374 protein-coding genes, 3 tRNA genes, 3 pseudogenes and 2 riboswitches (2 of these 382 running past the window's edge) are annotated in these 461,373 nt (G+C 59.1%); of the genes and pseudogenes, 183 read left to right on the top strand and 197 right to left on the bottom strand.

The window, feature by feature from the left end:
- The 15 genes from tssA to CFBP1590_RS15115 form a co-directional block, all read left to right on the top strand.
- Positions 1 to 32, top strand: the end of a protein-coding gene (gene tssA / locus CFBP1590_RS15185; protein ID WP_088235423.1) for a type VI secretion system protein TssA. The gene continues 1,516 nt to the left of window position 1, outside the view; 32 of the gene's 1,548 nt are visible here — the last part of the coding sequence; the start codon falls outside the window, past its left edge; the stop codon is at positions 30 to 32.
- A 29-nt stretch (positions 33 to 61) separates the two neighbouring features.
- Positions 62 to 559 (top strand): type VI secretion system contractile sheath small subunit, encoded by a 498-nt coding sequence (tssB, locus tag CFBP1590_RS15180; protein WP_088235422.1) that lies wholly within the window; start codon positions 62 to 64, stop codon positions 557 to 559.
- Between the two features lie 28 nt (positions 560 to 587).
- On the top strand, positions 588 to 2,063 hold the full coding sequence (gene tssC / locus CFBP1590_RS15175; RefSeq protein WP_088235421.1) for a type VI secretion system contractile sheath large subunit: 1,476 nt from the start codon (positions 588 to 590) through the stop codon (positions 2,061 to 2,063).
- Complete coding sequence (tssE, locus tag CFBP1590_RS15170; RefSeq protein ID WP_088235420.1) at positions 2,060 to 2,470, top strand: type VI secretion system baseplate subunit TssE; 411 nt, start codon at positions 2,060 to 2,062, stop codon at positions 2,468 to 2,470. Before tssC ends, tssE begins: the two co-directional genes overlap by 4 nt.
- Before the next feature lie 106 nt (positions 2,471 to 2,576).
- Positions 2,577 to 4,364 carry a type VI secretion system baseplate subunit TssF gene (gene tssF, locus CFBP1590_RS15165; RefSeq protein ID WP_088235419.1) on the top strand — a complete coding sequence of 596 codons (1,788 nt, stop codon included), beginning with the start codon at positions 2,577 to 2,579 and terminating at the stop codon, positions 4,362 to 4,364.
- Positions 4,328 to 5,332: a type VI secretion system baseplate subunit TssG gene (gene tssG / locus CFBP1590_RS15160; RefSeq protein WP_088235418.1), complete on the top strand. Its 1,005-nt coding sequence runs from the start codon at positions 4,328 to 4,330 to the stop codon at positions 5,330 to 5,332. The genes tssF and tssG overlap by 37 nt, the downstream gene beginning before the upstream one ends.
- Positions 5,333 to 5,344: 12 nt before the next feature.
- Positions 5,345 to 7,957, top strand: a complete 2,613-nt coding sequence (gene tssH, locus CFBP1590_RS15155) for a type VI secretion system ATPase TssH (RefSeq protein ID WP_088235417.1) — start codon at positions 5,345 to 5,347, stop codon at positions 7,955 to 7,957.
- A gap of 10 nt (positions 7,958 to 7,967) precedes the next feature.
- A complete protein-coding gene (locus tag CFBP1590_RS15150) occupies positions 7,968 to 9,488 on the top strand; it encodes a sigma-54 interaction domain-containing protein (RefSeq protein WP_088236424.1) in 1,521 nt (506 codons plus the stop codon).
- Between the two features lie 302 nt (positions 9,489 to 9,790).
- Complete coding sequence (gene tagH, locus CFBP1590_RS15145; protein WP_088235416.1) at positions 9,791 to 10,831, top strand: type VI secretion system-associated FHA domain protein TagH; 1,041 nt, start codon at positions 9,791 to 9,793, stop codon at positions 10,829 to 10,831.
- Between the two features lie 15 nt (positions 10,832 to 10,846).
- Positions 10,847 to 11,335, top strand: a complete 489-nt coding sequence (gene tssJ / locus CFBP1590_RS15140; protein WP_029241527.1) for a type VI secretion system lipoprotein TssJ — start codon at positions 10,847 to 10,849, stop codon at positions 11,333 to 11,335.
- A gap of 2 nt (positions 11,336 to 11,337) precedes the next feature.
- A complete protein-coding gene (gene tssK, locus CFBP1590_RS15135; RefSeq protein WP_088235415.1) occupies positions 11,338 to 12,669 on the top strand; it encodes a type VI secretion system baseplate subunit TssK in 1,332 nt (443 codons plus the stop codon).
- Positions 12,669 to 13,556: a type IVB secretion system protein IcmH/DotU gene (icmH, locus tag CFBP1590_RS15130; RefSeq protein ID WP_029241529.1), complete on the top strand. Its 888-nt coding sequence runs from the start codon at positions 12,669 to 12,671 to the stop codon at positions 13,554 to 13,556. Before tssK ends, icmH begins: the two co-directional genes overlap by 1 nt.
- Positions 13,553 to 17,071 carry a type VI secretion system membrane subunit TssM gene (gene tssM / locus CFBP1590_RS15125; RefSeq protein WP_088235414.1) on the top strand — a complete coding sequence of 1,173 codons (3,519 nt, stop codon included), beginning with the start codon at positions 13,553 to 13,555 and terminating at the stop codon, positions 17,069 to 17,071. Before icmH ends, tssM begins: the two co-directional genes overlap by 4 nt.
- An 80-nt stretch (positions 17,072 to 17,151) precedes the next feature.
- On the top strand, positions 17,152 to 18,003 hold the full coding sequence (locus CFBP1590_RS15120; RefSeq protein WP_231991725.1) for a serine/threonine-protein kinase: 852 nt from the start codon (positions 17,152 to 17,154) through the stop codon (positions 18,001 to 18,003).
- Between the two features lie 31 nt (positions 18,004 to 18,034).
- Positions 18,035 to 18,493, top strand: coding sequence for a GNAT family N-acetyltransferase (locus CFBP1590_RS15115; RefSeq protein ID WP_088235412.1), 459 nt, complete (start codon positions 18,035 to 18,037; stop codon positions 18,491 to 18,493).
- A 22-nt stretch (positions 18,494 to 18,515) separates the two neighbouring features.
- On the opposite strand, the gene CFBP1590_RS15110 is transcribed toward CFBP1590_RS15115, so the two are convergent.
- Entirely contained in the window at positions 18,516 to 18,974 is a 459-nt protein-coding gene (locus CFBP1590_RS15110) for a metallophosphoesterase family protein (protein ID WP_058432399.1), read from the bottom strand.
- A gap of 161 nt (positions 18,975 to 19,135) precedes the next feature.
- Here CFBP1590_RS15110 and CFBP1590_RS15105 point away from each other — a divergent pair, with 161 nt between their 5' ends.
- Positions 19,136 to 19,975 carry a TauD/TfdA dioxygenase family protein gene (locus tag CFBP1590_RS15105; RefSeq protein ID WP_088235411.1) on the top strand — a complete coding sequence of 280 codons (840 nt, stop codon included), beginning with the start codon at positions 19,136 to 19,138 and terminating at the stop codon, positions 19,973 to 19,975.
- Positions 19,976 to 20,139: 164 nt separating this feature from the next.
- The gene (locus tag CFBP1590_RS15100) at positions 20,140 to 20,409 is read left to right on the top strand and encodes a hypothetical protein (protein WP_331717160.1); all 270 of its coding nucleotides are present in this window, start codon (positions 20,140 to 20,142) and stop codon (positions 20,407 to 20,409) included.
- On the opposite strand, the gene cobM is transcribed toward CFBP1590_RS15100, so the two are convergent.
- The 4 genes from cobM to CFBP1590_RS15080 are packed head-to-tail and all read right to left on the bottom strand — an operon-like array spanning position 20,399 to position 22,522.
- Positions 20,399 to 21,145 carry a precorrin-4 C(11)-methyltransferase gene (gene cobM / locus CFBP1590_RS15095; protein ID WP_088235409.1) on the bottom strand — a complete coding sequence of 249 codons (747 nt, stop codon included), beginning with the start codon at positions 21,143 to 21,145 and terminating at the stop codon, positions 20,399 to 20,401. The two genes, CFBP1590_RS15100 and cobM, sit on opposite strands and share 11 nt — an antisense overlap.
- Before the next feature lie 31 nt (positions 21,146 to 21,176).
- Complete coding sequence (locus tag CFBP1590_RS15090) at positions 21,177 to 21,626, bottom strand: cobalamin biosynthesis protein (RefSeq protein WP_029241536.1); 450 nt, start codon at positions 21,624 to 21,626, stop codon at positions 21,177 to 21,179.
- Positions 21,604 to 22,326 carry a CbtA family protein gene (locus tag CFBP1590_RS15085; RefSeq protein WP_088235408.1) on the bottom strand — a complete coding sequence of 241 codons (723 nt, stop codon included), beginning with the start codon at positions 22,324 to 22,326 and terminating at the stop codon, positions 21,604 to 21,606. Before CFBP1590_RS15085 ends, CFBP1590_RS15090 begins: the two co-directional genes overlap by 23 nt.
- A 10-nt stretch (positions 22,327 to 22,336) precedes the next feature.
- Entirely contained in the window at positions 22,337 to 22,522 is a 186-nt protein-coding gene (locus CFBP1590_RS15080) for a CbtB domain-containing protein (protein WP_025993657.1), read from the bottom strand.
- 101 nt (positions 22,523 to 22,623) lie between these two features.
- A riboswitch (cobalamin riboswitch) is annotated at positions 22,624 to 22,834 on the bottom strand.
- 58 nt (positions 22,835 to 22,892) lie between these two features.
- A riboswitch (cobalamin riboswitch) is annotated at positions 22,893 to 23,116 on the top strand.
- A 110-nt stretch (positions 23,117 to 23,226) separates the two neighbouring features.
- Between CFBP1590_RS15080 and cobW the strand changes: the two genes are divergently transcribed.
- The 4 genes from cobW (at position 23,227) to CFBP1590_RS15060 (ending at position 29,755) form a co-directional block, all read left to right on the top strand.
- A complete protein-coding gene (gene cobW / locus CFBP1590_RS15075) occupies positions 23,227 to 24,288 on the top strand; it encodes a cobalamin biosynthesis protein CobW (RefSeq protein WP_004886558.1) in 1,062 nt (353 codons plus the stop codon).
- A 3-nt stretch (positions 24,289 to 24,291) separates the two neighbouring features.
- Entirely contained in the window at positions 24,292 to 28,056 is a 3,765-nt protein-coding gene (cobN, locus tag CFBP1590_RS15070; RefSeq protein WP_088235407.1) for a cobaltochelatase subunit CobN, read from the top strand.
- Entirely contained in the window at positions 28,056 to 29,087 is a 1,032-nt protein-coding gene (locus tag CFBP1590_RS15065; protein WP_088235406.1) for a magnesium chelatase ATPase subunit I, read from the top strand. Before cobN ends, CFBP1590_RS15065 begins: the two co-directional genes overlap by 1 nt.
- 122 nt (positions 29,088 to 29,209) lie before the next feature.
- Entirely contained in the window at positions 29,210 to 29,755 is a 546-nt protein-coding gene (locus CFBP1590_RS15060; RefSeq protein WP_088236423.1) for a vWA domain-containing protein, read from the top strand.
- A gap of 607 nt (positions 29,756 to 30,362) precedes the next feature.
- Here the strand turns inward: CFBP1590_RS15060 and CFBP1590_RS15055 are convergent.
- Positions 30,363 to 30,629, bottom strand: a complete 267-nt coding sequence (locus CFBP1590_RS15055; protein ID WP_004879734.1) for a hypothetical protein — start codon at positions 30,627 to 30,629, stop codon at positions 30,363 to 30,365.
- A 309-nt stretch (positions 30,630 to 30,938) separates the two neighbouring features.
- Here CFBP1590_RS15055 and CFBP1590_RS15050 point away from each other — a divergent pair, with 309 nt between their 5' ends.
- Positions 30,939 to 32,264: a sigma-54 dependent transcriptional regulator gene (locus CFBP1590_RS15050; RefSeq protein ID WP_025993662.1), complete on the top strand. Its 1,326-nt coding sequence runs from the start codon at positions 30,939 to 30,941 to the stop codon at positions 32,262 to 32,264.
- On the opposite strand, the gene CFBP1590_RS15045 is transcribed toward CFBP1590_RS15050, so the two are convergent.
- Together CFBP1590_RS15045 and pnuC are read right to left on the bottom strand one after the other, a co-directional pair.
- Positions 32,208 to 32,786: an AAA family ATPase gene (locus CFBP1590_RS15045; RefSeq protein ID WP_088235405.1), complete on the bottom strand. Its 579-nt coding sequence runs from the start codon at positions 32,784 to 32,786 to the stop codon at positions 32,208 to 32,210. The two genes, CFBP1590_RS15050 and CFBP1590_RS15045, sit on opposite strands and share 57 nt — an antisense overlap.
- Complete coding sequence (pnuC, locus tag CFBP1590_RS15040; protein WP_088235404.1) at positions 32,783 to 33,346, bottom strand: nicotinamide riboside transporter PnuC; 564 nt, start codon at positions 33,344 to 33,346, stop codon at positions 32,783 to 32,785. Before pnuC ends, CFBP1590_RS15045 begins: the two co-directional genes overlap by 4 nt.
- A gap of 241 nt (positions 33,347 to 33,587) precedes the next feature.
- Between pnuC and CFBP1590_RS15035 the strand changes: the two genes are divergently transcribed.
- Both CFBP1590_RS15035 and CFBP1590_RS15030 read left to right on the top strand, forming a co-directional pair.
- Positions 33,588 to 34,418, top strand: a complete 831-nt coding sequence (locus tag CFBP1590_RS15035) for an undecaprenyl-diphosphate phosphatase (RefSeq protein WP_088235403.1) — start codon at positions 33,588 to 33,590, stop codon at positions 34,416 to 34,418.
- Positions 34,415 to 34,855: a DUF1294 domain-containing protein gene (locus CFBP1590_RS15030; RefSeq protein WP_029244556.1), complete on the top strand. Its 441-nt coding sequence runs from the start codon at positions 34,415 to 34,417 to the stop codon at positions 34,853 to 34,855. The genes CFBP1590_RS15035 and CFBP1590_RS15030 overlap by 4 nt, the downstream gene beginning before the upstream one ends.
- 9 nt (positions 34,856 to 34,864) lie before the next feature.
- Here CFBP1590_RS15030 and CFBP1590_RS15025 read toward each other — a convergent pair whose 3' ends face one another.
- Positions 34,865 to 35,209 (bottom strand): MmcQ/YjbR family DNA-binding protein, encoded by a 345-nt coding sequence (locus CFBP1590_RS15025; RefSeq protein WP_004879723.1) that lies wholly within the window; start codon positions 35,207 to 35,209, stop codon positions 34,865 to 34,867.
- 126 nt (positions 35,210 to 35,335) lie between these two features.
- On the opposite strand from CFBP1590_RS15025, the gene pcaD reads away from it, so the two are divergent.
- From pcaD to CFBP1590_RS15005, 4 genes are all read left to right on the top strand, one after another.
- Positions 35,336 to 36,130 (top strand): 3-oxoadipate enol-lactonase, encoded by a 795-nt coding sequence (pcaD, locus tag CFBP1590_RS15020; protein WP_088235402.1) that lies wholly within the window; start codon positions 35,336 to 35,338, stop codon positions 36,128 to 36,130.
- Between the two features lie 39 nt (positions 36,131 to 36,169).
- Positions 36,170 to 37,129 (top strand): LysR substrate-binding domain-containing protein, encoded by a 960-nt coding sequence (locus tag CFBP1590_RS15015; protein ID WP_029244558.1) that lies wholly within the window; start codon positions 36,170 to 36,172, stop codon positions 37,127 to 37,129.
- 72 nt (positions 37,130 to 37,201) lie between these two features.
- Entirely contained in the window at positions 37,202 to 37,810 is a 609-nt protein-coding gene (locus CFBP1590_RS15010) for an FMN-dependent NADH-azoreductase (RefSeq protein WP_004879717.1), read from the top strand.
- A 338-nt stretch (positions 37,811 to 38,148) separates the two neighbouring features.
- Complete coding sequence (locus tag CFBP1590_RS15005) at positions 38,149 to 39,219, top strand: alpha/beta hydrolase family protein (RefSeq protein WP_088235401.1); 1,071 nt, start codon at positions 38,149 to 38,151, stop codon at positions 39,217 to 39,219.
- A 33-nt stretch (positions 39,220 to 39,252) separates the two neighbouring features.
- Here the strand turns inward: CFBP1590_RS15005 and CFBP1590_RS15000 are convergent, their stop codons facing one another.
- The 10 genes from CFBP1590_RS15000 to glgA all read right to left on the bottom strand — a co-directional run bounded on the left by CFBP1590_RS15000 (position 39,253) and on the right by glgA (position 53,325).
- Positions 39,253 to 39,906, bottom strand: coding sequence for a glycosyltransferase family 2 protein (locus CFBP1590_RS15000; RefSeq protein WP_029244560.1), 654 nt, complete (start codon positions 39,904 to 39,906; stop codon positions 39,253 to 39,255).
- Entirely contained in the window at positions 39,878 to 40,501 is a 624-nt protein-coding gene (locus CFBP1590_RS14995) for an SAM-dependent methyltransferase (RefSeq protein WP_088235400.1), read from the bottom strand. Before CFBP1590_RS14995 ends, CFBP1590_RS15000 begins: the two co-directional genes overlap by 29 nt.
- On the bottom strand, positions 40,498 to 41,271 hold the full coding sequence (locus tag CFBP1590_RS14990) for a PIG-L deacetylase family protein (RefSeq protein ID WP_088235399.1): 774 nt from the start codon (positions 41,269 to 41,271) through the stop codon (positions 40,498 to 40,500). The genes CFBP1590_RS14995 and CFBP1590_RS14990 overlap by 4 nt, the downstream gene beginning before the upstream one ends.
- Positions 41,264 to 42,301: an acyl-CoA dehydrogenase family protein gene (locus tag CFBP1590_RS14985; protein ID WP_088235398.1), complete on the bottom strand. Its 1,038-nt coding sequence runs from the start codon at positions 42,299 to 42,301 to the stop codon at positions 41,264 to 41,266. The genes CFBP1590_RS14990 and CFBP1590_RS14985 overlap by 8 nt, the downstream gene beginning before the upstream one ends.
- The gene (glgX, locus tag CFBP1590_RS14980; RefSeq protein WP_029244564.1) at positions 42,298 to 44,481 is read right to left on the bottom strand and encodes a glycogen debranching protein GlgX; all 2,184 of its coding nucleotides are present in this window, start codon (positions 44,479 to 44,481) and stop codon (positions 42,298 to 42,300) included. Before glgX ends, CFBP1590_RS14985 begins: the two co-directional genes overlap by 4 nt.
- Before the next feature lie 157 nt (positions 44,482 to 44,638).
- A complete protein-coding gene (locus tag CFBP1590_RS14975) occupies positions 44,639 to 45,031 on the bottom strand; it encodes a DUF2934 domain-containing protein (protein ID WP_004879703.1) in 393 nt (130 codons plus the stop codon).
- A gap of 17 nt (positions 45,032 to 45,048) precedes the next feature.
- On the bottom strand, positions 45,049 to 47,832 hold the full coding sequence (locus tag CFBP1590_RS14970) for a malto-oligosyltrehalose synthase (protein ID WP_088235397.1): 2,784 nt from the start codon (positions 47,830 to 47,832) through the stop codon (positions 45,049 to 45,051).
- Positions 47,829 to 49,907 (bottom strand): 4-alpha-glucanotransferase, encoded by a 2,079-nt coding sequence (gene malQ, locus CFBP1590_RS14965; RefSeq protein ID WP_088235396.1) that lies wholly within the window; start codon positions 49,905 to 49,907, stop codon positions 47,829 to 47,831. Before malQ ends, CFBP1590_RS14970 begins: the two co-directional genes overlap by 4 nt.
- On the bottom strand, positions 49,897 to 51,714 hold the full coding sequence (gene treZ, locus CFBP1590_RS14960; RefSeq protein ID WP_088235395.1) for a malto-oligosyltrehalose trehalohydrolase: 1,818 nt from the start codon (positions 51,712 to 51,714) through the stop codon (positions 49,897 to 49,899). The genes malQ and treZ overlap by 11 nt, the downstream gene beginning before the upstream one ends.
- A gap of 18 nt (positions 51,715 to 51,732) precedes the next feature.
- The gene (gene glgA, locus CFBP1590_RS14955) at positions 51,733 to 53,325 is read right to left on the bottom strand and encodes a glycogen synthase GlgA (protein ID WP_004879695.1); all 1,593 of its coding nucleotides are present in this window, start codon (positions 53,323 to 53,325) and stop codon (positions 51,733 to 51,735) included.
- Positions 53,326 to 53,919: 594 nt separating this feature from the next.
- Here glgA and CFBP1590_RS14950 point away from each other — a divergent pair.
- The gene (locus CFBP1590_RS14950; RefSeq protein ID WP_004879694.1) at positions 53,920 to 54,411 is read left to right on the top strand and encodes a GNAT family N-acetyltransferase; all 492 of its coding nucleotides are present in this window, start codon (positions 53,920 to 53,922) and stop codon (positions 54,409 to 54,411) included.
- 258 nt (positions 54,412 to 54,669) lie between these two features.
- Here CFBP1590_RS14950 and CFBP1590_RS14945 read toward each other — a convergent pair whose 3' ends face one another.
- Positions 54,670 to 54,843 carry a DUF6026 family protein gene (locus tag CFBP1590_RS14945; RefSeq protein WP_004879692.1) on the bottom strand — a complete coding sequence of 58 codons (174 nt, stop codon included), beginning with the start codon at positions 54,841 to 54,843 and terminating at the stop codon, positions 54,670 to 54,672.
- Positions 54,844 to 55,154: 311 nt separating this feature from the next.
- Here CFBP1590_RS14945 and gnd point away from each other — a divergent pair, with 311 nt between their 5' ends.
- The 4 genes from gnd (at position 55,155) to CFBP1590_RS14925 (ending at position 60,452) form a co-directional block, all read left to right on the top strand.
- On the top strand, positions 55,155 to 56,129 hold the full coding sequence (gnd, locus tag CFBP1590_RS14940; protein ID WP_088235394.1) for a phosphogluconate dehydrogenase (NAD(+)-dependent, decarboxylating): 975 nt from the start codon (positions 55,155 to 55,157) through the stop codon (positions 56,127 to 56,129).
- Positions 56,129 to 57,661, top strand: a complete 1,533-nt coding sequence (gene zwf / locus CFBP1590_RS14935; RefSeq protein ID WP_088235393.1) for a glucose-6-phosphate dehydrogenase — start codon at positions 56,129 to 56,131, stop codon at positions 57,659 to 57,661. Before gnd ends, zwf begins: the two co-directional genes overlap by 1 nt.
- On the top strand, positions 57,654 to 58,484 hold the full coding sequence (locus tag CFBP1590_RS14930) for a Cof-type HAD-IIB family hydrolase (protein ID WP_029244570.1): 831 nt from the start codon (positions 57,654 to 57,656) through the stop codon (positions 58,482 to 58,484). The genes zwf and CFBP1590_RS14930 overlap by 8 nt, the downstream gene beginning before the upstream one ends.
- 147 nt (positions 58,485 to 58,631) lie before the next feature.
- Positions 58,632 to 60,452 (top strand): glycoside hydrolase family 15 protein, encoded by a 1,821-nt coding sequence (locus CFBP1590_RS14925; protein WP_088235392.1) that lies wholly within the window; start codon positions 58,632 to 58,634, stop codon positions 60,450 to 60,452.
- Between the two features lie 17 nt (positions 60,453 to 60,469).
- Here the strand turns inward: CFBP1590_RS14925 and alkB are convergent, their stop codons facing one another.
- From alkB to CFBP1590_RS14910, 3 genes are read right to left on the bottom strand one after another with little or no spacing between them, the layout of a single operon-like run.
- Positions 60,470 to 61,147, bottom strand: coding sequence for a DNA oxidative demethylase AlkB (gene alkB / locus CFBP1590_RS14920; RefSeq protein ID WP_088235391.1), 678 nt, complete (start codon positions 61,145 to 61,147; stop codon positions 60,470 to 60,472).
- Positions 61,148 to 61,172: 25 nt separating this feature from the next.
- On the bottom strand, positions 61,173 to 61,352 hold the full coding sequence (locus tag CFBP1590_RS14915) for a hypothetical protein (RefSeq protein ID WP_029244573.1): 180 nt from the start codon (positions 61,350 to 61,352) through the stop codon (positions 61,173 to 61,175).
- Between the two features lie 22 nt (positions 61,353 to 61,374).
- Entirely contained in the window at positions 61,375 to 61,680 is a 306-nt protein-coding gene (locus CFBP1590_RS14910) for a DUF1883 domain-containing protein (protein WP_004879678.1), read from the bottom strand.
- A 167-nt stretch (positions 61,681 to 61,847) separates the two neighbouring features.
- Between CFBP1590_RS14910 and CFBP1590_RS14905 the strand changes: the two genes are divergently transcribed.
- On the top strand, positions 61,848 to 62,198 hold the full coding sequence (locus CFBP1590_RS14905) for a hypothetical protein (protein WP_029244574.1): 351 nt from the start codon (positions 61,848 to 61,850) through the stop codon (positions 62,196 to 62,198).
- Between the two features lie 48 nt (positions 62,199 to 62,246).
- Here the strand turns inward: CFBP1590_RS14905 and CFBP1590_RS14900 are convergent, their stop codons facing one another.
- Positions 62,247 to 62,528, bottom strand: coding sequence for a hypothetical protein (locus CFBP1590_RS14900; RefSeq protein ID WP_004879674.1), 282 nt, complete (start codon positions 62,526 to 62,528; stop codon positions 62,247 to 62,249).
- A gap of 455 nt (positions 62,529 to 62,983) precedes the next feature.
- Between CFBP1590_RS14900 and galU the strand changes: the two genes are divergently transcribed.
- From galU to CFBP1590_RS14885, 3 genes are all read left to right on the top strand, one after another.
- Positions 62,984 to 63,823 (top strand): UTP--glucose-1-phosphate uridylyltransferase GalU, encoded by an 840-nt coding sequence (gene galU / locus CFBP1590_RS14895; protein WP_029244575.1) that lies wholly within the window; start codon positions 62,984 to 62,986, stop codon positions 63,821 to 63,823.
- A gap of 105 nt (positions 63,824 to 63,928) precedes the next feature.
- Positions 63,929 to 65,287: a glutathione-disulfide reductase gene (gorA, locus tag CFBP1590_RS14890; RefSeq protein WP_029244576.1), complete on the top strand. Its 1,359-nt coding sequence runs from the start codon at positions 63,929 to 63,931 to the stop codon at positions 65,285 to 65,287.
- Between the two features lie 66 nt (positions 65,288 to 65,353).
- Positions 65,354 to 66,655 (top strand): hybrid sensor histidine kinase/response regulator, encoded by a 1,302-nt coding sequence (locus CFBP1590_RS14885; RefSeq protein WP_167383096.1) that lies wholly within the window; start codon positions 65,354 to 65,356, stop codon positions 66,653 to 66,655.
- A 15-nt stretch (positions 66,656 to 66,670) separates the two neighbouring features.
- Here the strand turns inward: CFBP1590_RS14885 and CFBP1590_RS14880 are convergent, their stop codons facing one another.
- Entirely contained in the window at positions 66,671 to 67,678 is a 1,008-nt protein-coding gene (locus CFBP1590_RS14880) for a DNA-binding protein (protein WP_088235390.1), read from the bottom strand.
- A gap of 176 nt (positions 67,679 to 67,854) precedes the next feature.
- On the opposite strand from CFBP1590_RS14880, the gene CFBP1590_RS14875 reads away from it, so the two are divergent.
- From CFBP1590_RS14875 to ahpF, 3 genes are all read left to right on the top strand, one after another.
- Entirely contained in the window at positions 67,855 to 68,814 is a 960-nt protein-coding gene (locus tag CFBP1590_RS14875) for a site-specific integrase (protein WP_088235389.1), read from the top strand.
- Positions 68,815 to 68,915: 101 nt separating this feature from the next.
- Positions 68,916 to 69,479, top strand: a complete 564-nt coding sequence (gene ahpC, locus CFBP1590_RS14870; RefSeq protein ID WP_004879663.1) for an alkyl hydroperoxide reductase subunit C — start codon at positions 68,916 to 68,918, stop codon at positions 69,477 to 69,479.
- 132 nt (positions 69,480 to 69,611) lie between these two features.
- Positions 69,612 to 71,174, top strand: a complete 1,563-nt coding sequence (gene ahpF, locus CFBP1590_RS14865; protein WP_029244580.1) for an alkyl hydroperoxide reductase subunit F — start codon at positions 69,612 to 69,614, stop codon at positions 71,172 to 71,174.
- Between the two features lie 64 nt (positions 71,175 to 71,238).
- On the opposite strand, the gene gloA is transcribed toward ahpF, so the two are convergent.
- Positions 71,239 to 71,760 (bottom strand): lactoylglutathione lyase, encoded by a 522-nt coding sequence (gene gloA / locus CFBP1590_RS14860; RefSeq protein ID WP_004879659.1) that lies wholly within the window; start codon positions 71,758 to 71,760, stop codon positions 71,239 to 71,241.
- A 154-nt stretch (positions 71,761 to 71,914) separates the two neighbouring features.
- On the opposite strand from gloA, the gene CFBP1590_RS14855 reads away from it, so the two are divergent.
- The gene (locus tag CFBP1590_RS14855) at positions 71,915 to 72,466 is read left to right on the top strand and encodes a DUF4946 domain-containing protein (protein ID WP_058432776.1); all 552 of its coding nucleotides are present in this window, start codon (positions 71,915 to 71,917) and stop codon (positions 72,464 to 72,466) included.
- A 488-nt stretch (positions 72,467 to 72,954) separates the two neighbouring features.
- Here CFBP1590_RS14855 and CFBP1590_RS14850 read toward each other — a convergent pair whose 3' ends face one another.
- From CFBP1590_RS14850 to CFBP1590_RS27605, 10 genes are all read right to left on the bottom strand, one after another.
- Positions 72,955 to 73,317 (bottom strand): histone-like nucleoid-structuring protein, MvaT/MvaU family, encoded by a 363-nt coding sequence (locus tag CFBP1590_RS14850; RefSeq protein ID WP_029244583.1) that lies wholly within the window; start codon positions 73,315 to 73,317, stop codon positions 72,955 to 72,957.
- A gap of 483 nt (positions 73,318 to 73,800) precedes the next feature.
- Complete coding sequence (locus CFBP1590_RS14845) at positions 73,801 to 74,886, bottom strand: tetratricopeptide repeat protein (RefSeq protein ID WP_058432692.1); 1,086 nt, start codon at positions 74,884 to 74,886, stop codon at positions 73,801 to 73,803.
- Positions 74,887 to 75,020: 134 nt separating this feature from the next.
- The gene (locus CFBP1590_RS14840; protein WP_029244585.1) at positions 75,021 to 76,418 is read right to left on the bottom strand and encodes an efflux transporter outer membrane subunit; all 1,398 of its coding nucleotides are present in this window, start codon (positions 76,416 to 76,418) and stop codon (positions 75,021 to 75,023) included.
- A complete protein-coding gene (locus CFBP1590_RS14835; protein WP_029244586.1) occupies positions 76,418 to 79,609 on the bottom strand; it encodes an efflux RND transporter permease subunit in 3,192 nt (1,063 codons plus the stop codon). Before CFBP1590_RS14835 ends, CFBP1590_RS14840 begins: the two co-directional genes overlap by 1 nt.
- 12 nt (positions 79,610 to 79,621) lie before the next feature.
- Positions 79,622 to 80,863, bottom strand: a complete 1,242-nt coding sequence (mexE, locus tag CFBP1590_RS14830; protein ID WP_058432694.1) for a multidrug efflux RND transporter periplasmic adaptor subunit MexE — start codon at positions 80,861 to 80,863, stop codon at positions 79,622 to 79,624.
- A gap of 144 nt (positions 80,864 to 81,007) precedes the next feature.
- Complete coding sequence (locus tag CFBP1590_RS28285; RefSeq protein WP_088235388.1) at positions 81,008 to 82,000, bottom strand: energy transducer TonB; 993 nt, start codon at positions 81,998 to 82,000, stop codon at positions 81,008 to 81,010.
- A complete protein-coding gene (gene tolR / locus CFBP1590_RS14820; RefSeq protein ID WP_088235387.1) occupies positions 81,997 to 82,443 on the bottom strand; it encodes a protein TolR in 447 nt (148 codons plus the stop codon). Before tolR ends, CFBP1590_RS28285 begins: the two co-directional genes overlap by 4 nt.
- On the bottom strand, positions 82,440 to 83,126 hold the full coding sequence (gene tolQ / locus CFBP1590_RS14815) for a protein TolQ (protein WP_231500960.1): 687 nt from the start codon (positions 83,124 to 83,126) through the stop codon (positions 82,440 to 82,442). Before tolQ ends, tolR begins: the two co-directional genes overlap by 4 nt.
- Positions 83,127 to 83,190: 64 nt before the next feature.
- Positions 83,191 to 85,734, bottom strand: coding sequence for a TonB-dependent receptor (locus CFBP1590_RS14810; RefSeq protein WP_088235386.1), 2,544 nt, complete (start codon positions 85,732 to 85,734; stop codon positions 83,191 to 83,193).
- A complete protein-coding gene (locus tag CFBP1590_RS27605; RefSeq protein ID WP_127051600.1) occupies positions 85,731 to 85,925 on the bottom strand; it encodes a hypothetical protein in 195 nt (64 codons plus the stop codon). The genes CFBP1590_RS14810 and CFBP1590_RS27605 overlap by 4 nt, the downstream gene beginning before the upstream one ends.
- 77 nt (positions 85,926 to 86,002) lie before the next feature.
- Between CFBP1590_RS27605 and CFBP1590_RS14805 the strand changes: the two genes are divergently transcribed.
- Both CFBP1590_RS14805 and CFBP1590_RS14800 read left to right on the top strand, forming a co-directional pair.
- Complete coding sequence (locus tag CFBP1590_RS14805) at positions 86,003 to 87,133, top strand: ROK family transcriptional regulator (RefSeq protein WP_029244593.1); 1,131 nt, start codon at positions 86,003 to 86,005, stop codon at positions 87,131 to 87,133.
- A gap of 35 nt (positions 87,134 to 87,168) precedes the next feature.
- The gene (locus tag CFBP1590_RS14800) at positions 87,169 to 88,050 is read left to right on the top strand and encodes a DUF6528 family protein (protein ID WP_058432697.1); all 882 of its coding nucleotides are present in this window, start codon (positions 87,169 to 87,171) and stop codon (positions 88,048 to 88,050) included.
- Positions 88,051 to 88,077: 27 nt separating this feature from the next.
- Here the strand turns inward: CFBP1590_RS14800 and CFBP1590_RS14795 are convergent, their stop codons facing one another.
- Positions 88,078 to 88,980 (bottom strand): AraC family transcriptional regulator, encoded by a 903-nt coding sequence (locus CFBP1590_RS14795; RefSeq protein WP_088235385.1) that lies wholly within the window; start codon positions 88,978 to 88,980, stop codon positions 88,078 to 88,080.
- Positions 88,981 to 89,130: 150 nt separating this feature from the next.
- Between CFBP1590_RS14795 and CFBP1590_RS14790 the strand changes: the two genes are divergently transcribed.
- The 5 genes from CFBP1590_RS14790 to CFBP1590_RS14770 all read left to right on the top strand — a co-directional run bounded on the left by CFBP1590_RS14790 (position 89,131) and on the right by CFBP1590_RS14770 (position 94,429).
- A complete protein-coding gene (locus tag CFBP1590_RS14790) occupies positions 89,131 to 90,201 on the top strand; it encodes an aldo/keto reductase (protein ID WP_088235384.1) in 1,071 nt (356 codons plus the stop codon).
- Positions 90,202 to 90,276: 75 nt separating this feature from the next.
- Positions 90,277 to 90,807: a nuclear transport factor 2 family protein gene (locus tag CFBP1590_RS14785; protein ID WP_088235383.1), complete on the top strand. Its 531-nt coding sequence runs from the start codon at positions 90,277 to 90,279 to the stop codon at positions 90,805 to 90,807.
- A gap of 122 nt (positions 90,808 to 90,929) precedes the next feature.
- Entirely contained in the window at positions 90,930 to 91,784 is an 855-nt protein-coding gene (locus CFBP1590_RS14780) for an oxidoreductase (protein ID WP_088236419.1), read from the top strand.
- 90 nt (positions 91,785 to 91,874) lie between these two features.
- A complete protein-coding gene (locus CFBP1590_RS14775) occupies positions 91,875 to 92,594 on the top strand; it encodes a haloacid dehalogenase type II (protein ID WP_088235382.1) in 720 nt (239 codons plus the stop codon).
- Between the two features lie 80 nt (positions 92,595 to 92,674).
- On the top strand, positions 92,675 to 94,429 hold the full coding sequence (locus CFBP1590_RS14770; RefSeq protein WP_088235381.1) for an OPT family oligopeptide transporter: 1,755 nt from the start codon (positions 92,675 to 92,677) through the stop codon (positions 94,427 to 94,429).
- 338 nt (positions 94,430 to 94,767) lie between these two features.
- On the opposite strand, the gene CFBP1590_RS14765 is transcribed toward CFBP1590_RS14770, so the two are convergent.
- Together CFBP1590_RS14765 and CFBP1590_RS14760 are read right to left on the bottom strand one after the other, a co-directional pair.
- Positions 94,768 to 95,211: an NUDIX hydrolase gene (locus CFBP1590_RS14765; protein ID WP_088235380.1), complete on the bottom strand. Its 444-nt coding sequence runs from the start codon at positions 95,209 to 95,211 to the stop codon at positions 94,768 to 94,770.
- A gap of 126 nt (positions 95,212 to 95,337) precedes the next feature.
- Positions 95,338 to 95,763 carry a GNAT family N-acetyltransferase gene (locus tag CFBP1590_RS14760; protein WP_088235379.1) on the bottom strand — a complete coding sequence of 142 codons (426 nt, stop codon included), beginning with the start codon at positions 95,761 to 95,763 and terminating at the stop codon, positions 95,338 to 95,340.
- 174 nt (positions 95,764 to 95,937) lie between these two features.
- Between CFBP1590_RS14760 and CFBP1590_RS14755 the strand changes: the two genes are divergently transcribed.
- On the top strand, positions 95,938 to 96,420 hold the full coding sequence (locus CFBP1590_RS14755; protein ID WP_088235378.1) for a GNAT family N-acetyltransferase: 483 nt from the start codon (positions 95,938 to 95,940) through the stop codon (positions 96,418 to 96,420).
- Positions 96,421 to 96,690: 270 nt separating this feature from the next.
- Here the strand turns inward: CFBP1590_RS14755 and CFBP1590_RS14750 are convergent, their stop codons facing one another.
- On the bottom strand, positions 96,691 to 97,815 hold the full coding sequence (locus tag CFBP1590_RS14750; protein ID WP_088235377.1) for an alkene reductase: 1,125 nt from the start codon (positions 97,813 to 97,815) through the stop codon (positions 96,691 to 96,693).
- A gap of 114 nt (positions 97,816 to 97,929) precedes the next feature.
- A complete protein-coding gene (locus CFBP1590_RS14745; protein ID WP_058432705.1) occupies positions 97,930 to 98,607 on the bottom strand; it encodes a type 1 glutamine amidotransferase domain-containing protein in 678 nt (225 codons plus the stop codon).
- A 207-nt stretch (positions 98,608 to 98,814) separates the two neighbouring features.
- Here CFBP1590_RS14745 and curR point away from each other — a divergent pair, with 207 nt between their 5' ends.
- Complete coding sequence (gene curR / locus CFBP1590_RS14740) at positions 98,815 to 99,399, top strand: TetR family transcriptional repressor CurR (protein ID WP_004879628.1); 585 nt, start codon at positions 98,815 to 98,817, stop codon at positions 99,397 to 99,399.
- Between the two features lie 18 nt (positions 99,400 to 99,417).
- Here curR and CFBP1590_RS14735 read toward each other — a convergent pair whose 3' ends face one another.
- A complete protein-coding gene (locus CFBP1590_RS14735; RefSeq protein WP_069144134.1) occupies positions 99,418 to 99,720 on the bottom strand; it encodes an ArsR/SmtB family transcription factor in 303 nt (100 codons plus the stop codon).
- 46 nt (positions 99,721 to 99,766) lie between these two features.
- Entirely contained in the window at positions 99,767 to 100,660 is an 894-nt protein-coding gene (locus CFBP1590_RS14730; protein WP_088235376.1) for an NmrA family NAD(P)-binding protein, read from the bottom strand.
- Positions 100,661 to 100,736: 76 nt separating this feature from the next.
- Between CFBP1590_RS14730 and CFBP1590_RS14725 the strand changes: the two genes are divergently transcribed.
- Both CFBP1590_RS14725 and CFBP1590_RS14720 read left to right on the top strand, forming a co-directional pair.
- Positions 100,737 to 101,324: a TetR/AcrR family transcriptional regulator gene (locus CFBP1590_RS14725; RefSeq protein ID WP_088235375.1), complete on the top strand. Its 588-nt coding sequence runs from the start codon at positions 100,737 to 100,739 to the stop codon at positions 101,322 to 101,324.
- Positions 101,325 to 101,527: 203 nt separating this feature from the next.
- Positions 101,528 to 102,307: a YkgJ family cysteine cluster protein gene (locus CFBP1590_RS14720; RefSeq protein WP_088235374.1), complete on the top strand. Its 780-nt coding sequence runs from the start codon at positions 101,528 to 101,530 to the stop codon at positions 102,305 to 102,307.
- A 51-nt stretch (positions 102,308 to 102,358) separates the two neighbouring features.
- On the opposite strand, the gene hisM is transcribed toward CFBP1590_RS14720, so the two are convergent.
- From hisM to CFBP1590_RS14695, 5 genes are all read right to left on the bottom strand, one after another.
- On the bottom strand, positions 102,359 to 103,066 hold the full coding sequence (gene hisM, locus CFBP1590_RS14715; RefSeq protein WP_088235373.1) for a histidine ABC transporter permease HisM: 708 nt from the start codon (positions 103,064 to 103,066) through the stop codon (positions 102,359 to 102,361).
- Positions 103,063 to 103,752, bottom strand: coding sequence for an ABC transporter permease (locus CFBP1590_RS14710; protein WP_088235372.1), 690 nt, complete (start codon positions 103,750 to 103,752; stop codon positions 103,063 to 103,065). The genes hisM and CFBP1590_RS14710 overlap by 4 nt, the downstream gene beginning before the upstream one ends.
- A 24-nt stretch (positions 103,753 to 103,776) precedes the next feature.
- Positions 103,777 to 104,547, bottom strand: coding sequence for an ABC transporter substrate-binding protein (locus CFBP1590_RS14705; RefSeq protein WP_088235371.1), 771 nt, complete (start codon positions 104,545 to 104,547; stop codon positions 103,777 to 103,779).
- A 61-nt stretch (positions 104,548 to 104,608) separates the two neighbouring features.
- On the bottom strand, positions 104,609 to 105,463 hold the full coding sequence (locus tag CFBP1590_RS14700) for a PfkB family carbohydrate kinase (protein ID WP_088235370.1): 855 nt from the start codon (positions 105,461 to 105,463) through the stop codon (positions 104,609 to 104,611).
- A gap of 2 nt (positions 105,464 to 105,465) precedes the next feature.
- Positions 105,466 to 106,479, bottom strand: coding sequence for an SIS domain-containing protein (locus CFBP1590_RS14695; RefSeq protein ID WP_088235369.1), 1,014 nt, complete (start codon positions 106,477 to 106,479; stop codon positions 105,466 to 105,468).
- A gap of 229 nt (positions 106,480 to 106,708) precedes the next feature.
- Here CFBP1590_RS14695 and CFBP1590_RS14690 point away from each other — a divergent pair, with 229 nt between their 5' ends.
- From CFBP1590_RS14690 to CFBP1590_RS14655, 8 genes are all read left to right on the top strand, one after another.
- Positions 106,709 to 107,500, top strand: coding sequence for a GntR family transcriptional regulator (locus tag CFBP1590_RS14690; RefSeq protein ID WP_004879611.1), 792 nt, complete (start codon positions 106,709 to 106,711; stop codon positions 107,498 to 107,500).
- An 88-nt stretch (positions 107,501 to 107,588) separates the two neighbouring features.
- A complete protein-coding gene (locus CFBP1590_RS14685; RefSeq protein ID WP_029244375.1) occupies positions 107,589 to 108,311 on the top strand; it encodes a GntR family transcriptional regulator in 723 nt (240 codons plus the stop codon).
- Positions 108,308 to 109,096 carry an SDR family oxidoreductase gene (locus CFBP1590_RS14680; protein ID WP_029244374.1) on the top strand — a complete coding sequence of 263 codons (789 nt, stop codon included), beginning with the start codon at positions 108,308 to 108,310 and terminating at the stop codon, positions 109,094 to 109,096. The genes CFBP1590_RS14685 and CFBP1590_RS14680 overlap by 4 nt, the downstream gene beginning before the upstream one ends.
- A 92-nt stretch (positions 109,097 to 109,188) precedes the next feature.
- Positions 109,189 to 110,121 carry a 3,5-dioxohexanoate:acetyl-CoA acetone transferase gene (kce, locus tag CFBP1590_RS14675; RefSeq protein WP_058432715.1) on the top strand — a complete coding sequence of 311 codons (933 nt, stop codon included), beginning with the start codon at positions 109,189 to 109,191 and terminating at the stop codon, positions 110,119 to 110,121.
- Positions 110,122 to 110,178: 57 nt separating this feature from the next.
- A complete protein-coding gene (locus tag CFBP1590_RS14670; protein WP_004879605.1) occupies positions 110,179 to 111,057 on the top strand; it encodes an SMP-30/gluconolactonase/LRE family protein in 879 nt (292 codons plus the stop codon).
- A gap of 83 nt (positions 111,058 to 111,140) precedes the next feature.
- Positions 111,141 to 112,463 (top strand): MFS transporter, encoded by a 1,323-nt coding sequence (locus CFBP1590_RS14665; RefSeq protein ID WP_088235368.1) that lies wholly within the window; start codon positions 111,141 to 111,143, stop codon positions 112,461 to 112,463.
- Positions 112,464 to 112,693: 230 nt separating this feature from the next.
- The gene (locus tag CFBP1590_RS14660; RefSeq protein WP_025993022.1) at positions 112,694 to 113,011 is read left to right on the top strand and encodes a helix-turn-helix domain-containing protein; all 318 of its coding nucleotides are present in this window, start codon (positions 112,694 to 112,696) and stop codon (positions 113,009 to 113,011) included.
- The gene (locus CFBP1590_RS14655; protein ID WP_088235367.1) at positions 113,004 to 114,263 is read left to right on the top strand and encodes a type II toxin-antitoxin system HipA family toxin; all 1,260 of its coding nucleotides are present in this window, start codon (positions 113,004 to 113,006) and stop codon (positions 114,261 to 114,263) included. The genes CFBP1590_RS14660 and CFBP1590_RS14655 overlap by 8 nt, the downstream gene beginning before the upstream one ends.
- Positions 114,264 to 114,867: 604 nt before the next feature.
- Here the strand turns inward: CFBP1590_RS14655 and CFBP1590_RS14650 are convergent.
- The 17 genes and pseudogenes from CFBP1590_RS14650 to CFBP1590_RS28105 all read right to left on the bottom strand — a co-directional run.
- The gene (locus tag CFBP1590_RS14650; RefSeq protein ID WP_088235366.1) at positions 114,868 to 118,236 is read right to left on the bottom strand and encodes a DNA-binding protein; all 3,369 of its coding nucleotides are present in this window, start codon (positions 118,234 to 118,236) and stop codon (positions 114,868 to 114,870) included.
- Positions 118,226 to 120,883: a DUF8727 domain-containing protein gene (locus tag CFBP1590_RS14645; protein WP_088235365.1), complete on the bottom strand. Its 2,658-nt coding sequence runs from the start codon at positions 120,881 to 120,883 to the stop codon at positions 118,226 to 118,228. The genes CFBP1590_RS14650 and CFBP1590_RS14645 overlap by 11 nt, the downstream gene beginning before the upstream one ends.
- A gap of 3 nt (positions 120,884 to 120,886) precedes the next feature.
- The gene (locus tag CFBP1590_RS14640) at positions 120,887 to 122,848 is read right to left on the bottom strand and encodes a hypothetical protein (RefSeq protein WP_179302768.1); all 1,962 of its coding nucleotides are present in this window, start codon (positions 122,846 to 122,848) and stop codon (positions 120,887 to 120,889) included.
- The gene (locus CFBP1590_RS14635; RefSeq protein WP_088235363.1) at positions 122,842 to 126,288 is read right to left on the bottom strand and encodes a DEAD/DEAH box helicase; all 3,447 of its coding nucleotides are present in this window, start codon (positions 126,286 to 126,288) and stop codon (positions 122,842 to 122,844) included. Before CFBP1590_RS14635 ends, CFBP1590_RS14640 begins: the two co-directional genes overlap by 7 nt.
- Positions 126,285 to 127,628 (bottom strand): protein kinase domain-containing protein, encoded by a 1,344-nt coding sequence (locus CFBP1590_RS14630; RefSeq protein WP_088235362.1) that lies wholly within the window; start codon positions 127,626 to 127,628, stop codon positions 126,285 to 126,287. Before CFBP1590_RS14630 ends, CFBP1590_RS14635 begins: the two co-directional genes overlap by 4 nt.
- Positions 127,621 to 128,340, bottom strand: a complete 720-nt coding sequence (locus tag CFBP1590_RS14625; protein ID WP_088235361.1) for a PP2C family serine/threonine-protein phosphatase — start codon at positions 128,338 to 128,340, stop codon at positions 127,621 to 127,623. The genes CFBP1590_RS14630 and CFBP1590_RS14625 overlap by 8 nt, the downstream gene beginning before the upstream one ends.
- A complete protein-coding gene (locus tag CFBP1590_RS14620; RefSeq protein ID WP_088235360.1) occupies positions 128,337 to 128,804 on the bottom strand; it encodes a hypothetical protein in 468 nt (155 codons plus the stop codon). The genes CFBP1590_RS14625 and CFBP1590_RS14620 overlap by 4 nt, the downstream gene beginning before the upstream one ends.
- A complete protein-coding gene (locus CFBP1590_RS14615) occupies positions 128,801 to 130,591 on the bottom strand; it encodes a Card1-like endonuclease domain-containing protein (protein WP_179302769.1) in 1,791 nt (596 codons plus the stop codon). The genes CFBP1590_RS14620 and CFBP1590_RS14615 overlap by 4 nt, the downstream gene beginning before the upstream one ends.
- The gene (locus tag CFBP1590_RS14610; RefSeq protein WP_088235358.1) at positions 130,588 to 133,356 is read right to left on the bottom strand and encodes an FtsK/SpoIIIE domain-containing protein; all 2,769 of its coding nucleotides are present in this window, start codon (positions 133,354 to 133,356) and stop codon (positions 130,588 to 130,590) included. Before CFBP1590_RS14610 ends, CFBP1590_RS14615 begins: the two co-directional genes overlap by 4 nt.
- The gene (locus CFBP1590_RS14605; protein WP_088235357.1) at positions 133,353 to 133,583 is read right to left on the bottom strand and encodes a hypothetical protein; all 231 of its coding nucleotides are present in this window, start codon (positions 133,581 to 133,583) and stop codon (positions 133,353 to 133,355) included. Before CFBP1590_RS14605 ends, CFBP1590_RS14610 begins: the two co-directional genes overlap by 4 nt.
- Positions 133,576 to 133,911 carry a hypothetical protein gene (locus tag CFBP1590_RS14600; RefSeq protein WP_088235356.1) on the bottom strand — a complete coding sequence of 112 codons (336 nt, stop codon included), beginning with the start codon at positions 133,909 to 133,911 and terminating at the stop codon, positions 133,576 to 133,578. The genes CFBP1590_RS14605 and CFBP1590_RS14600 overlap by 8 nt, the downstream gene beginning before the upstream one ends.
- Positions 133,908 to 135,221, bottom strand: coding sequence for an HlyD family secretion protein (locus CFBP1590_RS14595; RefSeq protein WP_088235355.1), 1,314 nt, complete (start codon positions 135,219 to 135,221; stop codon positions 133,908 to 133,910). Before CFBP1590_RS14595 ends, CFBP1590_RS14600 begins: the two co-directional genes overlap by 4 nt.
- Positions 135,222 to 135,236: 15 nt before the next feature.
- Positions 135,237 to 135,506 carry a WXG100 family type VII secretion target gene (locus CFBP1590_RS14590; protein WP_088235354.1) on the bottom strand — a complete coding sequence of 90 codons (270 nt, stop codon included), beginning with the start codon at positions 135,504 to 135,506 and terminating at the stop codon, positions 135,237 to 135,239.
- Positions 135,506 to 136,219 carry a vWA domain-containing protein gene (locus CFBP1590_RS14585; RefSeq protein WP_088235353.1) on the bottom strand — a complete coding sequence of 238 codons (714 nt, stop codon included), beginning with the start codon at positions 136,217 to 136,219 and terminating at the stop codon, positions 135,506 to 135,508. The genes CFBP1590_RS14590 and CFBP1590_RS14585 overlap by 1 nt, the downstream gene beginning before the upstream one ends.
- A gap of 699 nt (positions 136,220 to 136,918) precedes the next feature.
- The gene (locus tag CFBP1590_RS14580) at positions 136,919 to 138,877 is read right to left on the bottom strand and encodes a DUF262 domain-containing protein (RefSeq protein WP_167383095.1); all 1,959 of its coding nucleotides are present in this window, start codon (positions 138,875 to 138,877) and stop codon (positions 136,919 to 136,921) included.
- Positions 138,874 to 140,301 carry a DUF262 domain-containing protein gene (locus tag CFBP1590_RS14575; protein ID WP_167383094.1) on the bottom strand — a complete coding sequence of 476 codons (1,428 nt, stop codon included), beginning with the start codon at positions 140,299 to 140,301 and terminating at the stop codon, positions 138,874 to 138,876. Before CFBP1590_RS14575 ends, CFBP1590_RS14580 begins: the two co-directional genes overlap by 4 nt.
- A 99-nt stretch (positions 140,302 to 140,400) precedes the next feature.
- A pseudogene (locus CFBP1590_RS28105) lies at positions 140,401 to 140,704 on the bottom strand (TolC family outer membrane protein); the annotation flags it as partial.
- 554 nt (positions 140,705 to 141,258) lie between these two features.
- Here CFBP1590_RS28105 and dpdE point away from each other — a divergent pair.
- Genes dpdE through dpdD form a run of 8 tightly spaced genes read left to right on the top strand, consistent with a single transcriptional unit; the run spans position 141,259 to position 159,240 of the window.
- Positions 141,259 to 144,546 (top strand): protein DpdE, encoded by a 3,288-nt coding sequence (gene dpdE, locus CFBP1590_RS14570; RefSeq protein WP_088235350.1) that lies wholly within the window; start codon positions 141,259 to 141,261, stop codon positions 144,544 to 144,546.
- A complete protein-coding gene (gene dpdF, locus CFBP1590_RS14565; RefSeq protein ID WP_088235349.1) occupies positions 144,543 to 147,137 on the top strand; it encodes a protein DpdF in 2,595 nt (864 codons plus the stop codon). Before dpdE ends, dpdF begins: the two co-directional genes overlap by 4 nt.
- Positions 147,134 to 148,084 carry a protein DpdG gene (dpdG, locus tag CFBP1590_RS14560; protein WP_088235348.1) on the top strand — a complete coding sequence of 317 codons (951 nt, stop codon included), beginning with the start codon at positions 147,134 to 147,136 and terminating at the stop codon, positions 148,082 to 148,084. The genes dpdF and dpdG overlap by 4 nt, the downstream gene beginning before the upstream one ends.
- Positions 148,081 to 151,176 (top strand): protein DpdH, encoded by a 3,096-nt coding sequence (gene dpdH, locus CFBP1590_RS14555; RefSeq protein WP_088235347.1) that lies wholly within the window; start codon positions 148,081 to 148,083, stop codon positions 151,174 to 151,176. Before dpdG ends, dpdH begins: the two co-directional genes overlap by 4 nt.
- Positions 151,167 to 151,883: a protein DpdI gene (gene dpdI / locus CFBP1590_RS14550; protein ID WP_088235346.1), complete on the top strand. Its 717-nt coding sequence runs from the start codon at positions 151,167 to 151,169 to the stop codon at positions 151,881 to 151,883. Before dpdH ends, dpdI begins: the two co-directional genes overlap by 10 nt.
- Before the next feature lie 15 nt (positions 151,884 to 151,898).
- Positions 151,899 to 156,467, top strand: coding sequence for a protein DpdJ (dpdJ, locus tag CFBP1590_RS14545; RefSeq protein ID WP_197697507.1), 4,569 nt, complete (start codon positions 151,899 to 151,901; stop codon positions 156,465 to 156,467).
- Positions 156,464 to 156,997, top strand: coding sequence for a phospholipase D-like domain-containing protein DpdK (gene dpdK / locus CFBP1590_RS14540; protein WP_088235345.1), 534 nt, complete (start codon positions 156,464 to 156,466; stop codon positions 156,995 to 156,997). Before dpdJ ends, dpdK begins: the two co-directional genes overlap by 4 nt.
- Positions 156,994 to 159,240: a protein DpdD gene (gene dpdD / locus CFBP1590_RS14535; RefSeq protein WP_088235344.1), complete on the top strand. Its 2,247-nt coding sequence runs from the start codon at positions 156,994 to 156,996 to the stop codon at positions 159,238 to 159,240. Before dpdK ends, dpdD begins: the two co-directional genes overlap by 4 nt.
- A 498-nt stretch (positions 159,241 to 159,738) precedes the next feature.
- Here dpdD and queE read toward each other — a convergent pair whose 3' ends face one another.
- The 6 genes from queE to CFBP1590_RS14505 all read right to left on the bottom strand — a co-directional run bounded on the left by queE (position 159,739) and on the right by CFBP1590_RS14505 (position 165,558).
- Positions 159,739 to 160,374, bottom strand: coding sequence for a 7-carboxy-7-deazaguanine synthase (queE, locus tag CFBP1590_RS14530; RefSeq protein ID WP_088235343.1), 636 nt, complete (start codon positions 160,372 to 160,374; stop codon positions 159,739 to 159,741).
- 63 nt (positions 160,375 to 160,437) lie between these two features.
- On the bottom strand, positions 160,438 to 161,139 hold the full coding sequence (queC, locus tag CFBP1590_RS14525) for a 7-cyano-7-deazaguanine synthase QueC (RefSeq protein WP_088235342.1): 702 nt from the start codon (positions 161,137 to 161,139) through the stop codon (positions 160,438 to 160,440).
- Between the two features lie 27 nt (positions 161,140 to 161,166).
- Positions 161,167 to 162,222 carry a DGQHR domain-containing protein DpdB gene (dbpB, locus tag CFBP1590_RS14520; protein ID WP_088235341.1) on the bottom strand — a complete coding sequence of 352 codons (1,056 nt, stop codon included), beginning with the start codon at positions 162,220 to 162,222 and terminating at the stop codon, positions 161,167 to 161,169.
- Positions 162,219 to 163,517: a tRNA-guanine transglycosylase DpdA gene (dpdA, locus tag CFBP1590_RS14515; RefSeq protein ID WP_088235340.1), complete on the bottom strand. Its 1,299-nt coding sequence runs from the start codon at positions 163,515 to 163,517 to the stop codon at positions 162,219 to 162,221. The genes dbpB (CFBP1590_RS14520) and dpdA overlap by 4 nt, the downstream gene beginning before the upstream one ends.
- Positions 163,514 to 164,635, bottom strand: coding sequence for a DGQHR domain-containing protein DpdB (dbpB, locus tag CFBP1590_RS14510; protein WP_088235339.1), 1,122 nt, complete (start codon positions 164,633 to 164,635; stop codon positions 163,514 to 163,516). The genes dpdA and dbpB (CFBP1590_RS14510) overlap by 4 nt, the downstream gene beginning before the upstream one ends.
- Positions 164,632 to 165,558: a hypothetical protein gene (locus CFBP1590_RS14505; RefSeq protein WP_088235338.1), complete on the bottom strand. Its 927-nt coding sequence runs from the start codon at positions 165,556 to 165,558 to the stop codon at positions 164,632 to 164,634. The genes dbpB (CFBP1590_RS14510) and CFBP1590_RS14505 overlap by 4 nt, the downstream gene beginning before the upstream one ends.
- 188 nt (positions 165,559 to 165,746) lie before the next feature.
- Between CFBP1590_RS14505 and dbpB (CFBP1590_RS14500) the strand changes: the two genes are divergently transcribed.
- From dbpB (CFBP1590_RS14500) to queD, 3 genes are read left to right on the top strand one after another with little or no spacing between them, the layout of a single operon-like run.
- Entirely contained in the window at positions 165,747 to 166,802 is a 1,056-nt protein-coding gene (gene dbpB, locus CFBP1590_RS14500; protein WP_231991721.1) for a DGQHR domain-containing protein DpdB, read from the top strand.
- A 33-nt stretch (positions 166,803 to 166,835) separates the two neighbouring features.
- The gene (locus CFBP1590_RS14495; RefSeq protein ID WP_088235336.1) at positions 166,836 to 167,273 is read left to right on the top strand and encodes a hypothetical protein; all 438 of its coding nucleotides are present in this window, start codon (positions 166,836 to 166,838) and stop codon (positions 167,271 to 167,273) included.
- A 44-nt stretch (positions 167,274 to 167,317) separates the two neighbouring features.
- Positions 167,318 to 167,680, top strand: coding sequence for a 6-carboxytetrahydropterin synthase QueD (queD, locus tag CFBP1590_RS14490; protein WP_088235335.1), 363 nt, complete (start codon positions 167,318 to 167,320; stop codon positions 167,678 to 167,680).
- 249 nt (positions 167,681 to 167,929) lie between these two features.
- On the opposite strand, the gene CFBP1590_RS14485 is transcribed toward queD, so the two are convergent.
- Positions 167,930 to 168,844, bottom strand: a complete 915-nt coding sequence (locus tag CFBP1590_RS14485; protein ID WP_088235334.1) for a LysR family transcriptional regulator — start codon at positions 168,842 to 168,844, stop codon at positions 167,930 to 167,932.
- A gap of 318 nt (positions 168,845 to 169,162) precedes the next feature.
- Between CFBP1590_RS14485 and CFBP1590_RS14480 the strand changes: the two genes are divergently transcribed.
- A complete protein-coding gene (locus tag CFBP1590_RS14480; protein ID WP_025993028.1) occupies positions 169,163 to 170,185 on the top strand; it encodes a zinc-dependent alcohol dehydrogenase family protein in 1,023 nt (340 codons plus the stop codon).
- Positions 170,186 to 170,283: 98 nt separating this feature from the next.
- Here the strand turns inward: CFBP1590_RS14480 and CFBP1590_RS14475 are convergent, their stop codons facing one another.
- Positions 170,284 to 177,681, bottom strand: a complete 7,398-nt coding sequence (locus tag CFBP1590_RS14475; RefSeq protein WP_088235333.1) for a Tc toxin subunit A-related protein — start codon at positions 177,679 to 177,681, stop codon at positions 170,284 to 170,286.
- Positions 177,682 to 178,445: 764 nt separating this feature from the next.
- Here CFBP1590_RS14475 and CFBP1590_RS14470 point away from each other — a divergent pair.
- From CFBP1590_RS14470 to pgm, 4 genes are all read left to right on the top strand, one after another.
- Entirely contained in the window at positions 178,446 to 179,948 is a 1,503-nt protein-coding gene (locus CFBP1590_RS14470) for a hypothetical protein (RefSeq protein WP_088235332.1), read from the top strand.
- 94 nt (positions 179,949 to 180,042) lie between these two features.
- A complete protein-coding gene (locus CFBP1590_RS14465; RefSeq protein ID WP_088235331.1) occupies positions 180,043 to 181,458 on the top strand; it encodes an aminotransferase class I/II-fold pyridoxal phosphate-dependent enzyme in 1,416 nt (471 codons plus the stop codon).
- 150 nt (positions 181,459 to 181,608) lie between these two features.
- Positions 181,609 to 183,879: an ATP-dependent DNA helicase gene (locus tag CFBP1590_RS14460; protein ID WP_088235330.1), complete on the top strand. Its 2,271-nt coding sequence runs from the start codon at positions 181,609 to 181,611 to the stop codon at positions 183,877 to 183,879.
- Positions 183,880 to 183,986: 107 nt separating this feature from the next.
- Positions 183,987 to 185,633 (top strand): phosphoglucomutase (alpha-D-glucose-1,6-bisphosphate-dependent), encoded by a 1,647-nt coding sequence (gene pgm, locus CFBP1590_RS14455; RefSeq protein WP_088235329.1) that lies wholly within the window; start codon positions 183,987 to 183,989, stop codon positions 185,631 to 185,633.
- Between the two features lie 56 nt (positions 185,634 to 185,689).
- Here pgm and CFBP1590_RS14450 read toward each other — a convergent pair whose 3' ends face one another.
- Positions 185,690 to 185,965, bottom strand: coding sequence for a peptidylprolyl isomerase (locus CFBP1590_RS14450; RefSeq protein WP_004879573.1), 276 nt, complete (start codon positions 185,963 to 185,965; stop codon positions 185,690 to 185,692).
- Between the two features lie 111 nt (positions 185,966 to 186,076).
- On the opposite strand from CFBP1590_RS14450, the gene CFBP1590_RS14445 reads away from it, so the two are divergent.
- Positions 186,077 to 187,243 carry a PilT/PilU family type 4a pilus ATPase gene (locus CFBP1590_RS14445; RefSeq protein WP_088235328.1) on the top strand — a complete coding sequence of 389 codons (1,167 nt, stop codon included), beginning with the start codon at positions 186,077 to 186,079 and terminating at the stop codon, positions 187,241 to 187,243.
- Positions 187,244 to 187,255: 12 nt separating this feature from the next.
- Here CFBP1590_RS14445 and CFBP1590_RS14440 read toward each other — a convergent pair whose 3' ends face one another.
- From CFBP1590_RS14440 to CFBP1590_RS14395, 11 genes are all read right to left on the bottom strand, one after another.
- Entirely contained in the window at positions 187,256 to 188,014 is a 759-nt protein-coding gene (locus CFBP1590_RS14440) for a 3-hydroxybutyrate dehydrogenase (RefSeq protein WP_088235327.1), read from the bottom strand.
- Positions 188,015 to 188,024: 10 nt separating this feature from the next.
- A complete protein-coding gene (locus CFBP1590_RS14435; protein WP_058432729.1) occupies positions 188,025 to 189,416 on the bottom strand; it encodes a GntP family permease in 1,392 nt (463 codons plus the stop codon).
- A gap of 251 nt (positions 189,417 to 189,667) precedes the next feature.
- Positions 189,668 to 191,080, bottom strand: coding sequence for a sigma-54 interaction domain-containing protein (locus tag CFBP1590_RS14430; protein ID WP_088235326.1), 1,413 nt, complete (start codon positions 191,078 to 191,080; stop codon positions 189,668 to 189,670).
- 57 nt (positions 191,081 to 191,137) lie between these two features.
- On the bottom strand, positions 191,138 to 192,721 hold the full coding sequence (locus CFBP1590_RS14425; RefSeq protein ID WP_088235325.1) for an ABC transporter ATP-binding protein: 1,584 nt from the start codon (positions 192,719 to 192,721) through the stop codon (positions 191,138 to 191,140).
- A 1-nt stretch (position 192,722) separates the two neighbouring features.
- Positions 192,723 to 193,745, bottom strand: a complete 1,023-nt coding sequence (locus CFBP1590_RS14420) for an ABC transporter permease (protein ID WP_167383093.1) — start codon at positions 193,743 to 193,745, stop codon at positions 192,723 to 192,725.
- Positions 193,745 to 194,809, bottom strand: a complete 1,065-nt coding sequence (locus tag CFBP1590_RS14415) for a microcin C ABC transporter permease YejB (RefSeq protein WP_029242203.1) — start codon at positions 194,807 to 194,809, stop codon at positions 193,745 to 193,747. Before CFBP1590_RS14415 ends, CFBP1590_RS14420 begins: the two co-directional genes overlap by 1 nt.
- A complete protein-coding gene (locus CFBP1590_RS14410; protein ID WP_088235323.1) occupies positions 194,810 to 196,672 on the bottom strand; it encodes an extracellular solute-binding protein in 1,863 nt (620 codons plus the stop codon).
- Positions 196,673 to 196,826: 154 nt separating this feature from the next.
- Positions 196,827 to 197,108, bottom strand: a complete 282-nt coding sequence (locus tag CFBP1590_RS14405) for a peptidylprolyl isomerase (RefSeq protein ID WP_058432735.1) — start codon at positions 197,106 to 197,108, stop codon at positions 196,827 to 196,829.
- A gap of 83 nt (positions 197,109 to 197,191) precedes the next feature.
- Complete coding sequence (locus tag CFBP1590_RS14400; protein WP_088235322.1) at positions 197,192 to 198,274, bottom strand: 3-deoxy-7-phosphoheptulonate synthase; 1,083 nt, start codon at positions 198,272 to 198,274, stop codon at positions 197,192 to 197,194.
- A gap of 328 nt (positions 198,275 to 198,602) precedes the next feature.
- Positions 198,603 to 198,749, bottom strand: coding sequence for a hypothetical protein (locus tag CFBP1590_RS27880; RefSeq protein ID WP_163003905.1), 147 nt, complete (start codon positions 198,747 to 198,749; stop codon positions 198,603 to 198,605).
- 212 nt (positions 198,750 to 198,961) lie between these two features.
- Positions 198,962 to 199,192, bottom strand: a complete 231-nt coding sequence (locus tag CFBP1590_RS14395; RefSeq protein WP_029242200.1) for a BcepMu_gp16 family phage-derived protein — start codon at positions 199,190 to 199,192, stop codon at positions 198,962 to 198,964.
- A gap of 82 nt (positions 199,193 to 199,274) precedes the next feature.
- Between CFBP1590_RS14395 and CFBP1590_RS14390 the strand changes: the two genes are divergently transcribed.
- From CFBP1590_RS14390 to CFBP1590_RS14370, 5 genes and pseudogenes are all read left to right on the top strand, one after another.
- Positions 199,275 to 199,634, top strand: coding sequence for a helix-turn-helix domain-containing protein (locus CFBP1590_RS14390; RefSeq protein ID WP_029242199.1), 360 nt, complete (start codon positions 199,275 to 199,277; stop codon positions 199,632 to 199,634).
- A 242-nt stretch (positions 199,635 to 199,876) separates the two neighbouring features.
- A pseudogene (gene gacA / locus CFBP1590_RS14385) lies at positions 199,877 to 200,513 on the top strand (response regulator transcription factor GacA).
- A gap of 2 nt (positions 200,514 to 200,515) precedes the next feature.
- Positions 200,516 to 202,339 carry an excinuclease ABC subunit UvrC gene (uvrC, locus tag CFBP1590_RS14380; protein ID WP_029242197.1) on the top strand — a complete coding sequence of 608 codons (1,824 nt, stop codon included), beginning with the start codon at positions 200,516 to 200,518 and terminating at the stop codon, positions 202,337 to 202,339.
- Between the two features lie 32 nt (positions 202,340 to 202,371).
- Positions 202,372 to 202,932, top strand: coding sequence for a CDP-diacylglycerol--glycerol-3-phosphate 3-phosphatidyltransferase (gene pgsA, locus CFBP1590_RS14375; protein ID WP_004879535.1), 561 nt, complete (start codon positions 202,372 to 202,374; stop codon positions 202,930 to 202,932).
- 66 nt (positions 202,933 to 202,998) lie between these two features.
- Positions 202,999 to 203,074 (top strand) — tRNA-Gly (locus CFBP1590_RS14370).
- A 282-nt stretch (positions 203,075 to 203,356) separates the two neighbouring features.
- Here the strand turns inward: CFBP1590_RS14370 and CFBP1590_RS14365 are convergent.
- Positions 203,357 to 204,253: a LysR family transcriptional regulator gene (locus CFBP1590_RS14365; RefSeq protein ID WP_029242196.1), complete on the bottom strand. Its 897-nt coding sequence runs from the start codon at positions 204,251 to 204,253 to the stop codon at positions 203,357 to 203,359.
- Between the two features lie 124 nt (positions 204,254 to 204,377).
- Here CFBP1590_RS14365 and CFBP1590_RS14360 point away from each other — a divergent pair, with 124 nt between their 5' ends.
- The gene (locus CFBP1590_RS14360) at positions 204,378 to 205,481 is read left to right on the top strand and encodes an oxidoreductase (protein ID WP_029242195.1); all 1,104 of its coding nucleotides are present in this window, start codon (positions 204,378 to 204,380) and stop codon (positions 205,479 to 205,481) included.
- 46 nt (positions 205,482 to 205,527) lie between these two features.
- On the opposite strand, the gene CFBP1590_RS14355 is transcribed toward CFBP1590_RS14360, so the two are convergent.
- The 4 genes from CFBP1590_RS14355 to CFBP1590_RS14340 form a co-directional block, all read right to left on the bottom strand.
- A complete protein-coding gene (locus tag CFBP1590_RS14355; protein ID WP_029242194.1) occupies positions 205,528 to 206,607 on the bottom strand; it encodes an alpha/beta fold hydrolase in 1,080 nt (359 codons plus the stop codon).
- A gap of 190 nt (positions 206,608 to 206,797) precedes the next feature.
- Entirely contained in the window at positions 206,798 to 207,724 is a 927-nt protein-coding gene (locus CFBP1590_RS14350; RefSeq protein ID WP_029242193.1) for a sugar ABC transporter substrate-binding protein, read from the bottom strand.
- A 67-nt stretch (positions 207,725 to 207,791) separates the two neighbouring features.
- Positions 207,792 to 208,580 carry a TIM barrel protein gene (locus CFBP1590_RS14345; RefSeq protein WP_029242192.1) on the bottom strand — a complete coding sequence of 263 codons (789 nt, stop codon included), beginning with the start codon at positions 208,578 to 208,580 and terminating at the stop codon, positions 207,792 to 207,794.
- Positions 208,577 to 209,599, bottom strand: coding sequence for a Gfo/Idh/MocA family oxidoreductase (locus CFBP1590_RS14340; RefSeq protein ID WP_058432742.1), 1,023 nt, complete (start codon positions 209,597 to 209,599; stop codon positions 208,577 to 208,579). Before CFBP1590_RS14340 ends, CFBP1590_RS14345 begins: the two co-directional genes overlap by 4 nt.
- 191 nt (positions 209,600 to 209,790) lie before the next feature.
- On the opposite strand from CFBP1590_RS14340, the gene CFBP1590_RS14335 reads away from it, so the two are divergent.
- On the top strand, positions 209,791 to 211,782 hold the full coding sequence (locus CFBP1590_RS14335; protein ID WP_088235321.1) for a sigma-54 interaction domain-containing protein: 1,992 nt from the start codon (positions 209,791 to 209,793) through the stop codon (positions 211,780 to 211,782).
- A 27-nt stretch (positions 211,783 to 211,809) separates the two neighbouring features.
- Here the strand turns inward: CFBP1590_RS14335 and CFBP1590_RS14330 are convergent, their stop codons facing one another.
- Together CFBP1590_RS14330 and CFBP1590_RS14325 are read right to left on the bottom strand one after the other, a co-directional pair.
- Positions 211,810 to 214,113 (bottom strand): FdhF/YdeP family oxidoreductase, encoded by a 2,304-nt coding sequence (locus tag CFBP1590_RS14330; protein WP_088235320.1) that lies wholly within the window; start codon positions 214,111 to 214,113, stop codon positions 211,810 to 211,812.
- A 204-nt stretch (positions 214,114 to 214,317) separates the two neighbouring features.
- Complete coding sequence (locus CFBP1590_RS14325; RefSeq protein WP_004879519.1) at positions 214,318 to 214,746, bottom strand: VirK family protein; 429 nt, start codon at positions 214,744 to 214,746, stop codon at positions 214,318 to 214,320.
- A 240-nt stretch (positions 214,747 to 214,986) separates the two neighbouring features.
- Here CFBP1590_RS14325 and CFBP1590_RS28520 point away from each other — a divergent pair.
- Both CFBP1590_RS28520 and CFBP1590_RS14320 read left to right on the top strand, forming a co-directional pair.
- Positions 214,987 to 215,466, top strand: a pseudogene (locus CFBP1590_RS28520) (MCP four helix bundle domain-containing protein); the annotation flags it as partial.
- Positions 215,458 to 216,615 carry a methyl-accepting chemotaxis protein gene (locus tag CFBP1590_RS14320; RefSeq protein WP_371306673.1) on the top strand — a complete coding sequence of 386 codons (1,158 nt, stop codon included), beginning with the start codon at positions 215,458 to 215,460 and terminating at the stop codon, positions 216,613 to 216,615. The pseudogene CFBP1590_RS28520 and the gene CFBP1590_RS14320, both read left to right, overlap by 9 nt.
- Before the next feature lie 68 nt (positions 216,616 to 216,683).
- Here the strand turns inward: CFBP1590_RS14320 and CFBP1590_RS14315 are convergent, their stop codons facing one another.
- From CFBP1590_RS14315 to CFBP1590_RS14285, 7 genes are all read right to left on the bottom strand, one after another.
- Complete coding sequence (locus CFBP1590_RS14315) at positions 216,684 to 217,916, bottom strand: MSMEG_0569 family flavin-dependent oxidoreductase (RefSeq protein WP_050575374.1); 1,233 nt, start codon at positions 217,914 to 217,916, stop codon at positions 216,684 to 216,686.
- Positions 217,917 to 217,944: 28 nt separating this feature from the next.
- Positions 217,945 to 218,271: an MSMEG_0570 family nitrogen starvation response protein gene (locus tag CFBP1590_RS14310; RefSeq protein WP_029242186.1), complete on the bottom strand. Its 327-nt coding sequence runs from the start codon at positions 218,269 to 218,271 to the stop codon at positions 217,945 to 217,947.
- A 1-nt stretch (position 218,272) separates the two neighbouring features.
- Positions 218,273 to 219,301 carry a sll0787 family AIR synthase-like protein gene (locus CFBP1590_RS14305; protein ID WP_029242185.1) on the bottom strand — a complete coding sequence of 343 codons (1,029 nt, stop codon included), beginning with the start codon at positions 219,299 to 219,301 and terminating at the stop codon, positions 218,273 to 218,275.
- Positions 219,294 to 219,854, bottom strand: a complete 561-nt coding sequence (locus CFBP1590_RS14300; protein ID WP_029242184.1) for an MSMEG_0567/Sll0786 family nitrogen starvation N-acetyltransferase — start codon at positions 219,852 to 219,854, stop codon at positions 219,294 to 219,296. The genes CFBP1590_RS14305 and CFBP1590_RS14300 overlap by 8 nt, the downstream gene beginning before the upstream one ends.
- A gap of 19 nt (positions 219,855 to 219,873) precedes the next feature.
- Complete coding sequence (locus CFBP1590_RS14295; protein WP_058432780.1) at positions 219,874 to 220,998, bottom strand: MSMEG_0568 family radical SAM protein; 1,125 nt, start codon at positions 220,996 to 220,998, stop codon at positions 219,874 to 219,876.
- A gap of 25 nt (positions 220,999 to 221,023) precedes the next feature.
- Positions 221,024 to 221,977, bottom strand: coding sequence for a Nit6803 family nitrilase (locus CFBP1590_RS14290; RefSeq protein ID WP_029242182.1), 954 nt, complete (start codon positions 221,975 to 221,977; stop codon positions 221,024 to 221,026).
- A 140-nt stretch (positions 221,978 to 222,117) separates the two neighbouring features.
- A complete protein-coding gene (locus CFBP1590_RS14285; RefSeq protein ID WP_004879505.1) occupies positions 222,118 to 222,600 on the bottom strand; it encodes an MSMEG_0572/Sll0783 family nitrogen starvation response protein in 483 nt (160 codons plus the stop codon).
- A 235-nt stretch (positions 222,601 to 222,835) separates the two neighbouring features.
- Between CFBP1590_RS14285 and CFBP1590_RS14280 the strand changes: the two genes are divergently transcribed.
- The 5 genes from CFBP1590_RS14280 (at position 222,836) to CFBP1590_RS14260 (ending at position 229,548) form a co-directional block, all read left to right on the top strand.
- The gene (locus CFBP1590_RS14280) at positions 222,836 to 224,773 is read left to right on the top strand and encodes a sigma 54-interacting transcriptional regulator (protein ID WP_088235319.1); all 1,938 of its coding nucleotides are present in this window, start codon (positions 222,836 to 222,838) and stop codon (positions 224,771 to 224,773) included.
- A gap of 310 nt (positions 224,774 to 225,083) precedes the next feature.
- The gene (locus CFBP1590_RS14275; RefSeq protein WP_231991872.1) at positions 225,084 to 226,004 is read left to right on the top strand and encodes a sugar ABC transporter substrate-binding protein; all 921 of its coding nucleotides are present in this window, start codon (positions 225,084 to 225,086) and stop codon (positions 226,002 to 226,004) included.
- 13 nt (positions 226,005 to 226,017) lie between these two features.
- Positions 226,018 to 227,574 carry a sugar ABC transporter ATP-binding protein gene (locus CFBP1590_RS14270; RefSeq protein WP_088235317.1) on the top strand — a complete coding sequence of 519 codons (1,557 nt, stop codon included), beginning with the start codon at positions 226,018 to 226,020 and terminating at the stop codon, positions 227,572 to 227,574.
- Positions 227,561 to 228,565: an ABC transporter permease gene (locus CFBP1590_RS14265; RefSeq protein ID WP_088235316.1), complete on the top strand. Its 1,005-nt coding sequence runs from the start codon at positions 227,561 to 227,563 to the stop codon at positions 228,563 to 228,565. The genes CFBP1590_RS14270 and CFBP1590_RS14265 overlap by 14 nt, the downstream gene beginning before the upstream one ends.
- The gene (locus CFBP1590_RS14260) at positions 228,562 to 229,548 is read left to right on the top strand and encodes an ABC transporter permease (protein ID WP_088235315.1); all 987 of its coding nucleotides are present in this window, start codon (positions 228,562 to 228,564) and stop codon (positions 229,546 to 229,548) included. Before CFBP1590_RS14265 ends, CFBP1590_RS14260 begins: the two co-directional genes overlap by 4 nt.
- A 9-nt stretch (positions 229,549 to 229,557) precedes the next feature.
- Here CFBP1590_RS14260 and CFBP1590_RS14255 read toward each other — a convergent pair whose 3' ends face one another.
- Positions 229,558 to 230,796, bottom strand: a complete 1,239-nt coding sequence (locus tag CFBP1590_RS14255) for an acyl-CoA dehydrogenase family protein (protein ID WP_088235314.1) — start codon at positions 230,794 to 230,796, stop codon at positions 229,558 to 229,560.
- A gap of 279 nt (positions 230,797 to 231,075) precedes the next feature.
- Here CFBP1590_RS14255 and CFBP1590_RS14250 point away from each other — a divergent pair, with 279 nt between their 5' ends.
- From CFBP1590_RS14250 to CFBP1590_RS14205, 10 genes are all read left to right on the top strand, one after another.
- The gene (locus CFBP1590_RS14250) at positions 231,076 to 232,173 is read left to right on the top strand and encodes an AMP-binding protein (RefSeq protein ID WP_088236417.1); all 1,098 of its coding nucleotides are present in this window, start codon (positions 231,076 to 231,078) and stop codon (positions 232,171 to 232,173) included.
- The gene (locus CFBP1590_RS14245; protein WP_088235313.1) at positions 232,170 to 232,964 is read left to right on the top strand and encodes an ABC transporter ATP-binding protein; all 795 of its coding nucleotides are present in this window, start codon (positions 232,170 to 232,172) and stop codon (positions 232,962 to 232,964) included. The genes CFBP1590_RS14250 and CFBP1590_RS14245 overlap by 4 nt, the downstream gene beginning before the upstream one ends.
- Positions 232,965 to 233,130: 166 nt before the next feature.
- On the top strand, positions 233,131 to 234,012 hold the full coding sequence (locus tag CFBP1590_RS14240) for a branched-chain amino acid ABC transporter permease (protein ID WP_043303772.1): 882 nt from the start codon (positions 233,131 to 233,133) through the stop codon (positions 234,010 to 234,012).
- Between the two features lie 21 nt (positions 234,013 to 234,033).
- Positions 234,034 to 235,101 carry a branched-chain amino acid ABC transporter permease gene (locus CFBP1590_RS14235; protein WP_088235312.1) on the top strand — a complete coding sequence of 356 codons (1,068 nt, stop codon included), beginning with the start codon at positions 234,034 to 234,036 and terminating at the stop codon, positions 235,099 to 235,101.
- 66 nt (positions 235,102 to 235,167) lie between these two features.
- On the top strand, positions 235,168 to 236,499 hold the full coding sequence (locus CFBP1590_RS14230; protein ID WP_088235311.1) for an ABC transporter substrate-binding protein: 1,332 nt from the start codon (positions 235,168 to 235,170) through the stop codon (positions 236,497 to 236,499).
- A gap of 4 nt (positions 236,500 to 236,503) precedes the next feature.
- Positions 236,504 to 237,280 (top strand): ABC transporter ATP-binding protein, encoded by a 777-nt coding sequence (locus CFBP1590_RS14225; protein WP_088235310.1) that lies wholly within the window; start codon positions 236,504 to 236,506, stop codon positions 237,278 to 237,280.
- Between the two features lie 187 nt (positions 237,281 to 237,467).
- Positions 237,468 to 238,670, top strand: coding sequence for an SfnB family sulfur acquisition oxidoreductase (locus CFBP1590_RS14220; RefSeq protein ID WP_163023010.1), 1,203 nt, complete (start codon positions 237,468 to 237,470; stop codon positions 238,668 to 238,670).
- Between the two features lie 15 nt (positions 238,671 to 238,685).
- Entirely contained in the window at positions 238,686 to 239,126 is a 441-nt protein-coding gene (locus CFBP1590_RS14215; protein WP_088235308.1) for an acyl-CoA dehydrogenase, read from the top strand.
- 4 nt (positions 239,127 to 239,130) lie between these two features.
- The gene (locus CFBP1590_RS14210; protein ID WP_088235307.1) at positions 239,131 to 240,531 is read left to right on the top strand and encodes an LLM class flavin-dependent oxidoreductase; all 1,401 of its coding nucleotides are present in this window, start codon (positions 239,131 to 239,133) and stop codon (positions 240,529 to 240,531) included.
- Positions 240,532 to 241,140: 609 nt separating this feature from the next.
- Entirely contained in the window at positions 241,141 to 242,862 is a 1,722-nt protein-coding gene (locus CFBP1590_RS14205) for a tannase/feruloyl esterase family alpha/beta hydrolase (RefSeq protein ID WP_058432760.1), read from the top strand.
- 137 nt (positions 242,863 to 242,999) lie between these two features.
- Here the strand turns inward: CFBP1590_RS14205 and CFBP1590_RS14200 are convergent.
- Positions 243,000 to 243,073 (bottom strand) — tRNA-Cys (locus CFBP1590_RS14200).
- Positions 243,074 to 243,456: 383 nt separating this feature from the next.
- Here CFBP1590_RS14200 and CFBP1590_RS14195 point away from each other — a divergent pair.
- Entirely contained in the window at positions 243,457 to 244,104 is a 648-nt protein-coding gene (locus tag CFBP1590_RS14195) for a lytic polysaccharide monooxygenase auxiliary activity family 9 protein (RefSeq protein WP_058432782.1), read from the top strand.
- Between the two features lies 1 nt (position 244,105).
- Here the strand turns inward: CFBP1590_RS14195 and CFBP1590_RS14190 are convergent, their stop codons facing one another.
- Positions 244,106 to 244,375 carry a DUF6388 family protein gene (locus CFBP1590_RS14190; protein ID WP_029242164.1) on the bottom strand — a complete coding sequence of 90 codons (270 nt, stop codon included), beginning with the start codon at positions 244,373 to 244,375 and terminating at the stop codon, positions 244,106 to 244,108.
- A 139-nt stretch (positions 244,376 to 244,514) separates the two neighbouring features.
- On the bottom strand, positions 244,515 to 244,721 hold the full coding sequence (locus CFBP1590_RS14185) for a hypothetical protein (RefSeq protein WP_058432761.1): 207 nt from the start codon (positions 244,719 to 244,721) through the stop codon (positions 244,515 to 244,517).
- 263 nt (positions 244,722 to 244,984) lie between these two features.
- Between CFBP1590_RS14185 and CFBP1590_RS14180 the strand changes: the two genes are divergently transcribed.
- A complete protein-coding gene (locus CFBP1590_RS14180) occupies positions 244,985 to 245,188 on the top strand; it encodes a hypothetical protein (RefSeq protein ID WP_058432762.1) in 204 nt (67 codons plus the stop codon).
- Positions 245,189 to 245,242: 54 nt separating this feature from the next.
- On the opposite strand, the gene CFBP1590_RS14175 is transcribed toward CFBP1590_RS14180, so the two are convergent.
- The 5 genes from CFBP1590_RS14175 to CFBP1590_RS14155 form a co-directional block, all read right to left on the bottom strand.
- Entirely contained in the window at positions 245,243 to 245,482 is a 240-nt protein-coding gene (locus CFBP1590_RS14175) for a hypothetical protein (RefSeq protein WP_058432763.1), read from the bottom strand.
- 40 nt (positions 245,483 to 245,522) lie between these two features.
- The gene (locus CFBP1590_RS14170; protein WP_088235306.1) at positions 245,523 to 246,302 is read right to left on the bottom strand and encodes an NADPH-dependent F420 reductase; all 780 of its coding nucleotides are present in this window, start codon (positions 246,300 to 246,302) and stop codon (positions 245,523 to 245,525) included.
- On the bottom strand, positions 246,277 to 246,720 hold the full coding sequence (locus CFBP1590_RS14165; RefSeq protein ID WP_029242160.1) for a MarR family winged helix-turn-helix transcriptional regulator: 444 nt from the start codon (positions 246,718 to 246,720) through the stop codon (positions 246,277 to 246,279). The genes CFBP1590_RS14170 and CFBP1590_RS14165 overlap by 26 nt, the downstream gene beginning before the upstream one ends.
- Positions 246,721 to 246,905: 185 nt before the next feature.
- A complete protein-coding gene (locus tag CFBP1590_RS14160; RefSeq protein WP_050575373.1) occupies positions 246,906 to 247,307 on the bottom strand; it encodes a hypothetical protein in 402 nt (133 codons plus the stop codon).
- Between the two features lie 183 nt (positions 247,308 to 247,490).
- Positions 247,491 to 247,576: transfer RNA gene (locus CFBP1590_RS14155), tRNA-Leu, on the bottom strand.
- Positions 247,577 to 248,011: 435 nt separating this feature from the next.
- Between CFBP1590_RS14155 and CFBP1590_RS14150 the strand changes: the two genes are divergently transcribed.
- Positions 248,012 to 248,407: a helix-turn-helix domain-containing protein gene (locus CFBP1590_RS14150; RefSeq protein ID WP_029242159.1), complete on the top strand. Its 396-nt coding sequence runs from the start codon at positions 248,012 to 248,014 to the stop codon at positions 248,405 to 248,407.
- A gap of 25 nt (positions 248,408 to 248,432) precedes the next feature.
- On the opposite strand, the gene CFBP1590_RS14145 is transcribed toward CFBP1590_RS14150, so the two are convergent.
- The 4 genes from CFBP1590_RS14145 to modA form a co-directional block, all read right to left on the bottom strand.
- Complete coding sequence (locus CFBP1590_RS14145) at positions 248,433 to 249,488, bottom strand: DNA topoisomerase IB (protein ID WP_004881898.1); 1,056 nt, start codon at positions 249,486 to 249,488, stop codon at positions 248,433 to 248,435.
- Positions 249,489 to 249,576: 88 nt separating this feature from the next.
- The gene (gene modC, locus CFBP1590_RS14140) at positions 249,577 to 250,665 is read right to left on the bottom strand and encodes a molybdenum ABC transporter ATP-binding protein (RefSeq protein WP_088235305.1); all 1,089 of its coding nucleotides are present in this window, start codon (positions 250,663 to 250,665) and stop codon (positions 249,577 to 249,579) included.
- Positions 250,666 to 250,668: 3 nt separating this feature from the next.
- Positions 250,669 to 251,349, bottom strand: a complete 681-nt coding sequence (gene modB, locus CFBP1590_RS14135) for a molybdate ABC transporter permease subunit (RefSeq protein WP_088235304.1) — start codon at positions 251,347 to 251,349, stop codon at positions 250,669 to 250,671.
- On the bottom strand, positions 251,350 to 252,117 hold the full coding sequence (modA, locus tag CFBP1590_RS14130; RefSeq protein ID WP_058432767.1) for a molybdate ABC transporter substrate-binding protein: 768 nt from the start codon (positions 252,115 to 252,117) through the stop codon (positions 251,350 to 251,352).
- A 222-nt stretch (positions 252,118 to 252,339) separates the two neighbouring features.
- On the opposite strand from modA, the gene acuR reads away from it, so the two are divergent.
- The 13 genes from acuR to CFBP1590_RS14065 all read left to right on the top strand — a co-directional run bounded on the left by acuR (position 252,340) and on the right by CFBP1590_RS14065 (position 268,600).
- Positions 252,340 to 252,984 carry an acrylate utilization transcriptional regulator AcuR gene (gene acuR / locus CFBP1590_RS14125; protein WP_088235303.1) on the top strand — a complete coding sequence of 215 codons (645 nt, stop codon included), beginning with the start codon at positions 252,340 to 252,342 and terminating at the stop codon, positions 252,982 to 252,984.
- A 46-nt stretch (positions 252,985 to 253,030) separates the two neighbouring features.
- Positions 253,031 to 254,026 (top strand): acrylyl-CoA reductase (NADPH), encoded by a 996-nt coding sequence (acuI, locus tag CFBP1590_RS14120; protein WP_043303663.1) that lies wholly within the window; start codon positions 253,031 to 253,033, stop codon positions 254,024 to 254,026.
- Between the two features lie 908 nt (positions 254,027 to 254,934).
- A complete protein-coding gene (locus CFBP1590_RS14115) occupies positions 254,935 to 255,900 on the top strand; it encodes a site-specific integrase (protein WP_029242552.1) in 966 nt (321 codons plus the stop codon).
- A gap of 511 nt (positions 255,901 to 256,411) precedes the next feature.
- On the top strand, positions 256,412 to 256,804 hold the full coding sequence (locus CFBP1590_RS14110) for a cupin domain-containing protein (RefSeq protein WP_029242553.1): 393 nt from the start codon (positions 256,412 to 256,414) through the stop codon (positions 256,802 to 256,804).
- Entirely contained in the window at positions 256,797 to 258,296 is a 1,500-nt protein-coding gene (locus CFBP1590_RS14105) for a methionine--tRNA ligase (RefSeq protein ID WP_029242554.1), read from the top strand. The genes CFBP1590_RS14110 and CFBP1590_RS14105 overlap by 8 nt, the downstream gene beginning before the upstream one ends.
- Positions 258,297 to 258,310: 14 nt before the next feature.
- A complete protein-coding gene (locus CFBP1590_RS14100; RefSeq protein WP_029242555.1) occupies positions 258,311 to 259,453 on the top strand; it encodes an NAD(P)/FAD-dependent oxidoreductase in 1,143 nt (380 codons plus the stop codon).
- Positions 259,450 to 260,427 (top strand): ABC transporter substrate-binding protein, encoded by a 978-nt coding sequence (locus CFBP1590_RS14095; protein WP_088235302.1) that lies wholly within the window; start codon positions 259,450 to 259,452, stop codon positions 260,425 to 260,427. Before CFBP1590_RS14100 ends, CFBP1590_RS14095 begins: the two co-directional genes overlap by 4 nt.
- A 53-nt stretch (positions 260,428 to 260,480) precedes the next feature.
- The gene (locus tag CFBP1590_RS14090) at positions 260,481 to 261,803 is read left to right on the top strand and encodes a lysine N(6)-hydroxylase/L-ornithine N(5)-oxygenase family protein (protein ID WP_088235301.1); all 1,323 of its coding nucleotides are present in this window, start codon (positions 260,481 to 260,483) and stop codon (positions 261,801 to 261,803) included.
- A 5-nt stretch (positions 261,804 to 261,808) separates the two neighbouring features.
- Complete coding sequence (sbnB, locus tag CFBP1590_RS14085; RefSeq protein ID WP_088235300.1) at positions 261,809 to 263,818, top strand: 2,3-diaminopropionate biosynthesis protein SbnB; 2,010 nt, start codon at positions 261,809 to 261,811, stop codon at positions 263,816 to 263,818.
- Positions 263,819 to 263,823: 5 nt separating this feature from the next.
- Positions 263,824 to 265,626 carry an FAD/NAD(P)-binding protein gene (locus tag CFBP1590_RS14080; RefSeq protein WP_374728997.1) on the top strand — a complete coding sequence of 601 codons (1,803 nt, stop codon included), beginning with the start codon at positions 263,824 to 263,826 and terminating at the stop codon, positions 265,624 to 265,626.
- Positions 265,627 to 265,640: 14 nt separating this feature from the next.
- Positions 265,641 to 266,285: a LysE family transporter gene (locus CFBP1590_RS14075; RefSeq protein WP_004881912.1), complete on the top strand. Its 645-nt coding sequence runs from the start codon at positions 265,641 to 265,643 to the stop codon at positions 266,283 to 266,285.
- A gap of 17 nt (positions 266,286 to 266,302) precedes the next feature.
- Complete coding sequence (locus tag CFBP1590_RS14070) at positions 266,303 to 267,457, top strand: iron-containing alcohol dehydrogenase (protein WP_088235298.1); 1,155 nt, start codon at positions 266,303 to 266,305, stop codon at positions 267,455 to 267,457.
- Positions 267,458 to 267,460: 3 nt separating this feature from the next.
- The gene (locus CFBP1590_RS14065; protein ID WP_088235297.1) at positions 267,461 to 268,600 is read left to right on the top strand and encodes a serine hydrolase domain-containing protein; all 1,140 of its coding nucleotides are present in this window, start codon (positions 267,461 to 267,463) and stop codon (positions 268,598 to 268,600) included.
- Positions 268,601 to 268,664: 64 nt separating this feature from the next.
- Here the strand turns inward: CFBP1590_RS14065 and ftrA are convergent, their stop codons facing one another.
- Positions 268,665 to 269,618, bottom strand: coding sequence for a transcriptional regulator FtrA (gene ftrA / locus CFBP1590_RS14060; protein ID WP_004881915.1), 954 nt, complete (start codon positions 269,616 to 269,618; stop codon positions 268,665 to 268,667).
- A 132-nt stretch (positions 269,619 to 269,750) separates the two neighbouring features.
- Here ftrA and CFBP1590_RS14055 point away from each other — a divergent pair, with 132 nt between their 5' ends.
- The 4 genes from CFBP1590_RS14055 to treS all read left to right on the top strand — a co-directional run bounded on the left by CFBP1590_RS14055 (position 269,751) and on the right by treS (position 273,785).
- Positions 269,751 to 270,356: a DJ-1/PfpI family protein gene (locus tag CFBP1590_RS14055; protein WP_004881916.1), complete on the top strand. Its 606-nt coding sequence runs from the start codon at positions 269,751 to 269,753 to the stop codon at positions 270,354 to 270,356.
- A 301-nt stretch (positions 270,357 to 270,657) separates the two neighbouring features.
- Complete coding sequence (locus CFBP1590_RS14050) at positions 270,658 to 270,906, top strand: LysR family transcriptional regulator (RefSeq protein ID WP_025993605.1); 249 nt, start codon at positions 270,658 to 270,660, stop codon at positions 270,904 to 270,906.
- Positions 270,903 to 271,523, top strand: a complete 621-nt coding sequence (locus tag CFBP1590_RS14045; RefSeq protein WP_088235296.1) for a LysR family transcriptional regulator substrate-binding protein — start codon at positions 270,903 to 270,905, stop codon at positions 271,521 to 271,523. Before CFBP1590_RS14050 ends, CFBP1590_RS14045 begins: the two co-directional genes overlap by 4 nt.
- A 195-nt stretch (positions 271,524 to 271,718) precedes the next feature.
- On the top strand, positions 271,719 to 273,785 hold the full coding sequence (gene treS, locus CFBP1590_RS14040; RefSeq protein WP_004881919.1) for a maltose alpha-D-glucosyltransferase: 2,067 nt from the start codon (positions 271,719 to 271,721) through the stop codon (positions 273,783 to 273,785).
- 327 nt (positions 273,786 to 274,112) lie between these two features.
- Here treS and CFBP1590_RS14035 read toward each other — a convergent pair whose 3' ends face one another.
- Positions 274,113 to 275,870, bottom strand: coding sequence for a sigma-54-dependent Fis family transcriptional regulator (locus CFBP1590_RS14035; protein WP_029242562.1), 1,758 nt, complete (start codon positions 275,868 to 275,870; stop codon positions 274,113 to 274,115).
- Between the two features lie 278 nt (positions 275,871 to 276,148).
- Between CFBP1590_RS14035 and CFBP1590_RS14030 the strand changes: the two genes are divergently transcribed.
- The 3 genes from CFBP1590_RS14030 to CFBP1590_RS14020 all read left to right on the top strand — a co-directional run bounded on the left by CFBP1590_RS14030 (position 276,149) and on the right by CFBP1590_RS14020 (position 279,489).
- On the top strand, positions 276,149 to 277,630 hold the full coding sequence (locus CFBP1590_RS14030) for a benzaldehyde dehydrogenase (protein ID WP_029242563.1): 1,482 nt from the start codon (positions 276,149 to 276,151) through the stop codon (positions 277,628 to 277,630).
- A 58-nt stretch (positions 277,631 to 277,688) separates the two neighbouring features.
- Positions 277,689 to 278,456, top strand: a complete 768-nt coding sequence (locus CFBP1590_RS14025) for a coniferyl-alcohol dehydrogenase (protein WP_029242564.1) — start codon at positions 277,689 to 277,691, stop codon at positions 278,454 to 278,456.
- Between the two features lie 85 nt (positions 278,457 to 278,541).
- On the top strand, positions 278,542 to 279,489 hold the full coding sequence (locus CFBP1590_RS14020; RefSeq protein WP_025996743.1) for a SphA family protein: 948 nt from the start codon (positions 278,542 to 278,544) through the stop codon (positions 279,487 to 279,489).
- A gap of 339 nt (positions 279,490 to 279,828) precedes the next feature.
- Here the strand turns inward: CFBP1590_RS14020 and mhpT are convergent, their stop codons facing one another.
- The gene (gene mhpT / locus CFBP1590_RS14015) at positions 279,829 to 281,037 is read right to left on the bottom strand and encodes a 3-(3-hydroxy-phenyl)propionate transporter MhpT (RefSeq protein ID WP_029242566.1); all 1,209 of its coding nucleotides are present in this window, start codon (positions 281,035 to 281,037) and stop codon (positions 279,829 to 279,831) included.
- Between the two features lie 331 nt (positions 281,038 to 281,368).
- On the opposite strand from mhpT, the gene CFBP1590_RS14010 reads away from it, so the two are divergent.
- Positions 281,369 to 282,691 (top strand): OprD family porin, encoded by a 1,323-nt coding sequence (locus CFBP1590_RS14010; RefSeq protein ID WP_088235295.1) that lies wholly within the window; start codon positions 281,369 to 281,371, stop codon positions 282,689 to 282,691.
- Positions 282,692 to 282,746: 55 nt separating this feature from the next.
- Here CFBP1590_RS14010 and CFBP1590_RS14005 read toward each other — a convergent pair whose 3' ends face one another.
- The gene (locus tag CFBP1590_RS14005) at positions 282,747 to 283,235 is read right to left on the bottom strand and encodes a MarR family winged helix-turn-helix transcriptional regulator (protein WP_029242568.1); all 489 of its coding nucleotides are present in this window, start codon (positions 283,233 to 283,235) and stop codon (positions 282,747 to 282,749) included.
- Between the two features lie 208 nt (positions 283,236 to 283,443).
- On the opposite strand from CFBP1590_RS14005, the gene CFBP1590_RS14000 reads away from it, so the two are divergent.
- From CFBP1590_RS14000 to CFBP1590_RS13980, 5 genes are all read left to right on the top strand, one after another.
- The gene (locus CFBP1590_RS14000; RefSeq protein ID WP_004882372.1) at positions 283,444 to 284,274 is read left to right on the top strand and encodes a p-hydroxycinnamoyl CoA hydratase/lyase; all 831 of its coding nucleotides are present in this window, start codon (positions 283,444 to 283,446) and stop codon (positions 284,272 to 284,274) included.
- A 100-nt stretch (positions 284,275 to 284,374) separates the two neighbouring features.
- Positions 284,375 to 285,823: an aldehyde dehydrogenase gene (locus tag CFBP1590_RS13995; RefSeq protein WP_088235294.1), complete on the top strand. Its 1,449-nt coding sequence runs from the start codon at positions 284,375 to 284,377 to the stop codon at positions 285,821 to 285,823.
- A 150-nt stretch (positions 285,824 to 285,973) separates the two neighbouring features.
- A complete protein-coding gene (locus tag CFBP1590_RS13990; protein WP_163020307.1) occupies positions 285,974 to 287,860 on the top strand; it encodes a feruloyl-CoA synthase in 1,887 nt (628 codons plus the stop codon).
- Positions 287,857 to 289,092 carry a thiolase family protein gene (locus CFBP1590_RS13985; protein WP_088235293.1) on the top strand — a complete coding sequence of 412 codons (1,236 nt, stop codon included), beginning with the start codon at positions 287,857 to 287,859 and terminating at the stop codon, positions 289,090 to 289,092. Before CFBP1590_RS13990 ends, CFBP1590_RS13985 begins: the two co-directional genes overlap by 4 nt.
- 148 nt (positions 289,093 to 289,240) lie before the next feature.
- The gene (locus CFBP1590_RS13980) at positions 289,241 to 289,603 is read left to right on the top strand and encodes a hypothetical protein (RefSeq protein ID WP_029242572.1); all 363 of its coding nucleotides are present in this window, start codon (positions 289,241 to 289,243) and stop codon (positions 289,601 to 289,603) included.
- A 20-nt stretch (positions 289,604 to 289,623) separates the two neighbouring features.
- Here CFBP1590_RS13980 and CFBP1590_RS13975 read toward each other — a convergent pair whose 3' ends face one another.
- The gene (locus tag CFBP1590_RS13975; protein WP_088235292.1) at positions 289,624 to 290,031 is read right to left on the bottom strand and encodes a RidA family protein; all 408 of its coding nucleotides are present in this window, start codon (positions 290,029 to 290,031) and stop codon (positions 289,624 to 289,626) included.
- Positions 290,032 to 290,173: 142 nt separating this feature from the next.
- On the opposite strand from CFBP1590_RS13975, the gene CFBP1590_RS13970 reads away from it, so the two are divergent.
- Positions 290,174 to 291,091, top strand: coding sequence for a LysR family transcriptional regulator (locus CFBP1590_RS13970; RefSeq protein WP_088235291.1), 918 nt, complete (start codon positions 290,174 to 290,176; stop codon positions 291,089 to 291,091).
- Here CFBP1590_RS13970 and CFBP1590_RS13965 read toward each other — a convergent pair.
- Positions 291,088 to 292,005 carry a LysR family transcriptional regulator gene (locus tag CFBP1590_RS13965; protein ID WP_088235290.1) on the bottom strand — a complete coding sequence of 306 codons (918 nt, stop codon included), beginning with the start codon at positions 292,003 to 292,005 and terminating at the stop codon, positions 291,088 to 291,090. The genes CFBP1590_RS13970 and CFBP1590_RS13965 overlap by 4 nt on opposite strands.
- 129 nt (positions 292,006 to 292,134) lie before the next feature.
- Here CFBP1590_RS13965 and CFBP1590_RS13960 point away from each other — a divergent pair, with 129 nt between their 5' ends.
- The 3 genes from CFBP1590_RS13960 (at position 292,135) to CFBP1590_RS13950 (ending at position 294,851) form a co-directional block, all read left to right on the top strand.
- Positions 292,135 to 292,893 carry a 5-oxoprolinase subunit PxpA gene (locus tag CFBP1590_RS13960; protein WP_004882364.1) on the top strand — a complete coding sequence of 253 codons (759 nt, stop codon included), beginning with the start codon at positions 292,135 to 292,137 and terminating at the stop codon, positions 292,891 to 292,893.
- Positions 292,894 to 293,007: 114 nt separating this feature from the next.
- Positions 293,008 to 293,880, top strand: a complete 873-nt coding sequence (locus CFBP1590_RS13955; protein WP_029242577.1) for a 5-oxoprolinase subunit B family protein — start codon at positions 293,008 to 293,010, stop codon at positions 293,878 to 293,880.
- Positions 293,877 to 294,851, top strand: a complete 975-nt coding sequence (locus CFBP1590_RS13950) for a 5-oxoprolinase subunit C family protein (protein WP_088235289.1) — start codon at positions 293,877 to 293,879, stop codon at positions 294,849 to 294,851. Before CFBP1590_RS13955 ends, CFBP1590_RS13950 begins: the two co-directional genes overlap by 4 nt.
- A gap of 65 nt (positions 294,852 to 294,916) precedes the next feature.
- Here the strand turns inward: CFBP1590_RS13950 and CFBP1590_RS13945 are convergent, their stop codons facing one another.
- Complete coding sequence (locus tag CFBP1590_RS13945) at positions 294,917 to 295,489, bottom strand: TetR/AcrR family transcriptional regulator (RefSeq protein ID WP_058432444.1); 573 nt, start codon at positions 295,487 to 295,489, stop codon at positions 294,917 to 294,919.
- Between the two features lie 165 nt (positions 295,490 to 295,654).
- Here CFBP1590_RS13945 and CFBP1590_RS13940 point away from each other — a divergent pair, with 165 nt between their 5' ends.
- The 3 genes from CFBP1590_RS13940 to CFBP1590_RS13930 all read left to right on the top strand — a co-directional run bounded on the left by CFBP1590_RS13940 (position 295,655) and on the right by CFBP1590_RS13930 (position 297,931).
- Positions 295,655 to 296,443, top strand: a complete 789-nt coding sequence (locus tag CFBP1590_RS13940; protein WP_058432445.1) for an SDR family NAD(P)-dependent oxidoreductase — start codon at positions 295,655 to 295,657, stop codon at positions 296,441 to 296,443.
- A 62-nt stretch (positions 296,444 to 296,505) separates the two neighbouring features.
- Complete coding sequence (locus CFBP1590_RS13935; protein ID WP_088235288.1) at positions 296,506 to 296,889, top strand: hypothetical protein; 384 nt, start codon at positions 296,506 to 296,508, stop codon at positions 296,887 to 296,889.
- Positions 296,890 to 296,929: 40 nt separating this feature from the next.
- The gene (locus tag CFBP1590_RS13930; RefSeq protein WP_088235287.1) at positions 296,930 to 297,931 is read left to right on the top strand and encodes an NADP-dependent oxidoreductase; all 1,002 of its coding nucleotides are present in this window, start codon (positions 296,930 to 296,932) and stop codon (positions 297,929 to 297,931) included.
- A gap of 40 nt (positions 297,932 to 297,971) precedes the next feature.
- Here CFBP1590_RS13930 and CFBP1590_RS13925 read toward each other — a convergent pair whose 3' ends face one another.
- The gene (locus CFBP1590_RS13925) at positions 297,972 to 299,246 is read right to left on the bottom strand and encodes a glucarate dehydratase family protein (RefSeq protein ID WP_088235286.1); all 1,275 of its coding nucleotides are present in this window, start codon (positions 299,244 to 299,246) and stop codon (positions 297,972 to 297,974) included.
- 19 nt (positions 299,247 to 299,265) lie between these two features.
- The gene (locus tag CFBP1590_RS13920) at positions 299,266 to 300,609 is read right to left on the bottom strand and encodes an MFS transporter (protein ID WP_191625392.1); all 1,344 of its coding nucleotides are present in this window, start codon (positions 300,607 to 300,609) and stop codon (positions 299,266 to 299,268) included.
- A gap of 139 nt (positions 300,610 to 300,748) precedes the next feature.
- Here CFBP1590_RS13920 and CFBP1590_RS13915 point away from each other — a divergent pair, with 139 nt between their 5' ends.
- Together CFBP1590_RS13915 and CFBP1590_RS13910 are read left to right on the top strand one after the other, a co-directional pair.
- Positions 300,749 to 301,651 carry a LysR family transcriptional regulator gene (locus CFBP1590_RS13915; protein ID WP_004882354.1) on the top strand — a complete coding sequence of 301 codons (903 nt, stop codon included), beginning with the start codon at positions 300,749 to 300,751 and terminating at the stop codon, positions 301,649 to 301,651.
- Positions 301,652 to 301,801: 150 nt separating this feature from the next.
- Entirely contained in the window at positions 301,802 to 302,485 is a 684-nt protein-coding gene (locus CFBP1590_RS13910; RefSeq protein WP_029242585.1) for a hypothetical protein, read from the top strand.
- Between the two features lie 15 nt (positions 302,486 to 302,500).
- Here CFBP1590_RS13910 and CFBP1590_RS13905 read toward each other — a convergent pair whose 3' ends face one another.
- Both CFBP1590_RS13905 and CFBP1590_RS13900 read right to left on the bottom strand, forming a co-directional pair.
- A complete protein-coding gene (locus tag CFBP1590_RS13905; protein ID WP_088235284.1) occupies positions 302,501 to 304,264 on the bottom strand; it encodes a S8/S53 family peptidase in 1,764 nt (587 codons plus the stop codon).
- Positions 304,265 to 304,387: 123 nt separating this feature from the next.
- Positions 304,388 to 305,392 (bottom strand): nucleoside hydrolase, encoded by a 1,005-nt coding sequence (locus CFBP1590_RS13900; RefSeq protein ID WP_088235283.1) that lies wholly within the window; start codon positions 305,390 to 305,392, stop codon positions 304,388 to 304,390.
- Positions 305,393 to 305,738: 346 nt separating this feature from the next.
- Here CFBP1590_RS13900 and CFBP1590_RS13895 point away from each other — a divergent pair, with 346 nt between their 5' ends.
- Both CFBP1590_RS13895 and CFBP1590_RS13890 read left to right on the top strand, forming a co-directional pair.
- The gene (locus tag CFBP1590_RS13895) at positions 305,739 to 307,682 is read left to right on the top strand and encodes a putative bifunctional diguanylate cyclase/phosphodiesterase (RefSeq protein ID WP_088235282.1); all 1,944 of its coding nucleotides are present in this window, start codon (positions 305,739 to 305,741) and stop codon (positions 307,680 to 307,682) included.
- 87 nt (positions 307,683 to 307,769) lie between these two features.
- A complete protein-coding gene (locus tag CFBP1590_RS13890) occupies positions 307,770 to 308,480 on the top strand; it encodes a GntR family transcriptional regulator (RefSeq protein ID WP_029242589.1) in 711 nt (236 codons plus the stop codon).
- Here the strand turns inward: CFBP1590_RS13890 and CFBP1590_RS13885 are convergent, their stop codons facing one another.
- The 3 genes from CFBP1590_RS13885 to CFBP1590_RS13875 all read right to left on the bottom strand — a co-directional run bounded on the left by CFBP1590_RS13885 (position 308,481) and on the right by CFBP1590_RS13875 (position 311,859).
- The gene (locus CFBP1590_RS13885; RefSeq protein WP_058432945.1) at positions 308,481 to 309,431 is read right to left on the bottom strand and encodes a PDR/VanB family oxidoreductase; all 951 of its coding nucleotides are present in this window, start codon (positions 309,429 to 309,431) and stop codon (positions 308,481 to 308,483) included.
- A gap of 14 nt (positions 309,432 to 309,445) precedes the next feature.
- Complete coding sequence (locus tag CFBP1590_RS13880) at positions 309,446 to 310,510, bottom strand: Rieske 2Fe-2S domain-containing protein (protein WP_058432944.1); 1,065 nt, start codon at positions 310,508 to 310,510, stop codon at positions 309,446 to 309,448.
- A 473-nt stretch (positions 310,511 to 310,983) separates the two neighbouring features.
- Entirely contained in the window at positions 310,984 to 311,859 is an 876-nt protein-coding gene (locus tag CFBP1590_RS13875; RefSeq protein ID WP_088235281.1) for a LysR family transcriptional regulator, read from the bottom strand.
- Between the two features lie 134 nt (positions 311,860 to 311,993).
- On the opposite strand from CFBP1590_RS13875, the gene CFBP1590_RS13870 reads away from it, so the two are divergent.
- Positions 311,994 to 312,755: a gamma-glutamyl-gamma-aminobutyrate hydrolase family protein gene (locus CFBP1590_RS13870; RefSeq protein ID WP_088235280.1), complete on the top strand. Its 762-nt coding sequence runs from the start codon at positions 311,994 to 311,996 to the stop codon at positions 312,753 to 312,755.
- A 103-nt stretch (positions 312,756 to 312,858) separates the two neighbouring features.
- On the top strand, positions 312,859 to 313,407 hold the full coding sequence (locus tag CFBP1590_RS13865) for a cupin domain-containing protein (protein ID WP_029242594.1): 549 nt from the start codon (positions 312,859 to 312,861) through the stop codon (positions 313,405 to 313,407).
- 20 nt (positions 313,408 to 313,427) lie between these two features.
- Here CFBP1590_RS13865 and CFBP1590_RS13860 read toward each other — a convergent pair whose 3' ends face one another.
- The gene (locus CFBP1590_RS13860) at positions 313,428 to 315,578 is read right to left on the bottom strand and encodes a TonB-dependent receptor family protein (protein WP_191625388.1); all 2,151 of its coding nucleotides are present in this window, start codon (positions 315,576 to 315,578) and stop codon (positions 313,428 to 313,430) included.
- Between the two features lie 243 nt (positions 315,579 to 315,821).
- On the opposite strand from CFBP1590_RS13860, the gene CFBP1590_RS13855 reads away from it, so the two are divergent.
- From CFBP1590_RS13855 to CFBP1590_RS13845, 3 genes are read left to right on the top strand one after another with little or no spacing between them, the layout of a single operon-like run.
- Positions 315,822 to 316,046, top strand: coding sequence for a metallothionein (locus CFBP1590_RS13855; protein WP_029242596.1), 225 nt, complete (start codon positions 315,822 to 315,824; stop codon positions 316,044 to 316,046).
- Positions 316,047 to 316,085: 39 nt separating this feature from the next.
- Positions 316,086 to 316,928 (top strand): OBAP family protein, encoded by an 843-nt coding sequence (locus CFBP1590_RS13850; RefSeq protein ID WP_088235279.1) that lies wholly within the window; start codon positions 316,086 to 316,088, stop codon positions 316,926 to 316,928.
- A 45-nt stretch (positions 316,929 to 316,973) separates the two neighbouring features.
- Positions 316,974 to 317,540 (top strand): cupin domain-containing protein, encoded by a 567-nt coding sequence (locus CFBP1590_RS13845; protein ID WP_088235278.1) that lies wholly within the window; start codon positions 316,974 to 316,976, stop codon positions 317,538 to 317,540.
- Positions 317,541 to 317,567: 27 nt separating this feature from the next.
- On the opposite strand, the gene CFBP1590_RS13840 is transcribed toward CFBP1590_RS13845, so the two are convergent.
- The 4 genes from CFBP1590_RS13840 to galE form a co-directional block, all read right to left on the bottom strand.
- Positions 317,568 to 318,737, bottom strand: coding sequence for a zinc-dependent alcohol dehydrogenase (locus tag CFBP1590_RS13840; protein ID WP_088235277.1), 1,170 nt, complete (start codon positions 318,735 to 318,737; stop codon positions 317,568 to 317,570).
- Positions 318,737 to 319,591 carry an SRPBCC family protein gene (locus CFBP1590_RS13835; protein WP_088235276.1) on the bottom strand — a complete coding sequence of 285 codons (855 nt, stop codon included), beginning with the start codon at positions 319,589 to 319,591 and terminating at the stop codon, positions 318,737 to 318,739. The genes CFBP1590_RS13840 and CFBP1590_RS13835 overlap by 1 nt, the downstream gene beginning before the upstream one ends.
- A gap of 95 nt (positions 319,592 to 319,686) precedes the next feature.
- Positions 319,687 to 320,202, bottom strand: a complete 516-nt coding sequence (locus CFBP1590_RS13830; RefSeq protein WP_004882337.1) for a ferritin-like domain-containing protein — start codon at positions 320,200 to 320,202, stop codon at positions 319,687 to 319,689.
- 103 nt (positions 320,203 to 320,305) lie between these two features.
- Positions 320,306 to 321,334, bottom strand: coding sequence for a UDP-glucose 4-epimerase GalE (galE, locus tag CFBP1590_RS13825; protein WP_004882336.1), 1,029 nt, complete (start codon positions 321,332 to 321,334; stop codon positions 320,306 to 320,308).
- Between the two features lie 412 nt (positions 321,335 to 321,746).
- On the opposite strand from galE, the gene CFBP1590_RS13820 reads away from it, so the two are divergent.
- From CFBP1590_RS13820 to CFBP1590_RS13800, 5 genes are all read left to right on the top strand, one after another.
- Positions 321,747 to 322,904, top strand: a complete 1,158-nt coding sequence (locus CFBP1590_RS13820) for a glycosyltransferase family 1 protein (protein WP_088235275.1) — start codon at positions 321,747 to 321,749, stop codon at positions 322,902 to 322,904.
- The gene (gene glf, locus CFBP1590_RS13815; protein ID WP_029242603.1) at positions 322,892 to 324,088 is read left to right on the top strand and encodes a UDP-galactopyranose mutase; all 1,197 of its coding nucleotides are present in this window, start codon (positions 322,892 to 322,894) and stop codon (positions 324,086 to 324,088) included. The genes CFBP1590_RS13820 and glf overlap by 13 nt, the downstream gene beginning before the upstream one ends.
- Before the next feature lies 1 nt (position 324,089).
- Positions 324,090 to 325,235 (top strand): family 1 glycosylhydrolase, encoded by a 1,146-nt coding sequence (locus tag CFBP1590_RS13810; protein WP_088235274.1) that lies wholly within the window; start codon positions 324,090 to 324,092, stop codon positions 325,233 to 325,235.
- Between the two features lie 3 nt (positions 325,236 to 325,238).
- On the top strand, positions 325,239 to 326,993 hold the full coding sequence (locus CFBP1590_RS13805; RefSeq protein WP_088235273.1) for an ABC transporter ATP-binding protein: 1,755 nt from the start codon (positions 325,239 to 325,241) through the stop codon (positions 326,991 to 326,993).
- A 133-nt stretch (positions 326,994 to 327,126) separates the two neighbouring features.
- Positions 327,127 to 328,734: a hybrid sensor histidine kinase/response regulator gene (locus tag CFBP1590_RS13800; protein WP_088235272.1), complete on the top strand. Its 1,608-nt coding sequence runs from the start codon at positions 327,127 to 327,129 to the stop codon at positions 328,732 to 328,734.
- Between the two features lie 96 nt (positions 328,735 to 328,830).
- Here the strand turns inward: CFBP1590_RS13800 and CFBP1590_RS13795 are convergent, their stop codons facing one another.
- Positions 328,831 to 329,436, bottom strand: coding sequence for a TetR/AcrR family transcriptional regulator (locus CFBP1590_RS13795; RefSeq protein WP_029242607.1), 606 nt, complete (start codon positions 329,434 to 329,436; stop codon positions 328,831 to 328,833).
- A gap of 119 nt (positions 329,437 to 329,555) precedes the next feature.
- Between CFBP1590_RS13795 and CFBP1590_RS13790 the strand changes: the two genes are divergently transcribed.
- The 3 genes from CFBP1590_RS13790 to CFBP1590_RS13780 all read left to right on the top strand — a co-directional run bounded on the left by CFBP1590_RS13790 (position 329,556) and on the right by CFBP1590_RS13780 (position 335,295).
- The gene (locus tag CFBP1590_RS13790) at positions 329,556 to 330,740 is read left to right on the top strand and encodes an efflux RND transporter periplasmic adaptor subunit (RefSeq protein WP_029242608.1); all 1,185 of its coding nucleotides are present in this window, start codon (positions 329,556 to 329,558) and stop codon (positions 330,738 to 330,740) included.
- 15 nt (positions 330,741 to 330,755) lie between these two features.
- Entirely contained in the window at positions 330,756 to 333,851 is a 3,096-nt protein-coding gene (locus CFBP1590_RS13785; protein ID WP_032663895.1) for an efflux RND transporter permease subunit, read from the top strand.
- A 424-nt stretch (positions 333,852 to 334,275) separates the two neighbouring features.
- On the top strand, positions 334,276 to 335,295 hold the full coding sequence (locus CFBP1590_RS13780) for a hypothetical protein (RefSeq protein WP_058432932.1): 1,020 nt from the start codon (positions 334,276 to 334,278) through the stop codon (positions 335,293 to 335,295).
- Positions 335,296 to 335,417: 122 nt separating this feature from the next.
- Here CFBP1590_RS13780 and CFBP1590_RS13775 read toward each other — a convergent pair whose 3' ends face one another.
- From CFBP1590_RS13775 to CFBP1590_RS13765, 3 genes are read right to left on the bottom strand one after another with little or no spacing between them, the layout of a single operon-like run.
- The gene (locus CFBP1590_RS13775) at positions 335,418 to 336,341 is read right to left on the bottom strand and encodes a sugar phosphate isomerase/epimerase family protein (RefSeq protein WP_057408258.1); all 924 of its coding nucleotides are present in this window, start codon (positions 336,339 to 336,341) and stop codon (positions 335,418 to 335,420) included.
- Positions 336,342 to 336,401: 60 nt separating this feature from the next.
- Positions 336,402 to 337,571, bottom strand: coding sequence for a Gfo/Idh/MocA family protein (locus CFBP1590_RS13770; protein WP_088235271.1), 1,170 nt, complete (start codon positions 337,569 to 337,571; stop codon positions 336,402 to 336,404).
- Positions 337,572 to 337,584: 13 nt separating this feature from the next.
- A complete protein-coding gene (locus CFBP1590_RS13765) occupies positions 337,585 to 338,505 on the bottom strand; it encodes a TIM barrel protein (protein WP_058432930.1) in 921 nt (306 codons plus the stop codon).
- 146 nt (positions 338,506 to 338,651) lie between these two features.
- Between CFBP1590_RS13765 and CFBP1590_RS13760 the strand changes: the two genes are divergently transcribed.
- Complete coding sequence (locus CFBP1590_RS13760) at positions 338,652 to 339,701, top strand: LacI family DNA-binding transcriptional regulator (protein WP_058432929.1); 1,050 nt, start codon at positions 338,652 to 338,654, stop codon at positions 339,699 to 339,701.
- 49 nt (positions 339,702 to 339,750) lie between these two features.
- Here the strand turns inward: CFBP1590_RS13760 and CFBP1590_RS13755 are convergent, their stop codons facing one another.
- A complete protein-coding gene (locus tag CFBP1590_RS13755; RefSeq protein ID WP_029242612.1) occupies positions 339,751 to 340,620 on the bottom strand; it encodes an NmrA/HSCARG family protein in 870 nt (289 codons plus the stop codon).
- Between the two features lie 132 nt (positions 340,621 to 340,752).
- Here CFBP1590_RS13755 and CFBP1590_RS13750 point away from each other — a divergent pair, with 132 nt between their 5' ends.
- Both CFBP1590_RS13750 and CFBP1590_RS13745 read left to right on the top strand, forming a co-directional pair.
- Positions 340,753 to 341,628 (top strand): LysR family transcriptional regulator, encoded by an 876-nt coding sequence (locus tag CFBP1590_RS13750; protein WP_088235270.1) that lies wholly within the window; start codon positions 340,753 to 340,755, stop codon positions 341,626 to 341,628.
- Positions 341,629 to 341,852: 224 nt separating this feature from the next.
- Positions 341,853 to 342,257, top strand: a complete 405-nt coding sequence (locus CFBP1590_RS13745; RefSeq protein WP_088235269.1) for a DUF2251 domain-containing protein — start codon at positions 341,853 to 341,855, stop codon at positions 342,255 to 342,257.
- A 7-nt stretch (positions 342,258 to 342,264) separates the two neighbouring features.
- On the opposite strand, the gene CFBP1590_RS13740 is transcribed toward CFBP1590_RS13745, so the two are convergent.
- The 4 genes from CFBP1590_RS13740 to CFBP1590_RS13725 form a co-directional block, all read right to left on the bottom strand.
- Positions 342,265 to 342,570, bottom strand: coding sequence for a hypothetical protein (locus CFBP1590_RS13740; RefSeq protein WP_088235268.1), 306 nt, complete (start codon positions 342,568 to 342,570; stop codon positions 342,265 to 342,267).
- 287 nt (positions 342,571 to 342,857) lie between these two features.
- Positions 342,858 to 343,442 (bottom strand): GNAT family N-acetyltransferase, encoded by a 585-nt coding sequence (locus tag CFBP1590_RS13735; RefSeq protein ID WP_088235267.1) that lies wholly within the window; start codon positions 343,440 to 343,442, stop codon positions 342,858 to 342,860.
- Between the two features lie 53 nt (positions 343,443 to 343,495).
- Positions 343,496 to 344,197, bottom strand: coding sequence for an HAD family hydrolase (locus tag CFBP1590_RS13730; protein ID WP_088235266.1), 702 nt, complete (start codon positions 344,195 to 344,197; stop codon positions 343,496 to 343,498).
- Positions 344,198 to 344,308: 111 nt separating this feature from the next.
- Complete coding sequence (locus CFBP1590_RS13725) at positions 344,309 to 345,268, bottom strand: aromatic alcohol reductase (protein ID WP_088235265.1); 960 nt, start codon at positions 345,266 to 345,268, stop codon at positions 344,309 to 344,311.
- 46 nt (positions 345,269 to 345,314) lie between these two features.
- On the opposite strand from CFBP1590_RS13725, the gene CFBP1590_RS13720 reads away from it, so the two are divergent.
- Positions 345,315 to 345,758 (top strand): winged helix-turn-helix transcriptional regulator, encoded by a 444-nt coding sequence (locus tag CFBP1590_RS13720; RefSeq protein WP_058432906.1) that lies wholly within the window; start codon positions 345,315 to 345,317, stop codon positions 345,756 to 345,758.
- A gap of 50 nt (positions 345,759 to 345,808) precedes the next feature.
- On the opposite strand, the gene CFBP1590_RS13715 is transcribed toward CFBP1590_RS13720, so the two are convergent.
- On the bottom strand, positions 345,809 to 346,729 hold the full coding sequence (locus tag CFBP1590_RS13715; RefSeq protein ID WP_088235264.1) for a LysR family transcriptional regulator: 921 nt from the start codon (positions 346,727 to 346,729) through the stop codon (positions 345,809 to 345,811).
- Positions 346,730 to 346,813: 84 nt separating this feature from the next.
- Here CFBP1590_RS13715 and CFBP1590_RS13710 point away from each other — a divergent pair, with 84 nt between their 5' ends.
- Both CFBP1590_RS13710 and CFBP1590_RS13705 read left to right on the top strand, forming a co-directional pair.
- Positions 346,814 to 347,611: an NAD(P)H-dependent oxidoreductase gene (locus CFBP1590_RS13710; RefSeq protein WP_029242624.1), complete on the top strand. Its 798-nt coding sequence runs from the start codon at positions 346,814 to 346,816 to the stop codon at positions 347,609 to 347,611.
- A 130-nt stretch (positions 347,612 to 347,741) separates the two neighbouring features.
- Entirely contained in the window at positions 347,742 to 348,986 is a 1,245-nt protein-coding gene (locus CFBP1590_RS13705; protein ID WP_374729065.1) for an OprD family porin, read from the top strand.
- A gap of 71 nt (positions 348,987 to 349,057) precedes the next feature.
- On the opposite strand, the gene CFBP1590_RS13700 is transcribed toward CFBP1590_RS13705, so the two are convergent.
- The gene (locus CFBP1590_RS13700) at positions 349,058 to 350,383 is read right to left on the bottom strand and encodes an NAD(P)/FAD-dependent oxidoreductase (protein ID WP_088235262.1); all 1,326 of its coding nucleotides are present in this window, start codon (positions 350,381 to 350,383) and stop codon (positions 349,058 to 349,060) included.
- A gap of 299 nt (positions 350,384 to 350,682) precedes the next feature.
- Between CFBP1590_RS13700 and CFBP1590_RS13695 the strand changes: the two genes are divergently transcribed.
- Positions 350,683 to 351,426 carry a PA3715 family protein gene (locus tag CFBP1590_RS13695; protein WP_088235261.1) on the top strand — a complete coding sequence of 248 codons (744 nt, stop codon included), beginning with the start codon at positions 350,683 to 350,685 and terminating at the stop codon, positions 351,424 to 351,426.
- Positions 351,427 to 351,504: 78 nt separating this feature from the next.
- Here CFBP1590_RS13695 and CFBP1590_RS13690 read toward each other — a convergent pair whose 3' ends face one another.
- From CFBP1590_RS13690 to CFBP1590_RS13655, 8 genes are all read right to left on the bottom strand, one after another.
- Positions 351,505 to 352,236 (bottom strand): type II secretion system protein GspK, encoded by a 732-nt coding sequence (locus tag CFBP1590_RS13690; protein ID WP_088235260.1) that lies wholly within the window; start codon positions 352,234 to 352,236, stop codon positions 351,505 to 351,507.
- Positions 352,233 to 352,622 (bottom strand): type II secretion system protein, encoded by a 390-nt coding sequence (locus CFBP1590_RS13685; protein ID WP_088235259.1) that lies wholly within the window; start codon positions 352,620 to 352,622, stop codon positions 352,233 to 352,235. Before CFBP1590_RS13685 ends, CFBP1590_RS13690 begins: the two co-directional genes overlap by 4 nt.
- A 25-nt stretch (positions 352,623 to 352,647) precedes the next feature.
- On the bottom strand, positions 352,648 to 354,939 hold the full coding sequence (locus CFBP1590_RS13680) for a TonB-dependent receptor (protein WP_088235258.1): 2,292 nt from the start codon (positions 354,937 to 354,939) through the stop codon (positions 352,648 to 352,650).
- Between the two features lie 70 nt (positions 354,940 to 355,009).
- Complete coding sequence (locus CFBP1590_RS13675; RefSeq protein ID WP_025996189.1) at positions 355,010 to 355,414, bottom strand: ExbD/TolR family protein; 405 nt, start codon at positions 355,412 to 355,414, stop codon at positions 355,010 to 355,012.
- 1 nt (position 355,415) lies between these two features.
- Entirely contained in the window at positions 355,416 to 356,102 is a 687-nt protein-coding gene (locus CFBP1590_RS13670; RefSeq protein ID WP_088235257.1) for a MotA/TolQ/ExbB proton channel family protein, read from the bottom strand.
- A gap of 9 nt (positions 356,103 to 356,111) precedes the next feature.
- Positions 356,112 to 356,927 (bottom strand): energy transducer TonB, encoded by an 816-nt coding sequence (locus CFBP1590_RS13665; protein ID WP_163004023.1) that lies wholly within the window; start codon positions 356,925 to 356,927, stop codon positions 356,112 to 356,114.
- Positions 356,928 to 357,273: 346 nt separating this feature from the next.
- Positions 357,274 to 358,455: a glycerophosphodiester phosphodiesterase gene (locus tag CFBP1590_RS13660; RefSeq protein ID WP_043303593.1), complete on the bottom strand. Its 1,182-nt coding sequence runs from the start codon at positions 358,453 to 358,455 to the stop codon at positions 357,274 to 357,276.
- A gap of 30 nt (positions 358,456 to 358,485) precedes the next feature.
- Positions 358,486 to 359,742 carry a hypothetical protein gene (locus CFBP1590_RS13655; protein WP_231991849.1) on the bottom strand — a complete coding sequence of 419 codons (1,257 nt, stop codon included), beginning with the start codon at positions 359,740 to 359,742 and terminating at the stop codon, positions 358,486 to 358,488.
- A gap of 487 nt (positions 359,743 to 360,229) precedes the next feature.
- Here CFBP1590_RS13655 and CFBP1590_RS13650 point away from each other — a divergent pair, with 487 nt between their 5' ends.
- The gene (locus CFBP1590_RS13650) at positions 360,230 to 360,871 is read left to right on the top strand and encodes a DUF2238 domain-containing protein (RefSeq protein WP_231991848.1); all 642 of its coding nucleotides are present in this window, start codon (positions 360,230 to 360,232) and stop codon (positions 360,869 to 360,871) included.
- Positions 360,872 to 360,884: 13 nt separating this feature from the next.
- On the opposite strand, the gene CFBP1590_RS13645 is transcribed toward CFBP1590_RS13650, so the two are convergent.
- Positions 360,885 to 361,841 carry a LysR family transcriptional regulator gene (locus CFBP1590_RS13645; RefSeq protein WP_231991847.1) on the bottom strand — a complete coding sequence of 319 codons (957 nt, stop codon included), beginning with the start codon at positions 361,839 to 361,841 and terminating at the stop codon, positions 360,885 to 360,887.
- 113 nt (positions 361,842 to 361,954) lie between these two features.
- On the opposite strand from CFBP1590_RS13645, the gene CFBP1590_RS13640 reads away from it, so the two are divergent.
- The gene (locus CFBP1590_RS13640) at positions 361,955 to 362,710 is read left to right on the top strand and encodes a class II aldolase/adducin family protein (protein ID WP_088235253.1); all 756 of its coding nucleotides are present in this window, start codon (positions 361,955 to 361,957) and stop codon (positions 362,708 to 362,710) included.
- Between the two features lie 33 nt (positions 362,711 to 362,743).
- Here the strand turns inward: CFBP1590_RS13640 and CFBP1590_RS13635 are convergent, their stop codons facing one another.
- The 8 genes from CFBP1590_RS13635 to speB form a co-directional block, all read right to left on the bottom strand.
- A complete protein-coding gene (locus CFBP1590_RS13635; RefSeq protein ID WP_088235252.1) occupies positions 362,744 to 364,171 on the bottom strand; it encodes an aldehyde dehydrogenase family protein in 1,428 nt (475 codons plus the stop codon).
- Positions 364,172 to 364,219: 48 nt separating this feature from the next.
- Positions 364,220 to 365,821, bottom strand: coding sequence for a 5-guanidino-2-oxopentanoate decarboxylase (locus tag CFBP1590_RS13630; protein WP_088235251.1), 1,602 nt, complete (start codon positions 365,819 to 365,821; stop codon positions 364,220 to 364,222).
- On the bottom strand, positions 365,818 to 367,335 hold the full coding sequence (locus CFBP1590_RS28280) for an amino acid ABC transporter permease/ATP-binding protein (protein ID WP_088236413.1): 1,518 nt from the start codon (positions 367,333 to 367,335) through the stop codon (positions 365,818 to 365,820). The genes CFBP1590_RS13630 and CFBP1590_RS28280 overlap by 4 nt, the downstream gene beginning before the upstream one ends.
- Positions 367,336 to 367,562: 227 nt before the next feature.
- Positions 367,563 to 368,357 carry a transporter substrate-binding domain-containing protein gene (locus CFBP1590_RS13620; protein WP_029242638.1) on the bottom strand — a complete coding sequence of 265 codons (795 nt, stop codon included), beginning with the start codon at positions 368,355 to 368,357 and terminating at the stop codon, positions 367,563 to 367,565.
- Positions 368,358 to 368,389: 32 nt separating this feature from the next.
- Complete coding sequence (locus CFBP1590_RS13615; RefSeq protein WP_029242639.1) at positions 368,390 to 369,427, bottom strand: isopenicillin N synthase family dioxygenase; 1,038 nt, start codon at positions 369,425 to 369,427, stop codon at positions 368,390 to 368,392.
- The gene (locus CFBP1590_RS13610; protein WP_088235250.1) at positions 369,424 to 370,284 is read right to left on the bottom strand and encodes a sugar phosphate isomerase/epimerase family protein; all 861 of its coding nucleotides are present in this window, start codon (positions 370,282 to 370,284) and stop codon (positions 369,424 to 369,426) included. Before CFBP1590_RS13610 ends, CFBP1590_RS13615 begins: the two co-directional genes overlap by 4 nt.
- Positions 370,285 to 370,327: 43 nt before the next feature.
- Positions 370,328 to 371,854 carry a purine-cytosine permease family protein gene (locus CFBP1590_RS13605; RefSeq protein ID WP_088235249.1) on the bottom strand — a complete coding sequence of 509 codons (1,527 nt, stop codon included), beginning with the start codon at positions 371,852 to 371,854 and terminating at the stop codon, positions 370,328 to 370,330.
- 139 nt (positions 371,855 to 371,993) lie between these two features.
- The gene (gene speB, locus CFBP1590_RS13600; protein WP_004882292.1) at positions 371,994 to 372,953 is read right to left on the bottom strand and encodes an agmatinase; all 960 of its coding nucleotides are present in this window, start codon (positions 372,951 to 372,953) and stop codon (positions 371,994 to 371,996) included.
- 214 nt (positions 372,954 to 373,167) lie between these two features.
- Here speB and CFBP1590_RS13595 point away from each other — a divergent pair, with 214 nt between their 5' ends.
- On the top strand, positions 373,168 to 374,058 hold the full coding sequence (locus tag CFBP1590_RS13595) for a LysR family transcriptional regulator (RefSeq protein WP_004882291.1): 891 nt from the start codon (positions 373,168 to 373,170) through the stop codon (positions 374,056 to 374,058).
- Between the two features lie 6 nt (positions 374,059 to 374,064).
- On the opposite strand, the gene CFBP1590_RS13590 is transcribed toward CFBP1590_RS13595, so the two are convergent.
- Entirely contained in the window at positions 374,065 to 375,360 is a 1,296-nt protein-coding gene (locus CFBP1590_RS13590) for an NTP/NDP exchange transporter (RefSeq protein ID WP_088235248.1), read from the bottom strand.
- A gap of 243 nt (positions 375,361 to 375,603) precedes the next feature.
- On the opposite strand from CFBP1590_RS13590, the gene CFBP1590_RS13585 reads away from it, so the two are divergent.
- The 3 genes from CFBP1590_RS13585 (at position 375,604) to CFBP1590_RS13575 (ending at position 379,387) form a co-directional block, all read left to right on the top strand.
- On the top strand, positions 375,604 to 376,803 hold the full coding sequence (locus CFBP1590_RS13585) for an MFS transporter (RefSeq protein ID WP_088235247.1): 1,200 nt from the start codon (positions 375,604 to 375,606) through the stop codon (positions 376,801 to 376,803).
- 281 nt (positions 376,804 to 377,084) lie between these two features.
- A complete protein-coding gene (locus CFBP1590_RS13580) occupies positions 377,085 to 378,431 on the top strand; it encodes an LLM class flavin-dependent oxidoreductase (protein WP_088235246.1) in 1,347 nt (448 codons plus the stop codon).
- Positions 378,428 to 379,387, top strand: coding sequence for a D-isomer specific 2-hydroxyacid dehydrogenase family protein (locus tag CFBP1590_RS13575; RefSeq protein ID WP_088235245.1), 960 nt, complete (start codon positions 378,428 to 378,430; stop codon positions 379,385 to 379,387). The genes CFBP1590_RS13580 and CFBP1590_RS13575 overlap by 4 nt, the downstream gene beginning before the upstream one ends.
- A 60-nt stretch (positions 379,388 to 379,447) precedes the next feature.
- Here the strand turns inward: CFBP1590_RS13575 and CFBP1590_RS13570 are convergent, their stop codons facing one another.
- The 6 genes from CFBP1590_RS13570 to CFBP1590_RS13545 all read right to left on the bottom strand — a co-directional run bounded on the left by CFBP1590_RS13570 (position 379,448) and on the right by CFBP1590_RS13545 (position 386,791).
- The gene (locus tag CFBP1590_RS13570; RefSeq protein ID WP_025996215.1) at positions 379,448 to 379,882 is read right to left on the bottom strand and encodes a RidA family protein; all 435 of its coding nucleotides are present in this window, start codon (positions 379,880 to 379,882) and stop codon (positions 379,448 to 379,450) included.
- A 45-nt stretch (positions 379,883 to 379,927) separates the two neighbouring features.
- Entirely contained in the window at positions 379,928 to 381,508 is a 1,581-nt protein-coding gene (locus tag CFBP1590_RS13565; RefSeq protein WP_088235244.1) for a flavin monoamine oxidase family protein, read from the bottom strand.
- A gap of 22 nt (positions 381,509 to 381,530) precedes the next feature.
- Positions 381,531 to 382,475, bottom strand: coding sequence for an ABC transporter substrate-binding protein (locus tag CFBP1590_RS13560; protein WP_088235243.1), 945 nt, complete (start codon positions 382,473 to 382,475; stop codon positions 381,531 to 381,533).
- Positions 382,476 to 382,507: 32 nt separating this feature from the next.
- Entirely contained in the window at positions 382,508 to 383,302 is a 795-nt protein-coding gene (locus CFBP1590_RS13555; RefSeq protein WP_004882275.1) for an amino acid ABC transporter ATP-binding protein, read from the bottom strand.
- Entirely contained in the window at positions 383,295 to 384,281 is a 987-nt protein-coding gene (locus CFBP1590_RS13550) for an amino acid ABC transporter permease (RefSeq protein ID WP_029242655.1), read from the bottom strand. Before CFBP1590_RS13550 ends, CFBP1590_RS13555 begins: the two co-directional genes overlap by 8 nt.
- 62 nt (positions 384,282 to 384,343) lie before the next feature.
- Positions 384,344 to 386,791, bottom strand: coding sequence for a TonB-dependent receptor plug domain-containing protein (locus CFBP1590_RS13545; RefSeq protein ID WP_088235242.1), 2,448 nt, complete (start codon positions 386,789 to 386,791; stop codon positions 384,344 to 384,346).
- A gap of 721 nt (positions 386,792 to 387,512) precedes the next feature.
- Here CFBP1590_RS13545 and CFBP1590_RS28515 point away from each other — a divergent pair.
- From CFBP1590_RS28515 to CFBP1590_RS13525, 6 genes are all read left to right on the top strand, one after another.
- On the top strand, positions 387,513 to 388,034 hold the full coding sequence (locus CFBP1590_RS28515; protein WP_374729051.1) for a cache domain-containing protein: 522 nt from the start codon (positions 387,513 to 387,515) through the stop codon (positions 388,032 to 388,034).
- Positions 388,031 to 388,447 carry a cache domain-containing protein gene (locus CFBP1590_RS28510; RefSeq protein ID WP_374729050.1) on the top strand — a complete coding sequence of 139 codons (417 nt, stop codon included), beginning with the start codon at positions 388,031 to 388,033 and terminating at the stop codon, positions 388,445 to 388,447. Before CFBP1590_RS28515 ends, CFBP1590_RS28510 begins: the two co-directional genes overlap by 4 nt.
- Entirely contained in the window at positions 388,392 to 389,399 is a 1,008-nt protein-coding gene (locus CFBP1590_RS28505; RefSeq protein WP_374729064.1) for a methyl-accepting chemotaxis protein, read from the top strand. Before CFBP1590_RS28510 ends, CFBP1590_RS28505 begins: the two co-directional genes overlap by 56 nt.
- 136 nt (positions 389,400 to 389,535) lie before the next feature.
- Positions 389,536 to 390,723, top strand: coding sequence for an MFS transporter (locus CFBP1590_RS13535; protein ID WP_088235241.1), 1,188 nt, complete (start codon positions 389,536 to 389,538; stop codon positions 390,721 to 390,723).
- A gap of 124 nt (positions 390,724 to 390,847) precedes the next feature.
- Complete coding sequence (locus CFBP1590_RS13530; RefSeq protein ID WP_231991869.1) at positions 390,848 to 392,065, top strand: pectate lyase family protein; 1,218 nt, start codon at positions 390,848 to 390,850, stop codon at positions 392,063 to 392,065.
- A 30-nt stretch (positions 392,066 to 392,095) separates the two neighbouring features.
- A complete protein-coding gene (locus CFBP1590_RS13525; RefSeq protein ID WP_088235239.1) occupies positions 392,096 to 393,697 on the top strand; it encodes a rhamnogalacturonan lyase B N-terminal domain-containing protein in 1,602 nt (533 codons plus the stop codon).
- A 32-nt stretch (positions 393,698 to 393,729) separates the two neighbouring features.
- Here CFBP1590_RS13525 and CFBP1590_RS13520 read toward each other — a convergent pair whose 3' ends face one another.
- From CFBP1590_RS13520 to CFBP1590_RS13495, 6 genes are all read right to left on the bottom strand, one after another.
- Positions 393,730 to 394,008 carry a hypothetical protein gene (locus CFBP1590_RS13520; RefSeq protein WP_004882265.1) on the bottom strand — a complete coding sequence of 93 codons (279 nt, stop codon included), beginning with the start codon at positions 394,006 to 394,008 and terminating at the stop codon, positions 393,730 to 393,732.
- Between the two features lie 82 nt (positions 394,009 to 394,090).
- Positions 394,091 to 395,266 (bottom strand): baeRF3 domain-containing protein, encoded by a 1,176-nt coding sequence (locus tag CFBP1590_RS13515; protein WP_088235238.1) that lies wholly within the window; start codon positions 395,264 to 395,266, stop codon positions 394,091 to 394,093.
- A gap of 9 nt (positions 395,267 to 395,275) precedes the next feature.
- Positions 395,276 to 395,701 carry an HPF/RaiA family ribosome-associated protein gene (locus CFBP1590_RS13510; protein WP_088235237.1) on the bottom strand — a complete coding sequence of 142 codons (426 nt, stop codon included), beginning with the start codon at positions 395,699 to 395,701 and terminating at the stop codon, positions 395,276 to 395,278.
- A gap of 102 nt (positions 395,702 to 395,803) precedes the next feature.
- Positions 395,804 to 397,279 (bottom strand): FGGY family carbohydrate kinase, encoded by a 1,476-nt coding sequence (locus CFBP1590_RS13505; protein ID WP_088235236.1) that lies wholly within the window; start codon positions 397,277 to 397,279, stop codon positions 395,804 to 395,806.
- Between the two features lie 58 nt (positions 397,280 to 397,337).
- A complete protein-coding gene (locus tag CFBP1590_RS13500; protein WP_088235235.1) occupies positions 397,338 to 398,294 on the bottom strand; it encodes a transketolase family protein in 957 nt (318 codons plus the stop codon).
- On the bottom strand, positions 398,284 to 399,120 hold the full coding sequence (locus CFBP1590_RS13495) for a transketolase (RefSeq protein ID WP_088236412.1): 837 nt from the start codon (positions 399,118 to 399,120) through the stop codon (positions 398,284 to 398,286). Before CFBP1590_RS13495 ends, CFBP1590_RS13500 begins: the two co-directional genes overlap by 11 nt.
- Positions 399,121 to 399,395: 275 nt before the next feature.
- On the opposite strand from CFBP1590_RS13495, the gene CFBP1590_RS13490 reads away from it, so the two are divergent.
- The 8 genes from CFBP1590_RS13490 (at position 399,396) to CFBP1590_RS13455 (ending at position 407,724) form a co-directional block, all read left to right on the top strand.
- Positions 399,396 to 400,391, top strand: a complete 996-nt coding sequence (locus CFBP1590_RS13490; protein WP_004882249.1) for an ABC transporter permease — start codon at positions 399,396 to 399,398, stop codon at positions 400,389 to 400,391.
- Positions 400,392 to 400,456: 65 nt separating this feature from the next.
- Positions 400,457 to 401,389 (top strand): sugar ABC transporter substrate-binding protein, encoded by a 933-nt coding sequence (locus tag CFBP1590_RS13485; RefSeq protein WP_004882246.1) that lies wholly within the window; start codon positions 400,457 to 400,459, stop codon positions 401,387 to 401,389.
- 54 nt (positions 401,390 to 401,443) lie between these two features.
- Positions 401,444 to 402,955, top strand: coding sequence for a sugar ABC transporter ATP-binding protein (locus tag CFBP1590_RS13480; protein WP_088235234.1), 1,512 nt, complete (start codon positions 401,444 to 401,446; stop codon positions 402,953 to 402,955).
- Between the two features lie 10 nt (positions 402,956 to 402,965).
- Positions 402,966 to 403,730, top strand: a complete 765-nt coding sequence (locus CFBP1590_RS13475; RefSeq protein ID WP_029242666.1) for an SDR family oxidoreductase — start codon at positions 402,966 to 402,968, stop codon at positions 403,728 to 403,730.
- 57 nt (positions 403,731 to 403,787) lie between these two features.
- Positions 403,788 to 404,591: an SDR family oxidoreductase gene (locus tag CFBP1590_RS13470; RefSeq protein ID WP_029242667.1), complete on the top strand. Its 804-nt coding sequence runs from the start codon at positions 403,788 to 403,790 to the stop codon at positions 404,589 to 404,591.
- Positions 404,592 to 404,665: 74 nt separating this feature from the next.
- Positions 404,666 to 405,613: a sugar-binding transcriptional regulator gene (locus CFBP1590_RS13465; RefSeq protein ID WP_025996231.1), complete on the top strand. Its 948-nt coding sequence runs from the start codon at positions 404,666 to 404,668 to the stop codon at positions 405,611 to 405,613.
- Between the two features lie 320 nt (positions 405,614 to 405,933).
- Positions 405,934 to 407,160, top strand: coding sequence for a pectate lyase family protein (locus tag CFBP1590_RS13460; protein WP_231991846.1), 1,227 nt, complete (start codon positions 405,934 to 405,936; stop codon positions 407,158 to 407,160).
- A 126-nt stretch (positions 407,161 to 407,286) separates the two neighbouring features.
- Positions 407,287 to 407,724, top strand: a complete 438-nt coding sequence (locus tag CFBP1590_RS13455; protein ID WP_004882237.1) for a response regulator — start codon at positions 407,287 to 407,289, stop codon at positions 407,722 to 407,724.
- A gap of 74 nt (positions 407,725 to 407,798) precedes the next feature.
- Here CFBP1590_RS13455 and CFBP1590_RS13450 read toward each other — a convergent pair whose 3' ends face one another.
- From CFBP1590_RS13450 to CFBP1590_RS13350, 21 genes are all read right to left on the bottom strand, one after another.
- Complete coding sequence (locus CFBP1590_RS13450; RefSeq protein ID WP_043303547.1) at positions 407,799 to 408,455, bottom strand: RraA family protein; 657 nt, start codon at positions 408,453 to 408,455, stop codon at positions 407,799 to 407,801.
- Positions 408,446 to 409,222, bottom strand: coding sequence for an IucA/IucC family C-terminal-domain containing protein (locus CFBP1590_RS13445; protein ID WP_058432870.1), 777 nt, complete (start codon positions 409,220 to 409,222; stop codon positions 408,446 to 408,448). Before CFBP1590_RS13445 ends, CFBP1590_RS13450 begins: the two co-directional genes overlap by 10 nt.
- Entirely contained in the window at positions 409,219 to 410,010 is a 792-nt protein-coding gene (locus CFBP1590_RS13440) for an ABC transporter ATP-binding protein (protein ID WP_088235233.1), read from the bottom strand. The genes CFBP1590_RS13445 and CFBP1590_RS13440 overlap by 4 nt, the downstream gene beginning before the upstream one ends.
- A gap of 10 nt (positions 410,011 to 410,020) precedes the next feature.
- On the bottom strand, positions 410,021 to 411,052 hold the full coding sequence (locus CFBP1590_RS13435; protein WP_088235232.1) for a FecCD family ABC transporter permease: 1,032 nt from the start codon (positions 411,050 to 411,052) through the stop codon (positions 410,021 to 410,023).
- Complete coding sequence (locus tag CFBP1590_RS13430) at positions 411,045 to 412,034, bottom strand: FecCD family ABC transporter permease (RefSeq protein WP_088235231.1); 990 nt, start codon at positions 412,032 to 412,034, stop codon at positions 411,045 to 411,047. Before CFBP1590_RS13430 ends, CFBP1590_RS13435 begins: the two co-directional genes overlap by 8 nt.
- On the bottom strand, positions 412,031 to 412,951 hold the full coding sequence (locus CFBP1590_RS13425; RefSeq protein WP_088235230.1) for an ABC transporter substrate-binding protein: 921 nt from the start codon (positions 412,949 to 412,951) through the stop codon (positions 412,031 to 412,033). The genes CFBP1590_RS13430 and CFBP1590_RS13425 overlap by 4 nt, the downstream gene beginning before the upstream one ends.
- The gene (locus CFBP1590_RS13420; RefSeq protein WP_088235229.1) at positions 412,941 to 414,809 is read right to left on the bottom strand and encodes an IucA/IucC family protein; all 1,869 of its coding nucleotides are present in this window, start codon (positions 414,807 to 414,809) and stop codon (positions 412,941 to 412,943) included. The genes CFBP1590_RS13425 and CFBP1590_RS13420 overlap by 11 nt, the downstream gene beginning before the upstream one ends.
- A 4-nt stretch (positions 414,810 to 414,813) precedes the next feature.
- Positions 414,814 to 415,587, bottom strand: a complete 774-nt coding sequence (locus tag CFBP1590_RS13415; RefSeq protein WP_167383092.1) for an HpcH/HpaI aldolase family protein — start codon at positions 415,585 to 415,587, stop codon at positions 414,814 to 414,816.
- On the bottom strand, positions 415,587 to 417,464 hold the full coding sequence (locus CFBP1590_RS13410) for an IucA/IucC family protein (protein WP_088235227.1): 1,878 nt from the start codon (positions 417,462 to 417,464) through the stop codon (positions 415,587 to 415,589). The genes CFBP1590_RS13415 and CFBP1590_RS13410 overlap by 1 nt, the downstream gene beginning before the upstream one ends.
- Before the next feature lie 20 nt (positions 417,465 to 417,484).
- Positions 417,485 to 418,927 (bottom strand): DHA2 family efflux MFS transporter permease subunit, encoded by a 1,443-nt coding sequence (locus CFBP1590_RS13405; protein WP_058432862.1) that lies wholly within the window; start codon positions 418,925 to 418,927, stop codon positions 417,485 to 417,487.
- Positions 418,924 to 420,141, bottom strand: a complete 1,218-nt coding sequence (locus CFBP1590_RS13400) for a type III PLP-dependent enzyme (RefSeq protein WP_058432861.1) — start codon at positions 420,139 to 420,141, stop codon at positions 418,924 to 418,926. The genes CFBP1590_RS13405 and CFBP1590_RS13400 overlap by 4 nt, the downstream gene beginning before the upstream one ends.
- Positions 420,134 to 421,942 carry an IucA/IucC family protein gene (locus CFBP1590_RS13395; RefSeq protein WP_088235226.1) on the bottom strand — a complete coding sequence of 603 codons (1,809 nt, stop codon included), beginning with the start codon at positions 421,940 to 421,942 and terminating at the stop codon, positions 420,134 to 420,136. Before CFBP1590_RS13395 ends, CFBP1590_RS13400 begins: the two co-directional genes overlap by 8 nt.
- Positions 421,943 to 422,154: 212 nt before the next feature.
- Positions 422,155 to 423,537, bottom strand: a complete 1,383-nt coding sequence (locus tag CFBP1590_RS13390; RefSeq protein ID WP_088236411.1) for a diaminobutyrate--2-oxoglutarate transaminase — start codon at positions 423,535 to 423,537, stop codon at positions 422,155 to 422,157.
- 347 nt (positions 423,538 to 423,884) lie between these two features.
- Positions 423,885 to 426,287, bottom strand: a complete 2,403-nt coding sequence (locus tag CFBP1590_RS13385) for a TonB-dependent receptor (RefSeq protein ID WP_088235225.1) — start codon at positions 426,285 to 426,287, stop codon at positions 423,885 to 423,887.
- Positions 426,288 to 426,358: 71 nt separating this feature from the next.
- The gene (locus CFBP1590_RS13380; RefSeq protein WP_088235224.1) at positions 426,359 to 427,324 is read right to left on the bottom strand and encodes a FecR domain-containing protein; all 966 of its coding nucleotides are present in this window, start codon (positions 427,322 to 427,324) and stop codon (positions 426,359 to 426,361) included.
- Positions 427,321 to 427,830: a sigma-70 family RNA polymerase sigma factor gene (locus CFBP1590_RS13375; RefSeq protein ID WP_004882203.1), complete on the bottom strand. Its 510-nt coding sequence runs from the start codon at positions 427,828 to 427,830 to the stop codon at positions 427,321 to 427,323. Before CFBP1590_RS13375 ends, CFBP1590_RS13380 begins: the two co-directional genes overlap by 4 nt.
- 180 nt (positions 427,831 to 428,010) lie before the next feature.
- Entirely contained in the window at positions 428,011 to 428,724 is a 714-nt protein-coding gene (locus tag CFBP1590_RS13370; protein ID WP_088235223.1) for an ABC transporter ATP-binding protein, read from the bottom strand.
- Entirely contained in the window at positions 428,721 to 429,569 is an 849-nt protein-coding gene (locus CFBP1590_RS13365; protein WP_088235222.1) for an ABC transporter ATP-binding protein, read from the bottom strand. Before CFBP1590_RS13365 ends, CFBP1590_RS13370 begins: the two co-directional genes overlap by 4 nt.
- Complete coding sequence (locus CFBP1590_RS13360) at positions 429,559 to 430,413, bottom strand: ABC transporter permease (protein ID WP_088235221.1); 855 nt, start codon at positions 430,411 to 430,413, stop codon at positions 429,559 to 429,561. The genes CFBP1590_RS13365 and CFBP1590_RS13360 overlap by 11 nt, the downstream gene beginning before the upstream one ends.
- Complete coding sequence (locus CFBP1590_RS13355) at positions 430,410 to 431,420, bottom strand: ABC transporter permease (RefSeq protein WP_029242687.1); 1,011 nt, start codon at positions 431,418 to 431,420, stop codon at positions 430,410 to 430,412. The genes CFBP1590_RS13360 and CFBP1590_RS13355 overlap by 4 nt, the downstream gene beginning before the upstream one ends.
- A gap of 20 nt (positions 431,421 to 431,440) precedes the next feature.
- A complete protein-coding gene (locus CFBP1590_RS13350) occupies positions 431,441 to 433,018 on the bottom strand; it encodes an ABC transporter substrate-binding protein (RefSeq protein ID WP_088235220.1) in 1,578 nt (525 codons plus the stop codon).
- A gap of 265 nt (positions 433,019 to 433,283) precedes the next feature.
- On the opposite strand from CFBP1590_RS13350, the gene metE reads away from it, so the two are divergent.
- Positions 433,284 to 435,593: a 5-methyltetrahydropteroyltriglutamate--homocysteine S-methyltransferase gene (gene metE / locus CFBP1590_RS13345; protein ID WP_088235219.1), complete on the top strand. Its 2,310-nt coding sequence runs from the start codon at positions 433,284 to 433,286 to the stop codon at positions 435,591 to 435,593.
- Between the two features lie 326 nt (positions 435,594 to 435,919).
- Complete coding sequence (locus CFBP1590_RS13340) at positions 435,920 to 436,630, top strand: helix-turn-helix transcriptional regulator (RefSeq protein WP_029242690.1); 711 nt, start codon at positions 435,920 to 435,922, stop codon at positions 436,628 to 436,630.
- On the opposite strand, the gene CFBP1590_RS13335 is transcribed toward CFBP1590_RS13340, so the two are convergent.
- From CFBP1590_RS13335 to CFBP1590_RS13320, 4 genes are all read right to left on the bottom strand, one after another.
- Complete coding sequence (locus CFBP1590_RS13335) at positions 436,605 to 438,614, bottom strand: MacB family efflux pump subunit (protein ID WP_088235218.1); 2,010 nt, start codon at positions 438,612 to 438,614, stop codon at positions 436,605 to 436,607. The genes CFBP1590_RS13340 and CFBP1590_RS13335 overlap by 26 nt on opposite strands.
- A gap of 1 nt (position 438,615) precedes the next feature.
- Positions 438,616 to 439,767 (bottom strand): macrolide transporter subunit MacA, encoded by a 1,152-nt coding sequence (macA, locus tag CFBP1590_RS13330; RefSeq protein WP_088235217.1) that lies wholly within the window; start codon positions 439,765 to 439,767, stop codon positions 438,616 to 438,618.
- Positions 439,768 to 439,885: 118 nt separating this feature from the next.
- Entirely contained in the window at positions 439,886 to 457,627 is a 17,742-nt protein-coding gene (locus tag CFBP1590_RS13325; protein ID WP_088235216.1) for a non-ribosomal peptide synthetase, read from the bottom strand.
- Positions 457,624 to 461,373 carry the 3' end of a non-ribosomal peptide synthetase gene (locus tag CFBP1590_RS13320; protein WP_088235215.1) on the bottom strand. 5,751 nt of this gene lie beyond the right edge of the window, so only the last 3,750 of its 9,501 coding nucleotides appear in the window; its start codon lies beyond the right edge, outside the window; its stop codon occupies positions 457,624 to 457,626. The genes CFBP1590_RS13325 and CFBP1590_RS13320 overlap by 4 nt, the downstream gene beginning before the upstream one ends.

Here is a 461,373-nt window from a genome sequence, read left to right as displayed (position 1 = left end):
ATGATTTTGAAGCCGTGCTGAACAAAACGTAAGTACTGTGATAAGAAAAGGAGTAACTGCAGTGGCAAAAGAAGGCTCTGTCGCGCCCAAGGAACGTATAAATGTTACTTTCAAACCGGCAATTGGTGATGCACAGGAAGAGATAGAACTCCCCTTAAAACTGTTGGTGTTAGGTGATTTTATTCAGCGAGCTGATGAACGAAAGCTCGAAGACCGCAAGTCGATTAATGTGGATAAAAACAACTTTGATGATGTGCTCGCGAAACAGAATCTGAGGCTTTCATTGAGCATTCCCAATCGTCTGCAGGATGAAGGCGAGGCTGAAGAGTTGGCGATTGATGTCCGCGTCAACGCAATGACTGATTTCAACCCGGCCAGCCTTGTAGAGCAAATTCCAGAGCTCAGGAAACTCATGGAGTTGCGTGACGCCTTGATGGCTCTCAAGGGGCCGTTGGGCAATGCGCCTGCCTTTCGCAAGGCGATTGAAAATGTGCTTGCCGACAAGGCTTCGCGTGATCGAGTGCTTGGCGAGTTGGGACTCGACGCTGTAACGGAATGAAGTGTCTGGAACGTCAGGAAGAAAATCTATGAGCACCACCGCTGCACAACAGGATAACCACGAGAATGTCGAGTACGGAATTCTCGATCAGATTATCGCCGAGACCAGAATGTCTCCCGGCGACGAAGCCTATGCGATAGCCAAGCGTGGCGTTGCCGCTTTCATCGAGGAGTTACTGAAGCCACATAACAGTGCCGAGCCGGTAAAGAAGGCGCTCGTTGATCGAATGATCACCGAGATCGACGTCAAGCTGAGCCGTCAGATGGATGAAATCCTGCACCATTCCGAGTTTCAGTCGTTGGAATCCTCATGGCGCGGCTTGAAATTGCTCATCGACCGAACGGACTTCCGGGAAAACATCAAGGTCGAGATGTTGAGCGTTTCGAAGCAGGACCTGCTCGATGACTTCGAAGACTCTCCCGAAGTGGTCCAGTCGGGTCTGTACAAACACGTTTATACCGCAGAGTACGGTCAGTTCGGGGGGAATCCGGTAGGTGCGATTATCGCAAACTACTACTTTTCGCCCAGTTCTCCGGACGTCAAGACAATGCAGTACGTTTCCAGCGTAGCCTGCATGGCACATGCGCCGTTCATCGCCGCTGCGGGACCTCAGTTTTTTGGGCTCGAGCAATTCACCAGCCTGCCTGATCTCAAGGATCTGAAGGACCATTTTGAAGGTCCGCAGTTTGCCAAATGGCAAAGTTTTCGTCAGCAGGAGGACGCTCGGTACTTCGCATTGACGGTCCCTCGGTTTCTGCTTCGCAGCCCCTATGATCCTCAGGAAAATCCGGTCAGGACATTCGCCTACCGGGAGAACGTTGCGAATGCGCACGAACATTATCTCTGGGGTAACACCGCTTATGCGTTTGCTACCCGGTTCACGGACAGCTTCGCCAAGTTTCGCTGGTGCCCCAATATCATAGGGCCGCAGAGCGGTGGAGCAGTTGAGGACCTTCCTCTGCATCACTTTGACAGCCTGGGTGAGATTGAAACCAAGGTGCCGACTGAAGTGCTGGTGTCCGATCGCCGGGAATACGAACTTGCAGAAGAGGGCTTCATTGCGTTGACGATGCGCAAGGGCAGTGACAACGCCGCTTTCTTCTCCGCCAGTTCCGTACAAAAGGCCAAATTCTTCGGCAACAACCCGGAAGGTAAGGTGGCCGAGCTCAATTATAAGTTGGGTACCCAACTGCCCTACATGATGATCGTCAATCGCCTGGCTCATTACATAAAGGTTCTTCAACGCGAGCAGATCGGATCATGGAAAGAACGTACGGACCTTGAGCTTCAACTCAATAAGTGGATACGCCAGTACGTTTCCGATCAGGAAAATCCTGGTGCCGAGGTTCGCGGTCGACGGCCCCTGCGTGCCGCACAGATCACGGTGAGTGATGTTGAAGGCGACCCCGGCTGGTATAGGGTTGCGCTTAACGTGCGTCCGCATTTCAAGTACATGGGGGCCGCTTTTACATTGTCGCTGGTTGGGAAAATGGACAAGGAATGATTCGCTGCACGAGTCTTTTCGAAAGGCTGGCCGGGGTGTCTGAAAAGCGGCCCGGTTCGAACCAGGAAACGCAGCTTGTAACGTCAGTTGCCAGTCATCTTTCAAGAATGTTGAGCACTCGGGCGGGCAGCGTACAAACGCTGCCCGATTACGGGCTTCCGGATTTGAATGACCTGCGATTCAGCCTCAACGACGTGATGCGCAATTCCCGGACAGTCATTGAAGATTTTATTTGTGCCTATGAGCCGCGACTTATGAATGTCCGTGTCGTTGCCAAGCCACGCGACGACGATGCGCTTGAACTGAGATTCGACATCCAGGCGTTTCTGAATGTCGACGGTGTGAACCGGGACGTGCTTTTTCAAGCGGTGCTCAATGGCCGAGGGCGCGTCGATGTGAAGGTGTGATCAATTTTGCCAGGAGCGGAGTGCCTGTTTGAACTTGCATGTCAGGCACGTCGTCCCTCACGCCTTTAATCGCTGTTCTCGATGAACTTGAAACAGGTAATCAACGTTGTCTTTCAATGACTATTATCAGGATGAACTTGCAGCCTTGCGCCATCTGGGTCGCCGTTTTTCCGAGCGCAATCCTGCACTGGCGCCTTTTTTGGGACAAGCGGGACTTGATCCTGATGTCGAGCGATTGCTTGAGGGGTTTGCGTTTCTGACAGGACGGCTGCGTCAGAAGCTGGACGATGAGTTGCCAGAACTGACTCATTCATTGATGAACCTGCTTTGGCCAAACTATCTGCGACCGCTGCCATCGGTGAGCATGCTGCAGTTCGAGCCGTTGCTTCGGTCAGGACCTGCGGTGCTGATTGAGCGATCGACGCCTGTTGAGAGCGATCCGGTAGGTGAACACGTCTGCCGTTTTCGCACCTGTTTTGCAACCGAAGTCCTGCCACTTGAACTGAAAGATCTGTGTCATTCGCCCACGAGCGACGGGGCCATTCTGAAGTTGTCCTTCGTCATGAGTTGTGAAGGTCATATGGGTGAACTGGAGCTGAAACGGTTACGGCTGCATCTTGCCGGTGATCGTCATGTCAGTCGGTCTCTGTATCTCGGGCTGATGCGCAAACTCGAGGGCATTACCCTGAGCTTGCTTGGCGCTGATGGGGGCGCACTGGAAGACGGACGCGGAAATACGATCGAGTTCAATATCCCGGTCAATGAAGTGCAGGTGGTCGGCTTTGCTGAAGAAGAAGCACTGATACCTTATCCTTTCAATACCTTTCGTGGTTATCGCTACCTGCAGGAGTACTTCTTCTTTCAGGAAAAATTCATGTTTGTCGACGTGATGGGGTTGGGCGTTCTGGGCGCTTTACCCGATTCTGTTCTCAAAAGTGCTCATGGCATACAGCTGGCATTGAAGATCAAGGGTGCAGAAATTCAGCGTCTTCGACCTACCCTCGATAATGTAAAACTCTACTGCACGCCGATTGTTAATTTATTCAACCAAGATGCCTTGCCCATTCTGGTCGACGCCAAGCGGGATGATTATCTACTTATACCTTCCAGAGATGATCTCGACAGCTGTGCAGTGTATTCGGTGGACCGGGTGACCGGTTGGCAGTCCGGTGGACTTGGCTATCAGGACTATGCCTTGTTTGAATCCTTCGAGCATGATTCAGGGCAGGGTTCGAAGAAGGGCAGGCCTTTTTACAGCGCTCGGCAGCGCCCATCGATGCAGTACGATGGCCTGGATACCTATTTAAGCTTTGATCATCGAAGTGCGGAATACCCTGAAACGGTATCCGTCGAGTTGACCTGCACCAATCATGACCTTCCATTACAGATCAAAGCGGGCGGTATCTGCAGATCCTGTGACGGAACGCCGGATTTTCTTCGCTTCAAAAATATTACGCCCGCCACGCCGAGCTATGCGCCTCCTGTCACTCGTGATTTTCTATGGCGTGTGATCAGCAACATGTCGTTGAACTATCTGTCGCTGGCCAATATTGACGCGCTGAAAATCATACTCGAAACCTATGACTTGCCGCGCTATCACGATCAACAAGCCGAAAGAGCCAGCCAGCATCTTCTCAATGGCCTTGAATCGATAAGCCATCGTCCCGCTGATCGACTTTACAAGGGGCGGCCTGTGCGTGGTGTCAAAACAGAGTTGATCATCAATCCTGACGGATATGGGGGGGAAGGCACTCTTTTCCTGTTTGCATCCGTGCTGAACGAGTTTTTCGCACTGTATGCCAGCCTCAACTCTTTCCACGAACTGAATGTGAAAAGTACTCACGGAGAACGCTACGAATGGACACCTCGCATGGGGCACCAGCCGCTTCTTTAGTTGCACTCAGTCATACGATCCGTGAGCACTCCATTTATCAGGCGATCCCTCAGATCCTTAAGCTGCTTCGCGAGGTTCATCCGAACGCTGATGATGAGTCGCTGCATGACTTTCTTTTGCTCAAGGCAAACCCGGGTTTCGGCTTTCCTGGAAGCGATATCGAATGTCTGGAGCTGTTTGAAGCGCGCGGGAAATTGCACGTAAGGCTGTGCCTGAATGTCATCAGCCTTGTTGGATCCGGCTCCCCCTTGCCAGCCTTTTACGCTGAGCAGGTCTTGGATGAGGATAACTCGAGCGCAACGCGTGATTTTCTTGATGTTTTTCATCACCGTTTGCAGAAGCTAATGGTGCCCGTCTGGCGCAAATATCGTTACCACGCGGTGTTCGCTGAGGGCGCGACGGACCGTTTTTCCGAGTATCTGTTTGCGCTGATCGGATTGGGTGGTGCAAGGGTCAGGGAGGCTGCCGAGCTCGACTGGAAGAGGCTCCTGCCTTACCTGGGGTTACTCAGTTTGCGAGCGCACTCTGCGGCTCTGATCGAGTCGGTTCTGCGTTATTACTTCAAGCATGCTGATTTCTTCATCGAGCAGTGTGCCGAACGTGTCGTTCACATCAGTCCTGAACAGCGCAACTTTCTGGGCAAGGCCAATAGTCAGCTAGGCCACGATGCTGTTCTGGGTGAGCGGATTCGAGACCGAAGCGGCAAGTTTCGTATCCACATCAGGCAATTGTGCTGGGACAGCTTTCATCAGTTTCTCCCCCAGGGTGCCTGGAATCAGCCGCTCGGTGCCTTGGTGCGGTTCACGCAACGAGATTTTCTTGAGTACGACATATGTCTTGTACTGCTGCGAGAGGAAATCCGGGCTCTGCGTATCGGGGCTCAGAACACCTGCCGCCTCGGCTGGACCAGCTGGCTGGGGCGTGAGCGTGCCGATGGTGTGGTGACGCTTGGCCAGTCGATTCATTAAGGACAGATATTCATGATCAATGTAGACCTGCAACAACTGGTCAATGCGCTGGACGCGCCCACCCGGATGAGTCTGGAGAGTTGCGCAGCGCGCTGCGTGGCGAGAGGAGGCAGCAGGATTCTTGTGGAGGATCTGCTGCTGGCACTTCTGGAGCACCCCCACAGTCTTCTTTCCCGAGCGCTGTTGGATGCTGATGTCGACGCCGCGCATTTTGCGGCGCTGTTGCAGCCGGCCATGGAACACAGCGCCTCTCGTAATCCGGTGTTTGCTCCCGAACTTGTCCAGTGGCTACAGGACGCGTTGCTGGTGGCCAATCTTGAACTGGGCCAGAGCCACATTGAACAGGCGGCGCTCGTTCTTGCACTGTTGCGCAATCCGATTCGCTACGCTGGCAGCCGGTATCAGCCGCTGCTGGGCAAGATCAATGCGGACCGATTGAAGGATTTCTCTCTCGCCGAGCACCGAGCCTGTGAAGGACAAAAGCCGGAAAACGCAGATGAATCGCTGCTGGAACGCTTCACGCACAATCTGACACAACAGGCTCGGGAAGGCCGAATTGACCCTGTCCTGTGCCGCGATGAAGCGATCCGGCAGATGATTGACATCCTTTCCCGGCGACGCAAGAACAATCCGATCGTGGTGGGCGAAGCCGGGGTTGGTAAGACCGCTATTGTTGAAGGCCTGGCGCTGAGAATAGTTCAGGGTGAAGTGCCTGAGTCTCTCAAGGATGTCGAACTGCTGACACTGGATATGGGCCTGCTGCAGGCCGGGGCGAGCATCAAGGGCGAGTTCGAGCGTCGTCTGAACGGAGTGATCGAAGAGGTCAAGGCATCCGTGCGCAGCGTCATTCTGTTTATCGATGAAGCTCACACATTGATCGGCGCAGGAGGACAGTCGGGCGGGTCCGATGCCGCCAACCTGCTGAAGCCGGCGCTGGCCCGGGGAGAGCTTCGGACAATCGCTGCGACCACCTGGTCGGAATACAAGAAGTACTTCGAAAAGGATCCAGCTCTGGCCCGGCGTTTCCAGCCTGTTCGCCTGCTGGAGCCTACTGTGGGAGAAGCAATAGCCATTCTTCGCGGCCTGGCTTCGGCCTATGAGAAAAGCCACGGTGTCTATTTGCGCGATGACGCTGTAGTGGCTGCGGCCCGCTTATCGGCGCGTTATCTCACTGGGCGGCAGTTACCGGACAAGGCAGTTGATCTGCTTGATACCGCCTGCGCCCGTGTTCGCATCAGCCTGGCGGCCGCACCGCAGCGACTGGAGCGCTTGCGTACCCGCTACGCCGAGGATCAACGGCAACTCGACGCCATGCGGCGCGACGCACAGGCGGGTCTGGGCGTTGATGAACGGGTTCTGCTGACTCTTGAAGAAGGTCTTCAGGAACTGCAGAGGCAAATAAGCGAAGTCGAAGCCGTATGGAACCAGCAGCGCACCGATGTCGAGCAGTTGCTCAGGCTACGCGGGCAATTATCAGCGCTGCGCGCGCAGCACGACCTGGCGGCAAATACCGATACCGAGCGGTATACGGAGCTGTTCGCACTCATCGAGTCGCTGGAAACAGAACTGGCCGACGTTCATCAAACGTTGACTGAAGCAACAGAGCGACTGGTCAGTTTTGAGGTGTGTCCCCGATTGATCGCAGAGGTGGTCAGCGCCTGGACTGGCGTTCCGCTTTCACAGCTTGCACTGGAGCACAGTTCCAAAGTTGCCGGTTTCGCGGAGGACCTGAAAAAACGCATTCGTGGCCAGGATCAGGCTGTTTGTGCGCTTGACCGAGCGATGCGCGCGGCGGCGGCGGGGCTGAACAAGCCGGATGCACCGGCAGGTGTCTATCTTCTGGCAGGCCCCAGCGGCGTGGGCAAGACCGAAACAGCCATTGCGCTGGCTGACTTGTTGTATGGCGGCGAGCGTTTTCTCACGGTCATCAACATGTCCGAATTTCAAGAGAAACATACGGTTTCCCGCCTGATAGGCGCGCCGCCCGGTTATGTCGGATACGGGGAGGGCGGTCTGCTCACCGAGGCTGTCCGGCAAAAGCCCTATTCGGTCATTCTGCTGGATGAAGTAGAGAAGGCCGATCCCGATGTGATGAATCTGTTTTATCAGATATTTGATAAGGGCATTGCCAATGATGGCGAGGGGCGAGAGATCGACTTTCGCAATACGCTTATTCTCATGACATCCAATCTTGGAAGCGAACTTATCACGACGTGCTGCCAGTCAGGTCAACGACCTGATGTCGAGCAACTGGAAGCACGCATTCGCCCGATTCTGACTGCGCATTTCAAGCCTGCACTGCTAGCGAGGATGCACGTCGTGCCGTATTACCCCGTCACTGGAGAAACACTGCGCGAACTGATCGAGCTTAAACTTCTGCGTTTGGCAGGCAGGTTGAAAATCCGGGGACTCAGCTTCGCGCATTCAGAGCCTCTCGTCTCTTTCCTGCTTGAACGGTGCTCGCAAGGTGATACAGGGGCGAGGTTCGTTGATCGCTTGCTGGACACTTGCCTTATTCCGTTGATTGCCAATCGCCTGATCGACGCCATGTCAGACGGTCAGGATGTCCAGCGCGTTTACGCGACACTGGATGCTGCGGGTCTTGTCATTTGCGAGTTCGACTGAGATGACATCGATGTTCAATGCTGTCCACAATCCGCTCGACTACGCGCATGCGCTATGTTCGGTCTATACCAGCCTGTCACGCATAGGTGACAGCGAGGCGCTGTTTAACGGCTTTGCCCAGGCCGCCTCTCAGCTTATCGGCTGCGAATTGATCCAGCTGTTCAGCTTCGACGCACCCACTGGACGCCTTGATCTGAAGGTTCAGGTTCTGGATGACATCGTTCAGCCGGAAACTCTCGCAGGTGGCCACGCCGATTACAGTACAGAGCATCTGCTTGAGTTCGCCCTGTCGCAGGATAGGCCCGTCAGCGCGAACGAAATGGGTCCCGGTCTTTACGACACCAGCTTCCTGCCCTCAAGACCGTCAGGCTGGAACTCATTGCTGTGCGTGCGTCTCACCACTACGGATAACGTCACTGCGGGACTTCTTGTGTGTGCCAGCGATGCGTGCAGATCACTTGATTGTTTCGCTGCGTCACTGGAAGCGCTGGGTTCTTTCGTGCTTGCGCTGCAGGTTCTGCTCGAGCGCCGTCATGCCCTCACGGAGATGCCGAGACTGGAGCCCGAGTCCTCGAGTTACGGACTGATCAGCAAAAGCGAACCCATGCGGCAGACCTGCCAACTGGTCGGCAAGGTGTTGCACAGCGCCTATACCGTTTTGCTGACGGGCGAGACCGGGACAGGCAAAGAGGTTGTGGCTCGAGCCATTCACACCTGTGGACCTCGGCGCAAAAAGGCTTTTGTGGTGCAGAACTGCGCCGCGTTTCCCGAAAACCTTCTGGAAAGCGAATTGTTTGGCTATCGCAAGGGCGCCTTCACCGGCGCTGATCGTGATCGGCGCGGTCTTTTCGATATCGCGGATGGTGGCACCCTCCTGCTGGATGAAATCGGCGATATGCCACTCGGTCTTCAGGCAAAGCTTCTGCGAGTCCTTCAGGAAGGAGAAATACGACCGCTCGGTTCAGACACGGTACGCAACGTCGATGTACGCATCATTGCCGCTACCCACAGAGACTTGCCAGCGCTGATATCGCAAGGACGATTTCGTGAGGATCTTTATTACCGACTTGCCCAGTTTCCCGTTTCGTTACCGCCGTTGCGGCAACGTGTTGAAGACATCGAACCGCTGGCCAGACAGTTTGCATCCGACGCCTGCAGTTCTCTGCGACGTGAACCGGTACGTTGGTCGGAGTCTGCGCTGTCTTTTCTCTGTGATTACTCCTTTCCCGGCAATGTGCGGCAACTGAAAGGTTTCGTCGAACGCGCTGTTCTGCTTAGCGATGATGGGCACCTGTTGCCGGAACACTTCCCTGTAGCAACCGGTGCCGAACGTTCTTCTCACGGGGTGACATTGCGTGAACGGATGGAGCATTTCGAGCGAGATGTGTTGCTTGAAAGTCTGCGCAAAAGCAACGGCAATCGAACGCAGACCGCGCGCAAGTTAGGTGTGTCACGACGTACGCTGCTTTATCGAATGATGCGCCTGGATATAAACAGCGTCAGAAAGAACGCTGCCAAGTGCCATAAATAATCGGATTGTCAGTTTACGGAGATGCCTGATGAACATCAGTCAATGGAAGGCTGCGCTCTTTTTTTGTGCGCTATCGATTCTTCTGGGCGGTTGCAGTGGTCCGTTCAAGTTCAGCGATAGTGAATATCGCGTCTTGGGTAATTCGACTTCAAACCATCGCAATTAACGATCAGAGAGACAGGTTGATGGAACTGGTGTTGGAAGTAATCAACACGCCGGAACTCAAGGAGGGGTGCTCACAATCGTGGCGCTTCAAACAGAGCGGTGGTGTTTTGGGGCGCAGTCCCGAGTGTGAGTAGCGCATTGAAGATCAATCGTTCTATGTGTCCAGGCAACATGCGAGCGTCAGTCATGACGACAACGCGTTCTACCTGACAGATATCAGTCGCAATGGCATTTTGCTGAATGGTGTTGAAACCATCGCTGCCGGAGAAAAGCGACGCGTCGAGCATGGCGATACCTATCGAATGGGAGGTCTGTACCTGCGAGCTTGTCTGGTCGCCCCCCGAAACGTACGAGCCAGCCCGGCAGCCCACTCATCGGGTGCCGGACATCCGGTTTTCGCTGAACTCGATCCACTCGCCGCATGGCAGACACATGACAGAAACCACTATTTGTCCGGTGACCTTTCATCCCTGATGGAGGAGCGGGTCGGGTCTTCAGGCGTTGATCCCTATGTGTCTTCAGATCGCGAGCAGTTGTTGCTGCCGGAGTTGGTACCTGTGCCGCTGCCTGCAGCGCGGTGTTATCCGACGAGCGCCGATGACACGGCCGGCTTTTTCCGTCAGCGGCTTGCCGAAGCGCTCGATGTGGACATGAGCGGCGTCGACTCGACGGCGTGCGAGGCGCTGGCGATAGAGGTGGCTCGGCTGTTCAAACAATGCATTGATGGCCTGGAGCACGGTGCATCGACTCGCAACGAGCTCGAGTCTGAATTGGGTGCCTGCCATCCCGAGGCCGGATCCGGCAGGGAACGCACGGTCGATTCGGTGGATGCTGGCCTGATCATCCAGCAGCTTTTGCAACGTCAGTCCGGGCAGGCGTCCCGGATGATCTCCCGGTCATTTCGGGCTTCCCGGTCCCATCAGGTTGCTCTTCTCGCGGGTTGTCGGGCTATGGCGCGCTCGGCCCTGGAGCATTTCTCTCCGCAAAGGCTGCACTGGCAGTTCGAACATGAAGACAAGCCCTGGCTGCGTACGGCCGGGAACCGATGGCGCGCCTATGTACGTCACCATCGCACCCTTGCTCAGGACGATCAGTGGACCACGGGACTCTGGAGCCGGGATTTTCTGAAGGCCTACGACGAACAGATCCGCCTGATCAACACCCTTTACCCGAACTGACTGAGATAAACCTGAATGCCTATGTATTACGCCAGGCCATTGATGCTGGCCGCGCTTATGTTGCTGGGTGGTTGCTCGGCGCTGTCGCCTTATTCCACACAAACCCGGCTGGAGATCAGTCTGACCGGTAGCGATCGACTCAATCCCGACCTCAATGGCCGACCATCACCAACCGTCCTGCGGCTGATGGAGCTGAAGCATCCTGCGACGTTTCAGAGCGTGGATTTCTTTTCCCTCTACGAACGCGCCAGAGACGTGCTCGCGCAGGATCTGGTTGCGACGGAGGAACTGGAGTTGCGACCTGGCGAGCGCGTTGATCTGAAGCTGAAGTTTCAACCCGGCAGTACTTATGTCGGGGTGCTGGCTGCGTATCGCGATCTGCCAGAGGCTCGATGGCGTTACGTGATCCAGCTGACCCCCGAAGCGCTGACACGCGCCGAATTCACACTGGATGAAGCCGGGTTGCATCGCAGTGACGAAACCGTTTCAAGGGCAGGGAGTTAATCATGAACGCTCATAAGGTTATCTGGCAGGAAGGCATGCTTCTGCGCCCTCAGCACTTTCAGCATAACGATCGATACCACGACCAGCAGATGAGGATGTGCACGCAACTGACCGGCATCCATATGTGGGGTTTCAAAGCGGTTGAAATCAATCAACAGTTTCTGGGCTCGGGTCAGATTGTTCTCAATCAGGCATCGGGTGTCCTGCCGGACGGCACCTTTTTCGATTTGGGTGACCGGGAAAAACCGTTGGCACTGGAGATCCCGCCAAACACGGCCAACACTGCCGTCTATCTGGCTTTGCCGCTGGTAACGGGTAACTGCATCGAGGCACGCAGTGCCGAAGAGCCGGATGTGGTTGCGCGATTTACCGCCTACGCCACAGAGGTCGCCGATTCGAACGCCGGAGACGATGCCCGCACCGAAATACTCTGCGCCCGGCCAGAATTTCAGTTGCTGCTTGGGGATCAGAAAACCGAGCACGCTTACGTGAAGCTCAAGCTGTGTCAGGTGCTGGTCAGCACGCCTGACAAGGCCATCAGACTCGACGCCGGATTTGTCCCTTCTTTCATCAATGCGGGCGGGTCGGCTTATCTGATGTCGTGCTTGAAAGAAGTCGTGAGCCTGCTTGAAAACAGAGGCAACGCCATCGCCGGACGTATTCGCTCCAACGGTCAGACAGGCAGCGCCGAGGTCGGTGATTTCATGATGCTGCAACTGATCAATCGTACGGAGCTGGTGCTTCGGCACTATCTGACCCTGCAGGACGTTCACCCCGAGCCCCTCTATCGCGCGCTTCTGGCGTTGCTGGGCGAGCTGTCGACCTTTGGCGCCGAAAGCAAGCGCCCGTTGCTGGACAGTCAGTATCAGCACAGCGATCAAGGCGCAACGTTCGGCAAGGTGATGATTGCGATTCGACAGGTGTTGTCGATGGTTCTTGAACAGCACGCGATTGAGCTGGAGTTACAAGTCCGCCAGTACGGCGTACTGGTTTCTCCGCGTGTGGATCGCCAACTGTTGGGCTCAGCCTCGTTCGTGCTCGCTGCCCGGGCGCAATGTGATGCTGAAGAGCTGCGTCACAGGTTGCCCGCCCACCTGAAGGTCGGCTCCGTCGAAAGTATCCGCGAACTGGTCAGTCTGCATCTGCCGGGTATGCGTCTCAGGCCTTTGCCAGTGGCGCCGCGTCAGATCCCGTTTCATTCGAACAGAACCTATTTCAGCCTGGAACTCAACGAGAAGGAGCAGGCGCAAGTGGATACGTCCGGTGGTTTCGCCTTCCATGTTTCAGGCGATTTCGCCGGGCTTGAACTGCAATTCTGGGCGGTCAGAAACTGATGGTCAGGGACATGCACGGCCATAACGATAACCCGACCCGCCTGCACGGTCAGCGCTCAAGTGAGCGCACTCACGACCGGCTTACTGACGCCGCTGAACGTCAGCCTTTCGAAAGCCTTCAGGAACGATTGACCTACAGTGCCCGGCTGGCGCCCGAAGAGCGTGTGGACTTTCATATCAACCCGCTGATCGCTGCTGCAAGTGATCTGCTGTCACACCTTTCCAGGCTTGCCGCTGCACCTGAAGAAGGAGACATCCGCCCTTTGAACAGAACGCTGATCGGGCAGGTGAAGCTGTTCGAGGCGCATGCTCGGCATCACGCGATAGAGCACGACCAGATGCTGGCTGCACGTTACGTGCTGTGTACGGTGCTGGACGAGGCTGTCCTGACCACTGCCTGGGGCAGTGCGAGTAACTGGTCGACCATGAGTCTGCTGAGTCATTTCCATCAGGAGACGTTTGGCGGCGAGAAGTTTTTCCAGTTGCTGGAGAGACTGGGCAGTAACCCAGCCAAACACCTGCACCTGCTGGAACTGATGTACCTCTGTCTGGCCCTGGGATTCAAGGGCAAGTACCGCGTCACTCTGCGCGCCAATGACGAACTGGACGATATTCGCGACGGCCTCTACCGACAGATACGTCAACTAAGAGGTGAGGTACCCATGACACTTTCGCCTCATTGGCGTGGCTCGCAGGAAGATTCCCTGGAGCCTCCACGGCTCGTGCCGTCGTGGCTGGTCGTCATGTTTACGCTGATGACGCTGGCGGTGATGTATTCGGGGTTTGCGTGGGTGTTGGGCAAGCAGCGCGAGACAGTCCTCAAGCCTTATCAGTTCGTTGATTCAGTGGCGCTTGAGCGTCAGTCGCAAAACCGGGGAACCCGATGAAGATGTTCTGGAAAAAGCTGTTGTCCGTGCTAGGCAGGGCCTGGGTCTGGTCGTTGTTGCTGGTGGTCGTCATGAGCGCTCTGGTCTGGCTATTCGGGCCTTTGTTCGCGGTGGCTGAACTCAGGATTCTGGAAAGCGCGACGTCGCGTCTGCTGGTGGCCATCACGCTGTTGCTTGGCTGGGGGCTGGCAATGGTCTTCGTCGGATGGCGTGCGGGTAAACGCGATGAAAAACAACAGGCCAGCGACACCGAAAGGGAGCGCGTGCTTGAGGGCATCGCGATCGACAAGGAGTCTCGGGAACTGACCCGCCGGTTCAAGGATGCCGTAAGGTTGATCAGCCGTTCGAGTCTTTACGACGGGCGCGGCGAGTCCGCCCGTCAGGAGTTGCCCTGGTATCTGATGATAGGCCCGGAAGGCAGCGGCAAGACCAGCTTGCTGGATTTTTCCGGGCTCGACTTCCCGTTGAACAAGGTGCAGCGCAAGCTCACACGCGATACCAGAAGCACGAGCTGTTGTGACTGGTATCTGACTGATCAGGCGGTGATCATGGATACCGCCGGCCGTTACCTTAGCCAGAAGGGGTCAGAAGTTGACGGCAGCGCATGGCGCACACTGCTGTCGTTGTTGCGCGAGAGACGACGCGTGCGTCCGCTCAGTGGCGTTCTGGTCACTCTGCCAGTCGAGTTGCTGATCGAGGACAAGTCAAACCAACTGGAATCGGTTGCCGAAACCGTTCGAGCGCGTCTGGACGAGATCCATCGTCAATTGAGCATTGAGGTTCCCGTTTATCTCGTGCTGACCAAGACGGACGCCGTTGAAGGCTTTGATGAGTTCTTCGATCAGTTGTCCCGTGAGGAAAGCCGACAGGTACTGGGCTCGACGTTCGGTAAGGGCGAGCGGGGCACCGACATCGATGTTGTCGGCAAGGCATTCGACTCGTTGTTGCAAAGGTTAAGCAGCCAGGTCATCACGCGGCTTCATCAGGAACGCGACATTCAGCGCCGCGGGCGCATGCTCGAATTTCCCGTCCAGTTGGGACGTATCGCCCATAGTCTGAACATCTTTGTCGAACTGGCCTTTTCGGGAAATCGCTACCAGCGTGCCAGCCATCTGCGCGGTTTTTACCTCACCCGTGCGCCTCACATGATCGATCAGGCCAAGCCTTCGCAAGAGCAGGCGGCGCACGATCATGACAGCATCGGTCTGCCTTTGCGACATGCCGGACGCCCACGGTTTATCCATGATCTGCTGGCACGGGTCATCTTTCCCGAGTCCAGGCTGGCGATGCTCGACAAGGATGTGCGTCGACAGCTCGGCTGGCGACAACGCGCGATTCTTGGTGGGGCTGTTCTAGTGGTTGCTGTAGCAGGCGTGGTCTGGGCAACGGGATTCAACATCAACCACGATCGCCTTGAAACACTTCGTCTTACCGCACAACAGTTGGTCAAGCTGCGCTCGCAGATAGCGCCACAGGATGATGTTCTGACTGTGCTCGATGCGCTGAACACTCATTACCAGGCAACCCGTGTGTTCTCCGATCCCGCGGATCTATCCTTGTACGAGCGCAACGGTTTGTACCAGGGGCGGGCCGCCAACCAGGCGTTGCTGGCTGGTTACCATGCACAACTGCAGCGCTTGTTGTTACCCCGTCTGGCAGGATTGCTTGAAGCACAGATGCAAGCGTCCACTTCCGATCGCGACCAGTTGCTGGGCAGCTTGCGCGCCTATCTGATGCTTGTCCGGCAGGAGCGACGGGACAGTGCCTGGCTGAGGGAGTGGATCGCTGCTGACTGGACGATACGCTATGCCGCTCATGCCCAGGCACAGCGTCAGTTGAATGAGCATGTACAGCGTTTGCTGGAACTGCCGTTTGACTACCCCGGCAACGCCGAGCTGGTAGCACAGACTCGGCAGGTGTTGCGCAATGAGTCTCTGGCCAATGTGATTTACCGCGTGCTGCGCGAGAAGGCGCGCACGCTTCCCGAGTACAGCCTGGCTCAGCGAATCGGTCCGCAGCAGATAGTGCTGACAGGCACTGACTATCGTATTCCCGGCTTTTACACCCGTCATGGTTATCAGCAATATTTTGTGGTTCAGGGCTCGACAGTGGTCAGCGACATCCTGCGCGACAATTGGGTGCTGGGCGAGAGCGCAGCGCTTGGCACGGCGGACTTGCGACGGTTGATGGTCGAACTGGAGCAACTGTATTTCCGCGACTATGCCAATCACTGGTCCGAAGCGGTCGGCAGGACGTCGCTGCAGCCCTTTGAAGGGCCGAAGCCGGGGGCGTTGCAAATGGCCGGTCTGAGCGCAGCCAACTCGCCATTGGTGCAGTTGCTGGTCGAAGTCCGGGACAACACCCGCTTTCCAAGCGTGGCCGAGAGCATCGATAAACTGCCAGTCCCGGACAAGACAGGCCTCGCGCCTGGTGCTATTGGCAAGGCTGTTTCAACCGTGGGAGGTCAAGCACAGCAAGCGCTTGCCGATAGTTTGCCCGACGCTGCGAAGAAGGCGCTGCAACGTCGCTTCGATCCGTTGCATCGGCTACTGGACGAAGAAAATGCTCCCGGTCCTGATCTGATGTCCGTGTTCAGTGCACTGGATGACGTTCAGCAGCAAATGGCAACGTTGGGCCGCTCTGGTCAGCCTGAGCTGGCCGCATTCGAGATGGCACGAGGCCGCATGGGCGGGCAGCGTGACGCGTTGAGCAATCTGCGTAATACGGCGGCATCGCTGCCACAGCCTGTGGCCGGCTGGTTCAACGGTCTGGCGGAAGATGCCTGGAGCTATGTCCTGCATCAGTCGTATCAGTACGTCAACCAGCGCTACAAGGACGAGTTGTATAGCTTTTACGGCCAGGCCCTCGACAAGCGTTATCCGTTTTACGCTCACAGTCACAGCGACGTTGCGATCAGCGATTTCCGCGAGTTCTTCAAATCCCAGGGGCTCGCTGACCGCTTCTTCAACAGTTACCTTAAGCCTTTTGTCAGCGGCGAGCCTGGGCACTACCGCTTGCGCAGCATCGATGGCTACAGCCTGCCGATGAGCCGGGCGTATCTTGATCAGATGTCTGTGGTGCACGCCATTCGCAACAGTTTTTTCGCGGGAAGCGCTCAGGAACCCCAGGTGCAGTTCAAGCTGGAGCCTTACACACTGGACCCGAATGTCAGCCGCGCCGAGTTTCGTCTGGGTAACCAGTCGATGGAGTATCGTCATGGGCCTATCGTCCCCGTTGCGTTCACGTGGCCGACCGAGATCGAGAATGGCCGGGCCAGTCTGGTCATGGATCGCATGGCAGGTCGCCCGATGGGTATCGAAAAGAACACCGGTCCGTGGTCATTGTTCCGCCTGCTGGATCTGATGCAGACCGAACCACTCAAGGGACGTGACGTTTTGGTGCTCAAAGCCGATGTGGGCGGGATGCGAGCCAACTACCTGCTGTTGAGCCAGCGTTCTGCAAACCCCTTCGATATGTCGGCGTTGCGAGGGTTGCGCATGCCTGCACAGCTTTGAAGCCACCAGAGGCGCGGGAAAGGCTTCCCGATGTACTCTCAGGCCGCTACAGAATCGAGCGCTTGCTTGGCGCTGGCGGCATGGGAGTCGTCTATCAGGCCCGCGACCTGCTGCACGAACTGATGGGAGAGCCTGATCCATGCATCGCAATCAAGGTGCTCAATGATGACCTGGCGACGACAAGGGACGCCGATGCGTTGCTTTACAGCGAGTTTGCCCTGACACGGCGCCTTCATCATCCGCACATCGTTCGTTCTTATGCATTTGGCGTGGACGACGAATGCAACCAAGCCTTCATGACGCTTGAATTCATGCGCGGTGTTCGACTTGATCGAGTGCTCAATGAAAATCCCGGAGGATTGCCCTGGGCGCAGGCGAGGGAAATCGCAACACCGCTGCTGGGCGCCCTGACATATGTTCACGAAAACGGCGTGCTGCATGGGGATGTGAAGCCCGAAAACATCATGCTCACCGAGCGGGGCTTGCGACTTTTTGACTTTGGCCTCGGGCAGCCCGTTGAAGGCGTGCTCACCGGACTTCCGCAACTGAACCGACAACGCTTGCAGCCTTGGACACCTCGTTATGTGGCGCCTGAGGTGCGTGACGGCGGCCCACTCACGACACAAGCCGATGTTTACGCAGTTGCTCGAGTGCTTTACGAAATGGCGGCAGGAAGAGAAGCACTCACGGATGTAAGCGACCCCCAGTCCTGCCCGGTTCGCGGCGCTTCATCGTTGCGAAAACCCGAAGGTTTGCCGTCCGCCTGCTGGTCTGAACTCCGTGTGGCGCTGATGGCTGATATTCGTGAAAGAACAATAAGCGCCCGCCAGTTACTCGACGTCTATCAGAGCGCGTCGAATCGGCGGTTTTGGCGATGGGGTCGAGCGATGATTACCCATAAATGCCCCCCGACGACTAGGGTTAGTCCGTAGATCACACTTCATCCAACCTCAAGGAGCATTCATGCACCGCCTGGACTGGCTCATCGACCACATGGAACACAGCGACACGATGGCGCTGTGGCTGCATCGGCAGTTCACCTACGAGTTTGCGCAGCAATCGCTGGCCGACTGGGAGGAAGAGTTTGCCGAGGGGCAGTACAACAATGAGTGGAAATGCCTCATCGCGATTGAGGACGGGCAGTTGTTGGGTGGCGCAGCGTTTGCCGATAACGATCTATCTGACCGACCCGAGCTCGGACCTTGGCTAGCGTGCGTGTTTGTCAGGTCGGAAGCTCGGGGCAGGGGACTTGCAGCCGAGTTGATCGAAAGCATTTGCAGCCATGCCAAACGGAGTGGCGTAAACCGGTTGTACCTGCACACGCACGATCAGCAAACGTATTACGCCAAGCGTGGCTGGCATTTGCAGGAACGCTTTGATGCCTGGGGTATGGCGCAGTGGCTGATGTTTCGCGATTTGTAAAAACCGAGGCATCCGAAGTCGTCTAATCGATTAATCTCACCAGCCGCGGCTCCAGCGAAGACCCCTGCACATCGAGCAACGCCAAGGTCACCGGCAGTTTGAAACGACGCCGTCCCGCACTGCCGGGGTTGATGTACAACCGCTCCCCGCGCCATTCAATAAGCGGTTTGTGCGAATGCCCGGTGACCACCAGCCGTGTGCGCTCATCAAGCAGGGCAGGCACATCGGCGATGTCGTGTACCAGCAATACCTGCCAGCCGCTTAGTTCGAAAATCAGGTGATCGGCAATGTCGTTCGCCCAGGACGAATCCACGTCGTTATTGCCACGCACAATGTGCAACGGCGCGATTGCCTCGAGTTGCTCGACGATCTCTGCGCTGCCAATGTCTCCGGCGTGGATGATCTGCTTGCAACCTTGGAGCGCGTTGATCGCTTCCGGGCGGAGCAAACCGTGGGTGTCGGAAATGATGCCGATTTTCATGAGGGCCTCTTGGCGGGAGCTGAACCATTGGGACAGCTTTAATCGGCAAGCGTGCCTGTGAGTTGGCACTGCCACGACTTCATGCCGTCATCCCAAATGAGCGCTTGCGTGATAATTTTCAAAAGCGTACCGTAAGGTTCACTTATGAAGAGGGTCGCATCATGTTAGCCACTTCGAAAACGCGTCTGCTTCACGAGCCGATCAAGCCTGTCATCGGCACCCGGATTCTCAATACCAAAGAGGAGCTACTGAGCGGCGAGCTTGCGGACGAGATCCGCGGTTTGCTGGAGCAGCGGGGCGTGCTGGTTTTTCCGCGAATCGGTTTCAGCGATGCCGAGCAGATCGCGTTCACCCGCACGTTGGGCGCGTTTTCGGCAGAAGCCAGCGACGGTCAGAATGTCACCAAAATTACGCTGGATGCCAAGGTGAACCCGGCGGGTGCCGAGTTTCTGAAGGGTTCGCTTTATTGGCACATCGACGGCACCAGCAGTGATGTGCCCATCCTGGCCTCGCTTCTGGCCTGCAAGGTGACGGCGACCTGGGGTGGCAATACCGGGTTTTGCAATACGTATGCGGCTTATGAGGCGCTGTCTTCGGCGGACAAGCTGCGCTATGCCGGCATGCGTGTCGTGCACGCGCCCTGGTCGTCGCTGTTTTACTACAATCCTGAGCCGAGTCTGGCGACGTTCAAGGTCATGCAGGCCATTGGCGAGAAAGAACTGCCGCTGGTGTGGACGCATCGCTCAGGTCGCAAATCGCTGATTCTGGGCTGCACGGCGCAGCAGGTGGCAGGCGTCAGCCGGGCCGAGAGCGCACGTATTCTGGTCGAATTGCGGGAGTGGGCGACGGGTGATTCGTTCAGCTACAGCCACGAATGGCAGGTGGGTGATCTGGTGATCTGGGACAACACGGGCACCCTGCATCGTGCCGAGGCGTATGACCCGGAATGCGGGCGTTTGATGCATCGCACCAAGCTGCAAGGCGAGGAACCGTTTGAATGAGCCCCGACTGTGATGTTGTTCGAAAACAGACTCATGTGTACATTTACGCATTGACTCACACCATGCGTTCACATGTTCGCGACATTCGAGCGCTTACGCTCGGTCAGTCATCGGTGTAACGGGCCGTCATCAGTCGGCTGGAGGAGAGATCTATGCCCGGATCCATGCGCGGTACCAAGGAACCCATCGCGGGTGTGTTCGTATTGCTGTTGCTGGCTGCCGGAAGTTGGGCGGCGCAAGAGCCGTTTCCCCACTTTGGCAGCGATATCACGCCTGATTCGCAGGTGAATGAAAAGGTCCGTACACAGCCGGTCCAGTCACGTCAGCCGCCACCGGACGATCTGCGTCGTTTCAGTGACGCCGGATCCACGCCTGACTATTTCCATGCCGTTGCCAGCGCCCGCTGTTCGCCGAGCTCTGCCGCTAAGGTCTGAACAGATGGGCATGACCTGCCCGATATAATGATGAATCGCTGAACGTATCGTTTGCCAGCACGCGTCCTACCAGTATCAACGCGGTGCGCCGGAACCCCTTGGCCTGCACCTTTTCTTCGATGTCCGCCAGCGTGCCCTGTACCCAGTCCTGATCCGGCCAGCTTGCGCGATGCACCACGGCAATCGGGCAGTCCGCGCCGTAATGCGGTATGAGCTCTTCGATGATCCGGTGCAGATTGTTGACCCCCAGATGAATCGCCATCGTGGCCCGATGCTGAGCAAGGCTTGCCAATTCTTCGCCGGGCGGCATTGAGGTCTTGTCGGCGTAGCGGGTCAGAATCACGCTTTGCGAGATGTCCGGCAGGGTCAGCTCTGTGCCGAGCAACGCCGCACAAGCCGCCGTTGCCGTAACGCCTGGGATGATTTCAAAGGGAATGCCCAACTCGCGCAAATGACGGATCTGCTCGCCGATGGCGCCATACAGGCTTGGATCACCCGAATGCACGCGTGCCACGTCCTGGCCTTGCGCATGAGCGGTCTTGATCAGGTCGATGATCTGTTCCAGGTGCAGTTCGGCGCTATTGACCACCTGCACGGCCTGATTGCCCTCCAGCACCGCGACGGGCACCAGCGAGCCTGCGTAGATGATGACCGGGCAGCTGCGAATCAGGCGCTGGCCCTTGACGGTGATCAGCTCCGGGTCGCCGGGGCCTGCACCGATGAAAAAAACGGTCAAGGGAATCTCCTGAAATGAGTCATTGCCGGGATTATCCGCCGGTTGCGGGGCTGGTTGCCAAGGCAAATGTGGCGTGGGTGCTTTTCTGGCGTTCGATCACCAGTCCGGCAGTGCCATCACCCAATTGCGCCGCAAGGGCCAGCGCCGAACCTTCGGCGACGCCGTGACAGCCGGTGTGTTGCAGCACATTCGCCGAGCGATGGGTGAGGTGAAGATCCCAGTACACCAATTGCGCCGCGTTGAAGAACACCAGTGGCACGGCCAGTTGCCGCGCCAGCGCCAGCAGGCCGGGCTCTTCGCTTTTCAGGTCGATGGAGGCCAGCGCGGTGATGTCGCTCATGTCGAGTCCATGCGCATCGAGGTGGCGCTCCAGCAGTTCATGCAACTGCAGGGCAGAGCAACCGCGCCGACACCCCAGGCCCGCGACAATGACTGAAGCGGGCAGGGCGTTCGTCTGCTCAGGCCGGGTACGGTTCGGCATGCTGCAGATCGGCGTTGTTGCGGCGGAACAGCCAGGCGCTGATCAGGCCCAATGCTACCCAGAACACGGCATTGGTCAGCAGCGAAGCGATGATGAACTGCGATTCAAGTGCTTCAGGCGCGAGACTTTCATGAACCAGCGGCTGCGGTGCGCCAATCACATGAGGCGCAACCAGAATGGCAACGCCCAGCACTTTGAGCAGCAGGTTCTGACCGAAGATCAGCAGCGCGAGGCCAGCAGCGGTAGAGGCCGCGGTGCCAATCCACCAGAACTGACGCTGACCGAGTTCGGCCGCTGCGGTGCCCGGCAGTTCCGGTGGCAGGCCCAGGGTCGGAGCCAGCACGAAGACGGCGAAACCGGCCAGTCCCCATCCGGCGCCCTGAAGCGGGCTGCCCGGTGCGCGCAAGGTGTAAAGCCCGGCTAGCATCAGCGCAAAACCAACCGCGACCACCAGATTGCCACCGGTAGTAGACAGCACGCGCTGCCAGCCGTTTTCCGGTTCCCAGGCGGCTTCGTCATGTTCGTGACTGTGCTCGGCCGCAACGCCGCCAGCCTGTTCATGCACATGTTCGGCGGGTGCGTTTTCGTAGGTCTCGGCCTGTTGGATCAACGGGACGACCCATAAGCTTTGCAACAGGGTCAGCAGCAGCGCTGCGAGCAGGCCGGTGAAGCCTGCGGTGGAGGCGATTCGCTTGAACATTGTGTTGTCCTCAATGACAAGGGAAGGCGGCGCTGTGGCGGGTGTCGTGTGCCGCGTTGTGCACGGCGGCGATGTGCGAGAACCCGGCAAAGTACACCAGGCACGCGCCCAGCAGAGCGGCACTGATGGCGGCGGTGAGACGTTGCGTGCGGGTGGAGCTGGCTGCGGCCGAATGGCTGCTGCTGATGGTCGTCATGGCGTTCCCTCTGGAGACGTTGGGCGAAAGCGGGCCATGCGCACAGATACCCGCTGACGAACGTCAGAGGTTTCAATGGCGCCCGCCCACCGCGGGTGTGTCATTTACAAACGTAGCGGGCCGGTCTCCGGGCTCGCGAGGGGACGTGACAGCACTGTCCGTCCTTCAAAGTCACCTTCCCATGCCTGAGCACAGTGGATCTGACTTCCTCTCGCTTACCGTTGCGGGGGCAGCACCGGACTTGCTCAGCGATCTGAGCGCACCGGTTTCCCGTTTCACCCCGTGAGGGGCACCCGTAACAAGGTGCACAGGAGACCACGCGTGGCGGGGGATCGTCAATCTCAGCGATTGACCTGCCAGCGGTCACTGCGTAGCCTTGCCGGTTCGAGGTTCTTCGCTTGCAGCCCAGTGCGCAAGCGCAGCTAAGACGGGAATGCGGTCAATGCCGCAGCTGCCCCCGCAACTGTAAACGGTCATGTTCATCGCACAGCCACTGCCCAGGCGGGAAGGCGCGATGAGCGCGCGTTGGCAAGGCCCGAAAGCCTGCAATGCGCTGCCGTAAGCCAGGAGACCTGCCTCGAACCGGGCCAAGGCCTGCGAATTCTCACTACAACCGGGCGGGGTGATCCGGTGGCGATCTGATCCGCGTGCGTCGCACGTGGCTCTCGTCCTGTTTGCCCGCCGCATTGCCACAAGGGCATCTGATGAAAACACTGGCCAAGCTTCCCGTCACCATCGTCACCGGCTTCCTGGGCTCGGGCAAGACCACCCTGTTGCGGCACATGCTCGATAACGCCGAAGGGCGTCGCATTGCCGTGATCGTCAACGAATTCGGCGAGCTGGGTATCGACGGCGAAATCCTCAAGCAGTGCACCATCGGTTGTACCGAAGAGGAAGCCAACGGTCGTGTCTACGAGCTGGCCAACGGCTGCCTTTGCTGTACCGTTCAGGAAGAATTCTTCCCGGTGATGCGCGAGCTGGTTGCCCGTCGCGGCGATCTGGATCACATCCTGATCGAAACCAGCGGTCTGGCACTGCCAAAGCCCTTGGTTCAAGCCTTCCAGTGGCCGGAAATCCGCAACGCCTGCACGGTCGACGCGGTCATTACTGTCGTCGACAGCCCGGCAGTACTGGCGGGTACTTTTGCGGCCTTCCCGGATCAGGTCGATGCCCAGCGCAAGCTGGACCCGAACCTGGACCACGAGTCGCCGCTGCATGAGCTGTTCGCCGATCAACTGGCCAGTGCCGATCTGGTGATCCTCAACAAGGCCGACATGATCGACGCTGACGGTCTGGCCAGGGTTCGCGCCGAAGTCGCCGAAGAGTTGCCGCCTGCCGTCAAGGTGATCGAGGCCAGCAGTGGCCGTCTGCCGATCAGCGTCTTGCTGGGTGTCGGTGCCGAATCCGAAGTCCACATCGACGGTCGCAAGACGCACCATGACCATCACGACGGTGAAGACGATGATCACGATCACGACGCCTTCGATTCGATCTCCATCAAGCTGCCACAGGCCGATGAAGCAGTATTGCTCAAGGCGCTGACCCAACTGGTCGTGCAGCACGGCATCCTGCGGGTCAAAGGCTTCGCGGCGATTCCCGGCAAGCCGATGCGCCTGCTGATCCAGGGCGTGGGCACACGTTTCGACAAGCATTTCGACCGTGCCTGGCGCACCGACGAAGAGCGCCTGACCAATCTGGTGCTGATCGGCCAGGAACTGGACGCCGCCGCGCTGGAAGCTCAACTCAACGCTGCGATCGCAGGCTGACCCATGCACCTGCTGAGAACCCAGCCCGGCGGTTTTGTACCCGACGACAGCATCGCTGACCTGGGGCAGACCCCGGCCGATCTGGTGATTCTCTGCAGCGGCGATTCGAGCCTCGCGCTGCTCGCCGAAGCGGCCCGGCAGTTGCCGGAGGACTACCCCAGCCTGCGTCTGGCCAACCCGATGCAGGTGCAGAATCACGCGTCGGTCGACCTGTACGTCGACGACGTGCTGCGCTACGCCAAGGTCATCCTGCTGTCGTTGCATGGCGGCATCGGCTACTGGCGCTACGGCGTCGAGCGGTTGATGGAGCTGGCCGCGCAGGGCGTCACGGTGATTATGGTGCCGGGGTGTGACCGGCATGATCCGGAGCTGATCGACCTGAGCACCGTTGCAGCAACCGACTGCAACCGCCTTTGGCAGTTCCTGCGTCAGGGCGGTCTGCAGAATGCGCTGGATCTTTATAGCTGCATCGCCAGCACGTGGCTGGCGCGCGATTATTCATGGGCCGAACCCCAGCCGCTGCCACGCACCGCTATTTATCATCCGAAGCGGGCAACTGCCGGATTGGCTGACTGGCGGGCTGACTGGCGCAACGATCAGCCTGTTGCAGCGCTGCTGTTCTATCGTTCGCACCTGCAGGCCGCCAACACCGGGTTCATCGACGAGTTCTGCGAGCGACTGCAGGCGCAGGGCCTCAACCCTTTGCCGATCGCCGTCGCCAGCCTAAAGGAGGCTGGCTGCTTCACGCAGGTAGAAGACTGGCTGGATGAGGCCGGCGTCGAGCTGATCCTCAACACCACCGGCTTTGCCCAGTCGAGCCCGGAAGCGCCGCATTTGCGACCGTTTCGGCGCGATGTTCCGGTGATCCAGGCCATTTGTGCGCAAGACAACGAGCCTGCCTGGAGTGCCAGCGCACAAGGCCTGGGTGCCCGCGATCTGGCAATGCACATCGCCTTGCCGGAACTGGACGGACGCATCATCAGTCGCCCCATCAGTTTCAAGGACCTGGCATGGCGCAGCGAGCGCAGTCAGTCCGATGTGGTCTGCTATCGGGCGCATCCCGAGCGCATGGACTTCGTTGCCCAACTGGCACGACGCTGGATTCTGCTGGCGCGCCTGCCCAACGCCGACAAGCGTGTGGCGCTGATTCTCGCCAACTACCCGACCCGCGATGGCCGAATCGGCAACGGCGTCGGGCTGGACACGCCCGCCGCCGCGCTGAATATCCTGCGCGCCATGCAGGCCGAGGGCTATCCGCTGGCCGGGCTGCCTGACAGCGGCACCGAACTCATTCATCAATTGCTCGGCGGCGTGACCAACGATCTGGACAGCATCGACCAGCGTCCATGTCAGCAGAGCATGGCGCTGGATGAGTACCTCGAAGCCTTCAATGCTTTGCCGCAGGCCAACCGTGACGCGGTGAACGCCCGCTGGGGCGCGCCGGATGCCGATCCCATGTTTCGCAGTGGCCGGATGATGATCGCAGGCCTGCGCTTTGGTCTGACCTTCGTCGGCATCCAGCCGGCCCGTGGCTATCAGGTCGATCCGAGTGCGGTCTATCACGACCCGGATCTGGTGCCGCCGCATGGCTACCTCGCGTTCTACTTCTGGCTGCGCAAGGCCTACGGCGCACACGCAGTGGTGCACGTCGGCAAGCACGGCAATCTGGAGTGGCTGCCCGGCAAGGGCGTCGGCCTGTCCGAGAATTGCTGGCCGGATGCTGTGCTGGGCCCGATGCCGAACATCTATCCGTTCATCGTCAACGATCCGGGCGAGGGTGCACAGGCCAAGCGTCGTACGCAGGCCGTGATTATCGACCATTTGATGCCGCCGCTGACCCGCGCCGAAACCTATGGCCCGTTGCGCAATCTGGAGCTGCTGGCGGACGAGTATTACGAAGCGCAGCTGCTTGATCCTCGCCGCGCCCGCGAGCTGCAGCGTGACATTCTGAATCTGGTTCGCGAAACGCAGATCGACCGTGAGCTGGCGCTGGACGAGACGACCGACAGCGACGCCGACGCAGCAATCTGGCTGCCGCGTCTGGACACCTATCTCTGTGATTTGAAGGAGTCGCAGATCCGCGATGGCCTGCATATCTTTGGTCAGTCACCTGAAGGACGTTTACGCACCGACACGCTGCTGGCCCTGTTGCGTATTCCCCGTGGCGATGGCCGTGGTGCTCAGTCGAGTCTGTTGCGGGCCTTGAGCAAGGCATTCGATCTGGGCTTCGACCCACTGGACTGCGAACTTGCCGAACCCTGGCAAGGGCCGCGTCCGACCGGGTTGCTGGGCTTGAGCACTGACCCGTGGCGCACGGCTGGCGACGCGCGTGAGCGCCTTGAGCTTTACGCAGCTGCCCTTATCGGGCGCATCTGCGACGGTCAGGACGTGACGGATTTGCCGGAGCATGCCGACCTGGCACTGATCCTCGACAGCCTGCGGGAAGTGGTCGCCCCACGCCTCGATGCCTGTGGCCCCGGAGAAATGCAGGGCATGCTGGATGCACTGAGCGGCCGCTTCGTGCCTGCCGGGCCCAGCGGTGCACCCAGTCGCGGGCGGCTGGATGTATTGCCGACCGGGCGCAATTTCTTCAGCGTCGACGTGCGTAACCTGCCGACCACCACGGCGTGGCGCATCGGTTTTCAGTCGGCCAACCTGCTGTTGGAGCGTCATCTTCAGGATCACGGCGATCACTTGCGGCAGCTGGGTCTTTCGGTCTGGGGTACGGCGACCATGCGCACTGGCGGCGACGACATTGCGCAAGCCATGGCGCTGATGGGCGTGCGTCCGGTCTGGGCAACGGGTAGCCAGCGTGTCGATGATTTCGAGATTCTGCCGATCAGTCTGCTGGATCGTCCGCGCGTGGACGTGACGCTGAGGGTTTCGGGGTTCTTCCGCGATGCCTTCGCCAACCTGATTCGTCTGTTCGACGCTGCCGTGCAGGCTGTTGCGGCGCTGGACGAGCCGGATGATCTGAACCCGATTGCCGCCCGGGTACGTGAAGAACGAGCGAGTTTCATCGCTGAAGGTCTGAGCGAGGACGAAGCGGCACGTCAGGCTGGGTGGCGGATCTTCGGTGCCAAGCCCGGCGCTTATGGCGCGGGCGTTCAGGGCGCCATCGATGGGCGCTTGTGGCAAAGCCGCGAGGATCTGGCCGAGGTTTATCTGAATTGGGGCGGTTATGCCTATGGCGGCTCCGACGAGGGTACGCCCGCCCGGCAGCGCTTCGCTCAGCGCCTGTCTCAGGTGCAGGCGGTGGTACAGAATCAGGACAACCGCGAGCACGATCTGCTCGATTCCAACGATTACTACCAGTTCCAGGGTGGCATGCTGGCCGCCGCCGAAACCCTCAGCGGCGTGAAAACGGCCAGTTATCACGGCGATCACAGCCAACCGGACCTGCCGAAGATCCGTACGTTGAAGGAAGAGCTGAACCGCGTGATCCGTTCGCGGGCGGCCAATCCGAAGTGGATCGACGGCGTCAAACGTCACGGCTATAAAGGCGCGTTCGAAATGGCCGCGACGGTGGACTTCCTGTTCGCTTTCGATGCGACGACCGAGCTGATCGATGATCACCAGTACGCACTGTTGGCCGATGCCTACCTGCTTGATCCGTCGACTCGTGAATTCATTGAACAGCACAACCCCGATGCCCTGCGCGACATGACCGAGCGCATGCTTGAAGCGCAGCAACGTGGCCTCTGGCAGGAACCGGGCGATTATCAGCAAGCCCTGGAAGACCTGCTGCTGGATATAGAAGAGAAGTGATGACCTTGTCTGACTCAAGCCTTGCCAATACGCCACATTTTCCACTGGCCGCCGTCGTGGGCGCCGATGAACTGAAGCTGGCGCTGTGCCTGACCGCGATTGATCCGCGCATCGGTGGCGTCTTGATCGAAGGTCCGCGAGGCATGGCCAAATCGACCCTGGCGCGCGGACTGGCGGACCTGCTCGCCAGCGGGCAGTTCGTGACCCTGCCATTGGGCGCGACCGAAGAACGGCTGGTCGGCACGCTGGACCTGGATGCCGCGCTGTCCGAAAGCCGTGCGCGTTTCTCGCCCGGCGTACTGGCCAAGGCTGACGGCGGCGTGCTGTATGTCGATGAGGTCAACCTGCTGGCCGATCATCTGGTCGATCTGCTGCTGGATGTCGCTGCCAGCGGCGTCAACCTGGTGGAGCGTGATGGCATTTCCCATCGTCATGCCGCCCGTTTCGTGTTGATCGGCACCATGAACCCGGAAGAGGGCGAACTGCGTCCGCAACTGCTGGACCGTTTCGGCCTCAACGTCGCTCTGAGCGGACAGACGCTGCCTGCCGAGCGCAGCCAGATCATCCGCAGACGTCTGGATTTCGATGCCGATCCGCATGCTTTCGGCGCTCAGTGGCAACCCGAGCAGGATGCATTGAAACAGCGTTGCGAGCAGGCCCGTTCGCGGCTGGCCGGTATCGAACTGGATGACGCGTCGTTGGCATTGATCACCGAACGCTGTTTCGCAGCAGGCGTTGACGGCATGCGTGCCGATCTGGTCTGGCTGCGCGCCGCACGGGCACATGCGGCCTGGCGCGGCGTCGCACAGATTGAAGAGCAGGACATTGATGCCGTGGCCGAGTTTGCACTGCGCCACCGCCGTCGCGAACAGTCGCAGCCTCCACCACCGCAATCGCCGGAGACGCCGCCTTCAGGTTCCTCCGAAAATCAGGACACTCAAGGCGGGCAGGGCAGTTGGGGTGAGCTGCCGGCCCAGGCAGTGCCTACCGGCTCACGTCGCGAAGTGCCGAGCTGGCCAAAAAAGCCTTAGGCATCCGCCCCAAGCACTCCAAGGGGGCGGATGCCATTCCCCGGCCGGGTCGACTTGCTTTGGGGAGGACAGGCGCATCAAGAGCAGGTTCGGACGGCCCGGTGCAATGGCTGCCTACCCTGATGAAAGGTCGTCCGAAAAAGACTGGCGATCTGGTTCGCCAGCCGCTTAGCAGTCGCCCCAGTGAGCTGTTGCTGGTGATTGTCGATGCGTCTGCGTCGACGAAGCGGCATCAGGCGCTCAGCCAAGCCAAGGGCGTGCTGTCTCAGGTATTTGACGATGCCTATCGCAGCCGCACCCGTCTGGCCTTGCTCACGGCCAGTGGCCACGCGCCGAGCTGGCAGCATCAGGGTTTGAAAGCATCGTCAGCGCTGACTCCCTGGCTTGATGCGCTGGGGGCGGGGGGCGGAACGCCACTGCCAAAAGCTTTGGAAGAAGCCCGGCTCTGGCTGACGAAACGCAGCAAGCGCTATCCGTCTGAACAGCAACGGGTGCTGGTGCTGACCGATGGCAGGCTCAAGCAACTGCCTGCTCTGTTGGCCTTCGAGTGCGCGAGTCTGTTGATCGATATGGAAAAAGGCCCGATCCGGGTGGGAAGAGCGCGGGAACTGGCGCGCGGCCTGGGGGCGGAGTATCGGCATATTGATGAGCTTGGCTCAGTCGACTGACATCCTGAGGTGATTCAAGTGAAGCGCTCTGCTCACTGAGTCAGTGTCATTTGTGGCGCGGAGCGCCATGGTGTGCCTGCCCATGCGGAGCACTCATCGCTCCCACTCTGCGCTCATCGTTATACACAAGTCATCTGGCTATCCGGTGAGACAGCGGCCCTGCCGTGCTTTTTTACGCGATAGTGCGGACACCGCCGATTGCGACGTGGGTGAAGGCTGAGTTCTGGCGCTGATTCGGGGGGCAATCGGCATGGATGCCGATTGAGCTGCACTGGGCCATGGATGGCCCATTTGCAGCGACCCCCGAATCAGTGTCAGGACGAAGGAACCCCGGCGAAGCCGGGGCCGGAACCGGAGCGAAGGACTTTGGCTACTTTGGTCCCTCAAAGTAGCGCGCCGTAAGGGCGCAAAGGTGATCTGAGCCATGCGCTCGGCTTACTGAGTCCGCAATCTGTGCCATTTGTGACGCGGAGCGTCACGGGAGGCATGCCCACGCGGAGCGATGGGCACGATCAGTGTCGAGGCAGACTTGTGCATAACGATGAGCGCAGAGCGGTGGGCGCGATCGCTGTCGAGCGCAGCTCGACAGGCCCGATCAAGCAGCGACTCAGGCTGGCATGGTCCAGGGCTTGAGGTCGTACCCTTCGTTACTGATTTCAGCGCGGGCCTGCTCCAGGGCGCTGGCCAGCTGCTGCTTGTCCGAATAGGTGCTGCTCGGAATCTGCTTGCGGCCAATGCGGGTGCTGGTGCGGTCGATAACGGTCAGGCTCAGTTCGCCGTTCCCGTCCTGTGGTGCCCAGGCAACACACTGGAAGGGTTCAAAAGCGTGTCCAGCGATCAGAAGTGCATCGTTGAAGCGCAGTGGGGCGTTCATGGTCAATTCCTCAAAGTGCCCATATCAATTCAGTCACGTCGGCGGGCTTACCGTCCGGCTGGTTACTTGTGTTGATGAACGGGAGGGGCATATGAGTCACACACATTTTTGAAATTTTTTTAATTCCGTTACGGATCACAGTCGTTAAAACAGCGTTACAGCACTAATGACATTTGGTTATTGCCATTAGATGCAAACGGTACAAGGCAGTGTCAAATATTTGCTAATGTAAGGATCGGGCTCGCCAACATACTGTTTATAAAACATTTTTCATAACCTTAATTTGACGCCGGGCGCCAAGGAACCTCTATGCATGAATCGGCCCCAACGCGACGTCTGTTAATTGTTGACCCCTGTGATGATTGTCATCAATTGATCCCTGTCCTGCACGCTGCCGGATGGGCGGTGGACAGCAGTACGCTCGAGTCGGCGCTCAATCTCAGCTGCGATGTCGGTTTGATCCGCCTGATGCCTGACCATTTCGAGCATCCCGAGATGGTCAAGGAACTCATTACTCGCACCAATACCCAATGGATCGCGGTGCTGGCGCCGGATGACCTGCGGCGGGAAAAGATCGGGGATTTCGTCTGCGAGTGGTTTTTCGATTTCCATACCCTGCCGTTCGATGTCGCCCGCATGCAGGTCACGCTGGGTCGTGCCTATGGCATGGCTCGGCTGCGGGCGCAGGGTGCGGCCCAGACGTCCAGCAGCGAACACGAGATGCTGGGCGAGAGCAGACCGATTCGCGAGTTGCGGCGGCTGCTTGGCAAGCTGGCACCGACGGAGTCGCCTGTCATGATTCGTGGCGAGCGCGGCACGGGCAAGGAACTGGTCGCACGCACGCTGCACGCGCAGTCTCAACGACGTAATAAGCCGTTCGTGGCTGTTAATTGCGGTGCCATCGCCGAACACCTGATTCACGCCGAGCTGTTCGGCTACGAGAAAGGTGCCTTCAACGGCGCTCAGGAACGCAAGGTCGGGCGCATTGAAGCCGCGGACGGCGGCACCCTGTTTCTGGATGAAATCGGCGATCTGCCCCTCGAGACCCAGGCGCACCTGCTGCGCTTTTTACAGGATCGGCAGATCGAGCGTATCGGCAGCAGTGAGCCGATTCCCGTGGATGTCCGGGTGCTGGCCGCCACCCATGTGGACCTCGAGGCGGCCATTCGCAAGAAGCGCTTTCGGGAGGATCTGTATTACCGGCTCAACGTGCTGCAGGTCGGCACCGCTCCGCTGCGTGAGCGACATGGCGATCTGGCGATGCTGGCCAATCACTTTGCGCATTTTTACAGCCAGGAAACCGGCAGGCGCGCCCGCAACTTCAGTCAGGATGCGCTGATTGCCATGGGCAAGCATGACTGGCCGGGCAACGTGCGCGAGCTGGCCAACCGGGTTCGACGCGGTCTGGTCCTGGCCGAAGGTCGGCAGATCGAGGCTGCGGATCTGGGGTTGCTGGGGGAAGAGGACATTGTCAGCAGCATGGGAACGCTGGATGACTATAAGTCCCGTGCAGAACGGCAGGCCTTGTGCGACGTGCTGACCCGCCACAGCGACAACCTCAGCGTGGCGGCCAAGGTCTTAGGGATTTCGCGCCCGACCTTCTACCGCTTGCTGCACAAGCATCAGATCCGGTGAAGTCGATAACAGTCGGCTGACGGCAGCCATGGCCTGGTCATGGCGTTGTTGCCAGTCGCCTTCGATCAATTCGTAGCGTTGCGCATGCTGATCGAGCCATTGCCGACTGGCGCTGAAAAACGCCTGACGCTCTGCCAGTTCCGGCTGGCAGCGTTGCCCGTCACCGATCCATTCGACGCCTTCGGGAGACAGCAGAAGGTGCAGGTCGTAGTGTCTTTTGAGTAATTGCTGCTCGATCCACTGCGGACAATCGCCGAACAGCGTGCGGCTCCAGAGCATGTTGCTCAACAGGTGCGTGTCGAGAATCAGCAGCGCAGGCTTTGTTGCGCGCGCGGCGTCTTCCCGGTCGAGTTGACCCTGAGCGATGGCGGTAATGTCGTCATAGACCGTGTCGCGACCCTGCTCGTCGATGAAGTCACGCACGTACTCATCTACCAGAACACCGCCAAAGCGCTTGTGTATCGCCGCGCAGAGCCAGCTTTTGCCGCTGGACTCCGGGCCGGTCAGGACCAGAACCCTCATCGGGCCAGTGCCAGATCGTTGCGCCATTCACGCCAGCCCTGAACGGCGAGCAGCGTGAACAGTCCGTAAAGCGCTGCGGTCAGGTACAGATCCTTGTAGACGAACAGGCCGACGAAAATCACGTCAAGCACGATCCACAGGGGCCAGCACTGCACGCGCTTTTGTGCCATCCAGACCTGCGCCACCAGGCTGAACCCGGTCAGCGCCGCATCCAGCCAGGGTTGCGCGGCATCGGTGAAGTGGGCCATGCCGGCGCCCAGTGCCAGACTGATGACGACGCCAACGGCCAGCCCCGTGGCAACCGAACCACCTCGCAGCGCCGTGACCGCACGCACCGGCAAACTGCTGCCATGGCGTGTCCATTGCAGCCAGCCGTAGACCTGCAATCCGGCGTAGATCGCCTGCAAAAGCATGTCCGAGTAAAGTTTTACGTCGTAGAAAATCCAGATGTAGATCACCACCATGACCAGGCCGATCGGCCAGCACCACGGGTTTTGCTTGACCGTCAGCCAGACCGCGATCACGCCGATAGCGGCAGCAAATAGTTCAAGCCCGGACATGGCGGCTCCTTGATAGCGGGATGTGCAGGGCCGGGGATTGTAAGCGGTTCCGGGCGCAAGGGGCAGGGTCTGGTGGCAAGCTCACACCACCAGCAGGCGTTACGCCGAAAGGTCTGCTAGCATTCGGCGTTTTTGCAGCGCTTCTTCAAGCTTCGTTCAGCTTCGCAGCGGCATAGTGGCAGGCTTTTTTCATACGACAATACAAACCAGCGAACCTCGGGTATCGCTGTATGGGGGAATGATGGATCTTTGGACCGCTGCTCAGGCGTTGATATTGGGTGTTGTAGAAGGACTGACGGAGTTTTTGCCGATTTCGAGCACGGGTCACCAGATCATTGTTGCGGACTTGATCGACTTCGGCGGCGACCGCGCGGCGGCGTTCAATATCATCATCCAGTTGGGCGCCATTCTGGCGGTGGTCTGGGAGTTCCGGCGCAAGATCCTGGATGTGGTCGTGGGCTTGCCCAAACAGCAGCAGGCTCAGCGTTTCACCCTCAATCTGCTGATCGCGTTCATGCCAGCGGTGATTCTGGGCGTGATCTTCGCCGACCTGATCCACCATTACCTGTTCAACCCCATCACGGTAGCGACTGCTCTGGTCATCGGCGGCGTGATCATGTTGTGGGCCGAGCGCCGCGAGCATGTGGTGCGCGCCGAGACCGTCGACGACATGAAATGGACCGATGCGTTGAAAGTCGGCCTGGTGCAGTGTCTGGCGATGATTCCGGGTACTTCGCGTTCCGGCTCGACCATCATTGGCGGTCTGCTGTTCGGTCTGTCGCGCAAGGCCGCCACCGAGTTTTCGTTCTTTCTGGCCATGCCGACCATGGTGGGCGCTGCGGTGTACTCGGGCTACAAGTACCGTGACATGTTTCGTCCAGACGACGTTGTGGTTTTCGCCATCGGTTTCATCACTTCATTCATTTTCGCGATGATCGCGGTGCGCGGTCTGCTCAAGTTCATCGCCACTCATAGCTATGCCGTGTTTGCCTGGTATCGCATTGCGTTCGGTCTGTTGATTCTGGCGACCTGGCAGTTTGGCTGGATCGACTGGGCGGCAGCCAAGGCATGACGTCAGCCCGCGAGGCCAGACCGCCTGCCCGGCAGCGCAAGGCACCGGTTCAGGCGCTGCGCCTCAAATTGCTGATTCTGGTGGTGTTGTGCGCACTGCCGTTTTACGGGGCGGTAATGCTGTGGATCAGACAAGGTCTGCTGATCCCGGCGATCGTGATCTCGGTGATGAGCCTGCTGTCTTTCGTGTTGTATCGACACGACAAATTGCAGGCTGGCAGAGGCGGGCAGCGCACCCCGGAAAATGTGCTGCACGCCACCGAACTGTTGGGCGGCTGGCCGGGTGCGCTGCTGGCGCAACAAGCGTTTCGGCACAAGACCCGCAAGGTGTCCTTTCAGGTCGTGTTCTGGCTGATCGTGCTGGTGCATCAGGCCTTTTGGATAGACTGGCTGTTTCTGGGGCGGCGCATCTGGCAGTGGGTGCCGTTGCCTTTATAGCTGCTGCCCTCATAGCTTCAGCGCAATCTGCTGGCGCTTGGGCAGCTTGGCGACCACCAGTTGATGTGAACGGGTCAGCAGGTCGCGGATCTCGTCGTCGCTCAGGGCGTGGGGTTCCGGCACGCTGATCCAGTGTGCACGGGCCAGATACGGGGCAGGGCGAACGCCCGGGCGGTCGACGTAGCCCAGAAACAGATCAGGGTGAACCTTGAAGGACAATCCCTGGCCTACGAGGTCCATGACCGCGAACATTTTGTTGCCCGCGATGGAAAACACTCGTATCCCGCCCCATTTGTAGTCTTCCCGCGCGCCTGGCAAGTCCAGGCAGAAAGTCGCGATGTCTTCGGTTCGCATGGTGCGCTCCTTGCCCTTTGTGGCAACCGGTAAGCTGTTCGATAGCCGCACGGATATTTGATCAGCGGATTGTATGACGTCCCGACACTCATTAGTGTTCAGGTTTCGCTTTCTCTGGAGCTTCGAATGTCTGCCGTGCAACTCGCCGATGGCCCGCTGAATTATCTGCTCGAAGGCCCGCAGGACGTGCCTGTGCTGGTGCTCTCCAACTCGCTGGGCACCGACCTGCACATGTGGGACAACCAGATTGCAGCGCTGACCGAACATTTCCGTGTGTTGCGTTACGACACGCGTGGCCATGGGCAGTCGCTGGTCAGCGAAGGCACCTACAGCATCGAACAGAATGGCCGGGATGTGCTGGCCTTGCTGGACGCGCTGAACCTGGACAAGGTGTTTTTCTGCGGGCTTTCCATGGGCGGTCTGATTGGTCAATGGCTGGCAATCAATGCTCCGGAGCGCTTGCAACGCGTGGTGCTGTGCAACACTGCAGCGAAAATCGGCAACCCCGATGTCTGGAACCCGCGTATCGAAACGGTGCTGCGCGACGGCCAGTCGGCGATGGTTGCGTTGCGTGATGCATCGATTTCCCGCTGGTTCACGCCATCTTTTGCGAACGCCGAGCCTGCGACGGTCGACACCATTGTCGGCATGCTGGCGCACACCTCTCCTCAGGGATATGCGGCCAACTGCGCGGCGGTGCGTGATGCGGATTATCGCGAACAGATCGCGTCGATCAAGCTGCCGGTGCTGGTGGTCTGCGGCACCGAAGATGCCGTCACCACGCCTGTTGACGGGCGCTTCATGCTTGAGCGCATCGCGGGGGCACAGATGATCGAGCTTCCGGCCGCTCACCTGTCCAGTGTTGAGGCTGGTGAAGCGTTTACCGGGCCGGTGCTGGCGTTTTTGACTGCGAATCGGTAAGCACTGATACTCGCGCCCTCTGAGCGTGCGAGGTGGCCGGTGTTCGATCTCAATGATCTGTTTTATTTCGTCCAGGTAGTCGAGTGCCGGGGATTTGCGCCTGCGGGGCGCAAACTGGGCATTCCCAAGTCCAAGCTCAGCCGCCGCATCGCAGGGCTTGAAGAACGGCTGGGCGTCAGGCTGATCCAGCGCTCCACGCGCAAGTTCGCCGTGACCGAAAGCGGGCGAGACTACTACGGGCATTGCGTCGCGATGCTGGTCGAGGCCGAGGCGGCGGAAGAAGCCATTCAGCGTTCCAGATCCGAACCTCAGGGCCGAATCTCTCTCAGCTGTCCGCCCGCCATGGGGGCGATGGGCATCAATGAAACCGTAGCCCGATTCATGGCTGCGCATCCCAAGGTGCAGGTGTATATCGAGAGCACCAATCGCCGGGTCGATCCGCTGTCCGAGAACATCGACATCGCCCTGCGCGTGCGCTTTCCGCCACTGGAAGACGAAGGGCTGGTGGTCAAGACGCTGGGCTACAGCGCCCAGCGACTGGTGGCTCACCCGGATCTGGCAGCGCAGATTGGCGTTGATGCCTCGTTCGAGGACCTGGCAAGCCTGCCCACGCTGGACCTGACCTCGGCCACCCCGAATCACCGCTGGTTGCTGGAAAACGGAGCGGGGCAGTATGTGGAAGTGCGTCACTCGCCACGGCTGGTCTGCTCGGACCTGGATGCCATTCTACAAGGTGCCCTGCAGGGTGTCGGCGTGGCGCAACTGCCCGAAATTCTGGTTCGCAGTGCTCTTCAACAGGGGCGCCTCGTTGAACTGTTCGACGCCCATCGGCCCAAGTGTGGCGTGATCCATGCGGCGTTTGCGTCCCGGCGCGGGCTGCTCCCGGCCATCCGGGCGATGCTGGATGCGTTCGAGACCTCGTTCAAGGAACTGACTCATAACCCCGAGTCCCTCTATAGTTCTATAAGTAGAACGAACAATCACATTCAGGGCGACTAATCACGCATTACGAACAGCGATAGGATGCTCCCCACTTGATCGCCCAATGACGATATGACTCGGGAAGCCCTTATGAACATTCTGCACATCGATTCCAGCATTCTTGGTGACCACTCCGCTTCGCGCCAGCTCAGCCGCAGCGTAGTCGAGGCCTACAAGGCCGCACACACTGACAGCGCCGTCACCTATCGCGACCTGGCCAGCGAAGCGCTGGGCCACTTCTCGCCAGCGACCCTCGCCGCCGCAGGTACTCCGGTCGAAGGCCGTGACGCAGCCCAGCAGCAGGAAGTGGCAACCAACGAAGCGACCCTGCAGCAGTTTCTGGATTCGGACGTGGTTGTCATCGGCGCACCGATGTACAACTTCACCATTCCGACCCAGCTGAAGGCCTGGATCGATCGTATCGCGGTGGCAGGCAGAACCTTCCGTTACACCGAAGCCGGTCCTGAGGGTCTGTGCGGCGACAAGAAGGTCATCATTGTTTCGACTTCCGGCGGAATACACGCCGGGCAGCCGAGCAGCGTGGGTCACGAGGATTACCTCAAACTGATGTTCGCGTTTATCGGCGTGACCGACCTGCAATTCGTTCGCGCTGAAGGCCTTGCGTACGGTGAAGAGCCACGCGCCAATGCGCTGACCGCTGCGCAGCAGCACATCGAGCAGAAGCTGTTCGCGGCCTGACAGCGTCCTGTTCCGATCAAACTCCACAGCCCGCACGTTGCGCAGGGCTCTGGAGTTTTTTAATGCCCGCCGTTCAGTGAACAATTGACAGCTTTCTTACAGGTAACGCGACGTACGCGGCAGTACACTGCACGCCTGAACGCTGCATCGGGCCGATTTTTGCGCAGTGGTTGGCAGTTGCAAAAAACAGCGAAGATAGATGGCCCGGCTTATGCACTATTTCTGTAATAAGCACTCTCATTTTATGTAAGAGCGGGGCGCTGGAGCATGAAGCTCGACACAAGCGCATGAATGGACTGTCCGGCACCTGCCGGGACTTACAAAGGTTGGGCCTTGCCATGGTACGTCTTTGTGCAGTGATGCTGATTTGTCTGCTGGATAGCCTGATTTCGGTGCACGTTCAGGCTGACGACTTCGTCACCGATAATGTGCTGCCAGACAGCGAATGGAGCGCGGGCTTTCACGAGCTGAGTTTTATCGATCCGCTGGATTCACAGCCGATGCAGGCCATTGCTTTCTATCCGTCCACCGATCCAGAGCAAGTCAGTAACGTGCAGGGTTATCGAGTGGAGGCCGGTGAAGACGCAGCCATTGCTCTGGGGCGGTTCCCGCTACTGATGCTTTCTCATGGCAACACCGGCACGCCGCTGGCGTTGCACGATCTGGCGACCTCGCTTGCTCGTCAGGGCTTCGTTGTCGTGGCGGTTGTCCATCCCGGCGATAACTACCGAGACCACAGCCGTCTCGGCAGCCTGAGCAATCTTTACGGCAGACCTCTGCAGATTTCAGAGGCCATCAGCGCCGCGCTGACGGACCCCATGCTTGCGCCTTATCTCAGCGCACGTCAGGTGGGTGTGATCGGTTATTCGGCTGGCGGTGAAACCGCACTCATCCTGGCAGGTGCGCAGCCGGACCTGAAACGCCTGCAACAATACTGCACAGAACGACCTACAGACCGCGACGCCTGCAAGACCCAGGGTCAACTGGTGGCAGACCGTGAAGACCTGCATCCGCAGGCTGATCGAAGGGTAGGTGCATTGATGTTGATGGCACCGCTCAGTCTGATGTTTGGCAGGCAGACGCTGGGTGATGTGCATGTTCCGGTGCTGATGTATGCAGGGGACGATGACCAGTTGCTGGCGCTGGACAAGAACGCTGAAGCGCTGGCGCGCAAGTTGCCGCAGGCGCCGGATTACAAGCTGCTCGCTGGGGCAGGGCACTTCGTGTTCATGGCACCCTGCACCGATGACCAGCGGGCAACCATGCCTATGGTCTGCAACGATCGCGAAGGCGTTGACCGGGCAGACATCCACCGCACCCTGAGCGCCGAAGCGGTCAGGTTCTTCACCAGCACGCTGGGCGCGTCAGATTCAGACAATTCCGGGATGCAGACGGCGAATCACCAATAGGTTTCGTTTTGCTCAACGCAAGACAGAGATGCGTCAGGGATTCAATGACCGCAGGTAATCCCCGAATCCGCCTCGCGCCTTGGAGTCCAGCCGGGTGCTGGTGGTAACTCTCGGGCGGCAACTCCAGGCGATGCGTGCACCACAGAGTTCCAGCTGGCGAACCAGATGCACGTCTTCGTGGCACGCCAGTGCGGGGAATCCACCTGCACGCAGGTAGGCCATCGAACTGACGCCGAGGTTGGCGCCGTGGATGTGGCGATGCCCGTCGCGGTGCTGGTAGTGCGCGTTGTAAGCGGTCTGTGCCGCAACAGAAACTCCCTGATCCCAAGAGCCGGGCGTCACTGTGCCACAGACCGCGTCTGCATCCAGTGCCAGCTGTTCGGCGAGCCAGTCACAGGCCACGCTGCTGTCGCCATCGGTACAAGCCAGCCAGCGGGCACCTCTGTCGAGCAGAAAGGCGGCACCCTGCGCGCGGGCCTGGCCGACGTTGCGCGCCTGGATGTCGAGGGTCATGACGCCATAGAAACGGGCGATCTCTGCCGATTGATCAGTGCAGCTGTCGAGCACTACCAACACCTCGACCTGTTCGCCGTTCAGGCTCGGGTGCGCCGCAGCCATCAGGACCGTTTCCAGGCACTGGTCCAGCAACCGCTCTTCGTTATGTACCGGAATCAGAACGCCGATCATCCGCAAATTCCCTTCTTGCTACAGATGTGTCATCGCGACTCCAGAGATCCAGCAGGAAATCCTGTTCGTGATGACTGAAAAGTCGGTGCATCGAGAGCCGCTCGTTCAACACGTCGTGGACGCGCTGTGCGTTCAATGGACAATCGTCGATGTCAGGCCGCCAGTGGCAGGCGAGGATCTGGCCGTCCGGCGTGAGCGCTTCCAGCGCGCAGTCGATCCAGCGGTGCAAGTCTTCCAGGTCCAGGTAATACCCCAGTTCGCTGAGCACAATCAGGTCGAACCGGCCTTCCGGCCATTGCTGCGGCAGGCGCGCCTGCACCACGCGAGCGTGGGGGACGTCGATCAGTCGCTCGCGAGCCAGCTCGACCGCGCGCTGCGAGGTATCACAGCACAATAGCGCATCGCAGCGTGTGGCCAGCCCGGCGCTGAGTTCGCCATTGGCACAACCGGGTTCAAAGACAGCGGCGTAGTGTTCGTTGGGCAGCGCAGCCAGGCAAAGCGCCCGCTTGCGTCGCTCGTACCAGCGCTGCTTGAACGCCCACGGATCGCTGTCGTTGCGAAAAAGCTCGTCGAAATAGCTATCGGCCACGCTCATGTGAAAACCACTTCAAAAGGTTGCAGCAAACGCTCCAATACGCTGTTCGGCAATACCGGCAACAAACCGATGCCGGGGTCGCCCTGCAACTGGCTGGCAAAGGCATGGGCAGCGTCATGCTTGCGAGCGATGGTTTGCGGGTCCAGCAGCACCTTGCGCGCCCGATCCCACGGCAGACGTTCGTCTTCCGGGTCGGCCCAATGCCAGGCCCAGATCGGGATTTCATGCAGCTGCGCGCCAGTGGTCATACAGGCACGTGCGGCGGCGCGGCCAACCGCCTCATGATCCCCGTGCCCGTCTTTCGACCATGTGGCGAATACCACATCGGTGGGGCAAAGGTGCTGTTCGAGAAGCGCCACCAGACGGTCCTCATCGCTGGCGACGTCGCCGTCCTGAAACCCGCCACGAATCCACTCCAGTCGGTCCTGTGGGATCTCCAGACGCTCGAGCGCCTCGGCGCTTTCCTGTGGCCGGATCGCGCTCAGACGCTGCACAGGCCATAACGGCGAGCCAGGGTGGCTCGCGGTGCCGTCAGTCACCGAAATCAGCAGCAGCGTGCGCTCCAGTTGCGCCAGTTGCCGCATCAGGCCGCCGCAGCCCAGCACTTCATCGTCAGGGTGGGGCGCAATGATGACCGCCCTGCAGTTGGGCGGCACCAGCAGGTCAGCCGTGATTGCCGCCAGCGCACCCAGTTTCTTCGAGGCGTTCCAGGCTTCCAGCGGCGTGCCGCGCCCCGAATCGTCCTCACTGACAACGAAACCTTCACCCATGATCGACAGCCTGTTTGAGCAGCGACCAGGTACTGGCAGCCGGGAGATGAGTACGGACCAGTTCGCCAAGCGCGGCGAGGTCCCGTTCGGCATGGCTCTGGCGCAGGAACACCGGAAGATCGGCGCTCAGGCGAGCAAAGTGCGCATCCTTGCAGTAAGGGCCTGCACCCAATGCACGACCTGCGTGCTGAATGACCTGCTCGGCGCACTGTTCGACGACTGCGCGACAGCGCCTGGCAAGTAACTGAGCGTCGCCAAGCGGCGTGCTATCGATCTCGACAGCCGCTGCCTGCAATACGCTGGATGCACCATGAAGCGCTGTATCCACTGCGCCCAGATGCGCCAGCGCATGGGGATCGTCGCGCTTGCCTGGCTGTTGCAGCAATCGTTGTGCGATGGACCGAGAGGCGCCATACCAGCAGGCCGCGATACCAATGCCGCCTTGCCAGAAGCCTGCTCTGTTCAGGTAGTCGCCGGGAGTGCCGACCAGGTATCCGGTGGCCTGTTCGAACAGCACGTCGACACTGCCGGTCGCGCCCATGCCGACGGCGCGCCAACCGTCGGTGCCGATTGTCACGCCCGGCTGGTCCAGCGGCACTGCCACCAGTTGCTGACGCTGATGGTCGTCCCATACGGTGACCAGGGCATGGCTGAGCGCCGAAGCGCCCGAGCACCAGGCCTTGCGTCCATTGAGTCGCAGCGAATCGTCTTCGCCGCTGAGAAGTACCCGGGCTTGCGGCGGCTCGGCCGCCCACATTCCCCAGGTACTGAATTGTTCAGGGGGCGGGGCACCCAGTTCCGCCATGATTGCCATGGCGTCCGTGTGCCCCTCGTACAACTTGCATAACCCCAGATCATGGCCTGCAACGCAGGCCAGTGCCTGCCAGCGCTCAAGCGTCTGGCCGCTGGCAGGCTGGGGGATCCGGTCGAGCCCTTCGTTGACCATTGCCTGCAAGCACTCGCCCAGCGCACGCGTATCGGCATAGCCGTGCCTGCGCCAGTCGAGAAACTCACTCAAGGCTTGGGTCATTGCTGATCTTCACGCTTGAGTTCGAACAGCAACAGCGAGCGAGGGGTAACGGTGTATTCAGTGCCGAAACTGAATTGCTCCTTGCTGCGTGCGTCGTCCTGATTGGTATCGATGAGGCAGGTGTAGTGCGTGCCTTCCGGTACTTCCGGCAGGGTGAAGTTGACGCCATCATGGTGCGCGTTGACCACCAGCAACAGCGTGGCATCTGCGCCCGGACGGCGAATACCGGTTTCCTGTGCGCGGCCATCCATCAACATGCCCAGGCAACGGCCATTGCTGTCGTGCCATTGATCCACAGTCATCTCGTTCCCGTCCGGCGAAAGCCAGGTCACGTCCTTGACGCCGATTTCCTCGTTGTAATCGCCCACCAGGAAGCGGCTACGACGCAGGATCGGGTAGCTCTGACGCAGTTTGATCACGCGGGTGACGAACTTGAGCAGTGCTTCGCCGTCGCCATCCAGATCCCAGTTCACCCAGCCAATTTCGCTGTCCTGGCAGTAGGCGTTGTTGTTGCCGTGCTGGGTACGGGCAAACTCGTCACCGGCGACAATCATCGGCGTGCCCTGAGCAAGCAGCAGCGTGGCGAAGAAGTTGCGCATCTGACGCAGACGCAGCGCGTTGATTTCCGGGTCTTCGGTCGGACCTTCGACGCCATGGTTCCAGGACAGGTTGTTGTTGCTGCCGTCCTGGTTGTTTTCGTCGTTGGCCTCGTTGTGCTTGTCGTTGTACGACACGAGGTCGTGCAACGTGAAGCCGTCATGCGCGGTGATGAAGTTCACCGACGCCTGAGGGCGACGACCGCGCTGGTTGAACATGTTCCCGGAGGCTGTCATGCGTGCAGCGAAGTCGGCCAATTGGCCTTCATCGCCTTTCCAGAAGGCGCGTACGGTGTCGCGGAACTTGTCGTTCCATTCCATCCAGCCCGGCGGGAAGCCGCCGACCTGATAACCCCCGGGGCCACAGTCCCATGGCTCGGCAATCAGCTTGACCTGACGCAGGACCGGATCCTGACGGCAGGCAACCAGGAAACTGTGACGCTCGTCGAAGCCATCGTGGTAGCGACCCAGAATGGTTGCCAGGTCGAAGCGGAAGCCGTCGACATGCATTTCCGAAGCCCAGTAGCGCAGGGAGTCGGTGACCATCTGCAGGACGCACGGGTGGCTAAGATCCAGCGTGTTGCCGGTGCCGGAATCGTTGATGTAGTAGCGCTTGTCATCCGGCATCAGGCGATAGTACGACGCGTTGTCGATACCGCGCATGGACAGGGTAGGGCCCAGCTCGTTGCCTTCGGCGGTGTGGTTGTAGACCACATCCAGAATCACTTCGAGCCCGGCATGGTGCATGTGCGCAACCATTTCCTTGAACTCGGCGATCTTGCCGTGTGCCAGGTAACGTGGATCAGGGGCGAAAAACGCAATGCTGTTATAGCCCCAGTAGTTGGTCATGCCCTTTTGCAGCAAGTGCTGGTCATTGACGAACGCATGGATCGGCAGCAGCTCGACCGACGTCACGCCCAGTTTGCGGATGTGATCGACCACGTCGGCTGATCCCAGGCCCGCGAACGTACCGCGCAGCTCTTCCGGGACCGATGGATGACGCATGGTGAAACCGCGCACGTGGGTCTCGTAGACGATGGTCTTGTCCCATGGGATTCCGACGCGCTGGTCACGGCCCCAGGTGTACGCCGGGTCGATGACTTTGCTCTTGGGCACGAAAGGCGCGCTGTCACGCTCGTCGAAGCTCAGGTCGCCGTCGGGGTGGCCGATGGTGTAGCCGAACAGGGCCTCCGACCATTTCAGCTCGCCGACCAGTTGCTTGGCGTACGGGTCGATCAGCAGCTTGTTGTGGTTGAAGCGGTGGCCATTCTGCGGGTCGTACGGTCCGTATACACGGTAGCCGTAGATCAGGCCCGGGTGAGCATCCGGCAGGTAGCCGTGGTAGATCTCGTCGGTGTATTCCGGAAGCTCGATGCGTTCCAGTTCCACTTCGCCCGAGGCGTCGAACAGGCACAGCTCAACCTTGGTGGCGTTGGCCGAGAAGATCGCGAAGTTGACGCCCAGGCCATCCCAGCTGGCACCGAGCGGGAAGGGAAGTCCTTCACGGATACGTGACGGGGTACTGGCAGGGTTTTCTGGTGTGGCCGAACTTTCATCTGCCGCTGTTGTGGACTTCGTATTCATGGTGCCTTCCTGACGTCGAATGATTTTCTAAGCGGCCGAAACCGTTATCGAAGCCGAGCGGGCTTCAACACTGAAGTTAAAGTTTGGAGTTACCGCAGGCCTCACCGGGAACCGGATGAAGCCTGCGACAATGGACTTGTGTGAAGACAGAAGAGTTTCAAGTATTCGATGGCTTGCGTGGTTTCTTCGGTGCAGGCTTGGCTGGTGCGTCACCCGAAGCGGCCACAGGAGCCGGTTTAGGCTTGGCCGGGGCTTTTGGCTTGGGAGCCGCTGCCGGCTTGGACGCTGCGGGTTTGGCAGCAGGCTTGGCATCGGGTACTGCCTTGGCTACCGGCTTGGCCGGGCCTTTAGCGGGTGCCTTGGCGCTGTCGACTTCCGGCAGTTTGGGCTTGTTGGATTTGCGCGCAGTGCTCTTGTCCGGAGCCAGGGCCTCTGCTTCCGCCAGCTTGCGCGCCATTTCCCAATGGCGTGCATCGTGGCCGGAAGGCTTACCTTCGGACTCCCAGATCTGATAGGCAAATTCACGGATTCTTTTTTCGTCGGCACTCATCTCGACACTCCCAGGTATTACATAGTTTGAATAAGCAAATTGACGGAAAATTCTTCTAGCGCTGCGCTGAGCGGTATTTCCCCATCACTCATCACGACGACGTCGGAAAAGAGGCCTTTCCACTGCTGATCTGAATCTGCAAACGGCACGCTGATACGTGTGTCGCCCCATTGAGCAGGATTAATGAATGGAGCCTGTGCAGTGCCCAATAGTTCACTGCTTATGCGCGGCACCACCACGATTGCACGCTCGTTCGCCGTTACCCGCGCGAACGCCAGTACCCTTTCGGCATGACTGCCTTTCACTTCCAGAGGAAGGTATTCCCCCTCGCTGAACAGCGTCGGATGCGCGGAACGCACGTTGAGCGCCGCTGCAATCAGCGCCTGTTTGATCCGGCCGTCATGCCAATGAGTCAACAGCTCGGGTGCGTTGACATTCTCTGTCAGAGCCTGTTGCCGAGCAGCGTAGTCCACAGGCCTGCGGTTGTCCGGGTCGACCAGACTGAAATCCCAGAACTCGGTGCCCTGATACAGATCAGGCACACCGGGCACCGTCAAGCGTAGCAAGGTTTGCGCCAGACTATTGAGCGCACCGGCAGTGGCAATGCGATTGGCGGTGGCACTCAGGGACTGGCGCAGCGCGAGGGCTTCAGGGGCCAGCAGGATGCGTTGCAGAAACTCTCGGCACGCCGTTTCATAAGGCTGGTTCGGCGCGCTCCAGCTGCTTTGCAGCTTGGCTTCACGCAGGGCCTTTTCCTGCCATTGCACCATGCGCTTTGCATAGTCTTCGTGAGCGTGCTCGCCTTCCAGATCCAGCGGCCAACTACCCAGCAACGCCTGATAGAGCATTAGCTCATCACCCGCGCTGATCACAGGCTCTTCACCTTTGAGCGGCATTGCCAGCTGGCGCCAGCGCTCTACCTGCTCGGCGTACCAGTCAGCACATTCGCTGAGTACCGCCAGACGTGTACGGGTGTCTTCGCCGCGCTTGTGATCATGGGTCGCAGTGGCCAGCAGATTGTCCGGGAATGTCTCGATGCGCTGGATGCATGCCTTGTGAAACTCTTCAACCGGCGCACTGAAATGTTGCGGATGGAAGCCTACATCGTTGCGCGACAGCAGTACGGCAGAACGATAGAACGAGGTGTCTTCCACCGATTTTGCCGCCACAGGGGAGGTCAACTGCTGGAAGCGCACGCACGCGTTCTTGTACAGCTTGCGCAGGTGGCCACGCGGCAGCTTTCTCCACGGCTCGCCGCCCAGCCAGCGCGCGAGATAATCCAGCACAGGCCAGTCACCTTCATTGAGTGTCGAGCGTGCACCTTCCATGGCCTGCTGGAAGAATCGCTCGTCTTCTGCCGAACGCCCGCAGACGGTGATGTAGGTGCGGTACACCGGGAAGTTCACGATTAGAGCCAGCAGTGCGCGTCGAATCGCCCCCAGCGTCAGGTCACGGCTCATCAGGTCGCTGCGCGCCACCTGCAGCAGCGACTGCGCAACGTTTTCGAAATCGCCCGCCAGCGTGCCATGCAGCACCAGATCACGCGCTACCAGCACTTCCTCATCGAAGTTGGCAGTACGTTCACTCAGGCGGCTCCACAGCGCGCCCAGTGGGGCTTCACCCTTGGGGTCGTGTTGCAGCAGCGACACCTGGTTCATGAATTCGTAGCCGGTCGTGCCGTCCACGCTCCAGTCTTCGCGCAGGGGTTCATCAGGGCCGAGAATCTTTTCAACGAAAATCGGCAGATGATTCAGTCTGGCTTCGGCCGGTCGCTGGCTCAACAGACCCTGGACGCGACGATGTAGCTTGCGTCCGTAACCGCGTGGGTTTGCCAGGCCATCGATGTGGTCGATACGCAGGCCGTCGATGAGGCCGTCGGCGATCAGTTGGAAGATCTTGCCGTGGGTGGCCTCGAAGACATTCGGACGCTCGACGCGCAAGCCGCCCAGCTCGTTGATGTCGAAGAAACGCCGCCAGTTGATGTCGTCACCGGCGGTGCGCCAGCTCGCCAGACGATAGTACTGACGCTCCAGCAACTGATGAAGACGATCAAAACCTTCAGGCTGACTGGAGTCGAATCGGGCAATGACTTGTTCGATGGCTTTGAGCACCTGCGGATCGTTCGCCAGTTCGGCGAGCTCTGCCTTGGCCTGACGTGCTCGTTCGTACGCTTGCGGATACTGATTCAGCGCTGCGAAACGCTCACCCAGTTCTTTCAGTTTCGGGTGGTCAGCGTGCTGTAACAGCGAGTCGTAAGTGGTAGGACAGATCGGAAAGTGGTGCTGATAGTGCTCGATATGAAAGGCACCGCGCTGTGCATCGAAGCGCAGCGGAATTTCGCCTGCCTGCAGCACCGTGCCGTAATCGCTGCTCAGAAACGGCAGAAGCAGCTGACCGGCGAGCAACGGATCCGGTGAATTCCACTGGATGTCGAAGAAGTCGGCGTATGGACTGCGACGTCCCCACTCAAGCAGATCGAGCCACCACGGGTTGTCTGCACCGCCCACTGCCATGTGGTTGGAAACGATGTCCAGGATCATGCCCATCCCATGCTCACGCAGGGCCGCCACCAGACGGAGCAGGGCGGGCTCGCCGCCCAGCTCGGGATTGATGATGGTCGGATCCACCACGTCGTAGCCGTGCATGGAGCCTGCGCGCGCCTTGAGAATCGGCGACGCATAGAGGTGGCTGATGCCCAGACTGGCAAAGTACGGTACCAGTGGCACCGCATCATCCAGGGTAAAGTCTTTGTGAAACTGCAGACGCTGTGTGGCTCTCAACGGTTGTAAAGGACGGTTCATTGGTCACGCTCCGCAGCTTGCAGCCGGGATTGGGACAGCAATTCCAGTCGTCGAGCAGCATCTTCATTATCAAGGAGTGAGGCGGCATCGCCGGGTAGGCGTCTGCGCCAGTTAGGGTGGCTGTCGATGGTGCCGGGCAGGTTGGCCTGCTCCTGAACGCCCAGCGCGTCTTCGATGGGCAGCAGCACCAGCGGCGCACGGGTGTGGCCCAGGTAGCGGATGCTGGCATCGATGATCTGCACCGGGTCTTCAGTGTGTTCATCGAAGCCGTCATTGCTCTGGCTCAAGGCCCGACGCAACGCGTTGTACTCACGCGCACGCTCTTCGCGCCAGTGCTGCTCGCTTTGCGCGTCCACATGACCCAGTCGCGCATTCCATTCGATGTCCAGTTCGCTGAGCCAGCCAGCCAGCGTCGGCAGGTCGTGGGTGCTGGTGGTAGCCAGCGCCTCATCGGACCAGTCCAGAATCGGTTTGAAAGAACCGTTGTTCTGTTCGAACAACAGCACGCGCATGCCCAGCATCTCACGGGCGCTGAGTTTTTCACTGAGGCCCTCGGGCACCGTGCCGAGGTCCTCGCCAAGCACGATCGCCTCATGACGCAGCGACTCCAGGCTCAGCAGGCGCAGCATGTCGTCCAGCGGAAAATTCAGGTAAGCGCCTTCGCTGGGTGGCGAGCCCAACGGTATCACCCAGAGGCGTTGCAGGCCCATCACATGGTCGATGCGCAGACCGCCTGCATGGGCAAAATTGGCGCGCAGCATTTCAATGAAAGCGCGGAAACCATTGCGCTTCAGGCCGTCGGGAGAAAACGCCGAGATGCCCCAGCTTTGGCCGGCGCGATTCAGGATGTCCGGCGGAGCGCCAACGGTCAGGGCCGACAACAGTTCGTCCTGACGGCTCCAGGCCTGGCTGCCGCCGCCATCGGCACCGACGGCCAGATCGGCGATCAGGCCGACGCGCATGCCACTGCTGCGTGCAGCGACCTGGGCACGCTCAAGACCGCGAGCAATGAGCCACTGGGTAAAGGCATGAAAACTGATCTGCGGGCCATGTTCAGCTGCGAATGCCGACACTGCCGGGTTGCGGGGATCTTTCAGCTCATCGGGCCACTCGTGCCAGTTGTCACTGATGCCCATGCCCGGACATTCGGCGCGCAAGGCTTCGAATCGGCAATGGTTTTCCAGCGCTTCACCACCACTGTGGCGGAAGCTGTTGAAGTCTTCGTGCAGAGGGTGCGAACCGGCGCTGAATGCTTCGTACAAGGCGTGCAACGCTTTCCACTTGGCGGCAGCAGCAGAGGGCCAGTCGATCAGCGGCAGGGCCTCAAGGCGTTTCAGCTCATCGGCAACGCCGGCGTCTTCGATTGCCTGACGCCAGGCCCGTTCGCCCAGAATGGCACCCGGCGAGGCGTAAAGGCTGTTGAGAAACAGTCGGCTGGAAGGCGAGTAAGGGCTGTAGCGATGCGGATCGCTGGCGAACATGGCATGAATCGGACTGATCGCCAGCGCATCGGCGCCACGTTCGCCCGCTGAGCGGACCAGCGATTCCAGTGCCTGTGTATCACCGAAACCGCCATCACCTTCGCGCCGCAATCCGTACAGCTGGGCCGTGAGGCCCCATGCACGAGGCTTGCGTGTGTCGGTGGCCATGGACATGCTGAAACAGGTCTTGGGCGCGACGGCGATGGTCAGGTGTTGCCCCTCTATGTCCAGTTGCTGATAACCCGGCGGCGCGAGGGCGGGCAGCTCGGCGTTGGCAGTCAGTCTGGCGTCCAGTGACGAGCCGTCTTCCAGATGCAGAGTAAAGGGCGTCTCGGGCTTGAACCAGGCGGACAGGTCCAGCTTGCAGTCTTGATCGACAGTCAAAAGCGGCGGTGCGCCGGCGCCCTCGCGGGCAGCCTGCAAGCGCTGCAGGCTGGCATCGATGGCTTCGCTGCCATCGGCCGGATAGCCCAGCGCTTCGAGAACCTTGCGCAACACATCGTGGCTGACAGTCTGTGGACGAGCGTTGGCATCGACCCAGTGCACCGACAGGCCTGCTTCGGTGGCAAGCCTTTCCAATTGCTCATTGCTCATCCTGTTCCTCCAGAACATCACGGCCTGTCAGGCTGACAATCGCCGTGTAAGGATTGAGGATGCCTTGATGTGAAAGTTCGGACGATTTTGGCTGCGTGGAGAAAATCACTCTCGCACCTTTCTGTTGCGAAGCGTTGACAGCTTTCTCGCTCAGGTTCAGGTCGATGCGCAGCACACTGCCGTCGCCCATGCGCCAAGACGCGCTGACGGCATGATCCGCCAGAATCCTAGTGCCTGTCGCTCTGGCACCGGGCAGGCGTGGAATGATTTCTTCCTTACGCAAGGCCAGCAATTGTTTATAGAGCGCCAGCCAGTTGCGATGATCCAGTCCTGCGTCCGTTTCCAGGTCCAGCGCTGCAAAAGCTGGGCGCGAGGCTTCGAAGGTTTTCGGATCATTAGGATCGGGAATGTGTTCGCGACGCTCTGGATCGGCGAATGCGGCAAAATCGGCAAATTCATTGCGTCGACCTTCGCGCACCAGATCCGCCAGTTCACCATGATGACTGGTGAAGAACAGAAACGGCTCGCTGGCCGCCCATTCATCACCCATGAACATCAGCGGAATCATCGGCGACAGCAGCAACAGAGCGGTGGCCGCCCTGAGTGCAGGAGCGGGGCAGAGTTGCGGCAGGCGCTCGCCGAGCGCGCGGTTACCGATCTGGTCATGGTTCTGCAGGAACAACACAAATGCGCTGGGCGGCAGATGGCCGCTGGGCTCGCCGCGTGTGTGGCCGTGTCGGGTCTGTTCGCCCTGATACACGAAGCCCTCGCTCAACAGGCGGGCCAGCTTCTGTGTCGGCTCCTGTGCAAAATCCGAGTAGTAGGCGTCGGTTTCGCCGGTCAGCAGCACATGCAGCGTGTTATGCCCATCGTCATCCCATTGGGCGTCAAAACCCTTGTCGGCGAGCAGGCTGGCCTGGCTGAATTCGTTTTCCAGATTCAGCCACACGTGTCGACCTGGTTCGATCTGTTCACGTACACGTTCGGCGAATTCGGGCAGGAACGTTTCGTCGCGGATCGCGTGCACAGCGTCCATGCGCAGACCGTCAAAACGGTATTCGAGCAGCCACATCAGTGCGTTGTCGACGAAGTAGTCACGTACTTGCGGACGTCGGAAGTCGATGGCGTCGCCCCATGGCGTGTGCAGGTCGCTGCGGAAAAATTCCTTGGCGTAACTGCCCAGATAATTGCCATCCGGCCCGAAGTGGTTGTAGACGACGTCCAGAATGACCGCCAGACCGTGCCCGTGCGCCGTGTCGATCAGGTGCTTGAGCTGCTCGGGCGTGCCGTAGGAGGACTGCGGCGCATACGGCAGCACGCCGTCGTAGCCCCAGTTGCGGTCGCCGGGAAATTGCGCCAGAGGCATCAGTTCGATGGCGGTCACACCAAGGTCGGCCAGGTGTTGCAGGTGTTTTTCAACGCCTGCATAGCCTCCCAATGCTCCAACGTGCAGTTCATAAATGACTGCTTCGTGCCAGGGGCGGCCATTCCAGTCGGTGTTTTTCCACTGGTAAGCAAGCGGGTCGACGACAACACTGTGTGAGTGAACGTCGTCAGCCTGAGCGCGGGAAGCGGGGTCGGGGACCTTGAGCTCCCCGTTGATGTTGAACTGGTACCGGGTGCCCGCCTTGCAGCGGGCCTCCAGAGCAAACCAGCCTTCAGGCTCAGAGGTCATGGCCAGTGACTGACCATCCTCCAGTTCAAGCGTGACCTCGTGGGCATCCGGTGCCCAGAGGGCAAACCGGGTGAGTTCGGGATTTACCAAAACGGCGCCGTGGCGCCAGCTGTTTTCTGTGCGCAGAGGCATCCATTGACCCCTTTTTCCTTAGTAGTGAATTGAAGCACCCGCATTTTTCTTCAACAGATCGCGATACAGTTCTGCGTAGGGCTCTACCGCTTGATGCCAGTTGAACGGGGCGGCCATGGCGCGGCAGCGCATGGCATTGAGTAACTCTGGGTGAGCGAATACCTGGAACGCGCGGTTCAGGGCTTCGGTATAGCTTTCCACTGTCGATTCGTTGAACAGGAAACCTGTCACGCCGTCTTCGATGGTGTCTGCCAGACCGCCTGTGTTGCGGGCCACCGGCAGCGAACCGAAGCGCTGGGCGTACATCTGGCTCAGGCCGCAAGGCTCGTAACGGGAAGGCATGAGCAAGAAGTCACTGCCTGCGAACATGCGTCGGGCGTCGGTTTCGTTGAAGCCGATACGCACACCGATGCGACCCGGGAAGCGCGTTGCGAGCGCACGCATGGCGTCTTCTTCTTCAGGCTCACCGCGACCGATGATTGCAATCTGGCCGCCATTGTTGACGATGTGCTCGGCCACGCCGATCGTCAGGTCCAGGCCTTTCTGGTACACGAGGCGCGAGACGACTGCGAACAGCGGGCCGGTCGAAGCGTCGAGGTCGAACAGTTCACGGACGTAGTCGGCGTTGATCTCTTTGCGCAGCCATTCATTGGGTGCGAAGTGGCAGATCAGGTGTTCGTCGGTGGAGGCGTCCCAGCTGGCGTCGATGCCATTGGGAATACCGCTCAGCTGACCCTTCTCGGCCTTGCTCTGCAGGAAACCTTCCAGGCCGCAGCCGAATTCGGGGGTGGTGATTTCCCTGGCGTAGGTCGCGCTGACCGTCGTGATGTGGTTCGCGTACGCCATGCCTGCCTTGATGAACGACAGCTTGCCGTAGAATTCCATGCCTTCGGCCTGAAGGGCTTCGTCAGGGATGCCGAGCTCGCGGCTTGAACCGGTGCTTACAGTGCCCTGGTAGGCCAGATTGTGAATGGTGAAGATGCTGGGCGTGGTCTGACCGCGCCATTTCATATAGGCGGGGGCCAGTCCGGCCGGCCAGTCATGGGCGTGAACCAGTTCAGGGCACCACTGCGTTTTCACTGCACCTGCTGCAAAGTCAGCTGCGGCAAGTCCGAGACGCGCAAAACGGATGTGGTTGTCGGACCAGTCACGGCCGTGGCGATCGGCGTAAGGCGTGCCTTCACGCTCATACAGTTCAGGGCAGATCAGGACATAAATGACCAGACCGTCCTTCATGTCCATCCGCCCGACCTTGCACGCAGGCAGCCCGGCATAGCCGCCCAGCTGGCTGATGATATGAATAGGGTTGCCGCTATTGATCACTTGCGGGTAGCCGGGTATCAGCACACGGACATCGTGCAGGTGACGCATGGCTCGCGGCAAGGCAGCAGACACATCGCCCAAACCCCCGGTTTTCACCAGGTCAGCCAGTTCTGAAGTCACAAACAGGACTTTGCGTTTGTTGACCTGGGAAAGTGTGGGCTGTGAAGTCGAAGTCGGCAGTTGCAGCAGTGGAACGCTCGTCGTAGCGAAAACCGGCAGATGAGTCAGCTCGCTGGCCGGCTGATTAAAACTCTCTCCCTTCTGGGTTTTGACAGCGGCGCTAATCATCGTTTTCTCCCGTTAAAACAGTGTTGGTGCATCACATGATTTTTATTGGCCATTTCCTATGGCCGGGTACGTGCACCTGCACTACGCAAAAACAGTACCGACTTGGACTATACATAGCAGCGATGCAACGTGATGGAGGCATTGCGGGCAATAAGCCAACAGCATAGGCGCTCTATTCACCTGACCCGGCGCTTTTGGAGAAGTTTCGAGTATTTTACCGGCGGTCGTCTGGAGCAAGGCTTGGCGGCCTGTTTGCGGGCATCGCCGGTGCAATGTCTGCGCTTTTTCAGGGCGGCGTTCGACGAACTTATCGGGTGATGACCGGCCGTCGGATTGTTCGACAATCAACGGGATCCCATTCGTTTCGTGAAAAATGCCCAGGCCTTTTCTGCTTTTTCCGGCTGAATGGATGCACGCTGCCTTTTCCAGGTGCAGGCAATGGTCAATTCACGAGCACCAGAAGAAACTTCCTACATCTGTGCTGGAACATTTTGGAGCAGGGCGGGATAGAATCACGGTCCTTTGGCCTGCCATTGATTGCGCAGGCCTCATCGTAAACGCTGTATGAAGACTCATTGGTTGACGGGGATGGAAATGGAAGGCCCAGAGGTGTTGGTACTGCAGGCGAGTTACACCAATCCGGTACACGCAGCTGCGATCGGGTTCGTCTTGAACGAATATGCGCTGGATGCCATGGGTACGGGCAAGCCGTTGTCGAGCGATACGCGCCAGCAATTGGCGATCGAACTGGCCAAGCGGCCTCATGCATTCAGTGTTCTTGCATTCATCGCCGGTGAGCCTGTGGGGCTGGTGAATTGCTTCGAAGGCTTTTCCACCTTTGCCTGTCGTCCCCTGGTCAATATCCACGACGTCGCGGTCATTGCCGAGCACCGCGGTAAAGGCATCAGCCAAAAAATGCTCGCCAAGGTCGAAGAAATTGCGCGCCAGCGCGGGTGCTGCAAGCTGACGCTCGAGGTGCTGGAAGGCAACGATGTCGCGCAGGCAGCGTATCGCAAGGTCGGTTTCGACAGCTATCAGCTGAACCCGGAAATGGGCCGCGCCATGTTTTGGCAAAAAACGCTGTAATCGCGGCGACGCAGCCAGATCAGGGCTTCGCACAGCGCTCTGACGCGGTGGCAGTGTTTCTGGCGTTGCGAAATGTGTCTGGCCCGCGAAACCGAACTGGCGCAAAATGTGCGCACTGTCTGATCCGGAAAAGCTTTGGGACCGTTGATTACGGCTGCTTGCCGGCGTAGCCGGACAGGAAGAGCGGGGAGGGGATCAGGCGGGCAAGCCAGCGGATCGGGCTTGCCTCGGGGCGGTCATTGCGCAGGGGGTGAATCTTTAGAGTTGAAGAGCTGTACCGGAAGAGGTCAGCTGGGTTTGCTGAAGCATCATGCTCAGATGAGCGACTTTCTTCTGCAGTTGCTCACGTTCTTCTTTCAACGCACGCAGTTCGTCGCGGCGGATTGTCACATACAGGGTTTGTGGTGCCAGTGCTGGTAGTACAGTGCCCATTGCTCACCTCGCAAATGGTGGATTCAACCTGGAAAGGTCCGTGGCAATGACTATCAATCCCTGAGTGGCCGCTGCTAACCTCTCTATCGGCACAGATTCTGATTTCTTTTGCGTTAAATTGGAACTTTTTTATTTTTCATGGTCGCGAACGTTTATCGATCGCGACAAAATGCACTCACTGGCAGCACCGCTGTTGTCACGTCCCTCAGGGGAACCGACGTTCTGTCTCGCTTGACTAACCAGCATGCTCACTGACTGTTGAAGCGCTGGACGACAAGTGAGGCCCCTTTTACGAGTTTAGGAGCAACTTCATGCAACTTGGGATTATTGGACTGGGCCGCATGGGCGGCAATATCGCACGGCGTTTGATGCTCGATGGTCACACCACCGTGGTGTATGACCGTGACGAAGCGTCACGCAGCGCCCTGGCCAATGAAGGCTCGACGCCAGCGGCCGATCTGGCCGAACTGGTGGGTGCCCTGCAGGCGCCGCGTGCAATCTGGGTCATGCTGCCAGCGGGCGCACCGACCGAGGACACGATTCAGATCCTGAGCCAGTTGCTTGAGCCCGATGACGTGATCATCGACGGCGGCAACACGTTCTATAAAGACGACATCCGTCGTGCGCAGGAACTCACCGACAAGGGGCTGCACTACGTGGACGTCGGTACGTCCGGTGGTGTCTGGGGGCTGGAGCGCGGTTACTGCATGATGATCGGTGGCGAGAAAGCGATCGTTGATCGTCTCGACCCGCTGTTCGCCACGCTGGCTCCTGGCATGGGCGATATCCCGCGCACCAAGGATCGCAAATCGACTGATCATCGTGCGGAGCATGGCTATATCCACGCCGGCCCCGCTGGCTCAGGCCACTTCGTGAAGATGATCCACAACGGCATCGAGTACGGAATGATGCAGGCCTTCGCGGAAGGCTTCGATCTGCTCAAGCAGAAGAACTCCGAACATCTGCCAGCCGAACAGCGCTTTGACCTGAACACTGCAGACATCGCTGAAGTGTGGCGTCGTGGCAGCGTCGTCTCGTCCTGGTTGCTGGACCTGACCGCCGACGCACTGGCCACCGATCCACAGCTGGATGCGTTCTCCGGCTCGGTTGCCGACAGCGGTGAAGGCCGCTGGACCATCGAGGCCGCCATCGAGCAGGCTGTTCCGGTTCCTGTATTGTCCAGCGCGCTGTTTGCGCGATTCCGGTCTCGCCAGACCAGCTCCTACGCTGACAAGATGCTGTCGGCCATGCGCTTTGGTTTCGGTGGTCACAAGGAACCCAAGTAATGGGCCTGTCACGCGGCACATCCGAGCAAAAAGCCGACGTCGCACCGCCAACAACGCTGTTTCTGTTCGGTGCGCACGGGGACCTTGTCAAACGCCTGCTGATGCCGGCGCTCTACAATCTGGCGCGTGACGGTCTGGTTGACTCAGGCCTGCACATTGTCGGTGTCGATCACAACGCGATCAGCGACGCCGATTTTGCGAAGAAGCTTGAAAACTTCATTCGTGACGAATCTGCCGCGAAGGTCTCCGAGTCGGGCAAGGATCCTCTGGACCCCGAATTGTGGGGCAAGCTTGCCGAGCGAATCAGTTATGTGCAGGGCGACTTCCTGGATGACTCCACTTATCTGGACATCGAAAGCAAGATAAAGAGCACCGGCTCTGCCAACGCGGTGTTCTATCTTGCTACGGCACCGCGCTTCTTCAGTGAAGTGGCGGCGCGTCTGGGGTCGTCCGGTCTGTTGAAGGAAACCGAAGACGGATTTCGTCGCGTGGTGATCGAGAAGCCTTTCGGCTCCGATCTGGCCAGTGCGGTGGAGTTGAACAATTGCCTGCTCAAGGTGATGAGCGAAAAGCAGATTTATCGCATCGATCATTATCTGGGCAAGGAAACGGTGCAGAACATTCTGGTCAGCCGTTTCTCCAACGGGCTGTTCGAGTCGTTCTGGAACAACCATTACATTGACCATGTGCAGATCACTGCTGCGGAAACGGTTGGCGTTGAAACCCGTGGCAGTTTCTACGAAAACACCGGTGCTCTGCGCGACATGGTGCCCAATCATCTGTTTCAGCTGCTGGCGATGGTTGCCATGGAGCCGCCGGCTGCCTTTGGTGCCGATGCCGTGCGCGGGGAAAAGGCCAAGGTGGTAGGGGCGATTCGTCCCTGGAGCGAAGAAGAGGCACTGGCCAATTCGGTACGCGGTCAGTATGCGGAAGGCGAGATGTCCGGCCGCAAGGTGCCCGCTTATCGTCAGGAAGATCGCGTGGCAGCCGACAGCACCACGGAAACCTTCGTGGCGCTCAAGGTCATGGTCGACAACTGGCGCTGGGTAGGCGTGCCGTTCTACTTGCGCACCGGCAAGCGCATGAGTGCGCGCAGTACCGAGATCGCCATCTGCTTCAAGCCCGCGCCCTATGCGCAGTTCCGCGATACCGAGGTGGATCGGCTCAAGCCGAACTATCTGCGCATCCAGATTCAGCCCAACGAAGGCATGTGGTTCGATCTGTTCGCCAAGCGCCCTGGCCCGACGCTGGAGATGGAAGACATCGAGCTTGGTTTTGCCTACAAGGACTTCTTCGAGATGCAGCCGTCGACCGGCTATGAAACGCTGATCTACGACTGCCTGACCGGGGATCAGACGCTGTTCCAGCGTGCTGACAATATCGAAAACGGCTGGCGTGCCGTGCAGCCGTTTCTCGATGCCTGGGCCAAAAAGCCCGAGGTCACACTGTACGACGCCGGCAAGGATGGTCCTGAAGTCGGTGACGAGTTGTTGAGCCGGGATGGTCGTGAATGGCGGGAACTTAATGTCTGAACACACTGATGTGTCTGTGTCCGAACGGTCTGTACGTTTTCTGCTTTCCGATATCGATGGTACGTTGCTGCGCCCCGATCACAGCCTGAGTCAGGCCAACATCGACGCCGTGCGTGATCTGCAACTGGCGGGTGTCCATTTCACCCTGGCCAGCAGTCGACCGCCGCGTGCGATGCGTGAAGTGATCGAGGCGCTGGGCATCGAGCTGCCAACGGTTGCGTTCAACGGCGGGACCATTACCCACGCTGATGGCCGCCTGCTGGCGGCGCACCGCATCGACCCGTCGGCAGTACGCACCTGCCTTGATCTCTTTGCGACCCAGAAAGTCTCGATCTGGGTGTTCGCCGATGACGACTGGCTGCTGCTCGATCCTGAGGGCGACTATGTCGAGCATGAGCGCGATGCGCTGGGCTATGAGCCGGTTCGGGTGAGCAGCTTCGAGCCCTATCTGGATCGTGTCGACAAGATTGTCGCCGCGAGCAAGGACTTCGAACTGCTGAAGACGCTTGAAACACGTCTGAATCCACTCATCGACGGGTTGGCGCTGGCGGCGCGTTCGCAGCGTTATTACCTGGATGTCACGGCGCTGGAAGCGAACAAGGGCTCTGCGCTGGTTGCTCTGGCCGACTACCTGGGTGTTGACCTCGCGCACACGGCAGCCATCGGCGACGGCGGCAACGACGTGGCGATGTTTCACAAGGCCGGTGTTTCGATTGCGATGGGGCAGGGCGAGGCCAGTGTGCTGAGTCAGGCTGACCATGTCACCGGCAGCAATGTCGAGGATGGTGTCGCAACCGCGATCAGGCGTTACATCCTGGGCTGACAACGTCGCTGCCCGCTGGGGCGGCGATGCTGTATCTCACCTGTCTGTATTTCTTGTCTGTATCTCCCTTGTCTGTATTTAACTTGCGTGGGCTTCACAAGAGCGGGTATTCATGACGGCAACTGTTCATAAATCAGAGCATTACGAATGGCCGCATTGATTGAAGACTACGCACTGCTGGGAAATTGTCAGACTGCCGCGCTGGTTTCACGCGATGGGTCGCTGGACTGGCTGTGCTTCCCGCGTTTCGACTCTCCTTCCTGCTTCTCGGCCTTGCTTGGCGACAGCGACCATGGCCGCTGGAAGATCGCGCCACACGCAGAAATCGTATCCGTAGAGCGGCGCTACCGCGACGGCACGCTGATTCTGGAGACGGTATTCGAGACCCGCGAGGGTCGGGCGATGCTGGTCGATTTCATGCCCATGAACACGTCCGGGCATGTCGTGCGCAACGTGATCGGTCTGTCCGGAGAGGTCGCGTTCGACATGGATCTGGCCATACGCTTCGATTACGGCAGTAGCGTGCCCTGGGTCGAGAAGAAGGATCCGCACACGCTGACTGCTGTCGCAGGGCCGGAAATGCTCGTGTTGCGCAGTCCGGTGCCACTGCTCCCTCAAGATCATCACACCGCCAGCCACTTCAAGGTCGTCGAGGGCGAGAGCAAGGTATTCACCCTGGCGTACCAGGCGTCTTATCTGCCGGTTCAGGCGAGCATCGATACGGTGCACGCGCAGGAAGAAACCGAGCGCTACTGGCGCGAGTTTTCGGATCGCTGCCCAGACGTCGGCCCCTGGACCGATCAGGTCAAGCGCTCGCTGATCACGCTCAAGGCGATGACCTTCGCCCCGACTGGCGGAATCGTTGCTGCCGTCACGACCTCGCTGCCCGAGCAACTGGGTGGTGAACGCAACTGGGATTACCGCTATTGCTGGCTGCGGGATGCAACCATGACCCTGCTGGCCTTCATGAACCTGGGCTACTTCGAGGAGGCGACGGCATGGCGCAACTGGCTGCTGCGCTCGGTGGCGGGGAATCCTGAACAGATTCAGATCATGTATGGCGTGGGCGGTGAGCGACGCCTGGCCGAATACGAACTGCCCTGGCTAAGCGGTTATGAGGGCTCGCAACCCGTGCGTATTGGCAATGGCGCTGCCACTCAGGTTCAGCTGGATGTGTATGGCGAAGTGGCTGATGCCATGATTCAGGCACTCAAGGGCGGCATGCCACGTCATCCCCGCAGCGTCGCGATTTCCAAAGTGGTCATGCCGTTTCTGGAAAAGGTCTGGCATCGGCCAGACGCCGGGATCTGGGAGATCCGCTCCGAGCCTCGACACTTCACCCACTCCAAGGTCATGGCTTGGGTCGCGTTCGACCGTAACGCCACGCAGATCGCTCAAGCGGCCGAGAGCGACGAAGACCGCGCGCTGGCCAGGCATTACCGGCACGTGGCTGATGAAATCCACGCCGACGTCTGCAATAACGGCTTCGATGCGCAGCTGAACAGTTTCGTGCAGACCTACGGTGCCAAAGAGGTCGATGCCAGTCTGCTGCAGATTGTGCTGACCGGTTTTCTGCCTGCCGATGATCCACGCGTGATCGGCACAGTGGCCGAGATCGAGCGCACGTTGATGCAGGATGGTCTGTTGCTGCGCTACGACGGCGAGCGGAGTGTGGATGGCGTGTCGGGCAGCGAGGGCACGTTTCTGGTCTGTTCGTTCTGGCTGGCCGATGCCTACGTGCTACTGGGCAGGGCCGACGAAGCGGCGGCCTTGTTTGGCAGGCTTTGCGACCTGTGCAATGACGTCGGCCTGCTGGCCGAGCAATACGACCCGAAGGCTGGGCGTATGCTCGGGAATTTCCCGCAGGCGTTCAGTCACATCGGCATCATCAATACCGCGCTGAACCTTCACAGGACGGTGTGTCCTGCCTGGGCGCGTACTTCCGGCGGGATCGACGGCTGCGTCTGATTATCACTGCTGAAGCGTCAGCCGGCCTTGCGAAAGGTCAGGTTGATGCGCTGCTCGCCTAGCTGGGGATGCACGGCTGGCTTGACGGGCAGTATCCCGTGAAAGCGCAGTCGATCTTCGCCGCCCCAGACCACCACATCGCCATGAAACAGCGATATACGCTCAGGCCTGTCGCTGCGCTGCAGGCCGCCGAACTGGAATATGGCGGGAATACCCAGTGATACGGACACGACCGGCCAGCGGTGGTCGTGTTCGTCCTTGTCCTGATGCAGGGACATCTTCGCACCGGGAACGTAGCGATTGATCAGGCAGGCATCGGGCACAAAGTCGGCGAAGCCGGCCTTCTGCGCGGCGTCTTGAGCCAGTTCCAGAAAGATGTCAGGCATTGAGGGCCAGGGCTGGCCGGTTTGCGGGTTTGTGTGGCTGTAGCGATAGCCGTGAGGATCGGTAACCCAGCCCAGCGGGCCGCAACTGCTCAGCGCCGCTGACATGGTGTGGCCGCCAGGTGTGACCATGTGCCTGAACGGCGCCCCGGACAGCGTTTCATGCAGTGCGGGCAATAACCGTTCGATGAGCGGCAGGGCAAGGCCGCGAAACAGCCATGACTGTGGACCTATCTGCAGGGTGGACGCGGGCTGGGGCTCTTCACCGGCAAACAGATCGAAGGTAGCGGAAAGGTCGGCCTTGCGTTGCATGATCGGATTCAATACCTGCTACGGTCTACAGAGCCTTGCTGACTTTGACGTCGCTGATCTGGTCGTCGCCGTGGCCGTGCATCTTCTCCAGCGCAGCGCGGGCTTCTTCGACGGATGCAGACTGCAACTGGGCGAATTCAAAGCGGCGCTCGCCGTTGAGTTTGTAGCTGACGGCGTATTTGGTGGTGCGAGCGGGACTGTTCATGGCGATTCCTTGTATCGGCGTATCAGCGCAGGCTGGAGGTCGAGCGACGTACGATCTTGATGGAATGGGTGAAGGCCGGTTTGCGACCCGGATTGGCATCCGGCTTGCGTCCGGTGGTGTCGATGGTGATGTTCCAGAAACCGGTGCTTGGCGCTGCGATCTTGGCCGGAAACGTATCGAACGCACCGCCGTGATAAGTGTGACGACCGCCGTTCTTGAAGGCGCGAAAATTGGCGTCGTTCATCAGGCGGATATTACAGAGCTGTGAGCACTGGATGACGACCAGATCGTCCTCGTTCAGGTGCTCACGCTGGTGTACGAATTTCATGTAAAACTCCGGGGAATGTCTTTTTCTGAAAAATCAAAACGATAGCATGCGGCGTAGGCCAATTGACGTCAAAGAGCGGTTAATTGTGCTCTTTATGGACAAAAAAGCGTTTCTCGGGAATTTAATCGGGCCCATGCTGGTCGTACCACCTTTATTTGGAGGATTGTATGAAACTGGCAGTTGTAATCCTGGCACTGGCAATGACTGGCTGCGCGACGGTGAATGACATCGAGCATACGCCTGCCACCATGAGCGTGATCTCGGGCAAGAACCCTCAGGAGTACGCAGACTGTTTCATCGAGAAGATCAGCAGCAGTCGCGCGACGCCTTCTGTAGAGCCTCATCACGAAGGACTGCGCCTGATTGTCGCGCAGAAAATGAGCAAGTCACCGACCGCCGTGATTGACGTTGAAACCCGCTCGGGAGGCAGCTCGATCAAGGTCTATGAGCGTCTGGCCAATGTGCCGATCCGCTTTCGCGACGTTCAGCATGCTGCAGAGGCCTGCATATCGGGTTGATAGAGGCCGCCCGCCGAGCCTGATGCCGAGGCGGGCTGAATCAACGGCTTACTTGCAGACGACCAGAACGCTGCGGCTTTTGTAGTTGCCGACATCCACGCCCAGGGTCTTCTCGCTTTCTGCCGGCTGTGGCGTGCCGTCGGTGCCGACGATCTCGTAGCCGGTGCCTGCGCACGAGGCGTCGGCTTTCTCATAACAGCTCGCCCAGGACATGGCTTCGCCCGAGCAGTCGATGCTCAGCCCCTGCTTGCCGTTTTTCAGATAGGTGTTGGACGCGGTGGCACAGCCGGTGAGGCCCAGTACGGCAATAATGGACAAAAGTCTGATCATGTTTTTCGCTTCAGAAGAATAAGGCCAGCGGACTGGCGGATGCGGTGTTTGGACTGGAGAGCGGTGCCATCGTTCCGCCATGTTTCAAGGATAAATACAGTGCGTCACTTTTCTGCCATCCCGCTGGAAGCCGCTTCGTCAGGAGCTGATGAGTGACCGATGGATTCATTTATCGGACGCACATATCTCGGCTACGCTTGGGCAGATCATGGCCTGCATGCATCGTCGGTAAACCGGCGGTGAGTGGTCTGGGCGCGCAGCTCAATGCAAACGCCATGCCTGTGCAAGGGCTCGGCGGATTGTGTTCGATGGTCGCTATATAAGCGTTTTCGCGGAACTATCTGCGCTCATGTGCCTCTACCATGACATCCTACGGCCTGTGGCGGGCATTGTAAGGTGACCGCCGCCTGATTAGACTGCGCCGTTAACACCAACAGCCCTTATCAAGGACTTTTATGATCAAGAAATGCTTGTTCCCAGCAGCCGGTTACGGCACTCGCTTTTTGCCAGCGACAAAGGCCATGCCCAAGGAAATGCTGCCGGTGGTCAACAAGCCACTGATCCAATACGGTGTAGAAGAGGCTCTCGCTGCGGGCCTCAGCCAGATTTCCATCGTAACCGGTCGCGGCAAGCGCGCGCTGGAAGACCACTTCGATATCAGCTACGAGCTTGAGCATCAGATCAAGGGCACCGACAAGGAAAAATACCTGGTTGGTATCCGTAAACTGATCGACGAGTGCAGCTTCTCCTACACCCGTCAGACCGAAATGAAAGGCCTGGGTCATGCGATCCTGAGTGGTCGTCCACTGATCGGCAACGAAGCATTTGCCGTGGTTCTGGCGGATGACCTGTGTGTCAACCTGGACGGCGACGGTGTTCTGGCTCAGATGGTCAAGCTGCACAACCATTATGGCTGCTCGATCATCGCGATTCAGGAAGTCGATTCTAACGAGACCAACAAGTACGGCGTTATCGCTGGCGACGAGATCAAACCAGGCCTGTTCCGTGTCACCGACATGGTCGAGAAGCCGAAGCCTGAAGATGCGCCTTCCAACATGGCCATCATCGGCCGTTACATCCTGACGCCGGACATTTTCGAGAAGATCGAACAGACCGAGCCAGGCAAGGGTGGCGAGATCCAGATCACTGACGCACTGATGAAGCAGGCTGCAGAAGGCAACGTTCTGGCCTACAAATTCAAGGGCCAGCGTTTTGACTGCGGCGGCGCCGAAGGTTACATCGAAGCAACCAACTTCTGCTTCGAGCACTTCTACAAGACTGGCAAGGCTTACTGATTCATCTGCCTGTCCGTGTTTCAAGTCAAGGCCACCTTCGGGTGGCTTTGTCATTTCTGACTGGCCGCCAAGCGGTTATGCTGTGCCCCTGCTAAGGAGACATTGATGGCTTACGATTTCGATCTGTTTGTAATTGGCGCGGGTTCAGGTGGCGTCAGGGCGGCACGTTTTGCTGCCGGTTTTGGTGCAAAGGTGGCGGTTGCCGAAAGCCGTTATCTGGGCGGGACCTGTGTCAACGTCGGGTGCGTGCCCAAAAAGCTGATGGTCTACAGCTCGCATTTCTCCGAAGATTTCGAGCACGCCAAAGGCTTTGGCTGGTCACTGGGCAAAGCGAGTTTCGACTGGCCGACCCTGATCGCCAACAAGGATCGCGAGATCAACCGCCTCAACGGCATCTATCGCAAGTTGCTGGTCGACAGCGGCGTCACGCTGCATGAAGGTCACGCAAAGATCGTGGGTGCGCAAAAGGTCGAGATCAACGGCCAGATCTACAGCGCCGAGCGTATTCTGATTGCAACTGGCGGCTGGCCTCTGATTCCTGATGTGCCTGGTCGCGAGCATGCCATTTCGTCGAATGAGGCGTTTTTCCTCAAGGAGTTGCCGAGGCGCATCGTAGTGGTGGGCGGCGGTTACATTGCGGTCGAGTTCGCCTCCATCTTCAACGGTCTGGGCGCGGAAACGACGCTGGTGTATCGGGGTGAAATGTTCCTGCGTGGTTTCGACGGCAGTGTGCGCACGCATCTTCACGAAGAACTGCTCAAGCGTCACATGGATATCCGTTTCAACAGCGACATCGAGCGTATCGACAAGCAGGCTGATGGCACGCTGAAGTTGAGCATGAAAGGCGGCGGCATGCTGGAAACCGACTGTGTGTTCTACGCCACGGGCCGTCGTCCGATGCTCGATAACCTCGGGCTGGACAACGTCAATGTCAAACTCGACAAGCACGGCTATATTGAAGTCGACGAAAACTACCAGAGCAGCGAGCCATCCATTCTGGCGATCGGCGATGTCATTGGTGGTGTGCAACTGACTCCGGTCGCGCTGGCCGAAGGCATGGCGCTGGCCCGCCGCCTGTTCAAGCCGGAGCAATACCGTCCGGTGGATTACAACCATATCCCGACGGCGGTGTTCAGCCTGCCCAACATCGGTACGGTGGGTCTTACCGAAGAGGCGGCTATCGAGGAAGGTCATGAGGTGCAGATATTCGAAAGCCGTTTCCGGCCGATGAAGCTCACGCTGACCGACGATCAGGAGCGCACCCTGATGAAGCTGGTGGTCGATGCCAAAACCGACCGCGTGCTGGGCTGCCATATGGTGGGACCGGATGCGGGCGAAATTGTGCAGAGTCTGGCGATTGCGATCAAGGCGGGCGCGACCAAGCAGGTGTTCGACGACACCATTGGTGTGCATCCGACCGCTGCAGAAGAGTTTGTCACCATGCGTACACCGGTTAAACGCTAGATCAGGCAATGTCCGGGACTCAGGATGAGTCCCGGAGTGACATAGACCAAAGGAAGGACCCCTCCAATGAACAGGCAAAAACCGACGTCCGTGATGCCCTTGCATTCGACCGGTCACGAACAGGGCTCCCTGCAGCAGATCGATGTGCTGCGCGAGAGCGAGCGTCAATTCAGATTACTCGCCGACAACATGAGCCAGCTGGCCTGGACGGCTGATCCCCGTGGCCATGTTCAGTGGTACAACGAACGCTGGTATTTGTATACCGGGTCTTCGCTTGAGGCAATGCGAGCGCTGGGCTGGCGTTCCGTTCTTCATCCCGAGCACCGCGAGCGCGTCATGGCCCGTCTGCAATACTGCTTTGCGACAGGCTCCATCTGGGAAGACACCTTTGCATTGCGTTCCAGGGACGGCGCTTTCAGCTGGTTCCTTTCGCGGGCATCGCCAATGCGCGACGAGCAGGGTCACATCACTTACTGGCTGGGTACTCACACCGATATCACGGCTCAGGTGCGGGCCGAAGAAGCGCTTCGCGAGCTGAACGAAAATCTGGAGCAGCGGGTTGCCGAGCGTACTCAGGAACTGGCGCATGCCAATGAGCTGCTGCAGATCGAGATCAGCGAACGGGCGCAGGCCGAAGAGGTGTTGCGCCACGCGCAGAAGATGGACGCCGTCGGCCAATTGACTGGCGGCATTGCTCACGACTTCAACAATATGCTGACGGGCGTGCTGGGTGCGCTGGATTTCATCAGGCGCCGGGTTGCAGCGGGTCGTCTCGATGATGTCGAGCGCTACGTCAATGCTGCGATTGCGTCCGCCAACCGCGCCGGAGCGCTGACCCAGCGGTTGCTGACGTTCGCCAGGCGTCAGGCGCTCAATACCTGTGCGGTTGATGTCAATCGGATGGTTCGCTCCATGCAGGAACTGCTGCAGGGCACGTTATCCGACCGAATCTTCCTGTATTTCGAATTCGATGAGGCTTTGCGGTTGATCCGCACCGATGAGCATCAGCTGGAAAACGCCTTGTTGAATCTGGTCATCAATGCGCGCGATGCAATGCCGGGCGGCGGTCGGTTGGAGGTGCTGACTCGGGCCATAAGCATCAGTAAGCCGCAGGGTGCGCTGCCACCGGGCGAGTACGTTGTCCTCAGCGTTGCGGATGATGGCTGCGGTATCAGTCAGGAGGTGATCGATAAGGTGTTCGATCCGTTCTTCACCACCAAGCCTGTCGGCCAGGGGACAGGGCTGGGATTGTCGATGGTCTACGGCTTCATCAGGCAGACCGGCGGGCATGTGCAGATCGAAAGCGCTGAGGGGCAGGGGACTCGTGTCGATCTGTACCTGCCCTGTGAAACGGACTCACTGAACTGAACGTCCTCTCATGCCTCAGGGTGCTGTCGGTTTCTTCCGGGTGGAACTGACCTTGGGAGATGGCTCGCCAGCAGCTTTCAGAGCTTCCAGCGCCACTTCCTTTTTGATCAGCAGCAGTTCCAGCACCCGGTTCTGTTGCTGGGCATCTTTCAGGCCTTGCTTGAGGTCGACACTGTCTTCCTGAAGGATTCGTATCTTTTCTTCCAGCAGGGCGCATTGTGTCTGACTTTGCTGGTGTTCCCTCATCGATGCTGCGGCTTGAGCGCCGGCCTTGTCCGTCAGGTCCTTCTGAATATTCAGGTCGCGCTGTGTGCTGCGGGCTTCTGCCAGCAATCGCTCGTTGTCGCGGTTCAGACGGGTGATGTCTTCCTGGCGAATGCTCAGGCTCTGCTGTGCCTGTCTCAGCTCCATCTGTAACTGCTGGACCTGACCTTCATGGCGTTGCTGCTCATGCTCGCGCTGCTCCCGGATCGAATTGCGATAGTGCTCCAGCGCATCGCGCGCATGCTGATGCTTTTCTTCAAGGGAGCGGATCTGCTCATTCTTGTCCAGCAGGCGGGAATCCAGGTCCGAGTTGGCTTGAGTCAGTCGGGTGTTTTCGCTTCGCACGGTGAGCAGGGTTTCTTGCAAGTCGAGCAGGGCAGTGGCTTGTCGCTCCAGCGTCTGCTCCTTCTGCTGGATCTGCTCACTCAGATATTCCGTTTTCTTCTGCGCCGCCGAGAGCGCTTCCTGCAAGGTTGCGCACTTGGCGGCGTTGTCCACGCATAGCTGATCAATGCGCTCCTGCGCCTGTCCCTGCAACCGGTCGGCAAGCTTGGCCACCAGCTCCGTCAGTTCTTCATTGATATCGGGGGCGGGTGAGTGAGCGGCTTCAAGCTCCTTCAGGTACCGATGGATGGTGGTTTTCGATCCGGTATTGCCCATTTCGATACGTACTGCATCAATGCTGGGGTTTTCGCCGCGGGCGAGCAGGGCGGACCTTGCCTTGAGCACCAATGCCTTGTTTACGCCGCCCCGTGCCATGTCTGCTCCTACGATTTCGTACTGTGGTATGTACCCTGTATTTACATACTATATTGATTAATAAAAACCGTCATTATGAGAATTCAATAGCATGGGATATTGGCGTATTATCCCGTGTCAGGCGCTCTGGACGCTGATTTGCGCTCCCGGCCGGTACACCTACGCAGGTTTTGCTCATGAATGATGTCGATCGTTATCTGGAAGCGGCCACCCGAGACAACACGCGCCGCAGCTATCGGGCTGCCATCGAGCACTTCGAAGTGACGTGGGGCGGATTTCTGCCGGCGACCAGCGAGAGCGTGGCGCGGTATCTGGCGCAGTACGCGGGTGAGCTGTCGGTCAATACCTTGAAGTCGCGCCTGTCGGCGTTGTCTCAGTGGCATTCCAGTCAGGGGTTCGTCGATCCGACGCGCTCACCTGTCGTGCGCAAGGTGCTCAAAGGTATTCGCGCCCTGCATCCGGCGCAGGAAAAGCAGGCCGAGCCCTTGCAGTTGCATGATCTGGAGCGGGTTGTCACTTGCCTTGAGGTCGAAGCGCTTCAGGCGCAGGCCCGTAACGATCAGCCCGCACTGTTGCGCTGTCGACGGGACACGGCGTTGATCCTGCTGGGGTTCTGGCGGGGATTTCGCAGCGACGAGCTGTGTCGTCTGCAGATTCAGGACGTCAAAGCGATTTCCGGTGCGGGCATCAGCCTTTATCTGCCCCGTAGCAAGGGTGATCGGGAAAACGCAGGCAGGACTTACCAGACGCCGGCCTTGCAGCGACTGTGTCCGGTTCAGGCTTATATAGACTGGATCAACTGTTCGGCACTGGTGCGCGGCCCGGTATTCCGGGCCGTGGATCGCTGGGGCAATCTGGGCGAGGAGGGGCTGCACGCCAACAGCATCATTCCTGTGTTGCGTCAGGCGCTGAGCCGCGCCGGGATTGCCGCGCAACAGTACACCAGCCACTCGCTGCGTCGTGGTTTCGCGAGCTGGGCGCACCGTAGCGGCTGGGACCTCAAGTCACTGATGGCCTATGTGGGCTGGAGGGACATGAAGTCCGCGATGCGTTACATTGAGGCCGCACCATTTTTGAGCTCTCCCGAGAGCCAGAGCGGCCTGAAGGTTTCTTCTATTGATAAGCCGCTTCCATAGCGAAAAGCAATCAGTGACATCAGGTTTGCCAATGAGCCTTTGTCATCGATCATGCGTAAGCTTCACTTCATCGAAATCACAACCCATCAGGAGATATACCGATGCCTATCATCAACAGCCAGGTAAAACCGTTCAAGGCAACTGCTTACAAGAACGGCTCTTTCGTTGACGTTTCGGATGCCGACTTCAAAGGCAAGTGGTCTGTCGTATTCTTCTACCCGGCCGACTTCACCTTCGTTTGCCCGACCGAACTGGAAGACCTCGCTGACAACTACGCTGAGTTCCAGAAGCTGAACGTTGAAATCTACAGCGTTTCGACTGACACCCACTTTGCCCACGCTGCATGGCACAACACCTCGCCTGCAATCGGCAAGATCCAGTACACCATGATCGGCGACCCGACCCTGACCATTTCGCGCAACTTCGACGTGCTGATCGAAGAAGCCGGTCTGGCTGACCGCGGTACTTTCGTGATCAACCCTGAAGGTCAGATCAAGATCGTCGAGCTGAACGATGGCGGCGTAGGCCGTGACGCTTCCGAGCTGCTGCGCAAGATCAAGGCTGCTCAGTACGTTGCTGCTCACCCGGGTGAAGTCTGCCCAGCCAAGTGGAAAGAAGGCGAGGCCACTTTGGCTCCGTCTCTGGACCTGGTCGGCAAGATCTGAGTCGTATGAATCGGCTAGGGGCGTTGAGCTCTTGAGCAAGTAAACCGCATCGCCCCAAAAAACGCCCGGGCGGTCATCGCCTGGGCGTTGTTATTTCTACTCTCTGAAAATTTTGTCAAAGGAAGCCGCAACATGTTGGACGCCAATCTTAAAGCCCAGTTGAAATCTTACCTGGAGCGGGTCACTCGCCCCATAGAGATCGTCGCGTCCCTTGATGACGGCGCGAAGTCTCAGGAAATGCTTGCACTGCTCAACGATGTGATCAGTGTTTCCAAAGACGTCACCTTGAATGACAGCGGCACCGATGCGCGCACGCCATCGTTCTCGCTGAACAGCCCTGGCCATAATATCAGCCTGCGTTTCGCTGGTATTCCAATGGGCCACGAATTCACCTCGCTGGTCCTGGCGCTGCTGCAAGTCGGCGGCTACCCACCCAAGGTCAGTGCGGAAACCATCGAGCAGGTTCGCAATCTTCAAGGCGAATTCAAGTTCGAAACCTATTTCTCGCAGTCCTGCCAGAACTGCCCGGACGTTGTCCAGGCGCTGAACCTGATGGCAGTGCTGAACCCGAACATCAAGCACGTCGCAATCGACGGCGCGCTGTTCCAGGACGAAGTTACCGATCGCAAGATCATGTCGGTGCCAAGCATCTACCTGAACGGCGAGCTGTTTGGTCAGGGCCGCATGGGCTTGGAAGAAATTCTGGCCAAAATCGACACCGGTGCAGGGGCTCGTCAGGCCGAGAAACTCAATGCCAAAGAGGCGTTCGACGTTCTCGTGGTTGGCGGTGGCCCTGCCGGTTCGGCAGCTGCTGTTTATGCTGCACGTAAAGGCATTCGTACCGGTGTTGCCGCAGAGCGTTTCGGTGGCCAGGTGCTCGACACCATGGCCATCGAGAACTTCATCTCGGTCCAGCACACCGAAGGCCCGAAGCTGGCTGTAGCGCTCGAGGAGCACGTCAAGCAGTACGAAGTCGACATCATGAATCTGCAGCGCGCCGACAGGCTGATTCCAGGCGCAGCCGGTGAGTTGCACGAAGTGAAGTTCGCCAGCGGCGCGAGCCTTAAGGCCAAGACCGTGATTCTCGCCACCGGCGCACGCTGGAGGGAGATGAATGTTCCGGGCGAGCAGCAATACCGCAACAAGGGCGTGGCGTACTGCCCGCACTGTGACGGTCCGCTGTTCAAGGGCAAGCGCGTTGCAGTGATCGGCGGCGGTAACTCCGGCGTTGAAGCGGCCATCGACCTGGCGGGCATCGTTTCTCACGTGACCCTGCTGGAGTTCGACGTGCAGTTGCGTGCTGACGCGGTTCTGCAGCGCAAGCTGCACAGTCTGCCGAACGTGACCGTCATCACCAGTGCGCAAACCACTGAAGTGACCGGTGACGAGCAAAAGGTCAACGGTCTGCGTTACAAGAACCGCGTAACCGGTGAAGAGATCACCGTGCCGCTGGAAGGTATCTTCGTGCAGATCGGCCTGCTGCCTAACAGCGAATGGCTCAAGGGCTCCATCGAGCTGTCGCCGCGTGGCGAGATCGTGGTCGATTCGCGCGGTGAGACTTCGATACCTGGCGTTTTCGCTGCCGGTGACGTGACTGTGGCACCGTACAAGCAGATCATCATTGCTCTTGGCGAGGGTGCCAAGGCTTCGCTGAGTGCCTTTGATCACCTGATCCGTACGTCCGCGCCAGCCTGACAGGCTGTTGCTGAACAAAAAACCCCATGAGCAATCATGGGGTTTTTTCGTTTCTGGCGCGGGGTTACAGCGGCGTTGGCTGAATGATCTCGACCCAGTAGCCATCCGGGTCCTTGATGAACGCCAGGCTGTTCATGCGGCCATCGGACAGACGCTTTTGAAACTTCACGTTCAGCTTCTCGAAGCGTTCGCAGGCAGCGACCACGTCCGGAACCGACACGCAGATGTGGCCAAAGCCGCGCGGGTCGCTGTTGCCGTCGTGATAAACGGCAGAGGGGTCATTCTCGGTGCCGTGGTTGTGGGTCAGTTCCAGGATGCCTGGAATCGACTTCATCCACTCGTTACGAGCGGCATCATCGGCCGGAATCGCCTTTTTGTCGGTCAGTGCCAGAAAGTAGAGGCTGAACTCGGCTTCCGGGAAGTCGCGCTTCTCGACCAGGCTGAAGCCCAGCACGCGGGTGTAGAAATCCAGCGACGCAGTGATGTCTTTGACACGCAGCATGGTGTGGTTGAACACGAACTGCTGTGTAGCGGCTTCGGGTTCGGCGGTCACGCCTGGAATGGAATTGAGGTCTTGCAGGCTCATGAGTGTCTCCAACATGGGTATTAATGGTGCCAGATGATACGTAGCGGGGCGGCCTGTGCCAAACGCCTGCCGGGATAAAAGACCCTGGCCCCTTGCGAGTCGCTGGCGACAGGCTCAGACTTTCCGGTCAATCATTCCGATGGCCATGACCACCATGATTTTCCCGCAATGCCGATTTTCGCTCTTGAGCCTGTGCCTGCTGGCATGCAGTGCACCTGTGCAAGCCGCCGACGTGATGATCATCTGGCCCGCAGGCTGGGAGGTGGAGTCTTTGCCGGCAGCGGCGGACGCTCCCTCTCAACCTTCCGTGCAGGTCAGACAGCGTGCCGTCAAAAACGATCAGTCGGGTAATCCGCTGATGGTGATGGAGCTGACCCAGACCCGTCTGGCCCCCGGGCATGAAGTCAATGTGCAGGGCGTTTTGCTGGAAATGCGCAAAGCGGTCCAGGTGAATTTCGCCAAAAGCGGTTTTCAGAGCGTCTGTACTCACGTACGCGACGGCAAGCTCAGCGTCGTCCCTGCGCTGGAAACTACCTGCACGGTCACCCAGAACGGCGTACACGTGCTCACACAGACGCTGGTAGCGGCGGCCAACAAGGAAAAGGCATGGTCGTTGTCGTATGCCGGGTCGGCAGAGGGCTATGCAGCCAACAAGGATGAGGCATTGCAGATTCGGGAAAGCCTGCGTCTGGACGGGGAGCCTTGAGGGGAGGACTTTTCTGCAGGCAAAAAGAAGCCCGCCGAGGCGGGCATGGGGCGCTATTCCTTTAGCGGTCTTCATCATGGAACAGGGCATGTGAAAAATCTGTGAACCTCTTTCACGTTCGTCGCCTGACGCACACGCACCGCTTTTCGAGTGCCGCAAACGTTTGGCGTTAATTAACTACTGTGCCGCTACAAAGCTGACTGTTGGCTGAACAATGACTCAAAACTTTCAAGTTATAACTGTGAGCTGAATCGTATGAGCGCCAGCTGAAATATTGGCGTCATTATTTTGTTTGCGGGGATGCCGGACGTTCATATATGTACGGGTCAGTTCAGTCAGTGTTGTTTGGGGGGATACGCTTCGGTGGGGTGACAAGTCTGCTGCACGCCAGCGCGATACTGATACAGACGACTGACAATAAGCCGTTGCCGTCGTTGCCGCTAATAAAAAGCCCTGCGAGTGCAGGGCTTTCGGGTGCATAGTTGTGATCAGGCGCGAAGCCATGAATCAACAGTATCGACACCGTATTGCTCTTTCCAGGCTTTAAGGCCCCGGTGATTGCCGCCCTTGGTTTCGATCAGTTCACCGGTATGCGGGTTCTGATAAACCTTGACGACGCGTGCGCGGCGGCGCTTGGGGCCGGCGGGTGCAACCAGTGAGGTAGAGCTGCCCGGGTCCAGGATGGCAATGATGTCGCGCAGGCTTTTACCGTAGCTACCCATCAGTTCCTGGAGCTTTTGCTCGAATTCAATCTCCTTCTTCAGGCCGGCGTCATTCTTCAGGGCTTCCAGCTGTGCCAGCTGCTCCTGAAGGGCTTTTTCTGCTGCTCGAAACTCGGCAAGTCTGGACAAATAACACACTCCGACAATGTCATGGCTGTTGCCAGCCCAATAAAGCGATAAGACAAAACTGTTTGGCTGATCCGCTCGTACGGTCACTGCCCCATACCCGCGTTATCCGCAAAAAATAAGCCGTCCTGGCTTGCCGTTACGCAGATAGAGGGTAGTTACAACTGTGTAGCGGGCAAATAATGCACCTTTTTTTTGAGTTAGAAAATAGTCTTGTTGAAAATGACAAGAACCAACTGTGCGCGGCAGTTGTTTGTCGTGGGCGGGCCATGTGTTATCCGGGGAGGCGATGTGTAAGTTATTTCTGATAATAGGCGTCGTCTGAAACTGGCGGACGAATCGCTTGTGTGGCACGACAAGCGAAATGTCTGACGGACAAATACGAGTTATCCATACATGCGTGGGAATTGTCTGGAAGCACCGCTGCAAAAGGGCTGGAGCGACGAACGGCATGGCCATTTGCCGGACGCCGCTCAGCCCTTTGGCCTACAGCCCCTGCTGCAGGGCGGGGTCGTCTGGGTTCAGTTGTTCCAGCTCGGCCAGCAGGATCTGCACGTTCTGCAACTGGCCATTTTCCTTCCAGTACTGGATCAGCAGCACACGTGCCCGACGGTTCGCCGGATCGTTCTGGACGATCTGCACCAGTTGTTTCTGGGCCGCTTCAAGCTGATCCAGGTCATGCAGCGCGACAGCCAGGTCGTAGCGGTAGTCGTTGTTCTGCGGGGCAAGCTCTGACGCCTTCGCCAGGCTTAGCAATGCGAACTCACCCTGGCCATGGTCCACCAGCCACATGCCCAGCGCGTGCTGCAGCAGCGCCGAGTCGGGATGATGCTCCAATAACCCGGCGAACAAGCTGCGCGCCTTCTCGGCCTGGCCTTTCTTGTCCAGCAGTTCGATGTGCGCCAGCGCGGCCTCGATGTTTTGCGGATCCATCGCGGTGGCGCGCTGCAAGGCTTTGAGTGCCGGGTCGAGATCGCCCGTCTGCAGGTAAAGCCTGGCGAGCTGCAACTGGTTATCGACGGTTGCGGGTTCGCTCTCAAGGGCCTCCTGGAACGCCTCGGCGCTCTGCTGCAGCACGGCGAAATACAGACCCAGGTCGTCAGGTGACAGGCCCAGCAGCGCGCTGGTTGCGCTGAATCTGACGGATTGCTCGCTGTCGTCCAGCATCGGGCCCAGCAACAGACTGCGCTGGCTGCTGGACACCAGTTTTACGCTGGTGGCGATGGCCGCCTGACGCACCTCGACCGATTCGTCCTTGAGGCTGGCGTCAATCAGTTTCAGGGCTTGCGGACTAGGGTAATTACTCAGTTCGGCGAGGAGGCTGACCCGGTGCGCATTGGAAAGGTCTGTACGCGCCAGTTGCTGATACAGCACCCGCGCCGCGCCAGGCTTACCCTCATGCGCCTGCTTCAGTGCCTGTGTATAGGTGTGGGCCAGATTGGCAGGCGTGCTTTGCGTGGGCACATTGCGCCATCCCCAGAACAGCGCGGCGACCAGCAATACGGCGAGTACAGCGATCACGCCGCTGATCAAGCGACGGCGTTTGACGGATTGGGGAGATGAGCCGGGCATACCGATATCCATTGCTTGGCGGCTTGCAGCTTCGTGGAGTCGCTGGTCAGTGTCAAACGGCGAGGGTACTCGAACGGGCAAAAAAATGCCCCGCCTCTGAAAGAGGCGGGGCATGGCAGACCCGGATGTGGCGGTCAGGCCTGAGGCTGCCAGCCACCACCCAATGCCTTGTAGATGGCGACGATCCCGCGATACAGCTCGATCTCGGCCTGAGCCTGGGAGTCTTCGGCAGCCAGACGTTCGCGCTCGGCGTCCAGCAGAACGAGGAAATCAGCCGTTCCTTCACGATACTGAACGTTGGCCAGACGGGCTGCGGCACGGCTGGATTCGCTCTGGCGGATCAGAGACAGCAGTCGCTGCTGGCGCTTGTCGTAATCGCTGAACGCATTTTCCGACTCCTCCAGTGCAAGCAGAACCTGTTGCTCGTAGTTGGCCAGCGCCCCTTCGGCATCGGCATTGGCGCTGCGGATCTGCGCCCGAACACTGCCCAGATCAAAGGCTGCCCAGGTGATGCTCGGACCGAGCGTCCAGGCTTTGGCCGCTGACGAGCCGATCTGCGAGCCGCGTCCTGCGGTAAAACCGAGGAATCCGCTCAGGCTGACCCGAGGGAACAGGTCAGCGGTTGCCACGCCGATGCGTGCGGTCGAAGCCGCCAGCTGGCGTTCCGCAGCCAGCACATCCGGACGATTGCGCAGCACCTGGGTCGGATCGCCAATCGGCAGCGCCTTGGCGATGGCTGGCAATTTGGTCGGGCTCAGGTCCACGCTCAGGTTTTCCGGCCGCTCACCCAGCAAGGTGGCGATGCGGTTGCGCTGACGATTCTGTTCGGCCTGCAGTTGCGGCACTGTCGCCTCAACGGCAGCGAGTCGTGCATCGGCGCGCACCACATCCAGTTCATTGCCGACACCGGCGTCGCGCAACTGCGTGGTGACGCCCTGAGAATCCTGCTGGTTTTTCAGGTTGTCCCGAGCAATGGCTTCGCGTAACTGTGCGCCACGCAACTGCCCGTAGGCGTCGACCACCTCGGCGATCAGCGTGACTTGCAGTTGATAGAGGTTGGCCTGTGCGGCCGCTTCATCGGCGTCGCTGGCTTCCAGCTGGCGCTGAATACGTCCGAACAGGTCCAGCTCCCAGGCCATGTCCAGACCCAGGTCATAACGCTCGGTGTTGACGCGTCGGTCAGTCACGCCAGGCTGCTGACCCTTGCCCAGATCGCTGCTGGCCCGGCTGGTCACCACCGGCATGGCGTCGTTGGCCACGTCGTCGCGAATGGCGCGTGCCGCTTTCAGGCGGGCAAACGCGACGCGAAGATCCCGGTTGCCATTGAGTGACTGAGTGACCAGTTTGTCGAGGGTTGGATCGTCGAACTGCTTCCACCACAAGGCATCGGCCTTGGTCCGGTCGTAGTTGCCCTGGGCGGCAGCGGCGAGTTTCGCCGGTGCGGTCTCAGGCGCCTTGTAGTCCGGGCCGACGGCACAGGCCGCCAGCGCCAGAACCAGCAGGCTCGGAACGAAGAGTTTAAGCGCGCTCATCAATGCATCTCCGCAGGCAGTGTTTGCAGTTTCTGCGCCCGTGCGGCCTTGCGGGCCTCCTGACGCTCGACGAAGTTACGGATCAGCACATAGAACACGGGGGTCAGCAGCAGGCCGAAGAAGGTGACGCCGAGCATCCCGGAGAACACCGCTACACCCATGGCATGACGCATTTCGGCACCGGCGCCACTGGACAGCACCAGCGGTACGACACCCATGATGAAGGCGAAAGAGGTCATCAGGATCGGGCGCAGACGCAGGCGGCAGGCTTCCAGCACCGCATCCAGCGGGCTCATGCCTTCTTCCTGTTTGTCCTTGGCGAACTCTACGATCAGGATCGCGTTCTTGCAGGCAAGTCCCACCAGTACGATCAGGCCGATCTGGGTGAAGATGTTGTTGTCGCTACCGGCAATCATTACCCCGGCGATCGCCGACAGCAGCGTCATTGGCACGATCAGGATCACCGCCAGCGGCAGGCTCCAGCTTTCGTATTGGGCGGCCAGTACCAGGAACGCCAGCAGTACGCAGAGCGGGAAGACGAACAGCGCAGTGTTGCCCGACAGAATCTGCTGATAGGTCAGGTCGGTCCATTCGTAGACCATGCCATTGGGCAGTTCTTCCTTCAGCAGCTTCTCGACGGCCGCCTGGGCCTGGCCGGAGCTGTAGCCCGGTCCGGCAGCGCCGTTGATCTCGGCCGTGATGAAGCCGTTGTAGTGCATCACGCGGTCGGGACCTGCGGTGTCGGTGACCTTGACGAAGGTCGCCAGCGGGATCATTTCGCCCAGGTTGTTGCGCACCTTGAGCTGACCGATCTGGTCGGCATCCTGACGGAACTGTTGTTCAGCCTGAACGTTGACCTGATAGGTACGACCGAAGCGGTTGAAGTCGTTGGCATACAGCGAGCCCAGGTAGACCTGCAGGGTGTCGAAGATATCGCTGATCGCCACGCCGTGGGTCTTGGCCTTTTCGCGGTCGATGGACGCATCGACCTGCGGCACGTTCACGGTGTAGCTGGTGAACAGACCGGCCAGCTCAGGCACGCTGCGGCTCTTGGCGATGATGTTCTGGGTTTCCTTGTACAGCTCGTCGTAACCCAGATTGCCCCGGTCTTCGATCTGCAGGCGGAAGCCGCCGATGGTACCCAGACCCTGCACCGGAGGTGGCGGGAAGATCGCCATGTAGGCTTCCTGAATTGAAGCGAACTGGCCGTTCAACGCGCCGGCGATGGCATTGGCCGACTGGCTCGGGTCTGTGCGTTCATCAAAAGGCTTGAGTGCGACGAACACCACGCCGTTGTTCGGGCTGTTGGTGAAGCCGTTGATCGACAGGCCCGGGAAAGCAATCGCGTTTTCCACGCCTGGCTGTTTCAGGGCCAGGTCAGACATGCGCTTGATGACTTCTTCGGTCCGGTCCAGGCTGGCCGCATCCGGCAACTGGGCGAAGGCGACCAGGTACTGCTTGTCCTGGCTGGGCACGAAACCGGTAGGTGTGCTGGAGAATCCCATCCAGGTCAGCACCATCAGGCCTGCGTACACCAGCAGGGCGATGCCGCTGCTGCGAATCACACGTGCAACCGTGCCGACGTAGCCATGGCTGGCTCTCTCGAAGAAGCGGTTGAACGGACGGAACAGCCAGCCACCCAGCATCCTGTCGAGGAAGCGCGAGAAGCGGTCCTTCGGCGCATCGTGAGCCTTGAGCAGCACCGCGGCCAGCGCAGGCGACAGGGTCAGCGAGTTGAACGCCGAGATCACGGTCGAGATGGCGATGGTCAGCGCGAACTGTTTATAGAACTGCCCGGTAAGCCCGGAAATGAACGCGGCAGGTACGAACACCGCACAGAGCACCAGTGCCGTGGCGATGATCGGCCCGGTCACTTCGGCCATGGCTTTATGTGTCGCTGCGACCGGTTCGAGCCCCAGCTCGATGTTACGCTCGACGTTCTCCACCACCACAATGGCGTCGTCCACCACGATACCGATCGCCAGTACCAGCCCGAACAATGACAGCGCGTTGAGCGAGAAGCCGAACAGGTGCATTACTGCGAATGTACCGATCAGCGAGACCGGCACCGCGACCAGCGGAATGATCGACGCGCGCCAGGTTTGCAGGAACAGGATCACCACCAGCACCACCAGAATCAGTGCTTCGAACAGGGTGTGGATCACCGCCTCGATGGAGCCGCGCACGAAGATGGTCGGGTCATAGACGATGCTGTAGTCCATCCCCTCGGGGAAGCCTTTTTTCAGCTCGGCCATCTTGGCCCGCACATCGTTGGAGATGTCGATTGCGTTGGAGCCCGGACGCTGGAAGATCGGCAATGCCACGGCGGGCTGGTTATTCAGCAAGGAGCGCAGGGCGTACTGGTTGGAACCCAGTTCGACACGAGCCACATCTTTAAGGCGCGTGATTTCGCCATCGGCACCGGCGCGGATCACTACGTTTTCGAACTCTTCCTCGGTGACCAGACGGCCCTGCGTGTTGATCGACATCTGGAAGCTGGTGGCATTGGGTGAGGGCGGCGCGCCCAGCTGGCCGGCAGCAACCTGACGGTTCTGTTCGCGGATCGCGTTGACCACGTCGGTTGCGGTCAGGTTGCGTGAAGCGGTCTTGTTCGGATCGAGCCAGACCCGCAGCGAGTAATCGCCCATGCCGAACAGTTGCACGTCGCCCACGCCGCCCAGTCGCGCCAGCTCATCCTTGATGTTCAGGACGGCGTAGTTGGACAGGTACAGCATGTCGTAGCGTTTATCCGGCGAGGTCAAGTGCACGACCATGGTCAGGTCGGGCGAGGCCTTGTCCACTGTGATACCGATCCGCGTCACCTCTTCAGGCAGCTTGGGCTCGGTACGCGTCACGCGGTTCTGCACCTGCACCTGGGCGTTGTCCAGGTCGGTGCCCAGCGCGAAGGTGATAGTCAGGGTCAGCTTGCCGTCGGCAGTGGCCTGCGACGACATGTACAGCATGTTCTCGACGCCGGTGATGGCCTGCTCCAGTGGCGAGGCCACGGTTTCTCCGATCACCTTGGGGTTGGCGCCCGGGAAGTTGGCCCGTACCACGACGGTAGGTGGCACGACTTCCGGGTATTCACTGATCGGCAACTGGAACAGCGAGATGGCACCGGCGATCAGGATCAGCAGTGACAACACGGCGGCGAAGATCGGCCGCGAGATAAAGAATTTTGAGAAGTTCATCGAACGAGTCCCTTAGCCGCGAGGCGCAGTGGCGCTGGCGAGTTTGGCGGTCGCATTGGGCGCCGACTGTTGCGGGTTGCTGGCTTCAAGGGCCTGACGTTGCTTGAGGAGCAGGGCGAGGGTGTCGGCACTGGCCATCGGCGTAACTTCAGGGTCCACAGGCTGGCCGGGACGTACACGCTGCAAGCCTTTGACGACGATGGTGTCGTCCTTGCCCAGACCGTTGCGCACGATGCGCAGGCCTTCGATTTTCGGACCCAGCTCGACCGGGCGATAGGCCGGCTTGTTGTCCTTGTCCATCACCAGCACGAACTTCTTGCCCAGGTCGGTGCCGACGGCTTCATCGTTGATCAGCACGGCGGAGTAGGTGCCGCTGCCGACCAGCTTGAGACGTGCGTAAAGACCGGGGGTGAAGCTGCCATCGGTGTTGTCGAACACGGCGCGGCCGCGGATGGTGCCGGTACGCGGGTTGACCTGGTTGTCGACGAAGTTCATCTGACCCAGGTGCGGGTTGCCGTTCTCGTTGGACAGGCCCAGGTAAACCGGGGTGGTCTGACCGCGCTGACCCTTGCGGGCCAGTTCGGTGTACTTGAGGAATACACGCTCGTCGGCGTCGAAGTAGGCGTAGACCTTGTCAGTGGAGACCACGCTGGTCAGCGCTGTCACATCGGCCGTCACAATGTTGCCGGCAGTGATCTCGGCACGGCTGACGCGGCCGGTAATAGGCGCGGTCACACGGGTGAAGCTGAGGTTCAGGCGGGCCAGATCCAGTTGCGCCTGAATCGCGGCGACGCCGGCCTTGGCTTCCTGCGCGGAGGTGGTGCGCGAGTCTGCCAGTTCGGCGGAAATGGCATTGTTGGTGCGCAGACGCTCGCCGCGCTGGGCTTCGTTGTCGCTGCGTACGGCCACGGCCCGCGCTTGCTGCAGCTGGGCTTCGAGGCGGCGTACTTCAGACTGGAACGGACGCGGGTCGATCTGGAACAGCAGGTCGCCTTTCTTGACCAGCGAGCCATCGGTGAAGGCCACCTGATCGATCTGGCCGGAGACGCGCGGACGAACTTCGACGGTTTCCGGTGCTTCGAGGCGGCCGGTGAACTCGTCCCACTCGTTGACGGGTTGTTCCAGGACCTTGGCGACGCTGACCTTGGCGGCTGCGGGGGCCTGAGTGGCCTCAGGTGCGCGACCACAGGCGCTGATCACGACCAGTGCGAGGGCAGTGAGGGGATAGCGCAGATGAGCGAGTGTCTGGGGCATGGGAAGTTCCGCCGAAAGTAAAGGATGGGCGGATTCTGTTGCGCGCAGGGTGTTATTAACGAATCGAATAAATCGAAGGTTACTATCATCCGTAATGATGAACGTCATCTTCGCCGCCAGCCCTACACACGCTGCTGCGCAACCTCACTGAGCATTCTGCAGCCGGTAACGAAACGTGTTGCGCACGCCGATGACCTTGACCGGGTGGCCGTCGGCAACTTGCGGGCTGTAGCGGAAACCGGCGGCGGCCTTGAGAGAGGCTGCGCCGAAGTGGGACGCATCGCACTGCCCCTTGACCAGTCGTGCTGCCGTCGTTGTGCCATCGGGCATCAGGTCGTACTCCACCGTGCAGTCACCTTCCAGCTCGTTTTCAAGTGCTGACGCCGGGTAGTCGGGAGCAGTCTTGGTCAGCGGCAGGTACTGTTTGCCAGCGGTTGCGGCGACATCGGTCGCGGGTCCGGGTACCGACGGCGCAGGTTTCGCCTCGGTTGCGGCCGGGGCTGTGTTTGAGCTGGCAGGTGCTGGCGTTGAGGCTTTGGCGGGCGCAGCGGGGGCTGGGTGCGGCGCTGGTTTGGACGGTTGTCGTGGCGGTTTCTGTCGCGCCTGAATATCAGCCTGTTCTGCCAGTCGGCTGGCTTCGAGCTGAGCCTGTTGTCTGGCGGCCTGTTCTGCCACCGCCTGTTTCTGTTGTTCGGCCGCCTGCTGACGTTGCGCCTCTGCAGCGCGAGCGCTTGCTGCCGCAGCGGCCGCAATGGCGGGGTCCGCAGCCAGTCCGGTGTGGATCACCACCGTCTGCCTGTCCGGCTCGGCTGTCGAGGGGGCAGATGCCGTGCTGCCGAGCCACGCTGCCAGAAAATGCACGGCCACCACCAAAGGGATGAGCAGCAATGCCGCGCGTGCCGACGCAGGCACAGGATCGCTTGCCGGTGACGTGCGTAGCGGGGCGACCAGCCTGAGGTCGGGCCTGATTGTCAGGTAGCTGACAGGCGCGGCTTTCCATGCGCCATCGTTACCTTGAGGGTTGACGCGACAGCGCGCGCCAGATTCGGCTAATTGATTGCTGGCCGCAGTGAACGAGATGCCCATGTCGGGAAGCGAGGATGCGGTGTGCATCGCGTGTTTCAGAGCGGTCTTCATGGCGCGGTATCCGGCGTTTGTGAGATCAACCCGACATTGGGCACGCCGGCCTGCTGCAAGGCGCCCATCAATTCCATGATCCGGCCATAGCTGACAGCCCGGTCGCCGCGAATCAGCACGGCTGTATTGGCCTGGTCGCCGAGCGCATCGTGCACTTGCTGACCCACGGTGGGCAGCGCCAGCTGGACACGCGGGTCCTCGCCGCGATTGAGGTAATACAGACCCTCGGCGTCGATGCTGATAACCAGCGGCGGGTAATCCGGTGCGTCAATCGCCTGCGCGCCGAGGCGCGGCAGATCAACGTGCACCCCCTGAGTCATCAGCGGCGTGGCGACCATGAAAATCACCAGCAGCACCAGCACCACGTCAATGAACGGCACGACGTTCATTTCGCTGGAAATCCTGCCCCGTGATACCGCGTGGAACGAGCCTTTCTGATTCATGCGCTTTCCCTCGAGGCCATGTGCAGATGACTGCGGGCATGCAGGCTGGTCAGCAGCAGGGTGTGCAGCTCTTCGGCCAGGTCTGCCAGCCGGGTCTGCAAATCGGCGACCTTTTTCGACAGGAAGTTGTAGGCGATCACTGCAGGAATGGCGGTGAACAGACCGATTGCGGTGGCCACAAGCGCTTCGGCAATCCACGGCGCCACGGTGGCGAGCGTCGCCTGCGCCGTGGCCCCGAGTGCCTGAAACGAACCCATGATTCCCCACACCGTACCGAACAGGCCGATATAGGGACTGACCGAGCTGATAGTCGCCAGGATCACCAGGCGACGATTCAGGCGCATGCCTTCGCGCGACAACGCCAGACGCAGCGCGCTGCCCACGGCGTCCATGGTCACGGTCGGATCGGTGTTGGCGTGGGTCAGTTGGCAGAAGTGGCGGAAGCCATCGCGAAACACCTTGCCTGCGCCGCCGGGCTGGTCGGGCAGTTCCTTGTACAACTGGTTGAGGTCGGTGCCTGAATGAAAGCGTCGCTCGAAATCGGCCAGTTCACCGCTGTCGCGCCGCAGATCGTAGCTGCGAAGAAAGATCAGTAACCAACTGACCGCAGAGGCCAGCAACAGGATAAACATGACGGTCTGGGCAACCGGACTGGCGCCTTCGATCAAGCTGACAATGGACATGGACGATTGCATCGACGGGTATCTCCGTGGTGTTCAGGTGTGGAAAGCGAGGCAGCAGGGCGCGTCAGAGTTTGACTTTCATGCCGACCCAGAAGGACTGCCCGAAGCTGTTGCGCTCAAGCAGGTTGTTGTCCGCGTCGCGGATCAGGCGCTTCTGGTCGGTGAGGTTTCGCCCTTCTGTGTAAAGGGTCAGGTTGGCGTTGAGCGCGTAACTGACCTGGGCATCCAGTTGCCCATAGCGCTCTTCGAACTTGTCCTGGCGCGGGTTCTGAACGCTGAGGCTGGTGCGCCGGTCGCCGACCACGGCATAGCTGATCTGCGACTTGAGATCGCCGATGCCGTACATCAGCGTGGCGTTGTATTGCTGCTTGGGCGCGCCGACCAACTGGCTCGCCCGACGCGTCGAGCCGTCGGCCATCGGCACATTCATCGACCCGTCGAGCCAGGTGCTGTTGAGCTTGAAACCCAGTCCGTCGAAAGGCGCGGGCAGAAAGGCCAGGCGGTCCTTGATCAGGTTGATCGACACGCCACGGACCTGCGCCGTCGAGGTGTTGAGGGGTTGCGAGATCGTGGTCTGAATACCCGTGCTGTCTGTGCTGCTGGAGCTGCCGACGAAGATTTCGTTTTTCAGGTCCTTCTGGAACAGCGCCATGGACAGCAGCGCGCCCTGGCCGAAGTAGTAATCGGCGGCCAGATCGTAGTTGTTGGACGTGATGGGTTTGAGGCTCGGGTTGCCACGGTTGATGCTGATAGCGCCGTCCACCTGACTGACGCTGTTCAGCGGCACCACGTATTCCGGATTTGGCCGACCCAGTGACTGGCTGTAACCCGCACGCAGGCGCACCGAGGGCGTCAGGTCGTAGAAGGCGCTGAACGAGGGCAGTACGTTGTCGTAGCTGCCGGAGTTGCTGCTGGGGTTGAGCGTGCCGCTGTTGTTCTGAAAGGCCGAGGAATCAAAACGGGTGTGTTCATAGCGCGCGCCACCGAGCACTTCGAAACGCTCGCCGCGATACCTGAGCAGGCCGAAGCCTGCGGCAATGTCTTCCTGATAACTGAGGTCGTTCTGGGTGCTGAGCAGTGTGCTGCTGGCCTGATCGAGCCGGAACAGTCCGGGGTTGTCGGCGAAGAAACGGTTGGTTGCCTTGTAGTAGTCGCCCGCGTTGCTGAACGAGCTGGCAGGGAGGCTGGCTGCGCTGGTGGGCAGGAAGGTCTGTTGATCGATGTCCTGAGTGACCTCCATGCGTCGCCAGCTTGTGCCCACCTTGGCACCCAGTCCCCGGTCCTGCGGGTCGGTATTGAAACCGTAGGCTCCTTGCCATTCCTTGATGGTCTGCTGGCGCTCCAGCTTTTCCGGCTGAATGTTGAACAACTGATAGTTCGATGGCGTGTTGGCCGCCGAAGGGTTGGCGGGCGTGATGGTGGACATGTCGCGATTGTCGGCGTCCTGGCTCGTCAGGTCGTACTGGTAGCCGAAATTGGAGCCGTAAGCCGAGCGGAATTCAAACTGACCATCATCCTTGCGCTCATAGGTGCTGCGGGCCGCATAGAGTTTGCTGGTCAGGCGCTGCTGTTCGGCAGGCTTGAAGTCGACGTCCCAGATGGCCAGATCCGTTGCCGTGGTTTCCGGGAAGTAGTCAACGCGATAGCGATTGCGGCCCTGGGCATAGCTGCCGCTGACATCGGTGATGTTGCGCGGCGAGCGACCTTCGAGAATGTTCAGGTAGCGGTATTCGTCCGAGTCGTAGCTGTAGTGCGCGCCGAGCAGCGATGAGTAAAGATTTTCGCTGGGCTTGTATTCCAGGCGGCCCAGCAGACTCCAGCGATCCAGCCGGTTGGTGTACTGCGCCTGATCACGGCGGTCCACTGACGGTGTGCCGGCCGCGCTGTAGTTGATGGTACGGATGTCCTTTTCCTGATCGCGACTGCGGTCGGAGAAACTGCCCGCCAGCATGTAGCCGAATTGTTTGTCCTCGCCGAAGCGGTCGTTGACTCTGCCGTCGATGATCGCGGAAGGGCTGGAAGGCCCGCCCGGTACGCTCATGTTGCTGTAGTGGCCGACCTTGGCATCGGCAACGGCCTGAAAGCCGCTGTAATCGAACGCGCTGATCGGCTGTAAATCCACGATCCCGGCAATCGCCGGTTGCAGGTCGGGCGTCAGGCTCTTGTAGACCGCCACCCGTTTGAGGGCGACGCCGGGGATGGCTTCCAGGTCGGTCTGTCGGCCCAGCGCGAACCAGCCATCAGGAATCATCGCGCCATCGAAGGTGGTCGTCGTGAAACGCGAGGGCAGGCCGCGTATGGAGACGAAACGACCTTCGTCTTCATCGAATTCGGTGGTCACGTCCGGGAGGCGGCGCAGGGAGTCGGCCACGTTCAGGTCGGGCTGCTGGCCCAGTTCGTCGGACGAGATGAAGTCGGCGACCTGAGACGTGTTGCGTTTGGCGCGAATTTCCTCGCGGTTCTGTTTGACGTACCCCGTGACCGTGACGCTTTCCGCCGCCGGCGCATCGCTTTTGCCGGATGAATCCTGGGCAACTGCAGGGGTGATGAGGGTAAGCAGCACAGCGCCGGAAACAAACGGGTAACAGGCACGGGTTCTGGTCATCATGGTGAAATCTCGTGGAGGCCGAAGAGGTCTGGCTTTTTATTTACGCTTAAAGTGTTAAATAAAAATGACTGGCTGTAATCGGTTGGAGATTTCATCAGGATTTGATGCGCGCCGTGTTCATAGGCAGGGCTGTAGAAGGCTTTTTGCTCAAGGTCTGCCTGGGCAGGCAGCTGCGTACGTTCGAAATCCAAATATTGTCATCATATTTAAACATTAAGTGTGAAAATATGCGTCGTACTCACACGCACTCTGACAAAGGAGACGTTTCTTGCCCAATCGCACGCTCAATGAAGGGATTCACGTATCGGATAACGAGCGGTTCATTCTGGATGTCATCCGGCGTGAAGGCAGTATCAGCCAGTCCCGTGTCGGTCAATTGAGCCACCTGACCCAGCAGTCGACGCACCGGATCATCAGCGCGCTGCTGGAGCGCGACCTATTGCAGGCCGGGCCGCCTGCCTCCGGTGCAGGGCGCGGCAAGCCTTCGCCCAGCCTGCAATTGGCAGCCAGAACCGTTTTCAGCGTCGGCATCGCGATCAACACCGATTGCGCCATCCTGTCGTTGACCGCGCTGGATTGCGAACTGGTGGAGGAGGTGCGCTTCCGGTTTCCGCCGCTGAGTCGCCAGACCACGCTGGAGCGGTTGAGCACGGCGCTGGACAGGATTTGTGTCCGCAATGGCGTGGACAAGGCGAGCCTGATAGGCGTCGGGTTCTCGATCAACGGCTACTTCGTCGCCAACCGTCGGCAGATCAACGCGCCGGAGCCGTTACGCGACTGGTCATTGATCGATCTGCAGCCACTGCTGGAAGAAACCTTCGGCCTGCCGGTCTGGATCGAAAACAGCGTCAGCGCGGCTGCCGTAGGCGAGAGCCTGTGCGGTGCCGGGCGCTGGGCGCGTTCCTTTGTGTACCTGGGGTTCAACTACGGTTTCGGTGGCGGGCTGGTGATCGAGGGCAAACCGTTTTTCGGTGCCAACGGCAACGCTGGCGAACTCAGTTCGATATTGACGCGCGAAGAGCAGGAGGTGCGTCCGGCCCTGCGTTACCTGCTGGAAATGCTTCAGGAGCAGGGCGTTGACGTCGATTCCATCGAAGACATTTCGTTGCGGTTCGACCCTCGGTGGCCAGGCGTTGACGCCTGGATTGATCGGGTGATGCCTTGCCTGAACCGCATCATCAACTCGCTCAGCGGCATTCTCGATCCTCAGGCCATCGTGTTTGGCGGGCAATTGCCGGTCGCGCTTGGCGAAGCGCTGATGGCGCGAGTCGAATACTGGGGCGGCGACCGTTACGGGATCACGGCCACACGACCCAGTCTGGTGATGGGGCAACAGAGTTGTGACGCCGCCGCCCGCGGCGCGGCGCTGATTCCGCTGCGGGCCTGCTTTTTTCTGTAAGCGGTTTTTCGTCTGTCGGTCCATGAGGTTCAATAATGCGAACGCTGCACTGCCTGCTCATATTTCTGCTGACTGCCACAGCGACGGCCGCCCGGTCGGCCGAAAGACTGTATGCCTGCGGAGACGATCAGGTTCGCGAGTACCGTGTGCAAGCGACGAGTGCCAACGAGATCTGGCGCTGGAGTGCGGCTCAGGCTAAGGACTTGCCGGACGCCTACCGGCAGAAGCTGCTGTCGCATATCGACGAATGCAAGCCGGTCGAAGGTGGCCGCGCCATTCTGGTGACGTCTTCGACGGGCGGTGTGGTCTTGCTCGATCGGGCCTCGGGTCGGGTTCTGTTTAAAGCTTTGGCGCCGATGGCGCATTCGGCCGAGTACCTGCCCAACGGTTTGATCGCCGTCGCGTTGTCGATTGAGCCCAAGGGCGACCGGCTGCAGCTCTACGATCGGTACCGCAATGAAACGCCACTGTTCGAGACGCCGCTGCCCTCGGGGCACGGCGTGGTCTGGGATGAGCAGCGTCAGCGTCTGTTCGCGTTGTCCCATGACCTGTTGCAGGCCTTCACGCTGAGCGGCGACCGTGCATCACCCGTGTTGCAGGAATCTGAGCGCTGGACGTTGCCGGGAAGGCGCGATGGCCATGACCTGTCGGCGCTTGGCGATGGTCGTTATGCGGTCACAACCGATGATGGAGTCTGGCTGTTCAGCCCGGACAGCGGTGTGTTTTCGACGTTCGAGCCTTTACGCTCGGCTTCAAGGGTCAAGGCGTTGAGCGTTATGGATGAGCGCATGGCCTGGGTCGAAGTGGAGCAAAGCTGGTGGGCCTTTGGTTTTCATCTGGCCGAGCGCGACGGTAGCGGCGGGGTGCGTGTGCCGGTCTCGGATCTGCATCTGTACAAGGTGCGCTGGGTGCATTGACCTGCCCTGGCTTTGCGGACTGCCTGCTCATTTTCCTGCGCCCATCTCGACCGCGCTTCGCAACCGGCTGGCATCCCTCGCAGGCGGCAGACCGAACAGGCGCACGTAGTCCCGACTGAACTGCGAGGGGCTTTCGTAGCCGACCTGATAGCCCGCACCGGCCGCATCCACAGCTTCGGCCACCATCAAGCGACGTGCTTCCTGTAATCGCAACTGACTGCGAAACTCCAGCGGACTCATTGACGTCACGGCCTTGAAATGCGCGTGGAATGTGGAGCGGCTCATGCCCGCCAGTTCGGCGATGTCATCAATCCGGCAACCCTGTCGGTAGTGCTCGCGCATCCAGGCAATCGCCTTGGCAATCTGCCGCAGTCGGCTGTCTGCCCGGGCCAGTTGCCGGACGATGCCGTTGCCGCTCTCGCTCAGCAGCCGATACAGCATCTCTCGGATGATGAGCGGTGCCAGTGCATCGATATCCTGGGGTGTGTCCAGCAGACCGGCAAGCCTGGCTGCGGCGTCGAGCAGCTCCGGCGTGGTGGCGTTGAGTTCGATGCCTGCAGTCGGCAGATCGCTCCTTTCGCTGGTGTCCGGGTGCCGAAGCGCCAGCTCGCTCAGGATGGCCATGTCCAGATCCAGCACGAGACACAGGTACGGCAATGCTTCGCTTGCCTCGATGACCGAGCCCATGACCGGCATGTCCACCGACGCCACCAGATAGGTCGATGCATCGTACACATAGGACAAGGCGCCAGCCGCGACCTGCTTACGGCCCTGAACGATCAGGCAGAGGGTCGGTTCGTAGACCACCGGCATCGGCACGGTAGGCGCGCCCGAGTGAACCAGGCTGACACCTGCGACAGGCGTGGTGTGCATGCCGTCGGTCCTTGCATGGCGGCTGATGACGTCGATCAGTTTTTCAAGAGAACCCATGGCGGCTCCGGTCGCTCGATGATGAAACAGCCTTCAATCCCGTTCGGATAATCGTGCAAGAACGCAGGATTATCCGGCTACAGCGCAGCGCCTCCCTGACGGCAGACTGAACCTGACTGTTCAGAACTTCACATCTACAAGGAGGCCATCATGCCTGCTATCACTGCACTCGACCACTACCGCCTGCTCGGACGATCAGGTATGCGCGTCTCGCCCATGGCTCTTGGGACCATGACCTTCGGTGCCAACTGGGGCTGGGGCGCCGAGGCCGATCAGGCACGGCAGATATTCGATGCGTATGTCGACAAGGGCGGCAATTTCATCGACACCGCCGTCAACTACACCAACGGCGAGTCGGAGCGCATCCTGGGGCAGTTTCTCAAGGGCAAGCGCGAGCGCCTCGTCGTCTCGACCAAGTACACCATGGCGCGTGATCCGGGTAATCCGAACTCGGGCGGCAACCATCGGCTGAACCTGATGCGCTCGGTCGAGACCAGCCTCAGGCAGCTCGACACTGACCGCATCGAATTGCTCTACCTGCATGCCTGGGACTTCACCACCTCCGCCGACGAAGTGATGCGCGCGCTCGACGATCTGGTGCGCGCCGGCAAGGTGCTTTACCTCGGTATCTGTAACACCCCGGCGTGGAAGGTCGCTGAGTTGCAAACCCTGGCCCTACTGCGGGGATGGTCGCCGCTGGTTGCGCTGCAGATCGAGTACAGCCTGATCGAACGCAGTGTCGAGCACGAGCTGATTCCGATGGCCGAAGCGATGGGGCTTGGCGTGCTGCCGTGGTCACCGCTGGGTGGCGGCATTCTGAGCGGCAAGTACAGCCGCGACGATCTGCAACAGGTCAGCGAAGCGGGTGTTTCGACCACGCGCAAGGGCGTGATCAGTTCATCGGGGCACATGACCGAGCGATCGCTGGAGATCGCCAGTGTCGTTGGCGATATCGCGAAAGACATCGGCGTCACGGCTTCACAGGTCGCACTGGCCTGGACGCTCATGAACCCGGCCGTGGTTGCGCCGGTACTGGGTGCCAGGACGCTGGCGCAGGCGCTGGACAATCTGGCCGCACTTGATCTGCAACTGGATGAGGAGCAGGTCGCCCGGCTGGATCAGGTCAGTGCGCCCGCGCCGATCTTCCCCGAGCGCTTCGTGTCGCGGCCCATGGTTCAGCAACTGATCTTCGGCGGTGCCCGGCTGCAAAACCGGATGTGACAGCTTCGAAAATGCCCGCTCATCCTGGGCGGGCCTTCTGCTCTTCAATGCCGTGACGGCCAAAGGAGTCTTTAGATGCACATTTCCATTCTGAAAAAAATCCACGCGTTGGCGCTGGCAGTGGCGGCCCTGATTGGCACCGGGCTGATTTCCGGCAATGCTCATGCCGCTTGCGCCCCGGATACCGAGGCATACAACAAGCAGCTCGTGACTCAGGCCTTTGATCGCTGGGCGGCTGGAGGAACGACCTTCTTCACTGACATGCTGTGGCCGGATGTGGTCTGGACCATAAAGGGTTCGGGTCCCAGCGCGGGCGTTTATCGAGGCGTCGATTCATTCGTTCAGCAGGCGGTGCAACCGTTCGTGTCGCGGTTGTCCAGTCCGGTCAGGCCGGTAAGCAAACGCGTCTGGGCAGAGGGTGATCACGTCATCGTTCAGTGGGACGGCGTTGGCGTGGCGCGCGACGGACAGGCTTACAACAACAGCTACGCGTGGATCTTTCACATGCGTGACGGCAAGGCGTTTGAAGCCACTGCGTTTCTCGACCTTGCACCTTACGACGAGGTGTTGCGACGGATTCCGGTGCCTGCCGCGAGCGGCGGATAGAAGATTTTCATTCGTGCGATAGACATTTATTGATGTCGATCAGCATCAAAGTCGTTGACGGCTACGATTACGTTCATCATCATAGCGCCATCTTCAGCCAATCGACCCGCGAAGGAATTCCCATGACGACTCCTAAACCTGTAGCACTGGTGACCGGCGCTTCTTCCGGTATCGGCGAAGCCACTGCCAATGCGCTCGTTGCGGCAGGCTATACCGTGTACGGAACCAGCCGGAAAGGGAATCAGAGCGGACAGCGTAACTTTTCGATGCTGGCCCTTGATGTGACGGACGATGCGTCCGTCGAGGCGGCGATCAAGGAACTGCTGGTGCTGGAAGGGCGCATCGATCTGCTGGTCAACAACGCCGGATTCGGGCTTGCGCCTGCAGCAGCAGAAGAGAGCTCAATCCAGCAGGCCAAGGCGATCTTCGACACCAACTTTCTGGGCATTGTGCGCACCACTCGTGCGGTCATGCCGCACATGCGTCGGCAGGGCAGCGGCCGAATCATCAACATCGGTTCCATTCTGGGCATCGTGCCGGTGCCGTTCGTTGCGCTGTATGCAGCCAGCAAGCACGCAGTGGAAGGGTACTCGGAATCTCTGGATCACGAATTGCGCACCTTTGGCATCCGGGTCACGATCATCGAGCCTGGCTACACCAAGACCTCGTTCGAAACCAACAACCTCGAAGCCGACGCCAAGCTTGAGCTCTATCAGGACGTGCGGGCCAGGGTGTCCAAAGCGGTCAACCACGCCATGGCCAATGCCGACAGCCCGGAGGTAGTCGCCCAAGTGGTGCTCAAGGCTGCGCGTGCCGAGCGTCCCAAGTTGCGTTATACCGCCGGTAAAACCGCTGGCCAGTTTCAATTCATGCGCCGCTTTGCGCCAGCGGGTTTTCTGGATGCGGCCATCCGCAAGAACCTGAAACTGGACGCAAAATCACCTTCGCAGGCACGCCCGTCTCACCAGCCAGGTTGATCCGGCTGGCATCGCCCGAGCAATCCATGTTCGCCAGACGCGCGTTTACTCACTACAGTGGTTCCCGATGGCAACTTCAGGAGGAGCCCGATGACGCTTCCAAAAGCGCTGGCGTTTGATGTCTTCGGTACAGTGGTTGACTGGCATTCGGGTATTGCCCGCGAAACCGCAGCGTTTCTGGCGAACAACCTGCCTTCGGTCAGCCCGGCCGAGTTCGCGTTGCAGTGGCGCAAGCTGTACGCCCCGGCAATGCGCGAGTGCATCAATGAGGCAAGAGGCTTCGTGGTGCTGGACACCTTGCACCACGAGACGCTGCAACAGCTGTTGACGACCCACCGCCTGGACGTTGGTCGGATTCAGCCCGATGAGTTATGGCGGCTCGCCCATGCCTGGCGCCGACTGGATCCCTGGCCCGATGTGCCTGAAGGGCTGGTGCGATTGCGCGAGCATCTGCCTGTCGTGACCCTGTCCAACGCCAACGTCGAGCTGATGATCGCGATGAACCGCTACAACGGCTTGCAGTGGGACGCACTGCTGGGCGCGGAATTTGCCCAGACCTACAAACCGGAGCCTGCCGCCTACCTGACGACAGTCGATGCACTGGGCCTGAAACCCCAGCAGTTATGTCTGGTGGCGTGCCATCACAGCGATCTGGCGGCAGCCAGGGATTGCGGCCTGATGACGGCTTTTGTCCATAGGCCCATGGAGTACGGTGGAGCGCCTGCGCCCGACGCGGATTATGCCCAGGACTGGGACTACGAAGCCGACAGTCTCATCGATCTCGCCCGGCAGCTTTGCACTGCACCCTGAACCTTCCGACGATACAGCGCTCACTTGTTAAGCCGCCGCGTTGAGTGACCGCGCTGTCCCATTGCCGATAAGGAATTCGCATGCACCAAGCCTCGCCATCGCTTTCGTCGACGACTTCGCTGGCCGGACCTGTAGAGCGTGAGCTCAGCCTGCGCGCTGTGGTTACCGGGATCGTGCTCGGTATCCTCCTGACGCCTTCCAATGTGTACGCGGGACTCAAGATCGGCTGGTCGTTCAACATGTCGATCATTGCCTTGCTGATCGGCTATGGCATCTGGCAGGGGCTGGCCCGGCGTTCGAGTACGCAATTGCCCTGGACCCTGCACGAAAGCAACATCAACCAGACGGTCGCTTCTGCCGCCGCATCGATCATTTCCGGCGGGCTGGTTGCGCCGATTCCTGCCTACACGCTGCTCACCGGCCAGCAACTGGATGCGATTCCGATGATCGCCTGGGTGTTCTCGGTGAGTTTTCTGGGCATCTGGATCGCGTGGTACCTGCGCCCGTCGCTGCTCAACGACAAGACGCTGAAGTTTCCCGAGGGCATGGCGACGCTGGAAACCCTGCTGCACATCTACAACCACGGCCATGAAGCCGCGACACGTCTCAAAGTGCTGCTGAGCGCTGCATTGCTGTCGGTATCGGTCAAGTGGGTCGATACCTTCATGTGGGCCTTGCCACGCTGGTCGCCGAACGCACAGCTGGAGCGTCTGACCTTTACCGCCGACCCCTCGCTGCTGCTGGTGGGCTTTGGCGCGATCATCGGCATTCGCGTGGGCCTGACGTTGCTGCTCGGTGCCGTTCTGGCGTGGGGCGGGCTGGCGCCCTGGCTGCTGGAGCAGGGGCTGGTGCAGTTGCCGCCCGACAGCAGCGGACCACAGTTCGCCGCGCTGGTGGAGTGGTTGTTGTGGCCGGGCGTGAGCCTGATGGTCTGCTCGACACTCGCGTCGCTGGCGATACGGCTTTGGTCACTGCACAAAACCACCCGGGCGGAGGGCGGCAAAACCTGGACCCTGCCAAAGCCTGGACCGGCGGCCGGTTTCGCGCTGGCAATCGTGTTGGTGGTCAGCCTGCAGGCCCTGTTGTTCGGCATCAATCTGTGGATGGCGCTGCTGACCATTCCATTGGCCATCTGCCTGGCCGCAGTGGCTGCCCGAGTGGTCGGTGCCACTGGCATTCCACCCATCGGCGCCATCGGCCAGTTGTCACAGTTGAGCTTTGGCATCGTCGCGCCGGGTCAGGTGCCGATCAACCTGATGAGTGCCAATACCGCAGGCGGTTCGGCCGGGCAGTGCACCGACCTGATGAACGATTTCAAGGTCGGCCGCGCCATCGGTGCAACGCCGCGCAAACAATTGATCGCGCAAACCCTGGGGATCTTCGTTGGCAGCATCGTTGGCGTGTTCGCCTATCTGGCCCTGATCCCCGACCCGCAGAACATGCTCCTCACCGAAGAATGGCCTGCGCCCGCCGTCGCTACCTGGAAAGCCGTGGCACAAACCCTGACCCACGGGCTGGACTCGCTTTCCACGAGCATCCGCTGGGCGATCTTCATCGGCGGGCTGGCCGGGCTGCTGCTGGGCATTCTCGACAGTGTGTTGCCCGCACGCCGCGCCAGATTCCTCCCCAGCACCGCCGCGCTGGGTCTGGCCTTTGTGCTGCCCGCATCGGTATCGCTGATGATGGCCCTCGGCGCAATCGTGACCTGGCTGGTGAGCTGCCGCTGGGCGAGCCTGACCGAGCGATTCGCGATTACCGCGGCTGCGGGGCTGATTGCAGGGGAGAGTATTACCGGGGTGGGGGCGTCGTTGTGGCAGATGGTGGGGAATGGTTGAAGTGCAGAGATATGCTTTTGCACGCAGGGCGCGGGATATTTTGGCGGTTTCATCTAATGCGTTGGATGTGCAGGTTTTGCTGCTGGGCCCCGGCAGATCGCAGGTAAGCTGCCTCTTATCAAATAACCTGTAACTTACTGAAGAGAAAAGATTTTTTAGGAGCGCGCTTGGTCTGGGCGGCAATCCGATAGGAGCTTACAGACAGAAAATCAGCGACTGAACTGACGCAATCGCGGGCAAGCGCGCTCCTACGGTCCGTGTTTGCTGAGCGACAGCGCTACGTCGAAGACATGGCGGGGCATCACACAGTTCGCTGCTTTGTATGGTTCCGCTGCACATCAAAGCAGCGAAGCCCTCTCGAGCAGCTCTGACAGGCCTTCAGGTACGAGGGGAGATTCAGCCGAGAAGCTGGACGCTGTACGCCACGCTGCCCTGAAACACGATCCGTCGCTCTCATACCCGTCCAGCAGGAGCTTTTCGTAAACAGTTACGTCATCAAACGTCGCGTCATACACTTGGACTATCTCGTGTCCGGGCTTGCCAGCGTAAGTGAAAATGCTTTCCAGCGTGCCGATCAGTCGCAGGTTGCTTATTGACAGGCCTAGCTCTTCCCGGACTTCCCGGATGATGGCGTCGCTACTCCTTTCGCCAAACTCGATACCTCCGCCGACGGGGCGAAAGAAGGTTTGCTGTTTGGCCTCGTCGTAGAACTCATTCACCAGAATCTTCCCTTGGTGATGGAAGATGCAGATGGCGAGGGGACGAATGCGTTGTAACGACATGGTGGGAACATCCTTGTGAGTAAACAGCGCTGTGAGCTCAGCCTTTTTTTTGCGAATGCGTCATTGTGTGGCTTTTCGATGACATTGAGGCGCTGGTCAAAGCAAGACAGTCTGGGTATGACTGAATTATCCAACAAGCGACTTCAAAAGAATGTGCCGATTCCACGGTCCGCAATAGTTGGGGATGTATGCGATCAGCACATAGCCGGTGCGCTGATACCAACCGGCAACCCCGTCATCCAGCGTTTCAATGATTGAATCCACGCAGCCTCTTTCGAGCGCCAGCGCCTCAAGCCTGCGCAATGCTTCGGCACCGAGCCCGGTTCCGCGCCATTGTTGATCGACCCACAGGAAATTGACAAACAAGCGTTGAAACTCTGTGCGGCCTGTAGCACCACCCATGAGCAACGAGTCTTCAGTGAGTGCACATGCAATGGAGCTGGCATTTCCGCCTAGTGGCTCGGATAAATCGCGTCCGGTGTCGATGACGCCATTTCTGATTGCTTGCAGAAAGCTGCTGTCGAGGTTGTCATCCGTTATCCATTTTCTCATTCCTGTGCCCCCTGCACGTTTGTGTAGAAAGTAAACAGGCAAATGAAATGCCAGGAGGCGGTGATTCAAAAGGTCCAGTTGCCGAAGCTGGGCTTACACTGCGATAAACCCTAGCGAATGGAAAGAGTTGTACGAGACACATTAAGCATGACGTGACGAGGAGGACCGCAAGCAATGGAATCGCAGGTTAGCTATCGAAAAGCGACGATGGACGATGTTCTGGATATCTGCAAATTGGGTCAATTGCTCAATGCCATCCACCACGAGGCACGCCCAGACATCTACAGCGCTGCCACTACGGACTATGCGCGCGACTTGCCTCACTGGATGAGAAGCTTCGAAAGCCCTTCTCATGTTGTCTACATCGCGCATGTCGATAACCGTGCGGCGGGCTTCATCACCGCCAGTCTTGCGTCGAGCAGCGGACCGTTGATGCAGCCTCTGGATTTAGTCCGCATAGGGTCGGTCTGCGTAGCTGAAGCGGAATGGGGGAAAGGTATCGGACGTTGCCTTTTGCAAATGGCCAAAGACTGGGCTATTCAGCAGGGAGCGAAAGATATCAGGCTGACGGTTTGGGCGTTCAATGCACAGGCCATACGGTTGTACACGGAGTTAGGCTATGAGACGCGTGCGCTCGAGATGGGAATGCGCCTGTAACAGGCTGGATTATCTACGAATGCATACTGTGTTTGTGCAGTGGGAGGCGCCACCACGTCTTCGAAGTAGCGCTGTCGCGCAGCAAACACCGGACCGTGGGAGGCGGCTTGCCGGCGATGAACGATGACGCGATTTCCCTGACATACCGGGTCGGCTGCATCGCCGGCAAGCCGCCTCCCACAAAAACGTGTTCATTCAGCAAATTAAGTGTTGTTTGTTAAGAGCGGCGCGCTCTTCTATAAAAAGCGCGCGCCTGATGAACCCTGCGGGTCAGTCACGATAGACAGGGTAATCCGTATACCCCTCGGCATTGCCGCCATACACCGTCGCCGGGTTCAGCGTATTCAAGGGCCAGTCATGTTTGATCCGCGCAGGCAGGTCGGGGTTGGCCATGAACGGGCGGCCGAACGCAACGAAGTCTGCCAGTCCTGAGTCCAGCAGTTTGGCACCCGACTCGGCGTTGTAGCGACCTGCGTAAATGATCGCGCCTTTGAAGGTGTCGCGCACTGCACGGCGGAAGGTTTCCGGCATGGCAGGGGCGTTGTCCCAATCGGCTTCGGCGATGGACAGGTACGCGATGCCCACATCCTGAAGGATCTTGATCGCCTCGATGTACGTGGTGTGCGGGTCTTCCTCGACCATGCCCAGGTAAGTGCGGGCTTCGTCGGTGGTCGTGAACAGTGGCGCAAAACGCACGCCGACCTTTTCCTTGCCGATGCATTCGGCCACACCCGCTACTACTTCGCGCAGAAAACGCAGGCGGTTCTGCAGCGATCCGCCGTACTGGTCGGTGCGAAGGTTGCTGTGCGCGGAAATGAACTGGTTGACCAGATAACCATTGGCGCAGTGCAGTTCGATACCGTCGAAGCCGGCTTCCATGGCGTTGCGCGCAGCCTGAATGTAAAGCTGGATCAGTTCCTGGACTTCATCAGTGCTCAGCGCTCGTGGAGCGGAGGGTGGAACCAGTTCGCCTGCGCCGGGGGCGGTTTCGATGAATACGCTGACGCGATCGGTGGCAACGGCAGAGGCCGACACCGGGGCATCGCCGTTTGGCTGCAAGGCGGTATGCGATACACGGCCCACATGCCAGAGCTGGGCGAAGATCACGCCGTCTTTGGCATGAACGGCTTCGGTCACTTTGCGCCATCCGGCAATCTGCTCTGCGGTATGAATGCCTGGAGTCCAGGCGTAACCCTGACCGCGCGGCTCGATCTGCGTGCCTTCAGTGACCAGCAGGCCAGCACCGACGCGCTGTTGGTAATACTCGGCCATCAATTCGTTGGCGACGTTGCCCGGTTGTGTGCTGCGCTGGCGGGTCAGCGGCGGCAGGACGATGCGGTTTTTCAGGGTGTGGGAACCCAGTTTAGCAGGGGTGAAGAAAGCGCTGTTTTTCATCGGTGTACCTTGTTTGGTCTGATTAGACCAGTCGACTAGTATTTGGGTGAAAATAAAACCGTGTGCCAGGCACACGGTTTCATGAGCTGCTGAAGAAGGATGCTGGCCTGCGGATCAGCCAAGCATCTTCAGAAGCTTGTCGGCCACTGCAGCCGAGCTGGCGGGGTTCTGACCCGTGACCAGTTGGCCGTCAACGACCACGTGGACTTGCCAGTCAGCGACTTTGGAGTAGTGGCCGCCAAGGCGTTGAAACTCATCTTCGATCAGAAAAGGCACGACGTCGGTCAGGCCGACCGCAGCTTCTTCGGCATTGGTGAAACCGGTCACTTCGCGGTGTTGGATCAACGGCTTGCCATCGGCTCCGACTACGTGACGCAACACGCCCGGTGCGTGGCAAACGAAGCCATGAGGCTTGTTGCTGCGATCAAAGGCTTCAATCAGCGCGATGGAATGCTTGTCTTCTGCCAGGTCCCACAGCGGGCCATGACCGCCTGGGTAGAACACCGCATCAAAGTCATCAGCGCTGACATCGGCCAGGCGACCGGTAGTGGCCAATGCCTGCTGAGCGGCAGGGTCATTGCGGAAACGATCAGTTTCGGCGGTCTGTGCATCCGGCTCATCGCTCTTCGGATCCAGTGGAGGCTGGCCGCCCGCTGGCGAAACCAGTGTGATCTCTGCGCCAGCGTCCTTGAAGGCGAAGTAGGGGGCGGCGAATTCTTCCAGCCAGAAGCCGGTTTTCTTGCCGGTGTTGCCGAGCTGATCGTGTGAGGTCAGAACCATCAAGATTTTCATAGCGCACCCTGTAGTTGGTCAGGCATCAGCGACGTGCAATGAATTTGCGTGCCCCGAGTACCTGTGGAATAGGTTGACGGGGCGCAGCATAGTTTCTAATTAGACCAGTCGTCTAGTAGTTTTTTTAACCCGAGGTTTTTCACCACCGGATGTGGCAAACTCTCGGTCATTCGAATACGACTGGTCTATTGCCTGGTAATCCGCCCCATGAAACCGACCTACGACGACACCCGCCAACACCTGCTCGACACCGGCCACCGGATGATGGCCGAGCGAGGCTTCACCAGCGTCGGCCTGAACGAACTGCTGCAGGCGGCAGGCGTGCCCAAGGGCTCGTTCTATCACTACTTCAAGTCCAAGGAGCTCTACGGCCAGGCCTTGCTGGAGGACTACTTTGTCGGCTACCTCGCTGACATGGAGCGACGTCTCACGCTGCCCGGTCTGAGCGCTTACGAGCGTTTGATGGACTACTGGCAGGGCTGGCAGGATCGCTGCGTGCCGGACGGGCAGGGCGACGAATGTCTCGTGGTCAAGCTCAGTGCCGAGGTGTCGGACCTGTCCGAAACCATGCGTCTTACGTTGCGTGACGGTACGGAGCGGGTCGTGTCGCGTATCACTGTTTGCATCGAGCAAGGACAGGCCGACAAGTGCCTGCCTGTCGGCGATGCCCGTGCACTGGCGGAGACGCTCTATCAGCTTTGGCTGGGAGCCAGTCTGCTGAACAAGTTGCAGCGCACCGGGCAGTCACTGGGCAGGGCGATGGAGACGACGAAGCGGTTGCTGAGTGTTTGATCGAACGCAACAGCCCGACTAGGTGGAATGACTGAGAATTGAATCAAGCAAGCCTGGAAAGCGTCTTTCAAGCTCATCCTTGCGAAGAGAGTTCATGTGGGCTGTACCAACCGTGCGGGTGCGCATCAATCCCGCATCACGCAGAACCCTGAAGTGATGAGAGACGCTTGATTTGGGGCGCCCTCCATCCAGCTCACCGCAGGTCGCTTCGGCCATGCTGTCGAGACGGCGAATGATCTCCATGCGTACAGGGTCGCTCAAGGCATAGAGAACACGCTCAAGAACGAACTCGCTGGCTTCCGGATGTTTGAGTGCTCTCATGATCAGCAACCTTTAACGCAGAACGGTTGGAGTGGATGCGATGTTTTCAGCGCACCTGACCTCTGAAAGCATCAAGGTTTTCACGAAGCCAATCGGACAACGAGCGGGGCGCGTTACCGGTGAGGTCTTCTACCGTGAAGGTTCGTTCTGTCAGTACGCAGTCATGGAAAACCCGGTCAAGCCCCACGATAATTTCAGCCACGAACGGAGAGAGTCCGTCGGCAACCAGCGCAGCATGCTGGGCGGCGGGAGTCCTGTGGGTATAGCTGACAGCGTGACCTAGCAAAACGGATAGTTCCTCGGCAATTTGCGGCATGGTCCAGTTTCCAGGTCCTGTCAGGTGATAGGCACGCCGGGAGCCTTTCTCCACATCTTCCAGTAGCGCTATACGCGCACAACTGGCCACGTCTCGAGTGTCGATCAGGTTGACGCGCCCATGCCCTGCGGCACCGGCCCAGGTGCCCATAGCAATGGCATTGCCAGCGCGTTTGAGTACGTCCATGAATGTGGTGGGTCTCAATACGGTAGAAGCCAGGGATTGCTGACCCAGATGCGCTTCTATCGTTGAATGCCAGGCGAATGGATTCATGGGGGTCGATGGCCCCATGACCGAAAGCTTTACGATGTGCTGCACACCTGCTTCTACGGCAGCGTCAATGAGGGCAACTTCATTGGCGACCTGTTGCACAGACGTACCGTGAGCAATGAACAGTTTATCGACACCTGCAAGCGCCTTTCCGAGCGTTGACGGTTGATCAAAATCCACTGTCGCAGACGCCACTCCCGCGATGGAGAACGGGGATGATTGTTGGCGTGTAAGCGCCACCAGGGTGACCGGGTCAGGTGCCAGTTGATTGATCAACTGCATGCCTACGCGGCCCGTAGCGCCTGCAATGGCGATGCGCAGTGGTTTCGTTTGCCTGTTGGATGGGTCAATCATGATGAATTTTCCGTATCATGGAACGATCAGTCCATCTATCCTGTACTGATCGTTCCAGCGTGTCAACGGAGGAATCATGAGCGGTAAACCGCAATATGATGAAAGCGCAGTGTTGAAAGCCGCTACAGGCGTTTTCTGGCGTCATGGGTATGCAAATGCCTCTGTGAGCGATCTGACCGAGGCGACGGGGCTGTCTCGATCAAGCCTGTATCAGCGCTTTCAAGACAAGGACGGGCTCTTCAACGAGTCCCTCCAACTGTATACCGAGCGCGTATTGGCCCGCATGAAATCGACTCGCGTACAGACCTCCAAAGCGAGCGTGGAAGCGCTGCTACGTGAGTTTCTGCCCAAAGAGTCTGATGTAACGCGTCCGTCTGGCTGTCTGATTTCGCGCAGCAACGCTGAGCAGGAAGGTCTTAGTGCCGCAGGAAAGAGCGCTGCGAACGCTGCTGCCTGCAAGCAGCGGCAGATTTTTCTGGAGATTTTGATGGATGGGCAAGTGGCAGGTGAGATCGAGCGCGACGTGGATGTGGATCTGTTGGCCTGGTATTACTTCGGAATATTGCAGTCGATTGTAAATCTGCCTTTGGTGGGTGCTAACAGCCAGACGCTTACCCGTCTCATTGATGTCGCCATGCTTGCATGGCCGCAAGGCAAGGCGTGAATGACGGTCGTGTTGAGGCTGCTTCGCCGACATCCGGAGACCCGTTGGCTGAACAGGTTGGCGTCGCTTCGATCAAGGCTTGCTTACATATAATTGGTAACTAATTGTTGGCTGATTGCCGCCCCGCATTTGATGTATACCCTTTTTCTTTTTTAGCCGTCGCCGCTGCACGAAGAGTGAAGGGTGAGCGTTAAGGACTGACCATGAAGCCCGAAAGCCAACCCGCCATGCAGACGAAAAGCGGCCCGATCACGTTTGCATGCAATGGATGCGGAATCTGCTGCAAAGGACGTCTCATACCCCTCACGCTTCAAGAGGCCGAGGAGTGGCTGGATCGCGGTAACGATGTCGCCGTCATACTTGAAGCGTTCGACCATTCGACCTACCTTGATCCGGCGCACTACGCCCACAGCGTCAAGCGCGCTGCGGAAGTGATCAGTGGCGAGGCACGCATCCAGGTGGTCGCCGTCTTTGCGGGTAACGCGCTGACACAATGCCCGAGTCTGGGTGAGGATAACCGCTGCGGAATCTACGAAGACCGGCCACTGGTCTGTCGAATCTATCCCATGGAAATCAACCCGTTTCTGACCCTGCGTCCTGAAGAAAAGGTGTGTCCGCCGGAAGTCTGGGAGTCGGGCGACGTGTTGTTTTCCGATCGGGTCGTTGACCCTGTCCTGGAAGATCAGATTCAACGCTCTCGCCAGGCTGACCGAGACGACGCCGGGGCCAAGATTGCCGTATGTGAACAGATGGGAATGAACGTCGCGGCCTGGAAAGGCGATGCCCTGGCTGTTTATCTGGCTGACCGCGTGTTACTGCGGCAGGCCATAAGGCTCGTCAGGGCTGGGGATCCTGGGCCTGCAAACGTGTCCTGGAAAGTTCGTGCCGATGATGCCGATCTTCATACCCGTCTGGACCTGGCGGGCGTTGAAATGGATTTTGGAAAACAGACGGACTACATCTTTCATTCCGTTGCCGTATGAGCCTGCCGGGTGATGGTTGTGCTTTTACGGAATGAAAAAAATACCGAGACGTCAGCGCAACCGTTGATACGCCAGCAACCGGTGCTCGGTCGCTCGAAACAGGCCAACCAGAGTAAATGCCACCAGCATGTAGAGCAGCGCAGCTATCCCGTAGGCCTGAAAAGTCTTGAAGGTGGCAGCGTTGACGTCGGCAGCAATTTTCAGAATATCGGGCACTGTTGCCGTAAAGGCGATGGCCGTGGCGTGCAGGACAAAAATGACTTCGTTACTGTAAGCGGGAAGTGCCCGGCGCAACATGCCGGGTATCAGCACGTGAATGAACAGTCCGTTGCGCGTCATGCCCAGCGCCAAAGCAGCCTCGATCTCGCCACGGGGCGTGGTGCGCAATACACCGGAGAGAATTTCGATGGTATAGGCGCAAGTATTCAAGGCCAGCGCCAGAATCACGCAATGCATACCGTCCTTGAAGAACCACCACAAGCCCGGCGACTCCCTTATGACGCTCAGACTGGCCATGCCGCTGTAGATAATCAACAACTGGACGAACAGCGGCGTACCGCGAAACACCAGGGTGTAGAGCCTGACCGGCAGAGCGAACCATGGGCTGCTGTAGGTGCGTATCAGGGCCAGCGGTATTGCTGCGAACAACCCGATGGCGGCGGACGTTACCAGTAGCCATAACGTAACGGCCAGACCGCTCCAGTGGTAACCGTCCGACCACAGGAAGTTCGGCCCGAACTCTTGCAGTATGTCGATCACGATAGCCTCCGCTTAGGCTCGATGCTGTAACGCCGCTCAAGCTGCTTGAGCGCAACACTTGAAAGGATTGCGAAGGCAAGGAATATCGCGGCAATCACCAGGTAGAAAAACATCTGCCTTGAAGTCGCGTTACCGGCCTGCTTGGCTACCTGCACCATGTCGTTGAGACCCAGCAGCGAAATCAGTCCGGCACCTTTCAACAGGACTTGCCAGATATTGCCGAGGCCAGGCAACGCAAAGCGCATCATCAACGGAAACCGGATGCGGTGCAGCACCTGCCAGTGACTCATGCCATAAGCACGAGCGGCTTCCAGTTGCCCAGGTGGAATGGCCTGGAACGCGCCGCGAAAGGTCTCCACGCAGTACGCTCCATAAATGAATCCCAGCGTTGCGATGGCTGTGCCGTAAGGGTTCAAAGGCCATGAATCCTGGCCAAACGCTTGCGCCATCTGGTTCAGTCCGATCTGTGCGCTGTAGTAAATGAGCAGCATCAGGACCAGGTCCGGAACACTGCGCACCAGTGTGGTGTAGAGGGTCGCGATCAGCCTCAGCGGTGCCAGTGGCGCCAGTTTTGCCAAGGCTCCCAGCAGGCCGAGCAGGACCGCGACGCAGGCAGCCCAGATGGCCACCTGAACGGTCAACCATGCCCCCTGAACAATGAGATAGCCGTACCCCTCAAGGAACATGATTTCAGGCTCCGCGGTGGTGGTTTATTGAGGCGAAATGTCGAAGTCGAAGTATTTTCTGGCGATAAGGTCGTAGGTGCCGTTTTCGTGAATCTTCTGGAGCGCCCGGTTGATGTCGTTGGCCAGCGCGGTGTCGCTTTTGCGCAAACCGATTCCTGTTCCCGGTCCGAAGATTTCAGGTGATTTGACGACGTCGCCGGCGTAGCTGAAACCCTTGCCTATCGGCTTCTTGAGCAAGCCTTCATTGATCGCGATGGCGTCGTCAAAAGCAGCATCGAGCCGTCCGTTGATCAAGTCCGAATAGGTCAGGTCGCTGCTTTGATAAGGCACTACCTCTACACCCTTCAAGCCCCACATCCGCTTGGCATAGACTTCGAACACGCTGCCTTGCTGCACACCAATGCGCTTGCCGCGCAAGGATTCTGCCGTCGGCTGCAAGGGGCTGCCTTGCGGTGCCACCAGACGGGCAGGGGTGTCGTACAGCGTGTCGGAAAAAGCGATTTCGTTCTTGCGCGCTTCGGTAATCGATAGCGCAGACAGGATGCCGTCGAACTTCTTGCCTTTAAGCGCCGAGATCATTCCGTCGAAGGCGTTTTCCACCCAGACACACCGACGTTTCAACTCGGTACACAGGCTTTCACCCAGCTCGATATCGAACCCTGTCAGCGAGCCGTCCGGTTGCTTGGACTCAAACGGCGGGTAGGTGGGGTCTACCCCGAAACGCAGCTCGTCACTGGCGCCCCAGCTCAGCAGTGGGAGTGCCGCGAACATTAATCCGATCAGACATTTTTTCATCGACAGGGTATCCACAACGGGTTGGTTGAACGGTCCGGGCACACGCCTGGAACAGCGCGTATCAGCCTTGGTTTTTCAAGGCATTTTTCAGGTGCTCGGAGCGTTCGACGTCCAGTGTCTGCCCATGACCAAAACCACCGTTCCAGCCGCAGACCTGAACGGCATAATCGACGCCGCGCACCAGACACTCCGCAAGGCCGTACCGGGCCTGATTCGCCAGCAGAAACGCGGCGATAAATCCATCTCCGGCCCCCATGCTGTCGACGACGCTGCAGGGCAGGCCAGGGTGTTCGTGGATCCCTTGCCCATCAGTCGCGAGCGCACCCCGCGCACCACGAGTGATGACCACGATCTTCGGACCCATGGCCTGCATCGAGAGCGCCAGTTCGTGCGCGTCTTGTGAAGGCAGGTCGGCGGCCGAGAAAAAGGCGATATCGACCTGCTCGATCAGACCTTTCCACTCGAACTCGACCCAGTTGTCCGAGAAGTCGAAAGACAGACAGCCACTTGCATGACGAATCTGCTCCAGCTGGTTTTCAAGCCCGCTATAGAGGCTGCTGTGCGCCAAGGGGAACTGCGCGATGTAGGCCAGATCCTCGGTGCTGAGTTGCAGCTGACGACAGACACCAGCATCGCTCCCGAGAAACACGCGCTCGCCATCGATGCTATCGACACACGCCCAGCCATTGGCGCCCGGCAGCGTTCGGCAACGGGACGTATCGACGTGTTCTTTCTGAAGGCTGTCGAGCAGACACTTGCCGTAACGGTCATCGCCCACGCAGCCCAGGTAGGCGCTGCGAGCGCCAAGCCGGGACGCAAATACCGCTGCGTTGAGCGCATTCCCGCCCGGATACTCAATGTTCCGGTCCAGGTAGACGTCCATGGTGTTGTCGCCGACCGCGATCAGGCTTGCCATGCTCAGTACTCCGTTTTCCACATATAGCGGCGAGTGGTCAGCGGTTGTTGATGCCAGACAGCCAGATGCGCGGCGATGCGTTCAACTGCGATGCCGACGATATAGGGCGCAACCATGGCGCGGATTTCGGGCTCGATCCCGACCATCGGGAAGTCCTTGGAGTCGTAGATCATGACCCGCTCGGTATAACGCTGGCAGAAGCTCACGACCCGTTCCATCTGCGCCCGGCTGGGATCTTCGCCAACCAGCAGCAACAACGGAGTAGAGGAATCAATGGCTTCGAACGGGCCATGGAAAAATTCCGCAGCTTCCACGGGCAGGCAGTGCAGCCACTGGCTTTCCATCACGACACACACGCCGAATACATAGGCAGTGGTAAACATCGGCCCCGACGCCAGGAAATACATGACGCGATCATCTTTATAGAGGCGCGCCTCTTCAGTGGCGCGTTGGTCGTTGTTGATTGCCGCATCCGCCAGCGCTTGCGGCAATGCCTTGAGTGAGCGGGTGAGCTTGTCGAGCAACGGCCAGCCTTCACGTTTGGCCAGAATGCCGCCGACCAGCGCCTGGAGGATCATGAAGCAACCGAAGTAAGCCTCGTCTGTTGGCCCTAGCAGGAAGCAATGTTGAACGGCTTTTGCCAGCGGCAACCCGGCCGTTTGCGTCACGCCCACGGTGAGACAGGGTTTGCCCTGAAGAAAGTGTGCAGCGGCGATGGTTTCCTGCGTCGTTCCGGACTTGGAGGCAAGCACCACCAGCGTGCGTTCGTCCAGGCGCGGCGGATCGATATCCATGAAATCGGCCGGGAAGTAGCGCCGGACTTCCAAGGAATGGCTATAGCGTTCAATCCAGTATTGCAGACCGAGCATGATGCGATTGGGCGCACCGCAACTGACGAAATAGATCCGGTCGATCCGCGTGGCCAGTTCCTGGCCGAAATGCTGGGCGTCGTCGACGATTTGAATGGATTGTTGCAAGGAAGCGATAAAGCCTTCCCGGTTGAACTGGATCGCCATGCGGACTCCTGAGTACCTTGTGAAGAGGCTGCTATTCGCCAATAATTAGACCAAAACCTATACCATGAAAAAGACCACTACAAGGCTTTTCCTTCATGGTCTAATAGGGCGAGTAAGCGATTTTGTATAAGGCTGATGGGCCGTTCGTTAACTAGGTCGCCTAGTGCGGGGACTTTTTGGCTGTAGCAGTCACACGAACCGCCAAGAAAAATAAATCGGGATGTAGACCATGAAGTTGACCAGTGAAAAACCTTCGGACACGGCGTTTCCTGCCCCTCTGCGCAAGCAGGTGGCCTGGCAGGCTGTGCAGGCATTGCTGGAAATGCTTGAGCGCCCGGAGTTCGGGCCGACTGAGCGTATTCCGGCGGAGCGGGACCTGGCTGAGCACCTGGGCATCAGCCGCATGACCTTGCGCAAGGCATTGCAGATACTGATCGACCGAGGTGTGCTTGAGCGTCGCGGCAACCGTGGAACCTTCGTGACGGCACCAGGCGTTGAGCGGCCACTCAATACGATGGCGCGCAAGGGTATCGCCCAAGTGGTTGAACAGGCCGGGGCTCGCCCAGGCAGCAAGCTGCTCTACTTTGAGCAAACCGCTGCAAGTGCTCGCGTCGCCAGACTGCTGAAGATCCAGGAAGGGGACGTGCTACTCACCATCAGGCGTCTGCGCACAGTGGACCAGAAGCCCTTCTGCATCGAGACCAGCTACATCCCCGCCGCCAAAGTCCCTGAACTGGTTGCTGCCGACCTGATTGAAGGGGCGTCGCTGTATGCGCTGTTGTCGGAGCGCTATCAGATCGAAATAGAAAGTGATGAAGGGACGTTAAGCGTTGCCACGATGAACGACCAGGAGGCCCGGTTGCTGGAGGTTGAACCCGGCACAGCCGCATTGGTTTATCGAGGCGTGATATTCGATACCCAAGGGCAGCCGGTCGAGTATCTGGTCTCGGTCAACCACCCCCAACGCGTCGTGTTCAAACTGGCAGACAGTCGGATCAATGGTTTCCATGCCCGTCCCTAGACCGCCGGATGCAGGCCAAAAACAATTTGACATATGTTATTTGTGATCACATATTGAGCGCATAAGAACGCCAATATGAGCCAGATCCATGACCGACAGTCCGACCCTCCTGCCCAGCATGCGCCAGGTTTCTCGCGATACCCTGCAGGATCAGATCTACCGTCAGATCCGTGAAGCGTTGATGAGCGGTCGTTTCCAGCCGGGCCAGAAGGTAACGATCCGTGGCCTCGCCGAGGCGCTGGGTTCCAGCCCGATGCCGGTCCGTGAAGCACTCAATCGCCTCAGTGCAGAGAATGCCTTCGAAGTCACCGAAACCTCACGTCTGCGTGTCCGCATGATGACGCCCGAGCGACTACGCGAGATTCGCGACGCCCGTGTTGCGCTCGAAGGCCTTCTGGCCGAGAAAGCGGTCCTTCTGCTCAAGGACATCGACCTCAAGGAAATCAGCCACCTCTGTGACCAGATGCAGCAGGCCGCCGACAGCGTCGATGTGCCCCGTTATCTGTGGACCAATTTTGCCTTCCACCGGCGTATCTACGCGGTAGCGAACGCTGAGCTGACCATCGCCGCCGTTGAGAATTTCTGGCTGCACATGGGCCCGTGCTTTGCGCTGGTGGCACCCGACAAGGCGCACCTTCAGCGCTCGATGGAGGCACACAACCGCATCGTTCAGGCGCTTGCCCAGCGCGATGGGGCTGCGGCCCGGGCGGCAGTCACCGACGACATCATGCAGGCCGCCGATTCCCTGGCGCGCCTGATCATCAAGAGCGGCCGTTCAAGGTCGTCTGTCTCTGGAGCAAAAAAAGCATGAGCGTTCTCGATCGACTGATTCCCTATAGCGGCCTGCGAGTACTGATCTCTGGAGGTGCCGCCGGCATTGGCGAAGTACTGGCGGCGGCTTACACCGAAGCCGGTGCACAGGTGCATGTGTGTGATGTCAGCGAAACCGCCCTCGCATCGTTTCGCGACCGGTATCCAGAGAGTGTCGCCACCCAAGCGGATGTGGGTAACCCTGCGCAGATCGAAGCGGTGTTCAAGGTCCAGCGCGAACGCTTCGGCGGTCTCGATGTGCTGATCAACAATGCCGGGATTGCAGGTCCTACGGCGGGCATCGACGCCATCACCGATGAAGATTGGCAGCGCACTGTCGACATCAACCTCACCGGACAATACCGCTTTGCTCATCACGCGGTTCCGCTGCTCAAGGCATCGCCCAACGCGCACATGATCCACATTGCTTCCGTTGCCGGCCGCCTGGGTTACGCGTGGCGCACACCGTATGCGGCGACCAAATGGGCCATTGTGGGTTTGATGAAATCCCTGGCATCCGAGTTGGGCGAAAGCGACATCCGCGTCAACGCGTTACTGCCCGGGATCGTCGAAGGCCCGCGCATGGACGGTGTGATTCGTGCCCGCGCCGAACAGATGAAAGTGCCTGAAGCCGAGATGCGCGAGGAGTACCTGAAAAAAATATCGCTCAGACGCATGGTCACCGCTGAAGACGTCGCGGCCATGGCGTTGTTCCTGTGTTCGCCCGCCGCGCGCAACGTGACCGGCCAGGCCATCAGCGTGGATGGCAACGTCGAGTACCTGTAGACGTCTCGATCTGAACGAAGATAACGGCCGTACGTATTCCGGTCGGGCAACCCCAATCACTTTCTCGCCAAGAACAAGAATGGAGAAGACTCATGCCCAAAAAACGCCCGGTGATCATCACCTGCGCCGTCACTGGCGCCATCCATACGCCTTCAATGTCGCCGCATTTGCCGATCACGCCGCAGGAAATTGCCGACGCGGCCATCGGTGCCGCTGAAGCGGGTGCATCGATTGTTCACCTGCATGCGCGCGACCCCCATGACGGTCGGCCCAGTCAGGACGTGGGTCTGTTCCGACAGTTTCTGCCGCAGATCAAAGCCAGCAGTGATGTGATCATCAACATCACCACTGGCGGCGCGCCGACCATGGGTGTGGAAGAGCGTCTGCAGCCGGTGGCGCAACTCAAGCCCGAGTTGGCGTCGTTGAACATGGGCTCCATGAACTTCGGCCTGTACGAAATGCTCGATCGCTTCACCGAGTTCAAGCATGACTGGGAGCGGCCATACCTGGCCGAAAGCGACGACCGGATTTTCCGTAACACTTTCCGCGACATCGCTCACATTCTCGATACCTGTGCTGAAAACCGCACTCGCTTTGAAATCGAATGCTATGACATTGGTCATTTGTACACCGCTGCGCATTTTCTGGAGCGTGGCCTGCTCAAGGCGCCGATTTTCATTCAGTCGGTGTTCGGCCTGCGAGGTGGCATCGGCGGTCACCCTGAAGACCTTGCGCATATGCGCCGTACGGCAGACCGCCTGTTTGGCGATGCCTATCAATGGTCGATTCTCGGCGCCGGTCGCAATCAGATTCCTCTAGGCACGATGGGCCTGTCGATGGGCAGTCATGTGCGCGTCGGTCTTGAAGACTCGCTGTGGGATGGGCCGGGCAAACTGGCAGCGTCCAACGCTGATCAGGTCAAACGTATCCGCACTGTGATCGAAGCCCTCGGCGGAAGCGTGGCGACGCCAGATGAGGCGAGGGAAATGCTCGACCTGAAGGGCAAGAATCAGGTCGACTTTTAACACCTGTTTTCAGTTACCCAACGTGCCATCTCAATAACAACAAGACAGAGGTGAAACATGCGTATCGAAGTCGTCGTGGACGTCAAGACCACGCTGGGCGAAGGGCCGGTCTGGGATGTCGAACAGCAACGGCTGTACTGGATCGACAGTTTCGACGGTCGGATCCTGCGCTGCACCGGGGACGGGCGCGAACTGCGCGCCTGGGATGTCGGGCAGAAAATAGGCTCCATGGCTCTGCGCAGGAATGGCGATGCAGCTATCGTCGCCCTGCAGCACGGGCTCTACAGTCTGGACTTGCCAACCGGCGATCTTGAACTGATCGTCGACCCTGAGCCTGGGCAGCCGAACAATCGGCTCAATGATGGCAAAGTCGATCGTCAGGGCCGATTCATCGTCGGTTCGATGGATACGCAGGAAGACCAGGCGAGCGCCAGGCTCTATCGTCTCGACCCGGACCTGAGCCTGCATACCCTGGACGAAGGCATCATCGTTTCCAACGGCCCATGTTGGAGCCCGAACGGCGAGACCTTCTATTTCGCTGACACCTGGTCCGGGGAACTCTGGGCTTACGACTACGACAATACGACCGGAACGGTTGCCAACCGCAGAACCTTCGCCAAGGTCGATACCTCCGGTGGCGGCGCTGCGGATGGCTGCACCGTGGATGCTGAAGGCTGCCTGTGGCAGGCGCTGGTGTATGCCGGAAAACTGGTGCGTTACACGCCGGACGGGCAGGTGGATCGCATCATCGACATGCCTGTGAAGAAGGTCACCAGCCTTACCTTCGGCGGACCGAATCTGGACACGCTGTTCGTCACCTCCATGGCCAAGCCGCCGCTGCCGCGCTTTCCCGAAGACGGCCAGCAACGGGGCGCCCTGTTCGCCATCACCGGGCTGGGTGTGCAAGGCATCGCCGAAAAACGCTTCGCCAGCTGATCGACCCGAAAAATCGGACCCGACCGTTAAGGACGACTGAACTCTCTTCACAGAGCGTGCGTGGCACGCCTGGAGATTCTCCCGTGCAAAATAATAAAAAAGCATCGCTGGGCCAGATCCATCGTTTCTCGTGGGTATCGTTACTGGTGTGTTGGTTGATCTGGATCCTCAACGCCTATGATCGCGAGATTGTCCTGCGCCTGGGGCCGACCATTTCCAAGCACTTCGATCTGTCGGCAGATCAGTGGGGCACACTGGCGACTGTCGTCATGCTGGCCCTGGCGGTTCTGGACATTCCCGGCTCCATCTGGAGTGACCGCTACGGCGGCGGCTGGAAACGGGCGCGTTTCCAGGTACCGCTGGTGCTGGGTTACACCGCGCTTTCGTTCCTTTCCGGCTTCAAAGCACTCAGTGCAAGCCTGGCCAGCTTCGTAGCCTTGCGGGTGGGCGTGAACCTGGGGGCCGGTTGGGGCGAGCCGGTCGGCGTCAGCAACACCGCAGAATGGTGGCCTGTGGAACGCCGGGGTTTTGCCCTTGGCGCTCACCACACCGGCTATCCCATCGGCGCGATGCTCAGTGGCATTGTCGCGAGCTTCGTGATCACCACATTCGGTGAAGAAAACTGGCGCTACGTGTTCTTCTTCGCGTTCGTTGTAGCGCTGCCATTGATGATTTTCTGGTCGCGTTATTCAACCGCCGAGCGCATCACCCAACTGTATGTCGACATTGCCGCCAAAGGCATGACCCCGCCGGACAGCACGCCATCAACCAACGTCAAAGGCCAGGCCTGGAAAACGTTCAAGGCCACGCTCGGCAATCGCAACATTGCCCTGACTGCCGGCAACACGATGCTGACGCAAGTGGTGTACATGGGCGTCAACATTGTCCTGCCCGCGTACCTGTACAACATACTTCACCTGTCGCTGGCCGAGTCGGCAGGCATGAGCGTGGTCTTCACGCTGACCGGCATCCTCGGGCAACTGGTCTGGCCGTCACTGTCGGACATCATCGGTCGCCGGGTGACATTGCTCATCTGCGGCGTGTGGATGGCTGCCAGCGTCGGTGCGTTCTACTTCGCCAGCACCACATTCATCATCATCGTCGTGCAACTGCTGTTTGGTCTGGTCGCCAACGCAGTCTGGCCGATTTACTACGCAGTAGCCTCTGACTCCGCACAGCCATCTGCCACCTCGACCGCCAACGGCATCATCACCACCGCGATGTTCATCGGTGGCGGTATCGCACCGATATTGATGGGCACACTGATCAGCATGGGCGGTGGCTGGACCAGCCTTCACGGCTACACGGTGTGTTTCTTTGTCATGGCAGGCTGCGCGCTCGGCGGGGCGTTCCTGCAGCTGTTTTCTCATCGGCGGCAGGTGTTGGTTGCTCAGACGGGGCTTTGATGGGTTTGGTCCCGGTGGCGAGGGCTGCCGGGATTTCAGTGGCCCAGAATGCGATTGCAGATGGCAACAGTGGCTAGGCTTTTTACGTGGGTTAAATCCATTTAATTGTGATTAAGACCTTATATCGTCCAATAAGCCACAATATCTGGGAATTAAGTCGCTTGATACCTAAGGGTATTAACTCTACAATTTTGGAGATTAACGATCAGCGAACGGGCCTGGTGCGCACTATGTTGGATTTGAGCTTCAGCAAGCCGAGCGAGGTTGTCAAACGCCTCTGCGATCGCCTGCGCACAGAGCGGCTGGCGCTGGACATGACACAAGCCGACCTGGCCGGACGTGCCGGCATCGGTACAAACACCGTGTCGAACCTTGAAGCCGGGCGCAATGTAGGATTCGAGAACGTCGTTCGTGTGGCGATGGCGCTTGGCCGAACCAGGGAGCTTGAAGGTTTGTTCCTGCCAAAGCTGGATAGCATCGAAGATATTCGGCGCTACGAAAACAGCGCCAATCGTCTTCGTACGAAGAGGAAGTCCGGCAATGCTTGAGCAGGTAAACGTCTTTTACGAGGGCTGGGGCGAGCGATGGCAATGGGGCACGCTGGTCTCCACGACCGCCCTGACCGGTCGCCCGCTGATCGTGTTCGAGTACAGCAATGAAGCCAGGCAAAGAGGCCTGGAGCTTTCTTCCTACACGCTCCCGTTGCAGGGGGCTCAGTTGCGCAAGGATTTCCCGGACCACCAACTGTACTTGCCCGGGCCCGTCTACGACTCCTTGCCCGATGGGTGGGGAATGTTGCTGATGGACCGTATGTTCAGGCGCCGCGGGCTCACCACGGCGCGCATCGGCTCACTGGAACGGTTGGCCTACATCGGCAGCAATGCCATGGGTGCCATGACGTTTGAACCCGTGGCGCCCGAAGGGCAGGGGGCTGACGTCCATATCCCGCTGGAAAAACTTGCCGCCGAAGTGCAGGAAGTGCTGTATGGAGACGGCGGCGAGTTTCTGCAGACATTGATGCTGGTCGGTGGCTCGCCTCAAGGAGCAAGGCCCAAGGCCCTCGTCTATCGCGATCCCGAAACCGGCGCGTTTACCACGGCGGTCACACCGGGTTTTGAAGCATGGCTGGTCAAGTTTCCGGCCAAAGAAGAGCATGCCGAAGTGTGCGCTATCGAAATGGCCTACGCCGAGTGCCTGCGCATGTGCGGGATTGAAACCCCTGACACGCAATACTTCAGTTTGCCTGATGGGCTGGCTGCGTTTTCCAGCAAGCGATTCGACCGCCAGGAGGGTCTGCGCATCCCCATGCAAAGCCTTGCCGCCTTTACAGGGGCCAATTACCGGTCTCCGGGCGTATTGGATTACGTCAATTTCCTGCGTGCAACACAGATGTGTACCAACGACGTCCGAGAGATGGCGGTGGCCTTCGAACGTGCCGTCTTCAATGTTGCATTCAACAACCGAGACGATCACCCCAAGAACTTTGCTTACATCATGTCGCAAGACGGTCAGTGGAAACTGTCGCCGGCTTACGACGTGACCTTCTGTGAAGGGCCGGGTGGATATCACCAGATGGATGTGATGGGAGAAGCCCTGTCGATTTCCCGCGCACAAATGCTTCGGCTTGCCGAAGAGGCCGAGGTAACTCCGGATGTTGCCGGTAGGATGATTGATGGTATTTGTGATGTGGCGAGCCGGTTTACGAGCGTTGCAGAGAAGCTGTGTCCTGGGGGTATTACTTCAGACACCTTGCGCGTGATTCAGGGCCGTATTGATCAGAACGTGGCTCGGCTAAGCTGAGGTCGAGCGTGCAACGGTCGTCGCTGGAGATCGGGAGTTGTGTGCGAAGCTTATAATCGATGCTGGGGTGTGCTTTGAGCAAGAGGGGTCCTGTGCTTTCGAAGATGAGGGTGTTCTGTATTTCAAACATCATATAAAAAACCCACCCAACAAAACCTAAAGACTATCCGGATCCCCCAAAAACATTTTGACTTGGCTCTAGGACGGTGTTTACAGCCCGAAAAAAACTAATTGTGCCCCCAATTTTGCCCCCATTCGCACCGCGAGCGATCGCGAATGGCGATTTCTGACCAACTCCAATATGGCAGTGACTGGTATTCAGTGCGCCTCCGTATACTGGATGAACAGCCCTTATCTGGCAAATCCTTGCTCGTTCGGAAGAGGGAATTGGTAATGAGTCGATATCTTCAAACGGAGATGTCGGATCTGTTTCTCAGCACCTTGAATTGCCCCGGATTCTCTAGACACCATGCAAGCTCATTCGCGCGGCAAGTGTGATCGCGATCGGCGCCTCACCGAAAATGAACACGGATTACACACGACTTCGTACACGCTGAGTGGTCTAGCCGGACTCTTATGAAATCTGATATCGGGTTTCTGTTGCTCATTCGTCATTTTTATCGGAAACGCTGGTGATATGGATCGCGTTTGCGCCATCGTCGCCAGTCAGATACAGCCGCAGGGCGAAAAGCAATTCAGGGGTTTGGTCGCCCTGGGGCTTCTCGATGTTGATCTGTACACGGGAATAAAGGTAACCATTCGACTGTGCAACAAACTCCGTCACACGCTCGACCTGATTGGCCAACTCCTTGGTGATTTTCTGATGGGGCTGAAGAAGCATCCTGATCTGAGCGTGCGGGGAGTTGCGTGCTCGAAGCAATCCCAGCAAAAGCTCAAGCGGTTCGGTGGTAGATTGGAGCCAGTTGAGGGTTGTCCTTTTGTCATTAATCTTCTTTCTGGGCGGGCACGGCTTGATTTGACCTAGGACAGTGTTCAGCGAATCAAGAATGGCCGTCATCTGTTCCACATCAAATCGTTCAACAAAGTGCCTGTCTCGCCAGATGGCGTAAGCAAACACACGAAGGGCGCTCTCCGTCGGACGTTCCATAAATCCGGACAGGATGGATTGCTGCCATGGCTCGACAACACGACCGAGCGCAAAGCCGATGGCCCGTGGGTTGCCAATTCTATCCTTGCTGACCTGCTCGGTTATCCACTGAACGCATTCATCGGGAGCATCGCTGTGCATGCAGCACATTAAAAAACGGATTTCGTCTTTGATCTGTTTCGGAAGCTGACTTTCGTGCAACAGGGACGTGAGGTAGTGGATGTTGGCTCGGGTTGCGTCAGCAAAGGCCTGGGGGCATTCTGCATCGTCAATCGAACGCCCATCACGCCAGATCTGGATCACAGGGTAGTAAAGGGCTTTGCGCATTTTGATGACCTGCGCACTGATTGACGCGTCATCGAAAACCTTGAGGCGCTCTATTTCCTGATGATGTTCACCCGCAATATTTCGGCCGGAGTACTTTCCAGCGTTCTCGACGACTTCAAATGAAATCCTGCTGCCTTCGATAAAGTCCGCGTGGCTTGTGCCATCAATGAACTTTTTTTGATGAATGAAGACCTTTTTTGCAGATAGATCCATGTTGGCAAATGTGAAATCCCCTTCGTGCTTGTCCGGGCGCCATATCGTACTGATGACACCGGTTGTCCTGTTTCGGGGACGTATATAGATATCCTGATCCAGCCGTGCGACTGCGTTCGTTATCCAATCAAGTAGATCAGAAGTTTCATCGCCGCCATCCTTCGGTACGTGGTGCAGATCCGCCCATGTCATCGGGGCAGGATATTGGGGGGCAGGGGCGTCGGTGATGATCACGTCTGCAGTGCGGCACCATGTAGCGTGTACCTGCTGGAACGATCCGTTTCGCGGTTTGAAAATCAGTTTGTAAGGATCGTCCGCACCATATTCAAAAGTCAGGCGGAGCTCGCATACGGCGTCTTTCTCGAGTGGAAACGCCGGCGATTCCAAACGGGCCGAATATCCGAGGTCTTCGGTACTGTCGCCCAGAAACAAAGGAAATTGATAAAAAGCTTTGTTAGCGGGGAGCGTGAAATCTTCGCGAACCTCAACAGCGACAGGCTTGCCACGCAGCGGTTTGACGGTCGTACCACGGGAAACAAGGTGGCAGCGCCGATGAAGTCCATCCCTGACGGCCTTGATCGAGAGTTCGGGAATCTGGTCGCGCCACAGTGCGATCCCCCCTGCGCGTTGTTGCAGGGAATGAAGGCGTGTGCCTCCGATCACCGGACTGTTCGTCAAGTTGATCGCGAAAGCGAATTGCCCGATGCGCGGGTCGTTTTTCAAGTCCGCAGCGTCGACGACAGGGAGCTTTGCGCGAGGTGCTTCAAGCCATTGCCCTTGATCGTCGAGTGTGGGGATCTCGTACTTTTTTTCTTCGTGCATCTCTGGCGACGTGTTCGAGATGATGACCGAAGGATGGCGCTCCCAATAAAAACCGTTCGTTTCGGGCAAGACTTTCTTGAGTTCCGGGTCGAACCTGGCAATCAACTTGGTGACGCAAGTTTTGCCGCCAACGCTATCGATAACCACGATCGCGGAGTCATTTCTGATTTTCGAGTAATCAGCTCGCTGAAAGGCCGCGGCGATGCTGCGGGGCAGGGGGGTCGCATTCTGGAACCGGGCGTTGATATTGCGCCGGATAACGTCAAGCTCGAAATCGTTGAGGGTGTCGGGAACCAGCCAGATCAGCGTCTCGTGCCTGAACAAGCTGTGTAGTCTTGAGGCAAATGCGCGGGCGGCAGAGTCCAGTTGCTCGGGATCGGTTCTGGAGAAAAACAGATCCGCCCAAGACAGGGTAGTCGCCTGCGCATGAGCATAAATCCCATCGGAGGCGAAAAGGTCGAGCGCCACCGCGGTATTCGCATCGCGCCATTTTTGCCAGAGAAACGCGTCGGGCAGAGAGCTGAGGGTTGTACCTGTGGCATAACGAGGGCGCAGGGTAGCGAAATCGACACAAACCGGAGCACAGATATCTTCAACACTGACGTTGCGGTTGATTGTCTCCGTTACTCGCTGAGCGACGACTTTTGAGAGCCACGGTCGAATTTCGAAACGGTCGTAATCGAAAAATACCGGCATGTCCGCGAAGCGGTGAGTGCCGTCCCGCCACATCTGGGCATAGGTGTTCCACAAACGTTTGGTCCGGATACGTTCCGGCAGCCTCGAATGATCGGCTGAGAGGTCATCCTCCAGCGACTGAAGCAAGCGCCAGGCATCCCATACACGGCGGTAGTCGCGGTGCGACAGGAGCGTGTTGTTCGGCGGCAGGTTCTCCCAGCGACCGATGTCGCGGGCGTCGCCGGAACGTAGCCAGGTCAGGATTTGCAGGAGCAGATCATCTTCGTGTCCGAGAATATCCCGGCGCAGTTCTAGTAGCTGTGCGAGATGCTCGACAAAGGCTTTTAGCAGGCGGTTTTCTGGCAAGTTGATCGATTGAAACCGACGAACGCCCTGCAGGTAAGGGTTACCTGCCAGTTTTTCTCGGATATTGCGTCCTGGCCGGTTGCTGAGCTTCATGAAACTGGTGGCATCGAGTTCGCGTACGGCATGAACCGGCAGCAGCGCCTGTTCGCGACGGGGTGCTTCGTTAAGCCCACGGAAAAGGCGCTCAACCGAGTGGCGGCTGTGTTCAACGATTCGCCAGAGTCGGTCGCGAGCCGGGGTCTCTGCAGACGGCGGCGAATACCCGGAGATTCTTGCCAGCAGCGATGACAGCGATTGAGGCAGCGCTTGTCCGCTTCTCGGGTCGAATTCGACGGCATGGCAGAACCAGTCTGACTGATCGAGCAACGTGCGGATGACGTCGCTGTCCTTTTGCGTGCCTCGGTTATCGGCGTAGAGCCCGGACAGCGAGATGTCCGCCGGTGATGAAAGGTCAGTTACCATTGCTGACGATTCTCCCGGCCTTTGCGCTTGCCTCCAGTTGTCTGCGCAACTCATCGCGTTTTTCAGCAGACCTCCCGTTCCACATCTTGTGGCGCTTGTTCTGATCGACCTCGTCTTTCATGTACAAGGTTGGAGGGGTTTCTTCAGCGTCCATGGTCGATCTCGCGACGTGCTTGCTGTCCTCCGTCGCCGATTGCGGGGCTGGCGTATTCAGATAGTTTGCCGATTGCCAGATGAACTGGCCGTAGCCGAGTTCGCAGGCGAGGTCGAAGTCTTCACGAAGATTGAATGGTTTACCGATAACACCCCCCGTAATGAGCTGGTTGCGGATTTTATCGAGGCAGTCAGTCTGGCTTTTGCCGCGAGTGTCTATCCCGCGAAGCTTGGGCATGACCTTCTGCACAAGTTGATCCTCGAAGGCGATGTGCATCGCGTCGAGCAGCCGGGTTTCGTCTTTAGCCTCTTGAGCCGCGCGGACGTCCGGATAGTTTGCCATGTAATATTCGACGGACTGCCAAACCCGATGACCCAACGCCCGGCCGGAAACAGACAACGCCTCATTCAGTTTCTCGATGAACTGCATGAAGGGATTGATTTGTTCTTCCGAGAAGGTGCTTTCTCTGGTTTGCCAGTCATCCCAAGTCTTTCTGTGTAGCGTGTCGCCACGATTACTCTCATTGAGAGGCTTGAGCTTCAGGCGACGTTTAAGCTCGGTCGGACGCGGGAAGTTGATGATAATTGAGCGGTCAATCACCTTGTCAGAAAGTGATTTGGTGGTTTCATCCTGATTCATTGTTCCCGCCCACAGGACGTTACGGCCTAGCGGAAGTTTGTAAGGCTCCATTCCCGCGCCGATTTTTACCGGTAGAAACGGTACATCCTTGCCTTTCTTGCCACGCCGCAGTTCAAGCTTGCTCAAGAACTCGGCAAAGTAGAGTTCAGGGTGAGCAAGGTTCATTTCATCAAGCAGTACCAGGCAGACGGCGTCAGACAACCCCGGATAATCCTCACTCCATTGCTTTTGGCTCTGCGCGAGCAAATGCAGGACTGGCTGGGCGTCGAACTTGTTATCAATCGAATTGAAGAAGCCAAGCATCGACTCCTGCGAATCCCAGTTTGGCTGGACCGACAGCGGCTCGAAGTAAATGCCGCCAAAGTGCGAGTAGAGGCGCGGCAGTTCGGATTTACCGGTGCCGGAGACGCCTGAGAGTACGGTGACCGGGGACCATTCGGACGTTTTCAGCGCTGTATGGAAGGCTTTCAGGATGCGCGGATTGAAATTCAATCCGTAGGCGGTGCATGCGTTGCCAATGCCCGTGAGCCATGCCATTTCAGTGATTCCGCGCTGCGCAGGCTGTACCACTTTTTCTGCAGCGATGTGCGGAATCTCGATTTCCTTGTGACGTGCCTCGACTTCCGCAGGGCGTTCGTAAGCAGTGCGAAGGCGGTTGAGTTCGGCTTGCGCTTCGTTTGCCGAACCTTCGAAGATGGAAGCCCTATGCGACAAGGACACGTTTTGTGCATGGAACTCGGCATTTTTGCGGCGCAACTCACCAACCTCCGCGACATCGGCGCTGTTGCTCTCGATTTGTCGGGATAGTTCGTCTGCTCTGGCCTTCTGAGTTTTGTACTCCGACTCGAACGCCTGAGTCCTCAGACGCATATCTTCGGTAGGCCTTGTGGCGAGATCTTCCCGCAGACGCTTGAGTTCATCGGTCTGGCTGTTCAACTCGCGAAGGACTTCGGCCGGGTCTTTACCGCCGAGCTGACGTTTCAACTGCTCAAACACGCCGATAAGGTCGGTTTGTGTAGCGAGGCTGTCCCGCAGGCGCTGGTTATCCTCGACATAGGATTCTTTGTGCCTGTTCAGTGATTTGTGCGCCTCTTCCAGATTCGCAGCAAGATCTTCAGCAAGTTGGTCGTTTCGTCTGTTCCATTGTTGCTCCTGCCGCTGCTCTCTGCGCTCCAGATTCCGCTCGGAAATTTCCAGTTCGGTTTTTCGGCCGTGAATGTCGCCTTGCAGGGCGGACAACGCGGCTTTCTGTTTCGCAAGTTCCGAATACTCCCTGTCCAGCAAGGCGCGTGCATCTTCGTGATGCTTCGCCCAGGCTTCGCGTTCTTTGGATATGTCGATACGGATGCGGTCGCGCTCGAGGTTTTCGGCATCGCCAACTTCGGATAGGCGTTTGGCCCTTAGCTTGGCTATCTCTTCTTCTAGGGAAGAAGTTTGCTGTTCACGATTTTCAGCAATCTTTCGTTCGGCGTCGGTACGTAGAGTGCGTAACTCATCGCTCAGGCCGGTACGTTTATTGCGCAGTTCAACTTCCAGTCCGACACGTTTGTTGTGCAGTTCAACTTCCAAGCCGGCACGTTTATCGTACAGTTCAACTTCGAACGCGGCACGCTTATCGAGCAATTCAGTTGCCAGCGCGGCACGCTCGTTGGCAATTTCGGCCTTGAGTTTTTGCTTGAACTGAATGAGTCCGGCCATTTTCTGACTGATTTCGGCATCGGCGCGCCGCTGCTCTTCATCAAAGGATTGTTCACGCTCGGCAAGCGCGAGTTCGCGGGCAGCCATGTCGGTTTCGCGCATCAGCTCAGCGGCATGCTGCTTCGCGGCATCTTCCAATTTGCCAGAGTCGTCCATTCCCTATACCTCTATCAGTGTCTTGATTATTTTGTAAGAAGCTTTGCGAAGTTGCACGACTTGCTCTTTTGGCATTGGCAGCGGTTCATTGCCGTGCCCTCGCTTGGTAATGACCGCTGTCATATCGTCCACAAACGACGGTGCTGTCCCTGCAATTGATTTCAATATGTCTTCGTCAGCCATCAGCAGAAGGGCGATCACGCAGGCCCCCAGCGACTGTCCGACGCCTTGCAAGGTTTGCCGCACCGCCGCAGGCCTCACCGTGCGCAGACCTTCAGGCAATTTGCTACAGAGGCCGGCATTGACAGCTCTGGTTTCGGCGACCGCGATAAGTTGCGCATCGTCGGCCTCAGGGGGTAACCAATAGATCAGCGACACCTCGAAGACGGACTGCAAAGCTGCATACAGATCGCGAACGAATGCGAGTGCATCGTCCACGTCCTTGAAAGACAGAAAGGCGCGCTCGACATGAACGAGCCGGTCTTGCAGGTTGGCCCCGAAGCGGTTGAATGTCTTGTAGCCGAACTCGCTCTGCAGGCTGGCGCGGGCATCCAGCAACGAGTCTGCGCGAAAATCGCTGTCTGTGTCGGAAGGAGAGGTGGACGCGAGAGTCTGTGAAAACTTGATCTGCACAAGCAGTGTCTCGATGATTTCACGCATCAACGTTGCGTCCGACAGTTCCATCTCCGGGGCGTCAGCCTTGCCTTTGCCGTGGCCCTTTTCATCGCGCTGCTTTTTGATGTGAAGAAGCTGGTTTATGAGCTCTGGTTGCTGTTTCGCGAGGCGCCGCAAGGGATTGGACTCATCGTCTTCTGCTTGCAGGACGGCGATGGCGAGGAGGGTCTCCAGTTCCGCCTTGCCATTCTGAAAATCGATGAGTTTGCCTTCTCTTATGGGTCTGAAGCCCGATCGCGGCGCAGTCAGGCCGATCTTGGTCGCGGCCTGCGCGAGCAAGGCGCAATGCTCTTTAGGCTCTGTGAACTTGAGCCCTTCCAACTCACTTTCATAGGGAGATTTGATGCATGCGTAAAACAGGGCCCATTCCAGGGCCGAGTAGATCTGAGCGATAGAGTGAAAGGGGGCATTGGGCCGCAGGCGCAGACTGTGAAGAAGTTTTGGAAAGCGCAGCCAATTGTCTTCGGTCTCGAATGCCTCCTTCGGCTTTTCGTCCTGGTTGTGCGCCTTCGGGTTGCTCAGTGAGGCTTTCCAGTTTTTCAACCAGTTGGCCTGCGCTTCATCTTGTTCAAGCAGATGTTCGAATGCCCGTTCAAGGATCAATGAGAAACCATTGCCGAACGGGTCGGCGATACGGAATTCACCATCGCTTTTCTGGATTGCAATCGGACAGTGGAGGAAATGCCGTTCTGCTTTATCGATGATCATGATCTTCTGAATCGGCGGAATATTTTCCTCCCGTCCCGAAGCCGCCGATCTTCTCTGTATCAAGCGTACTAAGCTGATGATATCGCGCTGAGTGGGAGGGCTATGCGTGTGGGCGTCATTCATTGGGATGCGCCTATAGCGCTTGTTCTCTTCCTGTTTCTGCAATGGATTGTTGTCGTCCAACCAGTGCATGAATGGCAGCATCTGTCCGGTGACGAGCTCGCGAAACACCAGCGCGGTGGCAAAAACCGGCACTTGCTCATCGTCGTTCGCACCGACATCTTCCTTTTCGACAATAACATTGAATGGATCAATCAGTGCCTTGTCCTGCAAGCGCAGAAGGATGCTTTCGATCAGGTCGAGTGGAATGCGGGTTTCCTCCGCCAGTGCCTGAGCGTCCATCGCACCGGATACCGCGAGGAGCTTGAGAATGAGTTGTTCGAAGGCGTTGAGGCGCTCGCCATCTGCAACGGGTTTTGGCAGGGTCACGCGATAAGTGTTCACTGGCCACATCAGATCGCGTTGCCCGCCAATGGCAGCACCGAACGGCTTTGGTGTGCCGTAGTCCAGGAGTTTCAACATTGCAGAATGACTCCCTGTTCCTGGCAGAGACGATGGAAATCCACCAGTCCCGGGATATGCTCGGCGGCCAGTTTTCCGTGCAGCAGACCTGAGTCGCCGACCACCACCAGCAGTTTTTTCTGGCGGCTCATCGAGACATTGAGGCGGTTATAGAGGCAGAGGTGGCCGAACAGGGACCGTGCCTGCTTCTCTTGACTCTCTAGAGAGGTTTTCCAATCTTGTGGCAAGGTCCTCACGGTCGACAGAAACACGACATCGAATTCCATGCCCTGGAACGAGTCCACCGTGCCGATACGGAGCCTCTTCTCGTTTTCCGCAAACGCACCGAGTTGCCCCCTGATGAGTTCGGACTGCGCCTTATAGAACGAGATCACCCCGAACGACAGATCCTTGCCAGCGTCGCAATCCATCCACGCCCTTAACTGGCGTGAGATGACAGTGGCTTCGGCCGGACGTATCCAACTGGTGTCGCGGCGCAGATGCATCCCTTTTTCCGCGGGCACCTCCAGCCAGACCGCGGGTTTGCCGTCGGTGTCTGGAAGGGCATGGACGAAATCGCTGGCAGGCCGCCCGGATTTGAATTTCTCGGATGGATCGAAATGCTCATAGAAGTTACGGCTGATGAAATCGCCGAGGGTCGGGTGCATGCGATATTGTTTGTCGAGCGTGACCCGCCGCGGGATCTTGTCGTTGTCCTCCAGTGTCTTCAGGCGTTCTGAGAACAGGTACTGGAACATCGACTTCTTGAGCCATTCGGATTCTGACGGTCCTGTTTCGCCGGTTTCCATCTGACCGGCCACTTCTTCGTCGATGATGTGGGGCAATTGGCGGTGGTCGCCGACGAGAATGATGCGCTTGCCCTGTGCCATCGGCACCATGAGGTCGCGCGGCGAGACTCGTGCGGCCTCGTCGACGATCACATACTCGTATTCCAGTCTCTGTTGGTTGTCGTTTTCATCATCGCCCCTGATGCCTTTCTGTTTTTGCATGTTCCCACTCACGCTCTGCTGGCAGGTGGCCGCGAACGCGAAACTGTAATCGGACACTGCCTCCAGCATGCTGTAAGGGTTGCTGTCGAGTTCAGCGAGGAATTCGGCCAACGCGGCAGACCGCTTGTCCCTGGCAGTATGTCCCACGGACTTGATACGTTTGATGGCCAACTCTGCCAGCGCAACGACGGCGTCATTGCGTTTTTCTACGCGGAAGACGGGAGGAGTGGTGAAGCGGACGAGCAGTGTTTTCTTCAGGTTTGCCAGCGCCTCGAGAAATGGCGGCGGTCCATCTTCGCTGCGCCACAGGCTGGCGTTGTCCAGTAAATCGTGATCCGCCTGATCAAGCATGTCGCGCAAGTCGTCCAATGCGTCAGCGGCTCGATCCGGTCCATCGTCTGCGAAACTCTCGAAACGGCAGCGAATACGGCGCACGACATCCAGCCATTGACCGGAACTGTCATTCAGCTGTTCTTCCTGGCGCATCCTATTCAGGAGATTCACGGCTTGACGTGCACCGTTTTCGCCGAGAACCCGAATGCCTAGCGAAGCAATTTTTTCGGCAAGGTCTGCACCCAATGCACGCGTAGGCGTCTGGATATAGTGTAGGCACAGAAGCTTGATTTCCGTTTCCTGCTCGATTTCGGCAATTTGCGGATTTCGCTCGCGCAGTTCAGTTGCAAGCTTTGCGCACCATTCGTCCATCCTCTTTTCGAAGATGCTTAATTCTTCCAGCGGTGTATTGGAGCGCGTGCCGAACTTGGGAACGGGAAGACCATTAAGCGACATTCGCTCGATCATGTTTTCGACCGCGTCATGCTGAAAACCGGTCAGCAGCACTTGGCCTTTTACACTCGCGCCGCGTTTGTCGGCCATCTCGTTCAGCCGTTCGAGGATCGCGGCGATGACGGTGGTCTTGCCGGTCCCGGGTGGCCCTTGAATCAGCGCAATGTCGGGTGTTTCCAATGCGCAACTAATTGCCTCCAGTTGTTTCGGGGTGGGGTTTTCCTTGAACACCTTGCGGCGAACAAATGACGTCAGCGGTGCGATTGACGGTGGCTTGCGGGCCGGTGCGATTTTCCCTTTTTCCTCTACCAGCAACCCGAGTTGCGGGTTGGCTGCGCGGCCCTCACTGATCGAGTGCCGGGCGGATAACCTTCGCTTGATCTGGGTGATTTCTCCCGCCAGCGAGAGGATGAAACGGCCCGACGGCGCTGGCAAGGTTTCAGTCTTGAGCGTCAGTATTTTCGATTCCTTGTCGAAAGCGATCACCTTGAAATGGGTGTTTGTTTTTTTCCGCTCTTCTTGCTGAAGAAGCTTTTCTTTTTCTACGGCTCGCTCTATGCCGCTCGCGAAATCCTTGAAGCGCAGTGATGCGTCTTCCAGGTAATCCGGGAGTTGTTCGATCAATTTGACTTCGGGCACAAGGCCCTGCTCCAAGGCTTTCAAAGCAGTCTCGCTGGCTTGGGAAATGCGAACAGAGACCGTTCCGTCGCGTTTCTCGGCCATGTCGGAGAACTGCAAGGCGCCGACTGTCCGTGCTCGCTTGAGCAGCAATTCGCCTTCGAGATCGCCGAATTCGTCCCATTTTTTCAGATAGCTGACATCGTCCTGCGTCAGTTCGGTTAACTGCGCCTTGGCGAAAGCGCTGATCTGACCGGTCTGTGACCAATCAGTAAAGCGCAGCGTGCCTTTGACCAGGCGCAGTGCGCGATCCGTCCTGCCTCGGGACTTGGTCATGCGCGTGGTCAAGAATATCGATTTACCCTCCGGCAGCGAGGTTTGTGTCGCAACAAAGCGAATGCCATCGCCAGTAACACAGAAGGAATTGCTGCGGGTCGGCTGTTTGTCCTGGCTGAGGGCTGCGTGGCCAATCGCGATATCGTCCTCATCTGCGGTTTCCGGGTCTTGCTCCAAGTGAGCGTCACTGTCGCTGCTCGTCTTGTTCACGGCAGGCTCCGGCTTCAACGCTTCATCAATTGCGGGGCCAGCGATCAAGAAAAAGAATGAGCTGCCGTCTTGTCGGAAGCAGCAATGCTCATCAAGCAGTCTGTAAAGACGTTCACCTTTGGTTTGACCCTTGCGCCCGGTGATTTCGTTGATCTTGGTTTCCACATATTCGTCCACCCCGATGTCGACTTCACCCATCTCCAGGCACCCACCTGAGAAGAATGCGATTTGCAACTCCATGCTGCCATCAGCGGCAGGATTGACCAATCGCGCCAGCATTGCGCGTCCGCTGGCGAGTTCCGCATTGAGGCGACGGGTGTCGATGGCCGCGACGGTCCGCACGCAGAGGAGTGAGTCTTTGAGACGCAGATCGAAATCGTCGGGACGCGCCGCACTGGTCTCAATCGAAAGGACTGCGCGACCCTGCAAGCCTTCCACCGCGCTGTCAGGCTGCTTGACGCGGATCGTAAGGATCTCGGCCGGAATGTCGTCGAACTTCATTTCTCTGCTCCTGCGAATTTGAAAACCAGGGTGTCGGGAAAGGTTTTCGTCCCTCGCACGGGGTGTGCAGTCTTGTCGTCGAAGTCGAGAACGGCCTCGTACGCTTGCGCGTTGTTATGCTCGAATGAAAATGGGTGAAACAAACGGTGCGGCAAGGAAAACTCTTTTGCGTCGGCCGGGATCACGATTTCCCCACGTGGCGTTATGGCGCGGGCAAAGGGCGGTCGGGGGGCACGGCAAAAAGGACATTGCGTATGGTTATCGGCAAAGTAACTCATGGTGCAGGCATGGCATTGCAGCGAAAGGTCGAAGGCTTTCTTCAATTCCAGCGCCCAGAACGCAATCGTCGGACGGCGATGCGGCTGATTTCTCCCGGCGCCGAAGGTTTCGTGGAAAAGCCGCCGCAGCCCAGCCGTCGCGACCAGTTCGCGGGGCAAACCGGTATCACCCTCGTTCGAATCGTCGTCCTCGTCATCGATAAAAGGGAAATACCCGGCATAGGCCTGGTCCTGCAGATCGGCAGGGCGCTCGTCTGTCGTCGGCTCGGCGTCCCAACCGCTGTCGTCATCCTCGGGCTCCAGCACTTTCTTGCCGATGAATGGATGGCAGAGTGCGAGTGTCTTGAATGCCATCACGGCAAATGCCCAGCAGTCCGATCGCGGGCGCGAAGCATCGGTTGCCCGAACAACTTCCGGAGCACCATAACCCGGCGTATAGACGGAAGTGCCTTCACCAGGCATTTCCAGACGCATATTGTCGGCATCAATAAGCCAGACATCGCTTGCGTGCTCGGCAATGAACGCATTGTCCGCGGAGATGTCGCCGTACACCAATCCCGCGCTGTGCAAACGGGCGAGGATCGATGCACATTCCGCCAACGCAAACAGGCGGCGCCGGGTTGAGCCTGTGTTGGCGTAATGCCACAGACGCAATGCCAACTCCCGATCAGGAACGGCTGCCAGCCACCGAGGAAGTGCGGGATTCTGAGATTCGAGCGCTTTTTTCGCATCGCCGTCTAGATCGAAAAAATTGAAGGGTTTCATACCGTTCAATAGCTGCATTACATAGCCAGGCTCATCTCGCAGAATGGCCAGAGGCAGAGAAACAGGAATGCGCGACGGAATTGGCAACAGACGGATGTTCTGGAAGCGACGGCGCAGGTCGGCTTTTGTGTCCGGCTCACCCGAGGTGTCGAGTGGTTGCTTGATCGCCAGATCAGCATCTCGCGTACGGTACACGACGCCCTGGCCACCTCTGGCAAGTTCTTCAGTGAGGTAATGCTGATTGCCGTAGTCATCGCAGAGTGGTTTTGTGTGAGCGGTTCGTGCGGGCTTATCCATGGCTGATCTCCTCACAGCAGAGGCAGGCGATAGTCTTGTCGTCGTTGTGCTTTGGTGTTGGCCAGTTTTCGAGCATCTCTTGCAAACGCTGGTTGGCAGTCATCGTGGCGAGAGAACGATGTGCCTCCATTACGCCGGTCACGAAGCCGTCGACATCGTCCAGGTCGTCTGCGACACCGTCGGTGCAGAGCAAGATGCCCAGGCAGTCTTGTTCTGGCAGCGATGTAATCTGCCAGTCCCTCCCGGAGTCGATCGATGACAGTGCGGCCGTGATGTTTGAAAAGCTCTGTGACTTGTCCTCGCTAAGCGCCAACATCGAGCCGTCGAACCTGACGGCGGCGAGCAAGCCATCGCCCAGCATTCCCAAGTGGATGACGCCATTTCCAAGCCGGAATGCGAACAGGCAGGTGGCTGCACAATCGCGGGGTTCAAGCGGCGCAATAAGTGATAACCAGTTGGACTGGATACATTGCGACAGGAATCGAGGGGTTATTTCGCTTTGTCCACGGCAGGCGTGTGCCGCGCGTTCCACTGCAACACAGGCAGCCGCGCTGCCAACATTGGACAACGGCTTGGAGCCGAGCCCGTCGCAAACAACGATGCCATCCCCCCAGTTATGATGGAACGATGCCCAGGCATCCTGGTTGGGAGTCCGCGAGGCTATATGTGCCGGGCCTCGAACGCTTGCACCAAAACTTTTCCAGAGCATCATGCTGAACAGTCTTCCAGCCAGCCGTCGAGCGCGGCGAAGAGCTCGTCAGTCACAAACACATAGGGGCCTTTGAGTCGTGGATTCGCATCTGCGCCTGTTTTGATAATGCGTAGCGTGTCCGGCGGCAGGCTCGCGGACCATTGCTTCAGTAGTTTCGTATCGGCGTGAGACCAGAACCCATCGGAAAGCAGCAGGATTTTCCCTTCAGGTTGCGTTCCGAGCAACTGAATCAGGGCTGCAACGCTAGACGTCCCGCGGCAAGCAAGCAGTTGCGCCGGATACTCCTGATTCTCGGACCAATCGGGGAAGTAAGCTTCGCCGGCCCAGGCACACAATCTGATTGGTGTGCGGCCATAACCCAAGCGTACCCACTGCGCAATCGTCATGACGGTTGTTCGCATGATGAATGGCTTTGCCAGATCAGCCATGCTGCCGGAGATGTCACACACCATAAAGAGCGTCATACAGACGCTCTTATCGATTTGGTACGTTGCGCGATCGCGGTCATCAGCGCGTCGAGTTGCGCTGAAAAGGTGTCTCCGCACCAGGGCGTCAAGCGTGCATCGTCGATCTTTTTGCGCACCGACTCCGACTGGGGAGCAAAACAGCAGGCAATGATTCCACGCCCCTCGACGCCACCGTAGTAGCGAACCAGGTTCTGCAATTTCATCACTTGTTCCTGGCTTACGTAGCCCGCCTTGCATTCCACTATGTAGAGCGAGCGACCGTCTGTGAACGTGACATCGAGTTCATTATGTGGAACGTTACCATTGAATGAATTGGCACTTGCCCGATTCAATTGCAGCGTCAGATTGATGCGCAGGTCCTTGATGATCCCGCGGTCTTCGTAAGGTTTGCAGCGCAGATAGACGTATTCCTCGAACCAACCGCCCGACAGGTATTTCGCAAAGTCGGCCCAGTCGTTGAAACGCAGATCCAGTCCGTTGCCCACGACGGAGGCGACGTTGCCTTTGGCAAAGCTGAAAACGAATCCACTGCTTTCGATAACGAAGGGCGTGAGCGGCGCATTTCTTTGCTGCTCTTTTTCGTGTTGGCTGCTGAAGCTGCACAATTTTTTGTAGTCTTTTGAGAGCTTGCGACGGTGCTTCCAGAGCATTTCGGTCAGGCGGCGGCGGTCTGACGATAGTTCCTGTAACGGCGCCACGGAGGACAGTTTCAGTCCGTCGGCATTGAGCAGCAAAAATGTTTCGACCGAGTCAATCGGTCTGATGGTTTCGCGGCGAAGGCTGTCGACATACGTCACGCGCTGGTTGCGACTGTCAAAGTAGAACGGGATGCCCCCCAGCGCACGGGCTGCGGAGAGCGCCCCGGCGAACATCAGTTTCGTTCCGCCCGTCAGGTTGACGCCGATGCGCGCGCCTGCCGGCAAAGTCCTCGCATGACCGATGATTTTTTCCTGGACGTCGTGGGCATCCCAGGGATCGACGGCCAGTTCGTCAAAGTTTGCGTCGTGAATGAATGCCCGCATGCAGGCCGCTGGAAAGTCCTTCGAGTTGACGAAAACATGCCGGCTCGATGCAAACTGGCGGATGCCGAGCAAAGAGGGCATGCGTTGCTCGCCAAAAAGGTGAAAAGTCACATCGAAACCGTCATGGGCGTTGCGTGCCGCACTCTGGCTGACACCATGCCGTTCAAGCCACTCCGCAGGCAAGCTGATGGCTTCGGGTGGTTTGCCAATGACAGACGAAACGATCAGGCGCTTTTTAAGGGTTGGATGTGCGAGTGCCGTCAATGCCCAGATGAAGGCCATCACCGGTGTGCCCGGGCTCAAATAGAGGGTGACCAGTTTGTCTCCGGCTGTCTTCGCAACAGAATCCAAGGCACGCATGGCGCAAGCGTAGATGCCCTCGCTATCGTTGAGTTCGCGCAGCTTCTCGCTCTTGAGGGAGATGTCTGTACGCTTGCCGAGAGCTTGCAGCTTATCTTTCAGCCAGCGGGCATAGTGTTCATGTGCCGCAGGAGTGTTGGCAAAAGTTGACACAAACTCGCTGGTGACGCTGTATTCATGTTGTTGGTTAGAGTCGTGGATCAACACCAGCTTTTCTGCCAGATCGCCCTGACTCCCGGCGTGCTTGTCGGTTTCGTCATCCGTCCGTGTATAGCAAAGGATAACGACTTCACAGTAGTCCTCCGCCTCGAGGGCTCCGGCGATCGGACCGATGGTGTTCTCGAACCCCAGTGAGGCGCGGAAATCCGTGAGGCCATACCAGGTAAGCAGGAATTTCTTCATAGGGAACTCTTCTGAACGTAGGGCCGGAACCATGAAGTCTCATTGGTCATTCTGTTCATCAGAACGGCGCGATTGGATTTTTCGATACCTTTGAACTTGCCAATGCCTCCACTGGCCAGCAGTGATCCGGCGTCGTCTTCGTTCATGCAATATGCTACGCGCAGCTCAAAAAAGGCGAAGAGATCCTTACAAAGGGCAGCGCAGCGTTGCCATCGCTCCACGAAGGCGAAAACGAACACGCCTTTGCGCGGTCCATCTTCGGCAATGCGCTTGAGGAGATCGCCAGGAGAGGGCGGTTCGCCTGCTTTCGCCGGTTTGTACGAGGCGGATGGATACAGTTGTTTCTCGGAATCAAGGCCATCGATGATCAACGCGACACGGCGAGTGCCGATACCGTCCGCTATTGCTTGCAGCGGTAACTCAGCGACGTTGTCGAACACTCTCAAGCGTGTGCCGAGTGCCCGCGAGGCATCGAGGAAACCGCCGTCGGAAGTGACGCCACGGCCGTTGAAATAAATGACCTCATCGAAACTGTCGAGCGCAGCCAGGCTGGAAAGGGTGGTGGTGAGCAAGCCGTCATGGATAGGGTCGTTGTAGCCACTGAACAGCACATTGAATGCCGAGCGGTGGACAAGTGGGACCGTCAGTTTGTCGGCATCAAATGTCAGCCGCTCCCCCAGAAGCAGCACCTCTTGTTTTGCGCAGGCCGACTGATAGTCGATCGCGACTGGCGGCTCGGGCATGTGGGAGCCACTGAACACTTTCGTTTTGCCCGACATGCCCCGCGCTGTCGCGTAATCCGCCAGCCTTCTGATGTGTGTTCGGCAGAAGCTGCTTTCTGCCAGTGGAATCGAAAACTTCAAATTGCCGGACTTGGCACCGTTGGCATTATTGATGATTCCCTCTGGTGGGCTACGCAACTCGGTTGCCGCCCAGTTGTTCGCACCGAGGATCATTGCGGAGTCTTCCTGGCCACAGGCCAGTGCTATGCGACAGCCCAGTTGGGTAATGATGCTTCCCAGCGACAGGGCATTGATGCCTTTAAGGGTCTGCGTCGCGAGAAGAATATGAATGCCGAATGAGCGACCCTGCTTCAACAATTGCGAGAGCCGGTGCTCTGCTGACTCCGCGACCGGGCGATTACCTGCAAAGAGAACCTGAAATTCGTCTATGACCAGAAGAATTCGCGGCAACGGAGCCTTGGTGGCTTCGCGATATTCGACGAAGTCGCGGACTTTTACAGTCTTGAACATGGATGCCCGCTTTTCCAGTTCGCCCACGAGGTGTTGGAGCACCGTCACTCCGTATTCGGGATCGCTCTCCGTAGCGACCAGCCGGGCATGGGGAAGCGGCGGGTCCGCGTAGATGTTGAACTCTGTTGATTCCTTGTAATCCAGCAGGTAAAGATCAACTTCTGCCGGTGAGTATCTTTCACATAGAGTGTGGATCAGCACATGCAGCAGGTTGGATTTTCCGGACCCGGTTTTACCGGCGAGCAGTGCATGGTGCTCGGAGGTTGTTGCACCGAGGATCAGAGGCGTGGGACCTCCGGCGCTGGTCCAGCCGATGGGGATGTCGAAGCCGCCGCAGGTCGTCGCACCTTTGGCAAAATCCGTCCAGAGATCAGGCATCGATTTGCTTAACCGCGCTTTCGCGGCATACAGATCGGCGAGCGCAGAGAAATAGCTGCCCAGCGAGTCTTGCCGAGGCCATTGCTCGGGCTGGTACGTCAATGAAAGTCCGCAATGCTCGCTGTTCCCGGCGTTGAACAGTGTGTCGAATGCTGTGGTACAAGCGTTTATCGTCGCCCGAAATTTCTCGTAGCGCGGGTCTTGAAGGCGTGCGCCGTGAATCGCGATGATGGGCAAGACCCCGCAACGCGGACCGTTCTCGCAAATCCGCTGGAGGAACCACAGGCTCTTGTCCGAGAGCTGTTCCGGCACGTTGAACAACACCAGCACCATGTAAGGAAGGGGGGTGTCGGCGTTGTTTGCGTTATGTTCCGACCAGTTGGACGACAGGTCATTGAAGCGATGTTGAATCAGTTGCTCGACTTCATCCTGCACTTTGCCAAGCGCGGCCTCGATTTCGTCCGAGCGTGTGAGCACTCGTTGTTCCGGTACCAATTGTTCGACTTTGAGCAGAGACAAAAACGGCTCGAGCGATTGCCCGAGGCGCAGCGGGTCGACGAGTGTTAACTCCAGTTGTCCTGGTGGCAAAGCCGAGAGCAATCGCAAGAGCAACAGATGTGCCCATTTCTTGTGTGCCGAGTTGTCTTCCGATAGGGCGAGGGCATGGACGAGCGGGAAGGGAAGGACGTGCGGGACAAAGCAGGCGAGGTCCTCAAATCCTACTCGATACGCGCCGAGAGAAATGCTTGTGGGTATTTCTGTTGCCACCGACGGAGCAGTCGGCGCCAAGTCTGCTAACGCGGGCTGTTGTCGGCGAAGTCGTACATTCGAATGTACGGCTTCGGCCGCAATAGTTTCCCATTCGCGGATGAACGCTGATCGCCAGCTCGATTTGCGTTGATCCCGGCTGGCGTCCTCTTGCTTTCTTTCGGCCATGAGACGGTGCACCGTCTCTTCAGCCAAGGGGGTAAGGTGTTGTGCCATGTCTTTTTGCAGATCGAGGATAGCCCGATCTTTCTTCAGCGCGGCGGCATCGAATTCGCGATTGATGCGCGCCAGTCCTTCGCGGTAATCTGCGAGGGCTTCGGTGATCCTGGTCATGGTGTGGTCGGGGGTGTTCAGGGAACCGTTCATGTCTCTGGTCCCTCTGATTTCGCCTGGAGAATTTGCGCTTCTTCCAGGATGCCATCGATGATCAGCACCTGCCGTTGGTAGCCCTCGCTGAAACTGCGCAGTGAATCGATATCCTTGAGTATCGGGGTCAGCACCTCGGCGACAATAGAGCTGGCAAATGCATCCGTAGCTCCTTCGGTGAACCTGCCAGTGCAAACCTTCATCAGCCCCATGACATCGTCAAACATTTGCGTCTCCCATCTCATCATCCATGGGCAACTCCAGAACCTGAGCATCCACGGCGATTGTCGGAAACAGCGATACACATACCGCGCCCGGCAATAGATAACTGGATTTGATCCGGGGATTGCCTTTCCAGATCCCATTCAGGAACGCTCGCCAATCCTCTTCGGACAAGTCGATCGATTGGCAATCGGCTGTCAATGCCAGGAGTTGCGCCGTGGCCGCGTCAATGTCATCCATGTGGCCGTTGTTGACCGCATGTTTAAGCAGGTCAACGGCATCCCGGACCGGCGTGAGGATGTCGGGGTCAACAATGGCAAATCGTACTTTCATGGCCGTTCCTCCTCGCTTTGGCGAATGAAATCCAGGCAGGACTGATCTATGTCGTTTTTCCTCGGCAGCATCCCCACCATCGGCGAACCGGCCTGCCGCAAGGCGTCGCGAAGCTCTTTCTGCTTCTGCGGTGAGAGGTCCTGGACGTCTCGCGAGCAAAGCGTGCATTGCGCATCCGCCTGCTTGTGGCCCTCGGCTTGAAAAACCATGTGGTCCTTCTGCGCATACAGGTACTGCGCCTTGCCGCATTTCACTTCGAATGCCATCGAACCGCCCACCGGCGCGCCCATACCCTCGCCACGCCCCAGAATCACCGGCACTCGCAAGTCCGTTATCAGCAGGTCGGTTTTGGTGTATCGCCCGTTGTCGCCAACGAACGTCCGGCCTTGCGTTTCGATCCGTCCTCCCAGTGGAGCAAGTGCGTGTCGAACGATTTGCTCGCCGAACTCGCCACACAGGTGTATCCGTGCCCGACGTGCGACGATGTTGCGCTCTACGTCGCCATTGGCGGTGACCCACTGGCCGCGATACTTGTCAATCAGCCTGCGGTAATCAGGATTACGCTGGTAGAGATATTCCTGCAGCAAGTGTCGGTGCTCTGCCGACAAGTTCATCCGGTCTCGCAGTACATCCGGCGTGATAGGGCCACCGTGTTGCGTCGGGTCCCATTTCAGCCAGGCATGGAAGTCAGCAGCGCTGGTATTCGTCGCGAGGTAGGCATCCAGTGCCTGTTGCGCTGCCGCCAAACGAGCGATGCCGATATCGATGGCCTGCGTCACGGACAGGAGTCGTGCATTGCATTCCAGCAACGCCTGAGCCAACGCCTGGCTCGCCATCGCCAGAGCCTGCTTTGTCAGATCTACCCGTCGCTCCATGGCCTGACGGTTCTCTGTGGCCCGTTCGAAATCAGCCTGTGCCAACTCCAGCATGCTCTGGGCCTGGTCTGTATCCGCTTGCGCTTCGTCAACGCAAGCGTACTCCCACGAGCAGTCCGGGCCTGCCCCGTCGTCGTTGGCATCCGGCTGGGCAAGACAGGCCGCCAGCGAGGACTCGGCAGAACCGATCCACGATTGGCTGCTATCCAGGGCCTGCTGAGCGCTTTCAAGCGCCTGATGGGCCGCTTGCTCCTGCTGGATAGCACTTTCCAGCAGGTTTTCGCTGCACTGCGACTCGTTGCGAGTGTCTTCGCATTGGTGTTCCACCGCCGCAATTTGGGCGTGGCAGGAGAACTCCAGCGCCTCGCGTACTGACTGCAAATCGCGCATGAGGTCTTCCAGATTCTCCACTTTGCCGATTGAAACTTGTGCCATCGCGACCCCAACTCCCTAGCTCTGCAGATAGTCGCGCAGACGCGAAGCAAGTGCGGCCAGATACGGCACCTGTTCCGTTGCATGTGCACTGAACTGATGCAATTGCTGAACGAGCGACTGGTAATCCTCCTCGAACTGCAAGCGCTTCTCGTCTTGCCAACTATCACCAAGCGACGCGAATGCACCGTCCAGTGTGCCTACTGAGTCGTTGAGCGAGTCGATGAATTGTTGCAACGCATACGCGAATCGCTCCAGTTCGTCCGGGTCTCCGATTGCTTGTGCCATTACCAGTAGCCCCCATCGTCGTCTGAAGTGTTCTGTGGTTGTGGTTCCAGCGATGCCTGACGATCCTCGATCTCGCTCGCGGCCGGCAGGGTATTAGGCGTCTGCGACTTCGTACGAATCACCACCGACATGGTGACGAACTTGAATCTGTCCCGTAGCTGTTTGGCGTTCTCCGCATAGAAGAGATCGTTCTGCGTGCCTTCGATAAATTGGCCGAGTACCGCCTTGTCAGCGTCAACACCGATGGCAATCGCCATGCGATCGCATTTCGCGGAACGGCCATCGCTGACGAACCTGTTCAGCGGCTCCTTCCAGCCGCTGTCCGGCTGCCCATCGGAGACAAGCACAACGGTGGGACGGTAGGCACGTGATGGCACGACATCTTTGTCTTCGATCATCGCTTTCGCCATGTCGAGCGCTACGCCGAGCGGCGTGGTGCCACTGGCGGAAAGTGTTTGCCATTGGATATCGCCGGCACTGGCCAGGGATTGATGCAGATTGACTTGCGATCCGAAGGTGATGATCGAGACCCAGATTTCAGTCTCGCTGGATTCAGTGCCACGGAACGTATGCAGCATGTCGCGCACTGCATCATTCAGATTGCGGATCTTATCTCCGCTCATGCTGGCGCTGACATCGAGCAGAAGAATGACCGGGAGCGGCTTGGCCTTCGGCACCGTGAATTTCGACGGGTCGAATGGGGTGTTGCTCATGGCAAGACTCCTTGAGAATTATGAAATGGATGGGCATAGCATCCATGCCGATGCGTCCTACATCGCATGACGCCCGGTGAGATGAAAATGGTGCGCGTCACTGAGGGATGTCCACAGGGAATCCTCAGGCCTGATCCTGGATATCGCTATTGGCGAGTGGGTACGGAACTGGATGCGTTGAGGTGGGGATCAGGCGTGACAACGCGAACAGTCTGGGCAGAGTAATTTTCGCTTGGGACATGAGACTTCCTTGTTCTACATCTCAACTGACAAACATCAAGTTTGCGTCGATGCTACTCATTTTGCGGGCAATATGCCATCTACCTGTGGGGCATAAGACCAAAGTCTTTTGGCGTCTTTCGAAAGCGGCGTGTAAGCCTCAATGCCGGTGCTCGGCGTCTCGACTCAGGGGACCTCTGCGGACCGAGCACGGATGCCAGGTTGTCAGTATTGGCTGGCTGGCGCCCGTCCCAAAGGGGCCAGTGGAGGCTTAGGAGTATTTTTCGATGGCCTCATAGGCTATCCGGATCTGCGAAGAACATTTTGCCTTGGCTCTAACGTGGTGCTTTCAGTTCCTAAAAATTTTTCATTGCTCCCACTCGCATCGCAGGTCAAGAAAAAGCACGGCTGAAAGGCGCCCCGGTCCACTGCGTTCCGGTGGCTCAATCAAACGGTTCTGGTGAACATACCAGCAGTTTGTCATCGGCAAGCGGTTTGACTAGCGAGATAACCGGCCAGCACATCGATCATGTTCTGTTGATGTTGCGCAGCCTGCGCGTCACCCCATTGCTTGTGGGCGTAGATCAGCTTCATTTTCAGCGAGTCGACGCGTTCCCTGTTCCGGTTGTGGAAGTGCTGGCGCTTCTCGTTGAACGGCTTGTTGCCGTATTCGGAGTTGATGCCCCGCGAAACCAGAGCCAGGTTGCCGAAGGTGTCCAGTACCTGGTCCGAGACGGTATCGAGGTCGACGTCCTGTGCCGTCTGCGGCGAAATATGCTCGATCGAACTCTTCGCCGTCATCCTAAATTGGGCGCGCTGCTGGTTATTCAACTGTGCGGCATTGGTGCTCCAGAGGACGAACTCCAGCTTGTAGAACCAGTAATGCGCGAACTTCAGGCCCAAGGCTGCGCCCAAAACCATATCGGGGTCGAGTAACGGCAAGGTTGCCACGTCATCGTTGAGCAAGACATGGCTGCGTTCGATCAATGGCCGGCTGTCGCTAGTGCACAGTAAGTGGTTATCCAGGTGCTTGAGTTGCCGCAGGTAGCTGGCCCGGCCCGTTCGATTTGCACGTATGTACGCCAGCAGAGGAGTGAGCCAGTAGTGAGTAGTGATCTGCTGCGAGTGGTAGAGCATGCTTTGCAGCAGGGCGAATTCGTGATCGCTGCTTTCTTCCCGGAACAACGTCGTGTAGACCTTGCCCGAAGCGGCTGGACTTTGCCGCTTGTGCATGTTGTGGATGAGGTGGTGTTCATCGCCATCGACCTCCACCCATTTGATGACATGTTTGTCGAAGCAGTAGCGCACTTCCCACACCAGGGCGATGAACTTTCGGACCTTGGAGCCCGCGCAGGACGGCTTGAGGAAGTGTGTGTCGAACAGGGACAGCAGGTCCTTGTCGCTGATCCTGGGAATGTCCGCCTCACCCTGCTCGTGCAGCCATATGCGCAACGCGTGCTGTAGCAGCATCGAGAAGCTGATGATGCTGCGCACCTTGCGCGTGCCCTGGAATATTTCGAGGTGCTCGCCACCGAGCTTGGGGGGCGCAGCCGCCTTGCCGGCCAGGATCTCGCTCAGGGCCAGCGGGGGCGCGGCGCGGGTGGCGGAGAACTCATCGCGCATAGCTTGCAGAACGCGGGACGACCAGGCCAGTTGCTCGTCATCGCGCTTTGCATCTGCATTCGAGAACAGGTGGTGCACATCGAGCCGAGTGATCCGGTGGAGATTGCGCTCCACATAGTCGTCCATGTAGGCGCAAGCCTCCCACAGCGCGGCATGCCGCTCTCGCTCGGCGCTATTATCGATGTGCTGGAGCAACCTGGCTTTAAGAATCTCATGGTGCTGCAACTGCGCGCCTCGGTTGTTAACCACCTCGAACACCTTGTTGAGGTCCATCGTCGCCGGGAACTGGGTCATGACCACGGTCAAGCTGTTCAACACATATTCGCTGAACGCAGCCAGCTCGGCATTCTCATGCCTGTTCCTGAACTCCTCGATGATCCCAAGCGCGTTGTCGATCTTGTCATGTTCTACAGATGGTGCCTGGCCGGAGGCGCAGATGGCCCTGAACGCTTTGTCGATGTCCGGCCGGATGGGAAAACCCAGGCGCGGGCGAAGCCCGCCTTCGTGTTCGCCTGCGAGGAACGGCCTGAGGTTCTGGCCCAAGGTCAGCGCCAACAACCACAAGGTGGTGAAGCGTTGCTGGCCATCGATCAGGTCGTATTCGACGGTCGAGCCTTTCTGGTGCCGGGGCATCACGAGGATGCCGCCCAAGTAGACGATAGGGCGTCGCTCTTCATACGCGGCCCACAGGTCCTCCAGCAAGGTGCATACCTGTTCATCGCTCCAGACATATAGGCGCTGGAACACCGGGATCCGGAAGAACATGCCCTGCTCGGCGATCTGCCGCAACGTGATGGCGTGCGATTGTATAGTCATGCGCATTGCTCCTTGATCCAGGCCTCACGCCCGGCCAGCTTGCCTTCCTTGCCATAGAACGCCAACACCGCGGCCTTGTAGCGTCCGCGTACCGTCGAGTCTGTTTGGATTTCTTCGGCCGCATAGATGGCCGCGGCGCGTGGGTCGGACATCAGGAAACCGATGACTTCGTCCGGGGTATAGGCTTGGGCGATGACATCCAGCAGGTTCAGCGACGCGTCGCGCAGGTAGACGGTGACCGCTGCAGCGAAAATGTAGCTCTTTTCGATGCGGATGGCGCCGATGACAAAGTCCAGGCTGAGAGCGAAGCGCAGCAGGTCGCGGGTACCGAAACGATCGACAAACATCACCACCGCCAGGCAGAAGAGCTCGCGCAGATACGGCGACAGGCGTAGGGTCACCGCGCTGTAGAACTGCCGGAATGCCCGCTCCTGCGTCGAGATGCCGAAAAGCTGGTTGACCAGGGCGGCGTACTTTTCGACATACAGGAAGAAACCGAGCCCGCGCTGGATCGGCTGGCGCAGGGAAAAGGGCAGGGCAGCGATGTCGTCCGGCTCGGGCAAGGCGCCGCGGCTCAACCTGAGATTGCCCGCCCGGGAGACCAGCAACTGCGCCGAAGCATAGGCGAGCGGCGCGGGCGAGATGTCCAGCCGGTTCCCTTGGTCAGGGCGCAGGGTATTTGCCTGGAACTCATTGATCACGCCGTCCCGGGATTCTTCCTGAAGTGCCTTCTGACCACGCCAGCGCCGGCCGCGCCAGAGCAATTTGCCGAACAGCAACTCATCGAAGTCACCCGCGATACCTTGGCAGTGGTCATGTTTCTGCCAATGCTCCCAGCGCCCGGCGAACCGTGCCTGCAGTTTCTCCCAGTGCTCGCCCTCGATGGCTCGCAGGTGGAAAGCCTTGAGCAGGTCCGCGGCGCCTAGCGGCACGCCGCGGCTGTTTTGGTTATCGAAGAAGGTGAACGCCAGGTCTTCGTTAGGTACCGTTATCACGCTGAACATGATGCGCCGGAACAGGGCCTTGCAGTCATTCGCCAACCCCTCGGCTTCGATGATCCGCTGGGCCTGTTGGATATTGTTGACCGACTCCGGTGACCGGTAGGCAAAGTCGGCCCCGGTTGGCAGAGTGCCATGCAGCACATGGTAGAGAATGCACAGCGTTGTAAGGCGCTGCTGTCCGTCAATGACGAATTGCCTGTTCTTTGCGCGGTCCTGGTGAATGAGCAACGCACCCATGTAGTAGTCGAGTCCGTTCGCCATCTCCAACTTAAACTCGTGCAGGTCCATGAGCAACTGTTGAACCTTGTCCTTGCCCCAGACGTAGGGACGCTGGTAGGTGTCCAGTGCCAGTGGCATCCGTTGCGAGGCAAGTAGCGCCTCGAAATGGGTAACTCTGACCTTCACAGCTTTGTTCCTGATCATGGTTGGCGAGTCCTTGCGCTGGGCATCCCCTGAAAGGGCGGCCATCCTACCGCGAATGTTGAGTGATGGCCATCAGCCGCTATTTTAAGCATGCCTCACGAAGTCATTGCGATTCGAGAGCAGCGTGCGTCTATCGGAGGCCACGGACTTTCCAAGGCGCAGATTCGCACGCCGCGATACTCCCGGGTGGTGCCGGTGATGACTTCCTGACAGGTGGAGTTGAGTTTGTCCTGGCCTTGGGGTTGTTGGCGCTTGCATGGCGGCTGAGGACGCTGACTCCAGCAACGCGGTACAGCGGGATGTTGGTATCCAGGCCGGTCGAACTGTAGTGGTTGCGCTGGTTCAATTCCGACAGCGACTGGCTTTCGCCGAAGGTATAGCCGGCGACGAAGTCCAGGGTGGGCCTGGTCGGCTGAGACAGTCTTGAGTCGCCCGGGGATGTTGGGGGGCACGGAGTTCGAATCTCGTTTCTCGCTCCAAATATTGCCCTGCTGAGTTCCACTGATTTCTGTTGGCGATTGAAATCAGGACCTTCGGGTCCTTTTTTTGTTTTATGAGGACCGGCTAGAATCTCATCGCAAAGGGAACGACTTGCTGCTAACTTGCGTCAGGCTGTGTTCGTGGACTTTTCCGACATGCCCAACTATCGATACAAAGAGGCAGTGAGCGGTGATGCGGCTTCGTCTTACTCAACACGCAGGCTAGAACCCATCCCACGAGCGATTATCGCGGGATGGCGCTTGTGGTGTCAAAGCACCGACCGATTCCCCCATGGTCGTGTTTGGCTGAAAGTGGCACGGCCCAGTTAGCAGTTACTAATGCGTTGAAAAATCCGTTCACTCTGACTGGTGGCGGTTGTATCCTCTTTGAGGTAATTCAACGCGAACGTTGGAGGCAGCCAAGGAAGTGCTGAAGACATTTCTCTTGCGGTGTCCTATTGCACGGACAAGAGGTGTCATGTTCTGTTTAGTGAAAGATTTTCAAAGTGATGGCTTGGGTAAACTCGTTGACCGTGATGGTTCGATAGGTGTCGTTGAGTATTTCGATTGTCCGACCAGCGCGATGCGACACCGGGTTCACGTGCCTCTATCCTCAATCAAGCAAAAGCGCTTGGGACGAAATACCCGAGTTTTTACGTACGACGAACTAGACGGTCAGTGGCGTATCGGGCGAGTAAGCGAGGACGACGGTGAAGGCGTCGAGATCCGCTTGGCTGACAAAGTCGACGTTTATCTTGGCTACGAGCAGGTCTTTGTTCGATGGAAGCGACCGGTCCAAGACCCGGTCAGTTTCCTTGGTAACTTTGTTACCGAAACGCCTCGCTTTGCTGATGCGCGGTCTGGCTTCCTAAAGAATTACCTTCATCAACGAGGCGCTGCTTTTGGCATTTCTGCGTTGCTGTCCTCTGCTATCGAATTGGAATCTCACCAGATTGATGTAGTGCGACGCGTTTTGACCGATCACTCCCAGCGTTATCTGCTTGCGGACGAGGTTGGCCTCGGTAAGACGATCGAGGCGGGAGTTATCATCCGCCAAGTTGTGCTCGATGATTTGTGTAAGCATCGAGTCCTCGTGCTAGTCCCGCATGCCTTGGTGACCCAATGGCGGGATGAGTTAATCGTTCGCTTTGGATTGCGCGATTTCATCGATGAATCGGTATTCGTGCTGCCCCAGGAAGATAACGAGGGTTTGCGCGACGTTCTGTCCAACCTATCTTTGCTTGTCATCGACGAAGCGCATCATTTGGCCGACCCTCACGCTGACGATGCAAAGCAAGACTTGTACCGTCTAATTAGCGATGTAGCGCAGAGTACTGACCGTTTGCTCCTGCTGTCGGCGACGCCGATTTTGCGTAACGAGGAAGGCTTTCTGCGCATGCTTCATCTGCTGGATCCGGTGGTTTACCAGCTCGATGATCTAGAGAACTTCCATGCCAAGATCATCAATCGACAGGCGCTCGCTGAGACGGTCGCTGCCCTAGATCCGAGCAATTTCTTTTTCATGGATGCTGCGCTCGATGATTTGACTGGGCGTATTCCGAACGACCTGCGTTTGGCGCAGTTGATTCAAGCGCTGAAGGAGAAGTTGTTCGAGTTGCCCGACGAGGATGACGCGGAATTTTGCATTGCTGTGCGGCACCTGCGAGCTCATATCTCCGAGACTTACCGCCTCAATCGCCGCATCCTGCGCAACCGCCGTAGCCAAGTAGAGGGTTTAACGCCCGACCGCAAAGGAGCGCAAGTCTGGACGGTTAAGGATTCAGCGATGAAACGTCTCGAATCAGTTGTAGAGGACTGGCGCGTTAGTGCCTCGCTGTCGATCGGCTCAGCGGATGCCGCTGTTGCGCAGGCGCTCGTGGCGTTCTACTGGACCGTGACTTGCGCTCTTTTGGAGGATCTAGGTGTCCTTCGCCAACTTTGCACGGAGCGCCAACGCAGTATAGAGAGCGACGCGTCTAAGTCTTTTATCGGAGAGGAGGTACTCCTCAGGACCGTTATCCGTGCGATTGAGGACGAGGAGTGGATGGAGACCCGCCTTGGCCGGTTGTATGTGGGGTTGCGAACGTTGCCGGAGTCGACCAAGGCGGTAGTTTTCTGCGCCAGCGAGAGTGTCGCCGACAAAGTCTTTGCTCACTTAAGGAGCAGCAACCTCGGCCTGATACGACACGATGTTGGCGAGGTTAGTGATGGGGTTAATGAGCATTGTTGGCGAGAATTTCTAACCAATCCCGCGATTCGGGTCATTGTCTGCGACCGAAAGGCAGAAGAGGGCATCAACCTGCAGGGGGGGGATAAGGTCGTGGTGCATTTTGACCTCCCCCCACAGCCAAATCGCATCGAACAGCGCATAGGGCGTGTTGACCGCTATGGCGCCGGCAGTTCGGTGCAGTCATACGTACTGCTCGATGAAGACGCGCCGCTCCAAGCGGCATGGTTCGGCATTCTCGACCAGGGATGGGGCGTTTTTAACCAGTCCATCTCGAGCCTGCAGTACCTGGTTGAGGCTGAACTAGATGTTTTGAGAGGGGCACTGATCCATGGCGGCGTAGAAGTACTTGACGCGTTGCGTGATCGTTTGGCGGGTTCCTCCGGCTTAGTGGCCCGCGAACTCAAACTGATTGATCAGCAAGACGCGCTGGACCAACTGTCGCCGCTGCCTGAAGCGGATCTAGACGGCTTGTTCGAAGTAGATGGGGATTGGAGGACCATCCGTGACACGATGATGTATTGGATCGAAGATACGCTTCTGTTCCGCAAGGAAGATGAACCGCGAACTCCTGGTGCCCATTCGGTGGACGATCCGTTCCGCTTTCACTACTACCCGCCGGATGGCAACAATCAGTCACCGACACTCATTCCCTCGTCTGGATTCATTAACGATTTTTTGGGCGCTATTGATTTTGAGGCACCAGGCAGTCGTGCCGCCCTACCGAAATCCTATCCGTATGCTGTACACCGTCCTACTGCCGTAAGGCGCAGAGTGAGCCCATTACGTTACGGGACAGCGTTTATCGAGGCTGTCATGTCATTTTCGGATTTAGACGACCGTGGCCGTAGTTATGTGATGTGGCGGCAAGTTTTCGACCATTTTTCGCCTTCAGAAATCCGACTTTGTTTCCGCTTCGACTTTGTGGTGGAGGCGTGTTTGGATGATGCCATCGCGGTTCTGACTGCCGATCATGGTCATTCGGGTGAAGCAGCACAGGCTGTACTGGCGAGACGCGGAGACTCCTTATTTAGCCCTGAGGTGGTGCAAGTCTGGGTAGACGAGGACGGAGATGAACTGCCGCAACATTTTACTGAGCGTTTTTTGATTGCTAAGTATGCAAAAAAGGGTGGTAAGGGATACATCGACAAGAATCTTGAGACACCTTACTTACGTGCTTTTCGGAGGGTGGCGCCGGATACTTTTGCCAACTGGGAGGAGCGCTGTGAGCGGATGCGTGGCCGCGCGCTGGCTATTGTGATGGAGAAGCCGGAATTAAAGGGGCGGCAGCACCGCGCGCTGGATCGGGCGGTGGCCGAAGACGAAATACGCTACGCCCAGTTGCAGACCCGTATCCAGTCCTTGCAAGGTCGGGAGGCGCAGGCCGAGGAACGCCAGCTTATGTTAGAACAGGAGCTTAACCGCGCTCTCCATCGGGGCATATTGTCCCCTTCGATAAAAGTCGACGTCGCCGGCGTGGTCTTCCTCTCTAGCGAACCTGTATCCCTTATTCAACGCTTCATACAGGAAGGCGCATGAGTTTCGGTTTCGATGAACTACAGACTGTCCTCGGGATTTGGCCAGTAGCCACTGATTGGTCGGAAAAGGCAGATGACAGCTTGCTGGAGCGGACTTTCCAGTTGTTGAGTGCAGCGCAAGCCCAGCCTAGCGACATAACATGGCATGCCGACCTGCAACCCTTGTTGCGACATGTTTTGCTCCGCGCCAGCGACGGCGCGGGCAAGAATATGAGGCTTCGTGTGCCTGCCGATCGGCGGTGGCCCGATCGGGCAAGTTGGGCTGCCCATGGCGTGGAAGCGATGGAGGCGGGACCCACTGCATATCTGCTAACAGCTCGAGAGTGGCATCCGGAGTGGCTTGGTAGCGGAGAACATGGCGTGTTCGCCGATACCTTTTCCGACAAGAAAGTACGTCGGATGGTGCATTGCGAGGTGGATCCCTTCATTCATGATGGAACCGGCTTTACGAACTATTCGTCCCCGGGTCAACGCGAGGCGGTGCGTGCCGCCTTTCTGATCCCAGAAGGCGATACCCTGATGGTCAATTTACCGACGGGCTCTGGAAAAAGCTTGGTCGGGCAGGCCCCCGCTTTAGTAAATAAAGAGGATGGCCATCTGACCATCTTCGTCGTGCCGACGGTCGCCCTTGCTCTCGACCAAGAGCGCGCTATGCAGCAACTGTTTCGAAGTAATGGTCCTTCCCGCCCCGACTGGCCGCTGGCTTGGTACGGCGGCTTATCGAAAGAAAAGCGTGCCGAGATTCGGCAGCGTCTGCGCAATGGCACCCAGCGAATCCTATTCACCTCACCAGAAGCGCTCACCACTTCGCTACTACGTGTTGTGTCGGATGCCACCACCGACGGCATGCTGCGGTACTTCGTGATTGATGAAGCTCACCTGGTCACCCAGTGGGGTGACGAGTTCCGTCCTTCCTTTCAGGCCTTGGCAGGTCTGCGCCACAGCCTGCTTCGGTTGGCGCCGCGTGGTTTTCGAACCTTGCTAATGAGTGCCACCTTCACGGATGAAACGGTAGAAACATTGGCGAGTCTATTTGGTCCCCCTGAACGGGTACAAATGGTATCGGCGGTGCACCTTCGCCCGGAACCGCAATATTGGTTCTACAAGGCTGCATCGACGTACGAAAAGCAAGAACGCGTGCTTGAGGCACTGCGAAATGCGCCGCGACCGTTCATTCTTTATGTCACTAAGCGAGAAGAAATCGCTTCTTGGAACACAGTGTTGCGTTCTCGCGGAGGCCTGCGCCGCCTAGCCACGTTTGACGGCGGGACGCCCGATCGCGAGCGGCAGCGAATCATTTTGGAGTGGGCAGCCAATCGCCTAGACGGCATTGTCGCCACGTCAGCTTTTGGCGTTGGCCTAGATAAAATTGATGTGCGCACGGTGATCCACGCGACGATTCCGGAAACTCTCGATCGCTTCTATCAAGAAGTGGGGCGCGGTGGCCGTGACGGCAAGTCGTCGGTCAGCCTGTTGGTATTCGACGATACCGACTGGGCTTTACCGGAGCGACTCGCAAAGCCCAAGATAATTTCCGATGAGCTTGGCTTCAGCCGCTGGAAGGCCATGTACCAGTCACGCCAGCCAACTACTGAAGAGGACTTGTGGGGCATCAATATCGACGCTGTGCGCGAAGGTTTACCGGGGGGAAGCGAACACAACGTTAACTGGAACATGCGAACCCTTATCCTGATGGCGCGTGCTGGCCTAATAACTCTCGAGCTAGAGGTCAATCGCGACGAGCAGGATACCGAGCCGGGCGAGGATGCTTCGTCAATGCTAGCGGCAATGGCAAACGTGCGCGTACGAATCCGAAACGACGGCCATCTTATTTCCAAAGTCTGGGAAGACGTGATCAGAGCCTCGCGAAACAAGACGCTAGAGGCGGCTGAGCGGAACTTGCAAATGATGCGGCAACTGCTGCCCCGGTCCAGCGGCCTGGACCAGCAGATCGGTCAAGAAGTCGGTGCCACGCTTACACAGTTGTACCGCATTCGGTCGTTGCGCTGGCCGGTTCAGGTAACGCAAGTTTGCGGCGGCTGTCCGGCGGATCGCTTCGACACTGAGGATCGCAGGCACTATGCCGAACCGGTTGTCGTGCCGGTCAGTCGTGTCCTATCGTCGTCCGCCGACGCCTGGCGGGAAAATTTTCCTTGGGTGGACCCCGCTTTTGCCTATGTCTTCTACGACGAGAGTCGACCCAGGGACGGCGTCCGACAAGCCATCCTGCAATTCGCTGGATGGCTGGTGCAGTCATGCTGCGTACGTGAGTTGGCAGCCCACCCTGAATCCCCACTGGTGTGCCTTCCTGAGTGGGCCCAGTTATATCAGTTCGCACGCGACCGGGTACTGCTACATCGGTCGGTTTTAGACTCCGAGCTGGAGCCTTACTCCCCGCTGGCCCGTTTGACGGTGCTGGAACCGGACTCCTCCCCTGAACTCATCATAGATACCCAGATGTTGCAGCGACCCTTCCATGTCGTGCTGTTGCCGCTCTGCATGCCGGATCCTGGTAATAGCTTGCGCCGTCTTGCCGACGTCACCCCGAATGCGCTGCATCTGGAAAAACTAATTCAAGTGATAACCCAATGAGTATTCTTAACCGTGAAAACGATGGTCTCCATCCGATACTCCTGACTCTGGCCAGAGTCGTAGCCCGAGACAAAGCCATTTCTCGCGATGATCTGATTAATGTCTGCGTCCCGCATTCCGGCATCGATAAGGAAAGCGGCAAAGAAACCGATAACGACAAACGCAAGGACCTGGCATCCCGAGCTCGTGCAACGCTGCTCCGTTGGGTCGCTCTCGGATTGTTCGCCGAAGACCGCGACCAAGTTCGTTTGGATATTGAATTGACACGAGGGGAGTCTGTTGACGCATTTACGGAGCGCCTTCCCGCCATTTGCCGCGGCCTTGCCTTGCGCCTGGAGTACGGGATGCCCTTGTGGCCCGCCAATGGCAGTATTTCGGAAGAGGAGGTTGGGCGCACGGCCGACCTGTGCCGCGGTTTGGCCTGGTGCCTGACTCAGGATATCTACGCGCTACCAAGCACGCATGGTGAAATCGAAAGTTTGATTACAACCCAGGTGCAAACAGGAAGATTCATCTTTCTGAACGACACACGTTGGGTTGGGCTCCGGTCTTGGGCGAGATTCCTTGGCTTTGCCACTGGCGACGACTCCAGCTTTTTCTTCGACCCGACGGTAGCGGTGCGCTCGGAATTAAAAGAGGTGATTCGAAAGGGCGAAACAGTGCCTGCCGCCGAGTTCGTGTCGCGCTTGGCCATACGTTTGCCGGTGTTGGATTCTGGCGTCTACCGTCTTGAAGTGGAACAGGTCCTGAGGACTGAGAGTTGGACAGCACCTGCTACCGGACACTTGTCGACTGCGCTGTCATTCGCTTTGCGGCGTTTGCAGAAGCAGGGAGTGATCGGCTTGGTGACTCTGGCTGATGCCAGTTCACGACTAACGCTCGTCGGGCAGGGGGGGCGGACATGGGAAAGCTTTACCCATATAAGCTTGTTGAGGGACGCATCATGAGTTTGCTGAGTTATTGGCCTACTGCTGACGAAATTAATGACTGCATCAAACACGAAGCTGAGGGTGCCCACGATGCCGTCTTGCTAGCTGTCCACAAACCCTCGCCACTAAGTTATAAACAGATTTCTTCGGGCACAAAGTTCGAAGCTAGCGAAGAAGATCTATTCAAGTACCTGATCACAAAGGATGTACCCTCCGGAGTCCATGTTGTTCCCATCACCGGGGCATCCGGTGTCGGCAAATCGCACATGGTGCGTATATTAACGGCTCGTCTGCAGAGCACGAATGAGGATGACCGGTATGTGATCATCCGCATCCCAAAGAGTGCCAGCCTGCGGAGAGTTGTGGAACTGATCCTGGAAAAGCTGCCGGGGGAGGAGTACGCGCCAGTCAAGGCCGAGTTTTCTAAGGCGTTCACAGAAGAACTCAACATTGAAACTGCAGTTATCAGATTCCAAAGAGAGCTAGAGATCGCTTTGGGCGAATTAACGAAAGGGTTAGAGGCTCGCGTTAGGGCTAATCCTCGAGATTCGGCATTGAAAGAGCAATGGGGCCATGCTGCTAATTTACCTAAGTTTATGGGTGATCCAGTACTTGTCGATTATTTTCGCGAAAAAGTATTTCCAAGGTTCGTGCAGCGAGCTATCTCTGGGCAGAATCAGGCTGAGCAGGAAGCCTACGTCAAGGATTTTGATGCAGGCGACTTCCAACTACCAGATGCCATGGATATCAGCAAGGCCGCTTCGCCCACGCACGCTTATTACACTCGGACATTGTTAGTTCGGGAAGGTGAAGGCATGCGTACAGCTACTCGCCTGCTCAACGAGAGCAAGGTTGTCGACCAAGCGATTCGCCAGGTATTCAATCTGCACCAATCCTTGGGTGGTATGACTTTACAAGAAGTCATCCAGGAGATTCGCCGCCTGTTACTTCAGCAACAGCGCGAACTGGTGATCTTTGTGGAAGACTTCAAGGCACTCACCGGTATCCAGGATATATTGCTAAAGGTGCTGATCCAGGAAGGTGTGCGCAACGGGGTTAGGGAGTTGGCGACGATGCGTTCTGTCATCGCAGTGACAGATGGCTATCTAGCTTCCGAGGACACAATCGCAACACGTGCGAAGCGTGAGTGGAAGGTGGAAAGCGAATTATCCAGCGAGCAGGAAGTCTTGCGCCGTACTAAGGCGCTGGTTGCTTCTTACTTGAATGCTGCGCGCTGGGGCTACCGTGAGTTAGTGCATCACTTCGAGATCAACGGTGGTGCGCGTGCCGGACAGGAATCCTGGATCGGGCCATATGCCGACCATGAAGATACCAGCGATGCCCCTGTGTTGGCTGCTTTTGGGAAAGAAGGCGAGATTCCGCTATTCCCATACACGGAGCAAGCCATTGAACAACTCGCGCGGTCTGTGCTCACCCGGAACAATGCCCTGGTCTTTACTCCGCGTTTCATTATTGACAATATTTTGCGTGGCTTGCTTTTGCCAGGCAGGCCAGCATTCGAACGTGGGCAATTTCCTCCACCAGACATCAATGTCCCTGGAACGAATGCGGAGGTCACGCAGTGGTTAGCTTCGCTTCCAGTTTCTGAAGAAGTGCGGGAGCGCTACCGGCGTGTCGTCGCGATCTGGGGCAATGCGCCTCGTACATCGGAGGAGATCGGCTACATTCCGAAGGAGGTATTCGATGCCTTCAAGTTGAATCGGCCGAACATCGAGTTCCGCAGTGCCGTTCAGAGTAAACAGAACGTTGATCTGATCCAACCACTTCCGGATTCGCAACAGCCAGATGACGAGTACTTGGTCCAGGCACTTGAGAAATGGGTGCAAAACAGTGAGAGGCTTTCCCAGGCAGTAGCTAATCAAATCCGTAAATCGATTGAATCTGCCCTCAACGAGAGAATTGATTGGTCGGCGGAGCGTTGTATCAAGACTCCAATTTCTTGGAAACAAATATCCATTCCGAATGCTGGCGGTGATGGCGGCATTGCTACCAACGCGATCGTAGTTGCGGTAGATGATACGGATCCCACTGGTCAGTTACGTGCAGAGCTAGCTGCCGTGACTCGTTTCTACCACCTGAATAACGGCAAGATGCAATACGCTGGTGTCGATGATGATCTATGTTGGATCGGCAACCTCTCTGACCGTCTAATGCCGAGTGCATTGGCTCTGGTACATGCCAGCATGCTTCAGAAGCTAGGCATGGCCGTGCGATTACTATCCACCAATAGCCGAATTCTTGGCCTCATCGACCGTGGGCGTACCCCTGCTAGTCTCGCTGCTTTCTTATTCGGTGCGCCAAACATCCCTCGGCGTCCGCTTGAGGAATCATCTACGGAGTTCAGCAATTGGCGCGCCTTGCAGGAGCAGGCATTACAGATACGTTCCAAGTTACAGGAACTCGTTACCGACTACTGTGGCAGTTTCCAAGGCACTACAGGGAAGATTCTCTATGCTGTCGATATGGTAAGGGTGGCCGATTGCTTGTTGCCTGAGAGCGAAGCTACTAACTTGGGCGTCTTTGAGTTTCTCCCCAGCGAGTTAAAGTCAGCATTGCCGATAATGTCAGAGACACGTGTGAGCCTTCTGGCGGGTAAGGTATCCCAAGGAGCGGGCAACATTCGTATCAAGCTGACGGAAGAGTTCGGCGACAACTTCGATAAGCAAGAAATTGCAGAGGGGCTTAGGGCGCTGGCAGATCAGTTGAAGGAATTCGCTAGCTGGAACGTGGACGACATCGGTATTAGTCATAATGCCTTCAAAACGTTGTGCGAGGAGTTTCGCGGTGGCGCACTGCGTGAGGCTCTGTCAATACTTGCGACCTCGGGAGAGGGGGACGAGGGGCCGAATGACGGAAAGTTAGTCACCCGCATGGGCCGCTTTGACGTGCATCCGCTCATCGTGGCGTCGCGGTTCGTAGACGCGTCGCGCAAGGTTGTGCGTGCATCTGAGAAAATCGCTAAGCGGTTTGAAGACCAATCCCAGGGAGTGGATCCACAAGCGCAGGCGAGTGAAATCCAGACCTTGTTCGAAGACCTCTTAAATGAAATGGATGCACTGGGAGTGGATGGAGAAACCGCATGCTCTTAATCGACGCACAGAGTGTCCGCGCTCGTTTGATACGTGCTGAAGCCGCCACAAGTAGTATTGAAGAAGCTGAGGCGTTGGCGGCAAAGCGAAATGAACTGAAGGAACTGGCAGGCCGGATTGTGACCTTGGCATGTCGTAATACCTTGTTCAGGGAGCAGAGTGTTCCGTTCTCGCCAATTCCAGACATTGAGAAGGCGAAACAATTGATCGGTCAGATCAATGCTCGTTTTTCCGAATCCCCCAAGGCTGCCACTCTGGTAGACAAGAAGGGCTGGAGCAAACTGATATCGACGCTTACCGAGTTTAACTCCTCAGTCGAGATGCTGCAGAAACAGGACTGGAAAGCCTACTTCAGCAGTAAGTTGTTTGGCGGAGTGCCTCCCGAGCAACGCAAGCAGACCATCTTGCAGGCGCTGCCTGAGAACCGAAAAGCCCTGGAGCTCTATACGAAGCTGTACCAGCGTTTCAGTCAATACCGCAATACCATTCCTGGTAACGTGGAAGCTCTGCGCGAGGTGCTTGGGTGTTCGAAGGATTTGGCAGATATTAAGTTTGTCGAGAACGACGACGTGCCACTACCTGTGAGAGCATTTTTTAACGCCACCTCCGTGGGGAGCGGAGCTAGCCTCGATTTTTTGATCCCAGAGGTCATTGAATGGCTGCGCACGAATAACATGCTGGCTAACTATGTAGTGCGGGCACGCTAATTGAACGGAGTCATCTTGGAAGCACGCGAACGTTTTCTTGCCTTGGTGCTGGATCGCATCGAAGAGCGTGAAGCAAGGTTGCTGGTCTGGGGCATCGTCGATGGTGTCTTCAGTCATGAAGAACTCAGCGAATTGCTCAATCCCCTGATCGACGAAGCCATCGACAATGGCATCGAGGACTTTTTCTCTGCTGAGGATGTCTTGGAGGAACTACGACGACGCAAATGGATTGCCGAGGTGCCCAGGAGTGGTGGCGCAATCGGTTACCGATCACGCATGGCGGAAACCGTGCGCTTACTGCAGCGCTTGCGGCAACTGTTCCCGAAACACTCAGGATCAAGTGGATGGCAGCAGGCCCCTAGCTTAGTTGCCGACTTTCGTTTTCTGCGTCGTCGTCGTCGTTATCCGGCGCGAGACATCTCCGTCGAGCAGGCGTTGACCATGATAGGTGAGGCAGCCTCAAGTCCGGCGCTGCTAGCGGCTGTAAAAGCGCTGCTAACGCCCCCCAATCGCACTGTCCGTCTGTCCGGCTTCCAGGTACGCGCTGCTCAGCGCATTTTGCGCGCGATCGAAATTGGGAAGGACTTGGCGACCATCGTTTGCGCGGGTACTGGCAGTGGTAAGACTCTCGCCTTTTACATACCGGCGCTAGCATCGATTTACCGCCATGTGCTTGTGGAAGGCAAGGCCGAGCGCTGGGTCAAGGCGGTCGCCTTGTATCCCCGCACCGAACTGCTTAAGGATCAGTTGCGCGAAGTCTTGCAGCGCACCCGTAGCCTTCAAGCCGGTTTACCGCAAAAGGATCAAGTGTTGATTCGCGTTGGTGCGCTCTATGGAGATACCCCGTTTTCCGCACATTTCTGTGAGTGGCCAAAAATAGGTAATGATCAGGTCTGTCCGACTCTTGCCTGTCTTGACTGTGGCGGCGAGTTGCGCTGGTTACACAAGGATCGTAAGGAGGGACGCGAACGTTTGGTGTGCGCTGTTTGTGAAGCAGTGTTGGACGGCACTGTGTTCCCGCTGACCCGGGAATCGCTCAAGAACTCCGTACCGGACATCCTGTTCACCACCACCGAGATGCTGAACCAGCGCCTCTCGGACAACTCTATGATGCATCTTTTCGGCGTTGGTCCCAGGGCGCTGCATGCGCCGGAACTGGTGTTGATGGATGAAGTGCATACTTACGAAGGTAAGCACGGTGCGCAAGTCGCATATCTGATGCGGCGCTGGCAACGGCTACTTGATCAATCGTTGCGCTTCGTCGGCTTGTCGGCGACGTTGCGGGAAGCTTCACAGTTCTTCGCGGCGCTAACAGGTTGTCGCACGAACCTTGTAGATGAAGTGTCACCGCGTACTGACGAGATCGAATCCGAAGGTGCCGAGTATATGGTTGCCCTGCGCGGCGATCCGGTCTCGCGCACGGCATTGCTGTCCACAACCATTCAGACCGCCATGGTGCTGCAGCGCTGCCTCGATCCAAAAGCCGCGCAGCCGGAACAGTCGGTCAGTCGAGGCGTCTTTGGCCAGCGCACCTTCGTCTTCACCGATAACCTAGATGTGATCAATCGTTTGTATTTCGACTTGCTCAGTGCTGAAGGACGCAATAGCTATGGCGACCCTGACATGCGCCATGCGCCTGACGGCGGTTTGGCAGTACTGCGCGAGGCCGGATCCTCTCTCTTGCGCTATGCCAACGGGCAAGACTGGCGCTTCTGCCAAGACTTGCATGAGGGCCTCAAGCACCGTTTAGTGATCAAGCGGGTTAGCTCCCAGGATCGTGGTGTTGACGCCAGCGCGGAAGTTATTGTTGCGACTGCCGTCCTAGAAGTGGGTTTCGACGATCCGGTCGTTGGTGCAGTGATTCAGCACAAGGCACCGCGCGGAATCGCGGGCTTCCTGCAGCGTAAGGGTCGCGGCGGCCGCACCCGCGGCATGCGGCCATGGACGGCGGTCGTGCTGTCTGATTATGGTCGCGATCGCGCTGCTTACCAGAATTACGACTTGCTGTTCGATCCGGAACTGCCTGTCCGTACCTTGCCCTTGGCGAACCGATACATCACCCGAATGCAAGCAGTGTATGCCACCATAGATTATCTGGCATTGCGACTGCAGGACGGTCCTGCAGGTAGCGTTTGGAGCGACCTAGCCGGTGGCGACAAGCTAAATGCGCAGCGTCGTCAGCGCCTAATACGTGAACTGCGTAGTGTTCTTGAAACCGAAGCGGGTAGCCGGCGTCTCTCCGACTATTTGCGCCGCGCGCTGCGCCTGTCTGACGAGGAATTGTCGGCAATACTTTGGGAGTACCCGCGACCGTTGTTGACAACTGTGCTGCCGACCGCGCTCCGGCGTCTAGCGAGCCACTGGAGTGCAGACGGTAACCCGCAGGAGGATTACAAAGCCTTCAACACTCCGTTACCGGACTTTATTCCGGGTTCTCTTTTCGCTGACCTCAATTTAGCGGAGGTCGCCATCGACCTGCCAGAGTCGCACTCGGCAAATCCTTCCAATGCATCTGTAATGTCAGTGTTCGCCGCACTGCGCGAGTTCGCGCCCGGTCGCGTCAGCCGGCGCTATGGAGTGCGCTATCGTACTGAGCGCCACTGGATCGCACCGTCGCCGGACTTACAAAGCGGATCTGGCATCTGTAGCGATGTCTTTGGCCTCGATGTCGATGCCATCGGTAAGCACGTGCTGCTAGGGGAGTATCTGGTACGCCGGGGCGGTAAAGCGGTAGCTCTGCCAGTTTACCGCCCGGTACGCTTGGCACCGCAATCCCCCCCGGCGGCAGTGAGAGACTCGTCGAATGCCTCCTTGGAATGGCATAGCCAAATCGTCGCCACCATCGAACCGGGCTGGCTGACGCCGCCCGCAGGCAGTCGGTGGGCAGAGATCGTCACCCGTATCGGCTTTTTTACTCACTCACGCCATGCTCCAGTAGAGATTCGACGCTTCGCGGTGGGCGCTTCGGCGGAGATTGGTGTTGGCGCGGAGAAGGTGCGGACCGACACGGTGTTTCAACGTGAGAACCAAGCGGTGGGTCTGGGAGCGCAATTTGCCGCCGACGGTATGGTGTTCCAGATCGATATCCCTCCCGATTTGCACCTACGCCAGATTCCGGGTGACGAAGCGAAGTGGCGCGCAGTACGCAGTGCTCGGTTCATTGACCTTGCTTGGCGCGGTGAGCGCTTGGCCATGATTGCAAGCCCCTTCATGCGCGAGTGGTTAGCACAGATTTACCTGTCTGCCATGACCTATGAAGCGATGCACCGACAGATCGGCTTGGCCGAGGCCGACGCCTCTATTCGACAGGGTCAGGCATCGATCTCGCTTCCAGATGTGCTGGGCCTGTTATTTCAGTCGCAAGTGGTCGAGGTGCAGGGCGGCGACGAGACGGTGGGCAGTCCAGAAAAGTTACGCCAGGAACTGGATGCCTGTCTGCGCGATCCCATCGTGATTGCGGAATTGCACGAGTTTGGCGCCATGCTTTGGGAGCCAATCGATTCCGGCTGGGAACCGTGGCTACGTGGGGTCTACCATTCCACGCTTGCTGCAGCACTTCTACGTTCGATTACCGACCTATGCCCGAGCATCGATCCGGAAGACCTGACGGTCGACTTAGAACGCGGCCCGGCACTCCCCGGCCAAGCCGTCGGCTTTGACTCAGAAACGGTGGAGGCTTGGTTTACCGAGCGCAGTCCGGGGGGCAACGGACTGATCGAGGAATTTATGCGGCGCTATGCGGAAGATCCGCGCCGCTTCTTCGCTACCGTACGCGCCAATCTGAGCATGGGCGAGTTCGAGTTGATCGACCATCAACTCAAACAAATGGTCACCCTGCTGGCTGAGGACAATGGTACCGGAGATTCGGAAAGCGCCGCACTGGCGCGCCAATTCCGTGCCGCCGCCAGCCAGGAAGAAATGACACAGTCCTTCCAACGCTTACGTCGGGAGTTGTTGCAGGAAGGTTTTTCCCCCTTCCACGGTTTTTTAGTGGCGCTTGGTAACCGTGTTCTGCGACCGGGATCGGGCGCGGCGACGGATCTCTACCTTTCCCGAGTGCTTGATCATTGGCAGAGTGAGGAGGCGCGTATCGGCATAGAGGTCGATCTGCGCGTTATGAGTTATTACCTAAGCCAATCGGACGATATCGATCGTATTGTGTCCGACATCGGCTCCCCTCCAGGCAACGACCGCGCGGCTTGGCGCATTGGCGCTATCTATGGCCTCTTATGGCCCCGCGGTCGGGCGATTCGCCAGTCCGCACTGAAGATAAGAAATCCCTTCATTGAATTGCCTTTGATCGAGCGCCTCTTAGTGGTGGAAACCATCGGCGACGACCGTGTCTGCATTTCGCTGCTGGACCGTGACTGGTTGCTGCGAACTGCCGAACAACTCAACGCCGGCCGCCAAGTTACGTTGACCTGCCCGGAAACCGAACGTGTTCGCCTAGCTTCCGCGCTCAATGCACTGGTAACCAATCCGGTCGAATCCGGCTACTTGCGCGCTTATGCCCGCCTACAGGGCATCCGCCAAACCCAATCAATGATCGAAGCTGATATTGAACTCGTCGAGGCAGTGCAATGAACACTCTCCATCGGCGCATTTTCAAGACGCAAACCACTGGCGTCACCACGATCCAGGAGTTATTGCAGACTATGTTCGTGGCCGAAGTGTTGCAACCCGGCCACGAGATTTGGATCGTTTCTCCTTGGATCAGTAATGTTGTCTTGATCGACAATCGGTCCGGTAGCTTTGATGCCCTCAATCCCGAATGGGGGAGGCGAGAGATCCGCCTCGCCGATGTCCTTGTGACTCTGATGAATTACGGTACAAAAGTGCATATCGTCACCCGTAACGAAGCCAGCAACGATGCTTTTCGTACCCGGATCGCCGATTTGACTCGTGAGCATAGTCTGGAAGATCAATTCGCGGTGCACATCCACGGCCAATTGCATACCAAGGGCATCCTGCTCACGCGTTGCCTGTTGATGGGTTCAATGAACCTGACCTACAACGGCATGATGATCAATGACGAATGGGTCGAGTTCTCCCTCGATCAGCACGATCTTGGTCGAACCCGCCTTGAATTCGCCCGCTACAGGGAGGCAGCATGATTGACGTTTTGCCCTCTCAGGAAAAGTCCTGGCTAGGGCGTTTTTTCTTTGGGCGCAATGCCCTGCACTTGGAAGCCATTGTCGGTGGTAGCGCGCCGGCGGCATGGCTGGAGCAGGTAAACCCGTGGATCGCAACTTTTGTTACTCAAGGCTACCAATCGCCTATTGTGCTGCCGGTATTCGATGCTGATGGGCCGTCTCATTGGTATGCAATGGCTAGCAATGAGGCATCGGCAGTTGCATTGGTGCAGGAGTTGACAGCTGTTGTCGGCCCAAGTTACAGCGATTTCCGTGGCCAACCACTGCAGGTCGATTCTGGCGACGAACTCGAGTGTGCCTTGCAGAAACGCTTTGGCCGTTTCGTATTCTGCTTGCGACCAGTGAATGCGGCAGCGCGCGGCGATGTTACACAATCCTTGCAGTTGTATCTTAGTTTGCTGCGCCGCCGCCCAGACATCCCTGACCGCACGCAACGGCCGTTCGGCAAGATCCGTGCTGAGTTTGATCGGGCGCTACTGGCCGGTAACGAGGCAGATGCTCAATATTTACGCCACGAATTGGTTGCCAGCGGCCGTATTGATGTTGAACAGCACAAGTATTTGGATATTCGCATGCTGGCCGGCCTCGGTCGCCAGTTTCAACTGGCGCACGATTACTCGCTGATCAAGTCTGTTCTAGGTCTGTCTTTACCTGCTCAGACCATCACCGACTTGGTCGAGGCGCTTTATGCAACTTATATCGCAGCCATCGAGGATGACCCGAATGTCGAAACCATCCTGACCGTTTTTCGAAATGACATCGTGCGTCACTTCGGCCCGCTGTTTAAGGAACGGAAAGGTGTTCGTCAACCTAATGTACTGAAGGCCTTCCTGCTTTATGAACTTGTGCAGGACGAACCGAATGTGGCGCGTTGCAGGGCCATTGCTGCCGCTTATCCGGCTCAAGCCGGGCCAGAACTGATCGAGTATTGGTCCAGCCGTTTGGAGCCTGCCCCGTCGTTGCGTTCCGATGTCTTTGAATTGGCACGTCAAGCCTTAGCCGATGACGACTATGAGTTGGCGCTGCAGTTGTCGTTTGAATCCTTCCCCAGCGCTTGGACGTACAGTGCCATGCTGCGTTGCGCAGTGGAACTAGAGGATATTGAAACCACTCGGCGGGTGCTCGAAGCGGTGGATAATGCACCCGAAGCCGCGCGTGCAACATGGACAAAACGTGATTTGAGCAGACTGCAGCAGTTACAGTCAGAGCCGTCAGAAGCGTCACAAGAACGTCCTGACACCGATTGGATGTCCTGGGTTCGCTATGTTGAAGCCGGGCGCTGTGAGCGTCCTCCACTGCAGATCCTGGAGGAGGCACTCACGCGTTGGAGTGCTGAGGCCTATGCTTCGGATCCAGAGGCCTGCCGTCAGTTGGCCGAGAAGATCGGCAACGCGAGCGGTGAGGCAGAATGTGTGTTTCGCGATGCCTTCGGCGTCCTGGTGGAGTTCTTTGTCGATCGCTTGGCACATCCAGTGCGTGGCTTCATACCGCTTTACACTATGCTAATCCGCATCGTTGCATGGAATGGGGTGGTCTCGGCCAATGAACTCGAATTGGTCTCTGCTCTCGTACAGGCGTTGGTCAGCCTTGGTCCCTCGAAGGACGACTACGCCGAAGCGCTCGATGCCTACTCTGAAATAATTACCGCGAACAGTACTCCCAGTAACATCGACTGGGCGCTGAATGCAGCTGAAATGCTGGCCCTGCATGGATCTCCAGACAGTGAATCGCGACTGCGGTTTTTTATGGCAGTCGTGGAGTTGGCGCGCACCCAGAATCATCGTCTCAAGCCGACTCAACATGCAATCCTGTCTCTACTGGCAAAGGATTACAGTTGTACCAACTTGCTGGAGTCCTTTTCCTTTCAGGAAGAGGGGCATGCGGAAACTGCGCATGCTGATTTCGACGGTTTAATCGGCATCTATACGCTGACTGAATCCGCCGGGCAGCGTGCGCGTCAATTTCTGCGAATGCTCTTGCCATTGGCACGGGTAGAGTTGAATGCCGACGTGGTAGCAACTGACAGGCTTAAGCATCTGGCGGTAACCGCCGATATCTTCGTTTTTGCTTGGAGAAGCAGTAAGCACCAGGCCTATTACGCGGCGAAGGAAGCACGCGGCGACCTGCAAACCCTGCTCCCCATGGGGAAGGGAAGTGCCAGCATTTTAAGTTGTGTGTTGACGGAACTCGAAAGGCTGGGGTGAAGCATTTAAGCATCGAAAAACTGCAGGTTGGGGGGGGGGGCGGCGAGAAAACTAATTGACTCTATGCCTGTGGAGTTTTGGAAGGGGGAGTGGATGATAAAAAATTTGGATGCTCTGCAGGCAGGGACGTTGTTAGTCGCGATGTGCGTGAACTAAAAAGACAGCTTATAAGTAATTATTATAGAATATTTTTGATGTAGTGGCAGTCCTATTAATCTAAATGTCAATGAATAGAGGTGGGATATTTTTTAATTTCTAGCAGATGGAGGTGCTTGAGGGCTAAGAGATATTCAACGAATATCGCTGGTGTTTCTTGGTTTGCACGACATCGCTCGTTGTTATCGGTGTTGTATTGAGGTTTATATTGTGTTGGTTGGGCGCGAGCTTTAAATTTTTTAGTGTCTTGCTAACTAGCGTTTTGTTTTTTATAATTTTTAATGGTTCTTGTAGTTTTTGTGGTGAGGTGTTTGTGGTTGGTTATGAAGGTCTATTGGTGGTTTAAGGTATTTTTAGTATTTTATGTTGTTGCAAGCCTAGACGCCATTTAGGATTGCTTTTGCAGTATTTGATGGTTTCCTCAATATTATTTTTTTTATTTTGGTTGTCCATTGGTTGGAGGTAGAAGTTTTTGAAGTCTAGGTGCTCAAATTGATTGGGCATCGAGTCGGGCTGCGGGAATACAAGTTTTAATTCGTCACCTTTAGTTATCTTTAGTTGTGCGGTGGATTTTGGGCTTACACAGATCCAGTCAATACCTTTGGGTGGTGCGATAGTTCCATTCGTCTCTACGGAAATCGTGAAGTCTAACTCATGCAGAGCGGCAATCAATGCGTCATCGACCTGAAGCAAAGGTTCTCCGCCGGTTAATACCACATATTTATGATGTTGATGGGATATAGGCCAGAACGAATCAATGGCATGGGCGAGGGCTTCAGCGTTTTTGAATTTACCCCCACCTTCACCATCTGTTCCCACAAAATCGGTGTCGCAGAATGTGCAGACCGCGTTTGCTCTGTCCTGTTCTCGTCCGGACCAGAGGTTGCATCCAGCAAATCGGCAGAATACCGCGGGTCGACCCGCTTGGTTGCCTTCCCCTTGAAGGGTATAAAACATTTCTTTGATGCTGTAAGTCATTTTATTTACTCATCTGATTCAAATAGGCGGCGAGTGCATTGATCCGCCACCGCTGAACCATCGTCAATCTCGTTCTTGAATGTACTGCTCATACCCAGTTTTGCGCAGTTCGCAGGCTGGGCACGTTCCACACCCGTAGCCCCATTCGTGTTTAAGCTGTCTAGTCCCGAGGTAGCAGGTGTGGGACTCTTCTTGAATCAGGCTAACAAAATCTTGACCGCCTAGGTTTTCAGCCAAACGCCAGGTCTGAGCTTTGTCGAGCCACATCAAGGGGGTTTCAATGATCACGGGAGTGTCCATTCCGAGACTCAAGGCCACCTGGGTGGCTTTAAGGGTGTTGTCCCGGCAGTCTGGGTAGCCTGAGTAGTCGGTTTCGCACATTCCCCCGACCAGCACTGTGAGGCCCCGTCGGTAGGCAATAGTGGCTGCGAACGTCAAAAACAGCAGATTCCTACCGGGTACAAACGTATTGGGAAGTCCATTCTTTTCAAACTCAATGGTTTTCTCAGCGGTCATCGCGGTATCGCTGATCTGGCCGAGTAATTTGAGGTCAAGAACGTGATCCTCACCGAGACGCTGGGCCCAGTTCGGAAATCTGTTACGTACCTCCTGCAAGATATTCAGCCGACATTCGAGTTCGATTCGATGCCTCTGGCCATAATCAAAGCCAATGGTCTCGACATGCTCGTAACGTTCCAGCCCCCAGGCAAGGCAGGTGGTTGAATCTTGTCCGCCTGAAAAAAGAACTAAGGCTTTGGTGTGCATACTGCTCTCCTCGGAACTGGGTCTGATTTAGCGGCGTTTCAATTCTTGCTTGAGTTTTTCGGTCAGATACTTAGTGAGCAATCCGATATCAGTGGGCGTGTTCTGGATACCATTCCAGGGGCGGCGGTCGGTTTCAGAAATGTGCCAATCACCACTTGTCCATGCTGTATGAGGTTTCAAAAGTTTTAAACCTTTGATAAAGCCTTCCTTGCTGGTTGTGCCTTGATCGGAGTAAAGCAACTCCATAACGAAGCTCAAAGAAACCAGACCCGCCCCGTGCTTCAAACGTGAATTCCTGGGCGCTAGTCCTTCCCATTCCGATTTGAAAACTACACGCACGGCATGGAAGAAGTTATTGATAAGTTCGATGCTGCGCCCCTCAAAGTCATCAAACTTCATGAAGCTACGAATCGCGCCATCATTCGCAGAATTCATCACGAACTTCTGCATCGCCATGTCGCTTAGTACTCCTTTGGGATTCGTATGTTGCTTGATCTCGCCAAATAGAGAGGAGTTAGGCAGAAAATTCAACAAATCAATAATGCGAGCAGCAAATTTACGACTGGTGAACCGTTCTGGCAGGCCGTCAACAGTCGGTAAAAGCTCATAGATCAGCGATTTTGGCAGCGGTCGAGTATTGTTGACGAGTACAAACTGCTGCCGCAACTCGTTGTAATCTTTACAAATCAATGCAGATACGAATACCTGGAATCCAGGTTTCTCCATCGTCGCAAGGGCACTGAGTCGTTGTTGTCCATCGACCACGAAGCCTGGCTTGGATTCGGCAGTATCAATAACGATTTCTACAATACCCTCGCCGAGATCTTTAATCGTTACTCCATCCAGAAAGGCCAAGATAATTGCGTTAGGAAGCAATGCATCGTCGCGCTGAAGATAGTCACGAATATCTCTGATGTGCGACGCGACTTGATGGCGCTGAAAGCCTTTGAGGTGACCTTCTTCATCGCGGCCGACTCTCTCAATTTCAGAAAACTCTAAAATTTCATTTGGAGTGGCCGCAAACGAAAATACATCATGCCCGAAGGCCTGTTGGGCGCGTACACCCTTAAATCGATAAATCATTGTTTCGAAAGTTCCAGAGTTTTCTGAAGGTGGCGGTGGTACACGCCTAAGTTATGAAATCCGCGTCTTTTGTTTCGATTGCTGGCTCGAAAGATAATAGTTTCGATACCCGCTTGCTGACAAATCGAACATTGGCATTTTTGCCACGGTTTATCTCTCAGCGTGGGTGAGATTAGTCGGACGTGCTTGGCGATTTCTTTTTCCATTTCTAATGATGACGATATTGAGCCGGAAAGAGTCAGTCGGAGATAGTCTACCAGCACGGCTAAAGTTGAATCAAAGTCGAGCAGGTTTTTATCGTAGTCGCGAATCGCTAGCAACGCTGCTTTTTCTTTGATTTGTAACTCTTCTGCGCTCAAAGTACCTTTTTTTATTCCTTGCATCAGGCGTGGATTTTCAATCGCCTGAGGAATGCGGATAGCTGTGTAGTAATCCAGTTTATTCGTGTTGTTGCCCATGTAGTAATTACACTTCGCATCTTTAAATGCGCGTATAAGGGGGGAGGTTGAGTCAAAACTGGTAATGCCATATCCGGTGAACTCATGGATGTTCTCGGCTTTAGCAAACCCCAGCAGATGAATATTTGTCTCGGGCTTAAGGACCGCTCGAAGCTCTTTCAGAACCTCATGGATTTGATCGACTTTCAAAGGTACTAGACCTCCGATCGCTAAGTAGCGATACCCCATGTCTTCGAGTTGTTTTGCAGCGTTCGCCATGCTTTGAGGAGACCAACCCTGTACCGCTCCAAGAGGTTCGAAAGGCCATTCCGCCTCCTTCACTAAACGCAGAAACTCTTGCGCATTTTTGAGCGTAATTTCGTACCGAAACAGCACATCTTCCGACTGGCTCAGAGCTGGAGGATTGCTGGAGTCGCAGTTGAATATGATGTGGTCCGGCGAGCAACCGTGGGTGAATCCTGCATCTGAGTAGAACTCTACTACTTCGCTTGGGCTATACGCAGGTGTAGGGTGCTCTACATAGGCGAAAGCCCCGCAGTCACCTAGGACCATCGTATCTTTGAACTGAATGCCATCAAGTCGTAGAAATTTGCGCGCGCCTTCTCTGAGGAAGCGTTGCTGCTCGGAAGTCGAGTACCGAACTTTTGAATTAGCGACACCATTTGCAGGTCGCACTGCACTCATCGAGACCAAGAGCCCATCATAGGGGACAGGGGTCATCATTTCGTGCGCATACTGGTCATCCCAGTATCTCTTCCGGCCCGGCGCATTTCGATCGTTGATGAAATCGTAGTCCGGGTCTACGTAGTCCTGAGTGTCGGCGTATAAAAATTTCATTGGTGAGCGCTGGTCATATAGAGGCGGATCAAGGTTTCTTGCAGCGCCTTGATATCTTGAGGGGTGCTTTGGATTTCATTCCACTGGACATTAATCATCGGCCACTGGCCTGTTGTCCATGCGCAGTAAGGGGCGACTCTGGCCAGTTCTTGTACCACGGCTTCGTAGGTTTCGCGCTGACCACCGATTTTGGCGTAGATCCGATCCATAAGCACGCCCATGGCGATGATCCCCGCTGAGTGCATGAGTCGACTGTTCTTGGATTCAAGTGCCCATGCCTCAGGAAACGTGTCACGCACTGCTCGCCAGAAGGTCGTCAGTAGGTTGTACATTGACTCAACGTTCGCCGCTCCGTCGATGCTGGAGGTGTAGGGAGCCAACGCCCCCAACGGATTACTGATGCTATTGCGGATCATCGTTATTACAGCGGTGTCAGTGATCACTGCTTTGCTATTTTGCTCGGACGACCGCTTTATGAGTTTGTGGAAAGGGGAGTTTGGGTCACGACTAAGAAGGCCGCACAACTCAGCTGGTGCCTTGCGAGCACTCAGTTCGCGGGGCAAAAGGATGCTGCCTGTCTCCGGCAGTAGTTCGTTGATCAGTCGAGTGGGCAACGGTTTTGCCTTGTTGACCAAAATAAATTGCTCGCGCTGGGTGGTCAGGCTGTCGGACACAAAACCGATCACGGGCACAGGAAGATCCGAATTGGCCGCTTTCGCCAACGCCAATGAGCGCTGTTGCCCGTCCACGATCCAGGCAGACCTCATTCCTTCCTCCCTGATAGGGATCGTCAGCGTACCCGCTTGCGAAAGCCCCGCATCGCCTGTCGGCTTGCTACCGCGTGCAGCAACAAAGCGCAGGTCAGGAGACAGCGCTAAGATAATTGCATTGGGGAAAAGTACATTTCCCTGATTGAGGTACTCAGTGATCCCTTTGACATGACTCTTAATCTCGGGGCGCTGAAAACCCTTGAGGGGACTGCTGTCTTCGCGCGACAGGCGGCTGATGTCGGCAATTCGGACCAGGTCAGATCCCCTGATGAATAATGCATACACATCAAGGTTGTCGCCTTGCGTGGTGCGTAGCGCACGCACCACAATCGCATCTTCGCTCGTCATGCTTTGCTCTCTATGCTGTCTTGACCTTTGATGTCCTGCCAGATCCTCCGAAAGCGCGATTGCTCGCACGACACCAGGGCGTCGTCCCTTAAGTAGCGTAACAATCGGGTGGAACTGCCTTGGTAGTCAGCCCACACACACTCAAGCATGTAAGCAATTTCACTGTCCGATGCGCGCCGCCGGATGGTCGTTTTTGCTAGAGATAAAACGTCCATCGCCGCGCTGACGCTCTTTCGAGCTATCTCAGCAGGAGCACTCGACAGTTCAAGAATTTCAATGAAATGACGCAGGGCTCTCTGAGGGAAATCGTTGCGAGTGCCCGGTAGTGTTGAGGTTTCAAGGCGTTCGTCATAAGGCATCGCGATGCGTCGTAAATGGCTGGGAAGCATCTCGATGCCTGGGCGCGAAGTGAATATTCTGAGCTTGTCGATCTGCGTGTCCCTGACTTTTCCGAGGTCTTTGCCTATCAACTGCACATAGTTTGAAGAAAGGGCAATGAGCACCAAGTCGATGTCGGGTTGGCTTACAAGGTCCGCTAGGGCACCTCCCTTTGATTGGGTGACATTCACGGCTTCCCACCAATCTGATGAGCGCACACCCAATTTTTCGAGATGTGGGATGATAGAATTCGGATCCTGAGCCACCGTCAGGTTGTACGGTGGACATCTCCGATCGCCTTCAATCAACCCTAAGCCCGTCGACGCAAACATTAGCTTCGCGGCCAGCTTCGTTGCTACGCGCCTCGCGTCAGAAACGCTTCTGCCTACGTAGAGTGAAGATGCCTTCAGAGTGGTGGGACGTTTGTCTATTTGTCCCTTCCACGCCTTTGCCATGGCTGCAATCGATGAATAACACTCGTCGTTCAGCACCACCGGCGGCAGGCCGTCGAGACGTTTTCGATTGGTGCAGCTGGTGATGATCACGGTTCTCATGGGAAAACTGTAGGCCTGTTTTGACGGGTGTTGCATTTATCTGAGGCTGACAATTTACCATTTAATAACTGTATGGGCCAATGTGCTTAGGCTGGTTTTTATGCGGAAGGGTTGGTATAAGAGCCTCAATACTGCTGCTACCCCCTCTCTGGGGGCCGTTCGATGAAGGAAGAGATTCATTGCTTAAGTTCAGCGCAATCAAGGCGTTACAGAGCCCAACCCACCAAGTGGTATCGTTTGCGGCTACCGTAGAGCAGATTTTGGCGATCGCTAGCATCGATCGAGTCAAGCGTGATGATCGTGGCGCCCTTCATGGCTTCCAGCGGCCACAGGTGTCCAAGCACATACGAGAGATCCGCGACTACCTCTCCCGCCCCGATGCGGTAATGCCCAATGCTGTGGTATTAGCGTTTACCAGTGGAGTCCGGGTGGTGGAAGGACATGGAGCCTATGCAGAAATTGAGGTAGATATTTCATCCGGCCCTCCTGGGTTCGTTGTGGATGGTCAGCAGCGCCTATCTGCGTTAGCTGGGCTCGAGGGGAGTTCGTTCCAGTTACTGGTGTCTGCCCTTGTGTGTGAGAATCAGGAAGAACTTCGCCGGCAATTCATTCTTGTCAACAACACCAGTCCATTACCAAAGTCGCTGGTATATGAACTACTCCCGTCTGTCAGCGGTCTTCCATTCAGAATGACCGCCCGCGCCCGCGCAGCCCGCATCGTGGAAATGCTGAATTATGACGATCGATCTTCTTTGCAGGGACAGATTAAGCAGCATACCAACCCCTTAGGGGTCATCGGTGATACGTCGCTCCAGAAACTGGTAATGAACTCCCTATCTGACGGTTACTGTCGGGAGGTGATTGAGTTGTCAGGAGGTGAGGATCGGTGTTTCTTGGCCATCAGTGAGTTTTTCCAGGCGGTGCAGGAGGTGTTTGGAAATGCTTGGCATGGTCATACTCCTAAAAGCTCTCGTCTCGTCCATAGCGCGGGGATTATTTCCATGGGGTTCGTCATGGAGCAATTGTGTGCTACAGGAGCGCCACTGGCCCCAGTATTCAAGTTAGGCCTTAAAAAGCTACAAGGATATACAGCTTGGACGCTCGGTTCGGGAGAGTGGTCCTTTAAAACAGGTAGCCGGCCATGGAATGGCGTTCAGAATTTACATGGTGATATTCATCTTTTAACTGATCATTTGACTAGGGTGGTTCGAAGTTCGGAACTCGTACCTAGCTAACTGGTGCTCATATACTAATATTTAGGAGGCGTTATGACTACTTTGGTTTCCTCGGATCTGTCTCCAGCCCTGGCCAGTGACGCCAGTGTAAAAGAGTTCTCTGAAGTCATTCTTCATCTGTCCATGGCTTTTCAGGAGGCATTGAGAAGGCTTGCAGGGCAGGACGAAGCTTTCCCTTCGGAAGGGTATGGCATGCTGACTGAAGCCTACGGTTTGCGGACGCGTGCGAATATTCTCTATCTAACGCCATCTACCCATGTGGTGCGGGCATTAAATTTTTCCCAAGCCGCTATGTTGGGGAAATTCGAAGAAATATTGAATTGCCTCAGTGATGTCGCCGATTTGCACACTGTTAACTCCATTTTGGTTTCTGTGATCACCATTGCATCAGCGTTGGGTGAGGGGCGAGCCAAAGTTGTAGAGTTTTTATTTGAAACGTTATGCGTCGATCTTGAGTCTTGGAAGGTTTAGCTTAGTTGTTTGGTTTTTTGTCGCGTGAGATACGGGAGGCACCAGTGGAGATTTTTAAAGAGTTCGTTTTTGAGGCTGCTCATCGACTGCCCAATGTTCCAGAAGGGCACAAGTGTGGGCGCCTGCATGGTCATTCCTTTCGTATTGCAATTTATATTGAGGGCGCTGTCGATAAAACGTCGGGTTGGGTCAGGGATTTTTCCGAGATAAAGGAGATTTTCGCGCCGCTGTATGAGCGATTAGATCATAACTATCTAAATGATATTCCTGGTCTGGAAAATCCGACGAGCGAGGTCATAGCGGTCTGGGTTTGGCAAGAGCTCAAGCCATTGCTTCCAGATCTATCCGCAGTACGTATTCACGAGACATGTACAAGTGGGTGTATCTATAGAGGTCCGGAGGTGTAATCACTCTCGCTTAGAGAACATAGAACTCACAGTGAGCTTCTACTGTATGAAAAAGATGGCTTGATGCTGATAGAACCTTGCTTAGCTAGACTGGCATGCATTCGACCTCAGGCTGGGGGCATGCTTTTTCACCCATACATAGCATGCCCTCAGATATGCCCCCAAGTGTCTCATCCTATGGAAGTGGGTAGGCCTCCATGGTCTATGAAAAGCCAGAAATGATCAGCTTAACAGCCTGCCCAGCCACGCCTAAAGACTCTCAGGATCGCCAAAAAACATCTGAATCCGCGACCGCAACCACCGCTCCCCCGGATCATTGTCCTGCGCCCCACGCCACGCCATGTGCAATTCAAACGTACGCGTTTCAATCGGCAGCTCTTCAGCCCTTACACCACCGGCTGCAGTCAACACCTGCGCGGCATAATCCGGAACGGTGGCGATGATGTCGGTGCCGGTCAGTAGTGTGGCCAGGCCATTGAACTGCGGGACGGCGAGGACGACATGGCGTTTGCGGTCCAGTTGTTCCAGGTGCTCGTCGATGAATCCGCTCAGGTCGCCTGCGAAGGACACGAGGGCGTGGGGGCGGGCGCAGAAGTCGTCGAGGCTCAGTGGACCGGGGATCGAGTCGGCGCGCAGCAGTTGCGGCTTGCTGCGGCGCAGGACCTTGCGCTTGGCGTTGGCGGGCAGGTCCTGGGTGTAGCTGACGCCGACCGAGATTTCGCCCGATGCCAGCAGGGGCGGCATCAGGATGTAATTGACCCGTCGGATGACCAGTACGATGCCCGGCGCTTCCGAGCGCAAGCGTTTGAGCAGGGTGGGCAGCAGGGCGAATTCGACGTCGTCGGACAGGCCGATTCGGAATACCGAGGTGCTGGTGGCCGGGTCGAACTCCGAAGCGCGGCTGACGGCTGTGGAGATGGAGTCCAGCGCCGGCGAGAGCAGGCCGAAGATCTCGGTGGCGCGTGCGGTGGGCTCCATGCTGCGGCCGGTGCGGACGAACAGCGGATCGTCGAACAGCCCTCGCAGTCGCGACAGGGCGGCGCTGATGGCCGGTTGGCCGAGGAACAGTTTCTCCGCCGCGCGCGTCACGCTTCGTTCATGCATCAGTGTTTCAAAGACGATGAGCAGGTTGAGGTCGACGCGACGCAGGTCGTTGCGATTCATACGAAGGGTCTCGGGCCATGTGTCGAATGGAAGCGGGGGCAGGGTGCGATAGTACGAGCAAACGTCGATTTCACGAATCAAAAATTAACAGAAAGATCATTGACCTGCGTTAAATGCCCACATGGGTTGCAATGTTTCGTCGACATGCGAACAATGGCCGCCATCTGCGAATCGCCGCACAAGCGTTGTCCGGCAAGCTGTGCAGCCTTTCAGGGACAATCGATGACAGGCATGTCGACTATTAATAGCCACTGATAGTGTTACCGGCAATGCCCGGATAGAGTTTGTGGCATCAAGGTTTACGAGGCGAGGTTCTCAATGTCCCGCATGATCCGTTTTAACCAGTTTGGCCCAGCCGAGGTGCTCAAGATCGAAGAGCACCCCGACGCGTTGCCTGCACCCGGTGAGGTGCAAGTGCGCGTCCAGGCGATCGGTGTCAGCTGGTATGACGTTCTCTGGCGACAAAATCTGGCTTCCACCCATGCTCGCTTACCAGCCGGTCTGGGGTACGAAATGGCCGGCGTGGTGACTGCGCTGGGCGAGGGTGTCGATGACCTGCGCGTTGGCGACAAGGTGGCCAGCTTCCCCGCAGCGGACGCCAACGAGCATCCGGTGTACGGCGAGTCCATTGTGCTGCCGCGCAAGGCGCTGGTCCGTTACCCGGATGTGTTGACGCCGGTTCAGGCCAGTGTGCATTACACGTCGTATCTGGTGGCTTACTTTGCCTATGTCGATCTGGCACGGGTCAAGGCGGGTCAGTACGTGCTGGTGACCGATGCAAGCCACTGTGCCGGACCTTCCTTCGTGCAGTTGGGCAAGGCGCTGGGTGTACGTGTCATCGCGGCGACCAAGACGGAAGATGCTCGCGATTACCTGCTGTCTCTGGGCGCCGAGAAGGTCGTTGTGACCGAAGAACAGGACCTGTTGATGGCGATCAACAAGTACACCGATAACCGTGGCGTCGATGCGGTCTTCGATGGCCTGGGTGGCCCACAGATGTCGTTGATGGGTGATGTGCTGGCGCCGCGAGGCAGTCTGGTGCTCTACGGTCTGCAAGGTGGCAACCAGACACCTTTCCCGGCCTGCGCTGCCTTCCAGAAGAACATCCAGTTTTACGTTCATTGCCTGGGCAACTTCACCGGCAAGCCGGAACTGGGCATTACTCAGGACGAGGAAGCGCTGAAGCGTGCGCTGCAGGACCTCAACCAACTGACTGCCGACCGCGTGCTGGCTCCGTTGCAGACCCGCAGCTTCCCGTTCGAGCAGGTGGTTCAGGCGCACCGATACATGGACACCTGTCCGATTGGTGGGCGTGCGGTGCTTGAGATCGAATCTGACTGATTACGTACGATTCAATGAACGTTGTCCTGAAGCCTTCCTGTTAAGGAAGGCTTTTTCAATTGAAGTTTCAGAACGACTTCAGGCTGTTTCTTTGTTTGCTACTTCATCAATAGCTTTATCGAAGCGGCAAACTCGCTGCCTCCATCGGCCGCTGTGTAGACCAGATGCAGTTGAATGTCTTCCAGTAGCGCTCTCTCTTTTTTCTCCGAATCTTCGCCATAAAACTGTTTGACAACGCTTTCATCCGGGAACGCCAGCGTCCAGTTCGAGATAGCCCCTGTGCCTTCGAACGGCAGATACCGACCATCGCCGAACAGCAGTTGGCACAGCCAGCCTTCCTTGCCTACACCTCGACCGTCGTCTGACAGTGTTGAAGACAACGCTATTTGCTGCAAGGCCCGCAAATTGGTTTTGATGTGAGGATGGGCCTTACGTGCGCCATAAAGCAGTTTTGCCGCTTCAATATCTGGCTTGATCAGTGTAGTACTGCCTGTTTGAGTCAGGACGGCACTCAGGTTCTGCAGGCTGTTCGGGTTATCGGATTTCAGTTTGAACGACACGGACACATGCGTGATCTGCCTCAGGTAATGTCCGGGATAGTTGCTGTCGAAGTCCTTGGATTGCAGCGAAAAGGAGAGCGGTGTCGAACTCAGTGATTTCAATGTCTGTAGCCATTGATCGTCACTATTACCTAACAGGTCTTTGATCGAAATGGTCTTGTTGATGCTCATGCGCCGCTCGTGGCTTTGCAGATAGGCTGCTTCCATTTCCTGAACGTCGAGTTGCAGCGATTCGCCGGCGAGCATGCCTCGATAATTGTCGTTCCAGGCGCTGGTGCGAATGAACCGAGGTCTGTCGTAGTCGCCCGTTTCAAATCGCCATGCATTTTCCAGAGCCAGACACAGAGAGAGCACCGCATCGTAGGCTGGCGCGTACAGCGTGGATGTGCGCGCCACCATCCAATTGTAAGTGGCAACGGTGGCAAAGCCTGTGGTCAACGAAACATACGTCTCCTGAAGGGCGGTGCGCTGTGCTTTCGATTCCTCAACGCAAATCTGTGCTGCCCGAATCAGTATGTCCTGCTCGGCGACCTCGGCTGCAATGGTCTCAAGCTCATGTTCTGCTATGCCGACCTGCAAATCCCATAGGCGCGATCTGCGTTCGTATTCAGCTTCTGTGGCAAGCATTTCCGATGTGAAACCTACGGCGCGGGTAGCAGCGTGCGCGGCTGCTATACCTGCCCCCACAGCAGCTGACGGTTTGAATCCGCCATTGGCGAGACCAAATATAGTCGGCAGCGAATCCAATGCCCCTTTGACGACCTCTGGTGCAGACATGGCCGTTTCATAAACCGCTGCCAATGCCTTGAACCTCTGCGAGCTGATTTCCAGTGCGGTCCGACTTTCAAGGAGTTGTGAACTGAAGAAAGTCCTTCGAAGCTCCGCTGATTTTTTACTCACGAGCAATGTTTTTCTGACTGCAAGTGCAGCGTTCAGGGCCTCCGTTTGCAGTTTGACCGTAAAGTCCGCCAGCCGTATCTGCTGCTCCTGCAGCTGCACATCGAGCATGACATCCGCTTCGGTTTCAATCAGGTGCAGCAACTGACGCCCCATGTCGATCAGTCGGGCGACTGCCTGCTGCACGGAGGGCAGCAGGGCCTTGAAGCGATGCGCCGGAACGGGGCCCGTGCCATTGCCAAAGGTGGTGCGCAGACCACCGGGCGCCCCCGACGCGTATTGAAATGCTTCGTCACTGGCATAAAAGGGCATGAAGGGCATTATCTTGCCATCGATTGTCAGTGCATGACGCAGATTGAATACACGTTGCTCAAGGGTTTTGCGCAGTTCAACAAGCCTGGGATTGAGGGGGCGAAGGAAATCTGTGCTTCTGGTTTGCGCCAGTTGCCGCGTTGTCCAGGTTTCGCTCCCATTGCTTGTCGGTAGTGCACCGATCAGCTTGAGGGCCTGCTGGTAGCAGAGCCATGCCTGGGTCAGGCTATCTCGGCTGAGCAGCCTGTAATGGTGGTCGCCCTCGCGCTGCCAGTGCTCCACCAGAAACAGAAAGACGGCACGACGATAATGGCGTGACGAGGTGAAAGCACGTACTGCAGGCTCCACATTGCCAGCCAGTTGCCCGGTGCCAGAATCCGGCTCGGCGAGCGGCCGAGTGCTCCAGAGGGCCGGTTCGCCGTGCTCGCCAGGTTCTGTGCGGTACGGATCGAACAGGTGGTCTGTGCACCAGCGCAAGGCGTGCTGAAACTGTTTTTCTTCACTCAGGCGGCACGCCACGAGGAAGGGCAGGTGCAAAAATAGCTCGCGTAGATAGCGACCGTTGGCGCCGTGAAAGTCGACTTGGGTTGTTGCACCTGCGTCTATGGCGGGCTCGTTCAGCGTCTGGGTTTCCCAGTCAAGTACCCGGTCTACTGATTGGGTGACACGACTGACCAGTTTTTTTCCGAACAGGGTGTTGAGACGGATCGTATTGAAAGGTAATTCTTTTGTGCCTGTAAGATCAAGGTAAAGAGCCTGGTCCGAATTCCGGGTTATTTTGCAGTTCGGCGCAGAGACGGTAGTGGCGCTGTAAATTGTTGTCCGGTATATGTAATAAGTATCTTCAAGCGAATCGGCAAGTGCGAAGCGATAAGTTCCAGGTGATTCACAATTAAAGTCAGCTTCAAGCATGGCTGTTCCGTCAAGTTTCTTCCAGCCGGTGTGGAGCGCGAAAAAATTTTCTTCACTCGGTCTCTTCATTAATAATTTAAGGGACCTTGAGCTAAAGAGGATTTTCGTTATTGGTTCTTTTCCGTTTGTTTTGTGTTCAGTTGTTTCTTGCTTTGTGTAAGTGGCCTTGATATGAGCCTTTTTGGAGATGGGATCTATGATCGATAGTTGGAATCGATAGGGGAGGTGTGAAAGGTAGTCGGGCCTTTCTGATGTTGTATTATTTGTTGTGTTGTCATAAAAACCTTTAATTTTATCCAGTATGTTTGGATTTGTTTCATGGTCGACTATTATGGGGCCAATTATTAAGGTTTCACCTGAGTAGATGTGTTGTATTTTGCGAGTCTGGTTGTATTTGCTATGGAGTTCTTGAAAAAAATCTGTCTTACTTTCAGTCGTGGTATGGTTTTCTTTTTTAATAAGTTTGTCGTCAATCAATAATAAGTCGCGAACCCGTACGAAGTAGTCTTTATTTTCGATGCCGATCTTTTGTTTCGTGCTCGTGTCATAAAGTATGATTATGAACCATGGGTCTTTCTCTCGCCCACTGCTCTTGTCGACAACAGCAATCAATCCAGGCTTATAACTTTCATCCTTCAAGAAGTTATTGGTTTCGGGTATGTCCTTGTCGGGCTGTGTCGCGGGCTGTGTCGCGGGCTGTGTCGTGGTTGTCGAATTGGTTGCTGTGGCGGTCGCGGTTTCCTGATTCTCAGGCTGCGTCCCATCCAGACACATCAACTCGTTGGCCGGGCTCCATAATCCGTCAGCCTGTTTGTAGCAGTAATACACCGTTATCTTTTTGAATCGGGTTGGCTTCTGGTCCTGTCCATCGTTGCCGGGAATATAGGTCTTGGCGCGTTCGACCCAGATCACATAGGGTCTGCCTGCGATGATGATCGGGCGGATGACGTCCAGTTTTTGCCCGTCCTCGGTCGTTATCTGGACAATCTGACCGCTGATAGGCAGGCCTATCCTTTCCCATTCGCTCCATGCCAGCGGACTCAGCTGTCCCTTTTCGTCACGCTGGCTGATGTGCAGAGAGCGCCAGTAGTATTCGAGCGGCTCGACATTGGTCCTGCCAATAAAGTGATAGGTGTCCTGTGCCGGGTCTATGCCGTCCAGGTAGCCGCTGACCACTTGCAGGTTGCTGACGTGTTCGAACTTGCCGATATAGTTGGCGACGGCGAGCTGCACCATGTCATCGGTCAGCTTCCCCTGATTCAGCTCATTTTCCAGCTCTATGAAGGCCTTGCTCTTGCCGGGGCGTAAACCGGGATGGATCAGGTTTTCCGGGTGGTTGTTCTGCTGCTGCCAAATTCGCCAGTGGTCATACTGGCTGCGATAACGACGCCAGGCATCATGGGCATTTTTGATCACGCCGGGTGCCGCCGCCTGATAGCCGTTTTCAAGGTGAGCAAAAAAACGATTCAAATAGTGCTGCAGGCTTGCGGTGGCATGTGCAACACGAGTTGTGATGACTTCGTTGGACACTTGCGTATCGGTCAATAAGTAATCTGACAGATCGTCCACGTCCGAACGTGATGAAAATCTGGAATCGGATCTGGACGGCAACTTGACCAGCAGATAGCTTGCCAACGCATCCCGCCAGTGCTCGTCCAGCCGGGCTTCGATATTTTTCTGCTGTATTTCAGTACAACTGCTCAGCAGCTGAGTGGCCACCGAGTGGAAAGTGGAGAACGCGGACTGTTGCGTCAGATTGCTTAGTTTAATGAGCGATTGACACGATACGTTGGTTTTCAGGCAAAGTGATTGCAGTCTCATGACCTGGTCGATGTCGCTGACTGAAACGATTCCTTGAGAAGGATGCAGTTGTGTATCTTTAATGACGTCTGTGTCGGTGTCTGGGGAGCTGCTTTCCGTCTTGATAAAACTTACGCCTATCAGAGGGTTGCCTATGCGCTGGCCGTCGGTAAAGCTGATGACCGGGTTGGCGCCACGTTGTCGTGCTTGAGCTTTGAGTTGTCCCGCAACCTCATCGAATTGATCACGGGTAACAATCAACGGACCCGGATTGTCTTTTATGAATGCGTGGAACTCTTGCATTAATGCTCTTTGTTCGGCTGCCGGATGTTTGGTAATGTCAGTGATGTAATAATAAAGCCATATGACGTACCAGATCTCCGGCTTGGTTTCGTAGCTTGTTTTTGCTTCCTTGCCAAGGTTGGCTATGAAATCCGTAAAGGTCTTATTGGACATGTCGGGTGGTGCTGGAAATACCGGGCCACTGGCTGATGTAATCAGCTCTTCCGGAAGGTCATAGAGTGTATCGATTGCCGCTGATGTTTCTTCCACTCCCCACCCAATGAGCCTGGCCAGGCGGTCCGCAGTTTCGCTGGCGGTCAATCCTTCCGCGCCGTTGAGCGTGTTCAAGCAGGCGAGCACATCCGATTCCTGGTAGCCCAGCCCTTGAGCCCGGTTCACCCAAGCGCGATAGCAACTGAATTGGTAACACAGTTCCAGCGAGGCAGATCCGTTACCGACGTCCATGCATTCCGGAGATTCAAGATAAAGCTCCAGCGCTGCAGGGCTCACCTCAAAAGCACAGATTAATGCCGCATGCCGTCTCAGCTCCGACCACAACATGAATGCCTTCTTGCCAAAGGTCCCTTGAACGCTTTGTTTCATTTCACTGAGCAAGGTCGCCGTGTCGCTATGCAGCCAGCGAAGCAGCAGCAGGATATGTTGTTCGCTCAAGGCAAAACCTGCTGAGTGGACAGTAATCCCGCTCAACGTCCTGGCGATAACTTTGCAGACATCCTCCTGAGCGACCAGCGCACCGTTTATCAGCCCGGTCAGCGTTTTACCCAATGTCAGGAAAGTATCTGCGTCCAGTGTGCCCTCGTGGGCTAGCTTTCCGGCAAGACACTGCGAGACCCTTGCGTTGATGGCCGATTCTCGCGTCTGACCCTTTTCAGAAATGACGGTAATGATCCATCCCTCCGGGCTGACCAGCGCCCCAAGAGCCTGTGTCCAGGTGCCGGACTTATCCAGAAGCGTTACCTGCCGAGCACTCGCTGCATCAATAAGCGCCTGCTCGGTCAGTAATAGCCTTTCCAGACGATCATTGGTTTCAGTGATCAGATTCGACCAGTCCGCAGGCACCGGCGCGGGACGGTCGGTGGTATCGGGAGTTGGCCGGATCAGCATGGCCAGACGCTGCAGACTCACCTTGTGTTGTCTGGACCATTGCGTGACGTTGACCATCGCCATGATCACATCGAGTATGTCTGGCTCTTCACCTGTCTCTGAAAGAACCGGGGTTTCTGCCAGTTGTTTCATAAGACTCTGGTCGGTTGTCAGCATTATTTCGGTAAGCGCCTGACCCTCTGCATCTGAAAGTCTCAGGACTCTTGGCAGATGGACAAAGCGGTAAAGCGCCGAGAAAAGCTTCAGTGTTTTCCCGGTTTTGCCTGCTAACCGGCCGATCAACGAAACAAGTGTCCTGCCGGTCTGTTCATCGATACTGAGCGCCTGGCCTATTTGTGCCAACGTGAGGCCGCCAGCTTCACTGTCTGGATCGAACTCTCCGTTGTCGAGAACCAGCCTCGCCCGGGCTTCGCTCCCGCTATCCGATACGTTGCCACTCATCACGCGGTCGAGGAATGGAAGGGGCTCGCCGGTTGTGTAGACAGGCAAGTCTCCAAGCAGCGCTGCAAATTCCTCGGTTGTCACGTTGAAGCTGGCATGCAGGTAGCGGAATACACCGATGACACGCAAGGTGTTGCGGGTGAAGTGAAAGTCGCTGGCCTGGCCCTCGGCACGCAGCGCTGACATGATCAGCAGATCGACCTCTGCGTAAGGAAGTTTCAGCTCGTGTTGCAAACGGATGATTTTGTACATCCGGTACAGTCGGTCGGCGTTGATGTGGACAAGTTGTGTAGAGAGGTGGTCTGGAGTTTTCTTGAGCGCGATGGCCGGTTCCGTTGCGTTGTTGATGAACGATGCGCCGAACAGATGGCTCGCAGCAGGCGTACCGTCACTGCCCTGGACGAGCCTTGAACGTGTCACGGTGGTCTCGGAACCTGTTTCGGCAGCAGCACCGACAGGCTTCACTGCAAGCGCCTCGCAAAGTTGTAGCTCACTCAGTCCAGTCCGTTGACACATATACGTGACGTCTTCCAGAGCTTTCAGCGCAGCTGTGAAATCGCCGTTTGTCCCGTAGGTGATACTGAAAAAGTCAGGCTTCGAAGTCGCTTGCTGATCCAGCAGCAGGGTGGTGGTTTCAGGGTCAATCCCACTGGCTGACAGCATGGCGCTGCGCAGGCTGGTACTGCGAAAATTCTGGTAGCAGAAGTTCGGGTAGTAGTAGGAGGTCTTTTGCAGAAGATCCAGCGAGTGGACGCCTTTTTCTTCCAGCACTGCCTTGATCTGTTCGAATGGACGGTGAAACGGTAACGCCGAATGTGCATTAGCTTTTGCAATGGCTTCTGGCAGCGGAAGGCTGCCGGCGTAGTTCTTCGCATGCTGTTCCAGTATCTCGTTCACCCGTGTCAGCGCCCGCATGGGGGTATGGGTGCTCTTATTGTCCAGCTCGAGCTGCTGCAGGTCTGGCCGTCTGACGCGAAGCGGTATTGCCTTGTCATCACCCATTACCTCCATCGCCAACGCGTGTTGATAAAGGTCGCTCAAGTAGGCCAGTGGTCCGTCATTGGCGTTCAGGGCGTTGGACGAAGTGGTAAGCGTGATGTTCTGCGGAAACAGACTCGCGTAGTCGGGGTGGGCTTCGGGAGTCGCGGGATTTTTAGGCAGGGCCATGGGTTCACGTTCCTTGTGAGTTTTTAGAAGTGCCCGGGCTTGCCGCAGCACCTTGTAAGTCTAGAGCGTAACCTGAGACCGCGATATTTCGAACGATCAGGCGTGAACTGCCAGAAATGCTGTGTATTCAACGGGCTATTTGCAAACAGGCTGCCCCACCGGTATTCCTCGCTTAGATTATTTTGCTATCAACTCATGTTGACGCTACGCATGGCGCGTGAGCTGCTTCCTTTTGTATTGGTATCGGAAGCCTTATGAAAAACCGTACTAACAGGCGTTATCCCTTGGTGGCGTGTAGTTTGACCCCAATCAGCATGGAAGTACGGTAAAAGCAGCTCTGAAGAGGCTGTCATGTTTATTTTGCGAATAACCGTGTTTAATCCTTCTGTCGGTGACGCCATTGATTAATTGTTTTTTCCTACGCAGGTGTTCATGTGAGGGTAGGCCCAAGCGCGCTTAGGGTTCGGTCCTTTCCGTATTTTCCGGTCTTCGGGCTCGGTTGCTGAGGTATTTAAAAAGTCAATCGGTCAGGCAGTAAAAGTTGTTGTTGATAAACGGAATGTTTAATGCTCCGTGAAAAGAAGAAACTGCACTCTTTTCCGCACATATCTGTGCCTTGTAATTGTTTCAAGGATACTGATAATAGTTGGGTAATTATTACTCAGGGAATGAGTCATGGTCGATTCCAGATGTGTTGGTCAGCCTGATGTTGAATACCGCGTGCGCGTGGTGCCTTGCCTTGATAAACAGGCAGGGGGAACACGATGAGTGCGATTCACGAACAGGCAATGAATTATGTATATCAGCAAGTGCTGCAACGCTTGTTGGGTTATTTCTCGCGGGCCGAGCGTACGGCGTTGCAACTGTTGATTCAGCGGTTGATTGTCGCAGCTGGCGGCATAGAACGAATTTCCACCTTCAAGGTGCTGGTCGCGTTCGGCGGGGGCAAGGACAGTGCCTACACGCTGGCGTTTGTTCGGGCGGCCCAACTGAGCATTGCCTGCCGCGCGCCGGGGACGTTCAATCTGCGTGTAGCCAATCGGCGTCACGCTGGCATGACCCCGGCGGTCATGGACAATATCGACAGAAGCTATGGCGCGCTGTTTCTCTACGATGATCCACGGGTCGAAATGCTGGTTTTCGATAATCAGTACGTCCAGCCCTTCGAGCCGGATCTGCCGTTTTCCAGCGCAGGTCGCGAGCAGAGCCGTTCCGACATGTTATTGGCCGGTCACCTCTCGGCGGGCGATGCGCGCACTACGTTCTGCAACAGTTGCTACCTGGGGCTGGCCGAGTTTCTGGGGCGGGCATCGTGCTGGGGTAAAGGCGTCGATGCGCTGGTCAGTGGCGATTCGAGAAAGGAGCAGAAGCAGTACATCACCTGGATCATGCGTCTGGCGCAGGGCACGGGGCAGGGTGCCGGTCGCTGGAAAAATCAGAGCGCCAACACGGTGCTCAGAACGCTGGAGCATGTCGGCGAGGCGTTTTACCAGGAGTTGTATGGCGACGAAGAAGGGTTGAACCGGGTCGCTCGACCTTCCGGTTCTGCATTCAGGCCGAGCGCGCCAGCGCTGATCGGTATTGCCGACCTGGTCAGTTGCAATGCTGACGAGCACTGGACGCTGCTCACAGAGTTTCTGGGCTTTAGGTTCGACGACCTGTCGTTCAGTTTCAGCGAGTCCGATTGCGCCAACCCATTATTGATGGCGCACATGCGAGGGCTCACCACGCAGTTTCTGCAGGACCGCAGCTATGCCGACGGAATCGCCGAATACCTGACGTTGGCAGGACCCCTGATGCGTGCCAAGCAGATGCCTGCCCGGCTCGTCGAGCAGGCCTTGAGTGCCTACGAGGGCCATGAGCGCATCGAGGCGCGTCGTGATCTTGCCGCCAGTTTCGCTCAGGAAGGCTATGGCCTTAACGAAACGCAACTGATCTGCCTGTTGTTCTCTCCCTTTGTGAACGAAGGGCGCGGACTGGAAGCTTTTCTGCGGCGCTGCCATCCCGGAATGCTGATTGCGCTGCCGGACCTGCACAAGGTGTTATCGGGTGCTACAGCGCCTGATCAGGTGCTTCATTGGTTGATGGACATCAGCGGTCTCACGATCGAGGGACTGCGCAGCCTGTACACCCGGCAACGGGTGGATTTCAACGAGGATGACTCGATCATCGCCCGAATCCGTGCCGCTGACCCTGACAAGCGTCGGATCCTGACGATTGATCCGGCAACCGGTGAGTCCGTGGTGCAGATCCTTTCCGGGCGTTAAGCCTGCGTTGCGACCTTGGCCGTGTCGATGTCGGCATCGGTCGGGTCGCGGCTGCCTGGAATCTCTTATTGGCTGAGCGCCAGGTAATTCTTCGATGAAAAACAAAACGGATTTCGCCTATCAGGCGGTCTACCGCTATCTGTCGCGTATGGTCAACGAGTCGCAGGCTACATCCCCCGTCAAACTGCCCTCACTGCGTCAATTGGCAAAGCGTCTCAAGGTGTCCATCTCGACGGTACAAAGTGCCTATTCGATGCTGGAAAAAGAGCGGCGCGTCTGCTCGGTGCCCAAGTCGGGTTATTACTCGGTCCCTGTCGACAGCGCCGAGAGTCACGCAGAAAGCGACAGTGACGGTTCGCTTCTGGACCTGTACTGCCGAAGCGCTCGCCGTCCGGGTTTGCACCTGCTGGGCAGTGACGAGCCGAGCGCAGTCAAGGAATCGGTCTGTCCGCTATTAATCATGGAGCGGGAGCTGGCGCGGCTGTATCCGCGTCCCGATGGCCTGGGGTATCAGCCTTTTGGTGACCTTGAGCTGCGCGCAGCGCTGGCAGCCCGCTATACCCGAGATGCCGGACAGGTCTGGTACGCCGATAATGTCTATGTAGGGTCGGACCTGCCGGGCATGCTCAAGGCCGTGATTGAAACCCTCGAACTGCGTGGCGCTACGGTTCTGGTGGAGTCTCCTTGTCCGTGGACGTTGTTGCGGATGCTGCAGGCGTTCGACACCCGTGTCATCGAAATGCCGCTGGACGAGCACGCAGGTATTGATCTGGCCAAGCTTGAACAGGTGTTGCTGGGTGAACGAATCGGTCTGGCACTGCTGTCATCGGTGCTCAATCCGGTCCGGGGCAGCATTCGTTCTGATGACAACACCCGGGCTGCAGCCTTGTTACTGAACCGCCACAAGATCCGGGTGCTGGAAAATGACAGCCACAGCGAGCTGTTGTTTGCACGTCAGGCCACCCGTCTGCGTGATCTGATCGACCCACAGCACCTGCTGATTCTGGGATCCTTCGCCAAAACGCTGGGGCCGGAGGCGCCGTATGGCTATCTCTTGAGTCAGACGCTTGAGCGGGACTGGCAACGCTATTTTCTGCAGCGTTCGTTCGAGCTGCCGCCGATTCGCCAGAAGGCCATCGCCAGGCTTTACACGAATGGACGTCTGGACCGGTACCTGGATTCGTTGCGAAGCTCACTGGCCGGGCGAATGCGGAATACGACCGAGCGGCTCGACCGCCATCTGGCACATGCGCTGCGATACGAAATCCCGGCAGGTGGCAGCGGAATCTGGGCTGAAAGTCTCCACACAGCGGACATGCGGAAGGTCTTCGTGTGCCTGCTGGAGCAACGCATTGTCATCAGTCCCGGCGAGTTGTTCAGCCTGGAAGGGCTGCATCGGCAGCATCTGCGTATCGGCTATGCGGTTAACGAAAGTGATGGCTCCGAGCCTCTATTCATCGCACTGGCCGAGGCGTTCGAGCAGGTGAGTGGCAATCAAGTGGCCAAGTGATCGCCCGTCGATCCATTTGTGTTTGCCAGCGCTGTTGCGAGGCTGTTAACTGGACGCCTGTCCAGTACTCATCATTAATGGCTTCTCCTCGCAGTGACTTCGACCGCTCCCGCCCCCGCTGAATCCGTGCCCGTCCTCGACCGTCTGCCGATGCAACGGTATACGGTGGCAGTGCGTGCGTTGTGCGAGTTCACCGCCAAGGTGGGCGACCTCGACCTGCGCTTCACGCCATCACCCACCGCACAGGAAGGTATCGCTGGTCATCGCACGGTCGCTTCCCGGCGGGGTGCTGACTATCAGGCCGAACTGAGCTTGACGGGTGACTACGAAGAACTGACTGTCAGGGGCAGGGCGGACGGCTACGATCCGGGCCGCAATCAGCTGGAAGAAGTGAAAACCTATCGCGGCGAGCTGGACGCCATGCCGGCCAATCACCGGCAGTTGCACTGGGCTCAGGTGAAAGTCTACGGCTGGCTGCTCTGTCAGCAGCTCGATCTTCAGGACGTTACGCTCGCGCTGGTCTATTTCAACATCGTCAGCGAGCAGGAAGCCCTGATTCGAGAACAGTTCAGTGCCGAGGCGCTGCGAGGCTTTTTCGAACAGCAGTGCGCGCTGTTTCTGAGCTGGGCGCGTCAGGAGCTGGCCCACACTCAGGCGCTGCATCAGTCACTGGGCACACTGGCCTTTCCTCATCCCGCGTTTCGTACCGGTCAGCGAACCCTGGCGGAGTCGGTCTACAAGGCCGTGAGCACCGGGCGTTGTCTGATGGCGCAGGCCCCGACCGGCATCGGCAAGACTGTCGGTACGCTGTTCCCGTTGCTCAAGGCGATGCCGGTCCAGGCGCTCGACAAGATCTTCTTTCTGACTGCCAAGACACCGGGCCGAAGACTCGCGCTGGATGCCTTGCAGGTGATCGGCAAAAGCGCACCGACGCTCGGATTGCGAGTACTGGAGCTGGTGGCGCGGGACAAGGCCTGCGAGTACCCGGACAAAGCTTGCAATGGCGATTCATGCCCGCTGGCCAAGGGATTTTATGATCGTTTGCCTGCGGCACGTTCGGCGGCCGTGCAATCGCCCTGGCTGGATCAGGCCGGTGTGCGCGATGTCGCGTTGCAGCATCAGGTCTGTCCGTATTACCTGAGTCAGGAACTGGCGCGCTGGGCCGACGTCGTCGTCGGCGACTACAACTATTATTTTGACCTAAGCGCGCTGCTGTTCGGTCTCGGCCAGTTGAATCAGTGGCGCGTCGCGACGCTGGTCGACGAAGCCCACAACATGGTCGAGCGCGCGCGGCAGATGTACAGCGCCAGCCTCGACCAAAGTACGGTCAAGACGTTGATCCACACGGCGCCTGAGCCAGTGAAGAAAGCCTTGCAGCGCGTGAGCCGACAGTGGACAGCGCTGCACAAGGAACAGACGGGCGTCTACCAGGCCTATGCCCAGCTGCCGGATAAGTTTCTCAACAGCCTCAACCTCTGCATTTCAACCATCGGTGATCATTTCAACGAACACCCACAGGCGGTTGACGTTGCGTTGCAAGGCTTCTATCTGGAAGCGATCGGTTTTGTGCGCATTGCGGAACTGTTCGATGAGCACTTCCTGTTCGACATTGCCAAGCGGGACGTCGGCAGCAAAGGCAGCCTGTCGCGCCTGAGTCTGCGCAATGTGGTGCCCGCGCGCTTCATCCAGCCGCGTCTGACGGCCGCGCGCAGTACGGTGCTGTTTTCCGCCACACTCAACCCGAGCCATTATTATCGCGATCTGTTGGGACTGCCCGCCAGCACGGTGTGGATTGATGTGGAGTCGCCGTTTCATCACGATCAACTGGAGGTGCACATCATCAGTCGCATCTCTACGCGCTACACCCATCGGCAGGCGTCACTGGCGCCCATCGTCGAACTGATGGCGGAGCAGTTCCAGGCACGGCCGGGCAATTACCTGGCGTTCTTCAGCAGTTTCGATTATCTGCAACAGGTTGCGGAACTGATGGCGCGCACGCATCCGCACATCACGCTGTGGCAGCAGGCGCGGGGCATGGGCGAGGGCGAACGACATGCCTTTCTCGAGCGCTTCACCCTCAGCAGTCAGGGCATCGGTTTTGCGGTGCTGGGCGGCGCTTTCGGCGAAGGCATCGATTTGCCCGGTGCACGCCTGATCGGTGCGTTCATCGCCACGCTCGGGCTGCCACAGCTCAACCCCGTCAATGAACAGTTCAAGCAGCGCATGGCGGCCTTGTTTGGTGCTGGCTACGATTACACCTACCTGTACCCCGGCGTGCAGAAAGTCATACAGGCGGCCGGCCGAGTCATTCGCAGCCAGAGTGATCGTGGCGTGGTGATGCTGATCGATGACCGTTTTGCCGAGCACAAGGTGACGCAGCTGTTTCCTGCCTGGTGGCGTCCAGTCGGCTCAAAGACTTAAGGATCGATATTCAAGCGTCGCTGTCGAACTGCCAGTAAACTGCCGCATCGCTCGCGGTTCGTTCGATTTCTTCTGTACGAATTTTCTTTTTTATCCACGGAGGTTGTATGAGTCTCAGTCCTTTCGCCGGCAAGCTGGCACCTGCGCAGTTACTGGTCGATATCCCGAGACTGGTCACGGCTTACTACACCGGCCAGCCCGATGCTTCGGTCGCCACCCAGCGTGTTTCGTTCGGCACCTCCGGGCATCGTGGCACCTCGTTCGAACTGAGCTTCAACGAATGGCACGTTCTGGCCATCAGCCAGGCCATCTGCCTGTACCGTCAGGACAAGGGCATCGACGGCCCCCTGTTCCTGGGCGCCGATACCCACGCACTGTCCACTCCGGCTGCTGCCACAGCGCTTGAAGTGCTGGCGGCCAATGGCGTGCAGGTGATGATTTCCCAGGGCGACGAGTACACGCCGACGCCTGCGGTTTCCCACGCGATCATCTGCTACAACCGTGGCCGTACCTCAGGTCTTGCGGACGGCATCGTCATCACCCCGTCGCACAACCCGCCCCAGAGCGGCGGCTTCAAGTACAACCCGCCCAACGGCGGCCCGGCCGACAGCGACGTTACCAAGTGGATCGAGAACAAGGCCAACGAATTGCTGGCCGAGAAGATCGTGGGCGTGTCGCGCATGAGCCACGAAAAGGCCCTGCGTGCTGACACCACTCATCGTCATGACTACGTCAATACGTACGTGGCAGACCTGAAGAATGTCATCGACATGGATGCCATTCGCGATGCCGGACTGCGCCTTGGCGTCGATCCGCTGGGCGGCGCCGGGGTCAACTACTGGACGGCGATTGGCGAGCATTACGGCCTGAACCTTGACGTGGTGAACAAGTTCGTCGACCCTACCTTCCGCTTCATGAGCGTCGACTGGGATGGTCAGATCCGTATGGACCCTTCGTCCAGCCATGCCATGCAGAGCCTGATCGGCCTCAAGGATCGCTATCAGGTCGCCTTTGCCTGCGACCCCGACCACGACCGCCACGGCATCGTGACGCCGACCGGCGGCCTGATGACGCCTAACAGCTACCTGGCGGTGTCCATTGACTATCTGTTTCAGAATCGTCCCGAGTGGCGCGCTGACGCAGCCGTCGGCAAGACAGTCGTCAGCAGCGGTATGATCGATCGTGTTGCTGCGCGTCTGGGTCGTCGTCTGTACGAAGTGCCGGTAGGCTTCAAGTATTTCGCTGACGGTCTGTTCGAAGGTTCGCTGGGCTTTGGTGGCGAGGAAAGCGCGGGCGCTTCGTTCCTGCGTCGTGACGGCACGGTCTGGACCACCGACAAGGACGGTCTGATTCCGGCGTTGCTGGCGGCAGAGATCACTGCACGTACCGGCCGTGATCCGAGCGAGCACTACCAGACCATGACCGAGCAGTTGGGCAAACCGTATTCGACCCGTGTCGATGCCAAGGCCAATCCGCAGCAGAAGGCGTTGCTGAGCAAGCTGTCGCCGGAGCAGGTCACCTCCACTGAACTGGCGGGCGAGTCGATCCAGAACGTGCTGAGCAACGCGCCGGGCAATGATCAGGCGTTTGGCGGCGTGAAAGTCATGACTGAAAACGGCTGGTTCGCGGCGCGCCCATCGGGCACTGAAGACATCTACAAGATCTACGCCGAGAGCTTCGTGGGCGAGGATCACCTGAAGCGTCTGGTCGAAGAGGCCCAGGTGCTGGTGGACAGCGCGATTTCTGCGAAGTAATCGCTGAGAGGTCAAATTAACGGCCCGCCTGCGTTCGCGCAGGCGGGCCGTTTTCGTCAATCCCGGTAAAAAACCTGCACCAGGTGGTAGCCGAACTTGCTCTTGATGGGGCCGTGCACGGTGCGCAGCGGCTTTTTGAAAATCACCTGATCGATGGCGCCGACCATCTGTCCTGGCCGGACTTCGCCCAGATCGCCGCCGCGTTTGCCGGACGGGCAGCTAGAATGCTTCTTGGCCAGTACATCAAACGCCTCGCCCTTGGCGATACGCTGCTTGAGCTGTTCGGCCTCTTCGGCAGTTTTCACCAGGATATGGCGGGCCTGTGCTTTCATGTCTCGATATCCAGCAACTGTAAAAGCCTGCCATTATGCCTGTCCTTGCGGCATCTGGCGCTCAGGCGACAGGCAAACGTTTTTCCACCCTGATTTCGTACGGTAGTGATTATGGATTTCCCGGCGTTGTTGAAGATTCTGGCCAGTCAGGACGGATCGGACCTTTATCTTTCCACCGGAGCGCCGCCCTGCGCCAAGTTCAATGGCGTGCTCAAACCGCTGGGCACCGAAACCCTCAAGCCGGGCGAAGTGGCGAAGATCGCCCAGGGCCTGATGGATGAAGAGCAGAAGCTGGAGTTCCTGCGCGAGCTGGAAATGAATCTCGCCGTTTCACTGGCGGGCATCGGGCGTTTCCGGATCAACATCTTCATGCAGCGCAACGAAGTGTCGATCGTGGCGCGTAACATCAAGCTGGACATTCCGCGCTTCGAAGACCTGTATCTGCCGCCGGTCCTGCTCGACGTGATCATGGAAAAGCACGGCCTGGTGCTGTTCGTCGGTGCCACCGGTTCGGGTAAGTCCACCTCATTGGCGGCGCTGATCGACTACCGCAACCGCAACGCCAGCGGCCATATCATCACCATTGAAGACCCGGTCGAATTCATTCACCGGCACAAGAAGTCCATCGTCAATCAGCGGGAAGTGGGCGTTGATACCCGCAGTTTCAGGGCCGCGCTGAAAAATACCCTGCGTCAGGCGCCGGATGTGATTCTGATCGGCGAGATCCGCGACCGTGAAACCATGGAGCACGCGCTGGCATTCGCCGACACCGGGCACCTGGCGATCTCGACCCTGCACGCCAACAATGCCAACCAGGCGCTGGACCGGATCATCAACTTCTTCCCGGAAGAGCGCCGTCCGCAGCTGTTGCATGACCTGGGTAATAACCTCAAGGCGTTCGTGTCCCAGCGTCTGGTCAAAACCCCGGATGGCAAGCGCCGTGCTGCGGTTGAGGTGATGATGGGCACGCCGACCATTCGTGATCTGATCCAGCGTAACCAGTTGAACGAGCTCAAAGGGATCATGGAGAAGTCCGGCAGCCTGGGCATGCAGACCTTCGATACTGCGCTGTTCAACCTTGCGGTGGAGGGCGCGATCAGCGAAGAGGAAGCGCTGAAGCATGCGGATTCGCAGAACAACGTGCGCCTGCGCCTCAAGTTGCACGGCGAAAACGGAGTGAACACCCTCACGACAGCGCCTGCTGCGCCGACCGGTTCGGCCAAGCCGAGCATGGTCGAGTGGGGGCTGGTCGACGACGAGCCCCCGTCCCAGAGCTGAGCGGCAACGTCGCTACTGAGCCAGCCAGCCGCCGTCCACGTTCCAGGCTGCGCCACGCACCTGAACTGCCGCATCGCTGCACAGGAAGAGCGCCAGCTCACCCAGTTGCTGCGGCGTGACGAAATCCAGTGATGGCTGCTTTTCCGCCAACAGGTCGTAACGCGCCTGTTCGGTTCCGCCTCGCTTGTCGATCTGCTGCTGTACCAGCGGGGTCAGCACCCAGCCGGGGCAGATGGCGTTGCAGGTGATCTGGGTGGAGGCGGTTTCCAGCGCGACGACCTTGGTCAGGCCGATCACCCCGTGTTTGGCCGCCACGTACGCCGCCTTGCCGGTCGAACCGACCAGCCCGTGCACCGAGGCAATGTTGATGATCCGCCCCCAGCCTTTCCTGCTCATGCCCGGCAGGCTGAGGCGCGTGGTGTGGAAGACCGAGGACAGGTTGATGGCGAGGATCGAATCCCAACGCTCGACCGGAAACTCTTCCACGCTGCTGACGTGCTGAATACCGGCGTTATTGACCAGAATATCGACGCCGCCGAACTCACGCTCGGCATAGGCGATCATGTCCGCGATCTGCGCCGGATCGCTCACGTCGGCTGGATGATGGCCGACCTTGCCGCCAGCCTGTTCGACCTGATTGATCACTTCGGATGTGTCACCAAAGCCGTTGAGGATCACGTCGGCGCCAGCCTTGGCCAGTTCGACCGCGATACCCAGACCAATGCCGCTGGTGGAGCCGGTCACCAGTGCGGTTTTGCCTTGCAGATTCATAATCGATTCCTTACACGATGCCGGTGGCGTAGAACGTTGCAATAACGACGAATACCGCCAGCGTCTTGATCAATGTGATGCCGAAAATGTCCTTGTAGGCTTCTCGGTGGGTCAGCCCGGTCACCGCCAGCAGGGTGATCACTGCGCCGTTGTGCGGCAGCGTGTCCATGCCGCCGCTGGCCATGGCGGCCACCCGGTGCAGCACTTCCAGCGGGATGTTCGCGGCGTTGGCGGCGGCGATGAAGTTCTGCGACATGGCGGCCAGGGCGATGCTCATGCCGCCCGACGCGGAGCCGGTGATGCCAGCCAGCAGCGTGACGGTGATCGCTTCATTGACCAGCGGATTGGGGATGCTTTTGAGACCATTGGCCAGCACCAGAAATCCTGGAAGCGAGGCAATGACTGCGCCGAAGCCGTACTCGGAGGCCGTGTTCATGGCCGCCAGCAACGCGCCGCTCACCGCGCTTTTGGTGCCTTCAGCGAGCCTGCTTTTAATGGCCCGGAAGCCGAAGATCAGCACCATCAGAATACCGACCAGCAGCGCCGCTTCGACCGCCCAGATGGCCGTGACCTTGGCCACTTCGGTCTGCACCGGTGCCGCCATGCCTGGCAGCGCGAGCGTGTGGGTCTTGCCGTACCACTGCGGAATCCACCAAGTGAACAGCAGGTTCATGACGCCCACGGCGACCAGTGGCGACAGCGCCAGCCAGGGATTGGGCAGCTTGAGGTCAGGGGCAGTCTCCGGTTCGTTGCGCAGTTCGGTGCCGTAACCTTCACCGGCACGTTGTGCCTTGTTGCGCTGGCGTTGCAGATAAAGCATGCCTGCGCTGAAGACGAAAATGGAGCCGATGAGTCCGAGCCACGGTGCGGCCCATGCGGTGGTGTTGAAGAAGGTGGTCGGAATGATGTTCTGGATCTGTGGCGTGCCGGGCAGGGCGTCCATGGTGAACGAGAACGCGCCCAGAGCGATGGTGGCCGGGATCAGGCGCTTGGGGATGTTGCTCTGCCTGAACATCTCCGAAGCGAACGGATAGACCGCGAAAACCACGACGAACAGTGACACGCCGCCGTAGGTCAGCAGTGCGCAGACCAGCACGATCACCAGCATGGCCTGACGCATGCCCAGCACGCCGATGGCGGCTGCCACAATGGAGCGTGAAAACCCGGACAGCTCGATCAGCTTGCCGAACACTGCGCCCAAGAGGAATACCGGAAAATACAGCTTGATGAAGCCGACCATCTTGTCCATGAACACCCCGGTGAAGGCCGGGGCCACCGCCGAGGGATCGGTCAGCAGCACGGCACCCAGAGCCGCGATGGGTGCGAAAAGAATGACGCTGTAGCCGCGGTAGGCGGCAAGCATCAACAGCGCAAGGGCTGCGAGGGCGATGAGAACGCTCATCAGGTGTCTCCTGTTGTTATTGTTTTTGATGAAACCGGAACAGCTGCAGTCGACATAGCGGGTTTCGTGCCATGTGAGCAAGATGTTGAAATATATGAGTATTTTCAGTCTGGCCAGAATGCAGACCGAGGTTTTGTCTATAAATAGAGACAGATAACAGTGCTCAGGTCTGCAGCGCGGCGATCAAGCGATCATAAAACGCCTGATTACGGGAGATTTAGCGCTATCTCCCTAAAGAGACTGCTGTCTCTTTATGGAGACTCGGCAATGCCCAAGGTCGTCATTTTCTTGTAGAGAGTGGAGCGCCCCAGGCCCAGTTGGCTGGCTGCCAGCACGACGCTGCCTGCGCACTGATGCAAGGTGGTTTCGATCAGGTGGCGGTCGAAGCGCTGCCGCGCCTCGCTGAACGTCTCCTTTTGCACGAGGCTTCTGACGCTTGCGGCGGTTGCCTTCAACGGCATCAGCGTACCGATGGCTGCCTGAATATCTGCAGCGGTCAGCAACGACTCGTCACTCAGCAGCGCGGCACGCTCCAGTACGTTGCGAAGCTCACGGATATTGCCAGGCCAGGCGTGTCGGGCAAGCACCCCCAGCGCTTCACTTTCCAGCTCATGATGACTGCGCAGTTCTTCCAGAATCGCCTCGCTGAGTGCGGGCAGGTCCTCGAGACGCTCGCGCAAGGGCGGCACTTTGATAGGTAGCACGTTGAGCCGGTAATAAAGGTCGGCGCGAAACTCGCCGCGCTGGATGGCGGCTTCAAGGTCAGTAGATGTTGCCGCGATCAAGCGCACATCGCTTTGAAAGACTTCGTTGGAGCCCACCGGCTCGTATTCCTTTTCCTGCAGCACGCGCAGCAGCTTGCTTTGCAGGGCCAGTGGCATGTCGCCGATCTCGTCGAGAAACAGCGTGCCCCCTTGAGCGATTTTCAGCTTTCCGGGGCGTCCCTTGCGTTCGGCACCGGTGAAAGCGCCGGGTGCGGTGCCGAAGAATTCTGCTTCCAACAGGGTTTCCGGGATCGCGGCGCTGTTGATACTGACAAACGGCTTGCCCGCCCGGGGCGAGGCGTTGTGAATGGCATGGGCCAGCAGCTCCTTGCCAGTGCCGGTTTCACCCAGCAGCAACACGGTTGACTGAGTGTTGGCGCCGCGTCTGGCGCGACGCTTGACCTCAAGCGACGCCTCGCTGGTACCAATGAAGTGCGCGAAGCTGTACTTGGCCTGCCGCGCCTTGAGCAGGGAGCGTGTGGTGGCCAGTTCCTGTTGCATGCTCAGGTAGCGGGTGAGCAGGGGAGACAACGTCTGCAACTGATCGAACAGCGCAAAGCCGATGGCGCCGATCAGTCCGCCCGCGTCATCGTGGATGGGCAGGCGCATGACCACCAGCGGGTCCTTGGCCGTGTCCATCATGTCAAGCAGGATGGGCTGGCCGTTGCTCGCCACCTGACGCAGCAAACTGCCCGGAATCACGTTCTCGCACGGCTGTCCGATGGCCAGCATCGGATCCTGCAGCCCGAAACGCCGCGCATACCGCTCGTTGATCCAGACGATGCGTGCGTCCTTGTCGACGATGACCGTCCCTTCACTGGATTGCTCGATGATCTCGAACAGCGAACGGATCGCCAGGCGCCGGATGCTTTTATAGTCGTTGAGATTGTTGTCGTTCATGGGAGTGTTCCGTCAAAAGCGGGCGCCTGGCCGCACAGACTGTCCGTTTTTACGCAATCAAATGAAGCCCGGATGCGCGGCCGCCAGCAACTCCTGGGTGTACGGCTGCTGCGGCGACTCGAATACCGCGTGGCTGGGGCCTCGCTCGACCACCTTGCCGTCCTTGACCACGATTACATCATGGGCCAAGGCCTTGACCACCGCCAGATCGTGGCTGATGAACAGGTAGGTTAGCCCATGCTTCTCCTGCAACTCGCGCAGCAGGGCAACGACCTGCTTCTGCACGGTGCGATCCAGCGCCGAGGTGGGTTCGTCGAGCAGGATCAGCGCCGGTTTGAGCACCAGCGCCCGGGCGATGGCGATGCGTTGTCGCTGACCACCGGAAAACTCGTGTGGATAGCGATGACGGCTCTGCGGGTCGATGCCGACTTCTTCCAGTGCGCGTATCACCTCGACATCACACTGAGCCGCATCCAGGCCGCCATGCACCTCCAGACCTTCGGCGATGATCTGCGCCACGGACATGCGCGGGCTGAGGCTGCCATAAGGATCCTGAAACACCACCTGCATCTCTTTGCGCCAGGGCCGCATCTGTTTCTGGTTCAGGCCGTCCAGCGCGTTGCCACGAAAGCGGATGCTGCCACGCGAGTCCAGCAGTCGCAGGATGGCTTGGCCCAGCGTCGACTTTCCGGACCCCGATTCACCGACGATGCCCAGCGTCTTGCCGCGCTCAATGCTCAGACTGATGTCATCGACTGCTTTCAGGTATTCCTTGTGCCGCCTCAGAATGCCGCCCGTCAACGAGAACCAGACCTTCAGGTTGTCGACTTCGAGCACGTTCTCCCGCGCATCACGCGGCAATGGCTCGCCTGCAGGCTCGGCATCCAGCAGCAAACGGCTGTAGGGGTGTTGAGGTGCCTTGAACAGTGACTGGCAATCGGCCTGTTCGACGATTTCGCCCGCGCGCATCACACAGACCCGCTGCGCGACGCTGTGTACCAGGTTCAGGTCATGGCTGATCAGCAGCAACGACATGCCCAGGCGTTGCTGCAATTCCTTGAGCAGCAGCAGGATCTTGCGTTGTACGGTCACATCCAGCGCAGTGGTCGGCTCGTCGGCAATCAACAATTCCGGCTCGCAGGCCAGCGCCATCGCAATCATCACCCTCTGGCGCTGGCCGCCTGACAGTTCATGGGGGTAGGCCTTCAGTCGCTTGTGCGGCTGCTGGATGCCCACCAGTTCCAGTAATTCAATGATCCGCTTCTGGGTCTCCCGTCCGGCCATGCCGCGGTGTAGCAACAGGGTTTCACCGATCTGTTTGGACACAGTGTGCAGCGGGTTCAGCGACGTCATGGGCTCTTGAAAGATCATGGCGATACGGTTGCCACGCAGTTCCCGCAAGGTTTGATCGCTAGCGCCGACCAGTTGCTGGCCGCGATAGGTAATGCTGCCCGTCGTGACGGTGCCGTTTTTGGGCAGCAGTTGCAGAATCGAGTGTGCAGTGACCGACTTGCCCGAGCCGGACTCGCCGACCAGCGCCAGGCATTCCCCCGGCCGGACATCCAGACTCAGGTTGCTGACCACTGTCTGCCCGCTGAAGGCGACACTCAGGTCGCGGATTTCGATCAGGTTTTCTTGCATGTCAGGACCTCGGGTCGAAGGCATCGCGCAGCGCCTCGCCAATGAACACCAGCAGCGTGAGGATCAGGGCAAGGGCGAAAAACGCCGTGAGGCCCAGCCAGGGTGCCTGCAGGTTCTGTTTGCCCTGAGCGATCAGCTCGCCCAATGACGCACTGCCCGCCGGCATGCCGAAGCCAAGGAAGTCCAGCGCGGTCAGGGTGGAGATAGCGCCCGTGAGAATGAATGGCAGGTAACTGAGCGTGGCGTTCATGGCGTTCGGCAGGATATGGCGCAGGATCACTGTCCGGTCGCTCAGCCCGAGGGCGCGTGCGGCTTTGACGTATTCCAGATTTCGGCCGCGCAGAAACTCGGCGCGCACCACGTCCACCAGGGTCAGCCAGGAAAACAACGCCATGATGCCCAGCAGCCACCAGAAGTCCGGCTCGACAAAGCCTGAGAGAATGATCAGCAGGTACAGCACCGGCAGGCCCGACCAGACTTCCAGCAGACGCTGGCCAAGCAGATCCACCCAACCACCGTAATAACCCTGAAGCGCACCCCCGGTGATGCCGATCAAGGCGCTGATGAAGGTCAGAGCCAGCGCGAAAAGAATCGACACGCGGGCACCGAAGATGACCCTGGCCAGCACATCGCGGGCCTGATCGTCAGTGCCCAGCCAGTTGGTCGCGGACGGCGGGCTGGGCGCAGGAATCGTCAGCTCGTAGTTGGGCGTGTCGTCGCTGAACGGAATGGGCGGGAACAGCATCCAGCCATCGCCCTTGTCGATCAACTGGCGCACATAGTCACTGCGGTAATCCGGCTGAAAAGGCAGTTCGCCCCCGAACTGCTGCTCGGTGTAACGCTTGAACACCGGGAAATACAACGAGTGCTGGTAGCTGACCATCAGCGGCTTGTCGTTGGCGATCAGTTCGCCACCCAGCGTCAGGGCGAAGAGGGCACAGAACAGCCAGAGCGACCACCAGCCTCGGCGATTGCCCCGAAAACGCTCCAGACGGCGACGGGCGAGCGGAGAAAGACTGCGCATCATGCCGTCCTCGCGTTGAAGTCGATTCTGGGATCGACCAGCGTGTAACAGACGTCCCCCACCAGTTTGATCAGCAGCCCGAACAACGTGAAGATAAACAGCGAGCCGAACACTACGGGATAGTCCCGCGAAACGGCGGCTTCGTAACTCATGCGCCCCAGGCCGTCCAGCGAGAAAATCACCTCGATCAGCAGCGATCCTGCAAAGAACACACTGATAAACGCCTGGGGAATACCCGACACCACCAGCAGCATGGCGTTGCGAAACACATGGCCGTACAGCACGCGCCGTTCGCTCATGCCCTTGGCTCTGGCGGTAATCACGTATTGACGGGTGATCTCATTGAGAAACGAGTGTTTGGTCAGCAAGGTCAGGGAGGCGAAACCACCGATGACCAGTGCCGACACCGGCAGCACCAGATGCCAGAAATAGTCGGCGATCTTGCCCACTGTCGACAGTTGATCGAAGTTGTCCGACACCAGCCCTCGCACCGGAAACCAGCTCATCGAGGTGCCGCCGCAGAACACCACGATCAGCAGCATGGCGAACAGAAAGGCTGGCGTTGCGTAGCCGATGATGATCGCGGTACTGCTCCAGATATCGAAATGGCTGCCATGTTTGACGGCCTTGCGAATGCCCAGCGGGATCGACACCAGATAGGTCAGCAGCGTCGCCCAGAGCCCCAGAGAGATGGAGACCGGCATCTTCTGCAGAATCAGGTCAGTGACCGTCGCCCCGCGAAAGAAGCTGTTGCCGAAGTCCAGTTTCGCGTAGTTCTTGAGCATCAGCCACAGCCGTTCATGCAGTGGCTTGTCAAAACCATACTGATGCTCGATTTCCTTGATCAGCTTGGGGTCCAGCCCACGGGAGGCTCTGGATTGCCCGGCACCTGCCGACTCCGAGGCGCTGGCACCTGCGGTAACGCCGCCGATGCCCTGCAGTCGAGCGATGGCCTGTTCGACCGGGCCGCCGGGCGCCGCCTGCACAATGAAAAAGTTGACCAGCAGAATGCACAGCAGGGTCGGGATGATCAGCAGCAGCCGCCGCAGAATGTAGCCGAGCATCTACTTCATCTCCGAAACAAGGGCTGAAGCACCGCGTCTGGCCGCGAATTGTTCGTTGGTCAGCGGTGTCGGGCTGACTTCCCACCAGGTTTCGATGGCTTCGTTGTTGCTGGCCTGGATTTTCGGAATCCCGAAGCGGTTCCACCACACGGTCGAGGAACCGGGCGGGTAATAGTTGGGAATCCAGTAATAATTCCACTGCAGCACGCGGTCCAGGCAGTGCGCATAGTCAGTCATCGTCTGCTTGTTATCGGCCTTGAGCAGCCCGGCAATCAGCGTGTCCACGGCCGGGTCCTGCAGCGCCATGTAATTGCTGGAGCCGGGATCCATCGCCACCCTGGAGCCGAAGCTGTTGTACAGCTCCGAGCCCGGCGAGGTGGAAACCGGATAGCCGGTGACGATCATGTCGTAGTCACGGGCCATGACTCGGTTCAGGTACTGCGCTGCATCGATTCGGCGAATGTCGAAATGGATGCCGATCTGCGCCAGATTGCGCTTGTAGGGCAGCAACATGCGTTCCAGACCGTTCTGGGCGTTGAGAAAAGTGAAACGGAAAGGCTCTCCTTGAGCGTTCACCAGTTCGTCCCCTTTGGGTGTCCAGCCGGCTTCCTTCATGAGTTCCAGCGCTTGCAGTTGCTTGTCACGGATAAAGCCCGTGCCATCGGTTTTGGGCGTCTTGTAGACCGTATCGAACACCTGTTCCGGCACCTGGCCGCGCAACGGTTCAAGAATCTTCAGTTCGGCTGGTGTTGGCAGTTCCGTGGCGGCCAGCTCGGAATTGGAAAAGTAGCTGTCCTGGCGGATGTACATGCTGCGCATCATCTGCCGGTTGGTCCACTCGAAATCCCAGAGCAGCGACAGCGCCTGTCGTACCCTTCGGTCCTGAAACATCGGTCGGTTCAGGTTGAACACGAAGCCCTGAGAGCTTTGCACGGCGCCCTTGGCCAGATGCGCTTTTTGCAGTCTTCCGTCACTCAGTTGCGGGCTGTCGTAGCGAATCGAATAGCCGGTGGCCGAGAACTCCCGGTTGTAGTCGTAGGCGCCGCCCTTGAGCACCTGACGCGCAACGTCGATGTCGCCGAAGTACTCGATGCTGAACGTGTCGAAGTTATAGAGACCGCGGCTGACCGGCAGATCCTTGCCCCACCATGTAGGGTCACGTTCGAACGTGATGGTGCGACCCGGATCGACATGCGCGATCTTGTAGGGGCCGCTGCCCGGCGGCACTTCGAAGCCTGCGCCGCTGGCAAAGTCGCGGGTCTTCCACCAGTGCTCGGGAAACACGGGCAACGAGGCGAGATCCAAGGGCAGGGTACGACTGTCGCTGTGTTTGAAGTCGAAGCGTATCTGCGTCGGTGATTCGACTTCCAGGCCTTTGACCGCTTCGAACTGGGTGCGGAACTGCATGCTGCCCTGGGTCATCAGCAGCTCGTAGGTGTACTTCACATCACTGGCAGTGATCGCTGTGCCGTCGGCAAAGCGTGCCTTGGGGTTCAGGTAGAAGGTGAGGGACAGGCCGTCAGCGCTACGTTCCATCCTCTCGGCCACCAGCCCGTAAACGGTATAGGGCTCGTCCATCGAGCGCACCGCCAGCGGCGAATACAGCATGCCGTTGATCTGCGAAACGCCCATGCCTTTGTCGGTAAAGGGCATCAGGTGATCGAACTGGCCAATTTCGATCGCCGAACGGCGCATGCTGCCGCCTTTCGGGGCGTCGGGGTTCACGTAATCGAAATGCTGGAAGTTGGCGGGGTAGCGGGGCGCCTCACCATAAACGGTCAGGGCGTGTTGCGGTGCGGCGAACAGCGAGGATGAGGCCAGGGCCAGCGTTGCGGCGATCAGTGAAGAAAAAACAAAACGCATTACTCGAATCCCGATTGACCGTAGAAGCGCCCGGCGTCGCATTGCAGACAGCGGTATCTTCTACAGATAAATCCCTGATTCGCCAAGCCACCTGCAAAAACGGCCCATCTGAAGATGAGCCGTTTGGTAACCGCTGTGTAACCGTGCGACAGGATCAGTCCTGACGGCTGGTCACTTCCAGCAGGTGGTAGCCGAACTGAGTTTTGACCGGACCCTGAACGGTGTTGACCGGAGCGCTGAACACGACGGTGTCGAATTCCTTGACCATCTGGCCTGGACCGAACGAACCCAGTTCACCGCCCTGGCGGCTGGATGGGCAAGTGGAGTTGGCTTTGGCGATTTCAGCGAAATCAGCGCCGCCTTCGATCTGTGCCTTGAGTTCGTTGCACTTCTCTTCGCTCGAAACAAGGATGTGGCGGGCAGTGGCTTTAGCCATGGGGAAAATTCTCCTGTGAAAAAAAAGAAACAGCCTACCGGAATCAGTTCGGTATTTCCTGACAAAGTTCCTTCGCAACGCTGTTATCTGTAGCGCAACCGATCAACCGCCCGGCGCAGCAACTGCTCGGTTCCCGTCCAGCCCAGGCAGCCGTCGGTCACTGAAACACCGTATTCAAGGGTTTTGCTCAACGGCTGGCAGCCGTCGAACAGGTGGCTTTCGACCATCATGCCGATCAGTGAGGTATTGCCTTGCAGGCGCTGCTGGAGCACATCGTCGAACACCTGCGGCTGGCGTAACGGGTCCTTGCCACTATTGGCATGGCTGCAATCGACCATGATGCGCGCCGCAACCCTATTCTTCGCCAGACTGGCCTGCACCTTGGCAATGCTTTCGCTGTCGTGGTTCGGTCCGCTGTGTCCTCCGCGCAGCACGATATGCGTGTCTGCGTTGCCCCGCGTCTCGATGATTGCCGGATAGCCATGGCTGTCCATACCGAAGTGGCGATGGGGATGAGCCGCCGAGCGGATCGCGTCACTGGCCACTGCAACGCCACCGTCCGTACCGTTCTTGAAGCCGACTGCCATGGGCAGGCCGCTGGCCATTTCGCGGTGGATCTGCGATTCGGTCGTGCGGGCGCCGATGGCGACCCAGCTGAGCAGGTCGTCGAAGTAGCCGGCCGCCATGGGCTGCAGGATCTCGGTCGCGACGGGCAGGCCCATGTGCAGCATCTCGCGCATCAGTTCCCGAGACAGCCTCAGGCCCCCTGCCATGTCGTCGCTGCCGTCGAGGCGGGGATCGTAGGCCAGGCCTTTCCAGCCGACAGTCGTGCGGGGCTTTTCGACGTACGCACGCATGACCAGCAGCATCTGGTCGCTCACTTCAGAGGCGAGACCGGCCAGGCGTTCTGCGTATTCGAGTGCGGACTGCGGGTCGTGGAGGGAGCAGGGGCCGACGATGACCAGCAGGCGCGAGTCCTGGCCTTCAAGGATGGCGCTGACGGCACGACGATGAGCGGCGACCTGTTCGGTCAGGGCGGTATTCAGCGGCAGGCTGCTTTTGAGCTCAAGGGCACTGGGCAGACGCGTCGAGGTAGATGTGCTGTGGGGCAGCGTGATCGAGTGGCTGGACAGGTCGGACGGTTTTACGGCAACGGACGAATTCATGTTCTGGCTTCCTGGGCTGGCGGGTGGCGTTCCCGCTCAAAGCCCTACTGGGGTGTTCGACGAAGGGCCGGTTCGGCCATGCGTGTGCAGTTGCCACCTGGCAGTGACCGATCGGAGGCGGCAGGCTGTCCCGAACGGAGGTTGCTAAATCGCCAGGCGAAGTCGATGTCGTTGCGGTAATAAGTGGCGTAGTTCATGTCGTGTTCCTCGATTCGATCAGTGTGGTGTTTTTTGAGGGGCCAAAAAAACAAAACCCCCGGTCGGGGAGCCGACCGGGGGTAGAGAATTCTCTGGTTGGCGTCCCCTTGAAGTGGGCGCCGGATGGGTATCAGGCGCGCCAGTGGCTAAACCAATACCCGTAATAAGCGTTGAGCTGAAGATCTGCCACCGCTGGAGCAATCCGCACGGTCACAGCGTCTGCCGAGCGACGGGCGCTGGCATGAATGAAGCACTGTGATGGAATGGATTGCAGCATGGTGTGTCTCCGTTGATTGAGCAGGAGCTTACTTCAGGCCGGGGCGCTCATTCAATTGGAAAATTCAATCGGGTGGATTATGGATCAGTCCTCGCAAGGCAGCGGACAAAATGGGCTGTGGACAGAAACTGTCAGAAAACGCTATTTCTTCAGTCCGTCCGTGCAACTGGGCTGTAAAGATTCCTGTCTTACACTCTTCGGAGCAATTCCCTTCAATCCGCCACAGTTTCTGATTTTTCACCCTCGGAAGGTATGCTGCCAATCTTCATCCCTAGCAACACCGCCACTTTATGGGCCTCGCCGCGTTTTCCCTTCTTGCGTCCTGCCAGCACTTGGTAGGTCGTCGCAGGATCAATGCTGTTCTCTCGAGCGAATTCTTGAACAGATTTACCCTGTTGTTCGAGCCAGGCCTTGGCTTGTGCAGCAGTAAGTATTCCGGGCATAGTTCAAAACCGTTCAAATCAGTTTAATTTTAGCTGGATTCTACCATTCGTAAGGATGGGGTCAACAGGGTTATGCATTCAAATGAGTGGAATTGGGTACCGACTAAGAAAAGAAAGAGAACGTCTGGGGCTGTCTCAGCGTGCCTTCGGTGAAATCGGTGGTGTGGAAGCGAACGCTCAAGGGAAGTATGAAAGTGGCGATCGTGCCCCCAAGGCCGATTACCTGGCAGCGGTAGCAGCCAAGGGTGTCGATGTACTCTACGTGCTCACAGGGACGCCTACGCCGATTCCGGTCGACAACCTCAGTGTTGCCGAAGAAAAGGTGCTGGGCAGCTATCGTGTGCTCGACAAGGAAGATCAGGACGCCATCAGACGGCTGACCACGACCATGGCGGAGCTGTCGGCTTCGTATATCACCTCAGACAAGCAGACCGACAGTTGAGTGCCGCTCGCTTTCTGCAGGTTCGTCTTACGCTGCCGTGTCTGTCGTTCCTGTTCGCCGTGCCTGAACCGGTTCGGCCCAGGCAGAGCGTTCACGCCCGATACCGTTAATCGTCGGCGTTCTCCCGTGCCGGAGCCTGCCTGTGGGCGGTTCGAGCGAAAACGGCAACATCCCCTAGGTCTGCCTCGCCGTTTTTGTTATGGTGAATAGCATTCGTTATGTCCGTTGCGCGAGGTGTCTGCTTGATTAGGGTGCTAGTTGTCGATGACCATGATCTTGTTCGGACAGGCATCACACGGATGCTCGCCGATATAGATGGCCTGCAGGTGGTAGGTCAGGCCGATTCCGGTGAGGAGTCCTTGAAAAAGGCGCGGGAGCTCAAGCCCGACGTCGTGCTGATGGACGTCAAGATGCCGGGAATCGGAGGTCTTGAAGCCACGCGCAAGCTGTTGCGCAGCCATCCCGACATCAAGCGTGACGGTCTGCGAGGAAGACCCTTTTCCGACGCGGCTGCTTCAGGCCGGCGCGGCGGGTTACATGACCAAGGGCGCAGGCCTTGCGGAAATGGTCCAGGCCATTCGTCTGGTCTTCGCCGGTCAGCGCTATATCAGTCCGCAGATTGCTCAACAACTGGCGCTCAAGTCATTTCAGCCGCAGGTCAACAATTCACCGTTTGACCTGCTGTCCGAGCGCGAAATCCAGATTGCATTGATGATTGTCGGTTGCCAGAAGGTCCAGACCATCTCGGACAAGCTGTGCCTGTCGCCGAAAACCGTGAATACTTACCGCTACCGAATCTTTGAAAAGCTATCCATCAGCAGTGATGTCGAATTGGCGTTGCTGGCGGTACGTCACGGCATGGTGGACGCCAGCGCCTGAACATGACCCAGACCTTTGATCCAAGTGCCTTTCTCGCGACCTGCAGTGGTCGTCCCGGCGTCTATCGCATGTTCGATGCCGAAGCCAAACTTCTGTATGTGGGCAAAGCCAAGAACCTGAAGAAGCGCCTCGCCAGTTATTTCCGCAAAACCGGGCACGCGCCCAAGACTGGCGCTCTGGTGGCGCGCATCGCGCAGATTGAAACCACCATCACCGGTAACGAAACCGAAGCGCTGTTGCTCGAACAGACACTGATCAAGGAATGGCGACCTCCTTACAACATTCTGCTGCGCGACGATAAGTCTTATCCGTATGTGTTCCTGTCCGACGGCAAGTTTCCGCGCCTGAGCATCCATCGTGGCGCAAAGAAAGCCAAAGGCCGGTATTTTGGCCCTTATCCGAGCGCGGGTGCCATTAGGGAAAGTCTTAGCCTGCTGCAAAAGACCTTTCTGGTGCGTCAGTGCGAAGACAGTTACTTCAAGAACCGTAACCGACCCTGTCTGCAGTACCAGATCAAGCGCTGCAAAGGGCCTTGCGTCGATCTGGTCGAGCCTGAGGTGTACGCGGAAGATGTGCGTCACTCGGTGATGTTTCTGGAAGGGCGCAGCAATGCCTTGAGCGACGAGTTGAACGCAGCAATGGAAAAGGCCGCCATGGCGCTGGATTTCGAGCGCGCGGCCGAGCTGCGTGATCAAGTCGCCTTGTTGCGCCGTGTGCAGGATCAGCAGAGCATGGAAGGCGGTACCGGCGACGTCGATGTGGTCGCTGCGTTCGTCAATCCGGGCGGTGCCTGCGTGCATCTGATCTCGGTGCGCGGCGGTCGCGTGCTGGGCAGCAAGAATTTCTTTCCTCAGGTGGGTATCGAGGAGGAGGTTGGCGAAGTCATGTCGGCCTTCCTGGCCCAGTATTTCCTGGGTGGCGTTGACCGTGAGCTGCCCAGCGAAGTCATCGTCAACGTCGTCAACGAAGATTTTCCGGCCCTGATCGACGCAATTGAAGAATCTCGCGGTCGCGAGATGACCATCAGCCACCGGGTGCGTGGCACCCGAGCACGCTGGCAGCAACTGGCGGTGACCAATGCCGAGCAGGCCCTGTCGGCGCGTCTTGCCAATCGCCAGCATGTAGCGTCGCGCTTCGAAGCGTTGGCCAAGGTGCTCAAGCTGGACGAGCCGCCGGTGCGTCTCGAGTGCTATGACATCAGTCACTCCAGTGGCGAGGCGACCGTTGCTTCCTGCGTTGTATTCGGCCCGGAAGGCCCGATCAAGGCGGACTATCGCCGTTTCAACATCGAAGGCGTGACGGCGGGCGATGACTACGCCGCCATGCACCAAGCGCTGACCCGACGCTACAGCCGCATCAAGGACGGAGAGGGCAAGCTGCCTGACGTTCTGTTGGTCGACGGTGGTAAAGGACAGATGGCGATGGCCCGCGACGTGCTCAATGAACTGGCCATACCAGACCTCATCCTGCTCGGGGTTGCCAAGGGCACCACGCGCAAGGCCGGTTTCGAAACCCTGTATCTGAACGATGCCGCCCATGAGTTCACCTTGCCGGGTGACTCGCCAGCGCTGCACCTGATCCAGCAGATTCGCGACGAGGCGCACCGTTTTGCAATCACCGGGCACCGCGCCCGTCGGGGCAAGACTCGCCGTACCTCGACGCTTGAAGGCGTGGCCGGAGTAGGGCCGACACGACGTCGTGACCTGCTCAAACACTTCGGCGGTCTTCAGGAATTGTCTCGTGCAAGCATCGATGAAATAGCAAAAGCACCGGGAATCAGTAAAAAGCTGGCAGAGTCGATTTATGCAAACCTGCACAGCGAGTAGAATGCTCGCTCACCTCGTAGCCAGTTGTGCCGATGAATATCCCTAATCTGATTACCGTATTACGCGTTTTACTGATTCCGATCTTCATTCTGTTGTTCTACATGCCTTATCACTGGAGCTATATGGCTGCCAGCGCGGTGTTTGCCTTTGCGGCGGCAACCGACTGGCTGGATGGGTATCTGGCACGTCGTCTGGAGCAGAGCACGCCATTCGGTGCGTTTCTCGATCCGGTCGCCGACAAGCTCATGGTAGCCGTGGCACTGGTGCTACTGGTTCAGGCTCACGCAAACCTGTGGCTGACGCTGCCGGCGGCGGTGATCATCGGACGCGAAATCGTCATTTCCGCCCTGCGCGAGTGGATGGCAGAAATCGGCGCCAGAGCCCAGGTCGCAGTCTCAAACATGGGCAAATGGAAAACCGCTGCCCAGATGCTGGCGCTGGTCATCCTGCTCGGCAATCCGCCAGCCATCACGTTCTGGGTCATTCTGGGCTACGCGTTGCTGCTGGTGGCTGCAGGGCTGACATTGTGGTCGATGGTGCAATACCTGAGGGCCGCCTGGCCGCATCTGAAAACCACGGCAGAAAAAAAATAAGTTTTTGAATCAAGGGCTTGACGGGAGTTTTTGAAGCGCTAGAATGGCGCCCGTCAACACGACAATGCGGGAATAGCTCAGTTGGTAGAGCACGACCTTGCCAAGGTCGGGGTCGCGAGTTCGAGTCTCGTTTCCCGCTCCAAACATGGTGCTGAAGAGGTTTCACCATCACTTCAGCAAAAGAAAAAAGGACCTTATGGTCCTTTTTTCGTTCTTGTTTTTCTTCAAAATGTCCTCGCTCATCCGTTACGGTCAATCGGCTCGATGCTGAGCTCTCGGTGTCAGTTCATCAAATGCCGACCAACGCTCATACCACTCTATTTCGCCCTATAAGCCTTCAGCATCGACGTGCTGCCGATAGCTTTACGAAGTGCGCCATGCCTTGTCCAGAAGGCTTTGTAGCGCGCCGCTGCGGTAACTGTGGTCAGGGTTCATGAAGGTTTTGTTCTTTATTGAGCGCTGCTTCCAGACACTCGATGAACACGCGTACCCTTTGAGGGACCTGCTGACGGGTTGGCAGCACGGCAGTGATAGACAGTAGCTCAGGTGTCGCATCGTTCAGCTTCACCAGCACGAGAGAACCTTCAGCGAGCTCGCTTCGAACGTCCCAATACGTCAGCATCGCCAGCCCCAGACCTTGTTTGCTTGCCGTGCGAACTGCCTCGACACTGTTGGCAGAAAAGGCACCGTGAATCCGTAAAGCCAAAGGCTCACCTCGTTTGGAAAACAGCCAGCAAGGCATTGCGTGCAACACGATGCATTGATGCTGTTTGAGCTCATTGAGGTTTTGCGGTGTGCCGGACCGTGCGAGGTAATCAGGGCTCGCACAGACGACACGGGGGTTGTCAGCCAGATTTCTCGCCACCAGGTTCGAGTCGCGCAATGCGGCGATGCGAATGGCCACATCAATGCCCAGCCCGGCGATGTCTATGATGCTGTCAGACAGCGTGAGGTCGATTCCGAGTTGGGGATTGCTGGAGAGCAGTGCGGGGAGCAGGGGCATGATGACGGTCTGACCGAATACGGTTGGGGCCGTGACTCGCAATGTTCCGCTCACGCTGGCCACGCTGCTTTTCAGTGTGGCTCGCGCTGTCTCGCTCGTTTCCAGCATGGTTCTGGCATGGGGCAGGAAAAGCTCCCCCTCCGGCGTGAGAGATACGGAGCGGGTTGTGCGGTGCACCAGCCGTACGCCCAGATCGCTTTCAAGAGACGCCAGGCGCCGAGAGACCATCATTGCAGACAACCCGAGCCGCCTGGCTGCTTCGGACAGGCTGCCGCTGGTGGCTATGTTGGCGAACACTTCTATTTCCGGAAGCTGCATATTTATATCTGTATCCGTTAAGCCGCCTTATCGTGTGACGGGCTTTTATTGAGGTCTTTGAGTGCCTATTGTCTTTAGATGTCTGAGCTGTTCGTTCAGATAACCCATCTGGAGGATATGACGATTGGATACGACACGCCCGGCTATTTTAACGCCTTTTGATATGGGCCATCTGCAGCTCAGGAACCGCCTTGCGCTTGCGCCCATGACGCGCGTCAGCGCGACCGAGGCCGGAAATGCCACGCATGACATGGCAAAGTATTACGAACGATTCGCCAAGGGCGGCTTCGCATTGGTGATCACGGAAGGTATCTACACGGATCGCAGGTTTTCTCAGGGTTACCGCTTTCAGCCGGGCCTCACTGACCAGCAGCAGGCGTTGGCCTGGCGCCCTGTGGTGGACGCAGTTCATCGACATGAGAGTGCGGTGATCGCTCAGATCATGCACGCAGGCGCGCTCAGCCAGGCAAACCGGTTCACCGATGGCACTGCAGGACCGTCGGGCATCCGCCCCAAGGGTGAGCAAATGGCGTTCTATCGCGGTGACGGTAAGTACCGCGTCCCTCGGGTCATGAGTGATGAGGATATTGCCGACGCCATCGAGGGTTTCGCCAAGGCAGCGAAGCTGGCCGTCGAGACAGCGGGTTTTGACGGGGTCGAGATCCATGCAGCCAACGGATATTTGCTTGACCAGTTTCTGACGGACTATTCAAACCAGCGTTCAGATGGTTGGGGAGGCGATATTCGTCAACGCCTCAGGCTTACCCTTGAAGTGGTCGCCGAAGTGAAAAAGGTCGTTGGCCGTTCGCCAGTCGGAGTGCGTATATCGCAAGGCAAGGTCAACGACTTTCAGCACAAGTGGGTTGAGGGAGAGAAGGGGGCAGAGACCGTTTTCGGCAGTTTGTCCGACTCAGGTGTCGATTTCATTCACGTGACTGAGTACGAAGCCTGGCAGCCTGCTTTTCCCGACAATGACGTCAGCTTGCTTGCGCTTGCCCGGCGTTATGCGCCTGACGTCGTGTTGATCGCCAATGGCGGTCTTCACGATAGGGAGAAGGCAGAGCAGGTCCTTCAGAGTGGCGCAGACATGGTTGCTGTGGGCAAGGCTGCTCTGGCCAACCCTGACCTTGCGCAACGGATTTCGGAACGTCGTGCTCTCAACGACTTCGATCCGTCGCTTCTCGGCCCGATTGCTGATATCAAGCAAAGCGAGCTAGGCCTGACGTGAAAAACAGCCGGCAGCGCAGGGTGGGCATCCCTGCGCAGTCGAATACCTAATGAGTTGCCAGTTTCGGCTTTTCGGTCTCCCGCATGAACTGCTCCAGTTCCTTGCTGTAGAACTTCGCGTTGCTTGTCGTCCCATGACCTCGGGTTTCGGCGCTGGCAGGAATGAGCAGCAGCCTCGCGTTCCTGATCTCTCGTAGCGAGCCTTCCAGCAGCCCTGTTTCCGGTGGGTTGCGTTCGTCGTCTGCCGCGTTTATCGCCAGCACTGGCGCCTGGATTTTATTCAGCCCCTTCGACGCGTCGTAATCGGCGGAGGACTGCCATTGATAGATGAAGTCGTTGGCGTCAGACGTCTGTGGTGAGTTGAGCCGGTCATCCACGTACTTGTCAGCCAGCGCCCGGGAAGGGGCCGCAGCCTGATAGGCCAGATTGCCACCGCTGGTGCCGATGCTGAACATCGCGTTGGCCAGGCGCAGGGACGGCGGTTGTGTGGTGTAGTTGCCGTTGTTCCAGGCCGGATCCTGCTTGATCGACTCCACGAGCAGCCGACGCATCATCCAGTTGCGCGATGACATTGGCGTGGGTTGCGAGGCCATCGGCACGAGTGCATCCATCATCTGCGGCCAGGTCTGGCCCCACATCCAGGTTTGCATGCCGCCCATGGAATTACCAATGATCAGGCGCAGGTGCTTGACGCCAAGTCCCTCGGTCACCAGTCGATACTGCGCCTGAACCATATCGGCGTAGTTATATTCCGGGAAGCTGGCGCGCAGGCCATCCGAGGGTTTGGTGGATTGCCCCATGCCAATGCCATCGGTGGAAATGATGTAGTACTTGCTCGCGCTCAGCGGCTGGCCTTCACCGAATAACTCGCCACCAAAATCCTTGGCCAGGATGTCGCTGCCGGGCCGGTAGGTGCCGTGCAGGAAAAGGATGGCGGGGTTCTTTGGGTCGCCGAGGGTGATGTAGTGCAGTTTCAGGTTGGCGAGTTTTTCACCCGTGTGAAAGGTGAACTCGGGGGCGACCCAGTCGCCTTCTTTCGCAGCCGGGAGCGGGGCGGCATGAAGGCTGGAGGCGAGACAAAACAGAAATATCAGCCCGGTGGCGGGGCGCAAGGCGGAGCGCTGCATGAAAGGTATCCTGTCTGGTTTTTATTGTCAGGTTGTATGCGTGCCGGACGGATATTCCTCCTGTGATCGTATTTTGTGAAGCTGTTTTTCAGTTAACAATGATTAACATTGGGCAACGAAAAAAGGACCTCAGGTCCTTTTTTCGTTTCTGGGGTAAACCGCCAGGTGTCATGAGCAGAAGTCGAGCGGGCTACTTATAGCGCTGCTCGAACGTCGCCAGATTTTCTGGCGTGATCAATTGAAAGGGCACCCACACGTCAGCTGTGACTGGCTCACCCTTGATCATCTTGATCGCCGACTGCATCGCACTGGCGGCCTGGGCCTTGGGGTCCTGAAAGACCGACGCAACCAGCATCCCGCGTTTGATCGCTGCCAGACCGTCAGGCAGGCCGTCGATACCGACAATCGCAACCTCGCCCTTTGCCTTGCCTGCCTGCTGCAGGGCCATGGCTGCGCCGATTGCCATCTCGTCGTTATTGGCGATGATCGCGTCGAAACGGCTGCCTGCGAGCAGCCAGTTGCTGGTCAGGTCCATTCCCTTGCTGCGTTGCCACTCGGCACTTTGCTGTTCAACCACTTTGATGTTTGGGTAGTCCTTGAGGATCTGTTTGACGCCTTCGGTACGGTCATGCGTGGCGTTTTGCGCCAGGTCGCCCATGATGATTGCGAGGGTGCCTTTGCCTCCCAGCTTTTCAGCCAGATAACGCATCTGCAGTTGCCCTGCCTCGATATCGTTGGACGCGACCGTGACCACTCCTGTGGGCAGCTTGCGTTCGTCCGGGTGACGATTGACGTACACCAACGGTATTTTTGCCGCCACTGCGGCGCGGGTCATGCTCGCCGTGGCGGAAGTGTCGACGGGCAGGACGATGACTGCATCGACTTTTTGATTGAGAAATCCCTGAACCTGATTGAGCTGGCGAACCACATCGCCCTGTGCGTCCTCGAACTGGATCTGGACGTTCTCCTGCGTGGCGGCGTCATCCAGACCGTTACGCACATAGGTCATGAAGTTATCGTCAACTCTGGCGATACTGACCCCGATGCGGTAACTGGCGGCGGCCCATTGGCTGAACAGGGTCAGCAGCGTAGCGAGCAGCAGTGTGTAAATGCGCATGACGGTTTTCCTTTTGTTGTTATGGGTCGACCTTCACTGACAAGCGTTGGCGCTCAGTGCGGCGTGCTCAGTCAAGCGTGAACGCGTGACGGAAACGCTCAAGTGCACGTTCGCTGTCGTCGCTGGCCCAGCCCTCGAGGCCGATCACGCCGCTGTAACCGATGCCGGACAATGCTCTGGCAATCGCCGGGTAGTGAATCTCGCCAGTACCGGGTTCCATCCGGCCGGGTACATCCGCGACCTGAATTTCGCCGATGGCCTTGCCGGCGCGCTGGATCAGCTCGATCAGGTTTCCTTCGCCGATTTGCGCGTGATACAGGTCCAGATTCATTTTCAGGTATGGGCTGTCTACCGCTTCGATGAGTGCCAGTGTGTCCTCGGCGCGGGCGAAGGGTGTGCCGGGGTGATCCACCTCGGTGTTCAGGTTTTCCAGCAGAAACACCCGGCCCGCGTCCTCGCCCAGCCGTGCGATCTTTTCCAGCGTCTTGCAGGCGCTCAGCCACATGCGCCCTGTGGTGCGCGCGACCGGCTTGACCGGCAGGCCGTCAGCGTCCAGGCCTGTGCCATGCAGGTTAAGGCTCGGGCAGTTCAACTGCTCGGCGACCCTCAATGATTCGCCTGCGGAGTCAAGCAACCGACCGATGTCGTCCTGATCGGTCAGGTTGCCGGAGATGTAGCCGGTCATGGAGGTAAAATCTGCGCCCGTGGCCACAAGGGCCGCGATGTTCTTGGTCGTCCAGTTCCAGATCTCGACGCTGAAGCCCAGCGCATGGATGCGCTCGACGCGTTCGGTGAAGGGCAGGTCGAGGAATACCATTTCAGCGCTGACGGCCAGTTTAAAGGGCGTGACGCTCATGAGGCGGCTCCTTGCACGCGTACCGCCTTGCCTTGCTGAAAGGATTCGATGCAGGCGCGGGCAATGGCCAGGGCTGCCCGTGCATCTTCGCCGCTTGCCATAGGTTTTTCCCCACTGCGCATGCAACCGACGAAATGGTTGAGTTCGGCGACATAGGCGTCACGCAGCAGGTCGGTGTCCATTCTCTGGGTGTCAGCCTGGACGCCGGTCGCCAGATAGCGAAGCAGGTCGGACTCATTGACACTGCCCATGCTCAGCATGCCAGCGCTGCCAAAGACTTCTCCCCGGACATCGTAGCCATAGACCGCCTGGAAATTCGCCTCGGCAACCGCAATCGCGCCGTTATCGAAGCGGACGGTAACCACGGCGGTATCGAGAAATCCGTTGGCCTTGAATTCCGGGGCGATCAGGGCGTCTGCCATGACAAACACCTCGACTGCTTCAGCGCCTGGATTGAGATAGCGCAGGGTGTCGAAGTCATGAATCAGGGTTTCGAGGAAGATCACCCACTGGGGCGATGCGGCCGGATTATTCAGGGCCGGATCGCGAGTCAGCGATCGCAGCAACTGTGGCGTCCCGATTCTGCCTGCAACAACGTCCAGATGGGCAGTACGAAAGCTTTTAGCGAAGCGCCGGTTGAAGCCGACCTGCAAGGTTACTCGCGCATCGGCAGCCGCAGCGATAGCGCGGTCGGCCTCTTCCAGCGTGATTGCCATCGGTTTTTCACAGAAGACACTTTTCCCGGCGCGGGCGGCTTTTATCACCAGCTCGGCATGGCTGCGGGCAGGCGCGGCGATCAGAACGCCGTCGATGTCCGGGTCATCCAGCAGTTGCTGTGGGTCTGAGTAGACTTTTTGCACGCCCAGCTCTGCTGCCAGGCGTGTCGCGTGGGCGTGAGAGGGGTCAGCGATGGCAGTCAGACTTGCTCCGGGAATATGCCGTGCGGCGGTCAGGCCGTGAAAGCTACCCATGCGTCCGGCTCCGATGAGACCCAGACGGATCGTTTGCGATGTACTCATGACGTTTCCTTTTTATTGTTGTTGGGTGTACCGACAGTAAGGGCGGCCGGTATCAGGGCAGTAGCAATCACTGTGCCAATCCATAACTAACTGATTTTAAGAACAATTTATTTAAAGACTGAATAATTGTGTGTATTTAAAAGACATGTCTAAACTGACATGTCAAATATATGAACATAGCGAGATGAGCAATGAGCCCACAGCCGATGATTCTCAGTGCGGAGGACCGCGATTACCTCACTGCACTCGGTCCGGCCTCAATGAACGCCGGGCCGAGCGAGGCGCTGAAGAACGCCTGGAAAGCCTGCTTAGAGGGATGCACCGAGCGGCCTGCCGGAATCAGGCAGGTCATCTGGGATTCGTGGTTACGCAGCGTTAAAGCCGATATCGATCCGGCCGATGGCGAATACCGTTTCGTCACGCCCGGCGAGTTGAATACGGCGTTGGCGACAAATCGTGTATTGATCGCCGCAGCGGCTCAGGTCATGGGCGGCTTGCTGGCTTATAACCCCAGAGGTCATATCAACCTGACCGACGCACATGGCACGACCCTGTATTTCTGCGGGCTGGATCTCACGCCGGTGGGCAGCATATTGCTGGAGTCGGTACAGGGCACCAACTGCACCGGCCTGGCGCTTGCCGAAGATCGACTGGTCTATGTGCTGGCCGAGGAGAACTTCGGTTCAGGCCTGCGACAACGGGGCATGCACTGCGCCGCTGCCCCCATCAGAGACGCCGAGGGGCGTACGCTGGCGATGTTGACCCTGACCGCAGAGCCGGGCTGGTTTCATTTCCATACGCTCGGCACCGTTCAGGCCGCAGCCGAGGCGGTGTCGCGGCAGATGGCCTTGCAGGCGCTGCTGGAAGAACAGCAGGCGGTGCTTGAGGTGCTCAATGAGGGCTTGGTGGTGTTGAACGGGCAAGGCTGCATAAAAGCACTCAATCGTTACGCCCGACAGTTGTTTCGCGTCGGGCTTGAGGTGCTGGGCAGTCCTTTTCAGCAGCTCGGTCAGAGCGAGCTCACCGATGCAATCCTGCAGCGTGGCGGGGAAGGGGTGCGTGATATGGATTGCACCTTCGAGTTGCATGACCGCAGTCATCTGGCGTGTCTGGTTTCGATCTGCCCGCTGGAGCAGGGTGGCCTGATTGTTTCGTTGCGCGAGAAAAGACGGATTCGGGACATCACCCACAAGATCATCGGCAGCCAGGCCAGCTACACCTTCGACACTATCCAGGGCAGTTCACGCGCGATACAGGACGCGCTGCACTTGGGCCGGATCGCCAGTCGTAGTGATTCCACGACACTGATCCTGGGCGAGAGCGGTACCGGCAAGGAGTTGTTCGCCCAGGCGATCCATAACGCCAGTGAACGGTGCGGCGGTCCTTTTGTGGCGGTCAACTGCGGAGCCATTCCGCGGGATCTGGTACAGAGCGAACTGTTTGGTCACACAGACGGTGCCTTCACCGGCTCGGCTCGCGGGGGCGCCGCAGGGAAGTTCGAACTGGCTGACGGCGGGACAATCTTTCTCGATGAAATCGGAGACATGTCGTTCGATGCTCAAGTCAGTCTGCTGCGGGTTCTGCAGGAAGGCGAAGTGACCCGTGTCGGGGCGAAGAAATCGCAACGGGTGAACGTGCGGATCATCGCGGCGACTCATCGCAATCTGAGTCAGGCGGTGGCTGACGGAGCCTTTCGTGAAGACCTCTATTACCGTCTCAACGTGCTGAACCTGACCGTACCTCCCTTGCGTATGCGGCGCGAGGACGTGCCCTTGCTGGCGCGCCACTTTCTCGTTCGCTGTGCCCGCTCGCTGCGCAAACCCGTGCGCGATTTTTCGCAGGAAGCATTGGATACCCTGTGCGGCTACCACTGGCCGGGCAATGTGCGCGAACTGGAAAATATCATCGAGCGCGCGACCAATCTCGCTACGAATGAGCGTGTTCAGCTCAGTGACCTGCCGCTTGAAATCCGGCAAGGTTTGCGTCCACTGGCGCCGGGGATCGTGTCCGAGATTCGGACAACGCCTGACCTTGGCGCTCATGAGATGAACGCAATCGCTGCCGCCCTTGAGGAAACGCGAGGCAACATTCGTCAGGCTGCCCAGCGGCTGAAGGTCTCGCGCGGCGGTCTGTACAACAAGATGGAACGCTACGGACTCAAGGCCGAGGCGTTCCGATCATGACCGGCTGCGCGCAATCCCTCGCTTGAATTACGCGTTGATCGAAGTCAGCCGCACCGGGACCGATTTCGCCGCTGGCACCTTGCTGCGCTCGGCATGGTGCCAGATCGGGATCAGTGCGTTGCATTCCGGGTAATAAGCGCCAGCGCACCCTTCCGGAATGTCGTAGGCGATGATTTCGAACGGCCCGACCTGACGCTTCACCTCGGGCTCCACGGCAGTCGTCAGCAGGACGCGCTCACCGACCTTGAAGCCCAGCCGCTCGATGTCATTGCAATGCATGAAAATCACCTCGCGGGTCCCGCTCACACCTCGAAAACGATCGTCGTAGCCGTAGATGGTGGTGTTGAACTGGTCGTTGCTGCGCAGCGTCATCAGTTGCAGCACGTCGCGAGTGGATTCAGGAAGCGCGATGTCGTCGTTTTCGACCAGCGTGGCAGGTGTGACGAACTGTGCCTTGCCACTTTCGGTGTTCCATTTGCGCTGCGCGGCGGCGAGCGGACGATGAAAACCACCGGGTTCGGCCATGCGGGTTTCCATGTCGTGAAAGATTTCCGGATAGATGCTGCCGATGGCTGTTCTGATTTTCGTGTAATCGTCGCTCCAGGCTTGCCAGTCAATCAAACAGCCATCGGGCACTGTGGCGGCAGCAAGCCCGGCGACAATGCTTGCCTCCGCTCGGACAGCAGGGCCTACCGGCTGGGCGCTGCCTTTCCAGCCATGTATGCAGCCGGTGCTGTCTTCGGTGGTGTAGGTTTGTTCGACGCCGTTTTGCCGGTCGATTTCGATTCGGCCCAGGCAAGGCAGCAACCAGGTGTTGTGCGCTGGCACCAGATGCGTGCGATTGAGTTTGGTCGCGATCTGGACATTCAACTGCAGTCGTTGCCAGGCGGGCTCCATGCGCGAGGTGTCGGGGATGGCCCGCAGGAAATTACCGCCCAGGCCGATAAAACCTTTTACACGACCCTCGAGGATGCCTTCGCAGGCGTCCACCGTCGCCATGCCTTTCTGTTCGGGGACCTTGAAGCCGAAGTGCTGCTCTATCAGTTCTGCAGGGACTTTTTTCGGGTCTTCGGTGATGCCGACGGTCCGCTGGCCCTGCACGTTGGAGTGGCCACGCACCGGGCAGATACCGGCTCCCGGCTTGCCGATATTGCCGCGCATCAGCATCAGGTTCACCAGCATCTGTACGTTGGTCACACCACGCCGGTGCTGGGTGAGGCCCATTCCATAGACAAACATGACGCGCTGACTGCGGGCATAAACATTCGCAGCGGCTTCCAGCGCCCCTCGTGTCAGGCCGCTCTGGCGCTCCAGTTCCGACCAGGTGCTGTGGCGGACATAGTCTGTGAAGGCGTCGAAGCCTTGGGTATGGCTGGCGATGAATGCGTGGTCCAGCACGGGCGGCGTACCGTTGGCGGTGGCTTTATCTTCCATTTCCAGCAAGGCCTTGGCGATACCGGTCATGGCGGCCGTGTCACCACCGGTAGCCACTTGATGATATTGCGTGCTGATAACGGTCGAGCCGGGGATCAGCATTTCGCCGGGCGATTGCGGATTGACGAAGCGCTCCAGCCCGCGCTCGCGCAGCGGATTGAAGGTGATGATCGGCACGTCTCGCTGGCGCGCCTCCTGCAATTGATGAAGCATGCGCGGGCTGTTGCTTCCGACATTCTGGCCGAAGAAAAACAGGCAGTCGGTGTGCTCGAAATCGTCCAGCGTCACAGTGCCGACAGGCACGCCGATGCTTTCCTGCAAACCAACGGAGGTGCTTTCGTGGCACATGTTGGAACTGTCGGGCAGGTTGTTGGTGCCATAGGCGCGGGCGAACAACTGGTACATGAACGACGTTTCCAGCGAAGCGCGCCCTGAGGCGTAAAACACCACGCTGTCAGGCTCCATGCTCTTGAGCTGTGCGCCGATCTCCCGGTAGGCCTCTTCCCAGGATGTTTCCAGGTACCGGTCACTTTTGGGGTCGTAGCGCAGGGGATGGGTGAGCCTGCCGTGTTGCTCCAGATCGTAGTCGGCCCAGCCGCGCAACTCGCTGAGCGTGTGCCCGGCAAAAAACGCCGGGTCGGTTTTCAGCGACGTCAGCTCCCAGGCAGTCGCCTTGGCACCGTTTTCACAGAACTCCAGTGCGCGCGGGTGGCCGGGCTTGGCCCACGCACAACTGACGCAGGCAAAACCATCGGGCTTGTTCTGTTTCAACAGCGCAACGGCTGGCTTGGTCAGCGCTTTCTCCCGCCAGAGAATCTGCGCCACCGACTTCGCCGACCCCCAGCCGCCGCTGGCGTTGGTATAGGGTTTGAAACGGGTCTTGGGGTAAATCAGCATCGGTCGCTCCAGGCCATTAAGCAGGCTGCTTGATAAGGCTGGGACGAAGCCGACCGGAGAAAGGTTCAGCGGATTTCGAGGCGGCAGGCGTCTTCGAACAACGCTCAAGGACTTCAGCTGGACGAACGGCTGACTCGCAGGTCGGTGCGTGAGTCATAAAGCCTTCGGCAGGCCCGCACAGAGCCTGCCTCGGACGCAACAAGCCTACTTCGCGGTGAAGAAGCTCAAACCCTTGCCAACCGCGCAGTCGTAACTCACGGCCTGTCCGGTCTGCTGGTAGCCAGGAACACTGAGCGTGGTCATGCTGAAATCGGCTTTGCCGTCGGGTTTCACGCGGTACCGAATGAACTGCTCGATAGGCTTGTTATCCCGATCGAGCGTGAAGTGCGTGTCCGAGAACGCCAGCATGCCATCGGGGGTAATGCGATAGGCATCGATACGTTTACCGCCTTGGGTCTTTGACGGCTCCGCGCCCTTGATCGATGAAGTGCACTGTCCGAGATCGATCACTACCGACACCGACTCGCCGGTGTTCAAGGCTTTGATGATGGAAGGCTGGTCGCGAAGGGCATCGCCTGCGAAAGCGAAGGCGGGCAGTGACAGGGCAATGAATGCAGCGCAGTAACGTTTCATGATTGAGTCTCCAGCAATGCAGACCGGTCCTCGTCACCTGCTACAAGGGTCTTGCAACGTGACGGGGACCGCTCAAATCCGGGGTTATTAGGCAGCGCGAACCCTACCACAAGGCTTTTCCCGGATGGGCCTCCTGTCGCAGTGGCCAACATGAAAGTTTGCCCGGTTATGCTTTTCAGACATCTGCCGATACAAATGATGGTGGCAATATGGTCACCGCATTGAGGAAGAGGGTTGGAAATGCTGAGACAGCTGAAAATCGCAGTCAGGACGGCCGTTTGCTTTACGCTGATGGTGGTCCTCGTCATCGGGCTCGGGGTTTTCAGCCTTCAACAGCTACGCAGCATTCGTGAACAGTCTCTGGAGATCGAAAATGACTCGCTGCCAGGCATTGCACTGGGCGATGACATCGCGCTGGCGTTTGAGAAAACCCGCACCACGGCGATGAAACTGCTGTCGACGCACACGGATCAGCAGGTCGAACAGGTGCACGCGGAACTGCTGGAAAAAAAGGCCGGTTTTCAGAAGGCGATTCAGGCGTATACGCCGTTGATCACCTCCGAGGACGAGCGGGCTTTGATCAATCAGCTCGGCGCTGGGTATCAGTCCTATGCCGAGGGAGCAGAGCGGGTATACCAGTTGGTCAAGGACAATCAGGTGGATGCGGGGCAGAAGCTGGCCTGGGTCGAGATGAAAACCATCGCCGACAGCATGGAAGCGCTGGTCGGCAAGCTGGAAAAGCTCAATGACGCCTCGGAAGAGGAGTCGAGCGCCAGTGCCACCAGCGTTTACGGCAGCGCTTTCTCCATCACCCTGGCGGTGATGCTGCTGGCGGTACTGCTCACCGTCCTGCTTGCCTGGCGCCTGTCGCGCAGCCTTTCAGTGCCCATCAGTCAGGCACTGTTGACCTCGGAAACCATTGCCTCAGGTGATCTGCGACCTACCGGCGTAGACCGCGCAGGTACCGATGAGGCCGCGCTTTTGCTGCAATCGATGGAGCAGATGCGCCTCAGCCTGAGCAAGACATTGACCCACGTGGGCGACGCTGCGAATCAATTGGCCTCGGCGACCGAAGAAATGAACGCGTTGATCGTCGACAGCAACAATGATCTGGTGGCGCAGAACAGCGAAATCGAAATGGCCGCAACGGCAGTGACCGAGATGAGTCAGGCTGTTGATGAGGTGGCACGCAATGCCGTGGCCACGTCGCAGGAGTCCAAGGCATCTTCAGCGTCGGCGCGCCAGGGTCAGGACGAACTCGATCACACCGTCAAATCGATTCTTGAACTCACTCAGAATGTCGGCACAGCGTCTCACGAAGCAAAATCGCTGGCCACTCGAACGCTGGACATCACCAAGGTGCTGGACGTCATTCGCGCGGTGTCGGAGCAGACCAACCTGCTGGCGCTCAACGCCGCTATCGAGGCTGCTCGCGCCGGGGATGCAGGGCGCGGTTTTGCCGTGGTCGCCGATGAAGTACGTGCGCTGGCGCATCGCACCAGCGAATCGACCCGCGAGATCGAAACCATGATCGGGCATATTCAGCAGGGTACTCAAAGTACATTGACGGCCCTTGAGGTCAGCACCGAACAGGCGCAAAAGACCCGGCAGCAGGCCGAGTCGGCCAACGCGGCGCTGGCGTTGATTGCGAAGTCAGTCGCGGTTATCGACGAACGCAACACCATGATCGCCACCGCGTCGGAGCAACAGGCAGAGGTTGCACGTGAAGTGGACCGCAATCTGGTGCGCATTCGCGACCTGTCCGCACACTCGGCGGTCCGCACCGGGCAGACCGGAAGTGCCAGCCAGTCGCTGGCAGAGTTGGCCAATGGTTTAAACACCACGCTGGGGCAATTTACCTTGCGTTGATCGGTTGCCGGTCTCGAGTTTTGCAGTGCTGGCAATTCGTCCTCGTCGGATTGCCGCCCGGCTCATGATTACTCGGTGGTGCGTACAGAAGAGACCTTCTCTACGACATGACGCGCGTCACGCGAGATGCCGGAGAACCTTCCCGATCCCCAAGTGTGCAGCCATGGCAAGCCGAGGAAATACAGGCCTTTCTGCGCTGTAATACCGCGCGTATGGCCTGGGTAGGAGCGACCATTGAACACCGGTACATCGACCCAGCTGAAATCCGGCTGAAAGCCAATGCACCAGATGATGCTGGTAATGTCGCTGTGCGACAGGTCCAGTTCGGTGGTCTCGCCCTCCGGCGTCCATAGCGGGGCATAAGGCACACCGGCGGGTGCGTCGATGTCGTGTTCGGCAATGTATTTGTCGATGCTGGCGTTGATGCGGTTGTAAACAGCATCGGCAGCGTCGAGGTTTGCAGCAAGGTCGGCTGCAAATTGCAGGCGTGTGCCGTCCAGGCTGTTAAGACGACCAAACAGTCGCATGCCCTCAGTAGCAAAGCGGCGCAAATCGATATCGCGGCCTCCGTCCCGTCCGGTCACGTAGTGGTTGGTGTTATCACGCACACCTTCACGCAGCGGATGAGCATCGACGCCGATGTCGTAGTAACCCATGTCCGCCAACCAGTCGACGACATCCCGGCCGCGGTGAAAGCGCGCGCACCGCGGCGCATCGCCGACTGCCAGAAATACCTTGCGACCGGCCAGGTGCAGGTCCTCGGCGATCTGTGCACCCGATTGCCCGGATCCCACCACCAGTACCGCTCCTGCGGGCAGGGCCTGGGGACTGCGGTATTGCTCCGAATGGAGCTGAGTCATCCCGGTCGGCAGACGCTCGGCCAATCGCGGGATAATCGGAGTGTGGTAGCCGCCGCTTGCGACGATGACCTGATCTGCCGTGAATTCGCCAAGCGTCGTTGTCAGGCGATAACCGCCTTCAGGTCTGGTGGTCATATGGAGCACTGCGCAGCCCTCCCGCACGGGGGCATTGACCCTGGCAATAAAGCCATCCAGATATGCAATGATCTCGTCTTTTTTCATGAATCCGTGCGGATCATTGCCGGCATACGGATAGCCGGGAAGATCACATTGCCAGTTGGGCGTCACCAGGCAAAAGGCATCCCAGCGCTGATTGCGCCAGGTGTGAGTCAGGCTGTGCTTTTCCAGCACAACATGATCAATGTCGTGCTGCTGCAGGTAGTAGCTGGCCGATAACCCGGCCTGGCCCCCACCGACGACAATTGTGCTGTAGTGAGTCATTTGCGTGTTCCTTTTGATGGGGGAGTGGTCAGATGTCGCCAAATCCGGAGTAATGGACTTTCCCGCTGCCCTGTTCCTTGACTTCCAGAACTGTCACCTGCGCCTCGGCGGTCGTGAATCTGCGCGCCATCATGCGAATCCCGCTCAGGCTGTCCATCGCAGAACTGCAGTAGAAACCTTTGACGGCCTTGACCCGCTCGGAGGCTGCATTCAGGCCCGCATCGGCGCGCTGCAAAAAATCGGGCAGGGTATAGGAATCGCCTTGAGTCAGATGTTGATGAATCACGGTAGACGGCGAATACACGTTGCTTTCCTGGCCATCCGGCCAGCGCAAACGAATGTTGACTGCGGGCATGTCAATGCTCCTTGACGTCGAAAAGGTGGCGTAACCGGGGGTAACTGAAACCGGTGAAAGGCTGTCGCGCCAGATCCCAGAACACTTCGCTTTCCGAGCCATGGTTGACCTGCAGGCGCGCGCTGTCGTCGGTCTCGCCGATGCAGGCGCAGTGCAGGCCTTCATGAGCGAAGGCAGCCTTGACCGTGGATAAGTCCTTGGGGTCCAGCGTCAGCAGAAATCCATAGCTGGGAAATGCTTGCAGCCAGCGCGCAAATGGCGCGTCGGCGGGTCGGGGAACGGCGGACAGATCAATCGCCGCACCGCAGGCCGTGGGCTCAAGCAACATGAGCAAGGTGCCCAGAATCCCGGCGTTGCTGACATCTTTGGCTGCCGTCAGCAGTCCGGCCTCGGCTAGCCGTGGGATAACCTCAAGCTTTGCTCGCAAGCGCTCGGGCGTGTCATTCTCGAACGCTTTCCAGTAGGGCGCGTCACCGTGCCACTCGCCATCGAGGTCAACGGCCATGGCAATGATCTGTCCAGGCGCAACGTGCAAGGTCGATAGCAGGGCGCGGGCCCAGCCTGTCACTGCAACTGCCAACGCTGCGGGGTTACCGGGCGCCTGACTGGTGTGGCCTCCCGCCAGGATCAGACCGTAGGCCGCACAGGCCGCCTGGATACCCGCCATGACCTGATCGGCGGCCTTCTCGTCATGGTGCCAGTAAGCATTCACGACAGCAGTGGCACGTCCGCCCATCGCGGTAATGTCGCTCACGTTGGCCATTACGGCGGACCATCCTGCAAACCAGGGGGCCTGTTCGACGAACGCTGGAATCATCCCCTCGATTGCCAGTAGCTGATACTGATCACCGCACCGAATGGCGGCCGTGTCATCACCCGGCAGTGCGTACACACTCTCTCGTGTAGGGGCCACTGCAGAGCAACTGCCGGCCGGCGTCTGTATCGCCATTTTCGAGCGCATTGCGGGCGTGTCCCGAAGTTCGGCGAGCAAGGCTTTCAATGCAGACTCGGTCGCACACGCGTTAGCCATTGCGGTTCACCGTTCTACCTAAAAGCGCAGTCTGGCGGGCCATGAACGGATAGTGTTCAAGCCGTGCCTGCATGAGGCAATGTGGCTGGCCGAGCAGGCTCATCTCCTTGAGCGTTTCCCAGTGCAGACCCTGGAAGTAGTCCTCGTTGGCGTGTTGCACTGTTGCCAGAAAGGTATGACAGCCCAGGTCAAGTGCCTTGGACACGGCCTCGTTGACCAGCGCTTTGCCGATCATTCCATAGCGGCGGTATTGACGATCAACACACAGTCGCCCTCCGTACCAGACCCCTGGCGTCTCTTCGTAAATACGTACTGCGCCGATGACGCGTTCGGGCATGCCACAGTGGTGAGCCACTGCCACGATCGGCAGCGCTTTGAAGTCGTTTTCGTCTTTATCTTGCGCAAGCAGCTGCTGCTCTTCGGAAAACACGGCTCGGCGCAGTGCGTAATAATGCCGTCGCTCCCAAGCCTCATCAGCCGGTTTGACCAGCATGTCACCGGCGAGAAAGTCTTTGAAGGTTCCGTCGATCAAAGCAAAGGCATGTTCGGCCATGGCGTGCGCTCCCGCTCCGTTACTCGTGGTGTTTCAGTGCTGAGCACGCGCCACATTTGGCGCAGCCCGCGTTGATGTTGTCCGAGTGCAAGCCATGCCGGCGCAGACTCGCCCCGATACGGGGGTAGAGCCGTTGCATGAATCCATTGTCCGGCTTGGGGTGACGGGCGAGCGGGGTTCCATCGATGGGCACGAAGGGCACGACGAACGGATACACGCCGACACTCGCCAGGCGCTCGCTCATCTGCGCAATAGCGTCTTCGCTGTCGCCGAGCCCGGCCAGAATATAAGTGCTGACCTGGCCCCGGCCGAACACCTGAACTGCTGCATCGAAGGCGCTGAAGTAGCGCTCCAGCGGCACTTGCGCCTTGCCGGGCATGATGCGTTGACGGACCGCATCGGTGACGGCTTCAAGGTGCATGCCCAGCGAGACCACGCCGCTGTCCCTGAGTCGCTGGAACCATGCGTCGTCATCCGGGGGTTCACATTGCGCCTGGATGGGCAGGTCAACTGTGGCTGTCACTGCCGTTGCAGATTCACACAGTACGGCTGCTCCCCGGTCACTGGTCTGAGGGGTGCCGGTGGTCATCACCATGTGCTTGACGTTGTCCAGTTCAACCGCAGCCTTCGCCACTTCGGCCAGCTGTGCCGGACGCTTGCGGGCGATGGTTTTGCCGTTGGCAAGCGACTGGCTGATGGCGCAGAACTGACAGGACGTAGCTGTATCGTTCATGCGGATGCAATGCTGCAGGATCGTGGTGGCCAGTACGTCCTTGCTGTGCAAGGTAGCGATTTTCCAATAAGGAGTGCCGTCCTCGGTGTTCAGTCCATAGAACCTGGGTACGCCGGGCAGCTCAACCTTACCGACCTGCAGACCCTCGCGAAAAATCAGTGCCTGAGCGCCGTCTGCGCCTGGACGCGCAGAGTAGGGCGAGTCAAGCGAAGCATGGTTAAGCATTGGCACCATCGCGGTGTGCTCACCCAGACTCAGCGCCTTGTGGTCGGATGGCCCGGCACCGCCTTTGCGAGACAGACCGTCCGCGCCTTCCCAGCGCACGCCATGGCATTGCAGCTCGGCGAGAAGGTCTGCATTGAGGTTCCTGACCGGTATCAAGCCCACGTCGTTGGCTTTATGAGCAGGCATCCCGGCAGGCTTGTGTGCGATCAAGTCATTCATGTGAGGCCTCCTCGAATGATCCGTGCAGGTCATGCACATGAGCGGTCGCGCGACGGTCGATCAACAGGCTCAGCAGTTCGGGCCGGCTGTAATGTCCGACCGAGTCCATCATTCGTTTGCGTTTGTCGATCAGGGCAAAGTCGAGGTCGGCGATGACTGTGCCTTCGCCTTCTGTACGTTGACCAAGCACCCTGCCTTCCGGAGAGATGATTGCGGTGAAGCAGCCGCCCGATATCGGCTCCAGCGCACAGCCCGTGTCCATCATGATCTGTGTCTGTTGCCCGGCATCCAGCCACGCGGTGGCGTTGACCACGAAACAGCCGCTTTCCAGCGCGTGATGGCGGATGGTGACTTCCATTTGCTCGGCAAAGATCTGCCCGACCAGCGAGCCTGGGAACATGGCGGCATGGATCTGTTCGCCGTCAGCCATCAAGGCGTAGCGAGCGAGAGGGTTATAGTGTTCCCAGCACGCCAGCGCGCCGATCCGGCCGACGGCGCTGTCGGTGGCTTTCAGGCCAGATCCATCACCTTGCCCCCACACCATGCGCTCGTGGTAAGTCGGCGTGATCTTGCGGCGATGCTGGATCAGCGAGCCGTCGGAATCAAAAAGCAGTTGTGCGTTATAAATCGTTCCCCCATCGCGTTCATTTATGCCGATGCAGGCTACGATTCCGGCTTCGCGGCAGGCTTCGCCGATCTGCCGGGTCACGTCAGAGGGAACCGTCACAGATTCTTCCAGCAGTTTCAGGTGCTGTCTGCCCATGGCGAAAGGTGGCTGGACGAATGAGAAATAAGGGTAATAAGGCACCACGGTTTCAGGAAACACTGCGAACTGCACACCATCACGGCCCAGGTCGAGCAGCGTGTTGCACAGTTTTGCGACTGTGGCTTCGCGTGAATACAACACAGGGCTGAACTGAACGGCGGCAGCACGGATTGTTGGCATGTTTCGATTTCCTGTCGTTTGAAACCAAGAGCGGTCAAGGGGCGAGGCGCGTCAGCCGCCTTGGTGAGGCCGGGAAATGACCCGGCAGCAACTCGGCGGCCTCGACGGTCAGGGCTCCTGCGTAATCAGCGGTTGCCGACTTACGCTGTCCAGGTATCAATGATCATCGCGCCTTCGCGACGCATCAGAAGCCGCAGATCCATGACATCCAGCGGGTTGATCGGGCGGATGCCTTCGATGAGGGCTTTCTCGGTCTGACCGTAGAGTGCCTGCAGGGCAAAGCGGCAGGCATAGACTTCGCCGCCTTCGGACATGAACGCTTTCAGCTGGTTGTTGACCGCCAGGTGTCCGGGGAACGCTTCGGCACCCAAGGTAGGAAAACCGCGCTGCACGCCCAATTGGACACCAGGGCCGTACAGCAGGATTTTGGTTTCAAACCCTTTACGCAGCAGGCGCTTGGCTTGCAGCATATTGACCAGGCCAATGGAGCCTTCGAAGGCGATGGTGTGGAACGTGATCAGCACTTTCTCGCCGGGTTCGGCCTTTACGTCCTCGAAGACTTTCTCTTCGTAATTGACCAGAAAGTCGCCGTCTTGGTAATGAGCAATGTCCACGGTTGGCATATCGTCTTCTCCAGTGAGTCATGTTTTGTCAGCGGCCGAAGGCGGCTGAGTGCATGAGTACAAGAGCGAATCACGTGCCAGAAATTAATGTGGCTGCCGCAAGGCATCCAACTGTTTGAATCTGAACGGTTATTGGATCTGAAACGCTTTTTTGGACGCTTTCTGATGCTTTCGCCGCGCCACGTATTCCCGTAGTAATACGAATATTCGTAGCCAAAAAACACGAGATATCGTAATGAGCGAGCCAGATTCTCTCAACGGTTGGGCCGACCTGGCCTATTCGTCTCGACACATGGTGTTTGAGCATTGCGCTGAAGCCATCGCCTTGCTCGATCCGGTCGCCGATCGATTTGGCGATCTGAACATCGCCGCCTGCAAACTGCTGGGATACCCCCGGCAGGAACTTTTGAAACTGCCGGTGAGCAAGCTGTTCGGGCATCAGTTGGCCGACCTCATCGTGTTCACCCAGGCAGTAATGGACAAAGGGCACGGCTGGAGCGAAGACCTGAGTTGCAACTGCAAGACCGGCGAACGGATCGAACTGGCATTGTCAGCCACAATTCTGCAGGTCAAAGGCAGCCCGCAACTGATCCTCGTGATGCGAGAGGTCAGCCAGGAAAAGTATCAGCGTGATCAGGCGCATACCGAACGCACGATGCGCGGCGGGCTTATAGAGTGGCGCAATATTCTTAACCTGTTCCAGGAAAGCGAACGCGATAACCAGCTTTTACTCAGTGCCGTGGGCGATGGGATCTACAGCATCAACCCGGATGGACTGGCCACTTTCGTCAACCCGGCAGGCGCCCGGATGCTGGGATGGGAGCCTCAGGACATGATCGGCAAGAACATTCACCGGATTCACCACCACACCCATGCCGACGGCAGCCACTACCCGGTTGAAGATTGCCCCATCTACAAGGCCGTGCGGGACGGCGTCGTCCATGAGGGACGCCAGGAAGTTTTCTGGCGAAGGGATGGAACGTCCTTCCCTGTGGAATTCACCAGCACACCTGTGATCACCGATGGCCGGATCGCGGGAGCGGTCGTGGTGTTTCGCGATATCACCGAGCGCCGCAATACCGAGCGCCAGCTTCAGAGCGCCCTTGAAGAGCTCAAAGTGCTGAAGCATCGACTGGAGGAGCAAAACGCCTACCTGCAGGAAGAAATCCATACGGAACACAATTTTCGGGAGATAGTGGGGCAGAGCGAGCCCATCCTTAAGATCATCAAACAAGTGGATGTCGTGGCGCCCACGGACGCCAGCGTGCTGATCAATGGCGAGTCCGGTACGGGCAAGGAACTCATTGCCCGGGCCATTCACCAGGCCAGCCGACGCAGCGCAAATCCGCTGATCAGGGTCAACTGTGCGGCGATCCCTGCCGAGCTGTTCGAGAGCGAGTTTTTTGGTCACATTCGGGGTGCGTTTACCGGCGCCATACGTGACAGGGTCGGACGCTTCGAACTGGCCGATGGCGGGACATTATTTCTCGATGAGGTTGGCGAGATCCCGCTGGATCTGCAAAGCAAGTTGCTGCGTGTACTGCAGGAAGGGCAGTTCGAACGTGTGGGCGAGGAGCGTACGCGCAAGGTCGATGTGCGCATCATCGCTGCGACCAACCGCGACCTGCGGCAAGAAGTGGCTGGCAAGCGTTTCCGCGAGGACCTGTACTTCCGGTTGAACGTGTTTCCAATTCAGTCACCCGCGCTTCGCGAACGCCCGATGGACATTGCGCCGCTCGCTGCGCATTTTCTCAAACAGACAGCCAAGCGCTTGAACATGCCCGGCCGCCGCCTTCGCAATAGCGATATTGACCGCCTGCAGCACTATTCATGGCCTGGAAATATTCGTGAACTGCAGAATGTCATTGAGCGCGCACTGATCACCTCTCGTGGCGCCGACCTCGCCCTTGACCTGCCCGATGAACCGGGTCAACCCAAGATCCAGCCTGTGATGGAGTCGTCCGCAACCCCTGTCGTTTTAACGGACGCGCAAGTGCGGGAGCTGGAGCGCAGAAACATGCGCGCCGCTCTTGAAGCGACCAGGGGGAAACTCTTCGGCAAGGGTGGGGCGGCAGAGTTGCTGGGTTTGAAGCCCACCACGCTGGCTTCGCGATTGAAGCGACTGGACATCGAACCAGGCGGTGGTGAGGGCGGCGCTTCGACGCGTGACTGATGCCGGGTGCTGTTGATCCGGCAACAGTGAATCGGCAATTTGCGCAGCATTCCTCGGCAGGCCCACGAGCTTTATGCTCACGGAAACGCTGGGTGATACTCGACGTAAATCCCTGAAAGCACCAAGGGCCATGCTTCGCAGGGATATTCAACCCTCAGCGCCTTGCTCGGGCACGACCTGTGCACTGCTCCTCGGATTCCTGTCCTGAATCTGCGGAGTTACCCCGATGTACGATGCCGTTCTCCCTTCGACCTCCAACCGCTTTGGCAAACGCTGGCCTGCACTGGCACTGACGTTAATAGCGGCCTGCATGGGCATGTCTGCCCAGGCCGATGACAGCGACGTTCCATCGCTGGCAGGCAAGCGCATCGCGATCAGCATGACCGGCACCAGTCATTACTTCGATATCAAGGCGTTCCAGGCGCAGGTCGATGAAGTCAAGCGGCTGGGCGGCACGCCGATCACCCTGGATGCGGGGCGCAACGACAAGAACCTGGTGAACCAGCTGCAGACCGTGATCACCCAGAAACCCGATGCGGTCATCCAGACACTCGGCACCCTGAGTGTCATCGATCCTTGGCTCAAGCGCATCAGCAAGGCGGGCATTCCACTGTTCACCATCGATGCGCCTTCGCAGTACAGCCTCAACAACACCACCTCAGACAACGTCGCCACCGGCAAGGCGCTGGCCGGACAACTGATCAAGGACGCGGGTGGTAAGGGCAACATTCTGGTGTTCAACGGTTTTTACGGCGTGCCGGTCTGCGCGATTCGTTACGACCAACTGAAGCTGACGCTCAAGGATCATCCAGAGCTGAAGATCATCGAGCCCGAGTTGCGCGATGTCATCCCTAATACCGTTCAGGACGCCTATTCGCAGGTCTCGGCCTTGCTCAACAAGTATCCCAAGGGCAGCGTTTCGGCCATCTGGTCAGCCTGGGACATTCCGCAGTTGGGTGCCAGCAAGGCGCTGATCGATGCCGGGCGCACCGAGATCAAGACCTATGGCGTGGACGGCACGCCGGAAGTGCTGGAACTGCTTGGCCGTAGCGATTCGCCCATCGGAGCCGTTGTGGCGCAGCAGCCGGTGCTGATCGGCAAGACAGCCGTGCAGAACGTCGCACGCTATCTGGCGGGACAACGGGAGCTGCCCCGGGAAACCCAGGTGCCCACGTTGCTCACCACCGCAGGCAACCTGCCCGAAGTGCGGCAGCTTCGCGGCGACAATTGACCGGGGATTGACCATGACTTCAGTGACCTCACCGCCTGCCTTGCACCTGCAAGGCATCTCCAAACGCTTCGGCGCTACCCAGGCGCTGGATGCGGTCAATCTGCGCGTCGAGCCGGGCACCATTCATGGTCTGGTCGGTGAAAACGGCGCGGGCAAATCGACCCTGATCAAGGTGCTTGCCGGCATACACAAGGCCGACAAGGGCAGCCTGAGCGTTCATGGCCAGTCCTTCGACGCCTTCACGCCGCGTCAGGTCGAGTCGCTGGGCGTGCAGTTCATTCATCAGGAGCGTTTGCTGCCCGCAAGCTTCACGGTGGGTGAGGCGCTGTTCTTCGGTCAGGAAATCAGGCGTGGCCTGCTGGTGGATCGTCGCGCTCAAGAGCGTGAGGCTGCGCGGCTGATCCATGATTATTTCGCCATGGCGTTTCCCAAAGGGGCGCTGATCCGCGATCTGGACAGTGCCCAGCGGCAGATTGTGCAGATCATTCGCGCGCTGATCGCGAAACCAAAAATACTGGTGTTCGACGAGCCAAGCGTGTCGCTGGTGAAGCGGGAAGTGGACCGTTTGCTGTCCATCGTGCGTCGCCTGCGCCATGAAGGACTGACGATTCTGTACATCTCGCATTACCTGCAGGAAATCGAATCGCTCTGTGATCAGGTGACGGTGCTGCGCAACGGGCGCGACGTGGCAGTGGTGGATCCGGAAGTCACCAGTACCGCGCAGATTGCCCGGCTGATGGTCAATCGGGAGGTGGGCGAGCTGTATCCCCGGACGCAGGCCATACCGGGCGCCCCGGTCCTTGTATTGAAGGGACTGGGTTCGGGCCACGCCTATGACGGCATCGACCTGACCGTGGGTCGCGGCGAAGTGGTCGGTCTGACCGGACTGGTCGGTTCAGGGGCCAAGGAACTGCTCAAGAGCCTGTTCGGATTGGTCAAGCCTTCGCGTGGCGAGCTGCTGCTGAACGGCAAGCTGCTGCACCTGAATTCGCCACGGGATGCCATCCGTGAGGGCATCGCGCTGGTGCCGGAAGAGCGTCGCAGCCACGGCGTCGCCCCGGCGCTGTCGGTGCTGGAAAACATCACACTGGCGAGTCTGGGCCGGTTCAGCCGCTGGGGGCTGCTGGACGGCAAGGCGCAGGTTCGCGAGAGCGAACGGCTGATCCATGAGCTGGCGATCAAGACGTCGGGGCAGGGCAGCGCGGTGCAAACGCTCAGCGGTGGCAATCAGCAGAAAGTCGCGCTGGCCAAATGGCTCAGCCGACAGTCGTCGTTGTACTTGCTGGATGAGCCGAGTGTGGGTGTGGATATCGGCGCCAAGACCGAAATCTATCGGCTGATCGCCCGGCTGGCCGAGGGCGGCGCTGCGGTTCTGGTGCTGTCCTCGGACCTGCCGGAACTGATCGGCATCACGCAGCGCATCGTGGTGCTCCACCGGGGTCGCATCGCCGGGGAGTTCGATGCCCGCACCACCGATAGCGATGAGTTGCTGGCCTGCGCCACCGGGGCCGTTGAGCGCGAGACCGTCTTTGATCATGCCCATGAGGAGCGCCAACATGTCAGGGCTTGAAATTTCCCTTCATCAGTCAGCAAACCCGTCGGCAGGCTGGCTGCTGCGTCTGGCGCAGCGTGGCTCGCTACTGGTGTTTCTGATCATTCTGCTGGGGTTTGCCCTGAGTGCGCCCAACTTCCTGAGCATCGGCAATCTCAGCAACGTGTTTGCCCAGTCGGCTGTGCTGGGCATTCTCGCGCTGGGGCTGACCTGCGTGGTCATCGGCGGCGGCTCCAACGTGGTTCGCGGTGGGCTGGACCTGTCGCTGGCGGCCAACCTGGGATTGTGTGCGGCCGTCTACAGCAGCCTCAACAACGCAGGGCTGGAAACCTGGCAAGCAGTGGCGCTCACGCTGGGCTGCGGTCTGCTGGTCGGTGCAGTGAATGGGCTGGCGGTGGTGCTTCTGCGCTTGCCGCCGTTGCTGGCAACCCTGGCGAGCATGAACCTGGTCGCAGGGCTGGAGCTGGTGCTGACCCAGAACACCGTGCTGGCCACCGACTCTGCACTGCTGGACGTGCTGGCATCGGGTGAGTGGCTGGGCTTACCGGCCCTGGCCTGGATGTTATTGAGTGTGGCCGCCGTGCTGCATGTGCTCATTCAGCACAGCGCCTATGGCCTGCGTCTTTACGCCATTGGCGAGTACCCGCTGGCGGCAAAAGCGGCTGGCTTGAACCCCCGTTGTTATGTGTTCTCCACTTACCTGATTGCCGGAACCTGCGCAGCACTGGGGGCGTTCTGCTCTGCGGCGGTGTTCAGCGGCAGCACGACCGGCTCTGGCGACCTGCTGCTGTCGGTTGTGGCGATCGCCTTTCTCGGCTCGGTGTTCTCCAGACGCCTGACCGCCAACATTCCCGGCACGCTTTTGGCGACCCTGTTGCTGGGTTTTCTCATCAACGGCTTTCAGTTGCTGAACATTTCCAGCTTCTGGGTCAACGGCGTGCAAGGCGTCCTGATTCTGCTGGTGGTGGCCTTTTCCGGCGCCGTCGGCCAACCGGAGGGTGAACAATGAGTACGCTGACACTGACGGCGTCATCGCTACGAAACAGCGTTCTTCCGCGACTGTTGACGGCCACGTTACCGGCGCTGGTGCTGATCATTCTGGTGTTCTTCGCGCTGGAGGCTCCGGGTTTTCTGAGCTGGGGCAACCTGTCGAGCCTGATTCTGAACAACTTCGTGTTGCTGGCAATCGTCGCCGTGGGCATGACCTGGGCGGTGGCGGCAGGCGGTATCGATCTTTCGGTGGGCACCGCAGTGGACTTTGCCAGCCTGGGGTTCGTGGTCGCGCTCAATGGCGGCCACGGGCTGGGCGCTGCAGCGGTCGTCGCCTTGTTGGCGGGCGGCTCGGCGGGAGCGTTCAATGCGCTGTTGATTGCGGGGCTGCGGATTTCGCCATTTCTGGCGACGCTGGGCACACTGTTCATCGGCACCAGCGTGCAGCAACTGCTGTCGGATGGCGGGCAGCCGATCTACATCGCTCAAGGTGTATTGCCTGGCATCACCGGCGTGGTGATTCTGGGCCTGCCGTTGCCGGTCTGGCTGGTGGCGTTATTGGCGGGCGTCTACGGCCTGGTGCTGGCGCGTGGGCGTCTGGGGCGCGAGATTCTGGCGGTGGGCACGCAGCCACAGCTGGCCTATTACTCAGGTCTATCGATCCGGCGCATTGCCGTTCAGGTGTTTGTCGGCAGCGCACTGGCCTGCGCGGTGGCGGGTATTCTGCTCAGCTCGACCGTCAACGCCTACGTGCCGATGTCAGGCAACGCCTACCTGATCAGCGCCATCGGCGCAGTGTTCATGGGCACCACCTTGAGTCGTCAGGGACGGCCCAACATCGTCGGAACGCTGTTGGGTGTGCTGTTCATCAACGTCATTGCCAATGGCTTGTTGTTGATCGGCTGGAATTTCTATTGGCAACAGGTCGCGACCGGGGCACTGATCTTTCTGGTGCTGGCCTTCAGTTTCGCCAGTCGCCACCTGTTACAGGATACTCACTGAAAACGCGGCTCAGGCCTTGCCCGAGCCGTTACCGATCTGCCAGACGTAAGGCGGCTCGGTGCCGTTGATGCGCCAGTCGCCGACGATGCGTGCCTTGTAGATCAGCGGATTGTGCGACGCCGCCGTGCGTGCGTTGCGCCAGTGGCGGTCCAGCGCCTTGTTGACGCTGACACCCGATGCGCCCAAGGCGTTGAACAGGTCGGTGGCTGCGCGCAGCACCAGCTCCGAGACAATCACCTGCGCCTTGGCGGTTTCGATTTCGGCGGCGATGTTGGCGTCCTTCTCCTGCTGCGCATCGTGGCCGAACCGGGCCACGTAAGCGCGCTGTAGAGGTTCCGCCGAACGCAGGGTTGCCGCCTCGGCCGCGTAGACCTGCGCTGCAATCTGCCCGACCACCTGCTGCACCTGAGCGTCCTGGCTCACGCTGTCGGCATTGCCGGTGCTGAACACGCGCTTGCGATCACGCACTTCCTGAGCGATGTCGCGCTCGACGGCCCGGCCAATGCCTGCCAGTACGGCCAGCAGCACCAACTGATAAAAAGCCGTCTGGTATTTGAAACGCTGCTCGAACGGGATCACGTGTTCGGCGGGCAGCGGCACGTTCTCGTAGACCGAGGTGCCGCTGCCGGTGGTGCGCTGGCCGAAACCGTCCCAGTCATCGCTGTGACGCACACCGGCATGGCGCGCATCGACTACGGCTATCACGTCGGCGCCGTTGTCGGCACGCTGAGCGTACACGTCGATCCAGTCCGCGAAGATGCTGCCGGTGCTGTAGAACTTGCGGCCGTTGAGCACGAAGCCGTCGCCCTGGGCGCTGACCTTGGTGATCACGTCGCCAATCTTCACCGCGCCGACTTCGGTCCAGCCGTTGCCGACCAGATCACCTGCAACAAAGCGCGCGAACCATTTATCCCGGCCCGGGCTGGGGGGCGCATTCAGGCGGTCTTCGACAAAGGCGAAGTGCGCGCGCAACGCTTGCGGAATGTTCGAGTCCGCTTCAGCCAGTTCGATCAACAACTGAAACAGTTGACCGACCGAGGCACCGCCGCCGCCATATTCCTTGGGCACGCGGACCGCGCCAAAGCCTGCCTGCTTGAGCCAGGCAATGGGTTCATGGGGCAGGGCGCGACCTTTTTCGCGCTCGACCGCGCCAGCGCTGATTTCCCGAAAGATCGGGCGGAAGCGGTGGGCGAGGGTTTCGTAGTCGGTTCCAAGTGACAGCGGGTTGGCGTCGGTCGATAAAGTCATGCAGTACTCCTGAGCGCTGGAAGATTGGCACTCGGCCAATGAAAGGTTGCTCAGGCCATTGCATAGTCTGTGCCTGAATCCAATCTATTGATTTTAAAGACTATTTAATTTCAGGGCCGTTATAGATGTTGGCCGCGCAACAGCGCCTCAACAGCTTGGCTGCAAACCGAACAGCGCCCGGTTTGCCTCAGGCGTCGCAAGTCATTGATCTGCATGATTTTCCAGGTATGGCACGTTCGCTGCTATGGCACCTTCGATCCCCTCTCGACGGAAACCTTCATGCCGCATTCATTGCCTCAGGCATTGCTGATCCAGGCTCAGACCCGTAACAGACAGATCGCCCTGCGTTACAAAGAGCTTGGCATCTGGCAGACCCGTACTTGGGGCGAGGTGGCGCAGGAGGTTGACCATCTCGCCGAGGCACTGCATCTCAAAGGGTTTAAAGCGACGGATTGTCTGCTGATCATCAGTGAAGCCAACGCCGAGGCGTTGTTGCTGACGCTGGCGGCGCAGGCGCTGGGCGGCAGTGTCAGCCTGATCGAGCCGTCGGTGGGCCATCGCAGCTGGCTGGCGACGGTCAAGCCTCGTTACGCGGTCGTGCAGAACCTTGAGCTTGTCGCTCAGTTGAGCGATGCCGAACCTGACGTGGTGATCGTGCTGGACGACCGCGGCCTGCACGATGCGGAAGATGCGCGTCTGATTGACTATGCCGAGTTGCTGAAGCCCGCTGCTAAAGGGATCCGCAAGCCATTGATCGACGCCGCAGCCTGTGCGTTTGTCTTTCAGACGTCCGAGGGCGAGCAGCAACTGACCCATGCCGACTTGCTTGACGGTGCGCAGCAACTGATCGACGCCAACGCCATCACCGACCACGATCAGGCATTGGTGGCCCGCGTATTTGCCGCCAACAGTCAGGCTCGCTATCTGTTGGCACCCTGGCTGGTCGCCGGTTTCTGTCTGAATTTCCCTGAGGCACTGAGCACCCGCGATAACGACCGACGCGAGCTGGGGCCGACGCTGGTGCTGGGCACACGTGAATCCTACGCGCGGCTGGAACTCTGGGCACGGGAGCGCTTGCCGTTGGCAGGCACATTCGCCCACGCGTTATATCGGTGGGCAATGGTGCCCGCCAAAGGCCTGATCAGACGCCAGCTCGGCTACTGGCTGATCCGCCGTCCGTTGCTGGATGTGCTGGGCATGAGCCGTTTGAGCAAGCCTTTGCTGGCAGGTGACGCGCTGACGCCGCAGAGCCAGGCGTTTTTCGCCGCGCTTGGGATTCTGCCACGTCCACTTAATACGCCAGTTCCGATCAAGCCAAGACTCAAGGCTGCCGTTGAAGACTGTCAGTTACCGGTCCTTCTGGGAGCGTCGTCATGAGCGCAAGCCTATCTTCGCCGCTTCTGACGCTCGATGATATTTCCTTGTCTTTCAAAGGCGTTAAAGCCGTCACTTCAATCAGTTTCTCAGTGGCTGCGGGCGAAATCTGCGCGTTGATCGGGCCGAATGGCGCGGGGAAAAGTTCGCTGCTCAACGTGATCAATGGCGTGTACCGGGCGCAGAGCGGCTCCATTCAGTACGCAGGCACGACCCGTAAGCGCATGCGTCCGCATCAGGCCGCCGAGAGCGGCATTGCCCGAACGTTTCAGAACATTGCGTTGTTCAAGGGCATGAGCGTGCTGGACAACGTACTGACCGGTCGCAACCTCAAGCGCCGCAGTACCTGGCTGGAGCAGATGCTGCGGTTGGGGCGAGCGCCTGCCGAAGACGATGAGCAGCGCGCCCACGCCGAGCGGGTGATTCGGTTCCTGCGCATCCACCCTTGGCGCCACGCGCTGGTCGGCAAGCTCTCCTATGGCCTGCAGAAGCGCGTCGAGCTGGCGCGTGCGCTGGCTGCCGAGCCGCGTCTGTTGCTACTGGACGAGCCGATGGCAGGCATGAACGCTGAAGAGAAGGTCGAGATGAGCCAGTTCATTCGCGACATCAACCGCGAGCTCGGCACCACGGTCGTGCTGATCGAGCACGACATCGGTGTGGTGATGGGCCTCAGTGATCACGTGGTGGTGCTGGATTACGGCCGCAAGATCGGCGACGGAACGCCGGAGCAGGTGCGCAACGACCCGCAGGTGATTGCTGCGTATCTCGGCACACGGCGTCCTGTTTCGACGTAGCACTATCGCGCAGCAGACAACGGACTGTGGAAGGCGGCTTGCCGGCGATGAACGATGACGCGGCTTTCCTGACACATCGCGTCGACTGCATCGCGGGCAAGTGCGCGCCTACAAAAAATAGTGGTTCCTCAGTGGCTTACAGGTTGTTTGAAAAGGTAGCTGAACCATGGAGTTTTTCTTTGAAGTACTGATTGGCGGGCTGCTGGCCGGGGTGATGTATTCGCTGGTGGCGATCGGTTTCGTGCTGATCTACAAGGCGTCGGGCGTGTTCAATTTTGCTCAGGGAGCGATGGTGCTGTTCGCGGCCCTGACATTCGTCAGTCTGCTGGAGCGTGGCCTGCCGTTCGGCTGGGCATTTTTGGCGACGCTGGCGAGCATGGTCGTGCTGGCGCTGCTGATCGAGCGTGTGGTCCTGCGGCCGCTGGTCAATCGACCGCCGATCATCCTGTTCATGGCCACGCTGGGCCTGTCGTACATGATCGAAGGCCTGGCGCAGGCGTTATGGGGCGCCCAGGTTCACGGTCTGGATCTGGGCATTCCTGACGAGCCGCTGGAGATTCGCGGCATGCTGCTCTCGCAGTTCGACCTGTTCGCCGCAGGCACGGCGGCGGTGCTGGTCATCGCGCTGTCCATCCTGTTCAACCGCACCCGCATCGGTCTTTCCCTGCGCGCCGTGGCCGACGATGCGCTGGCCGCGCAAGCGGTGGGTATCCGTCTGCCGCGTATCTGGGCGGTGGTCTGGGCCGTGGCAGGGTTTGTCGGTCTGGTGGCGGGACTGCTGTGGGGCGCGCGGCTGGGCGTGCAGTTCTCCCTGTCACTGGTGGTGCTCAAGGCGTTGCCAGTGCTGATCATCGGCGGCTTCTCGTCCATCGGCGGCGCCATCGTCGGCGGCCTCATTATCGGCGCGGCCGAGAAACTCGCTGAAATCTACATCGGGCCGATCATCGGCAGCGGCATCGAGAACTGGGTGCCGTACGTGCTGGCCCTGTTGTTTCTGCTGGTACGTCCCGCCGGGCTGTTCGGCGAGCGAACCATCGAGCGCGTCTGACTTTCCATAAGGATCATCGCCATGCTTTATCGAGAAGCCGGACAACTGGCGGGCTCCTATGCCGCCGAGCGTCGCCTGTTTCGTTTGCGTCAGGACCGGATCGGGCTGCTGGCCTTGCTGGGATTTGCTTTTGTCATCGTGCCGCTGGCTGGCAACGACTACTGGTTCAGCGCGATTCTGGTACCGTTTCTGGTGCTTTCGCTGGCGGGTCTCGGCCTGAACCTGCTGACCGGTTACGCCGGGCAGTTGTCGCTGGGTTCTGCTGCGTTCATGGCCGTCGGCGCTTTCGCCACCTACAACCTGCAACTGCGCGTACCGGGCACGCCGTTGCTGCTGGGTATTGTCTTCGGTGGGCTGGTCGCGGCGGCTGTGGCGATGCTGTTCGGGCTGCCCAGCCTGCGCATCAAGGGCTTCTACCTGCTGGTATCGACGCTGGCGGCGCAGTTCGTGGTCGAGTGGGTGCTGACCCGTTTCAGCTGGTTTACCAACGACAACGCATCGGGCGTGATCACTTCGCCACCGCTGAGCGTGGCCGGACTGGATTTCAGCTCGCCGCAAGGTCGCTATCTGCTGACTCTGACGCTGGTGGCGGCGTTGTTCTGGCTGGCCAACAACCTGATTCGCAGTGAGCTGGGCCGCACCTGGATGGCGGTGCGCGACATGGACACCGCCGCAGCGGTCATTGGTATCCGGTTGTTCAAGGCCAAGCTGCTGGCGTTCGCCATCAGCGGTTTCTATCTGGGGGTTGCCGGTTCGCTGTGGGCGTTTGCCTATCTGGGCACGGTCGAGCCCCATGGTTTCGACCTGAATCGCTCATTTCAGGTGCTGTTCATCATCATTATCGGTGGGCTGGGCAGCGTTTCCGGCAACTTTTTCGGCGCTGCCTTCATCGTGTTGCTGCCCATTGTGCTGGGCCATATCAGCGCCTTGCTACCCGTCGGCCTGATCGATTCCGGACAGCTGGAAAACATCCAGAAAATACTTTTTGGCGCCCTGATCATCACCTTTCTGATCAAGGAGCCCGAAGGACTGGCGCGCCTGTGGCAGCGCTTTCGTCAGCGTGCGCGGATCTGGCCGCTGCGCTACTGATCGATCATTTGCGAATAAGCATTTCCCTCACATCAACAATACCCTCAAACCTTCAAGGATTTGCCCATGAAACCCCGAACATCTGTAGTGCGCCTGATGCTGGGGCTGGCCTTGTTGGCTGGCGGACTGTCAACGAGCGTTCAAGCCGCCAACGAACAGTATTTCCCCTTGCAAAGTTACCGGGTCGGGCCTTATGCGGCTGGCGGCACCGGTTTTTTCGGTGGCTTCATCGATTACCTGCAATACGTCAACGCCAATGGCGGGGTCAACGGCGTCAAACTGACGTGGTCGGAATGTGAAACCGAGTACGTGGTTGAGAAGGGCGTCGAGTGCTACGAGCGCTTGAAGGGTGGTCTCAATGGCGCTCCGGCGGCGGCGACCAATCCATTGTCGGTCGGCATTGCCTACGCCACGCTCGAGCGCTCCACGGCCGACAAGCTGCCGCTGATCACCATCAATCACGGACGCACCGATTCCACTGACGGCAGCGTGTTTCCGTATGTATTCCCGCTGCAGTTGAACCCGTATTCCGAAGTGTCGGCCATCGTCAATTACATTGGTCAGCGTGAAGGAGGGCCTGAGTCGCTGAAGGGCAAGAAGATCGCGGTGCTCTATCACGGCTCTCCGTATGGCAAGGAAACCAACGGCGTACTGGAAACCCTCGCCAGGCATTACGGTTTCGAGCTGACCACGCTGGAAGTGCCGCATCCCGGCAACGAGCAGCAATCCCAATGGCTGAATATCCGCCGTCTAAAACCGGACTGGGTGATCCTGCGCGGCTGGGGCGTGATGAACCCGGTGGCGCTGAAGTCGGCACAGAAGGTCGGGTTCCCGGTGGATCACATCATCGGCAACATCTGGAGCAATTCAGAGGAGGACGTGATCCCCGCAGGCGCAGCCGCCAAGGGTTTCATCTCCATCACCACGCACCCGTCCGGCACTGACTTCCCGGTGCTGCAGGGCATCAAGAACTCGGTGCTCGACAAGGGGCAGGGCAATCTGGCCGACCCCAAGCGTTTCGGTACGGTGTACTACAACCTGGGCGTAGTGAACGGCATTCTCAATGTCGAGGCGCTGCGCATCGCTCAGGCCCGCTTTGGCAATCAGCCGCTGACGGGTGAACAGGTGCGCTGGGGTTTCGAACACCTGAATCTCGATGACGCCCGTTTGCAGGCGCTGGGTGCCAAGGGACTGGTGCAGCCGTTGAAGCTGTCGTGTGCAGACCATGAAGGTGGTGGCGCGGTGCGTTTTCAGCAGTGGGACGGGCAGCGCTGGAACCTGATCAGTGACTGGGTGCAGGCCGACCGCGCCTTGCTGCGGCCGATCATCGAAGCCTCTGCGGCACAGTACGCCAGGGAGAAAGGCATCACCCCGCGCAACTGCAGCCAGGAGCAATAAGGCCATGAGTTCGATACCGCACGCCAGCCTGTCTGCCGAGGTGTTGTTATCGGTGGAGCAGGTCGAGGTGTTTTACGAGCAATCCATCCTCGCCCTGCGCGGGATCAGCCTGCAGGTCCGGCAGGGTCAGATGGTCGCGCTGCTGGGTGCCAATGGGGCGGGCAAAAGCACGACCCTCAAGGCGATTTCCAGTCTGGTACGTGCCGAGCGTGGTGAGGTGGTCAGTGGCCGGATTCAGTATCAGGGCAAGTTGATCACCGCCAGCGATCCTTCCGTGCTGGTGCGTAATGGGCTGGCGCAGGTGCTGGAGGGCAGACACTGCTTCACGCACCTGAGCGTTGAGCAAAACCTGCTGATCGGCGCGTTTGTCGCCAAACCGTCGCGGGTCGAACTCAAGGCGCGACTGGAAAAGGTTTATGGCTACTTTCCCCGGCTGAAGCTGTTGCGCAAGCGCCTCACAGGCTACACCTCGGGCGGTGAGCAGCAGATGGTGGCCATCGGGCGGGCGCTGATGTCCGGGCCTCGCCTGTTGCTGCTGGATGAACCGTCCATGGGACTGGCGCCGCAGGTGGTGGAAGAGATCTTCGATATTTTGGGACGGCTTAATCGCGACGAGGGGCTGAGTCTGCTGGTCGCCGAGCAGAACATCAGCCTCGCGCTGGAGTATGCGCACTACGCGTATGTGCTGGAGAACGGCCGGGTAGTCGAATCCGGCGTTGCCGCAGAGCTGGCCGCGCGCGAGGACATTCATCATCACTATCTGGGTGCAGCAGCGCATTGAGTGCGCTGCTGTTCTTCCAGCAACAGTGTTCGAACACTATGTTCATGTAAATACTTTTTCCACTTTAAGAATATCTCGCAAGTCATTGTTTTTTAATTGGATTGCCTTTTAGGCATGGCCTGTGCACTACCTGAATCCGGTGTGTTGAGCTGCTTTCAACCTGTTATCGATGATCAGGAACCTGCCCATGACCCAACCCGTAAAAAGCCCGCCAAGGGCCCATGTCATTGCATCGGATGCCGAGGCCATCGAGGTCGCCAGAGCGCTGGCTGTGCGTTTTGCCGAAGAAGCGTCGGTTCGTGACCGCGAGCGTCGCCTGCCCGTCGCAGAACTCGATGAATTTTCCGCCAGCGGTCTGTGGGCAATCACGGTGCCCAAAGCCTACGGTGGTGCCGGGGTGTCTTATGTGACGGTTGCCGAGGTGATCAAGATCATTTCCGCAGCCGACCCTTCGCTGGGACAGATACCTCAGAACCACTTGGGCATTCTCGACATCCTGTTGCAGACCGGAACCGAAGAGCAAAAGCGCCATTACTTTGCCAAGGCGCTGGCTGGCTATCGCTTCGGCAACGCGTTCTCGGAATCCAAAAGCAAAAATGCTGGCACCTTTCAGACGCGTATTCGCTTCGACGGCGAACACGCAGTGGTGGACGGCGAGAAGTTCTACTGCACCGGAGCACTGTTCGCTCACATCGTGCCGGTGGTGGGTGTGGATGAACAGGACAACGCGTTTATCGCCTTTGTGGAGCGCGACAATCCGGGGCTGACGATCATCGACAGCTGGGACGGCTTCGGTCAGCGCACCACGGCCAGCGGCGGTGCGGTCCTGAAGGCGGTGAGAGTCCCCAGGACGTCCGTAATACCGGCGCATCGGGCGTTCGATGAACCCACGGCTCATGGCCCGATTTCGCAGATCATTCAGGCCGCGGTCGACACCGGAATCGCCCACGGCGCGTTCGAGGAAACCCTCAGGCATGCGCGTCTTGCGCGGCCATGGATCGACAGCAAACAGGACTTCGGCTGGCAGGACCCGTTCAGCATCGCAACCATCGGCGATATGCAATGGCGTCTGCACGGCACCGACGCAATCCTGGCCAAGGCCGGGCAAGCCATTGATCAGGCACTGGCCGCACCCAGTGAAGCCAGCGTTGCGCACGCTTCGGTGGTGGTGGCTCAGGCCAAGGTGCTGTCGGCGCAGATTGCCTTGCTGATCAGCAGCAAACTGTTCGAACTGGCTGGCACCCGCTCTGTGCTGGGCTCGCTGAACCTGGATCGCCACTGGCGCAACGCCAGAACCCACACGCTTCATGACCCCGCCCGCTGGAAATATCACCTGATCGGCAATCGCGTACTCAACGGTGTCGCGCCGCCGCGCCATGCCTGGAACTGATCGAGGAGCAGTCATTTGTCTCATCCAACTATCGACACCCAACTGGCAGTCGCTGCCGAAGACCTGAGCGACGCACGGCGAGGCTTGCAACAGACCCTCGATTTTTTGCGTGAACAGGGCCTGCCCTGGGCGTTCAGCGATGTGCAGCGCATCGTCGAGGACCCTTATGTGATCGGCAAGATCGGCGATCTACAGATTCGCATCGACCTGGCGGCAGCACTGCTGGAGCGGGCACAGACGCTTGACGGCTCGCCCGAAAAGCGTCTGATCGCCAGCACCGAAGCGGTCATTGCCAGTGCCGATGCATTGCTGGCGGTGGACAACGTCCAGCATGAACTGACCGGCCAGCGTCAGTCCCGGCCGCCGCAGACCGGTCGCGAACCGCTGCGCTGGCACTATCAGGTGCTGGGCAACCATCGCCTCAATGGCGTCGCGCCACCCCAGCTTCAGGAGTGATTGCATGTCCCGTCAAATTCGCCTCAATGCCTTCGACATGAACTGCGTCGGCCATCAATCGCCGGGCCTGTGGGCGCATCCACGTGATCGTTCCTGGCAGTACAAGGACCTGGAGTACTGGACCGATCTGGCAAAAATTCTGGAGCGCGGCAAGTTCGACGGCCTGTTCATCGCCGATGTGCTGGGCATCTACGATGTCTATCGCGGTAATGGCGAGGCGGCAATACGCCAGGCCACGCAGGTGCCGGTCAATGATCCCTTGCAACTGATTCCGCCGATGGCGCTGGTCACCGAGCATCTGGGCTTCGGACTGACTGCTTCACTTTCGTTCGAGCATCCGTACCCGTTTGCCCGACGCCTCTCGACTCTGGATCACCTGACCAAAGGCCGGGCAGGGTGGAACATCGTGACGTCCTATCTGGAAAGTGGGGCGAAGAATCTGGGCCAGAAAACCCTGACCGAACACGATGCCCGCTATGACTTCGCCGAGGAATACCTGGAGGTCTGCTACAAACTCTGGGAAGGCAGTTGGGAAGAGGGCGCGATTCTGCGCGACCGGGAGCGACGCGTGTTCAGCGACCCGAGCAAAATTCATGAGATTCGTCATGTCGGCAAACACTTCCAGGTACCGGGCATCCACCTGTGTGAACCCTCGCCGCAGCGTACGCCCGTGTTGTATCAGGCCGGTGCGTCCAGCCGGGGTAAGCAATTCGCCGCCGAGCATGCCGAATGCGTGTTTGTCGCCTCGCCATCGAAAGTGCTGCTGAAGAAAACGGTTGCCGACATTCGCCGGCGCACGGCCGAAGCGGGTCGGGATCCGGCCAGCGTGCTGATCTTCAACCTGCAGACCGTGATTCTGGGCGAGACCGATGCCAAGGCGAAAGCCAAGTTCGAGGAGTACAAAAGCTGGGTCAGCTATGAGGGCGCAATGGCGCTGATTTCCGGCTGGACCGGCATCGACTTCAGCCAGTTCAGACCCGACGAACCCCTCAGGCATGTGCATACCAATGCCATCCAGTCAGCCGTGGAAACCTTTTCTACCGCCGACCCCGACACCATCTGGACCCCACAGGCACTGGCCGACTGGGTCGGCATCGGTGGTTTCGGCCCGTTGTTCGTCGGCAGCCCGGAAACCGTCGCCGACCTGTTGCAGGACTGGGTCGAAGACACCGATGTCGATGGCTTCAATCTGGCCTACGCGCTGACCCACGAAACGTTCATCGACGCGGTTGACCTGCTGGTGCCGGAGTTACAGAAGCGTGGTGTCTACAAGACCGAATACGCCCAGGGCACGCTGCGCGAGAAGTTGTTCGACAGCGGGCCGCGTCTGCAGGCACCTCATCCGGGTGCGGAGTTTCGTGATCTGACGGCGCTGAATCGCCAGCGAGAGCCGCAGAGCGCCTGAGAGTCCTCGTGTAATACGATGACGAGCTTTCCTCCCCGCTCTGTGCTCATCGTTGTACACAAATCCGCAAGACGCGCAAAACGCAGCGGGACTCGGGTATAACGCTGAGCACAGGCATGGGCATGATCGGCGTGCTTGAGATCACGCTGATCGTTCCTACGCTCCGCGTGGGAATGCCTCCCAGGACGCTCCGCGTCCGCTCTTGAATGTGGCGCAGGTGCGTGGCCAAGCTCCAGCGTTATCCACGTCATGCGCTCGGCTCACTGAATCCTCAGTCTGTGCCATTTGTGACGCGGAGCGTCACGGGCGGCATACCCACGCAGAGCGATGGGCACGATCAGTGTTGGGGCGGACCTGTGTATAACGCCGAGCGCGGAGCGTTGGGCACAATCAACGTCCTCCCCAATGGTGTCACCCGCCTGCATGCCTCGGCGCAGAGCCTTCATGTCACCGTTTACAACGTCATGGATGAACGCCGGAATCTGTAATCATCTCTCTGGCTAACCTTTTGAATCGAGAGACGCCCCAAACGTTTTAATGACACCTGCTGCGCGGTCGGGCGTTATCCGCTCGCGCTTCAGTCTTGATCCATCATGAACAGGAGTTCTCATGAAACCGACGATGCCGAGTCGTTCCAGCGTATTTGCGCTATTGGTCATCTCTTTCTTTCCGCTGACCCCGGCGCTGGCCGGAACGCCGTCCTCGAACGTGGCCGATAACCTGGCCCAACTGCCCGTCGTCACGCCAGTCACTGCCTGCGCAGCACTGACCCAGACCGACCTCAGTGACATTGGCGGCTCCGGCAGCCGAGTAGTGTCAGCCAGCGAATCCAGCCGTGATGGCGTGGCGGTGTGTGCCGTGGAAGGCTTGCTGGCGCCGCAGATCGGTTTCAAGCTGGAACTGCCGACGACCACTTGGGCGCAACGTTATCTGCAGGTCGGCTGCGGCGGCTTTTGTGGCCACAGTGATTCAAGACCGGGCGTTGCCGACAGTTGCAAGCCGCTCAAAACGGGCGCGTTCGCCGTGGCGTCCACTGACATGGGACACAAGACGATAGACACCACGTTTGGCGACGACCCGCAGAAACGTGCGGACTTTGCCCATCGCGGTGTACACCTCACGGCACTGGCGTCGAAGAAGCTGATCCAGACGTTCTATGGCCGCAAGGCTGAATACGCATATTTCACCGGCTGTTCGGACGGCGGCCGTGAAGCGCTGATCGAAGCGCAACGCTACCCGGAAGACTTCAATGGCATCATCGCGGGCGCCGCTGCGCTGAATTTTCAGGTGCAGAAAGTGTTGTTTCACGGATGGGTAGCGCGCGCCAACACCGGTCCTGATGGCAAGCCGATCATCCTGGCGTCCCGCCTGCCGATCCTGCACAAGGCGGTGCTGGCGCAGTGCGATGTGCTGGATGGACAGATCGATGGTCTGATCTCCGACCCCAGGCTCTGCCGCTTCGACCCCTCGGTGGTGCAGTGCAAAGTGTCTGCCGACAACGCCAAATGCCTCACGGCGCCGGAAGTGGAGGCTGCGCGGCGTATCTACGACGGCCCGAAAGATCCGGCCAGTGGAGAACGGCTTATCGTGGGCGGCCCACAACCCGGTTCGGAGCTGGCCTGGGCGGGGCTGTTCGTACCTGTTTCTGCTGATCAGCCTATCGTCAGTCAACAGATCGCCGAACAGTCCATTCGCAGTCTGGTGTTCGAGACCAATCCCCCTGAGGACTTCAAGCTGGCGGACCTTCGCTTCGACAAAAGCACGTTCGAACGCCTGCGCCCCTTGCACGCGCTCTATGACGCGACCAACCCCGATCTCGCGCCTTTCGCCAGCCGTGGCGGAAAGCTGATCCTCTGGCACGGCTGGGCCGATCCGCAGGTCTCGCCACTCAATACGCTGGCCTATCACGAGGCTGTCGAGGCTCACATGGGCAAGGCACGCACTGAATCCTTCACCCGGCTGTACATGCTGCCCGGCGTCTACCATTGCGGTCGTGGAGAAGGGCCGAGCGAGGTGGACCTGCTGACGCCGATCATGGCCTGGGTGGAAAAAGGTCAGGCCCCTGGCGCCATCGTTGCCCGTCAGTACCAGCCGCAGCCGGTTGATAAGGTTGTTGCAGCGAGCCTGCCAGCGTTCATGACCAGAGAAGACATTTCCAATCGCGGTCGCACGCGCAAGGTGTTCCCGTATCCGTACATGGCCGAGTACGACCACAAGGGCTATTCGAAACGCGCCAACAGCTACCAGCGCTCGGAACCGCTGACGGCCGAGAAGACACCGAAATGGGTGGGCAGTGGCTTCTTCCAGCCTTACGAGTCGTTACAGCGCTGATCGCTCTGGCAAGTTTTCGATGCAGAACGAACGGGCATGATCAGGTAACTACTGATCGTGCCCATGCTGTGACGCCAGCGCATTTCTGTGAAGCAATAAAAAACCCCGTCAATCGAAACTGACGGGGTTTTCAAGAGTGGAGGCCGAGGTCGGAATCGAACCGGCGTAGGCGGATTTGCAATCCGCTGCATAACCATTTTGCTACTCGGCCTCAAACATCCGATGCGTTACCGCTGCATCAAACGTAGTAAACTTTTCGGAAGAGAAATATCTTTGTCTTCCAACCCGTTGAATCTTAAGGGTTTTTTTCAATTCCCGAGTCGGGAATGGACGCAATTCTGTACTGGTTCGAATGGCATGTCAAGAACGGGGCGAAAATAATTCATCGGGTGTCGTAAGCGGGGCAATCCGTTGAGGCCTCAATCACAGCTAGACGGCAGGGAGGCATGTTGTCGGGTGCGAATTGCAATGCTGGTGGGCAGTGCCTGAGCCGTTGGGTACTGGCAGATTTGAGAGGTGGTCAGCGGCCAGGGGTGGAGGTTCAATCATCGGGCAGGTAGTACACGCCTGTTTTTAATGATTGAGGTGACGAAAATGACTGATGACAGAAACACCAAGACGCCGAAGCATGGTTGGGTCATCTCTCCTGCCAGCCGGGGCTCGAGAGCGATTGACCTTGGCTTTTTGCTGGAATGGGAAGTCGATGAGTTGGAAGGGGGTAAAAATTTTCCCGACCTGGAGGAAGGGCCATTTCCAGGGCACTCCGCAGACGAACCTAGTGAAAAGCCGCCTAGTGATGGGCTCATTTTAAGTGGCGGTCACGAAGACGGTCACCGCGAGGATTTGAATCTCACTAATCAACAGTTGATAGAAAAATACCCTAAAGACGGCAAAGGCTGGACTGTTCTGTCAGTCAATCCTGGCGATGATTTTCCCGTGACCTGGAAGTATCTGGCCAGCCACACCACGCGCGGATATCGCTGGTTCATTACTAAAGATGGTTGGGACGAGAACGCAGCCATAACGCGTGATCAACTTGAACTCAAACCATTTCACGAGACCATAAGCCCAATTGATCCTTATAACGAGACCATGGTGCCTGACGAAAACATTTCAGCGCCTTTGCCAAAAGAAAAGACAGGCTACCATGTCATTATCCTGCTCTGGATCGTGGCCAACACGGGTAACGCGTTCTATCAGGCTTTTGATGTCAACTTTGGCCAGCCAGCGTCCAGGCCCTGACTCAACCCGCCATCCGCATCCGACGTTCTTCGCGCAATTGCTCCAGCTCCGAAGGCGTGCGGGCCAGAAGCCTTAGGGCAAAGTCATGAGGTGTCGTATCGCGTTCCTGCGCTGCCCGCAGGAACGCTGACCGTGCGTGCTCCGCACGACGTTCGCTGATAAACAAGCCACCGGGGTGACGATTGAAGTTGGCCAGCTCCTGCTGAAGCTGTTCATCGCGACGGATGAAGATTTCGAGTGCCTTGCTGATCTGGGTGTCCGTGAAAAGCATGTGTTTCTCTCCTTGAAAATATCGACCGATACCTCTATCGGCGGACCTGAGCAAATGTTGTGTGCAGTTCGTCGGCGAATGTTTGCCGAAGGCAGCGGTCAGCGCCGGACGTTTGGCACTGACACGGGGTTTTTCAAGCTCAGAGTGAGTAGCTTGCTGTCTGGGTCTGAATGCCTTCGTTGATGGCTGCAATGGCGTGCGGCGGCATTTGCTCGATGGCCATGAATGACGGCGTTTCAAATACCTGTAAAACAGGCGTGCAGGGCGCGTCCAGCCGAGCCGACTCAGTTTCCAGTGCTGATAAGTGCTTCGCGTGGTTCGCTGCGATTTCACTGAGAGTTGACACGGTGCATCTCCTGATGACTGAACGGCATTCCAAAGGGTGGCTGACACGCCAGAAATACATCGTTCTGGCGCAGTCATAGCTCCCTGTAGCAAGCCGCGAGCCAGACCGCTCACCGGTTGGCGCCAAAGTCTGACAGACGCACCCAAGTCAACACACATAAGACGTTCTGATTCCGCTTGTCTGTTTTCAGGCACTTCCAGTTGCCCGCTATTTTCTCACCTGTAAGCGCAGATACCCTGCGGCACATGTTTGAGGAGCTAATCATGAGTATTGACGACAATGGTCCCGAAAACGCCTATCCCGGTCCGGCAAAGCCCGGTAGCGAGGAAGAGGTTTATCCGGATAAGGAAAGCGACCAGGCTGATGACGAAGACACCTCTCGCAACGACCTGAGTGACGACCCGGACATGCCGGTCAATCCTCCGGTTGATGAAACAGAGGTTCCGTCGCTGGGCAGCGGCGCCTGAAGTGCGTCACGAGCGCCAGACCCCGCCCAAGCGGGGTCTTTTGCGAAGTGCTGTTTACAACTGTTTACGAGCTTCAGCCAGCTTGCGTGTCATGACCTCACTGAACAGTTCTTCAAGGGCTTCGATATCCTGCGTCGACACTGCATCGGCACAGGCCAACCCCATTAAAAAGCCTTCTCCCACGCCACCTGCAGTCGCCATTTCCAGCAAACCGTCAGCGATTTCGATCCGTTGCGCAATACGGGCTGCCTCGGTCTTTATCGCTGGCGCGAGGGCTATTTCTTCGAGTTTCATCGGTGCATTCCTCGTTAACTGAGGGTACATCGGCCGCTCTTCATGCCGTCATGGCACGATTGGAAGCCACCATTTGCTCGCGTGTAAGTTGGCCCCAAGAGGCCGTGAACCGTGTAAACAGCGCATCCCGGTTTTGCGCCACGCGTGCTTTATCCGCTGCATCCAGAGCCAATTTGAGTTCTGGCAGCGTCAATTCGGTGCAGTAGGCGGGTGTGCCTGGCTGCTGACGCCACGAGTTTTCAAGATCGCCGGTGGCCAGCGCATCAAAGCCCGTATCCTCTACAAGTCGCTGCGCAATTGCCACTGCGTTCACGTCATCGCCCGCTACAGGCAAGGCTATACGTGAGGAAGAGCCAGCGGGTTGGCCTTGTTCAATCAGCGTCGCCGAGAGCACTGCGTTCCACGCCTTGACGACCGAACGGCCAATTTGCTCGCTGATCCAGACACTCTCTGCCTTGCCATCATCGACTTCCCTGATCGCTCCGTCACGTACCGGGTAATAGTTGGACGTATCAATGACGACGGTCGAATCGGAGGCCTTACTCAATGTGTCGCGAAGATCCGGGTATTTTGCGAAGGGTATCGAGAGAATGATCACGTCCACATCCGCTACCGCCTCTTCCTTGGTAACTGCGCGTGCGCCGAGTTCATTGGCAAGCGCCTGGATGCTCTGAGGGTCTTTCGAATTCGCCAGTTTGACGTCATGGCCGCAGGCAGCGAGCTTGCGGGCGAGGGTAGAGCCGATATTGCCTGCGCCGATAATTCCGACTTTCATTTGGATAAACTCCTTGCTGTCATTTGGCTGGGTGTGCAAATGCATTGAGCGTGTCACGAAGGTCCAGCAACCCTTCGGCTGTGAGCTGACACGCTGATTCGATTTTCTCGGTAATGCCCCAAAGCTCATGCCGCAGCGCTTCGCCCGTGGCCGAAAGCGCCACTAGTACCCGGCGCTCATCGGTCCGGTCGCGGGTGCGAGTCACGACGCCCAGAAGCTCAAGCCTCTTCAAAAGCGGCGTGATCGTACCGGTGTCCATACCCAGCTTCGTACCCAGGTCGCCCACTGCACGAGGCGCGGCGCTGAAAAGCTCCAGCATTACGAGGTACTGGGGGAACGTCAGGCCAAACGGCTCCAGAAGCGGCTTGTGCAGCCGCGCCATCCGGTTCGCTGCGCTGTAGAGCGCAAATGACAGCTGCTGGCCGACTTCTCTGCGTGTGGGGGTGCGGTTTTGATTTGGCATTTATCTAGTTGGCTATTATGTAGTGTGCTAGATAAATTAGCGGGTTTGCCGGGGGTGATCAAGCCTTGAGTTTGGCTGGAGGTATGAGCGGTCGCGTTTCAGCGGACTATATCTGGATCCCGTGACTGCGCTCATGCAGCAGGCTATCAGCGAATTGCCCCGACAGAGCTGGGGCAAGGTCGGGATCAGCTGTGTACAGCCCGAAGCGGCTGAGCAATCTCACCTTCAGACTGGGCACCGTGTGAAGGATTTTCTCCCCATTTTTCAGGGCTGATGTCGGCGGTGCGGAGCAACTGCCTGTGATGGTCGATGATGCGTTTCAGTGAATCGATCTGACCCCAGGAGTCGGATGCATTTCGCAGCAGATCGGATATCCGGCTATCCGCCGCCTTGAGCTTCGTCGAAAGCTTTTCCCGCTCTGCCGAAGCGGTGCTGTGCATGTCGATCATCTTGGCCAGGTGCTGCCGATATCGGCTTACCTCACTGCGCAACAGCCGGTTTTCTTCACTCACGATATGGGCACGCTGCCGGATCATTTGTTCTTCGGTCGGGTTGTAAGCCCAATCGTCGGCGATATCTGTGTCCATGGATATAATTCTCGAGTGCTGTATGGGTATACAGTATTCGAGAATTGCTGTTTTGGGGAGTGGCGTTCGTCGGCAGGACGCCGAGGAGTGGAGAAAAAGGTGGATTGCGGAGCGCTAAATAAAATTGCGTAGCAAAAACAACAAAGGGTCAGGCAGAAATCTGCCTAACCCTTTGATTTTAAATGGTGCCCCGAGCCGGGGTCGAACCGGCACGTCCAGAGGACGAGGGATTTTAAGTCCCTTGCGTCTACCAATTTCGCCATCGGGGCGGTAGCGCCAAGAGCGGGGAATATATACATCTCGCCATCCCTAAGCAAGCTCGCACACGCTTCTACGCGTACAAGATGTGACACAGGCGTCGAAAAAATCCTTCGAGAAATCATGGGGCTACGAGGTGCTGCCCGTGTGACGGGCGGCGCAGCGGCGAGGGTAGCAATCGTCCAGGCGCCACCGAACGTCAATTGAGCGGTCGCGATTGACATATATCTCGACACTTTTGCCTGTTCGCCAGGGTCGATCCGATAAGCGCCAGTTGAAATCCTCCAGGCGTTATAGGAGAAAAGTCTGTGCGTGATGAGAAGTGAGGCGGGCGCTTGAAGGCGCTGACGAGCGGTGGTGAGTGAGTCCGCTCGGGCAGGCTCGGGCGATCCATGGACGATTCGATTTGAGAATTGATTTTCACAGAGGGACGGACGGTCAGGGCCATGAGCGATATAGGCACGAGATTGAAGCAGGAGCGCAAGCGCATAGGGCTTTCTCAGCGTGAACTGGGACACTTCGGCGGCGTAGCTGCCAATGCACAGGGGAAATATGAAAGCGGCGAACGGGTCCCAAGGGCCGACTATCTGGCTGCGGTTGCAAATGTAGGCGTGGATGTTCTGTATGTGCTGACCGGCAGGCGCATGGGCGGTGCCGAACTGGAGAGCATTGTTCAGCGGATCACCTGCGCAGGCGTCGCGTCGGATGACATCTTTGTGGAGGTTCAGCATGCGGTGCGTCACCTTGTGACGACCATCGAAGAGCTGTCTCACGTTTACGACACAGTGGACAGGCAGCCCCAGAGCGAGCCTTTGGGGCTGCCGGTTACAGCGGAGCAGTGACCGACGGGGCTGAGTGGCTGCAGGCTCAGGCTTTGACCTTCTCAACCTCAGCCTCGATGCGGTCCGCCAGCGTGCGCAAGTAACTGGCCAGCGCGACCTCTTCGAGGCGTAATCCCTTGCGCTGCCTGAGGCGCGGGAGTTTGGCCAAGTTACCGAGCAGGAAGCCCTCGAGCACCGCCGGATGGATGTAGCATTTGCGGCAAATGGCGGGGGTATTGCCCAGCTGTTTCGAGACGGCCTTGACCATGTCGACGATGTGCTTTTTCGCGTCGGCTTCGGGCTCCCAATGCAGCTTCTGGAGCGTGGCCAGAGCCAGCGCGCTCGCGGCCCAGGTTCGATAATCCTTGGCGGTAAAGTCTGAGCCGGTGAGGCTTTGCAGGTAAGCATTGATGTCCGATGAAGTGACGGTATGGCGCACGCCATCATCGTCCAGGTACTGAAACAGGTTCTGGCCGGGCAGTTCCATGCAGCGTTTGATTACGTTGGCCAGGCGCCGGTCTTTCACTGTGACGCTGTGCTCGACGCCGCTCTTGCCGCGAAACTCGAACATGATCTGTCCGCCTTTCACTTCGACGTGCTTGTTGCGCAATGTCGTCAGGCCGTAGGAGCGGTTTTCCTTGGCGTATTGACTGTTGCCGATGCGGATCAGCGTCGCATCGAGCAATGAAACCACTGTCGCCATGACCTTTTCCCGACCCATGCCAGGCTGGGCGAGCTGTGCCTCGATCTGCTTGCGTACCTTGGGCAGGGCATGGCCGAACTCGATCATGCGCGAGTATTTGTCCTGATCGCGTATCTCGCGCCAGCGCGGGTGATAGCGGTACTGTTTGCGACCGCGTGCATCACGCCCCGTCGCCTGCAGGTGGCCGTTGGGGTCGGCGCAGATCCAGACGTCGGTGTAGGCGGGCGGCACAGCGAGCGCGTTGATACGCTTGATCTCCGACTCGTCCTTGATGCGCTCGCCCTTGGTATTGAAGTACGCGAACTTGCCGCGCAGGACCTTGCGCGTGAACCCCGGCTGGCTGTCATCTACGTAATGCAGGTCGCTGGCGAGTGGGCTGATGATGGTCGAGTCAGGCATGGCGGAATTCCGGAGGCAGTTAAAAACACTGACCGCGACGTTTTGCGGTGGTGCCGTTTATTTGCGTCTGGTTTGCGGCCGATCGCCATTACGCGAGTACCGCCACTGCCTTGATCTGCGCCCACAGCGATTGGCCGCGATGCAGTTTGAGGTGATCGCTGGAATAACGGGTGATGCGGGCCAGCAATGGCGTCCCGCCTGCGTCCAGCCTGACCAGTACGTGAGCAGAGTTGTCGGCGACCATTTCCTCCATCACCACCACCGGCAAGCGGTTCAGAATGCTGCTCTGGTCGTCAGGCTGCAGACTGAGGCTGACATCCCTTGCCTGCACCTTGATGCGCAGCAGCGTGCCCGGTTGCATGTCGGCGTGCGCGACGCGCATCGAGAGTTTGCTGTCGGGCAGGGTGATGGTCAGCAGTTGATAGTGAGGATCGTAGGCGCTCACCGTGCCTTCGATCACCACGCCTGCATTACCGCCCATGGCCAACGGTAGATCAAGACGCGCCAGGGTTTCCCGGATCGGCCCGCTGGCCAGCACGCTGCCCGCTTCAAGCACCACCAGATGATCAGCCAGACGCGCCACTTCGTCCTGTGCATGGCTGACATACAGCATCGGGATATCCAGCTCTCGATGCAGGCGTTCCAGATAGGGCAGGATTTCGCTTTTGCGGCGGCTGTCCAGCGCTGACAGCGGCTCATCAAGGAGCATCAGGCGCGGACTGGTCAGCAGCGCGCGGGCAATGCCGACACGTTGACGCTCGCCGCCGGAGAGATTGTCAGGGCGCCGTTCGAGCAAGTGATCGATGCCCAGCAACTCGGCAGCCTGCTGTAGCTGAATGCTGCGCTGATTGCGGGCGATCCGCTTGAAGCCGAATTCCAGGTTTTCCCTGACTGACAGGTGCGTGAAGAGGCTGGCTTCCTGAAACACATAGCCGATGGGACGTTTGTGGGGCGCAACAAAGACGCCCTTGTCGCTGTCCTGCCAGACTTCATTATTGACCCGGATAACGCCCTGCGGGGCTTTTTCCAGGCCGGCGATACAGCGCAGGCAAGTGGTCTTGCCGGAGCCGGAAGGGCCATAAAGCGCGGTTACGCCGGAGCCGGGCAGCACCAGATCCAGGTCCATGCGAAAGTCCGGGTAGCTCATGTGCAAGCGCACTTCGACAGGCGAGGCCATCGGTCAACTCCATCCCGTTTTGGATTTGCCGCTGGAATAAAGCGCCAGCAGAACCAGAAATGAGAAAACCAGCATCGACCCGGCCAACCAGTGTGCCTGCAGGTACTCCATGGATTCGACGTGGTCGAAGATCTGCACCGACACCACGCGAGTCCTCTCGGGGATGTTGCCTCCGATCATCAATACCACCCCGAATTCACCGACTGTGTGCGCAAACCCCAAAATCGCCCCGGTAATAAAGCCGGGTTTTGCCAGCGGCAGAATGACGTGGAAGAACGTGTCCCAAGGGCCGGCCCGCAACGTTGCGGCGACTTCCAGTGGGCGCGTGCCTATGGCTGAAAACGCGTTCTGCAGTGGTTGCACCACGAAGGGCATCGAGTAGAGCACCGAGCCGATGACCAGCCCGGTGAAGCTGAACGTCAGCGTTCCCAGCCCCAGACTCTGGGTCAACTGACCGACCGCACCGTTGGGGCCGAGCAACAGCAACAGATAGAAGCCAATGACGGTCGGCGGCAGAACGAGGGGCAGGGCGACGACGGCACCGACCGGACCCTTGAGCCACGAGTCCGTGCGCGATAACCACAACGCGATGGGCGTGCCGATCACCAGCAGGATCACGGTGGTCAGCGAGGCGAGCTTCAGTGTCAGCCAGATCGCCGCGATGTCGGCGCTTCCCAAAGGCATTTACAGCTGATATCCGTACGACTTGATGATGGCGGCCGCTTGAGGACCTTTCAGGTAGTCGACCAACGCCTTGGCGGCGGCGCTGTCCTTGCCCTTGTTGAGGATCACCGCGTCCTGCTTTATCGGGTCATGCAGGGCTGCCGGAACGATCCATGCCGAGCCGCTGGTCAGTTTGCCGTCCTTGTAGATCTGCGACAGGGCCACGAAGCCCAGTTCCGCGTTACCCGTAGAAACGAACTGGTACGCCTGGGTGATGCTCTGGCCTTCAACGATTTTCGCTTTGGTGGTATCGGTCAGGCCCAGCTTGCTCAGTACCTGGGTAGCGGCCAGCCCGTAAGGCGCGGTCTTGGGGTTGGCGATGGACAGGTGCTCGTATTGATTGCCCTTGAGTACGTTGCCTTGATCGTCGACATAGCCGTCTTTCGGCGACCACAGCGCCAGTGTCCCGACCGCGTAGGTAAAGCGCGAACCCTTGACGGTGTCGCCTTCCTGTTCGAGCTTCGCAGGCGTGGTGTCATCGGCGGACAGGAATACTTCGAATGGCGCGCCATTCTTGATCTGAGTGTAGATCTGGCCTGTGGCACCAAACGCAGCGACGAGTTTGTGGCCGGTGTCGCGCTCGAAATCCTTGGCGATAGCCTGGATCGGTGCGGTGAAGTTGGCGGCTACAGCGACCTGGACTTCGTCAGCCAGGGCGGAAGTAGCACTTGAAATGGCAGCGACAAATGCGGTGAATTTCAAAAGGTTTTTAAGCGGGGACGCTTGCATGCAGCCACTCCGGAAGATTGAAGGCACGCCACCGGACTGGAGGCGTTTCGCTATATATTTAAATATATAGCGATGTTCCACCTTTCTGAAAGCGATGTTTCAAGGGCGGTTCAAAATGCCCAGTGTGCTGTCCGCCAGTTTTCGGGTCAGTCCACCCGATGTGAGCGAGCACCTGCCCAATGTTCGATTGACATAAAAGACGATCGGTCTAATATCCCTTCCATGACCACATTACTCAATCAGGCTGTCCAGCCGCGCCGTCCCGGGCGTCCACCCAAAGTGGACCGGGACAATCTCGAAACCCGTGAGACGTTGCTGCGCCGCGGCCTTAAAGTGCTGACGGAGCAGGGCTTCTCTGCGACCGGCATTGACTACATCCTCAAGGAAATAGGCGTTCCCAAGGGATCGTTCTATCACTATTTCCCCAGCAAGGAAGCGTTCGGTCGTGCGGTTCTGGACGAATACTGCCGATATTTCGCGCAACGGCTGGACCGCTGGTTTCTGGACGAAAGCCTGTCGCCCCTGGAACGGCTGGTCGGTTTCGTGCAGAGCGCCAAGGCCGGTATGGCTCGTCACGATTATCGTCGTGGCTGCATGGTCGGCAATCTGGGGCAGGAAATCTGCCTGTTGCCCGAAGCCTTCCGCGAGGTGCTGGAGCAGACACTGCTCGATTGGCAGTCCAGGCTTGCCGTTTGCCTGCGAGCTGCGCAGAAGCATGGCGAACTGGCCAGGGATGCAGACTGCGACGAACTGGCTGCGTTTTTCTGGATTGGCTGGGAGGGCGCCGTGCTGCGTGCCCGGCTGGTCAAAAGCGATACCCCGTTGAACACATTCATTGCCGGTTTTCTTCGCGGATTGCCGCAATGAGCTTTCTGATCTATTTAAAGACGATCGGTCTAAATTGGAGGCGCCCATGCCTGTAAGCACATTCAACGCCATTGTGATTGATAAGGACGAGTCGGGTTACCGCGTGAAACTGACTGCGGTGAACGAGGCAGACCTGCCCGAAGGCGACGTCACCGTGCGCGTTTCCCACAGCACGCTCAACTACAAGGATGCCCTTGCTCTGACCGGCAAGAGCCCCATTGTTCGCAGCTTTCCCATGGTGCCGGGGATCGATCTGGCGGGTGTCGTCGAGGAGAGTCAGGCCTCGGCGTTCAAGGCTGGCGATAAAGTGCTGCTCAATGGATGGGGCGTGGGTGAAGGGCACTGGGGCGGTCTCGCGCAAATGGCCCGGCTGAAGAGCGAGTGGCTGATTCCGCTGCCGGATGCGTTCACGCCCAGCCAGGCGATGGCCATCGGCACGGCAGGTTACACTGCGATGCTGAGTGTGATCGCGCTGGAAAAGCATGGCGTGAAGCCCGAACACGGCGAGGTGCTTGTCACCGGGGCCAATGGTGGCGTGGGCAGCTTCACCATCGCCATTCTGGCGAAACTCGGTTATCAGGTCGTTGCCTCGACAGGACGCGTTGCGGAGAGTGACTACCTGAAACAGCTGGGCGCTGCGAGGATCATCGACAGGGCGACGCTCTCCGAGCCGGGTCGTCCTTTGGCGAAAGAGCAGTGGGCCGCTGCGGTGGATTCGGTGGGCAGCCACACGCTGGTCAACGTCTGCGCCGGGATCAAATACCGTGGCATCGTTGCTGCCTGCGGTCTGGCGCAGGGTATGGATTTCCCCGGATCGGTCGCCCCGTTCATTCTGCGCGGCGTCACGCTGGCCGGGATCGACAGCGTCACCCGGCCTCAAGCCGATCGTCTTGAAGCCTGGTCCAGACTGGCCACCGATCTGGATACTTCGTTGCTGCCACTGATCAGCCGCGAAATTGGCCTGAGTGAGGTGATCGATATCGCGCCGCAACTGATTGCCGGTCAGGTGCGCGGTCGCGTGGTGGTGGACACCGGTCGATAGGGAAATGGGCTGGACCTCAAATGAAGTCCCGGAGTGGCGAAAAGGTGACTTGAGCCATGCGCTTGGCTCACTGAATCCGCAGTCTGTGCCATTTGTGACGCGGAGCGTCACGGGATGCATACCCACGCGGAGCATGGGCACGATCAGCGTCGGGAGTATGATCGTTCCCATGCTCCAGTGCTCATCGTTATAAATAAGTCCGCAAGACGCGCAAAACGGGGGCCTAAACGAAAGTGACTGACTGAAGGCATACCCCGTGGGAGGCACCACCACGTCTCCGACGTAGCGCTGTTGCGCAGCAAACACGGACCGTAGGAGCGCGCTTGGTCTGGGCGGCAATCCGACGATAGGTTCTTACAGACAGAAAATCAGTGACTGACATGACGCAATCGCGGGCAAGCGCGCTCCTACAAAAAATCGCATTCCTTCAGTGGGTTACAGGTTGTTTGATAAGAGGCGGCTTGCCAGCGATGGCGTCAGTTCAGTCACTGACAGTTCGCTTCAGAAAAAGCATCGCCGGCAAGCCGCCTCCCACAGTCCGTGGTCGCAGCAAGACTCGTGTATAACTCGGAGCACAAGCATGGGCATGCTCGGCGTGCTTGAGATCACGCTGATCGTTCCTACGCTCCGCGTGGGAATGCCGCTCAGGACGCTCCGCGTCCGCTCTCGAATGTGGCGCAGATGTGTGCCCAAGCTCCAGCGCTATCCACGTAATGCGCTGGGCTCACTGGATCCGCAATCTGTGCAATTTGTGACGCGGAGCGTCACGGGATGCATGTCCACACAGCGTGGGCACGATCAGTGCGCTTGAGATCCCTGATCGTTTACAGCGTGTTAAAGTGCTTCGAATTGATTGAAAAGTGCAGGGCCGTTTCGCCTGCACTTGCACCACAAAGGCCTTGCCCGACATGTCGCACGATCCATCCTCCGACCAGGCTGCAAGCCCCCGGCAATCGCCTTCGCTGCCGGATGTCAGCAATCCGCTGCAGCTCTATCTGGCGCGTCTCGCTCCTTCCAGCCGGCTGACCATGAAGTACGTTCTGCAGGACGCTGCTGACCGATTGGGAATGGCCGACGTCGATATCTTCGATATTCCCTGGCACACCCTGCAACCCGGTCATGTCACCGCGCTGGTTTCGGCGCTGCGTGAAGACGACTACGCACCCAACACCACGTCGCTGTACGTCAACGCCATTCGCGGTGTGATGAACGAGGCGTGGCGTCATGACCTGATCAGTCACGATCAGTTGTTGAAAATCCGCTCGATCAAGCCGGTCAACGGTACGCGTCTGGCCAAAGGGCGGAACATCAGACGCACGCTGATCCGTGAGTTGATGGACGTCTGCGCCGCCGATCCCAGGCCGCAAGGTCGGCGGGACGCGGCGATCATCGCGATTCTCTATGGTTCGGGGATGCGCAAGTCGGAATCGGTGAATCTGGACCTGGCTCAGGTGGACTTTTCCGAGCGCAGCCTGCGGGTGATGGGCAAGGGCAACAAACAATTGATCAAATACGCGCCCGAATGGGCATTCGGCGCGTTGAATGACTGGCTGGAGCTGCGCCGCTCCTGCTTGCCACCGGGACAGGACGACGACCCGTTCCTGTTCAACCGGATTCGCCGGGGCAGCAACATTACCCGTGAGCGCATCACCAAGCATGCGATCTATTTCATCGCCAAACAGCGCGGGCAGCAGGTTGGAGTCAACATCATGCCCCACGACTTCCGACGCTCGTTCATCACGCGTGTCATCGAAGAATACGATTTGTCGATTGCTCAGAAGCTGGCGCATCACACGCACATCGCAACCACTGCCAGCTACGACATGCGCAGCGAGAACGAGCGGCGCAACGTAGTGGACCGCTTCGACCTGTAGCGTCGATCCGCAGGCAAAAAAAAGCCACCTCACTGGGGTGTGGGGTGGCTTAAAGATCTAACCAAAGGAGTGATGAAGAAGAGCAGGTATTCATCGGCATCGCGATGCGGATTCGCGCCGCCGGGAAACATGTTCATTCATCGACGGCAACAGTAACACTGGCCGCCAAAAATCGATTATCAGCATTGTCGATAGTGACTATCACCGTCCATAACGTGCTGCAACTTGCGCAATGTCCAGGCATGTTGAGCTACTTAAAACGCGCTGACATGTTCAGTAACTTTAAGATGCACCAAGGCTGCGAAAAAGCTTTAACAGCGTAGTTTTCCCCCGAGTTTCCCAGTCTCCAAAAACGACTACCTGGCGTGGCTTCCGATATGGACCTGCGGCTGTTTGCGCGCTCAGCCATCCAGAAATTCGATTCGACGGCTGCGACCTATCAAGGGATCGGATAGCCAATTGTTGCAGCGAATTTCATGCTTTGCCCCACTCACAACACACGGGTCTGAGCATGGAAAAGTTCGATATACACCGTAAAACCGACTTCGACGCCCTGGTACATGAGTATGGGCTCGACGGCAGTCGTCTGTTGCCCTGGGAAGGCTACCCGATGCCGTTTGCAGGCGGCTGGTGTGTGGTGCGTCCGGGCACCTGCAGCGAGGCGCATACCCAGATCGACCAGGAGATCTTCATTGCCATCAAGGGCAGTGCCCGGCTGGTGGTGGGCGACAAGGTCATGCCGTTCAACGTGGGCGACATAGCGGCCATTCCGAAACATACCAACCATTACGTCATCAATGATTCCGATGAGGACTTTCATTTCTACGTGGTGTGGTGGGACATGAACTACGTGAATGCGTTTGTCGAGCAGCACTGCGAAACCACGGGGTGCCTCGATGACTAAGTTCATTGTCACCATCACGCCACCTACGCCCAACGGTGATTTGCACATCGGCCATATAGCAGGTCCGTTTCTGGCTGCCGATGTCTTCACCCGGGTGCAACGCCAGCGCGGCCACGAGTGTGTGCTGCTGTCCTATTCGGACGACTATCAGTCCTACATGTTGCGCAAGGGGCTGGAGACCGGGGTGGATCCGGTAGAGCTTGCCAATCGCAACTCCGACCGCATCGAAGCCTCGCTGGCCGCGATCAACATCCAGCCGGACAACTGGATGCGCCCTTACGACAACCACTGGTTCGCCGACTCGGTTGCCGAGGTGTTCGGCAAGGTCCGCGACGCAGGGCTGATCGAGTTTCGCGATTCGAGCGAACCTTACTGCCCTGACTGCGACGTCTGGGGTTACGAGGCGTTTGCACGGGGCAATTGCAACTATTGCGGTGTCGAGTCTGACGCCAGCCAGTGCGAGAACTGCGCGCAGGCGCCTGACGCGCAATTGATGACAGGACTGCACTGCAAGTTGTGCAAACAGCCTTCGCAATGGAAAACCGCACATCGCGCGTTCCTGAAACTGGCAGCCTGTAAGCCTGCGCTCCGTGACCGGCTGCTGGATCGCCAGTGGCGAAGTCCGCTGAATGCCTGGCTGCGCGACACGCTGGAGCACATCCACGACTGGGGCGTCACACGTCCGCAGGATGGCGGCCTCGATCTTCAGGCCGACGGCTCGTGCCGGGTGCACACCTGGTTCATGGGCTTGCCCGGCTACATGGCCGCGTTTCGCGAATACGCCGACCGCATCGGTCGTCCGGAGCTGTTCCGTCAGTACTGGCAGTCGGGGCAGGGCAAGCTGGTGCACTTTCTTGGCTTCGATTGCGTATTCAGCCACGCGGTCGTCTACCCGGCGCAGCTGTCGGTGATGGATGGCATTCGGGTTCAGCAACGTTTCGTGCCCAATCAGTTTCTCAAGCTGGACGGGCTCAATCTGTCGACCAGCCGTAACCATGCCATCTGGGTCGGGGACCTGGCGCGCGAAGCCTGCGCCGACAGCGCTCGTCTGTACCTGGCGAGCATTGCGCCTGAGGAGAGCGAGGGCGACTTCCGTCTGCAGCATTTCCTGCAATGGCGCGCGGACGTGTTCGGAGCGTTTTTCCCGGCCTTGCTTGCAACCGGTGCGCAGAACGACACCAGTTGGTGGAGTGGCGTGTGCGGGACCGATGCCGGTTTGCTGGAAGCGCTGCGTCTGCAGTGGAGCAAAGCATGCGAGCCGAATCATTTCTCCATGAAAGGCATGGCGCAGGTGCTGCTGGATGTGATCGCCATCACCCGCACGCGGCTGGCGGAAGGTCGACCGGTCAGCCATCTCGCAGCGTTCATTGCGGTCATCGGCAAGGCGCTGATTCCCGAGATGTCGGCGCGGATTGTCGCCGCCTTCAATCTGCCCGAAGCGCGGGTCAACGCCACGGTCATGTCGGGCTCTGCTGCCGAATACTCCATCTGAACGGACTCTTCACGATGTTCATCGAACATGAAATAGCGGTCATTGGCGCAGGGATAACCGGTGCCAGTATCGCGGCGAAGCTGTGCAGCGCAGGAATGTCGGTCGCGCTGATCGACAAGGGTGCAGCAGGCAGCCTCGGGGCCAGCGGCTACTCGGGCGGGCTGGTGCGTCTGTACGACAACGACCCGCTGCTGATGGACCTGGCGGCTTACTCCATCGGCCGGATGGAAGAGGGCGTGTTCGCCACCACCTACCATCAGGCGCTCAGGCGCACCGGTGTGATCTACCGGGCCGCACCCGATCAACTCGACAACCTGTGCCGCGCCATTGAGCACTACGGCAGCGAGCAATACCCCATGCGCCTGTTGAGCAATCGCGAGCTGGATGGCGGCCGTTATCCGCGGTTTACGGACGAAGAGCGGGTCAATCTGTTCGAGCCGCAGGCCTGTGTCGGCAATGTGCGTCAGGCGGTGGCCGCGTTGTGTGGCGTGGTGCGCCAGCACGGCTTGCTGCTGGAGCATCGCGAGATAAAGGCCATCGATTGCCGGTCCCGTGACCTGGTGCATATCGAACTGGGTGATGCGACCTTGCGCTGTCGCGCTGTGGTGGTGGCCGCCGGAGCCTGGAGCCAGCTTCTGGTGCCACACCTGGCGCTGGAAGCACGCTCGATTCCGCTGTCGCGGGTCATGACCGACAGCGAGTGGTCCATGCCGGTGATCGATGCCGTTACCCAGAGCTACGGCATCCCGCTGACCCGCAACATCGTGCAGACCGGTTGCGGCCTGCGCGACAGCGGTGTGTGGCCGGAGCATTTGGCACTGCCGGACGCACGCCATGTCGAGGACGCTCGCAAGCGCGTTGCGCAGTTGTCCGATACCTGGGCGGCTCAGGTGCGTGTGCTGGACGTCCTGCCGGGCTTTGACAGTTACAGCGCGGACGGTCGCCCGGTGCTGGGCTTTTGTGACGAACAGAGCCCGATCTATGTAGCGGCCGGCATGTCCGGGCTGGGCTTCAAGTTCGCGCCGGGCATTGCGCAGATCGCGTTCGAGCAATTGCGTGAGCGCGTTTCCGGACAACGTGCGTCGTGTAATGGCTGGTCCGCACTTGCGCCGGATTCGTTGCAGCGCAGCGCGGTTCGGCAGGGAGTGCAGCCATGAGCGTCATGTTGCAGGCGCCTGAAACCTTGCGGGTCGGCGTCAGTGCACTGTTCGACCCGGATGACACGCCCCATGCGCGCACTTTTCTCAGGGCGCTCGCCGTGGCGCGCAACGTTATTCCGGGACTGGGCCGCGTGCAGTGGCACTTTCTCGACGACGGTGCCAACGCCCGCCGGGGTGCCGAGGTGGCGCAGCAGATGATCGACTGGCGGGCGGATCTGGTCATTGGTCATTTTTCGTCCGATGCCGCCATCGGCGCGGCTCCGCTTTATCAACGGGCGGGTATGGCACTGCTGACACCTGCGGCGACGATTGATCGACTGACGGTCGAGCACCCCAATGTATTTCGGTTTTGTCCGTCCGACCAACAGCTGGCCCTGGACCTGACGGCCTGGCTGTCGGCACTCCGTTGGCGCTCGGTGCACCTTCAAGCGGATGACAGCGCCCATGGCCAGGCATTGGTCGTGGCGATTGGCGATGCACTTGAAACCGCTGGCCTGCAAATCGTGAGCGAGCGCGAGCACGCCGATGTGGAAGTGTTCGCCGGGCGTCTGCGCGCCAGCCGCGAGCACTGGCAGGCACGACGTCAGGCTGGCAGTACGCGGCCGCTGATCCTGACCGATGACGCAGCTTCGCCGCATCTGGGCTGCGCGCCTGCCCATGACAGCAGCACGTGGGTCGTCGGTTTCGGCGTGCCGCCCGGCCCGCAGCAGAACGACACATCGCACGCACTGCACCGGTCGCTGTTCAGCGTCCTGCCGCAGACCTATTACCGGGAAAGCCTGCTCATGCTTTACGTGCTGGCAATCCTGGCCAACAGCGCGTGGCGCAGGGAACAGCTGCTGGATGTGCTCAACCGCACCACCTTCAACACGCCGCTGGGCGCGGTCAGCTTCGAGCAGGGCGAGTACCGAAGTGCATTCAACAGCGTCTGGAGAGTCGGTCCCGAGGGGCTGATTGCAGAACCTCTTTGATCTTCACGGCCGCTTTTTCAAGGCTTTATGCCAACTCTAAGGATGGGAATCTCATGGGTCATTCAACACCACACCCTTATCAATCGGACGCCGTGTGCATCGGTTTTGGCCCGGCGGGTATCGCTCTGGCCTGCGCCTTTGAAGATGCGCGGGAAGATAACAGCCCGCTGGCGGCGCTTTCGATGCGATTTCTGGAAGCCGCAGCGGACACCCAGTGGCATCGGGAGCTGCTGCTCGCCGGGACTGACATCAATCACCACGTGTTTCGCGACCTGGTCACGCCGCGCAACCCGCGCAGCCGCTTCTCGTTTGCCATGTATCTGAAGAGCAAAGGCCGGATGTTCGATTTCGGCCTGCTGGGCCGGCCTGCCAGCCGACATGAATGGTCGGATTACGTGGCCTGGGTGTCGCAGCAGGTCGATAGCGATACCCACTTCAATTCGCAGGTCACCGAAATAGCTCCGGTACTCCGCGACGGCCGCCTTTGCGAGCTGAAAGTCCGCACGCAGGATGCCTGTTTCACCACCCGCAACGTCGTGTTGTCGAGCGGCAGTGCGCCGCGCATTCCAGTGATGTTCCAGTCGCTGATCGGGCCGACGCTGTTCCATACCTCGCAGTTCCTGACCCGTCTGCAAGCTTTCGGTGAAAACCTGCCCAAGCGCTGGCTGGTGCTGGGGTCGGGGCAGAGCGCCAGCGAATCGGTGCTGGAACTGGTGGGGCGTGACATGGGCATCGAGGTGCACTCGGTGCACCGTTCTGCCGGTTTCAAACTGACCCAATTGGGACAGTTCCCCAACCGCGTTTTTGCGCCGGATCACGTTGATTACTTCCACAGCCTCAACCACGCAGCGCGGCATCGCTTTCTCGACTGGAGCCGTTCGACCAATTACGCGGGCATCGACCCGGACGAAAGCCAGAAGCTGTTTTCACTGATCTACGAGGACGCCATTGCCGGACGCAAACGTCTGCAGACCTACGGCTACAGCGTCGTCTCGTCCATCGAGCAGGCCGAAAACGGTTATCGCGTCGAGGTCACCGACACCTTCAGTCAGCGCACCCAGTTGCTGGAAGTCGATGCAGTGGTGCTGGGCACCGGCTACGAGCAATACCTGATTCCGCCGTTGCTGAGCGGGCTGCAACCCTGGCTCAAGGCGGATCTGGACGGCGGTCTGCTGATCGACCGGGATTACCGCGTCGCGATGGACGAAGACTGCGACGTGAACCTCTGGGTCAACGGCCTTTCCGAGCGCAGCCACGGTATCAGCGACAGCCAATCGTTTTCCCTCATGGCCCAGCGCGCCGAACGCATCGCCAATGCCCTTGAACAGGCCGTCGAGTGCACGGCCGATGCACCGTTACTGGCACAGTGGAAGTGACCCCCATGTACGACACCATCTGCGACATTATTCACGACCGGACCTTTCTCAAGGTCTCGGGGCTTGGGCATGACTTCTTCCTGAAAATGGAATCCCTCAACCCGGCAGGTTCGATCAAGCTCAAGACCGCCGTGGGCCTGGTGGATGACCTGCAATCACGCGGCCTGATCGGCCCGGACACGATTCTGATCGAATCGTCGTCGGGCAACCTGGGTGTGGCGCTGGCCATGCTCTGCGCCGAACGCGGGATTCGTTTCACCTGCGTGGTCGATCCCAACAGCTCCAACCACAACATTCGCATGATGCGCACTTACGGCGCCGAGGTCATCCGGGTCGAGACGCCGGACGAAAATGGAGGTTTCCTCGGCACGCGCATCGCGCTGATTCGCGAAAAAATCGGCAGTGACCCGCGTTACGTTTGGCTCAACCAGTATGAAAACGCGGCCAACCCGCGCGCCCATGCACGCACCACGGCGCGCTCGATCAGCCAGCATTTCGGGCATGTCGATTACCTGTTCGTCGGCGCAGGCACCACCGGCACCCTGATGGGCTGCCTTCAGCATTTTCAGCGCCATCATCCGACCACCAAAATCATTGCCGTGGACAGCGTCGGCTCGGTGACTTTCAACACTCCGGCCAGCCGTCGTTATATTCCGGGCCTGGGCACCAGTCAGCGTCCACCGATTTTCAATGCCGACGGTGTTCATGCGCTGGAGATGGTGCCTGAGTCGCGCACCGTTGCCATGTGCCGGATTCTGGCTCGCACCAAAGGTCTGCTGGTCGGCGGCTCGACCGCCACGGTAGCGGCGGCGGTTCACGCCTGGCGCGACCGCATCGAACCCGGTTCGGTGGTGGTGGCTCTGTCGCCGGATTGGGGTGAGCGCTATCTGGACACGCTGTATGACGACCTTTGGGTCGAACGGCATTTCGGCAGCGACGTGTTGAACATGACCCTGGCGGACATGCCGATCATGCCGAACTGGACCACCTATCTGGCAACCGAGCGCTCGCGTCAGGCGCCGTTCCATGTGATCGATGGTGAAGTGGTCGCGCGGCTGCTGGCGGCGGATCCTCAGGCCTGCATCGATGACGTCGAAGGCGCTTATCTGGCCCATGAGGCAGGCCGCACGATCAACCCCGACAGTTACTTTCTGCGGTTCCCCGAGGCACCGGCCAACCGCATCATCGCGCTGCCCGCCAGCTTGTGTGGGGAGCAGCCGGTCAGTGGCATCAAGTGGATTTCCAGCTTCCCCGGCAATACGGACTCGGGTCTGCAACGCGCCTCGGCGGTGTTGATCCTCAACGATCCGCAGACCGGCTACGCCTTCGCCTGCCTGGAAGCGTCGCGAATCAGCGCCATGCGTACCGCAGCCTCGGCAGTGCTGGGTGCGCGCTGGATGAATCGTCATCACAAACACGTCCCGTGCATGGCGTTCATTGGTGCCGGATTCATTGCGCGCAGCATTCTGGACATGTTCGTCAGCGATGGCTGGACGCTGGATACAGTGAGTGTGTTCGACCAGCACCCCGATTCGGCACGGGCGCTGGTCGATCATGCCGCGAACCGACATCGGCTGGTCAGTGAGCTGGCAGACCTGGACGACAGCCTGCAGGCCGATGTGGTGGTGTTCGCCACCACGGCGCCGAGTCCTTATGTGTTGGAGCCGGTGTTCCGGCCGGGCCAGTTGGTATTGAACATCTCGCTGCGTGATCTTGGCCCCGAGGTGATTGCCTGCGCCAACAACATTCTGGACGACGTCGAGCATTGCCTGAAGGCTCGGACCTCGCCTGACCTGGCGGTGCAGCAGTATCAGGACCGCTCGTTCATCACCGGCACGCTGGCGCAACTGATGACCGGACAAGTGGAACTGAGCCCGGATAGGGCCTCTATCTTCTCGCCGTTCGGCCTGGGCGTACTCGACCTTGCCGTGGGCCAGCGGATCTACGGGCAGGCCGTGACCGAGGGCAGCGCCTTGCCGGTGCCGCAGTTCTTCTTCGAATCGAACCGCTGGTGATCGACATGCAGACACTTTCTCTTGATCGATTCGAACTGCCCGTCCGGCAGTTCGAACCTGAGCCGCGTTCGATCGCGATCATCGGCATGGGCTCGCGTGGCCTGAGCGTTCTGGAACAGTTGATCGGTTTGAGTCGCAAAACGGGTGCGCAACGGCTGCGCATCGAGGTATTCGATCCTCGGACGCCCGGCAGCGGCCTGCACCTTGCCGAGCAGCCGGATTACCTGATGCTCAACACCATGGCGGGTCAGCTCTCGACGTTTTCGTCGGCCTTTCCGGTCTGTGAGCCTGCCGGATGGACTTTTTTGCAGTGGTGCCAGGCCAAGGGAGTCACGCTCAATGAACGAGGCCATGTCAGTGCGGACGGGAAGGGCAGACCGGTTGCGTTCGGCGACTTCGTGCCGCGCAAACTGCTGGGGCGTTATTTGCAAGACAGCTATCGATTTCTGCTGAAGCAATGCCCCGCGCATGTCGAAGTGCGCCACCACGCCGAGGTGGTCACTGGTTGTCGTGAACGGGCTGTCGATGCAGGTTTTCGCCTGCAAACGACGGTTCGTGAACTGGATGTCGACGCAGTGCTGCTGACCTGTGGCCACTCGTCAGCGGCAGATACGTCACCTGCCATCGGCGAGTCGGTATTGATCGAAGGGCTGGGCCTGACTGCGATGGACACACTGGCGCATCTCACTGAGGGGCGCGGCGGGCGCTATGTGCCTGATCCAGGCCATGCGGGCTGGCGCTACCTGCCGTCCGGGCTGGAGCCGAGGATAGCGCTGTATTCGCGCTCAGGGCTGCCGTTTCACGCCCGGCCCCAATGGCATCCTTCTGTCCATGCTGCGCTGCCGAGAACGTTCTTTACCGCTGAAGCCATTGTCGAACTGCGCCAGCAGAGCGCGACCGGACGGCTCGATTTCGAGCGTGACGTGCTGCCGTTGATCAAGGACGAAATGTGCGCGGTGTTCTGGCAGGCCAGAGTCCGACTCGACGCGCCCCGGGAGTTGCAGTTGCTGCAACAGAAGCTCGGTAACGCGACTGATCGGGTTTCACGCCACAGGTTGTTCAAGGCGCTGGCCGAGCAGTGGGGCGAGTTCGAGCCCGAACAGTGGCTGGTCACCGAGCGCTGGTGCGGCGATGAAGAATCGTATGCGCAGTGGTTCGAACGCTGGATCGCGCGTGAGTTGGCGTTGAGTCGCCTGGGCACCGCGAGCAGCCCGGTTCGTCAGGCGCTGGAGGTGTGGCGTGATTATCGCGACCTGCTACGGCGTGTGGCGGATCGCAGCGGCCTGAGCGACGCATCGACACTGGCGTTTTATGGCCAGTGGGCCGGGCTGTCGAATCGACTGGTCGGCGGTCCGCAGAAAGAGCGTTACGAAGACCTGCTGGCGCTGATCCAGGCCGGTGTCGTGACCATCCTGCCGCCCATGGAGGATGCCTCCAGTTCGCCCGTGCCGTTCGACACACTGATCCGGGCGCGAGTGGTACACCACGGTCTTTCTTCCAGTCGCGATCCGCTGTTGAAAGACCTGCTGCGTCAGGGCCTTGTTTGTCCCGCCCATGCGTATCCGGCTGACGGAGTGGCGACGGACCCGTCCGGGCGTGTCCTGCGTGCCGACGGCGGCGCTCAACCGCGCCTTTGGGCGCTGGGGCCGATCGTCGAAGGCTGCACCTTCTACAACCACTACGTGCCCACGCCAGACCCGACCTGCCGTGCGCTGATCGAGGCGCGGCAGGTGGCCGAGACATGCCTCGATGCGCTCTCGGCCGGTCGCTGCGGCTCTCATTCAATCACCGCTTTTTCAACCCTCTAAAAGGAATTGGCTATATGTACGAGATCACTCTGCTGACGGCGCTCGCCGGCGCTTTCATTGTCCTGATCATCAGTCCCGGCCCGAACTTTCTGGTCATCACCCAGTTGTCGTTCAGCCAGTCCCGGCAACAAGGCATCTGTGCCGGACTGGGTGTTGCTTCGGGCAGCATCCTCTGGGCATTGCTCGCAGCCACCGGGCTGGGCCTGATATTTCAACAACTGCCCTGGCTGCAACCGGCCCTGCAACTGCTGGGCGGGGCGTACCTGACCTGGCTGGGCACCAAGAGCCTGCGCAGCGCGGGCAGCCAGCCCAAACCTCGCGACATTGGCGCGCTGGGCATCGGCAGTCTCAGCCGTGCCTACCGTTTCGGCCTGTTCACTAACCTGACCAACCCCAAGGCGCTGGCGTTCTACACCAGCGTATTCACCACCGTGACCACGCCGGGCATGCCGATGTGGGTGCGCACGGCCGGGGTGTCGATCATTGCCGTTCTGGCGATCTCCTGGTTCGTGCTGCTGGCCACGCTGTTTTCGATTCCGGCGGTGCAGGCCCGTTATCAGCGCATGAAAAAGGCCATCGACATCGTGACCGGACTTTTCATGATCGCGTTCGGTATTCGCCTGCTGATCGGCCTTTTGCCGGCCGGTCTGATCAACTGATTTCAAGGAGCGACACCATGTACAACAATGACTGGCATTACCCGACCTCCATTCGCGCAGGCGCCGGACGCGCCGCAGAGCTGGCTGACGCTTGCCGTGTGACAGGCATCAAAAGTCCGCTACTGATCACTGACCGGTTTCTGGGCAGCACCGACATGATCCGTAGCGCTGTAGAGGACTGCCGACAACAGTTGGGCCATTGCGGGCTGTTTGACCGGGTCAAGGGCAACCCGACCGGCACCAATGTTGCCGACGGGCTGGAAGCCTATAAAGCGGGCGACCACGACGGTGTGATTGCCTTCGGCGGCGGCTCTGCACTGGACGCCGCCAAGGCGGTGGCGCTGATGTCAGGGCAGACCCGTCCGCTGTGGGACTTCGAGGACATCGGCCAGAATCATCTGCGCGCCAACCCGCTGGGCATCGCCCCGGTCATCGCGCTGCCAACCACTGCGGGCACAGGCTCCGAGGTGGGCAGGGCGTCGGTGATCACTGACGAGCAGGCGCAGGTCAAACGCACCATCCTGCACATCCGCATGATGCCGCGCATCGCGATTCTGGATGCCAACCTGACGCTGGATCTGCCCACGCACCTGACCGCTGCAACCGGCGCCGACGCGCTGACGCACTGCATGGAGTCCTGGTGCTCGCCAGTCTGGCACCCGATGGCTGAAGCGGTGTCGGTGAAGGGAATGCAGATGATCAAAGCGTACCTGCCACGCGTCGTCGCGGACGGGCAGGATCTGGAAGCGCGCCAGCAGATGCTGGTGGCGTCCAGTCTGGGCGCGGCGGCGTTTCAGCGAGGATTGGGTGGTGTGCACGCCATTGCGCAGAGTCTGGGCGCGCTGTACGACCAGCATCACGGCTTGCTCAACGCCATCTTGCTGCCTTACGTGCTGGAGGCCAATCGGTCCGCCCTGTTGCAGCAAATGGACGATCTGGCGGTTTACCTGCGTCTGCCCACGCCCGGTTTCAGTGGCGTGATGGACTGGGTACTGAGCCTGCGCGAGCAGATCGGCATTCCCCACACGCTGGCTGACATCGGCATCCATGATCAGGACGCCGAGTTGGTGGGCCAGATGGCATTTGCAGACGGTTGCTCGCACACCAATCCGATTCGGCATTCGGCCGAGGCCTACGCAGGGGTATTCAGGCGAGCGGTGAGGGGGCAGTGATTCATGGCGCAGGTGGATGAACGGGCGGTTCAGCGTCTGGCCGAGGTCTGGCAAGGCTGGGTCGATTCCGGGCAGATCGTAGGCGGTGTATTGCTGGTGGCACAGGGCGGCGTGCTGCGCGACGTCAGCGCTCGGGGCTGGGCGGATCGGGAACGGCGGGTGATTGTGACTCGCGGTACACGTTTTCGCCTGGCGTCGCTGACCAAACTGCTGACATCGGTGGCGGTGTTGCAGCTTTGCGAGCAAGGCGTTTTGAGTCTGGATGCGCCGGTGACGGACTGGCTGCCAGCGTTTCGGCCCCGTCTGAGCGATGGCCGGGAGTCGGTCATCACCCTGCGTCATCTGCTGTCGCACAGCTCCGGGCTTGGCTATGGCTTCGAACAGCCGCCAGATAACGCTTATGAGGCGGCTGGCGTGTCCGACGGGCTGGACCGTGTGGCGTTTGATCTGCAGGAAAACCTGAGTCGTATGGCGAAGCTGCCGTTGCTGTTCGAACCCGGCACTGCCTGGGGGTATTCGCTGGCGACCGACGTGCTGGGTGCGGTGATCGAGCAAGGCACTGGTCGTGGGTTATCGCAGGTTATCGACGAGCAGGTCACTCGGCCTTTGGGCATGGCGTCGACCTCGTTCAGGCAGAATCAGGGTCGGCTGGCGCGGGCTTATAAAGACGGTGCTGACGTTCCCGAACGTATCGGTGATGACGACCTGTTGGTTCTTGAAAGTGGAACGGTCAGGGTGTCGTCGGGCCGGGTCTACGATGCGCAGGCCTATGAATCAGGTGGAGCGGGCATGCTGGGGACCGCCGATGATTATCTGAAGCTGCTGGAATGCCTGCGTCTGGGCGGCGCGCCTTTGTTGAATTCCGTAAGTACGGCGGCGTTGCTGAGTAACGCCATTGGCAAGGTGACGCTCAAGGGCAGGGGCGCCGGCTGGACGTTCGGCCTGGGGCCGGTGATCCTCGCCGACCCGCTGGCCGCCGGGCAGCGACAGGGTGCTGGCACTTGGTCATGGTGCGGTGTGTATGGTAGTCATTACTGGGTCGATCCGGTATCGGAGATCAGTCTGGTTGTGCTGACCAATACCGCCGTGGCGGGCGCCTGGGGCAGGTTTGCGGATGCGTTGGTTGAGGCGGTTTATTCATGAACGGAAGCTGATCGTGTCCCCCGTGGGGCACTCAGCGTTATACATAAGTCCGCCTTGACCCTGATCAAACCCGCGCAAACTGTTTGCGGTAGCTGCTCGGGCTGACACCCACCAGATTACGGAAGTGTCGCCGGAACGACTCTTCGGAGCCGAAGCCGGTTCGGTCCACCACCTCGTTCAGCCGCAACTTCGATGATTCCAGCAGCTCCTTTGCATACGCCACGCGCTCACCCAGCAACCAGTCATAGGGTGTAAGCCCCGTACTTTCCATGAAGCTGCGGTGCAAGGTGCGGGTACTGACTGCGGCGCGTGAGGCCATTTCCTTGATGGTGTGCGGCCGATTCAGGTCGCTGCGGATCCAGTCCATCAGATTGGAAATCGGGCCGTCGCTGGCCGACACCAGTTGCCGCGAGGCGTATTGCGACTGTCCGCCTTCGCGATGGGGCGGGATTACCATGCGTTGCGCCACCATATTGGCCACACGCGAGCCATGATCGTTGCGCACCAGATGCAGCATCATGTCCAGTCCGGCCGCAGATCCTGCCGCCGTAACGATGCTGCCCTGATCGACATACAGCTCGTTGGGCTGAATGGTCAGCCCCGGATACATGGTGGCCAGCAGGTCGGTGTAACGCCAGTGAGTGGTGACCTTGTGACCGTCGAGCAACCCCGCAGCCGCGAGCACGAACGCCCCGGTGCAGATCGAGCAGATACGCGCACCACGGGCGTGGGCGGCCTGAAGCTGTTCGATGAGGCGCTGTGGCACCTTTGATTCAACCCCGCGCCAGCCTGGCACGATGATGGTATCGGCGTTTTCCAACAGCACATCGCCCGGCGTCGGCACGATGGTAATGCCCCCGGCGGCCGTGATTGGCCCGTCATCGACCGGGAACGTCGCGAATTCATACCAGGTGACGCCCAGCTCGGGCCGTTTGAGGGCGAATACCTCGACCGTGCAGCCAAATTCGAAGGTGCAGAGCTGGTTATAGATCAAGGCGACAACGAGATGATTTTTCATGGCGCGATGTTACCGGATATTGGCATTTCGGACAGTAGTTCGTGCTGATGCTACTGGGTAATCTGAAGCCTGTCACTCAGGTGAATCCTTAACCCTGCATGTGGTCCGGCAACCGGACCCAGGAGCCATTTCGTGTCCCTCAATATCGGTATCTACGTGTACGACGACGTCGAAGTTCTCGACTTCGCGGGCCCTTACGAAGTGTTCACCACCGCTACTCGAATGCATGCGCGCAACAGTCGTGATGACAAGCCGCTGTTCAATGTCTTCACCATCGGCCGCAGCACTGCCTCTGTGCGTGCGCGGGCCGGTCTGAAGGTCGACCCGGACTTCTCGATCAATGATCACCCGGCCATGGACTGCCTGATCGTTCCGGGTGGCGTGGTCAATGCCGAACTGGAAAAGCCGGACGTCATTCGCTGGATCAGCGACCAGTCGGAACCGGGGCGTGTTGTCGCGGCCGTGTGCACAGGCGCATTCATGCTTGCCAAGACCGGCAAGCTGGCGGGCAAGCAGGTCACCACCCATTGGGAAGACATTGCCGATCTCAAGGAAATGTTCCCGTCGGTGGATGTTCTCAGCACCTTGCGCTGGGTCGACGAAGGTTCGTTCGTGACGTCGGCGGGCATTTCCGCCGGCATTGACATGAGTCTGCATCTGGTTGAACGTCTGCACAGCCGCGAACTGGCCGAGCGCACTGCGCTGCAACTGGACTTCGACTGGACCGAGAACGACTGATTCAGCTCCATCGCTCAACGCGATCTGTACCGCTTTACGGGTACATCGGATTTGATATTCCGGGTGACTGACAGATTTTCTGCCTTGTCTGGGGTCCTGCTGCCGGGCCATGCGCGCTGACGCATCTGTGCAGGACCCTTTCCAGAAACTCCAGCGGTTGCATGCACCCCCGACTGACCGATCTCTTTGTGCTGCCGATAAGCGAGCACAGGGGCATGTCATCGGGGGTTCTTGTATTTCCGACTCTTTCCCGTCAGCGCCAGGTCGTGCCTACCATCGCTTTATCCAGAGTGCAGGACAGATGAAAACCCATTTCTTCAAAATCGTTCAAACCGTTGCCCAGCACGGTTCGTTCTCGGAAGCTGCTGCCATTCTGGGGTGCAGCCAGTCGAACATCAGTTACGCGATCAAGGAAGTCGAAGATTTCTTCGAGAAACGCCTGTTCATCCGCAGTCGCTCCGGCTGCACACTGACGCCTGACGGCCGGGTGATTTCCCAGACCCTGGGCAGCATCATGGCGACGCTTGAACAACTAAAAAAAATGGGGTGAGCGGCAGTGTAACGATCCACTACTACACGCACATTCAAGAGACCAGCCTTGGCACTTCACTCGATTTTCTGGCCCGGCATTACCCTGACATCCATCTCAATGTGCTGCACGGCAGCGAACAGAATCCGTCGCTGGAGCCGTTGATAAAAGAAGCAGCCGATATCCTGATTCTCCCCAGCACCGTGCTGGGTGAGCACTACGTCGAGCATCATCACTGGTCCGATCACTACGTATTGGTCACCGCCAAAGGCAAGCACACGCAAACCCGCACCTTCACCGAACTGTCGCAGACTTCGCGCTATGTTGCCTGGCGCCATCCCGGTGTGGACCGTTTGCATCAGCAACTGGCGTCCGCGCAGGTCCGGCTCAGCCATCGCGGTGAACTCAGTTGTCTGGAAACACTGCTGGACCTGATCGCCCGACAGCATTGCATCTCGATTCTGCCCAGTGCCCTGCTCAACGGACACTTGCGGGAAGTGGAGCAGGTACCGTTGCCGGGAACGATCATGCGCCACATCAGTGTGGTGGCCCGCCCGACTTCGCTGATTTCCAATGCCGCCAGTGCAGTGATTCAGGCTTTGAAGAAGCCGCGCGTGCTGGCGGTTCAGCGGTATTGAGCAAACGCTCGACTGTGGACAACGTATTCCTTCGGCAAGTGATGGTGTGCTTGACGGAGGGCAGGCCTTGTCTCGTGAAAGCTACAGCCCGATGCAACGAATTGCCCCCATTAGGCTCATACCCATAGGTAATACATTCGGGGCGCTTGTTCGCAAGCGCCCAACGCCGCCGATTCGAGAGGAAGACTGGACGCTATGACGATACCGGACAAGCAGTATGTGGACTGGCTGGTCGAGCAATCGATGCTGAACGCTGCCAGACAGCGCGCCAAGACCTACTCGGGCCAGGGAAGACTCTGGCAACGGCCGTTCGCACAGGCCCGTCCAAGGGACGCATCCGCCATTTCTTCGGTCTGGTTCACCGCGTATCCCGCATCGATCGTCACCCGTGAGGGCTGCTCGGTGCTTGAGGCGCTGGGTGATGAAACGCTGTGGCACGCCTTGTCGGAAATCGGCATCCAGGGTATTCACAACGGCCCGCTCAAGCTGTCCGGCGGTTTGCAGGGGCGTACCCGCACGCCCAGCATCGACGGCAATTTCGACCGCATCAGCTTCACCATCGATCCTGAACTGGGCACTGACGCTCAACTGCTCAGCCTGACGCGCATTGCTGCGGCGCATAACGCTGTGATCATCGATGACGTCATTCCGTCGCACACCGGCAAGGGCGCCGACTTCAGGCTGGCCGAGCTTGCGTATGAGGACTATCCCGGTCTTTATCACATGGTCGAGATCCGCGAAGAAGACTGGCAACTCTTGCCTGATGTCCCGGCGGGCCGTGATGCGGTCAATCTGACGCCCGAGGTGGTCGACCAACTGCGCGACAAGCATTACATCGTGGGTCAGTTGCAACGGGTGATTTTCTTCGAGCCTGGCGTCAAGGAAACTGACTGGAGCGCCACTGATGTGGTGCAAGGCGTCGATGGCAAGGCACGGCGCTGGGTGTATCTGCACTACTTCAAGGAAGGTCAGCCTTCCCTGAACTGGCTGGACCCAAGCTTCGCCGCGCAGCAGATGATCATTGGTGATGCACTGCATGCCATCGACGTCTCTGGCGCACGCGTACTGCGGCTGGATGCCAACGGATTCCTGGGTGTCGAGCGTCGCGCTGAAGGCGCGGCGTGGTCGGAAGGGCATCCGCTGTCGATCACCGGCAACCAGTTGCTGGCCGGTGCGATCCGCAAGGCCGGTGGTTTCAGTTTTCAGGAGCTGAACCTGACGCTGGACGACATTGCCTCCATGGGCAATGGCGGTGCTGACCTGTCCTATGACTTCATCACCCGTCCGGCTTATCAGCACGCGTTGTTGACCGGCACGACCGAGTTCCTGCGGCTGATGCTGCGCCAGGTTCATGCGTTCGGCATCGATCCGGCGTCATTGATCCACGCGCTGCAGAACCACGATGAACTGACACTAGAGCTGGTGCACTTCTGGACGCTGCACGCCCACGACACCTATCACTATCAGGGCCAGACCTTTCCCGGCAACATCCTGCGCGAGCACATCCGCGAAGAGATGTACGAGCGGCTGACCGGCGAGCATGCGCCCTACAACCTGAAGTTCGTCACCAACGGCGTGTCCTGCACCACGGCGAGCATCATCACCGCCGCACTGGGCATTCGTGACCTGAGCACGATCACTGACGCGGATATCCAGCAGATCCAGCACATTCACTTGCTGCTGGTGATGTACAACGCGATGCAGCCTGGCGTGTTCGCGCTGTCCGGCTGGGATCTGGTCGGTGCGCTGACCTTGCCGGCCGAGCAGGTCCAGCACTTGATGCAGGACGGTGACACCCGCTGGATCCACCGTGGCGCGTACGATCTGGCCGACCTGGATCCGGAGGCGGAGCTGTCGGAAGGCGGCATGCCGCGTGCGCAGTCGCTCTATGGCAGCCTTGTCAGCCAGCTCAAGCGTCCTGACTCGTTCGCTTCGCAGCTCAAGAAGATTCTGGCGGTACGCCGCGCGTACGACATTGCTGCCAGCCGCCAGATTCTGATTCCTGATGTGCAGCATCCGGGTTTGCTGGTTATGGTGCACGAGTTGCCAGCAGGCAAGGGCACTCAGATCACTGCGCTCAACTTCAGCGCCGAGACCATCGTCGAAACGCTGCACCTGCCGGACATCGCGCCAGGGCCTGTGGTGGACATCATCAACGAGCGCGTTGAAGGCGACCTGACCGAGCAGGGTGAGTTCACCATTACGCTGGATGCTTACGAAGGTCTGGCGCTGCGTGTCGTGAGCACCTTGCCGATGATCTGAGCATCGGGGTCGTGATGCAGTCTGTGCCATCTGTGACGCGGAGCGTCACGGGCTGCATGCCCACGCGGAGCATGGGCACGATCGGTGTGCTTGAGGTCTACGATCGTTCCCACTCTGCGTGGTGACGCCTCCCAGAACGCTCCGCGTCCGCTCTTGAATGCGACGCGGAGCATGGGCACGATCAGTGTTGATGATGATCGTTCCTACGCTCCGCGTGGGAATGCCGCTCAGGACGCTCCGCGTCCGCTGTCGAATGCGACGCAGAGCAATGGGCGTTATAAGTGTCAGGCACGCCAGACTGTTTACAGGATACCGCTGCGTCCTCGCTCAGCCGTTCTGATGCTTCTTCATTCTGTAGGCAAACTGCGCACGGCTGAGCCCCAACAGCCGTGAGGCGGCTGCCAGATTTCCCTGACTCTTGGCCATTGCTTCACTGATGAGGCGATGCTCAAGGTCGTCGATGGAAAACCCTTCAGGCTGGCCCAGCGTGTCCAGCAGTGTGGATGCAGGTTCCGTATCGGGCTTTGAGCCCAGCGAAAGTCCTCCCTCGTGGTTCAGCGAATACGATTCGACCGGCATCGGTTCATTGCGAAAGATATGGATCAGGTCGATGGGCTGGCCATCTTCGCTGGCGATCAAGCCGCGTTCGATCAGGTTCTGCAGTTCGCGAACATTGCCCGGAAAGTCGTAGCGCAACAGGGTCTTCAAGGCGCGCATGGTCAGCCCGGCCGGGGTGCGGCCATATTCGTTGCAGAACCTTCTGAGAAACGCATTGATCAGCAGCGGCACATCATCCCGGCGTTCACGCAGCGGGGGCAGGGCGATGGGGTAGACGTTCAGACGATAGAACAGGTCCTCGCGGAAATCGCCATGCGCCACGGCCTGGCGCAAATCGATGTTGGTTGCCGCGACCACACGCACATTGACCTTGATGCCGCTTGATCCACCGACCCGCTCGATTTCCCTTTCCTGCAGGGCGCGTAACAGCTTGCTCTGTCCCGCAAGACTCAGGCAGGTTATTTCATCGAGAAACAGGGTGCCGCCATTGGCGCGCTCGAAACGTCCGGGCCGCGAGTGGGTGGCGCCGGTGTAGGCGCCGCGCTCGACACCGAACAGCTCGGATTCGATCAGGTTGTCCGGGATCGCTGCGCAATTGAGCGCCACGAAGGGTCCGTCCCGATGGCGACTGAACTGATGCAACTGGCGAGCGAACATTTCCTTGCCCACCCCCGATTCGCCACTGAACAACACGGTAGCGGGAGTCATGGCAACACGTTGCAGTGCCTGGCTGGCGGCATTGAACGCGGCACTCGCGCCAATCAGCGGATGCTCGGTACCCGTAGAGAGCGCTTCGCTCCAGGGCGCCGCCGAAGGTGCAGGTGGATTGTGCGGCGAGCTGGAGGAGACGACGCTCAGGTAGCCGAGGTCGCGTTCGACATCGCCCCATTGCTCGGCGGTCTTGCCGATCACCCGGCAGCAGTTGTGGCCCATGCCACGGCATTCCACCTCACGGAATATCACCATCTGCCCGAACAGCCCGCTGACGAAACCGGTGGCATAACCGATTTCGGTCCAGCACACCGGATCCTGGCTGATGCCATGGGACGCAAGATGTTCGTCGGCTTCACAGGAGTGGTGCCAGAGGAACTCACCTTCGTAAAACCCCGACTTCGCATCGAATTTGAAATGCAGCGGTTCGACCTTGGCCATGCCCTCAAGGGTGTGCAGGTGTGTGCCAGCGCGGAAAACTGCTGTGGCATCGGCGTTGGGCCAACGCTCTCGAATCAGTCTGGCATCCCGGGCGCCAGACAGGTAACCCGCCCGGGTAAACATGCCGCGCGCCTGCTCCAGACCCAGGCGTTCGATGATCTCCCGACGCAAGGTGCCGAATGACGAGCTGTGCAGCAGGAGCATGCGCTGGTCGTTAAGCCAGATGCGGCCGTCATCAGGAGAAAAGAACAGGCAACCGGTCAGTTCCTCCGACGTGGGGGATTGACCGGGATTCAACCCGGCGCTGTCACCTTGCGGCGCAAAATGCTGGGCGGCGAAATCCTGATCGGAAAGATGGCGAAGAGGGTTAGTCATTGTTATGCCCCAGGCCGAGAGTGATCGAAATGATGAAACGCTCAGATAGTTATAAAACATAACTTAATCAAATGAACAAGCCCGATGAGACATGCATTCGTTCGAATGTGACGTCCGACATATCAAAACAGGGCGCAAGCGTTGGATCCAGAGCGGTCGCGCAAAAATATGACCGTTCGATGGCAAAACCGGCACAGCGCTTGCTGAGGACTGAACACGGCGCAAGCGACCGTTCTTCGGTGCGCGGCGATTACAAACATAAAAGCCGGAGTTTCACCATGTCAGTGTCTGAGCCTGTGTCTTTGTTGCAACCCGCACTTATAGCCAACTGTATTTTCAACGGTGACTGGGTACCGTCATCAGCGCCTTTGCGTCCGGTGATCGAGCCTGCCACCGGTGAATTGCTGATGAACACCGCGATGGCGGATGCTGCCGATATCGCGGTTGCCTGTCGTGAAGCCGCCTTGGCCCAGCCCGCCTGGGCCGCGATGGGGCCACGCGATAAAGCCGAAATATTTTTGCTGGCGGCCGACCAGGCTGTCCGCTCGTTCGATGAACTGTCGTTGTATGTCGCGCGCGAAACCGGCGGCAGCCTGCCCAAAGGCGAGCACGAGGTGCGTGAAGCTATCGTGTTGCTGCGTCAGGCGGCCGGTATGTTGTCTCAGGCGCATGGTCACGGCCTGATGCTGCCCAGCGCGGCGGGACGGTTGTCGTACGCACGTCGTGTACCGCATGGTGTGGTCGGGATGATTTCACCGTTCAACTTTCCACTGGTCCTGTCGCTGCGCACCGTTGCGCCTGCCCTGGCGGCGGGAAACGCGGTGGTGCTCAAGCCGGATCCGCAGACACCGGTCAGCGGCGGTTTCCTGATCGCCCGTCTGTTCGAACAGGCCGGTCTGCCCAAGGGCCTGCTGCATGTGTTGCCAGGCGCTGCGGATGCGGGCGAGGCCCTGTGCCGCGACCCCAACGTGCAAATGATCACCTTCACGGGCTCCACTGCTGCAGGCCGCAAGGTCGGCGAGACGGCGGGGCGCAACCTCAAGAAGGTCTCGCTGGAACTGGGCGGCAAGAACCCGCTGATCATTTTGGAAGATGCCGATCTGGATCTGGCGGCTGGCAACGCGGCGTTTGGCGCATGGCTGCATCAGGGCCAGATCTGCATGGCGACCGGGTTGATTCTGGTCCACGAATCCATCGCCGCAGCGTTCACCCGTAAGCTGGCCGACAAGGCGCGAGCCTTGACCGTGGGCAACGCCGCGCGCGGGGAGGCCGCACTGGGGCCGCTGATCAATGCACGGCAGGTGCAGCATGTGCATGGGTTGGTCAGCGAAAGCATCGAGGCGGGCGCGCAGCTGGAAACCGGCGGCGAATACGATGGGCTGTTCTATCGTCCGACCGTGCTCAGCCATGTAAAACCGGGTATGCGGGTCTTCGAAGAAGAAGTTTTCGGGCCTGTCGCGGTTGTCGTGTCATTCTCCACGGATGAAGAGGCGATTGAGCTGGCCAACCGAAGCGAGTACGGCCTGGCGGCGGCGGTGATCTCGCCGTCAGTGGGCCGGGCGATGGCTATCGGTGATCGCCTCAAGTGCGGCTTGCTGCATATCAATGATCAGACCGTGGCGGACGAATGCATCAACTCCTTTGGTGGGCGCGGTTCATCAGGCAACGGCAGCAGCGTCGGCAGCCCATCCGACGGGGACGAGTACAGCCAATGGCAATGGGTCACGGTCAAGAATCAGCCGCCGGCTTACCCGTTCTGAAGCCTGTCGACAGTTTGAGAAGCACAGGCCCCACCCACAATAACAAGAGCGCACGACTATGAACCTGAACAACAAAACCCTGATTGTGACTGGCGTGTCTTCCGGTATCGGTGCCGAAGTGGCGAGGCTGGCCCGCTTCCAGGGGGCCAGAGTGATCGGTGTTGACCGCCACGAACCGCAACTGACCCTGGACAGCTTTTTTCAGGCCGATCTCGGCGACCCCGCCAGTATCGATGCGCTGATCGAAAAACTGCCCGTCCACATCGACGCGCTGTGCAACATCGCAGGTGTGCCGGGTACCGCGCCTGCCGAGGTCGTGGCCAAGGTCAATTATCTGGGGCTGCGCCATCTGACTCAGGGCTTGCTGCCGCGCATTGCGCCGGGCGGGAGCATCGTGAATGTCGCCTCGGTTCTCGGCGCGCAATGGCCGGAACGTCTGGAACTGCACAAGGCGCTGGCCATGACCGAGACTTACGCCGAGGGGCAGGCGTGGCTGGCGGCCAACCCGGTGGCGCAGGAGACCTGCTATCAGTACTTCAAGGAGGCGCTGATCGTCTGGACGTTCCAGCAGTCACAGGCCTGGTTCAGAGATCAGTCGGTCCGCATCAACTGCGTGGCGCCGGGGCCGGTGTTTACGCCGATTCTGGGAGACTTTGTCACCATGCTGGGTGAAGAGCGCATCGCCAGAGATGGCGCGCGCATGAAGCGTCCGGCCCAGGCCGATGAGGTCGCCGAAGTAATCGCATTCCTGTGCTCCGACGCGTCGCGCTGGATCAACGGGGTCAACCTGCCGGTGGATGGAGGGTTGGCGGCGACTTACGTGTGAAGGGATTCGGTTGATGTAAACCCCGGTCCTGCGTTCGCGTGATCGGGGCCTTGAAAACAACAATAAGAACCAAAGGAATTACAAGATGCAGAAGTCTATCTTGCGTACCGTCGTGGCCGCCTCATTGGTCGCCTTGTCTTCAACCGCTCACGCTTATGACTTGCCCGGTCTCAATCTGGGCAACACCAGCTTTTACGATGGTTCTCCCGCGCCGGACGGGCCGGGCTGGTATCTGGAGGAGTACGCCAACTTCGCCAAGGCCGACCGTTTCAATGACGTCAATGGCAACAAGTTGCAGTTACCCAAACAGGAAGTTGAAGTACTGGCGCTGACCACCCAGCTCATCTACGTCGCACCCCCTCTGGCCAATGGCGCGATGCCCGGCATTACGGCGATCAACACGTCGTTGGCGCACGTTGACGTCGATGACGGTCTGGGCAACTCGGCCCTCAGCTCCAGAGCCGGGTTTGGTGATTTGATCATCGGCCCGTTTCTGCAATTGCCGACGATTTCAAATGCCGACGGCAGTCCGCTGCTGACCCAGCGGGTCGAGGCTGACATTGCGATTCCGGTTGGCGCTTACGACCGCAATCGATCGATCAACCCCGGTAGCAACTTCTGGTCGTTCAACCCTTACTACGCCGCGACTTACTGGTTCTCGCCAAAATGGTCGGCCAGCGGCCGCTTCATGTACCTGTGGAACGGCAAGAACGACGACCCCCAGGCTGGCTTCGGCAACGCCTCCGACACCCAGGCCGGACAGGCCCTGCACGCCAACCTGACTTTGCAGTACGCGGTCAGCGAGCAACTTTCCGTGGGCCTCAATGGTTACTGGCTCAAGCAGTTCACCGATACCCAGGTGGACGGGCACGACGTGAGTGGCCGCAAGGAAAAGGTCTGGGCCATCGGGCCGGGGTTTCTTTACGCGTTCAGCAAGCAGAACGTGCTGACGGTCAACAGCTACTTCGAGCAGGGCGCTGAAAACCGTACGGAAGGCAACAAGGTGGTGCTGAACTTCCTGCACAAGCTGTAACGAAGAAAGGCGTCCGGTAAAAAGGGCGCCTTGCCAGCACTAGCGTCAGCTCAATGGCTAGCCGCTACTGAAAAAGTCGGTTTTTTTGTGGAAGATGCCCCTATGCCTCTGACACAGCGCTGTCTTAAAGCAAACAAAAGTCGTAGGAGCGCGCTTGCCGGCGATCTGCCGGGAACCGGCAGCAAAATCTGCCCACGCGGTGTATCAGATGCAACCTGGGGCTGCTGCGCAGCCCATCGCTGCCGTCGTAACCTCCGAGAGCTCCTACGCCCTCCGGGCAGAAGCAGGTGTGCGTGCATATCAGTAAATTATCTGGCGGGGATTCGCAAACACTGGGCTTCAACTCGCCGTCTTGAGTCTCGCCACCCCCGTTGAACGGGACAACACGGCAATCGCCGCAAGCGCCGCAATCACAAGACCCGGGGAGGTCGCCAGCAGCACACCGGCCGTTCCGGCTCCAGCCCCCAGCAGTTGACCGGCAGCCAGCGGACCTGCCACCGAGCCCAGACGACCGATGGCCACCGCAGCGCCCACGCCTGTTGCCCGTACGGCGGTCGGGTAGGCGGGCGGGGCCAGCGCATACAGCACCAGTTGCGCGGCCATCACGAACACGCCTGCCGCAAAGCCGGCCGCTGACATCGACACGATGCCCACCGAAAAGCCGACACCGGCCAGCGCGGCAAGCAAGCCTGCGTAGACAAACATCACGACCTTGATCCCGTTGCAGCGATCCAGCAGCATACCGCCGAGCAACGAGCCCAGGGCGCCACCGATGTTGAACAGCATCTGCACCATACCGGCCTGGGGTTTGCTGAAACCCTGGGCAATCAACAGGGACGGCAGCCAGTTGAGCAGCATGTACATGACGGTCAAAGTGAAAAAATAGCCCAGCCACAAGGCCAGTGTCGTGCGTACCCGGTCCTCGCCGAACAGCGCACTGGCGGTGGAATGACGCGCTTCAACTGCGTTCGTCTGTTGGCGAAATACACTGGATTCGGGCAACAGCACCATCATCAGCGGCACCACCAGCACAGGCACCAGGCCGCCGATGATAAAGGTTGTCTGCCAGTGCTCACTGGTGAACATCGCCACTACAGCTGCGAGCGCGCCGCCCAGCGGCACTCCCGAATACATGACACTGATCGCGAGCCCACGATGCCGCTCGCCTACGGCTTCGGCGCACAGCGCAATGAGGTTGGGCAGGGCGGCCCCCAGTCCCAGTCCGGTCATGAAGCGCACTGCCAGCAACCCGGAAAAGGTGTCGACGTAAGCGGTTGCCAGCGAGAACACGCCGAACAGCAGTACGGCGCTGATCAGGATCTTCTTGCGGCCGATGCGATCGGCAATCCAGCCACCAAAGAAGGCTCCGGGCAGCAGGCCGATGATGCCTGCGCTGAACACCCAGCCCATCATTTTCGGGTCCAGGGCGAAGGTCTGGCGCAGGCCGGCTGCGGCAGTGCCTGCAGCCTGCAGGTCGAAACCTTCGATGAGTGCGACGATAAAACACAGGGCGATGGTGAGCGTCGAACGACGCGATGGGGTGTTCATGGCGAGCCTCACTGTTGTTTTTGTTGTGGTCAGCGGCCTGACAGCCGTGGTCAGTTGGTCCACGAATCGGGTGACGATTAAGGTAACAAAAATAACTAAAAAAAGAACAGTAGGTGAATTGGGAGCAAAAAACGGGGTTTAGTCTTTTGATTTCAAGGATATCCGGCGTTTAGATCCGATTAATCAAAAAGTGATTAATTATATTAATGTTCGATTATCGGTCAGTCTGGATTGACGGCTGACTGGGTATGTCCCAATCCTTTGTCCACGACTCCTCGTTGGCACGATGAGAGTCGATGTCGAAAACAACAACAATAAGTGGACAACGGATATGCCAAGACTTCCCGGGGATGCTGAGAGGGCTGTACCTGCCTCATCTAATTCAGGCAAAACGTACACACTGGTGCTGGGGTTGATGGGAGTCAGCATGATGCCCGCTTCGCTGCTGGCCGAGGGGCTGGTCGCTGACAGCCATGGCACGCTGACCTTGCGCAATTACTACATGGATCGCGATTACAAGGACGATGGCGCAAAAACCGCCGCCCGAGAGTGGGCGCAGGGCTTCATTATGAATGTGGAGTCCGGATTTACGCCCGGCAAGCTAGGGTTCGGCCTGGATGCACGCGCTCTTGTCGGCGTGAAGCTCGATTCATCGCCTGACCGAAGCGGCACCGAACTGCTGCCGGTATCTGCCCGGGACGGCCGTGCCGCCGATGAGTATTCGCGGCTGGGTCTGACCGGCAAGATGCGCTTCAGCCAGACCACGATAAAAACCGGCGACGTTTCGATCTTTCTGCCTTTCGCGTTCGCCAGTCCGTCCCGCCTGCTGCCACAGACCTTCAGAGGCACCACGCTCTCTTCGAAGGAATTGGAGGGGCTGACGTTCAATGCTGGCTATATCGACCGGGTCAACAAGCGCGATTCGAGCAATTATCAGCCACTCGCCATTGCTTCGCCGAACCGGCGCTTCAACGGCGCCGCCACCTCATCACACATGGCCTATGCCGGCGGCGATTATCAGCTAAGCCGACAGCTCAGCCTGCGCGCCTATCACGCTGAAGTGGATGATCTTTACACTCAGAACACGCTGGCCTTGCTGCATCAATTGCCGTTGGGGGATGGCACGCTGACCACCGATCTGCGCAGTTTCTTCAGCCGCGACACCGGCAGCGCCAAGGCGGGCGAAGTGGATAACCAGAACCTCTCTGCGCTGGTGGGTTACAAGCTGGGCGGGCACAGCGTCAGTCTGGGCTACATGCATTCCAGCGGCGATACCGCGACACCTTATCTGTCAGGCACGGAACTCATGGGCCTCAGCGAGCTGACCATGAGTTCGGATTTTCTCAACGCCAAAGAGCGTACCTGGCAGGCCATCTATGATTACGATTTCACTGCGGTCGGCATCGTCGGGCTGCGCAGCCGTTTGCGTTACGTGCGCGGCGACAACATCGAACTGGCCGCCTTGAACGCTGACGACCGCAAGGAACGGGAGTTTCAGATGGAGTTGGGCTATGTGATTCAGAGCGGACCGTTGAAAAACGTCAGCCTGCTGGCGCGAAAGTCGATCTACCGCAATGACTTTCCGGCAGGGGCAGCCTTTCGCGATGAGAACCAGACGCGCTTTGTCGTGCAGTACGCGTTGCCGCTCTGGTGATCGTGGTTGATCAAAAGAGCGCCGACGACGCAGGCACGTCGTCGGAGGGCGTGTGTCAGGCCTGATAGACCTTTTTCAGCAACCGGAGCAGTTCCTCACGCTCCTGGGTATCGAGTGCCGAAGTGGAGTCCAGGTCGCTTTCGGCGGCGATCTGTTTCAGTTCCTTGAGCAGCGTTTCGCCGGTTTTGCTGAGAAAGATCCCGTACGACCGCTTGTCCGGTTTGCAGCGCAGACGGACCGCCAGTGCACGGCTTTCCAGCTTGTTCAGCAGCGGCACGACCTGCGGCGGCTCGATGGCCAGCGCCTTGGCCAGGTCGGCCTGCATCAGACCCGGATTCTTGTCGATGATCGCCAGCGCAGAAAATTGCGCGGGTCGCAGGTCGTGACTCGACAAACGTGCGATGAGGTTCTGGAAAAGTTTGAGCTGTGCCCGGCGCATGGCGTAACCGATCAGGTCATCCAGTGCGGAGTCCATAGGCAACGACGCCTCGGTAACCTGTGCCGTGGTTGGGCAGAGGGTGGCGATGTCGGATGGCTTGGCCATTGAAAATCCAGTCCTTTTGGGTGGTGAGCAATGTTTCCGGCAGTGTGCCGGTGTTCGCGAGCGAAGGCCATGGGCATTCACAGTTGTGACCAGCATATCCGAATGGAGTGCGGTAAATGTTAATTAAGGTTAATAACAGTTAATTGACATAACTAATTTTCCGGTTTACGTTTGATTCATCTCCCAATCAAAACAAGAGAGCACCGCGATGAGCACGTACGAAGGCCGCTGGACCACCGTCAAGGTCGAAATCGAGCAGGGCATTGCCTGGGTCATCCTCAATCGCCCTGAAAAGCGCAACGCCATGAGCCCGACGCTGAACCGGGAAATGATCGATGTGCTGGAAACGCTCGAACAGGATCCTGAAGCCGGCGTGCTGGTCCTGACGGGTGCTGGCGATGCCTGGACCGCCGGCATGGACCTCAAGGAATATTTCCGTGAAGTGGACGCCGGTCCGGAAATCCTTCAGGAAAAGATCCGTCGCGAGGCTTCCCAGTGGCAGTGGAAACTGCTGCGCATGTACGCCAAGCCCACCATCGCCATGGTCAACGGCTGGTGCTTCGGGGGTGGTTTCAGTCCGCTGGTGGCATGCGACCTGGCGATCTGCGCTGACGAAGCCACTTTCGGTCTTTCGGAAATCAACTGGGGCATCCCGCCGGGCAATCTGGTCAGCAAAGCCATGGCCGATACCGTGGGCCATCGCCAGTCGCTGTACTACATCATGACCGGCAAGACTTTCGATGGCCGTAAGGCTGCGGAAATGGGCCTGGTCAACGAAAGCGTGCCGCTGGCGCAACTGCGTCAGGTGACCATCGATCTGGCGCTCAATCTGCTGGAGAAGAACCCGGTCGTGCTGCGCGCTGCCAAACATGGCTTCAAGCGTTGCCGCGAACTCACCTGGGAGCAGAACGAGGATTACCTGTACGCCAAACTCGATCAATCGCGTCTGCTGGACAAGGAAGGCGGCCGCGAGCAGGGCATGAAACAGTTCCTCGACGACAAGAGCATCAAGCCTGGCCTGCAGGCCTACAAGCGTTGACTCGAATCCGGCATGGCCCGCTATGCCGGATGACCTGTTGAAGCTAATGTGATCAAACGCTGCGCTGTATTCCCGATAAATAGAATAAAGAGGAATCATCATGCTGGACGTGCCCCTGCTGATCGGCGGCCAGTCGTGCCCCGCCCGCGACGGACGTACTTTCGATCGTCGCAATCCCGTGACGGGCGAAGTGGTTTCGCGCGTCGCCGCAGCCACCCTTGAAGACGCCGATGCGGCAGTCGCCGCCGCTCAGGCTGCGTTTCCGGCCTGGTCAGCAATGGCACCCGGTGAGCGCCGTGCCCGTCTGATGCAGGCGGCCGAGCAATTGCAGGCGCGCAGCGCCGAATTCATTGCTGCAGCAGGCGAGACCGGCGCGATGGCCAACTGGTATGGCTTCAACGTGCAATTGGCGGCCAACATGCTGCGTGAAGCAGCGTCGATGACGACCCAGATCAATGGCGAGATCATTCCCTCCAATGTGCCCGGCAACTTTGCCATGGCCCTGCGCCAACCATGTGGCGTGGTGCTGGGTATCGCACCGTGGAACGCGCCGGTGATTCTGGCCACGCGCGCCATCGCCATGCCGCTGGCCTGCGGCAATACCGTGGTGCTCAAGGCCTCCGAACTGAGCCCGGCCGTGCATCGCCTGATCGGTCAGGTGCTGCAGGACGCGGGATTGGGCGACGGGGTGATCAATGTAATCAGCAACGCACCGGCCGACGCGCCCGCCATCGTTGAGCGGCTGATCGCCAACCCGGCGGTGCGTCGGGTCAATTTCACCGGTTCCACTCATGTGGGACGCATTATCGCCGAACTCTCGGCCCGTCATCTGAAACCAGCCTTGCTGGAACTGGGCGGCAAGGCCCCGTTTCTGGTGCTGGACGACGCCGATCTGGATGCTGCCGTGGAGGCGGCTGCATTCGGTGCCTACTTCAATCAGGGCCAGATCTGCATGTCCACCGAACGCCTGATCGTAGACCGCAAAGTAGCCGATGCCTTTGTCTCGAAACTGGCGGCCAAGATCGAAACGCTGCGGGCAGGTCCTCCGGACGACAGCACGTCTGTGCTGGGTTCACTGGTCGATGTCGGCGCGGGAACGCGCATCAAGGCGCTGATTGACGATGCCGTAAGCCAGGGCGCAAAACTGATTGCCGGCGGACAGCTCAAGGGCAGCATCCTGCAGCCCACCTTGCTGGACGAGGTCACCGACGGCATGCGCCTGTATCGCGAAGAATCCTTCGGGCCGGTTGCGGTGCTGATTCGTGGAGAAGGGGACGAGGAGCTGCTGCGCCTGGCCAACGACTCGGAGTTTGGCCTGTCGTCGGCGATTTTCAGTCGCGACACCACTCGCGCTCTGGCACTGGCGCAGCGGGTCGAGTCGGGCATCTGCCACATCAACGGACCGACGGTTCACGACGAGGCGCAGATGCCTTTCGGCGGGGTCAAGTCCAGTGGATATGGCAGCTTTGGCGGCAAGGCATCGATCGAGCACTTCACTCAGTTGCGTTGGGTGACGTTGCAAAACGGGCCGCGGCACTACCCGATCTGAACCGTTCACGTTGGCGCGGGCGGCCTTGTTTGGAGGCGTCGGTGCCGATCAGTCAGGCACAACAATAACAAGGCCGCAGCCAGCCGCTGCCACGCCCACCACGAACTGCCGTGCGGTTCGGTGTGCGCGTGCCTTGACGGAGAGACGATAGTGAGTTCCGAACCAAGATCCTCAACGCCGCATACCGAAGTCAATCCGCCACGCTACCGTCAGGTGAGCATTGGTCATCCTGCCGTTGAAATGCGCGAAGAGCGGGGCGTCCTGCACATGCGCTCGCTTGAACCGCTGGCCGAGTTGCCCAGGCGCTTGCTTGACCGGTTGGTGCACTGGGCCGATGTTCGTCCGCAACAGACGTTTGTCGCCGCCCGCGACAGCCTGGGTGGCTGGCGCACTGTCAGCTATGCCGAGATGCTGGACAGCGTGCGCGCCATTGCCCAGAGCCTGCTCAAGTATGAGTTGTCAGCCGAAAAGCCGCTGGCGCTGCTGTCGGGTAACGACATCGAACACCTGCAAATCGCGCTGGGGGCGATGTACGCGGGCATTCCCTACTGCCCGGTGTCGCCTGCCTACTCGGTGCTGTCCCAGGATTACGCCAAGTTGCGCCACGTTTGCGGCGTGTTGCGGCCGGGTCTGGTATTCGTCAGCGATGCAGCGCCTTTCCAGCGTGCCATCGACGCGGTGATCCCCGCCGATACGCCAGTCATCACCGTGCGTGGTCAGCTCGCCGGGCGATCCCATATCCGATTCGACAGCCTGCTGGTACAACCCGGCGGCGCCGAAGCCGAGGCTGCATTCGACGCCACCGGGCCGGACAGCATCGCCAAGTTTCTGTTTACCTCAGGCTCCACCAAGCTGCCCAAGGCCGTGGTCACGACCCAGCGCATGCTCTGCGCCAACCAGCAAATGCTGCTGCAGACCTTTCCGGTGTTTGGCGAAGAACCTCCGGTGCTGGTGGACTGGCTGCCGTGGAATCATACCTTTGGCGGAAGCCATAACGTCGGCATCGTGCTCTACAACGGCGGCACCTTCTATCTGGACAACGGCAAACCCACGGTTCAGGGCTTCGCTGAAACCCTGCGCAATCTCAAGGATATCTCGCCGACTGCCTACCTGACCGTGCCCAAGGGCTGGGAGGAACTGGTCAACGCGCTGGAGCAGGACGCCGAGCTGCGCGACCGATTTTTCTCGCGTATGAAACTGTTCTTCTTCGCCGCCGCCGGACTGTCGCAAAGCATCTGGGACCGGCTCGACCGGGTTGCCGAGCTGCATTGCGGCGAGCGCATCCGCATGATGGCCGGGCTGGGCATGACCGAGGCCGCGCCGTCCTGCACTTTCACCACCGGGCCGCTGTCCATGGCCGGTTACATCGGCCTGCCAGCACCGGGTTGTGAAGTACGACTGGTGCCGGTGGACGGCAAACTGGAAGGCCGTTTTCGCGGGCCGCACATCATGCCGGGCTACTGGCGTTCGCCGCAGCAGACCGCCGAGGTGTTCGACGAAGACGGCTTTTACTGCTCCGGTGACGCGATAAAACTCGCCGACCCGACAGCGCCAGAGTTGGGCCTGATGTTCGATGGTCGTCTGGCGGAGGATTTCAAATTGTCGTCCGGGGTGTTTGTCAGCGTCGGCCCGATGCGCAACCGCGCGGTACTCGATGGCTCGCCCTATGTGCAGGATGTGGTCATCGCCGCGCCAGATCGGGAATGCCTGGGCGCGCTGGTGTTCCCGAGGCTGCACGACTGTCGCCAACTGTCGGGGCTGAGTGCCGATGCCAGTGATGCCGAGGTCCTGACCAGCGCACCGGTTCGCCAGTGGTTCTCTGACTGGCTGGCTCGCTTGAACCGTGATGCCACCGGCAACGCCAGTCGTCTTGAATGGATCAGCCTGCTGGTCGAGCCCGCATCGATTGACCGTGGAGAAATCACCGACAAGGGCTCGATCAACCAGCGTGCCGTGCTGCAGTGGCGTGCAGCGATCGTCGATGCGCTGTATCGCGGCGAAGAACCCGACGTGCTGCGTGCCGGCCCTTTGAAATGAACGGGCAGTATTCGGCCCTCAACGACGTGGCGATCATCGAGTCGGTGCGCACGCCGTGGATCGATCTAGGCGGCGCGCTGGCGCGGGTGTCGCCGATCGATCTGGGCATAAAGGTCGGCCGTGAGGTCCTGGCTCGGGCCGCTATCAAGGCGGAGCGGGTCGATACCGTGCTGGCCGGATCAATGGCGCAGGCCAGTTTTGACGCCTACCTGCTGCCCAGGCATATCGGTCTGTACAGCGGCGTGGCGCAGAGCGTTCCGGCACTGGGCGTGCAGCGCATCTGTGCGACCGGTTTCGAACTGTTGCGTCAGGCTGCTGTGCACGTCGGTGCAGGCGGACAGCTCGCGCTGTGTGTCGCAGCTGAATCCATGTCGCGCAATCCGATTGCCGCCTACACCCATCGCGACGGATTTCGCCTGGGCGCTGGTGTGCAGTTCAAGGATTTTCTCTGGGAAGCGCTGTACGACCCGGCACCGGGCATGGACATGATCGCCACCGCTGACAACCTTGCACGGCGCCACAGTCTCACTCGTGAGCAGGTGGATGGCTATGCGCTCTCGAGCCATGAGCGAGCGCTTCAGACTCAGGTCAGCGGCAGGTTGAGCAGAGAAATCGTGGCCGTCACGCCCGAGCAGTTCGTGCTGGACGGTTATCAGCCCAGAGCCATCGAGTTGCCGCGCGGCGTGGACAGCGTGTCGCAAGACAGCCACCCGCGCGCTACTGATATGGCGGCGCTGTCGAGGCTGCGCTCCATCCATGCCGACGGTGTACAGACCGCAGGCAACAGTTGCGCCGTGGTCGACGGCGCGGCAGCTGCGCTGGTGGGCAAAGCGTCGGAAACGGACGGTCCGGTTCTGGCGCATCTGCTGGCCAGCGCCGTGGTGGGCGTGCCTCCTGAATTCATGGGCATAGGCCCGGCCCCGGCCATTCAGTTGCTGTTGCAGCGAAGTGGCTTGGGTCTGAACGATATCGGACGCCTGGAAATCAACGAAGCACAAGCCGCTCAGGTGCTCGCCGTTGTCCAGACACTGGAGCTCGATAGGGATCGTTTGAATGTCCACGGCGGATCGCTTGGCCTTGGGCATCCGCTGGCTGCAACCGGGCTGCGGCTGGTCATGACGTTGGCTCGCCAGTTGCGCGAAGAAAATCTGCGGTATGGCATTGTCGCTGCCTGTATCGGCGGCGGGCAGGGCATGGCATTGTTGATCGAGAATCCTGCGTTTGAGGGCTAGCGTTTCCACGACCCATAGAACCTGCTCAAACAACCCGGCCAAGGCCTGCAGGCCCCGGTTTCTATGGCGCTTATCATACCTTTATATAGCTTGACCAAACGCTGGCGAAGCGCGAATCTCGCAGGCTCAGACAACACGGATTGCATCCATGCGTACCCTCGCCGAACTCTCTTTCGATTTTATCTGGCATTTGATGTTCACGGATGAGGATCAACTCGAGCAGGATCTGGCTGTCCGGATGCTTGAAAATACGTGTGATCATCTGATGAAGATGACGGATGAGGAGAGAAGGGCGTTCATCACTGTGGCCATCGAACGGCGTGCCATCTGGCTGGCGAACGCAAGCGCCGGCTCTCGTTCGTCCAGGCAACGCGTTGCTGACGAACAGAAGCAGTTTCTCGAGGATGTGATATCCGGTCAGTTCTTCAGTCAGTTCGAAGAGCCGACGGTCCCCGACGACCATGACCGTGTCGTGCCTATCCGCAGTTATCGAAAAGGCGGCCAGCGCTAGTCTGGCCGCTGCTTACTCGATCAGTTCGCTCCGCCGTCAGGCAGCTTTGCAACCACCTTGATCTCGAATTCAAAGCCATAAAGCCAGGTCACGCCAACGGCGGTGACGGTCGGATAGGGTGCATGCCCCCAGTACTGCGGCACCACCGTGTTCCAGATATGCTCGAACTTCTTCTCCGGATCGACGATGAACAGGGTGACGTCCTGTACATCGCTGAATGTGCATCCGGCCGCCTCCAGCACGGCATTCAGGTTGCAAAACGCGAGTTGCACCTGCTTGTCCGGATCGGGTTCCGGCGAGCCGTCCTCGCGACTGCCGACCTGACCGGAAACAAACAGAAGACCATTGGCGCGCACTGCTGGCGAATAGCGATTGCGTTCATAAAGGGCCTGGCGGCCTGTCGGGAATACCACGTCACGCTGTGTCATGAGCTTTCTCCATCCAAAGGTCGCAGTGACCTGTCATTCAAGATGGATCGACTTTAGGCGCTTGCGCTGGACGGATAAACGCGCAACTGTAGTCATCACTGTTTGGTAATCCCAAACAATCAGGCATAAACACGGGGCGAGAATGGATCGGTTCGATGCGATGCAGGCGTTTGCACGAGTGGTGGAAACTGGCAGCTTCACCAAGGCCGCCGGCACGTTGCACATGAGCAAGACCAGTGTGACGCAACTGGTGCAACAGCTTGAGGCCCGTCTGCGGGTCAAGCTGCTCAACCGCACTACGCGCAAGGTCAATGTTACCGCTGATGGCGCAGCGTATTACGAGCGTGTGATACAGCTGCTGGCAGACATGGACGATGCCGAGACCAGCCTGTCCAGTGCTGCGGCATTGCCACGAGGCCGACTACGGGTGGACGTACCCAGCCCCTTCGCCAGCCTGCTGCTGATGCCGGCATTGCCTGCTTTTCACGCGCGCTATCCCGACATCCAGATCGACTTGGGGGCCAGTGACCGAGTCGTCGATCTGGTTCGAGAGAATGTGGACTGTGTGCTGCGTGGCGGAGAGATCACTGATCAGTCGCTGATTGCACGACGGGTCGGGGATCTGCGGCTGGGCATTTACGCGACGCCCGGCTATCTGCAGCGCATGGGAACGCCGGACCATCCGAAGGACCTCGAGAACTCGCATCACCGGATTGTCGGTTATCTGTGGGCACGCACCGGCAAGGCGCTGCCTTATGCCATGCATCGTGGTGAGGAAAGCGTTCATGTCCACGGTCGTTATGTGCTGGCGGTGGACGACGGCAATGCCTATCTGGCTGCCGGCCTGGCAGGAATGGGTGTCATCTGGCTTCCCGACTACATGGTCCGGCCTCACCTAGGCAGTGGTGATCTGATGCCGCTGTTCGAAGACTGGCGTATGGACTCGATGCCGATGTATGTAGCTTTTCCGCCGAACCGGCATGTCAGCGCCAAGGTGCGTGTGTTCATCGATTGGGTTGCGGAACTGATGGCCGAGCATGCCCCGGTCAATGCGCGTTAACGGCGCGCCGACAGCTGTTGCGGGGCCAGAAAGGCGTCGTGAAAGTACTGACGAAACGCCTGCATCGCCGGACTGAACGCCCGCTCGCGATGCCAAGCGAGACCTACGCTCATGGGCGTAACCTTGTCTGTCACCGTGATGGTTTCGATGCGTTTGCCTTCCAGCGACCAGGGCCGGTGCACCAGATCCGACAGGATGGCCACGCCGCTGCCGTTGGCGACCATGCTGCGCACCGCCTCGACCGAACTGGTGCGCACCCGCACGTTGGGTTTCTGGCGGGCCATGTCCCAATAGCGCATGGCACTCTGCTCCGCTTCGTCGACGGTGAGCAGGATATATGGCTCTTTGGCCACATCCGCGAGGCTCACCACATCACGCTGACACAACGGATGATGGCTGGGCAGCCACAGGCGACGCTCGGAATTGAACAGCGTTTCGGAAACGATATCCGGGTGAGTGATGTTCTCAGTGAGCACCACCGCCATGTCGAAACAACCCTCCAGCAAACCCTGTTCGATGGCCTGACGTTCCTGCTCATGGACCTGAATCGATACGTCCGGATGCCAGTGTTCCAGCCGTTGCAGGTGGTGGGGCAGGAAATAGCCTATCACCGTGTAACTCGCGGCCAGGCGCAGCAGCCCGCTGGCGCGCACGTCAGGCAGCGGGCTGTTCAAGGCATCGTCGACGCTGCGCAGGATCACATAGGCGCGGTTGAGAAAATGCCGCCCGGCGTCGGTCAGCGTCATGCCTTGTGCCGAACGCTGGAACAGCAGACTTCCCAGAATGTGCTCCAGCTCCTTGATTGCTGTGGTCACCGCTGACTGGGAGATGTTCAGGTGAATGGCCGCCTGGGATATCTGGCCGATCTCTGCAGTGGCGACAAAATAGCGAATCTGGCGAAGGGTGAGGGACATCGTCTTTCCTTCAGGCAGGCCATCTGATTTATAGATAAAGGTTTATCTGTTAATAGATCTACCCAAGGGGTCAGGAGAAATCTAACGTTGTCTGCGTCAGATCGCAATTTCATGTCAGGAGGGTGCGACATGCGGACAGTCGATTTCAATTCGGACATGGGTGAGAGCTTCGGTGCCTGGACCATCGGTGATGGCGTGGACACCGAGCTCATGAAATTCATCAGTTCAGCCAATGTGGCCACCGGTTTTCATGCGGGCGACCCCGGCACCATGCGTCGTACGGTCGAGCAGGCCAAGCGCCTTGGGGTTGCCGTCGGGGCGCATCCGGGGTTTCACGATCTGGTCGGGTTCGGCCGTCGTCATATTCAGGCCCCAGCGCAGGAACTGGTGGACGACATGCTCTACCAGTTGGGCGCCTTGAGAGAGATCGCTCGCGCCCAGGGCGTAACGCTGCAACATTTCAAACCCCACGGCGCACTTTACATGCACCTGGCCCGTGACGAGGAAGCAGCCCGTTTGCTGGTCGAAAACCTGCAGCGCGTAGAGCCTGCGTTGTTGCTGTACTGCATGCCAGGCTCAGTCATCTGCAGAGTCGCGCAGGAACTGGGGCAGCCGGTCATCCGTGAGTTCTACGCCGACCGCGCTTACGATCTCAGCGGCTCGATTGTCTTCACCCGAAACGTGCAGGCTTACGATCCGGCAAAAGTGGCGGCTCGGGTGCTGCGTGCCTGTCAGGAAGGCGTGGTGCAGACTGTCGAGGAAGAGGATCTGGCCATCGAGTTCGATTCCATCTGCCTGCACAGCGACACGCCAGGTGCGCTGGATCTGGCCGAAGCCACGCGCAGGGCGCTGGACAATGCCGGTATTCTGGTGAAAGCGCCCCGATGACCCTGCAAGGACACCGGCACACAGATGCCGGGTCCCGTTACCGTTTGCCTGCCGTTCTCCAACCCATTCAAGAGGAACAGACATGGCCGACTATCAATTCAGCGGAGGGCGGGCATGAACGATCCGATTCGCTACAGTTTCGGTGCCGACGAACACCTGTTTGCCGAGGTCAGCGAAAGCATGTCGCTGGAAGCCTTCTTCAAGGGCATGGCGGTGACCCGTGCTGTGGAACGCCTGCAACTCGATGGCGTGCTGGACGTGTGTCTGGCCAATGCTTCATTCCAGATCCGCTTTGATCCGGACCGGATTGCGCCCCATGCGTTGCTCGATGCCGTCAGAACCGCAGAGGCAGGTGCGGTCGCAGAGCGCACGCTGCAGACCCGCATCATCGAGATTCCGGTGCTTTATAACGATCCCTGGACCCACGAGACCCTGATGCGCTTTCGCGACCGTCATCAGGACCCGAGCGGCACGGACCTGGAGTATGCCGCACGGATCAACAATCTGGCCGACGTCGACGCCTTCATTGCGGCTCACAGCGGCGCGCCGTGGTTCGTGTCGATGGTGGGTTTCGTGGCCGGGCTGCCATTCATGTTTCAGATGGTCGAGCGCGAGCGTCAGTTGCAGGTTCCCAAATACCTGCGTCCGCGCACCGACACGCCGAAACTGACCCTCGGTCATGGCGGCTGCTTTGGCTGTATCTACTCGGTGCGCGGCGCAGGCGGCTACCAGATGTTCGGCGTCACGCCAGCCCCGATCTACGACCCGCAGCAACAATTGGCGTATCTGAAAGAGCACATGGTGTTTTTCAGGCCCGGCGATATCGTTCAGTTCAAACCCATCGATCGTGAGGCGTACGACCTTGCTGTTGCCGAAGTGGACGCAGGTCGATTCGATCTGCGCATCCGTCCGGTCGAGTTCTCTCTCGATAGCTTTCTCGCCGACCCGGCCGGTTATCCGGCTTCGCTGCAGGAGGTGCTGGCATGATCAAGGTACTTAAACCGGGCTTGGCGACTTCAGTTCAGGATCTGGGCCGCGAAGGGTATTACCACCTGGGCATTCCGCCTTCCGGCGCGCTGGACCAATATGCGCTCAGCGCAGCCAACCAATTGGTCGGCAATCCGCCGGGCGCTGCGGGTCTGGAATGCACGCTCGTCGGGCCCGAACTGGAGTTTCAAACCGACGCATTGGTCGCGGTGTGCGGCGCGCACATGACGCCCCGTCTGGATGGGGTCGATATGCACCATGACACGGCATTCGCGGTGAAAGCGGGGCAAGTGCTGCGTTTCGATTTTCCCAAGGACGGCGCTCGCGCTTATGTGGCGGTGGCAGGCGGTATCGATGTGCCTATGGTGCTGGGCAGTCGCTCGACCTACACGCTGGGCGCGTTGGGCGGTTTTGAAGGGCGACGTCTGGCTGCTGACGATCAGTTGGCAATCGGTGTACCCAGTGGCAAAGGCCGGGCGGGAGCCAGTCTGCCGATGGCCTTGCGTCAGTCGCTGGGCGGTGAGGTGTATCTGCGCGTGGTGCCGGGGCTGTACTACGAGCGCCTGACGGAGTATGCGGCGACCAGCTTTTTTTCCGAATCCTGGACGGTGGGTTCCGAGGCAGACCGCATCGGCTATCGCTTCAAAGGCGGCAAGGCGCTGACCTTCCAGCCACGCGAGCAACCGTTTGGCGCTGGCTCCGATCCCTCCAACATCGTCGACAGTTGTTATCCGATCGGTTCGATTCAGGTGCCGGCCGGGCTGGAACCCATCGTGCTGCATCGCGACGCGGTGTCCGGCGGCGGCTACGCAATGATTGGCACGGTGATCAGCGCCGACCTCGACCTGATCGGGCAGATGCAGCCCAATCAGAAGGCGCGTTTCGTTGCCGTCACCCTTGAAGACGCCTTGCAGGCTCGCAAGTCGTACAAAAAGAAACTGGCGTGCCTGAGCCGGTTATTTGAATCCTGACGGGTCGGGTGTTCCGGGCGGCCGGCTGAGTATCGCCGGCCTTGCCCAGCTGAAGCAGGAACGTCTCAAGACAATTTTTCGGCCTGGACGAGCATCGTTGCCCGGCAGGCTTCGAGTATTTCGTCCGCCAGTTTCGAATCGTTCGGCACAGCGCGTGACAACATGACCGCGCCCACCGCATGGGCCAGCATGTCCAGCAGTGCTGCGCGTGACGCCTTGGGGGCCGCTTCCTGAGTCGATGAATCAGGCGCCATGGTTTTCAGCAACTGCTCAATACCGTTGGCGAAGGCGTTTTTTACGTCGTCGGACTGGCGCGATGCGTCTCCGCCAAGAGCAGCCATGGTGCAGCCGGTCGCAACGTCGTCGCGGTGTTCCCGGCTCAGGTAATACTCAATGAAGCGGGCAGGGTTGACGCCCGCCGACTGTTCCACGATTTTCGACATGCTGCAGGCAGCTGCTTCAGCCATCAGGTCGGACTTTGACCCGAAGTGCTTGTAGAACCCGCCATGGGTGAAGCCTGCAGCAGCCATCAGGTCCGCCACTCCCACCCCGTCATATCCGTGTTCGCGAAACTGCACCGAGGCCGTTTCGACAATGTGCGCGCGGTTCGCTTGCGCCTGCGCTTTGGTGACCCTCATGAGATGCCTCTATGTGTATGCGATCCAATATGCACGCACTATAGCATTGATGTTAACCGTCATTAAAGTTGTTGACGAATAAGATGCTGATCATCATCATTGTGCCAAGTCCAGGCGACCATCGCTTGGGCACCTCAATGATTCTTTCTGCAAGAGAGCACTCCCATGACCGCACTTCCTTCTGTTCTCATCACTGGCGCATCCACCGGCATCGGCGCTGTGTACGCTGATCGTTTCGCAGGCCGCGGTCACGATCTGGTGCTGGTCGCCCGTGACAAGGCGCGCATGGACATTCTCGCGGCCCGTCTGCGTGAAGAACACGGCGTCGCCGTCGATGTGCTGCAGGCTGACCTGACCCGCAACGACGACGTGGCCGCCGTCGAGACACGTCTGCGCGATGACGCCCGCATCGGCGTGCTCATCAATAACGCCGGTGTTGCCCAAAGCGGTGGTTTTCTGGACCAGACGTCCGCCAGCATTGATCAACTGGTCACCCTCAACATCACGGCACTGACCCGGCTGGCCAACGCCATCGCGCCACGGCTGGTGCAGGCGGGTGAGGGCGCTATCGTCAACATCGCCTCCGTCGTCGGTCTTGCACCGGAGTTCGGCATGTCGATCTATGGCGCGACCAAGGCGTACGTTGTGTTCCTGTCCCAGGGTATGAGCCTGGAACTGGCAGAGAAGGGGGTCTACGTGCAGGCCGTGCTGCCCGCCGCCACCCGTACCGAGATCTGGGAGCGCGCCGGTATCGACATCAATACGCTGCCGGACATCATGGAAGTGCACGACCTGGTGGATGCGGCGCTGGTCGGTTTCGACCGCCGTGAACCGATCACCATCCCGCCGCTGCGTGACGATGCCCGCTGGGATGCACTGCAGGGTGCGCGTCAGGGTCTGCTCGGCGAAATCCGTCAGGCCGAGGTCGCGCAGCGTTATCAGACCGCTTCCTGATGCCTCGCGCCGGGAAGACCGCGCATTCCATTTGCCAGTCATCAACGCATGAGTAAACAGCCATGAAGTTTCGTCATCTCGCGGCCATGAGCGCCATTGTGTTCTGGGCGCTCGCAGTTGCCTGGATGTTTGTGCCTGCGCAGATGCTGGCGAATTGGGGAGTCGGTTTTTCCAGCGAGGCCGGCCTGGTGAGCCGTCGTGCAGCCGCTTTGTATCTGGGCTTGGGCGTGATGCTCTTTCTGGCCAGAAACGCTGCGCCTTCGGTGGCACGTTCGGCGTTGGTCGCAGGCTTTGTCACGGCCTGTCTGACCCTCGCCGCACTGGGCGTATTCGAACTGCTATCAGGGCATGCGAATCCGGGAATTCTGGCTGCGGTTGCGATCGAAGTGCTGTTTTCGATGGCCTTCCTGTTCGTCCAGCGCCGTGAAAGATACCTCGCGCAATAAGCAGCCGAGCCATTTTGTATTCAAAGAGAATTGAACACCCATGAAAGCATTCATCATCGACCGGTATGGAAAGAAGGACGTCGGTCGGATTGGCGAGAGGCCCGATCCTGGCATCGGACCAAAAGACGTATTGGTCCAGGTTCATGCGGCCGGCGTGAACATGCTGGACGTCAAGATCCGCAACGGCGAATTCAAACCGATCCTGCCTTACAAACTGCCCTTGGTGCTGGGCAACGATGTGGCGGGCATCGTGGTGGCCGTCGGGCCAGACGTCAAAGGTTTCAAGCCTGGCGATGAGGTGTATGCGCGGCCCGAGGAGGAACGCATGGGCAGTTTTGCGGAGTTGATCTGCCTGCGCGAAGATTCCATCGCGCTCAAACCTGCGCACCTCGCCATGGTGCAGGCGGCATCCGTTCCGTTGGTGGCGCTGACCGCCTGGCAAGTGCTGGTGGAAACCGCAAGGCTGCAGCCAGGCCAGCGGGTATTGATACACGCGGGTTCTGGTGGCGTCGGCACCATTGCCATCCAGCTCGCGAAACACCTGGGCGCCTTCGTTGCGACCACGACCAGTACTGCCAATGTCGAGTGGGTCAAGGCGCTGGGCGCCGACGTGGTGATCGACTACAAGACTCAGAGATTTGAAAGCCTTTTGCAGGGCTATGACGTGGTGCTGAACAGCCTGGGCACCGACGAACTGGAAAAATCGCTCAAGGTGCTCAAGCCGGGCGGTCATCTGATCTCCATTTCCGGTCCGCCCACACCGCAATTTGCTGAAGAACAGAAACTGAACGGGGTGTTGAAGCAGGTGATGCGCCTGTTGAGTTATGGCATCCGCAGAAAGGCCCGTAAACACGGTGTTGCCTACAGTTTCGTGTTCATGCGCGCCAATGGCGCCCAACTCAAGGAAATCACCCGACTGATCGAAGCAGGGATCATCAAGCCGATTCTGGACCGTACCTTTGCTTTCCAGCAGACCGCCGAGGCGCTGGCGTATGTCGAGCAGGGAAGGGCCAAGGGCAAGGTCGTGGTGCAGCTCAGGTGATCAGGCCCCGGAGCACGGGGCCTTCAGACTTGCCTGTCTCTCAATAGCGCGGCTTCACAGCCTTCCATTCCGGTTTGTATTTCTGCATCTGCTTCACGTCATCGCGCTGGCGGATGCCGCAACTCAGGTACTGGTCGTTGAGCTTGCCGAGCTGGTCATAATCCAGTTCCAGCCCCAGACCCGGTTCGCGAGTGAGTTTTACGCAACCGTCGACGATGGGCAGCTTACCGCCCTTGATGACTTCCTCGTCCGGCTCCTGCCATGGGTAATGCGTGTCGCAGGCGTAGTCGAGGTTAGACACGGACGCAGCGACATGGGTCATGGCCATGAGGCTGATGCCCAGATGCGAGTTGGAGTGCATCGATACACCCAGCCCGAACGTGTCGCATATCTTTGCCAGTGCCTGGGTGTCGCGCAGTCCGCCCCAGTAGTGATGGTCGGCCAGCACGATCTGCACGCTGTTCAACGCAACGCTGCGGCGGAACTCGTCGAAGTCGGTGACCACCATGTTGGTCGCCAGCGGCAGGCCGGTGCGTTTGTGCAACTCGGACATGCCGTCCAGACCCGGCGTCGGGTCTTCGTAGTACTGCAGGTCGTCGCCCAACAGCTCGGCCATGCGGATCGAGGTTTCCAGCGACCAGTTGCCGTTGGGGTCAATGCGCAACGGATAGCCGGGGAAGGCTTTCTTCAGCGCCTTGATGCAGGACACTTCGTGCGCCGGGTTCAGCGCGCCCGCCTTGAGCTTGATGCTCTTGAAACCGTAAGCCTCGATCATGCGCCGCGCCTGAGCGACGATCTGTTCCTCGCTCAGCGCTTCGCCCCAGCTGTCCGGTGCGTAAGGCGAATCGGCGTGCTGCGCGTACTTGAAGAACAGGTACGCACTGAACGGCACTTGATCACGAACCGCGCCACCGAGCAGATCCACCAGCGGTACATTGATCGAACGCGCCTGCAGGTCAAGAAACGCCACTTCGAACGCCGAGTAAGCGTTGCTCACGGCTTTGCTGGCGTGAGAGCCGGGCGCCAGTTCAGCACCCGCCAGACTGGCCGGTTTGTGGGCCGCCACAGTGGCCTGAACGATGCTGCGCAACTGGCTGAGATTGAACGGATCTAGGCCGATCAGCTGGTTCTGCACCTGCTGCTGAATCGCCAGTGCCGGGGCATCGCCATAGCTTTCACCCAGACCGATGTAACCATTGTCGCTTTCGATTTCGATGATCGAGCGCAGGGCAAAGGGTTCGTGTATGCCGCTGGCATTGAGCAGGGGCGGATCGCGAAAGGCGATGGGGGTGACGGTGACACGAATGATTTTCAAAGGACTGTCTCCCGGTTGATCAGGGTTTGATGCTGGAGTGGGTGCCGAGCGGGGCGGTCGCATGCGAGGTCGCCGGCTCAGCCCTGGACGGGCGGCGCGCATCACCTCGCGGGGTGGTGCGGGCAAAGAAGATCACGATGGCCGCCAGCAGCGAGGTGGCCGCAAGCCCGTACAGACCGCCTTGAATGGAACCGGTGGTCTGCTCCAGAAAGCCGAATGCGGTAGGGGCAACGAAGCCGCCCAGGTTGCCGATGGAGTTGATCAATGCAATGACTGCAGCGGCGATACGGGCATCCAGATAACCCTGCGGAATCGGCCAGAACAGCGCCGACGCAGCCTTGAAGCCAATCGCGGCAAAGCAGATGGCGACGAAGGCAAAGACCGGCCCGCCGGTGGTGGACATGAACATGCCCAATGCAGCGATCACCAGCGTCACGGCGACCCACGCCTGCTGATGCTTGAAGCGCGCAGCCAGAGCAGCGAAACCGTACATGGCGACAATCGAGATGAGCCACGGCACCGAGTTGAACAGCCCGACTTCGAAGTCGCTCAGGCTGCCCATCTTGCGAATCATGCTCGGCAGCCAGAACGTGGCGCCATAGATAGTCAGGGCAACCGAGAAGTAGATGAAGCAGAACAGGATGATCTGCCGATCCGCCAGCAGCTTGAACACCGAAGGGCGGACGGTTTGCGTGGCTTCCCGAGCGCGCTGTTCCTCGGCGATGGCGTTGACCAGCGTGGTCTTTTCTTCCTCGGTCAGCCATTTGGCTTCACGAGGGTGCGACTGCAGCCAGAACCAGACGAACCCGCACAGCACAATCGAGGCGAAACCTTCGATCAGAAACATCCACTGCCAGCCATGCAGGCTCAGGCCGCTGATGCCCAGCAACGCGCCGGACAGCGGCCCGGAAATCACCGAGGCGATGGCCGAACCGCTCAGAAACAACGCCATGGCCTTGCCGCGGTCACTGGCAGGCAGCCATTGGGTGAAGTAATAGATGATCCCGGGAAAGAAACCCGCCTCAGCGGCGCCGAGCACGAAACGCAGCACGTAGAAGCTGGTTTCGCCCTGAACGAAGGCCATGGCCATGGCGGCCGCGCCCCAGGTAAACATGATGCGGGTCAGCCAGGCGCGAGCGCCGTAGCGTTGCAGCAGCATGTTGGAAGGCACTTCAAACAGCGCATAGCCGACAAAGAACAGACCAGCGCCCAACCCGTAGGCCGCTGCGCCTATGCCCAGATCGGTTTCCAGGTGGCTGCGCACAAAGCCGATGTTGACGCGGTCGATGTAATTGACGATGAACATCACCACGAACAGCGGCAGCACGTGGCGTTTCACCTTGCTGGCCGCACGGGCAAGCACCGTGGAGTCCGAAGCATGAGGGACGGTATTCAAGAGGCAACTCCCATTCATTGTTTTTTTGGGGATGAGCCGATCATGGACGCTGGGATTATTCCCGTCTAATCTAGATATTGATTTGATTGATACCTGGAATGAATCAATGTTCGAGCTGGCCCAACTGCGCTGTTTCACCACCGTCGCCACGGAATTGAATTTTCGAAGAGCGGCCGAACGTCTGAACATGACTCAGCCGCCGCTGAGCCGACAGATCCAGTTGCTCGAGCACAATCTGGGTGTCGAACTGTTCACGCGCAGCACCCGCAGCGTGGCGTTGACCGCTGCGGGGCGTGCATTTTTCATTGAGGCGCAGACACTGCTGGAGCGCGCCCAGCAGGCGGCCATTTCGGCACGACGCTTTGCCGAAGGCGATATCGGCTCGGTGACGATCAGTTTCGTTGGCAGCGCGGTGTACGAGTTCCTGCCCAAGGTGATCGCCGAGGCGCGGCTCAACCAGCCTCAGGTCAAGATATCCCTCACTGAAATGAATACCTACCAGCAGCACGAAGCGCTCAGGGCGCGGCGCATTGATCTGGGCATTGTGCGGGCTCCGTTGTTTCAGCCGGGCTACGAGACCGAGTGTCTGGTGCGCGAGCCATTCGTACTCGCGGTGCCGGGCAACCACCCGCTGGCTCGGGCTTCGACGGTCGCGGTTGAAGATTTGGACGGTGCCCCATTCCTCATGTACTCACACTCGGCCTATCCGCCCTTCAACGAGCTGCTGACCGGCATGTTCCGTTCGGCCCGTGTTGCTCCGGATTATGTGCAGTGGCTCGGCTCGTCGCTGACGATTCTGGCGCTGGTGAACGCCGGTATGGGCCTGGCGCTGGTGCCGCGCTGCGCGACCAATGTGGTGTTCAAAGACGTGGTGTTTCGCGAGATCGACTTGGGCGAGGGCGTGCAGAGCGAACTGCATCTGGTCTGGCGGACCGACAATGACAATCCGGCGTGCATGATGCTGCTTGAGGCCATTCGGGCAGCGGTGAAAGTCGATATGAATATTTGAAGTATTTATGCAGAAGACGCCCGCAGTTCATGGCCGTCTACTATCATTCGTTCAATCGATAGTCACCATCAAGAAAGGCAAGTTCTGTTTTTTCGGCAAAGGAGGAGGATGGCGTCATAGCCACTTGCTCCGTACAGAAGGAAACGAACGATGAAAATTTTCAACCTGCTGACTTTTGTCGCTGTCTTGATCAGTGCACCTCTGGCCACGTCGTCCGTTTCCGCTGCCACTGCTTTCGATAATGCCCAGGCCTGCCACTTCCAGCCGGTAGCGGACAGCCCTGCCAGCCTTCAGCATTCGCAGTCGGTCGGCGTGCTGTACAGCGAGAACACCGTCAGTAATCTCGAGTACCTGAACAACTATCATGCCGTTGCCCAGCGCTCTGCGCGAAATCCTGCACTGGATTCGCGCATTCGTGACGCCTTCATCAACAGCTCCGACCCGAAGTTGGCCATCGACTGGCTCACCGGCTCGCTGAAGAAAGAGTTCGCCTCGGTGACCGTCTACGACAACCTGGACGCAGTGATGCAGGCGCGGCCTGACGTGGTGGTGATGCTCGACACTTACAACCAGTTGGTGAGCAAGCGCAACAATCAGGTGGAAGCCCGTTATCTGGCGCGCTTCTACGACGCCAACCTGCAGTACATCGGCAAGGCAGAAGGCGCAACCGGCCAGGCAATGCCTTCAGTCTGGGTCAAGGGCAAGGCCGCTCCTGAAATCGCCGCGCAGATCGACCAGCAACGCGAACTGCAGGTCACTGCCCTGAAACAGTTCGACGCCTCGCTCAAGGCGCTGGTCCTGCAGGCTGAGCGGGATCAGGTGGCTGCAAACTGATCCCCGCCCGGTTACTCACCTCACGCGATCAAGGCTCTGCACCGAAAGGTCCAGAGCCTTTTGCATATCGAGCCGCGCCGAGCGACCCACGTCCTTGTCATGCAGCTTGAATTCCCGCTCAGACGGCAGGATGGGTGCAGTCAGGTCGTCGGCGCCCACCGGTTCGAAGTCATAGTTGCTGCCGATGGTCATGGCACTGCGACGCAGCAGCATGCGGATCTGTTCGGGCGTGAGCCTGGGGTTGATCGACAGCATGGCAGCCACCATGCCCGTGACCATGGGCGTGGCGTAGGACGTGCCGCAGTGCACCGCACCCTGTTCGCCAGCCTTGGCCGTTGACGCGCGGGTGCAGGCGGACGCCATGATGTCGACGCGCATATCGACGTTGGAGGATTCGCGCTTCTCGACATAGGCCGGGTCATCCACTGCCACGTCATCGCGTTCGGTGCGCTGATGCCCGCCGACCACCAGCAACTGATCGGTAATGAATGAGGAGGGCAGGCGGTATTCGTCGGTGCTCGAGAACGACGAGCCGTTGCCTGCCGAGTTCACCACCAGCACATCCGGGTGTTTCTCGCGCAGCCAGAGAAAGAACTCCTCCAGCAGTTCTTCATAGCCGGACATGGCGAGTCCTGAGCGGATCAGCGAATCGACGTCGTCCCCCTGGATATTCTTTGCGCCGATCCGGTGAATGCCCCAGCTCCAGTTCAGCACCCTGACGCCGTCTTCGACCAGATTGACCGAGGCCGCCACGTTGGCGGTGATCCCTGCGTCGGAGTTGCGCTCAACGATGACGTCGAAGCCCTGACTCGCGCCGTCCAGCGATTTGAGAAAGCCGGTGTTGCCACCCTCGGCGGTATTGGCCGCCAGAATGCCGGTCACCGTAGTGCCATGCCCGTCAGGCTTGCGGGCGTCACGGGCAAACACGCAGGTGCGTGGTGCGCCGCTGTGGCAGTCGCCTCGGTAATCGGCAAAGTCCGGCGTGTCGAAATCCACGTTGCGCTCGATGATGCCGACGCGAATCGGTACAGGCTTGATGGGCGATACCTTGCCCGGAATCCGGCGCTGGTAGTAATTCACGGCGTCCATGAAGCGGTTGGCCGTCCATTGTTCGCGCGTCGGTTTTTCCTGCTTGCCGTCCGAAGGCGGTGCTTCACCTTCTGCGGCCTCGGCCTGGGACTCTTCTATGACGACGGCGTCGACACTGACCTCGCTGCCCATGCGCAGCACCATGGCGTCGCGCTCCACCAGATTCTTTGTCGGCAGGCGCAGTTGCCAGGTGTTGAGCGGTGCAATCGAGCCGACGACAGTTGCGCCAAACTTCTGTGCAATTCTCTGCGCTTCTTCATGGCCGTCGAACCGTTCTTCGATGATCAGGCTGATCAGGTTTACATAGGTGGTCAGCCCATCCATGTTTTTCGCGACTTCATCCGGCGTAGCGGCCAGGACGTGACTGCCTGCCAGGCTCAGCCAGACCGCATTGCTGTTGTTGCCGTCCTGCTGCAGCCATAGCGGGCCGCTCTGCCAGTCGGCGTATTTCAACTGCACCCGCAGACGATCGCCGTCGCGCTGGATGGCTGCGTCTGGAAGGGTTTTGCCGCTCAGCTTGATTTCTATCGGGGCTGAGCCCATGCCTTCTGCACTGAGGCAGAACGTCTGCTGTTGGCGGTCGAGCAGGTCGTCACAGCGTTGCAGGCGCTCGATGCGCAGTGTGTCGTTGGCGGACGCGAGTGATGAGCAGGTCAGGGTGGCAGCGACAAGCAGGGTACGGCTGAACATGCGGATGTCCTGGGCAGGGCGTGAAGTAGCTTTCTGACTGCCGGGCGTCGTACATGGTTCAGGGCTGCCAGGATCCATCTGTGTCGCCGTGCCCGCGCAGAATGCCCGGGCACGGCAACGCTGTCAGTTCAGCGGGCAGTTGATCACTTGCGCAAAATTGTTGGCGAAGGCGGTTTGCGACACGCCGGTCACGAACGAGACGGGCCTTGAGCCGTCTTCCCTGACGACAACCTGTCCGCAGTGGTTGTCGTGTTCGGAACTGATGGTGTTGACCGCCAGGTACTCGGCATTGGTCTTGGTGGCGCTAATACCACCCGCCATCAGTAGCGTCGCCAACGGGTCGAAAATAGGCACTGGCAGGTTGCCTTCGGCGTGTGTGCCGGACTTGACCTCAAGCACCTTGCGCACCAGGGTCGCCACAGGATCGGTCGCGGTGATCCGCGTCGAGTAGGTCGGGTCGAGTATCACCTGATTGCACGCGTCCAGCGGCACCAGCGTCAGGGGCAGCGTCGAGCCGAATACGCTGTCGGCCGCCACGGCATCCACAAACACATTCCACTCTGCATAATAGTTGCTGCTATAAGCAGGCCCCTGATCCCAGGCAGGCTGTGCGTTGTTCAAACCGGCGACGTTACCGTCGACATAAACGGCACCCGCCATTGCATAAATGTTGTCGAGGTTGGCAAAGTCGCTCGGGTGTGTGCTCAAAGACAACATCTTTGCAATGTTGGTAAAACCGCCCAGCGAAAGAAGGGTGATGGGGACAGTGCTGTTGTTGATTGTTTCAAACAGAAACGTCCAGGCGGGCGTATCCGAGAGCGCAGGAAGTTGTGCAGGGTTCAATGTCCCCAAAAGCCCCATGACATCGTTCATGTCGTTCTTGAAGTCCTGGGGGAAGCGGTAGTCATGCTCCAGCGGTGTGTCCGTGCCACGGGCAACGACGGTATCAAGCCGGTTGCCGATCCCCAGCAAATGCCGGGCGATGATCACGCCCCAGCCCAGGTCCGTTTCGCCACACCCGGTGACCGTAATGCCGACGATGTCGATATCCGGGCGTTTCATCAGATACACAATGGACAGCACATCGTCCCAGCCCATATCCGTGTCGATAATAACTTTCCTGTTCATCTTACTTCTCCGTGTATTCGTAAAGGGCCGGGCGTGGCACTTAGTGACTGAAAACAAGCGCGCTTGCTAAAAAGCGTGTGTGGTGAGTTCTTTTCTACGTTTTGGTTCAATTCGCGGGGATTTTAAATCGCCCTGATATATACAACAGCTACCGGTCTGCGTCGAGTCGGCGCAGACCGGTAAAGTTGGAAACTATTCAACTGGAAATCCGCTTGAAAGTCGTATTTTGTGTTAAAGAAAGAGTTCGCCTGGCCGAGAGCATGACAAGCGAGCCGCACGTTGCCCGGCCCGCATGAAATACAGCAAGCCACGTGCGCTTTGACTGTGGTAACAGAGAAGCCTTGCGATGCTGAAAAACCTGTTGGGTACGCTGCGTACCCTGATATCAGTGCCCACCGATCAACCCCGGCTGCTTCAGGCCCAATACATAGCGTTGTCCCGTCAACTGCCGTTGATGTACTTCGTGTTGCTGGTCAACACCTGGGCGCTCGCGTTCACGCATCGTTCCGCGCCGACGTGGCTGACCCTGCTGGTACCGGGATTGCTGACACTGGTGTGCGGCATTCGCGCCCGTATGTGGTTGCGCACGGTCAATCGGCTGCCATCCGAAGCGATGATCCTCGCCACCTTGCGCAGCACCAATGGCCTGGCGGGAATCATTGCCGCTGCATTTGCGGGTTGGTCGCTGGCGCTGTACCCCTATGGCGGCGCCTACGCTCAGGCCCATGTGGCCTTTTTCATGGGCATCACAGTGATTGTGTGCATCTTCTGCATGATGCACCTGCAGCCTGCCGCGCTGACGACGGCGGTGATTGTGAACGCGGCCTTCGTGGTGTTCTTCGCCTCGACCCATAACACGATCTTCATCGCCACGGCAGTAAACATCGTGCTGGTGTCGATCGGCATGCTGATCATTCTTCGTTATCAATACCGCGACTTCACTCGCCTGGTGACGGTACAGGTGCAGACCGAGCGACTGAGTAATGAAAACCTGCTGCTGGCCAACCAGGACAGCCTGACTGGATTACCCAACCGGCGTCAGTTTTTCCAGACCCTGGATCTGGCCATGACCGAGGCGCTGGAGAAGGGCGCGGGGCTTGCAGTCGGCATACTGGATCTGGATGGTTTCAAACCGGTCAATGACCTTTACGGTCATCGTACGGGCGACCAATTGCTGGTCATGGTCGCTGATCGCCTGAGGCAGGTGGCGAGCGATACGGTGCACGTGTCGCGGCTGGGTGGCGATGAATTCGCCCTGGTCATCAAAGGCGACATCAGTCGAGAAGCCTTGCTGGCCTTGGGCAAACGCCTGTGCGATCAGATGCATGAGCAGTTCGAACTGTTGGAAATGCCGATCCAGATCGGCGCCACCTTTGGCATTGCGACCTACCCGACGACGGCCGACAACGCCACCCAGTTGTTCGAATACGCGGACTACGCGCTCTATCAGGGAAAGCATCACAATCCCGGTTCGACCTGCCTGTTTTCTGCGAGTCATCGTCAACAGCTGCACGCCGATGGTGTCACTGAACAGGCGCTGCGCCGGGCCAGCCTGGAGACCGAGTTCTACGTGCTGTTCCAGCCCATCATGAACAGCCGGAGCCGGGAAACAGTCGCGTTCGAAGCGCTTGCCCGGTGGAACAGTCCAGAACTGGGCGCGGTGTCGCCTGCGCGCTTCATTCCCATCGCCGAGCGCATCGGCATGATCAACAAACTGACTGCGCCATTGCTGACACATGCCCTGCAGAAGGCGCTGTCATGGCCTGCGCCCATCAGATTGTCGTTCAACCTGTCGGCGCATGATTTTGCCACGTGCGAGAGCGTCAATCTGATCGTGGAGATCATCGAAAACAGCGGTTTTGAACCATCGCGACTGGATCTTGAAATCACCGAGACGGCCGTCATGAAAGACATCGCCCAAGTGCAACAGGCGGTCAACCAGTTCCGGCAACTGGGATGCGGGATTTCGCTGGACGACTTCGGTACGGGGTATTCGAGCCTGAGCCAGTTGCACGCACTGGCGCTGACCAAACTCAAGATCGACCGAAGCTTCGTAACAGGCGTTCACGACAATCCGGCCAGCTACAAGATCGTCAAGTCGCTGGTGGCCTTGAGCATGGACATGTCGCTCGGTTGCGTGATTGAGGGCGTAGAGACGCAGGAAGAACTCAGCGCTCTTGAAACCCTGGGCTGCACGCTGGTTCAGGGCTACTTCTACAGCCCGCCGATCAGCTTTGAAGAAACGCTGAAGTGGCTCGACACGCCGAATGACGAACGCGGCTTCGGGTGACTGTGCCTTAAGCAGCGCGGGGAGCTTGATGAGCGCTCGGCGTGGGGCCTGTTATGATGCATGCCTCCATTCCCCGGAACCCCGTTCATGAGCAAACCCGGCCAGACCGTTCTTGTATCACTGCGCAAGATGATCGCATCAGGCGAGCTGGCGGCCGGAGAGCGTTTGATGGAAGTGCCCACCGCCGAGCGATTCGGTGTGTCGCGTATGCCGGTGCGCATGGCCTTTCGCACGCTGGAGCAGGAAGGGCTGCTGGTGCCTTTCGGGGGGCGCGGTTTTCAGGTGCGTTCGATCAGCCCGCATGAAATCGCCGGAGCGGTTGAAGTTCGCGGCGTGCTTGAAGGTCTGGCCGCGCGGCAGATGGCTGAAATCGGCGTCAGTCAGGAGGCCCGGGACGAACTGGAAACCTGCCTGGTGCAAGGCGATGCGCTGTTCGCCAAGGGCTTTGTCACCGAGGATGACCTTGAGGTCTATCACGACCTGAACATGCGTCTGCACCGGGTGATCGTCGAAGGCAGTGGCAACCCGGCGATTGCCGATGCGCTGGCGCGTAATGATCACTTGCCGTTCGCCTCGGTCACCGCGCTTGCCGTGGATCGCAATGACCTGGTGCGTGAGTTCCGGCGCTTCAACTTCGCGCACATGCAGCACCACGCAGTGGTGGATGCGTTAATCAATGGCCAGAGTGCACGTGCCGAAGCGATCATGCGTGAGCACGCCAACGCGACCTTGCGTTATGCCGAGGTATTCGGCGCTGGCGTTCATGAGCGCATGAAGGTGATCCAGCGCTCCGAATAGTTAGATGTCGAGTACCAGCAGCGGTGTTTTCGAGCGAGAGCAGCACGGGGTGAACTGATCATTGAGCGCCTGTTCGGCCTCGGTCAGAAACAGGTCCCGATGATCGGGAATGCCTTTGAGCACTCGAGTCAGACAGGTGCCGCACACACCCTGTTCGCAGGACAGGGGAATGTCGATGCCATTGCTTTCCAGCACCTGAGCGACGGTCTTGTTGGCCGGCACGCTGAGCACTTGGCCGGTGCTGACGATTTCCACCGAGAAGCTGCCGTCGTTGCTGGTGTCCACGGGCGCTGCGCTGAAGTATTCGCGATGCAGCTGATGCTCCGGCCAGCCCTGGGCGTGAGCCGTGTCGAGAATATGCTGCATGAATCCGCTGGGGCCGCAGACGTACACCTGCGCATCGGCATCGGGGTCGGCCAGCACTGTCAGCGCGTCCAGCCGGGTTTCCGGGCGATCATCGAAGTGCAGGCTGACCTTTTCGGCGAATGCGGACTGTTTCAGGCGTTCCACGAATGCGGCGCGGTCTACCGAGCGGGCGCAGTAGTGCAATTCAAAGGGCTGGTCGTTTTGCGCCAGATGCTCGGCCATACACAGGATGGGCGTGATCCCAATACCACCCCCGAACAGCAGGGTACGGCTTGCTCGCTCGGCGAGCGGAAACAGGTTTCGCGGTTCGCTGATGCTCAGGTGAGTGCCCGGATGAATCTGCTGGTGCAGGGCGCGCGAGCCGCCCCGTGAAGCCGGATCGTTGAGCACGCCAATCAGGTAGCGATGGCGCTCTGTGGGCGGGTTGCATAAAGAGTACTGGCGAATCAGGCCGTCCGGCAGGTGCACGTCGATGTGCGAACCGGCAGTGAAGGGCGGCAGCAGTCCGCCGTCGGTTCGCACCAGTTCATAGCTGCAGATGTCCAGCGCTTCGTCCGTGCGCGATAACACAGTCACGTCGATCATGTCGCACCTCGGGTTCAATTCAGGTTAGCCGCAGGAATCTGGTCGCCGCTGGCGGCCTGTTCGCTGGCGATCAGTCGCTCGATAATCTTGCGGGACTGCACGCCGCCCGCATCGATGTTGAGCTTGAGCAGCTTGCGGTGCGGATGCTGGAGCAGGTTCTGTTGCTGGCGCTCGAGCATTTCCAGATCCTCGGTGAAGATCTTGCCCTGGCCTTCGCGAATGCTTGCCGTCAGGGCTTCGTCCTGCGGATTGAAGTTGCGCGCCATGCCCCAGAAGTACCAGATGGACGTGTCGGTTTCCGGGGTGATGAAGTCTACGACGATGCTTGAGGCCTTGAATTCGCGAGGGGCGTTGTAGCCACCTTTTCCGGCATGGGCGACACCCACCTCAATATGAACGTGGCTGGGCGGTGTGAAACGGCAGATCTGCCAGCGGTCCACCGGCACGTCGTCGGCCAGGTTGTTGCCACGCAGCGCCATCTGCCAGAACGGCGGCGGCATGATGTTTTCCATGTGCCGGGCCGTTACAACTTCTTCGCCTTCGACGGTGGTCACCGGCGGCGCCTCGTCGATTTCCTTCTGGCCGATGCTGGAGGCATGGACGTAGGTTTCGTGAGTGAGGTCCATCAGGTTGTCGATCATCAGGCGGTAATCGCACTGAATGTGAAACAGCCCTCCGCCATACGCCCATTGATCACTCACAGCCCACTCCAGATGAGGAATCAGGGCGGCATCGGCCTTGTCCCGCTCCCCCGGCCAGACCCAGATGAATCCGTAACGCTCGATGGCGGCAAAGGTCTTGTTGCAGGGAAAGCCCCTGACACGCTGACCGGGCATGGCGACCGTCTGGCCATCGCCACCCATCACCAGACCGTGGTAACCGCAGACCAGTTGCCCGTTCTCGACGAATCCCAGAGAGAGCGGGGCACCGCGATGCGGACAGAAGTCCTCGAGGGCCACGATCTGCTGATCCTGATCGCGGTAGAACACCATCTTCTCATTGCAGATTTGCCTGCCGAGCGGCTTGTCAGTGACTTCATCCGCTGCACAGGCCACGTACCACGTATTTTTCGGATGCATGAGGGTTCTCCACGGTTCGGTTTTGTTGTTATGGATCCATCAGGTTCAGCCAGAAATGTGGCTTGAGCTATTAATGCCACAAGGAGAGGGAAAATAAAATGATTAAATTTGTTAACTATTATTTAGTGGATCCATTAGGGTTTGCGAATGACATGGAAAAGAGCCCTTCCAGAGGGCTATGTGATCTGGCCCGGGCATAAAAGTTGTGTGATCAGACCCAATGGGACGCGGAGCGTCCCGGGCTGCATGTCCACGCGGAGCGTGGGCACGATCGGTGTCGAGCAGACTTATGGTGATCGTTCACCCAGGACGCTCCGCGTCCGCTCTCGAGTGCGACGCGGTGCGTGGGTGTGATCAGTGCGCTTGAGATCACCCTGATCGTTCCCACGCTCCAGCGTGGTAACGCCGCCCAGGGCGCTCCGCGTCCGCTCTCGAATGCGACGCAGCGTGTGGATAAGATCAGTGGATATGAATCAGGGCTGCAAGGCATCGCGCAGCAGGGGCGCGAGTTCGTCCAGCAGGGTCTGAACGGAACGCAAGGCGCGGCAGTCGGGGCGGGTCAGGAGCCAGAGGTCGGTGCTGCAGCCTTCCAATGGCGCGCTCAGTTTCTCGACGCCTGAAAGTCCGCGAGCGGTGAAGTCTGTCAGCGCCGCGACACCGAGCCCGGCAGCGACCAACTGCGACACAGCGGACATGCTGCTGCAGCGATAACGTGGCACGACGTCCGGAAAAGCCTGGTTGCGCCAGATCACGGAAGTGTGGTCCGGCATCGAGTCGTCAGGGCTTATCCACGGCACAGACGATGGCGCTGTTTCCAGTGCATCACGAAAGCCGGGCACCCCGCAGATCACATATTCGGCCGTACCGATGCGTCGACCCACTAAGTGTTCCGGTGGCGTGTTGGTCAGGCGCAACGCGATATCAGCGTCCCGACGGCTGAGGTTGGCGAAGGAATTGGAGGTTGCCAGTTCCAGTGTGAGCGCCGGGTAGTTGGGCATGAAGCGGGCGAGGGCGGGCAGCAGCAGGTTGTGCAGCACAGCGTCGGTGCAGGTCAGACGCACGGTCCCGCTCACCACGTTCTCGCCTTGCTGCAAGGCGATACGCGCGGCGTTCAACGCAAGCTCCGCGCGTTCTGCCTGTTCGGCCATGGCGCTGGCGGTATCGGTGGGGATGTAACCGCGTCGGTTCTTTTCGAACAGGGCGATGCCCAGCGCAGCCTCAAGGCGTTTGATTGAACGGAATGCCGTGGAAATATCGACGCTCAACAGCTCTGCGGCGCGTGCGAGGGTGCGGCCTCTGACCAGCGCAAGCACCAGAGAAAGATCCGAATGGCTGACTTCATATTGCATTACTGCACAGTTTCCTTGCCTGAGCGCCCATGTAGATTGCGTAGCTGACTATCCTAGACTGGTTTCAATTGCACTGGATAGCGTCTTATTCATCTCAAGCCCAGTGCGCAACCTTTCAAATCAGGACCTGAATCATGTCTCGACTCCCCTTGATCGGCGTCACCGCCTGCCGTCAGCAACTGGGCAAATACTCTTCGCACACAGCCGGCGACAAATATGTCGAAGCGGCGGGATTTGCAGGTATCCCTGTAATCCTGCCAGCACTCAACGTACCGACCGAGCCAGCGCAGATACTCGAGCACCTGGACGGCCTGCTGTTCACCGGATCACCTTCCAATGTGGAGCCTCATCATTACAACGGCACGCCGAGTATCGAAGGCACTGCCCACGATGTGTTCCGTGATCGCAACACGCTGCCGCTGCTCAGGGCCGCCATCGCCCAGGGCGTTCCAGTGCTGTGCATCTGCCGTGGGTTTCAGGAACTGAACGTAGCGCTGGGCGGCAGCCTGCATCAACGCGTTCAGGATCTACCGGGCTATCTGGATCATCGCGAGCCGCAGAGCGACGTGGTGGCCGAACAATACGTGCCGCAACATGATGTCTCGGTGCAGCCGGGTGGCATCCTCAAGTCTCTGGGACTGGCCCCCGGCTTTGCAGTGAACAGCCTGCACAGTCAGGGTATTGATCGCCTTGCGTCCGACTTGCGCGCTGAAGCGCTTGCGCCCGACGGGTTGGTGGAAGCCGTTTCGCTGCCCGGCGCACCGGGTTTTGTGCTGGGCGTGCAGTGGCATCCCGAATGGGCGCTGATGGAGAATCCGGTGTCACTGAAAATGTTCGAAGCGTTTCGCGATGCATGTCAGGTTTATGCCCGCGCACGGTCAGCGATCAACTACTGAGCCTTGCCGACAAACATGATTTAATATCCGGCCTCATGGCTCCAGGCGCACCGCCGCGTCGGAGCCGAGTTTCTTCACCGGATATTTTTCGCATAAGGCCATTATGGATACGGGAGCACGACTCAAGCTGGTGCGTGAAAGCTACAAGCTGTCGCAACGCGAACTCGCCAGACGCAGTGGTGTGACCAATGCCACGATTTCCCTGATCGAACAGAACCGCGTGAGCCCCTCCATCAGTTCGCTCAAGAAGCTGCTGGAAGGCATTCCGATGTCGCTGGCCGATTTCTTCACGTTCGACCAGCCGCCTGGGCAGGATCAATACGTGTTTCGAGGCGGCGATCAGCCCGACCTGGGCCGCAACGGCGTGCGCCTGTTGCTGGTAGGCGCGACACTGCCGACCCGTCAGATGCGCTTTCTGCGCGAGCAGTACGCACCGGGAGCCGATTCGGGTGAAGAGCCCATCGTGCACAGCGAAGGCGAGGAGTGCGGTATGGTCACCCGTGGCACGGTCGAGCTGACCATCAACGGGCAGATCAATATTCTTGGTCCCGGCGATGGCTACTACTTTCCGACTACCTTGCCACATCGCTTCCGCAACATTGGCCAGGATGAGGCCGAAATCATCAGCGCCAACACCCCCGCCAACTTTTGATCATCCCCGCTGACTGCGTCTTAACGCAGACTCCAGGACACGCCCGCATAGACACCCATACCGTCGCCGGGCGTCGAGCGCGCAACGTCACGCCCGCCATCGTCGTAGCCCGGCGTCACCGTGTTGGCATAGCGTCGATTGGTCAGGTTGCGCAGGTCCAGCCAGGTTTGCCAGTCGTCCTTGGGCGAGGCGTAGCCGAAGGTCGCGCCCAGCAAGGTGTACTGATCGGCGTAGAAGGAATTCGCGTAATCGACGGCGACCTTCGAGGCATGTTCCGTATTCAATCCTGCGTAAAACCCGGTCGGATGGCTGTAACGCAATTCAGCCTGGTAATAATGCCGTGGAATGCCGGGGAGGGCGTTGTCGCCAAACCGGTCATCGTCCCGATAGTGAAAGTCGCTGAATGTGTACGCCTGACGCAGATCCAGCTTGCCAGCGGCACCGCCTTGCCACAGCGGGCTGTCGAGGCTCAGCTCGACGCCGGTGTGAACCGTCGGGCTAGCGTTGGATTCGGCAATCACCTGCGAAGAGGTCGCGCTGGCGGCCTGGGTTTCGACGCTCAATAGCTCGTGCCTGACCTGCGAGTAATACCACCCCGCTTCCCAGTCACCCATCCATCCCCGGCCGCGCCCTCCGAGTTCCAGAGTAGTCGCGGTCTGGTTTTCAAGTTTCACGCCAACGCGTTGCAGACCTGTCGTCGGGCCGCTTCCAGCGGGGAAGAACTGGTTCGAGCCCCAGATCATCGACCACGCGTGAGGCGGCTCGACTGAGCGGCTCAGGTTGCCGTAGACCTGCAGTTGCGGAGTGAAGTCATAACGCAATCCAAGACGTGACGCATAGTCCCAGTCGTGGGTGCTTACCGCTTGCTGGGTAGCGGGGTAGGTAACCCCGGTTTCGCGGCGGGTGTAAATCGCAGCTACGCCTGTGGTCAGCCACAGGTCGGGGACCAATTCCAGATCATTGCTCAGTTGCAGAACGCTGTCCGAGCCCAGATAGCTGTAGTCACGGGTTCTGGTGCCTGGCGTATAGCTCGCGGTGTTGCCAGCAGGGATGCGCACGAATTCTGAAGCGCCATTGTTCGGCAAGCCCTTGGTGGTGCGCAGGCCCAGGGTCGTGTTGCTCTGGTGACCGAACACGGTGTCCTGTCGAATGTAATTCAGCGTACCGCTGATGTCGGTGTAAGCGACCTTCAGGCGATTGGTGCCTTCGCGCAGGTCCATCGGATAGTCGTGATAGACCAGACCGGTTTCGATTCTGGAACTGTCATCCAGGTAGAGCGTGGTCTTATTGCCCAGCCAGGTGCTGCCCGGCTGCAGGCGCTTGGAATCACGTGCTGCGTTGAGCGTGTTGGCGGCACGCGGATCGTGACGAATCTGATCGCGTGTCAGCCGACCCGGCGAGTCGTTGTCGGTTTTCCGGTAACGAAAGAAGAAGCGGGTTTCCAGATCAGGACTGAAACGATAGCCGACGTTTGCAGCGATGCCCTTGCTGCCGCCAGCGCTGTGATCCTGAAAACCGTCGTAGTTGGAATCGGTCAGGGCGACGTAGTAATCCAGATCGCCGAGGACATCACCGGAACTGATCTGCCGTTTGGTGTAACCGTGACTTCCGGCTTCATAGCGCACTTGCAGGCGCGGCGCATCGTAGCCGGTGTGGGTGATGTAGTTGACTGCGCCGCCCAGTGCCAGTGATCCCTGTTCAAAACCGTTCGCGCCACGACGCACTTCGACATGGCTCAGCCACAAAGGCTCCTTGAGCTCATACGGTGTGCCGCCGGGGCCGGTGAGTGGCAACCCGTCGAGCATTTCAAACAGCCCCGAGGCGTGCGCGCCGGGTGCCCGATTCAGCCCGGAACCACGAATGGAAATCTTCGCACCTTCGTTGTTGGCTGCCTTTGCGTAGATGCCTGCCTGATAGCGGAACACGTCTTCATTGGTGGCCACGCGCCCCTGATCAACTCGATTCAGGTCAACAACGTTGGTGCCGCCGGGCACGCTGCGCAAGGCGTCGCGAGCTGCTTCTGCTCGGCTTTCCACGGCGTTGCCATCCACTTCGATACTGGACAGGTTCACGGTCTGATCCGCGCGAACCTGAGTGGCGCAGGCAAGCGCCGTGGTCACACCAAGCAGTTTCAACGCAGCAGCGAGCGGGAAGGGTGGAGTGTGTTGCACGTAAAGAGGCCTCTTGGCTGGGGCCGCTACGCACTGCAGAAGGTGACGGCCATCGCAGAGCCGGTGGCCATGCGTGTTCTGGGGACAGAGGGTTCGATGCCGGATATCCCTGGCGCGTCACGTCTCAGGATGCATCCGCCACCGCTGGTCGGTGTCCGGGCAGATTCCGACAACTATCCAGGCTGGCCTGTTTCGAAAATGACAGGCGCTGAATCAGGCGCTTCTTTAAATCAGGAGAGCTTTATGACTGATAACACCTGTGCTTGTCCGCAATGCAACTGCGCGGTCGACAGCAACACCGTTGTTGAACAAGATCATCAGCAGTTCTGCTGCGAGGCCTGCGCGAACCACCACGTCAATCACGAGAAATGCCAGTCGCCGGGCTGTCATTGCGAAGAGGCGGCGGAAGACAAACTGGATGAGGCAATCGAGGAAACCTTCCCTGCCAGTGACCCGATTTCGCCCTGATACCGCTTTGTGCCAACACCATCTTCAAGGGACAGAATCGTGACTTTCTCAACTACCTACTGCCGCCTGAATCATCTGAAGCACTTGCAGGTGAGCAAACGTATTGCGCTGTTGGCGACGCTGACAGCGCTCTCGGCCTGCAACGGAACTGATACACGCCCGCCGGTATCGTCTCCAGGGGCTGACAAGCAGGCCTCGACTGCGGTGCTTGAGACCGGCGCCGCCATGCTTCAATCACACCCGCCGCTCGATGCGTTGAATACGTATCTGGATGGCTTTCATTTCTACAACGGCACGATCGAATCGCAGATGGAAGCGCACCATTACTGCTCGATTCTCAACGAAGAGGTCATTCAGTGCGTGATCTACGACGGCAACGTCAAGGATGCGCACTTGATGGGCGTCGAGTACATCATCAGCGCCAGGTTGTTCGAAGGCCTGCCAACTGAAGAAAAAGCCTATTGGCACAGTCATTCCCATGAAGTGACGTCGGGCCAGCTGGTTGCTCCCGGTATTCCAGAACCTGCCGAGCACGCGCTCATGGAAAAGCTGGTCAATACCTACGGCAAGACCTGGCATACGTGGCACACCGACAAGGACAAATCGCTGCCCCTGGGTGTGCCTCAGTTGATGATGGGCTTTACCCGGGACGGACAGGCCGACCCGCAGATGGTCAAGGCGCGTGACGAACGGATGGGGCTGGACAGCGTCGCCGAACGCGAGGCGCGCAAGGACATCAAGCCTCAGCCCGTGTTGCCGGGTGCAAACGCCTGGATGGATGGCAAGGTCATCCAGTTGCCCGATCCGAGCGGTACGGCGTCCCATCACCCAGCCCCGAGGCCACAGGATAAAGGCACCAACAGCCGGTCTCCCGCACCTTGAGTGTGGGCTACCCGCGTGAGTGCGGTTCGACAAAGGAGTGACTGCATGAACAGCTTGAATGAGGAGTTTGCGTACCGGGAGCTTTCACTGCTGGTGCCGCATGTCCTGTTCTTCGAAGACGACGGCTCCACGCCCAACAGCCGGTTTCCGGTGCTTGTTTATGAACTGGCGATCAACCCGGACATGGATGTGGCGACGGCTTTCGAGCGTCTGTTCGAAAGCAACGAATGGTCGCCACTCTGGCGGGACGGCGTATTCGACTATCACCATTACCACTCCACGGCCCATGAGGTGCTGGGCGTCGCCAGCGGGCACGCCACACTGCGGCTGGGTGGTGAACATGGCAGCGATCACAGGGTCAAGGCCGGCGATGTGCTGGTTCTTCCAGCCGGGACCGGTCATTGTCGCCTTGAGCAGAGTGAAGACTTTCTGGTGGTCGGTGCCTATCCGCGAGGCCAGGAAGACTATGACATTCAACGCGTCGATCCTGCGGTGCATGATCAGGCGGTGGCTCGCATCGCCAAGGTGCCGACCCCGCTTACCGATCCGGTCACAGGGCAGGGCGGATCGCTGATCGATACGTGGATCGATGACGAGCACGACGGGGGCTGACCCCGTCGTGGTTGATGCAGCTGGCGGTCAGGGTTCGAAGACTGCCCGCAGGCAGTGATCGGTCTTTTCCTTGAACATCGCGTAGCCCTTCGGCGAATCCTCCAGACTCATGCGATGAGTCAACAGAAACGAAGGATCCAGCTCGCCATTGCGGATATGGTTAAACAGGGTCGGAGCATAGCGCTGGCCCGGCTGTTGGCCTGAGCGCAAGGTCAGTGCCTTGTTGACGATGGCACCCATTGGAAACTTGTCCAGCAGCCCGCCATAAACGCCGACCACCGACACCGTGCCGCCCTTGCGACAGGCGCGTATGGCCTGGCGCAGTACGGTGCCGCGTTCCGTGTGCAGGCGCAGCATTTGCTTGGCCTTGTCGTAGGCGTAATCGATTTCCGTGCCATGGGCTTCCATGCCAACGCAGTCGATACAGCGATCAGGGCCTCGACCCCCGGTCAATTCCAGCAGCGCTTCGTGCACATGGGTGGTTTCGTAGTTGATCACCGTTGCGCCGACCTTTTGTTGCGCCAGACGTAATCGGTCCGGATACCGGTCAATGGCGATCACCTGCTCGGCGCCCAGCAGAAACGCGCTGCGTATCGCCATCAGACCGACACCACCGCAGCCCCAGACCGCGACGATATCGCCGGGCTCGATGTCGGCGTTATCCGCCGCGAAGTAGCCCGTGGGTGCAGCATCGGAAACGAACAGCGCCTGATCGTCGTTCACCCCATCGGGCACTGTGAACAGGTTCACGTCGGCAAAAGGCACGCGAATGTATGTGGCGTGGCTGCCTGCGTACCCACCGAAGGCATGGCTGTAACCGATGATGCCGCAGCAGGGCTGGCCATAAGCAATGTCAGTGGTCGAGGGGTTGGGGTTCGGGTTGTCGCAGCAGGAGAAGTCACTGCGTTTGCAGGGCTCGCACTGCCCGCAGCCGATAATTGAAATGGTGATGACCCTGTCGCCTTTCTTGACGGTTTTCACCGCCGAGCCGGTCTCGACCACTTCACCGAGAAACTCGTGGCCGATGATATCGCCCGGTTTCATTGCCGGGACGTAACCGCCCAGCAGGTGCAGGTCAGAGCCGCAGACCGAAGACAGTGTCACGCGAATGATCGCGTCACGGGGGTTGAGGATCGCAGGATCGGGGACCGTATCGACTTGCAGTTTGTTGGGGGCTTGCCAGGTCAGCGCGCGCATCAGGCATTCCCCCTTTCCAGCAGCGATTGCGGACGCGGCAGGGCCGCTACCTCGGGCTGCTCATGCGCAGGCTCGGGGGTGTCGGTTGTCTGGCCGTGCAGGAACAGGAAGTCACGCACTTCGCTGGCCCGCATCTGATTGGTGCTCACTTCACCGGTCTCCAGATGCTGCTTGAGATTGCTCAACAGATTGAGCAGCGCCTTGTCGCTGAACGTGCTGATGGCCTTGGCCAGTGCATGACCCAGGCTTCCTGCGCCGGGCTCGCAGACGGCAACGACCTTCAGCTCGGTGCCGCGGTTGCCTGGTGCGGATTTGAGGTACGCCGAGATGTCGTGCTGCCATTTGCCTTCGGGCCGGGTACGCCAGTGAAGGCTGTCGTCGATGTTCGAAGGCTGTCGTTGCACGGTCCAGCTCAGCTTGCGACCCAGCGGGCCGCGCACGGTCCATCGACTGGTATCTGCGTCAACGGCTTCGATGCTGTCGACCCATGGAATCAGCGGACCAATGTTCTGCGGTTGCTCCAGAAAATCGCGTACTTCGCTGAGGGGCTTGCCGATGGTGACACTGCGGGAAACGGCTTCACTGGCCTTCCAGCCGTGAGCGTTCTGAAACTGATGTTCAAACGGGGTCGGGGCCAGGCTGCGCTTTATCGCGCAACGCCCGGTGGCGCCGCGAAACACGCAGTAAGCGCCAGCGGCCGCTCCCAGCAAGCCGACGACACCGCCGCGGTGCAGGGCGGTGAACAGCAGCAGGCTGCCGGCAGTGATGGACAGGGCGCGTTCGGTTGTTTTCAGCTCGGGGTGGTTGACGCGCCAGATGGTGGACCTGGCTGCAACCAGTGGTAGTTGATTCATGAGTCACTCCTCGTCGAATCAATGACAGCGGGATCGTCGAGCGGCAACTGCAGTGATACGCGCCCGACCACTGTCTGGTCTTTAGGGTATCGTTATCAGCGCTTTGCCTCGACGTTCGGCGATTCAGAGCGATTCAGGAACGCTCTGGTGATTTCAGGCAAGTGCTCGCGCAGCCAGTCCGCCATGGCGACTTCCTGCTTCAGGATCTGCTCGCAATCCTTGCGGATCTGAGGTTCGCCCGCCGCCTCTGCGGCCTCGATGAGTACGGTGTACGTCGCGATTTCAATGTTCTCGAACACATAACCGCTCATCGCGCCTTTAACGACTTCGTCAGACATCAACATACCGCCCAGTCCCTGACCGACTGCCATCAGCTTTCCGCCAATGTCCTTTATTGTCGAAGGGCTGCTGTCCAGACGCGTGAGGCATGCCTCGACTTTCTCCTGCTGGCCCCGCGTTTCCTCGATGTGCTGTTCAATCCTTTTTTTGAGTACCGGGTAGTGCTCCAGTCTTTCCGCCTGGGCCGTCAGCATTTTTTCCGCCTGTTGCTCCATGGCGTGTGCATCGCGCAGCCAATCGATAAGGTTGTCCTGTTTTGTCGTCGTGCTCATGGTGCGTACCTCTTCTGAGTGAGTGGTAAAAAGTAGAAAAATGCTGCGTTGAACCGGTTCCGAGGTTTGTCCGGCAGGGTGACGAATGGCCCTGAAACAGGCATCAGCCCACCAATACCTCGAGTTCCAGGCCCTGCGGGTTCATGCATTGCCAGCGCCAGGCGTCGGTCAGCATGGCTTCAAGGTCATGCCGGGCCTGCCAGTTCAGCTCAAGCAGCGCCTTGCCAGGATCCGACCAGCACTCCGCCACGTCGCCTGAGCGGCGAGGCTCGAAGACGAGGGGCACCTTGACGCCCGAGATTCGCTCGAAGGTCTTCACCACTTCGAGCACCGAATACCCTCGACCGGTGCCCAGATTCCAGATGGACACGCCGCGCTGGGTGCCTATGCGGGCCAATGCTTGCAAATGGCCCTCGGCCAGATCCATCACATGCAGGTAATCCCGTATGCCGGTGCCATCAGGTGTCGGGTAGTCACTGCCGAACACATGCAGGGCAGGGCGCTGCCGATTGGCGACCTGCAGCAGGAATGGCAGCAGGTTATTGGGTGTGTTGCGTGGTGATTCACCCAGCATTCCGGATGGATGCGCGCCAATTGGATTGAAGTAGCGCAACAGGCCAATGGCCCAGCGCGGGTCCGAACTGGCGGCGCTCTTCATCACGTGTTCGGCCATGAGTTTGGAATGGCCGTAGGGATTGGTCGGCAAGCCCAGCGCGCAGGTTTCGTCCAGCGGCATGCGGTCGGCTTCGCCATAGACCGTGGCTGATGAGCTGAACAGCAGGTTGAAGACGCCGGCCTCGGCCATCGCCTGGCACAGATTGACGCTGCCACTGACATTGGTCTCGAAATAGCGCAGTGGCTCACGCACACTTTCGCCCACGGCCTTGAGGCCCGCACAGTGCACGACCGCTTCTATGGGGTATTCGGCGAACAGGGCATGCAGAGTGGCCTTGCTGCGAACGTCTCCAGGAATGAAGTCGAAATGTCTTCCGGTGATGTTTGCCACTCGATCAAGCGTTTCTCGCGAGCTGTTGCACAGGTTGTCCAGCACCAGCACCTCATTGCCGTGCTCAAGCAGCGCCAGCACGATATGAGCGCCAATGTATCCCGCACCACCGGTCACTAGGATCATGGTTGTCCTTCCTTTGGTTTTCGCGGCCTCGGGGAGAGGCAGGCTGACGACTCCGTCCCTCATGGATCAGGGCATACGGAGTGTTTGCGAGCGAAAATCAGGACCCATCGACCCAACAGACCAGTGACGTACTGCAGGTACCAAAAAAGCATTCGCTTATGACTAGGGAAATTTCCCCGCGCATGAGTTCAACGAACTTTTCCCAGTGGTGTGTGCACTTCATCGGGAGAACTGAACGGGCGGGCCGGAACACTCTCAATACCCTCAGTAAGGGCGGGCATCAGCAGAGCCTGTAAGGGTTTCAACGCTCATGGCCGCCTTGTTTTCATTCAATGAATGCAGTCGAAGTTCAGCCCTCAGAGGCGCCCTTCAGATTCGTCCGGGCACTTTTTTTCATAAGAAGGGAAACTTCATGAACCGTGCAGAAGCGATTCATTCAGACCTGTCGACCGCATCGCAAGCCAAGCCAGACACACGCCCCGTTCTGCTCTGCCTCTCTCACCTGAGGTGGGGTTTTGTCTACCAGCGTCCTCAGCACATCATGTCTCGGATGGCCCGCGACTATGACGTGCTTTTTTTCGAGGAGCCGGTCTTCGCCGATTCCCCCGATAGCCGCCTGGAAGCCTTGCCGCAGCCTTCAGGTGTAATCGTGCTGGTGCCTCATCTGCCTCGTGATCTGCCGCCTGATCAAGTGGTTCTCGCGCAACGTCAGTTGCTGGATCACTGGCTTGAGCAGCATCCATCAAACGATCTGCTCCTGTGGTACTTCACGCCCATGAGCCTGGCGTTCACCGATCATCTCTGGCCGCAGGCGATCATTTACGACTGCATGGACGAATTGTCTGCATTCAAGGGCGCGCCGCCTGAACTGATCGACATGGAACAGGATTTGCTGGAGCGTGCGGATGTGGTTTTCACGGGTGGCCACAGCCTCTGGGAGGCCAAGAAGGAACGGCACGATAATGTGCACTCCATGCCCAGCAGCGTGGACATCGAGCATTTCGCGACGGCCAGACGTGGGTTGAGCGATCCGCCCGATCAACAGGGCATTCCACGCCCACGCCTGGGGTTCTTTGGCGTCATCGACGAGCGATTCGACATCGAGCTGATTCGTCAGGTAGCCAGCGTCCGGCCTGACTGGCAAATCGTGTTGATTGGCCCTGTGGTCAAGATTGATCCGGGCAGCCTGCCGCAGTTGCCGAACATTCATTACCTGGGCGGCAAATCCTATGACGACCTGCCAGCCTACCTGTCCGGCTGGGACGTGGCGTTGATGCCATTCGCGATCAACGAGTCCACGCGCTTCATCAGCCCGACCAAAACTCCGGAATACCTGGCGGGCGGCTGCCCGGTGGTGTCGACGCCGATCACTGATGTGGTCAATACCTACGGAGACAGTGGTGTAGTGACCATCGCTGCTGACGCCGCGCAGTTTTGCGACGCCATCGAACGTGCGCTTGCGCGCGGCAAGTCCAGCGAATTCTACGATCGTGCCGACGCCGTGCTTGCGGACAAGTCCTGGGACAAGACCTGTGCAGCCATGAAGGAGCAGATCCAATGCCTGAAATAACCCTCGACTCAGCCATCAATGCTTCACAGTCCTACGATTTTCTAATTGTCGGTGCCGGTTTTGCCGGCAGCGTACTGGCTGAAAGACTGGCCGCAGGGCTCGGCAAGCGCGTGTTGTTGATTGATCGTCGTTCCCATATCGCAGGCAACGCCTACGACCATCTCGACAGCGCGGGCGTGCTGGTGCATCGCTACGGGCCGCACATCTTTCATACCAACGCCGAACGCATTGTCGACTACCTGTCGCAGTTCACCGAATGGCACAGCTACGAGCACCGGGTTCTGGCGCGGGTCGACGGCAAACTGGTGCCGATTCCCATCAACCTGGATACGTTGAATACGCTGTATGGCCTGCAGATGGACGAGCAGCAGGCCGAGGTGTTCCTGGCCGAACGTGCAGAGCCGGTGGAGATGATCAGGACTTCCGAGGATGTGGTGATCAATCAGATCGGACGAGAGCTGTACGAGAAGTTTTTCAGGGGTTACACGCGCAAACAGTGGGGCCTGGACCCTTCGCAACTGGACAAGTCGGTGACGTCCAGGGTGCCGACCCGCACCACGACCGACAGCCGCTATTTCGGCGACAGCTTTCAGAAGATGCCGCTGCACGGCTACACGAAAATGTTCGAGCGCATGCTGGATCACGAACGGATCGATATTGTGCTGGGCGTCGATTTTGCCGAGGTGCGTGAGGCGCTGTCCTATCGGCACTTGGTGTATTGCGGCCCCATCGATGAATATTTCGGCCGCTGTTACGGACGGCTTCCCTATCGCTCATTGCGCTTCGAACACAAAACGGTTGATCAGACTCGGTTCCAGCCCGTCGCGGTGGTCAATTACCCGGATGAAGAAGTCCCGTACACCCGTATTACTGAGTACAAGCACCTGACAGGGCAGCAGCATCCGAAAACCAGCGTGACCTATGAATTTCCGACTGCCGAGGGTGATCCGTACTACCCGATACCCCGTCAGGAGAACAACGAGCTGTACAAACGTTACAAGGCTCTGGCCGATCAGTCCGACGATGTCACCTTCCTTGGGCGCCTGGGCACGTACAAGTACTACAACATGGATCAGGTCGTAGGTCAGGCGCTGGCCTTGTATCAGCGTCTTGCCGAAGTGCATGCACCTGCTGCATCAGAGCTGAAACCGCCGGTGTTCAACGAACAGCCAGCGGGGAATTAGCATGCCAGGTCTGTTCAAGAGTTTTTTTGTGGGCGGATTCGAGTGTTCGACTCACCGGCGACGCGATGGCAAACGCCTGGACCTGCTGCATTCCACAGGCCACGCCCGCTGGCCAGCCGAGGACTTCGCGGCAATGGCGAACTGCGCCATGCGCACGGTGCGCAGCGGGCTGCGCTGGCACCTGATCGAAACGCGCCCCGGTGTCTATGACTGGAGCAGTTTCCTGCCCATGCTGCGGGCGGCTCGTGCTCAAGGCACCCAAGTGATCTGGGACCTCTGCCATTACGGTTACCCGGATGATATGGACATCTGGCGTCCACAGTTCGTGGAGCGTTTCGCGCGCTTTGCGGCTGCTGCGGCGCAGGTGATCAAGGATGAGGGGGAAGTTGTGCCGTTCTATTCGCCGATCAACGAGATTTCGTTCTGGAGCTGGGCGGGGGGCGATGTCGGCTATTTCAATCCCGGCATGGAACGCCGTGGTATGGAATTCAAACATCAGTTGATCAGGGCCAGCATCGCAGCGATCGAGGCGGTGCGCGACGTCGAGCCTGGCGCGCGTTTCGTGCAGGCTGACCCGTTGATTCATGTGATGCCGTCAAGCGGGCGCAACGATGACATCGAAGCCGCTGAAAATTATCGGCAGGCGCAATTCGAAGCCTGGGACCTCTTGAGCGGACGCCAGTGGCCCGGACTCGGAGGGCGACCCGAGTACCTGGACGTGCTGGGTGCCAATTTCTATCCCCACAACCAATGGATATTCAACGGTCGCCGCGTGATGCGCGACGAACCGGATTATCGGCCCTTCAGCGGCATGCTTCGTGAGCTGCACGCACGCTATGGCAGGCCCATTCTGGTGTCGGAAACAGGTGCCGAGGACGAGCAGCGTGTGCCCTGGTTTCGTTATGTGACCGATCAGGTCAGCAAAGCCGTGCAGGCGGGGGTGCCGGTGGAAGGCATCTGCTGGTATCCGATCCTGGATTATCCCGGCTGGGATGACGGGCGGTATTGCCCGGCGGGCCTGCTGGGCTATGCAGACGGCCAGGGTCAGCGTGCTGAGTTTCACCCGCTGCAACTGGCGATTCGTGAAGCGGATGAGGCGTTCGAAGCCCTGTATTCATCGGCGCTGAACGCTGAAAGAGGCAGATGAAGCATGCGAGCGAGCACTGCGACACCGCTGCCGGAACGTGCCGTGCCCTTTTTGATTCGCTACGTGTCTCTGCGGCCCTGGCATTTCGGCGCCATGTTCTTCCTGATCGTAGGCGCGGCCAGTTGCGCGGTGGCGGTGCAGTACGGCATGAAGATGCTGGTCGATGTCATGACCCTGGGCGACCGCAGAAGCGAGCACGTCTGGTTTCCGTTCTTCCTGTTCCTCGGGCTGATTGTGGTCGAAAACCTGTTCTGGCGACTCGGTGGCTGGCTGGGTTGCCGCACCGTCGTCGCCAGTTGCGCCGACCTGCGCGTGGACCTGTTCAATCACCTTACCGGTCACCCGATGCGCTACTTCGCCCAGCACTTTTCGGGATCGCTGGCCAATCGCATCTCATCGGCAGGTGCCGCGGCCGGCTCGATCTACGGTGGCCTGGCCTGGAAGATCATTCCACCCTGCGTCGACTTTCTGGGGGCCGTAGTGGTGCTGTACACGGTCAAGGTGGCCATGGCGAACGTGCTGATTCTGTGTGTGTTGCTGGTCGCTGCATTGATCACCGTGGTCGGTGTGCGCGGTCGCTCGAAACACATCGACTTTGCCGCGCATTCGGCCAGAGTGGGTGGCGAGATGGTGGATCTGGTCTCCAACATCTGGACCATCAAGGCGTTCTCTGCCCGCGAGCGCGAACGCCAGCGGCTGGAAGCCTCGATCGGCGTTGAAGCACGCGCGCAGCGGCGCAGCTGGATCTACCTGGAAAAGGCCCGTGTGCTGCACGACATCTGCCTGTCGGTCATGGCAGGCGGAATGCTGGGCTGGGCCATTCTATTGTGGCGGGCCGATGCCGTGACCGCCGGTGACGTGGTGCTGGTCAGCGCGTTGACCTTCCGTATCCTGCACGGCTCTCGAGACTTGGCACTGGCGCTGGTTGACACCTCGCAGCAACTGGGTGTTATCGCCGATACGCTGCGCATCATTATCCAGCCCTATACGTTGAGCGATGCCAAGGCCGAGTTGAAACCCAGTCGTGGAGCGATCCGTATTATCGATGTGTCGTACGGCTATCCGGAAGGACGTCGAATATTCGAGCACTTGAATCTGGATATACCCGCCGGACAGCGTGTGGGTATCGTCGGCTCCTCGGGCGCTGGAAAGTCCACCTTATTGAGCCTGTTACAACGTCTTGACGATGTCAGCAGTGGCGTGATTCTGATTGATGATCGCGATATCAGAGCCGTCAGCCAGGACAGTCTCAGGAAACAGATTGCCGTCGTTCCGCAGGAACCCACGCTGTTCAACCGCAGCATTTACGAAAACATCGCCTACGGGTTACCCGATGCGCGTTACGAAGACGTTATTCAAGCTTCGCGACAGGCTTACTGCGACGAGTTCATTCGCGCGCTACCGGAAGGTTATGACACGTTAGTGGGTGAGCGGGGCGTGAAACTGTCAGGCGGTCAGCGCCAGCGACTGGGATTGGCCCGGGTCTTTCTCAAGAATGCGCCGATCCTGATTCTTGACGAAGCGACGTCCGCACTGGACTCGCATTCCGAAGCAGTGATTCAGGTGGCACTTGCCAAACTGATGCACGGCAGAACTGTGCTGGTGGTGGCGCACAGGCTGTCTACTGTGGCCAATTTCGACCGGGTCATCGTGCTGCACGACGGACAAATCATTGAAGATGGACCGCCCATGCAACTGCGCAGACAAGGCGGTGTCTATGAGTCGCTCTGGGTCGCTCAGACACTCGTCGGCGAATGAATCAGGTTCTCCCGGCCCATCCATATGCATATAATTCTGTTTTTTTATTGCTGCATAGAACCCTTTCGAGGGTATTGAAGTCGTAAGCGGTGAGTGCGTGCAGTCACGCTGATATTATTCTGGGAGTTCTGGCGTGTCGGAAAACAAAACCCGTGTCGACAATACGGCGAGTGGTGACATCTCCCATAAGGGAAAGGATATCTTCTTCGCAGCGGTAGAAACGACACGCATGCCGATGATCGTGACTGACCCCAACACTGAAGATAACCCGATCATCTTCGCCAACAAGGCGTTTCTGGAAATGACCGGGTACGCCTCCGAAGAAATCATTGGCTCCAACTGTCGGTTCCTGCAGGGTCCGGAAACCGACCGGGCAGTGGTGCAGACCATTCGCGATGCGATTCATGAGCGCAACGATATCTCCACTGAGATACTCAACTATCGCAAGGACGGTTCGTCGTTCTGGAACGCTTTGTTCATCTCTCCGGTGTACAACGACGCGGGCGATCTGATCTATTTCTTTGCGTCACAGCTGGACATCAGTCGTCGCCGCGATGCCGAGGAAGCGCTTCGTCAGGCGCAGAAAATGGAAGCGCTCGGTCAACTGACTGGCGGCATCGCCCATGACTTCAACAATCTGCTGCAGGTCATGGGCGGATACATCGATCTGATCGGCACGGCGGCCGAAAAGCCGACCATCGACATTCCGCGCGTTCAGCGCAGCGTGCATCACGCCAAATCTGCTGTGGAAAGAGCGAGCACGCTCACCAAGCAATTACTGGCGTTCGCCCGGAAACAGAAACTGCACGGCCGGGTGCTCAATCTCAATGGTTTGATATCCAGCACTGAACCGCTGATCGAGCGTACGTTCGGCTCGGAAGTGATCATCGAGACCGATCTTGATCCGGGTTTGAAGAACTGCCGGATCGACCCGACGCAGGCAGAAGTCGCGCTGCTGAACATCTTCATCAATTCCAGAGATGCGTTGATTGGCAGGCCAAACCCCAAGGTCTTCATCGAGACGCGTAACCTGGTGGTCGATGAACTGGCCAACATGTCTTACGACGGCCTGTTGCCGGGACGCTACGTCAGCATCGCTGTGACGGATAACGGCATCGGCATGCCGTCGAGCATCCGGGACCGGGTGATGGACCCGTTCTTTACCACCAAGGAGGAGGGCAAGGGTTCAGGTCTGGGCCTGTCCATGGTGTACGGCTTCGCCAAACAGTCGGGCGGTGCAGCGCGTATTTACACCGAGGAAGGTGTGGGCACCACCTTGCGCCTTTACTTCCCGGTTGACGAAGCCACCATTGCCAGTGAGTCGCCTCAGGCGCTGGAGCAGCGGCAGCGACTGGGCAGCAGTGAGCGAATTCTGATCGTGGAAGACCGACCGGATGTTGCCGAACTGGCCAAGATGGTACTGGATGATTACGGCTACGCTTCAGATATCGTGCTCAACGCACGGGAAGCCTTGAAGAAATTCGAGTCCGGCAGCACGTACGATCTGCTGTTCACCGACCTGATCATGCCGGGCGGTATGAATGGGGTCATGCTCGCTCGTGAGGTCAAGCGTCGTTATCCCAAGATCAAAGTGCTGCTCACCACCGGCTATGCCGAGAGCTCGATAGAGCGCACCGATATCGGCGGCTCGGAGTTTGATGTGGTGTCCAAGCCCTGCATGCCTCACGATCTGGCCAGAAAAGTCAGGCAGGTGCTGGACGGGCCGAATGGTATTGCCTGACCGATGAGTGTCCAGTGACTTGAGAAGCCTGATTTCGGTCAGGCTTTTTTTGTCCGGGTCATTGCGCTGAAGCCTCTCGGTGTTCAGGCGCGTTTATCAGACGCTGTAACCTCGCACGAAGGTTTCGACCGCTCGCTCTACCGCACTGTCGATTTCATCGGCGGTCAACGCGTCACGAATGCCCATCAGCCGCGGGAACACGGTTTCCGAGTCAAACAGGGCAATAAGGTGGCGAGTGACAATGTCTGGATCCGCACGGCGCATGCTGCCCGCATCCATGTGCACGCTGAAGAAATCGGCCAGCAGTTTGAATGCGATCCTGGGCCCTGCCTCGTGAAACAGCATGCCAATGTCGCTGCGCCCCGACTCGCTGATTACCGTGCGCAACGTCTTGATCATGGCTTCGCTGGCCACGACGGACAGCGTGGCTTTTCCAAATGCGGTGAGCACTGTCGACAGGTCCTTGTCCTCGGTAGCAAGCAGCTTCTCCAGACTGGGCAGCAACTGACTTTTCGCAGCCTTGCTGCTGACGGCTACAAATAGCGCTTCCTTGGAGTTGTAGTATCGGTAGAGCGTGGATTTGGAGCCACCCACCCGAGCTGCTATCGCAGCCATCGAAGCGGCTTCGAATCCATCTTCCTGAAACACCTGCGCCGCAGCGTCAATAATCGCGTCCCGCTTGGCATCTGTGAGCACTCGCACAATCAATTCTCCTATTACGATACCGAACTGTATCATTATCGCTTGACGGAACACGACCGCCAAAATATAACAGTACCGATTGGTATCGTTATGTCGAATCGTTGTCCGGAGCTTCCCTTATGTGTTCTGTCTTTCTCTGTCGCCGTCATGTCATGGCCGCTTTTCTGTCGATCAGTGTTCTGACGGGATGCGGCAAGCCGCCGGGCGGCCCTCCACCTGCACCTGGAACACCTGAAGTCGGCATACTCGCGGTGCAGGCACAGCGAGTGGTTTTCAGCACGGAGCTTCCGGGGCGCACTGCGCCGTTCATGATTGCCGAGATACGGCCCCAGGTCAGCGGGATCGTTCAGAAGCGCAGCTTTACGGAGGGCAGCACGGTCAAGGCGGGGCAAGTGCTCTACCTGATCGACCCTGCCACCTACCGCGCTACGTACAACAGTGACCTGGCGGCGCTGGCCAAGGCAGAAGCATCATTGACATCGGTCCGGCTCAAGAACGAGCGCTACAAAGAGCTGGCTGCCCTCGATGCGGTCAGTCGGCAGGACTACGACGATGCCGTGTCTTCATTGGGTGAGAGCCGGGCGGATGTTGCCTCGGCCAAAGCCAATGTCGAAAGCAGCCGTATCAATCTGACGTATACCCAGGTCAACGCTCCGATTACAGGTCGAATCGGTAAATCCGGTATCACCCCGGGCGCACTGGTCACTGCGAACCAGACCTCGACCATGGCGACCATTCAGCAACTTGACCCGATATACGTCGATGTCACGCAGCCGAGTGCGGCGTTGCTGCGCCTGAAAAAATCGCTGAGCAACGGCGAAATCCAGAAGAGTGGCGCCACTGCCGCCAAAGTGAGGTTGAAGCTTGAGGACGGCAGTCTCTATCCGCTGGAGGGCACCCTCGAGTTCTCCGACGTGACAGTGGATCAGGACACGGGCGCGATTACCCTGCGTGCCGTGTTCCCCAACCCGAATGCCGATCTGTTGCCTGGCATGTATGTGCGCGCGGTGCTTGAAGAAGGCTTCAAGGAGCAGGGATTGCTGGTTCCGCAGCAGGCAGTTTCCCGAGACAGCACGGGTAAACCCATGGCGTACGTGGTGGGTAAGGACAATACGCTGGAGCGCCGTGAGCTGACGACTGACCGTGCGATCGGTGATCAATGGCTGATCAGCAGCGGGTTGAATGTCGGTGACCAGCTGGTTGTCGACGGTCAGCAGCGCGCCTCGGCCGGCGTGAAGGTCAAGACCGTGCCATGGAAGCCGCAATCTGTAGCGGCAGTTGCCACGCCTTCCGACCTCCAATAATTCCGGGTAGATAACATGTCGCGCTTTTTCATCGATCGCCCCATCTTCGCCTGGGTTCTGGCCATCATCGTCATGCTCGCAGGCATCATGGCGATTCTGACGCTGCCCATTGCCCAGTACCCGACGATTGCGCCTCCCGCGATTGCGATCACTGCCAACTATCCGGGCGCATCGGCCAAGACGCTTGAGGACACCGTCACTCAGGTGATCGAGCAGAAGATGAAGGGCCTGGATAGGCTCAGTTATATCGCTTCGACCAGTGAGTCCAGTGGTTCGGTGACCATTACGCTGACCTTCGAAAACGGAACGGATGCCGATACTGCGCAAGTGCAGGTGCAGAACAAGCTCACTCTGGCGACGCCACTGCTGCCCTCTGAGGTTCAACAGCAGGGCGTGCAGGTCGTCAAATCATCGACCAACTTCCTCAATATTCTGGCATTCACCTCCGAAGACGGGCGAATGAACGGCGCGGATCTCTCGGATTACGTCTCGGCAAATATCCAGGAGGCGATTGGCAGGGTCGACGGCGTCGGAGATACAACGCTGTTTGGCGCGCAATATGCGATGCGTATCTGGATCAATCCCGACAAGCTGGCCAGTTACAAGATGACGCCCATAGACGTCAGGAACGCCATTCAGGCGCAGAACGTTCAGGTGTCGTCGGGACAATTGGGTGCGTTGCCTGCGGCGGGCAACCAGCAACTCAATGCAACCATCACCTCTCAGACGCGCTTACAAACCGCCGAGCAGTTCGAAGACATCCTGTTGCGCACCGAAACAGACGGTTCCCAGGTCCGGCTGCGTGACGTTGCCAAGGTCGAACTCGGCAGCGAAAGCTACAGCAATACCAGTCGATTCAATGGCAAACCGGCGGCAGGTCTGGCGATCAAGCTTGCCACGGGCGCCAATGCGCTGGACACCGTCAAGGCCATTGACGCGCGGATCGAGGAACTGAAGCCTTACTGGCCGGAAGGTGTGCGGGTTCAAAAGCCTTACGACATTACACCGTTCGTGCGTATTTCCATCGAAGAGGTGGTGCGTACGCTGGTAGAAGCCGTTGTGCTGGTTTTCCTGGTGATGTACCTGTTTCTGCAAAACTTCCGGGCCACGCTGATACCGACCATTGCGGTGCCTGTCGTGCTGCTTGGTACGTTCGGTGTGTTGGCGGTATTTGGCTACAGCATCAATACCCTGACAATGTTTGCGATGGTTCTGGCTATCGGTCTGCTGGTGGATGACGCCATCGTCGTGGTGGAAAACGTTGAACGAGTGATGAGTGAAGAGGGGCTTGAGCCGAAAGCGGCAGCCCGGCAATCCATGGAGCAGATCAGCGGCGCACTGGTGGGTATCGCTCTTGTTCTGGCCGCAGTGTTCATCCCGATGGCGTTCTTCAGCGGCTCTTCAGGTGTTATTTACCGGCAATTCTCGATCACCATCGTGTCGGCCATGACGCTCTCGGTGCTGGTTGCGATGATCCTGACGCCTGCGCTCTGCGCAACATTGCTCAAGCCGGTCGGCATCAACCACGGACAGGAACGTCGCGGGTTCTTCGGCTGGTTCAACAGGGCCTTTGATCGCGGTAGCAACCGGTATCAGGGGGTCGTCGGCCACATGCTTGTCCGACCCTGGCGTTACATGATCGGCTATGGGGTCATCGTCTTGCTGGTGATGCTGGGCTTCAGCAAGCTGCCTGTGGGCTTTCTTCCCGACGAAGATCAGGGGACCCTGTTTGCGCTGATCCAGCTTCCGCCAGGTGCCACGGAAAAACGAACCGACGAAGTGCTTCGTCAGGTCGAGCAGCATTTTATGGTGGACGAGAAAGATGCGGTTTCGGGTGTTTTCACTGTGTCCGGTTTCAGCTTTGCGGGCAGCGGCCAGAACATCGGTCTGGCGTTCGTCAAGCTGCGACCCTGGAACGAGCGCAGTGATGAATCCCTCACGGTTACCCAGGTAACTGCGCGTGCCTGGCAGGCTTTTTCTGGAATCAGGGACGCTCTGATAGTGCCCTTCGCGCCGCCTGCGGTGTCGGAGCTGGGCAATGCCACCGGATTCGACCTGATGCTTCAGGACCGCGGCAATCTGGGGCATGACGCGTTGATGAAAGCGCGTAATCAGTTGCTGGAAAAGCTGAGTAAGGATCCACGCCTGGTCGCGGTGCGTGCCAATGGCCAGGAGAATGCACCGGAGTTTCGTCTGCAGATTGACGCACACAAGGCCGGAACGCTCGGGCTGTCGATGTCGGATATCAACGATACGTTTTCCATGGCCTGGGGGAGCAATTACGTAAACGATTTTCTCGATCAGGGAAGGGTCAAGAAGGTGATGCTTCAGGCAGAAGCGCCGTTTCGTATGCTGCCTCAGGACATTGGCCGTTGGTACGTGCGAAACAGCGCCGGAACCATGGTGTCTTTTGCGGCCTTTGCCAAGGCTGAGTGGACTTCCGGTTCACCAAGGCTTGAACGTTACAACGGCGTGTCGTCCATCGAGATACTTGGCATGGCCTTGCCAGGTCAGGCGTCAAGCGGAGAGGCGCTGGCCATCGTTGAAGCGGCGGTCGCCGAACTGCCGCCGGGCTTCGGCTTCGAGTGGACAGGGCTGTCGCGTCAGGAGAAAGCCTCTACCGGACAGACGACGCTGCTGTACTCGCTCTCGATCCTGTTCGTGTTCCTGTGTCTGGCGGCTCTTTATGAGAGCTGGAGCGTGCCGTTATCGGTGATCATGGTCATCCCGCTCGGCGTCTTCGGTGTGCTGCTGGGCGCAGTTCTCACCTGGAAGATGAACGATGTGTACTTTCAGGTAGGACTGCTGACCACCATCGGGCTCGCGGCCAAGAACGCGATTCTCATTGTGGAATTTGCCAAGGATCTCCATGACCGCGGTACAGGAATCATCGAGGCGACGTTGCAGGCAACCCGAATGCGCTTGCGCCCGATTTTGATGACATCCTTTGCGTTCATTCTTGGCGTATTGCCGCTGGTGCTGAGCAGCGGTGCCGGCGCGGGTGCGCAGAACGCGCTTGGCGTCGCTGTAACCGGTGGCATGCTGTCGGGGACGATTCTGGCTCTGTTTTTCGTTCCGCTGTTTTTCATACTGGTCTATAGAAAGCGTTGATCAATCATCGTCCGCTGCGGCTTGTAACAGCGCAGCGGTCGCCTGTGTTCGTGGAAATGTTCATGTCATGTGGGCCTGTTCATTCAAAACGCTGCTGCCTTATCGCTCTGGTTCCATTAATAGCGCTACTTATATCAAATGCAGTGTTTGGCAGGATCGATAGTCAACAGCGCAATAGTAAACAACAGACAACTGATGACATCGCTCATCTGTATTGATTTATTATCGAATCTGCATGAAAAGCGAGCGAGTTGGAACATGGGTGAGCCGTTCCGTTCCGTTGGGTTTTGGCTAATATTCATAGAGTATTTGCTCTTCAAAAAAAGTTGTCGAAATCATTAAACTTATTCAAAGGGCCTTGGGTCATTGGAGTGTACGCCAAATAACTTAGCGTGTTCTGCCACTGACTCGAAGGATTACCACTATGATTCGCGATGACCGTATCGCCCCAGGCGCACCTGTCTATCAGGACACCCACGCCATGGCACCTTTGCTCAAACGTATTTCCTGGAGCGCGATTCTGGCCGGTGTGGTACTGGCCATGGTTGTTTCCCTGTTATTGAATCTACTGGGTACTGCCATTGGCACCGCCAGCATCGATCCCATGCAGGAAGCCAATCCGATGTCCGGTATCGGCACCGGCGCCGGTATATGGGTCGTTGTCAGTTCGGTCATCTCGCTGTTTGTCGGCGGCTGGGCTGCGGGGCGTCTGGCTCAGCGCGAAGGCGCTTTCCACGGTCTGCTGGTATGGGCGAGCGTATCGCTGATCACTGTCTATCTGGTCACCAGCGCTGTAACTGGCGTGGTACGTGGCGGTCTGAATCTGGCAGGCAGCGGCATGTCGGCACTGGGCAGCGGTATCGCTCAGGTTGCTCCGGCCGTGGGCACCAAGATTCAGGACCAACTGCGTGAGCAGGGCATCGAATTCAACCTGGACGATATTCAGGGTGAAATCGAAACCGCCATGCGTCAGACCGGCAAGGCCGAACTGAACCCCGATGCCATCAAGCAGGAAGCTCAGGCGACCCAGCAGGATGCGCAGAACACTGCAGAGCGCAGCGCGCAGAACCCACAGCAGGCTGACGAGCAGTTGGGCGGCCTGATGGATCGCATCAAGGCCAAGGGTGATCAGGCCTGGGATGCCGCTGACCGTCAGGCGCTGGTCAATCTGATCAAGGCGCGTGGCAACAAGACTGATGCAGAGGCCAACCAGATCGTAGATCAGGCTCAGGCCAGCTATCGTCAGGCTTATGCCAAGTATCAGGAACTGAAAGCCCAGGCTGAACAGAAAGCACGTGAAGCGGCTGAAGTGACTGCCAAGCGCGTATCGCAAGGCGCGTGGATTCTGCTGATCACTCTGGTGATCTCGGGTCTGGTCGCTGCCGGCGCAGGTGTACTGGGTCGTCGTACTCAGCCACCGGCCAAGGTTGTCGCTGCGGTCTGATACACGTGTTGAGTTGAGCGAATAAAGAAGGGGACGATAATCGTCCCCTTTTTTTAGCGCTTTTATAAGCCTGACTGTTCAACGGAGTCAGGGCGGTTTTACAGGTTGTGTGTTTAATACTGTCAGCTTCGATTGACAGCTGTGTCTGGCCAATACTTGTCCACGTAACTCTGAATCTCTCGCCGCATGAAAGTCCCGGACTGATCGGCGCGTTCTTCCCAGCCGAATACGCACGCCGTGACAATTCCATCAAAACCGACCTTGGCCAGCGAAGAGAAGAAAACGTCCCAATCAATTTCGCCCTGATACATGTCCATATGCTGATGCACTGTCACTTTGGCGCCGGGGGGATTGACGATATAGCGTAGCCCTGAAGACGCTTTGTGATTCCAGGTATCGGCGACGTGTACATGCGCAATCATCGGGCCTGCTTCGGCAATCATCTTCGCCATGTCATCGCCGAAGAAGAAAGTGTGCGGCGCGCAGTATAGAAATCTGACGTTACTGGAACCGATGCTCTTCAACATGTCGAGTGCAGGTTGCAATGTTTCGCACCAGTCTTCGGGGTGCGGCTCGATGTTCAGGTTGACTCCCTGCCTTTCAAGTTCAGGCACCAGTTCCTCCATGGACCGCCACCACGCGGCTTCGCTGGATTCGTGGCTATGACTGCCGCCGCAGCAGTTGCTTTTATGTCCTCGCTCGGGAGACGGCCCGCGGCCGAACTCGGAGTTCATGGTGTCGCAGTCCAGCTCCACGGCGACCTGAATGGCCTGCTTCCAATAGTCGACTGCCGTCGTGCGTTCATCTTCGTGTGGGCTGGCCCAGCGGTACATAGGCAGCAGCGAAGCAACCTTCAGGTCATGGTCTTTCAGGGCCTTCTTGAACTCGGCGATACGTTCCTTGTGCGCACGGGGTCTGACCCACCAGGGCAGAAAATCCTCGCGGGGCGACAGTTCCAGGTATTCGTATCCCATCTCTGCAGCCTTGCGACACACCTCAGTCAGGCTGAGATGGCGATGCATGTAAGGATCCAGGGCTATTTTCATTGTCATTCTCCAGTGGATGAACCTTGAGCAAAATCTGTCCGGCCTTGCGGGATCTGGAACTCAGTAATCAATCCATATCCCACCCTGATCGGCCGACTCCACGCAGCGCTGCACCCAGCGCACTCCCTCGACACCTGCGTTTATGTCGGGGTAGCGCAATGCCTGCAGCGTCGCCGCATCGCCACGTGTGGTGGCGTTCATGGCCAGAGCAAAGCGGTAGTAAAGGTTGGACCAGGCTTCGAACAGGCCTTCCGGGTGCCCGCCACCAATACGATCGTCGAGCAGCGCGTCTGGATGCAGATACCCCATGCCGCGCTCCAGTATCTGGGCGGGCTGGCCTTGCACTTCGAAGCTGAGCTGGTTGGGACGCTCATCCCACCACTCGAGGCTGGCCCTTGAGCCGATCACCCGAACCTTCTGGCCGTGCATTGACCCGGCGTTGACGGCACTGGACCAGACCCAGCCCATGGCACCGCCTTCGTACTCCATCAGGGTGTAGGCATTGTCTTCGAGCGGTGCCCGGCTTTTCACGAAGCTCTGTCGGTTGCATTGCAGCCGTTTGATTTTCAGCTCAGGCAACATGACTTCGGCGATGTACAACGGATGGGTGCCCACATCGCCCAATACATAGCTCGGCCCCGCAGTGCGTGGATCCACACGCCACTGAGTGGCCTGGTTTTGCGTTTCGACCGGAGCGCTGTGAAAGCCATGGGCGAACTGCATGTGCACCATGCGAATCTCACCAAGCTCGCCTGCGGCAATCATATGTCTGGCCTGCTCGATCAACTGGTGGCCCGCGTAGCCATAAGTCACGCCGACGATGCGCTGGTTGGCTCTGGATATTTCCCTGAGGGTCTCGGCTTCTTCGAGCGTGAAGCACAGCGGTTTCTCACACACCACATGCAAACCGGCTTCAAGTGCCGCTTTGGTGATGTTGAAGTGAGTGCCATTGGATGTGGCGACGGAAATGGCCTCGATACCGTCCGGGCGCCGGGCTTCCTGTTCAATAAGCTGCAGGTAGTCTGGGTAACAGCGTTCGGGGTCCACACCCAATTGTTCGCCAAAAGCACGGCCGCGCTCAGGGTCGATATCGAACGCGCCTGCAATTAACGCGAAGTTCTGGTCACGCAGTGCTGCCGAGCGGTGGATGTAGCCGATCTGGCTGTTCGCGCCGCCACCCACCATCGCCCATCGAACAGGGCGGGAAATACGCTTGCTGCCGTTGATCATGATCTTTTCCTTGTCAGAAACCGCAGCGGGTCAGGTAGGTACGGCTCTCGGTAACATCTGCCAGGCTGCCGCCGACATGGCGCGGGTCGCGTTCCTGCTCGACCGTGATATAGCCCTGGTAATCCAGTTCGCGAATGAGCGTGCGTAACGCGGGGTAGTCAATGAATCCGCGCCCGAGCGGGCACATCACGCCTTTGGCGCAAGCGGCGAAGAAAGTGATGCGTTCGCCGAGTACCTGATCGAACACCAGCGGATCGATGTCCTTGAAGTGCAGGTAATCGAGGCGTGACGCGTACTGGCGCAAGGTCGCTGCCGGGTCCATGCCTGCGTAGTAAAGATGTCCGGTGTCCAGGCACAGCCCGGCAACATCCGGGTGAATGTCCTGCACCAGTTGCGCCAGCTCGTCGGCGAACTCGATGTAGCCTCCGGCGTGGGGATGAATCACGGCCCGCACGCCGTAGCGATTCGCGATGTCTGCGATTTTGCGGATGTGCGCCATCATGGCGGACCATTCGGCAGCATTCAGACGAGGCGCCTTATCAGAATGCCCGGCTGCGTAGTCGCGCACCTCATGTCCCCAGTCGATGATGACCAGATAGGGGGCGGGAAGGTGTGGCTCCTGCTGTTGCCCGGCAGGCCGCAACGCTTTGAGCAGCGCACAGATATCGTGGGCCTGTTTCAGCAGCGAGGGCAGGTTTGCCGGGTCGACCAGATTGTCGAAGATCGTGCCTGCAATCAGGTGCAGACCATTCTCTGCCAGTGCTCCGCCAAGCTCGTCGACATTCAGCGGGAGATATCCATAAGGGCCCAGTTCGATGCCCCGATAACCAGCCTGCGCTGCTTCGCTGAGCACCTGACGCCACGGTGGCAGATAGGGATTGTTGACGTCGTCTACGCCCCAGCAGCAGGGGGCGGTGGATAAATGGATGGCCATTGGCTCACTCCGGCTGTTGTTATTGTTGTGTCAGGGGAGGGGTGATCGGTTGCATCAGGATGCTAGGTCGGTGTGCGCGGCACTGCTATAGTCCAGCCGGTAAAACTGTCAAAACCTTTTATGGATCGGTCAGAGACTTTCATTTCATGTCAGAGCACGATTCCGACTCACGCCGGCCCACGATGGCCGATGTCGCCCGGGAAGCCGGGGTCAGCCTGTCAACGGTAGATCGGGTACTCAACCTGCGCGCTACAGTCCGGGTCGACACGGCGCAGCGCATTTCTGCTGCCGCGCAGCGTCTCGGTTTTCACGCCCGTAGCGTCATCGAGCAGCGGCTGCAGCACAGCCGACCCACGGTGAAGTTGGGGTTTCTGTTGCAGAAGAGCGGGGTGGCGTTCTATCAGGGGCTGGCACAGGCCCTGGCAGACGCGGCAGCCGTTAGCCCTCATGCTCGGGTCCGGGTGATGATCGGCTATCTGGATGACCTGAACCCGCGCGTGGTCGCCCAGCGCATTCTGGCGCTGGGCAAGGACGTCGACGCCCTTGGCGTCGTGGCCGCTGACCACAAAGAGGTGCAGGACGCCGTCTGCGAGCTTCGCCTCAGCGGGACTCCTGTGGTGGCAATGATTTCGGAGCTGGGAAGCCATGCCGGCGCAGGTTTCGTCGGAGTGGACAGCCGCCGCATGGGACGCGTTGCCGGCTGGTTCGTTGATCGACTGGCAGCACGTCCCGGTCCTGTCGCCGTGATGGTCGGCAGTCAACGGTTCCAGTGCCAAGAGCTTTGTGAACTGAGTTTTCAGAGCTACATGGCTGAATCGTCCGGCGACTGGGAGTTACTGGCTTCGCGCCTGACACTTGAGGATGAAGAGTTCGCACGCGGCAACACGCTGGATCTGCTCACGGCATGCCCGGATCTGGCTGGTCTTTATGTGGCGGGAGGCGGTATAGAAGGGGTGGTCAGTGCACTGGAGGAGATGCGCAGTCGCCGGGCACGCTTGCCGACTGTGGTATGTCACGATTTGACGGACCTTACCCGCAGCGCTCTGCAAAGCGGACTGGTGCAGGCCGTGCTGTCCCACCCCGTGGAAACGCTCGCCAGGCGCTCCATGGAAATGTTGATCGATGCCGTCGTTGGCACCAACCAGCTCGGCCGGGTCTCGTTGTCGTTACAGACGGACGTCGTTGAAAGCGTTTGAACGCAGGGAAGGGGGCAGGCACCGTTTGCCCCCTATTTATCTGTCGGAATCAGATGCTGCCCGTGGCCTCACGAACGAAATCTTCGTAAGTACGCAGAGGACGCCCGATGATGGTTTGCAAACGATCAACCGTTCCCTCGGCCGCCTGCATGCCGAACTTCTGGATACCCGACATCATCAGGCGAAGGTCGTAAGCCAGCCAGGCAGGGATGTACGAAGCCATCTGCGCTTCAAAGGCTGCAACATCGTCACCGCCATAAGCCACCTCACGACCCAGCGCGGTACTCCAGATTTTTGCCACTGATGGACCCGTGAGGACCTGCGGACCGACCAGCTCCAGTGTCAGGCGCTCCAGCGCAACGGGTGCCCGATCACGTCGCAGCAATTCCGCGACTGCAATATCGGCGATGTCGCGTGCGTCGATCATCGAAACGCCCGCATCACCGATCGGCATCGGATACACCGAATAGCCCTGAATCGTTTGCTGAACCATGCCTTCGTTCTGCATGAAGTAAGCCGGACGCAGAACGGTGGCAGCAATGTCGAGGCTCTCGATCATGCGCTCGACCGAATGCTTGCCGGTGAAGTGCGGCACGTTGGTAAACCTGTCCGCGTGGATGACCGACAGGTAAACGATGCGTTCGATGCCGGCCTCTTGCGCGAGATTGAGCGTGATGAGCGCTTGCGTGACCTCATCCGGCGTAACGGCATTGAGCAGAAACAGGGTTCGTACCGACGTTAACGCGGCGCGTATCGAAGGCACATCGGTCAAGTCCGCAACCACCTCGGTGACGCCAGCCGGAAAGCTTGCCTTGCCAGGCTGACGAACGAGCGCTTTGACTTCAGCGTCTGCTGCAGCCAGACGTTGGACAATGAGTGAACCGACAGTGCCTGTGGCTCCGATGACAAGAATGCTCATGGTTGAATCTCCTGCAATGAATACCTGATGAAGTCAGCGAGCAATCCCGCTGCGTTTAGATCAAGGTATTTCGTTGCAGGTATAAAACGAAGACGCCAATATGTAGATACTCCGTCTCAAAAGTGGAACGCCATGAACCTCAACGCTTTGATCGATTTCACACTCGTTGCTGCCAATGGAGGGCTTGGAAAAGCCAGTCGCGCAAGCGGTCGATCAAAGGCCACGTTATCGCGCCGAATCGCCGAGCTTGAAGAGCAACTAGGCGTCAGACTGATCGAGCGCAGTGCCCGAGGACTAAGGCTGACCGAGGCCGGGCAGATGCTGTTGGACAGAGCGGAAGGACCGTTGGGCGAGGTGACGGAAGCCATGACAGCGGCGAAGGAGGGCGTGTCGATACCTCGCGGGCGATTACGCATCGCGGCCCCGATCCTGTTCTCGCAACTCGCGATGGGGCGTATCGGTGCCGATTTTTGTGCGGCCTATCCCGAGATCGAGCTTGAGGTGGTCGCCGAGGATCGTGTGGTTGATCCTGTCGAAGAGCAATTCGACGCGTGCATTCGGGTAAACCCACGTCCGGACAGCAATCTGGTAGGGCGGTGCTTTGCCAAAGACCGGTTGATCGTTGTCGCTGCGCCTGAAATACCAAAGCCGACATCTGATGCAATCAACCCGGTATCCGCAATCGTGGCCTTTAATTTTCAGCCAACCATCTGGGCTCTGGACGGCGGGGCGCTGAAACTGGAACCTGTCCCAAGACTCAAGTTCTCTTCGTTTCTCATGATCCGCGACGCAGCCATAGCCGGTGGCGGTGTGGCTCTGATCCCGCAATCCATCGTGTGGAATAACCTGGCCAAAGGAGAGCTGGTTCAATGGGGCGTAATGTCGGACGTAGAAGCTGAGCTTTGGGTATTGCATACATCAAGACGACTGGCCGCTCCCAAGGTCCGCGCATTCGTCGACTTCATGTGCGCCAGATATCCGAATGTTTCGTTGGTATTGGAGGGTTAGGGCTGATCGACTCTGAGCTTCGTATTACATAACTAAACTAAATGACTCTTTAGTTGAGTTATCAGATATTTGCATATTATAGATTTGGAAGGATAGCGCGAAATAGCCCGTTTCTGAAGGGCTGATCGGCGCATGGAGCTTAGGAGCATTGAGGTTGATCTGCATGCAAAGGCAGAATATCGAAGTCACTATCAAGTAAGTCCAAACACCTGAGGATTACGCAAATGCCTGTTTATCTGGCTGCTGAACACGAATTGAATGTGGGACAGGCCCTGGTGGTCGAAGCCCCAGCGCAGGAAGGCACCTTCGTCATGGTATTCGAAGATGACGGGGACACCGGCTATTGCTACGCACTCGACACTGGCTCCACGGACAATCCCATCCAGGACGCACTGCACATTTACAACGTGGCAGACGTTACTGACCGTGCAAAACCCTCGAATATCAAGATTGGCTGGTCTCTGGATCACTGCAAAGCAGTCCTGCTGATCAACGATTATCCCCATGCAATCGTCGATTTCCAGGCGAAACAAGGCTATTGCCGCACCGGATTCCCGCCACCAGCGGATAACGGTTGGTCAGTCGCCGGACATGAATGGGACGAGACTGCGCTGCAGCTGTTTGCGTGATTACGGGTTATATACCCTTCATGCAGGTGCGCACATCCTCATCGATCAGGTTGTCAGGCTTCATGCATTCGCGCAGGGTTTTTCTGTCTGCGGTTTTATCGAGGCCTCTGGAGTTCGTGAGCGCTGGGTTATTTCCGTTGCGGCATTTAGGTGACTTTCTTGCGCCAGGCATTCCGGCAGTGACTTCACAGGCGAACGCATTGCTCAGGGTATGAATGTGCTTGCTGAGTGGCGTGGCCTCGAAGGCATTCGGACTGGCTGACCAGGCAGGCAGACTGATGCAGGCGAGAACGAACGTCAGGGTGCGGTTCATGATTCATCCTTGAAATGGTGCAGGTTAAGAGCGTGCGGGACTGTCGAGGGATTTGTCGCTGATGTCGATTGGGGGCATTTGATGATTTCGGTGGATATGGTTTTGAAATGGTGTGTACCGGTGCCGTTATGGATAATGCCTAGGGCCGCATAATGTATATTATGTTAAATTGTGTCTATTTGTGACTGGCTTGCCATTATTGTCCTCCTTGCCATTCTGACAAGCTGCTATCTGCCGTTGATACGATTCGATGGTTGGACCAACGCAGTTCGTTTGTACCTGAACGTCTAGGTGCGATCCCTCTCGACCAAGTCCAGATATTGAGAAACGGTTGCTCCGGATAGCGCTTTAATCATTGTGCTAATCGTATTTTTCTTCAGCCCCATCGTCACTCCTTCACGCTCGCACACTGTGGCGAATCCTTGGGTTTCCCAGAAACGTTTGGCTCTTGGATTATCTGTGACCACTCCGATGCGAAGCCAGCGTGCTCCGCGAGTCACTGCCCAGTGCTCGGTTGCAGCATAGATTAATTGGGCATCACCTTTTCCATGGCGGCTGCCCTTCAGAATCAGAAGTCCGATATGCCAGACCCCCTCAATAAATAAATCCTGAATAACGTGCTCCACGGCGATCAAACCCACGCCTTGTTCACGAAAACCGATAAACCACTGCCTAGTACAAGACATTCCGTCCGGCAGTCTTAGCTCCAGCTCGTTCACAGCTTCATCAGTCCGTGCAGGTTCTCCGTGGCAGATCAAAAAGTATTCAGCGTTACGGTCAAAGAAACTTTGCAGCTCGGCAGCATTTTCTGAGTGCAGTTCATAAACGTGAATGGCCGGGTTCCGGACCATGGGTAACGGTGAGGTTTGCATTTGTTTTTCCGGTCTGCGGATAAGGCGGCGCATTCTTCAATGTGCCGCGCGTTCTACTCCGTTATTTCATTTAGCAACCCGACCACCTCGTTAAGTGAGGAAATCGAGACTGGTGCAGCGCCCATCTCCTGCGGCCAGTCATGAAATCCCCGTAACCACACCGCTTGCATTCCTGCTGAGCAAGCGCCCAGGTAGTCGTTAAAAGGATGATCGCCCACAAACCAACATTCTTCGGGCCTTACTTGCAAATGCTCTGCCGCTGCCAGAAAAATCGCGGATGCCGGCTTGGTGGTCCCAACCTTTTCAGAGCTAAAAATCGCATCGATATGCGAAGCAAATGGCAAGCAGGCAACAGTACTCTGGCGGGAGGACTCCGCGCCGTTGGAGACAATGGCAATCCTGATGTCTCGACGTGATAGCTCCTCAACCAAAAGCTCGCTGCCTGACATCGCCACTGCTGAACGTGGAAAGTGAATCTGCCAGTGATCGCTTAAAGTCTGCGGTGTCTGCGCCACGCGCCACGCCAGCTCATTAGCCAAAATGTGCCCGACTGCCTGGCGGATAGAGGAAAATGCCGAACCCGCTTTTAAATAGCCTCCATTATCTACCCGGCTGATCAACCGGACGATAGCCTGACTGTCGGCATGGACGACGAGACCAAAGTCTTTCAAAAAGCACTTCACATACCGTTCAATACTGAGCGCCCGGTTAGTCAGGGTGTTATCAAGATCGAATAAAACCGCTTTAGGAAGCATTGGCTCTCCACTATGGCTCAAGTCGCAATTCCCTCTGTCGCAAGCGCAAAACACACGTACAGCTCAGCCCGTTGGAATGAGTCAGACTATAGAAGTCTGACGCTCGCCAGGCTACTCAACGTGCGTGTGCCCTTCTCTACCACGACCAAGATTCGATCTCGCCCACCGCTCCGCACTCATCACAGACAACCCCTGCACCGCGTTAAACGTCCCCGCCACATCCCAAGCCACACCACGCCCCATGGCAAACACCGCCCGGTATTTCCGTAAATTATCATCAGGCTCCTCTGCAAGATCGGCCAGCAACTGCTGCACGCCAAGCTCCCGGCGCTCGACTTTCCGTCCGATGACTTGTTCAACCAGGTCAGCCAAAGCACCGTAGCTAAGTGTATCGCCAGCGGTGTATACGACCTGGTTTATCAGGCGCGGGCTGTGCAGCACGATGGCGGCGGTGAGCGTGCCTATGTCTTCGGGTGTCGTCACGGTGACCATCGTTTCCAGACTGCCCAGCGCGTTGACCTTTCCGGCTGCCAGGTCAACGACTCCGAACGCTGGATCGAACAAGAAACTGGTGAACATGCCGGTGGAAATAATCACCCACTCGGTCCGGGATTGAGCACGCAACAGGTCGCGAACATCCAGTTGCTCGTCAAACAGATCCTGAGGGCTGCCGCGGCCAATCACGTCGTAGTCGACGCCGAATTGCCACGGAATATAGCGTTTCACTCCCGACATGAGTGCGGCTTCGGTCAGTTTGCGCTGTGTCCCACGGCCCGCTGCAAATCCTACGCAGCTGATCACCGTGTCGAAGCGTCCGAGCACTGCAGCAAGCTCTTGCACGGAGGCAACGTTGATATCGGCTGTCTCGATGGTCACGCCCAGCGTCCTGATGGTATCGATTTCCTGCTGTTTTGCCTTGCTCGAACTCTGCACCGTGGCCTGACGCAGCAGCACGCTGATGCTCATCGATTCGGTTGAACGGGCGGCCAGTCCTTGCAGTACGGCAAGTCCCAGTTCGCCGGCCCCTAGTACCAGAATGCGTTGTTTGACGTTTGAAATAGCAGCCTGCATGGTAAGCCTCTTTTGTCGTACTTAACGTGAGGCCAGGGATCTTGTCATGGACTTTGAAGCGCAAAAAGTAGGTACATCCGTGATACCGAGTGGTCTTGATGCTCAGGACATCGTGCGGCTTTCGCAGGATGCGTGTCGTGCGCTTTCCGATGATGAGGATGGTCTCAAGCGCGATATCCTGGGTCATTCCGGTAACCGGTGGTCACTCGGCGTGGTGCATGCGCTGGGCGTCACCAGCCCGTTGCGCCATGCGGAGTTGCGTCGCCGATTGCATGGTGTCACCCAACGCATGCTCACTCACACGCTGCGTCAGCTGGAGCGCGACGGGCTTATCTCTCGTCACGACTTTGGCGAGAAGCCCTTGCGCGTCGAGTACGCTTTGACTGAGCTGGGAATGGGCTTATTGGTGCAGATGATTCCGCTGTGGACGTGGGTGATCGCACAGTCGGATGGGTTCAACGAGGCGCGCAAACGTTATGACAATCAGTGACGCATCTTGAGGTGAAGATGAGGCAGGGGAATTTTCGAGTCCCCTACCCTCTAGTCAACCTTTGAGTTGGCGGCTGTTTGCGTCGAGGCGATAAGGTCGCGTAGCCATATATGAGCGGGATCCCGGTGCAGGCGTTCGGGCCATAACATGAGCATTTCAAACCCTGGAATCGCGAGTGGAGGCTCTTGGACGATAAGTTCGGGCTCATCCCGCACCAGCCTTTCTGGCACCACCGCAACCAGATTGCTGTGGGCCAATGCCGAGACAAGCGAGTTGAAGTTGGGCACGGACAAGACGACTCGTCGCTCCAGACCTTTGGCGGACAGCGCCTGGTCCGTGCTCCCGACGAACCCGGCGCCATTGGGTGACATCACAGCATGTTCCAGGCCGCAGAACGCTTTGAGCGACAGCCGGGTTGCCAAGGCCGGATGATCTCGCCGCCCTGCCAGCACATAGCGTTCGTGAAACAAAGACCGCTGACGCAGTTTTGGGGGCGCTTCGTCGCGGGTGTGCAGCGCAAGATCAAGCTGGCCATTTTCAAGATCGTTGGCGAGGCTGACGGGATGTTTGTTCAACAGTGCCAAGCGGGTATTGGGGGCCAGACGCCTGAGCGACGCCAGCGATGGCCAGATCAAAGCCGTCGTTGCGTAATCACTGGCAGCAACCCTCCACGTCTGGCTGGACAGTGCTGGATCGAACGGTGCGCCAGGACTCAGCGCCCCTTCCAACGCTACCAGCGCTTCGCGTAGCGGCCCGCGCAATTCACGGGCGCGCTCGGTCGGCGACATGCCTCGGGGGCCGGGCAGCAATAATGGATCGTCCAGAATTTCCCGCAGTCGACCCAGCTGCAGGCTGACGGTCGGCTGGGCGAGATTGAGCAGCCTCGCCGCGCGTGTGACGTTTTGCTCGGACAGGAGCGCGTCCAATGTGACCAACAAATTAAGATCCAGACGACGCAAGGTATTGTGCATGTAAATACCACATGTTTCGGAAATTCATTTCTATCATACCGGGTTCGTCGCTACCGTGAGGCATACATCCATTCGGAGCCTCTTATGAAGCTGCTACTGATTTACGCCCACCCGGAACCTCGTTCACTCAATGGCTCGCTCAGGGATTTTGCAATCGCTCACCTGAAAACTGCGGGCCACGAGGTCAAGGTTTCGGATCTGTACGAGATGCGCTGGAAAGCGCCCATTGATAAGGACGACGCCCCAGGCTACGACCACGAAAAACCTTTCAACCCCGCAACCGAATCGCAGCGTGTATTCGCCGCTGGCACCCAGCCGACAGATATCGAAGAAGAGCAGGCCAAACTGCTATGGGCCGACGCCGTCATCTTTCAATTCCCCCTGTGGTGGTTCTCGATGCCAGCGATCCTCAAGGGCTGGGTCGAACGCGTCTACGCCTATGGATTTGCCTACGGTGTGGGCGAACACAGCGAAAGCCACTGGGGCGATCGATACGGCGAAGGCAGCATGGCTGGAAAGCGGGCGATGTTGGTGGTCAGCATGGGTGGATGGGAGTCTCATTACAGCGGTCGCGGGGTGAACGGCGCACTGGATGATCTGCTGTTCCCTATCCAGCATGGGGTGCTGTTCTATCCGGGGTTCACTGTAATGCCACACTTTCCCATCTATAAAACCGGGAAAATGGACGCCGCTCGTTTCGAGCAGCTATGCACGGCTTATGCGGCTCGGCTGGATAACCTGTTCGATGATGAGCCTCTGGCATTTCGTCGCCAGAATGCCGGGGACTATGAAATTCCGGCGTTGACACTCAAGCCGCATATCGCACCCGGACGTCACGATCTTGGAATCCATACCTATGAGGGCAGTACGCCTGAAGGTTAGAGGTCAGCACATCCACTCAATCCACCGTTATTGTTTTCAGGGACCATCCACGCATTCCCGCTATCCCTGGTCCCCGAAAATGCAGTTCTCCAAACACCCTCACATCGCACTCGGCCTGCTTTTCTCGGCGATGGCCGAATCCGCTTCCGCCACTGGCTTGCTCGACGATGCAACCACCACCCTGCTCGCCCGCAATTACTTTCTGAGCAACGACTACCGCTCGCCTTCTCCCTCCGGAAAAAACTCCAAACAGGAATGGGCGCAGGGATTCATCGGCACGTTCACCTCAGGCTTCACTGACGGCACGATTGGAGTGGGTCTTGATGCTCACGCTTTTTACGGGCTGAAACTGGACGGCGGCAAGGGGCATTCGGGAACGGGATTGCTGCCGGTGGACAGTGACGGTCGCAGCGAGCGGGACTACTCCAGTGCGGGTGGCGCGCTCAAGCTGAAAGCCTCCCGAACCACCCTCGCCTTTGGCGAAATGACGGTAGAGACGCCAGTATTCGATACGTCGGACAAACGTCTGCAGCCGGAGTACGCCACCGGGTTTTTACTCAACAGTCGCGAGATCGACAATGTGAACCTTATGGCAGGTCATTTCACGGCGTTCAAGAATCAGGACAGTGCATCCGGCAAGGACGATTTTCAAGGCTACGGCGCCAGCACTGACGCTGGCGGGATCAGTTTTGTCGGGGCTGATCTGTTCAGCGACAGCCCGCTGGGTGGCGCGCTGTATGCTTCTGACCTCAGTGAAACCTGGCATCAGTACTACGCCAATCTGCACTGGAAACAGTCCGGCGTGTTGCTCGATGCCAACGTCTACCACACCCGCGATACCGGTCAGGCACTGGCGGGAGAAATCGACAACACGGCGTTCAGCCTTTCGGGCAAATACACCTTGGGTGCCCATGCAGTGATGCTCGGCTGGCAAAGGATCGACGGCGATACGCCCTTCGATTTCGTCGGCGGCGACTCTATCTATCTGGCCAACTCAATCAAATACGCCGACTTCAACGGCGCCAATGAACGCTCGTGGCAAGCCCGTTATGATCTGGATTTCGGTGCGTTCGGCATTCCGGGGCTGAGTTTCATGACCCGTTACGTGTCCGGCAGCCATATCGACGGCACGCATGCGCCCAAGGGCGGCGCCTACAACCCGTTCGACGCGGAAAGCGGCGAGTACCAGCCTCAGCAAGGTGATGGCGGCCGTCACTGGGAACGTGATGTTGACCTGCACTACATTGTCCAGTCCGGTGCGGCCAAGAACCTTTCAGTGCAACTGTCCCAAGTCTCGCACCGGGCCAACAGCGCCCAGGCGGGTGATGATATTGACCGGATCTATGTAGTGGTTCAGTACCCGTTGGGGTTTTAAAGCCGGCCGTTACCCAAAGGAAACTGGCACGACGGCAATGAGAGGCGCAGATGTCGATTTCGAATCACTCCTCAAAAATCCGCCACCTTACCCCAAGCCGATCCCTTGAACCGATCCGGATGATAAGGCTTGGGATCAACAATCGGCGCAGCGCCACTGACAATGTCGGCGATCAAATGCCCTGCCCCCGGCCCTATTCCAAAACCGTGGCCGCTGAACCCGGCCGCCAGCACCAGGCCCGGCAAGCTGGCCATTTCTCCGATACCGGGAACGCCATCGGGGGTGCTGTCCACATACCCCGCCCAGGCGGCTTTTATGGATGAGTCTCGCAGCGCCGGGACCAGTTCCTGTGCGCGTTGGTAGGTCAGTGCGACTGCCGAAGCGTCGGCTGTGGGGTCGAGGATTCGCATCTTTTCCATCGGTGTCGGCTGGTCGAGGCTCCAGCGTTTCCAGCTTTCGTGGCCTGAGCGAATGCCTTCCAGCCCGCCCGGCGCGAGGTTGCGCCATCGGCGCATGAACATCGGCAGGAATTGCGTGCCATAGCCGAGGAGTTGAGGGGTTGGATCGACGCGCCCTCTTCCGCTGATTGCCAGTGTGTAGCTGCCATCGAAACGGCGTGTCATCGAGACGCCGGCGGTATGCAGTGCGCCGGGTATTTCTTCGCTTGGTGCGGAGACCGACAGTACGGTCTGGCGAATGGTCGCCTGAGGGAAGCGAATGCCGTACTGGCGACAGAACGACGACGCCCAGGCACCTGCGGCGAGCACGGCGATCGGGGTGCGGATGACGCCTTTTTCGGTCACGACGGCAGACAACCGCCCCGCCTCGGTCTCGATGCCGCGCACGGCGCAGCCTTGATGCACGGTGCTGCCGAGGGCCATGATGGCGCGCGCGACTGCCGGTGCCGCACGGGAAGGATCCGCTGTGCCGTCAGAGGGGGCGAAGACCCCGCCTTTCCACTGTTTGCCCGTTGCTTTGCCGTGTTCGGCAGCCTGCTGCGAGGTGAGCATGCGCGTGTCGACATTGACCGTGCGAGCAAACTCGCCCCAGCGCGCCCAGCCGGCGATTTCCTGTTCGTTGTTACTGAGATACAGCAGGCCACAGCGTGAGAAGCCGGTCTGCTCGCCGGTTTCTGCGCCGAATTGTTCCCACAATTCCAGAGCCTTGGTGGCCATCGGCAGCTCACGCGCATCGCGGTTCTGCTGACGGCACCAGCCCCAGTTGCGGCTTGATTGCTCTGCACCTATACGACCTTTTTCGATCAGCGCGACTTTCATGCCGCGTCTGGCCAGGTAATAGGCGGTAAACGCCCCGATGATGCCGCCGCCGATCACGACCACGTCGGCCTGCGTCGGTAATTCAGGGGAAGATTCTATGGCGGTCAAAGGTGCGGGCATGGTCAGAGGGTCCGTTCAAGGCTTCAGTGCGTGGGCGTGTTACTGATGTATTACACCACCACAGCGCCATGCATAGATGCTTGAAAGTAACCAGCCGCTGGCATGAATCACCGTTTGGCAGGGTTGCCTCGGCAGACTTTGCCGATGAGGAACATGTAGCCCCATTGCGGACAACAGGCTGTCATCTGTCAATTCGCACACGGCGCTTTTATTGCCGTCGTTTTCGATACTCTTATCGAAGATACTGACGTACTCAACGATGCACCCCTCTTGGCTCTTGAACGGAATCGAACACTGCAATGCTCAAACTCGCCGCTCTGCCGCTACTCGTCCTTCCCCTGTTAGCCTCCGCTGACTGTACCGAACAACTTGCAGACTGGGCCAGAGCCATCAAGCCCGATCTCAAGCTCGACAAGGAGCACGCGGTCTGCAAGATCAACCCGGCCAACGCCAGCCAGACACTGGCAGCCCTGCCGTTTGCCGAGAGTGTCACGGTAGATGGCGAGGGCGATTATGGGCTTGCGATGCTTGTGACGGATACCAATAGCAACAGGATCATCGCCCAGCATTATCAAAGTGCAGCGATCAGTTCAGACGCAATTTTTTTTGACGGTCTGACACTGGACACCGCTCGCTATCAGCTTGCACCGAAGCTGCGAGCATTTGGGGTCAGGGTAGCCCTTCGAAATTCATCCCGAGTCGTCACAGTGGACAGTACACTTCTGAATCTTTACGTACTTGAGGGTAAAACGTTACGTCCGGTGATGAAAGCGCTGGAGGTCAGCAGGTATAACGGTGAGTCGGATGGAATGTGCACTGGTCAGTTCACCCAGACCCAACGCACGCTATCCATAGCAGGTAAAGGCATAAATGGAATGGCCAATCTGCAAATAGACGAACAGGTCGTCAAGACACTACACAAGGTCAAAGGCGAAGAATGCGAAAGCACAGGCAGCAAACCTGTCGCCTCCAGGACGATTCTGAAATACGACAAGGGTCACTATGAAGTGCCCGATGAATTGTCATTCCTGGGGAGCTTATAAAACGCCTTACTGCTGAAGAATAAAATCTGTACTTGATGCTGTCCCGCTGGACGGCGTCAATGCAAACCCACACATGCCTCACTTCCCCCACCGCAACACCTCATAAGCCTTCTCCACCCCCTGCTCAGGACTCAGCAACACCGTAACCTGCAAACGCGCGGTAGAACCGCCCGGCATTTGCGCCGTGCTGTCGATCACCAGCACGTCCCCAACCGTCATGTCGACTGCGCTTTGTACCGGCAGATTCAGGGCCTTGCGCATCAACGGGCTGGCGAATGCAGGGTCGGGACGGTCATAGCCGCTCCACAGTGTGATTTCCGGCAGTAATCGAGTGTAAAGCGCCTGGGTCATGCCGGGGAGCTGGCTGAGTTCTTCCAGCAGTTTGAAAGGTGTCTGGCCGTCGTTACGTTTGGCCACGAGTTCCGTGCCGACCTGGCTGGCCTGAGCCTGTGTAGCACCGCAGGCCAGCGCCAGGCGGGAAAAATCTTCAGGGTCGGCGTTGTTCAGGTACAGCTTTCCGCTTTCGCTGTGCAAACGGATGAAAAGCCTGGCATCGTCGAACATCAGGGGAATTTCTCGTCCATCGGCGATCCATTTTCCGCGTTGTGCAGGATCATGCAGACCCTGAACCGCCAGCTCGATGCCCGCCTGCGCCGCCATCAACGCCTGGGCGTGCTGACGAAGCTGTAAGGCCTGACGACTCTCCAGTTGCACCCAACCAGCCAGCGAACCCAGCAGCAGGCTCAGGATGGCGAGCACCCACAGCACCAACAGCAATGCCACGCCGTGCTGACGTGAAACGCCTTTCATAGGTGTGCCTTGTCGGTGGCAGGTTCCAGTTTCAGCGTACTGAAGCGAGCTGCGCGTTGTGCCTGGGTAACGACAAGATCGAGACGAAACATGCGCGGCTGGCCCGTATGGGTCGGTTGTCGGGCGACGTTCATTTGCCATTCGATCCCGTCACCCAGGCTGCCCTGTTGATGCCCTTGAGTCAGCGGTGCCGAGGTTTGCTCATCCATCACGCTCATGGCCACATGGGTCAGCCGGTCGCTTTGCGCGACCATCGACAGGGAATGCGCGCTCTGGCCGAACGCGACCAGCACTACGGTGCTGCACAGGGCCATGAGTGTCAGCGCCGCGAGCATTTCCAGCATCGTGAAGCCGCTTTCGCGGCTTGCGTGTCCTGCCCGTTCCATGGTGGCCTGTCGCGGCACGGCAAAGCTACAGACGAACCGCCATGGTCACGAACGCACTGCGCGGGTTGCCCACTTGAAGAATCTGCAGGTCGCCTGTCGGATCGCTCGCGGCACTGGCGTCGGTGTTCAGGGTGGAGATGTAGCGCTTGTCGAACAGGTTCACCACGTTCAGCGACAGTGTAGTGTCCTTGACAGCGCCCAGCTTGCCGAAGTCATAGCCCAGGGTCGTGTTGGCCAGCCAGTAGCCCGCGACGCTCGAATCGTTGGTGTACGTGTAGTAACGCTTGCTCATGTAGCTGCCTTGCAAGCCCGCGTTCCATTGCTGCCAATGCCAGTCCAGGCTGCTGGAATACATCAGCTTGGGCGTGTCGACCACGGTTTTGCCTTTGACATGCACCTGGCTGGTTCCGCTCTGGTAATCGTCGTCGTAAGTGCTTCGGTTATAAGACGCCGAGTTGGACCAGCGCCAGTTTTCGTTGGGCGTCAGGGCGAAGGTCAGTTCAAGGCCACGGCTGGTGACCGAGCCGACGTTGGCGACGCTGTTCTGACAGATAACGATGCCGGTGCAGTTGGCGATCGCAACCAGGCGATTGTCGAATTTGGTGTTGTAGACCGCAGCCGAGGTCGAGTACAGCGGATTGCTGCGGCGCACACCGACTTCAACGGTCTTGGAAGTTTCGGGCTTGAGGTTCTTGAACCCACCTGCCGCATCGACGGCAACCTGCGTGGTGAAGAACGGGCTGTAGCCACTGCTGGGGAACGCGGCGACGTTCTCGGAATACGAGGTGAAGACCTCGTCCTGATCATTGAGTTTGTACGTCGCGCCCAGCTGCGGCAGAAAGCGGTCCCGTGCTTCCAGCGAGCCACTGGCGTAACCGCCGCCCTTGCCTTCTGCAGTCGAGGTGGTGACCGTGTTCTTCGCACCGAACTCCAGCTTCAGGCGGTCATCCAGCAAGGTGTAGCTGTCGCGCAGATAGAACTGCCGCGTCAGGTCGTTGTAATCCTGGGCAAGAACGGTCGCGACCTGCGGGAGACCCTTGGTTTTCACAATGTTGTTCTGCGGCGCAGTCCCGGTCGGGTCGAATAGATAGCGACCGATGTCGTTCTTGTTCGACTGAATCCAGAATCCGCCTTGGATCTCATGCTGGCCGAGGAAATACGTCAGCGACGTCTGAAAGCCCGACCGGTTGATGCCATACACCGTGCTGCGAATGGAGTTGGTGGGCACCGTGGTACTGCCGCTGGTGAAGGTAAACGGGTAGTAAGAGTTGCCGCGGCCCGAGTCGTGGTGGTGATAGACCGCAGCATCCAGCAGCAGATCGTCACTGAGCGAGAAATTGCCACTCAGGATATCCAGTTCATCGTCACGCAGGCTGCTGCCGTTGTAGGTCGCATCCCCCGCACGGGTGACGCCGCCGGTAAAGATGCCGTTGGCCGCATTCACGGCGCGGGTCCAGTCCGGCGTGTAATAGCTCCAGTTGTAACCCAGACGCCTGATCATGCTGCTCGACAGGGACGGCAGGCTGGCCTCGTTGTGGGTCGAAGTGCTGTGAAAGAAACTCAGGTGGTTGCTGCCGAAATCGTAGGTAACCTTGGCGTTGACCGCGTCCGATTCCTGCGGGTTGTCGTGGCCTTTCCAGGCGTCGGCGTCGTAGGTTTCTCCGGAAATGTAAGCGGCCAGACCGTTGTATTCGCCGGTGTCGAACCGCACAAACGTGCGTTTGGTTTTGTAGTCGCCAAAGGTCTGGGACAGGCGCGCGCCAAGCTCCTTGTCGGGGTTGGAACTGGTGAAGGCAACCGTACCGCCCAGATTGCTGTTGGAGGCCGTGCCCAGCGCGCCGATACCGGCGGCCACTTCACTGCTGGCGATGTTTTCCGCAATGATCGCCCGGGTAATGCTCAGGCCGTTGAAGTTGGCAAAGCTCATGTTGCCCAGCGTGACGCCATCCAGCGTGTAGCCCAGGTGGTGCATGTCGAAGCCGCGCAGACTGATGCGCTGACTGCTCTCCTCCCGCCCCAACGGGTCGCCGGACTGAAAGCTGACCCCTGCCAGACGCTGCAGGACTTTCATCGGGTTGGTGGCGGCCGAATACGCCTTGATGTCCTTGTCACTCACCCGCTGCACCTGGCGCGTTTCGCCCTGGCCGATGACGGAAACCGTGCCCAGCGTGGTATCTGCCGCTGCGGAGACGGGTTCCTCGGTCGGCGTCGCGGTGTCCTGCGCATAAGCCGCCAGACTTAACGTGTGCAAACCGATCAATAGCACCAGGCGTCGGATGGGGAAACGTGACGCGTGCGTGGTCGATAACGTGATCATGAAAGGATTTCCAGGACGTAATGAGTCGACAGGTTCCGGCCCGCGTGAGGGCTGGCCGGGATTATTGGATTCAAGGGCTTTCGGTGATCACCGCGAGCCGTGTAATGCCGGAGCGCTGCACATCCGCCAGTACGCGGGCGACTCGTCCGTAGTCGGTTGCCGTATCGGCGCGCAGGGTCAGCGCGACCTCCGGGTCTCGCGTATGAAGGGTTTGCAGGGCATCCGGCAGTTGCTCCTCGACCAGAGGCTCGCCATCGACAAACAGACTGCCGGTCGCGTCGATACTGATCGCAACCGGCTTGGCGTCATCCAGCGGCGCAGTGGACACGGTCTGCGGCAGGTTCAGCGGGATGGCGTTGGTCAACAAGGGCGCGGTGACGATGAACACCACCAGCAGCACCAGCATGACGTCGACCATTGGCGTGATGTTGATATCGCTGATCGCGTCGTCGTCATTGCTCGATGAAAAAGCCATGTCATGCAACCCCGCTGAGGTTGCGGACGCCGTCACGCTCACCTTTCAATCTGAAAGCATGGCGCTGGGCGCGATTGAGCAGATCAACCGCGAACGCATCCAGATCGGCAACCATGAGCTTCACGCGACGACCCAGGAAGTTGTAGGCCAGCACCGCAGGCACGGCGACGGCGATGCCGACACCGGTGGCGATCAGGGCTTCGCCGATAGGCCCGGCAACGATCGCAATGCTGGCTGACTTGGCGGTACTGATGGCTTGCAAGGCATGGATGATGCCGAACACGGTGCCGAACAGGCCAATGAACGGTGCCGTGCTGCCGATGGACGCGAGCACGATCATGCCGCTTTCCAGGGCGCGTCGTTCACCGTGAATCTGCTGATGCAGGCTGCGCTCGAGCAGTTCCTGACGACTCCAGCTGTCGGTCGGCTCGTGGCCGTCCTGACCATTGGAGAGCGCTCGGGTCGTTACCTGCGCAAGACGCGCCAACTGGCTTTTCTCCGGGCCGCTGCGCAATGCCGCATCAAAATCCTGTGCTGCCCAGAACGCCTGGGTGTAGTGCTTGTTCTGGCTTTTCGCCCTTCCCTGCTGCCAGGCCTTGAGTAACAGCACGGCCCAGGTCGCCAGTGAAAACAGCAACAGAATGCCCATGGAGCTTTGCTGGATCAGGGTTGAATAGTCGATTGTCATAGTGAAGCCTCAAGGAGCGAGAGTGAAGGCAAGCGGAACGTTGACCCAGCCATCGACCGGAGTGTCGCCACGCTTGGCAGGAGTGAATGACCATTGCCGCACCGCCGCTTTTGCCGCGTCGTCGAGTGCCGGGAAACCGCTGGTCTGCGCCACTTCAACCTGATCCGGATGGCCGCTGGCCAATACATGCACACGTAACAGGGTCGTGCCCTGCTGATGGCGCTTCGCGGCGGCGGGCGGATACACCGGCGGCGGGTTGTTCAGGTAACCGGCGCGGCCAATGGGCGCAGTGGTTCGTGGCTCCGGGCTCGGTGCTGGCGCCGGGGCTGCCTTTGTAACGGTCTGGGGCGCCGGAGGGGTTGGAGGCGCGACTGGCTTTTCGGCCACTTGCGGCTTGGCCTGTGGCTTGGCAGGCACCGGTCGTGTCGCTGGCTTGGGCGTGGGGGCCACAGGTTTGGGTGGCTCTACCGGCGCAGGTGGCGGCGGCGGTGGTGGCGTCGGTTGTGCCACAGGCGGCGCGGGTTCCGCTGGTGCCGAAGGCACGGGCGGTTTGGGCGCAGAGACCATCTGCATGGCGATCGGCATCGGTTGAGTGATGGGCGGCAACGGCTGCGCAGGCATGTTGTGCAACAAGAGAAATCCACCCACATGCGCGCTCAGCGCGATGACGCAGACCAGCGCAATGTGACGTTTGCCGATCGGTGGCACCGCCACTTCCGGCAACGGCGCGGCGGGCCTGTCGAATGAGTGTGCTGCAAGGTTTGGTGCCGACGTGTGTTCGCGAAATTGTTGCGGCGGACGTCTGGATGAAAGTAACGCAGGCATAACATCACCAGTTCAGTGCGGAATACCGAAGAGCGGGCCGCTTTTTAAAAGTTGGGCGATGCTACTATGGGTTTTATGTAGTTAATGTGACGGTGCGGAAACTTGCTATTAAGTTTCATCTTGGGTGCATGGTGGCCTGTTAGTATTAACTTGGTATGCTGCGCGTCATCTATTACTCAGCGCGGGAAAGTGTTTATGTATGACGGTTTTATTCTGGTTTTATGACCTGTTTGGTTTGCTTTAAGCGATTTTATAATGTTGTTTTTTTAGCTTTGTGATTGGCCGGGCGCTTCTTGGCCGCCCGGACAATGCATTGAAATACAGAGGATGCTTCGGAGTCAGGTGATCAGTTCGAAATTAATGCCATGTTTCGACGCCCATTGTCTTTAAGTGCATGCATGGCGGTCACTGGGTCATCGCTGATGATGTATCGAAACGCATCATGTGCGGTATGTATGATCCAGTGAAGATCGGGTCGATTGTCTCCGGTCTCTTTACCAAATCCCTTCTTGGATTCCCAGTGCCAAAAGGCAGGGCCTGTACAGCAATGACCGTCAGCTGCAAAATACTGATTATTTTTGGTTTCAGGGACGGGCTGGTAAGCGCCTACGGTTTTGCCGTTGCGCAGAAGCCCTGAGTCATATTTCTGCATGATATTGTTCAGCGGAAAATGCAGTGTGCTGTCGAATTCCTTGAGTCGCACCTCAGTTGCGTAAACATAATTCTTGTCGTAGTAGCCTTGCCAGTTTCGGAGCAGATTCGCTGGTCCGCCGCTGGTGTCGATCGCGTCAGCGCCGAACACCGGAATCAGCCTGAAGCGGCTGCCTTCGCTTTGAACATTGATGATGCCCTTGGCTTCGAAGTCACCGGCCGTCATGCCAATCGAGTTGACGGGCATCTTGAAATACACCCAGCGTTCAGCTGGCGTCCCCCACGCGTTGGTGTGTGCTTTCACGATTTGCCAGGCTTTCTTCGCAGCCTCGATGTTTTTCACGTCAAGTAAAAGGATCATCGCAATCCGATTGTCCTTGATAGCAGTCAGAACGGCGTCGAGGCTCGGCACGGTCTGATTGGTGTATCCCGTGCGTAATGGATTGCGAAGTACCAGCCTGAGTGTATTTCCAAAGTAACTCGACAACGCAGGATTGTAGCCCATACGAGTATAAGGGTCGTAATCACCCGCACGTCCGGCTGTGAACACGTCGGTGGTTCGGCCTAGATTGCTGTCATGTAAAAGAATGACGTTGCCGGCGCGGTCGAGCTGCAGATCAATTTCGGAACACTCAATTCTCTCTTGATGCGCCTTCAGGATAGCCGCAATCGAGTTCTCCGGTACATCACGCGGGGATTTGGGATCCGTGGCAGTGCCATGCAACCCACGGTGGGCGCAGACAATAGTCAGGTCATTGTGCGCACTTTTGAGAACATTACCGATTTTGTCAGTGTTGTACTCTTCGGCAAACGAGACGCAGGGAGTAATTAGAACAGCACTGGCACAGGCTAAAACCCATCTCGGCATACGTAACATAAGCTTGACCTCCTTCAAGTGAGTATCACATCAGTCGGGCATTGCCGATGGCAGGTTCTGGCCTGTCATCGCTTCCACATACACAGAGGGTGGTGCGGGAGGTGGTTGCGTGGGGGACGTCAAGGCGCCGGTATCCGAGTCGTAGGAAAAGATCTCTTCGACATCGTCGATACTTACCTTGAGTCGCCCTTGCTGCAGGTCATCATCGACTCTTAGAACGTGTCTGAACCCGCCGGAGCAGGTGATGCTGGCTCCGTTCGCGAATCCTGATCCTTTGGGTTCCAGGGGCTCGATCGTGCACGTTGCACCGTCGGGACGACTGATCTGCAGCCAGCCCTCTGGCGTGATTCGATGGGTATAGACCGGCTGACCATCCGGGCCCAGGGTGGTGAACGCAGCGCCGCGCTCGAAGCGCCTCTCGGGGGCATCGCTGCCCTTCACGCCCACGATATTGTGTGTCAGCACACCGTCCGTGCCGACGTAGTAATGCGCGATTTGCGTTCCGGTATTGCCCGGCCAGCGCAAATGCATGTGGACGTGAGGCGGTGCGTCTTCGTGGCCGTGCGGCGCATTGGTATCGAAGCCCATGATCTGGATCTGACCCAGCCCGTGCTGCTGCACGTAACGGCCCAGATCCAGATCGCGCAGGACTTCTCGCTGTGCGAACTGCAATACGTTGGCCGCAGCACGCTGAAGGGATGGAAACTCTCCCTGGGCGTAAGCTCCGGCGCGGCGTGCAGGATCGGCATGCTCAAGGCGCAATACCATGCCGGGTTCGACGATATGGGTCGATACCTGCGCGGCGGTGATTGCGTCTGCCGCCAGTGGTGGAAGTGCAACGATCAGATGCTTGCCGTCGAACCGGAACCCGATGTCGCCCGCCTCCAGAATGACACGGGAGATATTCGCAACCGCTCCGTCAAACGCCAGTTCCAGTGTGCGTGATCGAGGCACTTTGAGTGCAATGATGGTTTCGCGCGGATTGTCGGCATTCCACAATTCATCAGTGACCGGTTCGCACGCGACGCAACTGGCCGGGACAAACTGAACACCGGGTCCGTCTGTACGCTTTACGAATTTCAGGACCACGATAACGCTGGGGTTTTTAATGGGTAAAAACGCAGCCATTGCCATGCCTGAACCCAGCATTGCACTCGTTGCGAGGGCCATCGTCCAGGACGCCGTCATAAGTGTGACTTCCGTAAAAGTCCCGGAATGTTTAAATGACATGCGCTCATAAGTCAAAGTGCCCAAGTTGGTCAGTTGATGATTGCGTCGCCATTGCACGCTCGTTCGGCATGATGGCAACTAATAAGTTCTTCAAGATGAGCGATAGGCACGCCGTTGGCGGCGAAAATCTGCAGTGTCGAAGACTGCCTACCGCTCTCTAAAGTTTTTATAAGTTGAGGGCGCAGTGGCCTCTGCTTGCTCTATCTGTTTTTACGGTACGTAGCCGATATGACAGATTGAGGACGTCATTGCCCGACCTTTATTGATTTTGCGCTCGGCATAGAGAAGCAGTCATCATTCTATGGTGGCTGATAAAGCCCTTCAGGTTCGCTGACGGATCCAATGTTTTAGTTCTTCCAAGGGTTGATGCGCTGCACTTTCCTTCAAGTCTTTTCCGTCAACGCGTGATGTGACATGCCTTGCAGCCTGAGTACATCGGTCTGCCAAAGCTGAATTCAATCGAATTTACCGGGTTCACCCATGACTAAAACCTGTGAGTTCTTTCCCGGGAAAGAATGCCAATTACAGGCTGGAGCATGCGCAAGTGAGTAAATATGAAATAAACGTCATCCGGGTATTGCAGGCCACTTTTCTGATTGTTGTTGTACTGCTGGGCTGGGCGCCGCTGGATCGAAAGACATGGTTGATGGAAAACAGCGTAGTGGTCCTGTGCGCTGCTGCGCTCTGGTTCTGTCGCCACAGGTTTTACTGGACAACAAAGTCCTGGGCACTGGTGCTGGCTTTCGTAGGCTTGCATGAAGTCGGCACACATTTCACCTATCCGCAGGTGCCCTATGACCCTGCGATCCAGAAGATGACGGGTGTCAGCATCGATCAATTATTCGGCTGGCAACGCAATCAATATGACCGCTTTGTGCATCTGGCCTACGGGGTGCTTGGCGCCCTGCCCTTGCGCGAAATCGTGACGGTCAAATGCAGGCTTCAGGGTGCCTGGGCGTCACTGATTGCCTGGTCGCTGGTGCTGTCCACTTCAATGCTTTACGAGCTGATGGAATGGATCGGTGGCGCATCGTTCGGTCAGGGTGGATCAGCATTCGTGGGGGCGCAGGACGATTTTTGGGATGCGCAAAAGGATATGGCCGCCGCTGCGGCGGGGTCGCTTCTGGTGCTGGTCTGCAGAGGTCACGCGATACGCGAGAAAACCGGGATCAGCAAGCCTGCGTGACAGTCGTCTGGTGTCAGCCAGATGCCAAAGCCGCTTGCATCCTGCCAAGAAAGATTTCTTCGGCCGGGTTGCGGACCTGATGGGCGCTCCACATCAACATGACCGACACCTCGCATACGCGTGATTCAGGCACCAGTCTTCGCAGCAAACCCTGCGCCTCGTACTCCCGGCACAGGTGCTCGGAAAGAGCGCCAATGCCTATGCCTGCCAGCACCATGCGCAGCACTTCTCCAGTGTTCGAGGATGACGCAGCTATTTGCTGACGGATGTACGGGTTGCCGTAATGCGCTGACAAAGGAGACACCATGCCACCCAGCGACTCGCCGGAAAAGCTGACGAATCGTGCGGACTTCAGGTGTTCGATCGTCACCATTTCCTCATGAAACAGCGGATGAGCATGACTGCAGTAGAAAAACACCTGCTCACGGCTCAACTGGCACTGTTTGATATCAACTTCCCCGGGCTGGTTGATGCCTATGCCGAACGAGGCTGTATTTCGGTGAAGTGCACTGACGATTTCCTGCGTCGTAGCGACTTCGATATTGAAGCTAATACCGGGATACGTGGCGTGCATGTCCCTCAGAACCCTATCGTACTCCGGACTTTCGACACCGCTGACAGTCAGCAGGCGAATGACGCCTTTGACGGCCCCCGCTTCACTGCCGACAACTTCATCGATTTCCCGAATGCTTTGCCTGGCTGCGAGTGCGATTTTCAATACCGACACGCCGGCTTCGGTCAATTCAAATCGATGGCTGTCCCGCTCGATCAAGGTGCTTTCCAGCTGCTCTTCAAGACGCTTGATGGCCTGGCTGACAGCAGGCTGAGACAAGTTGAGCCGCGATGCCCCCTTGCTGATGCTTTTCTCGATGGCGACGGCACTGAATGTCTTGAGCAGGTTCCAGTCCATACGCTCACTGACAGAGCGAGGCTCGCTTGAACTCACCCGATTGTTCGGTCTGAAACCCATGGGCTACGGCTCATATTGGTTGATGCAATACACAACATAACAAAATGTGAATAGGCAGCCTGATCGTCTTTTCATAGGGTGCGGGCAGCAACCACTACCACGAGCCTGACGCAATGAAAACGTTTGAAAGTATGTCTCCACAGGAATGGTCGACCCGGTGTGATCTGGCAGCACTTTTTCGACTGCTGGCGTATTACCGCATGACGGACCTGGTCGACTCCCATGCCTCGGCCTGCATCCCCGGCCAGCCCGATGTATTTCTCATCAACCGATACGGCGTACCGTTCGAGAAAATGCGTGCCAGTGATCTGGTCAAGGTCGGTTTTGACGGTGAACCAGTGCCATCGGGCGACCGCTCGGAGACGCTAAATGTTGCCGGTGCCGTGATCCACTCCGCGGTTCATGCAGCCCGTCCTGACATGAACTGCGTGATCCACACCCATACCGCAGCAGGCATCGCCGTCTCGACACTCGAGGAAGGCCTGCCGCCCTTGTCCCAGCACGCCATGAAGTTTTACGGTCGTCTCGCCTATCACACCTACGGCTCTTTTATAGATACGCAACAGGAACAGCAGAACATGCTTGATAGCCTGGGGGATTCCAGCGCCATGCTTTTGCGCAATCATGGAATCATCGTCGGCGGACGTACCATCGGTGAAGCCTTCCACAGTGTTTACATGCTGGAACGGGCCTGTCAGATCCACGTCACCATCAGAAGCATGAATCAGAACATCGTCACGCCTGATCCTGATACCTGCAGAAAGACCAGCGATACCTTTGCCGACGACTACGACAGTGGAATCGTCGCGCTGGCATGGCAAGGTGGATTGCAGATCATCGCCTCTCAGAAAGACCAGTACTGCTGCTGATTCATCTGCCGTGGTTCTCTTGAAACAGACGACTTATCCGCACCGCGTCACATGCTTGACCGACTGATACGCCGCAAGTCCCCAAGGCCCGAGTTCACGCCCGATGCCACTGCCCTTTGTGCCGCCCCAGGACGTTTCGACGAAGACGGCCTGGATCGAATTGATCCAGACGTGGCCAACCTCCAGCGCATCGGCCACTCGCTCGGCGCGCTGGATGTCTGCGCTGGCCACCGTGGCGACCAGCCCGAAACGGCTGTCGTTGGCAAGCGCAATGGCTTCGTCTTCAGTGCTGAAACGCCGGGTGCAGAGCACGGGGCCGAAGATTTCTTCAGTCCACAAGCGGCTGCTGTTCGGCACGTCGGTGTAAACCGTAGGGCTGACGAACCAGCCCTGTCCTTGCCGGTTTGCCTTCCCGCCTGCCAGACACGTCAGTCCCTCTTGTTCGGCGATTTCGAAATATTCTTGGACCTTGCGCCACTGCGCCTGGCTGGTCAGCGGACCCATGTCCACTTCGTCGACCAGAGGATTACCCACACGCATGTTCTGAAAAGCAACCTTCAGACGCAGAGTCAGCGCCTCGGCGATCCCCTCCTGGATCAGCAACCGCGAGGTGGCCGAGCACATTTGTCCGGCGTTCCAGCAGATACCGGCAACGATCCACTCCACAGCCTGATCCGGGTCACAATCGTCGAACACGATAAACGCCGATTTGCCGCCCAGCTCCAGCGTCACCGGCCGACAGTACGCTGCCGAGTTGCGCATCACCTGAACGCCCACGGCGTTGCTGCCGGTGAACGACAACTTGTCCAGACCTGCGTGTTCGCTAAGCGCCGCGCCGGTCTCGGCCTTGCCGTTGACGATGTTCAGCACGCCAGTCGGCAAGCCCACATGCTCGGCGATCTGCGCATACGCCAGTTCGACCAGTGGGGTTATCTCCGAAGGCTTGAGGATCACAGTGCAACCCGCTGCCAGGGCCGGGGCGAGCTTCCAGGCGCTGGTCACCAGCGGGAAATTCCACGGCACGATCAGGCCGACCACGCCCACCGCTTCAAGACGCGTGCGAGAGGTAAAACCGGGCACTGGCAGCTGCACATCGCGATGTGAGGACTGGGTTTCAATCAAATTGGCGTAGTAATTGAACGTCGCCACCGCATCGTCCAGATCCACCTCGGCTTCATGGCGAGGTTTGCCGTTGTTGCGCATCTGCAGTTCGATCAACGCTTCGCGACGCTGGGCAAGCTGCTCGGCAAAGCCACGCAGCACGGTTGCCCGATGGGTGACGGTCGTTGCCTTCCAGGCGGGTAACGCAGCTCGCGCAGCTGTCACGGCCTGATCAACCTGCGCAGGGCTCGCCGACACCAGCTCTGCGAATGGCTCGCCAAGGGAAGGATCGTAGACCGTGAGAACATCGTTGCCCTCGCCTGCCTGCCACTGACCGTTGATGTAATGCGGGGTATTCATCGGGCACTGCTCCTTGAAACGGGATTGCGAAGGTCCGGCTTTCGGGGTTCAGGGGGCAAACGGCGGCGCTTCATTGACCTCAATGATCAACGGCCGGTCGCCTGGAGCTTCGCGCAACAGCGTTTGCAGGTGTGCGTGGTCGAGGGCACGTTCGGCCAGGCAGCCAAAGCCTCGGGCGATGGCCACAAAATCCGGGGTGTAGATGTCCACGCCCAGCGGTGTGATGTCGCGCCGTTCCATGTAGCGCTTGATCTCGCCGTAGCCCTGGTTATTCCACAGCAGCACGATAATCCCGACCCGCGCTTCCACGGCGCTGGCCAGTTCCGGCAGCGTGAACTGAATGCCGCCATCACCCATCAGGCTGATCACAGGCACCTTCGGGTCAGCCAGCTTTGCGCCGATGGCGGCTGGCAGGCCGTAACCCAGCGTGCCGTAGCCGGTCGATGCGTTGAACCAGCGCCGTGGGCTGTCGAGGTCGACCAGATGATTGCCGCTGTAGACGGTCTGGGTCGAATCACCGACAAAGCGTGCGTCAGGCAGCACTTCAAGGATGCAGTCGAACAATCGCCGGTAATGCGCCCAGCCGCTGAAGTCCTCGACCAGTTGCTTTCGAACCTGCGCCGCCTGCTGTGCGCCTGGGCTGTCGATACGGGGAATCCGGGATGGCAAGGCGTCCAGCAGCGCCTTCATGGCCAGTCGCGCATCACTGACAATCGATAGGCTCGGCGGATGGTTGCGGGTCAGTTGCGTGGCGTCGATATCGATGCGAATCAGCTCGCCGCCAACCCGGAAGTTGCCGTCGAACACCACGTCGTAATCGGTTTCGCCCAACTCGGTGCCGATGGCCAGCACCACATCGGCGTCCAGCGCCAACTGCCTCACCGGAACCAGTGACTGGTTGCTGCCGATCAACAACGGATGATCGCTCGCCAGCAATCCCTTGGCATTGATGGTCAGCGCGGTCGGCGCGTCGAGACGTATGGCCAGTTCGCTTGCCTCGATTGCCGCGTCCACACAGCCGCCGCCCAGCAACAGCAGCGGCTTTTGGGCCTTCTGAAGACGTTCGGCAACTTCATGAATCGCTGCCGGGTCCGGCGCTGGGCGAGCGACCACTTTGCGCGGGCGCACCTGCAAGTGATCGGCAGCTGCGGTGATGATGTCCAGCGGCAATTCGATGTGCACCGGTCGCGGCCGCTGGCTATCGAACACCGCAAACGTCCTGTCCAGTACGTAAGGCAGTTCATCGACGTCCATCAGCGTATGGCTGAACGCGCTGACACCCGCCACCATGGCGCGCTGATCCGGCAATTCGTGCAGGTAGCCGTTGCCCAGCCCCAAACGGGAGCGCTCGTTGACGCTGGAGATCACCAGCATCGGAATCGAATCGGCGTAGGCCTGGCCCATCGCGGTCAGGATGTTGGTCATGCCCGGCCCGGTGATGATGAAACATACGCCGGGTTTGCCACTGACCCGCGCATAACCGTCGGCCATGAACCCTGCGCCCTGCTCGTGACGCGGGGTGATGTGACGAATGCTGCTGGACGGCAGGCCACGATACAGCTCAACGGTGTGCACGCCGGGAATACCGAATACGGTATCGACGCTCCAGGCTTGCAGCTGTTTGACAAGAAACTCGCCACAAGTGGTCATGCCATCGCCTCCTGTTCCAGGCCAATGAAGCGGCGTACCCGTTCATGGCCGTCGCTGCGGATCTCGGCGGGTGAGGCATCGGCGGCCACATGACCGTTTTCCATGAACACGATGCGGTCGGAAATCGACAGGGCGAAATCCATTTCGTGAGTCACGATCAACATGGTCATGCCCTCTTCTGCCAGGTCACGAATGACATTCAGCACATCGCCCACCAGTTCCGGGTCAAGTGCCGAGGTCGGTTCGTCGAACAGCATGATGTCCGGCTCCATGGCCAATGCGCGGGCAATGGCGACCCGCTGTTGCTGGCCACCCGACAGTTGATGCGGGTACTTGTCGGCATGGGCCAGCAAGCCCACCCGGTCTAGCAAAGCATGGCCTTTGCGGCGCAGTTCACTGGAACTGGCCAGTCCGTGGTAACGGGGGGCCAGAATCACGTTGTCGAGGATGGTGCGGTGCGGAAACAGGTTGAAGTTCTGGAACACCATGCCGATGCGCCGAATGCCTTGGCGGATTACCGGGGAGTCCGGGTGCTTGCCAGCGGCGATGAAATCATTGCCGAACAGCACGATCTCGCCCTTGTCGATGCTTTCCAGGTTATTGACCGTACGGATCAACGAGGTCTTGCCGGAGCCTGACGGCCCGATGATGGAAATCACTTCTCCGGGGCGTACGGTCAGATCAATGCCTTTGAGCACTTCATGATTGCCGTAGCGCTTGTGAATGCTGCGCAGCAACAGCGCATCCGGTTGTCCGGGGATTTTCTGAACAGCAGGCTTGCCCTTCGCGGTCGGTTGACGAAGCGCAGCGGCCTGACTGTCGTCCAGCGTCTGGGCGTTCTTGCGAGACAGATCAAGGTGCCGCTCGGCCCACTGCAATAGCCAGCCGAACACGGTGACGATCAGCACGTAATACACGGCCACTGCGGCGAGGGTTTCCAGCACCAGGAAGTTCTGCGCATACAGGCGCTGGCCCACCAGCAGCAACTCGTTCAGCGAAATGACCGACACCAGCGAGGTGAGTTTGACGATGGTCACGTATTCGTTGGTCAGTGTCGGCAGTGCAATGCGTATGGCCTGCGGAATGATCACCAGCCGCTGAGCGCCAAGTCCGCGAATACCCAAAGCCTTGGCCGCTTCACGCTGGCCTTTGAGTACCGATAGCAGTCCGCCGCGATGGATCTCGGCCATGTACGCGGTTTCGGTCAGCACCAGCGCGATAAGCCCGGAATAGAACGGCTGCGACAACACACTGCCGGTCGATGGGAACAACTGCGGCAGGTTGTAGACGAACACCAGCAGCACCAGTAGCGGGATGCTGCGAAACAGCCAAACGTAGAAATGTGCGGGTAGGCGCAGCCAGGCGTGGCTGGACAGCTTGGCGCTGGCCAGCACAAAGCCCAGCGCAAGCCCGAGCGTCCATGCCAGGGTGCTCAACTGAACCACCGTGACGCAGGCTTTCCAGAAAGCGGAAAACGAAAACAGCGAGAAGAAATAAGCCCAATCGAATGCCATGTTGACCTCGGTGCAGCGGGTGAAGGTGATGGCCGGTGTAGCTGTGGCGTTGACCTGCAGATGTCGCGACATTGCGAAAAGCTTGTTTGTAGGAGCGCGCTTGCCCGCGATGGCGTTAGCACAGTCGCTGATTGATCGTCTTAAAGATCGCATCGCGGGCAAGCGCGCTCCTACCGTCCGGTGTCTGCTGTGCGTCCTGGTTATCTCAGGAGCACAGCACCATCACTTCACGCAGGCTCAAGGTTGTACTTCTTGAGAATCTCGCCGTACTCACTGCTTTTCTTCCACGCGTCCACCGCACTGCGCATCTGCTCCGCCAGCTCGGTGTTGCCCTTCTTGATGTAAATGCCCAGCGTCTGCGGATACAGCGATTTCTGCGAGCTGATCACAATACGGCCACGGGCCTTGTCGATGATCATCTGGGCAGCAGCGGAGATTTCCAGGTGCGCCTGGATGTTGCCGGACATCAGTGCCTGGGACGCCTCGGCAGTGGTCGGAAATTCGCTGATGGCGATCTCGCCCTTGTTCTGTTTGGCGCAGTGATCGGCGGACACGGCCTTGAGCTGGTTGATCCAGTTGGTGCCCTGTTGCAGGCCGACTTTCATGCCGCACAGGTCTTCAGGTTGCTGCGGCTTGGTCGTGTTGTCGCTGCGGACCATGATCGCGGCACCGACCTGCGCGTAAGGAATCGCTTCGGCCTGTTTGGTGCGCTCGTCAGTGATGTACATGCCCGAAATGATGGTGTCGAAGCGGTTGGCGTTCAGGCCCAGGATCAGGTTCGGAAAGCGCGTGTCGACGAACTCCACTTTCAGGCCGCCCAGCTGTTTGGCCAGCGCAGCGGAGACATCCGGGTCAAAACCGACCACCTTGTCGCCATCGTAGGACTCGAACGGCGGGTAGGAAATCTCCATGCCGACCTTGAGTGTGCCGGGTGTTGCCGTAGGCGCTGCGTGAGCGACGCCGGCGAACAGGGCCAGGCCGAGAATCGAAGCGGCAAAGCGCGAAAGCGTGGTGTTTTGCATAGTAGTCATTCCAGATTGAGGGAAACGGCAGGTCACGAAGTCACGCTCTGGTTTTTCAGGTGCCCGAAGCTTGATGGCTTTCTGGCGCGTTCCGGCAGGGCAATTTGCCCGCTGGCCACGCGCTGGCGAAGGTATTGATAGGTTTGCAAAGCCTGGGCCCACATGTGCTCGCCGATGGCGATTTCCTCGTAGCCCTGCCCGGCTGCTGCGAATTGCGGCAAGGGTTTGATCAGCGTGTGGTAATCGCAGGCATAGAACAGCGGAAAGGAATAACGCTCTTGTTTGACCTTGCGCACTCGGTGCGCGGTGGCCACGAAGGCCCCGCTGGTCATGACCTCAAGCATGTCGCCGATGTTGACCACAAACGCATTCGGCAACGGCGGTGCATCAATCCACTCGCCCTTTTCGTTCATGACCTCGAGCCCCGGCTGATCAGCCATAAGAATGGTGAAGCACTCGTAGTCGGTGTGGGCGCCGATGCCCGGTGCGTCTTCGGCGGTGGCGTCGAACGGGTAATGAATCAGGCGAAGTTTGGATGGCGGGAAACAGGCCATCTCATCGAAGTAATGCTCATCGAGACCCAGCGCCAGAGCAAAGCCGCGAAACAGCTGACGCCCCAGGGCGAAGACAGCCTGGTAATAAGCCTGCACGGCGGTCTGAAATCCGGGCAACGTCGGCCAGTCATTCGGACCCAGCAACGGCGTACCGGCGATCACCAACGGGTTGTTGGCGGGCACTTCAAACCCGACATCGAATGCTTCCTTGTGGTCCGGCCTGCCTGTGCCATACACCTCTTCACCTTCAGGCACGAAGCCCTTGTGGGTCTGCGAGGCACCGATGTAATGACGCATCTTGGCGTCGATCGGCTGGGCGAAATAGTGCTCGGCGGCGCGGTGCAGGTTGTTGATCAGCGCAGGCTCGATCCCGTGCCCGGTGATGTACAGAAAGCCCACCTGACGGGCAGCCTCACCCAGATGCTGAGCGACTGCCTGACGATCCTCCAGACGCTCGCTGAACAGCCCTTGGATATCAACCACAGGAATGTGCGTGAAAGCAGGACGTTCACTCATGACAGCGGCCTCGCGGATGGATTGAAGAAGGTATTGAAGTGCTCGCGCTCGGTACGACCCATCCAGGCGTTGAGGCGCCACAGATCGGCGACTGGTACATCGGTAAACGGCAGGTGATGCAGATAGCCGTCGGGGCCGAACTCCGGGGTCATGGTCGTGCCGCTGTAGCCTCGCGCCTGCTGCGATGTCCAGATGTCGGCCCAGTGCTGCTGATGAAACGCCAGCGCCTCGGCATATTCCGGCGCTGCCGGATGTGGCACCTGCGGACCCTGGTCATAACCGACCCGCGCCTGAATGTGGTGCACACGCTCGACGAAAGCGCGCAAATCGTCAGCCGGATCGTTCAACAGACGTTCGCACGTCACCACCCAGTGGCTGATGTCGCTGGTGAAACGCAGGTCCGGTACCTGCTCGATCAATTGCAGGGTCAGCCAGGGATTGAACAGCGAGCGCGCCCGATGAGTTTCGAAGCTGCACACCAGGCCGCTGCGAGCGGCAATCTCCAGCGCCTCCCCGAAAAAGTCCACTTGCTGCGCCAATGGCCAGCGGTCGTTACCGGCCAGCACGTTGACGAAGCGCGGCTCCAGCTCTGCTGCCAGCTGCAACTTATGGGCGAAGTCGTCCAGATGCTCGGCGGGCGTGGCGGACTGAGATGGCAGCACGGGCGTCGAGGTGAACAGAATGGCGATGTAGGGCACCTGGTTGTAGCGCAGAAAGGCCCCGAATGCAGCGCGCTCTGCGCCTTCTTCAGGGATGCGGGCTTCAAGTCCATCGAAACCTGCGGCTCGCGCTTCATCCAGCGCCTGCTGCCAAGTGCCTCGGTAGCCCCATAGCGTACGAAAGAGTTCCAGTTTCATGAGCATGCCTCATCGTCTGCGCCCGCTTGGGGAGCAGCACCGATCACGAGTGGACGGAAGCCGGTTGTACCTCGTTGCTCATCGCCTTGCGGCCGAGCACCGGGTGCGCGCCTTTTGGGCCGTAGACCCCGGCAGGCTCGGGAAAGGTGCGTAGCAGGGTCAGGTACAACAGCGTCGCCAGGCCGAGTGTGATCGGCAGGCTGATGTCGATACCGCCAGCGAGCTCACCCAATGGCCCCACAAATTGTCCCGGCAGGTTGACGAAGCACAGGCCGGTCGCCGCACTGGGAATCCAGGCACCCAGCCCGCGCCAGTTCCAGCCATGGTGGAACCAGTAATGCCCGCCCCGCTGACCACGGGTGAACACTTGCAGATCGTCGGCGTGATAGAAGCCACGACGAGTGATGAGTCCCAGAATCATGATCACCATCCATGGGCTGGTGCAGGTAATGATCAGCACCGCAAAGGTCGACACGCTTTGCACCAGGTTGAAGGTGAAACGACCGATGAAGATAAAGGCAATGGCCGCAATGCCGATCAGCAATGTGGCTCCGGCACGGCTCAGCAGGCGTGGGAAGATGCTCGACATGTCCAGCCCGGTGCCGTACAGCGCAGTAGTGCCGGTAGACAGCCCACCGATGACTGCAATGAGGCACACCGGCAGAAAGAACCAGGCCGGCGAAATCGCCAGCAAGCCGCCGACATAGTTATTGGCTTCGATGTATTGCGGTGCCTGACTGGCCACCAGGGTCGCCGTGCACAGGCCGAACAGAAAGGGAATCAAGGTGCTGGCCTGAGCTGCCAGCACCGCGAGCATGATTCGTGCTTTTGACGTCTCACGCGGAATGTAGCGCGACCAGTCGCCCAGAAACGCGCCGAACGACACCGGATTGCTCATCGCCAGGAGCGCAGCGCCGACAAATGCCGCCCAGAAACCGGGCTGGTGAAGATCGACGCTGCCTGCGTATCCCGCATCGAACGGGCCGGCGAACGCGAAGATGCCCAGCAGAAACAGCAGGCTCGACGCCCAGACCGCGATCTTATTGACCCACAACATGAAGCGGAAACCAAAGATGCACACCACCAGCACCAGGATGGCGAACAAGCCGTAGGCCAGTCCCAGACTCAGGTCATTTTCCGGCAGACCGATCAAGCGCTGTGCGCCGCCCACCAGCGCGTCACCGGAGCTCCAGACCGACAGGGAAAAGAATGCCACCGCCGTCAGCAGCGACAGAAACGAGCCGATGATGCGTCCATGCACGCCGAAATGCGCGCCGGAAGAGACTGCGTTGTTGGTGCCGTTGAGTGCGCCGAACAGCCCCATGGGTGCGAGGATCAGCGCTCCAACCATCACGCCAAGCACAATCGACCAGAACCCGGCCTGAAACGACAACCCGAACAGCACTGGAAAACTGCCCAGCACTGCCGTGGAAAAGGTGTTGGCACCGCCGAAGATCAGACGAAACAGATCCAGCGGGCGTGCATGACGCTGGCTGTCGGGGATCTGCTCGACGCCCCAGGTTTCGATTCGGGTTTTGTCGGGTTTTTCGGCACGCGTCGAATGGCTCATGTGTCGCTCCAGCACCTGTCACGGTTGTTGTAAGGCCAGCGCAGGCACGCTGACCCTTTATGGCCGCCCGTTAACCCCGGGCGGAGGGTCGATCTGATTATTCTTCTGTCACACGTAATCGGTGTTCATGCCAAGAGGCTCAACGGCGCACCACGCCCGGCAGCACGCACAGCATTTCGTACAGCAGATTGGCGCCCAGCAGTGAGGTGTTGCCGGTGGTGTCATAAGGCGGTGAAACTTCCACCAGATCGCAACCAATCAGGTCCAGCCCTTGGCAACCGCGAATGATCTCCAGTGCCTGAATGGTCGTCAGGCCGCCCACTTCAGGTGTGCCGGTGCCTGGTGCCCATGCGGGATCGATGCCATCGATGTCGAACGACAGATACACCGGCCCGCCACCGACTTTCTCGCGCACTTCAGCCATCAAGGGTGCCAGAGACTGGTGCCAGCATTCCTCGGCCTGCACCACACGGAAGCCCTGTTTGCGGCTCCAGTTGAAGTCCTCGGCGGTATAACCCTGGGCGCGCAGGCCGATCTGTACCACGCGCTCGCTGTCCAGCAGGCCTTCCTCCTGGGCGCGGCGGAAGGTTGTGCCATGGGCGATTTTCTCGCCGAACATGTGATCGTTGACGTCGGCGTGGGCATCGATGTGCACCAGCCCGACCTTGCCGTGTTTCTTGTGAATGGCGCGCAGGATCGGCAGGGTCAGGGTGTGATCGCCACCCAGCGTCAGCGGAATGATGCCGTGGCCGAGAATGCGGTCGTACGCCTCTTCGATGATGCGCACGCTGTCCAGCAGGTTGAAGGTGTTGATCGCCACGTCGCCGATATCGGCCACGTTCAATGAATCGAAAGGTGCGGCGCCGGTGGCCATGTTGTACGGGCGAATCATCACCGATTCGGCGCGAATCCCGCGTGGTCCGAAGCGAGTGCCAGGGCGCAGCGACGTGCCGACGTCCAGCGGAATGCCGACAAAGGCCGCGTCCAGACGGTCCAGTTCTTCAGGGGCTTGCACATGGGGCAGGCGCAGCATGGTGGCGATACCGCCAAAGCGCGGCATCTCATTACCGCCCAGTGGCTGGTGGAAAGTCTTGTCCACGAAGGGCCTCGCGTTGTTCCGATAAATGTGCGGCCATTCTGGTGATGGCGTGGGAGCAGAAGAATCGCTGCCAGCAAATACTCAGTTCAGAGATTTCTAAACTATCGCCGATTGTCGTCGTCGGCGTTTGGCAGGCATGATGTGTGCCGCACAAGGCTGCTGATATGCGCAACAGACACCAGCCGCCGAACCACCGACTGCCCACGGAGCGCCCATGTCCTCTGCCTTGCCCGACCTGAAACTGCTGCGCATCTTCGCCAGTGTGGTACGCCATCAAGGGTTCGCGGCAGCGCAGCAGGAGCTCAATCTTTCCACGTCGGCGATCAGCACTTACATGAGTCAGCTCGAAACCCATGTGGGGCTGGTGCTCTGTCATCGGGGTCGCGGCGGTTTCAATCTGACCAGCAAGGGTGAGCTTTTCCATCAGGAAACCCTGCGACTGCTGGCAGAGCTCGAAGGTTTCGAACGCTACAGCGCGGCGCTCAAGGGCGAACTGCGCGGCACCCTGAATCTCGGTGTACTGGACTCGACAGTCAGTGACCCGGCATTGCCGCTGGCGGATGTCATCGGGGCCTACAGCAAGGAACACCCGGCGGTCCATTTGCACCTCTCGGTGCTCAGCCCTGCGCAACTGCAACTGGGTGTGCTGGAAAACCGTGTGGACCTGGCCATTGGTTCGTTCTCTACGCGCATGAACGGTTTGATGTACCAGGCGCTGTACCGCGAACAGCACTGGTTGTACTGCAGTGACCGGCACGAGTTGTTCGAGCAGCGCCGTATCCCGGCAGAAGTCATCACCCAGCAACGCATGGTCGGGCGTGGTTACTGGAGCCAGGCCGAACTGGCCCGTCACGGCTTCAAGGACAGCGCCGCGACGGTCGAGTCAATGGAAGCGCAGTTGATTCTGGTGCTGTCAGGCGCTTACATCGGCTATTTGCCGGAGCACTATGCGCAGTTCTGGGTGGATCAGAAGCGCCTGAAGGTCTTGCTGCCCACCACATTTGGGCATCAGGCCCCCTTCTCGCTGGCTCTGCGCCGCGGCCGTGTCAAAGAGCCTTTGATTCAGAGTTTCAGAGACCGGTTGAAAACCTGGTTCAAGGGATAGCGTCTTCTACTGCTTATACCGATGCGCCGTGCGTAAATCCTCAGCCGCATCCGCCTTGTGCTTCTGCCGTTTGGCGAGCCACAGGCACAACCCTGCCCAACCTCCGGCGACCGGCAGAATCAGCGTGGCAACGATGCCGAATCCTGCACCCATTGCGGCCAGCCCCACCGACAGCCATCCGCTCATCGCGTCGCCACCTCGATACACCAGCGTTTCGATGACATTCTTGGCTTTGTACTTTTCTTCGCGACTGACCACGGTCCAGAGCACTTCCCGCGCCGGGCGCACTACGGAAAATTCAATGGCGCGGCGCAGACCCTGCGCCAGCGCGACGGTGGTCGGTACAGGTGCCAGCGCCATGGCGGTGAATGCGACAACGGTCGCCAGCGGTAACGTGATCAGCGCGCCGCCGACGCCGATCATGCGGATCAAAGGACCTGTCAGCAAAAGCTGGAACGTCAGGGTCAGCGCCGACACGATCAGATCGACGACCGCAAAGAACTGTGTCCTGCTGGCCACGTCCGAATAGCTGTCCGCGACGATACGGCCTTGCTCGAAGTACAGAAAAGTCGCAGCGGTGGTGTGCAGGAGCATAAACAACACCAGCCCCAGCAGGTAAGGCGAGCGTGAGATCAACGTAATGCCGGCAAGCATGCTGCCGCCCATGCGGCGATCCACGCGCAAAGGATCAACAGACTGCGCCTCGGTGCGAGCCAGAAGCGCGCGATGGCAGCGAACAGCCAGTTCCAGCAGCACGGCAGCGGCCAGGGTCAATGCAATAGGCCCAAGGCGCGACGCCATGGTCGCAGCCAGCAACGGCCCGATGAAGGTGCCCAGTGTGCCGCCAGCGGCGACAAAGCCGAACAGCCGCTGCCCCTGCTCACTGGAAAACCGATCAACCAGCACGCTCCAGAAGATCGACACGATGAACAGGTTGTATACGCTGATCCAGACGAAGAACACGTTGCCGACCTGCACCGGCGCGACCCGGTTCGCGATCAGAACGCCGAAAAGGATCATCGTCAGCGCGATGCATCGATAGATCAACGGCACGAAGCGTCGTGTCGGCAGTCTGGACACCAGCGCGCCAAACAGCGGGACCATCAGCAGCATCACCAGAAAGGTCGCGGTGAAGAGCCACTGGAGTTTGTCGGCACCGCCTTCCAGGCCAAGCGCATCGCGCAAGGGGCGTACCAGGTAATAGCTTGCCAGCACGCAGAAATGGAAGGCGAAACCGAGCAATAAAGCAGCTCGCTCGCCCGGTCGCACATTGGTCCACTTCAGCGCTGCTGCGCGAATCATGAGCGAGAGCCATGGGGCGATGTGGTCGGCATGGGATGTGGCTCCGCAGTCCGGTTAAATGCAAAGGCAATGTTTTAAAGACATGAGGCATTTTCCACCGTTCAGTGCCCACTGACGAAACCGTGTTATTTGAAATATGGCTTCACTATGACGTCGAGTGAATAACGATATGCCTGACGTCGATTTGACCAGCCGGTCAACATTCCCTACCGTGACCGACCTTTTTCCCGGCCCGAGACACTGATGACTACCCGCTCCAAACTGCCTTCAACCGTCTACCTGCTGGGTCTGACGATCTTTTCCCTGGTGACAGCCGAATTCATGGTTGCCGGAATGATGCCTGCGCTGGCCGAAGCGTTTTCCGTCAGTCTGGCGCAGGTCGGCAATCTGATTGCCTATTACGCGCTGGGCATGGCGCTGGGCGGTCCGCCGGTCACGGTGTTGCTGCTCTCCCGAGGCATCAGCAACAAGCGGGCATTGGTCTGGCTGCTGACGTGTTACGTGATCGCGGGCGCTGTTGCGGCAGCGGCACCCAGCTACGCTGTCCTTGCGGTGGCACGTATCGTCATGGGTATCTCGAGTGCCGTGTGCATCGGCTTGTGCATGACGATATGCGCAGGTCTGGTGGCGCCTGAAGGTCGCGGGCGCGCGGTTTCGGTGGTGCTGGCGGGGTTGATGTTGTCTCCGGTGATAGGTGTGCCCATGACCACCTGGGTCGAACAGCATGTCGGCTGGCGTGCCAGTTCCTGGGCCGTGGTCGCGTTGGCGATGCTGTGTACGGTCCTGGCGACACGTCGCCTGCCAGCCATTCAGAAAGGCGGCGAGCCGCCCCTCAGTCAGCAATGGGCGGGCTTGAAAAATCGCACGTTGTGGGGCGCTTACATCACCAGCGGCCTGATCATCGGCGGCACCTTCGCTGCGTTCAGTTATTGCACGCCGATCCTGATTCATGAGGTCGGCATTGCGCCGACGCTGGTTGCTCCTGTTCTCGCCATCTATGGCGTTGCCAATCTGATGGGCAACATGATCGTCGGTCGTTTCGCAGACCGCCACACCTTCCCTGCCCTCGCCTGGGGCCTTGCGCTGATGGTGCTGGCATTGGGTGGCTTTGCCCTGGCGGGCGATCATCTGTGGCTGAATCTGGGCTGCTTCTTCGCGCTAGGCCTCACAGGTGTCGCCTTGAACCCGGCGATGGTTGCGCGGGTGATGAAGGCGGCCGAACCTGCGGCCATGGTCAACATCCTGCATACTTCGGTGATCACTGCGGGCCTGGCGTTTGGCAGTTGGGCGGGTGGTGCCGTGATCGATGCCGGGTATGGTTTGCGTTCGCCGCTATGGGTTGGTGCCGCAATGGCGCTGGTGGGCTTGCTGAGTCTGCTGCCTGCGATGAAGTCGATTAAACGTGAACAAACGGCGCCAGAATCTGCTGAATGCGTTTCGTAAAATGCATTACTTAAATAATGTGATCATTAAGATATAACCAGAAAGACTTTTACAGCGCATTTCTACACGGTTAGGTTTACTTCAGACCGACCCCTTCCTCCAGGCGGAGGCACACGATCAACGATACCCGCCGCCTGGAGCCTGCCTTTAATGCCCCCCTCTGTCTCTTACCCGCAAGGCTGCTGTCCCCGCCTGAACCCTGGGCGGTGGCTCGTCGACCCTTGGGCGGTCGCTTCCGGCTGCCGTTCTGAAAATGATGCGACCCCTACAGGAGTACACCCATGAGCAAGCAACGCCAACTGAAACTCGGTGCAATGGTTCATGGCGTCGGCCACGGCTGGGGCGAATGGCGCCATCCGCAGGCCCTGGCCAATGCCAGCGTCAATTTCGACTTCTATAAGCAGCAGGCGCAATTGGCGGAAACCGCGAAATTCGATTTCGTGTTTATCGCCGACAGCCTGCACATTCATGAAAAATCCAGCCCGCATTACCTCAATCGTTTCGAACCGCTGACCATTCTTTCTGCGCTGGCGGCCACCACGCATCACATCGGTCTGGTGGCGACCGTCACGGTCAGTTACACCGAACCCTTCCAGGTCGCCCGCCAGTTCGCCTCGCTGGATCACATCAGCGGCGGCCGGGCTGGCTGGAACGTGGTGACGTCCTGGCTAAGTGGCACGGCCGACAACTTCGGCAAGGCCGAGCATCCGCCGCATGCGGTGCGTTATCGCATTGCCAAGGAGCACGTTGCAGTGGTCAAGGGCTTGTGGGACTCCTGGGAAGACGATGCTTTCGCCTACAACAAGCAGAGCGGCGAGTTTTTCACCCCCGGCAAGCTGCATGCGCTGGACCACAAAGGTGAGTTCTTTGCGGTCAAAGGTCCGCTCAACATCGCTCGCTCGAAGCAGGGCCAGCCGGTGATTTTTCAGGCGGGCACTTCCGAGGATGGGCGTAATTTCGCCGCGCAGAATTCCGATGCGATATTCGTCCACGCCGAATCGTTCGAAGAAGCCCGCGCCTACTATCAGGATTTGAAGCAGCGTGCCACCGGGTTCGGCCGCAATGCCGATACGTTGTCGATTCTTCCGGGTATCCGTCCAATTGTGGGTCGTGATGAAGCCGAGGTGGAAAGCCGTTATCGGCAGGCTGTGAAGCTGGTGACCATCGAAGACGCGATCGTCGCGCTCGGCCGACCGTTCAACGATCATGATTTCAGCCAGTACCCGCTCGACGCACCGTTTCCCGAACTGGGCGATCTGGGTTCCAACAGCCAGAAAGGCGGGTCGGACCGCATCAAGCAATTGGCCCGTGACGAAGGCCTCACCCTGCGCGAAGTCGCCCTACGTTTTTCCAGACCGCGACGCGACTTCGTCGGAACACCTGAACAGGTCGCAGACGCCATACAAAACTGGTTCGAACAAAGCGCTGCCGACGGTTTCATCATCAACTCGCTGCTGCCCGACGGCCTGGCGTACTTCACCGAGCTGGTCGTGCCGGTGCTGCAACAGCGCGGGCTGTTTCGTGATGAGTACAGCGGCGATACGCTGCGCGATCATCTTGCTCTGGACGTGCCGCCCAATCGTTATGCCGGCGTCGCACAGGAAGAACACAGCGAGGCACTGGCATGAGTCAGCTCGTTATCGCCAGTCAGTTGGATGAACATTTCAATGAGGTCATCCGCCAACGCCTGGAAGCTGTCTTGCCGGACGCTCGGATCATCAGTGTGCCCACCGGGGTGCCCAGTGATCTACCGCCAGAAGTCAGCGTACTGCTGGCGCGACCGATCAACGTGCGGGGTTATCAGGCACCTGATACCGCGCCTCCCGGCTGGCCCTATGGCTTGAAGTGGATTCAGGTGGTGTCGTCGGGCATCGACTTCTACCCTTCATGGTTTTTCGACGGCCCGCCAGTGAGTACCTCACGCGGCAGCGCGGCAGATAATATCGCCGAATTTGCCCTTGCGGCGATCTTCGCAGCGGCCAAGCATCTGCCGGACATCTGGGTAAAGGATTCGCAGTGGAATTTCACCGCACTGACGCCCCTCAAGGGCAGCATCCTGGGGATCCTGGGGTTTGGCGCGATTGGCCGCAGCCTGGCGACCAAGGCCCATGCGCTGGGCATCAAGGTGATTGCGCTGCGTGAAAGCCAGACGCCGTTCGAGGTGGCGGGTGTAGAAGCGGCACGGGACGTTCATGATTTGTTCGCCCGCTCCGACCATCTGGTACTGGCAGCGCCGCTGACCGCTTCGACCCGGCACCTCGTCGACCGCGCCGTGCTGGAGAGTGCCAAACCGGATCTGCACCTGATCAACATCGCCCGGGGCGGTCTGCTGGACCATGAGGCGTTGCTGGAAGCGCTGGACACGGGTCGCGTCGGCCTAGCGTCGCTGGATGTCACCGAACCCGAACCCTTGCCGGACGGCCACCCGCTTTACGCTCACCCCAGGGTTCGGCTTTCACCTCATACCTCGGCGATTTCCAGCAACAGTCACCATGAGATTGCCAACAGTTTCCTGGCCAATCTGGAGCGCTACCTGAAGGGCTCGGCATTGGAAAATCAGGCGAACGTGAAACGCGGGTACTGACCCGAAACGTAAAAGGGCTTCGACGCCTTCACGTCGAAGCCCTGTGTTCGTAAAGACTTTCTAGGCGGTCCTCGCCGCTATCGCTTCGACTTCCACCAACGCCCCCGGCAACGGCAGAGCCACAACCTGCAAGGCAGTACGCGCGGGTTTGTTCGGCTGCTCAGGCGTTCCGAAAAATTGCGTGTAGCCGGCCTGCAGGCCCGCGAAGTCGAGCCTGCCGCCGGTTTCTTCGGCGCCCACCAGAAAAATCCGCAGTTGCACGATGTCGCCCAGGTCCAGGTCCTGCTGCCTGAGGATGGCGCGCAGCTTGTTGAATACCGAAACCGCCTGCACTTCGGTATTGCCGTAGGCCGCAGGTGTTCCGGGCTGAGCATGAGGGTTGGCAAGGTCGGGCAAGGTGCCGCTGACGAACACCAGACTGGCGGAGGCTGGAACGGTCACGGTTTGCGAGATGGGGAAATCGCCGACGCTGGTGCGTTGAATGCTGTCGCTCATGGATGTTGCTCCTTGGAGGATGGATTTTCGGGAATGGGTACAGCGTCACACCGCAATCGCTGCGGTGTGACGCTGCTGAACTACCTGTTCAGCCAGTTGCGCAACCACATGACGTGCCGAATTGGCGGCTGATTCCTGCCAGATGCCGACGCCGCTCTGCACCAGACCATCGCCGGCGAAATACACCCGGCCGTGGCCCGCTTCAAGCAACGCGCTGGCGTCGGCCGGGAAATGCTCGCGTTGCAGCCATGGGCCTTCGCTGAACGGGATCTGCTCCCAGGACACTGCCAGCGGATGGCGCAGGTGCCTTGAATAACCTGGATGCAAAAGCTCAACGGCCTCGCGTGAGGTGGCGTGCTGCACCTCCAGAGGCAGCTTGCCGAAGGCTGCGGCGCCCTCGCCTGTCACGTAACCGGCAACCAGCAGGCCTTCGGCGGTATTCAGGTCGTTGCTCGGGTACCAGAGCAGGCGCGCCGGGTGTTCTACCCAGGACAGTCCGCCGTAGGTGCGGTAATCGGTTTCCCAGAACCGTGGCGATTGCCAAGCCACTTTGGTCGCCTGATCGTTGCGCGTACTCAGCAGCGCTGTCTTGATAGGGTCGCTGAAGTCGGTGTCCAGCTCGGCCAGCAACGGCAATGGCAGCGTGGAGACCAGATAGTCGGCATGAGACACCTGTTCGCGGCCACTGCGTTGATCGTGCCAGGTAACGGTCACACCCTCCGGGTGCTGACGAATGCTGTTTACCCTGGCGCCGAGCTGCACCTGCCCGGTCACGCGGTGGTAGAAGGCATCGGTAATGCGGTCCATGCCGCCGACCGGTTGGAACATCGTGGCCGAAAACTCGGGAAATTCGGTGTGCAGCAACGCGCCCCAGAGCTCGGGATGCAGCAGCCGCTCCAGCGTCAGTGGAACGACGCTGCCCGGCAGCGCCCCCGGATGGCTGGCCGATTCAAGATGCCCGGCACGGAGGCTGCCTTCGTACGTCAACTCCTGGGACAAATCGCCATACACCTGCAGAAAAGCCAGCAGGCGGCTTCGTTCTTCGGCGCTCAGCAGATCGTCAAGCGCATCTCGCTGCACAGCTTTAGCCAACAACCCCGAGACGTGGCCACGGGCGTCGTTGATCGCCTGCCCGGCAGAGAACGCCGGTCGATTCAGGTCCGGACGCACTTGCGCGCCGTGGCAGCTGTTGACCAGCACCTCCAGCGGCACGCCCAGTTCGCTGCAGTAATCGAGCAGGGTTCGATGCTGACTCGGAATTCGGCCAGGTCCTGCGTTGAAATATATGCCTTGATCGAATGCCACCGTCTGCGAGCGACCGTCCTTGTAGTCCACACGGTCGCCATTGCGCAGCGTCCACGTTCGGCCACCCACCCGGTCGCGGGCTTCGAGCACCTGCACGTCGAACCCGGCCCGTTTCAGCTCCAGCGCTGTCACCAGCCCGGCAATCCCGGCGCCAAGCACAAGTACGCGGGTGCCCTGCCCCAGTTCCTTTTGCAGTTTCAAGGGCTGGGGTCTCCGGTGGGACGATGGCCCCAGCCCCAATACGGCGAGCGCATCCTTGACCGCCTTGTCGCCGCCCACGGCAGCGAGGCTTGAAAGCGCTTCACGTCGAGTCAATCCCATCTTTATTGCTCCCTGATAGATGTCAGTCCGGAAGACCGGGCGGGTTGATCAGCGATGTGTCGATGCGCTCCACATCCAGGCCCCAGCGCTTGAGGACCTGATCGTATTGGCCTCCGGCAATCGCGCCCTCCAATGCTGTATTGATCGGTCGAACCAGCCCGTTGTCCTTGCGGGTGGTCACGGCGATGTCGGCTTTCAGCGGCCAGCCGCCATTGACCACGCCGACGCGCTTGATGCCGCCGGTGATCGCCGCTGAGTAGGCATAGATCGAGTTGGGACCGAACAGCGCATCGCTGCGTCGGGACTGTACGGCCAATTGCGCGGCGGCCTTATCGTCGAAGTACTGCAGGATCGCGGGCGCAATGCCGGCCTTTTCGTTGGCTTCGTTCCAGGCCAGCAGGACCTTTTCCTGATTGGTGCCCGAACCGACGATGATCTTCAGGCCGGCTATGTCTTTGGCCTCCTTGATCTCGGTGATCGGGCTGGTGCTTTTGACGTAAAAGCCCAGCACGTCCTGACGATACGTCGCGAAGTCAAAGCGCTTCTTGCGCGCTTCGGTCACGGTGACGTTGCTGATGACCGCATCGTATTTGCCTGAGCTGACACCCAGCGGCCAGTCCTCCCAACTGGTCTGCACCACATTCAACTGCAGGCCCAGGCTGTCGGCCACCAGTTGCGCGGTGTCGGCTTCACTGCCGATGGTGGTCTTGTCATCATTGGCCAGCAGTGCCAACGGCGGCCCCGCAGTGCCCGAGACGGCCACTGTGAACTTGCCGGGCTGGGCGAACTTGAAACCTTGCGGGATCTGCGCAATGGCCGCTTCGTTGCGCGGTGCGTGGATGCGCGGCTGGTCAGGGCTCAGGTCGAACTTCGGTGCGCCGGAAGCATCCTCCTGCGCTGCAAATGCGGGCAAACCCGCGCTGACGGCGAGTGCCAGCACGGCCACTCGGACGGTATTCACTAACATGGGCTATCACTCCTTCGATAAGGCAAACGGGTTCACAGCACCTTGCCCAGAAAGGCAGCGGTACGTGGATGGCGGGGACGCAGAAAAACCTGTTCCGGGGGGCCCTGTTCGATCAACTGACCGTCGCAGAGAAACACCACGTGATCGGCCACTTCTCTGGCGAAACCGATTTCGTGGGTCACGATCACCAGCGTGACGCCCAGGCGGGTCAGGCCCTTGATCACGTCCAGCACCTCGCCGACCAGCTCGGGATCAAGCGCCGAGGTGGGTTCATCGAACAGCAGCACCTTGGGGTCGAGGGCCAGCGCACGGGCAATCGCAACCCGTTGCTGCTGCCCTCCGGAAAGCTGGCGTGGATAGGCATCGAGCTTGTCGGCCAGCCCGACTTTTTTCAGCAACGCCAACGCGTTGGTTTTGGCCTCGGCCTTGTTCCAGCGCTGATGGGCCAGCGGTGCCTCGGCGATGTTTTCCCAGACCGTGAGGTGCGCAAACAGGTTGAAGTTCTGAAACACGAAACCGACGTCAATGCGGCGCTTGAGAATCTCACGCTCCTTGAGTTCGTACAGCAGATCGCCCTTGCGCCGGTAGCCAACGTACTCACCGTCGATGGTGATATGGCCGCTGTCGACTTTCTCCAGATGGTTGATGGTGCGCAGCAGCGTTGACTTCCCGGAGCCTGACGGTCCGAGAATCACCGTGACCTGGCCAGGTTCGATGCTCAGGTCGATGTCCTTGAGCACCTGCTGACTGCCAAAGCGCTTGCCGACGCCTTGAATCTCGATGCGTCCGGCCCGCAGGTTCGGAGTGACGCTCACGGCTTCAGTCATGGGCGCTCTCCTTGAGCCAGCGACGCACTCGTTGCAGCGGCGTGGGCGGTAAAACGCGAGCCGTGCCCCGGGCGAAATAGCGCTCGACGTAATACTGCGCGCTGGTGAGGACAGTGGTAATGATCAGGTACCAGACTGTTGCGACGATCAGCAGCGGAATCACCGCCTGGGTGCGGTTGTAGATCACCTGCACGGTGTAGAACAGTTCCGGCAGCGCCAGGACGTAGACAATGGAGGTACCTTTGACCAGCCCAATGATTTCGTTGAAACCGGACGGCAGAATCGAGCGCAGCGCCTGAGGCAGGATGATGCGCAGGACCCGGCGGGACGCGGGCAGCCCCAATGCCGCTGCCGCTTCATGCTGGCCGGCATCGACGCCGATCAGGCCGCCGCGAATGATTTCAGCCGTGTAAGCCGCCTGCATCAGGCTCAGCCCCAGCACCGCAACAGTGAACTGGCTGAGCACGTCGACCGTCGACCATTGGGCGATCACCAGATCAGTGAACGGCACGCCGATCACGATGTGGTCGTACAGGTAGGCGAAGTTGTAGAGGATGATCAACACCAGCAGCGCAGGCATGGAGCGAAAGAACCAGATGTAGCCCCACGCTAGCGCTGCCAGCAACGGAGAGCCAGAGAGGCGCGCCAGCGCCAGCCCCGTCCCGAGCAGAATGCTGAAAACCGTACTTAAGAGGGTCAATAAAAGCGTCTGTGCCAGGCCGCGCAATACCGACGGCGAGAAGAACCACTGACCGAAAACGCCCCACTCCCAGCGTGGGTTGCTCGCCAGCGAATGACCGATGGCCAGCAGCACCATGGCCGCAAATATCGACCCGGCCCATCGCCAGGGATGACGGGACGGGACCACCCTCAGGGCCTTTATGGTTTCAGGTCTGGCTGCCGGTCTGGCCTGGCGCTTTGGTATCGGGTAATGACCCGCGTCATCGATGAGGTCAAAGGGTTTGGCGACTATAGGCATGGACGGTTCCTCGCACGCATGTACATATCAGGCTGTTGTTTGGGGTGTGGGTCTGGGGCGATTCAGAACGCATAGCTCAGGCGGGTGTAGTAGTAACCACCCGTGAAGCCGAAGGGCGAATAGGTGCCGTAACTGCTGACCATGGTGCTGCTGGGCACACCCTGCTTTTTGGGATAGATGTCGAACAGGTTCTTGGCACCGATGGCCACGTTCAGGGTTTTGGTGAGGTCGTAGCCCAGGTCCAGGTCGGTGATCCATTTGGCGGCATAGACACGGTCCAGCGAGCGGTCGCTGGAGGCGTTGACCTCCTTGTAGGCGCCATAGCGTGTCAGGGCCAGATTCAGGTTGAAGCGTTCGATGCGCCAGTCGCCGCCCAGAATCAACTTGGTCTTGGGCTGAACGCCCGTAATCAGGTTGCGCGCCTCACGGTCCATCAACTCGTAGGAGGTGCCCAGGATCGACGTGGACTCCTTGTAGTTGAGAATCTGCGTCTGATTCCAGTTGAAGGCAGCCGTCCACTTCAAAGAGCCGTACCGGCCGAGGTCCTGACGGTAGTTGCCGACCAGATCCACGCCTTTGGTGCGGGTGTCGGCGCCGTTGATGAAATACTGGCCGCCGGAGGTTGAGTTGATGCCGTTGTTGAGCAGCACCTGGGTCACTTCATCACCCAGCAAGGTTCCGGTCAGGGTGATGCGATCACGCAGGTTGATCACGTAGGCATCGGCCGTCAGGCTCAGGCGCTCTGTCGGCGCCAGGGTGAAACCCAGGCTGAAGTTGGTGGACCGCTCGGGCTTGAGGTACTGTGCGCCGAGCGCTTTTGCTGCGCCCGATCCGACGGGCAGAACGCCGTAGTTGATCGACTGGTAAGTGCCGTCGACGATGCCGTAAGTGGTCGAGCGAGCGCTGAACAGGCTGTTGGCCAGCGACGGCGCACGAAATCCGTTGCTTACCGTGGCGCGCACGGCAAATTGCGGGGTGAAATCATAGCGGGTGGTGAGCTTGCCGCTGCGTGTACCACCGACGCCCTGGTTGTAATGCTCGTACCGCAGCGCCGTGCCCAGATACCACTCAGGCAACGGATTGAATCCCGCGTCGACATAACCGGCGACGCTATTGCGCGAGGTGCTGCTGGCTTCGTCAGGGGAAATGCCATTGGTGACCTGCGCCCCCGACGACGCGCAATTGCCTGGCGCAACGCAATAACCGCCGTCGGCGTAGGAAGCCCAGTCGCCCTCTTGCACCTCATAAGTCTCGCGCCGATGCTCGAAGCCGTAGGACAGGTCCAGCGGTTTCTGCAGGCCGATGTCGAAACCGCGCTTGAAATCCAGATTGGTGGTCAGCTCGCTGGCAATCCAGGTGCCTGAGGTGAAGCTGTTGGGCGTCGCCTCGCCCAATGAGGGATTCTGGTTGTGCCAAGTGCCCTGCTCCGCCTCGTTACGGCCATAGGTGCTGGACAGGTCCCAGTCCCACTCACCCAGGGTTCCCTTGCCGCCAAATGCCGCCTGAAAATCGTCCTCTTCGATGTACCAGGTCGGCGCATAGCCGGCGGGATAACCGTTCGGGCCGGTCGTAATGGTATTGGTGATGGTCGGCAGACGAAAATTCTGACCCTGTTCGCCCTTGCGGTGCGAATAGGTGGTGAAGGAATACAGGCTCAGGCTGTCATCGACTGGCAGTTCGGCGTTGTAGCCCAGGGTCAGCAGGTTGGTCTTGGGTGTGCCATAGCCGCCGTAGGTGCTCTTGCCCGCCTGGCCAAGTGCCTGCTGTTCGGTGTAACCGTTGGAGGACGCCTTGTTGTCATCGTTCTGGCTGCGGGCGTCCAGTGCCAGTTGCACGATGCCACCCTCGCCGATCTCGAAGCCCTTGTTCAGGCTCTGCTGAACGGTCTGTTTTTTGCCGTCATAGCCGATACCGGCGTTGGTTACCGACGTTCCGCTGGTGTCGGCCTTTAAAATCACATTGATCACCCCGGCGATAGCGTCCGAGCCGTATTGGGCCGCAGCGCCATCGCGCAGCACTTCGACATGGTCGATGGCGCTGATAGGAATGAAGTCCAGATCGGCAGGCGCAGCGCCGGTGTTGATCCCGTTGATGTTCAGGGTCGCGCTGGTATGGCGGCGTTTGCCATTGACCAATACCAGCACTTCGGCGGCACTCAACCCGCGCAGGTTCGGCGCGCGGGCAATGCCACTGGCGTCCCAGCCGGTTTTTTCCGGCAGGGTCAGCGACGGAATCACCGCGCTCAAGGCTTCCATCAATCCGGGCTTGCCGGTGCTCTGCAATTGCCGGGCACTGACCACATCTATGGGCACTGCGCTGCTGGTCACCGTGCGTTGCCCGGCGCCGCGATTGCCGGTCACGACGACCGCCGACAGCGTGCTGTTTTCGCTGGCGGGCGCACCTTGGGCCTGACTACCGTCTGACAGCAGTGCGCCGCCGATGGCGACGGCCAAGGGGCTGAACCCTATGAGCGAGACCCGGCTTCGGGCGTGTTGTATGACTCGTTTCATGTCCACTCCAGAATGGCCGTCATCATCGGCCATGCTTCCAGCTCGCGCGGTCAGGTACTTGCGCCGTCACCTGAACAGCGCTCTCTATAAAGTTGCTTGGTGGAGGACGTCCTTTGCCGCGTACACGCGCAACGCGCACGACAGCCTGAGGTGCTCAGCCGTCGAAGCTATGCAGGAGGCGGAGCGCCGGAAAACAGCAAGATGGGTGCAGGACGCACAGGACTGGTAGCGCTGAACATGAACAGCGAATGACGAGGGTGGAAAAGCAACATACGTCGAACTCCCTTCCAACGACTCTGCTACAGGGATCAGCGGTGATCACCCTGTCATGCCGCGCAGTTTTTGGCGGTTGGCCGTGGCTGCGTTCTGCGGCATGGTGCGCAGATTCTTGATCGCGATTGGTACCATCCGGGGTAAGGGGTAGGCCGTAGAACTGCAACATAACGGAATGAATACTGAAAATATAATTCTATTTATGCATAAGCTAATATTATTAATATTTATCATATATGCATATTAATATTATATTTTCTGCATTTGTCTTGGGTATCGGAAGGCGGTTACAACGGCCGATCGCGAGTAACAGATGTGCGTCATATGTCGGTTCCGGGACAGCTATATGACGAGCGGCATTTATTAATCAGGGTAGCCGCCGATAAGCGCCGAAGTGACCCGGCAACATAAAACCACCGCGCTAGACACTTCAAAGGCTCGTATTCGCATGACCAGAACCCTGAAATTCAGCCACAAGATTCTGTTGGCTGCCTCCCTCATCGTCATCGCGGCGTTCACATCGTTCACGTTTTACAACGACTACCTGCAACGCAATGCTCTGCGCGCGCAATTGAAAGAAAACCTGAACCAGACAGGTGACAGCACGGCGGGCAACATCCGCAACTGGCTTTCAGGGCGGATCCTGCTGGTGGAAAATCTCGCGGAGAATGCAGCCGTTCCTCAATCGAGCGAGGCGCAGAATATTGCCCTTGGCCAGCCGACTCTGCTTTCTACATTCATGAGCATTTACGTGGGCAAGAAAGACGGTTCTTTCAGCACCCAGCCTCCTGACGATATGCCGGGTGACTATGATCCCAGAACCCGGCCCTGGTACACCGGCGCCATCGCAGCGGGCAAGACGACGCTCACCGAACCCTATCTCGATGCGGTCACCAAGGGCCTGATCGTCACCATTGCAAACCTGTCAAATCCGCGTCGGGAGTGTCAGGCGTCGTCGGTGGAGATTTGAGCCTGGAAACTCTGGTAAAAATGATCAGTTCGCTGCGCCTGCACAACGATGGCTACGCATTTCTGGTCGATGCCAATGGTCGCATTCTGGTCCACCCTGACGCTTCACTGGCCATGAAAACGCTGGCTGAAGTCTATCCGGTCAGCACACCCGGACTGTCGCAGGAACTCAGTGAAAGCGAATTCGCCGGCAAGAACCAGATTCTGACGTTTGCTCACGTGAACGGGCTGCCCTCGGTCGACTGGTATGTCGGCGTGGCGATGCAAAAGCAAAGCGTATGCTGCGCTGAGCGAGTTCCGAAACTCGGCAATCGTGGCCACGGTCATCGCTGTGGTGCTGATCATCGGTCTTCTCGGGATGCTGCTGAGTGTGCTGATGCGCCCGCTGAACCTGATGGGCCGTGCCATGCATGACATCGCCGCAGGCGAAGGCGACTTGACCAAGCGTCTGGTCATTCAGAGCCAGGACGAGTTCGGCTACCTGGGCAATGGTTTCAATCTGTTTGTGGAGCGTATTCACGACTCCATGCGTGAGGTCGCGTCTTCCACAACCCAGCTCAACGAAGTCGCACTGAGGGTCGTGAGCGCATCGAACTCCTCCATGCTCAACTCCGATCAGCAAGCCAATCGCACCAGCAGCGTGGCGGCGGCCATTAACGAACTGGGCGCGGCCGCCCAGGAAATCGCACAGAATGCCGCACGGGCCTCGGGCCATTCGAGCGATGCCCGTACCCTCGCCTCCAATGGACAGGAAGTGGTGGGCAAGAACATCGCTGCAATGAACCGCCTGTCGTCGCGGATCAGTGGTGCCAGTGACGAGATAGAAGCACTCAACACGAAAACGGCCAACATCGGTCAGATTCTGGAAGTGATCACCGGCATCTCTCAACAGACCAATCTGCTGGCCCTGAACGCCGCAATTGAAGCCGCGCGCGCCGGCGAGGCAGGACGAGGCTTTGCCGTGGTCGCAGATGAAGTGCGCAGCCTGGCCCATCGCACCCAGGAGTCTGCCAGTCAGGTGCAGGAAATGATCGAGCAATTGCAGTCCGGCGCTCGGGAAGCGGTTGCAATCATGACCGACAGCCAGCGTGAAAGCATCGAGACGGTCGGCATCGCCAATCAGGCCGTTGCCAGTCTTGAGAGCGTCAGTGTGCGCATCGGTGAAATCGACGGCATGAACCAATCGGTGGCCACAGCGACCGAAGAACAGACCTCAGTGGTGGAAGCCATCAACGTTGACATCACCCAGATCAATACCCTGAACCAGGAAGGCGTGGAAAACCTCAACGCAACGCTGCGCGCCTGTACTGATCTGGAACGACAGTCGGCCCGTCGGACACAACTTGTGGGAAGCTTCCGCATCTGACATCGAACCGCGCCTTTCGCAATGCGCCGCTGACTTGGCCGGAACTCTCTCGGCAATCGCTGTTCTAGAACCCTTCGCCGATGCGCGCATGCCATCGGCGTTTTTGGTTTGGTAATCCTTAAAAACGGAGCGACGCATGTCGATTCAGCAAAAAAACGGGCACGTTCTGCCCGCGCGCGCCGCTGGCAAAATGGAAGCGGCCATGGCCGTAGGCAGCTTCGCCATCGGTACGGGCGAGTTCGCAATCATGGGCCTGATGCCTGACATCGCCAATAATCTGCACCTGAGCGAACCTCAGGTCGGTCATGCCATCAGTGCCTACGCGCTTGGCGTGATGGTGGGCGCCCCGCTGCTGACGATCCTCGGCGCCAAACTGTTGCGCAAACACATGCTGTTGTTGCTGATGGCGCTCTACGCGATTGGCAACGTGGCCACGGCCTTCACGCCGACCTTTGGCAGTCTGGTGGCCTTTCGTTTCATCAGCGGCCTGCCTCACGGAGCCTACTTCGGTATCGCTGCGGTGGTGGCGTCGAGCATGGTGCCGGACAATCAGCGTGCCGGCGCGGTGGCGCGGGTGATGATGGGACTGACCCTGGCGATGTTGCTGGGCAATCCGATCGCAACGTTTCTTGGCCAGTTCTTCGGCTGGCGTTCGGCGTTCGCGCTGGTGGGCCTGATTGCCCTCTGCACCATCGCACTGGTCTGGCAATTCGTACCGGACCGTCATGACGAGCCGCGCAGCGATCCGCGCAAGGAACTGGGTGCTTTCACCAAGCCGCAGGTGTGGATGGCGCTGGCCATCGGTGCCGTAGGCTTTGCCGGGATGTTCTGCGTGTTCAGCTATCTGGCACCGACCATGCTCGAAGTGACGCGCGTCTCACCACAGTGGATTCCTTTCGGGCTGGCGGCCTTCGGTGTGGGCGGCATCATCGGCAACGTCGCAGGTGGCAAGCTGTTCGACCGCATGCAGTTCAAGGCTGTTGGCGTGCTGCTGATCTGGTCGATGGCGGTCCTGCTGTTCTTCCCGTTCGCCGCCGGTTCGCTGTGGGGCGTACTGCTCGGCATCGCGCTGGTCGGCACCATGGTCGCGCTGGCCGCACCGCTGCAGATTCGCCTGATGGACATCGCCCACGAAGCGCCGAGTCTCGCTGCCGCCTCCAACCATGCTGCGTTCAACCTGGCCAATGCATTGGGTCCTTGGTTCGGCGGCATGGCGATCACCGCGGGGCTTGGCTGGACCAGCACGGGTTATATCGGCGCGGGCTGTGCGCTGGCGGGCCTGGGTATCTACCTGATGGCGCGACGCATGAAGGGTGATGAATAGACACGGGCGGCTGAACAGCAGCTTAAGAAGCGTCGATCTACACGCCAGCGAATCGTTGAATGTCGGATGATCGGCCTTCAACGATTCGTTTGCTGCCTGTGAGGACATTCTTTTGCGTAGATCGATGCTGCAGGGTATGGCCTTGTGTTGCGCCGTTCTCGTCACACCTTCGCTGTTGCAGGCTGCCGAGCATCCCGACGGTTTTGCAAAAGATGTCACGGGGGGCGGAAGTGCTGCCGCTGTGCATCCTGCGACGCTTGATGAACTCAAGCAGGCGTTGTGCAGCATGTACGATCATCGTGGTCATTGCACAGACGCCACACCACGCGTAGTAGTGCTGGACCACACGTTCGATTTTCGTGGCAGCGTTGTGGCAAACGGCAGTGCTACCACCACGGAGACCGGCTGCATGGTCAAGGCCTGTCCCAAGGGTGGATCGCAACTGGCGCTCAACGGGGCAAACAACTTCTGCCAGTCCAGGCCGCCTGCCTCCGTGACCTATGACAACGCCGGGTTGCAGCGTTTGAAGATCGGTTCCAACAAGACGTTGGAAGGCGTGGGAAAACAGGCAGGCATTCAGGGGATGGGCCTGTTCATCGGTAGCGGTGTCCACAACGTCATCGTTCGCAACCTCACCTTGTCCGACATCAATGCGCAGGTAGTCTGGGGCGGCGATGCGCTGACCATCGACGACGCAGACGGCGTCTGGATCAACCACAACACCTTCGCGCGCATCGGCAGGCAGATGATCGTGACCGGTTTCGGCGCGGCGTCCCATGTGACGATTTCCGATAACGAATTCGACGGCCGTACGCCCTGGTCCTCGACCTGCGACGGCCATCATTACTGGGTGTGGCTGTTCCTCGGCAGCCATGACACGTTGACGCTGGCCCGCAACTACGTGCATGACACCTCAGGCCGCGCGCCACATGCGGGGGGCATGCACGATGCTGCGGTCATCGCTCAGTTGGTCAACAACGTGTTTGCTCGCATGACCTATCAGGGCGCAATCATGTCGCGCACGCCCTCCTCGCAATTGCTGGTCGAAGCGAACGGCTTCGAAAGTGTGACACACCCGATGTTCAACGATACCCAGCAGCCGGGCACCGGGTTTGCCCTGTTCTCGACGGCTGCCGCTGCGTCTGTCGATGACGAATGCCAGCGCACCCTTGGCAGAGCATGCGCCGCCAACCTGCAACAACTGAGCGGCGACGACTATCGCCCGCAAGACGACGCGGTGCTTGAAGCGTTCGCGCCCTACCGTCAATACCTCGTGACGCCCTTGCCTGCCGAGAGGGCATTGGCGCAAGTGCCTCTGCACGCCGGTGCGGGCAAGGACTGATTTCGATTCCAAATGCCGAGAGTACGCCTGATGCAACGTTTGATCTGGATGCTGTGCAGCGCTTTTTGCTGTCTGGTCGGTCTTGCCGGCGAGGCACAGAGCGCATCCTTCGGGTTCGTTCGAACCTCGCCGCGGATTGTCGTGGACACCGGTAGTCAGTTGGTCTTCAGCGTGGACGAGCGCAACGGCGATCTGGTGTCCATGCGCTACCGGGGTCAGGAATTACAGACCCGCGAGCCCAAAGCGTCGCAGATTGCATCAGGCCTGGGTGCGGCGCAGGTGGATGTCAGGACCGTCGGCGATGTGGTCGTGATCAGCGCCCACGCGGGCGACCTGACGCAGTACTACATGGCGGTGAAAGGTCGCGATGCGATTTACATGGCGACGTACGCGCCCACTTTGCTGCCGGTTGGCGAGTTGCGATTTGTTGCGCGCCTCGATGTCGATAAGCTGCCCAAGGCCGATCACGGAACCGATTCCAACGTCGGCACAGCGATTGAAGGCAAGGATGTGTTCTTGCTGCCGGACGGGCGCACCAGTTCCAAGTTCTATTCGGCACAGCCCATGATCGATGACCCCATTCACGGCGTGAAAGGACCGGGCGTGGCTGTTTATATGCTCATGGGCAATCGCGAGCTCAGTTCGGGAGGTCTTTTTTTCAAGGACATCGCCACCCAGAAAACCGTAAAGACTCACGAGTTGTACAACTACATGTTTTCCAACCATACCCAGACCGAAGCTTACCGGGGCGGTCTGCACGGTGCGTATGGTCTGCTGTTTACCCAGGGAGAAGCACCGTCGGCCGTGCTGACCAACCTGGATTTTCTGAACGGCACGCTGGGGCTTGCAGGGTTTCTGAGCAGCGCTGAGCGAGGTTCGGTGTCAGGCCATGCCTCGGGAACTGTCCAAGGCACGTCACTTGTGGTCGGCCTGAGTAATGACACGGCAGAGTATTGGGCTCGAACCTCCACAACAGGTGATTTCCGTCTAGCCGATGTTCGTCCGGGCCGCTATCGATCGACGCTTTACCAGAACGAACTGGACATCGCACACAGCACGGTAGACGTTTCAGCTGGCCGCGTCACACAAACCAGTTTGCACGCCGAGCCGCCTTCGGGCCGAGTGAAATGGCAGATTGGCCTGCCCGATGGAACGCCCGCAGGCTTTCGTAACGCGGGACTTCTGCCATCGGCTCATCCGTCCGACGCGCGGATGGCACCCTGGACCACTGGGAAGTACACGGTCGGAACAAGCACCCTTGCCGACTTCCCTGCCGCACAATGGCGCGACATCAACAGTCCGACCCGGATCGACTTTGTGCTGGGCGCCAACGAACTGCACGATTATCGGCTGCGTGTGCTCATATCACTGGCTCAGGCTAGCGGACGTCCGCAACTGAGTGTCAACGGCAGCTGGCATGCGCCGGTGCCTGCTGCGTCGGTGCAGCCCGACAGCCGTGGGATCACCCGTGGAACCTGGCGTGGCAACAACGTCCCGTTCGAATTCGACATTCCGGCGTCTGCGCTGCACGCGGGTTCAAACTCGTTGGAGATCGGCGTTGCCTCCGGCAAGTCCGGCACGGGCTTTCTGAGTCCGGGCTTTGTCTATGACAGCGTGCAACTGGTTGAATAAAACCAGTAACCGCAAGCATTTGCCTTGATCGTTCATGGCTTCTCCGATGAGATACACAGATCAATCGAAACGGTGTCCAGACGATCACGTTGCAGGGTCGATAGACTCTGTAGTGTTTTTTCATAAACGGCATCGGCAGTGTCTTTCAAGCGCTGCCACTCCTGCAGGGTGATCACCTCGCGCAGCACCAGCTCGTCCGCCCGACGGATGAGGGTCTGATAAAAGTCGTCGGGAAGATCCAGGCGATAGGTATCGTCTTCCAGTAACAGGTGCCATGCCTTGAGTTCCATCTGCTTGTCGTTTCTGGTCATGGTTGCGCCTCCTGAGCCTGTTTTTATCGGCCGGGAAGTGAAAATAGGGACCACGGGGCATGAACCCGCGGTCCGTTGAAGGTCAGTAGCGATAAACAGCCGCAGCGCCCGTCTCACTGGGCATCGAGCGCTCAGGCGGGAGGACGATCACCTCCCCGCCATGCTGCATGACGGCCAGAATCATTTCGTCCAGTACGTCATCCGAACCGGGATCGTCGTCGCTCCGAATCGCAAGTTCGCCACTCATCCCGTCCATCACGCCATTCACCGTGCGTTCGGCTTCGACCAGCAGCAGGGCCACCCTGCCCTCGGTGGCGGCCCGGGCGATGTCCGGCAATTCGTTTGCGTTCAGCCGCTGTCCCACGGCTTTTTCGTAACGCCCCAAGGCCTGATTGAGCCTGTCATCGTGTCGCACGCCGATGAGTTCTCCACAAGCGGACGTCAACTGCGTCGCGGTAAGGGTCGCGGGATCCTGCTCGACGCCCTCGGGCAGCAAAAACGGGTTGCGACTTTGCGCCCTGAATACCGCCTGATTTTCAGGCAGTGCTACCAAAACAAGCGGCAGTTTCGAGACACGCGAACAGTGTTCGGTGATCTTGCGGTCGACGATGCGGAAAAACCGTTCCCGGTCGAGGTTGATTTCCTCCTGCTTACCGCTGCCGCCCGACTCATGCATCATCGGATCGCCACGTTCTCCACCACCGCTGAAGCCGTCCGGATGACCTCGCTGATCACGAGGGGTCAGGTCGTCGCCCAACGCCTCGATCTGATTCGTCGGTACCGCCTCCGGCAGACTGATTTCCTGCAGGCTCTGCATCGATCCTTCGTAGACACGCACGCTGTCGCGCGACAGACAAAGGGCCTGATAGCGGTCGGTCATCGGCGCTAGCCGCAACAGGGGTTTCAGGTAGGGATGGCTGTTGACCACGGCGGTTTCAGCCACCGCCTTGTGCAGGCCCACCACCATGAAATGTTCAAGGCCGCCAAAAATTGCGATGCCTTCAGGGCAGGCGTTCCAGAAAGTCTGATCGTCGATCAGCGCCTGGAACGGGGTGATCAATGCCTGCTTGGCTATCTGCGGGTAGTGCCGCTCCAGCAGGGTTTCCAGCTCCTTGATCAGATTCTTCAGCCGAATCGGATCCTGATTACGCTGCGGAAAGGTTCGATGCGTTGGCATGTACACACTGAGATTGGGACGTCCCGCCAATTCCAGAAGCGTGTCCAGGGTCTGCCGGGTAAAGGGTTGAATCTGAACCATGACGACCTCCTAGTCTTTGGCAAGACGAGACTGTTTCGCGAGGAACTCGTCTTCCAGCATGGCATCGATCTCGGCGGCCGAGTCCTCATGCACAACCGGAGCGGTCAGATGCCCGGTTGACTCGACTTTCGTAGACAGCTTGCCCACAAGGTGTTCCAGCGCATGGCTCATTTTGCGCGAAGCGCCAGCAACAGCCAGATCCAGACTGTCCGCCTTGTGGGTGACGGAAAGCGGCGTATGCCCCTTGGGTCGCGCCTCTATCTGGCAGCGCTTGTCCTGGGCTCCGGCTTTCTGTGCGTTGACGTCGCCTACGTGAATCTCGATCCGGGTCAGCAGATCGCTATAGCGCTCCAGTTCGTCACCGACTGTGCTGCCGACCCACTCCTGCAGCTCTGCGCTGCCTTCGATGTGATTACTGTCCACCTGTACTTGCATGTGATTATCCTCCGACACCGGCGCCCCACTGCGCCTGTGCCAGTAGAAATATCAGGCAGCCGATCGGTTCCTGAAAATGGATAACCGGTAAGTCGGCAGTGCTCAGGACATGATGGTGCGCTTCAACGCCTGCTGCCAGTGTTCATAGAGTTCAGGCACTGCATTGCGCCTGGGCTCGTAGCGCTGACGAGGACGTTCAAGGCTTGCCAGCGCGTCTTCATCCGGCCACCAGCGAAGCGCGAAACCTGCGAGATGCGCTGCGCCGATGGCGGAGACCTCAGGAGACAGGCTGCGGATAACCGGGCGTTGCAACAGGTCCGCCTGAAATTGCATCAGCCACTCGTTGCGCGTGGCGCCGCCATCGACCCAGAGTTCGCCCAGCGGGTCGGGACTGTCCTGTTCCATCGCGTCGAAAACATCGCGAATCTGGTAGGCAATGGCTTCCAGAGTGGCGCGCAGAATGTGTGCCCGGCTGGAGGCTTCAGTCAGTCCGCAAATCAGCCCGCGAGCCTGCGAGTTCCAGTGAGGCGCACCCAGGCCGCCGAGCGCCGGAACGAAATACACACCGCCGTTATCCGGCAACGCTGCCGCCTCGGCCGCCAGTGCGTCAATGTCGTCCGCCGCACCCAGCAAGCGTGCGGCCCAGCTCACTGCACCGCCGGTATGCACGATGTTCCCTTCCAGCGCATACGTTGGCGCCTCGGTGTGCCAGGCAACGGTTGTGGCCAGACCTGCACTTGAGCCCACCTGTCGGGCCATGGGCGTCATGAGCGACGAGCCCGTGCCCAGCGTGGCTTTCACCAGGCCCGGCGTAAATCCGCCCTGACCGAAGAGCGCCGCATGGGAGTCCCCGATCATCGACATGATCGCGATACCTGCAGGAAGCGACCCATGCGCTGTTGTCTCACCAAACAGGCCCGCGCTCGGGCGGATGTCAGGCAATGCCGCCAGCGGAATATTGAAAACCTCCGTCAACGCAGTGCTCCACTGGCAGGTACGCAGGTCCATCAGCTGCGTGCGCGCTGCATTGGAGGCGTCCGTGGCGAAGACCTTGCCACCGGTCAACTGCCAGAGCAGCCAACTGTCCACGGTGCCCAGGCATACCTCACCGTTCACCGCCCTCGCCTGTCCATCCGGCAACTGATCGAGAATCCAGCGCATCTTTCCTGCTGAGAACATCGGGTCCAGAGCCAGCCCGCTGGTTGAGCGGATCAGTTCGGCGTGGCCTTGCCGGGCCAGTTGCTCGCAGAAGTCATCGGAGCGGCGACATTGCCAGCTCACAAGCGGCGAAACGGGCTGGCCGGTTTTTCTGTCCCAGGCCAGAACCGACTCGCGCTGGTTGCTGATGGCGATGGCGGCAAGTGGCGCTGTGGTCTGGGCGATGCAGTGTTCGATGGCCGCGAGCATGGCGTGCCAGATCCCGGTCGGATCCTGCTCCGCGTAGCCGGGCCGGGGATGGGAAACGCTCAGTGGCTGCGACGAGCGAGCAACCACTTTGCCGCTGCGATCGATAAGGATCGCCTTGGCATTGGTGGTGCCTTCGTCCAGCGCCAGAATCAGGGGATCGAGGGAGGCCATCGCGTGCTTCCTGTTGTTATTGTTGTTTGTGTCTTGATGAGCGGACAAGCCGTTCAGCTTATTGCAACAGCGCCGTCGCCGCCGCAACAATCCCGGCCGCATCGATCTGATGCCTGGCACGTGTCGGCGAACGGCCACCGGCCGAGGCGTATTCGCCGTCCTGAATGCCCAGCCGAACCAGCGCAATGCCCAGTCCCGCTTCAGCCAGTACTTCTGCCACGATGCTGCCGGCACCGCCATTGACGTTGTGCTCTTCCACCGAGACCACGGCGCGAGTGGCGCACAAGGCCTGGAGCAAGGCATCACGCTGTAGCGGGCGGATGGAGGACAGATTAATGACCTGCGCGCTGATCCCCAGTTCTTCGAGACGAACCGCTGCGTCAACGGCTTCGTGAACGACCGAACCCAGCGCGACAATGCTGACGTCGTGTCCCGTTTTCAAGATATCGACCTGGCCAGGCACGAATCGGTAATCGGCCTTATGCAAAGCAGGCAGTGCCTTGCCGTCCAACCGGATGTAAACCGGGCCGTCATAGCCAATGGCGTAATCGACGATCTGCCGGCATTCCTCGCCGTCCGCTGGCGCAAAAATCTGCACGTTACCGAAACCACGCATGACCGAGATGTCATCGATGCTGTGGTGGGTGCTCGCGAGCGGGCCGTAGCTGGTGCCTGCGTTGAGGCCGAACATCTTGACGTTCGAGCGGTTGTAGCAGACGTCCACCTTCACCTGTTCATTGGCCCGGGAGATCAGAAACGGCGCGGCGTTGCAGGTGACGGCGACCTTTCCTGACAGCCCCAGACCTGCGGCAACACCCACCAGTGTCTGCTCGGCAATGCCTACGTTTACCAGGCGATCAGGAAAGCGCTTCATGAACGGGCCGATCTTTGCGGTCGATGTCGAATCGCTGACTACCGGGATCAGGTCGACACCGTTATCCACGGCATTGATGAACGCCTCGACCATGACCGAAGCGAGATGCGCTTCTGGCGCTACAGTGTGTTCAGTGGACATGATCAAGCTCCTTCAATGCGGCTTCTATTTCGTCACCCTTGGGTACGCGGTGATGCCACTCGGGCTTGTCCTCGATGAACGAAACGCCCTTGCCTTTCACCGTGTTTGCAATCAGGACCTTGGGGCCTCCGGACTGCTGCAGCATGGCTTCCAGCGTCTGGACCAACTGGGCGACGTCATTGCCATCGCACTCGCTGACCTGAAAACCGAAGGCACGCCATTTGTCCGGCAAAGGCTCCAGGGGAAGAATCTCTGCAGTTCGACCGGCGAGCTGCAACTGGTTGTGATCGACGATCACGATCAGGTTATCCAGTTGGTACTTGGCGGCCGTCAATGCCGCCTCCCAGTTGGAGCCTTCACCCAGCTCGCCATCGCCAGTCAGTACGAAGACATGCTTGCAGCTGCCGGACTTCTTGGCGGCAATGGCAATGCCACAGGCCACAGGCAAACCGTGCCCCAGAGCACCGGTATTCAATTCGATGCCTGGGGTTTTCTGGCGCACCGGATGCCCCGGCAGGTGTGAGTCGAAGTGCTGGTAGGTGTCCAGCCACTCGGCAGGGAAATACCCCGCTTCTGCCAGGCAGCAGTAAAGACCGCCGACACCGTGCCCCTTGCTCTGGATATAGATATCGCGGTCCGGATCGCTGAGCGTTGCGGGCGACACGTTGAGCAACCGGAAATACAACGTCGCGAGGATATCGGTCTCGGACAGGTCGGCCCCGGTGTGTCCCCCGGCTGGCGACTCGGCGTTCAGCTTGATGATCCTGCGCCGGATCGCCTGGGCAGTTGCGCGAATTTGCGGTACGTCATAGCGGAATGGATTCATCTCGATCCCCTGGTTGTGACCTGGACGCAAACCGGAAAATCGAGGCTGCGTCATTCTCGAATAATTATTCATGTATGAGAATATATTTGTATTTAGAGCCTAATCCGTTCCGTCGTCAATCCCTTCTGTCGACCTTTGGGTCGACCTGCCGCACATCCTCAAAGCGAAGAAAGCACTTGACATCCAAGAGCCACAGCAGGAGTCTGATTTAAAAATCACGTACGAATAATTATTCCGGCGTGCCAAATAACAACAACAAAACCCAGGAGAAGCCCGTGGACGCAAAAGCCCCGATTGGCTCGATCCCACCCAAACCCCTCACCCGCCTGGCACTGCGCCTGCCTCAGAACGTAGGCGGTCCGCTGATCGGGCTTGCGCTTTTGATCCTGGCGTTTTCGTTCACTTCCGAATATTTCTTCTCGGTCCGCAACGCCCTCAACATCCTCGACCAGGTCACTGTGCTGGGCATTCTTGCCATCGGCATGACGGCGGTGATCGTCATCGGCGGGATCGACCTGTCGGTCGGATCGGTGCTGGCGTTTTCCATGATGTTGCTGGGCTGGCTTTATCAGGATGTGGGCGTGCCGATGGGCTTTGCCATACCGCTGGCCATTCTGGGCGGCATGGTGTGCGGTCTGATCTCTGGAACGCTGATCGCCAAGGCCCGGCTGCCCGCCTTCATTGCGACGCTGACCATGATGTCGGTTGCACGCGGGATGGCGAATATCCTCACCGACGGACGCCAGATCGTCGGTTTTCCCGACTGGTTCACCAGCCTCGCAACTCAGCGTCACTTCGGCTTTCTGTCCGCAACCGTCGCGCTGTTTCTGGTGATGCTGGCCGTGGCCTGGGTCTACCTGCGCTTTCGGGCAGGTGGCCGCAGCCTGTATGCGATTGGCGGCAGCGCTGAAGTGGCGCGCCTGTCAGGCATCAAGGTCAAGAAAATTACCCTGTGGATTTATGCGTTGAGCGGCGCGCTGGCCGGACTTGCAGCCGTGGCCATGGCCGCGCGGCTTGATTCGTCGCAACCGAGCGCCGGGCTGACGCTGGAGCTCGATGCCATCGCAGCCGTGGTCATTGGCGGCGCCAGTCTCAGTGGCGGTGTCGGCAGCATCGGCGGCACGCTGGTTGGTGTGCTGATCATCGGTGTGCTGCGCAACGGCCTGAACCTGCTGGGCGTCTCGCCGTTCGTCCAACAGGTGGTGATAGGCGTAGTGATCGCCTTGGCGGTGACGCTGGACACGCTGCGCCGCCGCGCCAACCAACGTTGATTTTGAATGCTTTGCGATTTCTGTTCCCTGACCGCAGTACACAACAAAAACAATGGAGAACCGCTATGTTCGCGCCAAAAAAGCTGTTGCTGGGCAGTCTGTTCGCGGCTGTCACCCTTGCCACAACGGGCCAGGCCTGGGCTGAAAACCTCACCGTCGGCCTGGCTGTCGCCAACCTGCAGGCTGACTTTTTCAATCAGATCAAACAGTCGGTCGAGGCCGCTGGCAAGGAAAAAGGCATCAAGGTCATTACGGTCGATGCTCAAGGCAACTCGGCCACGCAGGTGAGCCAGGTTCAGGACCTGATCACGCGCAAGATCGACGCCCTCATCTATATTCCGGCAGGCGCCACCGCCGCCGGGGTTCCGGTCAAGGCGGCCAAGGCTGCGGGTATCCCGGTCATCGCGGTGGATCGCAACGCGCCCGACGCGCCGGGTGACACCTTCATCGCCAGCGACAGCGTCGCAGCCGCCCGTACGCTGGCCGAATACGTCGGCAAGGTAACCGGCGGCAAAGGCCGGGTTGCCATTCTTCAGGGGCAGATCGGCACCTCGCCTGAAAACGATCGCGCCAAAGGCTTCTCCGAAGGCCTCAAGAAATTCCCCGACCTGAAAGTCGTCGCCGAGCAACCGGCCGAATGGGCACAGGACCGTGGTTTCGCCGTCGCTCAGGACATGCTCCAGCGCGACCCGAACATTACCGTGTTCTTCGGCAGAGCCGACGCCATGGCATTGGGCGCGGCCCAAGCGGTCAAGGTCGCCAATCTGGAGCAGCCGGTGACTATCGTGGGCTTCGACGGTGATGTTGCGGGCCTCAAGGCGGTCGCCAATGGCACGCTGTCGGCCACCATGACCCAGCAGGCGCAGAAGATGGGCCGTCTGGCGCTGGACTCCGCCATCGCACTGAAGGAAGGAAAGACCGTGCCCAAGGAACAGTTGCAGGAAGCGATTCTGACGACCAAGGAAAACGTGGCGCCTTTCATCGCCAACCATCCTTGATTGGCCAGCACCTCTCAAGGTGCCGAACCATCCAGTCACTGCCCGGGAGAGCCCATGTCTGCCACCGCAATAGATCAATCGCAGCCTGCACCAAGGCTCAGCCTGCGCAATATCGGCAAGAAGTACGCGGCCATCGAGGTGCTTGCTGACATCGACGTCGATATCTACCCGGGCGAAGTGCTTGCCTTGCTCGGCGAGAACGGTGCGGGCAAATCCACGCTGTCTTCGATCATCGCCGGTCTCGTTCCGCCCGAGGCTGGCGGTTCGATGACCTGGCAAGGCGAAGCCTATGCGCCCGCCTCTCCCGGTGCTGCGCTGGATTCAGGTATCGGGCTCATCCATCAGGAAATCCGGCTGTTGCCGGAACTGTCGATTGCCGAAAACATGTTCGTGGGGCGTCTGCCGACTCGCTTCGGGCGTGTCGACAGAGCCTTCATGGAAGCCGAAGCGCAAAAGCAGCTGGATCGTCTAGGGCTGAAGGTTTCGGCGACCCGCAAGGTTGCGGGTTTGAGCGTGGCGGCACAGCAACTGGTCGAGATCGCCAAGGCGCTGACCCTCAAGGCCAGTCTGCTGATTCTCGACGAGCCCACGGCGGCACTGGGCGGCGAAGAAACCGAAAAGCTCTTCGCCCAGGTCGACCGGCTGAAAACCGAAGGTGTGTCGTTCATCTATATCAGCCACCGAATGGAAGAAATTGCCAGAGTGGCAGACCGGATACTGGTGTTGCGCGATGGTCGGCAGGTCGCCGTCCATGCCACCGCGCAGGTGCCGGTCCGGCAACTGGTCGCGGAAATGGTCGGCCGTAGCGTCGACCGGATCTTCCCGGTGATGAAGCCGGCCCAGTCAGAGGTCGTGCTGACGGTCAAAGACCTCAAGTGCCGGGAAATGGAATTTCACGATATAGACTTCTCGGTTTACAAAGGTGAGGTGTTCGGTATCGCAGGCGTCGTCGGGGCTGGCAGGACCGAACTGGTCCGGGCCATCGCGGGCGCGGCCGAGCACATCACCGGCACGCTGATCCTCGACAATCATCCTCAAAACTTCGAGTCACCGCACGAAGCAATCCAGGCCGGGATCGTTCTGGTGCCGGAAGATCGCAAGCAGCAAGGCGTGGTGGTGGATCACGCCATCGAAGAAAACCTGATCTATGGCAATACCGACCTGCTCCCGGGCCAGGGATGGATTTCTCCGTCCGGCTTGAGGGAATTCGCGCAGAGGGCCGTCTCGCGGATGGGCGTCAAAGGCCTGCCGGAACAGACGATTTCCTGCCTGTCCGGCGGCAATCAGCAGAAAGTGATCATCGCGAAGTGGCTCGCCCGTAACCCCAAGGTGTTCATTCTCGATGAGCCGACCCGAGGCATCGACGTCGGTGCCCGTGCGGCAATCTATGAGGTGATCGCCGAACTGGCCGCCAACGGCATGGCCGTGATTGTGGTGAGTTCCGACCTGGATGAGGTGCTGGGTCTGGCCAGCCGGGTCATGGTCATGAGCCGGGGCCGCCAGATGGGCATTCTGGACAAAGAGAACGCCACGCCTGTGGCAGTGATGGAACTGGCGACAGCCTAGGAGCCGATTTATGCGTCTGTTTGATTTGAGTGGACAAACCGCCTTCGTCACCGGTGCCGGAAGCGGCATCGGTCAGGCCATCGCGATCGGGCTGGCTGAAGCCGGCGCCAACGTCGCGTGCTTCGACCTCCCCGGCAGTCGGGACATGTCCAGCACTATAGAAGGCATTCAGCGTCATGGCCGCAAAGCCCTGGCACTGGAAGGCTCGGTGACCTCGCCCGAGGAGCTGGAAGCGGCAGTTGCCCGCACCGAACAGGACCTGGGTGCGCTCAGCCTGGCGGTCAACGCCGCCGGGATCGCCAACGCCCAGCCTGCGGAAACACTGGAGTTGAGCCGCTGGCAGCAGATGCTCGACGTCAATCTGACCGGCATCATGCTCAGCTGTCAGGCGCAGGCTCGTGTGATGCTGCCGCGCCAGCGCGGGTCGATCATCAACATTGCCTCGATGTCCGGGATCATCGTCAACCGTGGCCTGTTGCAGGCTCATTACAACACTTCCAAAGCGGGGGTTATCCACCTGTCCAAAAGCCTGGCGATGGAATGGGCGCAGCGCGGTGTGCGGGTCAACAGCATCAGCCCCGGCTATACCGCCACGCCCATGAATACACGGCCCGAGGTCGCCGATCAGGTGAAGATTTTCGAGGAAACAACGCCGCTGGGCCGCATGGCCACGGTCGATGAAATGGTCGGGCCTGCCATCTTTCTCTCCAGTCAGGCGGCGTCTTTCTGCACCGGCATCGACCTGGTCGTGGACGGTGGATTCGTCTGCTGGTGAGCCGCGGCGCGTGAAACAGGCATCCCGAACCGAATCCACCCGCAAAGGAGCACAACCTTGAACAGTAAACGCTTCCACGCAGCCACCGTGGTCATTACCGGCGCATGCCGGGGCATCGGTGAAGGCATTGCAGAACGCTTCGCCCGAGAAGGCGCCAACCTGGTCATGGTGTCCAACGCCGACCGGATCAATGAAACGGCCCGACGAATCGTCGAACTGACCGGCGCTCAGGTACTGCCGGTGGTGGCCGATGTCACCAATGAACAGGAGGTGATCGACCTGTACGCCCAGGCACAGGCTCGCTTCGGCCGTGTCGACGTCTCGGTGCAGAACGCCGGGATCATCACCATCGACCATTTCGACCGCATGCCCCGTGCCGATTTCGACCGAGTGCTGCAGGTCAACACCACCGGCGTCTGGCTGTGTTGCCGCGAAGCCGCCAAACACATGATCAACAGCGGGCGTGGTGGTCGGCTGATCAACACCAGCTCCGGACAGGGTCGTCAGGGTTTCATCTACACGCCCCACTACGCCGCCAGCAAAATGGGCGTGATCGGCATCACCCACAGTCTGGCCCATGAGCTGGCGCCTCACGGCATCACGGTGAACGCCTTTTGCCCCGGCATCATCGAGAGTGAGATGTGGGAATACAACGACCGGGTCTGGGGGCAGATTCTGTCCACCCCCGATAAAACCTACGGCACTGGCGAACTGATGGCCGAATGGGTCGCCGGTATCCCGATGAAACGTGCCGGGACTGCCCGTGACGTTGCCGGACTGGTCACCTTTCTGGCCTCTGCGGATGCCGCCTACATTACCGGCCAGTCAATCAACGTCGACGGCGGTCTGATCATGTCCTGATCAAGCAAAGGGTTGCTTTTGCTTTGAGGCGAACTGCACCATAGTGCCTGCAAACTGGCTAAGTTGGATCCCGGATGAGAATGCTTGAGGAGCAGCGGCTCCTGACTAAGATTGCTTCGCTTTATTACGAAGACGGACTGAAGCAGTCCCAGATTTCACAGCAACTGGATCTGTCTCAATCGTTCGTGAGTCGGGCGCTCAATCGCGCGCTGAAAGAGGGAATCGTCAAGATTTCGGTGCAGCGTCCGCTGAATTTCCATCTCGATCTGGAACGTGAGCTGCAACAGCGCTACGGCGTCAGGCAGGTGATCGTCGTCGAGCCCACCAGCGAAGATGAAGACGCCCTCAAGCAGGCCATCGGCTCGGCGGCGGCGCATTACATCGAAACCACCCTTACCGAGAAAGACCGGATCGGCATCAGTTCATGGAGCTCGACCATTCGCGCGATGGTCGGCTATATGCACAGTTCCAAACAGAGTGCGGCCACTGAAGTGGTTCAGCTGCTGGGCGGTGTCGGTAACAAGGGCGCCTTCGAGGCCACATTGCTGACTCAGCAACTGGCGACGCTGCTGGGCTGCCCTTCCTATTTGCTTCCATCGCAGAGCATCGAGCAGTCGGTCGACAGCCGTCACCGTATTCTGCAATTGGATGAGGTCAGGGAAGTCGTCGAACGCTTCTCCAATCTGACCGTTGCAATTGTCGGCATTGGCGAGCTTGAACCGTCCAAGCTGCTGCGCAATAGCGGAAACTATCACGGCGAGCCCATGCTCAAGCTGCTGGCCGAACGCGGCGCGGTGGGTGATATCTGTCTGCGCTATTACGATGCGGACGGCAAGCCGGTGCTGCAGGACAGCGAGGAAGTGGTGGTTTCGGTGGACCTGGAACAGCTCCTGAACATAGAGCGCGTCATCGGTCTTGCCGGTGGCGAGCGCAAGGTCAACGCGATTCGCGGCGCCCTGCACGGCGGCTATCTGGATGTATTGATCACCGATCTTGCGACGGCCCGTTCACTCATCAGCTGAAGCGGTTCTCGCCCTCAGGAAGAACACCGGCTCTTTTGCCCCTTACCGCACGAGCGTCAGGACGTGCGGTTAAATAATTAGTCATTTGATCTTTTCCCGTCTTTCGGTGGAACCTCGGGCGCCTGTCTGACCAACAGGCCAATCCCCATAAATGCTCATCGCTGCGATTCATGCAGCCGATGAGTGACGTTCGCCTGTCCAAAACCGTGGAATCGCACCGAATGAGATCGCCTGCCTCTTGGAAAACATCGCGGGTTATCCCCGCACACGGCCTGTTTGGCTTGCTGGTTTTTGGACTGATGACAGTCAGCGGGCTACTGATGCCTGAGCTGTCCCACGCGGCAGACCTTCCGGACGGATTTGCCAAAAACGTCACAGGCGGTGGTGACGCAGCACCTGTACGCCCGACCACGCTCGTTGAGCTTCGAAAAGCGCTGTGCGGCTCATACGATAACCATGGCCATTGTTCCGACGACACGCCTCGTGTCATCGAGATCGATCATGCCTTCGACTTTCGTGGCAGCGTGATGATCAACGGCAGCCCCACAACCACCGAGATGGGGTGCGAGGTGAACCCGTGTCCTGCCGGGGGTGGACAGTTGGCAATCAACGGTTTCAATGGTTTCTGTCAAGACAGGAAAGCGGCCAGCGTGACCTATGACAACGCCGGTATGACACGCCTCAATGTCGGATCGAACAAAACGCTGATTGGAGTCGGCAGTCAGGCTGCCATCCAAGGCATCGCGGTGCACATCGGCGGAGGTGTCCACAACGTTATCGTTCGCAATCTGACGCTGTCCGATGTCAACCCTCAGACTGTATGGGCTGGCGATGCGCTCATCATCGAAAATACCGACGGCGTGTGGATCAGCAACAATACGTTCGCGCGCATCGGCAGACAGATGATCGCCACCGGCTGGATGTCTGCGTCTCATATCACCATTTCAGACAACGAGTTCGACGGTCGCACGCCCTACTCCGCGTCTTGCGACGGCCATCACTATTGGGTGTGGCTATTCCTGGGCGACCCGGACACCGTGACCGTGGCCAGGAACCTCATCCACGACACGTCCGGTCGGGGACCGCACGCGGGCGGCATGGCCAATGCCGACGTTACCGTGCAACTGGTCAATAACGTCTACTCCAACCTGAGTTATCAGGGCGCGATCATGCCGCGAACCTCTTACTCGCATCTGCTGGTGGAAGGCAATTATTTCGATCATGTCACGCATCCCTTCTACCTCGATGCCAAACAGCCCGGTACGGCATTCGCGCTGTTCGCGCCAGGCACCGAAGCCGAAAACGCCGCGTGTCAGGCCGCGATCGGCAGACCTTGCGTACCTAATCAACAGGAGTTCAGCGGCAACGACTACCGCCCTGAAGACCTCAATGCGCTTCAGGCCTTCAGCCAACACCTCGACTATCTGATTACGCCGTTGCCCGCAGACGTAGCGTTCAAACAGGTGCCCCAGACCGCAGGTGCAGGCAAGATCAGTGTGGCCGGCACCCAGGCTCAGCCGCTGCCCACTGGCCCTGCCAAGCAATGAGATGAGCTGATTTTCAGAAAAATATGAATTTTTCCGCCCCTGTTTTGCTCATATCAGCATGAGCAACGGTTCGATCCGCCGTTGCAGTGTTTTTGAATGTGATATGCAAGGCTGAGGGAACGAAAAATGGCTCAATCAGAGCAGTATGGGAAGCCTGCACAAGGGGAAGGTCTGGTGCTGGTCGTTGAAGACGAACAGACGATCCGTGACTTCGTCTGTGAAATCCTCGAGACGGACGTCGGACTGCGCACCAAGGCGGTGGAAAACGCCGACGAAGCAATGAAATACCTCCAGCAGAACATCAACAAGGTCGCCCTGCTGCTGACCGATGTCCGTATGCCGGGCAGTATGGACGGCATCGCGCTAGCCAACGTGGTGGGCTCGCAGTGGTCGCATATTCCGGTCGTGGTCATGTCCGGCCACGGTACGCCGGGCAGCGATCAGTTGAAGGATGACGTACTGTTCATTGCCAAGCCCTGGACCATCACGCAACTGGTCAACGGCATCATGGACAGCCTGGGCGCAGAAGGTATCGCTCAGGTCTCCATGGACGATCCCAACTGAGTCCTTCTGCCGCTATTGCGCGCAATGAAACCGGATTGCATTGCGCGCGACTTTAGCGGTTTGGCTGACTGGTACTACACCACGAAGCGTTTCGATACATTCATCCGCTTCTCGACCAACCGTCCCAGCAATTCGTCACGGCGTGTACGGTCTGCCTGCTCTTTCGCCAGCAACTCAGGCAATAGTTCGCCTGCCTGCTGCGCGCTCAGAATGAACACGCCGTCGTCGTCACCAATGGCCAGATCTCCAGGTTGTACCGTGACCTCGCCGATCCTGACCGGATGATTGAGCGCCCCGCTCTGCCCAATGCTGCGCGTGGTAACGGCGCTGATCCCGCGACTGAATACCGGCAGTCCATGCGCACGTAACGCCGCAACATCCGTGACGGAGCCCGACACCACCACACCTGCCAGTCCTTTGATCAGCCCCGCCAGTGTCCGCAACTCTCCCCAGCAGGCGCAATGGGCATCACCCGTGCATTCGACGACCAGTACGTCGCCGGGCTCGCTGTTGATCAAGGCGTCACGCAGGATGCTGCCATCGGGCAGATCCACTTTGACGGTGACCACATTGCCGACCATGCGCGCGCCTTCGAACACAGGCCTGAGGCCGGGCAGATAGCCCGCCTCGGTCACGTGACCGATGGTGGATGCTGAAATGTCCCGGTACTGATCAAGCACGTCCTGGCTGATGTGCTGCTGTCGCGGTGCGATTCGCTCATTCATCGGCATTTCTTTGGCCTCAATAACGGACAGGTCGAGCAGTACTCGACGGGATTGCTTGCGTCGTAATAAAAACAGCAGGTGCGTCGGAAACGGATGCTTTGCCCGGAAGGCAATGTCGTCGGTGGTCGCATGAAATGCTTCAGCGGGTTGTACTCCAGACCGAACAATGAAGGATCGGCGTGGTTCAACAGCCAGTCGAAATCGGCTTCGTAACGCGCACGAATGACGGGATCGTCGACCTTGGCCATGCGCTTCTCGTAGAGCGAGTACACCCGCACGGCAGTGTTTTCCCACAGGATGCGTCGGGAAATACCGCTCACCCGGTTGAAGGTTTCCCAGAGCGGTTTCAGCAATCCGGCGAACAGGGTCCGGACGATCGATTCACGCCAGATGTCCCGGTCTCCGGTTGCATAGCCAAAGGGAGCAACATTCAGCAGCGGCATGGACGACGTCCACAGGCCGTCATCGTGGGCGTACTCGATCACGCTATTGTCCAGCGACAAGGTCAGGCCCTTGTCGAATACTGACATCGAGTAAAGGCAGGCACCGGTGCCAAGAAAGGAGAACCGCTTGGCCAGCAGGGATGCCGTGATCGCCCGCGTCGGAGAGCCAATGACGGGACCCAGTGCATCCAGCAGATCGCTGCACACGGCCTCATCCAGCAGGTCCTGTGCGGGCAAGGATCTTGAGTCGCGAGCCTCTGCCGTTCTGAGCTGGAGCGGCCCGCAGAGCAAAGCCCACTCGGCGTCGCTGAAGGCTTGCCCAGCCGTCATTGCGGCAGTTCCCGGCCGAAGGGAATGCACAGCGGCGTGCCGAAAAACGGGTCGGGAATGATCCGGCAGTTCAGGTCGAACACCTGCTTGACCAGTGTTTCGCTGAGGATATCGGCAGGACGTCCCTGCGCGAATGCCGTGCGTTGGTGCACGGCAATCATGTAATCGGCGTAGCGGCAGGCCAGATTCAGATCGTGCAGAACCATGACGATGGTCTTGCCTTCCTGCCGGTTGAGGTCGCGCAGCAGGTCGAGCACTTCGATCTGATGGGCCAGGTCGAGAAAGGTGGTCGGCTCGTCCAGCAGCACCAGGTCGGTGTCCTGTGCCAGGGTCATGGCGATCCACGCGCGCTGACGCTGGCCGCCCGACAAGGCGTCCACCGGGCGCTCGGCCAAGGCGTGCATGCCGGTCTGCATCAGGGCCTTTTCGACCATGGCCTCATCCTGTGCGGACCATTGCTGCATCCAGTTCTGATACGGATAGCGGCCCAGCGCAACCAGTTGACGGACGCTGATGCCTTCAGGCGCGCTGGGCATCTGCGGCAGGATCGCCAGTTCACGTGCCACGGTGACCGTGGACTTGTGATGAATGTCAGCCCCATTGAGCACCACACTGCCTGCCTGAGGTTTCAGCAGTCGGGCCAGGGATTTGAGCAACGTGCTTTTGCCGCAACCGTTGCTGCCGATCAGCACCGTCACCTTGCCCGCAGGAAGCTGCAGGTCAAGGCTGTCGATGATGACCTGGCCCTGATAGCTCAGGGTCAGGTCACGGGTTGCAATGGACGCCATCCGAAATTCCTTAATGCCGCTGGTTGATCAAGAGATACAGAAAAAACGGCGTGCCCAGCACCGCGACAAAAATTCCTGCGGGCAGGTCCAGCGGCAGGAACAGCGTACGTCCGGCCAGATCGGCCAGCATCACCAGATTGGCGCCCATCAGCGCAGACATCAGCGCCTGTCCGGCGAACCCCGGCGGCACCAGACGCTTGGCGATGTGCGGCGCGATCAGGCCGACAAAGGCAATTGCCCCGCCCCAGGCCACGGCCAGACCGGCCAGCGCCACGCTGACCAGCAACAGCCCGGCGCGCAACCACTGCACACGCACACCGATACCCTGAGCCAGATCATCATCCAGCTGTTGCACCCGCACCTGTCGGGCGAGCAGCACCAGCAATGGCAGAACCACCACCAGCCAGCCTGCGAGCGCACGCGGCTCGGGCCAACTGGCACCATACACGCTGCCGGTCAGCCAGACGTAGGCCGACAAGGTGGTGGTCAACGGGCTGAACACCAGAATGAAGGTGGTGACGGCAGCCAGTAAAGCCGATACCCCGACGCCGATCAGCACCAGCCGCAGCGGCGAAGCCCCTTGATTCCAGGCCAGCAGATAGATGGCCAATGCTGCCAGACCGGCACCGCTGATGGCGGCAAGGGGCAGAAACTGCGCACCCAACGCTGCCGAGAAGAACGACAGGTAGATCACCGCTGCCGCGCTGGCACCGCTGGTGATGCCCAGCAGGTCAGGCGACGCCAGAGGATTGCGGATGATGCTCTGCAGGATCAGGCCGGACACGGCAAGCGCTGCGCCCACAAGCGCGGCCAGCGCCAGCCTTGGCATGCGCAGTTGCTCGACGATGAACACCAGACGCTGGTCTGCCTGCCCGAACAGTACGTCGAACAGTGTGGCAGGCGACAGGTTGACCTTGCCCAGCGCCAGTGAGCCCAGCATGACCAGTAAGGTGAAGGCCAGCGCCGCCAGCAATCGTGTCAGGCCAGCCAGACTGAAACGTCTGGAAAATCCGCGATAACGGAGCGTCAGGTGCTTATCCATAACGCACTCCCCGACGTGCCAGCGCAATGAAAAATGGCGCACCGAACAGCGCCGTCATTACACCGACCGGCACTTCCTGCGGCACGATCACTACCCGCGACAGCGTATCGGCGAGCAGCAAAAGCGTCGCACCCAGCAGCGCACAGCCCGGCAGCAGCCAGCGATGGTCGATGGACACCGTCTTGCGCACCATGTGCGGGACCAGCAGGCCGATGAAACCGATACTGCCCGCCAGCGCCACTGCGCTGCCCGCCAGGGCAATGATCACGATACTCATCAGCAAGCGGATGAGCCCGGTACGCTGGCCCAGAGCCGTGGCAATGGCTTCGCCGGTATTGAGCACATTGACCTGCCCTGCCAGCAGCAGCGCGGCGAGCAGGGCCAGCACCACACAGACCAGCATGGGCGCTGCGGTGCTCAGGTCGCGCTCCGACAGCGAACCCGCGAGCCAGAACAACACCGTGTCCAGACCGTCCTGATTGACCACCAGCAACGCCTGACTGAACGCGGTGAACAGCGCCGTGATAGCTGCTCCCGCCAGCACGATACGCAGCGGATTGAGGCTGCCCTGCCCCCGATTGCCGATCACCCAGACCAGACACCCCGCCACCGCCGCGCCGATGAAAGCGCACCACAGCCACTGACTCATCGACGTCAGGGTCAGCAACGACGAACAGGCAATGATCGAAAACGTCGCCCCGGCATTGATCCCGAACAGACCCGGAGACGCCAGCGGGTTGCGTGTCAGGGCCTGCATCAAGGCGCCGGCCACGGCCAGACTCGCACCCACGGCAATCGCCATCAGCGTACGGGTGAAGCGGCTGTCTAACAGGACATGTTGGGTCGCACTCAAGGCATCAGGCTGCCAGAGGCTGTTGACGATCGCCGCAGGCGAAATCCAGCTGGCCCCTGACGCAAGGCTCAACCCCATGCACACCATGAGCACCCACACGCCGATGCCCAGTCTCGTTCCTTGCTTCATGAAGAGCGGGTCCCGAGCGCGACCTTTGATATTTCGTCGAGCATCAGGTTGGCGCCCAGAATTCCGCCGGACAGGCTCCAGGCCACCGCATCGACGCGCCAGACCTGGCCGTCCTGCGGTGCTCGCAACTGTTTCCAGAACGGATGCTGCACCAGCTTTTCGTATGTGTTCTGCGCGGCCTTGCTGTCGCCACGCTGAAAGATAAAGAACAGGTCGGCATCGACCACAGGCAGACTCTCTTTACTGCTGAGTTTGAGGGAAACGCCCTGCGCTTCGCGGGCGGCGGGTGTCCAGTCGAAGCCCAGCTCGCTGAGCACGGAGCCGGCAAAACTGGCAGGCAGGTAACTGCGGATATGGTCCTCGCGGACATCGAGCACCGATACGGTGATGGGCCAGCGTCCGGCAAACCTCGCCTTCAGTTGTTCACGCAGCGTCGTCACACGTTGCTGCCATTGCCCGAGCAGCGCCATGGCCTGCTGCTGGCGATTCAGGGCCGCGCCCATCATCGCCAGGGTGCGCTTGAATTCGAACACCTCTTCCAGCATCACCAGAGGTGCAATCTGTTCGAGCAACGGCGCAATACGTTGATGACGAAAGCGCGAGGCCACGATCAGGTCCGGCTTGAGCAGCACAATGTCTTCCAGGCTCGGCTGGGTTTCCAGGCCCACATGGGGCACCGCCGCCAGCGCCGGGCGCAGGTAGCGGTACATGGGCTTTTCACTCCAGGAATCCACCACGCCACAGGGCGTGACGCCCAGCGCCACCGCTGTGTCGGAGGCGCCCTGAAACAGCGTGACCACCCGCAACGGCGCTGCCCGGGCAATGCCGGGCAGCGTCAATCCGGGTAACACCAACAGTCCCAGCGACAGGCGCAATACCTTGCGCCGCGATGGCCGATCAGGCTCGTCAGACCTCACGTCGCAACCTGTGGAACGGGTTGACCACCTGACCCTTGCCGAACGGCATGCTGCCCGGCCCGCCAGCACGCGCAATCATCGGCGTGAGCAGCAGTTTCTGTGGCCAGTTCGGTACTTCGAACAGTTGGTGCCGGAGCATGTTGCGGGCCTCCTCGTCGAATTCAATGGTGGTGATCAGGTAGTCCAGCACATCGCGCAATACGGTCCACAGCGCGGTGACCGGAATGTCGTAGACCTGCGCCAGGGTGTCCATGATTGCCCGGACGTTGACCTGAATACCCAGGGTCTGCAGCCAGAACAGCAGATCTTCGGGGCGCTCATGGTACAGGGTATTGGCATGACCTTTCTTCATGCGATACACCGGATCCTGCATGCCGTTGCGCTCAAGCCACGGCACGAAGATGCGCAGCGAGTCATGATCACGCAGCAACAGGCCCTGTGCCTGCCCGGCTTTCCAGACCAGTACCGCATTCTGACCGTGCACTTCGCCGAGCATGCCCAGGCGCAGCATGCGCAGGTTAATGTCGAAGAAGCTGTGGCTCAACTCCCGGAACAGCGTCAGCACCGAGGCCTGATTGCGTGGCAGCTCGCGATACGCCATCCACTCATCGAAGAAGTGCCGGTTGCTGCCCGGCAACGGCGTGCCCAGCGCGGCCATCGGCAGCAGACGGCATTCGGGATCGTCCAGCAGTGCTGCCGGATAACGGCGCAGCATCGCCGAAAGATGACGTGGGCCTTCGTCGAACAGGCTGGCGCCAGTCGGCATGAAGGCCCACCACGTGCGCTCGTCACACAGGTGCAGCGAGCGACCCAGTGTCTCGTCCTTCTCGACCACCTGACGCAACAAGGCTTCGCTCAGATTGCCATTGATCATCTTCACGGCTGGCAGATAACGTGACGCACCGAGCGAGTAGATCGCCATCGGCAGCTTCAGGTAATCGGCGCTGTCGAAGCACGGCGTCATCGAACGCAACGACGAGGTTGCAAATACCGACGCTTCCTGAAAGTCCAGTCGCAGGCAGTCGCCCTTGGCCAGCGCGTCACCCACTTGCGCCTCCAGCACGTGATCGAACTGCCAGGGATGAACCGGCAGCGCGACGTGACTGTGGGCAATGCCGCGGACCTGCATTTCCTGATCGAGCCGGGCCTGCAGGTCAGTGGGCAGCAGGTAACGGGCCGGGAAAGACGCCTTCAGGTCCGCGACGCCCTCGCCACATTGCAGCAGGGTCTTGTCCACCGCCACCCAGTTCAGCACCACCGGTTTGGCAAACTCGGCCTGATAGGCGCGGTACTGCTGCTCATCCAGGCCCTGCTTGGCTTTGGCCAGCGGATGGTAAGGACGGTCACGCAACGAGGCCCATTGCTCCATGGTACGGAAGAAGGTGTGACCGTCCTGGACCATCAGGTTCTGGTCGTCCACGTTGTGATCCAGCGACAGTGCGGTCTGCCAGACACTGATGCGCAGCACATCGAGGAACAGCGACAGGCCTTTTTCGTTGTCGGCAAAGCGCGTCGCCATGCCGGCGAACACCCACTTCATGAAGTCTTCGGGCGACAACTGCGTCCAACGCTCGCCCTGACGGCCCAGCACCGGCGTGCCGGGTACCTTCTCCCATTGCTGGGTGATACCGGGGCGCAACGCAATGCTGATGAAGCGTTGCTCGGCGGCATCGCAGTTCCAGTCCCAGACCTGTTGGCCGGCGCCTTTCCCGGACAGCGCCGGAGCCTGCGGGTGGCTCAGTTGCCATTGGGCGGTGTCCTGCAATGCCAGGTTTTCCTGGCCGAAAAAGTCTTCGGCCAGCAGGCAGTCGACCAGATCCTGCATCACCAGGTCTGCGGCATGTGAAGTGAAATTCATCGGATCAGTTTCCTTCTACAGAATGTTGAGTCAGGCGGGCTTGAAGCGCACGAAAGGCAATGCCGCGCTCATCCCCCAGAACAAAAGCGTTGACCCCGCGAGCCTGCCAGCGAGCAGCGTCGCCCGGCTGGCGGGGAATGGTGCAATAGGCAACGTCGGCGGCTTTGGCTGCCTGCCAGGTGTCGAGCAGTGCCTGCTGCACGACGGGGGTATCGATCTGCCAGGGCATGCCGAGCGACTGGGACAGATCCGCCGCGCCTTCGAGAATCATGTCCAGCCCCGGCACCGCAGCGATGTCGGCTGCGCGGCGCACGCCTTCGGCGCTCTCGATCATCGCCACCAGCATGATTTGCGCGTTCGCGGCTTCGACGTACTGCGCCAGGCTGTGCTTGCCGAACGAGCCAGGACGCCCGGCATTCAGGCTGCGGCGGCCCAGCGGGTGGTACTTGCAGGCCGCAATCGCTTCCGCCAGTTGTTCAGGGCTTTCGATCATGGGCAGCACGATGCCCTGCGCGCCGCCATCAAGCAGCCGCAGCAGGGTTTTCGGGTTCAGATCGGCGACCCGCACCAGGGGCGTGAGGTCGTAGCTTTCGGCCACGCGGATCATGTTCTCCACGGTTTCCGGGTTGATCAGCACGTGTTCCATGTCGATGATCACGAAGTCGAAACCGGCTTCGGCGATCAGTTCGATGGCGGCAGGCGCCGGGATCGAGCTGATCAGTCCGTACACCGGCTGGTGTCTGCCGAGCTTCTGCTTGAGCGTATTGGTCCTCAGCATCACTGCGGCCTGTAGGCATGCAGAGGGTTGGGCACAGGCCTGAAGCGGCGTTCGCCGTCGCCGAGCAGGCGACGTTTGGTGAGTTCCTCCACTTCGTAGGTCGGTGCAAATACGTCGAACAGGCCGAAACGGTCACGGTGTTGCGGATGAGCCTTTTGATACCCGAGGATCACATCGGCGGTCATCTGCCAGAACAGCGCTTCGTCCAGTTGGTACTGTTGGCGCAGGAAAATGGCCATTTCCGCGAGGCAGATAAAGAAGAAGCAATCACAGGAGAAGTCGCGCACAGCATTGACATCGTCAGTGACGATGAACGAGTTGCGGTTGAGCTTCGCGTGGCTGGCAGGCAGCGGCACCAGTTCCGGGCACAGTTCGGGGCGGCCCAGATGTGCCGGCGAATAGCGCACGCCGTCATGGAAGTCCTTGAGCGCAATGCGCTGCGGCCAGCCGTCTTTGGTGATCAGTACGATGTTCTGGCCGTGGGACTCCATGCCGATGCCCTCGGCATAGAGCATGTGAATGATCGGCGGCACAGTGACCTGCAACAATTGCCGGGTCCAGTTTTCCAGGCCGTACTGGCGCACCCATGCATCGATGAAAGGCGACTGCTCTCCATCACCGTAACGATTTTCCACATGGCTCAGCCCGTTGAACGGCACGGCCTGCTCATCATCCTTGAGGTACTGATGCAGGCTTTCACGCCAGATCGCACCCAGCGTGCCGTAGGTCTGCGCCGAGCGCGATTCCGCCAGATGGCGATAGTCGAAGCTGACCCCGGCCACTTCGCCCAGAATCACGAAACCGAGCTCCCGAGCCGTGCTGTCGGTGCTGATCAGGTGTTGCAGCCAGTCGGCAATGATCGGCCCGTTCAACACCGTATGCCGCGCCAGAATGCGCGTACTGGATGTGTTGGTCATGCTCATTGCCAGTTTGACGTACGGCTTCTTCGGATCGTTGGCATTGGCCAGTGTACGAATTGACTGCTGCGCCTTGTACTGGTCGCTGGAGGTGCCCAGGTAGATCAGTTCGCCGCGCGCCAGTTCCGGGAAGAAAGTCGATACGGTTACGTTGTCCCACTGCCACGGATGCACCGGCATGAGCTGATAGTCGTCGATGGACTTGCCCTGCGCGGCCAGCGTCTGGGCAAACGCTTGCCAGCGCTGTGTGCCGAGTTCGTCACGAACGAACTGTTGAATGTCCATCGCACGAACATGACCGACAGAGGCGCTGCTTTTCGCAACCGCAATCCAGACCACTTCAATCGGCGTGGCGAACTCCGGTCCGTACTTGACGTTGTCGGCCAGTGAAAAGCCGATGCGCGACTTGTAGCACGGGTGGTAGCTGTGGGCGTCCATGAAATGCTGTTCCAGAGCATCCACATCCAGTTGATGAGCGGGCTTTGCGGGCTTGTAGCTCTGATTGCGGGCTTGTAGGTCCTTGAGCTGGGTCTGCTCGATTTCCTGGATGAAGCGCGCCAGATGCGGGCTGTCCTGGAATGGGCTCAACAGCTCGGTCAGGGCCTGATGCAAGTCCGGTACGCTGCGTTTACCGTCCTTGTCGACACGTTCAAGACTGGCATGTTCAAGCCGGATCAGTTCGAAACTGCTGCTGAGCAGGCCGCTGCAGCGGTACTCGACAGGTGCCTGAGCCGAATCGGTTGCTGGCACCACAAACAAGTGCCGATGCTCATCCAGTGATACACAGGTGTAAGGCAGAGCGGCTTCATAAAGCAGCGTCTGCAGCAACTGACCGATCACGCGGCGCTGCACTTTTGTATAACGGCCCGCGTCGATATCCGCCAGCCAGTCGCCGGTTGCCGGGGCTTTGACGGATTTTGGTTCACGCGGCAAAGGGTTCAGCGGTAGAGGGGTTGCCATGTTCATACCTCAAATGAAAATTATCGGGTTTCGACGGCGTCGGGCTGTGCCTCGGCGCGCTCGTCGTTGACAGGCTTTTCTTTCACGGGCGCTTCATTGACGGGGAAGCGCCAGGCGCAAGGCAAAGCCAGGAAAATCAACAGTCCGGTGGCGATAAACACTTCGCTGATGGCAGACGGCGTGGCGGTCGGCCCTGCGGAACTCAGGCGGAATTCGAGCCACAGGGAAGCGATGACAATCCCCAGCGACGCCACCAGACGCCGTGAAATGTTGTTCATCGCCGCGCCCTGCGTAACCATCGGCTCAGGCAAGGCATTTAGGCCGGCTGTGGTGATGGGCATGTAGGACAGACCCAGTCCGGCGCCGCGAACCATCATCAGGACGAACACCACGCCTATCGCCGCATCGGACTTGAGCAGACCCAGCGCCAGCGTCGACAGCCCGGTCAGCAACAGGCCGATGGCGACCACCTTGCGTGGCCCATGCCGATCCAGTGCCTTGCCGCCCCACTGTCCGAACAGGCTGGCGAACGCCGCCGTGCAGAGCAGCGACAGACCGGTCCAGATCGGGTTGTAGCCCATCACGGTCTGCACCAGCAGCGGCAACAGCACCAGGCACTCGAACATGCCGACCGATTGCACCACGGCGACGATCACACTCAGTCGGTAGCCGCGCAGATTAAACAGACGCAGGTTCAGCAACGGATCCTTGCGACGCAGTTCCACGCGGACAAACGCGATCAGGCAGGCCACGGCGACCAACACCATGGCCTGATTGAGTGGGTCCAACAGCGCCTCGGCATGGTGCATGCGACTGATGGCCACCATCAGCAGGCCGATCCCTGACGCGATCAGCAGGTAGCCAATCAGGTCGAAAGGCTTGCGTTCCGCAGGTTCGGACGCAGGCAACACGCCGACGCCCAGCAACAACGCCAGCAGGCCAATGGGCACATTCATCAGGAACAGCGAGCGCCAGCTGAACCACTCCAGCAGCAGGCTGCCGCACAGCGGTCCCAGTGCCGGAGCGAGCATCACGGCGGCGCTCCAAAGCCCGGTCACCCTGCCCCGCTCATGCTTTTCATACACGGCGAAGATGATTGCCAGCGACAACGGAATCATCAGTCCGCTGGCCACGCCCTGCACCACCCGCGCCGCGATGACCAGCGCAATGGAATTGGCCAGTGCGCCCAGCAGTGACCCACCGATGAACAGCGCAACACCCCACAGGTACAGACGCTTGCGCCCGACCCGCTGGCTGAGGAAGCTGGTCAGCGGCATGGTCATGCCCATGCTGGTCATGAACGCGGCGACGATCCAGGTGGCCATCAGCGGACCAATCCGGAACGCTTCCATGAACGTGGGCAGCGCCGGGTTGAGTGAGCTGTTGCTCAGGCTCACGGTCAGTGTGCCCAGTAAAACGTTGATCACCACCCAACTGCGCGGGACGTTGAAGCCGGATTTCACCGAAGGTCCTCCCGGATCCGTTCACCGTTGCGTATGAAATGCTGCGCCGGACGCGGATGGCAGAGAAAATCCACATGGGAAATGTTGAACCCATAGGCGCCCGCCAACGGCAGCACCAGCAGATCACCGATCTCGACGCCCTTGAACGGATGTTTGCGACTCAATACGTCCTTGGGCGTGCATAGCTGACCGACCACGGTGCAGGCCTTTTCCTCGGATTCGGCAGTCTGTGGCACGTTGGGCAGATGAATGACCGGGTGATCATGGCTCTGGGCCACCGGCAGACGGAACTGATGGGTACCGCCGCGGCACACCAGAAAGTGCTCGCCGTGACTGGTTTTCATGTCCAGCACTTCAATCGCGTAATAACCGCAATAGGCGCTGATGAACCGGCCTGGCTCGAAACGCAGGATCGGCGCATCGGCCTCCTCGCCCAGGCGTTTTTCCAGATAACGGCAAAAGCGCTGCCAGTCGAAGCGCTGACCGCTGAGGTAATCGACACCAATACCGCCGCCCACGTTGAAATGGGTGACCTGCTCCGGGTGACGGGTCAGGGCTTTCCATTGCGGCCAGCGCTGCAGGTACAGATCGATCAATTGCTCGTGTCGCTCGACCGATTGCTGGTGCGACATGGCATGCACATGAAAGCCCTTGAGCGACAAGTGACTGGCGCTGTCCACGCGATGCACGGCTTCAGCCAGGTCCGCTTCGTCGATGCCGAATGGCGTGGCGGTTCCGGCCATGGCCAGTCGGCTCGACTGGGTGGGCGGCAACTGCGGATTGATGCGGATGAACACCGGCTGCACGCGCCCGACTTCGCTCGCCAGTCGCTGCAGACGTTCGATTTCGTTGAGGCTCTCCACATGGAAGGCCTCAACCTTGTTCAGCAGCGCGCTGCGCAGGTCCGAGTCCAGCTTGCCGGGGCCTGAGAACACATAGGGTTTGCGCATCGGACACGCCATCACCCGCTCGATCTCCCCTCCCGAGGAAATCTCGAAACCGCTGACCAGCGGAGCCAGCGTCGCCAGTACCGGCGCTTCGCTGTTGGCCTTGATCGCGTAATACAGTTCCACGCCAGCAGGCAGCGCTGCCATGACCTCGCTCACATGCTGTTCAAGGGCGTCCAGATCGTAAACGAAGGCAGCCAGCGGATCCGTCTCCAGCGACCGGGCCTCGTTTATGGCGGCACGCACCGTGTCAGGCAACTTATGCATAACGCACCTCTTCCTGCTCGGCGTAACGCGCTTCCTCGCCCCACGGCGATGCCAGACGCACGTAATTGGCTTCGCGGTCGGCCTTGGCCGCCAGACGCACCTTGAGGTTGGTCTTGCAGGCAATCGAGTGGCCTGCAATCAATGCATCCAGTTCCGGCGCAGGACGTACCAGTTCCTCGCGAATGCTGCGCAGCTGTTGTTCGACCTGCTGCCACATCAACGGCGCCAGGTGCGGCCGCTCCCAACTCAGGGCCAGCACGGCCTCGGACAGGTTGTTGATCAGCAGGCAGTAAGTGATGCGGCTCCAGCCCTGCTCGCGGGAGTAAGTCAGCGACTGGCGAATGCGCGGGTGCAGCCCGACCTCGATGGACTTGATGCCGAGTTCGTCGGTGAGTTTGACGCCCTCAAAGTCGCGCAACAGCAACTGTCGAGGCTGGCCGTTATCGTGAATCAGCACGGCATTCTGCAAATGCGGCTCCATCACCACGCCATGGTTGAAGAACAGCGCCATGACCGGGCGCAGCAGCAAGGCCTGGTATTGATCAAACCATGTCAGCAGGTCCTCATCACCAAGTTCCCAGCCTTTGAAGCGCTGCAGGAAATCATGCACCAGCGGCCGTGAGCGCAGGTCGCGAGCGAACAAGGTGCCCGCCATCACGCTGCGGTCGGCACCGGAGCGAAGGCAGAAGTTTTCCCGCAGAATCGCGCCGGTCTGTTCGCGAAACCAGTGGGCATCGGTTTCGCCGACCCCTTTGGGTGCCCAGCTCATCGAACCCGGTTCAGCCACCGTGGACAGTCCACCGAGGGTTTCTGGCTGCGTCTGCTGCAGGCGCTGGAACAGTTCGTCGATGATCAGCGTGCTTTCCAGCTCATACCAGGCGTTTTTCCTGACACAGTTGGTGATGCGCACATTCAGTGAGCCCTTGATGAAATAGTCGTGGCCTTCGATGTACCAGGTGCGCATCGAAGCCGTCGGGCTGGCCAGTGGTCCGGTCGTGCCGAGGTCTGTGACCTCACCCAGCTCCAGCAGACGCTGTACGCGACGATCCTGCATGAACAGCTCAGCCTGCACCGGGTGCATGCAGATCAGCGCGTGTCCGGGACGGGCCTTTGCCTGATCGACAAAACCGGCCATGACCTGTGTGTCGCTCAGACCGTTGGAGGTGATCCGCAGCCCTTCCATCGGCACTTCGAACAGGTGAAGCGCGGTCTTCGCCTGAAACTCCGGCGCGTAGGTTTCCTGCGCCAGATGTTTAGGCCACAGCCGTGCCTTGGGCGCGGGATGATTGGGGTGACCGAACCACAGACCCTGTTCGCTGGCCAGGTAACCGCTCAACGGCTCCGGGTGCTCACCCGCCATGTTGTGGGCCACGATGGCGGCCGTCAGGTGCTGGCTTTGCATGACCTGATCGAGCAGTTCGTCGTTGCTGGCGCGGGTCATGTGCTCACAGGCGCTGAGCAGTTGCTGAACGAACTCGGGAAATGCCGGGCACTGCCAGCTGCCCTGTCCACGCCGTGCATAGACATCGGAAAGGTAGCGGTGGCTGCCCAGACCGTCGCGACGATCCACCAGCACGAAGAACTGTTGTTTATTGGGCAGGCTGATGGTCAGCGGGATGCCTTTCCACTGGCCGCCATCGACAAAACACCCAGGCGCGATGCCCTGCATGCCCTGCGGCCAGGTGTAATGAAGGCAGTGTTCCGGCAGTGCAAATTCCTTTATCAGGCAATTGAGTAACGCGCGGGTCGTCGCCAGCTCGCTCACCATAGTTGATAAAACGGTGCGATCGGTATTAGTCATGTCTGCTCCACAGTCGCTTTACGCTGACTGTCTAAGTGACATCGCAACAAAGTGTCAGATAATCATCTGCTGCGAAAACAACTCAAGCATTTGCCCGGCTTATCACTCGGCACGCCATGGCCAGATAAACCCTGTCAGCAAATACGCTACGTTCGTTCGGCCCGAAGTTCTGACCGGTCCAGATTGTCTTGAATAACAATAACGTGATGAAGTTATTGAGTGCGCAACTGACTCAGCGCGGCCTTGAGTGCCTCTTCGAATCGCTGGATAACCAGTTGGCACTGTTCGTCCGTGATGATCAGCGGTGGTAACAGGCGGATCACGTTGCCATTACGGCCACCCCGCTCCAGCAAAAGTCCCTGTTTGAAACACTGCTGCTGAATGACCAGCGCAAGTTCGGCGTCTATCGGAAAACTGCCGAGACGATCTGCAGGTTTGCGCTCGTCGACGATCTCGATGCCGAGCATCAGACCGCGCCCACGTACCTGCCCCATGGCCGGGTAATGCGGTTGCAAAAGCGTCAGTTGATCCTTGAGCCACTGCCCGCGTCTGGCGGCCTGTCCGGCCAGGTTCTGGCGCTGTAGCACTTCCAGCGTGGCAAGACCTGTGGCCATTGCCATCTGGTTGCCGCGGAAGGTGCCGGAGTGATTGCCCGGTGCCCACGCGTCGAACTCACGCCGGATGCCCAGCACGGCAAGCGGCAGACCGCCACCGACTGCCTTGGACATGACGATGATGTCCGGTTCGATACCGGCATGCTCGAAGGCGAACATCTTGCCGGTGCGGCCAAACCCGGCCTGTACTTCGTCAAGGATCAGCAGAATGCCGTGTTTACGGGTCACTTCGCGGATCTGCCGCAGCCAGCTGTCCGGCGCGGGATTGACGCCGCCCTCGCCCTGCACGGCTTCCAGAATCACCGCAGCCGGAAGCGATACGCCACTTTCGACGTCTTCGATGAACTGGGTGAAGTAGTAGCTCAGCGCTTCGGTCCCGGCCTCGCCACCGAGGCCCAGCGGGCAGCGGTATTCGTGCGGGTACGGCAGAAATTGCACGCCGGGCATCAGGCTGGCGACCGCATCTTTCGGCCCGGTGTTGCCGGTCAGCGCCAGAGCGCCGTGGGTCATGCCGTGGTAAGCGCCGGAGAAGCTGATGATGTTGCTGCGCCCCGTGGCGGTTTTCGCCAGCTTGATCGAGGCTTCCACCGCATCGGCGCCGGACGGGCCGCAGAACTGCAGGCAATAGTCCCGACCCTGCCCAGGCAGCAGGCTCAGCAATGTCTCGCTGAAAGCGTCCTTGACCGGCGTGGTCAGGTCCAGGGTATGCATCGGCATACCCGAGGTCAGGAAGCCGTCGAGGCTGGCCATGATTGCTTCATGGTTGTGCCCCAGCGCCAGCGTTCCGGCCCCGGCCAGGCAGTCCAGATACGTGTTGCCCTCAACATCCGTTACCCAGAGCCCATGTGCCTTGGCAATCGCCAGAGGCAACTTGCGCGGGTAACTTCTTACATTGGATTCAAATCTCGCCTGCCGGGCCAGATAGTTGGCATTGGTTTTATGCGAAGACGTAGTAGACTGCAATAAGCCATCATTCAACATGGGGTAACCCTCGCTAAGTTCGGGATGCAAACTATTCTCATTTCCAGAAAACTGCAAGTCCGTTACTGAAATTTAATTCTGAATTTAATATGACAATACATGCGTGCTTGTTTAATGAGAGGCGCACAGCATTACGCCAACTAACGCTGGATATATTCAACGCGTCCGGACTCATCAACGTCGGCGTATCGGTTATTGCCTTTTTGAAGGCCGCACTTTGATTACGTTATAAGTGAGCTATTTATTTATTCAACTGGCACTTTGCATGGCGTTCTCTCTGTCAGAGTCGTTGCGCATTGAGTCGTGAAGCGCAGGCGCCCTTCCCTGGGCAGCGCATGAGTGATGGATCAGAAACCCACAGTGGCCGAGATCAGATAGGTTCGGGGTGTTGCGAGCGTCAGACCAGGCTCGCTGTCGTCAGAGGCGCCGGCAGAGCTCCAGTAGCGCTTGTCCATGACGTTCTCGACGTTGGCCCGCAGCGTGACGGTCTTCTGATCGACCTTGAAGGCATAGCGCGCGCCGACGTCGAAGCGCTCGGACGAATCGATGTCCTTGGTATTGGCCTGATCCAGGTATTGGGAACTGGTGTAGATGCCCCGCCCGGTCAGCGTCAGGCCCTGTACGGTCGGCACGTCCCACTCGGCCCCGATATTGACGTTGTATTCGGGCGTGGCAGGCGCACGGTTGCCGTCAAATGTGCCGCCAGTGGTGTTTTTCAGTTCGCTGTCGATGTACATCACGCCGCCCAGCAGGCGGAAACCCTTGAGCGGCTCGCCGAACATGGTCAGCTCTACGCCGTTGTTCTCACGCTTGCCGTTAGGGCCGAACACGCGGGAGGCGGCATTGGTTTCGTAGGCGGGCTGTTTGATGCGGAACACGCTGCCGGTAAAGGCGAACGAACCCAGGTCATATTTGGCACCCACCTCGACCTGACGGCTGATGAAGGGCGGGAAGATCTCGTCTTCGTTGATCGAGGTCGATGGTGCGATCTTGCCCTGGCTCAGGCCTTCCATGTAGTTGGCGTACACCGACAGCTCATCGGTCACCTTGTACAGAATGCCGCCCGACGGCGAGACCTTTTCCTCGTCGTACGCCGTGTCGCCCTTGACGTTGTTGGTCCAGTCATCGACCTTGACCCGCTGCCAGCGTGCGCCCAGGGTCAGTAGCAGGCGATCGTCGAAAAAGCCCAGCGTGTCGGACAGCGCCAGACCGCTGAAGCGGTTTTCGGTGTAGACCTTGTCATCCCTGCGTGTCGGGTTGGCGGGCGTCGGCGTGTCGACGGGGTTGAACAGGTTGCTCGGAGACGCCGCGTAGCGGGCACCGCCATTCTCGAAGTCCATGTAGAAGTAGCTGGCCGCCAGGTTCACTTCGTGGCTGACCGGACCGGTCTTGAACCAGTTGCGCACACCGGCCGTGGCCGTGCGTACGTTTTCGTCGCGGGTGAAGTCGCGCGGCTGAACGCTGAAGTCGCCCGCATTGTTGGTGATCGAAACCGCATGGCGCAGGAAGTCATGGTCGCTTTTGCGCGCGCCCACGCCGCCGTACAGCATCACGGAATCGTTGACGTCGTATTCGGCGTTGACCATGCCGAAGGTGTCCTCGGTGCGTGCCTTGCTCCAGGGTTGCGCGTAGTTGTCCCGCACATCGTTGGCGTTCGGCACCTTGGCGTTCGGGCCAATCTGGACGCGTTCCTGTGGCGCATCGGTGTTGCGTTCGGTGTGCCCGATATCGGTCGAAAGGCGCAGACGCTCACCTCGGAAGTCCAGCCCCAGGACCGCCATCTGGCGGTCAACACTCTGGTGGTCCCAAGTGGTATCGCCGGACTGCTTGACGCCGTTGAAGCGGATACCGAACTTGTCTTCGTCGCCAAAGCGGCGGGCGATGTCCACTGCACCGCCAACTTGGCTGTCGGAGGCATAACTACCAGTGAACTCGGTGATCGGCTTGTCTGTGGCGCGCTTGGGCACCACGTTGATGCCGCCGCCGACACTGCCACGCGGCGAGATGCCGTTGACCAATTGGCTCGGCCCTTTGAGGATGTCCACGCGCTCGGCCATTTCCATGTCGATCGTGTAGGTCGGCAGGATGCCGTACAGGCCGTTGTAGGAAACGTCGCTGTTGAACAGGCTAAGGCCGCGAATGGTGAACTGCTCGTAGCGTCCGCCCGCCGGGTTGGTGGCGCGTACCGAAGGGTCGCTGGCGATCAGGTCACCCAGCGTGCGGGCCTGCTGGTTCTTGACCGCTTCCTGGGTGTAGGTGGTCATGCTGAACGGCGTGTCCATGAAGTCCCGCGCGCCGAGCATGCCTTGCGAGCCACGGCGGGCAACCTGACCGCCCGCATAGGCCTGACCATCAGTCGTGCCGCCGGCACCGAGAATCGAGGTGGGCGCCAGTTCCAGGCTGCCGCTGCTCGGCGCCGGGACCAGCGTGTAGGCCTGTTCGCCTACCGGCATCAATTGCAGGCCCGAGCCTTGCAACAAACGCGCGAAGCCTTCCTCGACCGCAAAGTCTCCGGACAGGCCTGCGCTGTTGCGTCCGTTCACCAGTGCAGGGTCTACCGACAGATTCACACCGGCCAGGCCGGCGAAACGGGTCAGCGCGGCGCTCAGACTGCCTGCCGGAACCTCATAGGCGCGGCGCCCCGAGGTTTCCGCCCAACTGTTGGAGATGAACAGCGGGCTGGAACTGAGGGTCAGCAACAGACTCAAGTGCAAAAGCGGACGTAAACGATAAGGAGGCACTGCGGACATGTAGGGAAGCTCTCGTAGTTTTTTGTTCACTTACCTGGAATGACCAGTGAGGCGAAAAAAAGGGACAGGCTTCACGCACTATTTTTTGCAGAAAGATTTTTGCGAGGCACCAGCGTCACCCAGTAGCGGGTCCGCATATGCACATCCACCTGCAGGCTGGCCGCCAGCAGCGAAAGGACACGGTCCGTGTCGTCGAGCCGGAAACTGCCCGTAACACGCAAGTTTTCCAGTTCAGGCTCCCAGCGCAGCAACCCTGGACGGTAGCGACCGAGTTCACGCAGGAAGCTGCCCAACGGCTGGTTCTGGGCGGTCAGCACGCCGTCGCGCCAGCCTGGCAACAGGGCGTCGAAGGCGCTGACCGGCCCTGCCCCCTGAGGCCGCAGACTGATCTGCTGTTGCGCAAGCAGGTTTAGTTCAGCCCCTTGCAACGGCTGCAACCGCACGCTGCCGCTGACCACCGAGACCCGGCAATCGTTGGCGTTGAGACGCACGCAGACTTCGCTACGGCTGACGATGATCCTGCCATACGGAACTTCGATGGTGAGCGGCGTACTGCCCGACACCTTGAGCGCCATCTCGCCGCGTACCAGTGTGACTTGCCGGGTGTTCAGGTCGACGTTCACCGCACTGTCGGTATTCAGTTGCAATTGGCTGCCGTCGGCCAGCGCAAGGCGCTTGTGCTCACCGATGGAGGTTTGCAGGTCGGCGCGCCAGACGTCTATCGGCAACTGCCGCCCCAGCAGCCAGACGGCCGGAACCAGTGTCGCCACCCCAAGCGCCCTTTTGAGGGCCGCGCGCCTTGCCTTTTCGGGGCGGTCGAGGGTGGCCATCGCCAGATGGGATGGCAGGCCGAAAAAACGTTGACGCAACTGCTGAGCCTTTTGCCAGGCGCGCTCGTGGCTGCTGGCGCTGTCGCGCCAATACTGAAGTTTGACGTAATCCTCATCGCTGGCACCGCCAGACTCCAGCAACGCAAGCCAATGCGCCGCTGCGCGTGCGACTTCGCGATCTTCGCTGGACAGCGACTGACGAATCACCAGTCCACCAACAGACAATGTTCGTAGGCTTGGGCCATGTAACGTTTGACGGTGCGTTCGGAGACCTGCAGACGTTCGGCGATTTCGCGATAACCCAGGCCTTCCAGCTGACTCCACAGAAACGCCCTGCGCACGACGGCTGACAGTCCATCCAGCAACTCATCCAGCGCTTGCAGGGTTTCCAATAGCAGCCAGCGCTGTTCGGGAGACGGAGCAGCTTCTTCAGGGAGCTGAGCCAGCGCTTCGAGATAAGCCTGCTCCAGACTGCGACGGGTATAGAAGTTGCTCAACAGGCGCTTGCCGACGGTCAACAGATAAGCACGAGGTTCCTGCATATCGGCGATCTGCTGGGAACTGGACAGCACGCGAAGAAACGTATCCTGGCTAAGGTCCGCAGCATCCCAGGCATTGCCCATGCGCCGTCTCAGCCAGCTTTCCAGCCAGCCATAGTGGTCGCGATACAGGGAATGTAGAGAATGGTCCGTTGACGTCGCTGCTTCGATCATGTCGAGAGGCCTTGCGCTATGGATGTGTCAAATGAGACTCATTCTAATTAGTGTTATATCCCGAGTCCACGCACTTTTTCGATTAAGCCCCCGCCGTCGCTGGGCCGAGAGACTGTCAAAACCGCGCAACGGCACGGTTTGCAACGGTTTGGCTGATGATCGAACCTTGACAGATTGTTGTTACGCTGAGCCTGCCAGCGCACACAGCTCGACGCGATCAAGCCGTTTTTCGACACGGCCCTGCTTGATCAGCAGCGCCCGGTCGCACAGATGGGCAACGGTATTGATGTCATGACTGACAAGAATCATGGTCATGCCCGTTTCCCTGCGCAGCGTCTGAAGCAGATTGAGTATTTCCGCCTGTACCGTCATGTCCAGCGCTGAAGTCGGCTCGTCCAGCAACAGTAATGCAGGATTCAACTGCAATGCCCGGACGATGGCCACGCGTTGCCGCTGGCCGCCGGACAACTGATGGGGATACCGGTCAAGAACCTCGGCGGGCAACCCGACCCGTTCCAGCGACGCGATCAGACTGGGCTCGTCGAACGGCAGCCCGTTGATCTGCCGCGGTTCGCGCAGACTGCGCCGAATCCGGTGCAGTGGATGCAGTGATGCATAGGGGTCCTGAAACACCATCTGTACCTGCCGACGCAATGCACCCTTGAACGCATGCTGTGCCGTGAGCGGCTGGCCCATCAGATTCACCCTGCCCTGCCAGTCACGGTGCAGGCCGGCGAGTACGCGCAGCAAGGTCGATTTGCCTGAGCCGGAGCCGCCGATGAGCCCGAAGCATTCGCCCGGTTCGATCCGCAACCCGTCAAGTTCCAGCGCAGTGAAATGACCGAATCCCCGTTTGAAGCTCACGGTCAGATGTTCAATATCCACCGCGTTCATGACAGTTCCTCGATCAGGCTTCGGTCCAGAGTGGGCAGTGCCTGACCATGAGTCTGTGCCGAGGGCTGACAGCTCCAGAGCGTGCGCGTGTACGGATTGCTGGACGTGGCCAGCTCAGTGGCGCGACAACGGTCGATAATCCTGCCGCGGTACATGACCAGCGCACGGTCGCAGTAACGGGCAACCAGTGGCAGATCGTGGCTGATCAGCAGCAACGCCATGCCCCGCTGCCGGACCAGCCGTAGAATCAACTCAAGCATCTGGTCACGCAGGCCGCTGTCCAGCGCAGAGGTGGGCTCGTCCGCGATCAGCAGTCTGGGATCGTTGATCAGCATCGCGGCGAGCATCACCCGCTGGCCCATACCGCCGGACAATTCATGTGGATAGCTGTGGTAAAGCGATGCGGGATCGGGCAATCCCACGGCATCGAGCATGTCCAGGACTTTCTCGCGGCTTTCGCGGCGACCCAGCCGGGTATGCAGCACCAGTGCTTCCTCGACCTGAGTGCCGATCTTCAGCACCGGGTTGAGCGAGTACCTGGGGTCCTGCAAGACCAGCGACAACCGTGTTCCCCTCACCTGTTGCCATTGCCGGGCCGACAATCCAAGCAGATCATCGCCTGCCAGACTCAGTCGCTCGGCCGTCACCTGGCCGGGACGTGCGACCAGTCCCATCAGCGCCCGCGCAGTCAGTGATTTGCCCGAACCTGACTCACCGACCAGCGCCACGGTCTCGGTGCCGATCGTGAAGTCGATACCCTTCACCACCTCGATCAGGTCCGAGCCCGGCCCGGGGAAGCCGATGCGCAGGCCTTTGACGTCCAATAATGATGATTCATGCGCCATGGCGGGGATCCAGTACGTCGCGCAGGCCGTCGCCCAGCAGATTGAAAGACAGGCTCGTCAGCAGAATGGCGATGCCCGGTACTGCTGCTACCCACCACTGATCGAAGATGACCCGGCTGCCTTCGGCAACCATCGAACCCCATTCGGCCATGGGCGGTTGGACGCCCAGTCCGAGGAACCCGAGCCCTGCGGCGGCGAGAATGATGCCGCCCAGGTTCAACGCGACCCGAACGATCACGGATGGAAGGCACAGCGGCAGCACGTGCCCGATCAGCAGGCGCATCCCTCGTATGCCTTGCAGATGGGCGGCAGCCAGATAGTCACTGTTACGCAGCACGCTGGTTTCCGCCCGGGCCTGACGCGCATACGCCGGCCAGGCCGTCAGGGACAGCGCCAATGCGCCGTTGAGCAACCCCGGCCCGAGAATCGCCACAAATGCCAGCGCCAGTACCAGTTGCGGAAAGGCCATGATCACGTCGGTCAGGCGCATCAGGATCCGCTCCGTCCAGCCGCCATAGAAACCCGCTGTCACACCAACCAGCACACCAATCGGCAGGGTCAGCAGCAAGACCAGCGACACCAGCAGCAATGTGGGACGTGTGCCATGCAGCAAACGGGTAAACAGGTCTCGGCCAAACGCGTCGGTGCCCAGCCAGTGAATGGCCGAAGGCGGTAATAACCGATCCTGAATATTTTGCGCGTTCGGATCAAAGCCACTCAGCAGTGGGGCGAACACCGCGACCGCTATCAATAAGGCAATGAACGATACGCCGATGGTCAGTGCCGGTGAGCGACGCCAGATGCTTGAAGCCGAAAGGCCTTCGAAGGCTACAGAAAGGTTCATGACAGACCTCGCGTGCGTGGGTCGATCATGCCCGCCAGCACATCGGCCAAGCCGTTGATCACTACAAAACAGAGACCGATCACCAGCGTACTGCCCAGAATCGCAGGCACATCGCCTGCGAATAAAGCGGTCGTCAGGTAACGTCCGATTCCCGGCCACGCGAATACCGTCTCGGTGAGAATGGAGCCTTCCAGCAGGCTCGCATAGGACAGCGCAACGACTACCACCAGAGTACCGGAGACATTGGGCAGCGCGTGACGCAACAGCACTCGGCCACGCCCTGCGCCTTTGGCCAGTGCGGTGACCACGTATTCCTTGCCCATTTCGCCCAGCAACGCCGAGCGAGTCATTCGGCAGATCCCGGCCATGGAATGAAAGGCCAGTACCAGCACGGGCAACACCAAATGCGCAAATGCGTTGGCGAATGCGCCGGTCTCACCGGAGCGCCAGGTGTCCCAAAGCATCCAGCCGCTTGAGAGGTCGAGGGTGTACAGATACGAATCGTCGAGCCGCCCCGGCCCGCCTGCCCATTGCAGCCGGGCATAGAACAACAGGAGCATGAGCAGGCCAAGCCAGAATATCGGCACCGAATAGCCAAACAGCGAAAACAGCCTGACCGAACCATCGACCCAGCCGCCCGGTCGCCATGCGGCCAGCAGGCCCAGCGATAGCCCAAGGCTGCTACCGAGCAGGATGGCCAGAGTGGCAAGCTCCAGTGTCGCCGGTATCGCCCGGCTCAAGCCTTGCAACACCGGTTGACCAGACGTGCTGGAAACGCCCAGATCGCCCTGCCTCAAGTCGTTCAAATAACGCCCGAAACGTGTCGGCCATGGCTGATCCAGCCCCAGATCGCTGCGCACCTGGGCGAGCGTGGCCTCGCTGGCGCGGTCACCGGCAATTCGCAGCGCCGGATCGACCGGCGACAGCGTGGTCAACATGAAGGTAAAGAACAGCAACCCGATGAGCGTGACCGCCAGCGATAACACCCCGCCAGCCGCCACCTTGATCCTGCGCGCAGCCCCTACCCTCACTTGGACTTGCTCACCTGATCGAAGTAAGGCAGCGATGCAGTGATGTTCTGCAGCACGCCTTCAACACCATCGTGCACGGCAACCTGGTTCTGCCCTTGCAGCGCGACCACGTAGGGTGAGCTGTCCTGCACGGTCTTCTGCAGATGCGTATACAGCGCCACACGTTTTTGCGGGTCGCGTTCGGCTGCGGCAGCGCGGGTTTCCTGACTCAATTGCGGGATATCCCACTGGGTACGCCAGGCCAGGGTCTTGGGTCCGTTGGCGACGTTATAGGTGAAGGTGCTGGCGTTGGAGTGTGGGTCCAGATAATCCATGCCCCAGTAGGTGAAGATCAACTGGTAGTCCCGGCTGCGCATCTTGGCCCATAACTCGCTCTCGACCAGAGGCCGCACCGAAATATCGATATCGGCCTTGGCGAAACTGGCCTGCAATGCCTGAGCAATATCGGTGTAGGGCGGCTGATTGAAGACGCTCAGTTCGACCCTGGTACCTGGCGCGATCCCGCCTGCCTTGAGAATAGCCCTGGCCTTGTCCACATCCAGCTTGAACGGCTTGTCGCTTAACGAACCTGCAACCCCGTTCGGCAGAAACGCTTGATGCACGCTGTACTGATTCTTCAGCAGGTCTTTGGAAATGCCCTGATAGTCCACCAGCCAGCGAGCCGCTTCCCAGAAAGCCGGATTCTTCAAGGCAGTCACTTGAGTGTTGCCGCTGTTGATGCCCAGGTAATAAATCATCGACGAAGGAAAGCGCTGCACGCTGACGCCTTTCTGGTTTTCCAACGCGCTGAACTGATCGGCGCCCAGATCGAATGCCATATCGGCATCGCCCTGCACCACCAGCAGACGACGGGTTGCCGGGTCGGTCACGTTCTTGATGACCACGGTCTTGAGTTTCGGGGCTTTGGCTGCATGAGGGTTGGCCTGCAGCACCAATGCCTCGTGAGGAACATAAGTACGCAAGGCATAAGCGCCGGTGCCCGCGGAGTGCGTCTTCAGCCAGCCATTACCAAAATCCGCGCCCTGCGCGTGCTTCTGGACCTCTGCCGCATCGACGATGAAACCCACAGGTGTGGCCGACAGAATGCTCAACGCAAATGAGCTACCCACTGCCGCAGACCAGGCGATTTTCACATGGTTGTCGTCGACCCGCGTCACAAAGCTGTCGACGTTCTCTGCAGTCCAGCCCAGTTCGCCCAGAATGAACGCAGGTGTCTTGTTCAACTTGACCACACGGGTCAGCGAGTAGATGACATCTTCCGGGCGCACGTCGGCGCCCGAGGAAAATCGGGCGCCTTTTCGCAGTTCGAAAACCAGGCTCTTGTCATCACTGCCCGCCTCCCAGCCTGATGCCAGCGAAGGCACCAGATCGGACGGCTTATCACGGTCCGGTTCGATCAGGCGCTGGTAAATGTTGGCCAGCGTATTGGTGGCCGTTATCTCGAAACTTTCGGCAGGGTCAAGGCTTGCGATGTCATCGATGGAACGCGCCACTACCAGCGTATCCGGGGGCGTCAGTGCCCAGGCTGAACTGCTGAGTGTGATCGCCACTGTGAGAGCTGTCAGACGCCGCATCGTGCATTCCCTTATGAAGATGAGTTATTGGGAAGCGACGATAAAGCGCATTTGGTAATAAAAAAAAGACCGTTTAGTCATTAACTTATTCCGCTTTGCACGACCTGTTTCTGACAACCCCATGACTGAAGGCAACCGAGGCAGCAGGGATTGATGACAGAACGAATATGAATACATTTCGCAATCAATAAGAAAATAATGAATTTGTTTCATTATCAAGCGATGCCGACAATGCGCGGACTTACCGCACTGGAGATGTATCGCTATGGCACTGGCTCATTCACTCGGCTTCCCCCGCATAGGCGCAGATCGGGAACTCAAGAAAGCACTGGAATCCTATTGGAAAGGCGACGTCGATCAGCCTGCACTGGAAAGAGTCGGTCGTGACCTGCGTGCCCGTCATTGGGCTGTGCAGCGTGATGCGGGCATCGAGTTGCTGCCGGTAGGCGACTTTGCCTGGTACGACCAGGTGCTGAGCCATTCTCTGGCGTTCGGCGTTATTCCCAAGCGTTTCGCCTCGACGCTGGGAGAGGCTGGACTACCGACACTGGACACTCTTTTCGCCATGGCGCGTGGGGCGAGTACGGCATGTTGTGGCGAGCAGTCGAGCACGCAATATGCTCAGGAGCTGACCAAGTGGTTCGACACCAACTACCACTATCTGGTACCTGAATTCACGGCGGACCAGACCTTCCTGCTGAGCTGGACTCAGTTGTTCGATGAAGTCGATGAGGCGCTTGCGCTTGGTCATGAAATCAAGCCGGTGATCATCGGCCCACTGACGTATCTGTGGCTTGGCAAAGCCAAGGGCGATGACTTCGACAAACTGGAATTGCTGGAGCGCCTGCTGCCTGTCTACGCTGAAATCCTGAACCGACTCGCGGAAAAAGGCGTGGAATGGGTTCAGCTCGACGAGCCGATCCTCGCGCTGGACCTGCAACCCGAATGGAAAAGCGCATTCGCACTTGCTTACCACAGGCTGCAACAAGCGCCACTCAAAACCCTGGTTGCCAGCTATTTTGGCGGCCTCGAAGACAACCTCACGCTGGCGATCGATTTGCCTGTAAATGGGCTGCACATCGACCTGGTGCGCGCACCCGAACAGCTCGCCGCTGTTCTGGCGGCGTACCCTGAAGACAAGGTGCTTTCGGTCGGCGTAGTCAATGGTCGCAACGTCTGGCGCTGCGATCTGGACAAGGCGCTGGCGCACCTTCAAGCGGCGCATGAGCAACTGGACGAGCGTTTGTGGGTGTCCAGTTCGTGCTCCTTGCTGCACAGTCCGGTGGACCTGGCCAGCGAAGACACGCTAGACGCAGAACTCGAAGGCTGGCTCGCCTTTGCGGTGCAGAAATGCGCTGAGATCGCAATATTGAGCAAGGCGGTCGTCAACCCGCATGGGAATGATGTTCAGCAGGCACTACAGACCAGCCGGAGCCAGCAGGCAAGTCGCGCACACTCCAGTCGAATCCATAAAACCGAGGTGCAGGCGCGGCTGGCCACGATTGGCGCTGCCGACATTCAGCGACTTTCGCCATTCGCACAACGGATAGAACTGCAGCGGTCCCGCTTGGCGTTGCCGCTATTTCCGACTACAACCATTGGTTCTTTCCCACAGACATCGTCGATTCGACTAGCCAGACAGGCTTACAAGCAGGGCAAGATTTCGATCAGCGACTATACCGACGCCATGCACCATGAAATCCGCCATGCCGTTCAGGTGCAAGAGCGTCTGGGACTGGACGTGCTGGTGCATGGCGAGGCCGAGCGTAACGATATGGTCGAGTACTTCGCCGAGCAACTGGACGGCTACGCCTTCACCCGTTTCGGCTGGGTGCAGAGTTATGGTTCGCGCTGCGTGAAGCCTGCAATCATTTTTGGCGACCTCAGTCGGCCAAAGGCGATGACGGTCGAGTGGATCCGCTATGCGCAGGCGCAAACCGACAAAATCATGAAGGGCATGCTCACCGGGCCGGTCACCATGCTGATGTGGTCATTCGCACGCGAGGACGTGTCTCGCAAGGTTCAGGCTCAGCAACTGGCCCTGGCGATCCGCGATGAAGTGGTGGACCTGGAAGCGGCGGGTATCAAGATTGTGCAGATCGACGAAGCCGCATTTCGTGAAGGGTTGCCACTGCGGCGTGAGCAATGGGCCGAGTACTTGAACTGGGCCGTGGAAGCTTTCCGTCTGTGCGCATCGGGCGTGCGCGATGAGACGCAGATCCATACCCACATGTGCTACAGCGAGTTCAATGACGTGATTGAATCCATTGCTGCCATGGACGCCGACGTGATCACCATTGAAACCTCACGGTCGGACATGGAGTTACTGGAAGCGTTCGAAGCCTTCGATTACCCGAACGATATCGGTCCCGGCGTCTACGACATCCACTCCCCGCGCGTTCCCGAGACCCATGAAATGGTCAACCTGCTGCGCAAAGCGGCCAAACGCGTGCCATCGGAACGTCTTTGGGTCAATCCCGATTGCGGCCTGAAAACCCGTGGCTGGCCGGAAACCGAGGCCGCTCTGGCGGGCATGGTCGCTGCAGCACGTCAGTTGCGGGCTGAGCTGGCATAGCGGCTGCGCAGACGCAGAATTATTGCGCATAGCTTGTCGGCGACAGGGTCAGCCCAGTGATGAACGTATCGCTGGAAAACCCCGGCCGCTGGCAAGCTTCCTTGCGCCGCCAGGTGTTCCCTGCACCTTCGCCCTTCGGCCTGACCAGCCACTCCGACACCCCAAGATTAACCTCCGCATTTACGGCAGATAATTTCCCTTCGCTCTAAATCGTCATCTTTCGCAGGCACGCTAGTTCAACTAAATAAAAATATTAGTTTATGTGACTGCCAAGTCGTATTAACGTCTCAAAGACGTCAGTAGTTCTGAAATCATGGATGAGCAAGATGACCCCTACACTACTTCCCCAGATCGGCAGGGCCATAGCCAGCATCGGCAGCGGCCATTTCTCGAGCATGTTTCATGAGTTGATCAACTCGCAATTGACCGTGGATGCCACCCACCTTTACTTGCTGCCAAGGCCCTGGCAAACGCCGAAAGCGCCGGTTTCCACGGTGTTCAACGAGACCGTGACTTCCCCTCGGGCAGCCTCGCGCTTCACCGATTCCATCCAGTTGAACCCGGCACAGGAATCGCCCAGCTATTGCTGCAAGATCACGGCGTTTCGCGGACGCCCGTCCAGTGATTTCTCGATGACCGAGCGACGCCGCCTGGAGGACATCTCTCCGCTGCTGTTTTCGATTCTGGAAAAGCACGTCGACGCCCTGCAACTGGCCACACTGGAGGCCGAATCGAAGAAGCCAGAGGGCCTCGAAGACCGCTTTCACGAGCGACTGCGCGAGACCGGACTGATGCTGTCAGAGCGCGAATTGCAAGTGTGCGTGGGACTGCTGACCGGCCAGACCGCCATGGAACAGGCAGAGCGTCTGGCACTCAAGGTCAGCACGGTGAGCAGCTACCAGCGTCGGGCAGCGGTCAAGCTGGGCATCAGCGGACGCAACTCGCTGATGCGCTGGATGTACGCGTCGCCCGACGAAATGCCGTCGAGCGACCGGAGCCGTACGCCGGTCTTCAATCCCGCGCCAGCGCTTCGATAGGGTCGAGCCTTGCTGCATTGCGGGCCGGTACGAAGCCGAACAACACGCCGATCAGTGTCGAACAGCCAAACGCGGTGACCACCGAGGCCATGGAAAAGACCATTTCCCACTGTTTGACGAACAGCGTGAACAGGTAGCCGATGCCATAGGACAGGCCGATGCCGATGACGCCACCGATCAGGCAGACCATGACCGCTTCCACCAGAAACTGCTGGCGGATATCCGACTGTCGGGCACCCACTGCCATGCGAATCCCGATCTCCCGGGTTCGCTCGGTGACCGACACCAGCATGATGTTCATTACCCCGATGCCTCCCACCACCAGCGAGATTACGGCGATCAACGACAGCAGCAACGTCAGTGAACGACTGGTTTTCTGCACCGTCTGCATGACGCTGTCCAGGTTGTTGGTGAAAAAGTCCTTGGTGCCGTGACGCTGCAGCATCAGCGCCTTGATTTCTTCTTCCACCACCTTGCTGGGCATGCCGTCCTTGACCCGTACGCTGATGCTGTCCAGGTGACGCTGGCCAAGCACGCGTCCGGCAGCCGTCTCGTAGGGCATCCAGATGTTGAGCGTATTGCCTGCAATGAACAGGTTCTTGTGATCGCTGGTAACGCCAATCACGGTGCACGGCAGCTTGCCGATCAGGATCACCTTTCCGAGCGGATCGACGCCGGGGCCGAACAGGCGCTGGGCGGTGTTGTGGTCCAGCACCACGACCTGCGCCTGACGCCGGGCGTCCTGATCGTCAAAGGTGATACCGGCTGCCAGTTGAATGTTGCGCACCTGGAAGTAGCGACTGCTGACGCCATTGAGCTGTGCATCGACGTCGATGTTGCGGTAGCGCACCAGCATGCTGCGCCCGACCACCGGGGTGGCGCTGTCGATGTAATACATCTGATTGAGCGCCGTGACGTCCGATGGCAGCAGCGTTTCGATGGACTTGGCCCGACTGTCGCCGAAGTTGCTGCCCGCGTAGATGTCGATGGTGTTGCTGCCAATCGACTGGATGTCCTTGAGCACGTAACGCTTGGCGCCTTCGCCGATGGCCGAAATCGAGACCACAGAGGTGATACCGATGATGATCCCAAGCATGGTCAGCAGCGTGCGCATGCGGTGCGAAATCAGCGCGATCCAGGCCATGTTGAACGCTTCGCGAAACAGGCCGAAGCTGGCGATCATGCGGCGCCGGGCGGTGGCCGTTGGCTGCAGTTCAGGCTTGGGTTCAGCCACCGGCTGCACACGTGGCGAGGTGCGCCTGTCGCTGATGATTTCACCGTCGCTGACTTCGATGACCCGCTCGGCATTGGCCGCGACTTTCGGGTCGTGGGTCACGAGGATAACGGTGTGCCCCATTGCATGGAGCTCCAGCAGGATGCGCATGACCTCCTTGCCGCTGGTGGTGTCCAGTGCGCCGGTCGGTTCGTCGGCAAGAATCACCTCGCCGCCGTTCATCAATGCCCGGGCGATACTGACCCGCTGCTGTTGCCCGCCTGACATCTGACTCGGGCGGTGCTCGAGATGCCCGCCCAGCCCGAGGCGCGTCAGCAGTTCCTGGGCACGCTGGTGACGCCCGGCCTGCGAAGTGCCCGCATAGACGGCCGGAATCTCAGTGTTGCGCACGGCATCCAGGTGCGGCAGCAGGTGGTAACGCTGAAAAATGAAGCCGAAATGATCGCGCCGCAACGCAGCCAGTGCGTCGTCATCCAGATCACGGGTCTGCTGACCGGCGACCCGGTAGATACCGCTGCTGGCGTTATCCAGGCAACCGAGAATGTTCATCAGCGTGGACTTGCCCGAGCCGGAAGCACCGATGATCGCCACCAGCTCACCGGCATGAATCGACAGATTGATCTGCTTGAGGACGGTGACCTCGCGATCCCCGGCCATGAAGCTGCGACTCACGTTCTCCAGTTGCAGCAACGGCTGCTGCGCTGCAATCGAGGCTTCGTGCAGGTCGGCGACTTCTACCTTCTGGTTCATATCAGGCCCCTGCCACAACCGCGGTCGGATCGCCTATGACCACCTGATCACCTTCGACCAGCCCGTCCTTGATCTCCGCCTGCACGTTGTTGTTGATGCCGACCTGAACCTTGCGCTCCTGAGCGAAGCCCTTGGCGTCCACCACCCGTACAAAGGAAGAACCCTCGCTGGTCCGCGAACCAAGGGCGGCCACGGGTACGGTAATCGCGTTGCGCGCCGTGCCCAGAACGATGCGCACCTGAGCGGTCATGGCGATGCGCAGGCGCTGATCCTGATTCGGAACTTCGAACAGCGCGTTGTAGAAGACTGCCGAGTTCTGCCGGGAAGCCGAGCTGCCACTTTCGGTTTCCAGGTAATCCTGCGGCGCAGGCTCGGTGCCGCGCAGCTTGGCGTAGTAGCGTTTGTCCTCACCCAGAATCGTGAAATAGACCTCCTGCCCCGGCGTGATATGGATAACGTCCGCTTCCGACACTTGGGCCTTGATGGTCATGGTCTCCAGATCGGCCAGCTTCAACAGCACCGGCGCCAGTTGTTGGGCGATGACAGTCTGGCCTTCCTGCGTGACGATACCGACCACATCACCATCAATGGGCGCAATGATCCGCGTGTAGCCCAGATTGACCTTGGCGGTGTCGATCTGCACCTGAGCGCTTTTGATTTCAGCGTCCAGAGCCCGTACGTTGGCCTGCTGCATTTCGTAGTCGGACTCGGCGCTTTCGAAGTCCTGACGGGATACCGACTGATCGGTCTGTAATTCCTTGTAGCGGTCATACAGACGCTTGGCCTGTTTCATCTGAGCCTGCGCCGAGGCCCGCTGGGCCTTGAGCTTTTCCTCGTCCACCTCCGCCTGACGCAATGTGTTGCGCAATACCAGCGGATCGATCTCTGCCAGCCACTGGCCTTTCTTGACCTTGTCGCCCAGCTTGACCTTGAGCGACTTCAATTGCCCCGACACCTGAGCGCCGACATCCACCTGCTTGATGCCTTCCAGCACGCCCGTGGCGAGTACGGCGTTCTCGATGTCACCACGCTCGGCCTTGGCGGTAATGTACGCGGGCGGTTTGGCCGGTGCCTCGACGGCATACAGCACGGCACCCGCCACCAGTACCAGCGCAGTGATCAATCCCGTCTTGCGTAATTTCGACTTGTTCATAGAGGCCTGCTGATCCTTGAAGATCGCGCCCGCTCATGGGGCGACGACTGATTTACCGTTTTCCATGCGCAGCCCCAGAGCAGGCCGAATGCCTGCCGCCGGGGTTTTATTCAGGGTTTCATGAGAGCGTTTCCCGCACACTGACCGGCTGCCTGTCGTACCACCATGCCGCCAGGCTGTAGACGTCGGGCGTCTTGAGGATGCTGAAATGATCGCCAGGACCGTTCCACAGCGTCAGTTGCGGCACTACCTGCTGCCAGCCCTGAGTCATGTCGCTCTGCTCGACGCGATTGGCCGCTGCATCCAGTGCGGGATCGGTCAGCAGCACCAGACTCGCGGGCCCGGCGTAGCCTATTTCCGGCCGATACAGGGTGCGCAATGCACTGGAGAACGTGCGCACGATGCCGTTCAGCGCCTGTGGCGCAATCCGTGAGGACAGCAGGCCAACGCGCACCATGGCCTCACGAAGCTGCACTGATTGAGCCGCGTCGTCAGCGTCGGCGAAGGCCTGCGTATCAAGCCCGAGGTCCTTGCCGCTGGACAATTGCAGCGCATTGATCAGCCGCTGCACCGCCGCCGTGGCGGTGTATGGCTTGCCGCAGGTCGTGGTGTTGCCGGGCGCTTCGCTGTCGATCAGGGTCAGGGAAAGCACTTCGCGCCCCTGTGCCTGCAACCTTCCCGCCATGGCATGCGCCACCCAGCCACCAAACGAATGCCCCACCAGATGCAGCGGCCCTTGCGGGTACAGGCTCTCGATTTCCCGCACATAGCTTCTGGCTGCGGCGTCGACACGGCTGTGAGGCACGTAACGGCCTTCCAGTCCGCGCGCCTGGAACCCGTAGATCGGCCAGTCAGGCCCCAGCGCTTCGGCCAGACCGATCAGGCTGGTGACACTGTCTCCCGCCCCCGGCACACAAAACAGCGGTGCACGGGCATTCTGTCCGCTCTGGATGGCCAGCAATGACTTGTAGACCTGGGACGGCTGCACAGCACCGGCCTGAGCGGCCAGCGCCTTGCCCAGCGCCTGTCCCAACACATGGACATGGGGCGCCTGCATCATGCTCATGTGATCGCCCGGCACGCTGACGCAATGCAGTTGCCCGGCAGGCAGGACATCGGCCCAACCATGGTTTGAGTCCTGCCCGCTGGCGGCATCGCTCGGTGCATTCTGTAGCTGTTCGGCGCGGAACAGATGCACCGGCAGGCTCATCGGTTCGAGCCGATAATGAGCCAGCGCATGACCGTGAGCCAGTTCGCGCTCCAGGTAATGACGCAACTGCAGATCGCTCGCCTCGGCCAGTTCCGGATACAGCAATTGTTCATCCCGACACAGCTGCAACAACGTCTCGAATGCAGGCATGTCGGCCTGTTCCTGCAGGCTGACAAGGCGCATCAGTGGCGTGACGCCAGCCTTGCCTTGCGCCTGCCAGTACGCCGCGCAATGTGCCAGCAGCTCGCGTTCAAGCAGGTGCGGACCTTCCCAGCGCGCCTTGCCCTGGTCGGTCAGACGCGGCACGTAGCTGTCCAGCAGCCCGACGAAGGAGACGGTTTCATCCATGCCCAGCAGTTGCGTGGCCACTTCATAAGCCAGCACGCCGCCGAACGACCAGCCTGCCAGTCGATAAGGCCCGTGCGGCTGCACACCACGAATCCGCTCGAGCAGTCCGGCTGCCAGACCTTCCAGCGTATTGAGTTGCGGTTGTCCCAGGCCGATGCCGGGCAGACCGTAGATCGCAAAATCGCCGTCCAGATGCTGCCCCAGCACCGGGAAATAGGCGTCCAGACCGGTGAAGTCGTGGATCAGGAACAGCGGCGTACCATGGCTGCCCTCACGTACCGTGATCACCTCAGGCGTGTCGGCAGTGCCGTCAGGTCGTTGCTCAAGCAGCCCGGCCAACGCTGCAATGCTCGGGTGCTGGAACAGCTCTGCCAGACTCAGCGACAGACCGGATTTCTGCATCAGGCTGACCAGACGGATCGCCAGCAACGAGTGACCGCCCAGCTCGAAGAAGCTGTCGTGGCGGCCGACCCGCTCGACTTCCAGCACCTCGGCCCATAGTTCGGCCAGGCGCTGCTCCATCGGCGTCTCGGGTGCCTGATAAGTGGCGGTTGCCAGCGCATCCAGGCTCGGCACCGGCAGTGCCTTGCGGTCCACCTTTCCGTTCTGGGTCAGCGGCAGTGCATCCAGCGCGACATAAGCCGCAGGCACCATGTACTCGGGCAAATGACCCGTAAGGTGCGCTCGCAACGCGGTTGCATCGAGCTGCGCATCCAGACAGGTGTAATAAGCCACCAGTCGCAATCCGCCCTCTTCCATCTGCCGCGCCACGACCACGGCTTCGCCGATGCCCGGGTATGACGCCAGTTGCTGCTCGATCTCGCCCAGTTCGATACGCACGCCGCGAATCTTCACCTGGTCGTCATTGCGTCCCAGGTATTCCAGCGTGCCATCGGCCAGCCAGCGAACCAGGTCACCGGAGCGATACATCCGCGCTTTGGGCTGCTCGCTGAACGGGTCATCGAGGAAGCGTTCGGCGGTCATGTCCGGGCGGTTCAGGTAACCCCGGGCCACACCGTCACCGCCGATGTACAGCTCGCCGGGCACACCCAGCGGCACCGGCTGGCAACGCGCATCCAGCACGTAGAGGCGTGCGTGGGACACCGGTTTGCCGATGTGCAGCACGCCGCCCGGCGACATCTCGCCGGAACTGGCAACGACTGTGGTTTCGGTCGGGCCGTAGTTGTTGATCACAGTAAAGCCGGGGTCGCGAGGGAACTGTCGCAGGCGGTCGCCGCCGATCAGCAGCGTGCGCAACGTCGGATGACGCAGTTCGCGGCTGAACGCGTATTCGGCAACCGGCGTCGGCAGGAAGGCCACCTGCAGCGGCTGGGCAATCCACCAGTCGAGCAGCGCATCCAGTTGCTCATTGCCGATCCCGGCAGGCGGCACGTGCAGTGTTGCCCCGGCGCAGAGCGCAGGCCAGACCTCCCAGGCCATTGCGTCGAAGCCGAAACCGGCGACGCTGGCGGTATGGCTGCCAGCGTGCAGGTCGAAGGCCTGACAATGCCAGTCCACCAGATTATTGAGGGTTCGATGCTCGACCATCACACCTTTGGGCAACCCGGTGGAGCCCGACGTATAGATCACGTAGGCCAGATGGTCGACGGTCAGGTGCACGACCTGCGGATTGTCCTCACGCATTGGCCAGTCAGCGCGGTCCAGTGTCACGACCCGCACTGCCAGCGGTGGAAGCCGCTCCAGCAGATCGGCCTGAGTCAGCACCGCTACCGGCGAGCTGTCCTGCAGCAGGTAGCCGATCCGCTCGTCCGGGTGACCCGGATCGACCGGCACATAACCGGCACCGGCCTTGAGCACTGCCAGCAGCCCGACCAGTGTGTCCAGCCCGCGGCAAGCCATGACCGCCACGCGGTCGTCAGGGCGGACACCCAGTCCGATCAGATGATGCGCCAGAGCGTTGGCGCGACGGTTCAATTCGCCGTAGCTCAGACGCTGATCACCCACTTGCGCGGCCACGGCATCAGGCGCCATGGCTGCCTGCTGCTCGATGCGTTGGTGAATGGTGAACTCGCTGTCAGGCTCGCTGCGTCGGGCATTGAAGCCGTCCAGCAGCTCGATGCGTTCGGCAGCGGGCAACAGATCCAGCGTGTCGAGGCTCAAGCGCGGCGTCTGCGCCAGGGTCTGAACCAGTGCTTCCACGGCGCAGACAATGTAGGCACAGATACGTCGCGCATCAATGCCTGACGAGGTGAGCGCGGTCAGGTCGAAGCCCTCGCCCAGATCATCGACGCTCAGGGTCAGCGGGTAGTTGCTGCGCTCATCGGCCTCAAGCAGTTCGATACCCTGCCAGGCTTCGCTGGCCGCAGCGTCGGCAGTTTGCGGGGCTGCGCTGTGTCGGTAATTGAGCAATGCACTGAACAGCGGCGCACCGGCGGGCAGCGCGCTGCAGCGTTGGGCGAGTGCCAGCGGCGCATGTTCGTGCGTCAACAGGCCGCTCAGGCGGCGATGGGCCTGAAGCACGGCCTCTTGTGCGGACTGGCCAGCGAGATCGATGCGCAGCGGCAAGGTGTTGATAAACACACCCAGCGTGCGCTCCACGCCTTCTCCGCCTTGCAGTCGGCCAAGCAGAACGGTGCCGAACACCACCTTGTCGCGACCGGACAACTGTCCGAGCACCTGAGCCCAGGCCAGGTGCATCAGGCTGGCCGCACTGACGCCCAACACACGCGCCTGATCACGCACTTTGCGACTCAAGTCAGCCGTCATCGGCTGCCTCGCTTCACCTGGCACGTCAGCGCCCGGCAACCAGCCTTGGCCATAAGGCAGGGTCGGTTCGTCCAGATCTCCCAGCTGCTCGCGGAAGAACAGCTCATGACCCTGATCACCCTGCCCCTGCAAGGTCTGGGCAATGTAATTGCGATACGGAACCGGCGCAGGCAGTTGTGCTTCCTGATCGAGCAGTATCGCCTGCAGTTCATGGCTCAGCAGCTCCAGCGCCATGTGATCCATGATCAGGTGATGGAACAGCAAAACCGCGACAATCCGTCCATTGGCAGGATCGGCAGCGTGGACCAGACGCAGCAACGGCGCCCGTTCAAGTCCAAGAGGCTCTGCGTCCGCGAGATCATCCAGCGCGACTTCGATCACGGACAGCGTGGCTTGGCGCCAGACCACCTGCACCGGCGTTTCCAGCCCTTCCCAGCACAGAGAGGTCCGCAGCACGTCGTTGCGGGCGATCACCTGCTGCAGGGCGACACAGAATGCGTCCAGACGCGAACGGTCAGCGAAGGCGAAACGGGCCTGCAACTGATAGGGATCGTCGCCGCCTGCAGACAAGTGATGGTAGAAGATACCGGCCTGCAGCGGCCCCAGCGGATAGATGTCCTGCACGTTGGCCACGCCCCCCGGAACACTGGCGACGATCAGATCGATGTCGGCCTGTTCCAGTTCCACCAACGGCAGAAGATCCGGGGTGATGCGCAGGCAACCCGGCTCGATCAGATTGGCGGGCACCTGTGTTTGCTGACTGTTGCCAATCGCAGCCGCCAATGCAGCCAGCGTCGGCTGCGCGAACAGCGTGCGAATATCCGCATCGAGCCCCTGGCGGCGCATTTGCGCGATCAGGTTCACGGCCAGCAGCGAATGCCCGCCCAATTCGAAGAAATGGTCATGACGGCCCACACGTTCGACGTGCAGCAGCGAACTCCATATCTCGGCGACGGCCGTTTCCAGCGCCCCTTGGGGTGCCTCATAGTCCCGACCCGGCAGCGCTTCACGATCCGGCACCGGCAAGGCACGACGGTCGACCTTGCCGTTGGCGGTCAGAGGCCAGGCGTCCAGGCGCACGAAGGCGCTGGGCACCATGTAGCCCGGCAGTAAGGCCAGCAAGGCGGCACGCAGTTCGGACACCGGCGTCGACAGGGAACCATCGCGCTCGATGAAATACGCCGCGAGTCTTGGCTGTCCCGGCTCATCTTCACGTGCCAGAACCAGCGCTTCTTCGATACCCGGCAACTGGCTCAACTGGGCTTCGATCTCGCCCAGCTCAATGCGCACGCCACGGATCTTCACCTGATCATCGTTGCGACCGAGGTATTCCAGCGTGCCGTCGGCGTTCCAGCGCGCCAGGTCGCCGGTGCGGTACATGCGTGCTTCTGGATTGTTGTGAAACGGATCACGCAGGAATCGCTCTGCGGTCATTTCCGGACGATTCAGATAACCGCGCGCCACGCTGTCACCGGCAACATACAACTCGCCTGCCACACCCAAAGGCACCAATTGCTGACGCTCGTCGAGCAGGTACACGCGGGTGTTGGCGATTGGTTTGCCGATGTCGAGGCTGCCGTCGGGCAGCAAACGTCCCGAAGTCGCCACCACCGTGGCCTCGGTCGGGCCGTAGTTGTTGATCACGGCAAAGCCAGGATCCCGATGGAACTGGCGCAGACGGTCACCGCCGATCAGCAGCGTACGCAAGGTTGGATGGCGCAGGTCCCGGCTGAAGGCGTATTCGGCGACCGGCGTCGGCAGGAACGCGACCTGCAGCGGCTGGGCGATCCACCAGTCGAGCAAGGCATCGAGCTGTTCGTTGCCCACGTCCGCAGGCGGCAGGTGCAGGGTCGCCCCTGCGCACAGTGCCGGCCAGACTTCCCAGGCCATGGCGTCGAAACCGAAGCCTGCGACACTGGCCGTGTGGCTGCCCGCGTGCAGGTCGAAGGCCTGGCAGTGCCAGTCGATGAGGTTATTCAGCGTGCGATGCTCGACCATCACGCCTTTCGGCTGGCCAGTGGAACCCGACGTGTAGATCACGTAGGCCAGATTCGCAGAAGTCAGCCCTGCCACCTGCGGGTTGTCCAGACGCTCCGGCCAGGTTGGCTGGTCGAAGGCAATCACTGGCGCAGCCAATTCCGGCACGCGAGCCAGCAATGCCTGTTGGGTCAGCACCACTTTCGGCGCGCTGTCGCTCAGCAGATAAGCGATGCGCTCGTCAGGGTGCGACGGATCCACCGGCACGTAACCGGCACCGGACTTGAGCACTGCAAGCATGGCCACCAGCGTATCGAGGCCGCGACGGGCCATGACGGCAACGCGGTCGTCGGCGCGCACGCCGAGGCTGATCAGGTGATGGGCCAGCGCGTTGGCACGCAGGTTCAGCTCGCCGTAATTCAGACGACGCTCGCCGACCTGTGCCGCAACGCTTTCGGGCAAGCTGGCTGCAAGGGCTTCGATAATGGCGTGCACCGTCTGCTCGTTATCCACCGCAACGGCAGTCGCATTGAGCGTTTCCAACAGGTAACGCCGCTCCTGCTCGCCGACCAGAGCAACGCGATCAAGCCGCGTGTGCTCATGAGTCGCCAGCGTTTCAAGGATCTGCACGAAGTAGTTCAGATACCGCTGCGCCGTCGCTTCGTCGAACAGAACCGTGGCGTAGTCCAGCGAGCCGACCAGGGTTTCGCCCTGCTCGCTCAGGTTCAGCGACAGGTCGAACTTGGACACCTGGCTGACCTGTTCGACAGGCGTCACCACCAGACCGCCAAGCGGTACGGCAACGTGCTTACCCGGCATCCAGTTCAGCGTAGTCTGGAACAATGGAGCATGGGCCAGGCTGCGTGTCGGGCGAACCACTTCCACGACCTGCTCGAACGGCAGGTCCTGATGGTCCTGCGCCTCAAGTACACGCGCCTTGACCTGCGCCAGCAGCGCTTCACCGCTCGGACTGCCCGAGGTGTCGATGCGCACGGCCAGGGTGTTGACGAACAGGCCGACCAGGTCTTCCAGTTCGGTACGACCGCGTCCCGCTACCGGGCTGCCGATCACCACTTCGGCCTGACCGGAGAGACGTGTGAGCGTCGTGGCCCAGGCGGCCATCAGTGCCATGTACAACGTGACGCCCTGGCGTTGCGCCAGTTTGCGCAGATCGGCCGCAAGCCTTGTATCCAGCTGCAACGCGAGGCTGGCGCCTGCAAAGTCCTGTTGCGCAGGACGCGGACGGTCGGTCGGCAAGGTGAGCAGTGTCGGCGCGCCTTCCAACACTTGGCGCCAGTAGGCGGCCTGGTGTTGCAGACGCTCACCGGTCAGCCAGCGACGTTGCCACACAGCATAATCGGCGTACTGGATCGCCAGCGGTGGCAGCGGGTCAGGCTGTTCCTGACAGAACGCCGGGTACAGCGCGAGCAGTTCCTGTGTCAGTACGCCCATCGACCAGCCATCAGCGACGATGTGGTGCACGGTCAGCAGCAGCACATGACGCTCATCCGCAACCTGCAGCAGATGAGCGCGGATCAGCGGGCCGTGGGCCAGGTCGAACGGGGCGACTGCCTCGGCACGCAGACACGCCTCCAGGCTCAGGGGAGCGTGACGAATATCCTCGACCAACAGCCTGGCGTCGGCGGGCGTGGGCACGAACAGCACTTGCGCACTGTCGCCGCTGGCCACGAACCGGCTGCGCAAGGTTTCGTGGCGTTCGACGATACGCGCCAGGGCTCGCGTCAGTGCCGTGACGTCGAGCGCGCCTTCAAGGCTCAGTGCCATCGGGATGTTATAGGCTTCGTTGCCGCCGTCCATCTGTGCCAGGAACCACAGCCGTTGCTGGGCAAAAGACAGTGGCATTGGCTGGTCGCGCTTCACCGGCAGAATCGAAGGCAATTCGCTGCGGGCCACGCCAGACAAGGCGGCCGCCACAGCGGCCAGCTCACCGAGGGCAAACAGCTCACCCAGCGGCAGTTCCACGCCCAGTTGCTGGCGAACCTGAGACACCATGCGCATGGCCAGCAGCGAATGCCCGCCCAGGTCGAAGAAATGGTCGTGACGGCCAACTCGCTCGACCTGCAGCACCTCGGCCCAGATCTCGGCCAGTGCCACTTCGAACTCGCCTTCAGGCGCTTCGTAATTCACCCCGAACAATGCCGAACGCTCGGGCTTGGGCAGCGCACGACGATCCAGCTTGCCGTTGGCTGTCAGGGGCAGCGTCTTCAGCTCGATGAACGCCGTCGGCACCATGTAGTCCGGCAGGCTGGCCTGCAAGTGCGCGCGCATCTGTTCCGGGGCAAGCAGCGTGTCTTCTTCATGGCTGGTGTAATAGGCCACGAGCCGCACGTTGCCCGGTTCGTCTTCGCGAGCCAGTACCACGGTTTCGCCAATGCCCGGCAACTGGTGCAGGCAGCTGACGATTTCACCCAACTCGATACGGAAGCCACGGATCTTGACCTGATCGTCGTTGCGTCCCAGGCATTCCAGCTGACCGTCTTCCATCCAGCGACCGAGGTCGCCGGTGCGGTACATCATGGCGCCTGGTTCATCGCTGAACGGGTCGACAAGGAATTTCTCGACGCTCAGCTCCGGGCGATTCAGGTAGCCCAGCGCCACGCCGTCGCCACCGATGTACAGCTCGCCCGTCACCCCTTTGGGCGCCAGACGTTGGTGGGCATCCAGCACATAAATACTCGTGTTGCCGATAGGACGGCCAATCGGCACGCTCTCGTCGCCCTCGCAAATCGCACTCACTTCGTATACAGCGGCAAACGTGGTGGTTTCGGTCGGCCCGTAGCCATTGAACAGGCGCAGGCCCTGCGCCTGGCTCAGCAGCGTCCGATAACTGGCAGGGTCTGCGCGTTCGCCGCCAGAAAGCAGCAGCCTCAGGCCTTGCAGGGCTTGCGGAATCTGTTGCACGTACTGGTTGAACAGCGCCGTGGTAATGAACAGCACGCTGATTCGGGCATCGATCAGCAAGGCGCTGAAGCGAACCGGATCGACCAGCGTTTCATGGTCAACCACACACAGCTGCCCGCCATTGAGCAAGGCACCCCACACTTCCATGGTGCTGGCATCGAACGCCGGGTTGGACGCAAAGGCGATGCGGTCATGTTCGTTGAAATCGGCATAGCCATTGTTCAGCACCAGACGGGCGATACCGCGATGCGGCACACGCACCCCTTTGGGCGCGCCGGTGGAGCCAGAGGTGTACATGACGTAGGCCGCCGTGTCCGAACCCTGCGCCAGCTCCGGGTCATGGCTCGGCAGGCCTTTCAGATCAAGGCTGTCCAGATCGATACGGCGCGTTGCCGCGTTGATGGTCGCCGTGCTGCGAGTCAGCACGCAGACGGCCTGGCAGTCATCCAGCATGTAGCTCTGGCGTTCCGCAGGTGCATTGACATCCAGCGGAACGAAGGTCGCGGCGCATTTGCTCACAGCCAGTTGGCCGATCAGCAGTTCCAGTGAACGCGGAAGGACGATAGCGACATGATCGTCGGGCGCAACGCCCTGTTCGATCAGGTAATGAGCGAGTCGGTTGGCCTGCGCGTTCAGTTCACCGTAGGTCATCGAACGCTGGCCATGCTCGGCGGCCACACGATCAGGATGCCGGGCGGCACGCTGTTCGAACAGACGGTGCACAGGCTGTTTGCGTGGGTAATCACGGCGGGTATCGTTGAACACGCTGAGCAGTTCCTGACGCTCGGCAGCAGGCAAAATGGCCAGTTGCGTCATGTCCGTGTCCGGCTGCTGCTCAAGCGCCAGAATCACGTGCGTCAGCGCTTCGTGCAGGTAATCGCAGATCCGTTGCGGTTCGATGCCCGGCGTGGCCTGCGCCGTGAAACTGAAACCTTCGCCCAGGTCATCGACGCTCAGGGTCAGTGGATAGTTGCTGCGTTCCTCGGCGTTCAGCACCTCGATACCTTGCCAGGCCTGCACAGTCGCGTTGTCAGCGGCTTTGTGTGCCGCGCTGTGACGGTAGTTGAGCAAGGTGTTGAACAGCGGAGCGCCCGCGGGCAGTGCGCTGCAGCGCTGGGCCAGCGCCAGTTGCGCATGCTCGTGGGCCAGCAGACCGGTCAGCCTGCGGTGAGTGTCGAGCACAGCATCGCGCACCGACTGGCTGCCCAGTTCGATGCGCAGCGGCAAGGTGTTGATGAACACACCCAGCGCCCGTTCCACACCTTCGGTGCCGTGCAGGCGGCCCAGCAGTACCGTGCCGAAGACCACGCTTTCGCGTCCCGACAAGTGCCCGAGCACCTGGGCCCAGGCCAGGTGCATCAGACTGGCGGCGCTGACACCCAGCAGACGCGACTGATCGCGCACCTTGTGGCACAGGGCGTCGTCCAGCACCAGACGTGCCTCGTGGGGAATGTCGTCCTGCGCGGCGAACGCGAGGCCATACGGCAGCGTCGGCTCATCGATGTCGCCCAGCTGTTCGCGGAAGAACGCTTCGTGGGCGGCATCGTCCGGGCCTTGCAGCACCTGAGCGATGTAATTGCGGTACGGAACAGGCTCGGCCAGCTGCGCGTGGTCGCCCAGCAGGATGCTTTGCAGCTCCTGGCCCAGGACATCGAGTGCCACATGGTCCATGACCACGTGATGGAAACGCAGCGCCGCAGCGATCAGCCCGGTGGCCGGATCATGAGCGTGTACCAGATGCAGCAGCGGTGCCTGGGTCAGGTCCATGCGCGGCGCGTCGTCCAGATCCTGCAGTTCAACCGCATCCACACGCAGTGTCGCCTTGCGCCACACGACCTGCACCGGAGCTTGCAAGCCTTCCCAGAACAGCGCCGTGCGCAGGATGTCGTGACGCTCGATCACCTGTTGCAACGCACCGCAGAACGCGTCCAGACGTGTCGTGTCAGCGAAGGTGAATCGAGGCTGCAGCAGGTACGGGTCGCTTTCGCCAGCGGCCAGATGGTGATAAAGGATGCCGGCCTGCAACGGCCCGACCGGGTAGATGTCCTGCACATTGGCAGCACCGCCAGGCACATGGGCGACGATCCGGTCGATGGCCTCCTGATCCAGCTGCACCAGCGGCAACAGGTCCGGTGTGATGTAACGGCAATCCGCATCGATCCGGTTCGCCGGAATCTGTAGCGCGTTGTCAGTGCCGACTGCGCTGGCCAGCGCAGCCAGGGTGGGCTGGGCGAACAGCACGCGAATGTCGGCACTCATGCCCAGCTTGCGCATGCGTGCAATCAGCGTGACGGCGAGCAGCGAATGGCCGCCCAGTTCGAAGAAGTGATCCTGACGCCCTACTCGGGCGACGTTCAGCAGCTCGGCCCAGAGTTCGGCGAGAAGTGCTTCGGTTTCGCACAGCGGCGCTTCGTAGTGGCGGCTCAGCACTGCGCTTGCGTCCGGTTCCGGCAGCGCTGCGCGGTCCAGCTTGCCGTTGAGGCTCAGAGGTAAGGCCGACAGCGCGACGTAGGCGGTCGGCACCATGTAATCCGGCAGTTGCGCCATCACATGAGCGCGCAAGGCTTCGATGCCAGGTGCCGAATGGCCTTCGCGACAGCTGAACCAGGCCACCAGACGTTCGCCATGCAGCAGCACAGCCACTTCACGCAGCGCTGGATGGGCGCTAAGACGCGCTTCGATCTCGCCCAGTTCGATGCGCAGGCCATGCAGCTTGACCTGGAAGTCGTTGCGGCCGAGAAATTCCAGTTGGCCGTCTGCCCGCTGGCGAACCAGATCGCCGCTGCGATACAGGCGGTCACCGGGTACGAACGGGCTGTCGATGAAGCGTTCGGCCTGCATGTCAGGCAGATTCAGGTAACCACGGGTGACACCGGCGCCACCAATGTGCAACTGACCCACCACGCCTTGTGGCACCGGCTGGTCATAGTCGTCCAGTACATACAGTCGCGTGTTGCTGATTGCGCGACCGATTGGCAAGGCCGATTCCGGAACCGGTTCATGAGGCTCCAGGGTCCAGACGCTGCAGTCCACCGTGGCTTCAGTCGGACCATAGACATTGTGCAGACGGACCTGTGGCAGACGCAGGCGGACCTGTGCCGCCATGGCTGCGGTCAGTTCGCCGCCGCCACAGACGATGTCGGTCAGGCTGACGCAACGGGCGCTTTCATCGAGATCGACGAACTGTTGCAGCAACGCGGGCACGAACTGCACCACGCTGACCTGACGGTCCTGAATTTCCTGGACCAGATACGCCGGATCACGCTGACCATCGGGACGCGCCAGTACCAGACGCATGCCCGCACACAGGGGCCAGAACAGTTCCCAGACCGAGGCATCGAAACTCACCGGCGTCTTGTGCAGCAGCGCACCGTTCGGCACCGGTGGACACAATTGCGAACTCCACTGCACCAGATTGCACAGGCCGCGATGTTCGACCATTACGCCCTTGGGCGCTCCGGTAGAGCCCGAGGTGTAGATCACGTAAGCCAGATGGCCCGCGCCCAACCCCTGAACAAACGGGTTCTCGGGCGATTGTGCGTTCCAGGTGCAACTGTCCAGATTGACCTGCGGCAGCGGGCGATCGGCAAAACGCGCCTGCGTCGTGCCATCGACCAGCAGCGCCACGGCTTCGCTGTCGCCGAGCATGTAGGCCAGACGATCCATCGGGTAGCCCGGATCCAGCGGCACGTAGGCACCGCCGGCCTTGAGCACAGCCAACAGGCCGACCACCAGCTGCGGACCACGCTGCAGGCACACCGCGACGCGGCTTTCAGTCTGCACGCCCTGCCCGATCAGATGATGAGCCAGACGATTCGCGGCCTCATTGAGCTGGCGATAGCTCAGGCAGACACCGGCCGACTCCAGCGCAACGGCATCCGGCGTTCGGGCGACCTGAGCCTCGAACAGTGCCTGCAGAGGCTGATCGAGTTGGAAATCCTGCTCGCTGGCATTGAACTCGACCAACAGACGGCGGCGTTCCTGAGGCCCCAGCAATCCGGCTCTGGCAGGCACGGCGTGCGCGTTGCCGACCATCGTCCACAGCAACTGTTCCAGGTAACCCACGTAACGTGCAACGGTCGATTCGTCGAACAGTGCAGTGGCGTAATCCACCACGCCCCCGAACCCTTCATCGGTCTCGCCCATGCTCAGGGTCAGGTCGAACTTGGCGAAGGTCGGCTGTTCGGACAGCGGTTGCAGGTGCAGGTCGCCCAGTTGCAGCCCAAGCCCCTGGCTTCCGTCCCAGGCCAGCGAGGCCTGAAACAGAGGGCTGTGGGCCAGACTGCGTGGCGGCCGCAAGCGCTCCACCACCTGCTCGAACGGCAGGTCCTGATGTTCCTGAGCCTGAATCACCTGAGACTTGATGCGCGCCAGCAAGGTGCTGACGTCGGGCTCACCAGACGTGTCGATGCGTACCGCAAGCGTGTTGACGAACAGGCCGATCAGTTCTTCGACTTCGCTGCGCCGGCGGTTGGCCACCGGCATGCCGATCACCACCTCGGATTGCCCTGACAAGCGAGCCAGCAGCACGGCCCAGGCGCCCATGAACAGCATGAACGGTGTCACGGCATGAAGCTGGCAGAAGGTTTTCAGGTCATCGCACAGGCGCGGATCGAGACGCACGGCAACGCTCGCCCCCGAGTAGTCCTGACGCGCCGGGCGTGGCCGGTCGGTGGGCAGGGTCAACAGCGCGGGCGCGCCGCTCAGCGCCTGATGCCAATAATCGCTCTGATGGCTCATGCGCTCACCGTCCAGCCAGTCGCGCTGCCACAGTGTGTAATCGGCGTATTGCAAGGCCAGCGGCGGCAGCGGATCGTCCAGCCCCTGACTGAAAGCCCGGTACAGCACGGTGAGTTCACGGGTGAATACGCCCAGCGACCAACCATCGGCGACGATGTGGTGCAGGGTCAGCAACAGCACGTGCCGGTCTTCGGCCAGGCACAGCAGACGCCCACGAATCGGCAGGTCATCCAGCAGATCGAACGGCTGTGCGGCTTCTTCGCGAACCACACGTTGCAGCGCCTGCTCGTCCTGACCGCGCAAGTCCTGCCAGAGCAGGTCGGGAAGGACGGACGCCGGTGCAGCCTGCACACGGGCCTCGCCTTCCTGCTGAGTGAAGCGGCTGCGCAGGCTGTCGTGGCGGACAACGATGCGCTCAAGGGCGCGTTTCAGTGCGCGGGTATCCAACTGGCCGTTCAGTTGCAGGCCCAGCGGAATGTTGTAGGCACTGTTGGCGTCTTCCATTTGCGCCAGAAACCACAATCGTTGCTGGGCAAAGGACAGCGGCACCGGCCCTTCATGGCGGATGACCTGGATGGCAGGCAGCTCACTGCGCCCGGTGCTGCCCAGGCAGCGCGCGACTGCAGCCAGTGCGCTGTCGGCAAACAGATCGCCCAGCGCAAGCTCCAGTGACAGGCGCTGACGCACCTGGGACACCATGCGCATGGCCAGCAGTGAGTGGCCGCCCAGTTCGAAGAATCGGTCGTGACGCCCTACCCGCTCGACCTGCAGCAATTCGCTCCAGATCGCCGCCAGGGCAACTTCCAGCTCGCCTTGCGGCGTCTGGTATTCACCGGTGTTCAGTGCGTCACGATCCGGTACGGGCAAGGCACGACGGTCGACCTTGCCATTGGCAGTCAAGGGCCAGGCGTCCAGACGGACCAGTGCGCTGGGCACCATGTAGCCCGGCAGCGCCGCCAGCAAGGCCGTACGCAGTTCGCCCACGTTCAAGGTGGTGACATCTGCCTGTTCGGTGAAGTAACCCACCAGCCTCGGCTGGCCCGGTTCGTCTTCACGTGCCAGAACCAGCGCTTCTTCGATACCCGGCAACTGGCTCAACTGGGCCTCGATCTCGCCCAGTTCGATACGCACGCCGCGGATCTTCACCTGATCATCGTTTCGACCCAGGTATTCCAGCGTGCCATCGGCGTTCCAGCGCGCCAGGTCGCCAGTGCGGTACATACGCGCTTCTGGATTGTTGTGGAACGGATCACGCAGGAATCGCTCTGCGGTCATTTCCGGACGATTCAGGTAGCCGCGCGCCACGCTTTCACCAGCGACATACAACTCGCCTGCCACACCCAAAGGCACCAATTGCTGACGCTCGTCGAGCAGGTACACGCGGGTGTTGGCAACAGGCTTGCCGATATCGAGGCTGCCGTCGGGCAGCAAACGTCCCGAAGTCGCCACCACCGTGGCCTCGGTCGGGCCGTAGTTGTTGATCACGGCAAAGCCAGGATCCCGATGGAACTGGCGCAGACGGTCACCGCCGATCAGCAGCGTACGCAAGGTCGGGTGACGCAGGTCCCGGCTGAAAGCGTATTCGGCGACCGGCGTCGGCAGGAACGCGACCTGCAACGGCTGGGCGATCCACCAGTCAAGCAAGGCATCAAGCTGTTCGTTGCCCACGTCCGCAGGCGGCAGGTGCAGCGTCGCCCCGGCACACAAGGCGGGCCAGACTTCCCAGGCCATGGCGTCGAAACCGAAGCCTGCGACGCTGGCGGTGTGGCTGCCCGCGTGCAGGTCGAAGGCCTGGCAGTGCCAGTCGATGAGGTTGTTCAGCGTGCGATGCTCGACCATCACGCCTTTCGGCTGGCCGGTAGAGCCTGAGGTGTAGATCACATAAGCCAGATGCGACGAGGTCAGTCCCGTCACCTGCGGGTTGTCCAGACGTTCCGGCCAGGTTGGCTGGTCGAAGGCGATCACTGGCGCGGCCAGTTCCGGCACGCGAGCCAGCAATGCCTGCTGGGTCAGCACCACCTTGGGCGCGCTGTCGCTCAGCAGATAAGCGATGCGCTCGTCAGGGTGTGAAGGATCCACCGGCACGTAACCGGCACCGGACTTGAGCACCGCAAGCATGGCCACCAGCGTATCGAGGCCGCGACGGGCCATGACGGCCACGCGGTCGTCGATGCGCACGCCGAGGCTGACCAGGTGATGGGCCAGCGCGTTGGCGCGCAGGTTCAGTTCGCCGTAATTCAACGATTGCTCGCCTACCTGTGCGGCAACGGATTCAGGCGCGTGCTGTTCGATACGCTGCTGCAGCGTCAGGCTGCCAGCGAAGTCAGACGGCTGCGGATTGAAGTGCTGCAGCAGGTGCGTGCGCTCTTCGAGCGGCAACATGTCGAGCTGTTCGGCCGAGGTCAGAGGCGACTGATCCAGCGCCTCCAGCAAATGCTCCATCGCACGTTGCAAATAAGCGCAGATGCGCTGCGGGTCAATTTGCGGTGATGTCTGGGCCGTCAGGCTGAACGCTTCACCCAGGTCATCGACGCTCACCACCAGTGGGTAGTTGCTGCGTTCCTGCGCATGCAGTACCTGGATGCCCTGCCAGGTCTCGCTGCCCGCCTCGGCAGGCGCGCTGTGGCGATAGTTGAGCAAGGCGTTGAATAACGGTGTAGGTGCTGCAACACCGCTGCAACGCTGGGCCAGCGCCAGTGGCGCATGCTCGTGACGCATCAGCGTAGTCAGGCGCTGATGCGTGGCGCGAATCGCGGTGCGCAGGTCCTGATCGCCCAGATCCAGACGCAACGGCAGGGTATTGATGAAGATCCCCAGCGCCCGTTCGGTGGCCTCGGCCCCCAGCAGACGGCCCATCAACACGGTGCCGAAGACCACGCGCTGGCTGCCAGTCAGGCCAGCCAGTACTCGCGCCCAGCCCAGGTGGAACAGGCTGGCAACGCTGACGCCCAGCGTGCGTGCCTGATTGCGCAGCCGCTGGCACAGCAATGGATCCAGCGCCAGCGTGAATTCGCCGATGTCGCCGCCTTCTCCGCTGAGGTCCTGCAGGTCGTACGCCAGTGTCGGCTCATCCAGATCGGCCAGCATGTCGCGGAAGAACGCCTCATGCTCGGCTTCGCTGACGCCCAGCAGTGCCTGCGCCACGTACTTGCGGAACGGCACGGGAGTGCCCAGCGCTTCGGCTTGCCCGTACAAACAAGCCTGAATTTCGTGGCGTACCACCTCCAGCGCGCTGTGGTCCATGGCAATGTGGTGAAACACTAGGGTCGCCTTGACGCCGTTGTCCATATTCGGGTTGCAGATCAGCCGAATCAACGGCGCCTGCCCCAAATCCAACAGAATGCCTGCGGTGCTCGGCAAAGTATCGACGACCAGTTCCGCATGACGCCAGACCACCTGCACCGGCGTGTCCAGACCGTCCCAGTGCACCGAAGTGCGCAGAATGTCGTGGCGTGCGATCACCGTTTGCAACGCCAGTGCAAAGGCGTCGAGACGCTCACGGTCGGCAAAGGCGAATTCCACCTGCATCACATACGGGTCGCCGTGAGTTGCCGTAACGTGGTGATACAGAATGCCCTGCTGCAACGGCGCCAACGGATACAGGTCCTGGATGTTGGCAGCACCGCCCGGTATGGCCTGGACCAGTTGATCGATGGCTGGCTGGTCGAGTACTACCAGGGTCAGCATGTCGGGGGTGATGTGGGTACAGCCGCTCGGAATGGCGTTTTCCGGGAAGGTCTGGGTGCCACGTCGGGTGGTCAGCGCATCACCTTGTTCGAGGCGCTCGATCAGCGCCGGTTTGTGTTCACGCAGGCTGTCCAGCAGGCCTTTATCCGTCAGTGCGCGGCGATTGCCCTGCACCACCAGTTGACCGTCCTTGACCGTCAGGTGGATGTCGTTGGCTTTCAGCGTCGCCAGAAGTTCGTTGATGCTCACAGGATAATCTCCATGTTCTCTGTGATGGCTGCGTAGCCCGCCAGCGTTGGGTGCTCGAACAGTGCGCGGACGTCGGCTTCAAGACCTTCCTGACGCAGGCGCGCGGTCAGGCTGACCGCCAGCAGCGAGTGGCCGCCCAGTTCGAAGAAATTGTCATGTCGGCCTACGTTATGGACTCCGAGCAGTTCGCTCCAGAGTTCGGCCAGCAGGTTTTCCATCTCGCCTTCCGGCGCTTCATAAGGCCGGGATAGCAACGCGTCGGCGCCCGGCACCGGGAGTGCATGCCGATCCAGTTTGCCGTTGGGGCTCAGCGGCAAGGCATCGAGGTGCACGTAAAGGGCCGGCACCATGTAATCCGGCAGATCCTTGCGGAGTGCATCGCGCAGGGCCTCGACTGACTGTGGCGCGCCGATGTAATACGCCACCAGCCGCTGACCGCCCGGCTGCTCGTTGCGCACCATGACCACCGCCTGCTCGATACCGGGGTGACGAATCAGGCAGGCCTGAATGTCGCCGGGTTCGATGCGCAGCCCGTTGATTTTCACCTGATCGTCATTGCGCCCCAGAAACTCCAGATTGCCATCGGCCTGCTGGCGCACCAGATCGCCGCTGCGATACAGGCGATCGCCCTCGACGAAAGGACTGTCAATGAAACGCTCGGCCTGCTGTTCCGGCAGGTTCAGGTAACCGCGGGTGACCCCTGCACCGCCGATGTGCAATTGTCCGATGACACCCTGTGGCACCAACCGATCATGCGTGTCGAGCACGTACAGACGCGTGTTGCTGACCGGACGGCCAATCGGCAGCGTGGTCTCCGGCAGCGGCATCTGCGGGTCAAGCGTCCAGAAGCTGCAATCGACGGTGGTTTCCGTGGGTCCGTATACGTTGTGCAGACGCACCCACGGCAGCCGCAGGCGCACCTGCTCGGCCAGCGCAGCCGTCAATTCACCGCCGCCGCAGACGATGTCGGTCAGGCTGTGACACTGGCTGCTGTCCGGCAGCTCGAGGAACTGCTGAAGCAGCACCGGCACGAACTGCACCACGCTGACCTGCCGTTCGCGGATCAAACGGGACAGATAGGCCGGATCACGCTGCCCGTCCGGACGGGCCAGCACCAGCGGCAGCCCGCTGCACAGTGGCCAGAAAATCTCCCAGACCGACGCGTCGAAACTGATCGGCGTCTTGTGCAACAGTCTGCCGTGCGGCGTCGCCGGGCACAGCAGTGAGCCCCAGCGCACAAGATTCGCCAGGTTGCGATGCTCGACCATCACGCCCTTCGGTGTGCCGGTGGAACCCGAGGTGTAGATCACATAGGCCAGGTGACGGGCAGTGAGACTGGCGACTTCAGGGTCATGAAGACGTTCGTGGCTCCAGTCCGGTGCGTCCATATCAACGCGCAACACCTGCTCGTTTTCCAGCAGCTTGCGGGTCGAGGCCTGCACCAGCAGCACTTTCGGCGCGCTGTCTTCAAGCATGTAATGCAGCCGCTCGCGGGGATAACCCGGATCGAGCGGCACGTAGGCACCGCCCGCCTTGAGAATGGCCAGCAGGCCGATCACCATCGGCGTACCGCGCTCGACACAGATCGCAACCCGATCATCAGGTTGCACGCCCAGATCGATCAGGTGATGAGCCAGGGCGTTGGCCTGCTCGTTGAGCTGTTGCCAGCTCAACTGCGCATTTTCCGCCATTACGGCGATGGCCTCCGGTGTACGGGCAACCTGAGCCTTGAACAGGTCAAGAAGCGTCTGCTCGGGGTTATGGGCGGTGGCTGTTGCGTTGAACCCGGCCAGCAATTGCTGACGCTCGCGCGCGTCAAGCACCGGCAATTCCAGCAAAGGCAAATCGGGCTCGGTGTCCAGCGCATCGACCAGCCCCGTCAGCGCCTGCTGCATGTAGCCACAAATGCGTTGAGCACCCACTTTGGGCGCGACAGTGACAGACAGACGCAGGGACTCGCCCAGGTCGTCGACATTGAGGCTCAACGGGTAGTTGGTGTGTTTTTCACTGGCCAGAATCTCCAGGCCTTGCCAGCTGTCGCGCTGGGCATCCTGTCTTGCCTGACCTGCGCTGTGGCGATAATTGAGGATTGCGCTGAACAAGGGTGACGCTGTGCCCACGCCGCTGAAACGCTGAGCCTGAGCCAGAGACGCGTGCTCATGCCCCAGCAATGTGGCAAGACGCGCATGAGTGGCGCGTGCGCCATCACGCACACTGACCTCATCCAGATCCACCCGCACGGGCAAGGTGTTGATGAACATGCCCATGCCACGGTCTGCACCGGCACCGCCTTGCAGACGACCCAGCAATACCGTGCCGAACACCACACGATCATTGCCGGTCGCGGCACCCAGAACCCGGCCCCAGGCAAGGTGGAACAGGCTGGCGACACTGAAGCCCAGCTGCCGTGCATGGCTGCGCAGGCGGTGCATCAGTTCGTCGGGCAGTGTGTGCTGGTGTTCTTCGATGCAGCGACCATCGCCCTGCACATTGCCTTGCACATCACGCAACCCGAACGGCAGGGTCGGTTCGTCGATATCGCCCAGTTGCTCGCGGAAATACGCCTCGTGCTCGGCCTCGCTGACGCCCAGGCGTGCCTGCGCCACGTAGTTGCGATAAGGAACGGCAGGCAGCGTGGTTTCAGGCTCGCCGCGCAGATGCGTGAGCAATTCCTCGCGCATCACTTCAAGTGCTGTCGCGTCGACCACAATGTGATGAAACAGCAGCGTGGCAGAAATGCTTTCCCGCGACGGGTCACGGTTGTAATCCAGCCGTATCAGTGGCGCACGGCCCAGGTCCATCGGGGCCGGATGTGCAAGGTCAGAGACTTCCTCGACTGACAGTTCGGCATGCCGCCAGACTACTTGCTGCGGCGCTTCCAGGCCTTCCCAGATCACGGCGGTGCGCAGGCTGTCGTGGCGGGCGATGACTTTGCGCAAGCCTGCGGCAACGCTCTGCAGACGAGCCATGCTGTCGAAGTTCAAACGCAATTGGAGCAGGTAAGGATCATCCTGCTCAGCCGTCAGGTTGTGGTACAGGATGCCTTCCTGAAGCGGCGCCAGCGGGTAGATTTCCTGCACATTGGCAGCGCCGCCCGGCACCGTCGAAACGATGCGCTCGATGGCGGCCTGATCCAGACGCGTCAGGCTCAGCATGTCCGGCGTGATGCGTGTGCAGCCGGTGGGCACGTGGTTGTCCGGCACCACGATTTCGCGACCGTTGCCGACCGATGCGGCCAGTGCTGCGACGGTCGGCTGACCGAGTAGAACGCGCACATCGGCACTCAGGCCGGCATTGCGCATCCGCTCGACCAGACTCACGGCCAGCAGCGAATGCCCGCCCAGTTCGAAGAAGTTGTCATGGCGCCCGACGCGCTCCAGGCCCAGCACCTGCTCCCAGAGCCCGGCGATGATGACCTCATTTTCACCTTGCGGCGCTTCGTAGACAGTCGCCGTCAGATCGGCGAGCTCAGGGTCCGGCAAGGCCCGGCGGTCGAGTTTGCCGTGGCTGGTCAGGGGCAAGGCCGCCAGAAGCATGAACGCCAATGGCACCATGTAACCCGGCAACCGGTCCAGCAGTGCCAGACGCAGCGCATCGGTGTCCACCTCTGCCGTCTCGGTGAACCAGGCCAGCAGACGCTCGTTGCGCACCAGCACCACGGCGTCTTTCACGCCGGGCTGACTGGCGAGTGCCGTCTCGATCTCGCCCAGCTCGATGCGCATGCCGCGAATCTTGACCTGATCGTC

Origin of the sequence: Pseudomonas viridiflava, assembly GCF_900184295.1 — a bacterium.
Classification (GTDB): Bacteria; Pseudomonadota; Gammaproteobacteria; order Pseudomonadales; family Pseudomonadaceae; genus Aquipseudomonas; species Aquipseudomonas viridiflava.
The sequence above is the reverse complement of the archived record's forward strand: the minus strand, read 5'-3'. Positions and strand labels throughout refer to the sequence as shown.

What these genes read in the sequence shown, in the direction of transcription:
- tssC (WP_088235421.1), top strand. Translation starts at nt 588, where the DNA reads ATGAGCACCACCGCTGCACAACAGGATAACCACGAGAATGTCGAGTAC.
- tssE (WP_088235420.1), top strand. Translation starts at nt 2,060, where the DNA reads ATGATTCGCTGCACGAGTCTTTTCGAAAGGCTGGCCGGGGTGTCTGAA.
- tssG (WP_088235418.1), top strand. Translation starts at nt 4,328, where the DNA reads ATGGACACCTCGCATGGGGCACCAGCCGCTTCTTTAGTTGCACTCAGT.
- tssH (WP_088235417.1), top strand. Translation starts at nt 5,345, where the DNA reads ATGATCAATGTAGACCTGCAACAACTGGTCAATGCGCTGGACGCGCCC.
- CFBP1590_RS15150 (WP_088236424.1), top strand. Translation starts at nt 7,968, where the DNA reads ATGTTCAATGCTGTCCACAATCCGCTCGACTACGCGCATGCGCTATGT.
- tssJ (WP_029241527.1), top strand. Translation starts at nt 10,847, where the DNA reads ATGCCTATGTATTACGCCAGGCCATTGATGCTGGCCGCGCTTATGTTG.
- tssK (WP_088235415.1), top strand. Translation starts at nt 11,338, where the DNA reads ATGAACGCTCATAAGGTTATCTGGCAGGAAGGCATGCTTCTGCGCCCT.
- icmH (WP_029241529.1), top strand. Translation starts at nt 12,669, where the DNA reads ATGGTCAGGGACATGCACGGCCATAACGATAACCCGACCCGCCTGCAC.
- tssM (WP_088235414.1), top strand. Translation starts at nt 13,553, where the DNA reads ATGAAGATGTTCTGGAAAAAGCTGTTGTCCGTGCTAGGCAGGGCCTGG.
- CFBP1590_RS15120 (WP_231991725.1), top strand. Translation starts at nt 17,152, where the DNA reads ATGGGAGTCGTCTATCAGGCCCGCGACCTGCTGCACGAACTGATGGGA.
- CFBP1590_RS15115 (WP_088235412.1), top strand. Translation starts at nt 18,035, where the DNA reads ATGCACCGCCTGGACTGGCTCATCGACCACATGGAACACAGCGACACG.
- CFBP1590_RS15110 (WP_058432399.1), bottom strand. Translation starts at nt 18,974, where the DNA reads ATGAAAATCGGCATCATTTCCGACACCCACGGTTTGCTCCGCCCGGAA.
- CFBP1590_RS15105 (WP_088235411.1), top strand. Translation starts at nt 19,136, where the DNA reads ATGTTAGCCACTTCGAAAACGCGTCTGCTTCACGAGCCGATCAAGCCT.
- CFBP1590_RS15100 (WP_331717160.1), top strand. Translation starts at nt 20,140, where the DNA reads ATGCGCGGTACCAAGGAACCCATCGCGGGTGTGTTCGTATTGCTGTTG.
- CFBP1590_RS15090 (WP_029241536.1), bottom strand. Translation starts at nt 21,626, where the DNA reads ATGCCGAACCGTACCCGGCCTGAGCAGACGAACGCCCTGCCCGCTTCA.
- CFBP1590_RS15085 (WP_088235408.1), bottom strand. Translation starts at nt 22,326, where the DNA reads ATGTTCAAGCGAATCGCCTCCACCGCAGGCTTCACCGGCCTGCTCGCA.
- CFBP1590_RS15080 (WP_025993657.1), bottom strand. Translation starts at nt 22,522, where the DNA reads ATGACGACCATCAGCAGCAGCCATTCGGCCGCAGCCAGCTCCACCCGC.
- cobW (WP_004886558.1), top strand. Translation starts at nt 23,227, where the DNA reads ATGAAAACACTGGCCAAGCTTCCCGTCACCATCGTCACCGGCTTCCTG.
- cobN (WP_088235407.1), top strand. Translation starts at nt 24,292, where the DNA reads ATGCACCTGCTGAGAACCCAGCCCGGCGGTTTTGTACCCGACGACAGC.
- CFBP1590_RS15065 (WP_088235406.1), top strand. Translation starts at nt 28,056, where the DNA reads ATGACCTTGTCTGACTCAAGCCTTGCCAATACGCCACATTTTCCACTG.
- CFBP1590_RS15060 (WP_088236423.1), top strand. Translation starts at nt 29,210, where the DNA reads ATGAAAGGTCGTCCGAAAAAGACTGGCGATCTGGTTCGCCAGCCGCTT.
- CFBP1590_RS15055 (WP_004879734.1), bottom strand. Translation starts at nt 30,629, where the DNA reads ATGAACGCCCCACTGCGCTTCAACGATGCACTTCTGATCGCTGGACAC.
- CFBP1590_RS15050 (WP_025993662.1), top strand. Translation starts at nt 30,939, where the DNA reads ATGCATGAATCGGCCCCAACGCGACGTCTGTTAATTGTTGACCCCTGT.
- CFBP1590_RS15045 (WP_088235405.1), bottom strand. Translation starts at nt 32,786, where the DNA reads ATGAGGGTTCTGGTCCTGACCGGCCCGGAGTCCAGCGGCAAAAGCTGG.
- pnuC (WP_088235404.1), bottom strand. Translation starts at nt 33,346, where the DNA reads ATGTCCGGGCTTGAACTATTTGCTGCCGCTATCGGCGTGATCGCGGTC.
- CFBP1590_RS15035 (WP_088235403.1), top strand. Translation starts at nt 33,588, where the DNA reads ATGGATCTTTGGACCGCTGCTCAGGCGTTGATATTGGGTGTTGTAGAA.
- CFBP1590_RS15030 (WP_029244556.1), top strand. Translation starts at nt 34,415, where the DNA reads ATGACGTCAGCCCGCGAGGCCAGACCGCCTGCCCGGCAGCGCAAGGCA.
- CFBP1590_RS15025 (WP_004879723.1), bottom strand. Translation starts at nt 35,209, where the DNA reads ATGCGAACCGAAGACATCGCGACTTTCTGCCTGGACTTGCCAGGCGCG.
- pcaD (WP_088235402.1), top strand. Translation starts at nt 35,336, where the DNA reads ATGTCTGCCGTGCAACTCGCCGATGGCCCGCTGAATTATCTGCTCGAA.
- CFBP1590_RS15010 (WP_004879717.1), top strand. Translation starts at nt 37,202, where the DNA reads ATGAACATTCTGCACATCGATTCCAGCATTCTTGGTGACCACTCCGCT.
- CFBP1590_RS15005 (WP_088235401.1), top strand. Translation starts at nt 38,149, where the DNA reads ATGGTACGTCTTTGTGCAGTGATGCTGATTTGTCTGCTGGATAGCCTG.
- CFBP1590_RS15000 (WP_029244560.1), bottom strand. Translation starts at nt 39,906, where the DNA reads ATGATCGGCGTTCTGATTCCGGTACATAACGAAGAGCGGTTGCTGGAC.
- CFBP1590_RS14995 (WP_088235400.1), bottom strand. Translation starts at nt 40,501, where the DNA reads ATGAGCGTGGCCGATAGCTATTTCGACGAGCTTTTTCGCAACGACAGC.
- CFBP1590_RS14990 (WP_088235399.1), bottom strand. Translation starts at nt 41,271, where the DNA reads ATGGGTGAAGGTTTCGTTGTCAGTGAGGACGATTCGGGGCGCGGCACG.
- CFBP1590_RS14985 (WP_088235398.1), bottom strand. Translation starts at nt 42,301, where the DNA reads ATGACCCAAGCCTTGAGTGAGTTTCTCGACTGGCGCAGGCACGGCTAT.
- glgX (WP_029244564.1), bottom strand. Translation starts at nt 44,481, where the DNA reads ATGAATACGAAGTCCACAACAGCGGCAGATGAAAGTTCGGCCACACCA.
- CFBP1590_RS14975 (WP_004879703.1), bottom strand. Translation starts at nt 45,031, where the DNA reads ATGAGTGCCGACGAAAAAAGAATCCGTGAATTTGCCTATCAGATCTGG.
- CFBP1590_RS14970 (WP_088235397.1), bottom strand. Translation starts at nt 47,832, where the DNA reads ATGAACCGTCCTTTACAACCGTTGAGAGCCACACAGCGTCTGCAGTTT.
- malQ (WP_088235396.1), bottom strand. Translation starts at nt 49,907, where the DNA reads ATGAGCAATGAGCAATTGGAAAGGCTTGCCACCGAAGCAGGCCTGTCG.
- treZ (WP_088235395.1), bottom strand. Translation starts at nt 51,714, where the DNA reads ATGCCTCTGCGCACAGAAAACAGCTGGCGCCACGGCGCCGTTTTGGTA.
- glgA (WP_004879695.1), bottom strand. Translation starts at nt 53,325, where the DNA reads ATGATTAGCGCCGCTGTCAAAACCCAGAAGGGAGAGAGTTTTAATCAG.
- CFBP1590_RS14950 (WP_004879694.1), top strand. Translation starts at nt 53,920, where the DNA reads ATGGAAGGCCCAGAGGTGTTGGTACTGCAGGCGAGTTACACCAATCCG.
- CFBP1590_RS14945 (WP_004879692.1), bottom strand. Translation starts at nt 54,843, where the DNA reads ATGGGCACTGTACTACCAGCACTGGCACCACAAACCCTGTATGTGACA.
- gnd (WP_088235394.1), top strand. Translation starts at nt 55,155, where the DNA reads ATGCAACTTGGGATTATTGGACTGGGCCGCATGGGCGGCAATATCGCA.
- zwf (WP_088235393.1), top strand. Translation starts at nt 56,129, where the DNA reads ATGGGCCTGTCACGCGGCACATCCGAGCAAAAAGCCGACGTCGCACCG.
- CFBP1590_RS14930 (WP_029244570.1), top strand. Translation starts at nt 57,654, where the DNA reads ATGTCTGAACACACTGATGTGTCTGTGTCCGAACGGTCTGTACGTTTT.
- CFBP1590_RS14925 (WP_088235392.1), top strand. Translation starts at nt 58,632, where the DNA reads ATGGCCGCATTGATTGAAGACTACGCACTGCTGGGAAATTGTCAGACT.
- alkB (WP_088235391.1), bottom strand. Translation starts at nt 61,147, where the DNA reads ATGCAACGCAAGGCCGACCTTTCCGCTACCTTCGATCTGTTTGCCGGT.
- CFBP1590_RS14915 (WP_029244573.1), bottom strand. Translation starts at nt 61,352, where the DNA reads ATGAACAGTCCCGCTCGCACCACCAAATACGCCGTCAGCTACAAACTC.
- CFBP1590_RS14910 (WP_004879678.1), bottom strand. Translation starts at nt 61,680, where the DNA reads ATGAAATTCGTACACCAGCGTGAGCACCTGAACGAGGACGATCTGGTC.
- CFBP1590_RS14905 (WP_029244574.1), top strand. Translation starts at nt 61,848, where the DNA reads ATGAAACTGGCAGTTGTAATCCTGGCACTGGCAATGACTGGCTGCGCG.
- CFBP1590_RS14900 (WP_004879674.1), bottom strand. Translation starts at nt 62,528, where the DNA reads ATGATCAGACTTTTGTCCATTATTGCCGTACTGGGCCTCACCGGCTGT.
- galU (WP_029244575.1), top strand. Translation starts at nt 62,984, where the DNA reads ATGATCAAGAAATGCTTGTTCCCAGCAGCCGGTTACGGCACTCGCTTT.
- gorA (WP_029244576.1), top strand. Translation starts at nt 63,929, where the DNA reads ATGGCTTACGATTTCGATCTGTTTGTAATTGGCGCGGGTTCAGGTGGC.
- CFBP1590_RS14885 (WP_167383096.1), top strand. Translation starts at nt 65,354, where the DNA reads ATGAACAGGCAAAAACCGACGTCCGTGATGCCCTTGCATTCGACCGGT.
- CFBP1590_RS14880 (WP_088235390.1), bottom strand. Translation starts at nt 67,678, where the DNA reads ATGGCACGGGGCGGCGTAAACAAGGCATTGGTGCTCAAGGCAAGGTCC.
- CFBP1590_RS14875 (WP_088235389.1), top strand. Translation starts at nt 67,855, where the DNA reads ATGAATGATGTCGATCGTTATCTGGAAGCGGCCACCCGAGACAACACG.
- ahpC (WP_004879663.1), top strand. Translation starts at nt 68,916, where the DNA reads ATGCCTATCATCAACAGCCAGGTAAAACCGTTCAAGGCAACTGCTTAC.
- ahpF (WP_029244580.1), top strand. Translation starts at nt 69,612, where the DNA reads ATGTTGGACGCCAATCTTAAAGCCCAGTTGAAATCTTACCTGGAGCGG.
- gloA (WP_004879659.1), bottom strand. Translation starts at nt 71,760, where the DNA reads ATGAGCCTGCAAGACCTCAATTCCATTCCAGGCGTGACCGCCGAACCC.
- CFBP1590_RS14855 (WP_058432776.1), top strand. Translation starts at nt 71,915, where the DNA reads ATGATTTTCCCGCAATGCCGATTTTCGCTCTTGAGCCTGTGCCTGCTG.
- CFBP1590_RS14845 (WP_058432692.1), bottom strand. Translation starts at nt 74,886, where the DNA reads ATGCCCGGCTCATCTCCCCAATCCGTCAAACGCCGTCGCTTGATCAGC.
- CFBP1590_RS14840 (WP_029244585.1), bottom strand. Translation starts at nt 76,418, where the DNA reads ATGAGCGCGCTTAAACTCTTCGTTCCGAGCCTGCTGGTTCTGGCGCTG.
- CFBP1590_RS14835 (WP_029244586.1), bottom strand. Translation starts at nt 79,609, where the DNA reads ATGAACTTCTCAAAATTCTTTATCTCGCGGCCGATCTTCGCCGCCGTG.
- mexE (WP_058432694.1), bottom strand. Translation starts at nt 80,863, where the DNA reads ATGCCCCAGACACTCGCTCATCTGCGCTATCCCCTCACTGCCCTCGCA.
- CFBP1590_RS28285 (WP_088235388.1), bottom strand. Translation starts at nt 82,000, where the DNA reads ATGAAGACCGCTCTGAAACACGCGATGCACACCGCATCCTCGCTTCCC.
- tolR (WP_088235387.1), bottom strand. Translation starts at nt 82,443, where the DNA reads ATGAATCAGAAAGGCTCGTTCCACGCGGTATCACGGGGCAGGATTTCC.
- tolQ (WP_231500960.1), bottom strand. Translation starts at nt 83,126, where the DNA reads ATGTCCATTGTCAGCTTGATCGAAGGCGCCAGTCCGGTTGCCCAGACC.
- CFBP1590_RS14810 (WP_088235386.1), bottom strand. Translation starts at nt 85,734, where the DNA reads ATGATGACCAGAACCCGTGCCTGTTACCCGTTTGTTTCCGGCGCTGTG.
- CFBP1590_RS14800 (WP_058432697.1), top strand. Translation starts at nt 87,169, where the DNA reads ATGCGAACGCTGCACTGCCTGCTCATATTTCTGCTGACTGCCACAGCG.
- CFBP1590_RS14795 (WP_088235385.1), bottom strand. Translation starts at nt 88,980, where the DNA reads ATGGGTTCTCTTGAAAAACTGATCGACGTCATCAGCCGCCATGCAAGG.
- CFBP1590_RS14790 (WP_088235384.1), top strand. Translation starts at nt 89,131, where the DNA reads ATGCCTGCTATCACTGCACTCGACCACTACCGCCTGCTCGGACGATCA.
- CFBP1590_RS14785 (WP_088235383.1), top strand. Translation starts at nt 90,277, where the DNA reads ATGCACATTTCCATTCTGAAAAAAATCCACGCGTTGGCGCTGGCAGTG.
- CFBP1590_RS14780 (WP_088236419.1), top strand. Translation starts at nt 90,930, where the DNA reads ATGACGACTCCTAAACCTGTAGCACTGGTGACCGGCGCTTCTTCCGGT.
- CFBP1590_RS14775 (WP_088235382.1), top strand. Translation starts at nt 91,875, where the DNA reads ATGACGCTTCCAAAAGCGCTGGCGTTTGATGTCTTCGGTACAGTGGTT.
- CFBP1590_RS14770 (WP_088235381.1), top strand. Translation starts at nt 92,675, where the DNA reads ATGCACCAAGCCTCGCCATCGCTTTCGTCGACGACTTCGCTGGCCGGA.
- CFBP1590_RS14765 (WP_088235380.1), bottom strand. Translation starts at nt 95,211, where the DNA reads ATGTCGTTACAACGCATTCGTCCCCTCGCCATCTGCATCTTCCATCAC.
- CFBP1590_RS14760 (WP_088235379.1), bottom strand. Translation starts at nt 95,763, where the DNA reads ATGAGAAAATGGATAACGGATGACAACCTCGACAGCAGCTTTCTGCAA.
- CFBP1590_RS14755 (WP_088235378.1), top strand. Translation starts at nt 95,938, where the DNA reads ATGGAATCGCAGGTTAGCTATCGAAAAGCGACGATGGACGATGTTCTG.
- CFBP1590_RS14750 (WP_088235377.1), bottom strand. Translation starts at nt 97,815, where the DNA reads ATGAAAAACAGCGCTTTCTTCACCCCTGCTAAACTGGGTTCCCACACC.
- CFBP1590_RS14745 (WP_058432705.1), bottom strand. Translation starts at nt 98,607, where the DNA reads ATGAAAATCTTGATGGTTCTGACCTCACACGATCAGCTCGGCAACACC.
- curR (WP_004879628.1), top strand. Translation starts at nt 98,815, where the DNA reads ATGAAACCGACCTACGACGACACCCGCCAACACCTGCTCGACACCGGC.
- CFBP1590_RS14735 (WP_069144134.1), bottom strand. Translation starts at nt 99,720, where the DNA reads ATGAGAGCACTCAAACATCCGGAAGCCAGCGAGTTCGTTCTTGAGCGT.
- CFBP1590_RS14730 (WP_088235376.1), bottom strand. Translation starts at nt 100,660, where the DNA reads ATGATTGACCCATCCAACAGGCAAACGAAACCACTGCGCATCGCCATT.
- CFBP1590_RS14725 (WP_088235375.1), top strand. Translation starts at nt 100,737, where the DNA reads ATGAGCGGTAAACCGCAATATGATGAAAGCGCAGTGTTGAAAGCCGCT.
- CFBP1590_RS14720 (WP_088235374.1), top strand. Translation starts at nt 101,528, where the DNA reads ATGAAGCCCGAAAGCCAACCCGCCATGCAGACGAAAAGCGGCCCGATC.
- CFBP1590_RS14710 (WP_088235372.1), bottom strand. Translation starts at nt 103,752, where the DNA reads ATGTTCCTTGAGGGGTACGGCTATCTCATTGTTCAGGGGGCATGGTTG.
- CFBP1590_RS14705 (WP_088235371.1), bottom strand. Translation starts at nt 104,547, where the DNA reads ATGAAAAAATGTCTGATCGGATTAATGTTCGCGGCACTCCCACTGCTG.
- CFBP1590_RS14700 (WP_088235370.1), bottom strand. Translation starts at nt 105,463, where the DNA reads ATGGCAAGCCTGATCGCGGTCGGCGACAACACCATGGACGTCTACCTG.
- CFBP1590_RS14695 (WP_088235369.1), bottom strand. Translation starts at nt 106,479, where the DNA reads ATGGCGATCCAGTTCAACCGGGAAGGCTTTATCGCTTCCTTGCAACAA.
- CFBP1590_RS14690 (WP_004879611.1), top strand. Translation starts at nt 106,709, where the DNA reads ATGAAGTTGACCAGTGAAAAACCTTCGGACACGGCGTTTCCTGCCCCT.
- CFBP1590_RS14685 (WP_029244375.1), top strand. Translation starts at nt 107,589, where the DNA reads ATGACCGACAGTCCGACCCTCCTGCCCAGCATGCGCCAGGTTTCTCGC.
- CFBP1590_RS14680 (WP_029244374.1), top strand. Translation starts at nt 108,308, where the DNA reads ATGAGCGTTCTCGATCGACTGATTCCCTATAGCGGCCTGCGAGTACTG.
- kce (WP_058432715.1), top strand. Translation starts at nt 109,189, where the DNA reads ATGCCCAAAAAACGCCCGGTGATCATCACCTGCGCCGTCACTGGCGCC.
- CFBP1590_RS14670 (WP_004879605.1), top strand. Translation starts at nt 110,179, where the DNA reads ATGCGTATCGAAGTCGTCGTGGACGTCAAGACCACGCTGGGCGAAGGG.
- CFBP1590_RS14660 (WP_025993022.1), top strand. Translation starts at nt 112,694, where the DNA reads ATGTTGGATTTGAGCTTCAGCAAGCCGAGCGAGGTTGTCAAACGCCTC.
- CFBP1590_RS14655 (WP_088235367.1), top strand. Translation starts at nt 113,004, where the DNA reads ATGCTTGAGCAGGTAAACGTCTTTTACGAGGGCTGGGGCGAGCGATGG.
- CFBP1590_RS14650 (WP_088235366.1), bottom strand. Translation starts at nt 118,236, where the DNA reads ATGGTAACTGACCTTTCATCACCGGCGGACATCTCGCTGTCCGGGCTC.
- CFBP1590_RS14645 (WP_088235365.1), bottom strand. Translation starts at nt 120,883, where the DNA reads ATGGACGACTCTGGCAAATTGGAAGATGCCGCGAAGCAGCATGCCGCT.
- CFBP1590_RS14640 (WP_179302768.1), bottom strand. Translation starts at nt 122,848, where the DNA reads ATGTTGAAACTCCTGGACTACGGCACACCAAAGCCGTTCGGTGCTGCC.
- CFBP1590_RS14635 (WP_088235363.1), bottom strand. Translation starts at nt 126,288, where the DNA reads ATGAAGTTCGACGACATTCCGGCCGAGATCCTTACGATCCGCGTCAAG.
- CFBP1590_RS14630 (WP_088235362.1), bottom strand. Translation starts at nt 127,628, where the DNA reads ATGGATAAGCCCGCACGAACCGCTCACACAAAACCACTCTGCGATGAC.
- CFBP1590_RS14625 (WP_088235361.1), bottom strand. Translation starts at nt 128,340, where the DNA reads ATGATGCTCTGGAAAAGTTTTGGTGCAAGCGTTCGAGGCCCGGCACAT.
- CFBP1590_RS14620 (WP_088235360.1), bottom strand. Translation starts at nt 128,804, where the DNA reads ATGACGCTCTTTATGGTGTGTGACATCTCCGGCAGCATGGCTGATCTG.
- CFBP1590_RS14615 (WP_179302769.1), bottom strand. Translation starts at nt 130,591, where the DNA reads ATGAAGAAATTCCTGCTTACCTGGTATGGCCTCACGGATTTCCGCGCC.
- CFBP1590_RS14610 (WP_088235358.1), bottom strand. Translation starts at nt 133,356, where the DNA reads ATGAACGGTTCCCTGAACACCCCCGACCACACCATGACCAGGATCACC.
- CFBP1590_RS14605 (WP_088235357.1), bottom strand. Translation starts at nt 133,583, where the DNA reads ATGTTTGACGATGTCATGGGGCTGATGAAGGTTTGCACTGGCAGGTTC.
- CFBP1590_RS14600 (WP_088235356.1), bottom strand. Translation starts at nt 133,911, where the DNA reads ATGAAAGTACGATTTGCCATTGTTGACCCCGACATCCTCACGCCGGTC.
- CFBP1590_RS14595 (WP_088235355.1), bottom strand. Translation starts at nt 135,221, where the DNA reads ATGGCACAAGTTTCAATCGGCAAAGTGGAGAATCTGGAAGACCTCATG.
- CFBP1590_RS14590 (WP_088235354.1), bottom strand. Translation starts at nt 135,506, where the DNA reads ATGGCACAAGCAATCGGAGACCCGGACGAACTGGAGCGATTCGCGTAT.
- CFBP1590_RS14585 (WP_088235353.1), bottom strand. Translation starts at nt 136,219, where the DNA reads ATGAGCAACACCCCATTCGACCCGTCGAAATTCACGGTGCCGAAGGCC.
- CFBP1590_RS14580 (WP_167383095.1), bottom strand. Translation starts at nt 138,877, where the DNA reads ATGACTATACAATCGCACGCCATCACGTTGCGGCAGATCGCCGAGCAG.
- CFBP1590_RS14575 (WP_167383094.1), bottom strand. Translation starts at nt 140,301, where the DNA reads ATGATCAGGAACAAAGCTGTGAAGGTCAGAGTTACCCATTTCGAGGCG.
- dpdE (WP_088235350.1), top strand. Translation starts at nt 141,259, where the DNA reads ATGTTCTGTTTAGTGAAAGATTTTCAAAGTGATGGCTTGGGTAAACTC.
- dpdF (WP_088235349.1), top strand. Translation starts at nt 144,543, where the DNA reads ATGAGTTTCGGTTTCGATGAACTACAGACTGTCCTCGGGATTTGGCCA.
- dpdG (WP_088235348.1), top strand. Translation starts at nt 147,134, where the DNA reads ATGAGTATTCTTAACCGTGAAAACGATGGTCTCCATCCGATACTCCTG.
- dpdH (WP_088235347.1), top strand. Translation starts at nt 148,081, where the DNA reads ATGAGTTTGCTGAGTTATTGGCCTACTGCTGACGAAATTAATGACTGC.
- dpdI (WP_088235346.1), top strand. Translation starts at nt 151,167, where the DNA reads ATGCTCTTAATCGACGCACAGAGTGTCCGCGCTCGTTTGATACGTGCT.
- dpdK (WP_088235345.1), top strand. Translation starts at nt 156,464, where the DNA reads ATGAACACTCTCCATCGGCGCATTTTCAAGACGCAAACCACTGGCGTC.
- dpdD (WP_088235344.1), top strand. Translation starts at nt 156,994, where the DNA reads ATGATTGACGTTTTGCCCTCTCAGGAAAAGTCCTGGCTAGGGCGTTTT.
- queE (WP_088235343.1), bottom strand. Translation starts at nt 160,374, where the DNA reads ATGACTTACAGCATCAAAGAAATGTTTTATACCCTTCAAGGGGAAGGC.
- queC (WP_088235342.1), bottom strand. Translation starts at nt 161,139, where the DNA reads ATGCACACCAAAGCCTTAGTTCTTTTTTCAGGCGGACAAGATTCAACC.
- dbpB (WP_088235341.1), bottom strand. Translation starts at nt 162,222, where the DNA reads ATGATTTATCGATTTAAGGGTGTACGCGCCCAACAGGCCTTCGGGCAT.
- dpdA (WP_088235340.1), bottom strand. Translation starts at nt 163,517, where the DNA reads ATGAAATTTTTATACGCCGACACTCAGGACTACGTAGACCCGGACTAC.
- dbpB (WP_088235339.1), bottom strand. Translation starts at nt 164,635, where the DNA reads ATGACGAGCGAAGATGCGATTGTGGTGCGTGCGCTACGCACCACGCAA.
- CFBP1590_RS14495 (WP_088235336.1), top strand. Translation starts at nt 166,836, where the DNA reads ATGACTACTTTGGTTTCCTCGGATCTGTCTCCAGCCCTGGCCAGTGAC.
- CFBP1590_RS14485 (WP_088235334.1), bottom strand. Translation starts at nt 168,844, where the DNA reads ATGAATCGCAACGACCTGCGTCGCGTCGACCTCAACCTGCTCATCGTC.
- CFBP1590_RS14480 (WP_025993028.1), top strand. Translation starts at nt 169,163, where the DNA reads ATGTCCCGCATGATCCGTTTTAACCAGTTTGGCCCAGCCGAGGTGCTC.
- CFBP1590_RS14475 (WP_088235333.1), bottom strand. Translation starts at nt 177,681, where the DNA reads ATGGCCCTGCCTAAAAATCCCGCGACTCCCGAAGCCCACCCCGACTAC.
- CFBP1590_RS14470 (WP_088235332.1), top strand. Translation starts at nt 178,446, where the DNA reads ATGAGTGCGATTCACGAACAGGCAATGAATTATGTATATCAGCAAGTG.
- CFBP1590_RS14465 (WP_088235331.1), top strand. Translation starts at nt 180,043, where the DNA reads ATGAAAAACAAAACGGATTTCGCCTATCAGGCGGTCTACCGCTATCTG.
- CFBP1590_RS14460 (WP_088235330.1), top strand. Translation starts at nt 181,609, where the DNA reads ATGCAACGGTATACGGTGGCAGTGCGTGCGTTGTGCGAGTTCACCGCC.
- pgm (WP_088235329.1), top strand. Translation starts at nt 183,987, where the DNA reads ATGAGTCTCAGTCCTTTCGCCGGCAAGCTGGCACCTGCGCAGTTACTG.
- CFBP1590_RS14450 (WP_004879573.1), bottom strand. Translation starts at nt 185,965, where the DNA reads ATGAAAGCACAGGCCCGCCATATCCTGGTGAAAACTGCCGAAGAGGCC.
- CFBP1590_RS14445 (WP_088235328.1), top strand. Translation starts at nt 186,077, where the DNA reads ATGGATTTCCCGGCGTTGTTGAAGATTCTGGCCAGTCAGGACGGATCG.
- CFBP1590_RS14440 (WP_088235327.1), bottom strand. Translation starts at nt 188,014, where the DNA reads ATGAATCTGCAAGGCAAAACCGCACTGGTGACCGGCTCCACCAGCGGC.
- CFBP1590_RS14435 (WP_058432729.1), bottom strand. Translation starts at nt 189,416, where the DNA reads ATGAGCGTTCTCATCGCCCTCGCAGCCCTTGCGCTGTTGATGCTTGCC.
- CFBP1590_RS14430 (WP_088235326.1), bottom strand. Translation starts at nt 191,080, where the DNA reads ATGAACGACAACAATCTCAACGACTATAAAAGCATCCGGCGCCTGGCG.
- CFBP1590_RS14425 (WP_088235325.1), bottom strand. Translation starts at nt 192,721, where the DNA reads ATGCAAGAAAACCTGATCGAAATCCGCGACCTGAGTGTCGCCTTCAGC.
- CFBP1590_RS14420 (WP_167383093.1), bottom strand. Translation starts at nt 193,745, where the DNA reads ATGCGCAGTCTTTCTCCGCTCGCCCGTCGCCGTCTGGAGCGTTTTCGG.
- CFBP1590_RS14415 (WP_029242203.1), bottom strand. Translation starts at nt 194,809, where the DNA reads ATGCTCGGCTACATTCTGCGGCGGCTGCTGCTGATCATCCCGACCCTG.
- CFBP1590_RS14410 (WP_088235323.1), bottom strand. Translation starts at nt 196,672, where the DNA reads ATGCGTTTTGTTTTTTCTTCACTGATCGCCGCAACGCTGGCCCTGGCC.
- CFBP1590_RS14405 (WP_058432735.1), bottom strand. Translation starts at nt 197,108, where the DNA reads ATGGCTAAAGCCACTGCCCGCCACATCCTTGTTTCGAGCGAAGAGAAG.
- CFBP1590_RS14400 (WP_088235322.1), bottom strand. Translation starts at nt 198,274, where the DNA reads ATGAATTCGTCCGTTGCCGTAAAACCGTCCGACCTGTCCAGCCACTCG.
- CFBP1590_RS27880 (WP_163003905.1), bottom strand. Translation starts at nt 198,749, where the DNA reads ATGCTGCAATCCATTCCATCACAGTGCTTCATTCATGCCAGCGCCCGT.
- CFBP1590_RS14395 (WP_029242200.1), bottom strand. Translation starts at nt 199,192, where the DNA reads ATGCCCGGAATACTTACTGCTGCACAAGCCAAGGCCTGGCTCGAACAA.
- CFBP1590_RS14390 (WP_029242199.1), top strand. Translation starts at nt 199,275, where the DNA reads ATGAGTGGAATTGGGTACCGACTAAGAAAAGAAAGAGAACGTCTGGGG.
- uvrC (WP_029242197.1), top strand. Translation starts at nt 200,516, where the DNA reads ATGACCCAGACCTTTGATCCAAGTGCCTTTCTCGCGACCTGCAGTGGT.
- pgsA (WP_004879535.1), top strand. Translation starts at nt 202,372, where the DNA reads ATGAATATCCCTAATCTGATTACCGTATTACGCGTTTTACTGATTCCG.
- CFBP1590_RS14365 (WP_029242196.1), bottom strand. Translation starts at nt 204,253, where the DNA reads ATGCAGCTTCCGGAAATAGAAGTGTTCGCCAACATAGCCACCAGCGGC.
- CFBP1590_RS14355 (WP_029242194.1), bottom strand. Translation starts at nt 206,607, where the DNA reads ATGCAGCGCTCCGCCTTGCGCCCCGCCACCGGGCTGATATTTCTGTTT.
- CFBP1590_RS14350 (WP_029242193.1), bottom strand. Translation starts at nt 207,724, where the DNA reads ATGCGCATTTACACACTGCTGCTCGCTACGCTGCTGACCCTGTTCAGC.
- CFBP1590_RS14345 (WP_029242192.1), bottom strand. Translation starts at nt 208,580, where the DNA reads ATGAGCGTCACGCCCTTTAAACTGGCCGTCAGCGCTGAAATGGTATTC.
- CFBP1590_RS14340 (WP_058432742.1), bottom strand. Translation starts at nt 209,599, where the DNA reads ATGAGTACATCGCAAACGATCCGTCTGGGTCTCATCGGAGCCGGACGC.
- CFBP1590_RS14335 (WP_088235321.1), top strand. Translation starts at nt 209,791, where the DNA reads ATGAGCCCACAGCCGATGATTCTCAGTGCGGAGGACCGCGATTACCTC.
- CFBP1590_RS14330 (WP_088235320.1), bottom strand. Translation starts at nt 214,113, where the DNA reads ATGCTGATTTACCCCAAGACCCGTTTCAAACCCTATACCAACGCCAGC.
- CFBP1590_RS14325 (WP_004879519.1), bottom strand. Translation starts at nt 214,746, where the DNA reads ATGAAACGTTACTGCGCTGCATTCATTGCCCTGTCACTGCCCGCCTTC.
- CFBP1590_RS14320 (WP_371306673.1), top strand. Translation starts at nt 215,458, where the DNA reads ATGGAAGCGCTGGTCGGCAAGCTGGAAAAGCTCAATGACGCCTCGGAA.
- CFBP1590_RS14315 (WP_050575374.1), bottom strand. Translation starts at nt 217,916, where the DNA reads ATGACTCACTACAGCACAATTGTCGTCGGTGGGGGCCAGGCCGGGTTA.
- CFBP1590_RS14310 (WP_029242186.1), bottom strand. Translation starts at nt 218,271, where the DNA reads ATGCCCGCAGTCAACATTCGTTTGCGCTGGCCGGATGGCCAGGAAAGC.
- CFBP1590_RS14305 (WP_029242185.1), bottom strand. Translation starts at nt 219,301, where the DNA reads ATGGCTAACGCGTGTGCGACCGAGTCTGCATTGAAAGCCTTGCTCGCC.
- CFBP1590_RS14300 (WP_029242184.1), bottom strand. Translation starts at nt 219,854, where the DNA reads ATGGCCGAACATGCCTTTGCTTTGATCGACGGAACCTTCAAAGACTTT.
- CFBP1590_RS14295 (WP_058432780.1), bottom strand. Translation starts at nt 220,998, where the DNA reads ATGCCTGCTCATAAAGCCAACGACGTGGGCTTGATACCGGTCAGGAAC.
- CFBP1590_RS14290 (WP_029242182.1), bottom strand. Translation starts at nt 221,977, where the DNA reads ATGCCAACAATCCGTGCTGCCGCCGTTCAGTTCAGCCCTGTGTTGTAT.
- CFBP1590_RS14285 (WP_004879505.1), bottom strand. Translation starts at nt 222,600, where the DNA reads ATGCCAACCGTGGACATTGCTCATTACCAAGACGGCGACTTTCTGGTC.
- CFBP1590_RS14280 (WP_088235319.1), top strand. Translation starts at nt 222,836, where the DNA reads ATGAGCGAGCCAGATTCTCTCAACGGTTGGGCCGACCTGGCCTATTCG.
- CFBP1590_RS14275 (WP_231991872.1), top strand. Translation starts at nt 225,084, where the DNA reads ATGGGCATGTCTGCCCAGGCCGATGACAGCGACGTTCCATCGCTGGCA.
- CFBP1590_RS14270 (WP_088235317.1), top strand. Translation starts at nt 226,018, where the DNA reads ATGACTTCAGTGACCTCACCGCCTGCCTTGCACCTGCAAGGCATCTCC.
- CFBP1590_RS14265 (WP_088235316.1), top strand. Translation starts at nt 227,561, where the DNA reads ATGTCAGGGCTTGAAATTTCCCTTCATCAGTCAGCAAACCCGTCGGCA.
- CFBP1590_RS14260 (WP_088235315.1), top strand. Translation starts at nt 228,562, where the DNA reads ATGAGTACGCTGACACTGACGGCGTCATCGCTACGAAACAGCGTTCTT.
- CFBP1590_RS14255 (WP_088235314.1), bottom strand. Translation starts at nt 230,796, where the DNA reads ATGACTTTATCGACCGACGCCAACCCGCTGTCACTTGGAACCGACTAC.
- CFBP1590_RS14250 (WP_088236417.1), top strand. Translation starts at nt 231,076, where the DNA reads ATGCCGCATTCATTGCCTCAGGCATTGCTGATCCAGGCTCAGACCCGT.
- CFBP1590_RS14245 (WP_088235313.1), top strand. Translation starts at nt 232,170, where the DNA reads ATGAGCGCAAGCCTATCTTCGCCGCTTCTGACGCTCGATGATATTTCC.
- CFBP1590_RS14240 (WP_043303772.1), top strand. Translation starts at nt 233,131, where the DNA reads ATGGAGTTTTTCTTTGAAGTACTGATTGGCGGGCTGCTGGCCGGGGTG.
- CFBP1590_RS14235 (WP_088235312.1), top strand. Translation starts at nt 234,034, where the DNA reads ATGCTTTATCGAGAAGCCGGACAACTGGCGGGCTCCTATGCCGCCGAG.
- CFBP1590_RS14230 (WP_088235311.1), top strand. Translation starts at nt 235,168, where the DNA reads ATGAAACCCCGAACATCTGTAGTGCGCCTGATGCTGGGGCTGGCCTTG.
- CFBP1590_RS14225 (WP_088235310.1), top strand. Translation starts at nt 236,504, where the DNA reads ATGAGTTCGATACCGCACGCCAGCCTGTCTGCCGAGGTGTTGTTATCG.
- CFBP1590_RS14220 (WP_163023010.1), top strand. Translation starts at nt 237,468, where the DNA reads ATGACCCAACCCGTAAAAAGCCCGCCAAGGGCCCATGTCATTGCATCG.
- CFBP1590_RS14210 (WP_088235307.1), top strand. Translation starts at nt 239,131, where the DNA reads ATGTCCCGTCAAATTCGCCTCAATGCCTTCGACATGAACTGCGTCGGC.
- CFBP1590_RS14205 (WP_058432760.1), top strand. Translation starts at nt 241,141, where the DNA reads ATGAAACCGACGATGCCGAGTCGTTCCAGCGTATTTGCGCTATTGGTC.
- CFBP1590_RS14195 (WP_058432782.1), top strand. Translation starts at nt 243,457, where the DNA reads ATGACTGATGACAGAAACACCAAGACGCCGAAGCATGGTTGGGTCATC.
- CFBP1590_RS14190 (WP_029242164.1), bottom strand. Translation starts at nt 244,375, where the DNA reads ATGCTTTTCACGGACACCCAGATCAGCAAGGCACTCGAAATCTTCATC.
- CFBP1590_RS14180 (WP_058432762.1), top strand. Translation starts at nt 244,985, where the DNA reads ATGAGTATTGACGACAATGGTCCCGAAAACGCCTATCCCGGTCCGGCA.
- CFBP1590_RS14175 (WP_058432763.1), bottom strand. Translation starts at nt 245,482, where the DNA reads ATGAAACTCGAAGAAATAGCCCTCGCGCCAGCGATAAAGACCGAGGCA.
- CFBP1590_RS14170 (WP_088235306.1), bottom strand. Translation starts at nt 246,302, where the DNA reads ATGCATTTGCACACCCAGCCAAATGACAGCAAGGAGTTTATCCAAATG.
- CFBP1590_RS14165 (WP_029242160.1), bottom strand. Translation starts at nt 246,720, where the DNA reads ATGCCAAATCAAAACCGCACCCCCACACGCAGAGAAGTCGGCCAGCAG.
- CFBP1590_RS14160 (WP_050575373.1), bottom strand. Translation starts at nt 247,307, where the DNA reads ATGGACACAGATATCGCCGACGATTGGGCTTACAACCCGACCGAAGAA.
- CFBP1590_RS14150 (WP_029242159.1), top strand. Translation starts at nt 248,012, where the DNA reads ATGAGCGATATAGGCACGAGATTGAAGCAGGAGCGCAAGCGCATAGGG.
- CFBP1590_RS14145 (WP_004881898.1), bottom strand. Translation starts at nt 249,488, where the DNA reads ATGCCTGACTCGACCATCATCAGCCCACTCGCCAGCGACCTGCATTAC.
- modC (WP_088235305.1), bottom strand. Translation starts at nt 250,665, where the DNA reads ATGGCCTCGCCTGTCGAAGTGCGCTTGCACATGAGCTACCCGGACTTT.
- modB (WP_088235304.1), bottom strand. Translation starts at nt 251,349, where the DNA reads ATGCCTTTGGGAAGCGCCGACATCGCGGCGATCTGGCTGACACTGAAG.
- modA (WP_058432767.1), bottom strand. Translation starts at nt 252,117, where the DNA reads ATGCAAGCGTCCCCGCTTAAAAACCTTTTGAAATTCACCGCATTTGTC.
- acuR (WP_088235303.1), top strand. Translation starts at nt 252,340, where the DNA reads ATGACCACATTACTCAATCAGGCTGTCCAGCCGCGCCGTCCCGGGCGT.
- acuI (WP_043303663.1), top strand. Translation starts at nt 253,031, where the DNA reads ATGCCTGTAAGCACATTCAACGCCATTGTGATTGATAAGGACGAGTCG.
- CFBP1590_RS14115 (WP_029242552.1), top strand. Translation starts at nt 254,935, where the DNA reads ATGTCGCACGATCCATCCTCCGACCAGGCTGCAAGCCCCCGGCAATCG.
- CFBP1590_RS14110 (WP_029242553.1), top strand. Translation starts at nt 256,412, where the DNA reads ATGGAAAAGTTCGATATACACCGTAAAACCGACTTCGACGCCCTGGTA.
- CFBP1590_RS14105 (WP_029242554.1), top strand. Translation starts at nt 256,797, where the DNA reads ATGACTAAGTTCATTGTCACCATCACGCCACCTACGCCCAACGGTGAT.
- CFBP1590_RS14100 (WP_029242555.1), top strand. Translation starts at nt 258,311, where the DNA reads ATGTTCATCGAACATGAAATAGCGGTCATTGGCGCAGGGATAACCGGT.
- CFBP1590_RS14095 (WP_088235302.1), top strand. Translation starts at nt 259,450, where the DNA reads ATGAGCGTCATGTTGCAGGCGCCTGAAACCTTGCGGGTCGGCGTCAGT.
- CFBP1590_RS14090 (WP_088235301.1), top strand. Translation starts at nt 260,481, where the DNA reads ATGGGTCATTCAACACCACACCCTTATCAATCGGACGCCGTGTGCATC.
- sbnB (WP_088235300.1), top strand. Translation starts at nt 261,809, where the DNA reads ATGTACGACACCATCTGCGACATTATTCACGACCGGACCTTTCTCAAG.
- CFBP1590_RS14080 (WP_374728997.1), top strand. Translation starts at nt 263,824, where the DNA reads ATGCAGACACTTTCTCTTGATCGATTCGAACTGCCCGTCCGGCAGTTC.
- CFBP1590_RS14075 (WP_004881912.1), top strand. Translation starts at nt 265,641, where the DNA reads ATGTACGAGATCACTCTGCTGACGGCGCTCGCCGGCGCTTTCATTGTC.
- CFBP1590_RS14070 (WP_088235298.1), top strand. Translation starts at nt 266,303, where the DNA reads ATGTACAACAATGACTGGCATTACCCGACCTCCATTCGCGCAGGCGCC.
- CFBP1590_RS14065 (WP_088235297.1), top strand. Translation starts at nt 267,461, where the DNA reads ATGGCGCAGGTGGATGAACGGGCGGTTCAGCGTCTGGCCGAGGTCTGG.
- ftrA (WP_004881915.1), bottom strand. Translation starts at nt 269,618, where the DNA reads ATGAAAAATCATCTCGTTGTCGCCTTGATCTATAACCAGCTCTGCACC.
- CFBP1590_RS14050 (WP_025993605.1), top strand. Translation starts at nt 270,658, where the DNA reads ATGAAAACCCATTTCTTCAAAATCGTTCAAACCGTTGCCCAGCACGGT.
- treS (WP_004881919.1), top strand. Translation starts at nt 271,719, where the DNA reads ATGACGATACCGGACAAGCAGTATGTGGACTGGCTGGTCGAGCAATCG.
- CFBP1590_RS14035 (WP_029242562.1), bottom strand. Translation starts at nt 275,870, where the DNA reads ATGACTAACCCTCTTCGCCATCTTTCCGATCAGGATTTCGCCGCCCAG.
- CFBP1590_RS14030 (WP_029242563.1), top strand. Translation starts at nt 276,149, where the DNA reads ATGTCAGTGTCTGAGCCTGTGTCTTTGTTGCAACCCGCACTTATAGCC.
- CFBP1590_RS14025 (WP_029242564.1), top strand. Translation starts at nt 277,689, where the DNA reads ATGAACCTGAACAACAAAACCCTGATTGTGACTGGCGTGTCTTCCGGT.
- CFBP1590_RS14020 (WP_025996743.1), top strand. Translation starts at nt 278,542, where the DNA reads ATGCAGAAGTCTATCTTGCGTACCGTCGTGGCCGCCTCATTGGTCGCC.
- mhpT (WP_029242566.1), bottom strand. Translation starts at nt 281,037, where the DNA reads ATGAACACCCCATCGCGTCGTTCGACGCTCACCATCGCCCTGTGTTTT.
- CFBP1590_RS14010 (WP_088235295.1), top strand. Translation starts at nt 281,369, where the DNA reads ATGCCAAGACTTCCCGGGGATGCTGAGAGGGCTGTACCTGCCTCATCT.
- CFBP1590_RS14005 (WP_029242568.1), bottom strand. Translation starts at nt 283,235, where the DNA reads ATGGCCAAGCCATCCGACATCGCCACCCTCTGCCCAACCACGGCACAG.
- CFBP1590_RS14000 (WP_004882372.1), top strand. Translation starts at nt 283,444, where the DNA reads ATGAGCACGTACGAAGGCCGCTGGACCACCGTCAAGGTCGAAATCGAG.
- CFBP1590_RS13995 (WP_088235294.1), top strand. Translation starts at nt 284,375, where the DNA reads ATGCTGGACGTGCCCCTGCTGATCGGCGGCCAGTCGTGCCCCGCCCGC.
- CFBP1590_RS13985 (WP_088235293.1), top strand. Translation starts at nt 287,857, where the DNA reads ATGAACGGGCAGTATTCGGCCCTCAACGACGTGGCGATCATCGAGTCG.
- CFBP1590_RS13980 (WP_029242572.1), top strand. Translation starts at nt 289,241, where the DNA reads ATGCGTACCCTCGCCGAACTCTCTTTCGATTTTATCTGGCATTTGATG.
- CFBP1590_RS13975 (WP_088235292.1), bottom strand. Translation starts at nt 290,031, where the DNA reads ATGACACAGCGTGACGTGGTATTCCCGACAGGCCGCCAGGCCCTTTAT.
- CFBP1590_RS13970 (WP_088235291.1), top strand. Translation starts at nt 290,174, where the DNA reads ATGGATCGGTTCGATGCGATGCAGGCGTTTGCACGAGTGGTGGAAACT.
- CFBP1590_RS13965 (WP_088235290.1), bottom strand. Translation starts at nt 292,005, where the DNA reads ATGTCCCTCACCCTTCGCCAGATTCGCTATTTTGTCGCCACTGCAGAG.
- CFBP1590_RS13960 (WP_004882364.1), top strand. Translation starts at nt 292,135, where the DNA reads ATGCGGACAGTCGATTTCAATTCGGACATGGGTGAGAGCTTCGGTGCC.
- CFBP1590_RS13955 (WP_029242577.1), top strand. Translation starts at nt 293,008, where the DNA reads ATGAACGATCCGATTCGCTACAGTTTCGGTGCCGACGAACACCTGTTT.
- CFBP1590_RS13950 (WP_088235289.1), top strand. Translation starts at nt 293,877, where the DNA reads ATGATCAAGGTACTTAAACCGGGCTTGGCGACTTCAGTTCAGGATCTG.
- CFBP1590_RS13945 (WP_058432444.1), bottom strand. Translation starts at nt 295,489, where the DNA reads ATGAGGGTCACCAAAGCGCAGGCGCAAGCGAACCGCGCGCACATTGTC.
- CFBP1590_RS13940 (WP_058432445.1), top strand. Translation starts at nt 295,655, where the DNA reads ATGACCGCACTTCCTTCTGTTCTCATCACTGGCGCATCCACCGGCATC.
- CFBP1590_RS13935 (WP_088235288.1), top strand. Translation starts at nt 296,506, where the DNA reads ATGAAGTTTCGTCATCTCGCGGCCATGAGCGCCATTGTGTTCTGGGCG.
- CFBP1590_RS13930 (WP_088235287.1), top strand. Translation starts at nt 296,930, where the DNA reads ATGAAAGCATTCATCATCGACCGGTATGGAAAGAAGGACGTCGGTCGG.
- CFBP1590_RS13915 (WP_004882354.1), top strand. Translation starts at nt 300,749, where the DNA reads ATGTTCGAGCTGGCCCAACTGCGCTGTTTCACCACCGTCGCCACGGAA.
- CFBP1590_RS13910 (WP_029242585.1), top strand. Translation starts at nt 301,802, where the DNA reads ATGAAAATTTTCAACCTGCTGACTTTTGTCGCTGTCTTGATCAGTGCA.
- CFBP1590_RS13905 (WP_088235284.1), bottom strand. Translation starts at nt 304,264, where the DNA reads ATGTTCAGCCGTACCCTGCTTGTCGCTGCCACCCTGACCTGCTCATCA.
- CFBP1590_RS13900 (WP_088235283.1), bottom strand. Translation starts at nt 305,392, where the DNA reads ATGAACAGGAAAGTTATTATCGACACGGATATGGGCTGGGACGATGTG.
- CFBP1590_RS13895 (WP_088235282.1), top strand. Translation starts at nt 305,739, where the DNA reads ATGCTGAAAAACCTGTTGGGTACGCTGCGTACCCTGATATCAGTGCCC.
- CFBP1590_RS13890 (WP_029242589.1), top strand. Translation starts at nt 307,770, where the DNA reads ATGAGCAAACCCGGCCAGACCGTTCTTGTATCACTGCGCAAGATGATC.
- CFBP1590_RS13885 (WP_058432945.1), bottom strand. Translation starts at nt 309,431, where the DNA reads ATGATCGACGTGACTGTGTTATCGCGCACGGACGAAGCGCTGGACATC.
- CFBP1590_RS13880 (WP_058432944.1), bottom strand. Translation starts at nt 310,510, where the DNA reads ATGCATCCGAAAAATACGTGGTACGTGGCCTGTGCAGCGGATGAAGTC.
- CFBP1590_RS13875 (WP_088235281.1), bottom strand. Translation starts at nt 311,859, where the DNA reads ATGCAATATGAAGTCAGCCATTCGGATCTTTCTCTGGTGCTTGCGCTG.
- CFBP1590_RS13870 (WP_088235280.1), top strand. Translation starts at nt 311,994, where the DNA reads ATGTCTCGACTCCCCTTGATCGGCGTCACCGCCTGCCGTCAGCAACTG.
- CFBP1590_RS13865 (WP_029242594.1), top strand. Translation starts at nt 312,859, where the DNA reads ATGGATACGGGAGCACGACTCAAGCTGGTGCGTGAAAGCTACAAGCTG.
- CFBP1590_RS13855 (WP_029242596.1), top strand. Translation starts at nt 315,822, where the DNA reads ATGACTGATAACACCTGTGCTTGTCCGCAATGCAACTGCGCGGTCGAC.
- CFBP1590_RS13845 (WP_088235278.1), top strand. Translation starts at nt 316,974, where the DNA reads ATGAACAGCTTGAATGAGGAGTTTGCGTACCGGGAGCTTTCACTGCTG.
- CFBP1590_RS13840 (WP_088235277.1), bottom strand. Translation starts at nt 318,737, where the DNA reads ATGCGCGCGCTGACCTGGCAAGCCCCCAACAAACTGCAAGTCGATACG.
- CFBP1590_RS13835 (WP_088235276.1), bottom strand. Translation starts at nt 319,591, where the DNA reads ATGAATCAACTACCACTGGTTGCAGCCAGGTCCACCATCTGGCGCGTC.
- CFBP1590_RS13830 (WP_004882337.1), bottom strand. Translation starts at nt 320,202, where the DNA reads ATGAGCACGACGACAAAACAGGACAACCTTATCGATTGGCTGCGCGAT.
- galE (WP_004882336.1), bottom strand. Translation starts at nt 321,334, where the DNA reads ATGATCCTAGTGACCGGTGGTGCGGGATACATTGGCGCTCATATCGTG.
- CFBP1590_RS13820 (WP_088235275.1), top strand. Translation starts at nt 321,747, where the DNA reads ATGAACCGTGCAGAAGCGATTCATTCAGACCTGTCGACCGCATCGCAA.
- glf (WP_029242603.1), top strand. Translation starts at nt 322,892, where the DNA reads ATGCCTGAAATAACCCTCGACTCAGCCATCAATGCTTCACAGTCCTAC.
- CFBP1590_RS13810 (WP_088235274.1), top strand. Translation starts at nt 324,090, where the DNA reads ATGCCAGGTCTGTTCAAGAGTTTTTTTGTGGGCGGATTCGAGTGTTCG.
- CFBP1590_RS13805 (WP_088235273.1), top strand. Translation starts at nt 325,239, where the DNA reads ATGCGAGCGAGCACTGCGACACCGCTGCCGGAACGTGCCGTGCCCTTT.
- CFBP1590_RS13790 (WP_029242608.1), top strand. Translation starts at nt 329,556, where the DNA reads ATGTGTTCTGTCTTTCTCTGTCGCCGTCATGTCATGGCCGCTTTTCTG.
- CFBP1590_RS13785 (WP_032663895.1), top strand. Translation starts at nt 330,756, where the DNA reads ATGTCGCGCTTTTTCATCGATCGCCCCATCTTCGCCTGGGTTCTGGCC.
- CFBP1590_RS13780 (WP_058432932.1), top strand. Translation starts at nt 334,276, where the DNA reads ATGATTCGCGATGACCGTATCGCCCCAGGCGCACCTGTCTATCAGGAC.
- CFBP1590_RS13775 (WP_057408258.1), bottom strand. Translation starts at nt 336,341, where the DNA reads ATGAAAATAGCCCTGGATCCTTACATGCATCGCCATCTCAGCCTGACT.
- CFBP1590_RS13770 (WP_088235271.1), bottom strand. Translation starts at nt 337,571, where the DNA reads ATGATCAACGGCAGCAAGCGTATTTCCCGCCCTGTTCGATGGGCGATG.
- CFBP1590_RS13765 (WP_058432930.1), bottom strand. Translation starts at nt 338,505, where the DNA reads ATGGCCATCCATTTATCCACCGCCCCCTGCTGCTGGGGCGTAGACGAC.
- CFBP1590_RS13760 (WP_058432929.1), top strand. Translation starts at nt 338,652, where the DNA reads ATGTCAGAGCACGATTCCGACTCACGCCGGCCCACGATGGCCGATGTC.
- CFBP1590_RS13755 (WP_029242612.1), bottom strand. Translation starts at nt 340,620, where the DNA reads ATGAGCATTCTTGTCATCGGAGCCACAGGCACTGTCGGTTCACTCATT.
- CFBP1590_RS13750 (WP_088235270.1), top strand. Translation starts at nt 340,753, where the DNA reads ATGAACCTCAACGCTTTGATCGATTTCACACTCGTTGCTGCCAATGGA.
- CFBP1590_RS13745 (WP_088235269.1), top strand. Translation starts at nt 341,853, where the DNA reads ATGCCTGTTTATCTGGCTGCTGAACACGAATTGAATGTGGGACAGGCC.
- CFBP1590_RS13740 (WP_088235268.1), bottom strand. Translation starts at nt 342,570, where the DNA reads ATGAACCGCACCCTGACGTTCGTTCTCGCCTGCATCAGTCTGCCTGCC.
- CFBP1590_RS13735 (WP_088235267.1), bottom strand. Translation starts at nt 343,442, where the DNA reads ATGCAAACCTCACCGTTACCCATGGTCCGGAACCCGGCCATTCACGTT.
- CFBP1590_RS13730 (WP_088235266.1), bottom strand. Translation starts at nt 344,197, where the DNA reads ATGCTTCCTAAAGCGGTTTTATTCGATCTTGATAACACCCTGACTAAC.
- CFBP1590_RS13725 (WP_088235265.1), bottom strand. Translation starts at nt 345,268, where the DNA reads ATGCAGGCTGCTATTTCAAACGTCAAACAACGCATTCTGGTACTAGGG.
- CFBP1590_RS13720 (WP_058432906.1), top strand. Translation starts at nt 345,315, where the DNA reads ATGGACTTTGAAGCGCAAAAAGTAGGTACATCCGTGATACCGAGTGGT.
- CFBP1590_RS13715 (WP_088235264.1), bottom strand. Translation starts at nt 346,729, where the DNA reads ATGCACAATACCTTGCGTCGTCTGGATCTTAATTTGTTGGTCACATTG.
- CFBP1590_RS13710 (WP_029242624.1), top strand. Translation starts at nt 346,814, where the DNA reads ATGAAGCTGCTACTGATTTACGCCCACCCGGAACCTCGTTCACTCAAT.
- CFBP1590_RS13705 (WP_374729065.1), top strand. Translation starts at nt 347,742, where the DNA reads ATGGCCGAATCCGCTTCCGCCACTGGCTTGCTCGACGATGCAACCACC.
- CFBP1590_RS13700 (WP_088235262.1), bottom strand. Translation starts at nt 350,383, where the DNA reads ATGCCCGCACCTTTGACCGCCATAGAATCTTCCCCTGAATTACCGACG.
- CFBP1590_RS13695 (WP_088235261.1), top strand. Translation starts at nt 350,683, where the DNA reads ATGCTCAAACTCGCCGCTCTGCCGCTACTCGTCCTTCCCCTGTTAGCC.
- CFBP1590_RS13690 (WP_088235260.1), bottom strand. Translation starts at nt 352,236, where the DNA reads ATGAAAGGCGTTTCACGTCAGCACGGCGTGGCATTGCTGTTGGTGCTG.
- CFBP1590_RS13685 (WP_088235259.1), bottom strand. Translation starts at nt 352,622, where the DNA reads ATGGAACGGGCAGGACACGCAAGCCGCGAAAGCGGCTTCACGATGCTG.
- CFBP1590_RS13680 (WP_088235258.1), bottom strand. Translation starts at nt 354,939, where the DNA reads ATGATCACGTTATCGACCACGCACGCGTCACGTTTCCCCATCCGACGC.
- CFBP1590_RS13675 (WP_025996189.1), bottom strand. Translation starts at nt 355,414, where the DNA reads ATGGCTTTTTCATCGAGCAATGACGACGACGCGATCAGCGATATCAAC.
- CFBP1590_RS13670 (WP_088235257.1), bottom strand. Translation starts at nt 356,102, where the DNA reads ATGACAATCGACTATTCAACCCTGATCCAGCAAAGCTCCATGGGCATT.
- CFBP1590_RS13665 (WP_163004023.1), bottom strand. Translation starts at nt 356,927, where the DNA reads ATGCCTGCGTTACTTTCATCCAGACGTCCGCCGCAACAATTTCGCGAA.
- CFBP1590_RS13660 (WP_043303593.1), bottom strand. Translation starts at nt 358,455, where the DNA reads ATGTTACGTATGCCGAGATGGGTTTTAGCCTGTGCCAGTGCTGTTCTA.
- CFBP1590_RS13645 (WP_231991847.1), bottom strand. Translation starts at nt 361,841, where the DNA reads ATGGGTTTCAGACCGAACAATCGGGTGAGTTCAAGCGAGCCTCGCTCT.
- CFBP1590_RS13640 (WP_088235253.1), top strand. Translation starts at nt 361,955, where the DNA reads ATGAAAACGTTTGAAAGTATGTCTCCACAGGAATGGTCGACCCGGTGT.
- CFBP1590_RS13635 (WP_088235252.1), bottom strand. Translation starts at nt 364,171, where the DNA reads ATGAATACCCCGCATTACATCAACGGTCAGTGGCAGGCAGGCGAGGGC.
- CFBP1590_RS13630 (WP_088235251.1), bottom strand. Translation starts at nt 365,821, where the DNA reads ATGACCACTTGTGGCGAGTTTCTTGTCAAACAGCTGCAAGCCTGGAGC.
- CFBP1590_RS28280 (WP_088236413.1), bottom strand. Translation starts at nt 367,335, where the DNA reads ATGGCATTCGATTGGGCTTATTTCTTCTCGCTGTTTTCGTTTTCCGCT.
- CFBP1590_RS13620 (WP_029242638.1), bottom strand. Translation starts at nt 368,357, where the DNA reads ATGCAAAACACCACGCTTTCGCGCTTTGCCGCTTCGATTCTCGGCCTG.
- CFBP1590_RS13615 (WP_029242639.1), bottom strand. Translation starts at nt 369,427, where the DNA reads ATGAGTGAACGTCCTGCTTTCACGCACATTCCTGTGGTTGATATCCAA.
- CFBP1590_RS13610 (WP_088235250.1), bottom strand. Translation starts at nt 370,284, where the DNA reads ATGAAACTGGAACTCTTTCGTACGCTATGGGGCTACCGAGGCACTTGG.
- CFBP1590_RS13605 (WP_088235249.1), bottom strand. Translation starts at nt 371,854, where the DNA reads ATGAGCCATTCGACGCGTGCCGAAAAACCCGACAAAACCCGAATCGAA.
- CFBP1590_RS13595 (WP_004882291.1), top strand. Translation starts at nt 373,168, where the DNA reads ATGTCCTCTGCCTTGCCCGACCTGAAACTGCTGCGCATCTTCGCCAGT.
- CFBP1590_RS13590 (WP_088235248.1), bottom strand. Translation starts at nt 375,360, where the DNA reads ATGATTCGCGCAGCAGCGCTGAAGTGGACCAATGTGCGACCGGGCGAG.
- CFBP1590_RS13585 (WP_088235247.1), top strand. Translation starts at nt 375,604, where the DNA reads ATGACTACCCGCTCCAAACTGCCTTCAACCGTCTACCTGCTGGGTCTG.
- CFBP1590_RS13580 (WP_088235246.1), top strand. Translation starts at nt 377,085, where the DNA reads ATGAGCAAGCAACGCCAACTGAAACTCGGTGCAATGGTTCATGGCGTC.
- CFBP1590_RS13575 (WP_088235245.1), top strand. Translation starts at nt 378,428, where the DNA reads ATGAGTCAGCTCGTTATCGCCAGTCAGTTGGATGAACATTTCAATGAG.
- CFBP1590_RS13570 (WP_025996215.1), bottom strand. Translation starts at nt 379,882, where the DNA reads ATGAGCGACAGCATTCAACGCACCAGCGTCGGCGATTTCCCCATCTCG.
- CFBP1590_RS13565 (WP_088235244.1), bottom strand. Translation starts at nt 381,508, where the DNA reads ATGGGATTGACTCGACGTGAAGCGCTTTCAAGCCTCGCTGCCGTGGGC.
- CFBP1590_RS13560 (WP_088235243.1), bottom strand. Translation starts at nt 382,475, where the DNA reads ATGTTAGTGAATACCGTCCGAGTGGCCGTGCTGGCACTCGCCGTCAGC.
- CFBP1590_RS13555 (WP_004882275.1), bottom strand. Translation starts at nt 383,302, where the DNA reads ATGACTGAAGCCGTGAGCGTCACTCCGAACCTGCGGGCCGGACGCATC.
- CFBP1590_RS13550 (WP_029242655.1), bottom strand. Translation starts at nt 384,281, where the DNA reads ATGCCTATAGTCGCCAAACCCTTTGACCTCATCGATGACGCGGGTCAT.
- CFBP1590_RS13545 (WP_088235242.1), bottom strand. Translation starts at nt 386,791, where the DNA reads ATGAAACGAGTCATACAACACGCCCGAAGCCGGGTCTCGCTCATAGGG.
- CFBP1590_RS28515 (WP_374729051.1), top strand. Translation starts at nt 387,513, where the DNA reads ATGACCAGAACCCTGAAATTCAGCCACAAGATTCTGTTGGCTGCCTCC.
- CFBP1590_RS28505 (WP_374729064.1), top strand. Translation starts at nt 388,392, where the DNA reads ATGCTGCTGAGTGTGCTGATGCGCCCGCTGAACCTGATGGGCCGTGCC.
- CFBP1590_RS13535 (WP_088235241.1), top strand. Translation starts at nt 389,536, where the DNA reads ATGTCGATTCAGCAAAAAAACGGGCACGTTCTGCCCGCGCGCGCCGCT.
- CFBP1590_RS13530 (WP_231991869.1), top strand. Translation starts at nt 390,848, where the DNA reads ATGCTGCAGGGTATGGCCTTGTGTTGCGCCGTTCTCGTCACACCTTCG.
- CFBP1590_RS13525 (WP_088235239.1), top strand. Translation starts at nt 392,096, where the DNA reads ATGCAACGTTTGATCTGGATGCTGTGCAGCGCTTTTTGCTGTCTGGTC.
- CFBP1590_RS13520 (WP_004882265.1), bottom strand. Translation starts at nt 394,008, where the DNA reads ATGACCAGAAACGACAAGCAGATGGAACTCAAGGCATGGCACCTGTTA.
- CFBP1590_RS13515 (WP_088235238.1), bottom strand. Translation starts at nt 395,266, where the DNA reads ATGGTTCAGATTCAACCCTTTACCCGGCAGACCCTGGACACGCTTCTG.
- CFBP1590_RS13510 (WP_088235237.1), bottom strand. Translation starts at nt 395,701, where the DNA reads ATGCAAGTACAGGTGGACAGTAATCACATCGAAGGCAGCGCAGAGCTG.
- CFBP1590_RS13505 (WP_088235236.1), bottom strand. Translation starts at nt 397,279, where the DNA reads ATGGCCTCCCTCGATCCCCTGATTCTGGCGCTGGACGAAGGCACCACC.
- CFBP1590_RS13500 (WP_088235235.1), bottom strand. Translation starts at nt 398,294, where the DNA reads ATGTCCACTGAACACACTGTAGCGCCAGAAGCGCATCTCGCTTCGGTC.
- CFBP1590_RS13495 (WP_088236412.1), bottom strand. Translation starts at nt 399,120, where the DNA reads ATGAATCCATTCCGCTATGACGTACCGCAAATTCGCGCAACTGCCCAG.
- CFBP1590_RS13485 (WP_004882246.1), top strand. Translation starts at nt 400,457, where the DNA reads ATGTTCGCGCCAAAAAAGCTGTTGCTGGGCAGTCTGTTCGCGGCTGTC.
- CFBP1590_RS13480 (WP_088235234.1), top strand. Translation starts at nt 401,444, where the DNA reads ATGTCTGCCACCGCAATAGATCAATCGCAGCCTGCACCAAGGCTCAGC.
- CFBP1590_RS13475 (WP_029242666.1), top strand. Translation starts at nt 402,966, where the DNA reads ATGCGTCTGTTTGATTTGAGTGGACAAACCGCCTTCGTCACCGGTGCC.
- CFBP1590_RS13465 (WP_025996231.1), top strand. Translation starts at nt 404,666, where the DNA reads ATGAGAATGCTTGAGGAGCAGCGGCTCCTGACTAAGATTGCTTCGCTT.
- CFBP1590_RS13460 (WP_231991846.1), top strand. Translation starts at nt 405,934, where the DNA reads ATGCCTGAGCTGTCCCACGCGGCAGACCTTCCGGACGGATTTGCCAAA.
- CFBP1590_RS13455 (WP_004882237.1), top strand. Translation starts at nt 407,287, where the DNA reads ATGGCTCAATCAGAGCAGTATGGGAAGCCTGCACAAGGGGAAGGTCTG.
- CFBP1590_RS13450 (WP_043303547.1), bottom strand. Translation starts at nt 408,455, where the DNA reads ATGCCGATGAATGAGCGAATCGCACCGCGACAGCAGCACATCAGCCAG.
- CFBP1590_RS13445 (WP_058432870.1), bottom strand. Translation starts at nt 409,222, where the DNA reads ATGACGGCTGGGCAAGCCTTCAGCGACGCCGAGTGGGCTTTGCTCTGC.
- CFBP1590_RS13440 (WP_088235233.1), bottom strand. Translation starts at nt 410,010, where the DNA reads ATGGCGTCCATTGCAACCCGTGACCTGACCCTGAGCTATCAGGGCCAG.
- CFBP1590_RS13435 (WP_088235232.1), bottom strand. Translation starts at nt 411,052, where the DNA reads ATGGATAAGCACCTGACGCTCCGTTATCGCGGATTTTCCAGACGTTTC.
- CFBP1590_RS13430 (WP_088235231.1), bottom strand. Translation starts at nt 412,034, where the DNA reads ATGAAGCAAGGAACGAGACTGGGCATCGGCGTGTGGGTGCTCATGGTG.
- CFBP1590_RS13420 (WP_088235229.1), bottom strand. Translation starts at nt 414,809, where the DNA reads ATGAATTTCACTTCACATGCCGCAGACCTGGTGATGCAGGATCTGGTC.
- CFBP1590_RS13415 (WP_167383092.1), bottom strand. Translation starts at nt 415,587, where the DNA reads ATGCTGAGGACCAATACGCTCAAGCAGAAGCTCGGCAGACACCAGCCG.
- CFBP1590_RS13410 (WP_088235227.1), bottom strand. Translation starts at nt 417,464, where the DNA reads ATGGCAACCCCTCTACCGCTGAACCCTTTGCCGCGTGAACCAAAATCC.
- CFBP1590_RS13400 (WP_058432861.1), bottom strand. Translation starts at nt 420,141, where the DNA reads ATGCATAAGTTGCCTGACACGGTGCGTGCCGCCATAAACGAGGCCCGG.
- CFBP1590_RS13395 (WP_088235226.1), bottom strand. Translation starts at nt 421,942, where the DNA reads ATGACTAATACCGATCGCACCGTTTTATCAACTATGGTGAGCGAGCTG.
- CFBP1590_RS13390 (WP_088236411.1), bottom strand. Translation starts at nt 423,537, where the DNA reads ATGTTGAATGATGGCTTATTGCAGTCTACTACGTCTTCGCATAAAACC.
- CFBP1590_RS13385 (WP_088235225.1), bottom strand. Translation starts at nt 426,287, where the DNA reads ATGTCCGCAGTGCCTCCTTATCGTTTACGTCCGCTTTTGCACTTGAGT.
- CFBP1590_RS13375 (WP_004882203.1), bottom strand. Translation starts at nt 427,830, where the DNA reads ATGATCGAAGCAGCGACGTCAACGGACCATTCTCTACATTCCCTGTAT.
- CFBP1590_RS13370 (WP_088235223.1), bottom strand. Translation starts at nt 428,724, where the DNA reads ATGAACGCGGTGGATATTGAACATCTGACCGTGAGCTTCAAACGGGGA.
- CFBP1590_RS13365 (WP_088235222.1), bottom strand. Translation starts at nt 429,569, where the DNA reads ATGGCGCATGAATCATCATTATTGGACGTCAAAGGCCTGCGCATCGGC.
- CFBP1590_RS13360 (WP_088235221.1), bottom strand. Translation starts at nt 430,413, where the DNA reads ATGAACCTTTCTGTAGCCTTCGAAGGCCTTTCGGCTTCAAGCATCTGG.
- CFBP1590_RS13350 (WP_088235220.1), bottom strand. Translation starts at nt 433,018, where the DNA reads ATGCGGCGTCTGACAGCTCTCACAGTGGCGATCACACTCAGCAGTTCA.
- metE (WP_088235219.1), top strand. Translation starts at nt 433,284, where the DNA reads ATGGCACTGGCTCATTCACTCGGCTTCCCCCGCATAGGCGCAGATCGG.
- CFBP1590_RS13340 (WP_029242690.1), top strand. Translation starts at nt 435,920, where the DNA reads ATGACCCCTACACTACTTCCCCAGATCGGCAGGGCCATAGCCAGCATC.
- CFBP1590_RS13335 (WP_088235218.1), bottom strand. Translation starts at nt 438,614, where the DNA reads ATGAACCAGAAGGTAGAAGTCGCCGACCTGCACGAAGCCTCGATTGCA.
- macA (WP_088235217.1), bottom strand. Translation starts at nt 439,767, where the DNA reads ATGAACAAGTCGAAATTACGCAAGACGGGATTGATCACTGCGCTGGTA.